The following is a 455059-nucleotide window of genomic DNA, read 5'->3' on the forward strand; positions in this document are numbered from 1 at the left end:
CAACGCGGTGGCGGACAGGGTGCTCGCCACCCACTCCATGGCCGGGCCGAGCGCGGCCCCGTCGATGACGGTGCCCGCCCGCTCGCACCAGCCGACGTCGACGCCCGCGGCGGCCAGTGCCGGGGCGAGGAGCCACCCGCGTTCGACGCCGTGGCCGGTGAGCCACGACTCGAGGTCGTCCTCCAGGTCGGCGACGGCGAGCGGGTTCGAGACGACTTGCCGGGACCCGATCTCGCCGCGTAGGGCGTCGAGTGCCACGAACTGCCGGGCCGAGATCTCGTTCCGGGCGAGGAGGCCCAGCGACGACAGCAGGGTCCGGCAGGTCTCCTCGAGCTCGTCGATCGCCCTCGTGGCGGCCGCGGCCGGGTTGTTGATCTGGTGGGCGATGCCCGCGGCCAGCGTGCCGAGTGCGACGAGCGACTGGCGTTGACGCGCGGTCGACTCGATCGAGCGTGCCGTGTGGTACAGCCCGCTGATCAGGTGGCTTCCGAACGGGAACCAGGCGCTCGACAGCGCAGCCAGTGCCGCCGCGGGTACCCGGAGCACCCGCCCGTCGACCTTTCCGCGCCCGGTCGCCAGGTAGACGCCGCGCTCGTCCCATGCGCGGAATCCGCCCGCCCACCTTCCGGGAACGTCCATCCGGCCGACCACGGTCTCCTCGCGGTCGAAGGTACGGCTCAGCTCGATCGCGCCGTCCACGAGCGCCCACCAGAAGACCGCAGGCTCGCCCTCGTGGAACAGCTCGACACCGGATTCGATCGGGACGACCGTGGCGGCCGCGATCAACTGCGCGATCTGGCCGTCGGACAGGTCGCCGAACAGCGGCAGCGATCTGAGGTCCTCGACGCGGATCACAGGGTCGTTCTCATCGGATCTTGATAGCTCACGTCTATGCGCCTCGCCCTCGGCACAGCCGACGTTACGCCGGCTGGTCGACCCGGTCCCGGGCTGCCGCCTGGGCGTTCGGCCGGTGGGGTCAGCCGCGGGTGCTCCCTACTCGGACCACAGGACCCGCAGCACATCGACGCGCCGCTGGTCCTCGAGGACGAGGTAGGTGACCATGCCTCTGCCATTCGGTCCGAAGACGAGTTGCCGCATGGCCCCGTCCGGATTGCTCATGTTGTAAGGATCGCCGCTCCACGGAGCCAACTCGAGCACGTCGATCACCTGCGCATAGTGGTCAAGCGCTTCGTTCGGCAGGGCAGCGATCTGCTCGATCGCTTCCTCGTATGTCCTGAGGACGTACAACTATCGGCCGAGCCTCTGATTGATGAGCGCCCTCAAATCGTCCGCGCTCGCACTCGGGAGGTTCTCGCCGGCACGGAGGCGTGCAGCGGTGGCGAGCATGCGGCGATGGGCCTGGGGATCGGCTTGGGTGCTCCGTGCGATCCGTCGCCATCGCTCGAGTGTGTCGAAGACCTCGGTGAGGTCCAGCGTTTCAGCCGCGCGCGCCAAGGCAGTGCGCCACTCCCTGTCGAAGTCTCCGACCTCTTCAGGCAGCAGCACGGCCCGAATCGCACGGGGCGTGGTCGCGGGGGGACCGTCGTGGTGCCCGGCGCCTGCGGGTGCGGTCACGTGCTCACCATAGCCGTGCAGACGCTCGTCGGGTCTCCGGTCGTCTTGTGTCGCTCGTACAACGTCGCTCGTACAACGCGGTCAGCGCGCCTGCAGCGGGAGCAGATCCTCCGCCGCGAACGAGGCCTGCACCGCGTCGCCCGGCTGCCACGACGCCCCGGCGCTGCGCGGCTGCTCGGCCACCACCGTGATGCCGGAGGGTTCGAGCTCCAGGTGGTAGCGGACGGTGTCGCCGAGGTAGACGCGGCCGGTGACCTTCGCCCCGTGTGCGGTGGGGGTCGGCTCGCCCGCCGGGGCCAGACGGACCGCCGAGGGGCGGATCCCGACGTGGTCGGCCGGGCCCGCGCTCGGCACGGGCAGCTCCAGCCCGTCGGCGGTGCGATAGCGGCCGTCCACGACCTCGCCGGGGAAGATGTTCTCCACGCCCATGAAGTCGGCGACGAACACCGTGCGCGGGCGCTCGAACACCTCCGACGGGCTGCCGACCTGCTCCACCCGCCCGGCGTTCAGCACGGCGATCCGGTCGGAGATCGACAGCGCCTCCTCCTGGTCGTGGGTGACGAACAGGACCGCCTGGTCCAGTCGTTGCTGCAGGGCGCGCAGCTCGAGGCGGATCTCCTGGCGGAGCTTGGCGTCGAGGTTGGACAGCGGTTCGTCCATGAGCAGCACACGCGGCCGGACGGCGACGGCGCGCGCGACGGCCACGCGCTGCTGCTGCCCACCCGACAGCTGTCCGGGGTAGCGGTCGGCGAGCTGACCGATGTCCATGAGGGCAAGGGCTTCCCGCACCCGCTCGGTCACCTCGGCGGCGGGCAGCTTCCTCGCCCGCAGCCCGTAGGCGACGTTGTCCCGCACGCGCAGGTGCGGGAAGAGCGCGTAGTTCTGGAACACCACGGCGGTGTCGCGCCGGTAGGGCGGCACCGCCGTGACGTCCTTGCCGGCGAGCAGGACGCGGCCTGCGTCGGCGGGGAGGAAGCCTGCCACGACGTTCAGCGTGGTGGTCTTGCCACAGCCGCTCGGGCCGAGCAGGCTCACCAGCTCGCCCGCCTCGACGTCGACGTGGATGGCGTCGAGCACCGGCGTGGAGCCGAACGACTTGCTGACGCCTTCGACGGTCAGTGCAGTCATCCCTTCACCCCACCCGAGAGGACCTGGCCGAACCGGATGAACCTGTTGGACACCGCCAGCAGCGTGCCCACCAGCAGGATCTGCACGGTGGACACCGCGGCGAGCGTCGGGTCCACGCGGAACTCGGCGTACTGCACCATCGCCACCGGCAGCGTGATCTGCCCGGGGGATATGAGGAACAAGCTGATCTCCAGCTCGGCGAACGAGAAGATGAAGGCGAAGATGAACGCCCCGACGAGCGAGGGCCGCAGCAGCGGCAGCGTCACCCGCCACAGCGTTTGCCACGGGCCGCGGCCGAGGTCGAGCGAGGCCCGCTCGACGTCCGTGCCGAGGCCCGCCAGTCCGGCGTGCACGAGCCGGAACGTCCACGGCAGCGTGATCATCGTGTGCGCGAGCAGCAGGGCCCCGAGCGTCGGCACGAGCCGCACCTGCAGCATCCACGACAGCTGGTAGAGGTAGATGTAGACCGCCACGCCGCTGACGATCGCGGGGATCAGCAGCGGCAGCAGGAACCCGTTCTCCAGGAGACCGCGAAAGCGGAGCCGGGCGCGGGAGAGCCCGATCGCGGCGAGGAGGCCGAGCGCCGTCGAGAGCGCCGCGGTCGACAGGGCCAGCACGAAGGACAGCCGCAGCCCGCCGAAGAGGCCGCGTTCGCGCGTGAGCTCGCCGAACCAGCGCAGCGAGTAGCCCGGCGGCGGGAACGTGAGGAACTCGCTGTTGAACACCGACATCCAGACGACGAGTGCCACCGGCAGTAGCATGAAGCCGAACACCAGCACGCCGACGACGACCAGCCAGCGGGGAATGGTCACCGCGCCACGCGCCATCCCTCGAACTGGCGCCGCAGCAACCGGCCGTACAGCAGCACCACGGCGAGGCTCACGACGAGCATGAGGGCCGCCATGCTCGCGCCGAAGGGCCAGTTGTTGTCCGACGAGATCGTGTCGTAGACGACGGGCGCGAGCATCGGCACCTGCGTGCCGCCGACGAGCCGCGGCGTGGCGTAGGCGTTGATGCACAGGACGAACACCAGCGACGTGCCCGCCGCGATCCCCGGCACGATCTGGGGAAGGACGATCTGGCGGAACACCCGCAGCGGGCGGGCTCCGAGGTCCAGCGCGGCCCGTTCGGTGTTCGGGTCGACCGACTCGAGGGATGCCTGCAGCGTGAGCACCATCAGTGGCAGCACGACCGACGTGATCGCCACGGTGACGGTGGTGGCGGTGCGCAGGAGCTCGACCGGGGCGTCGAGGAGCCCGACGGCGGTGAGCACGGTGTTGACGACGCCCGAGTAGCCGAGCAGCGCGACCCAGCCGATCGACCGCACGACGTTGCCGACGAGCAGTGGGAACACCGTGAGGATGATCAGCACGGCCTTGACCCGTGCGCTCGCCTTCGTGATCAGGTAGGCCACCGGGAGCGCGAGCAGCAGCGCGAGCGCGGTGGCGGCCAGCGCGACCAGCAGGGTGCGCGTCAGCGCCCCGACGTGGTACGGGCTGGCGAAGAACCGCGCGAAGTTCTCCAGCGTGAACACAGGCTCGGAGAACGCCGTGCGCGACGGCCGCTCGAAGCTGAACCGCAGGAAGTAGACCAGCGGGGCCACGAAGAAGACCACGGTGACCAGAGCGGCGGGCATCACCAGCAGCCAGCCGGTGCGACGGTCGAGCGTCACTGGTTGATCAGTTGCTCGACGTACTGCTGGCGCCAGCGTTCGTTGTTCTGCGCGAGGTAGGCGAGATCCACCCGGTGGATGTTCTGCTCCTCCTCGGGCGTGAACCCGATCTCGGCGGTCAGCTCCGGCGACGGGTCGACGTTGGTGACGGTCGGCCAGTACCCCATGTTCTGCGCGAACTGCTCCTGCGCCTCGGGGTCGAGCATCGCGTCGATGTAGGCGTATGCGCCGTCGGGGTTCGGAGCATTGGCCGGGACGCCGACGGTGAAGACGACCGGGAACGTGCCCTCCCGCGGGATGGCGGACGCCAGCGGCGCCCCGGCCTTCCTCCACTGGTAGGCGCGCGCCTTCCAGTTGTACGCCAGCCACACCTCGCCGGACATCATCGCCTGGCCGAGCTGCTCCTGGGACTCGTAGACCCGCACGGTGCCCTTCCGGGCGAGCATCCGCTGCCAGCCCGCGTCCCAGTTGTTGCCGGGGTCGCCACCGGCCTCGAGCGCGGCGGCCATGAAGTACTCGGTGGCCCATTGGATCGACATGATCCCGATGCGGCCCGCGTAGGCCGGGTCCCAGAACACCTCGTAGCTGTCGGGTGGCGTGGTCACGTGCTCGGTGTTGTAGATGATCACGCCGGCGCTGTAGATGTGCGGCACCCACAGGTCGTTGCGGAAATCCTCGCGGATGTTGGCGAAGTTGGACAGGCGCGCGGGGTCGACCTTCCCGAGCAGCGACGCGGCGGCCATCTCCTGTGCCTGTTGGTCGGAGAGCGCGGTGACGTCGATGGTGCCCGGCCCGCCAGTCTGGCCTTGCGTGCGCATCTTCGTCATGCGCGCGACCTGGTCGGCCACGTCGTAGACCACGGTGGGCGCCCCGTCGGTCCTGGCCAGCACCGGCTCGACGAAGTCCTGCTGGAACTTCTGGTAGTCCCCGCCCCACGTCCCGACGACGACCTCGCCCGCGCCGCCACCGCCCGCGGCCCCGGGGTTGGGCGGCGGCGCCCCGCCGCAGGCGGCGAGGCCGAGCGTGGCGCCTGCGGCACCCGAGAGCTTGAGGAACTGCCGGCGGGGGAGCTGCACCACGGTCGTTCTCCTTCCGGATGGTGGCGATCATCGTAAGCGCTTTCGATCACTTAGTGTCAGTGCGTGGCTGAAGACGCTCCCCAGAACGAGAAGCCAGAGCTCCCGACCGACGACCTGGTCACGACCTCGCACACCCTGCGTACACCCACCGGTGGGCTCGGGTACACGGCCACCGCCGGCCGGATCGTCGTGCGGCACGAGAAGCACACCGACGGCACGTTCGACGGTCACGAGCCGCATGCCGAGGTGTTCCTCGTGGCCTACACGCTCGACGGTGCCGAGCCGGGCACCCGGCCCGTCACCATCGCGTTCAACGGCGGGCCCGGCTCGTCCAGCGTGTGGCTGCACATGGGGTTGTTCGGGCCGCGCCGCGTCGTGATGGGGGACGCCGGGGCGCTCACGCCGCCGCCGTGGGGGCTCACCGACAACCACGAATCGCTGCTCGCGCAGTCCGACCTCGTGTTCATCGACCCGGTCAGCACCGGCTACTCGCGCGCCGTCGAGGGCGGCAAGCCCGCAGAGTTCCACGGCTTCACCGGCGACGTCGAGACGATCGGCGAGGTGATCCGGCTGTGGGTCACGCGCAACGAGCGGTGGCTGTCGCCGAAGTACCTCGCGGGCGAGTCGTACGGCACGCTGCGCGCCGCCGCGCTCGCCGAGCACCTGCAGGACCGGCACGGCATGTACGTGAACGGCCTGATGCTGATCTCCAGCGTGCTCGACATGGGCACGATCCGGTTCACCGAGGGCAACGACCGGCCCTACCCGCTCTTCCTGCCGACGTACGCCGCGATCGCCCACCACCACGGGCTGCACCCGGACCGGACGCTCGCAGAGGTGCTCGCCGACGCGGCGGACTTCGCCGCGCGCGACTACCCGTGGGCCCTCGCCCAGGGCAACCGGCTGCCCGCCGCCGACCTCGATCGCGTCGCCGCCCGGCTCGCGGCCCTGTCCGGGCTCGACGAGGGCTACGTCCGCCGGGTGCGCCTGCGGATCGAGCACCAGCGCTTCTTCCGGGAGTTGCTGCGCGCCTCCGGGCGCACGGTCGGGCGGATCGACGGCCGGTTCACCGGCTGGGAGGCCGACGACGGCGGTGAGATGCCCGGCTACGACCCGTCGATCGCCGCGATCACGGGGCCGTACACGGCGGCGATCAACTCCCACGTCCGCACCACGCTCGGCTACGCGAACGACCTGCCCTACGAGATCCTGACCGGCCGGGTGCAGCCGTGGTCGTACAAGGAGTTCGAGGGCAGGGCCGTCTCGGTGGTCGGCAAGCTGTCGGCGGCGATGCGGGCCAACCCGCACCTGCGCGTGCACGTCGCCTGCGGCTACCACGACGGCGCCACGCCGTACTTCGCGGCCGAGCAGGTGCTCGCGGCCCTCCCGATTCCCGACGAGCTGCGCGACCGGATCGAGTTCCGCTACTACGAGGCCGGGCACATGATGTACGTGCACGAGCCGAGCAGGCTGCAACAGTCGGCCGATCTCGCCGCCTTCGTCGCCGTCACGCCGTGACGGGTCAGTCGGTGGCGAGCCGGATGCCGAGGCCCACCAGCAGGGTGCCCATCACGGCGTCGAGGGTGCGGCGGACCCGGTTGGCGGTGAGCAGCCTGCGCAGCGCGCTGACCACGCCCGCCAGCACGGTGAACCAGGTCAGCGTCACGCCCGCGGCGACCACGGCGAGCATCAGGTGGTCGAGGGCGGTCGCCGCGGTGGGCAGGAACTGGGGGAGCAGCGCGATGAAGAAGACCGCGACCTTGGGGTTGAGCAGGTTCGTCACCAGGCCCTGCCGGAACGCGGCGAGCGTGCCGGTCGCGCGCCCGCCCGGGAGGTGCGGCACGTTGTCGTAGTCTCCGCGGCGCGCCGCGAGCAGCGCGCGGACGCCGAGGAACACCAGGTAGGCCGCGCCGACCAGCTTGACCGCGGTGAACGCCACCGCGGACGCGGCGAGCAGGCCGGCGATCCCCAGCGCGGTGACCACCGCCCACGCGAACACACCCACGGCGATCCCGACGCCGCATGCCATCCCGGCACGGCGGCCGGAGATCATCGCGTTGCGGGTGACGATCGCGAAGTCGGGGCCTGGCGACATCGCGGCGAGCAGGACGACGCCGCCGAGGGCGACGAACTGGGTCACGGCCATTCCGATCACACTACTGGGGCGGGCGCGACTGGTCGTCGAGGTTTCCTCCTCACGTCAGCGGGCGGCCGTCCGGCCGAACCGGTCGGCCATGCGCCGCGTCAGGTCCGGCCACACGACGGGGTCGTGGCCCGGGATCAACGGGTAGCCGCGCTGCGCCGCGATCGCCTTCAGCCTGCGCACCTGCTCGACGCACTCCTCGGGTTCCGCGTCGACGCGGCCCCCGATCGAGACGTCCTGCTCGATGTTCTCGGTGAGGTCGGCCGCGTCGAACGCGAAGACGTACCCGCCGCCCCCGACGCTCTCGTCGAGGTCGACGACGAAGCTCTGGTGCCCCGGCGTGTGCCCCGGCGTCGAGATCGCGGTGACGCCCGGCGCGATCTCGACGTCCCCGTCGGCGAGCCGCCAGTCGTGGGCGGGGTCGTCGAAGTCGATCCGGTAGATCGCGTGCCGCTCGGCCTCCGGTGTCAGCCCGAACTCCAGCTCCCGGCGCTGGCAGTGCACGGGCACGCCGGTGAAGTGCCGCAGCCCACCCGCGTGGTCGAGGTGCAGGTGGCTGAGCGCGACCGCGTGCACCTCGGACATCTCGATGCCTGCGCCCGCGAGCGCCTCCTCCAATGGCTCGCCCGGCCCGGGCAGGATCGCCCGATATGACGGGAAGCCGTGGAAGCGGCGTCGCAGGGCTGCGTCCCGGATGAGCGCCGTGTTGAAGCCGGTATCGAGCAGCAGCCACCCGCCGTCGGCGCGCAGCAGGATGCCGGGTACGGGCTCGCGCACCCGCTCCTCCCGAGGCGCACCCTCGACCGAGACCGACTTGGGCAGGTCCTCCCAGCCGAGGGTGAGCAGGACGATCTCACGGATGCCTGGTCCACGTCGTGACATCAGGCGGAAAGGCCCGCGACTCGCAGGCTTTCCGGCGCTGCGATGTCGTGTGATTCCGCAACGCCCTTCAGCCAGGTCTGCGTGACCATGAAGTCCTTGCGGTAGGCGATGTTGCTCCAGCAGCCGGTGGCCGTGGCGAGCTCGCCGATCTTGGCGTACGTCGCGTCGTCCCCGGTCTGCAGCGCGATCGGCAGCAGCTCGGTGATCGCCGGGTCGGAACAGCCGAGGTAGTTCAGCCCGCCGTCCTCCGCGTACAGGATGTGCGCGGACGTGTAGGGGTCGGCGGCATCGGGCCAGAAGGTGCCGAAGTACACGTTCGGCGCGCCCTCCTGGTTGCCGATCCAGCCGAACACCTGCGACGTCGGATAGCCCTGCACGACGGGGGTGAGGCCGAGTCCCTGCAGCTTCGCGCCGACGAGGTTCGCGACCTGCTGTGCGTCGGGGTTGCTCGTGTCGTAGCCCAGCACGAGCTGCTTGTCCGCTGCGGCAGCGGCGATCGCCTGCAGTGGAGCGGTATCGGGCTGGACCGGCTGGTTGTTCAGGTCCGCAGGCAGCATCCCCTCCGGGTACGCACCGGTGGCCTTGTCACTTCGGCCGGCGAACACCTGGTCCGCCAGCTGATCGACGTCCAGTGCCTGCTGGAAGGCCTTGCGGGCGGCCGGGTCCGCGAGCAGCCCGGTGTTCGGGTTGACGTAGACCTGCTCGGTGGTGAACGACGGCAGGGAACGGCTCGCCACCGCCGGGTTGCCGAGGTAGTCCTTGACGGCGGGCGCGTTGAGGCCGTGGGTGATCGCGTGCAGCTGGCCGTTGTTGAGCAGCAGCTGCTGCGTCGACAGGTCGGAGATCACCGGCATGTCGACGGTCGTGAAGAACGGCTTCGGCCCCCACCACCCGTCGTAGGCCCGCATCTCGTAGCCCTGGCCCACCTCGGCCTTCGTGAGCGAGTACGGGCCGGTGCCGGCGTCGTGGGTCTGCAGGTAGGTCTGGGCGTTGTCCGACCCGGCCTGCTCGGCCAGGACCGTCGGGCTCATCATCTTCGGACCGTAGGGCGAGGCGAGGTAGTCCAGGAACGCCGAGTTGGGGGAGCCCAGCGTGATGACGACCTCGGTCGGGCTCGGGGTGTCCACCGACACGACGTCCGCCACCATGTATGCGGGCCCCTGGTTGACCGCGAGTCGCCGGTCGAAGGACGGTTTGACGGCCGCCGAGGTGAAGGGGGTCCCGTCGTGGAACGTCACCCCTTCGCGCAGGGTCAGCGTGAACACCGTGTTGTCCGGGGACACGGTCCACCCCGTGGCGAGCGCGGGTTCGATCTGGGGGGTGTCGGAGCCGGCGGTGTAGCGCAGCAGGCCCTCGTAGAGGTTCTGCGTGAGCAGAAGCCCCTGGCCGGAGTAGAAGATGTCCGGGTCCGGGGGCTGGCCGGGGTCCTGCAGGAACGACAGCCGCAGCACACCGTCCGTCGGGGCGGCGCTGGTGACGGTGGGCTGCTCGGCGCTGCCGCAGGCCGAAAGGGCCAGCGCGAGGGCGAGCGGTACGGCGAGACGGCGCAGCAGCCGGTTCATGGGGCGTCCTTCGGGGGAGCGGTGCGGTAGGTGCGGGCGACGCCGGTGCCGGCCGAGCGGGGGTCGACGTAGTCGGGCGCCGTGAGCCCGAGCCGGCGCATCGCCATACCGGTCATGGCCTCGCGCACGGCGCGGTGGGCGAGCAGGGCGGTGATGCCGGCGTTGCCGTCGTAGGGCGGGCTCACCTCGACGACGTCCATGGCGACGATGCCGACCTCGGCCGCCAGCCTGCGCACGGCCCGCAGCACGTCGGCGCTGGTCAGGCCACCCGGCTCGGGGGTGCCGGTGCCGGGGGCGTACGCCGGGTCGCAGACGTCGACGTCGAGGGAGACGTAGAGGTGGTCGGCGCTGTCGAGGGCCTCGTCGAGGGCGCGTTCCAGCACCGCGTCGAACCCGTCGCGGCGGATCTCCGCCATGAAGTGGACGCGGAGCTCGTTCTCCTCCATCCAGTCGAGGATCGGCCGGTCCGGCCAGTAGCCGCGCAGGCCGACCTGCACGAAGTTGCGCCCCGGCACGGCGCCGCTCTCGATCAGCTTGCGCATCGGCGTGCCGTGGCTCGCGAGCGAGCCGGGGGAGTCGGGCGCGGTGTCGGCGTGCGCGTCGAAGTGGATGATGCCGACCTTGCCGTGCCCGTACGCGTCGGCGACCGCGGTGGCGGTGGGCCAGGTGATCGCGTGGTCGCCGCCGAGGATCAGCGGCGTCGCCCCGGCCCCGACGATCCCGCCGATGAACTCGCGGACGAGGTCGAAGGTGCCCAGCGTGTTGCCGACGAGCACCTCGGCGTCGCCGTAGTCGCATGCGCGCAGGTGTTCAAGGGGGTCGACGCGGACGTCGAGGTGCGGGAGCGAGGAGCCGTACCCGCCGAGGTAGTCGGCCGAGCGGATGGCTTGGGGCCCGAGATGGGTGCCCGAGCGGCCGGTGACCGTGCCGTCCCACGGGACGCCGCAGACCGCGACGTCCATCTGCCCGGCGCGCAGGTCCTCGGGCGTGAGGCAGACCGGCAGCTTCATGAAGGTCTGGATCCCGGCGTGCCCGCGCTCGCCGGACGGGCGGTTGACGTGCATCGGCCCTGGTGGCCGCTCGGGCACCGCGAAGTGCGGGAAGTCGGTCACTAAACCTCGATCCTCGGGTCGGCGGCGGCCTGCAGGAGGTCCACCACGGTGTTGATGACGACGTAGGTGACGCCGAGCAGGAGGGTGACGCCCGCGATGGCCGGGAAGTCGCCCGCCGGAATGCTCTGCGCCGTGTACTGGCCGAGGCCCGGCCACGCGTAGATCAGCTCGACCACGAGCACGCCCGCGAACATCAGGCCGACCTGCAGGCCGGTCATCGAGAGCGCCGGGCCGACCGAGTTGCGCAGCACGTGGCGGCGCATCACCTGCACCTCGGTGAGCCCCTTCGCGCGGGCGGTGCGCGTGTAGTCGGTGAGCCCGGTGGTGACCAGGCTCGACCGCAGCACCCGCCCGATCGCGACCGCCGGACCGATCGCGATCGCGAGGCCGGGCAGGAGCAGGTGCCGCCATGCGTCCACGAGCACGTCGGGGCGGGCGTGCAGGACGGCGTCGACGGTGAGCAGGCCCGTTGGCCCGGTCGGGGCGTCGGCGACGCCGGTGCGCCCGGTGGCGGGGAGCCAGCCGAGCTGCTGGTAGAACAGGATGATCCCCCCGATGGCCAGCAGGAACGCCGGGGTGGACGCGCCGGCGATCAACACGAGGCGGAAGACCCCGGCGCCGCGCCACCGCAGGGTGGTGGCCACCGCGAGCCCGACGGCGAGCACGATGGCGAGGCCGAGCGCGAAGAACGTGAGTTCCAAGGTGGCCGGCAGGAACGTCGCGAGGTCGGTGCCCACCGGGCGTCGCGTGCGGTAGGACGTACCGAGGTCGCCGTGCAGCAGGCCCCCGACGTAGCGGGCGTACTGGAGCGTGATCGGGTCGTCCAGGCCGAGCTGCCTGCGGGTCTCGGCGACGAGCTCCTGCGACGCGCTCGGGCCGAGCATCGCCCGCACCGGGTCGGTGGAGGAGATGTGCTGGAGGACGAACAGCACCGCGGTCAGCGCGAGCACGATCACGACGACGGCCGCGAAGCGCTTTGCGATCAGGACAGCCACCGGTCATCGCCTCGCCATCAGGTTGCGGACGCCGTCGCCCGCGACGTTGGCGGCGAGCGCCAGCGCGGCAACGGTCAGGCCGGGCACCACCGGGATCCACGGGTCCTGCAGCAGGTAGCTGAGGTTGCGGGCGGTATCAGCGCCCAGCTCGGGTGCGGGGGCCGACTGGCCGAGCCCGAGGAACGACAGCCCGGCGAGCGTGAGCACGAGCGCGCCGATGTCGAGGCTCGCGGTGACGACGATCGCGGGCACGGCCCCCGGCAGCAGGTGCCGAAGCGCCACGCGCACGCGCCCGGTCCCGGCGAGCCGGGCCGCCTCCACGTGCGGGCGGGCGGCGAGCGTGCGGATCTCCCCGCGCACGATGCGGGCGTAGAACGGCCACCAGACGATCGACACCGCGAGCAGCGTGTGGGTGAGGCCGGGGCCCAGCGCTGCCACGACGGCGATGGCCAGCACGGGTGCGGGCAGGGCGAGGAACCCGTCGGTGATCCGCATGAGCACGTTGTCGACCCAGCCACCGCTCGCGCCCGCGATCAGCCCGACGAGCCCGCCGAGCACGGCACCCGCCGCGACCACCGCGAGGGCGGCGAGCCAGCTGGTGCGCAGCCCGTACAGGACGCGGCTGAGGATGTCGCGGCCCACGCTGTCCGAGCCGAGCAGGAACCCGTCCGTGCCCGGCGGGGACGACGGCATGCCGACCGGGTCGAGGGGCCCGTGCGGGGCGAGCAGCGGGGCGGCGACCGCGACGAGCGTGATGAGCGCGAGGAGCCCGGCGGCGAGGACGTCGCGGCGCGGGACGGTGAGGCGCCCGGGCACTGCGGGGGCGACCGGTTCGGCGGTGGCCGTCTCAGTGGGGGCCATCAGAGCTCCTTCGGGCGGATGCAGGCCACCCGGCGGTCGTCGGTGCCATGCCGTAGCAGCTCGAGTGGGACGTCCAGATCCGCGTCCGCACATGCGCTCTCGGCGAGCGCGCAGCGCGGGTGGAAGGCGCAGCCGGACGGCGGCGACAGCGGGCTGGCGGGCTCGCCGTCGAGCAGGGTGGGGGTCACCCCGAAGTCGGGAACTGCCGCGAGCAGCGCCTTCGTGTACGGGTGTTTGGGCGCCCTGATCAGCTCCTCCGCGGCGCCGATCTCGACGATGCGGCCCAGGTACATCACCGCGATCCGGTCGGCGACGATCCGCGCCACCGACAGGTCGTGCGTGACGAGGAGGACCGCGATGCCGAGCTCCCGGCGCAGCGACTGCAGGAGGTTGAGCACGGTGGCGGCGATGTTGACGTCGAGCGCGCTGGTCGGCTCGTCGGCGAGCAGCACGTCAGGGGGCACGACGACGGCACGCGCGAGAGCGACGCGCTGGCGCTGCCCGCCGGAGAGCTCGCCTGCTCTCGCGTCGTACACGGCGGCCGGCAGACCGACGCGGTCCAGCGCGGCGACCGCCCGCTCGCGGCGTGCCGCCCTCGCGGCAGTAGGGCGCTCGGTGCGCAGCCGCTCGTCGAGCAGCTCGCCGACGGTGAGCCACGGCGTGAGCGAGGCGCCGGCGTCCTGGAAGACCATCTGCGGCCGGGTGCCGACTCCCACGTCGCCGCGTTCGCGCGTCTCCAGCCCGGCGAGCACCCGCAGCAACGTCGACTTGCCCGAGCCGCTCTCCCCGACGATCGCGACGGCCTCCCCGGCGCGGACGTCGAGTGACACCCGGCGCAGCGCCGCGAGCCGCGCTCGGCGGCCCCGGCCGGCCCGCACCCGGAACGTCTTCTCCACCGCGGTGAGCCGGGCGACCGATGCCGGCTCCGTGCGGTCGCGTGGCTCGGGGGCGGGGAGCGGTTCGGACACCGTGGCGGCGAGGTCCACGACCTGTGACACGGTCGCGAAGCAGGCCCGCGCGTGTCCGTCGAGATCCTCGGCGTCGGGCACGGTCTCTCGGCACTGCCCGGTGGCAAGGGCGCATCGCGGCGCGAAGGAACACCCGGGAAGCGGCGCCGACGGGTCCGGCGGCCCGCCCTCCAGCGTGCCGAGCGGGCGGCCACGCTCGGTGCCGAGCGAGAGCCGCGAGCGGATCAGGCCGACCGTGTACGGGTGCATCGGGGCCTGCAGGACGGCGGCGGTCGGCCCGACCTCGGCGATCCGTCCGGCGTACATCACGGCGACGCGGTCGGCGACCTGCGCCGCCACCCCGAGGTCGTGGGTGATGAGCAGGACACTGCATCCGACGTCGTCGCGCAGGCGGCGGAGCAGGGAGAGCACCTGGGCCTGCACGGTGACGTCGAGCGCGGTGGTCGGCTCGTCGGCGATCAGGAGAGCGGGGTCGCCCGCAACGGCCATCGCGATCATGACCCGTTGCCGCAGACCGCCGGAGAGTTCGTGGGGGAAGCTGTCGAGCCTGCGCTCCGGCTCCGGGATGCCCACCGCCCGCAGCAGGCGCAGCGCCTCGGCGCCCGACCCGGCGGCCTCGGCCACCTGCCGGCCGATCCGCATCGTGGGGTTGAGGGAGGTCATCGGGTCCTGGAAGACCGCGCCGAGGGAATCCCTTCGGACCTGCCGGCGCACCTGTGGGCTCGCGGTGAGCATGTCGGTGCCCGCGACCCGGACGGTCCCGCTCGTCCGCGGCCGGGACGCATCGGGCAGCAGGCCGAGCAGGGAGAGGCCGAGCACGCTCTTACCGGAGCCGGACTCGCCGACGAGACCGAGCACCTCGCCGGCGCGGATCTCCAGGTCGACTCCCCGGACGGCCTCGAGTGGCCGCCCGTTGCGGGTGAACCCGACGTGCAGGCCCTCGATCCGAGCGACCGGCTCGGCGATGTCCTGCGCCGTCGCGGCGGCCGTCCTGGCTGCGGTTCGGGGCATCTGCCTCCTCCGTGGGCCTGCTCGGCCACGGAGCAGCCGGCAGCGACTGTCTCCCGGGTTTTTGTCCCGCCGTGGACGGGCCCGCGCCGGCGGGTCCGCTGCACCTCTCGGACCAGGCCTCCCGGTCGCGAGACCGGGAGCGGAACCCTAGGTGCGCCCCATCTGATGGGTCGCGGACAGTGCATCGCCGGGGCGTGAATCCCGGCGCACCGGGATGTTCCGATCTTGTGAACAGCCGCTCAGGCGCCGGCCTGGCGCCCCTCCTGCCCGAAGGACGACAGTGCGAGCGCACCTTCAGGCAGCACGAGCTCGCCCGCCGCGATGCGCTTCTTCAGGTAGGTGAAGCTCTGGGCGGTCTGGGCGAACAGGTGCTCGCCCGCCCGCAGCGCGACCCGCTCCGGCTCACCGTCCCGCACGAACCGCGGCAGCGGCGCGACGAGCGTGTCGTGGTCCACGTTGAAGAACAGCGGGAAGGACCAGCGCTCCTCGTTGACCTTGCGGACCCGGTGGGTCGTCGCGACGAACTCGCCGTTCGTCCAGGTCTCCAGCATGTCGCCGATGTTCACGACGAACGCCCCGTCGCGCGGTGGCACGTCGATCCACTCGCCTGCGCCGTTCAGCACCTCGAGGCCGGGTGCGGTCGGCTTGAGGATCGTGAAGCACTCGTAGTCGGTGTGCGCTCCGATGCCGGTGGCGTCGGCGGCGTCCGGGTCGTGCGGGTAGTGGATCAGCCGCAGCTGGCTCGGCGGCTTGGTCACATGGCGGTCGAAGACGTCCGCCCGCTCCCCGAGCGCCAGCGCGAAGCCCGACAGCAGCGTCCGGCCGAGCGCCATGACGGCCTCGTACCACGCGGTGCACGCCGCGGCGAACCCCGGCACGTCCGGCCACTGGTTCGGCCCGAGCATCCGGCCTGCCACGTGGTCGGGGTCGTCGGCGGGCAGGTCCCTGCCGAGGTCGAAGGCCTCCTTGAGGTCGATGGTGCCGCCGCTGAAGACCTCCTCACCGACGGGCACGTAGCCGCGGTGGTTGCGGGAGCGGCCGATGTAGGTGCGCATCTTCACGTCGAGGGGGAGCGCGAAGAACGCCGTCGTCACCCGCAGCAGGTCGTCGAAGAGCGTCGGGTCGATGCCCGTTCCGGTGACGTACAGGAAGCCGACCTCGCGGGCCGCGGCGCCCAGTTCGTGCGCCACCTGCTCCCGCTCGTCGGCGGCGCCGCGCAGGCCGGCGACGTCGACGACGGGGACCTCGGTGAACTCGGTGAGGCTCGTCATGTTCTCCTCCCGTACGGGTCGGTAAGTGCGCCCTCGCGGGCCAGGACGTCCCACTCGCGGCGGGCGGGTCCGCCGTCAGGGCCCACGTCCTCGGTGACGAACCGGGCGCCGTCGGTTCCGAAGCGGAACGGCGCGCCGACCCGCCATGGCAGGTTCGAGCCGGTGCGCACCGCGCCGGCCCGGCCGATGCGGCCAACGGCGACCTCGGCGTCGAGCAGGTCCTGGGCCTCCCGGGTGGATCTCGCGGTGGCCACGTGGTCCTCCAGCCGGCCACCCGGCGGGAGCGGCCGTGCTCTGCCCCTGGCCCAGGCGAAGTTCCGTCCGACGCGGACCAGCACGCCGATCGCCCGCGTGGACGTCTCGCGCAGCAGCAGCCCGGCCACCGGGCCGGAGTTGCCCGGTACCCGGTGCCAGTGCTCGACGTAGCGCACGTGCCGCCCCGTCTCGACGACGTGACCGTTCTCGGCCGCGAGCCGGCCTTCGTCCGGCGTGGCCGACCACGGTTGGAGATCGACCAGCCGCTCCCACCGCGCCCACGGCCCGTCGGCGCCGAGCCGCCCGGCGAACCCCTCGATGCCCGCCAGCACGCCCGCGGTGGCGGGGTCGATGTCGCGCAGGCAGCGGACGTGGGGCGGCACGCGGACGGACCCCGGGAGCCGCAGGTCGACGTAGAGCTCGCCGGCCTGCAACCACGTCACGTCGGTGGTCGTGTCGGCGTCGCCGTCGGCCGTCAGCAGCAGCGACCGGCGCCAGAGTCCGGTGAGGCGGGGGTCGGGTGGCACGAGTTCCATGGCGATCGCTGATCCCATCGAGCTCGCGTGTCGACCGGTGGCGTCGCGCGATGAAGATCGGGTTACCGGACCGCGTTCAGGTCGGGCAGGTCATGGAACCTGATCATGCATCTCGCCGTAGGCGACCACCGAGAGGAAACGGATCGGTAGTTGCACCAGCGCCTGGGGTCCGTGGGTGCCCTCGCCGTCGAGCTGGAGGGCGTCGCCGGGGCGCATGGTGTAGCTCGAGTCGCCGTGGCCGTAGACCATCTCGCCCTCGAGCATGTAGAGCAGCTCCGTGCCGGGGTGCTCGAAGAGCGGGAACTCCTCGCTGCGCTCGGTGAGGGTGACGAGGTGGGCCTCCATCCGCTTGTGCGGGCCGCGCAGTGCCCCGAGGAGGGTGTAGTCGTGGCCGACGCGGGTGCCCCGCGCCACGATGCGGGCGCCTGCCCCCGCCGGGGTGAAGACGGCCTCTCGCGGGGCGTCGGCGCCCCGGAACAGCGTGGTGACCGGCACGTCGAGCGCGTCGGCGAGCCGGGCGAGCGTGGTGAGGCTGCAGGACGTCTGGGCGTTCTCGATCTTCGACAGCATCGGCTTGGAGATGCCCGTGCGCTCGGCGAGCTCGGCGAGGGTGGCACCCGACGCGTGCCGGATCCGCCGCACCTGCGCGGCGATGGCGCGTTCGAGCCGCCCCTCCTGCGCGGCCGGCCGGTCGACCTCGCGCGCTGCCGGGCCGTGATCGATCGTGTCGGCCATGTGCACATCCTCTCCCGGTGTGTCAGCGCATCTCGCCTGCCCCGACGTACGGGTGCGGGCTGCGCAGGAGCGCGCCTTCCGCGAAGCGGGAGAGCCGGAAGTCCGACTCGGGGACGTGCGGGTCGGAGCTCTTCCCGTCGACCACGAGGTCCGCCACCAGCCGTCCCACCGACGGGGAGATCTTGAAGCCGTGCCCGGAGAAGCCCGCCGCGACGACCAGGCCGTCGACCGGGGCGATCGAGATGACCGGGTTGAAGTCGGGGGTGACGTCGTAGCAGCCGGCGTACGTCGACGCGATCGAGGCGTTCTCCAGCCCGGGGAACCGGGTGCCGACCTTCTCGACGGCGAGGTCGAGGAATGCCTCGGAGGCCTGGTTGGAGTAGCGATCGGGGTCGGCGGGTTCCAGTTCGGAGAGGTCGGAGTTGCCGAAGAGGATCTCGCCGGAGTTCTCGGGCCGCACGTACTGCAGCGAGACGAGGTCGGAGAAGACCGGGACCGGCCCGAGCTCGACACCGGGGTCGACGAGCACGATCTGCTCCCGGTGCACGGTGATCGGCAGGTCGATGCCGCGCGCGGCGAGCAGCGGCACCGACCACGGTCCGGCCGCGACGACGACGGTGCCGGCCGGGATCATCGACCCGTCCGCGAGCCGCACCCCCGTGGCCCGCCCGCCCTCGACCACGATCTCGGCGACGGTGCTGCCCTGCCGCAGTCGCACCCCGGTGCGGCGGGCGGCCGCGGCGAAGGCCTGCGCGGTCTGGTACGCGTCGCCGTACCCGCCGCGCGGCTCCCAGGCGAAGGCGGCGAAGTCGTCCAGGCGCGCCACGGGCCAGAGCGTCCGCACCTCGGCGTGGCCGATCTCCTCCGTCCGCACGCCGACCGCCCGCTGGTCGGCCAGCGAGGCGCGCAGCGCGTCGACGTTCTGCTCGCCGACGCCAACGACGTAGCCGGTCTGGTGGAACCCGACGTCCGCGCCGAGGACCTCGCCGGCGTTCTCGAAGACGTCGAGGGCGGCGTTCGCCATCGCTGCGAGCGAGGAGACGCCGTAGTGGCAGCGCACCACCCCGGAGGACTTGCCGGTGCCGCCCGAGCCGACGGTGTCGCGCTCGACGATCACGACGTCGGTGACGCCGCGCTCGGCGAGCGCCCACGCCGCGGCGCACCCCTCGATCCCGCCGCCGACGATCACCACATCAGGCACGGGGCGTCCCGGGGATCCAGTCGGTGCCCGCGAGCGGCACCCGGGCCATCGCGGCGGCCTCGATGGTGAGCGCGACGAGGTCCTCGGGCTCGAGGTGCCGCACGTGCGCCTTCCCGCAGGCGCGGGCGATGGTCTGGGCTTCCATGGTCAGCACGCGCAGGTAGTTGGCGAGGCGGCGGCCGCCCTCGACCGGGTCGAGCCGTGCGGCGAGCTCGGGGTCCTGGGTGGTGATGCCGGCCGGGTCGCGGCCGTCCTGGTAGTCGTCGTAGAACCCGGCGGCCGAGCCCAGCGCCTCGTACTCGTCGGCGTAGCGGGGGTGGTTGTCGCCGAGCGCGATCAGGGCCGCGGTGCCGATCGCGACGGCGTCCGCACCGAGCGCCATGGCCTTTGCGACGTCGGCACCCGTGCGGATGCCGCCGGACACGATCAGCTGCACCTTGCGGTGCAGGCCCAGCTCCTGCAGCGCCTGGACCGCCTGCGGGATCGCGGCGAGCGTCGGGATGCCCACGTGCTCGATGAACACCTCCTGGGTGGCGGCCGTGCCGCCCTGCATCCCGTCGACGACCACCACGTCGGCGCCCGCCGCGACGGCGAGCTTCACGTCGTAGTAGGTGCGCGAGGCGCCGACCTTGACGTAGATCGGCTTCTCCCAGTCGGTGATCTCCCGCAGCTCCAGGATCTTGATCGTGAGGTCGTCCGGGCCCGTCCAGTCCGGGTGCCGGCACGCGGAGCGCTGGTCGATGCCCGCGGGCAGGGTGCGCATGGCGGCGACCCGGTCGGAGATCTTCTGGCCGAGCAGCATCCCGCCGCCGCCGGGCTTGGCGCCCTGCCCGAGGACCACCTCGATCGCGTCGGCCTTGCGCAGGTCCGTCGGGTTCATCCCGTAGCGGGAGGGCAGGTACTGGTAGACGAGGTGCTTGGACTGGCCGCGCTCCTCAGGGGTCATGCCGCCGTCGCCGGTGGTGGTGGAGGTGCCGACCTCGCTGGCACCGCGTCCGAGGGCCTCCTTGGCCTGCGCGGACAGCGCGCCGAAGCTCATCCCCGCGATCGTCACCGGGATGTCGAGGCGCAGCGGGTAGCGCGCGTTGCGGTCGCCGAGCACCACGTCGGTGTCGCAACGCTCGCGGTAGCCCTCGAGGGGATAGCGGGACATGGACGCGCCGAGGAACAGCAGGTCGTCGAAGTGCGGCACGCGGCGCTTCGCGCCCCAGCCGCGGATGTCGTAGACGCCGGTGTCGGCGGCGTGCTGGATGGCGGCGATGGTGGCGCGGTCGAACGTCGCAGACTCACGCAGGGCTGGATCGATCACCGGATTCCTCAATACGTGTTGTGCACGGCGAAGTGGTAGAGCCGCCGGGCGGATCCGAAGCGCCGGAACTCGCCGGGGTCGTGTTCCAGCCCTGCGGCGGCGAGCAGCTCGGCGAGCTCGGCGCGGTGCTCGTAGCGCACCGGCTTCTCGACGCAGTCGGCGCCGAGGGAACCGACCTTGCCACGCACGTAGATGCGGGCCTCGTAGATCGAGTCGCCGAGGTCGTCGCCCGCGTCCCCGCAGACGACGAGCCGGCCGGCCTGGGCCATGAACGCGCTCATCGGGCCGATGTCGCCGCCCACGACGATGTCGATGCCCTTCATCGAGATGCCGCACCGCATCGAGGCGGATCCCTCGATCACGAGAAGGCCGCCGTGGGCGGTGGCGCCCGCGGACTGCGAGGCGTCGCCGCGCACCCGCACCGCGCCGGACATCATGTTCTCCGCAACGCCCGTGCCGACGTTGCCGTGCACGGTGATCTCGCCGCCGTCGTTCATCCCGGCGCAGTAGTAGCCGGCGTGGCCGCGGACCTGGACGTCGATCGGGTTGCGGACGCCGGCCGCGATCGCGTGGGCGCCCTTCGGGTTGAGCACCTCGTAGCGCGCCGACGTGGGCGCGTGCAGTTCGGCGTTCAACTCCCGAAGTGGGGCGGCCGACAGGTCGAACGTCACCGGGTCCACGCGTACACCCTTTCCGGCTCCGGTTCGTAGATCCGGGCGTCCTCGATCCCGGGCAGCTCGGCCAGCGCGCGGAACTCCGAGGCCATCGCGACCCACGCGGTGGTCTCGGCGATGATCGCCGGCTTGCACGCGATCGCGTCGCGGACGACGGCGAACCCGTCGGCGCTGGTCACGAGCAGGGTGTAGAAACCGTCGAAGCGCTCGCAGAGCAGCCGCAGCGCCTTGTCGAGGTCATCGCCCTGCGCCAGCCGCGACGCGACGAACCGGGCGCCGACCTCGGAGTCGTTCTCCGAGTCGAACAGCACTCCGTCGCGCTGCAGGTCGCGCCGGATGGTGGCGTGGTTGGCGAAGGAGCCGTTGTGCACGAGGCACTGGTCGGGGCCGACGGAGAACGGGTGGCAGCCCTCGGGTGTGACCGCCGACTCGGTGGCCATCCGGGTGTGGGCGAGGCCCTGCCAGCCCTGCGCGTTCGCGAGGTCGTAGGTGGCGGCGAGCGCCCGCGGGTGGCCGGTGCCCTTGTAGACGGTCAGGTCGGTTCCGCTGCCGACCACGCGCACCTCCGGCGCGGCGGCCAGCACCGTGTCGACGAGCGCTTCGACACCCATCGGTGCGGCGACGACGGTGGTGTCGCCCGCGGGCGTCACCAGCGCGTTCGGCAGCCGAGCGGTGAGGTCCGCCGGGGAGTCGAGCACCGACACCGCGGCGTGTCCCTCCGGGCAGCGGCGGCGATCGCCGTAGACGGCGACGCCCGCGGAGTCCGGGCCGCGCTCGACGACCTGGCACAGCATGCTCTCCAGCAGCCGACCCAGCCGCGGGTACAGCTGCGGGTCGCGCAGGTGGAGTCCGACGATGCCGCACATCAGAACGCCGTCAGGTAGCGGTCGTGCTCCCAGGAGCCGACCGTGCCGTGCCAGTCGAAGAACTCCCCCCGCTTCAGGCTTGTGAAGTACTCGGCGACGCCCGGGCCGGCGGCGTCCAGCGCGGCCGAGACGACCTTGTCGGCGGCGAGCGCGTCGGCCGCGTGCAGCAGCGTGGGCGGCAGCTCGGGCCGGGGGACGGCGTCGGCGCCGGTGCCGGGGCTGCCTGGGTCCAGGTCGCGGTCGATGCCGTCGAGACCGGCGGCGAGCACCGCGGCCATCGCGAGGTAGGGGTTGGCGGAGCCGTCGCCGCCGCGCAGCTCGATCCGGTGCTGGTCGGGGATCCGGACGAAGTGGGTGCGATCGTTGCCGCCGTACGTGGCGCGCCGCGGCGACCAGGTGGCGCCGGAGCGGGTGGACGTGGCCCCGGTGCGCTTGTAGGAGTTCACGGTCGGCGCGAGGACGGCCTGCAGGCCGGGGGCGTGGTCGAGGATCCCGGCGAGGAACCGGTATGCCAGCGGGGAGAGCCCGAACCCGCGCGGGTCGCCCACCTCGGGGAAGAGCGCGTCACCGTCGCGCCACAGCGACAGGTGCAGGTGCATCCCCGAGCCGGTGCGGTCGGCGAACGGCTTGGGCATGAAGGTCGCGGTCATCCCGCGTTGCTCGGCGAGCACCGAGATCAGGTAGCGGGCGGTGATCACGCGGTCGGCGGTGGTCAGGGCGTCGGCATAGGCGAAGTTCTGTTCGAACTGGCCGTTCGCGTCCTCGTGGTCGTTGGCGTAGTTGCCCCAGCCGAGCGCGTTCATCGCCGCGGACACCCCGGTGAGGTGCTCGTACATGCGGGTCAGGCCGCGGGCGTCGTAGCAGGGCCGCGCGGCGTCGTCCTTCGGGTCGGCCGGTACCAGCCGGCCGGTGTCGTCGCGCCGGACGAGGAAGTACTCCACCTCGGCGCCCGCGAACAGCGCGACGTCGCGCGCGGCGGCCTCGGCGATGAGCTTCTTGAGCACGACGCGCGGCGCGAAATGCCACGGCTCGCCCTCGACGTGCGGGTCGCAGTGCACCAGTGCCAGGCCCTCGCGCACCCACGGCAGCGGCGTGTAGCTCGCAAGATCCGGGATGGCGATCAGGTCGGGGTCGCTGGGCACCTGGCCGATCGCCCCGACGGCGTAGCCGGCGAACCCGACGCCCTCGTGCTGCAACTCGGCGGCCGCCTCGACGGGCACGAGCTTGGCGCACGGCTTGCCCGCGAGGTCGACGAACAGCGCGAGCAGGAACCGCACCCCGTCGGCCTCGGCGCGGGCGGCCAGGTCGGTCGTCGGCATCGGGACCCCTCTCGTGGGTATCTCAAGAAGAAACATAGTTGCTGAATAGGAAACAGGGAAGGGGTCAGATCTCGAGGAGCCAGCGGGCTGCGGCGCCGCGGAAGCGGTCGAGGCCCTTGTAGTCGGCCATGTCCTCGGGGAGCTCCGTGAGCACCCGGCCGAAGCGCTCCCGCCAGGCGGGCACGGTGGCGAGCTCGGCCAGCGAGGCGAGGTAGGTGCGGATCAGGAACATGACCGCGCCGGAGTGGCCGAGCCGGACGAGGTGCTGCACCTCGACCCGCAGGTGCAGCCGGCGGGCGAGCTCGTCGTCGGACGCGTCGACGATCGTGCTCCGGTCGGGACCCCACTCCGGGTAGGTCTCGGTGGACTGGTCGAGGCGGCGGTCCACCGACATCGTCCAGTTCGTGCGGCGGTACTCCTGGCCGGGTTCCAGTCGCATCAGGAAGCGCTCGGCGCGGGAGATGATGCCCGCCTCGTGGACGCGCGGCACCGGCCCGTGCACCTCGAGGAACCGCATCCCGACGTCGAAGCGCATCGACCAGTCGGCGGCGAAGGTGACGATCCCGGCATCGGCCCACAGCGAGCCCTCGCGCTGGTCGAGCAGCACGACGTCGTCCTGCACCTGGCTGCCGAGGAAGCCGAGCGGGCCGCCGGGGAGGCTCGCGTCGTCGCCGTCGGTGAACCGCTGCTCGATGCCGAGAAGAGCGTTGCGCCAGACGAGATCCCGCCCGGTGCGTTCGAGCGACATCCGGTCCGGGTGCTGGGCCGCGAGCTCGCCGAGCACCGTGTGCAGCGCGTCCCAGCACGCGGGGCGCATGTGCGGCAGGACCTGGAGCCGTGAGGGGTCCCGGTCGAGCACTGCGGCCCGTTCGGACAGCTCTGGGCCGTACTCGTCGTCGACGTCGAGGATGCCGGTGCCCCAGCTGCCGGCCTCGGTCTCCACTGGCACGCGGGCCGGCTCGACGTTCGTCGAGTAGCGGTAGGTGTCGGCGCGGAAGGGGAAAGGGAAGCGTGCCAGCCGTGGGGTCATAGATCGATCTCCAGCGAGTCGGTCTCGCTCCGGGACACGCAGCACATGACCGCGTCGCTGCGCTCGTCGGCGGAGAGGAACTCGTCGCGGTGCAGCGGCCGTCCGGCCAGCACGGGTACGCGGCACTCGCCGCACACGCCCTGCCGGCACATGTTCGGAACGGCGACGCCCGCGGCATGCAGCGCGTCGAGGAGGCTGGTCCCGGACGGCACGTGCACGTCCCGGCCCGAGCGGGCCAGCCGGGCCACGAACTCCCGGCCCGGGTCGAGGGCGGCGGGGACGAACCGCTCCAGGTGCAGCCGTTCCGGCGGCCAGCCCGCCGCGGCGGCGTCGGCGAGCACCCGGTCCATCAGCGGGCCGGGGCCGCAGACGTAGAGGTGCGTGCCGATCGGCTGCTCGCGAAGGGCCGTCTGCAGCAGCCGGCCGAACTCGTCCGACTCGGTGGACTCGACGAGCCGATCACCGAGCAGCCCAGCGAGCTCCGCCGCGTACGGGGCGACGCCCGGCCGGTGCACGTAGAGCAGCTCGACCGGCCGGTCCCACCGCAGCGCGGCCCGGACGTGCGCGAGCAGCGGGGTGATACCGATACCCCCTGCGACCAGTAGGTGTCGGCCCGCCGTGGAAACCGGCGGGAACGCGCTGCGTGGCCGCGACACCCGCACCCGGTCGCCCGCTCGCAGGCGGTGGAGGTGGGTCGAACCCCCCTCGCCGTCGGGCTTGTGCAGGACGGCGATCCGGTAGGCGTCGGGCTCGACCCCGCAGCCGGTCAGCGAGTACGCGTTGCGCCTGCCGTCCCCGCACTCGACGACGACATGGGCGCCCGCCGGGTACGGGGGCAGTCGCGTGCCCGGCCGGACCAGGGTCAGCTCGCGGATGCCGGGGGCGATCTGCGCGCTCTGCGCGACGAGGAGTTCGAGGCTCACGACGCGTCCTCGGCGTCGACCATGAACCCGAGGTAGGCCGCCGACCGGCGCGACACGTGGTGGTAGACCAGCAGCGACCGGCCGCAGCCATGGCACGGGGTCACCTCGCCGGTGGCGACGTCGGCCACCGACGTGGTGTCGCAGTGCGCGCACCACACTCGCCGGTGCCGGTCGTCGGTCACCAGCACGGCGATCTCCGCCGCCAGCACGCCCGCGCGCGTCGCCCCCGCATAGGCGGCCAGCACGTCGGCCTGCGGTCCGGCGAGCATCAGCCGCCAGCCGACCCGGGCCGCCGTCACCTGCTCGTCGAGTTCGGCGAGCACCGCCCCGTCCGCATGCTCGACTCGGCGGACCCACGCCGGGCGGCCGAGCCGGGCGACCTCGCGATGCCAGCGCTCGGCCACCGGTGCGGCGTCCGGACCGAACGCCACGATCGCGTACGCCCGGCCCGCCCGGTCCACCCCCGGGTCGGTGGTGGGCCAGCGCGGCACGCTCGTGCGGGCCATCAGGGCGCGAAGGTGCGGTGCCCGGCGTAGAAGCCGAGCGCCCGGTCCGGGGTCTCGAACTTGACCGTCGTGCCCTTCGGGAAGAACAGGACGTCCCCCTTGCGAGCGTGCACGACCTGCCCGGATGTCATGTCGGTGAGCACGAACTCGCCCTCGACCACGAACTTGGTCTCGTCGTACGTGTACTCGTAGACGAGCGGGTCCGAGTGGAGCAGCTCGAAGAACCCCGAGCAGAACACCGCCCCGTCGGGGTTCGCGAACGCGTCCCCGATGAACGCCTCGCAGCCGGGCTCGTTCATCGACGGCAGGTTCTCGTAGCCCTTCTCGACCTTGCCGATCATGCGGATCTCCTTCAGTCGCGGGCGGCGGTGGGGACGTCGGTGATCGCGGCCTCGGCCGAGGCGACGACCTCCTGCTCCCGGGCGCCGATGCCGGCCAGCGGCGCGTGGACGTGCCCGTCGAGGTCGTAGGCGCGCTCGCCGTGCACGACGATGTCGACTCCCTCGGTCTCGACCTCGCGGGACAGGCGCAGTCCCAGCGTCGCGTCGAGGGCCTTCGCGATCAGCCAGGTGATGACGAACGAGTAGGCGAGGACCGCGACCACGGCGACGGCCTGTACGCCCAGCAGTTCGAACCCGCCGCCGTAGAGCAGGCCGGTGCGCCCGTTCGGCGCCGCCGGGTCGGCGAGCAGGCCGATCAGGAGCGTGCCGAGCACGCCGCCCACCAGGTGGACGCCGACGACGTCGAGGCTGTCGTCGTAGCCGAGGCGGTACTTGAGCCGCACCGCGAGCGCGCACGCCGCGCCTGCCGCGAGGCCGATCGCGAGCGCGCCGATCGGGGAGACGGCACCGCACGCCGGTGTGATCGCCACGAGCCCGGCCACCACACCGGAGACGCCGCCGAGGGTGGTGGCGTGCTTGTCGACGATCCGCTCGACGAGGAGCCACCCGAGCATGGCGGCGCAGGCGGCGTTGAAGGTGGTGAGCAGCACCACCGATGCGCTGTTGCCCGCGGCGAGCGCCGAGCCGCCGTTGAAGCCGAACCAGCCGAACCAGAGGATCCCGCCGCCGAGCGCGGCGAACGGCACGCTGTTCGGGCGCGGCTGGCCGGGCCACCCGATGCGCTTGCCGAGCACGAGGATCAGCGCGAGCGCGGCGATCCCGGAGTTGATGTGCACGGCCGTGCCGCCCGCGAAGTCGACGGCCGCGAGGGTGTTGGCGATCCAGCCGCCGCGGACCGAGCCGTCGGCGGAGTCGAACGCGAAGACCCAGTGGGCGATCGGCAGGTACACGAGCGTCACCCAGACCGCGCTGAACACCAGCCATGGGCCGAACCGCACCCGGTCGACGACCGCGCCGCAGATGATCGCCACGGTGATGGCGGCGAACAGCGCCTGGAAGACCGCCACCAGCGCGGGCGGGAGCGTCGCGGCCGGGTCCTCGACGATCACGCCGCCGAGCCCGGGATACGCGGCGACGTCGCCGAGCACGCCTGCGCCGCCGTAGGAGTCCCCGAACACCGCCGAGTAGCCGAAGAGCGTCCACACGAACGCGGTCACCGCGACCGCGCCGAAGGTCATCATGACGACGTTGAGGATGCTGCGGGCGCCGACCATGCCGCCGTAGAAGAGGGCGAGCCCGGGCACCATCAGGCTCACGCCCATCGTCGCCGCCAGGATCCATGCGGTACTTGCCGCGTCCATCGCCACTCCAGGCTGTGTCGCAAGGGGAATCGGGGTCGCCTGAGAGGAAACACCGCGTCTATGACCCCCGTGCGGCATCCCTGTGACGTCGTCGTTTCCGTGGTCCGTACCTGTCCCGCGACCCGTCCGGGCACGTCGGGTTCGGCATGGGCATCCACCAGTGCATCGGCCAGCACGTCGCCCGGCTCGAAGCGGAGGCTCTGCTCACCGCACTGGCCCGGCGCGTGGCGACCATCGAGCCGGCCGGACCGACCCGGCGCCACCACAACAACACCCTGCGCGCATGGGAGTCGCTCCCCGTGCGGCTGACGGTCGGCTAGTGTCCCGAACCGGAAGTCCACCACATAACTCGACGGCCCAGCGTCCCGCTGGGCGCACCGGCGAACCGGCCGAGTACGCCCGGTACGAGGCCGGCTCGCCGGCACGCCCAGCGGAAACCTGGATCCGCCGATCCATGCACCGGACTTCCGGTTCGGGACACTAGGCCGTCGGCGCCCACAGCCGGTCGGCCTCGCCCGCGGCGAGCCGGCCCCGGTACACGTCGACCTTGCGGTCGATGAGCCGGAGGTTCTCGTTCAGCTCGGCGATCTTGGCGATGACGTCGGCCCGGTGGGCCTCCAGCAGCGCGAGCCGCTCCTCCTCGTTGCCGCGCCCAGCCGAGACGAGCTCGGCGTAGCGGCGGATCGCCCGGATGGACATCCCGGTGGCCCGCAGCTTGGTGCAGATCTTGATCCACTCCAGGTCCAGCTGCCGATAGCGCCGCCTGCCCGCGGGGTTGCGGTCGACGGTGGTGACGACCAGGCCCGCCCGCTCGTAGTAGCGCAGGGTGTGCGCACTGACGCCGGTGCGCCGGGCGGCCTCGGCGATGCTGACGCCTCGTTCGGGCACGTTGACTTCGAGCACGCTCTAAATCCTAGCTTCGATCTCATGACCGCTCCCACCTCCTTGAACGCCCCCGCCGACCGACTCGACCGGCGCCGCCGATTGCTGGTGCTCGCGATCTGCTGCGCCAGCATCGTCGTGGTGGTGATGGACATCTCCATCGTCAACTCGGCACTCCCGGCCATCCGCCATGACCTGGACGCGTCGGTGACCGGTCTGCAGTGGACGGTCGACGCCTACACCCTCGTCCTCGGGAGTTTCCTCCTGCTGGCCGGTTCCACGGCCGACCGGTTCGGCCGCCGCCGGATCTTCCTGATCGGTCTCGCCGCGTTCGGGATCGGCTCGCTGCTGTGCGGCCTGGCGCCGAGCATCGGGTGGCTGATCGCCGCGCGGGCGCTGCAGGCCGTCGGCGGCACGATGCTCAACCCGGTTGCGATGGCGATCATCGCCTCCACCTTCCCCGACCCCGCCGAGCGCGCACGGGCCATCGGTGTGTTCGGCTCGATGTCGGGCCTGTCGCTCGCGCTGGGTCCGATCCTCGGCGGCGCCCTCGTCGACGGAATCGGCTGGCGGTCCGTCTTCTGGGTCAACGTGCCCATCGTGGCCGCCGCGATCGTGTCCACCCGGATCTTCGTGCCCGAGTCCAGGGCGGCACGTGCGCGTCGGTTCGACCCGGTGGGCCAGCTCCTGGTGGTCCTCGTGCTCGTCAGCGTCGTCTACGCGATCATCGAGTCCCACGCGCTCGGCTGGACGTCGCCGGTGATCCTCGGCCTGCTCGCGGTGGCCGTGCTCGGCGTGCTCGGGATCCTCGCCTACGAGCCGCGCCGCGCCGACCCGCTCCTGGAACTGCGGCTGTTCCGCAGCGCGCCGTTCAGCGCGGCGATCCTCATCGCGATGTTCGCCCTGTGCGGGTTCGGCGCGTTCCTGTTCCTGACGCCCCAGTACCTGCAGGACGTCCGCGGCATGTCCGCGCTGGCGGCCGGGCTGTGCCTGCTCCCGGTGGGCGTGCTGATCGTGGTGCTCTCGCCGGTGACCGGCTGGCTGGTCGGCGCGCGTGGTCCGCGCGTGCCGCTCGTCGTCGCCGGTGCCGCACTGGCGCTGGGCGGAACGGCGTCGCTCTGGCTCGGGCCGGCCACCCCGCTGCCGGCCGTGCTCGCGACGTACCTGCTGTTCGGGGTCTTCATGGCCGGCGTGAATCCGCCGATCACGAACTCGGCGGTCTCCGGGATGCCCCGCTCGATGGCAGGGGTGGCCGCCGCGACGGCCTCCGTCGGCCGGCAGACCGGCACCAGCCTCGGCGTTGCGATCGCCGGCACGATCGTGGGGTCGAGCATGGCGGGTGACGGCGCGGCGTTCACCGATGCTGCGAGCGGCGTGTGGTGGCTGCTGCTGGCACTCGGCGTCGGCATCGTCGTCCTCGCGGTGCTCAGCACCGGACGACGGGCACTCGCCGGCGCGCGGCGCGCGGCCGCGGTGTTCGATTAGGCGCGACCCGACAGGGTCGAGACCACTTCTTGCCACTTCGGCAAACGGAGGATGAGGTCTGGCCGCGATCGGTTTGAGACTCCCTGAGCCCGGCGGACGTCCGGTGCCGCGAGGAGTGAGGATCGACATGGTGCCCCCGACTGCCACCGAGACGGACCGATCGGCCGCCACGCGGCCACCTCTGCGGTACGCATCGGTGCTGGTGCTCACCTTGATGCAGGTGACGCTGGTGATCGACAACAGCGTCGTGAACGTCGCCCTGCCCGTGATCCGGGACGAGCTCGGCTTCTCCGCGGCGGGCCTGTCGTGGGTCGTGACGTCCTACGCGCTGGCCTTCGGAGGGCTGGTCCTGCTGAGCGGCCGAGTGGGATCGATCATCGGCCCTCGACGGGCGCTGCTGATCGGGATCTCCGTGTTCGTCGCCGCGTCCGCCCTGGGCGGGCTGGCCGTCACGCCGGGGATGCTGATCGCGGCGCGTGTCCTGCAGGGCGTCGGCGCGGCGCTCGCGGCCCCCAGCACGCTGGTGCTGCTGATGGCGATCACGAAGCCGGGCGTTCAGCGGGCGAGGGCGATGTCGCTGTTCGTGCTGTCGATCGGGCTCGGTGCCGCGCTCGGGCTGACCCTGGGCGGCGCGCTGACCTCCGGCTTCGGCTGGGCATGGGTGATGTTCGTCAACGTGCCGATCGGGGCGGTCGTGTTCTTCGGGATCCGGGCCCTGGTGCCCGAGGCGGACCGCCACTCTGGGCGTCTCGATGTCGGTGGGGCGGTGTTCTCCACGATCGGGATGCTGGCGTTGGTGTACGGCCTGACCGCGGCCGCCGACCATGGCTGGGCGAGCGGCTCGGTGATCGCGTCGTTCGTCCTGGCCGGAGCGGGCCTGGTGGCCTTGGTGCTGACCGAACGCCGCCACCGGGCGCCGGTGGTGCCGCTGTCGTTCTTCACGAGCATGGCCAGCGCCGCTCCGCTGCTGGCGATGATGCTGATCCCGGCCGGCCAGTTCGGGTTCCTCTACTTCGCCGCCCTCTACACCCAGGGCGTTCTGGGATTCAGCCCGCTGCAGACCGGCCTGTCCGTGCTGCCCTTCACGGCGGGCATGCTGGCCACCAACGTCACGGTCAGCCGGCTGGTGACCCGCCACGGGGAACGCGTGGTCGGGTCGGCCGGCATGATCGGGCTCCTGACCGGCCTGGGGTGGCTGTCGCGCCTCACACCCGACAGCGGTTACCTCGACGGGCTACTCGGGCCGTTCCTGCTGCTCGGTCTGGGCGCAGGCCTCACCATCGCCCCGCTGACCGCGGTGATCATGCACAACGCCCCACGCGAGCACCTCGGGGCCGCCTCCAGCCTGAACCAGGCCATGCAACAACTGGGCGGAGCCGCGGGGCTCGCGGTCCTGTCGACCGTGTTCGCCCACACCGCAGGCGGGTCCGGCGCGGCGACGGGCATCTCCACCGCGCTCACCGTCGCCACCGCCTTCCCCCTTCTCGCCCTGCTGCTGTTCGCGGTCTGGGCGCGGCGGATCACCACCCTCTGAGCGTGCGGCACACGATTAGCTCGGCACACCGTCCTCGAGGTAGACGCCGCCCTGACCGTGCAGCGAGAGGCAGGCCCGCACCCGGCGGGCCAGTCTCGGGATCAGCACCGAGTCGAGCCCATCCTGCGGCACGAACTCGAACCCCTCCAGCTCGTCGCGGGGGAGTCGGATGTCGGCGATCTGCGCCGGCGAGAACACGCAGCCGTCGAAGAGGAACATCAGCCCGCCGTCCCATGGCGGGCGCGGTGACACCCAGTCGACGCAGAGCAGCCCGCCGAGTGCCGGGACGAACCCGATCTCCTCCTGCAGTTCGCGCTTGCACGCCGCCAGCGGTGATTCGTTGGGTTCCAACGATCCGCCGGGCAGCTCCCAGCTGTTCTTGTAGGTCGGGTGGACCAGGAGCACGCGATCTCGCTCGTCCCTGATGAGCGCGCCTGCCGCTGCTCGCACGCGGGTGAGGCCGGCGATGAAGTCCGCGTCAGGATCCGCCGAAGCACCGGTCACCGGTGGACGTTATCGCGCGCCTCCCGCGACCCTGCTTCGTGATCCGAGCGAGGGTGCGACGTCAGTATCCGACCTGCGGGGATGCGGCGAGCTTCCCCAGGATCGGGCGCAGGGTCTCGGCGAGCGGTCGTGCGTGCGTGGCTTGGGGCACGTGCGCTCCAGGTGTTTCGACCAGCGGGGCGTGGAGTGCGTCGGCCAGCCACTTCGAAGCCTCGTAGAACCAGTGGTGGGTCGACGAAGGGTCGCGATTGTCGATGCCTGACGCGACAACGCAGGGCAGCTTCACCTCGGCAAGCTGTTCAGGCGCGGGAAGGTAGGCCATGGCGCCGGCGAATTCCAGGCCGAAGAGGACTTCACCGTTGCCGAGCATCCGGTCACGAAGCTCCGGGTCGAGGGATTCGAAGGTCTCGTCCCCGCCGACCCACCGCAGGAACAGCTCGGTGGCCATGCGTGGTCCACCCTTGGCCATCCCTTCGTCGATGAGTCGCTGAAGCGTGGCAGTGACCTCGTCCGCTGCTGACGTGACCGCGAGGTAGGGCGGCTCGTGGAAGATCGCGCCGCGCAGCAGGGAGGGATGACGCAGCGCGAGGCTCGTCAGGATGGTCGCTCCTCCGCTGTTGCCGTATGCGACGACTGGGGCGACGCCGAGCGCCGTGAGCAGCTCGGCGGCGTCGTCGGCCTGCTCGTCGAGCGGTGCCGCGTCCCAGTTCTCCGGGCGTGGGCTGCGCGAGTTGGCGCGCCGGTCGTAGGTCAGTACCGAGTACTCGTCTGCCAGTACCTCGCCGACCTCTGTCCAGTGTCCGGCGTCGCCGGTCGCCCCGGAGATGAACAGGACCGTAGGGCCCGCCCCGCGCAGTTCGTAGTACAGGTTGGTTCCGTTGACTTCGATCGAACTCACGTCGACCTCCGAGATGTGCTCGCTGATGTGACGCATGAGGCTGGCCGGTGCATCGGTAGGCGAGAACGGTGTGTGCGGCGCTCGCTGCAACGCCACCCCGGGCCGGCGCCGACGACCACGCAGTCAGCCATGCGGGACGGTAGGGCGAGCAGGGATCGCGGTCAGGGACCTGTGTTCCAGTTCCCGGGTTGCGGATAGGCCTCGGCGAGCAATCGGTCGGGTGTGACGATTCTGATCTCTCCTCGCCGAGTTTCGAGAATGCCGTCGTGGCGGAATTCGCGCAGTGTGCGGACCACGACCTCGCGGACGGTGCCGACCGCATCTGCCAGCTCTTGCTGGCTGACCTGCGCGATCAGCTCGCTGCCTCGTTGCCGATGCGTGGCCAGGTCGAGCAGGTGCCGAGCGATCCGCTGGCGGATGCTCGAGAACGCAGATCCTCCGATCTCCGACGCGAAGGCCGCGGCGCGCTCGCTCAACTCCAGCAGGAGTGCCCTCGCGACCCGAATGTCACGGTCTGCGAGTCGCCGGACGACAGCCGGTCTGATCTCCACCAGTTCCGAGTCGGCCACCGCCTGGGTCGTCACCGGCATGACGAACGGCTCGGCGTAGAGCGAAAGGACGCCGATCAGCGCGCCTGTTCGGCAGTAGCGAACGGTCAGCGTGCGGCCGTCCGGTGCACCCACGTGTACCCGGACCACACCATTCACGACCAGTTCGACGTGGCGCTCACCTTCGCCGACACGGCGAAGCGTGTCTCCCGCGAATGCCTTGTGTCGCCGGGCGCCAACCAGTAGATCCTCGATGATCCCAGCGGGGAGGCCCCGCAGGTGTGAAGCGGCGAGCGCCCGCTGGATCCGGTCGTCCGCCCGCGGGTCAACCCGTGGCACCGACACGGTGGCACGTTACGCCCGCGTCGGCGGGGGTCACGAGTGGAAGGTATCGCCGAGCTCCAGATCGTCAGGTAAGAGTGAAGATCCGGCTCTGCGACCGATCTGAAAGGCGTCATGAGCGAGACCGTTGTATTGCGCGCCGCGGTGGTCGGCGATGCTGCGTCCCTTGCGGCCACCATCGCGGCCGCCTTCGAGCAGTACCGCGGCCGCCTCACTCCCGAGTCGGGTGCTTTCCGCGAGACGGCCGACTCGATCTCGCGCGAGCTCGCGGGCGGGGCCGGTGCCATGATCGCCGAGCAGAATGGTGAGGCACTGGGCTGCGTCATGATCAAGCCGGTCGAGGGCGATCTCTACCTCGGGCGGCTGGCGGTGATTCCGTCGGGGCGCGGCCGCGGCATCGCCCGGCGCTTGGTCGATGCTGTCGAGGCGGAGGCGGCCCGTCGCGGACTGGCCGGTGTCCGGCTGGGTGTACGCATCGTGCTGCCCGAGAACCAGCGGCTGTTCACCGCGTTGGGCTACGTGGAAACGTCGCGCGAAGCGCACCCGGGCTTCGACTTTCCCACCTCGATCACGATGCGGAAATCCTTGTCCCGTACCGCGTCGGCCTGAAACGCGACACCGGGCAGCTTTGTAGAGGCTGTTCGTGGCGCGCGCCGCCGGCCCAACCCAGACCGTCGTGGACCCACCGAGACGTGTTGCGGTACGTCAGAAGGGTGGCGGCTCATCCTCGTCGTCGGGCGGGATGGTCTCGCCGTTCCAGAGGGCGGCGGTGCGGCGGTCGCGTTCGATGCGTTCCAGGCGTGCGGCGAGGTCTTTCGGCAGGCCCTTTCGCGTGGTGGCTGTGCCGGGCGGTAGGTCGTCGTCGGTGCGGTAGTCGTAGGGCTCGCTGTGGTAGCGGTGCCCGGTGGGGGTGATCCATTGGATGCGTCCGTCGGGTAGTGCGCGGACGGCCCAGCCGGGGGCGTGTTTCATGCGGTGTTCGTGGCCGCAGCAGCCGTGGATGTTGGGTTCGTTGGTGGGGCTGTGCGGGTAGGGGGTGATGTGGTCGAGGTGTCCGTCCAGGGCGCGGCGGCGGCAGATGGGGCCGCGGCAGTACACGTCGCGGGCCCGCACATGGTCGGCGAGCCCGGCCGGGGGCCGGTAGGTGGTGCGCCCGTGGTCGAGCACGGTGCCCGACAGCGGGTCGTACACCAGGCGTTTCAGCACGGCGTCGGCGGCGATGTCGCGGGCCTGGTCAGCGGTGATCGGGCCGTGTCCGACCAGTTCGCAGGGGTGGTTGTCGGCGCCGAGCAGGGTGGTGAAGGGGATCAGGATCTGGACGAGGGGTTTGCCGGGGTTGACCGGCCGCGGTGGTGACCTGTGCCCGCCCGCACCGTTGCCGGGCGCACCGTTGCCGGGCGCACCGTTGCCGGGCGCGGCGTTGCCGGGCGCGGCGTTGCCGGGCGCACGGTTGCCGGGTGCACGGTTGCCGGGTGCACGGTTGTCGGGTGCATCGACGTCGCGGGTGGATGTCGGCGACTCCGGCGCGGGGTCGGTGTCGGCCTCGTCGTGCCCGTCGTGCTCCTCGTCCTCGTCGTGCTCGTTGTTGATGCGGCTCTCGGCTCCGGTCTCGCTGTCGGTCCCGCTGGAAGTCGGGGTGGCGGTTGGGGTGTCGGGTGCGGCGTTGGTGAGTCGCCCGGACAGCAGGGCGGCGGCCAGGTCGGCGCGGCGGGCGTCCATGCTGCGCGGGTCGTCCTTGCCGCACCCGAGGGCGAGCCGGGTCAGCCACTGGTAGCTGGCTTGGGCGTCGGGGGCGGTCATCAGCGCCCACAGCGACGCCATCCCGTCGGGTTCCTCGGTGATCGACACTCGCCGGTCCCGGCGGGCGGCCTGGTGCCGCTCCGCGGCACCCTCGGGGTCGACCGCGATCACCGCGCGTTTCAACGCCGCCTTCAGCTGCCCCACCGTCTGGTCCGGCGCCCGGTCCAGGATGCGATGCTGCACCGCCCGCGCCTTCTCCACCGACAGGTAGTGGGTGGCCTCGCAGATCGCGGCGACCCGGCGCTCGTCCAGGCGGCCCCGCTGCCACACGGCCAGGGTTTCGGGCAGCACCTGTTCCAGCTGCACCGACCGCCCGATCCGGGTCTTGACGGTCAGCCGGGCCAGCTTCAGGGCGAGCCCGACCTCGTCGGGGGCGAACCGGCTCATCGCGCACGGCTTGTCGGTGGCCACCATGGTCGAGTCGTCACCGGGGCGGCGGCGGGCGAACTCCGCCAGGACCCGGGCCTGGCGGGCCTGCGCCCACGCGGCCAGGCGTTCGAACCCGACCATCGCATCGACCAGCTGCGCATCCGACAGGCCGGCCACCTCACGGGTGTCGGAGTCGATCTCCAGGGCGAACAACCCGGACGGGGCGGTGTTGCCCCAGGTGCGGTCCTCCACACCGGACCGCAGCTCGCGTTCGATGGCCAGCCAGTCGAAGGCGTCCTCGAGTTGGGGATCGACGGGGTCGCCGGCCTCCACCTCGCATGTCATGCGTCAAGGAGTTGGCAGGGTTTGATCTTGATAGAGCTGGGCTCAGCACATGTACGTTTAGGCTCCGGCTACTGAGATTTTTCACCGTACGGGGTACCTGCAACACTGCAGGTCACGGTGGTGCCGCTCGATCGGGCTCGTCGGCGGGCGTTCGGTTGGGTTCCTCAGCGGACGCAGTTCATGTTGCTGCTACCAGTGTCGTTCTCCGAACCTCGCTGGCAGCCGGATGTCTCGGTCAGGTGGTCTGCATGAGTCTCAGCGAGACGTAGGTCGAGAAACCTGCGCGTCGTGCGAAGCGGACGGATCGACGCTCGTACTTTGTGAATCCGAGCTTGGCGTACAGCTTGAGGGCAGGCGTGTTTGTGTCCTTGATGTCCCGTAGGACGTACTCCTCGTAGCCGGGCAGAGCCAGCAGGTGTTGCATGAGAGCCGTCGCCACCCCGCGTCCCTGGTAGGTGGGGTGAGTAGTTACGAACCCGACGCACAGGAGGGCCTCGCCGAGATCGGGTAGGCCACCGAGAAACTGGCTACGGATCACCAGGTAGCTGATCGTGCCGTGGATGAGTTCCAGATGGTGCCGGATCTCCCGCCACTTCGGCGGGAAGCACTCCTGTTCTTGCTCGGTGAGCGTGGCGACGGCCGCGGGGCGCCGTCCGAGAGGGCGACGTAGAAGCGGTCGACGAGAAATGCGTCCGCGGTGACGTGCAGGTGCTCGGCCAAGTACGCCACCGCGGACGGCGGCACCTCACCCGCCACGCTCGGGAACCGCGCCGCGATCTCGAAGAATTTCAACCACACCGCGAAGCCAAGCCGCGTCGCACCGGTCTTGTTGCCCACCAGCGTCCACGACGCGACCAAGTCCTGTGCCGACCACTTCAGCACGCAGATGATCAACGCCCCCTACACCGGCGCCGTCATCCGCATCGATCCCATCGGGCATTACCTCGCCGCAACAAGACCGTCGCAAGGGACAGCAACATGAGACCCGTTGTGACGATGATCACAGGGCCGTGTCGGGTACGGCGACGATCCGGGACCACGGCGGTGATCGCCCGTGTGATTGAAGCAGGCGATGCCGATGGGCGGTGCAGGCACGTCCACCCTGACTATGGTGCCTGGCCGACCTCGGTCTCACCTTGTCGAGGAGGTCCACACCGACGACATCCACGCGCGTCTTGCCGAGCTCGACCACTCGGCCAGCTGACCGCCGGTTCAGCTCGTCATCGCCGCACCGACATCGAACTCCGTGCCGAACGGGTCCGTGATGTTCGCGACCCGCCCGTAGATCATGTCGTAGGGCTCGGCCGAGGTCCCACCCGCGTCGACCGCTCGCCGCGCCGCCGCATCGGCGTCGTCCACCTGGAACAAGGTCCCCCAACGGGACTTCGTGGCCTTTGGGTCACCGGCGATGCCGCCGATCTCGTGGCCATCCGGTCTGCGCAGGAACGTGAAGTCGAGCTCGGGCATGTCCGGGTTGGCATCCAACGTGTAGCCGAAGACCGCGACGTAGAAGTCGCGCGCGGGCCCGGATTCCGCGGTGACCAGGTCGTTGCGGAGCAGGGCGTTCGGCTCGTTGACGATCTCGCAGCCGATGTGGGCACCGGCCTGCCACAGTCCACACTGCGCACCGGTGGTGTCCTTGATGATCGCCGTCCGGCCCTGGTCCAGCACGTCCATCGGGCCGGTGATGATCGAGCCGCCCGCGTCCCGCGCTCGGGCGGCCGCGGCGTCACAGTCATCCGTCGCGAAGTAGACGTTCCACCAGAAGTCCGTGGCGTCGGGATCAGGGTTCGGCCTGATGGCCGCGACGGGTCTGCCCCGTAGCAAGCACTGGGTGTAGTGGCCGAACTCCGCCGGTCCCACATCGAACTCCCAACCGAACAACGCGCCGTAGAAGGTCATCGCGCGGTCGAGATCCGGGATGCCCAGGTCGATCCAGGTCGGTGTGCCAGCCGGCTGCGTGGTGGTCAGCTCGCTCATCGTCTCTCCTTGTCGTGTCCCATCTTGTCCCGCATGACCCCGGAACCTAAAGCACCGGTGTAAACCCAGCTCACACCGACGTGGGCTGCCCCCTCCGTCACTTGCACTTCGGGCCAGTTTCGGGAGTTCCGGGCCTTGTACCGGTGATGGCGTTGGCCGAGTGGGCCGGGTTGTCGGAGTTGATTTCGACCAAGTGCTCGCGGTAGCGGCATCTACTTCTTGTTGCGGTAGAGGACCATGGTGATGGGACCGAAGACCGCGACGATAAGTACGGACGAGACGAGCACCCAGCCGATTTCCCCGGCGGGCACCGAGCCGTGCATCAGGCCGCGTACCACGGTCGCCAGGTGGGTGATCGGGTTGACCTCGATGACCGCCTGCAACCACCCGGGCATCGTCTTCGGGTCCACGAAGATGTTGCTCACGAACGTCAGCGGGAACATCACCATCATGCTGACCCCCGCCACCGAGTTCGGCGTGCGCAGGATCAGGCTGAGCATCGTCCACAGCCACGACAGGCAGAACGAGAACACCAGCAGCAGCACCACCGAGAGCACCACCCCGACGGCGCCACCCTCCGGCCGGAACCCTAGGACCAGTCCGAGCGTGATCACGATCGCCGACCCGATCGAGTAGCGCATCACATCGCCGAGCAGGGCGCCGACCAGCGGCGACGGTCGCCACACCGGAAGTGACCTGAACCTGTCGAACACCCCCTTCTGGATGTCGGTGTTCAGCGTAATGCCAGTGTTCATGGTGATCATGACGTTCGCCTGCACCAGGATGCCGGGCAGCAGGAACTGCAGGTACTCCTGAGTCGACCCGGCGAGCGCGCCACCGAACAGGTAGGTGAACATCAGCGTGAACATGATCGGGAACATGGTCACGTCGACGAGCTGCTCCGGGACGTGTTTGATCTTCAGCAAAGCGCGCCAGCCGAATGTCAACGAGGTGAGCACCGGGCCGGGGCGAGACGGCCGCTCGCCGGCCAACAGCACACTGCGCAGCGCGTCCTCGGCGACCGGCGCCGACGCCTGTTCTGCGGACGTGGCATTCATGCGGCATCCTCCTCGGGTGTCTCCTCGGCGGCGTGTCCGGTCAGGGCGAGGAACACCTCGTCCAGGCTCGGCTGACCGAGCGCGAACTCGGTGACGTCGATGCCGCTGCGGGACAGTTCGGCCAGGGAACGGGCGACCCGCTCGGGGTCGGAGATCCTTGCGGACAGCGCGGCCGGGTCAGCGGACGGCTCGACCGGCACCTCGAGGACGCCGGCGAGGACCCGCTCTGCCTCGGCCCGCTGCTCGGGCGCACGTAGCCGTACGTACAGCGAGCCGGCGCCGACCGATGCCTTGAGCTGGCCGCTTGAGCCCTCGGCGACCACCTTCCCGTGGTCGATCACCGCTATCCGGTCGGCCAGCTGGTCGGCCTCGTCGAGGTACTGCGTGGTCAGCAACACGGTGGCGCCCTCGGCGACCATGCCCCTGACGATCTCCCAGACCTGGTTCCTGCTGCGCGGGTCGAGCCCGGTCGTGGGCTCGTCGAGGAAGATCAGTTCGGGCGTGACGACAAGGCTCGCCGCGATGTCGATGCGCCGGCGCATCCCGCCGGAGTACTTCTTCACCTGCCGGTCGGCCGCCTCGGCAAGACCAAACGCGTCGAGCAGGTCGGCCGCCCGCTCCCTGCCTCGGCGGCGTGAGTAGCCGAGCAGCCTGGCGAGCAGCAACAGGTTCTCCACCCCGGTGAGGTCCTCGTCGACCGACGCGAACTGCCCGGTGAGGCCCACCCTGCTCCGCACCGCCTGGGCGTCACGCACGACGTCGTAGCCGAGCACTTGCGCCTCACCGGCGTCCGGGCGCAGGAGCGTGGCCAGTATGCGGATCGTGGTGGTCTTGCCCGCCCCGTTCGGACCGAGCACGCCGTACACGCCCCCGGCGCTCACGGCCAGGTCCACACCGGCGACCGCGTGGGTCTTGCCGAAGCTCTTCTTCAACCCGCTCGTCTCGATCGCGAACTTTCCCACGGGTTCGATTCCTTCTCTCGGTGTTGCGAACGGATTAGTTGAGCACGGTGCGCGGCCAGCGCTTCGGCGAGTGGGGCGTTCTCCGTTCCGTCGTCGAGACCGCCGCCGACCAGGATCACCGGGGGCCCGTCGCCGTGCCGTGTGTAGCCGATGACGGTGCCGTCGACGGAGGTCACAGGGTTGATACTCCTAATATAGGAGCATTCACACCTGTTGTGCAAGTACAATCGGGTGCATGAGCAAGAAGCGGCTGTTCGACGACCCCTGCGGCATCGCGCGAGCGCTGAACGCGGTCGGCGAGCGGTGGGCGTTGCTCGTCGTGCGGGAGCTGGTCTTCGGCCCGAAGCGCTACTCCGACCTGCACCGCGGGCTGCCGCAGATGAGCCCGAACGTCCTCGCGCAGCGGTTGCGCGAGCTCGAAGCCGACGGCCTGGTGCGGCGAAGGCGCCTGGGACCGCCTGCGCCCGCCGCCGTGTATGAACTCACCGAGCGCGGGCAGGAACTGGAGCCCGTGCTCCGCGCGCTCGCCCACTGGGGCAGCCGCGCACCGCTGCCCCAGGACGGCGCGGCGGAACTGAGCGTCGACGCGCTGCTGTTCGCCCTGCGCGCCACCTTCGATCCGGCACTGGCGGGGGAGCTATCGCTGCGCTGCCAGCTGGACGTCGCGGGCGACCGGTTCCGCACCACCGTTGCGGGCGGGCGCCTCGAGTTGGACCGCGGTGAGCACGCCGAACCCGAGGCGTGGCTGAACGTGCCGGAGGCGGCGACATTGCGCGATCTGGTGTTCGCCGGTGCGGCGCTGCACGACGCCGTCGAGCGGGCAGACACCGAGGTGGCGGGCGATACCACGCGGCTCGCCGCACTGCTGCGCTGCTTTCCCGCAGCCGTGCGGTATCCGGCGCCACAGGCCCCCGGGCCGCCGGATCCCGTATCGCCGGGCCCCGTTTCACCTAGCCCCGAGTCACCGAACGCCGAACACCCGGATCCCGCCGTCAGCGCAGGAAGTCGTCGGGGGTGAGCGGCAGTCCGCGGACCCCGGACACCGGTGGCGAGGTTACGCCGGCCGACAGTTCAGACTCCGCGGGCTCGCGGAACTCATCACCGAGACGACGACGCACCACTTGGATAGCGACCCGCAGCTCAACGCCTGGCGCTGGTCCACGACCGAGCATGATCGACTTGTTGCAGTAGCCCATCCCCTAACGGACGGCCGGACCGGTTGCTACGTGCTCTCCAGGCCGGTCAGGTAGGCCTGTCGCGGCGTCCGGTCGTCGAGGGCTTGGTGCGGTCGCAGAGCGTTGTAGGTCTGGCGGAAGCAGTTGATCTCGACGGCGAGGGCGTTGCCGTCGCCGATGATCGCGCGGTAGAGGTGCTCGTACTTCAAGGTGCCGAAGAACCGTTCGACCACGCCATTGGTCTGCGGGCTTCTCACCCTCGTGCGGACGTGCCGCAGCACCGGGTCGTCACTCGCGAACGCGTCCGCGAACACGGTCCCGCGGAAGCATGGACCGTTGTCCGTGACCACCGCGATCGGCGCGGGTGCCTGGCCGGTCACGAGGTCCCCAGCATCAACGACGTCCATCTCGCCGCGGTCAGTCCGCAGGTCATCGAGGGCGAGGACCCGTTCAGCCTCGACCACCGCGCGGCGCAGGCACGCCAGCGCGTCCTGTCCCCGCGAGGTGGGGTGACGGTAGCGGCCAGGCAGTACTTGGTGGCGTAGTCGATCACCGCGCAGATCCGCCAGATCCCGCCGCGGGCGGTCTCGAATTCGCTGAAGTCCATCTGCCACACGCGGTTCCGCTCCGTCGGCGGGTCATGGAATACCCGTTTGCGCAGCCGCGACCAGGATCGGCGATCCGCTCGAAACCCGGACGGCAACAACAGGCCGCTTCGACGCAGCGCGCGCAGCACGGTCGAGGTGGACACCACGTGACCGTCGGCGCGCATCATCGCAGCGATCTTCCGGTGCCCCCATGCTGGCCAGTCAGCAGCGTACTTGGCTGCGACAGCCTCGATCGCGTCGACCTTGGGAGACGGCCACGGCCCCTTCGACCGCTTCCCGGCCCGATACTTGGCAAGCCGTCGATGGTAGGTGCGTTCCGGGATCTCAGCCAATGCAGCGAACCTCGAAACCGACACGCCATGTGCCGCTCTCAGGGCCTCGAGGTCCGCGAAGGGACCTCATCGACGAACTCCGCACCCTTCTGCCAGATCCGCAGCTGCACCGTCGCCTCTGCCAACGCCAGCTTGAGCTGCTCGCACTCGTGCCGCAACCGTCGCTCGGTCTGCGACTGCCCACCATCCGGGCCCGGCAGTGACCGATCCATGCCCACCTTGCCGGCGTCGACGAACCGGTCCCGCCAGTTGCCCACCGTCGCTGACGAGACACCGTGCCGCCGCGCTGCCTCGGCCAGCGACAACTCGCCCTTCAATACGGCGAGGACCACCTGGACCTGCTCGTCCACCGACACCTGCCGCGACGGCTTCCGCTGCCTGCTCACTCAGATACCCTTCGTGACCGGTCAACCTCGGACCCTGCCACAAAGTTTGGCGCACCCCACGCAGACGCTATCGAACATACGTTCGATGCTTGTCGATTGGGTCCGGACCCGCAATCAGCCTTTCATGGGGCGGGGCGTGCCGGTCCGGCGTCCGGTCGAGCACCACGACGACTACCTCTCCTGCGCCCACGACCGATCAGGCGGTCTCACTTCGTGGATGCTCTGCGTGCTCTCAGCAGGTCTCGCCCGCCCACGACGAGGTAGGCGACCAGCAGCACGAACATGATCGTGCTGACCCACACGGCCGAGGGGCGCTGCGCCGTCCCGGCGATCGCTTCGCCGATCTGGATCACGTTCATCGACGACCCGAGCGCGCCGAGCAGCGCGATCGCCAGGGCGATGGCGAGGGCGGGGCGACGCCGAGTTGCCGAGCGGGCGATGGCGGCGCATGCGAGCAGCGGTACCCCGACGAACGCGGGGATGAGCGCCGTGACGCTCACGGCGGACGTCAGTACGTACGCGCCGATACCGAGGAGGACGAGCGCGACGCCGACAGTCGTGGTGAACCGGACCATCGGGACATTCTACGGTATGTCGAATCGCCTTCGATGGTGTACGACCGCGGGCGTCGGTGATCGGACGCGGCAACCCGTCGATACGGTTCGAGCGTGACAGTGCGTCCGGATGTCCCCAGCACGGATGTCGAGCACGGCCTGACGGCCGCCGAGGTCGCCCGGCGCGTCGCCGATGGCCGCACCAACGATGTCCCGTTGCGCGCCAGCCGCACGGTGGGGGAGATCGTCCGGGCCAACGTGTTCACCCGGATCAATGCGATCTTCGGGGTGCTCTTCCTGATCATCGTGTCCACCGGCTACCTGCTGGACGGGATGTTCGGGCTGCTCATCCTGGCCAACAGCCTGGTCGGCATGGTCCAGGAGCTGCGCGCGAAGAAGACCCTCGACGAGCTGTCGATCGTCGGACAGGCGCGGCCGCGGGCGCGTCGGGACGGTCGTGCGCAAGAGCTCGCGCCGAACGAGATCGTCGCCGACGACATCATCGAGATGGGGCCCGGCGACCAGGTCGTCGTCGACGGGCAGGTGGTGGCCGGTGAGGCGCTCGAGGTCGACGAGTCGCTGCTGACCGGCGAGTCGGACCCGGTCGTGAAGCAGCCGGGCGCGGTGGTGCTCTCCGGCAGCTTCGTGGTGGCCGGCAGCGGCGCCTACCGGGCCACGCGGGTGGGCCGCGACGCCTACGCCGCCAAGCTCGCCGAGGAGGCCAGCAAGTTCACCCTGGTCAACTCCGAGCTGCGCAACGGGATCAACCGGATCCTGAAGTTCATCACCTACCTGCTGATCCCCGCCGGGGCGCTGTCGATCTACAACCAGCTCTCCGGGAACCAGGCGCTCCCCGAGGCGTTGCGGGGCATGGTCGCCGCGCTGGTGCCGATGGTCCCCGAGGGTCTGATCCTCATGACGTCCATCGCGTTCGCCGTCGGCGTGGTGCGGCTCGGGAAGCGGATGTGCCTGGTCAACGAGCTGCCGGCGATCGAGGGCCTCGCCAGGGTCGACGTGGTGTGCGCGGACAAGACCGGGACGCTCACCGAGAACGCGCTGCGCCTCGCCGAGGTGCGAGCCGTGGGCAACGACAACAGCACTGGCAACGGCGACGGCAACGCGACTCCGGCTCGCGCACTGGCCGCTCTCGCGGACGTCGATCCCAACCCCAACGCGAGCCTCACCGCGATCGCCGATGCCTACCCCGACAACCCGGGCTGGACGGTGGAGGCGGTGGCCCCGTTCTCGTCGGCGCGCAAGTGGAGCGGGGCGAGCTTCGCCGGGCATGGACACTGGGTGCTCGGCGCGCCGGACGTCCTGCTGCCCGCGGAGGGCCCGGGCAGCGCCGAGCGCGCAGAGGCCGAGACGATCGGCGCGCGCGGGCTGCGGGTGCTGCTGCTGGGCCGCGCGCAGCTCCCCGTCGACACCCCGGGCGGGCCGGGCCGGGTCGACCCGGCCGCGCTCGTCGTGCTGGAGCAGAAGATCCGTCCCGACGCGAAGGCCACCCTCGACTACTTCGCCGAGCAGGACGTGACCGTGAAGGTCATCTCCGGCGACAACGCCCGCTCGGTCGGGGCCGTCGCGGCCGCGCTCGAACTGCCCGGCGCCGGTGCCCCTGTGGACGCGCGCAACCTGCCCGAGGACGCCGCACAGCTGGCCGACACGGTGCAGGGGGCGTCCGTGTTCGGCCGGGTCACGCCGGTGCAGAAACGGGCGATGGTCGGCGCGCTGCACGCGGGCGGGCACACGGTCGCGATGACCGGCGACGGCGTGAACGACGTCCTCGCGCTCAAGGACGCCGACATCGGCGTCGCCATGGGCAGCGGCAGCCCCGCCACCCGCTCGGTTGCCCAGATCGTGCTGCTGGACAACAAGTTCGCCACGCTCCCGCACGTGGTCGCCGAGGGCCGCCGCGTCATCGGCAACATCGAGCGGGTCTCCACCCTGTTCCTCACCAAGACCGTCTACTCGGTGCTGCTCGCGTTCCTGGTGGGGATCCCCGGGCTCATCGGGCTCGACGCGCTGCCGTACCCGTTCCTTCCCCGGCACGTGACGATCACCGGCTGGTTCACCATCGGGCTCCCCGCGTTCGTGCTCGCGCTGGCGCCCAACGCCGAGCGTGCCCGCCCGGGATTCGTCGGCCGGGTCATGCGCATCGCCCTGCCGGCGGGCGTGGTGATCGCGGCGTCCTGCTTCGTGTCCTACCTGCTCGCCAACCCTGGCCCCGGCGCTGCTCCCGAGGATGTGGTGCGGGCCAGCACCGCGGCCCTGATCACCCTGATCGGCATGGCGCTCTGGGTGCTCGCCGCCGTGGCGCGGCCGTACGCGTGGTGGAAGGTCGTGCTCGTGGTCGTGATGGTCACTGCCTCGGCACTCATGTTCCTCACGCCGCTGACCCAGCGCCTCTTCCTGCTCGACCCGACACCCGACCACACGCTCACGGCACTGGCCTGCGCCGCGGTCGGCGTGGTGGTCATCCAGCTCGCCTGGTGGGCCGAGAAGCGGTTCGGCCGGACAGCGTCGCAGGCCGCCGGCCACGTAGCGAGTTGACGAGGGCGAGGTCCTCGGCCCGGCGCAGGTCCGCGGGCCGTAGGAGTCGCTCGTGGAGCGCGCCCTCGGCCAGGAGCCGGGCGCGCTCGACGCCGGGCAGGCAGCCGCTCTCCAGCGGGGGAGTCCACCACTGGCCGTCCAGCCGGACGGCGAGGTTGGCCGTGCAGGACTCGGTGACCTCGCCGCGCTCGTTCACCAGCACCACGTCGTCGGCCGACGGATGCCGGGCCAGCCGCGCCGAGTACGGCTCGCGCAGGCTGGTTTTGTGGTGCGGCCAGGACACGGCGGAGTCGATCGGCTCCGGGTCGATCGCCAGGCGGACAGGGCCCGCCGCGGGCCGGGGGAGCTCCTCGACGTCGACGCCGACGGTGCCGTCGCGGTAGCAGCGCAGCCGGACCCGTGCGTCGCCGGCGCCGTCGAGGCGCGTGGCGAGGGCGGTCCGGACGGTGTCGGCGTCGAAGCAGAATCCGAAGTAGCCCGCCGACGCCGCCACCCGGGCGAGGTGGGCGTCGAGCGAGCGCAGCTGCCCGGCGGTCTCGAGCCTCCCGCTTTCGTGTCTCATGGTCTCGATGAGGTGGAACTCCCGCGGGCGCGCGTCGAGCACCCGGGCCTTGGCGAGCAGCTCGGCGTACTCGGCGGCCGGCTGGGAGCCCCACGTGATCCCGCCGCCGGTGCCGTACGTCGCGCTGCCGTGCTCGCGGTCGATCAGGACGGTGCGGATCGCCACGGAGAACCGGGCCCTGAACGGCGCACCGGGAGGCGCGACCACGCCGATGGCGCCGCAGTACACGCCGCGCGGCGAGTCCTCGACGTCGCGGATCAGCTCCATCGTGCGGGCCTTCGGGGCGCCGGTGACCGACCCGCAGGGGAACAGGGCGCGGAAGATCCCGGTCAGCCCGACGTCCGGGCGCAGCCGAGCGGTGACGTCCGAGGTCAGCTGGTGCACGGTCTCGAACCGTTCGGCGTGCAGGAGGCGCGGCACCTGCACGCTGCCCGCGGTGGCGACGCGGGCCAGATCGTTGCGAACGAGGTCGACGATCATGATGTTCTCGGCGCGCTCCTTCGGGCTGGAGCGCAGCCGGGTGACGATCCGCTCGTCCTCGGCCACCGTCCGGCCACGGGCGGCGGTGCCCTTCATCGGGCGCATGAGGATCCGGTCGCCGGAGAGCTCGAAGAACAGTTCGGGGCTCGCGCTGGCGATGACGAACCGGCCGGTGTCGAGGTAGGCGTTGTACGCCCCGCGCTGGGCGAGCGCGAGGTCCCGGTACAGCTCCTCGGGGTCGCCGTCCACGGCGCGGGTCAGCCGGGTGGTGAGGTTGCACTGGTAGGTCTCGCCCGCGGCGATCCGGGACCGCACCTCTGCAACGGCCGCCTGGTGGCGGCGCTCGTCCCACTCGGGCGCCCACGAACCGGCAGGCCATCCGCCGGGTCCGGGGTACGGCAGCGCGGCGTCCTGTGGCCGCGCGATGCCGAACCACGCGAGGGGCAGCCCGTCGACCGGTTCCCGGGTGGTGAGGACGGGGTCGAGCCCCGATGCGGCCTCGAAGGCGACGAAGCCGAACGCCCACGCTCCCGCGGCCGTCCGGCGCTCCACCGCGTCGAGGACGCCTGCCACCTCGCCGGGCTGCCACGCCGCCAGCACCTGTTCGGCCTCGGGGAACCGCACGGCACACCCCGCCGTGAAGTCGTCGAACCGCGCCCACGGGCGAGCTGCGTGCACCCCACGAATCCTGCCCCCGTACCCGTGCGGCCGGATCGGCGGACCGCGCATCCGCCATGCGCTATTCGTCGCGCCCGACCAGTGCCTTCTCGATGGCGTCCAGCTCGGCGGGGGAGATGTCCAGGTTCTCGAGGGTGTCGAGGTTCGCGTCGAGCTGGGCGACCGACGACGCCCCGATGATCGCCGAGGTCACGGCGTCGTGCCGCAGCACCCACGCCAGCGCGAGCTGCGCGATGCTCTGGCCGCGCTCCGCGGCGATCGGAGCGATCCGCCGGACGGTCGCGATCCGCTCCTCGGTGATGGACGACGCCGTGAGGTAGCGGCCGCCCGCCGCGCGGGAGTCGGCCGGGATGCCGTCGAGGTAGCGGTCGGTGAGCACGCCCTGTTCGAGCGGGGAGAAGACGACCGCGCCCACGGCCTCGGCGTCGAGGACGTCCAGCAGCGACGGCTCGCCCTCCTCGATGCGGCGGTCGAGCATCGAGTAGCGCGGCTGGTGCAGCGTGAGGGGCGTGCCCAGGTCGCGCAGGATCGCGGCGGCGCGGGCGGTGTCCGCCGGCGAGTAGGAGGAGATCCCGGCGTAGAGCGCCTTGCCGGCCCGCACGGCGCTCGCGAGCGCGCCCATCGTCTCCTCGAGGGGAGTGTCCGGGTCGCGGCGGTGGCTGTAGAAGACGTCGACGTAGTCGAGTCCCATGCGTCGCAACGACTGGTCGAGGCTCGCGGTGAGGTACTTGCGCGAGCCGCCGTCGCCGTAGGGGCCGGGCCACATGTCGTAGCCGGCTTTCGTAGAGATGATCAGCTCGTCGCGGTAGCGCATGAGGTCGTGGCGCAGGATCTCGCCGAAGGTGAGCTCGGCTGCGCCGTAGGGCGGGCCGTAGTTGTTGGCGAGATCGACGTGGGTGACGCCTCGGTCGAACGCTCGGAAGAGGATCGCCTTCTGCACCTCGCGCGGCTTGTCCTCGCCGAAGTTGTGCCAGAGGCCCAGCGAGATGCGGGGCAGGACGAGGCCGGACCGGCCGGCGCGCCGGTAGATGTCGTGCTCGTAACGCTGCTCGGCCGCGATGTAGGGCATGACGATCAGTCTTGCACCCTGGTGCGTGGACCCGTTCATCCGTATTCTGGATCCACTTTGCTCGCTCTAGGATTCATGAGGTCGCGGGATGCTGAAGCAGGCGGACAACGAGCGCGTCACGCGGTCCGGGCCCGGAACGCCGCTCGGCCGCCTGATGCGCGCCTACTGGCAGCCCGCGGCGCTCGTGTCCGAGATGCCCGCGGACCGTCCGGTGAAGGCGGTGCGGCTGCTGGGCGAGGACCTCGTGCTCTTCCGGCGCGAGGGCGGCTGGGGCCTGGTGGGCCGGTTCTGCGCCCACCGGGGCGTCGACCTGTCCTTCGGCCGGCTGGAGGACGGCGGCCTGCGGTGCCTCTACCACGGCTGGCTCTACGGCCCGGACGGTCGCTGCCTGGAGCAGCCGGCCGAGCCGGAGCACTCGACGTTCGCCTCCAGGGTGCGGATCCCGAGTTACCCCTGCGAGGAGCGCAACGGGATCGTCTTCGCCTACCTCGGTGAGGGCGATCCGCCCCCGTTCCCGGACTACGACTGCTTCACCGCGCCCGACGCGTACACGTTCGCGTTCAAGGGGCTCTGGGAGTGCAACTGGCTGCAGGGCGTCGAGGGCGGGATCGACCCGAGCCACGTGTCGTTCCTGCACCGGTTCGTCGGCGAGGACCCGCGCGAGGTCTACGGCCGGCAGTTCAGCGAGGTCGTCGAGGGCACCGACAAGAAGCTCTCGGAGCTGGTGGCCGAGAACTACCGGCCCGACATCGAGGTGGAGGAGGACGCGCACGGGCTGCGGGTCTACGCGGTGCGGCGGCTCACCGAGCGGCTCAAGCACGTCCGCGTGACGAACCTGGTGTTCCCCAACGCCTTCGTCGTGCCGTTCGGCAACGACCGGGTCTTCTGCCAGTGGCACGTGCCGATCGACGACGAGAACCACTACTGGTACATGATCTTCTACGACTTCGCGGCGGAGACGGACAAGGAGACGCTGCTCGCCCAGCGGCTCTCCGAGGTCTCGCTGCCCGACTACCGGCCGCTGCGCAACCGCGACAACGACTGGGGTTTCGACCCCATTGAGCAGCGCGATCTGACCTACACGGGCATGGGGCTGGACATCAACGTCCATGACCAGTGGGCCGTCGAGAGCATGGGCCGGGTCCAGGACCGCACGGTGGAACGGCTCGGCGTCTCCGACCGGGCCATCACCGCCAACCGGCGCATGCTCCTGCGCGCGATCGACGCGTTCGAGGCCGGGCGCCCGACCCCCGGCCTGCCGATCGACGCCCCGTCGGCCCGCGCCCTCACCGGGCCACTCGCCGTCGACACGATCGCTCCCGCAGAGGGCTGGGAACAGGCATGGCGTGACCGAGAACGGGAACGCAGGCTCCGATCGCCATGGGCCGCCGGTGCGTAGCGTGGACGAGCGCCCGGTCTCCGAGGCGGGCGGCGGGAGCGCCGTGCGCCCGATGCTCGCGACCGACCGGGAGGGCTTCGTGGCCCGCCACGAGCTCTGGGACGACGCCAAGCACGCCGCGGCCGCCCAGCTGCGGCGGGTGGTCGACGAGCTGGGCGTCGAGCGGGTGCGCATCGGGTTCGCCGACCAGCACGGGGTGGTGCACGGCAAGACCGTCACGCGCGAGGCGCTGCCGGCGGCCCTGCGCTCGGGCATCACCGCGCCGTCGTCGCTGCTGCTCAAGGACACCGCGGGCCGCACCGTCGCGCCGGTCTTCAGCGCCGACCCCGGCCTCGGGGTCGAGGGCTTCGCCGGGATCGGCGACGTCGTACTGGTGCCGGACCCGACGACCTTCCGGGTGCTGCCATGGTCGCGCGACACCGGGTGGCTGCTGTCGGACGTGCACTTCCCCGACGGCAGGCCGGTGCCGTTCTGCACGCGTAGCCTGCTGCGCGGCGAGCTGGGGCGGCTCGCGGCAACCGGGCTCGAGCTGACCGTCGGCGTGGAGCTGGAGTTCCACGTCTTCGGCGAGCCCGGCCCCGACGGCGTTCCGGTGCCGCTCAGTACGGGAGGGCAGCTCCTGCACGAGGAGGGCCTCGACCGCCACGACGAGCTCGTCCGCACCCTGCACCGCGGGCTCACCGACCTCGACCTGCCCGTCCGCACGCTGGAACTGGAGTTCGGGCCGAGCCAGTTCGAGATCACCATGGCGGCCCGCGCCGCGCACCTTGCCGCGGACGACGTCGTGCTCGCGCGCGCCGCGATCCGGCAGCTGTGCCTGCGCTCCGGGCTGCGGGCCACCTTCATGTCCCGGCCGGCGGGCAGCGCATCGGCGAGCACCGGGTGGCACCTGCACCAGTCGTTGCGGGACGGCACCGGGCGAGCCGTGATGGACGCGCCAGGGGAGCTGCTCTCGTCGACCGGCCGGCACTGGCTCGGCGGCCTGTTGCGGCACGCGGCCGCGGGAGCGGTGTTCTGCACGCCGACGGTCAACGGTTACAAGCGGTACCTGCCCCACTCCCTCGCGCCGGATCGGGTCGGGTGGGGCATCGACAACCGGGCCGCCATGATCCGAGTCCTCCCCGCCCGGGACGAGGGCGGAGCGCGGCTGGAGAACCGCGCCGGGGAGCCCGCCGCGAACCCGTACCTCTACATCGCGGCCCAGGTGGCCGCCGGGCGGGACGGCGTCGCGAACGCCGTCGACCCCGGAGAACCCCTCGATGCGCCCTACACGGCTCCGGTGGCGGCGCTGCCCCGCTCGCTCGGCGAGGCCCTCGACGCCCTGGCCGCCGACCCCGTGTTCGAGCGGGCATGGGGGAGCGAGGTCGTCGCCTGGTTCACCGCCATCAAGCGGGCCGAGTTCGACCGCTACCTCGCCCACGTCTCCGACTGGGAGCAGCGCGAATACTTCGGCCTTCTATGAGGGGCCTCCTGTGACGGCAACCGCCGAAGGAACGCTCGTCACCCGCGCCCGCGCTGCCACCCCCGGGACGAGCCACGCCCACCACCTGAACGCGGCAGGTGCCGCACTGCCCAGTGCCGCGGTGCTGGAGGCGGTGGTGGAGCACCTGCGGCTGGAGGCCCGGATCGGCGGCTACGAGGCCGCGGCGCTCGCCCGGCCCCGGCTGGAGCGCTGCTACGACCTGGCCGCCGCCCTGCTCGGCGGGGAAGCGGCCGACATCGCCCTCACCGAGAGCGCAACGGTCTCGTGGCACCGGGCCGTCGACGCGCTCGCGCTCCGCCCCGGCGACCGCGTGATCGCCACGTCGTCGAGCTACGTCAGCTCGGCCCTGCACCTCATGGAGCTGCGGCGCACGCGCGGCATCACCGTCGACGTGATCGGCACCGACGCGACGGGTGCGGTGGACCTCGACGCCATGGAAGCGGCGCTTGGGACGCCCGCCGCGCTGGTCACGGCCGCGCACGTGCCCACGTCATCCGGGCTGGTGGAGCCCGTGCGCGCGATCGGCGCGCTCGCCTCGGCGGCAGGCGTGCCGTTCCTGCTGGACGCCACCCAGTCGCTCGGCCACCTCCCCGTCGACGTCGCCGCGATCGGGTGCCAGATGCTCGTCGGCACCGGCCGCAAGTTCATCCGCGCGCCCCGGGGCACCGGGCTGCTGTGGGTCGACCCCGCCTTCGGGGCGGGCCTGCGCCCGTCGGCCCCGGATGTCCGCGGCGCCGAGTGGATCGCCGACCAGGAGTTCGCCGCCGCCCCCGGCGCTCGCCGCTTCGAGACGTGGGAGGCCGCGCACGCGCTCCGGCTCGGCCTGGCCACGGCCCTCGAAGAGGCCCTCGGCGCCGGCGTCGACATCGTCCACGAGCACGTCTCGGCCCTCGGGCATGCGATGCGGGCCGCGCTCGCCGACGTGCCCGGCGTCCGGGTCGTGGACCCGCCGGCGGCCGGCGGCGGGATCGTGACGTTCGTCCGCGAGGACGAACCGGCGGCCGCCACCGCGAGCCGGCTGCGCGCGGCCGGGGTGCACGTCGTCGCCGTGCCGGCGGCCCACGGCCGCTGGGACCTGGGCCGGAGGGGGATCGACGCCGTGGTGCGGGCCTCGATGCACGTCTACAACTCCGATGACGATCTCGACGCTCTCGTGGACGCAGTCACGCGGCCTGCGCCGCGCCGCCCTCGCAAGTTGCCCGAGCGGGTGGACGTCGTGGTCGTCGGCGCCGGGGTCCACGGCTCGTCGGCGGCGTGGCGGCTCGCCGCCCGCGGCGCCGAGGTGCTCCATCTGGAGCGCTCGCGGCCGGGACACGGCGAGGGCTCGTCGCACGGGCCGACCCGCATGATCCGCCGCGCGTATGCTTCGCCGGTCTGGGACGGCCTCGTCGAGCGTGCCTACGCGGGCTGGGCCGACCTGGCGCGGGAGTCCGGGCGCACGTTGCTCACCACCACCGGCGGGATCTACGCGCACCCGGTCGGGACCACGGGAATGCGCGGGCCGGGCTGTCGCGTGGTGGACCACGCGCGGGCCGCCGAGATCGCGCCGGGACTGGCGCTCGGCCCGGACTTCGAGGCGCTGCACGACCCGGGCGCAGGCGTGCTCGACGCCGAGGGCGCGCTCACCGCCCTCGCCGAGCTCGGGCGCCGGTACGGCGTGCAGCGCCGGGACGAGACCCCGGTGCTCGGCTGGGAGCCCGACGGCGACGGCGTGATCGTCCGCACCCCGGTCGGTGACGTGCGCGCGGAACGGCTCGTGCTGTGCGCCGGGCCGTGGATCGGCGACCTGGTGCCGGCCTTCGCCGGGCTGCTGAACGTCGTGCGGATCGTCAACGTGCACGTCGGCTCGTCGAACCCGGCGATGCTCGCCCCGCCGGCGCTCGGCGCCTTCTCGGTGGACGTGCCGGACGTCGGGCTGATCTACGGCATCCCCGCGATCGGCGGGCACGCGGTCAAGGTTGGCCTCGACCACGGTCCCGCGGACGACCCGGCGACGCCGCCCGGACCGGTTACGCTCGAGGAACGCGAGGTACTGCGAGCCCTTGCGCACCGGTTCCTCCCGGCGGCCGACGGGCCCGTCGTCGAGGACATCGCCTGTCGCTACACCCTCGCCCCGCGCTACCGGTTCGCCGTCGGACCGCTGCCCGCCACCCCGCAGGTGCTGGTCGCCGCCGCCTGCTCGGGCCACGGCTTCAAGTTCGGGCCGGCCATCGGCGAAGCGCTCGCCGACCTCGCGCACGGCGTCGCGCGGCCGGACCTGGCCTTCCTCGACCCCGCAGAGATGCTGGGGCGCGCGTGAGATCACCCCCGGAACACCGTCTGCGAGCGCCGCTCGTACCACCGGGCGAGCGCTTCGCCCGCGGCGATCACGTGGTCGCGCATCTCCTTGCGGGCGAACTCGGCGTCGTTCGCGGCGAGCGCCTCGACGATCCGCTCGTGCTGGGCGAGGTTGTTGGCGCGCAGCCGCGGGTTGTCCTGCAGCACCAGCGCGGAGACGTTGCGCGGGAACGCGTCGTTGATGTCGCGGATGGTGCGGGCGAGTCGCTCGTTCCCGGCGATCTCGTGGATGAGCGTGTGGAACCGGTCGTTCGCCACGGTCGTCGGCGACACCGGCTGCCCGTTCGCGGGCGGGCCTTCGCGCAGCACGTCGTTGGTGCGGCGCAGCTCGTCGAGCTGCTCGGAGGTGATCTCGCCGACGGCGCGCACGCAGGCGAGGCCTTCCAGTTCGGCCCGCACCTCGTAGGCCTCCCTGACCTCCCATGGCGCGGGCACCCGCACCACGGCACCGCGCCGGGGCAGCACCTCGATCAGCCCGCCTGCCTGGAGCTGGCGCAGCGCCTCCCGGATCGGGGTGCGGCTGACGCCGAGCGTGGCGGCCAGGTCGGCCTGGCGCAGCTGGGCGCCGATCGGGATCTCCCCCGACATGATCCGCGCGCGGATCGCGGCGGCGGTCTCGTCGACGAGAGCGTTCGACTCCCGGGGAGTCGGGTCGGAATCCACGATCAAGCCCCCCTTGGATACACAACCTGCTAGTGAGGATCCAATCATGCCAGGTTCTGCGCTCCCCACCCATCCGCTCGATCCGCTGACCCCGGCGGAGATCGAACAGGCCGTTGCACTCGTGCGGGCCGACGGCCTGTTGGGGGAGCGCGTCTCCTTCTGGGGTGCTGTGCTGGACGAGGCGCGTGCCAGGGCCGGGGAGCGACGGGTGCGGATCGTCGTCACCGACCACGAAGTTCCCGCCGCGTGGGAGGTGGACGTCGAGCTCGGTGCCGCCCCGCGCTGCGTCGAGTGGCGCCCGATGGACCACCGCCGCCCCGGCGTGACGTCCGACGAAGCGAGGGCCGCGGCGCAGGCGTGCCGCAACAGCCCGCTGTTCAAGGAAGCCCTGGCGAAGCGCGGCATCCACGACGTCTCGCTCGTGATGATCGACGCCGAGTCGATTGGCGGCTTCGAACCCGCGCGGTACGCGGGGCGCCGGCTCACATGGGGCACCGTGTGGCACCGCACCGAGGAGGGCGACAACGGCTACGCCCGGCCGGTGCAGGGCGTCGTACCGATCATCGACATGCACGCCATGGAGGTCCTGGAGGTCGAGGACCACGGCGTCGTCCCGCTGTCCGAGGAGGCGGGTCCCCTCGAGCCAGGAGCGTACGGCCCGGAGCGGCCGGGACTGCGCGCGCTCGACGTCGTGCAGCCCGACGGGCCGAGCTTCACCGTCGACGGGCACCGCGTCGAGTGGCAGGGCTGGCGGTTCCGCGTCGGCTTCACCCACCGCGAGGGCCTCGTGCTCCACGATCTGGAGTTCCTCGGGCGCTCCGTGCTGCGGCGCGCGGCGTGCAACGAGATGTACGTGCCCTACCTCGACCCGAACCCCACCCAGTACCGCAAGAACTTCTTCGACTGGGGCGAGTACGGCGCGGGCCCGCTGACCAACTCCCTCGAACTGGGCTGCGACTGCCTCGGCGTCATCCACTACTTCGACGCCAGCTACCTCGGCGGCAGCGGAGAGGCCGTCACCGTCCGCAACGCGATCTGCATGCACGAGGAGGACGACAGCGTCCTCTGGAAGCACAACGACCTGCGCCGCGGGGTCGGGCAGGTGCGGCGGTCACGGCGCCTCGTCGTGTCCAGCTTCCACACCGTGGCGAACTACGACTACGGGTTCTACTGGTCGCTGCACCAGGACGGCCGGATCGAGCTGGAGGTCAAGCTCACCGGGATCCTGTCCGCGTCCGGGACCGGGGCGGGGGAGGAGGTCCCGTACGGCAGGCGGGTCGCCGAGAACGTGCAGGTGCCCACCCACCAGCACTACTTCGGGCTGCGCCTCGACGCCGCCGTCGACGGCCCGCTGAACCGCTTGGTCGAGGCGCACGCCGAGGCCGAGCCCGACCCGGAGCGCGACCCGTACGGCAACGCCGTGCGGCACGTCCGCACCCCGATCCTGCGCGAGGCCGACGCCGCCCGCGACACCGATCCCGGCACCGCGCGGCACTGGCGCATCGAGAGTGCGACGGCCCGCAACCGCTACGGCGAGCCGACGGCGTACCGGCTGACGCTGCACGGCACCGCCCGGCCGCTGGGCCGCCCCGACTCGGTCATGGCGCGGCGCGCCCCCTTCGTGCACCACCACCTGTGGGCGACGCCCTTCGACCAGCACGAGCGGTACGTCGGCGGCGAGTACCCCAACCACGCCGAACCGGGGGAGGACGGCGTGCACGCGTGGCAGCGCCGCGACCGGTCTCTCGACGGCGTGGAGCTCGTGCTCTGGCCGGTGCTGGGCAGCCACCACTACCCGCGGCCCGAGCAGTGGCCGGTGATGCCCGTCGACACGCTGCGGATGGTGCTCGAACCCGACGGCTTCTTCGACCGCAACCCCGCGATGGACGTGCCGGCCCCACAGAGCCGGTGTCACTGACCCTTCTCACGCACGTCACATCGCAGTAATGTGATCCAACAAGCATCGGTTTGGATCGCAGAACCTAGATTTTGGATCCCGAACTGAGGAGCTCCCCATGGCCCACGTGCAGGTGTCCCGGCGGTCGGTCCTGCGCGGCGGCGGCCTGCTCGGGGTCACGAGCCTGCTGGCGGCGTGCGGGATCGCCTCGCGCGACGGTGGCGGTGCGGGCTCGGGGGGCCCGTCCGGCGGGACGCTCACGATGGGCATCGACGCGACGAGCGCCGTCTTCGACCCGGCCTTCTACACCACGCTCGGGGACTGGATGGTCGTCGACTCGGTCTGCCGGGGCCTGACCTTCATCTCGTTCGAGGACCCCGCGCCGCAGCCCGATCTCGCCGAGAGCTGGGACATCTCGCCGGACGGCCTGACCTACACCTTCACCCTCCGCGAGGGCGTCACGTTCCACGACGGCTCCACGCTCACGTCGGCGGACGTGCTCGCCAGCCTTGGGCGTCAGTTCGACCCGGACGACCCGACGCTGGCCGAGGGCGCGACCCGGCCGTTGCGGAGCCTCGGGGCCAACGTCACCTCACTGGAGGCGCCGGACCCGCGGACGGTGCGGATGGTTCTCGCGGAGCCGGACGGCACGGTGCTCGCGACGCTGTCCGACATCGGCGGCCGGATCATCTCCAAAGCTGCGCTCGACGAGCACGGTGCCGACATCGGGAAGAACCTGGTGGGCACCGGGCCGTTCCGGCTCGTGTCCGCCACCTCGGGGCAGTCGGTCACGCTCGAAGCCTTCGACGGCTTCCGGTTGGGCCGGCCCCACATCGACCGCGTCGTCATGCAGCAGGTGCAGGACTCGTCGACGATCATCAGCTCCCTGCTGTCCGGTGACCTGTCGATCACCCAGTTCACCCCGTACTCGGCGGTGGATCAGCTGCGCGCCAGCGACGCCGTCACGGTGTACGACACGCCGTACGGCTTCGACGCGATGCTGATGATGGACGCCCGCAGGCCCGCGCTCGCAGAGCTCGAAGTGCGGCAGGCGATCAACCTCGCGATCGACCGGGAGACGGTGCTCGCTCAGGCCTTCTTCGGCGTCGGTGCGCTGCCCGTCGGATACACGATCCCGCCGCCGCTGCCCGGACACGACCCGGCGCTCGCCGACCTCAGCCGCCACGACCCCGCCGAGGCGCGCCGGTTGCTGGAGTCAGTCGGAGCGGTGGGGCGCGAGGTCCGGTTGATGGCGCCGAGCGACACGTGGCACGCGCGGGCCGCGCAGCTCGTGGCGCAGAACCTCACCGACATCGGGCTCGTCGTGGTCCTCGAATCGGTCGACCCGGCCACGTATTTCAGCCGGATCAGGGACACGGCCGACCCGTTCCACGAGCTCATGATCTGGGAGCGCAACATCTACGTCCCCGACCCGGACGACATGGTCGGCGCGATGGCCGTGCCCACGGGCGTCTACGGCAGCTTCGCCACCGGCTTCGACACCCTGCCGGGCAGCGAGCGGTTCACCGCCGACACCGTCGCCGCCCGCAACCTCTCCGTCGGCGACGAGCGAACCGCCGCGTACAGCGCGATCCAACGCCGCTGGGCCGAGGAGTACATGGTCCTGTCGGTGCTCTGCTACTCGACCAACCTGGTGGTGAGCGGTGCCGGCGTGACCGGCATGAACGTGAGCGCGCTGGGCAACCACCGCTGCTTCATGGAGAACGCCACCATGTCCGGGGCGTGAAGGAGGTGAAGCGCGGACGGACCGCCACGGGCACCGTCGCGTGGATCGTCGTGCTGGCCTACCTGGTGGTCGCGCTCGTCGGGCCGCTGCTCGTGCCGGGCGACCCGCTGCGGCAGACGCCCGACGCCTTGCTTCCCGCCGGCTCGCCGGGGCACCTGCTCGGCACCGACGACCTCGGCCGCGACCAGCTCGCCCGGCTCGTGTACGGCGCCCGGCCGCTGCTCACCGTGGCGCTGCTCGCAACCCTGGTCGCCACCGTGGTCGGCGTCGCGGTCGGGCTGCCCGCCGGGTACGTGGGCGGGCGGGTCGAAGGGCTCCTCATGCGGGTCACCGACCTGGGGCTCGCGTTCCCGTCCGTCCTGCTGATCATCCTGGTGGTCGCGGCGGGCGGGGCCGGGGCCACGAGCCTCGTCGTGGGGATCGGCGTCGCGCTCGCGCCCGGGATCGCGCGCCTCGCGAGAGCACTGGCGGCCAGGGAGAACGCCCGCGACTACGTGCTCGCGGCGCGCATGGCAGGCGCCCGCCCGCCGCACGTCATGCTCCGCGAGATCCTGCCCAACATCGCGGGGCCGCTGCTGGTCCAGGTGCTGATGACCCTCTCGATCGCGGCCGGGTTCGCCGCCGGCCTGTCCTACCTCGGTCTCGGGATCCAGCCGCCCACCCCGGACTGGGGCTACATGGTGCAGGCCGGCCAGGAGTTCGTGTACTCCGCGCCGTCGCTCGTGGTGCTGCCCGCGCTCGCCACGCTCGGCTTCGTCGTCGCCTGCAACTTCGTCGGTGACGACGTGCGGGATGCGCTCGACCCGAGGGGCATGTCGTGACCGCCATGGCCACGCGGCGCGGCTCCGGCCTCGCGGCGGTCGTGCTCCGCAGGCTGCTCGCCGTCCCGCTGGTGCTGCTCGCGCTGGCCACATGCGTGTTCGCGGCGATGCGGCTCATCCCGGGCGCGCCGGCCGCCGCACTGGCGGCGAGCGGCTCGACCGGGCTCACCACGGAGCAGATCGCGCAGAACGAGCAGCGGATCGCGGAGGCGCTCGGGCTCGACCGGCCCTGGTACGCGCAGTACCTCGACTACCTCGGCGACGTGGCGCGGCTGGATCTGGGGACGTCGTTCTTCGGCGGCAACAGCGTGGTCGGCCTGCTCGCGGCGTCGCTGCCCGCGACGATCGAGCTCACGGTCGCGGCGATGCTCGTCGCGGTGCTGATCGGCGGCGCCACCGGGCTCGTCGCCGCGGTGCGCAAGGACACGTGGGTCGACGCGGCCGTGCGCGCCGTCGGAACCGTCAGCTTCTCGCTGCCGTGGTTCGCCCTCGGGGTGCTCGGGATCGTGGTCTTCGGCGTGCAGCTCGGCTGGCTGCCGGTGCTGGGGCGGCTCCCGAACTCGCTCGACTACGTGCCCACCACCAACCTCGTGCTGCTCGACGCGATCCTGCAGGACCGTCCGGAGCTGGTCGGGCCGTGGCTCGCGCACCTCGTGCTGCCGGCCACCACCCTGGCTCTGTCGATGGCCGGTTACATCACCCGGATCGTGCGGGCGTCCGTGCTCGAGGTGCTGGGCGACGACTTCGTGCGGACGGCCCGGATGAAGGGCCTGTCCGAGGGCGGGATCCTGCGCAGGCACGTGCTGCGCAACTCCGCGTTGCCGATCGTCACGGTGCTGGGACTGCAGTTCGGCTCGCTGCTCGGCGGCGCGGTGATCACCGAGGCGGTCTTCTCCTATCCGGGCGTTGGCGGCCTGCTGGTGTCGGGGGTGAACCAGCGCGACTACCCCGTGGTGCAGGGCGCCGCGCTCGCGATCGCCGTGCTGTTCACCCTGGTCAACCTCGCCGTCGACCTCGGCTACCTGCTCCTCGACCCGCGCCTGCGAAAGCTGTGACCGACATGCAGATCGTTCTCGTGCACGGGGCCGGTGGGACGCCGGCCACCTGGGATGCCGTTGCGCCGCTGCTGCGCGAGCGCGGGCACCCGGTCACGGCCGTGACCAACCCGATGGTGTCCCTGGAGGGCGACGTCGCGCACACCACGGCGGCCATCGGGGACGGCCCGGTGCTGCTGGTCGGGCACTCCTACGGCGGCGCCGTGATCACGAACGTCGGGCGGCACCCGCAGGTGCGCGGCCTCGTCTACATCGCGGCGTTCGCCCCCGGCGAGGGCGAGACCGTGCAACAGATCGTCGAGCGCTACGAGCCCGCGCCGGTGTCGAAGCACATGCGCCGCGGCCCGAACGGGGAGTGGCGCTCGGAGCGCACCGAGGCCTACTGGGCCGAGATCGGCTGGGACCTCACCCCCGAGCAGCGCGTCGCCAGCGGCTCGGAGAACCGGCAGGCCGATCGGCGGATCTTCGAGCAGCCCACCGGCGTGCCGGCGTGGCGCACATTGCCGTCCTGGTACCTCGTCGCCGAGCAGGACGCCACGCTGCTTCCGCAGATCCAGCGGGACATGGCGGCGCGCGCCGAGGCGGACACCGAGACGGTGCCAGGCAGCCACTTCACGCCGCTCGTGCACCCGGACCGGGTCGTCGCGCTGATCGAGCGAGCGCTCGCGCCATGAGTTCGACCGTCATGCGCATCCGCGACTTCCGGGTCGCGTTCGACGTGCCCGGCGGGCGCCTGCGGGCCGTCGACGGCGTCGATCTGGACCTGCGGCGCGGGGAGATCCTCGCGATCGTCGGCGAGTCCGGCTCGGGGAAGTCCGCGCTCTCGATGGGGCTCGTCGGGCTCAACCGCGGGCCACGTACCCGCATCAGCGGCACCGTCGAGTTCGGCGGCCGCAACCTCGTCGAGGCGAGCGAGGCCCAGCTGCGCGAGGTGCGCGGCCGCGACGTCGCCGTCGTGTTCCAGGACGCCCTCGCCGCGCTCAACCCGCTGCACCGGGCCGGGGCGCAGGTGGCGGAGATGGTCCGGCTGCACCAGCCGGTGAGCCGGGCCGCGGCGTGGGAGCGGGCCGAGCGCCTCCTCGACGACGTCGGGATCGCCTCGCCCGCGAGCGCCGCCCGCGCCTACCCGCACCAGCTCTCGGGCGGCATGCGCCAGCGCGTCATGATCGCGATGGGGCTCGCCAACGACCCTGCCGTGCTGATCGCCGACGAGCCGACCACCGCGCTCGACGTCACGATCCAGGCCCAGGTCCTCGCGCTACTGAAGGCGTTGCAGGCAGAGCACGACACGTCGATCGTCCTGATCACGCACGACCTCGGCGTGGTCGCCGAGGTCGCCGACCGGGTCGCGGTGATGTACGCAGGGCGGATCGTGGAACAGGGCACCCGCGAGGAGGTCCTCGAACGGCCGCGCCATCCGTACACCGTCGGGCTGCTGCGCTCGGTCCCGCGGATCGACGGGCCCCTCGACGAGCAGCTCGCCGCCATCCCCGGAAGCCCGCTCACCGGCCTCGACCGGCCGGACGGCTGCGCGTTCGCGCCCCGCTGCACGTTCACCACCGAGGCGTGCGCCGAGGTGCCGGAACTGCTGCCCCGCGCCGGTGGCGGGCACCTCGACGCCTGCGTGCTCCCGGAGAGCCTCCGATGACGCCGCTTGTGCAGGTGGAGGGCCTGCGCGTGGAGTTCGGTGCCGTGCAGGCCGTCGCGGGAGTCGACCTCGACATCCACGAGGGCGAGACGCTCGGGCTGGTCGGGGAGTCCGGCTGCGGCAAATCGACGCTGGGCCGGGCGCTGCTGCGGGCGGTGGAGCCGTCGGCCGGCCGGATCCACTACCTGGGGCGGGACATCACGGCCCTGAACGAGGGCCGCATGCGCAGCCTCCGCGGCGACATGCAGATGGTGTTCCAGGACCCGTTCGGCTCGCTCAACCCGCGGCGCAGGGTCGCCGACATCGTCGCCGAGCCGCTGCTGCGGGCGCGCGGGGCGAACCGCGCCGAGGCGGCCGCCCGGGTCGCGGAGCTGCTCGACCGGGTCGGGCTGGGCGCAGAGGCCGGCAGGCGCAGGCCGCACGAGTTCTCCGGCGGCCAGCGGCAGCGGATCGGGATCGCGCGGGCGCTCGCCCCGTCGCCGAGGTTCGTGGTGGCCGACGAGCCGGTGTCCGCGCTCGACGTGTCCATCCAGGCGCAGGTGGTGAACCTGCTGCGCGAGCTCACCCGCGACAGTGGGCTCACGCTGCTGTTCATCTCGCACGACCTCGGCGTGGTCCGGCACATCGCCGACCGCGTGGCCGTGATGTACCTCGGCCAGATCATCGAGGTCGCCGCGCGGGACGACTTCTTCGCATCCCCGGCCCACCCCTACGGTGAGGCGCTGCTGTCGTCGGTGCCGAGCCTGCACCGCACCCGAGAGCGCATCGTCCTCACCGGCGAGCTGCCCGACCCGGCGAACCCGCCCTCTGGCTGCCGGTTCCGCACCCGGTGCCGCTACGCCGTCGACCGCTGCCGCGACGAGGAGCCCCAGCTGCGCGCGATCACCGGCGGCCGGACCGTCCGCTGCCACCTGCCGTTGCCCACCGTGCCGAGGGAGCTCGCCAGAACGTGATCATCGACGCGTACAACACCACCCAGGACGTCCGGGGGCGCTCCGACTACCTCACCGGGGCGCGGCCCGGCGAGGCACCGCCGCCGTACACGCCGTTCGACCCGAAGCGGATCCTGGACCGGATGGACGCAGCGGGCGTCGACATGGCGATGGTCTGCTCGCTGGCGCAGCGCATCGAGAACGACTTCCTGATCGAGCTGGTGGGCAAGCACCCCGACCGGCTGTTCGGGTTCGGCCAGGTCCGGCCCCAGGACGACGACGCCATCGAGGAGATCGAGCGCTTCGCGGCGGCCGGCCTCGTCGGGCTGAAGCTGCATCCGAGCATGCACGGCTACCACGTGGCCGACCACGGGCTCCTCGACCCGGTGTTCGAGGCCTGCGCCCGGTTGGGCCTGCCGGTGCTGATCAACGCGCTCGACGACGCGTTCTGCGCGCCGCTCGCCATCGAGGAGATCGCGAAGGGGCACCCGGAGGTCCCGACGATCATCGCCCACATGGGGGCGGTCTGGAACGTCCCGGAGGCGATCATCGTGGCCGAGCGGCAGCCGCACGTGTACCTGGAGACGTCGGCGACGCTGCTCAGCGACGTGCGCCGGGCGTACTCCCGGCTCGGCCCCGAGAAGATCCTCATGGGCAGCGAGTGGCCAGGCTCGGACTTCGACCTGGAGCGCATGAAGATCGCCAAGGCGATCCCCGGCGAGGCGGACCGGGCGCTCGTCGAGGGCGGCAACATGGCGCGGATCCTCGGAATCGCGGCATGACGCTCCTGATCAGCCCCCCACCCGGGATGGGCGCGGACGACGTCGAGCTCCTCGCGACCGCGCAGCGGCTGCTCGACCGCGTGCTCACACCCGGCCGGCACGAGGTCGCCACGGCCCTACGCACCGCCGACGGGAGCGTCTTCACCGGCGTCCACGTCGAGGGGTCGTGCCGGCGCAGCTCCATCTGCGCCGAAGGCGTTGCGCTCGGGACGGCCCGCGCGCACGCGCCCCTCGACGTCGTCGCGGTGGTGTCGGTGCAGGTCAAGCCGGCCGACCGGTTCCGCGTGATCGCCCCGTGCGGCGTGTGCCGGGAGTTGATCAGTGACTACAGCCCGGACGCCCGGGTGTGGCTCACCCGCCCCGGCGACGACGCCGTCGTCGTCGCTCGCGCGCTCGACCTGCTGCCCGAGAAGTCCGCCCGGCGTTGGTAGAAGAGAGGATCACCGTGGTTATCCCCCCGACCGGCCTTGATGTGGCGGCACTCGCCGCCGAGCTGGGCGGCACCGGCGACCCGGTGCTGTGGGAGCACCTCACATGGCCGGAGGCCGACGAGACCGCTGCCGCGTGCGATGCCGTGATCGTCCCCGTCGGGGCGACGGAGCAGCACGGGCCGCACCTGCCGCTCTCGGTCGACACCCGCATCTGCGAGGCCGTCGCGCTGGGGGTGTCGGCACTGACCGGGGTGCCCGTCGTGCCGCCGCTGGCCTACGGCGTATCGGGCTCGCACGGCGACTTCGGCGGCACCGTCGCGCTGCGTCCGGAGACGCTCATCGCGATGGTCGAGGACGTCGTCGACTCCCTGCACGCCCGGGGGATCCGGCAGTTCGTGCTGCTCAACGGGCACATCTGGAACAACGGCTCCCTCGACGTCTCGGCCGAGAAGCTGCGCGTGCGCCACCCGGACTCGCGGGTGCGGGCGCTCGGCTACGTGACCATGTACCCGGGGCCCGAGGTCGACGGGCACGTCCAGTACGGGCGGGGGCTGATGCACGCCAACTACTTCGAGACCTCGGTGATGCTGCACCTGTACCCGGAGCTGGTGCGCATGGACCGGGCCACCTCGCACCGGGACGTGGACTCGTTCTGGGACTACCGGATGGACCAGGTCAGCGACACCGGCGTCTGGGGCCGGGACGTCACCGACGCGACCGCCGAGCACGGCCGGGACGAGTTCGACCGGTGCGTGCTGACCACGGCCCGGGCGATCTCCGCCGCCGCGCGCGAGCCGTGGCCTGACCCGAAACACCGGCCTTGAGGAACGGAGCGCCATGCGGATCCACGACATCACCCTGCCCATCCACCCGGAGATGCTGCACTGGGGAAGGCGCCCGGAGATCGAGATCGTCGAGTCCCTCGCGAACGGCGATGCCTCCAACGTCACCCGCTGGCGGATCGGCGCCCACACGGGCACGCACGTCGACGCGCCCGCCCATTTCGTCGACGGAGCGACGCCGATCGACCGCGTGTCGCTCGACTCGCTCGTGGGGCCAGCGGTCGTCGTCGACATGACGCACGTGGAGGGCGACGTCACCGCCGTCGACCTGGAGAAGGCGGGCATCGACGGCGAGCAGCGGGTGCTGCTCAAGACCCGCAACTCCGCGGGCCCGCTGAAGGAGACCGAGCGGGCACCGAGCTGGGTCGGGCTCGCCCCGGACGCGGCGGAATGGGTGATCGAGCACGGCGTCGAGCTGATCGGGATCGACTACCTGACCATCGAGAGCCACCGCCGCACCGACACGTGGGACGCCCACCACGCGCTGCTCGGGGCGGGCGTGCTGATCCTGGAGAACGCCGACCTCGACGCCGTCGCGCCAGGGCGCTACGAGCTCGTCTGCCTGCCCGCGAAGCTCGCCGACGCCGACGCCTCGTTCGCCAGGGCGATCCTGATCGAGCGGGACTGACACCGGTGCCCCGCATCGCGATCGCGGCTCCCCACGGCGCGGGCGTGGAGGCGGCGCGTGCGATCGTCGAACGCGGGGGCAACGCCCTCGACGCGGCGCTCGCCGCCGCCGCGGCCCTGACCGTCGTCTACCCCCACCAGTGCGCGGTGGGCGGCGACCTCGTGGCGCTGGTCCGGCCGCCCGGCGGGCCCGTGCGGGCCGTGCTCTCGATCGGGGCAGCGGCCCGGGCGCTCGACGTCGAGGTACTGCGGGCCGCGGGGGAGCGCATGCCGCCAGGGGGCCCGCTCACCGTCACGGTTCCCGGGGTGGTGGCCGGCTGGGCCGCGGTGCACGGGCTCGGCGCCCGCCTCGGTCTCGCCGCGCTGCTCGCCCCGGCCGTCGCGCTGGCCGAGCGCGGAGTCCCGGTGAGCCCGGGCCTGGCGCGGGCGGTCGCGGCGCGGGTCGAGGTCGTGCGCGCCGATCCCGGCCTGTCCGCGCTGCTCCTCGACGGTGGGCGGCCGCGCGACGTCCTGCACCAGCCCGCGCTCGCCGCGACCCTGTCCGCGATCGGGAAGGACTGGCGGTCCTTCTACACGGGACCGGTCGTGGAGGGGCTCGCCCGGCTCGGCAGCCCGCTGACCGCAGCCGATCTCGCCTCGCACGAGGCCGAGCTCGCCGAGCCGCTGCGCCGCAGGGCCCTCGGGGCGTCCTGGTCGGTCGCCCCGCCACCGACCCAGGGTGCGTCGTTGCTCGCGGTGCTCACATCGGACGGATCCCCGCTCGTGGCCGCCCGGCGGGCCGAGCGGCGCCGGGACGCCCTGCTGGGCGACCCGCGGTGCGGTCCTGTCGATCTCGAGGCGCTGCTGGGTTCCGACACGGACGTCGCCGCGCTCGCTCCAGGGCCGAAGCCCGCAGGCGACACGGTCGCGGTCACCGCGGTCGGCGCCGACGGCACCGCGGTGGCGCTGATCCAGAGCGTCTTCCAGAGCTTCGGCGCGGGGCTGCTGGAGCCCGGCACCGGCGTGGTGCTGCACAACCGCGGCTCGGCGTTCAGCCTCGACCCCGCCCACCCCGGCGTCGCTCGGCCCGGGGCCCGGCCGCCGCACACGCTCTGCCCCGCGCTCGCCGAGCACGAGGGTGACCTCGTTGCGCTCGGCTGCCAGGGCGGGCGGGCGCAGGCCTGGATCCTGTCCCAGGTGGCCGCCGACCTGCTCGCCGCCGCCGACCCCGGCGCTGTCCTCGCCCGCCCCCGCTGGGTCATCGGCTCCCGCGACCTCGGCCACCCGGTCCCCACCCTCGTGCTGGAACCCGGCGTCCCGCGCGCCGCGGAGCTGGAGCGCACGGCCGCCGAGCTCGACCTCGCCGTGGTGCACGAGCCAGGGCTGCACGACGACGCGGGCCACGTCCAGGTCGCCCGGCTTGCTGGGGGTCGGCTCGCCGCGGCAACCGATCTCAGGGCCGACGGCGCCGCTGCAGTCCTCGAGTGCTCCAGCTGACTTCGTGATCATTCCTCTGGACCACAGCGGATGATGGGGATGGTGGGAGCGTGGTCGGCAGCGCTGCTGTGCGAGCGCCACGGGTGTGAGAGGGACGGGCCTGCGCCGCCTCAGATCGACTTGAGCACCCGGACGCGGTCGGCGATGGCGCGGCGGGCGACGTCGGAGTCGGAGGCGATGGAGTCGAACTCGTGTGGGGCGCCGGGGTGCAGGTGGTACTCCACGGGCACGCCGGCGCGGCTGAGTTTGGTCGCGTAGGCGGTGTCCTCGTCGCGGAAGACGTCGAGCTGGCCGACCTCGATGTAGGCCGGCGGCAGGCCGGAGGCGTCCTCGAGGCGGGCCGGGGCTGCGGTGGCCGGGACATCGGGGCCGCCGGCGGCTTCACCGAGCAGCGCCGGCCATGCGGTGCGGCTGTCGTCATAGGACCAGAACACGAATGGCTCGATGTGGGGGTCGGGGGTGGTGGTGCGGTCGTCGAGCATCGGCATGAGCAGGATCTGCTTGGCGATCTCGGGGCCGCCGCGTTCGCGGGTCAGGATCGCGAGGGCCGCCGCCATGCCGCCCCCGGCGCTGTCGCCCATGACGCCTATCCGCTCGGGGTCGACGCCCAGCTCGGAGGCGTGCTCGTGCAGCCAGCGCAGCGCGGTGTAGGCGTCCTCGAGCGGGGTCGGGTAGGGGTGTTCGGGCGCGCGACGGTACTCGACCGACAGCATCGGCACGCCGCTGGCGGACACGTAGCGGGCGACCGGCCCGTCGAACAGGTCGATGTGGCCGAAGATGTAACCGCCGCCGTGGAAGAACAGCACGGCCGAGCCCGGTGTCGCGCCATCCTTGGTGTACCAGCGCATCTGGACCTGCGCGCCGTCGTCGGCTGTCGCGTGGTGGTCGGTGGTCTTGACGTCACCGGGAATGGGCTGGGCCGCGCCCGCGGCGCCGATGATGGGCTCCCAGATGGCGCGACGAGCGGCGACATCGCCTACCGGCGGCGGGGTGAAGCCCGCCATCGGGGCCAGCGCCGCGGCGATCTCGGGGTCGAAGGCGAAGGACATGACAGCTCCTCTCGAGTGTTGTCCGTCGCTTGCTTGACGGTGGGTCAGGCCGAGGGCGGGAGGACGACGACCTTGCCCGCCAGAGTCCCTGCAGCCGCCCGGGCGTGGACCGAGCCCAGGTCTGCCAGCGGGACACGCTCGGCGACGTCGACGGTCAGCTCGCCGCGGTCCACGCGCGCCACGAGTTCCGACAGTTGCGTGGCGTCGCTGCGGACGAAGAGGTCGATGGCTCGCACGCCGCGTTCCTCGTCGGCCGGGGCGGGCATCCAGACGGTGGTGCTGACCACGACGCCGCCGTTGCGGACCAGGGCGGCCAGCGCCGTGAACTGGGCGGGGTCGATCGGCGCGAGGTTGAGCAGGACGTCGACCGGCTCGGTGACCGCGGTGGTCACCTCGGTGGTGGTGTGGTCGATGACCTCATCGGCACCCGCCGCCTTGACGTGCTCGCTGCTGCGGGGGCTGCCGGTGGCGATCACATAGGTGCCGGCTGCCTTGGCCAGCTGTACCGCGTAGCCGCCCACGGCACCGCCGGCGCCGCTGATCAGGAGGCGCTGCCCGGGCTTCAGCTCGGCATGGTCGAAGAGGGCCTGCCACGCGGTGAGGCCGACCAGGGGCAGCGCGGCCGCGTCGGCGAGCGGGATGAGTGTCGGAGCCGGCGCCAGGCTCTCGGCGGGGGCGATGACGTACTCCGCGGAGGCGCCGTCGACGACGAAGGGGAGGAAGCCGACCACCTCGTCACCGACCGCGAGGCCGCTCACGCCCTCGCCCAGTGCGTCGATCGTTCCCGCGACGTCCAGGCCGGGGACGTGCGGCAGGGTCAAGGGCATCGGGCCCTGCATCAAACCCGCACGGATGTTGCCGTCGACGCCGTTGAACGTCGTCGCGGCCACGCGCACCCGCACCTGCCCGGCGCCGGCGATGGGCTCATCGACGTCCTCATAACGCAGGACGTCGGGGTCGCCGTACTCGTGGAAACGAACTGCCTTCATCGCTTGTGCCTCACTCTTGTCTGTTCCGGACGAAATCGTCCGTTTGAACGAGGACGACCGTAGTGGGACGATCAATGGCACCGCAAGCCGCTGCGATGATGGCGTGCGTGTCGCCGCCCACATCTCGTCGGACCCGCAAGGACGCACTTCAGAACCGCGACCGGGTTCTTGATGCGGCCACCGAGCTCGTCCGGAGCGAGGGTGAGAAGGTGCCGATGGCCAAGATCGCGGAGCGGGCGGGGGTCGGGGTCGGGACGGTCTACCGCCACTTCGCCACCCGCGAGGACTTGCTGGGCGCGCTCGTCCACCGCTCCTTCGGCCTTGCGGTGGAGAACGCGGGAGCGGCCGCCGCTCACCCTGGTCCCGCCCTGGAGGGCGTACGACTGTTCTTGTTGGCCACCTTGCGCGACCGTGAGCGCTTCGTGCTGCCCTTGCACGGCGGCCCGGTGATCTTCACTCCGGCCACCCGTCAGCGCCAAGCGGACGTTCGCACCGCCCTGCGCACCCTCCTCGAGCGCGGGCAGGCCGCCGGGGAACTGCGAGCAGACCTGACCCCCGAAGACCTGATCGTGGCGGCCTCACTGCTCTCCCGACCACTGCCGGGCACCGGCGATTGGGACGCCTTGGCTCGCCGGCAGATCGACCTGATGATCGACGGCCTCGGCCCCAGCGACTCCCGCGGACCGAACAGAGCCCGTCCTCGAAGCAGGTCCGGCTGATCTGGTTTGATCTTGGCCTTCTGGTACGTAGGCATGAGCTGACCGATGAACAGTGGCAGGCCATCGAGTCGTTGCTGCCGCCGTCGGGGGCCAAGGGGCGTCCCCGGCTGCTGCGCGAGCCGGCGGTCTGGACGCACTCCTCGATCGCCCAGCGCGCGCCGGCGACGCGAATCAAGCTAGATCGCGTCGTGCTCGCGCGTCTCCGCCACGATCCACTCCAGGTACTCGGGGTGGCCGCCGACCAGCGGTGTGGCGATCACGCACGGCACGTCGTCCGCGTGCTCGCGGTCGGCGCGGGCGACGATCTCGGGTACGAGCGACGCGCGGGTGTGCAACGCGACCCGGGCCGAGCCGTGGTCCCAGATCTTGCCGTCCCACCGGTACGTGACGCGGATCGGCGTGATGTTGTGCCCGCACGCCACGACACGGTCCTCGACGAGTTGCCGCGTCCACTCGGCCAGCCAGTCCGCGGCTTCGGCCGTCACGACGACCTCGACGCACTCGGTGTCCTGCTCGGTCACGCTCTCTCCCCCTTCTGGAGTTCGGTCACTCTCCGTGGGCCGGCAGCCTCACCAGCACCGTCGTGCCCGCGTTCGGCGGGCTGCTCACCTCGATGGCCCCGCCGATGGCCTCGACGCGGTCGCGCAGCCCCACCAGCCCCGAGCCGGGCCGGGGCGCGGCGCCGCCGACCCCGTCGTCGCGCACGGCGAGCTCGAGGACGCCCTCCCGCTGCGTGACCGCGACCCGCACCTGAGATGCGTGCGCGTGCTTCGCGGTGTTCGTGATGGTCTCGGACACCACGTAGTAGGCCGCCACCTCCACCGGCTGCGGGAAGCGGCCGTCGATCCGGAGCTCGAGCTCGACGGGGACCGCCGAGCGGCGCGCCAGCGTCCGCAGTGCGGGGCCCAGCCCGGACTCGGACAGGACCGCAGGGTGGATCCCGCGGGCCATCTCGCGGAGTTCCTCGATCACCTCGGTGAGCCCGTCGCCGGCCGCGGCGATCCGCTCCCTGAGCTCGGGCAGTTCCTCCGGCACGCTGTCCTGGGTCATGCGCAGTCCGATCCCCAGCGTGACGAGCCGCTGCTGGGCGCCGTCGTGCAGGTTTCGCTCGATGCGCCGGCGGGCCTCGTCGGCGGCGGCGACGATCCGTGCCCTCGACGCGGCGACCTCGGTCCGGCTCTGCGCGTTCCCGATCGCCATCGCGGCCAGCTCGGTGAACCGCGACAGCCGATCGACGGTGTCCTGGGGCAGCGGATCGTGGTTCGACCAGGCGCCGACGGTGCCCCACAGGCGGCCGTCGACGACGATCGGGCAGGCCACAACCGACCCGACACCGGTCCATCGCGTACCGGGACGGGGCACGGGAGCCGGCTCGCCGGGGTCGTAGCGAGCGGGGCGACCGGTGTGCCACACCTGCCAGATCGTGTAGCGGCGGGGCGTCTGCGTCCGGTTCTCGTGGTCTTCGAGGTCCATCCGCGTGCCGACCGGCGAGCGCCCGGCATCGTCTCCCGTCGCCGCGATCAGCAGCGCCGTGTGGTCGGGGTCGAACCGGCAGACGCCGACGTCGTCGATGCCCAGCAGCCCGCGCAGCTCCTCGGCTACGGCGGTGCAGACGTCGACCGGCGCCGCGCCCCGTGCCACCAGTACCGCCACGCGCCGCAGGGCGGCCTGCTCCTCGAGCAGCTGGGCGGCTCGGGAGCGGTCCTCGGCGTTCGCCACCGCGGTGGCGACGAGGTCGACGAAACCCGCCAGCAGCTCCTCGGTGCCGGCCGGGAGCGGGCCGGTGCGCGACCACGCCGACAACGCGCCCCATACGCGCGCCTCGACGACGATCGGGCAGGTGACGCCCGCGACGATCCCCTCGTCCCGCAGCACAGCCGCGCCCTCCCCGAGCCCCGTGAGGGCGTCGAGGTCAGGGCAGGGTCCGTGCGGCTGCCACGTGAACGTCCGCCAGCCGCTGCCCGCGAGGTAGGTCGCGGTGCCGTCGCTCCAGCGGGTCAGCATCGTCGCGTCCGGGCCGGCCAGCCGCGCGACCTCGCCGGTGACGGCCGAGAACACCTGAGGAGGCGGGGTGTTCCGCGCAACGAGCGTGGCGACGCGGCGCAGCGCGGCCTGCTCCTCGACCGCCCGGTGGACCTCGTCCCGGGTCCCGGTATCGCGTCGGCGACCCGTACGTGGCATTCCCCGCCCCTGCGCCTTGTCGAGGCTCCGGCGAGACGACCCTACCGGTGGGGGCCGGTCGCCACGCCGCCGAAGACGTGCTTGCGGGCCATCGCCACCGGGTCGTAGGCCGTGGGCGCGGGCTCGTCGGCGGCCGCGACCGTCACCGGCCGAGCCTGCACGACGCAGATCGGGTCGCCCGCGCGGCGGTGGCGGGAGACGACCCATTCGACGTCGACCGGGTGACCGAACTGCCGCTCGATCGAGGTCACCACCCCGGTGACCGCCGCGACCTGCTCGTCGTCGAGCACCCGGCGACCGGCGAGCTCGGCCGGCATCGCGACCTCGACGACCCGGCCGCCCGTGGCGTCGTATGCCGAGAGCACGTCCTTGTGCGCGACCTCGTAGGAGAGCACCCGGCCGTCGGACTTGCCCACTTCCGCTCGGTCGGGGGTGACCCGGCCCTGCGCGACCGCCTCGCCGAAGCCCCACGACGCCTCGATGACGACCCGGTCCGATCTGCCGGTCACCGGGTGCACGGAGAATGCCACTCCGGACGAGCGGGCGGGGACCAGCTCGGTGACCCCGACCGCGACGGGCATGTCCCGGTGGCCGACGCCGCTCCGCGCCCGGTACGCCATCGCTCGCGGCGTGAACAGCGAGGCCCAGCAGGACCGCACCGCTGCGAGCACCCCGGGCCCGCCCCTGACGCCCAGGTGGGTGTCGAAGATCCCCGCGAACGACGCGGCGGTACCGTCCTCGCCCACCACGGACGACCGCACCGCCGTCGGCAGCCCGGCGTCGTGACAGCGCAGGCACAGCTCCGCGTACGCCTCGGTGATCTCCGCGGCCAGGCCACCGGGCAGCGGGGTCCGCGCGATCGCCGCCCGGATCCGCGCGGCCGCCTCTGGCCCGGTCCCGAGTTCGGCGAACGCCTCCTGGATGCGGGTGTCGAGGCCGGACCGGGCGCGGTGCTCCCGGTAGGCGTCGGTCGTCACCGTGAACCCGCGCGGTACCAGCACTCCCAGCCGGTGCAACCGCGCGAGGCTGCCCGTCTTCGCGCCGATGTCGGCCGCCGCGGCCTCGGCATCGAGCCAGACGATCGACCCGGCCACCGTCATCGGGCCCGTTCCAGGATCGTGACCGTGCCACGGGTGCCGTCCACCTCGACCTGATCACCGTCGCCGATGGCATGGGTGGCGACCCCGACCGCGGTGACCGTGGGCACCCCGTACTCGCGGCCCACGATCGCGGCGTGGGACAGCATCCCGCCGCCGTCGCAGACCGCGGCGGCGATACTGCCGAAGACCGGCGTCCAGTTCGGCGAGGTCGACTCGCACACCAGTACGTCCCCGGGGAACAGGCGGTGCAGCTCGTCGCTGCTCTGCAGAACCCGCGCGGTGCCCGTGGCCGTTCCACGGGCCGCGGCCACGCCGGACAGCACCGTCCGCCGGCCGGCATCGGGGTCCCGCATCGCCCTGATCGAGTCCGGGTTGAACCCGAAGATCTCGATGAGGATCGGGTCCTCGACGGTCTCCGGGATCGTGCCCAGCACCTTCGGCATGGCGGCCCGCTTCGCCTTCCAGTCGTCGAAGTACTGGCGGCGGTCCCGCACCAGGCTCCGCAGGCGCCCGTCGTACGGCCGGCCGCTCGCCACCTCGAGCAGTTCCGGCCAGAACAGGTGGATGAGGTCGTCCGGGTGATCGGCACCGACGCGGCGGGCGAGCTCGTGGCACAGGAGCCGCAGCGGAAGCATCACCTTGAGGTCGATGTAGAAGTTGTGGTCGTCCTGCCACCACGGGAAGTTCGCGGCGCGGTTGGCGGCGAGGCCGCCGTCGAACACCGCCTGCTCCTCCCGCGTGAGTCCGGCGCGTGCGGCGTCCACCGCGGCCTCGCGCTCGGCGACCGCCTCTCGGGCTGCCGCCGCGAAGTCGTGGTCGCGTTCCTCCCGCAGGAACGTCTTGACCAGGCTCAACGGGATCTCGGGGTCCTCGAGCCACGACGGCGCGCCGACATCTCCTGGGGCCTCCTGCCGGTGCCCGTAGGCCTGCAGGAAGTCGTCGAAGTCCGTCAGCCACTGGCCGGCCCGGCCGCCTTGACCCGACAGCGCGGCCCGCAGGCCGCCGCGCTCGGCGCCCGCGAAGGCCTCCCGCAGGCCGGCCTTGCGTGCCTTCGCCGCGAGCGCGTGCAGCTCGCGGTCGGTCTCCATGATCTTCGTGTCCTCGCCCTGCAGGAACGTCCCGATCCGGCTCGTGTCGATGCCCAGCTCCGCGCACGTCCCGCGGAACGCGAGGAAGTTGACCAGCATCGGGTACATGACGCCGAAATGGATCTCCGCGGCCCGCTTCAGGTAGCGCCGTGCCTCGGTCATCAGCGCCGGGAACTCCGGCGGCGGCACGTGGCCGATGTCGATGCCCTCGAAGTAGCGCCACGTGGCTTCGAGCTCGTCCCGGCCGGACTCCCAGACGGCGGTGAAGTTCTGCAGGAAACGCGGGAGCGTCACGCCGAGCCGGGCGGCGCGGGCCCCGGCCTCGCGTGGATCGGACTCCGGGATCCCCGACGCGTAGAGGTGCGTGCCGGCGTACCGGACCGCGACGCCCCTGCCGGTCGGCAACGGCAGGTTCTCGGCGGCGTGCTGGGTGCCCCAGCAGTAGCCGTCGGCCGCCCAGAGCGTTGCGGCGAGCGGGGCGAGGCCGCGGGACCAGTGGAAGTCGAGGTACCAGAAGCGCTCCTCGTCGCCGGGCCGGAACGGGGAGGCCCGGTCGACGATGTACGGCGCCTCGAAGTGCTCGGGCTCGTAGCCCGGGTACCACTGGCCCGTGAACTCGTCGAGGGGCACGACCGTGGCCATGCGGCGACCGTGGCACCGCGCACACCGGGCCACAAGTCGCCTGTTCGCCGAGCGGCCGGACACGCAGTGCATCCGGACACGCGGGGCGCCCGGCGGAACCCGGCCGGGCGAACTACCGTGGCCGTCGCGGAACGGCAGGTTCGTCCGAGAGGGAGCGGACATGGAGCAGCCGCGCACACCCGCGGTAAGCGTCGTCGCCAGCACGGAACCCGACCCCGGCGTCCTGCACGAGTGGGACGCGCTCGTCGATCGCACGCCCGGTACCGACGTCGCCCAGCTGTCCTCGTGGGCCGGCATCCGCCGGGAGTCCGGTTTCGACCCGTTGTACGTGTTCGCGCGCGAGGACGACCGCCTCGTGGGCGGGGCGCTGGTGCTCGAGCGCCCGCTGCCGATGATCGGCCGCGTCGGCTACGTGTCGAACGGCCCTGTCGTGTCGCCTGCCGCACCGCGTGAAGTCGTCGTGGATCGCCTCGGCACGGCGATGGACCGCCTCGCTCGCAGGCGGTTGCGCGCGCTGTTCGTGCAACCACCCGCCGAGGCTGCGGATGTGACGGCGGCGCTGCGCAGACGGGGATTCCGGCGCAGCATGTCCGGGATCGCCCCTGCTGCGTCGATCCGGGTGGACCTGCGCCGCGACATCGAGGACCTCCGCAGGGGTCTCACCAAGGCCAACCGGCGGCGCACCCGGCACTGGGCGGAGCGGGGGGTCCGCGTGCGGATGGGCTCACGGGACGACATCCCCGTCGTCGCCGACCTCGTCGCCCGCAGCGCGGAGCACCAGCACTACGAGCCCCTGTCGCCGGACTACATCCAGAACCTGCACCGGGAGTTGGACGCCGAGGAACACGCCGCCGTGTTCGTCGCCGAGATCGACGGCTCGCCTGCGGCGGCGCTCCTCTGCACGCGGTGTGGCGGGGTGGTCAAGCAGCGCCTGTCGGGGATGGAGCGGTCGGAGCGGGCGCGCAGGGACGGGGTCAGCGCGGCGGCGGTCTGGCGCGCGATGGAGTGGGCGAAGGAAAACGGCTACCACACCTACGACTTCGGTGGCATCAGCACGCGGGCCGCCGACGCCCTCCTCGACGGGGCGCCCGAGCCGTCAGCCCACCTGAAGGGAACCGAGCGGTTCAAGACGTCGTTCGGCGGCGAGGTGTTCCGCTACCCCGAGCAGGTCGAGCTCATCTCGTCCCCACCGCTGCGGCTGGCGTACGACGTCTCGCGGCGTACGCGGGCAGGCCGCCGGTTCGTCGAGATCGTCAAGCGGACGCTGCGCGGTGGGCGCGGCGGCTGATCGCGCGAGCGGCACGTCGGTGCGGACGCGGCAGCTGTGAGGTACTGCCCGGAGCGATCATGACGTGAACCGGATGGACACGACAGCGGCTGGCCCATCTACACCCGATACCGGCATGTCAGGGCGGTGATCAAGGGCTAATGGTCGCGATCGGAGATCATCTAGCGACCATCTCGCCTTGATCGCCGCATTGCCCCCGGAATGGCGGCTTGATCAGCAGCTCGGCGCGTTCCCGGGTCGTTTTCGCCCGTTTCCGCGCCGACGCCTCGATCACGTCCGCCAGAACCGCCTCCGGTGGCGCCCTAGACCTGGAGGGGCTAGTGGAGCGCGAGCGTGCGGATGAGCCGGCGGGCAGCGTCGCCGCCCGCGTCGATCGCGATCCGGACGGCGGTGGATACGTCGAGGTCGTCGAGCAGCGCGGCGCGGACGGCCGCCTCCGCCGCCTCGGCCGTGCCCCGGGTGCCGCCTGCGGCGTACAGCTCCTCGAGCAGCTGCGTGGCGTCGTCGAGCGCGGTGGGGTGGTACTCCCACGCCTGGTGCCAGCTCCTGTCCAGCAGCATGAGGCGCACGGCGGCGCCCGATGCCCTGCTCAGGAGATCGCTCACCAGCACGAGGTTGCCGGTGGCCTTGGCCATCTTCGCCCCGTCGAGGCGGACGGTTCCCACGTGGACCTGTCGCCGGGCGAACCGCGTGACGCCCGTGGCGGCCTCGACCATCGCGACCTGGTAGGCGTGGTGCGGGAACGCCAGGTCGGCGCCGCCCGCGAGCACGTCCACCACGCCCCCGAGCGTGGCGAGCGACATGGCCGCGCACTCGGCGTGCCATCCGGGACGTCCCGGCCCCCACGGGCTGGGCCAGGCCGGATCACCCGCCCCGGAGGGCCGCCAGACGGCCACGTCGAACGGGTCGTCCCGCAGCGGGTCGTCCGGCCGGTCGCCGTACTCCGACGACAGCGCCAGCGCCGCCTCTGCCGTCAGGCCGGCCGCGTCCGGCACGTGGGACCCGTGGAAGAACACGTGCCCGTCCCGCTCGTACGCGGCGCCGGTCGCCAGCAGCGCCGATGCAAGCCGGACGACGTGTTCGATGTGGTGGCGGGCGTGTGGCGCGTGTGTCGGTGGCCGGACGTGGAGCGCGGCCATGTCCCGGTCGAAGAAGTACTCCTGGATGAGGCCGAACTCCTCGTACGGTCGCCCTCGTTCGGCCGCCGCGCGGGTCAGGACGTCGTCCACGTCGGTGACGTTGCGCGTGAGGACGGTGTCGACCCCGGTCATCCGGACCACCCGCCGGACGACGTCCGTCCACACGAACACCGACGCGTGTCCGAGGTGCGTCACGTCGTAGGGGGTGATCCCGCAGACGTACATCCGGGCGGGGATGGTGAGCGGCAGCGGCTCGCCTGCGAGCGTGAGCGTCTCGGACGAGCTCGTCCCCCTGCTGGATTCCTGAACCGCATGACCCATCGGTCCGGCCATCGGCTCATCGTGGCACGGCCATGGGCGCGGTGGGGCCTTCCGGCCATGCACCGCCCAGAAGAAGCGGGGTGCAGCCCTCAACCGTGGGCCTTGAGAGGCGGGAACGGGCCGGGGTGCTCGCCGGCCTCGAAGAGCTCCGACGCCGGGCCGACGATCTTCGGGTCCGGGTTCGTCGCGACCTCGAGGTCCTTGCCCGGGTAGTCGAAGAGGCGCAGGACGTAGCGCATGGCCTCCAGGCGTGCCCGCTTCTTGTCGTTGCTCTTGATCACGGTCCAGGGCGCGTCGGCGGTGTCGGTGTAGAAGAACATCGCCTCCTTGGCCTCGGTGTAGTCGTCCCACCGGTCGAGGGAGGCGAGATCCATCGGGCTGAGCTTCCACTGCCGGACGGGGTCGACCTGCCGGATCGTGAAGCGGGTGCGCTGCTCGGCCTGCGACACCGAGAACCACAGCTTGACCAGGTGGATCCCGCTGCGGACGAGCATCCGTTCCAGCTCGGGCGCCGCGCGCAGGAACTCCATGTACTCCCGGGGCTCCGCGAAGCCCATCACCCGCTCGACGCCTGCGCGGTTGTACCAGCTGCGGTCGAACAGCACGATCTCTCCGGCCGCGGGCAGGTGCTGCACGTAGCGCTGGAAGTACCACTGCGTCGACTCGCGCTCCGTGGGCTTCTCGAGCGCGACGACCCGCGCGCCGCGCGGGTTGAGGTGCTCCATGAAGCGCTTGATCGTGCCGCCCTTGCCCGCGGCGTCGCGGCCCTCGAACAGGACCACGATCCTGGTGCCGGACTGCTTCACCCAGTTCTGCAGCTTGAGCAGCTCGATCTGCAGCAACCGCTTCACGCGGTCGTACTCCGCGCGCGAGAGCCGCTCGTCGTACGGGTAGCCCTCGCGCCACGTGTCGATGTGGTTGCCATCGGGCCCGAGCAGTACGGGGTCGTCATCGTCGGAGTCGTCGACCATGTAACCCGGCTGGGTGCTGACGTCGGTCATGGGGACACCCTTTCCCGCCGAGTTGACCGGGAGGTGAACTACCTCCGGAGCACCTCGGAGAAGAAGCGCTGGGTGTGAGGAACGCCCTTCGAGCCGATGTGTCCCACGACCAGCCGTGCCGATGGGCACCGTCAACACGTGTTCGCATTAATGTCGGCCCATGCCGTTCACGCATCGCTCCCTCGCGGCTCGGGAGGCGATCCTCGTCGCAGCCCGCGCGCGCTTCACCGAGCAGGGCTTCGACCGCACCACGATCCGCCAGGTGGCGAGCGACGCCGACATCGACCCGTCGATGGTGATGCGGTACTACGGCAACAAGGAGGGGTTGTTCGCCGCGGCCGTGGACGTCGATCTCCGGTTGCCGGACCTCGCCGCGCTCCCGCACGACCAGGTCGCGGGGAGTCTCGCGAAGCACTTCGTCAGGATGTGGGGCAGCGATCAGGGCGGCCCGCTCAGCATCCTCCTGCGGTCGGCGGTCACGCACGATGAGGCGGCCGAGCGGCTGCGCTCGGTGTTCGGAGGGCAGGTGGCCGCGATGGTGCGGCGGCTGCTGGGGGAGGGGCCCGAGACCGAGACGCGGGCCGGCCTGCTCGCCACGCAGCTGCTCGGGATCGCGCTGACCCGCTACATCCTCCGTCTGCCGCCCGTCGTCGCGATGGACGACGACGAGGTCGTCGCGATCACGACGGAGTTCATCGACCGCATCCTCGGCGAGCCGCTGCCGCCTCGGGCCTGACACCGCGGTCCCTTGACCGGAGGTCCCGGCGGTCGTAGGCTGCCAACAGATGTTGGCCAATGAGCGTTGTCTGTTGCGGAGGCGTGCTGATGTCGGCGGACGAGGAGGCGGCCCTGCGGCGGGCCGCGATCGGATCGGCGCTGTTCATGGTCGCGGGTCCCGGGGTCGTGACGGGCCTCGTGCCGTGGCTGCTCACCGGCTGGGAGTCACGCAGGCCGGTGCCCGGCGGTGCGATCGCGCAGGTCGCGGGTGTCGTGCTGATCGGGGCAGGCGCTTCGGTGATCACCCATTCGTTCGCCCGGTTCGCGAAGGAAGGGCTGGGCACTCCGGCTCCGGCCGCTCCGCCGACCGAGCTCGTCGTCGGCGGGCTGTACCGGCACGTCCGCAACCCGATGTACCTGGCGCTCGACTGCCTGATCGTCGGGCAGGCCCTCCTGCTCGGCCGGGCCGGCGTCCTCGCGTACGCGGCCGCCGTCCAGGCGGCGACGGCCGCATTCGTCAAGGTCTACGAGGAGCCGACGCTCGCGAAGACCTTCGGCGACCAGTACGAGCGGTACCGGCGGAACGTCCCGGGCTGGTGGCCGCGGCTACGGCCGTGGAACGGCTGATTTTTTGGCCACATGTGTTGGCAAACAGGTGATGTCTGCAAGGAGGACGACATGTACATGGCGATCCACAGGTACGCCGCAGACGCCGCGTTGATCGAGTCGATGATGAAGCAGGTCAGCGGTGAGTTCGCCGACCGCATCCCCGGCCAGGTCGGCGCCGTCCTCTACGCGGCGGTGGACACCGGCGACGGCACGGCGCTGACGGTGACCGTCTTCCCGGATGAGGCCACGGCGCGGCGCGCCGCGGAGACGGTCGCGCAGGTGCAGCAGAGCCTCGGCGACCGGTTCGGCGTCGTCGAGCACGAGGTCATCGAGGGTCCGGTGGTGATCAGTCGAGCGACGGAGCCGGTCCTGCGTGCCGTGGACCCGGAATGACCACGAGCGACCGCTCCGACGTCGATCTGCCGAGCAGCCCGCTCGCCGCGGTGGATCTCGAGTTCGAGCGGATGGCGCTCGAGACCGGCGCGTTCACCTATGGGCTCGGCGGCACGAGCGTGCGCGAGAAGCTCCTGCAGGTCATCGCCAACGACGTGTGCCGTGTGCATCTCGGGCTGGCGTTCCGCATGCACGTGATGGCCGCGAAGATGCACGGCATCCCGTACGCGGATCTCCTGGCCCTGCTCCGGTTCGTCGCGCCGTACGCAGGCTATCCGGCGGCCGCCGACGCGCTGGAACGCCTCGGTGCCCTCGGCGCGGAGCTCGGGTTCGACACGGCCGCCGAGCCGGAGCCGGAGCGGGACCCAGCCGAGCCGGACCCTGCCCTGCGGTCCACCGACGACTGGATGGCCGGGTTCTTGGCCTCGCGGACCGGCCGGTCGTGGTCCGAGGAGCGCCTGAGTCTGCGGGAACGGATCATCGTCGCGATCACGACCGATCTCGGCATGCAGACCCTGGGCGAGCCGTTCCACGAACACGTGCGGCTCGCCACGCGGCTCGGCCTGAACGATGCCGAGATCCGTGACGTCGTGCGGTTCACCGCGGAGTTGGGCAGCGCCCGCGCCGTGGCAGCGCTCGCCGAGCTGGACCTGGCCCTGGAGGCATAGCGGTCCGGCGATCTCCACCGCTGATGCTCGGACGCGCCGGGGCGAGGCAGGTGCGTGAACGGCGGCCCGCCGCGGCTCGCGCCCTCCGTCTCAGCCCGCGCGACCCGTCGACGGGACGCGCGGTACGAGACGAGTCTCCGCGAACTGCGCGAGCGCGGCACGGACACGTAGCCGACGCCCACCCGGGTCGCTCACACACCGACATCTGAGCTCGCACACCAACTGCAGTTGGTGTGCGATACCAACGATCGGTGTGCGAGCGACCCCGCGACTCAGTTCGGACGGGAGGGTCGCCGTCCACACTCCCCGTTCTGCTTCAACACCTCACCGGACACCACCATCGACGTGTTGCGGCGGTGGTCGCGCCCCAGCGGCTGAGATCTTTGCCCTCGACGATCGATGTGGCCGCTCTACCGGAGCATGAGGCCGTGGCCCACAACGAAAGCACCACGTGAAGCGGGTACCACTCGTTGAGAGTGCTGATACCGCGGCTCTAGCAGCAGGTTCCCGCAACCACAACATTGACAACACAAGTAAGCCCAGCGTTCGAAACGGATCCCGCTGGCTCCGCAGATGAACAGCGACCACAGGCGATGACCTGCCGTCCCGACTGACAGGTCGGCGGTAGCGCCGCCGGTCGAGCCCGGTTGTCCCGCATGATCCCCGAGGGCTAGCGTCCAGGCGGGATGCTGTCGATCATGGAGGCGCGTGATGTTCTCGGTCCCGCTTGGCTCTGATGGCGCGCGCTTGTGCCCGCTCGAACCGTGGCACGCCGAGGAGTTCCTGGCCCACCTCGATCGTGGCAGGGAGTTCATCGGGCAGTACATCGGCTTCGCCGACCGCGCGACCGATCTGGACTCCAGCCGGGCACTGCTGCGCGCGTACGCGGACAAGGCGGCCACCGACACGGGCCGGATCTACGGCATCTGGGCCGGTGACACCCTCGTGGGCGGCGTGTTGTTCCGCAGGATGGACCTCGAGCACGGAGTCGTCGAGGTGGGCTGCTGGCTCGAGCCGGCGGGCACCGGGAAGGGCCTGGCCACCCAGGCTGCCCGCGCGATCATCGACTGGGCGGTCGAGACCCGGGGCGCGCACCGCGTGGAGTGGCAGGTCAAGGCGGGCAATCTGGCGAGCATCGCGGTGGCTCGCAGGCTGGGCATGACCCGCGACGGCGTGCTCCGCGAGGCCATGCTGCACCGGGGAAAGCGCTTTGACCTCGAGGTATGGTCGGTGCTCGCGCCGCAATGGCGCGCTCAGCATTTGTGACGGCCGCGGGTGAGCGAGCACGGATTCACACCGGTCACCGGTGCTGGATCATCTGAGCGGCGGGACTTGCGGGGCGAGCTCCGGGTCATCAGCGTGATCGCCGACCACATCAGCTTCTGAACGCGCCGGTCCGGTCACACCCGTCTACGTCATGGGCGCTCCTGTCTCTTCGCTCTCGACTGCGTCGCTCACAAGACGCCGGTCCACCGCATCTGCGGCAGCAGTCGTGATGGGCGTCACCCAGTCGATCTGTCACGGGGATCGCGACGCCGACATCTTGTGCATGACCCGATCCGGACTCCGCTTTCGAGACCGGGAGTCGCCTACAGCCCTGCAAGGAGAAAGCTCTCATGAACCTCTCGCTGTGGATCGTTGCCGGACTGCTGGCCGCCGTCCTACTGGTCAGCACCTCCAAGATGTTCGTGCCCAGGGAGAAGATGGCCTCGATGGGCCACGCCGCAGAATGGGTGCTGGACTTCAGCCCTGCTGCCCTCAGGACAATCGGAGCCCTCGAACTCCTGGCTGCAGCCGGCCTGATCCTGCCCGCCGTACTCGACATCGCGCCGATTCTGGTGCCCGTGACTGCAACCTGTGTGGCGTTGCTGTTCGCCGGCGCGGTGACCATGCGCCTCCGCCGTGGCGAGAAGGCAACCATTGTGCCCGACCTTGTCTATCTCGCATTGGCCGTATTCCTGGCGTGGGGCCGCTTCGGCCTCGAGCCCTTCGCCGGCTGACACGGCAACGGACAGCTTGAATAGGACTTCCGCAGTACCGGCTTGTGGGAGACATCGACGTGCCCGGCTCGGCCGCAGCACTCGATCTCCCAGGACGTGACGAACAGCTCGACGGCGAACGCGTGGTTCATCAACACGGCCCGTGCACTCGACTGATCCGGAGCGCGACGGCTCCGGGCACGGGCTACCTGTGACGCCGGGCATAACGGCCCTCGCCTCTTGACAAGCGTTTCCAGTAGATGTGAGCTACGCCTTGCTTCTTGCGTACTGCGTACTCATCCGATCGAGGTGCCCGTGCCTGCTCTTTCCCGCCGTGAGCTGCTGCGCTCGGCCGGTCTCGTCGTCGCCGGCTCGATCGTGGCCGCGTGTGCCGGCCGCCCGGCATCCGGCGGACCGGTGCAGGGCGCCGGTGGTGGTGTTCCGGCCCGTGGCGGGGTGCTCAGGGCGGCGTTCGCTGGGGCGGGGCCGTCCGAGTCGTTGAACCCGTACGCGGGCTCGACGCCCGCGGAGTTCGTCCGGTCCCGCGCCGTGTACGACGAGCTCTTCCGCATGCAGGACGGCGCCCCGGCCGGACGGCTCGCCGTCTCCGCCGAGCCCACCGCCGACGGCTCGTCGTTCGTGCTGCACCTGCGTGAGGGCGTGACCTGGCAGGACGGGTCACCGTTCGGCGCCGCCGACGTGGCCCACACCCTGCGCTACCTGACCTCCCCGCAGCGCCCCTATCCGTCCGAGCTCTCCGCGTTCCTGGACACGGCCGCGATCGAGGTCCTCGACGCGCACACGGTGCGCGTGCCGACGCTGCGGCCGGTCGGCGACCCGCCGGTGTTGTTCGCCGGTGCGAGCGTTTCCGTCCTCAAGGACGGGACGTCGGGCTTCGAGGCCGGGCAGGTCGTCGGAACCGGGCCGTACCGGCTGGTCGCGTTCGAGGCGGGGCGGGAGGCCCGGCTGGCCCGCTTCGACGGGCACTGGGACGGCGCCCCGTACGCCGACGAGCTGGTCGTGCTGAGCCTCGACGACCCGCAGGCCCGAGTGAACGCGGTGCGGGCGGGCCAGGCCGACTTCGCGAACGACATCCCGTTCGCGCTGGCCCGAACCGGTGCCGGGGCGCCCGACCTGGAGATCCGCAGCGCGGGCGACGCCCAGCGCACCGGGTACGGCTTCGTGCTGAACACGACGCGCATACCGGTGTCCGACCCGCGGGTGCGCAGGGCGATCCGGCTGGCCGTCGATCGGCAGGCCATGGTCGACCGGGTCTTCCTCGGGTACGGCGCGGCGGCCAACGACCTGTACGGGCGCGGCGTGCGCTACTTCGCGGGTGACGTCGCGGCGCCTGCCCACGACGTCGCGCTGGCACGCACCTTGCTGGGGGAGGCCGGGGCGACCGGTGCGCCCCTCGCGATCCGCTCCGCCGAGTTCGAGACCGGGCTGAACGCGTCGGCGGAGCTGATGGCGGAGAGCCTGCGGGCGGTCGGGCTGGACGCGCGCGCCGAGCTGGTCTCGCCCGCCGAGCTGTGGACGCCGGACTCGCTCGCCGCCGCGGACCTGCTGGCGTTCCCGCTCGGCCCCTTCCCGCTGTCGGTGGTGTACGCCCGGTCGGCGGCCTACCCGTCGCTGGCGTTCGCGGACCCGCAGCTCCAGCAGGCGATCACCACCGCGCTCGCCACCACCGACGATGCGGAGCGGTCCGTGGCGTGGCGGACGGCGCAGGAGGTGATGGCCGACCGCGGCAACTGGGTGGTGTGGGGGCTTGGCGACGTGCTGAGCCTCGCCCGCGCCTCGGTCACCGGCATCGCCGTGCACGACTCGGCGAAGTACCCCTACCTCGGGAAGGCGGGTCTGGCGTGATCCGGCTCGTCGGCGTGCGGCTGGCCGGTGTCGTCGGGCTGCTCGCCCTGCTGTCGGTGCTGGTCTTCGCCGGGGTCGACCTCCTGCCGGGAGACCCGGTGACGAGCAGGCTCGGCGCCACCGCGACACCGGAGCACATCGCGGAGGCGCAGGCGCGCGCCGGGCTCGACCACCCGCTCGCCGAGCGCTACCTGGACTGGGCGAGCGGGCTGCTGCGCGGTGACCTCGGCACGTCCGCCACCGGGCGTGCGGTCACCGACGTGCTGTCGGATCGGGTGGCCAACTCCGCGCTGCTCGCCGGGCTGGCCCTCGCCCTGCTGGCACCGCTCTCGCTCGCGCTGGGGACGTGGGCGGGGCTGCGCGCGGGACGGCGGGGCGACCGCATCGTGACCACCGCGTCCTTGCTGCTCGTCGCGGTCCCCGAGTTCGTCACGGCGGGCGCGCTGGTGCTCGTGTTCGCGATCGGGCTGGGCTGGCTCCCCGCCGTGTCGCTGGTGCCGGCGGGGACGAGCCCGCTCGCCGTGCCGGAGGTCCTCGTGCTGCCGGTCGTGAGCCTGCTGCTGCTCGGGCTGGCCTACGCCGTGCGCGTCATCCGGGCCGCGACGGCCGCGGCCTCACGGTCCGGGCACGTGGAGTTCGCGCGGTTGAACGGCGCGGGCCGCGGCGAGCTGCTGCGGCACGCCGTGCTTCCGGCCGTGCTGCCCGTCGCGGTGCAGGTGTGGCTGGTCACCGGTGTGGGGCTGGTCGGAGGGGCCGTGCTCGTGGAGTCGGTGTTCGGCTACCCCGGGATCGGTGCGCTGCTGGTCGGCGCTGTGCAGACCGGTGACCTGCCGATCGTGCAGGCGCTCGCGATGATCCTCGGCGCTGCGATGCTGGTGGCGCTGGTCGTGGCCGACCTCGTGGTGCGGATCGGCACCCCGACGCTCCGGACCGGCGCGTCATGAGGCCGGCCGCGGTGGCGCTGGTGGCGCTCCTCGTGCTCGTGATCGTGGGGCCGGTGCTCGCGCCGTACTCGCCGACCGAACCGGTCGGCCCGCCGTACGCGCTGCCGGGGGAGTTCGGCCTGCTCGGTACCGACCAGCTGGGGCGCGACGTGCTCTCGCGCGTGCTCGCGGGCGGGCAGCCGGTGGTGCTGACGGGCCTCCTCGGCGCGCTCGCCGGTTCGGTGGCGGGGGCAGCGGTCGGCCTGATCGCGGCGGTCCGGGGGGTTACGGGTGCCTTCCTGATGCGCCCGCTGGACGCCGTGGCGGCGGTGCCGCCCGTGCTCGTGCTCCTGCTGGTGCTCACCGCAGTGCCGGGCCGGTCGGGCATCGTGCTGGCCGTCGCGCTGGCAGGCGCGCCGCTCGTGGCGCGGGTGACGGCGGCCGCGGCGGCGCCCGTGGTGAGCCGCGCGCACGTGGAGGCGGCGATCGCCCGCGGTGAGGGCATGGCCTGGGTGCTCGGGCGGGAGGTGCTGCCGCTGGTCGCCGGTCCGCTGGTGGCCGACGCGGGCGTCCGGTTCGTCGGCGCGGTCTACCTCGTGACGGCGGCCGGGTTCCTCGGGCTGGGCGCGGGCGCCGCGGACTGGGGGCAGCTGATCGTCGAGGCGCTGCCGGGCGCTGTGCTGCAGCCCGCGGCACTGGCCGCGCCGGTCCTGCTCGTCGCGCTGCTCGCCGTCTCGGTCAACCTCGTCGCCGACGACGTCGTGCGCCGCAGCCGGACGGTCCTCGCATGACGCTGCTGCAGGTCGACCGGCTCGTGCTGCGCGCGGGCGGACGCCCGGTCGTGGACGGGATCGGGTTCACCGTGGAAGCGGGGGAGACGGTCGGGCTGGTCGGGCCGTCCGGTTCGGGGAAGACGACCCTGGCGCTCGCGGTGCTCGGGCACTGCCGCGAGGGCGTCACCCATGCCGGGGGCACGGTGCTGCTGGACGGCCGTCCGATGCTTCCGGTGCCGCCGCCCGGCGTGCGCGGCGGCGTCGTCGGCTACGTCGGGCAGGACCCTGGCGCATCGCTCAACCCGTTCCGCACGGTGGGCGCGAGCGTGGGTTCCCTCGCCGCGCTGGAACGGGTCGGACTCCCGGCGGCGTTCGCCGGTCGCTACCCCCACCAGCTCTCCGGTGGCCAGCAGCAGCGGGTGGCGCTGGCGATCGCGCTGGCCCGCCGCCCGCGCCTGCTCGTGCTCGACGAACCGACCAGCGGGCTCGACCTGCTGGCCACCGCCGAGATCACCGCCGAGCTGCTGCGGCTGCGGGAGGACGGGACCGCGCTGCTGTGGATCGGCCACGACCTGGCGACCCTGGCCAGTGCGGCCGACCGCCTCCTCGTCATGGCAGCGGGCCGGCTGGTGGAGGAGGGCCCGGCGCGGGAGGTCCTTGCCCACCCACGCTCCACGACAGGGCGAGCGCTGGTGTCCTCCCGTCCAACGACGTCGCCGGAAAGTGGCTTTGCCGCCACTGCGGATCCGGTGCTCACGGCCTCCGGAGTCACGGCGCGTTTCCCCGGGGGACCTCCCGTGCTGCGGGGCGTCGACCTCGAGGTCCGGGCCGGCGAGATCCTCGCCGTGCTCGGCGTCTCCGGCGTCGGCAAGACGACCCTCGCGCGCTGCCTCGCCGGCCTGCACCCTCCGGACGCGGGCGCCGTCCAGCTGGACGGCGCCGTGCTCGCGGCCGACGTGCGCCGCCGGTCGCGCGCGGAGAAGGCGGGCGTCCAGCTCGTGGCGCAGAACCCGGCCGATGCGCTGCACCCGCGCCAGACCGTGCACACCGCGCTCGCCCGGCCGATGCGGCTGCTGCGCGGGATCACCCGCGCCGCGGAGGTGCGGGCCGAGGTCAACCGCCTGCTCGAGTCGGTCGGGCTGGAGCCGGACCACGCCGCCGCGCTGCCGGCCGAGCTGTCGGGCGGCCAGCGGCAACGGGTCGCGCTCGCGCGGGCGCTGGCCGCCGGGCCACGGGTGCTGATCTGCGACGAGGTGACGTCCTCGCTCGACACCGTGACCCAGGCGGCCGTCCTCACGCTGCTGCGCGGACTGACGGTCCCCATCGTGCTGATCACCCACGACCCCGTGGTCGCGGCGGGCACGGCCGACCGGGTGCTCGTGCTCGCGGACGGGCGCGTCGCCACCGAGGGCCCGGTCGCCACCCTGCTGCCGCCGCCCGACCCGGCCGCCGCGCTACTGCGCCGGCTCGGCGCGCACGTCCCTGACACCGAACCCACGAGGAGGGTGCTGTGACCGTCACAGCCGTCCGGCCCGAGGAGGGCACATCCGTCGAGGAAGCGAGCGACCCGCCGCCGGGCGCGTCGTTGTCGGCCTTGACCGAACCGGTCCGGCCGCGGCTCGTCGCCGCCGTCGCCCTCGGCGCCGCCGGCGCGGTGCTGGGTGTCGCCGGGCTCGTCGCGCTGGCCTACGCGCTGCGCGAGCTGTTCGAGCCGGACCCGGACAGCGGTGTCGCGGTGCTGCTCCTTGTGGTCGCGACGGTCGGGGTGCTCGGCCGGTTCGGGCTGCGGGCGTGGTCGTTCCAGGCCGCCCACATGGCCGCGTTCGACCTGGAGACCGTCCTGCGCACCCGCCTGTCGACGCACCTCGCACGGGTGTCGCTCGGCGACGTGCTGCGCCTGGGATCCGGGCCGCTCAAGAAGATCGTCCAGGACGACGTGCGCGCCATGCACAGCGCCGTGGCGGACGCGGTGCCGCTACTGGGGTTCGCGCTGGCGCAGCCGGTCGCCGCACTCGTCGCGCTCGCCGTCGTGGACTGGCGGATGCTCATCGCCGTCGTCGTGATCGCGCCGGTCGTGGTGGTCGCGATGCAGCTGTCGATGCGCGACTACGCGGCCGAGCGGGCCCGCTACGACCAGGCGAACGAGACGATCAACGCGGCGATGGTGGAGTTCGTGCAGGGCATGCCCGTCGTGCGCACGTTCGACGACGGCAGTACCTCGTTCCGCCGATTCGCCGATGCCGTGCACGGGTTCACCGAGGCCACCGCCAACTGGCAGCGCAAGAGCCGCACGCCGGGTGTGCTCGCGCGGATCGCGATGACGCCGGTGCCCACCCTGCTCGTCGTGCTCGCGGCCGGGATCTGGCTCGTATCGGCCGGGGTGATGGAGCCGGCCTGGCTGCTGGTGGCGCTGTTGATCGGCACCTTGCCCGTGGAGTCGATCCTGCCGCTGATGTACCTGACCAACTACGTCAACGACTCGAAGGCGGGCGCGGCCCGGATCGCCTCGGTGCTCGCGCTGCCGGAGCTGCCCGAGCCCGCGCAGCCCCGCCCGCCGGGCGACGGCTCGGTGCGCTTCCGCGGGGTCACCTTCAGCTACGGCACCGATCGGGACCGGCCTGCGCTAGACGACGTCGACCTCGAGGTGCCCGCCGGCACCGTGTGCGCGCTCGTGGGCCCGTCGGGGTCGGGGAAGTCAACGCTCGCCCGGCTCGTCGCCCGCTTCCACGACGTCGACTCCGGATCCGTCGAGGTCGGAGGGGTCGACGTGCGCGAGATCGGCACGCCTGCCCTGTTGCGCCACGTCGCGCTCGTCTTCCAGGACCCGTTCCTGGTCGACGACACGGTGGTCGAGAACATCCGGCTCGGTCGCCCGGACGCCACCGAGGCCGAGGTGGAGGCCGCGGCCCGCGCGGCGGGCGCCCACGACTTCATCGTCTCCGAGCTGCCGGACGGCTACGCGACGCGCGTCGGCGAACGGGGCGGGCTGCTGTCGGGCGGCCAGCGCCAGCGGGTCACGATCGCACGGGCGATGCTGGTCGACGCCGCGATCGTCGTGCTCGACGAGGCCACCGCCTTCGCCGACCCGGAGACCGAGGCCGAGATCCAGGACTCGGTCGCGGCGCTCACCCGCGGCCGCACCGTGATCGTGATCGCGCATCGCCTCGCCACCGTGGCCGACGCCGACCAGATCGTGGTGCTCACCGAAGGCCGGGTGGCCGAGCGCGGCACACACGACGAGCTGCTTGCCGCTGACGGGCGGTACGCGCGCATGTGGGAGCACCACGAGCGGGCGCGTGCTTGGGGGGTTCGATCATGAGGCGGATCATCGGCTTGATGTTGCGGGTCGCCGGGCCGTACCGGGACCGGTTCGTGTCGTCCATCCGCGACTCCGTGATCGGGTCGCTCGCGCAGGCCGGCGCGTACGCCTGCATGCTGCCGATCCTCTACGAGCTGTCCCGGCCGCAGGTGGACGCGGCCGCGGCCTGGCGGTGGTTCGCGGTGTTCGCCGCCTGCTACGCCGTGGAAGCGGTGTTCCGGTGCCGCGAGATCGGCTTCCAGTACACCGAGTGGGCCCAGGTGATCGAGTCGATCCGGCTGCGCCTCGGGGACCGGTTGCGCCGCATGCCGCTGCGCGAGCTGGAACGGCGGGCCACCGGCGACCTCACCACGGTCGTCGGGGGAAACGCGGTGAACGCCGCGCTCGGCGTCTCCGCGGTCGCGCTCGTCTTCCTGCAGATGGTCACCGTCCCGGTCGTGCTGATCGTCGTGTTCCTGGCGGTCGACTGGCGGCTGGGGCTCACCCTCGCCGTCGTCACCCCACTGGCCGTTCCGTTCGTGCGACGCGTGCAGCGGATATCGGGGAGGGGGTTCCGGCGGGTGGACCAGGCCGATGCGGACGCGGCGTCGCGGATCGTCGAGTACGTCCAGGGCCTGCCGGTGTTCAAGGCCACCGGGCAGGTGGGGGAGTCGTCGGTCCGCCTGCAGCGGGCGCTCCACGAGCAGACCCGCCACCAGGCCGAGTCACAGACCCAGGCCGCGCTGCCTGCGCTCTACGCCGCGGCGGCGGTGCAAGTGGGGGTGGTCGCCGTCGCCGCCGTCGGCACGGCCCTCGTGCTGGGGGCGGACCTGACGGTGCCGGTCCTCGTCGCCGTCGTGGTCGGCGCGGTGCGTTTCGCCGAACCCCTGGCCACCGCGACGACGCTGACCGCGATGTTCGAGATCACCGACGCCGCCGTCGAGCGCGTGGTCGAGGTACTCGACACGGAGCCCATGGAAGCCGATCCTGACGCCCGGATCACCCGCTTCGACGCGGAGTTCGACCACGTCGAGTTCGCCTACACCGACGCCCCGGTATTGCGCGGCGTGTCGTTCACCGTCGCGGCGCGCAGCTTCACCGCGCTCGTCGGCCCGTCCGGCTCGGGCAAGACGACCGTGACGAAGCTGCTCACCCGCTACGCCGACCCCGACGCGGGGACCGTCCGGATCGGCGGGGTCGACCTGCGCACCGTCGATCCTTCCGAGATCTACCGACACGTCTCCGTGGTGTTCCAGGACGTGTACCTGTTCGACGACACCATCCGCGCGAACATCGCGATGGCGCGCCCCGACGCCACGGACGCCGAGGTGGAGGCCGCGGCCCGCGCGGCCAACGTGCACGGCTTCGTGGAACGGCTGCCGCACGGCTACGACACGCGAGTCGGCGAGATCGGCGGTGCGCTGTCCGGCGGGGAGCGGCAGCGGATCTCGATCGCACGGGCGATCCTGAAGGACGCCCCGATCGTCCTGCTCGACGAGCCGACCGCGGCACTCGACACCGAGAGCGAGGTGGCGGTGCAGCAGGCGATCGACGCGCTGGTCGCCGACCGCACGGTGATCGTGATCGCGCACCGCCTGTCCACCGTGGTCGGGGCCGACCAGATCCTCGTGCTCGCCGACGGGCGGATCATCGAACGCGGCCGGCACGCGGAGCTGCTCGCCGAAGGCGGGCGGTACGCCCGGATGTGGGAGGCGCAGACCAGGGCCCGGCACTGGCGGGTCGGCGCGGAGACGGCCAGGGTGGGCAGCGACAACGGGGGCAGCGATGGATGAGCAGGAGGGTGGCGCCGGCTCGCCGGCGGACCGGCGGGTGCTGCCGCTCCTGCTCGGCGCCGTGCTCGCCGTGTTGACCGGGCAGCAGCTGCTCGGCCCGGTGCTGCCGCCGCTGTCGCGCGAGCTCGGGCTCGGCGAGGTGCAACTCGGGTTCGTGATCACGAGCGCCGCGCTCGTGTTCACGCTGGCCAGCCTCTTCTGGGGGCGGGTGTGCGACCGGTGGGGCCAACGCCGGGTCCTGCTCACCGGGCTCGCGCTCTGCACCGCGGGACTGACCGGGTTCGCCGCCGTCTCGGCGTGGGCGGTGGCCAGCGCGGACCCGCCGGCCGCCGCCGTCCTCACCGGGATGATCCTCATGCGGAGCGTGCTGTTCGGGTTCGGCGTCGGCGCGGTTCCGGTCGCCGCGCTCGCGTACGTCGGCGCCGTCACCGCCGGCGAGGTGGAGCGCACCCGTGCGGTGTCGACGGTCGGGGCGGCGCAGGCGCTCGCGCTGGTGCTCGGCCCCGGTGTCGGCGGCCTGCTCGCGGCCGGCACGCTGCTCGGGCCGCTCTACCTCGCGCCGGTCGTGCTGGGGATGATCACCGTGGCCGTCGCCGTGGTCCTGCCCCGCCCACCACGGTCCGCTGCCTCGCGGAGCGCGGCCCCGCCGGCCCGGACGCTGAACCCGTTCGACCCGCGGCTGCGGCGGTTCCTCGCCGTCGGGTTCATGCTCTTCCTCGCGCTCGGCACCATCCAGATGGTGCTGGGGTTCCTGTTCCAGGACCGCCTCGGCCTCGACGCAAGGGCCACCGCGGCGGTGACGGGTGGCGCGGGGTTCGCCACGGGGCTGGTGCTCGTGGCGGTGCAGGGTGGCGTCGTCCCGCGGCTGGGGTGGGGCCCGCTCCGGCTGCTGCGGGTGGGTTCCCCGGTGGCCGCGGCCGGGTTCGGCGTGGTGGCGGCAGGGCCCGATTTCTGGTCGATGACCGCGGGGATGATGGTCGTCGCGCTGGGGCTCGGGATGGCGATCCCCGGCTACACCGCGGGCCCCACGCTCGCGGTGGGACCCTCCGAGCAGGGAGCGGTCGCGGGCCTGATCAACGCCACCAACGGGACCACCTTCATCGCGGGTCCGCTCATCGGCACCGCGCTCTACGCGGTCTGGCCCGCGCTCCCGGTGGTGCTCAGCGGCGTGCTGTGCCTCGTGGCGTGCGCCCTGCTCGTCCAGCCGATCCGGCAGACCGTGCCCGGCGTGGGCGTCCCGGTACAGGAATGATGTCCCGGTGAGCGTGGCAGGACCGGCGGGACGCGGGCGCCCGATGCGCAGAGGTCGCGGCCTGCTCGATCGGCAGGCGATCGTGGCCGCGGCCCTCGCGGTGGCCCGCACCGAGGGCCTGCCCGCCGTGACGATGCGCCGGATCGCCGAAGAGCTCGGGTGCGGGCCGATGTCGCTGTACCGCCACGTCGCCGACCGCGACGCGCTGGTGCTGGAGATGCTCGACGTCGTCGCGGCCGGGATCGACATCCCGCCACCGTCGCCCGACCCGCGCGAGGAGCTGACCGGCCTGCTCACCGCCGTGCACTCCGCGCTCGCGGTGGACCACTGGGCCGTTCTTCCGCTGATCGCCGAGGGGAAGTCGAGCCCCCTCATCCTGCCCGTGCTCGACAGGGCACTCGCGGCGCTCACGAGCAGCGGGCTGACCGGACGATCGCGCCTTGCCGTGCACCAGATGCTGTGGCAGTACGTCTTCGGCGAGCTGCTCTGGACCCACCACGACCAGCCGGACTCCCAGGGCAAGCGCATGGTGCGCGCGGCTCCCGCGGACGCCTTCCCCGTGGTCGCGGACGCCGTGCGCAGCGCGGGCGGCCACCCGGCCGAGAACTTCCCCGACAACCTCCAGCGGCTGCTCGACGGCGTGCTCGCCCCACGATGAGCGGCACGCCGGCGCACCGTTACGGCAGCAGCTGACGGGGGTACGCCGGAGGCAGGTTCGAACCTCGGGAGCAGACGATGCTGAACCGGTTTGTCCGGCGACCCCCTCCCCGGCGGCCGGCGCCGCCTCCGGTGCTGTTCGTGGCGGCGGCAGCGGTGCTGGGCGCCCTGTGCGGAGCTGTGGCGGAGTACCTGCTCGATCCGGCTCGCGGGCACGCCCGCCGGGCCGGGCTGCGGGAGCGGTCGGCTGCGGCGGGCCGCCGCACCGCGAAGCGGGCCCGGCGCACGGCGACGAGGAACGCGGCGTACCTGCGCGGCAGAGCCCATCGGGTGGGGCACCGGCTGAGCCCTTCCCACCCGCCAGTGGACGATCGCACGCTGGTGGACCGCGTGCGGAGCGAGGTGTTCGGCCGCAGGCGCTTCGGTCACCTCTCGGTGAACATCGACGCGGTCGACGGCGTGGTCACGCTCCGCGGGCAGCTCGACGACCCGGCCACCATCCGCGATCTCGCGGTCGCCGTCGGGAAGGTGGCGGGCGTGCGCCAGGTCGAGAACATGCTGCACACCCCGGACACCGTGGCCCCCAACGTCATCGGCCTGCAACGGTCGGAGCGCTGACCCGGGAATTCAGTTGTCCGTCGGACGGGCGGCGCGCTCGAATGGCGCCGTGCCCTTCGACGCGATGTCCTTCGACCCGCGCACGAGCTTCGGCCCGATGGTCGCGGCCACCTACGACGAGCAGCCAACGGGCGACGAGGAGGCCGCCGTCGCCCGCCTCGCCCAGCTGGCGGGGGACGGGCCTGCGCTGGAGCTCGCGATCGGCACCGGCCGGATCGCGCTGCCGCTCGCCGCGACCGGCCTGCGCGTGGACGGCATCGAACTGTCCCAGTCGATGATCGAGCAGCTGCGGGCGAAGCCGGGAGGCGACGCGCTCGCCGTCACCTGCGGCGACATGGCCGTCGTAGAGCTGCCGGACCGCTACCGGCTCGTCTACATCGTGTTCAACTCGCTGATGAACCTGCTCACCCAGGACGAGCAGGTCGAGTGCGTGGCCAATGCCGCACGCCACCTCACCGACGACGGTGTGTTCGTCGTGGAGAACGTCGTGCCCGACCCGATGTACGGCCTGCGCCAGGAGCGCGACGGCATTGACCAGTACGTCGATGCGATGCACATCGCCGCCGACCGCGTCTCCGTCGAGGCCGGGCGCTTCGACCGGGTCACCCAGCGCGTCGACAAGTGCCACATCGGGTTCACCGGTGAGGGCATTCAGCTCCACCCGCTCGCGCTGCGCTACGTCTGGCCGAGCGAGCTGGACCTCATGGCCCGGCTCGCCGGTCTGCGGTTGCGGGCCCGCTGGGGTGGCTGGTCGGGCGAGCCGTTCGACGCGCGCAGCGTGCGGCACGTGTCGGTCTACGGCCGCTGATCAACCGTCATCCGGGCACGTACCGCGCGCGGTAGTCGCGCAGGCGGCCCAGCCCGGCGGGTGACGCCGCACCGGTGACGACGGTGCCCTCGCCGAGCAGCACCGCGGAGAGGTCGTCGAGCACCCAGAGGGTGCCGAGCGCGCACGACATCGTCGCCCACCGAATCGCGTCCACCTCGACCACGCGGCCGTCCCGAACGGCACCGAGCCGTTGCCAGAGCGGCTGGTCGCGCAGGAAGGTGGGGTCGGCGGTCGGCCCGGTGAGGAGCAGGACGAGGTCGGCGTCGTGCTCGCCGATGCGCTCGGCCGACACCGGGACGAACGGCGTGGCCGGGTCGGTGAGGCCCCGCTGGGCCGCGGGCCGCGGCAGGCCCAGCGCCCCCACGACGGTGCCCGCGGGCGTCCCGGCGCCGAGCAGGTAGAGCGACTGTCCGTCGAGACCGGGCGACAGCACCGACACCGTGGGCGGCGAGCCCGTGCGCAGCCGTGCGGCGAGCTCGGTGGTCCGGCGGTGCACGTCGTCGAGGAGATTGCTCGCGTCGGCCCTCATCCCGGCGGCGAGCGCGCGGCAGTCGGCCTCGTGGTCGCCCGTGCGCTCGACGGCGTGCAGGGCCGCGAGCCCGGCGAGGACCGGCTCGGTGTCGGCGGAGCGGAAGCCGACGAGCCGATCCGGCCGCAGCGCGGCCAGCCGTTCGACATCGATCCCGCCGCCCGCGCCGGACACGTCGGCCACCGCGGTGGCCTGGATCTGCTCGATGGCCTGCAGGAGCGGGTCGACGGCGAGGAAGGCGGCGGTGCCGACCTGGTGCGGGCCCAGGAGCAGCGCCAACGCCGCGGTGGCTCCGTCGAGCGTGACCAGCCGACCGGTCGAACCGCTGTCCCGGCCGCCGCTCGCGCACGCCGCGAGTGCGCCGCCGGCCGCGGCGACGAGCAACGATCGCCGGGCCAGCATCCGGCGGGCATGGGCTGGGGCGGTCGACGTCACGGTTCTCCTCCGGGCCGGTGGGCCACCGGGCCGGCGGCGCCTGCCACGGAGGTCGTCGTGGCGCCCGCTCCGGTTCCTGGGTCAGGGCGGCCCGAGTACGTCCGGGGTGGCGAGGGCGCGTGCGGTCGCGGCGACGTACTCCTCGGAGGCCTGCTCGGCCAGGCCGAGGACGACGCCCTGCACGAGACCGACCAGGAGCGTCCTGAGGGCGGTGGCGAGGCGCTGTGCCTGCCGCCTCGTCAGCGCGGTGCCGCGGTGCGAGCGGCCGGTGAACAGCGTGGCGAGCCGCTCCTGCTGCTCCCGGACGGAGGCGGCGAGCCTGGCCTGAAGGTCGGGGTCGCGTAGGGCAGTGTCCTGCAGGCTGATCTCGAACGACAGGTGCCCCAGAGCGTCGGGGTCCTCGCCGAGGTCGCGGTAGTGCCGGGCGACCGCCTCGACGGCGTCCAGCAGGTCCAGGTCGGCCGGGACGGCCTGCTCGATCCGGTCGTAGTGCGGGTCGACGTGCTCGGTGACCAGGGCGGCCAGCAGCCCGTTCTTGCTGCCGAAGAGCGAGTAGACCGCGCCGGTGGTCAGGCCGGCCTGCTCGGTGATCTCGTCCAGCCGGGCGCGGTGGCCCTCCTTGGCGACGATCCGGCGCGCGGCGTCGAGCAGCGCGCGGCGGTTGCGTTCCTTCGCCTCCGCCCTTGTCACTCTCATAAGCGGATTATTACAGTAACTGGATTATGAAGCTCGCCGAGTGCATGCGTCAGGTGCCCGATTTCGCGGCCTTCCCGTCGGTGGACGACCTCCATGCCGACCTCGACGCCCTGGTTGCCGCCCACCCCGATCTGGTGCGGGTGCGGCGGATCGGGACGTCGCGGCTGGGGGAGCCGCTGCGCGTGCTGACCGTCGGCGACGGTCCGGCCGACGCCGTCGTCATCGGCGGGCCACACCCCAACGAACCGGTCGGCGGCCTCACCGTCGCCGTACTGGCCTCGCTGCTGTGCCGGGACGCCGCGCTGCGCGCGGAACTGGGGTACCGCTGGCACCTCCTCCCGTGCGCGGACCCCGACGGCGCCCGGCTCAACGAGGGCTGGTTCGGCACGCCGGGCGACCGCCGTGCCTACGCCGAGCACTTCTACCGCCCCGACCCCGTCGAACAGGTCGAGTGGACGTTCCCACTGGCCGGCACGGACTACTGGTTCGACCGGACGCTTCCGGAGACCGCGGCGCTGATGCGGTTGATGGACGAGGTGGAGCCGTCGCTCGTGTGCTCGCTGCACAACGGGGAGCACCAGGGGGTCTTCTTCTACCTCAACCGCGACGACCCGGAGCTCGCCCGTCAGCTCGCCGAGCTGGCGGCCATCGAGGGGCTGCCGCTGCACCACGGCGAACCGGAGCTGCCGGGCTCACGGCTGATCGCCCCGGCCGTCTACTCCACGCACGACGGTGCGCGCGTTGGCGCGATGTTCGGGGCGGGCGCGGGCAGCGCCGACTACGCCGCTCGGTTCGGTGCGCTGCACATCGTGCCGGAGGTGCCCATGTGGGCCGACCAGCGCGTGGCCGACCGGAGCGAGACCGGCACCGGACGCCAACAGCTGGTGGCGAGCGGCGCGGCGGCCCGGTGGGAAGCGCTCGACACGCTGGATGCCGCATTCGCGGCCGTTGCGGACGATCTGACCGTTCGATCGCCGTTCGAGCGCTCGCTGCGCGCCACGCTCGGCACCTTCCGCACGCTCGTCGAGCAACGCGAAGCCCCGTCCGGCGAGGACCGGCTCGCCACGGTGGCGGAGGAGTTCGACCACCGGCAGGCGCTGCACCTGCTCCGGCTCCGCCTGCTCGGCACCTTCCTGCGCATGCTCGACGCCGAGATCGCCGCGGGCAGCCCGACGCCCGCCGTGCGCAGTCAGCGGCGCGTGCTCGGGGACACCTTCGACCGGTGGGTGGGGGAGGCCGTTGCCGACACCCCCGGCCCGCCCATCGAGGTCCGCAGGCCGGTGGCGGTGCAGCTGGGCGCGGTCCTGCTCGCCGCCGCCCGGGCCACCACCCAGGCCCGCGAGTCGGACCGGACAGCGACGGGCAGGTCGATGGCGAGGAGCGCCGAAATCGCTTGATCGGCCGAGCGCGCTTTCTCCAGACTCGCCTCCGATGGAGGAGATCGATCGTGCTCACGCCGCCTGAGCGGGTCGCAGGCGCCGACGTGCTCGACGTGGTGCGCACGCACTGGCTCGACGGCGCGGCGACGGCCGTTCACCTCCCGGTGGGATTCGGCGCCCACCACTGGGAGGTCGGCGACGGCGCGGGGCACCGCCTGTTCGTCACGCTCGACGCACTGGGGGAGCGGCACTCCGCGGAGTCGCTCGAAGGCGCGTACGCGGGCGCGGCGGCGCTGGCGCGCGCGGGGCTACGCGCGGTCTGGCCCTCGATTCCGGCGCGGTCGGGCACGTTCACGGTGCCGTTCGGCGACGGGAGGATCAGCGCCACGGGCTGGCTGGAGGGCCGGACGCCCACCGAGGCGGAGGCCGCCGCGCCCGAGCACGTCGACGAGGTCCTCGCGGTGCTGAAGGCTCTGCACGGGTTCTTCCTGCCGCGCGGCATCCCGGAGTGGGCTCCGCGGGTCGGCACCGACTTCCCGCGCCGGCTCCGGGAGCGGACCGCCACGCCGTGGGCACGCGGCCCGTTCGGCGAGGAAGCCAGGTCGGCCATCGTCGACCGGCTCCCCGACGCCGAGCGCTGGACGCGCCGCTACCTCGCACTCGCCGACGAGGCGCACCAGCACCGGGACGGCTGGGTCGCCACCCACGGGGAGCCGAACTACTCCAACCAGGTCGTCACACCGGACGGGCTGCGGCTGGTCGACTGGGAGTCCCTCTCCCTCGCGCCGCGGGAGCGCGACCTCGTCGACGCCGTCGACAGCGGCGCGGCGACCGTCGACGCGCTGGGCGCCCGGGAACCGATGCTGGAACTCTTCCGGCTCGACTGGCGGCTGTCGGAGATCGACGCGTACGCCGCATGGTTCAGCGGGCCGCACGGCCGCAGCAGCGACGACCGCACCGCACTCGGGGGCCTCTACGAGGAGCTGAAGGTCTGACGCCGCGTCACGGCGCCCAGACGCCGGCCGCGGTCCCGCGGGCGACGTGCTGGGCGTAGGTCTCGACCTTGCCGGAGATCACGTCGAGGGCGTCCGCCAGCGCAGTCATCCGGGCCCGGACGCGCTCCTCGTGACGGCGCAGGAGCTCCAGGCGTTCGGCCTCGTTGCCGGTGCCCTGGCGCACGAGCGTGGCGAACCGGCGGATCTCGGCGAGCGGCATGTCCGACTCGCGCAGGCGGCGGCAGATCTCCAGCCATGCGACGTCGGTGTCGTCGTAGGCACGCCTGCCGCCGTGCCGCCGCACCGGCGAGATCATGAGGCCGTCCCGCTCGTAGAACCGCAGCGTGTCGATGCTCAGCCCGGTGCGGGCGGCGACGTCGCCGATCGTGAGATGGTCGTCCACCCCGCCAAGGGTAGATCGCGGGTTTGACCTGGAGCGTTCTCCAGGTCATAGCGTCGACCGCATGAAGATGATCACGACGATCCAGCGGCCGATCGGCTCCGGCTTCGGACCGGCGAGCACCGCGGCGGAGGTCCTGCGCGGCATCGACCTGTCCGGCAAGCTCGCCCTCGTCACCGGCGGCTACTCCGGCATCGGGTTGGAGACCACGCGCGCGCTGGCGGCGGCGGGCGCGCACGTCGCCGTCCCCGCTCGCCGGCCCGCGGTCGCCGCGGCGGCCCTTCCCGGCGCCGAGGTCGACGAGCTGGACCTCGCCGATCTCGCGAGCGTGGACCGCTTCGCGGAGCGGTTCCTCGCCTCGGGGCGCGCACTCGACATCGCGGTCCTGAACGCCGGGATCATGGCGAGCCCCGAGACGCGCGTCGGCCCGGGCTGGGAAGCGCAGTTCGCCATCAACCACCTCGGTCACTTCGCCCTGGTCAACCGCCTGTCGCCGGCATTGCGGCCCGGCGCGCGCATCGTCGGGGTCTCCTCGACCGGCCACCACCTCTCCGCGATCCGCTGGGACGACGTCCACATCACCCGGGGCTATGACAAGTGGCTCGCCTACGCGCAGGCCAAGACGGCCGTGGCGCTCACCGCCGTGCACCTCGACCGGCTAGGGCGCGCGGCCGGGGTGCGGGCGTTCGCCGTGCACCCCGGCGCAATCCTCACACCGTTGCAGCGGCACCTCGACCGGGCCGAGATGGTCGAGGCCGGATGGGTGGACGAGCGCGGCACCCTGGTCGCGACGCACTTCAAGACTGCGGAGCAGGGCGCGGCCACCCAGGTATGGGCGGCCACGTCGCCGCAGCTCGCCGACCTCGGCGGGGTGTTCTGCCAGGACTGTGACATTGCCCCGATGACCGACCACGTCGACATGGACGCAGGCGGCGTGATGGCCCACGCCGCCGACCCCGACGAGGCCGCGCGGTTGTGGGCTCTGTCCGCCGAGCTCACCGGGGTCACGTGGCCGGGGTGAGCACCTCCACCGTGCCGCGGCCGCCGTCGACCCGGACCCGGTCACCGGTGTGCAGCACGCTCGTCGCGGTGCCCGTCCCGACGACGGCGGGGATACCCAGCTCACGGGCCACGATCGCGGCGTGCGAGAGCGGCGCCCCGACGTCGGTGACGACGGCGGCGGCGCGCGGGAAGAGCGGCGTCCAGCCGATGTTGGTCACGGTCGTCACGAGGATCTCGCCGGGCCGCAGGTCCGCGCCCTCCTCGGCCGAGCGCAGCACCCGCACGACCCCCTCGACGACGCCGCCCGCGCCGGGGAAGCCGGTCACGTCTCCGCTGGCAGATGCCGGTGCTGCCGAGGCCCCGTTGATGTTGGAGTAGACATCCGCGCGGCGACCGGGGTCGGCCGCCCATGCGAACGGGTCGAACGCACCGCGGATCAGCGAGGGGTACGGCGGGAGCGCGGCGTAGCGCTCGTAGGCGGCGCGCCGCTCGGAGCTGTCGGGCACCGGCGCGCCGCGCAGGACGGCGGCGACCTCGTCGACGTCCAGCATGAACACCTCGTCGCCGAGCCCGGCGAGCTCGGCGGCCCGCAGCAGGTAGGCGCGCGCGACGGCGAACGCCCGGATCACCTCGGTGCGTGCCTGCTCGCGCTTGCTCGCGGCGCCTGCCCAGCGCCGCAGCCGCTTCCGCGTGGCGGCCACCTGCTTCGCGTGCGCGGCGACGAGCCGTTCCCACGCGGCGCGGTGGGCCGCCTCCTGCTTCCGCAGGAGGTCGAGGGGGTCGGCTCCGGCCTCGCGCAGCGCGCCGAGCTGCTGCTCCACCCAGCCGGGTTGCTCGGCGGGGCGGGGAAGGGACACCTCGAACTCGTGGGGGCCGCGGTGGCCGTACCGCTCGGTGTAGGTGGCCTCGTCGATGTCCCCGCGCTCGAGCAGCGCCAGCCCCACGACCGGTCCGAGGCTCGCGAGCATCTCGCCGTCGACGGTGATCCCCGACGTGAGCGCGGCCGCGTCGGCGTCGCCGACCAGCTTCCGCAGCCGCTTCTGCACGGTGAGCAGGGCGACCGGGTCGCTGCGGCCCGCGGCGCCCAGCATGTCCGAGCCCGTGACGACGAGCCGGCGCACCTCGTCGTCCCAGAGTCGCGCCAGTGCGGCAGGGTCGCTGGTCGCCTTGATCCGTTCGGTCAGCTCCGCGCAGCGGCGCGGGTTCCCCTCCAGGAACGCGGGCAGTCGCCGCAGGGTGCCGGGCACACTCGCCATGAACCGCACCGCGGTGGGCACGAGCGAGCGGAGCACCCGCATCCGCGAGAGCGGGACCGGGGGGATCGCGACACCGGCCGGCAGCTGGCCGAAGGTGTTCTCGGTCAGTGAGCGGAAGCGCGACTCCGAGATGCCGACGAGCCCCGACATCGCGGCGGACAGGCTCATGTTCAGGTAGAAGCGCCCACCGATGTTGCCGTACCCGCGCAGGTCCGGCAGCGAGAGCGTCGGCATGGCCCGGGACATGAACAGCTGCACGAGCGACCAGGTGCACGGCGTCATGACGTCCGGGATGGCCTCGCCGAGGTTGGTGTTGGTCCACAGGAAGTCGCCGAGGCGGGTGTCGTTCCACGGGTCGCGCAACCCGGTGATCGGCCGGGCCTGGACGATCGCGAGCATCCCGTGGGCCAGGGTCCACTCGACGTCCATGGGCCGGCCGTAGTGGGCCGCGATGCGCCGGCCGAGGGCGGCGAGCTCGGCGGCGCGGGCGTCGTCGAGGACGGGGGCGCGGCGCCGCTCGGCCGGCACCGGCCGCTCGGCGGGACCGTCGGGTGTGCGGACGGTCATGACCTCCTTGTCACCGGTGCGCCGTTCCCGCACCGCGCCGGTGGCGGCGTCGAGCACCAGCTCGTCCGGGGTGACCTGACCGCCCACGAGGGACTCGCCGAGCCCCCACGTCGCGTTGACGACCATCCGGTCGGTTGCGCCGGTCACCGGGTCGGCGGTGAACAGCACGCCGGCGGCGTCGGCGTCGACCAGCTCCTGCACGACCACCGCGAGCGCGACGTCGGCCGGGTCGATCCCCTCCCGCCTGCGGTACTCGATCGCCCGCGCGGTCCACAGTGAGGCCCAGCATCGGCGCACCGCATCGACCACGGCATCCGCGCCGCGGATGTCGAGGAAGGTGTCCTGCTGCCCGGCGAAGGAGGCGCCGGGCAGGTCCTCTGCGGTCGCGGACGAGCGGACGGCCACGGCCGGCTCACCGAGCGCGGTGTAGGCCTCCCGGATCGGCGACGCGAGCTCGTCGGGCACCTCGTGCGCCGCGAACAGCGCGGCGATCGCGTCGGCGTCCCCCGAGCCGGCCGCGGCGACGATCCCGTCCTGCAGCCCGTAGTGGGCGACGAACCGCCGGTAGGCGGCCGTGGTCACGTGGAAGCCAGGCGGCACCGGCAGTCCGGCGCGCTGCAGCGTGGCGAGTGAGGCGCCCTTGCCGCCGACGGTGGCCAGGTCGGCCCTGGCCGCGTCGAGGGTCAGCACGTAGGTGTTCTGCGTGCTCGTGGTCATGCTGTCTCCTCCGTGGTGAGGGCGGCCTGCAGCTGCTCGTCGGCAACGGCCAGCGCGCGGTCGACGTGGTCGCGCACCGCCCGGTCCATGGCCGTCACCTCGCCCGGGGTCAGCGGTTCGGGGCGCTGGAGCGAGCGCCACACCGCCTCGGCCACCAGGCCGGGCACCACGTCGTCGGGCACGCGGAATTCCTCGGGCATCAGGGGGGCGGTCAGGAAGTAGCCGAGGAACATCGCGCTCAACACGGTGACCTGCTCGGCGAGGGTGCGGTCGGTGCGGACCAGGCCGGCTTCCCGCAGCGTCACGACGAGCTCGGTGATACCGCCGGTCGGCCTGCCCTCCTCGGCGGCGGCCCGGGCGAGCCCGCCGAGCACCTCGGTGTCGCGGGTCAGCACGGCCGTGACGAGCGGGCTGCGCTGGTAGGCCCGCACGCTCTCGACGAGCAGCAGTTCCAGGTCGGCCGGCCGCTCAGCGGCACGGAGCCGGTCGCGCAGCTGGGTCAGGACGACCGCTCGCTCGCGGCGCAGCAGCGCGAGGAAGAGCCGGTCGCGGCTGCGCCAGTGCGCGTACACGCTGCCCTTGGCGATGCCCGCCTCGCGCGCGATGTCGTTGATGGTCGTGCGGTCGTGCCCGTAGCGCAGCAGCAGCCGCGCGGCGGCGTCGAGGATCCGGTCGGCTCGCTCGACGGGATCGACGGGAACCCCTCGTGGTGACACTGCTGCTCCTGATGACCAGATGAACGGATCTGGTCATCATGATGCCACGGCGAGCGGAATCGGGAAAGATCGGCCAACCTGTCGTATCTGTAGACACACGCCTTCGTACGTAGACGCCTGCTCCCTGTTAGGCTGCCCTTCGTGTCGAGCGATCGAGAGAGCGGCATGCGTGCTGTCAAGTCGGCGGCGCGCACCGTGGATCTGCTCGAGCTCCTCGCCACCCGACAGAACCGTCCGGCAAGGCTTCGCGAGCTGAGTGAGGCCCTCGGCGCGCCGCGCAGCAGCGTCTACGCCCTGATCCGCACCCTCGTCGAACGCGGCTGGGTCCGCGCCGATCCGACGGGCACGCAGTACAGCATCGGCATCCGAGCACTGCTCGCCGGCACAACGTACCTCGACACCGACCCCTACCTGCGCATCGTCCAGCCGCAGATCACGGACCTGTCGGCCGCGCTGGACGAGACGATCCACTTCGGCCGGATCGACCGCGGGGACATCGTCTACCTCGCCACCAAGGAGTCGACCAAATACATCCGGCCGTTCAGCCGGATCGGTCGCAGGCTTCCGGCGTTCAGCACGGCGATGGGCAAGGCGCTGCTCGCCGAACGCCTCGATACGGGGATCGACGCGCACGTGCCGAGGGAGCCTGCGCCGCTCACCCCGAACACGCTGGTCGACCACGACGCGCTGATCCGCGATCTCGAGCTCACCCGCACCCGTGGGTACGCGATCGACGACGAGGAGAACTACGTCGGGGTGAAGTGCTTCGGCTTCGCCCTGCGCTACAGCAGCCCAGCGACCGACGCCATCAGCTGCTCGGTCCCGGCGGCGAGCCTGGACGAGAGCCGGCAGGAGGAGATCGTCGCGGCGCTCGAGCAGACGCGGCTGGCCATCGAGCGCATGGCGCCCGTCGACCTCACCGCCACCCCCGAGCTCGGCCGCGGGATCTAGGCCGTGTCTGGCGGATCTTGACCGCGGTATTCGCGCCCAGGCCACCCCTGGCTGCGTTGTCGGCCCGACCGGGTATTCCCAATACAACGGCTCGGGCCTCCGCCTTGCCAGGGGCGGCCTGGATCACGAATCCCATCGCCCAAGATCCACGAGACACGGCCTAGCCGTTCGCGTCATGCATGATGCCCGTTCAGGAGGGCTGGCGGGTGGGCATGATCGTGATCTGCTGCAGGTTGACTCGCGCGGGCTGCTCGGCCAGGAAGGCGACCGCCTCGGCGATGTCTTCGGGTTCCAGCCAGGTCATGGCCTGCTTGGACCCGTCCAGCCAGTCCCGCGCCCCGGCGTCGGTGACGTGGCTCTGCAGCTCGGTGCCGACGATGCCCGGTTCGATCGCCGACACCCGGACGTCCTTGGCGCCCAGCTCCGCGCGCAGGGTCCGCGACAGGTGGGTCACGTAGGCCTTGGTGCCGGAGTAGACCGCGAAGTTCGGGAAGATGTTCTGCGCGGCGATCGAGGAGGTGTTCACCAGGTCGGCGACCCCCTTGTCGGCGGCGGCCGCGATCAGCTGCGGGACGAAGGCACCGATGGTGTTCATCAGGCCGGTGATGTTCAGGTCGATCTGGTGCTGCCATTGCTCGACCGGCAGCTCCTCGACCGGAGCCGGCAGCATGACACCGGCGTTGGTGAACAGCAGATCGACGGTGCCGAGCTCGTCGGCGATCCGCTCGGCCGCCGCCCGCAGGGCCGCGGCGTCGGTGACGTCGACAGGCAGGGCGAGCGCGGTGCCGCCGGCCTGCTCGATCTCCTTGACCAGGGTCTCGAGCCGGTCGGCGCGGCGGGCCAGCACGGCGACCTGCGCGCCGGAGGTCGCCAGTCGCTTGGCGGTGGCCGCACCGATGCCGCTGGACGCGCCGGTGACGACGGCGACCCGGCCGGTCAGCGGGGCGGTCTGCGTGGAGGTGGTCATCAGGTAGTCCCCTCGGATGGATCTCGTGGCCGGTCGGCCACGGGATCCACACAACCAGCGCCGGACCGGCCGCAGGCCGCGTTGTCGAGCCCTGCCCGACCGGGGTCGGCCGGACCTGGGTCTGGCAGACCGACCTTCGTCGATCCACGGTCCCGCGCGGCACCGCACAATGGCGTTCATGGAGCACAACGCCGAGCTCAAGGAGTTCCTGCGCTCGCGCCGCGCTCGACTCGGAATCGACGACGTCCAGGTCGGGGGCACCGGGGCCGCGCGGCGCGTGCCCGGGCTGCGCCGGGAGGAGGTCGCGCAGCTTGCCGGGGTGAGCGTGGACTACTACAGCCGGCTGGAGCAGGGCCGCCCGCTCAACGTTTCCGACGAGGTGCTCGACGCGATCGGGCGGGCCCTACGGCTCGACGACATCGAGCGCGCGCACCTGTTCCAGATCGCCCGCATCAACCCGCGTCGCAGGCGACGGCGCAGCCCTGCCCGCGTCCAGCGGGTGCGGTCCGGGATCAGGCGCGTGCTGGACACGCTCGACGACGTCGCCCCGGCCTTCGTGTTCGGCAGGCGGATGGACGTCCTGGCAACCAACCGGCTGGCCCGCGCGCTGATGACCGACTTCGAGGCGCTGCCGCCCCGGGAGCGCAACATGATCCGGTACACCTTCCTCGACGAGTCCACCCGCGAGCTGTATGCGGACTGGGAGGACGTGGCCCGGGACAACGTCGCGGTCCTGCGGCTGGACGCCGGCCGGCATCCCGACGACCCGCTGCTGGCCGAGCTGGTCGGCGAGCTCGCCGTGAAGAGCCCGCAGTTCCGGCGATGGTGGGCCGACCACGACGTCCGCGAGCGCAGCCACGGCACCAAGCGCTACCACCATCCCCTGGTTGGCGACCTCACGATCGACTACGAGTCGGTGTCGCTGCCCGGCGACCCCGACCAGACGCTCTGCATCTACACCGCCGAACCCGGCTCGGCCTCGCAGAACGCGCTGCGCCTGCTGGCCGGCTGGACCGCAGCACCGGGCGCGCCCGACACGGTCGCGTCCGGCGATCGCTCGGGGTCCTGATCACCCGCGACAGGCCGGTTGTCCACGGCGGTCCCCACGACCATGGGCACCCGACACTTCGGATCATGCACGGGCGAGTGCGTCCGGCTCGCCGATGAGCGGGTGGTGGCACTCCGCGCCGTGGACCGCATCGCCGGCCGGCGGCGGGGTCCCGGTCGCGCACACCTCGGTCGCCCGCCAGCACCGCGTCCGGAACCGGCACCCGGACGGCGGGTCCAGCGGGGACGGGAGCTCGCCCTCGAGCACGATCCGCTCGCTGCGTCCGGCCCGATCCAGGCTCGGGGCCGCCGACAGCAGCGCCGCCGTGTAGGGATGCCGCGGCCGCTCGAAGACCTGCTCGACGGGGCCCGACTCGACGATCCGGCCCAGGTACATGACGACGACGCGGTCCGCGACGTGGCGGACGACCGACAGGTCGTGGGAGATGAACAGGTACGACACCCCGAGCCGCTGCTGCAGCTCCGCCAGCAGGTTGAGCACCTGCGACTGCACGGAGAGGTCCAGCGCGGACACCGGCTCGTCGCACACCACCACGTCCGGGTCGAGCGCGAGCGCGCGGGCGATCCCGAGTCGCTGCCGCTGGCCACCGGACAGCTCGGCCGGGTAGCGGCCGGCATCCCCTGGTCGCAGCCCCACGAGGTCGAGCAGTTCCCGCACCCGGGCGGCCCGGTCCCGCGCCGTCCGGAACAGGTCCCGGTGGGTCCACCACGGCTCGGCCACGATCTCGCCCGCCGTCATCCGCGCGTTGAGCGAGTCGTACGGGTCCTGGAAGACCATCTGGACCCGGCGCCGCCAGGCCAGTAGCTCCTTGCCGGTCAGCGTGAACGGGTCGACGCCCGCGAAGCGGATCGTGCCGGTGTCCGGCCGCTCCAGCCGCAGCAGCGTGCGCGCGAGCGTCGACTTGCCGCAGCCGGACTCACCGACGAGGCCGAGCGTCTCCCCGCGGCCCAGCTCGAAGCTCACCCCGTCGAGCGCGCGCACCCGCCCACCTCGAACGGTGAAGCTCTTGCCGAGCTCGCGGACCTCGACCAGCTCAGACATTCGGCACCTCGTCGGGGAAGAAGCAGGCCGTCGCCCGGGTGCTCCCGTGTGGGGCAAGCGGCGGCCGTTCGGCCCGGCAGCGGTCCCGGACCAGCGGGCACCGGTCCTGGAAGACACAGCCGGCGGGGATCGCGTGCAGGTCGGGCGGTAGGCCGGGGATGGAGGGCAGGGGCTCGCCCCGCAGGCCGTGGTCGGGCACCGAGTCGAGCAGCCCCTTGCTGTACGGGTGGCGGGGGTCGGTGAACACCTCGTCGACAGGGCCGGTCTCCACGACGCTGCCCGCGTACATGACTGCCACCCGGTCGGCCTCCTCGGCGACGAGCGGCAGGTCGTGGGTGATCAGTACGAGGGCCATCCGCTGCTCGGTGCGCAGGTCCCGCAGCAGCCGCATGATCTGCGCCTGCACGGTGACGTCGAGCGCGGTGGTGGGCTCGTCGGCGATCAGCACGCGGGGGTGCAGCGCGACCGCCATCGCGATCAGCAGCCGCTGGCGCATCCCGCCCGAGAACTGGTGCGGGTAGCTGTCCGCCCGCACCTCTGGCTCCGGGATGCCCACCCGCGCCATGAGGTCCACCGCCGCCTTCCGGGCCTCCCGGCGCGACAGCCCGCGGTGGATCCGGAACGGCTCGGCGAGCTGGGTGCCCACCGGGTAGACCGGGTTGAGCGCGGTGAGCGCGTCCTGGAAGACGATGGCGATCTCGGGTCCGGCCTTGGCCCTGCGGGTCGGCTCGTCGATGGTGAGCAGGTCGACCGCGTCGGCACCACCACTGTCATGGCCACCGAGCCGCACCGCGCCGCCGGTCACCTCGGCCACCGGGTCCAGCAGCCCGACGACCGCGCGGGCCGTCATCGACTTGCCGCAGCCGGACTCGCCGAGCAGTGCGAGGGTCTCGCCGCGGCGGGCGGCGAAGCTGACGGTGTCCACCGCGCGGACCGTGCCGTGCGGGGTCCTGATGTCGACGCAGAGGCCGTCGACCTCGAGCACGGTGTCGGTACTGGTGTTGCTCGCGGGCGGGGCGGTCACGGACGGGCCTCCTGCTCGATGGGCACGCTGTGCGCCACGCCGGGTCGGCGCGAGCGCGGCGTGAGGAGCCGCCAGCGCTCGCCGGGGTCGCCTGCCAGCCGCACCCATGACGACAGCACCGTCGCCGCCACGGTGACGACGACGATGGCCAGGCCGGGGAAGAACGACAACCACCATGCCGTGCGCAGGTAGCTGCGCCCCTCGGACACCATGAGGCCCCAGCTCACGTCCGGCGGCTGGATGCCGATGCCGAGGAAGGAGAGTGACGACTCGGCGAGCGTGATGTAGCAGAAGTCGAGCGTTGCGACGGTCAGCAGCGTGGGCAGGATGATCGGCAGGACGTGGCGGCGGATGACGGCGCCCCCGGAGGTGCCGAACGTGCGCGCGGCGTCGACGAACCCGCGGCCGCGCAGCGCGGCCGCCTCGGCCCGTGCGGTGCGCAGGAAGACCGGGATCCTGGTGATCGCCAGCACCAGCACTATCGTCGCGATGCTCGGCGCGAACACGTACAGCACGACGACGGCGAGCAGCAGCGACGGGAAGCTCATGATCACATCGGCGATGCGCATCGCGATGCTCTCGCGGCGCCCGCGGTGGTAGCCCGCCCACATGCCGATCACGGAGCCGATGACCATCGACAGCAGCACCGTCGGCAGGGCGACCGAGAACGTCGTCGCGCTCGCGACGATCAGCCGCGCGAGCACGCTGCGACCGAGCGCGTCGGTGCCCAGCAGGCCGAACCAGCCCAGCTCGGTGCTGAGCGGGGGGCGGCGGGAGAGCGCGAGGTCCTGCCGCTGTGCGACCTCGCCGAGCAGTAGCGGGCCGAGCAGCGCGCAGAGCGCGGCGAGCAGCAGCACGACGGCCGCGGCGGTGGCGACCCGGTCGGCCAGCAGCAGCCTGAGGAGCCCGGGGGAGGACCGGCGCGGCGCCGGTTCGCTCGGGGCGGGAGCTGTGGGTGTCAGTTCGGCGGTGCTCATCGCAAGCCTTCCTCTACACCGTCGCGACGTCGCGGACGCGGGCGTCGAGCAGGGCGTAGCCGATGTCGATGGCGATGTTCAGGACGAAGATCGCCACGGCGGTCAGCAGCACGGCCGCCTGCAGCACCGCGAAGTCGCGCTGCAGGATCGCGTCGATCATCAGCTTGCCGATCCCCGGCCAGCCGAAGATCGTCTCGACGATCACCGCCCCGTTGACGAGGCCGACGGCCAGGTCACCGGCGACGGTCAGGGCGGGCGCCGCGGCGTTGCGCAGGGCGTGGTGGGTGACGACGCGCCTGCCGTCGGCGCCCTTGCTGCGCGCGAGCCGGACGTAGGGCGCCGACAGGGCGGAGACCATCGCGCCGCGCACGACCTGGGTGAGCACGCCGAGCGGCCGGACCATCAGCACCGCGACGGGAAGGACCCAGGACAGCACGCCGTTGTCCATGCCGGAGGTGGGGAGCACCCCGAGCACGACGGCGAGGAGCCACACGCCGGTCACGGCGAGCCAGAAGTCCGGCACGCTTGCGGCGGTCATCGTGAGGAACGACGAGGTCCGGTCGGCGGGCGAGTTCGGCCGGTACGCTGCCCAGCTGCCGATCAAGAGGGCACCCGCCACCGCGAGGAGCATGGTGACCGCGGCGAGCGACAGCGTCACCGGGAACGCCCGCAGCACCATCTCGGCCGCGGGCTCCTCGGTGCGCAGCGACGTGCCCAGGTCGAGCTGCACGATCCCGGCCAGGTAGTCCAGCAGTTGCTGCCACACCGGCAGGTCGAGCCCGTTCGCCGCGGCGAACTCGGCCCGATCCGCGGGCGAGGCCGACTCGGGCAGGTACAGCGCGGTCGGGTCGCCGGTGAGCCGCGCCAGCAGGAAGACGCCGAGCAGCACGACCAGCAGCGGGATCGCGGCGCTCACCGCGCGGCGGCGCAGGAAGGTCAGCACGGTGTCGCCCGCGGATGCGCGCGTGCGGCCGGGACGGTCATGCATGCCTCCGATGGCATCGTCGTCAGGCTGGGGTCGTCAGGCGGGTGTGTCAGGCGGGAGTCATGGCGGCGAGGCGCATCTCGTCGCCGGTCGCCGCGTCGGGCTCGTAGTGGACGCGCGGGGAGCGGGCGAGCATGCCGCGCATGTGCGCGATGTAGGCGTACTGGTCGATCTCCTCCGGCTCCCGGGCGAAGAGCGCGGCGAGCGCGGCGTGGCGCTCCGGGCCGGAGAGGGCCTCCGCCGCCGCGATCGCCGCGTCGAAGTCCGGTATGCCGTAGGAGCTCTGGTAGCCGTCGGACAGCATGTACTGGTCCAGGGTGAACGCCGCGTCGCCCGCCTGGTTGCCGTGCTGGATCATCAGGATGTACGCGCCGGTGCCCTCCGGGAACGGGCGTTGCTGGTACTCCAGCCCCTCGGCCGAGTCCATCATCTGGATCTGCACGTTCAGGCCCAGCTGCGACAGCTGGTACTGGATCGCCTGGGTCACCTCCGACACCCGGGGGAAGAGGCCCGACCGGACGATGAACCGGATCGGCGCGGAGAGGTCGACGCCATCGGCCCGCACCTCGTCCATCAGGGCCTGCGCCCGCGCCGTGTCGAAGGGTTCCGGGCGCAGGTCGGGGTTGTACCCGATCACGCCGTCGGGGATGAGCTGCGCGGCAGGCGTGCCCGCGCCCTCGAAGAGCGCGGAGATGATGCCGTCCCGGTCGATGACCATCCCGATGGCCCGCCGCACCCGGATGTCATCGAGCGGCGGCTCGGTGGCCTGCAGGCGCAGGGCCGTCGTCTCGTTGTTGGGGAAGGAGACGCCGAGCTCCTCGGCGCCGTCCTCGGGGCCGATGCCCGTCGCGATGTCGGCCTCGCCGTTCACGACCATGGCCGCGCGCACGCTGGAGTCGGAGCGCCACTGGTACTCGGCCCGGGCGAACGCAGGCGGGGTGCCCCAGTAGCCGGGGTTGCGCTCGAGGGTCAGCCGGGTGCCCGGCTCCCACCCGGCGATGCGGAACGGCCCGGTGCCGACCGGTTCGCGTACCTTCCCGTCCGCGTCCGTGGACGGATGCACCATCTCCACGAACGACAGGCGCAGCGGCAGGATCGGGTCCGGCGTGTCGGAGGTGACCACCAGCGTGGTCGGGTCCGGCGCCGCGGTCTCGAGGGAGTCGTTGAAGACGTAGCCCTGGATGTGGCAGTCGATGTCCGCGTTCACCGCGCGGTCGATCGAGTGGGCGGCCGCGGCGGCGTCGAACGGGGTGCCGTCGCTGAACAGGACGCCCTCACGCAGGGTGAACGTCCACGAGGTCGGCGTGGTCTGCGTCCAGGACGTGGCGAGGAGCGGCTCCAGCGCGCCGGTGGTGGGGTTCCGTTCGGCAAGCGGCTCGGTGATGTTGGAGCGGACGACGACCCCGGTGCCGGTGAGCGACGCATCGCACGCTTCGAGGGTGGGCGGCTCCTCCGGGAGGACGATCCGGATCGTGTCGGCGGGTGCCGTGGCCTGGCCGCCGCAGGCCGCGACGGTCAGGCCCAGCACGGCGGCCACCAGTACTGCTCGTGCGCGGACGAACGCGGCCCTCCGCTGGGCAGACGTCATCGTTGATCCTCCGCGCACCGGGGCGACCGTCGTTCACATATGTGGACGAATGCTGGATGGGAAGACGAACCTAAGGGGAGCGGTCCGAACGCGTCAAGCGCTTTCCGTCCACATATGAGGACAGTGGTCTGCCTACCTGCACGGCCAGTGCGCGAGAGAGCCGATCAGGAGCTCTCGCGCTGCACGATCCGGAACCCGACGTCCCGGCTCAGTTCGGCCACCGGACGGCGCTGCATGCGCTCCAGCAGCAGGCTGCCGGCGAGGGTGCCGATCTCCTCGGCGGGCACCGCCACCGTGGTCAGCGACGGCACGAGGTGCGAGGCGATCTCGAAGTTGCCGAACCCGGTGATCGCGAAGCGTTCCGGCACCGGGATGCCCCGCCGGGTGCACGCCAGCAGTGCGCCCGCCGCGAAGACGTCGCTCGCGAAGACCAGCGCGTCGGTGTCGGGGTGGCGGGTGAGGGCCTGGTCGAGCAGCTCGACGCCGGTGGCCATGCTCACGGGGCGGTCCTCGGCCGCGCAGACCCGGGGCTCGGTGCCCAGCAGCTCGCGGACGGCTGCGGCGAACCCGTCGCGACGCTCGGCTGCCCTGAAGTCCCCTGGCTGCAGCGCTCCGGCGAAGACTAGGCGGCGCCGTCCGCGCTCGACCAGGTGGCGGACCAGCGCCGCGGTCGCGGCCGCGTTGGAGAATCCGACGAGCATGTCGACCGGGCGCTCGGTCCAGCCCCACGTCTCGACGACGGGCACGGCCGCGGCGGCGAGCAGCGAGCGAGTGCCCGCCGTGTGCTCGGTGCCCACGACGAGCAGGCCGTCCGGGCGGCGGCCGAGGAAGCTGCGGACGAGCCGCTCCTCCTGCTCGGGGTGGTACTCGGTGCTGCCGACGAAGATCTGGTAGCCGTGCGGGGTGAGCATCTCGGAGAACGCGTGGACGGTCTGGGCGAACACCGACGCGTTGATCAGCGGGATGATCGCCGCCACGGCGCGGCTGCGGTTGGACGCGAGGTTGCTGGCCGCGAGGTTCGGGACGTAGCCGGTGGCCGCCACGGCCTGCTCGACGCGCGCGTAGGTCTCCTCGGCCACCGCCTCCGGATCGCGAAGGGCGCGGGACACCGTCTGCGGGGAGACACCGGCGGCCCTCGCGACGTCGTCGAGGGTGACCGAGCTGGTCCGCCTGCGCGTGCGGCGAGGCGTGGTGTCCACGCGCGGAACCGTAGCCAACCCTGCGTCAGCGCCTGCGGAAGACCGGCGCGCGCTTCTCGGTGAACGCGAGCCTGCCCTCCGCGGCGTCCTCGGTGGCGAAGCAGATCGTCTGCAGGTCGCGCTCGTACTCGAGCGCCTTGTCCTCCGGCAGGCTGTACGCGGCCCGCAGGTTGATCTTCGCGGTCTCCGCGGCGATCGGGGCCCGCGAGGCGATCGTCGCCGCGATCGCCGTGGCTCGCGCCGTGAGGCCGTCGGGGGACACGACCTCGCTGATCAGATGCCAGCGCAATGCCTGCTCGGCGTCGATCGGCTCTCCTGTCATGATCATCAGTGCGGTGTTGCCCGGGCCGATGGCGCGGGAGAGCAGGCTCGTCATGCCGCCGCCGCCGATCCAGCCCAGCTTGATCTCGGGTGCGGCGAAGGTGGCGGCCGTCGACGCGATGCGGATGTCGCAGGACAACGCGGTCTCCAGGCCGCCGCCGAGCGCGTAGCCGTTCACGGCCGCGATCGTCGGGGTGCGCGCGGCGCGGATCGCGTCGCAGTAATCCGTGCGGTTGCGGAAGTCCCACGGGGTGGCGTAGCGGTCGAGCTCGCGGATGTCGGAGCCCGCGCTGAACGCGCGCCCGGCGCCGGTCACGACGATCGCCCGCACCTCGTCGGTGCCGTCGCACCACTCGACGGCGCGGACGATCGCCGCGGACATCTCGGCCGTGACGGCGTTGAGCTTCGCGGGCCGGTTGAGCGTGAGCGTCGCGACCTGGTCATCGACATCCAGGGTGACCTCGTCGCTCATGTGATTCGCTCCTTCTCGCGGTAGAGCACCTGCATGCGGGCCAGAGCGCGGCGGTGGTCGAGAGCCCCGGCGAGCGCATCGCGGACCAGGCCCGATGCGGCCGACTGGAAGGGGATGTAGCCCGCGTACCGCGGGCGCACCCACGCCGTCTCGCAGGTCCGAGCCGTCCGGCGGTAGAAGCCGCTCGCCGCGGCGTCGACGCCGGCGTCGGCCCATGCTGCTCGCGCGCTCGGCTGCCCGGCGTGCGTGGGCAGGAACCGGGTCTGCGTCTCGGTGCTCATCAACCACCGGACGTGGTCGAGCAGCGCGGCGGTGGGCGTGCACCGGCTGCTGATGGCGATGCCGGTGCCGCCCAGGGTGGAGCCGGGCGGGCCGCCGGGCGCGGCGGCCGGGGCGTCGCCGAAGGTCAGGCGCCCCGCGTAGTTCACGTACCCGTAGACGAGGGGGCAGAGCGCGAGGCGGTCGGTGGTCGACATCAGTTCCAGGAGCCCGATGGGGTTGAGGGCGCGGGTCGGCGCGGGGGCCCGCGCATCGATCGCCGCCATGAGGTCGAGCACGTCCAGCCCGGTGCCCGTCGACAGCAGGCGGTCGGGGTCGGCGGCCGGCTCCTCGCCCAGTGCGACCGCGATGGAGCAGAAGGTCAGGAAGGCGTGTGGACCGGCCAGCGAGAGCGCCACCGGGGCGGTGCGAGAGATGCGCTCGACCTCGTCCCACGTGGCGAGCGGCTCGCCGACGAGGTCGGCGCGCGCCGCGCACACCTGTGTCGCGGCGTCGAGCGGGAGCGCCCATTGCCGCCCGTCGCGGGCGTAGGAAGCCATGGTGGCGCCGATGCTCGCCGCCGCCCAGTCCGCCAGCTCGTCGGCACCGAACAGGTCGTCGAGCGGGGTGAGACAGCCCGCTTCCAGCGCGTCGCCGAGGTGGGGGTGGTCGAGCACGACGAGGTCGTAGCGCGCGCAGAGGTCAGTGATCGGGTGCGACTCGAACCCTTCGAGGGGCTGTGTGTCCCATGTGACGAGATCGCCGGCCGCGGCCTTCAGCGCCGCGTACCCGCGCGGGTGGTCCCAGGTGAGTCCGGCGAAGGTCACGTCGTCTCCACCACGACGCCGTCCGCGAGCAGCCGGTCGATCTCCGCGGCGTCCACACCGAGCTCGTCGAGCACCTCGCGGGTGTGCTCGCCGGTGAGCGGGGCGCCGCGGTCGATCCGGGGTGGGGTCGCGGAGAAGCGGTACGGGAAGCCGGGCGTGGTCACGCGGCCCTCGGTGGGGTGGTCGTAGCTGACGAAAGTGCCGTTGTGCCGGACCTGGGGGTCGCGCAGCAGGTCGGCGTAGCCGTAGACCGGACCGGCCCAGATGCCGGCGGCGGCGAACGCGTCGAGCCAGTGCCGCGACGGTTTCCCAGCCAGGTACCGGGCCGTCGTCGCGAAGATCTGGTCGCGGTGGGTCCAGCCGTGTTCCTCGTCGACCATGTCGAGGAAGGAGTCCTCGCCGAGCACCTCGCCGAGCGCCTTGAGCGGCGGGAAGGCCAGCACGATGTAGCCGTCGGCGGTGCGGAACGCGCCGTAGGGCGCGCGGATGTAGACGTGGGCGTGCGGCTCCTCGGACCGCTCCTGCGGCAGCCCGCCGACCGTGTGCACCGACAGCTCCTGCATCTGCAGCGTGCTGATCGCGTCGAGCATGTTGACCGTGACGAACTGGCCCTCCCCGGTGCGCTCCCGGTGCAGCAGCGCGGCGAGCACCCCCTCGAACGCGGTGGACGCGGTGACCGCGTCGACGAGGTACTGCCCCGCGGCCCGCGGGGCCTCTCCGGCCCGCCCGCTGGAGAGCATCGCGCCCGACATCGCCTGCAGCAGCAGGTCCTGCCCCGGGCGCTGGGCGTAGGGGCCGTCCTCGCCATAGCCGGAGATCGACACGTAGACCAGCGCCGGGTTGACCGCGCGAAGGCTCTCGTAGTCGACGCCGAGCCGCGCCGCGACGCCGGGCCGGTAGTTCTGCAGGAAGACGTCGGCCGAGGCCACGAGCCTGCGCAGCACCTCGCGTCCCGCGTCGGTCTTCAGGTCCACGGCGAGGGAGCGCTTGTTGCGGTTGAGCGAGAGGAACGAGACGTTGATCCGGTTGCCGGCCGCGCCGCCCGCCGCGGCGTGGCGCTGCCACTCGCCGGTGACCGGCTCGACCTTGACGACGTCGGCGCCGAGGTCGCCGAGCCGCTGGGCGGCGAAGGGGCCTGCCATCGCGATGGAGCAGTCGAGGACGCGGTATCCGGTGAGCACACCCCGGCGCTGGTCGGTCACGAGGACTCCTCTGGTGTTAGCGCTACCGCTAGCGCTAACATCACGCTAGGCAGCGGCCGGTCGGGGTGTCAAACGGAGCTGCTCGATCTGTCAGAGAAGAGGCTTCATCGATGAACCGTTCCGATGGCGGCCGCTCGTGACGGCCGCGCTCGTCACGGGGGCCGCCGGCGCGCTCGGCCGGGCCACCGCGGCCCGCCTCGCGGCCGACGGGTTCGACGTCGCCCTGCTCGACGTCGATGAGGCGGGGCTGGACGCGACGGCCGAGGACGTCGTCAAAACCGGCGGGCGTGCGTTGTCGCTGCCGGTCGACCTGCGCGAGGCGGAGGCGATCGAGGACGCGGTCGACCGCACGACCGCCGAGCTCGGCCCGCTGGGGGCGCTCGTGAACAACGCCGCGATCTACCCGAACCGGCCGTTCCTCGATGTGCCCCTCGAGGAGTACGACCGGGTGGTCGCGGTGAACCAGCGCGCCTACTGGATCGCGGCGCAGTCCGCGGCCCGCCGGATGGTCACCGCCGGGCGAGGGGCGATCGTGAACATCGCGTCGATCACCATGCACGGCGGCTGGTCCGACCTGGCGGCCTACGTCTCCACCAAGGGCGCGGCGGCCGCGTTCACCAGGGCGCTCGCCCGCGAGCTCGGCCCGTACGGCGTGCGCGTCAACTGCGTGTCGCCCGGCGCGTTCCCCACGGCCGCCGAGGAGATCCACGAGAACCCCGAGGAGTACCGGCGGTTCGTGCTGGACCGGCAGTCGCTCAAGCGGCGCGGCCGCCCCGAGGAGCTCGCCGCGGTGGTGGCGTTCCTCGTCGGCCCGGACTCCTCGTTCGTCACCGGGCAGTGCATCGAGGTCAACGGAGGGTGGGTGATGGCGTGACGCTGGATCGAGCCGAGATCGCGCGGCGAGCGGGGGACATCAGCGCCGCGGGCGGCGTGCGCGCGGTCGTGCTGGACGACGGCGCCGAGCGCGGCATCCGGGTGCTGGAGTTCCGCACCGGCGGCGGGCTGGCGTTCGACGTGCTGGTCGACCGGGCCATGGACCTCGGCACCGCGGAGTTCCGCGGCAACGGCTTCGGCTGGCACTCGGCCACCGGGTTCCGCCACCCCGGGCTGCACGAGTACGCCGACGAAGGCGGGCTGTCGATGCTGCGCAGCTTCTCCGGGTTGCTGCTCACGGCCGGCCTGGACCACACGCTCTTCACCGCCGAGGTGGACGCGTCCCAGTACCGCTACCCGCACCGGGCCACCGTCTGGAACGGGCTGCACGGGCGCGTCGCCAACATCCCCGCCCGCCTCTCCGGGTACGGCGAGCGGTGGATCGACGACGAACGCTGCGTGCTGTGGGCCGAGGGCGAGGTACGCCAGGCCGCGATCTTCGGCGAGCACCTGCGGCTCACCCGCCGGATCGAAGCCGACCTGGGCGGCACCGAGATACGGCTGATCGACAGCGTGCGCAACGCCGGGTTCGACCCCACGCCGCACATGTACCTCTACCACGTCAACGTCGGCTGGCCGTTCCTCGACGAGGGTGCCCGCTACGAGCTGCCCGTCGAGCGCACGCTGTGGCAGAGCGACAGCGTCGCCGAGCAGGGCGTGTCGAACGTCGAGGTGCCCGCCCCGCAGCCGGGGTTCGTCGAGCAGGTCTACGAGCACGAGCTCAAGCCCGACGCCGCTGGCTTGGTGCGGCCGCGGCTGGTGAACGAGCGGCTCGGTGTGTTCTTCGAGCTGGAGTACGACTCGGCCCAGTTCCCGGCGTTCTTCCAGTGGCTGCACCTGCGGGAGGGCGCCTACGCCGTGGGCTTCGAACCGTCCACCCATCACGTGCAGGGCGAGCCCGCCGCGCGCGAGGACGGGTCGATGACGTTCCTCGAACCGGGCGAGGAGCGCCGGTACGAGACGGCGTTCCGGGTGGGGGAGCTGTGACCGACTTCCTTCCCGACCAGCCGATCCGCTGCCGCGACTTCGGCATCGGCGCCGTGGGTGCCGGGTTCATCATGGCCGACGTCCAGCTCGACGCGTACGCGCGCGCCGGCTTCCCGGTGCGAGCCATCACGTCCCGGACCCGGGCGAACGCCGAGGCCGTTGCGAAGCGGTGGGACATCCCGGCCGTCTACTCCACGGTGGAGGAGCTCGTCGCCGACCCGGCCGTGCAGATCCTCGATGTGGCCTACCCGCCGCACCTGCAGCCCGACGTCATCCGCGCGGCCCTCCGCCACGACCACATCCGTGGCATCCTCGCCCAGAAGCCCCTCGCACTCGACCTGGCCGCGGCCACGGCGCTGGTCGAGGAGGTGGAGGCGGCCGGCAAGGTCATGTCGGTCAACCAGAACATGCGCTACGACCAGTCGATCCGGGTGCTCAAGCAGCTGATCGACCGCGGCGAGCTGGGCGAGATCGTGACGGCGACCGTCGACATGCGGGCGGTACCGCACTGGCAGGAGTTCCTGCGCGGCTACGACCGGCTGACGATCGCGAACATGAGCGTCCACCACCTGGACGCGCTGCGGTACCTGTTCGGCGAGCCGGAGGACGTCTACACGGCGGTCCGCACGGACCCGCGGACCACGTTCGAGCACCTCGACGGCATCGTCGCCAGCACACTGCGGTTCCGCAGCGGCGTGCTCGCTCTCTCGTTCGAGGACGTCTGGGGCGGTCCGGTGCGGGAGGGTGTCGAGGGCGACGTCGCCATCCGCTGGCGCGTGGAGGGCACCCGCGGCCTCGCCACCGGCACGCTCGGCTGGCCGGACTACCCCGACGGCAGCCCGTCGACGCTGCGCTACTCCAGCGAGTCGACGGGCGGGTGGGTCGAGCCCACCTGGGACACGCGGTGGTTCCCCGACGCCTTCGGCGGTGTCATGGAACAGCTGCAGCACGCGCTCGCCAACGGCGAGCCGCCCGTGCTCCCCGCGCGGGACAACCTCCAGACCATGGCCCTCGTCGAGGCCACCTACCGATCGATCGCCGAGCGGCGTGCGGTGTCGCCCGCCGAGTTCCTCTGAATCCACGAAGGAGTGGCCCCATGCTGCCCGTCGGCATCTTCTCCGGCATCTACCAGCACGACCTCGACGAGGCCGCCCGCCGCGCCCGCGCCCACGGCTTCGGCTGCGTGCAGTTCGACCTCGACTTCACGGACCCGCGCTTCACCGAGCAGGGCCTCACCGAGGCCGAGTGCAAGTCGATCCGCGACACCTACCGCCGCCATGACCTGCCCATCGTGTCGGTGTCCGGCTACACCAACATCATCCATCCCGACCCGGCCGAGCGGCAGCTGCGGTTGAACCGGCTGCGGGCCCTGATCCGCAATGGCCGCAACCTCGGCACCCCGTACGTGATCAGCGAGACCGGCACGTACAACACCGGCAGCGACTGGGCGCCCGACCCGCGCAACCTCACGGAAGCCGGCTACTCCGAGTGCCTCGACGTGATCGGCGAGCTGGTGGAGGAGGCCGCCAAGAGCGACGCCGTGTTCTGCGTCGAGACCTACGTCAACAACGTGATCGGCACGATCGACGCCACGCTGCGGCTGTTCCGGGACATCAACAGCCCGCACCTCGGCCTGGTCATGGACCCGACCAACTACTTCGAGGACCACAACATCGACGACATGGACGGCGTGCTGCGCCGCATGTTCGCCGAGCTCGGCCCGTACATCAAGATCGCGCACGCGAAGGACGTCGCCCGCGCGTCCGACACGAGCGAGAAGCACGCCGACACCGGCGCGGCCGAGTACCTGTCCTTCCGCGGCGTCGGGGCGATGGAACTGCACGGCCCCGGCCACGGCGCGCTCAACTACCCGCTCTACCTGAAGCTCCTCGCCGCCCAGCACCCGAACATGCCGGTGATCATCGAGCACGTCACGGAGGACGAGGTCCCGGCGGCGAAGGACTTCGTCTACGAGGCGCTGATCCAGGTGGGCGCCTAACCCGGCCCTTTTCCGACGAACGGCGCTCTCGTCGGAACCTATGCGACGAACGCGCCGCTCGTCGGAACGCTCAGCCGCGTGTAAAGCCGGGGGCGGGGGCGTAGGGCCGCCTGGGCGTGCGTGCGTTCCAGGTCAGCGAGCACCCTTGCGGCCTCACGGGTGATGCGGCTGGGTGCGGTGGCCACCACGATGATCCCTGCTGCCGTCATCGCAGAGCGGCGGGCGAGGGTGGCGGCGTGGTCGGCCGGGCTCAAGTGGAACTCGTGCGAGTCGATCTCCCACGCCATGGCCACGCCGTCGAACCACGCATCCGGCTTCGCGATGAACTGTCCGTGCTCGTCGACGACCTCCGCATTCCACATGGCCGGAGGCAGTAACCTGCTGTGCTGCAGGAGCAAGCGGGCCTTCGCCTCGGCGACGGATCGAATCCCGCCGCTAACCTCGTGCAGCACCTCGCGGGGGAGCCGGGAACCGCGCTGACCCCCTTCCTCGAGCTCGGCCGCGAGCTGGGCGGGTGTGCGCATTCCGCGCTGCACGACCTCGGCGACGATGGATCGCACGACGTCGCGGTCGCGCATGCGGCGGACGGCGTCGACCACGGCGCGTTCCAGCGGGGCGAGCGGCCACCTGCCGGGCTCCGGAGCCGGAAGCCGGTCGGTGCGCTCGATCATCACGAGCCCGTAACCGCTGCGCCGCCGCTCGGCGGGCACGAGTAGGTGCACGGGCCCACTTGGGCGGGGCGCCCGCTCCAGCCCGTGCAGCTCGAGCGCGTCAGCGCCGGTGATCAACGCGTCCGGGCCGGCGTGGAGCAGGCCACCCCGACGGCGGTCGTCCCGACTGGGCGGTGCGTTCCTCAGCAGCACGAGGCCAGGTGCAAGGCGGCGCCACGGCCCTCCGGGCCGGCAGCGGTACGCGATCGTGTCGCGGTGCATCCCGAGCTCGACGAGGTCGCGGACGAGAACGACGGGACCGCCCCGGTACGCGACGAGATCGTCGAGGTCGGGGACATCGGTGCGGCGGCGAGGCATGCGCCCCACGGTGCGACCAGCCGAGGCTCCAGCCAGGCGAACCTCGGATCTGTGGATGCGCGAGGTGCGAGGTGGAAAACCCCGATTCCGACGAACGGCGCGTTGGTCGGATAGGTTCCGACGAACGCGCCGTTCGTCGGAAAGGGTCAGCGTTCCAGGCGTGCCGTGCCTTTCGTACTCCCGCGGCGGGTCAGCCAGGCTTCCGTGATGTGGCGGGTCATCGCTGTGGCCGCGCCTTCCGCGTCGCCGTCCGCGATGCGCTCGTAGATCTCCCGGTGGCCGCGGTTGGAGGCGAGGCAGTCGGCGGTGCCGGGCTGGCCGACGTAGCGGGCGGCGTCGGCGGCCTGCGACTCCAGCGAGCGCACCACGCCGCGGGCGATCCGGTTGCCCGACGCCCGCATGATCACGTCGTGGAACTCCTTGTCGTTCGGCCGGTACCGCGGCCAGTCGGCGACGAGGGTGTCCATGAGGTCGACGAGCTCGCGTAGCCGGGCCAGCCCGGCCTCGTCGATGGTGCGGGCGGCGACGAACGCCATGTCGGCCTCCAGCAGCCGCCGGGTCACCACGAGGTCGTCGAGGATCCCCGAGTGGCGCTCGGAGCCGATGCTGGCGGCGAGCACCTGCTCGTCGAGCAGGTTCCACGAGTCCGGATCGGTGATCACCGTGCCGGAACCCTGCCGCACCCGGACCAGGCCCTTCTCCTGCAGCATCTTCACCGACTCGCGCACGACCGTGCGGCTCACCGAGAACGTCTCGCAGAGCGCGGGCTCGGTCGGCAGGGCGCTCCCGGGCGGGTAGGCGCCCGCGACGATCCGCTGGACGAGCTCGGTGGCGACCGCTCGGGAGAGCCCGGCTGGCCGCCGCGTCCAGGCGGGGGCGCCCTCGTCGAGAGGTGCGGTCGACATCCATTCCTCCCTCCGTCGCGGTGGGCGAACAGTACCCCAGGACCCGCGTTGACATCAGTCGTCATACGACTTATGTTTCCGCCACCCATACGAGGGAGGCATCGCGATGAAGCGAGTACTCGCAACGGCCGCCGCGCTCGTCGCGGCCGTCGCGCTGGCCGGGTGCGGCGGCGCGGCAGGCACCGGATCCCTGCCGCAGGGCGGCGGGGACGCGAAGAAGCTCGTGGTCTGGGACTGGAAGTCCGGCGACGCCAACACCGCCGGCTACTTCGAGGCCGCCCGCGCGGCCTTCGCCGCGCGGCACCCGGACATCGACGTCGAGTTCGTCGCGCAGCCGTTCGACCAGTACTACACGCTGCTCGGCACGGCCATCGAGGCCGGTCAGGGCCCGGACGTGGTGCTGTTCAACGGCGGCGGCCAGATCCGCGACCGTGCCGACGCCCTCGTCCCGCTCGACCCCTACCTCGACGGCGCGCGGCAGCGGCTGGCCGGCTGGGACGCCTTCCGCTCCGGCGACACCACGCTCGCCGCACCGGTGACGCTGCAGGGGATGCCGATCTACTACAACAAGGCGCTCTACCGGCAGGCCGGGCTCGACCCGGAGCGCCCGCCCGCCACGTTCGCCGAGCTCCAGGCCACCTGCGCCGCGATCGAGGAGCGCACCGACGCCACCTGCTTCTCCGCGGGCAACAAGGAGGGCTACGGCATCCAGTTCTTCATGTCGGCGTTCGGCCCGGGCATCCTCACGCCACAGGAGTACGACGCCTGGCTCGCCGGTGACCGGGACTGGAACTCCCCGAACGTGAAGCGGATCTTCGAGCTCTGGAAGCAGTTCGAGGACGCCGGCTACAACAACCCCGGCGTGAACTCCACGGCCCTGTTCAACGACGCCTTCTCGGTGTTCTCCGGCGGCCGGGCCGCCCACGTCATCGGGCTCATCTCGGATGTGGGCAACTGGAAGGACCTCGGCGAGTTCCTCGGAGCCGACCTCGGCGTCACCGTCGGGCCGGTGATCACCGACGGCGCCGCGCCCACGCTGGCCTTCGACGGCGGCATCGGCTACGGCGTCACGAAGTGGACGGCCGACCCGGCGCTCGCCGCCGACCTCGTCGCGGCACTGACGGATCCGCAGGCGCTGCGGGTCTTCTACACCGACGCAGGGGCGCTGCCCTCGGATCCGGGCATCGACACGTCCGACTCCGGCCCCGTGGTCGGTGAGCTGGTCGCGGACCTGTCCGCAGGCAAGCCCGCGCTGCACCTCGCGCTCTCGGCGAGCACGCAGGACCTGATGGGGCGGCTGTCGCAGGAACTGCTGGCCGGCTCGGTCACGGTCGACGACGCGGTGCGCCAGCTCGCGGCGGCCGACGCGGCATGACCGTCGGTACGGCATCGGCTCCCGCCCGGGCGGCGGAGCTGTCGGAAGGTCGCCGGTGGGCCATGCCCGAGCGGGCGTGGCCCTACCTGCTGGTGGCGCCCGCGGTGCTGGTGCTCGCCGTCTTCCGCTTCTACCCGCTGCTGCTGGGCGCGAACTTCTCGCTCACCGGTGACGGCGAGCAGAACGGGCAGTTCAACGGTCTTGCCAACTACGTCGAGATCTTCCGCGACCCGGTGTTCGGCTCCGCGCTGCGCAACGTCGGGCTGCTGATCCTGCTGCTGCCGGTCGCCGTCGCCGTGCCAGGGCTGCTCGCGACGTTCCTGTTCCTGCACGTGCCGGGGCACCGCTTCTACCGGAGCGTCTATTTCTTCCCGGTCGTCCTGTCACCGGTGATCATCGGCGCGATCTTCAACATCGTCCTCGCGATCGACGGGCCGGTGAACGTGCTCCTCGGCGGGCTCGGGCTCCGCCCGGTCGAGTGGCTCGGCGACCCGGGCATCGCGATGTTCTCGGTGGTCGCCGTGCACATCTGGGCCACGTTCGGGATGGCACTGGTGATCTTCCTCGCCGGGTTCGCGACCCTGGACAGATCGCTGCTCGACGCCGCCCGCGTCGACGGCGCCAACCTGGCGCAGACGATCCGGCACGTGATCGTGCCGGGGCTGTCGCGGACGATCCAGTTCGTGGTCGTCACGACCATGATCGGGATGCTGACCTCGATGTTCGGCCTGTTGTACGTCATGACGGGCGGTGGTCCCGGTTCGTCGACCTACCTCCCGGAGCTCTACATCTGGGTGATGCAGGGCGAGATGAACAGGCCCGCGCTGGCGTCCGCGGCGTCGATGGTGCTGTTCGCGCTGATGGTCGTGATCGGTGCCGCCCAGATCCGGATCCTGCGCCGTGCGACGAAGGAGGCGTGACGTGCCACGGATCGGCCGCTGGGTGATCGCCTTACCGATGGCACTGCTCGCGATCGCGACGATCTACCCGGTTCTCTTCACGGCGAACGTGGCGTTCAAGTCGCGGCGCGAGTACGTCCTCGACCGCTTCGCAGTGGCCGAGTCGTTCGGCTGGGACAATTTCGCCACCGCGTGGACGCGCTCGGGCCTCGACCGCTACTTCGTCAACTCGCTGCTGGTCACGGCCGCCTCGGTGCTACTGCTCATCCTGATCGGCTCGATGGCCGGGTTCGCGTTCAGCCACCTGAGCTTCCGCGGCAGCCGCCTGCTGTTCGCCGGGTGCCTCGGTGCTCTGCTCGTGCCGTTCCAGGTGATCATGGTGCCGTTCTTCCGGGTGCTCGTGGACACCGGCCTGCTCGACACCTATCCGGGGCTCGTGCTCGCGTACGTGAGCCAGTTCCTGCCGTTCACGATCTTCCTGATGACGAGCTACTACGCCGGTATCCCGCGCGACATCGTCGAGGCCGCCCGCATCGACGGCAACTCCCCGTTCGGCGTGTACCGGCGGATCATGCTGCCGCTGGGACGGCCCGCGCTGGTCTCGGTCGCGATCCTCAACGCGCTGTACTGCTGGAACGACGTGCTCGTCGCCCTGCTCGTCATGCAGTCCTCCGAGCACCGCACGCTCATGGTCGGCATCACGGCCCTGCGCGGGCAGTACTCCTCCGACATCCCGACCTTCGCCGCCGGGGTGCTCATCGCGGCCGTCCCGCTGCTGCTGGTCTACCTGGTCTTCCAGCGCCAGATCACCGAGGGCGTCACCGCCGGTTCGACGAAGGGCTGAACGTGCGGATCACGGGATTCCGGACCCTGACCACGATCCACAACCGTGGGCGCCCCCTCGGCGACGCCAACGGCGTGATCGCCGACGGCGTCACCGAGATGCCCGTCGTGCTCGTGGATACCGACGCGGGGATCACCGGAGTGGGGCTGGGTCCGCACCCCGAGCTGGAGCACGTGTTCGCCGCGATCGAGGGCGAGGACCCGCGCGCGGTCACCGCGCTGTACGACCGGATGCTCGACCGCGTCTTCAAGACCGGCCACGCCGGTGCCGTGTTCGGCACCATCGGCGCGCTCGACACCGCGCTGTGGGACATCAAGGCGAAGGCCACGGGCGAGCCGCTGTGGCGGCTGCTGGGCGCGCGGTCTCCGCGAGTTCCCGCGTACGCGTCGGGCATCGACATCGTGCTGTCCGACGAGGAACTGGTGACGCTCCACAAGCGCTACGCCGAGCACGGCCTGACCGCGGCCAAGCTCAAGGGCGGTCTCGACGTCGAGCGGGACCGCGTGCGGCTGGAGCTGGTGCGCGACGTGCTCGCCGAGGCGGGCGTGCGGCGCCCGGCGTTGATGCTGGACGCCAACGAGACGTGGTCCCGCAAGCAGGCGGTGCGCCACGTCGCCGAGCTGGAGCGCACCCTCGAACTCACCTGGGTGGAGGAGCCGGTGCGCCGCTGGGACGCCGAGGGGTTCGCCGTCGTCAGCCGGGGGGTCCGCGCGTCCGTCGCGACCGGCGAGAACCTCACCGGCCTCGAGCAGTACCGACCCCTGCTCGCCGCGGGTGGGGTCGACGTCGTGCAGGCGGGTGCCGTCTGGGGGATCACCCACTTCCTGCGGGTCGCGGTGCTCGCCCACGCCCACGACCTGCCGGTGAGCCCCGTCGGCGGCACACCCAACCCGCTCGTGCACGCCGCGGCCGCGGTGCCCAACCTGATCGCCTGCGAGCTGCAGGACCTGACCGATCCGCTCGGCCTGCACTCCGACGTCCGGGTGCAGGACGGGGCGATCGTGCTGGGCGAGCGGCCCGGGATCGGCGTGGAGGTGAACGAGGCGGAGATGACGCCGCCGCCGCCGACGGCCGCCGGGCCGGGCCCGCACGTGCGCCCGCCGGATGCGGGCCGACGGCTGGGCTAGGGGAGCTGGTCCAGTCCGAGGATCCGGTCCAGCAGGCGGAGGCGGTACACGGCGGTCAGCGCGGCGAACCACAAGGCGAGCGCCGGGAGGACGACGTGGTAGATCGGCGGCGCGGGGCCGGTCAGCCCGAAGTAGTCCGAGAGCGCGGGGATGAACAGGACCGCGATGAAGGCGGCGATCAGGCCCGCGACCAGGACGGACGGCCGGCGGTCACCGGTGGGCCGCGTCCACGCGGCGAAGAACCGCGTGGGCGGGGCGAGGAAGAGGATGAGCACGAACGACGCGAATCCGACGAAGGTCGACAGGCCGGTCTGGGCGCCGATCGTCGCGGCGGCCTCTGCGAAGTCGGTGTCGGTTCCGTAGAGCAGGCCGGTGTACCTCTCGAACTCGCTGATCACTTCTTCCGGGGTCCGCCCGGTGCTGAAGCCCTCCGAGACGCGCATGTAGAGGTAGGCGTAGACGGCTGTGCCGAACCCAGCCGTCACGATCGCGGCGGGGATGACGAACCGCGCGAGGTTGCCCAGCAGGTGCCGGTCCGGGCGCACCGGGCGGGCCCACAGGGTGAGGAACAGCGTCGGGACCCCGACCGTGAGCAGGGTCAGCCCGACCTGGGTGGGGGCGTAGGGGAAGCCGAGCCCGAGCATGGTGACCGCGAGGATCACCAGGCCCTGCGTGGCGACCCGCGCGAGGAACAGGTACATCGACGCCGCGATGCCGGCGATGATCCGCCTGCCCTCGGCCCTTGCCGGCAGCAGCGCGGCGAACGAGTCGTCGACGAGCACCACGTCGGCGACATCGCGCGTGACGGCGCTCCCGCTGCGCATCGCCACCCCGACGTGGGCGGCCTTGAGCGCCCTGGCGTCGTTCACCCCATCGCCGATCATCGTGACGTGGTGGCGCCCGCGGCGCAGCGAGGCGACGATCCGCTCCTTCTGCTCGGGGGCCACCCGCCCGAACACCGTGGTCCGCGCGACGAGCCGGTCCAGGCCGGCGTCGTCGAGGCCGTCCAGGTCACGGCCGCTGACCGGCTCCCCCGCAGGGAGACCCGCCTGTGTTGCGAGCGCCGCGACGGTGCGCGGGTCGTCGCCGGAGAGCACCTTGAGCGCCACGCCTTCCTCGGCGAACCGGCGCACGCTCTTCGCGACGTCGGGACGCAGCTCGTCGGCCAGCGCGACGATCCCGACCGGGTCCAGCGCCGGCAGGGCCGGTCGGCCCGTGGCATCGCGGAGGCCGGTGGTGGCACGGGCCAGCACCAGCACGCGCAGGCCCAGCGCGGCGCGCTCGGCGACCGCCGCGCCCAGATCCGCGCCGTCGAGGTGCGGCGCGAGGGCGTCGGGCGCGCCGAGCACCCACGTGCCGTCCGCCGTGACCAGGCCGGACCAGCGCAGGGACGACGCGAACTGCACTTCGTCGCGCACCTCCCACGCCTCGCCGGGCAGGCTTCCCGCCAGCGCGGCCGTGGTGAGGTTCGGGGTGGTCACCGAGCGGGCGAAGGACCCGAGGGCGGCAGCGGCGTCGTGCCCGCCGAGCTGCTCGATCTCCTTCAGCTCCAGGCGTCCGGTGGTGAGCGTGCCCGTCTTGTCCGTGCAGACGACGTCGACGTGGGTGAGCGACTCGACGGCGTTGACCTGCTGCACCAGCGCGCCCCGGCGCGCGATCTGTGCCGCGCCTCGGGTGTAGGAGAGCGCGATGAGGAAGAAGAGGCCGTAGGGCACCAGCCCGGAGAGCACCGCGGTGATCTGCACGACGCGCAGCAGCGAGAACCCCTCCAGCGCGGCCTGGGCGAGGATCGCCCCACTCATCAGCACGACCAATGCCATGACCAGCCGCACGACGAAGTCGATCCGCCGCTGCAGCGGGGTCTTGTCGGTGGTCACCCGGCGTGCCTCGGCGGTGAGCCGGCCCGCGTAGCTCGCCGCGCCGACGTCCCGGGCCTCCTGGTAGCCCTCGCCTGCCACGCAGAGAGTCCCGGAGCGCAGGTCGTCGCCCGGCTCCTTCACCACCGGCTCGGACTCCCCCGTGAGCAGGGACTCGTCGGCCTCGAGCCGGCCGCCCGGGAGCAGTGGCCCGTCCACGACGATCTGGTCGCCCGCCCGCACGCGCACGACATCGCCGCGTACGACCTCGGCCGGCGCCACGGGCACGTCGGCGCCGTCGCGCACCACGAACACCTGTGCCGCGTCGAGCAGCTGCAGCCCGTCGAGCTTCCGCTTCGCCCCGATCTCCTGCGCCGCACTGATCACCGCGTTGACCAGGCCCAGCCCGACGCTGACGAACGCGTCGTTGTAGCGGCCCATCGCGAGCAGCGCCGCGCCGATGACGAAGAGGATCGAGTTGTAGAAGGAGAAGACGTTGGTCCGCAGGATCGTCGCGTAGCTGCGCGACGTGCCGCTGACGGGCGTGTTCGCCTCGCCCGCGCGACGGCGGGCGGCCGCATCCGCGGAGGTCAGCCCGGGAGGTGCGGCCACGTCCATGGCCGGCACAGTAGGTCAACGAGCTGTGCGCGACGTGAGGAGTACGGCGGCGGTGTTCGCGATGACGACGAGCGCGATGCCGAGCCAGTCGAGTGGAGCGAACGCCTCCCCGAGCAGAACGGCGCCGATGGCGGCGGCGAACACGGGGTGGACACTCATGAAGATCCCGAAGAAATGGGCGGGGATCCGGCGCAGCGCCAGCAGGTCGACGGCGAACGGGACGGCCGATGACAGCAGCCCCGCCGCGGCGGCACAGGCGAGGGCGGCCGGCGACGGCGGGTGCGTGAGGAGGACCCCGATCCCGACCGGCACGTACCCGAGAGCCGAGATCGCGCCGGCGGCGGCCGTTCCCTCCAGCCCCGGCACCCGCCGCCCAACCGTGCGGTTGAGCAGGATGTACGCCGCCCAGCACCCCGCGGCGAGCAGGGCGAGGCCGACACCGACGTAGTCGCTCGACGGCTGCGGCCGCGTGAGGACGACGACCCCGACCGCCGCGAGCGCCACACAGCCCAGCGTGATGTGGCGGCGGGCTCCCGTCACCGCGATGACGAGGGGACCGAGGACCTCCAGCGTGACCGCGAGGCCGAGCCCGATGCGGTCGACCGCGGAGTACAGCGAGACGTTCATGACGGCGAACACCCCGGCGAGCCCGAGCACCGGCCACCACTGCCGCCGCGTGAACGCACCCAGCCGCGGCCGTCCGAGTACCAGCAGCGCGACCCCGGCCACCCACTGGCGCACCGCCACGACCCCGACGGGCCCGATCGCGTCGAAGGCGAGCGCCCCGACAGCGGCGCCGGTCTGGTTGGACAGCGCGCTGCCGAGGAGCAGTGCGACGCCAGCGGCCTCCCGCCGCGATCGGATCTCGGTGTCCATGTGGCCAGGATGCGTGCCGACAAGGCATTCCCAAAATGCATCTTCCGCTTGGTCGATACGCTGGACGCATGGACGTGGAGCTTCGGCACCTCCGCTGTCTCGTCGCGATCGTCGACGCGGGTGGGTTCACCGGCGCCGCGGCCGAGCTGGGCGTCACGCAGCCGTCCGTGTCCCGCGCACTGGCCGCCCTGGAGGACGCCCTCGGGGTGCGGGTGCTGCGCCGCACGAGCCGGGAGATCGTGCTCACTGCGGCGGGGGAGCGGGTGCTGGCCCGGGCTCGGCGGGTGCTCGCGGAGGTCGACGACCTCACCGCCGAGGCGCGCAGCGGCCACACCCGGCTCCGGCTCGGCCATGCCTGGGCGGCGCTCGGCGAGTACACCGTCGAGCTGCAACGGCGCTGGGCTGCGTCCCACCCGGACGTGTCGCTGCACCTGGTGCGCACCAACTCCCCCACCGGTGGCCTGGCCGAAGGCGCGTGCGACATCGCCGTGGTGCGGACGCCGTCCGGCCCGGACCGTCTCGATCTCCACCGGTTCGACAGCGCCGTCGTCGGCGTGGAGGCCCGCTACTGCGCGCTCGCCGCGGACGATCGCCTCGCCCGGCGCCGGCAGCTGCGCGTCGCCGAGCTCGGCGAGCGGGTCCTCGCGGTGGACCCGCGCACCGGCACCACCACCGTGGACCTCTGGCCGCCCGGCAAGCGACCCGATGTGGAGGAGATCCACGACGTCGACGACTGGCTCGCCGTCATCGCGAGCGGCCGCTGCGTCGGGGTCACGGCGGAGAGCACCATCACCCAGTACCGGCGCCACGGGGTCGTCTTCCGCCGGCTGCGCGACGCGCCCCCGGTTCCGGTGCGGTTGATCTGGTGGCGCGACGACCCGCACCCGGCGACGACCGACATGGTGGGGTTGCTGGCGGAGCTTTACCGGAGGCGGGTTCGTACGAGCGGCCCTTTCGTTCAATAGGATTGGGCGAACGGCACCGTTGCTCGTACCGCGCCCCGCCACCCGGGCATCCGCCGACGAGGCAACGGCGGCCCGGCCAGCGCGCCGCGGCCGATCGTCCCCACCGCTCGGTGACGAGGCGCCCTGCATAGATGCGGTTGATGCCATCCATCCCGACTATCTGTTTCCGGTCCGCCCGACCGGTTCCTACCGTGCGATACATGCGCATCGTGGTGTGTCGGCTCGACGAGTTCCCGCCGGGTGAGCGACGCGTCGTGCAGGCGGGGCGTCGTTCGATCGGGGTGTTCCGGGTGGGGGACCGGTTCTACGCGATCAACAACTACTGCCCCCACCAGGGCGGGCCGCTGTGCCTGGGGCGGACGAAGCCGTGGGTGAGCTCATCGGGGCCGGGGGAGTTCGTGCTCGCGGAGGACGACGCGCTGGTCGCGTGCCCGTGGCACGGGTGGGAGTACGACCTCGCCACCGGCCAGTCCTTCCTCGGTCCCGGTGAGCCGCCGGTCCGCACGTACGAGGTGTCCGTCGAGGCGGAGACGGCGGCGCCACGGGGCGGACGGATGCCTGGGCCGTATGTGGCCGACACGTTCGCGGTGCACGTGGAGGACGCCTACGTCGTGGTCGAGACGACCCCCCGCCCGGCCGCGAAGGCGCCGGGCGTCCGAGCTGCTGGAGGTGCGCAATGACAAGAATGGCCACGACGAGCACGCTGCCGAGGGAACAGGCCGCCGGTCCTCGGACCGGCCACACGATCGTCGACTCCGACATCCACCCGCACGCGCTGCCGCGCCACATCCTTCCGCGGCTGTCGGCGCAGCACCGCAGGCGGTTCGAGATGTTCGGCAGCCGCGTACCGGGCCCGCCGGAGATCTACCCGCGCGTGCGCAACTCCGGGTTCCGGCTCGATTCCTGGCCAGAGGGCGGGTTCCCGGGCAGCGATCTGCAGATGACGCGCGACCAGCTGCTCGACGAGTTCGAGATCGACCACGGCGTCCTGATCCCGCTGCAGGGGCACAGCTGGGGCGTGGAGCAACCCGAGTACGCCGCGGCGCTGTGCGGGGCGCTGAACGACTGGATCGTCGAGGAGTGGCTCGACCGGGAGCCGCGGCTGCGCAGCTCCATCGCCGTCTCGATCGAGACGCCCGAACTCGCCGCCGAGGAGATCGCCCGTCGTGCGGGCGACCCGCGGTTCGTACAGGTGCTGCTGTCCACAGGCGGCGAGTCCGGCTTCGGCGTGCGCCGCTACTGGCCGATCTACAAGGCGGCCGCCGAGGCGGGCCTTCCGATCGCGGCGCACACCGGCGGGCTCGAGCAGCACCGGGGCGCGGGTTGGCCATCGTTCTACCTCGAAGAACACGTGTGGAACGGCAACACGATGGCCTCGCTCCTGATGAGCATGCTCTGCGAGGGCGTGTTCACCGAGTTCCCGACGCTGCAGGTGGTCTGCGTGGAGGGCGGGATCGCATGGGCGGGCCCGCTGATGTGGGCGCTGGACGAGGCGTGGCCGAAGCTGCGGGAGGACGTCCCGCAGCTGACTCGGCCGCCGTCGGAGTACATCCGTGAGCACGTGTGGTTCACGACCCAGCCCGTCGAGGAGCCGGACGATCCGGCGCACCTGGAGATCGCGCTGCGGCACATCGGGATGAACGACCGGATCCTGTTCGCCTCCGACTACCCGCACTGGGACTTCGACTCTCCCCGGCAGGCGCCGAAGCTGTTCCCGGCCGCGCTGCGGCGCGACATCATGGGCTCGAACGCCTGCCGCCTCTATGCGCTGCCCGAGCGGGAGGTGGCGGCGTGACCGCCGTGCAGACCGCCGTGGTCGACACGGACGTGCACTGCTCGCCGAAGGCGCTGTCCGACTTCTCGCCGTACCTCGACGGCTACTGGCGCGGCTACATCACCGACGGCGGGCTCGCGCTGTCTCCGACGCAGGGCGGGGCCTACCCGCAGGCGGCGCCCACCAGCGGCAGTTCGGCTGCGACGTCGGTGGAGCAGTTGCGCGAAGGGTTCCTGGACGTCGCCGGGCCGCAGCTCGCCGTCCTGAACTGCACCACGTCGTTCCACTGCAACCGCAACCCGTACTACGAGGCGGCGCTGTGCCGGGCGGTCAACGACTGGCTGGTGGCCGAGTGGCTGGAGCGCGACGACCGGCTGCGCGCCAGCATGGTCGTGCCCACGTTGGACACGGCCGCGGCGGTGGCCGAGATCGAGCGGATCGGCGAGCACCCGCGGATCGTGCAGGTGCTGCTGCCGGTGCGCACCGACGCCCCGTGGGGGAACGTGCGGCACCGGCCGCTGCTGCGGGCCGCGGCCGAGCGCGGGCTCGTCGTCGGGCTGCACGCGTGGGGCCGCATCGGCAATGCCCCGACGTCGAGCGGGATGACCCACACCTACCTCGAGGACTACCTCGCCAACTCGCAGATCATCGTGCAGGCCCAGGTGACGAGCCTGATCACCGAGGGCGTGTTCGCGCAGCTGCCGGACCTGCGGGTCACGTTGCTGGAGTGCGGGTTCTCCTGGCTGCCCACCCTGCTGTGGCGGTTCGACAAGGACTGGAAGGGCGTCTGGCGCGAGGTCCCCTGGCTGGACGCCAAGCCGTCGGAGACCGCGCGTCGGCACCTGCGCCTCACCACGGCCCCGGCCCACCTGCCGCGCGACCCCGGCCAGGTGCGGGAGGCCCTCGACCTGCTCGACGCGGGCTTGATGCTGCTCTACGCGAGCGACCATCCGCACGACCACGGGTCCGGCGGCGAGCGGCTGCTCGCGGCGCTGACCGACGAGGAGCGCGAACGCGTGCTGGGCGGCAACGCCGCCGACTGGTACGCCCTCGGCTGATGCTGGAGGGCTTCGCAACCGTCGACGTCCCGGTGCCGAGCGGTGCGCGGATCCGGGTGCGCACCGCCGGCACCGGGCCGCCGGTGGTGCTGCTGCACGGCTACCCGCAGACGTCGGCGATGTGGCACCTGGTCGCGCCCGAGCTGGCCCGCGAGCACACGGTGGTGCTCGCCGACCTGCCGGGGTACGGCCACAGCGTCGCGCCGCCGGACGCCCCCGTCGAGGCGTTCGGGAAGCGCGCGATGGCCGCTGCGATCGTGTCGGCCATGGCCGAGCTGGGGTTCGACCGGTTCGCCGTGGTCGGGCACGACCGCGGCGCCCGGTGCGCCTACCGGCTGGCGCTGGATCACCAGGACGTCGTGACCGCGCTCTGCGTGCTCGACATCCTGCCGACGGCGGACGTGTTCGCCAGGGTCGATGCGGCGTTCGCCCGGGGCGCATGGCACTGGTTCTTCCTGGCCCAGCCCGGAGACCTGCCGGAGCGGTTGATCGCCGCCGACCCGGACGCGTTCTTCCTCCGCGGCGCCACGCCGTTCGCCCCGGAGGCAGTGGCTGCCTACCGGGCGGCCTGGTCGCGTCCCGACGTCGTGCGCGCGATGTGCCAGGACTACCGGGCCGGTGCCACCGTGGACGTCGCCGACGACGAGGCCGACCGCGGAAGGCGCACGATCGGCTGCCCGACGCTCGTGCTGTGGGGGAGCGGCGGCCCGCTCGGGCGCGAGCCGGACGTCCTGGGAACGTGGCGGGCGTGGGCGCCCGCGGCCGCGGGGCACGAGCTGACGTGCGGGCACTACGTCGCGGAGGAGCGCCCGGCCGAGACGATCGTCGCGGTGCGGGAGCTACTGGCGGGTTCCATACTGGGTCGGTGGTGAGGCGAGCGACGTCGCTGGCGAACCTCGACCTGAACCTCCTGGTGATCCTGCGGGAGCTGCTGCGCGAGCGGAACGTCACCCGCGCGGCGCATCAGGTCGGGATCACCCAGCCCGCCGCGAGCGCGGCGCTCGGCCGACTGCGCAGGCACTTCGGGGACGAGCTGCTCGAACGCACCCGCGGCGGGTTCGTGCTCACACCGCTCGGGGCGCAGCTCGCCACGCAGATCGAGACCGTCTGTGCAGGTGTCGAGCGGCTCTTCTCCACCGACCCCGCGTTCCGGCCGATGGACTCGGAGCGGGAGTTCGTCCTGCTGATGCCGGACTACGTGCTCGCGGCGCTCGGCGAGGGGCTCTCGCGGGCGATGCACGACGAGGCGCCCGGCACCCGGCTGCACGTGAAGGTCGTCCACGAGTCGATGCCTGCCGACCTCCTCGAAACGCTGCGGGTGATCGACGGCATCGTGTCCGTGCCCATGCCGAGGTTCCAGGTGGCCGGGATCCGCGGGACGGAGGTCTTCCGGGACCGGTGGGTGTGCGTCGTCGCCGCGGACAACTCGGTGGGCGAGCACCTGGAGCTGGCCGATCTCGAACGCCTGCCGTGGGTCGTCCCGCATCATCCCGACGGCGAGTACCCGCCCACGTCGCCGCTCGCGCCGCTGTTCGCCCGGCTGTCGGCGCGCCCGCAGGTGGCGGTGCGGGTGGACAGCTACCAGGCCACCCCCTACTTCGTCGCGGGCACGGACCGGGTCGCGGTGATGCAGCGGCGGCTGGCGCTGCGCTTCGCCGACCGGCCGGACCTGCGCCTTCTGGAGTGCCCTGGGGATCCGCCGCCGATCGTCGAGACGCTGTGGTGGCACGCGAAGAACGACGAGGACGACGCGCACACCTGGTTCCGCTCGATGGTCGCGCGGGCGTCGAAGGACGGGGACGGGCATCCATCGCGTTGATGGAGCGCATGTCAACTCGTGATTTCCGCGGGTGGCGACCGCGTTCGTACGGTGATCGGCGGACCCGAAGCGCACGAAGGGGTGTGCCATGGCCGACTCCCGTCCCGTCGACCCCGTCGTCGATGTCGTTCCGCTGATCGAGGACCAGAAGGTCGGCCGGTTCTGGGTCGTGCTGTTCGCCGTCGCATGGGCGGTGACGTTCCTCGACGGCTTCGACCTGCAGATCATCTCGTTCGCGGGCCGGTACATCCAAGAGTCGTTCGCCCTCACCAACACGCAGCTCGGCACGCTGGGCACCGTCGGTGTCGTCGGCACCCTGCTCGGCGGGATCGCGATGGGCTACCTGGGCGACCGGGTCGGCCGCAAGCCGGCGATCGTCGTCTCGACGATCGGGTTCGGCGTGTTCATGCTGCTCTTCGCCGTGGCGCAGGACTACGCGCAGCTGGTGGTGCTGCGGCTCCTCACGGGCGTCTTCCTCGGCGGTGCACTGCCGCTGGTGTGGGCGGTCGTCACCGAGTTCGCGCCCGTACGGCTGCGCTCCACGTCGGTCGTGATCACGATGATCGGCTACAGCCTCGGCAGCGCGTCGGGCGGACCGGTCTCCAACGCGCTCATCCCGCGGTTCGGGTGGGAGGCGGTGTTCGTGGCAGGCGGTGTGGCGTCGCTGCTGGCGGTCATCCCGGTGGTCCTGTTCCTCCCGGAGTCGGTCAAGTTCCTCGCGCAGAAGGACCTCCAGCAACACCGGATCGCGACGATCCTGCGGCGCGCGCTGCCGGACGTGACGCTGCCGGCAGGCGCCCGGTTCGTCGTCGGCACCGGCCCGCGCCGGGACCGCACCCGATTCACCCCCGCCGAGCTGTTCCGCGGCGGCCGGCTGGCACTGATCACCCCGCTGGTCTGGATCGCCTACATGTGCTCGTCGGCGATCGTGTTCTACCTGGCGTTCTGGGGTCCGATCCTCAACGAGCGGATCGGGTTCAGCGTGTCCGCCGCCGCGACACTCGCCGCGTGGACGGCCGTGGCCGGGGCGGCAGGCCAGCTGCTCATCGGGCGGTTCATCGACCACCGCGGCGCCGGCACGATCGCGTGGATGCCGCTGCTCGCGGTGCCGTGCCTGATGCTGATCGGGCTCGTCCCGCTGACCGCGGCCGGCTACGTCGCCGTGATCATCCTGGCGAACATCTTCGTCATCGGCGGGCACGGCGGCATCATCAGCGTCTGCGGGATCTTCTACCGGCCGGCGATCCGCGCCAACGGGGCGGGCTGGGCGACGTCGATGGCCAAGTTCGGCGCGATGCTCGGCCCGTGGCTGGCCGGGTTCGTGATGGACCAGGGCGTCGACGCCCGAGGCACCTTCTTCGTGTTCGCCTTCTTCCCGGTCGCGATGGTGGTGCTGCTGGTGGCGCTGGGCCGCATCCAGAAGGGCCTGCCGGCGGACGCCGATGGATCGCTGCAGGCGCCGGTACCCGCTGTCCGCTGAGCTTCCGCGTTGCGAAAGCGCCGTCGAGGCGGGGGGCCGGCCCGGGCATCGTGAGGTGCATGAGCATGACCACCCGCGCCGCGATCTGCCGCGAGCCGCGCAGGCCGTGGGAGATCACCGACGTCGAGCTCGACGACCCGCGCGCGAACGAGGTGCGCATCCGGTTCCACGCCGCAGGCCTGTGCCACTCCGACGATCACATCCAGAAGGGCGACGCCCGGATGCGGTTCCCGGTGGTCGGCGGCCACGAGGGTGCCGGGGTCGTGGAGGCGGTGGGCGCCGGGGTCACGCGGGTCGCCGTCGGTGATCACGTCGTCTGCTCGTTCATCCCGGCCTGCGGCTCGTGCCGGTACTGCTCGACCGCGCGGCAGAACCTGTGCGACGCGGGCAAGAACGCCTCGACGGGGGAGTTCCCGGACGGCACCTTCCGGTTCCACCTCGACGGCGAGGACCTCGGCGGCCTGTGCGTGCTCGGCACGTTCGCCGAGCGCGCGGTGGTCTCGGAGTTCTCGTGCATCCCGATCCCGGACGACATCCCGTTCGACGTCGCGGCGCTGGTGAGCTGCGGGGTCCCGACGGGCTGGGGCTCGGCCGTGTACGCGGCCGGGGTCCGCGCGGGACAGACCGTCGTGATCTACGGCGCAGGCGGGGTGGGCAGCAACGCCGTGCAGGGCGCGCGGTACGCGGGTGCGAAGAACGTGGTGGTTGTCGACCCGGTGCCGTTCAAACAGGACATGGCGAAGGTCTTCGGGGCCACGCACACGTTCGGCGACGCGGAGGCCGCCCACGAGTTCGTGGTGGACACGACATGGGGCGAGCTCGCCGACCACGCGATCATCACCGTCGGCGTGCTGCACGACGAGGTCATCGCGAACGCGCTGAAGGTGGTCGGCAAGAGCGGCCAGGTGACGATCACCGCGGTCGGCAACGGATCCCTGGTGGCCCCGGCCGGCATGCTGATCGGTTACCAGCGGCGCGTCCAGGGCGCGATCTTCGGTGCATGCAACCCGCTCTTCGACGTCCCGCGGCTGCTGGGCCTCTACCGCTCCGGGGATCTCAAGCTCGACGAGCTGATCACCCGTCGCTACCGGCTCGACCAGGTCAACGAGGGCTACCAGGACATGCTCGACGGCAAGAACGTCCGCGGCGTCATCGTGCACGAGCACTAGGGACAACGATGACGACCGCACCCGCAGCACCGCTGCTCGTCGAGAACGCCCACCTCATCGGCGACGAGTGGGTCCCGGCGGCGTCCGGCGAGACGATCGACGTGATCGACCCGGCCACCGGTGACCTGCTCGCCCGCGTGCCCCGCGGCACCGCAGAGGACGTGGACGCGGCCGTGCGCGCCGCCGAGGCCGCGTTCCCGGCGTGGCGCGACACCAGCGCAACCGCCCGCGGCGCGCTCGTGGCCCGCTGGGCCGCGCTCGTCGAGGCGCACGCGGCCGAGCTCGACCGCCTGGAGTCCCAGGAGGTGGGCCGCCCGCACTGGGGCCCGCCGCCGATGCCGCGGATCCTCACCTTCATCGCGGGCCAGGCCGACAAGGTGCAGGGCCTGTCGCTACCGACCCAGTCCCCTGACGTGCTGGGCCTGACCCTGCGTGAGCCGTTCGGCGTGGTCGGCAGCGTGATCCCGTGGAACGCGCCGGGCCCGATGTTCGTCACCGACACCGGCGCCGCGATCGCCGCGGGCAACACGATCGTGGTCAAGCCGGCCGAGGACGCCCCGCTCACCCCGCTCGCGCTGGCCAGGCTCGCGCGGGAGGCCGGGATCCCGCCGGGTGTCGTCAACGTGGTCACCGGCTACGGCCCCGAGGCGGGCGCTGCGCTCGCGGCTCACCCCGGGATCCGGCGCATGAGCTTCACCGGTTCGCCGGAGACGGGCGCGCAGGTGATGGCGGCGTGCGCGCGGAATCTGGTGCCGCTGCACCTCGAGCTGGGCGGCAAGTCGCCGCAGGTGGTGTTCCCCGACGCCGACCTCGACGTCGCGATCCCGGCGATCGTCGCCGGCATCACGCTCAACACCGGGCAGATCTGCGCCGCGGGCTCACGGGTGGTGGTCGACCGGTCCATGCACGGCGAGGTGGTGGAGCGGCTCGCCGAGCGCATGGCTCAGGTGAGCGTCGGCCCGTGGCACGAGAAGGTGCAGATGGGGCCGCTGATCAACGCGAAGCAGCACGCGCGGGTGCTGGACTACGTGCGGGTCGGGCGGGAGGAGGGCGCCGAGCTCGTCACGGGCGGCGGCCGCCCTGCGGGCGCGGTCTTCGAGCGCGGCTACTTCGTGGAACCCACGCTCTTCGACCGCGTGGCCCCTGACATGCGGATCGCGCGCGAGGAGATCTTCGGGCCGGTCCTCTCGGTGGTCCCGGTCGACGGCGAGGCGGAGGCCCTCGATGTCGCCAACGGCACCGACTACGGGCTCGTCGCCTCGGTCTGGACCCGCGACGTCGGGCGGTCGGTGCGGATGGCGCGCGGCCTGCAGGCCGGGCAGGTCGTGGTGAACGCGGCGCTGGGCGCAGGCGTGATCGGCGGGCCGTTCGGCGGGTACAAGCGCAGCGGCTTCGGCCGCACGATGGGGGCGGACGCCGTGCTGGAGTACACGCAGGTGAAGACGGTGTCGTTCCGTGGGTAATCCAGTGCGACTCCGGGTGCTGATGGAGCCGCGCCACGGCGCCCGCTACGAGGAGATCCTGGCGCTCGCGCTGGCCACCGAGAACGCAGGCTTCGACGCGTTCTTCCGCTCCGACCACCTGATGGGCGTCGACCCGAACGACCCGACCTACCACCCGACCGACTGCTGGACGACCCTCGGCGGGCTGGCCCGCGACACGACGCGGGTGCGGCTGGGCTCGCTCGTCACGCCGGTGACCTTCCGGGAACCGGGCCTGCTCGCGGCCATCGTCGCTTCGGTGGACGACATGAGCGGCGGGCGTGTGGAGCTGGGGCTCGGCACCGGCTGGTACGAGCGCGAGCACGCCGCGTTCGGGATCCCGTTCCCGTCACGGGCGGAGCGGTTCGACCGGCTGGAAGAGCAGCTGGCGGTCATCACTGGATTGTGGTCGGGGCCGGGGTTCTCCTTCGCCGGAACGCACCACGGGATCGAGGACAACCGCACGCCGCCGCGGCCGGTACAGCGGCCGCACCCGCCGATCATCGTCGGCGGCAGTGGCCCGAAGCGGACCCCGGCGATCGCGGCCCGGTTCGCGTCGGAGTTCAACGGGGCGCTGACGTCCGGGGGCGGCACGGAGGGGCTGCGGGAGCGGTTCGCACGCTTCGCCCGCGCCTGCGAGGCGATCGGGCGCGACCCCGCAGGCGCGCGCCTGTCCGCGGTGCTGCCGGTCGCGTGCGGCGCCACGCAGGCCGAGACCGACCGTCGCTCCGCCGTGATCGGGTCGGAGCTGATGCGGGCCAACGCCGCGATCGGCTCGCCCTCCGAGGTGACCGAGCGGATCGGTGAGCTCGCCGAGGCCGGCGCCGACACCGTCTACCTGCACATCTACGACATCCACGATCTCGACCACATCGCGCTGATCGGCGCCGAGGTGCTGCCGCACGTCGCGCTGGACAGAACGGGGGCCTCCCTATGACCATCACGACCCGCGCCGCGATCGCACGGCAGCCGCACACCGGCTGGGAGCTCGTCGACCTGCAACTGGACGAACCGAAGGCGCACGAGGTGCGCGTGAAGTTCGCCGCAGCGGGGCTGTGCCACTCCGATGACCACATCACCCAGGGCGACGCGCCGGTGCGGCTGCCGATCGTCGGCGGTCACGAGGGCGCGGGCATCGTGGAGTCGGTGGGGCCGGACGTGCGGCGGGTCCAGCCGGGCGACCGGATCGTCTGCTCCTACATCCCGGCCTGCGGGGCCTGCCGGCCGTGCTCGACGGGGCACCAGAACATGTGCGTGAAGGGCCTCAACGCGGGCACCGGGATGTTCCTCGACGGCACGTTCCGGTTCCACCTCGGTGCGGAGGACCTGGGCGGCTTCTGCACGGTCGGGTCGTTCTCCCAGTACGCGGTGGTGTCGGAGTGGGCGTGCATCCCGCTGCCCGACGACATCCCGTTCGAGATCGGTGCCCTCGTCGGGTGCGGCGTGCCGACCGGCTGGGGCTCGGCGGTGCACGCGGCGGGCGTGCGGGCCGGGGACACCGTGGTGATCTACGGCGCGGGCGGCGTGGGAAGCAACGCCGTGCAGGGCGCCCGGTACGCGGGCGCGAAGAACGTGGTCGTCGTGGACCCGGTCGCGTTCAAGCGGGACATGGCGAAGGTCTTCGGGGCGACGCACACGTTCGCGGACGCGAAGGCCGCGCACGACTTCGTGGTGGAGACGACGTGGGGCCAGCTGGCCGATCACGCGATCTGCACGCCGGGCGTGCTCACCGCCGGGATCGTGGCCGCGGCCGTGCAGGTCGTCGGCAAGGGCGGCAAGGTCACGGTCACCGCCGTCGGGAAGCTGGGCGAGAACGCCGTCACCGTGCACGCCGGCCAGATGATCAGCTATCAGCGGCAGGTCCGCGGCGCGCTCTTCGGCGACTGCAACCCGCTCTACGACGTGCCCAAGCTGCTGGGGCTCTACCGCTCCGGCGACCTGAAGCTCGACGAGCTGATCACCCGGCGCTACGCGCTCGACGAGATCAACCAGGGCTACCAGGACATGACGGATGGCAAGAACATCCGCGGCGTCGTCATCCACGAGGGCTGACCCGGTGACCACCCCAGGGTTCGTCGCGCCCGACGACGTCGACGCCGTCACCGAGCTGCTGCGCGCGCAGCTGGAGGGGCTGCCCACGCGGTCGCCGCTCTACGCCGACCACCTCGGCGAGCACGGGGTGACGCCCGCGGCATTCGCCACGCTCGACGACCTGCGCAAGTTCCCCTTCACGACGAAGCAAATGCTGCGCGACTCCCAGGCCGAAGCGCCGCCGCTGGGCCGGCACGCCGGCGTGCCGATGACCGAGGTCGTGCGGGTGCACGCCTCCACCGGCACCACCGGGCGGCCGAGCTGGGTGGGCGTCACCCGCCGCGACGCCGCGGCGTGGACCGACATGGTGGCGCGCGCGTTCCGGACGATGGGCGCCACGCGCGAGGACGTCGTGCTGCACGGCGCCGGCCTCACGCTCTTCGTCGGCGGTCTCCCGATCCGCGACGCCCTCGAACGGATCGGCTCCACCCTGGTGCCGATCGGGACCGGGGCGTCGGAGAAGGCCGTGCTCGCGCTGGAGACGCTCGGCGTAACCGCCCTGCACTCCACTCCCTCCTACGCCCGGTACCTGGCCGAGTACCTGCGCGGGCTCGGCCGGGACCCGAAGGAGTTCGGCCTGCGCAAGGTCTTCGTCGGTGGTGAGCCCGGCGGCGGCGAGCCGGCGTTCCGCGCGCACGTGGAGAGTGAGTGGGGCGCACCGGTCACCGAAGGCCTGGGCAACGCCGACATGGCTCCCGTCCTGTTCGGGGAGGAGCCGGGTAGCGGCGGGATGCGGTTCACCGGCGGCCGGCACGTGGTCGTCGAGCTGATCGATCCGGACAGCGGCGAGCCGGTGGGCGCCGAGCCGGGCGCCACCGGCGAGCTGGTCTACACGGCGGTGGATCGCGAGTGCTGCCCGCTGGTGCGCTTCCGCACCCGCGACCGGGTGGTGGTCACCGGCCGCGCCGCGGACGGGGCTCCCCTGATCCGCTGCGTGGGCCGCACCGACGACATGCTGATCGTGCTGGGCGTGAACGTCTTCCCCTCCGCGGTGCGTGACCTCGTGCAGACCCTGCACCCGCGCACCACAGGGGCCGTGCAGATCGTCCTGCCCGCTGCCGGGCCGCGCGTCGAGCCGCCGCTGCCCGTGGAGGTCGAGTGGGGCGAGCAGCCCGGCGACCGGGAGCAGCTCGCCCGCGACGTCGAGGCACTCATCCGTCACCGGCTGTCGGTGCGCGCGGCCGTCACGCTCGTGCCGCCCGGGTCGCTCGAACGCTCCGAGATGAAGTCCCGGCTCACCCGCCTCGCCAGCTGACATCGGAGGGACATCCGTGCCGAACGCGATCCTCGACCCCACCGGCGGCGCCGCTGTGATCAACGCAGCGGTGGCTGCCCCGTTCGCGCCAGCACCCCGCAAGCGGGACCTCGCCGGAGCTCGCATCGGGCTGCTGGAGAACACCAAACAGAACGCCGCGCTGCTGCTCGACGAGGTCGGCAAGCTGCTCGTCGCCGAGCACGGCGCGGCCGCCGTCACGCTCATGCGCACCAAGACCGCGTTCGCCCTGCCCGCCGCCGACGAGCTCGTGGCCGAGTACGCCCGTGAATGCGACGTGGTGGTCACCGGCGTGGGCGACTGCGGCTCGTGCAGCGCCTCCGCCGCAGCCGACGGGGTGGCCTTCGAACGGGCCGGCCTGCCCGCCGCCGTGATCTGCAGCGACGCCTTCGTGGCCACGGCCGACGCGATGGCCGCGCTGCGGGGCGCGCCAGGCTACCGCTACCTCACCACTCCGCACCCCGTCGCGATCCTGACGCCGGACCAGGTGCGGGAGCGGGCGGCGCGGCTCGCGGGCGCCATCGCGGACCTGCTGACGGGGAACGGTTCATGACCGATATCGACACAGCGCTCGACCCCGACGTCGCGCAGGCCGCGATCGAGCACTGCTTCGACCAGGGCTGGTCGGACGGCCTGCCGCTGGTGCCGGCCTCGCGGCCGCTCGTGGACCGGTTCCTCGCCACCACCGACCGGGCGTCCGACGAGGTGATCGGGCGGCTCGCCCAGGTCGGCCGTGAGGTCACCGTCGAGCTCGCCGCGATCAACGCCGCCATGGCCGGGTGCAAGCCGGAGTACTTCCCGGTGGTGCTCGCCGCATGGGACGCGCTGATGCGCGAGCGGGCCACCGGCGGCGGGGGCTGGCAGTCGACGAGCGGGCCGGCCCCGCTGATCGTCGTCAACGGGCCGGTGCGTGACGAGCTCGGGTTCAACAAGGCGGGTGGCGTGTTCGGGCCCGGTTTCCGGGCGAACGCGACCGTCCCGCGCGCGATCGGGCTGATCGTCCGCAACGCGCTGGGCATCCACCCGCACGTGTTCGAGCAGGCCACGCAGGGGCTGCCGGGGCGCTGGTCGATCTGCGTGGCGGAGAACGAGGAGGAGAGCCCGTGGGAGCCCCTCTCCGTCGAGGCCGGGCTCCCGGCAGGCGCGTCCGCGGTGTCGGCGACGCTGCTGCGGACGTCGGAGTTCGTGGACAACCGGCACACCAGCGACGCCGAGCAGCTGCTCGCCGACTTCGCCGACACGATCTCCCGCACCGGCGCGTGGATCTTCCGGCACGCCTCGGCCGGGATCGTGTTCTGCCCTGAGCACGCCCAGCTGCTCGCGGGCGCGGGATTCGACCGGGCGAAGGTCCGTGCGTGGCTCGCCGAACGTTGCGGGCGGACGGTCGGCGACCTCGCGGACGTCGGGAAGGACGGGCTGGGCGACAACGGCGTGCGGCACGCGAGCGGCGCGCGCCCGGACGGCTTCGACAAGTTGCTGCCGACCGATGATCCGAAGCACCTGCTGATCGCGGTCGCCGGGGCCCGCAACGCGGGCATCTCGATGGTCGTACGGCTGTTCGCCGGGTGGTCGGCGACGGCGGTGCCCGTCGAGGCGGTGACCCATGAACAGTCGTGAGTGGATACGCGAGCCAGAGCGCGCATATCCACTCACGACCCCGAGGAGGAGGTCATGGTGAGTGACACGGTGCGAGCGGCGGTGCAGGTGGCGCCGCGCCAGATCGAGCTGCGCAAGTTCCCGCGCCCGGCGACCGGCCCCGACGACGGGCTCCTGCGGGTGGAGGCCAACGGCATCTGCGGCAGCGACGTCGAGTCCTACCGGGGCCACCTCGGGATGGGGCGCGGGCCGACGATCCCCGGGCACGAGCCCATGGGCATCATCGAGGAGATCGGCGACCGCGCCGCGGAGCGCTGGGGCGTGCAGCCGGGGGACAGGGTGGCCCTGGAGGTGATCGTCCCGTGCCGGTCGTGCCACGACTGCCTCACCGGGCGCTACCAGGCCTGCCGCAACCGCAAGTACGGCCACGGAGTCACCGGGATCGACGTGCCCCCGTCGCTGTGGGGTGGGTTCGCCGAGCACCTCTACCTGACGCCCGGCGCCGTGCTGCACAAGATCGACAAGACGTTGCCGGCCGAGCTGGCCGTCATGTTCAACCCCCTCGGTGCCGGCGTCCGATGGGCGGTTCACCTCGGTGAGGTCGGCCTCGGCGACACGCTGCTGATCCTCGGCGCCGGGCAGCGCGGCCTCGCCTCCGTCATCGCGGCGCGGGCAGCCGGTGCCGGCACGATCATCGTCACCGGTCTGGAGACCGACGCCCACAAGCTGGCACTGGCCAGGGAGTTCGGGGCCGACCACACGATCGTCGTCGACGGGCCCGACGCGGAGGACACCGTCGAGCGCGTCCGCGAGATCACCGGCGGCGCGATGGCCGACGTCGTTCTGGAGCTGACGCCGATGGCGGCCGCCCCCGTCACGCACGCCCTGCAGGCCGCCAAGCACGGCGGCCGGGTGGTGCTCGCAGGCTTGAAGGGCGGGGCCGAGGTGCCGCTCAACACCGACCTGATCATCAACCGGGCCCTCACCGTGCGCGGGGCGTACGGGGTGGACGCGCGCGGCTACGCCGAGGCGATCGCGATCATCGAGTCCCGCCGGTTCCCCCTGGCAAAGCTGCACACCCACACCTTCGGCCTGGACGACACCGAGCTCGCCATCCAGACGCTCGCCGGCGAGGTGCCGGGCGAGGCCGCGGTGCACGTGTCGGTCCACCCCAACCTCTAGGAGGTCGCGTGCTCGTCGACGCCCACGCCCACCTGCTGCCGCGCGACTACCCGGCCGACGCACCCGAGTGCTTCCCTCGGATGGAGGCGATCGACGGCGAGACCGCTCGCCTGTTGCTGTTCGGGACGATGCGGTACCGGGCGCGCGACGCCTTCTTCGACGCCGAGCGCCGCATCGAGGAGCAGGACGCCTCGGGCGTGGACGTCGAGGTGCTCAGCCCGATGCCGCCGCTGCTGCGCTACGACCTGCCCGCGGTCGACGGCCTGTCGCTGGCCCGGCACGTCAACGAGGCCACGGCGCAACTGTGCGCCGCGGCGCCGGACCGGCTCGTCGGGCTCGGCATGGTGGCGATGCAGGACCCGGACGCCGCGGCAACGGAGCTGAAGGCCCTGCAGGACCAGGGGCTGCGCGGGGTCGAGATCGCCTCGAACGTGCTCGGTACGTCGATCGGCGACGAGCGTTTCCTTCCGTTCTTCACCGAGGCGCAGCGGCTCGGCACGGCGGTGTTCGTGCACGCGATGCCCTCGCCGACGCCTCGGCTGCCCGCCTCGGCGATGGGCACCTACGTGGTGGGTTTGGAGGGGATGCTCGCCGTCGCGTCGATGATCTCCGGCGGCACCGCCGCCGCCTGCCCTGACCTGCGGATCTCGTTCAGCCACGCCGGCGGCGGATTCCCGCTCGTCGTGCCCCGTGCGCAGTACTTCTGGGGTGGCACCTGGAACGAGGAGCCCGCCGTGCCGGAGCGGGCGATCGCGCACGACGACGGCCCGTCGCCCCTCGACTACGCCCGCCGGTTCTTCTACGACTCGATGGTGTTCGACCGGCGCGCCCTGCGGTACCTGGTGGACCTGCTAGGTGCGGACCGGCTGCTGGTCGGCTCGGACTTCCCCGCGATGCCCCGGGAGGATCCGGCGGGCCGCACGCTGCGCTCGCTGGACCTGGCGCCGGAGGTGCTGGAGCAGATCACCTGGCACAACGCGTGGAGCTGGCTGGGGGTCGACCCACCGCCGGTGGGATAGGCCCTGGGCCGCTGGTACCGCTCCCACAGTCCACTTCACACACCCAGCAACCACTTCACACAAGGCCGGCCTTGTGTGAAGTCGGGACTGGGTGTGTGAAGTCGTTATCTGCGGGGGGAGAGGGCCCTGGTGATCGCGCGGGAGGCCTGTTTCAGGACCGCCGCCAGCTCCCTCGGGCGGGCGCCCTCCGTCTCCACCACCACGCTGATGGCGGCCGTCACCTCGCCCGCCGGGTCAAGGACCGGCACCGCGACCACGAGGTCGGGCATCGTGATCTGGCCGCGTGCCACCGCGACCCCGGTCTGGCGGATGTGGGCGAGCGTGCGGCGCAGCTCGGCGGGGTCGGTCACCGTCATCGGGTTGAACCGCTCCAGCGGCGAGCGCAGCACCGCCTCCTGGAAGTCGGGCTCGGAGTGGGCGAGCAGCACGAGCCCGGTGCCGGTGGCGTGCATCGGCCAGCGGTCGCCGACGCGGCTGGTCACCGGGTTGCGGACGCGGGCGCGGATCGCCTCGACGTACACGACCTGCATGCCGTCGCGCACGGCCAGGTGCACGTTGCCGCGGGTGATCTGGTGCAGGTCCTCGAGGTGCGGGAACGCCGCCTCGCGCAGCTCCAGGCCGCGCGGGGCCAGCGCGGAGAGTTCCAGGAGGCGCAGCCCCACCGAGTAGCGGCCGGCGCTGTCGCGTTCGAGCGCGCCCCAGTCCACGAGCTCGCGGGTGAGGCGGTGTGCGGTGGGCAGGGTCAGTCCGGCGCGCCGCGCGATCTCGGAGAGCGACAGGCAACGGTGTCGCGGTCCGAACGCGTCCAGTACCGACAGGGCGCGCCCGGCCGCGGTGGGCCGGGCCGTCCCCGGGCCACGGCGCCGACCTGCGGCATGCGGCGCCGGAACGTCCGGGGTCAGGGTCATGTCGCACCTCCGGTGGTGGGATCGGGCGGGGTGACGAGTCCTTCGCGGATCGCCACCAGCGCGGCCTGTGTGCGGGAGGTCAGCTGCAGCTTCGCGAGGATGTGGCTGACGTGCGTGCGGGCGGTGCGTTCGCTGATGTAGAGCTCGGCCGCGATCTGGTGGTTCGACATGCCGCGGGCCACCAGCGCGAGGATCGAGCGCTCCCGCGCGGTGAGGGAGGCGACGCCGGTGGGCGGCGAGACGAGGCGGCGGGTGAGCCGGCCCGCCACGGTGGGGTCGAGGTGCACCTCGCCCCGGTCGGCCGAGCGGATCGCGGCGGCGACCTCGTCCGGGTCGGCGTCCTTGAGCAGGTAACCGGACGCGCCCGCCTCCAGCGCGGCGTGCACGCGCTCCAGCTCGCCGAAACTGGTGAGCACGACGACCCGCACGTCCGGGTGCGCGGCGAGCACCGCGCGGATGGCAGTGATGCCGTCCATCCGCGGCATCAGCACGTCCATGAGCACGACCTGGGGGAGCCGGCCCTCTGTGGCGAGGCGCTGCAGCCGGTCGAGCGCGTCCTTGCCGTCGACGGCCTCGGCGACGACCTCGATGCCGTCGGCGCTCTCCAGGTAGGCGGAGAGCCCGCGGCGGACCACGGCGTGGTCGTCGACGACGAGCACGCCGATGTCGCCTGCGGGAGCAGGCGCGGCTTCGCTCACCGTGCCGGGCCTGGTCCGCCCACCGGGACGCACACCCGCACGCGGCATCCCCCGCTGTTCGGCCCACGGTCGTCGTCCATACTGCCCAGCTCGATCGATCCGCCCCATCGCTCCGCTCGCTCCCGCATCGACACCAGGCCGAGCGCGCCGGCCCGCACCTGGGCCGTCAGCCCGATCCCGTCGTCGCTGATCTCGACCACCACGCGGTCCGGCGGCCCGCTGGTGCTGATGTGCACCGACACCCGCGTCGCATCCGCGTGCTTGACGACGTTGTGCAGCGCCTCCTGCACCACCCGGTAGAGGTCCTCCTGCAGCTCGACCGGCAGGTCGCCGACCCCGACGCTGAGGTCGACGTCGACGTCGATGTCAAGGCCGGAGGTGCCCTGCACCGACTCGGCGTGGCTGCGCACCGCCCCCGCGAGCCCGCGCTCGACCAGTTCCACCGGGTGCAGCTGCAGCACGAGGCCACGCAGGTCGGTGAGCGCGGTCTGGGCCAGTTCGAGGAGCTCGTCGGCCACCGCCTGCACGCGCTCGGCGCGGATGGCGCGGCCGGGGGCGACCTGGGCCTGCAGCGCCTTGGCCTGCATCCGCATCGAGAACACCTGCTGGACGACCGAGTCGTGCAGCTCGCGGGCGAGCCGGGCGCGCTCGGCGACCTGCGCGTCGTGCCGGGACCGGGAGAGCAGGTCGGCGGAGTCGACGGCAGTGGCGGCCTGGTCGGCCATCGCCTCCAGGAACTCGACGGCCTCCGTGCCCGGCGGCTCGCCCGGCTTGTAGAAGGCGTTGAGCACACCGACCGCCCGGCCCCGCACGACCAGCGGGACCGCCGCGAAGGCGTCCCACTCGGGGGCGCCCATGATCCGGTGGAGCGGTTCCCATGCCGGGTCGGCCATCACGGCGGCCTTGCGGTGCGGCACGACGATCCGCCGGCACGACTCGAAGGCCTCGACGAACATCATCCGAGCGCCGAGGCGCCTGCAGTCCTCGAGCCGGTCGGTGAAGTCCTCCGCGTCGGTGAAGCCGGCCTTGCCGACGACCCGCATGGTGCCGCCCTCGACCCGCAGGATCTGCACGGCCGCGATGTGCTCTGCCTGCACCACCTCGTTCGCGACGACGTCGAGGGTGACGCTCAGCGACGCCGCGTCGGCGACGCTCGACGCCGCGCGGGCGATCGCCGCGAGCCTGCGCTGCCCGCGCCGAGCGTCCTCCGGGCTCGGGTCGAGCGCACCCCCGCATTCCGGGCACCGCGAGCCCGCTGCGAGCCGCTCCTTCCGGGTGAGCACTTCCGTCACGCCGACCCCTTCGTCTGCGTCACCTTCGTCTGCGTCATGGAGCTGTAGATCGAGCCCAGTCTCACCACTGCGGGAGCCAGGTCACAAGTGCTGTCACAAGTGCCGGGGCCGCCCTCGCCGATGTCGTCCGCGGCGACCCATGCGGCCTACGACATATGACCGATGCGTCACGGCGGCGCCGAACATGTCTTCCGTCCCGCGAAACCGTCCCTGCACCCCGAGTCGCGCCTCCCTGAGGCTGAGTGGGCCGCCTGGGGTGAGCCCGGTCACCGTGCTGCTCCCTCGGGCCCGCTACGGAACGGGAGTCCAGGTGAGACGACGCACGCACGCGGCAGCGGTATTGCTGGCCGCGCTCATGCTCATCGCCGCGTGCGGCGGGGGCGGCGGCCGAGCGGCAGGTCCGGCGACGCCGACCGGCCCTCCGCAGCGCGGTGGGGAGATCACCGTGCTGGAGAATGCGTCGTTCGCGGGTGGCTGGCCGACCGGGCTCGACCCGGCCACGAACACCACGGGCGGCGCGAACATCGCGCAGATGAGCGCGATCTACGGCGGGCTCTTCCGGCTGCAGGCAGCGGACGACGGCTCGGGCGCCGAGGTCGTGCCGCACCAGGCTGAGGGATACGAGCTGCTCGACGGCGGAACGACGGTGCGGATCACGATCCGGGAGGGCATCCGGTTCACCGATGGCACCCCGATGGACGCCGAGGCGGTGGCGTTCAACTTCCGCCGGGCCGTCGACTCCCCGTGCACCTGCTCGCCGACGTGGCCACTCGCCGAGAACGGCATCACCACCGACGGCCCGCGCACCGTCGTGCTGACGTTCACGCGCCCGTTCGCCGCGGTGATCAACGCGTTCCCGGCCACGAACGTCAACTGGATCGCCTCGCCAACGGCGCTGCAGCAGATGGGGGAGGAGCAGTTCGCGTTGAAGCCGGTGGCGGCGGGCCCGTTCACCGTCGTGTCCAACCAGCTCAGCTCCGAGCTCGTGCTCGAACGCAACCCGGGCTACTTCAAGCAGGGGCTGCCCTACCTCGACCGGCTCACGTTCCAGTCGATCGGCGGCGACCAGCCCGCCTACCAGGCGCTGCTGGCCGGCCAGGCCCAGGCGTACGAGGGCCTCAACACCACACCGCTGCTGGAGCAGGCGCAGGAGGCGGGCCGGATCACCGTCACCGTGCAGCCGCCCACCTCGCCGTACGTGGTGCAGCTGAACACGCAGCGCGCGCCGTTCGACGACCAGCGCGCCCGCGAGGCGATCTACCACGCCACCGACTTCTCGGCGATCTCGCAGGGCCTGTTCCGGGGCCGCTACCCGGTGAGCCAGAGCTTCACCGGGCCCGGCGGCCTCTTCCACCACGAGACCGTCGCGGGCTACCCCGCCCACGACCCCGCGCGCGCCCGGCAGCTGGTCGCCGAGCTCGGCGGGCTCACCGTGCACCTCGGCACGCTCAAGGGCTACGTGGCCGAGCAGGTGATGACGGCGCTGCAGACCCAGTGGCAGGAAGCCGGCATCACCGTGCAGATCGAGAGCTACGAGCTGTCGACGCTCATCCAGGAGTTCCGTTCCGGCGAGTGGGACTCGATGCTGCAGACCGCGGGGGCGTGGGATCCCGCGGCCGGGGTCGGCGTCGGCTTCCGCTTCTCGTCGGACTCGCCCTTCACCGGCGTGAAGGACCCCGAGCTCGACCGGATGCTCGACACCGCAGAGGCCACCCTCGACCCGGCGGAGCGGGAGAAGCTCTACGTCGACGCGGGCCGCTACATCAGCGAGCACGCCTACGCGCCGTTCGGCCTCGCCTTCGCCCCCGCCAACCTCGCGACGGAAGGGGTGTACGGGCCGGGGCTGACCACGAAGATCCCGCCGATCGTCGTCAACACCGGCGTCCACTGGGATGAAGTGTGGAGGGCGCCGCAGTGACGGCGGTCGCGATCCGTCCCCGCTGGTCCCCTCCACCGAGCCTGCGGCTCGTCGGCAGGCGGCTGCTGATGGTCGTCCCGATCATCCTCGGGGTGAGCATCCTGACGTTCTGGGTGCTCGCCCTGATCCCCGGCAATGCCGCGCAGCAGCTGCTCGGGCCGGAGGCCACCCCGGAGCAGATCCGGGCGCTCGAGCTCGAGCTCGGGCTCGACCGGCCCGCGGTGCTGCGCTACCTGGACTGGCTCGGCGGCGCGGTCACCGGTGACCTCGGTACCTCGCTGGTGAACGGCCAGTCAGTGACGGGCCAGATCGCCGAGCGGATGGCCGTCACCGCCGAGCTGGTGGCGCTCGCGTTCGTCGTCTCGCTCGGCCTGGCCGTGCCGGTGGCGCTGCTGGCGGCGTACCGGCCGAACCGGCTGTTCGACCGGGTGAGCATGCTCGTGAGCATCACCGGCCTCTCGGTGGCCAACTACGTCCTCGCGCTGCTGCTGGTGCTGGTCTTCGCGGTGGAGCTGACGCTGTTCCCGGCCATCGGGTTCGTCCCGCTGTCGGAGGGGGTGGCGGGCAACCTGCACTCGCTGGCGCTCCCGGCAGCCGCGATCGCGTTCCCGCTGTTCTGCTTCTACACCCGGTTCCTGCGCGGTGACCTCGTCGACCAGCTGCAGGGGGAGGACTACATCACCACCGCGCGGGCGAAGGGCATCGGGCCGTGGCAGGTGCTGCTGCGCCACGCGTTCCGCAACTCGGCGTTCGGCCTGATCACCGTGGTCGGGCTGAACCTCGGCACGCTGCTCGGCGGCACCGTGATCGTCGAGCAGATCTTCGCCCTCCCCGGGATGGGGCAGCTGATGCTCCAGGCGATCAACACCCGCGACGCGACGGTGGTGCAGGGCTGCGTCGTGGTGTTCGCCGTGGTCGCCGTGCTGGCCAACCTGGCCGCCGACCTGCTCTACGCCGTTCTCGACCCGAGGATCCGCTATGGCAGTCGTTGAGGCCGTTCCCGCGTCGGCCGGGCCCGACGAGGCGCGGAGGTCGGGGAGTCTGGCGCGCAACCTGGAGATCGTGGTGCCCGCCGGGGCGCTCGTGGTCATCGCCGCCGCCTGCTTCCTCGGGCCGCTGGTGCTGCCGGTGCCGCCGCCGACCGGGGGGAGCGTGCTCGAGTCCTACCTCGACGCCGGCTCGCCGGGGCACCTGTTGGGCACCGACCCCAACGGCAACGACATCCTCTCGCGGATCCTGCACGGCGGGCGGTCGTCGCTCGTGGTGGCGATCGCGGTGAACGTGCTCGGGCTGGTGGTCGGCGGCACACTCGGGGCGCTCTCGGGCTACCTCGGCGGCGCGGTCGACACGGTGATCATGCGGGTGCTGGACGTGCTCATCGCGTTCCCGTCGCTGGTGCTCACCCTTGCCGTGGCGCAGAGCCTCGGCGCGAGCCAGACCAACACGATCCTCGCGCTCGCCTTCTTCTCGATCCCCGCATTCGCGCGGATCTCCCGCGCGGCGACGCTGCGCCTGCGCGAGCTGCCGTTCATGGCGGCGGCGCAGCTCTGCGGGACGCCGGGACGGCGGGTGCTGCTGCGCCACATCGCCCCGAACATCACCCCGCAGCTGATCACGTTCGGGATGCTGGGGATGGGCATCGTCATGGTGATCGAGGGGGCGCTGTCCTTCCTCGGCCTCGGCATCCCGCTGCCCGCGCCCAGCTGGGGCAACATGATCGCGCAGGGGCAGCAGAGCCTCTCGGCCACACCGATGCTCGTGGTCTGGCCGTGCGCGGCGCTCTTCGTGACGGTGCTGGCCTTCAACCTGCTCGGCGAAACGCTGCGGGCACGGTGGAGCGGCCGATGACCACAGGACGGGTGGCGGCCGACGCCGAGCCGATCGCGCTGGAGAAGGAACCGGCGCCGCTGCTCGAGGTGAGCGATCTTCGGGTGCGCTTCACGCGGGCCGGCCGCGCGGTGTACGCGGTGAACGGCCTGTCCTACCGCCTCGCGCAGGGCCGGATGCTCGCGATCATCGGCGAGTCCGGGTCGGGCAAGAGCGTGAGCTCGCGGGCGTTGATGGGCCTGCTGCCACCGACGGCGCAGGTGAGCGGCTCGGCCCGGTTCGACGGGACGGAGCTGGTGGGCCTTCCGGAGCGGGAGATGCGCCGCCGCCGGGGCGCCGACATCGCGATGGTGTTCCAGGACCCGGCCCGATCGCTCAACCCGACGATGCGGATCGGCGCGCAGATCACGGAGGCGGTCCAGGCGCACGCGCGGCTGGACCGGAACGCGGCGAAGGAGCGCGCGATCGAGCTGCTGCAGCTCGTGCGCCTGCCCGCGCCGGAGCGCCGCTTCCACGAGTACCCGCACCAGCTCTCGGGTGGGATGCGGCAGCGCGTGATGATCGCGATCGCGCTCGCCGCTCGGCCACGGCTGCTCATCGCCGACGAGGCGACGACCGCGCTGGACGTCACGACGCAGGCGCAGATCATGGAGCTGCTGGTCGAGCTGCGGCAGCAGCTCGGCATGGCGGTGATCCTGATCAGTCACGACCTCGCGCTGGCCGCGAGCTACGCCGACGACGTCGTCGTCATGTACGGCGGGCGGGCCGTGGAGCGGGCCCCCGCCGCCACGCTGTTCGCGTCGGTGCGGATGCCCTACACCCGCGCCTTGCTGGGCGCGATCCCGCTGCTGGAACGCCCTGCGCACACGGAGCTGCCGGTGGTGCCGGGGCAGCCGCCCGACCCGGCCGCCTTGCCGGCGGGGTGCCCGTTCCGGCCGCGCTGCGGCTCGGCCGGCGACGAGTGCGCGACGGCGCCGCCGTTCGACGAGCACGAGCCGGGGCACTGGTGGGCGTGCTGGCACCCGGAGGAAGAGAGATGAGCGCAGTAAAGGATCCGCTGCTCCGGGCCCGGAACATCGTGCAGGAGTTCCCGGTGCGCGGAGCAGGGGGCCTGCGCGGCGGGGTGGTGCACGCCGTGTCGGACGTGTCGTTCGACGTGCACACCGGCGAGACGCTCGGGATCGTGGGCGAGACCGGCTCCGGGAAATCCACCCTCGCGCGGTCGCTGGTGCAGGCGCCGCGGCCGAAGTCGGGCGAGGTGTTGTTCCAGGGCAGCGATCTGGTGCGGCTGCGCTGGAAGCGCCTTGTGGCAGCGCGCCGGCACGTGCAGATGGTGTACCAGGATCCGTTCGGCTCGCTGAACCCGCGCTGGCGGGTCACGGAGCTGGTCGAGGAGCCGCTGCTGGGATACGGCGTGAAGGGTGCGGAGCGGCGCCGCCGCCGGGTGCGGGAGCTGCTCGACCTCGTCGGCCTCGACCCCTCGGTGTTCGGCGGGCGCAGGCCGCGGGAGCTGTCCGGCGGGCAGTGCCAGCGCGTGGCCATCGCCAGGGCGATCGCCCTCGACCCGGCCCTGGTGATCTGCGACGAGGCGGTGTCCTCACTCGACGTGCTGATCCAGGCGCAGGTGCTGAACCTGTTCGAGCGGCTGAGGTCGGAGCTGGGGCTGTCGTACCTGTTCATCGCCCACGACCTGGCGCTCGTCAAGCAGGTGAGCGACCGGGTGGCCGTGATGCACCTCGGGCAGCTCGCCGAGATCGGCCCCGCCGACGCGCTGTACCGGGGGCCGCTGCACCCCTACACCGCCGCGCTGCTCGACTCCGTGCCCGGCCTCGACCCGGCCACCGGGCGCGCCCGGCGGCCCGTGCCGCTGCGCGGTGAGCCGCCCTCGCCGCTCGATCCGCCGAGCGGCTGCCGGTTCCGCACTCGCTGCCCGCGCGCCCAGGACCGGTGCGCGGTGGAGGAACCGACGCTGCAGGAGCACTCGCCGGGGCACAGCGTGGCGTGCCACTTCCCGCTGGACACTCCCGAGCCGGACCGCGGGGAACCGCGACATCTGACCCGCTCCGCGCCCGACACCACGGCGGGACGGCGCGGACATCTGCAGGTCGAGCCCTTGCCCGGCCGTTCCTAGCATCACACGAAAAGGGCATCTCAAAACGGACATCCGGCATCGACGCCGCCAGAGAGTGGGTTTCGAAGATGAACTCCCCGTCCCACCGACATCTCAGCCGGGCCCTCGCCGCGCTCGTCTCGGGTCTCGCCCTGCTCCTCGCGGGTTGCGGCGGTGCGGCCCCTGCGGGCGGCGCGCCGGGCAGCGGTGATCTCACGCCCGTCACGTTCCTCAACGTCCTGCCCATCGAGAGCCTCACGTTCACCCCGGAGATCGTCGCCAAGGAAGGTGGCTATTTCGAGCGCGAGGGCCTGGACGTGCAGTTCCAGGTGACGCGGGGAAGCGCGCAGGCGATCCAGACCGTCATCGCGGGCGGCGCGCTCGTCACGCGCGTGAGCGACTCCGAGATGATGGTCGCCGTCGGCGGCCGCGACGCGCCGGTCAGCGCGTTCGGGCAGCCGTCGCAGCAGGCGACGATCCGGATCGTCTCGGCGGCCGACGACCCGATCCGCGGCCCGGCGGACCTGCGCGGCAAGACGATCGGCATCCCGTCGGAGGGCGGCACCAGCGAGACACTCATCGACACCCTCGCCAGGACCGCAGGGCTCACCGATGCCGACGTGAAGAAGCAGGTCGTGGGGCTCGCTCCCGGCATCTACGAGCTGGTGCAACAGGGCCGCATCGACGCCTACGTGGTGGCACTGGACACCGCGGTGACCGTCCAGCGCCAGCAGCCCGACGCAGTGGTGCTCGACCCATCGCAGGTGATCGCGGGCGGCACCCAGGTCTACATGACCTCGCAGGCGGCGCTCGCCGACCCCGCGCAGCGCGACGTGCTGCAGCGCTTCCTGCGGGCGGTGAAGGCCTCCCAGGAGTCGGTGATCGCCGACCAGCCGCTCGACTCCACGCTGAAGACGCTCGGGGACGCCTACGACATCCCGATCCTGCGCGAGCCCGACGTCGCCAAGGAGACCCTGCGCCAGTACATCGCCAGCTGGCAGGCGAGCGGGGAGCTGCTGAAGATCGCTCCGGACCAGTGGTCGCGCGTGTACGACGAGGCGGTGGCCGAGCAGCTCGTGCCCGGCGGCCTCGACGCGAACGGGAGGTTCACCAACGACCTGCTGCCGGGAGCGTCGTCGTGAGCAGGCTGTCCGACACCGCCAGGGTCGCCGAGTCGCTCGCAGGCCCCGGCGCGGGCACGGCGGAGCTGGAGCTCCGCGATGTCGACAAGATCTACAAGGGCAGGCGCGGCGCCACCACCGAGGCGCTGCGCGGAATCTCGCTCGCCGTGCGGACCGGAGAGTTCGTCTCGCTCGTCGGCCGCTCCGGATGCGGCAAGACCACGCTGCTGCGGATCCTCGGCGGACTGGTCACCCCGACCAGTGGCGACGTCCTCATCGGCGGGCAGAACCTCTGGAAGGGCAGCAGCCGGGACCCGGCGGCGCTGGAGAAGTTCGGGATCGTCTTCCAGGAGGCGAACCTGTTCCCCTGGTTCTCCATCGAGGACAACATCGCGCTGCCGCTGAAGCTGCGTGGCGTCGACAAGCGGCGCCGCCGCGAGCGCGCAGGGGAGCTGTGCGACCTGGTCGGGCTCGGCGGGTTCGAGAAGGCCTACCCGCGCGAGCTCTCCGGCGGCATGCGGCAGCGGGCCGCGATCGCCCGCGCGCTCTCCTACGACCCGTCGATCCTGCTCATGGACGAGCCGTTCGGCGCGCTAGACGCGCTCACCCGCGACCGCATGAACCTCGAGCTGCAGCGCATCTCGGTGGTCACCGGCGCCACCGTCGTGTTCGTGACGCACTCGATCACCGAGGCGGTGTTCCTCTCCGACCGGGTCGTGCTGCTGTCGCCGCGGCCGGGCCGGATCCGGTCGGTCACGCCGGTCGGGTTCCCACGGCCGCGGTCGCTCGACGTGGAGACCGAGACCGGGTTCCAGGAGATCGTGCGTCGGCTGCGTCGCGAACTGGACGAGGACGGGGAGGAGGGCTGATGGAGCGGGAAGAACGCAACTGGTTGCCCTGGGTCAGCACTCCGATCGTGCTCCTGCTGGTCCTCGCGGTCTGGACCCTCGCGGTGACGGCGTTCGGGGTGTCGGAGTTCATCCTGCCGACGCCGGCCGACGTGGGGGAGGCGGTGCTGCGGATGCTCGCCGACGCCTCGACGTGGGGACACGTGGTCATCACCCTCACCGAGGTGGCGCTCGGGTTCCTGGCGGCGCTGGCGTTCGGCCTCGTCGCCGGGGTGGTGCTGGGCAGGGCGGAATGGCTGGAGCGGGCCCTGCGCCCCGTCCTGGTTGCGGTGCAGGTGGTGCCGAAGGTGGCGTTCATCCCGCTCTTCGTCATCTGGTTCGGCTTCGGCGTCACCAGCAAGATCATCATGGCGGCCACGCTGGCCTTCTTCCCGATCATGCTGAACGTGATGCTCGGCGTCCGCTCGGTCGAGCGCGGCCACCGCGACGTCATGCTCGGCCTCGGCGCCCGGCGCTGGGCCACCTTCCGCGACCTGGAGCTGCCCAGCACGTTGCCGTACGTGTTCGCTGGCATGGAGGTCGCCATCGTGTTCGCGGTGATCGGCGCGGTCGTCGGCGAGTTCCTCGGCGGCAGCGAGGGGCTCGGCTACCTCGTCGTCGTCAGTCTGAACGCGCTCGACGCCCCACAGCTGTTCGCCGTGATCCTGCTGCTCGCCGCCCTCGGCTGCCTGCTGTACCTGATCGTCAACGGGGCGAAGCGGTTCGTCATCCCGTGGCACGAGTCGGTGCTCGCCCGCGACACGCCCTGAGGAAGGAACCCCATGTTCGAGGCGATGGTCGACCCAACCGCCGGACCCGCCGCCACCGCCGCCGTGCCGCGCCTGGCCACGCGTCCCGCTCGGCTCGACGGGCTGGTGGTCGGCCTTGTGGCGAACCCGAAGAAGAACGCGGAGCCGTTCCTGGACGCCGTCGGCGAGCTGCTGGCGGCCGAGCACGGCACCGCGGACGTGGTGCGCACCCGCAAGACGAGCATCACCGACCCCATCGCGCCTGCCGTGCTCGACGAGCTGGCGCAGCGCTGCGACGTCGTGCTCATCGGCGTGGGCGACTGCGGCTCGTGCAGCGCGGCGGCCGTGGCCGACGGGATCGCGTTCGAGGCCGCGGGCGTGCCGGCGGCCGTGATCTGCACCGACGCGTTTCGGGTGAGCGCCGACGCGATGGCCCGGCTGCAGGGCAGCCCCGGCTACACCTACGTCACCACCGCGCACCCACTGGCGCCGCTCGACGCCGACGGCGTGCGCGACCGGGCCCGGCTCGCGCTGCCGGAGCTGGTCGGGATGCTCAGCAGCGCGGTACCCGCGGTGGCTCGATGACCGCACTCCAGGAGGACACCCAGCGGCTCCACTACACGCGCGCGGCGATCGAGCACGCCTACGAGCAGGGCTGGACCGACGGGCTGCCGATCGTGCCCGTCACAGCCGACGTGGTGGAGGAGTTCTTGGCCGCCACCCCTCGGCCGCGCGACGAGGTGGTGGCCGCGGTGCCGCACCTCGGGCGCGAGTGCACCGTGGAGCAGGCCGCGATCAACGCCGCCATGGCCGGATGCAGGCCCGAGTACCTGCCGGTCGTGCTGGCCGCGTGGGACGCGCTGATGCGGCAGCGGGTGGTGACCGGCGGCGGCTGGCAGAGCACCAGCGGCCCGGCCCCGCTGATCGTGGTCAACGGCCCGATCCGCGGTGAGCTGGGCATCAACTCAGCGGGCGGCGTGCTCGGCCCGGGCTTCCGGGCCAACGCGACGATCGCGCGCGCCATCGGGCTGGTCGTCCGCAACGTGTTCGGCATCCGGCCGCAGGAGCTCGAGCAGTCCACCCAGGGCATCCCCGGGCGGTTCACGCTCTGCATCGGGGAGAACGAGGAGGAGAGCCCTTGGGAGCCCCTCGCCACCGAGCTCGGGCTGGCCCCCGGCACCGACGCGGTCTCGGCGATGCTGCTGCGCACCTGCGAGTTCGTCGACAACCGGCACACCTCGGAGCCCGAGCAGGTGCTGTGGGACATCGCCGACACCGTCGCGCGCACCGGCGCCGCGATCGGGCGGCACTCCTCGGCCGGGCTCGTGCTCGGCGTCGAGCACGCCCAGCTGCTGGCAGCAGGCGGCTTCTCGAAGGCCGATGTGCAGCGCTGGATCTCCGAGCACGCCTTCCGCAGCCACACCGAGATGCGGCTCGCCGGCAAGAGCCTCGACGGGCAGGAGGGGCCGGGCGTCGACGAGCACGGCCTGCACGTCGTGCCCGACCCGGAGCAGATCCCGATCGTCGTGGCAGGGGCGCGCAACGCCGCCATGTCGATGGTCGTGCGCCCGTTCGGCTTCGGCGGCTGGTCGCGCACCGCCCACCCGATCCGGCAGAAGGCAGAAGGAGGACCGGCAACGTGAGCATCGACGAGAACGCCCTCGCCGGGCTGCGCAGCACCCTGGAGGCGGACGACTACCGGATGGCGCTCGCCGAGACCGGCGACCGCGTCGAGGTGACGATCACCGCGGGACCGGCGGCGTGCGAGGACTGCCTGGTCCCGAAGCCGATCATGCGCAACATCCTGCACGCGGCGCTCGGCGTGCCCGAGGACGCGATCGTGCTGAAGTATCCCGCGGACGCGAGCTGACCATGTCCCCTCCGCTGCTCGACGTGCGCGATCTCCGCGTGCGGTTCCCGACGCCGTCCGGGCCGATCGAGGCCGTGTCCGGGGTGTCGTTCACGGTGTCCGCAGGCGAGACACTGGCCGTGGTCGGGGAGTCCGGCTCGGGCAAGAGCGTCTCGTCGCTCGCGGTGCTCGGGCTGCTCGGCGGCGGCCGGGTGAGCGGCGGATCGATCCGGTTCCGCGGCGACGAACTGGTCGGCGCCGACCCGGAGCGGCTGCGGCGCCTGCGCGGCGCCGAGATCGCCATGATCTTCCAGAACCCGATGAGCTCGCTCGACCCGCTCTTCACCGTCGGGGACCAGATCGCGGAGGCCATGCGGATCCACCGCTCGGTCTCCCGCCGCGACGCGCGCCGCCGGGCCGTCGAGCTGCTCGCCGAGGTCGGGCTCCCGGACCCGGCGCGCCGCGTGCGGTCCTACCCGCACGAGCTGTCCGGTGGGCAGCAGCAGCGCGTGATGATCGCGATGGCGCTCGCCTGCGAGCCGGCCCTCCTCATCGCCGACGAGCCCACCACCGCCCTCGACGTCACCGTCGAGGCGCAGATCCTCGAGCTGCTGCGCCGGCTGCAGCGCGACCACGGCTCCGCCCTGCTCTTCGTCACCCACGACATGGGCGTGGTCGCCGAGATGGCCGACCACGTGCTCGTGATGTACGCGGGGCAGGTCGTCGAGCAGGGCCGGGTGGACGACGTGCTGCGCGGCCCCCGCAACCCCTACACGCGGGCCCTGATCGAGTCGATCCCGACGCCGGCCACCCCGCGGGACCTGCCGATGCCGGCGATCGCGGGAAACGTGCCGCACCCCTCCGACCTGCCCGGCGGGTGCCGCTTCCACCCGCGTTGCCCGTCGGTGCTGGAGCGCTGCGCGACCGACGACCCGCCGCTCGTCGAACTGGGACCGGGCCGCACGAGCCGGTGCTGGCAGCACGTGGGCGCGGGGGAGGTGGCGCGTGTCGGGTGACCCGCTGTTCGAGGCGCACGACCTGGTGAAGCACTTCCGGATGCGCCGCGCCGTGGTCAAGGCCGTGAACGGGGTGTCGTTCACGATCCCGCGCGGGCGCACCGTCGGGCTGGTCGGGGAGTCCGGTTCCGGGAAGTCGACGGTGGCGCGGCTCGCGCTGCGCCTGCTCGACCCGACGGCGGGCCGCATCTCGTTCGACGGCGTCGACCTGCTGCGCGCGTCCCGCGGAGAGGTGAGGGCGCTGCGGCGGCGGATGCAGATCGTGTTCCAGGACCCCTTCGGCTCGCTCAACCCGCGGATGCGGGTGGCCGACGCCGTCGGCGAGCCACTGGCCGTGCACCGGCTGGCCCGTGGGAAGGAGCGGACCGACCGGGTGGTGGAGCTGCTCGAACGCGTCGGGCTGGGCGCCCGCGACCTGCACAAGTACGCCCACCAGTTCTCCGGCGGCCAGGCCCAGCGGATCGGGATCGCCCGCGCGCTCGCCACCGGCCCCGACCTGATCGTCTGCGACGAGGCCGTGTCGGCGCTCGACGTCTCGGTGCAGGCCCAGGTGTTGAACCTGCTGAAGCGGCTGCAGGCAGAGCTGGGGCTGTCCTACCTGTTCATCGCCCACGACCTGAACGTCGTGCGGTACATGGCCGACGAAGTCTGCGTGATGCACCTCGGGGAGATCGTCGAGCGCGGCGACGGCGACGTCCTGTTCGCGGAGCCACAGCACGCGTACACGAAGACGCTCGTCGGTGCGGTGCGCACGCTCCCTGCGCCGGAGGCGACATGATCGGCTACACGTTGCGCAGGCTGGGCTACGGCCTTGTCGTGATGGCGCTGGTCACCGTGTTCGTCTTCGTGGTCATGCGGCTGGTGCCGGGTGACGCGGTCGCGCTGCAGCTGCAGGAGACCGGCGCGAGCCCGGAGGAGGCCGCGGCGATGCGGGCGCAGTTCGGCCTCGACGACCCGGTGTGGGCGCAGCTGGGGGCCTGGCTGGCCGGCGCGGTGCAGGGTGACCTCGGGACGTCGTTCTACGGCGGCGAGCCGGTCACCGAGCTGTTCCTCGCCCGCGTCCCGGTCACGCTGCAGCTGGGGCTGTTGGCCATCGCGATCGGCGCACTGCTCGGAATCGGGTTCGGCATAGTCGCCGCGGTCACGCGCGGCACCGCGGTGGATGCCGCGGTGCGCCTGTTCGCGGTGGCGTTCCTCTCGGTGCCGAACTTCGTCGTCGGGCTGCTGCTACTGACCTTCCTCGCGCTGTGGTTCGCCTGGTCACCCCCGATCGTCTATGTCGGCCCGGGGGAGGACTTCGTGGGCTGGCTGCAGCAGATCGCGATCCCCGTCCTCGCGCTCGGGACGGGTGGCATGGCCGCGGTCGCGCGCATGACCCGCTCGTCAATGCTGGAGTCACTCGGGTCGGACTACATCCGCACTGTGCACGCCAAGGGCGCCCGGCAGCGGACGGTGGTGTTCAAGCACGCCCTGCGCAACTCGACGATCGCGGTGCTCACGCTGCTCGGCCTCGAGCTCGCCACCGTGCTGGGCGGCACGGTGATCCTCGAGCAGATGTTCGCCATCCCGGGCACGGGTCAGCTCATCTACCAGGCGGTCCTCGACCGCGACTACCCGGTCGTCGTGGCCTGCACGATCTTCTACGCCGGCCTCTTCGTCGTCACGATCATCGTGATCGACCTGCTGTACGCGCTGGTCGACCCCCGGATCCGCACCGGGAGGGCGCTCTCGTGAACGCTGTCCGCCAGTTCGTCCGCGCCCAGCCACTCGGCGCGATCGCCCTCGTGCTCATCACCGTGTTCGTGCTCGCCGCGATCCTCGCCCCGTGGCTCGCCCCGCACGACCCCCTTGAGCAGTTCCGCCGCGACATCCTCTCCGAGCCCTCGGCGCAGTTCCCCCTTGGTACCGACGACCTGGGCCGCGACGTGCTCAGCCGCGCGATCCACGGCGCCAGCACGTCGCTGCTGGTCGGCGTCGCGACCACCGCCGCGAGCCTCGTTCTCGGCACCGCGATCGGCGTGGTCTCGGGCTACGTCGGCCGCGCCGTCGATGTCGTGCTGCAACGCGTGATGGACGCCGTGCAAGCCGTGCCGGGCATCGTGCTGCTGCTCTTCATCGCGGTGGTGCTGGGCCCATCGGTGCGCAACACCGTGGTCGCCCTGACCGTGGTGATCACCCCGTCGTTCAACCGGATCGCCCGCGGCGAGACGCTGCGCATCCGCGAGGAGCGCTACGTGGAAGCCGCGCGCGCGACGGGTGCGGGCGTGCCACGGATCCTCTTCCGGCACGTGCTGCCCAACCTGCTCGCGTCGGTGCTCACCCTGGGCAGCCTGATCTTCGCCGGCGTGATCATCGCGGAGTCGGCGCTGTCGTTCCTCGGCATCGGCGCCCCGCCGCCGACGCCGTCGTGGGGCGCGATGCTGTCCGAGGGTGTCCGGTACGTCGAACGCGCCCCGTGGGTCATCCTCGTGCCCGCCGCGCTGCTGTCGCTCGCCGTCTTCAGCTTCAACCTGCTCGGCGACGCCCTGCGCGACCACCTCGACCCGCGCCTGCAGCGACCCGTGATCGACCGCGCCGCCCGCCGCTGGTGGGGCGGTGGCCGCCCGCCCGCGGCGCTCGCCCCGACCCTCGCGCGTCCCGACAACTGAAGAGGAGCAACGTGGAGATCTCGCTGGAGGGCAAGGTCGCCCTGATCACCGGGGCGGGACCGAACATCGGCAGCGGCATCGCGCTGGCGCTCGCGCGCTACGGCGCGAAGGTCGCGTGCAACGACATCGACCCAGCGGCCGCGAAGACCGCGGTCGACCGGATCGAGCGCAACGGTGGCACCGCCATCGCGGTGCCCGGTGACGTCACCGACGAGGAGCAGGTCACCGGCTACCTCGCCCGGGTGATCGAGGAATTCGGCAAGATCGACATACTCGTCAACAACGCCGCGCTGCTCGGCGGCAAGGGCGTGCTCGACGAGAGCACCGAGTTCTTCGACCGCGCCGTCCGCGTCGCGGCGCTGGGCAACTTCCTCAACACCAAGCACGTCGGCAGGCACATGGCCGAGCGCGGCATCCGCGGCTCGATCGTCGCGATCTCCTCGTCCAACGGCTGGTCCGGCTCGGCGGGCGTGATCGCCTACGCGTTCCACAAGGGCGGGGTGAACAACTTCGTCCGGGCGGCGGCCATGGACCTCGCCCCCTACGGCATCCGCGTCAACAGCTTCACGCCCACCGCGCCCACCCCCGACAACCCCGAGCTGATCAAGGAACGCGGGCCCGGCGGCGTGCTCGAGAACCCCCGGGCCCACGGCATCGGCGGTCAGACCGGCGACGAGGAGTGGCGTCGCCCGTCCCGGTTCACCGGGCAGCGTGCCCCGCTCGTGCCCATGGGCACCACCGGCACCCCGACCGACATCGGTCACGCCGTGGCCTGGCTGTGCTCGGACTACGCCCGCCTGATCACCGGCTGCGACTTCGTGGTCGACGGCGGGGCGCGCGCCAAGAACTTCGCCTACGCGCCCGCACCCGCATCCGATCTCGCCGGGCCGCTGCCGTTGATCCCCCTGGACGTCACCGGTGAACTGGACCAGGAGCTGGCATGAGGCCCGTCGACCGCAGGACGTTCCTGCTGGCCACCCTCGCCGCGTCGGGCGCACTGGGGCTCACGGCGTGCGGGGGAGGTGGGCGCAGCCGATCCGGTCCGGTCGGGGAGCCGCGCCCAGGCGGCAGCCTCGTGGTGCAGCAGACGACCGAGGTCACCCGCGGCGTCAACCCCCTGACGACGAGCGATCCGACCACGATGGGGATCGTCTCGGGCACGGTTTACAGCAAGCTCGCCGAGTTCCGGACCGGACCGGACGTGACGTCGCTCGAGATCGAGCCCGACCTCGCCGAGTCCTGGGAGATTGCGCCGGACGGGCTGACCTACACCTTCCACCTCCGCCGCGACGTGCGCTGGCACAACATCGCGCCCGTCAACGGGCGTCCGTTCGTCGCCGACGACGTCGTGGCCACCTTCGAGGGTCTGAAGCGGGCCACCGGCGTGCACACGTGGATGATCGAGCCGGTCACGAGCATCACCGCGGCCGACGACCACACCGTGGTGTTCAGCCTCGAACGGCCATACGGCCCGCTGATGGAGTACTTCGCCTACCACTTCAACATGATCCTGCCGAGGGAGGGCGTCGAGGGGCAGTACGACCTGGAGACCCAGGCGATCGGCACCGGGCCGTTCATGCTCGACACGCACACGCCCGACGTCGAATGGGTGCTCAAGCGCAACCCGGACTACTTCGTCCCCGGCCGGCCCTACCTCGACGAGATCCGCCGCCCGATCCTCTCCGACACCGCGGCCATCACCGCCGCCCTGCGCAGCGGCCGCCTCGACGCCGGCGTCACCAGCGACGTGAACGTGGCGGAGGAGTTCAGGTCCCGCGGCGGCTTCACGGTCACCGAGACACCGGGCGCGCCGATCAGCATCTACCTCAACCCGACCGTAGAGCCGCTCGACGACATCCGGGTGCGGCAGGCGGTGATGGAGGCGGTCGACTGGGTCGGCATGGGCGAGAACATCCGTGGCCACTTCAACCTGACCTCCCTGCTGCGGCCGGACACCAGCGCCGCCGCGCTGACCCGCGAAGAGGTGCTCGAGCTACGCCCGTTCGACCCCGCCCACGCGCGGGCGCTGCTCGCCGAGGCGGGCCTGCCGAACGGGTTCTCCACGTCGCTGCTCGTGCAGCGCGTCGACGACGAGGACGTGCGTGAGGCGCAGTGGATGCAGGCCGACCTCGCCGAGGTCGGCATCCGGGCCGAGATCGAGATCGTGGACCCGGCGACCGGCATCGACCGGCGCCGCAACCACGACTTCGCGATCACCAAGGCCCTGCGTGGCGTGCACCTGCCCGACCAGGTGTGGCGCGACTTCGCGCCGGACTCGATCGAGAACTACGCCCTCGTCGACGACCCGGAGCTCAACCGGATGGTCGAGCAGTCCCGCGCGACGGTCGACGAGGCCGCGCGGGCCGACATCTACCGGCAGATGCAGGTGCGGATGGAGACCGAGATCCGGCAGGCCTTCTACCCGATCCAGAAGTTCGACTACGCGATCGCGAACGAGCGGGTGCAGGGCCTGTGGCCGAGCCCGATCTACCAGGGCCGGCGCCTCGCGGATGTGTGGCTCGCCGACAGCACCGCATGACATGGAGGCGTGAACGGGACAGATGACGTATTCCACACGCGTCCCGGCGCAGGTGCGGTGCTGCCGCCGCTTTGTTTGGATCATCCCACCGAATGGCGTCCGAAGGAGTGCGCAGCCGTGACAACACCTGCCACCAGCCCGTCCCGCAGAAGCATCTTCGTGGCGAGCTTCATCGGCACGTCGATCGAGTGGTACGACTACTACATCTTCGGCACGGCGGCCGCGCTGGTGTTCGGCCAGCTGTTCTACCCGTCGTTCTCGCCCGCGGCCGGCACCCTCGCCGCGTTCGCGACCTTCGCCGTCGGGTTCATCGCCCGCCCGCTGGGAGCGGCCGTGATCGGCCACTACGGGGACCGGCTCGGCCGCAAGTCGATGCTGGTGCTCACCCTGGTCCTGACCGGGAGCGCCACGTTCCTGATCGGCGTACTGCCCACGTTCGAGTCCATCGGCATCGCCGCCCCGATCCTGCTGGTGCTGCTGCGGCTGGCACAGGGCTTCGGTGTCGGCGGCGAGTGGGGCGGGGCCGTGCTGATCGCCACGGAGCACGCCCCGCCGGGGAAACGCGCGGTCTACGGCAGCTTCGCGCAGTTCGGGGTGCCCGTCGGCGTGCTGACGTCCAACCTCGCCTTCCTCGCCGTCTCCCCGCTGTCGGACGAGGACTTCATGTCGTGGGGCTGGCGCCTGCCGTTCCTCGCGAGCATCGTGCTCGTCGTCGTCGGGATCGTTGTGCGCAGGCGCCTGCAGGACGCGCCCGAGTTCGAACGGCTCAAGAAGCAACAGACGCTGAGCAAGGTCCCGGTGGCCGAGCTGATCCGCACCGCGCCGGGGAAGCTGATCCTCGCGAGCCTCGCCGCCATCGCCCCACCCGCGATCGGCTACTCGGTGATCGTCTACATGCTCAACTACGGCACCCAGGTCGTCGGGTTCGCACGGCCCCTGCTGCTCACGCTCATCCTGCTGTCCACGGTGGTGTGGATCGCCACGATCGTCCTGTCCGCCGTGCTCGCCGACCGGTACGGCGCCAAGCCCATCTACGTGATCGGCACGGTCACCGCGGTGGTGTGGCCGCTGCCGATGTTCGCGCTGGTCGACACCGCCAACGCCGGGCTCGCCTTCATCGCCTTCTGCGTCGCGGCGATCGTGCAGGGGCTCATCGTCGGTGCCCAGGGCCGGCTGTTCACCGAGATCTTCGAGGTGCGGGTGCGCTACAGCGGCGCCTCGATCGCCTACCAGATCGGCGGCATGATCGGCGGTGCGATCACGCCGATCGCGGCCACGTGGCTCTTCGCCGAGTACGGCTCGTCCACGGCCATCGCGCTCTACCTCACCGGCATCTGCCTGCTCAGCCTCCTGGGGATCCTCGCTCTGCAGGCGGGCCATGCTGCAAAGAGCGAGGCACTGCCCGCGGCGACGGACGGCTGAGCCCGGGCTGCGGCAGGGGCGGCACCGTCGGCATGATCATCGGATCGGTGCCCGGCCGGCCATATACGGCCGTGGGGGCACCCATCTGGTGATCTTCGTGGTTGCCGCGGGCAGGTCAGTGCCGGTGATCATCGGTTGGGTGCGTAGCCGGCCGTATTTGGCCGGTTTCGCGCCGATGCCTTGATCATGTCCGAGAGACCGCCAGGCGCCTCAAGGAGCGGCGGCCGTCAGCCCAGCCGCCGCAGCTCCGCCGGTACCGGCACCTCCACCAGCCGCGGGCCGTCCAAGCTGCCCATCGCGGCCAGCTCCGCCTTCAGCTCCCGCGCCGTCGACACCCGGCAGGCGGGCACGCCGTAGCCTTCGGCGATGCGGACGGCGTCGAGGTCCGGCAGGTCAAGGCCGGGCGCGTTCTGGACGCCCATCTGGTCGACGAAGCCGCGCAGGGCGCCGTAGCCGCCGTTGCGCAGCACGAGGAACGTGATCGGCAGCCGGTGCTGCGCCGCCGTCCAGAGCCCGGTGATGCCGTACTGCGCCGCGCCGTCGCCGAGAACCGCCACGACCGGGCGCTCCGGGTCGGCCAGCGCGATGCCGACGGCGGCGGGGAGGCCGAAGCCGAGCCCGCCTGCCGCGGGGAAGAGCAGGGAGCGGGGTGCGCGCAGGTCCAGGTGCGTCCAGAACTGGGCGGTGTTCGCGGTGGACTCGTTCACCAGGCGGGCACGCGCCGGCATGGCCTCGGTGAGCGCCGCGAACAGGGCGTCGGCGGGGAACGGGGCCTCGTCGGGCAGCTGCGCATCGGGGATGGTGCGCGGCTCCGGCAGGGATCGGCCGGCTTCCTCGGGGAGCGCGTGCAGCAGCTGCCCGGCGATCGCGGCCACGTCGCCCACCAGCGCGTCCCCGAACGGGGCCCGTGCCGCCGACCCGGGATCGGAACCCACGGCCACCAGCTCGGTGCCCTCGGGCAGCCACGGGCCTGGCCGGTGGGCGTGGTAGCGGAACACCGGCGCGCCCAGTACGAGCACGAAATCGTGGCCGGTGAGGTGCTCGGCAACCCCGGCGATGCTCGGGGGCAGCACCCCGCGCCACTGCGGGTGCCGGGTGGGGAACGGGCAGCGCGGCGGCGTCGGCGCCGTCCACACCGCCGCCAGCCACCGCTCGGCGAGCATGACCACCCGGTCGAACGCCAGCTCGTCGTCCACCTCGGGCCCGACGACCAGCGCGGGCGTGCGCGCCGCCGCCATCCGCCCCGCCAGCTCGCCGACCACGTCGGGGTCGGCCGCACCGACCCATCGGACTTGGCGCCCCGCCAGCATGGCCACCGCGTCCGCGTCGGCGGGCTGCGCCCAGTCGTCCATCGGCAGCGACACGAACACCGGCCCGGCCGGCGGCAGGGTGGCCCGGTGGAGCGCCTCGGACAGGGCCCGTGGCACGTCCTGCGCCGTCGCGGGCTCGCACGCCCACTTCACCTGCGGCTCCGGCACGCGCACCAGATCCGGCTCGCCGAGCACGGCGTTCAAGCCGACCATCGAGCGGCTCTGCTGGCCCGCGGTCACCACGAGCGGCGTGTGGCTCGCGCGCGCGTTGGCGAGATTGCCCACCGCGTGCCCGAGGCCGGCGGCGGAGTGGAGGTTCACCAGCGCGGGGCGGCCGGTCGCCTGCGCGTATCCATCGGCCATCGCGAGCACGGCGCCCTCGTGCAGGCCGAGGATGTAGCGGAAGTCGGGCGGGAAGCCGTCGAGGAACGGCAGCTCGTTGGATCCGGGGTTGCCGAAGACTGTGGTCAGCCCCCACGTACGCAGGAGGTCGTGGACGACGTTCCGAATGGTGGCCACCATCGGATCCTCTCGTGAAACCCGCCGGCGGGGCCGGCTCGTGCGCGGCCCCGCCGACGGCGCTCTGGAGCAGTCAGACCGTTGCCTTGGACCGCCAGCCCGGCTGGTAGCTCTCGCGGACGACCTCCGCGTACGGCGCGGGGCTCACGACGGCGCGCACCGCGAGCTGCTCGTGCGGCTGCACGGTGGGCTTGCGGGTGCCGCCGTCTGGCTCGCCCCAGATGACCTGCACCTCGGCACCGAGCGGCACGTCGGGGGCGACGGTCGCCAGCGACAGCACCTTCTTCTCGTTGGCGCTGAAGCCGGTGAAGAGCGAGAGCCCGACGAGCGTTCCGTCGGAGTCGACCACCGAGTCGAAGTTGGACGGCCCGTAGTTGGCGTTGGGCAGGTCGAAGAACTGGTAGTCGGGGCCGTCCGTGACCGGCGAGGCCAGCAGCTTGGCGACGTCCTCCGCGTTCCAGGCCAGCGTGACCTTCCGGCGCTGCTTCTCCGGCTCGATCGCGGCGAGCGCGTCACGTCCGACGAAGTCGTGGTCGTACTTCACGAACGACCCGTAGCCCATCTCCCACGGGTTGAGGTAGTAGTCCTCGATGTTGTCGGACACGAAGCTGCCCGCGATGGCGTTGGTGGCCTCGTAGCCCTCGGCGGGCAGCCACTCGCGGTAGTCGCGCAGCCCGTCGCTCGTGTAGATGGCCGGCAGCGGCGAGGGGATCCAGCCGGACTCGAGCGTGTTGCACGCGTACGCGCGCGACCCGCACGGCTCCAGCCCGAACTCGCGGCCGGCCTCGAGGATGGTCTCGCGCACCCGGTCGTAGCTGTCGTACGGTCCCCAGATCTCCAGTCCGGGCGCGCCCGCCATGCCGTGGCGCAGGGTGCGGACGTCCTCACCGCCGATCTTCATGTGGCCGAGGGTGAAGAACCGGGTCTGCTCGACCGGGCCGCCATTGAGCTTCTCGATGACCTCCCACGCCCGCGGGCCCTGGATCTGGAAGCGCCACAGGTCGCGCGTGACGGCCTTGCCGTAGGGCCGCATCGGTGAGCGCTGGTCCACCTTGATGTCGACGTCGTAGCCCTGGGTCGCCCGGAACTGCAGGTAGTTGGCCACCGGGGCGCGGCCGACGTAGATGAACTGGTCCTCCGCCAGCCGGAAGAGGATGCCGTCGCCGATCACCCCGCCCTCGGGCGACACCGGCACGAACTGCTTCGCGGTGTCCACGCGGAACTTCGCGGTGCTGTTGATGCCGTTGTCGGTGATCAGCTTCAGCGCGTCGCGGCCGGAGATGAAGAGGTTGACCATGTGGTGGCTCTGGTCGAACAGCACGGCCGTCTCGCGCCATGCGATGACCTCGCGCCGGAAGTTCGTGAACTCGGCCGGCACGACCGGGTAGATGTACGCCCCCAGCTGTGAGTTGCGCAGCAGGTCGACGGTGTCTCCTGCCTGGTCCAACACCTCTTGGAGGTTCTTCGCGCTCATGCGTGCCACCCTCGTCTTCCGCTCCTACGGTCTCCGGTCAACCTAGGAACGGGTGTACCCGCGCGGACACAGGGAAATGGCGCGACCGGGACGGCCACCGGAGCGTGGGCGGCCGCGTCATTTGACGTACCGCCTTCAGGGCCCGGAATGATGGGGCGGTGAACACGCCCCTGCGAGTGCTGGTCGTCGACGACCACGCGGTCGTCCGGCGCGGGGTGATCGCCTACCTGGACGTGCTCGACGACGTCGAGGTGGCGGGCGAGGCCGCCGACGGCGCAGCTGCGCTGGACGTGCTCGCGGAGCTCGCGGTGCACGGCAGGCTGCCCGGCGTCGTGCTGATGGACCTGCAGATGCCGGGCATGGACGGGGTCACCGCGATCGCGGAGATCCGGCGGCGCCACCCGTCCGTTCAGGTCGTGGTGCTCACCAGCTTCGGGGAGATCGAACGCGTGCACGCCGCCCTGCACGAGGGCGCGGCGGGCTACCTGCTCAAGGACGCGGGGCCGGGGGAGATCGCCGCCGCGCTGCACGCCGCCGCGCAGGGCGAGGTGTTCCTCGACGCGGCCGTGGCCCGGCGCCTCGCCCAGGAGATCCGGGCGCCCCGCAGCGGGCTGCGCGCCCTCACCGCTCGCGAGCGCGAGATCCTGCGGCTGGTGGCCGAGGGGCGGTCCAACAAGGAGATCGCCGCGACGCTCGTGATCAGCGAGCGCACGGCCCGTACGCACGTCAGCAACCTGCTCGGGAAGCTCGGGCTCGCGTCGCGGACGCAGGCGGCGCTGCTGGCGATCCGGGAAGGGCTGGTCCCGCCCACGGGGTGAGGTCGACCTGTTGCCGCGCGGGTGGATGATCCACACTTGCGGCATGCGCAGGGCCTCCGCGGTGATCGTGGTGCTCGCCGGACTCGTCTGCATGCTGGTCGGCGCGTTCCTCGACCGCCGGGGCCTGGGTGGGTGGGACCTCGGTGCCGACCTCGACCAGCTCACCGCCGGCACGTCCGCCGTCATCGCCGCCGCGGGGCTGCTGTCCCTCTCGCCGGCCCGCAACGCGCGCGTGCTCGCCGCGATCTGCGCCGCCGCGACCGTCGTGCCGGGAGCTCTCGCGGTCACCGGAGCCGTGGAGTCGGGGCTCCCGGGCCCGTCGACCGGGGTGCTCGCGGTCGGCTCCGCCGTGGTCGTCCTCGGCACGCTCGCGCGGGCGTTCGAGCGAGACGGCGCCCCGGCGGCCGGCACCGGCGGAACGCGCCGGCTACGGGTGGCCATGGCCGCGGTGGTGGCGGTGGGCGGCACCGCGCTCGCCGCAGGGGTGGCGGCCACCCTGGTGGTCGACGCGCCGGTCCGGTCGAGCACCACGGCGGTCGTGGACCCGCGACCCGACGCCCAGCGGGTGGACGGGGTGCGCTGGGAGTGGGACGCGGACGGATCGGTGCGCGACGTGCGTGCCGCCGGCGCCGGGGTCGTCGTCGCGGGCCAGGACGGCGTCACCGCGCTGGACGGGGCGACCGGCACGCCGCGGTGGGCGTTCGCGCGCGCCGGAGCGCGCGTGGCCGACCTCGTCGTGAGCCCGGACCGCCGCTCGGTCGTCGTGGTGCACGAGGGGGCGTCATCGCGAGTCGCGGTCGTCACCGTCCTCGACGCGCTGACCGGCGCCCGGCGCTGGGAGAACGCCGTCGACCGGCGTCCCGACCTGCTCGTCACCGACACGGTCGTCGCCCTATCGGACTACCAGCGGCCGGACGACGACGCGTACGACCAGCACCCGCTCCGCGCCCGCCAGACCGCCCACGACATCGTCACCGGAACCCCGGCGTGGACCTGGGAGCCGCCGCCCGGCTGCGGCAGCTCGCTGGTGCGGTCGCTCGCCGCGGTCCGGGTCGTGCCGGTGGAGGCGGAGTGCCCGGACGGCGCGACCCTGCACGGGCTCGACGAGCGCACCGGGCAGGCTGCCTGGTCCCTGCAGGTCCGTCCGTTCTCCACGGCGCCGTCGGACTACGCGGTGCGCGCGTCGAGCGACGGTGCCCTGCTCGTCACCGCGGGGGCCGGCGCGAGCCACGTCGTCGTCGAGTCCGCGAGCGGCCGCGTGGCCGGTCGGCTCGACACGGACGCGTTTCCCCTTCCGGCCGGCGACGGCCGGGTCCAGCTGCTGGACGGCGATCCGGAGCGCGTGGTGGCGACGGTCGACGGGAGCGGCGCGGTCCTCCCGGTGCCGCCCGGCTGCGGCCGCGAGGCGGCGGTGGCCGTCACCGGTGCTGCCGTGCTCCGGCTGTGCCGCGGCGAGCGGAACCTCGACCTGCAGGTGGACGGTGGCGCCGTGGTGCCGCTCGGTCTCCGGCCCGGCGATGTGTTCGCGGGGCTCGACCGCCTGCGGGACGCGTTCGTCGTGCCCGCCCCCGGCGCGGTCGTGGTCGCCGTCGCCAGCAGCTACGGCACGGTGGTCGGGCTGGGCTGACCCGGGGTGAGCCCGGGCACGCCGGTGCGCGTGCTCTTCCGCGGTACCCGGGGGCGGGCTAGGGTACGACCGGTATCAGGAAGCCTGTCATTCGGCGGGAGGGCTCATGGACACCGCAGCGTTGCGGCACGCGTCCGCTCCGGCGCTCGGCAGCTGGCCGTCCCGGCGGGCACGCATCGCGCCGCACCGCCCGGCGCTGGTGGAGGGGGAGCGCACCCTCAGCTACGCCGAGCTGGCCGATCGCGTCGCCCGGCTGGCCCGCGTGCTGGCCGACCGCGGCATCCGGCCCGGCGACCGGGTCGCCTACCTCGGGGTCAACGCGATCAGCGTGTTCGAGACGTACTTCGCCACCTGGCTGCTGGGGGCGATCGCGGCGCCGCTGAACTACCGCCTGGCCGCCGCCGAGATCCGGTACATGCTCGAGGACTCCGGCGCGGCGCTCCTGGTGCACAGCGCCGACACGGACGCGCTGGTGAGCGCGACCGGCCCCGGCGTGCCCGTCCTGGAGGTCGGCCCGGACTACGAGGACGCCGTCGCGGCCGCGGCCCCGCTCGCCGACCCACCGGCCGTCACCCTCGACGACCCGGCGATCCTGCTCTACACCTCCGGCACCACCGGCCGGCCCAAGGCGGCGGTGCTGACCCACGGCAACCTCACCTGGAACACCGTCAACCAGCTCGCCCACGTCGACGTCCTCAGCACCGACCGGGCGCTCTGCATCTCCCCGCTCTTCCATTGCGTCGGGCTCGGCCAGGTCACGCTGCCGACCCTGTTCAAGGGCGGCTGCGTCGAGCCGCTCGCGAGCTTCGACGCCGGCGCCGTGCTCGCGCGGATCGGCCAGGCGGGAGTCACGAGCTTCTCCGCGGTGCCCACGATGCTGCAGATGATGGTGGAGCACCCGGGTTGGGAGACCGCGAAGCTCGACACGCTGCACACGGTCCTCTACGGGGGCTCGGCGGTGCAGGAGCGCGTCGCCCGCGCGTGGCTCGACCGTGGCGTGCAGGTCCAGCAGGGCTACGGCATGACGGAGGCCTCACCTGGGGTCTACATGGTGCCGAGCGGCGGGGACGCGAACCGGCCGGTGTCGGTCGGGGTGCCGCACTTCGCCACCGAGGTCGCCATGCTCCGGGACGGTGAACGCGTGCCGGTCGGCCCCGAGCCCGCCGAGCTGCTCGTCCGGGGGCCGCACGTCTTCGCCGGCTACTGGAACCGACCCGATGAGTCGGCCGCGGCGTTCGTCGACGGCGAGTGGTTTCGCACCGGCGACGTGCTGCGGGTGGCCCCCGACGGCTGGGCCGACGTCGTCGACCGCGTGAAAGACGTGATCATCTCCGGTGGGGAGAACATCTACCCCGCCGAGGTCGAAGCCGTGCTGGTGCAGCTGGACGGGGTGGCCGACGCTGCCGTCGTCGCCGTCCCCGACGAGAAGTGGGGCGAGGTCGGCGCCGCGTATGTCCAGCTCCGGGAGGGCAGTGACATCGCCGAGGCGGACCTGCGCTCGCACCTGCAGGACCACCTCGCCCGCTACAAGATCCCGAAGTACCTCGTTCCGACCGACGCGTTGCCGCGGAACGCCACCGGCAAGGTCCGGCGGGTCGACCTGCGGACCCGCGCGGCCGAGGACTTCGCCGGAGAAAGGCCCTGATGATCAACCCCGCGAGCAGCAACGGGTCGCGCCCGGCAACCCTGGAAGTGGAGCGGGACGGCGACGTCGCGGTGCTCCGCCTGTGCCGCGCCGCCAAGCGCAACGCCCTCGACGACGCCACGGTGCTCGGCATCGAGCAGTTCTTCACCGCGCCACCGGCCGGCGTGCGCGCCGTCGTGCTCGACGCGGAGGGCGACCACTTCTCGGCCGGCCTCGACATGGGCGAGCTCGCCGGGCGGGACGCGTTCTCGGGGGTGGAGCACTCGCGGATGTGGCACCGCGCGTTCGAGCAGGTGGCGCGCGGGACGCTCCCGGTCGTTGCGGTCCTCAAAGGGGCCGTCGTCGGTGGCGGGCTGGAGCTGGCGAGCGCCGCGCACATCCGCGTGGCCGAGCGCAGCACGTTCTACGCCCTGCCGGAGGGACAGCGCGGCCTGTTCGTCGGTGGCGGCGCCGCGGTGCGCGTGCAGCGACTGATCGGTACGGCGCTGATGACCGACATGATGCTCACCGGGCGGGTACTCGACGCGGAGGAAGGGCGGGCCGCGGGCCTGTCGACCTATCTCGTGGACGACGGTGCCGGGCTCGCCACGGCCCTCGGCCTCGCGGAGCGGATCGCCGCGAACTCGCCCGTCACCAACTTCGCGGTGCTGCAGGCGCTCCCGCGGATCGCCGAGACCGGCCCGGACGAGGGATTCTTCATGGAGGCGCTGATGGCGGCCGTGGCGTCGAGCAGCACCGAGGCCCAGGAGCGGATGCAGGCGTTCCTCGCCGGTCGGGGCGGAAAGGTGCGCCCGTCGTGACCGAGCTGGATCGCTTCGCCGACTGGCTGCGTACCGAACGCGGGCTGCGATTCGCCTCCTACCAGGAGCTGCACGCGTGGTCGACCAAGGACCTCGACGGGTTCTGGTCGGCCGTCGCGGGGTTCTCCGGGGTCCGTTTCCACGCGCCGGCGACCGCGGTGCTGGGCCGGCGCGAGATGCCAGGCGCGGAGTGGTTCCCCGGCGCCACGCTGAACTACGCCGAACACGCACTGCGCTCCTGTGACGGGACCGGCGACGAGAGCAGCGCCGTCATCGCGTACTCGCAGACCCGCGAGCGGGTGGAGCTCACCTGGGCGCAGCTGGGCGAGCAGGTCGCGCGTGCCCGCGCGGGCCTGCGGCGCCTCGGCGTCGGGCGCGGCGACCGGGTCGTCGCCTACGCCCCCAACATCCCGGAGACGCTCGTCGCGTTCCTCGCCACCGCGAGCCTCGGCGCCGTGTGGGCGAGCTGCGCGCCCGAGTTCGGCGCCCGCAGCGTGATCGACCGGTTCGCGCAGGTGGAGCCCACCGTCCTGTTGGTCGTGCCCGGCTACAGCTACGGCGAGAAGCCGATCGACCGCACGGCGGAGGTCGCCGCTGTGCGGACCGGGCTGCCGACGGTGCGCCACGTCGTCGCGATCCCGTACGGCGCCGGAGAGGTACCGGACACGCTGTCGTGGGACGAGCTGGTGGCCGAGGAAGGCGATCTCACCTTCGATCCCGTGCCGTTCGCGCACCCGCTCTGCGTCCTGTTCTCTTCGGGCACGACCGGCAGGCCGAAGGCGATCGTGCACGGCCACGGCGGAGTCCTGCTGGAACAGCTCAAGAACCACGCCCTGAGCTGGGACCTGCGTCGAGGCGACCGGATCCTGTGGTTCTCGACCACGGCGTGGGTCATGTGGAACGCGCTCGTCGGCGGCCTACTCGTCGGTGCGGGTGTGGTGCTGATCGACGGCAACCCGGTGCACCCCGATGTCGGTTGGCAGTGGCGGCTGGCCGAGGAGTCCGGCGCGACGCTGATGGGTGCCTCGCCCGGATGGCTGATGGCCTGCCGCGCAGCGGGCGTGGAACCCACCCGCGACCACGACCTGTCCCGCGTCCGCCAGATCGGCGCCGCCGGCAGCCCGCTGCCGCCCGAGGGCTACCGCTGGGTGGCCGAGCGCTTCCCCGGCGTGCTGCTGAACGTCGGCAGCGGCGGCACCGACGTCTGCGGCGGGATCGTGCAGGGCGGGCCGTGGCAGCCGGTCGTGGAAGGCGAGATTTCCGGCCCTGCGCTCGGCGTCGCCGCGGCCGCGTTCGACGCGGACGGCAGGCCCGTGGTGGGGGAGCTGGGCGAGCTGGTGATCACCGAGCCGATGCCGTCGATGCCGGTCGGGTTCTGGGGCGATGCCGACGGCAGCCGCTACCGCGATGCCTATTTCGACGTATACCCCGGCGTGTGGCGGCACGGGGACTGGGTGCGGTTCTCCGAGTCCGGGTCCGTGATCGTCGCCGGCCGCTCGGACGCCACGTTGAACCGTGGGGGCGTCCGATTGGGCACGGCCGAGTTCTACGGCGTGGTCGAGGAGCTGCCGGAGGTCGCCGACAGCCTGGTCGTGCACCTGGAGGACCCCGCGGGCGGCCCCGGCGAGCTGGTGCTCTTCGTCGTGCCCGCGCCGGGTGCCGCGCTGGACGACGCGCTGCGCGCCCGGATCGGGCGCGAGCTGCGCGCGGCGCTCTCGCCGCGGCACGTGCCGGACCGGATCGTCGCGGTGCCGGCGGTCCCGCGCAACCGCACCGGCAAGAAGCTGGAGCTGCCGGCCAAGCGGATCCTGCTCGGCGCCGCCCCGGAGGAGGTCGCGAGCCGCGACGTGCTCGCCGATCCGACGTCCCTCGACGCATTCGTGGAGCTCGCAAGATGATCAACACCGTCGCCGTCGTGGGCACGGGCGTCATCGGAGCGAGCTGGGCCGCATTGTTCCTGTCCCACGGGCTGGACGTCGTGGCCACCGATCCCGCGCCGGGCGCCGAGGAACGACTGCGTGCGGACGTGGCGGCCACCGGGCTCGCCGCACACGGCCGCCTCTCCTTCGTCGACGACGCCGCCACGGCGGCGGCCGGCGCGGACTTCGTGCAGGAGAACGGCCCCGAGCGCATCGACGTCAAGCACGACCTCTTCGCGGCAATGGACGCGGCCGCCCGCCCGGACGTGGTACTGGCCAGCAGCTCGTCCGGCCTGCTGCCGAGCGTGATCGCGACCGCCTGCTCCGCTCACCCGGAACGGGTGCTCATCGGGCACCCGTTCAACCCGCCGCACCTGCTGCCGCTCGTGGAGGTCGTGCCGGGGGAGCGCAGCGGCGAGGCGGCCGTGGAGGCGGCGATCGCCTTCTACACCGCGCTCGGGAAGAAGCCGATCCGGCTGCGCCACGAGCTGCCGGGGCACGTCGCCAACCGACTGCAGGCCGCGCTGTGGCGGGAGGCGTACTCGCTGATCGACCGTGGTGTCGCCACCGTGGCCGACATCGACACCGCGATCGCCAACGGTCCCGGGCTGCGCTGGGCGCTGCTCGGACCGTTCGCGGTGCAGCACCTGTCCGGCGGGCCGGGCGGCATCGCCCACGTGCTGGAGCACCTGGGACCGCCCACCGAAGCCTGGTGGCGCGACATGGGCGACCCGTCGCTCACCCCCGAGCTGGCGGCCAAGATCGTCGCCGGGGTCGACGCCGAGCTGGACGGCACCGACCAGGCCGAGCTGGTGGCCCGCCGTGACGCCGCCCTGCGGGCCCTGCTCGCCAGCAAGGCCGAACACCAGTTGCCGTAGGAGACGAGATGGATCTTTCAACCCTGGACGCCATCGACGTCCACGTCCACGTCGAGCACGACGGGCACGGCTGCTTCTCGCTCGACCAGGAGCTGATGGACGCCTCGGCGAAGTACTTCAAGGCCGACCAGGACCGCACCCCGACGGTGGCATCGATCGCCGAGCACTACCGCGCCCGCCGCACCGCGGCAGTCGTCTTCACCGTGGACGCTACCGCGGGTACCGGTCACCCGGCGCTGTCCAGCGAGGAGATCGTCGACGCCGCGGCCGAGCACACCGACGTGCTGATCCCGTTCGGCTCCGTGGACCCGCACGCGGGCAAGGCTGCGGTCGCGCGGATCCGCCGGCTCGTCGACCGCGGCGCCCGCGGCTTCAAGTTCCACCCCAGCCTGCAGGTGTTCGAGCCGAACGACCCCGCGTTCTACCCGCTCTACGAGGCGATGGCCGAGCTCGGCGTGCCTGCGCTCTTCCACACCGGCCAGACCGGGATCGGTGCCGGCCTCCCCGGCGGGCGCGGGATCAAGCTGCGCTACTCCGCCCCCATGCTGCTCGACGACGTCGCGGCCGACTTCCCGGAGCTCACGGTGGTGCTGGCGCACCCGTCGGTGCCGTGGCAGGACGAGGCGATCTCGATCGCCACCCACAAGGCGAACGTCTACATCGACCTGTCCGGCTGGTCTCCGCGCTACTTCCCGCCGCAGCTGGTGCGCGCGGCGAACGGCTTGCTCAAGCGCAAGGTGCTCTTCGGCTCCGACTTCCCTCTGATCACTCCGGAGCGCTGGCTGCGCGACTTCGGCGAGCTGGACGTCAAGGACGACGTGCGCCCGCTGATCCTCAAGGAGAACGCGGTGCGGATGCTGCGCCTGAGCTGAGCTTTCCGAGCAGGTGGAGCGTGCGGTTCCGCTCCTCGGTGTTGCCGACGCGGCTGACCAGCGCGTCCGTCGCGCCCAGGTCGGCGTAGCGCTGGAGCTCGGCTGCCACCTCGTCCTCGTCGCCCGCGATGACGATGTCGCCGAGCCCTGCGAAACCCTCTCGATCGAGCGAGGTCCGGTACGACGGCAGTGCGGCGAGCGCGCGATAGGCCGCCGCGACCTCGGCACGGACGCGGTCCGGATCGGCCGTCACCGCGACGGGCAGGCCGGCGACCACCCGCGGCCGGGGCCGCCCAGCCGACTCGGCCGCGGCGGTGAGGAGAGGCACCACGTGCTCGCCGATCGTGCGGGGCCCGGCGAGGAACGTGATGGTGCCGGAGGTGCGCTCGCCGGCCAGCCGGAGCATCGCAGGCCCGAGCGCGCCGAGTAGCACGGGGACGGGCGGCGTCGCGCCGTTGACCGAGGTCTCGTCGGGGCTGGAGCCCGGTCCGGACGAGCCGGGCACACGCTCGCCCGCGAGGATCGGGAGCAGGACGTCGAGGTGCCGGCGCAGCGCGTCGACGGGGCGGGCGAACGGGATGTCGTACACGTCCAGCAGGCCGGGGTGGCTCACGCCGAGCCCGAGCGTGAGACGTCCGTGCGATGCCGCCTGCACGGTCTGGGCCTGCGCGGCGAGCACCCGGGGGTGCCGGGGCTGCACGACGACGACCGACGCGCCGAGCTCGACGTCGGGCACGTCGCGGGCGATGGCGGCGTAGGCGGTGAGCGTGTCGTGGTCGTAGCCCTGCGGGAGCCAGACCGTGCGCACGCCGGCGGCCGCCACCGACCTGCCGTGCTCGACCAGTTCATCGATCACGTTGCCGCCCGGGGCATGGGGGAGGCCCACGGCGAGGTTCACTCCAATGCGGATCACGGGGCCGAGGATCGCCCCACGACGAAGGTCCAACCAGGAGTCGGTTGATGGTGGTGGTCGAGGTGACAGGAAGCGCCCGGCGCCGGGAGCTGGGGGCGTGCCTGCGCGCGTACCGGCGACTGGTCGCGCCGCAGCAGGTGGGACTGCCGGCCGGCGGGCGGCGCCGGACGCCCGGGCTGCGACGGGAGGAGGTCGCGGCCCTCGCCGGGGTCGGGCTGTCCTGGTACACGTGGCTCGAACAGGGCCGGGTGACGGCATCCGGTCACGTTCTGGAGTCCGTCGGCCGCGTGCTGGGCGTGGACGGCGCGGGCCGCAGGCACCTGCGGCTGCTCTCCGCGCAGGTGGAAGCGCCCGCCGGTGCGCCGGCCGCGGACCTCGCCTCGCTGCTCGCCGGCTTCACGGGGCCCGCCGTGCTGCTGGACCACCGACTGGACGTCGTCGCCGCCAATCCCGGCTGGACGCGGGTGTGGGGCGATCTCCGCGTCCTCGAGCCGGCGCGACGCAACGTGCTGTGGCAGCTGGCAGCCGGATCGTCTGCGTTGCCCGTTGACGACCCCGGGCCGCTGGTGACCGCGCTCCGCAGGCAGTTCCGGATGGCTGCGAACCTGTACGCGGGCGACCCGCGAATCGAGCAGGTCTCCGAGCTCCTGCATGCGGACGCGCCCGCCTATTCACCGCTCTGGGACTGCCGGGGCATCGGCGGGTTCGGCTCGCCCGCGGTGGTCGTCGACGGGCAGCGGCTGCGCGCACACCTGCTGGAACCGGCAGGGCGGCCAGGCAGCATGCTGCTGTTCCTGGCCGCCGCCCCGGAATGATCGCCATCACAAGGGCTTGTTCGGGAAGCGGCCGCATACGGGGCCGGAGCGCATCGGTGGGGCCGCTCGGGCGGAGGACTGCGAGCTGCCTCCTCGCTCCGCTGGGCCGTTCGGGTGGTCGCGGGTGGGCGGGGCCCGGGCCGGCCGGAAGTGTCGGGGGTCGATCGTATGTTCGAATCATGTCGGGAGTGGTGGAGCTGATCGACCAGGCGGTGGACCAACCGCCCGGTCCCCGGCTGGCCGCCCTGCTCGCCCAGCTGCCCTGGTCTGCGGTGCCGAACGCGCGGCTGGTCGAGGTTCTGCAGGCCCGGTCTCGGCAGCTGGCCCACGACCAGGCGTGCCTGTTCGCCGGCATGGCCGAGATCGCCCGCGCCACCCCGGTCGCCGGGCTGCCCGACGGGGCGGTGGCGCGGGCGGCCGAGGACGCCGAGGATTTCCAGTGGGCCTCCCACGAAATCGCCGCCGCCCTGACCTGGACCCCCACCACCGCCGACCGCGAACTGGACTTCGCCCTGACATTGCGGGGCCTGCCGCGGGTGTTCGCCGCCCTGGAACAGGGCCTGATCGACCGGGGCAAGGCGAAAGTGTTCTGCGATCACCTGGACCCGGCCCGGAGGGAACTCACCCCGGCCCAGATCCGGCGGCTGTGCGAACACTTCGTGCCCCTGGCACCCCGGTGGACCGCCCGCCAGCTGTCCCGGCGGTTGCTGGCCGCGATCCAGGCCATCGACCCCGACTACCACCGCCGCCGCTACCGGCGCGGGCTCCGCGAACGCGGGGTGGTGCTGTTCCTGAACCGGGACGGCACCGCCACCCTGTCCGGGCAAGGACTGCCCCCGGACGAGGCGGCCGCCGCGGCCGCCCGCCTGGATCGGCTGGCCGAGGCGGCGAAACGGGCCGGACACCCCGGGCGGCTCGGCCAGATCACCGCCGACCTATACCTGGGCATGCTGGACGGCTCGTTCCACGGGCTCACCGAGGCGCAGATCCTCGACCGGCTGCTCACCAGCCGCCGGCCCGACGACCGCGACGACACCGATGCCGGCATCGGGGACACCAGCGACCCGGAAGGCGGCAGCGAGGCTGCCGACGCCAAGGCCGGCGCGGGGTGGGAGCCCACCAGCGCAGAGCCGGGCCACGCAGACCCGGGCGGTCGGAACCGGGCCGATGAGAGCCCGACCGGCGAGAGCCCGACCGGCGAAGGGTCCACCGGCGACGGGCAGGCCTGCCCGACAGTGGCGGGCGCGACAGGGTCCGGCCCGTCCCCGACCGCGGCGAGACCAGCCGGCACCGGTGAGGACCGCTGGCGCGGCGAGCGGATCGGCATCCGCCAAGGAATTGAGCTGCGGGTCGGACTGGCCACAGTGCTGGGCTGCGACCAGCGCCCCGCCGAGATCCCCGGCCTAGGCCCGATCGACGCCGAGACCGCCCGCACCGTGGCCGCCCGGCAACGCCGGGGCGCGCGGTGGCACTTCGCCATCCTCGACACCCACGGCTACCTGCTACTGGCCGGACCACTACGGCGCCGACCACGACCCGGCCACCCACCCGGCACAGGACCGCCGGACCGGGTACGCGGCGGGGTGGTCGAGCTGCACCTCACCCTGGCCGAGCTGCGCCGCTTCGCCGCCGACCCCGACCTCACCGGGGACTGGACCGGGCTGATCGCCGAGATCGCCGACCGGTGGGCCGACCGCCACCGCATGTGGCGCGAACTCGGCAAGGATCCGCGGGCCCGGTTCGCCCGCGGCGCCCTGGCCGACCACGTCCGGATCCGGGACCGCAGCTGCGTCGGGCCCGGCTGCGACCGCCCGGCACGGCGCTCGCAGCTGGACCACACCATCGACCACGGCCGCGGCGGGGACACCGTGCAGGCCAACATTGGACCCGGCTGCTGGCGCCACCACCCCGACAAGGACCGCGGCTGGACGCTCACCCAGCCGCGACCGGGGCACTTCGTGTGGATCTCCCCACTCGGACGCACCTACCGCACCCGCGGCGAACCGATCCGACCCGACCTACCCGACCCGGACCCACCACCGGACGGAACCGACCGGCGCGAGGACCCCGATACCGGGCCGGGAAACCCACACGAGCTGCGCATCCTGTGGCGCGAAGGCAACAACCCGGCCCCACTACCCCCACCAGCACCCGACGCCGAGGAGGAACCGCCGTTCTGATCGTCCATGCCGAGGGCGTCGTGCCGACGACGCGGGCACGCCCTGGCGCGGTTGTGCGCCGGACTCGGCGGGCGGCGTCGAGCCCGACGAGTCTCAGTCGAAGTCGGCCGGGGAGTAGGTCTTGGGCTCGACCAGCACCATCCAGTTGCCGGAGTTGTCGCGGGCGACAGCCTCGACCCCGTACGGCCGCTCCTCCGGCGTCTGGATGAACTCCACGCCCTTGGCCTGCAGGTCCTCGTAGGTCTTCCGGCAGTCGTCCACGTTCACGCCGATGCCGAACATGTTGCCCGCGTCGAGCGCGCGGTTGATGGCGGCCACCATGTCGTCCGGGATCGGCGGGCCGGGCACCGTCAGGTGGATCTGCAGGTCCGGCTGGGTCGGGCTCTTCACGGTGCACCACCGGTACCCGTCGCCGAGGGTGATGTCGGTGTGCTCCTGGAAGCCGAGCACGTCGGTGTAGAAGGCCTTGCTGGCGTCGACGTCCTTGACGAACACGCTGGCGATGGAGACGGCTGTGATCATGCGGAAAGGTTAGGAGCCCGCCGCGTTCGGTGGCTTCTCCTCGCTTGCGGACCCACGCCGCTCGGCGAGCCCCCACATGAACACGAAGCACCCGGGGATGTGGGGCGCGCCGGTGGCGGCCCAGCGGCGCTGGAACTCACTCGGCGACTCGCCGACCAGCTCCCGGAACCGGCTGCTGAACGAGCCGAGGCTGGAGAAGCCGACGGCGTGGCAGACCTCGGTGACCGTGAGGTTGGTGGAGCGCAGGAGGTCCTGCGCGCGCTCCACGCGCCGCCGCGACAGGTGAGCAGCGGGGGAGACCCCGTAGGTGGCGGTGAAGAGCCGCTGGAAGTGAAACTTGCTGATCCCGGCGACCGCCGCGATCGACTCGAGGTCGAGCGGATCGGTGTAGTGGCGGTCGACGTGGTCGCGGGCGCGGCGCAGGTGCACCAGGAGGTCGTCCGGGGCCCGGCGGGTCGGGGCGCTCACAACGGTGGAGTCTAGAGCGCCCCAACCCGACTCTCCTCGGGGCGCAGGTCTATTTGGGCGTGGCGAAGTCCTGCGTCCAGTAGCCGCCGACGTAGCCGACGCCCATGTCCTCGAAGGCGCAGTTGAGGATGTTCTCGCGGTGGGCGTCGCTGTTCATCCAGAGCTGCATGGCCCGCTCCGGCGACGTGGTGCCGGAGGCGACGTTCTCCCCGACCTTCCGCCACGTGTAGCCCGCCCGGGTGGCCCGGGCGCCCACGGTGGAGCCGTCCGAGCCGGTGTGGGTCATCTTCCCCATGTCGGTCTGGTCCTGCGAGTGGTCCTCTGCGGCGGCGGTGAGGCGGTTGTCGACCGTGACGGGGTCACAGCCCGCCTTCTCGCGCTCCTGGTTGACCAGCGCGACCACGGTGCCGGTCTCGCCTGCGGTCGTCGCGGCCTGGGCGGCCGTGGCGGGCACCATGCACGCCACGGCGACGAGTGTGGCGACGAGCGGTAGGCGGGCGGCCCCGCCAGTACGTTCTCTCACGCCCGTACAACACTCGAACGGGCGAACGGGATACGCCTGATGTCACATCTCGTGACGCCAAGTGTCGATCACGTCCACCGGACGGGCGAGACGGCGCGGCCTGCGCTCAGCAGGGCTGGTCGACGCCCGCCGGGACCTCCTCGCCGATGCTGGCCGCCTGCACCTCGTTGCCGCACATCTGCCCCTGCTCGGTGTTCGACTCGTACTGGAACGCCTCGGCGCCGATGTCGGAGATCTGGTTGCCCTCGACGATGTTGCCGCCCTTGTCGTACTGGGCGCTGTCGCTCTTGATCTTGATGGCGACGCCTTCCGACCCGCTGATCGTGTTGTTGCGCACGACGTTGTTGTGGCCGCGCAGCTCGATGTTGCTGCCGTCGAACTCCGCCGACTCCGTGTTGCCGAAGCACTGGTTGTTCTCGAACACGTTGTCGTGCGCGTTCTCCTTGACGTTGAAGCACTCCGAGCCGAACGTGCGGATGATGTTGCCGGTGACCTGGTTGCCGGAGCTCGTGTCGTTCTCGGCCATCGGCTGGCTGTCCGACTTCGGGCTGGTGCCGATGTAGACGCCCTCCCCGTTGTGGAACTCGGCCCGCTCGCCGTCGTCGCTCTTCTTGCCGAACATGCCGCAGTACTGGATCACCGAGTCGGCGATGACGTTGTCGTGGGCGTTGTTGCGCAGCCGGACGCACTCGCCGCCCGCGCCGCTCAGGAACATGTTGCGGATCTCGATGCCGGTCATGTCCCGGGACGTGTCGGCGGCCCCGATGTAGATCAGCCGGCCGTCCTCGACCTCCCTGGCCACGCTCTGCTTGAACGCCGTGATCCTCGAGATGTCCTCGGGGAGCTGCTGGCCCTTGAGCTTCTCCTGGCCGTCGATGGTGAAGCCCTCGAAGACGTAGTAGCTGTGGTCGACGCTGATGATGCGGTCGGTGCCGTACAGCGTGGCCTGGTAGCGGCCGGACCGGTCCTGACCCGTCTCCGGCCCCTTGATCGTGATCGGAGCGCCCGGCTGCCCGTCGCGCTGCGTGGCGAGGTTCTCGCGGTACTCGCCGGGCGCGAGGTTGATCGTCGTACCGGGCTCGGCCTCGTCGAGCGCCTTCTGGATCGTCTGAAAGGGCCTGCCCGTCGAGCCGTCGTTCGTGTCGTTGCCGGCCGGGTCGACGTAGAGCTGCGGTCCGGCGGGGACGGGCGGGGTCGGGCCCGGTGGAGGTGGGTTGCCTCCCGGGGTGACCACCAGCAGCACGACGACGACGAGCACCGCAGCAGCGAGTGCGGCGCCCAGCGCCAGGTTGCGCCACAAGCGGGACTGCCGCGCCATGGGCGCGGCGGGCGGCGAGTTGCGGACCTGGACCACAGATACCCCGATCGCTCCGGCGCGCACTCGAATGCACGCGCTCCGCAACGATGATGCCCGCATCGCGCAGGGGCCATCACCCGAGGGCCCCATCCGGGGGACGGATCAGGCCAGGATGCGCAACGGGGCGTCCCACAATTCGGCGAGTGTCTGCAGGTAGCGCGCGCCCGTGGCACCGTCGACCACACGGTGGTCGCACGAGAGTGTCACCCGCATGATCGACGTCACCACCGGGACGCCGTCTCGCGGGCGGAGCTCCTCGGTGGCGGCGCCGACGGCGAGGATCGCCGCCTCTGGCGGGTTGATCACGGCGGTGAACTGCTCGATGCCGTACATCCCGAGGTTCGACACGGTGAACGTGCTGCCGGTCATCTCCTCGGGCCGGAGCTTGCGGTCGCGGGCCCGCGCCGACAGGTCGCGCGTACGGGTCGCGATCTCGGAGACGCTCATGCGGTCGGCGTCGCGCACGACCGGCACGAGCAGGCCCGACTCGACGGCCACCGCCATGCCGACGTGCACCCGCTTGTGCCGGCGCACCGAGTCGCCCGCGAACGACACGTTGATCTCCGGGTGCGTCCGCAAGGCGCTGGCCACGGCCTTGAGGACGAGGTCGTTCACGCTGACCTTCGGCCCACCGGCCGCCACCAGGGTCTCGTTCAGGGTGGCGCGCAGCGCGAGCAGCTCGGTGACGTCGACGGCGCGCGTCAGGTAGATGTGGGGCGCCTCCTGCTTGCTCCGCGTGAGGCGGTCGGCGGCGACCCGCTGCATCTGGGGCAGGGGGAGCAGCTCGACGTCGGGGTCGTCCTCGGCGCGCGCCGGAAGCGCCGGTGGCGTGCTCGGCTGGTCGCCGGGACGCACATGCTCGTCGGGAAGCACAGCGGCCGCATCGATGTCGGCGCGGATGATCCGGCCGTGCGGCCCGCTGCCCTGTACGGCGCTCAGGTCGACACCGCGTTCGCGGGCGAGGCGGCGGGCCAGCGGTGAGGCGGGTGGGCGCCGGTCGGGTGCCGGTACGGCCGGCTCGGGCGTGGCCGCCGCTGTCGGTACGGCGGGCTTCTCGGGCGCCGGGGACGCGGGCGCGCTGCCGGCCGCACGGTCGGCCCCGCCCTCGGCCCCGCTGTCCCCGCCGCTGCCGTCGCCGAGCACGCCGATGGGCGCCCCGATCGGGGCGCTCTCGCCTTCTGGGACGAGGATGCGCTCGAGGACGCCGTCGTCGTACGCCTCCAGCTCCATGATCGCCTTGTCGGTCTCGATGTCGGCGATGACGTCGCCGGTGCTGACCGGGTCCCCGACGTGCTTGTGCCAGGTCGCGATGACGCCCGACTCCATCGTGTCGGAGAGGCGGGGCATGGTGATCTCAGGCAACGGAGGTCCTCCCGGGGAGGCGGCCGACGGCGGCGAGGGTCTCCCGCACGGCGGTCAGCAGCGAGTCGGCCGAGGGCAGGGCGGCCTGTTCGAGGGGTTTCGCGTACGGCAGCGGCACCTCTGCGGCGGCCACCCGGCGCACGGGCGCGTCGAGGTGGTCGAAGGCGCCCTCGGAGATGGTTGCGGCGATCTCGGCGCCGATGCCGTAGGTCAGCCAGTCGTCCTCGGCCACTACGGCGCTGCCGGTCTTGCGCACCGAGTTCACGATCGTGTCGCGGTCGAGCGGTCGCAGGCTGCGCAGGTCGACCACCTCGGCGGAGATGCCCTCCTGCGCGAGCCGGTCGGCCACCTCGGTGGCGACAGTGGCCATGCGCGAGTAGCCGACGATCGTGACGTCGGTGCCTTCGCGGGTCACGGCGGCTCGGCCGATCTCGGCGGGCGGCAGGTCGTCGGGCACCTCGCCCTTGGTGTTGTAGAGCGCGAGGTTCTCGAGGAACAGCACGGGATCGTCGTCGCGGATCGCGGCCCGTAGGAGTGCCTTCGCGTCGGCGGGTGTGCTCGGCGCCACCACCTTGAGCCCGGGCACGAACGCGTAGTACAGCTCGATGTTCTGCGAGTGGGTCGCCCCGAGCTGCTGGCCGCCCCCGCCGGGGGTGCGGATGACCATCGGCACCGGCGTCTGGCCGCCGAACATCCCGTAGACCTTCGCCGCGTGGTTGACGATCTGGTCCAGCGCGATCAGCGAGAAGTTGATCGTCATGAGCTCGACGACCGGGCGCAGCCCCAGCATCGCCGCCCCGATCGCCGCGCCGACGAAGCCCTCCTCGGCGATGGGCGTGTCGCGTACGCGCTTCTCGCCGAACTCGGCGAGCAGCCCCGCAGTGATCTTGTACGAGCCCTCGAAGACGCCGATCTCCTCCCCGATCAGGAAGACGTCGTCGTCACGCAGCAGCTCCTCGCGCAGGGTGCTGCGCAGGGCCTCGCGGTAGGTCATGACAGGCACGGGCAGGTCCTCAACGGTAGAGGGCGTCCGCCGGCAGGCGGCGCGACTCGTTCGCCACCGGCGTGGCGTAGGTGTGGTCGAACAGCGTCGAGACGTCCGGGTGCGGGCTCGCGGCGGCGAAGGCAACGGCCTCGTCGGCCTCGGCGCGCGCCTGCGCCTCCAGGGCCGTGAGCTGCTCCTCGTCGGCGGTTCCAGCGGCGAGCAGCGCGGCCCGGAACCTGGCGATCGGGTCGGCCGCACGGGCCGCTTCGACGTCGGACGACGTGCGGTAGCGCGCCGGGTCGACCACCGAGTGGCCCTTCAGACGCGAGCTGACCGACTCCAGGAGCGCCGGCTTCCCCTCGGTGCGCGCCCGCTCCACGAGCCGGCGGGCGGCGTCGCGGACCGCGAGCACGTCGTTGCCGTCCACGCGCTCGCCGTGCATGCGGTACGCGGCCGCGCGCTTGTGCAGGTCCGGCTCGGCGGAGGACTTCTCCACCGTGGTGCCCATGCCGAGGCCGTTGTTGACCACGACGTAGACGATCGGCAGGTTCCACAGCGCGGCGATGTTGAGCGCCTCGTGGAAGGCGCCGATGTTGGTGGTGCCGTCGCCCATCTGGCAGACCACGACCTCGTCGCCGCCGCGGTAGTCGACGGCGAGCGCGGCGCCGGTGGCGAGCGGGACCTGGCCGCCGACGATGCCGTAACCGCCGAGCAGGCGCGCCCGCGCGTCGAACAGGTGCATCGAGCCGCCCCAACCCTTGGACGTACCGGTGGTGCGCCCGTAGAGCTCGGCCATCACGCGCCCGGGCTCGATGCCCTTCGCGATCGCGTAGCCGTGCTCGCGGTAGTTGGTGAAGAGGTAGTCGTCGGGGCGCATCGCGGCGAGCAGGCCGACGACGGTGGCCTCTTCGCCGAGGTTCAGGTGGCAGTAGCCGCCGATCTCGGCGCGGGTGTAGCCCTGGGAGGCGCGTTCCTCGAACCGCCGGACGAGGACCATCTGGCGGTACCAGCCCCGCAGTACCTCGGGATCTTCGGCGGCAAGCGGGTTCGCCTGCTTCCGGGGGCGCCTTGGCGTCTGTTGGGGTGTCACCGCTGCCACGCGGTCAGACTCGTCCCGGCGGGCTCTCGGCACCATGATCCGACGCCCAGTGCTGGGGGTGGCGGATTGGGCAGGTTGCCCAATCAGGTTGCCCAATCAGGCGGGGAGTTCGAGCGCGGAGAGGGCGAGCGAGAGCTCGACGTAGGCCCGCCGGCCGGTGAGCTCGCGGCCGACGAGGGCGGTGACGCGCTGCAGCCGGTTGAGGACGGTGTTGCGGTGGCAGTAGAGCCGCTCCGCGGCGACGCCGGCCGACCGGTCGGCCTCCAGCCAGGCCGTCAGCGTCTCCAGCAGCACCTCGCGTTCCCGCTGGGGCAGGCGCAGCACGGGTCCGAGCCATGCGTCCGCGAGTCGCTGCCGCAGCTCGGGGGAGCGCAGCAGCATCGCCTCGGGGTAGCGGTCCTCGATGCGGACGAGCGCTGCGCTGCCCCTGGGCAGGGTGCCCAAGGCGAGAACGGCGAGCCGGTGGGCGGGCGCCACCCCGGCGAGGCCCGCGGCGGTGGGTGCCGACGCCACCCTGCCCCGGGCGAGCGAGCGCAGCCGAGCCAGCACGAAGGCCGGGTCGTGGCTTTCGAGGGGTACGAGCCCGACGAGGGTGTCGGTGCGCACGTGCCAGACCGACCGGACCCCGAGCGCGGACAGGGCAGTCTGCGGGCCGGGCAGCGCGGCGGTGCCGTCCTGATCGAGGTCGGCGACCACCACGAGGTAGTGCCCGGCCAGCGGCAGGTCGAGCTGGTCGGCGACCCGCTGTCCGGTGGTGCCGCCCGCGACGACCTCCTCCAGCAGGGCGTGCCGGCGCTGGTCGTCGCGGCGCAACTGCTCGGCCTCGGCGCTGCGGTAGGAGGTGGACAGCGCCGACGAGAGGCCGTCCACCACGGTCCACATCGCGGTGGCGGCGGCGCCGAGGTCCGCGGGCGCCACCCCGTTCGTGCGTTCGAGGAGGGCCTCCCAGACGACCCGCCCGCCCAGCCGGAACGTCCGCAGCATCACTTCGAGGGGTACGCCCTGCTCGGCCCGCTGCCGGCCGATCGGTCCGGCAACCGGATCGTCTTCCGTGCTCCAGGGCCGGCCGTCCGCGAGCAGCTCCAGCACCCGCATGAGGTATCGGCGGCACCCGTCGCGCAGATCCTCCGGCGGCACGCTGCGGTAGTCGGTCCACGCCGGGTGGTCGGTGAAGACCGCGGTGACCAGCCGGTCGGTCAGCAGGTCGACGTCGGGCAACCATGCGGTCGCGATCGTCGACAGCGGGCCTTCCACGAGGCCGGACGGTACCGGCCGAACTTCTTCCCTCGTCCCGGAGCCGCGTCTACCCAACCCGGGGGACGAACAGCACCGCATCGGCGCCGACGAGGTGCTCCGGGTGCAGCGGGGCGTACCAGTAGTCGGCGATGCGGAGCGCCTGCCGCCGTCCCTTCAGGTCGTCGGCGTGGTGGATGCCTTCGCCGAGCTCGGCGAGCAGGCCTTCGAGGGTGTCCGGTGCCGGTTCGCCGAGCCCGCGGGACGGAGCCGACCCGAGCGCCGTGGCGACGAAGGCGTACCCGTCGCCCAGCACGGTCGCGATGATCGCGCCTGCACACCACCACCGCAGCGGGACACCCGCCATCGTCATCGAGCTCGGTTCGCGCTGCAGGTGCCCGTTGTGGGTGAACACCAGCGTCGGCCCGCGGCGCGACTCGCGGTCGGCGATGTCGCGCAGGTTGTCGGCCATCATGGCGGCGCGCATCCCGGCCGCCCGTGCGATGCGGTTCTCCGCCGGATCGGCCAGCACGCGGTGGTAGCGCAGGAGGCCGATGGCCGTGCGGGCGTGCAGCCGTGCCCGCCGCCAGCGCGCCTCCGAGGTTGCGGCGACGAGCCCGGGTGTCTCGGCGTCCAGCACCGCGGTGAGGTCGTCGGCGATCAGCCGCAGCGCGCGGGCGTCGGGCGAGTCGCCGGCGGAGCGGGCCGGGTCCATGACGGCCTCGGTGGCGGTCCACCGGACATCGTCGCCCGCCAGGCGCTCGATCTCGCCCGCGGCGCTGGGCACCAGGTCCGCGTCGACGTGCGCGGTGAGGTAGTCGCGGAGCGCCACGAGCGGGCCGCGCGGGCTCGCCGCGCTCGTCGTCTCCAGCGGTGCGTCGACGCCGTCGAACCGGAGCCGCTCGGCCGGCTCCCGCCCGGCGTTGTGCGCGCGCATCCAGGCGACCAGCTCGCGGTTCGCCGCCGCCGCCCCGAATCCGTGGCTGAAGCCGGTGAACATGATCACGTCGATATCGCCCGGCCCGCCCGCGACGTACGCGTCGACGGCCTGCGCGGCCAGCACGTCGGTCTCCATCGCGATGCCGCGGTACCCCTCGTGCTCGACGAGCCAGCGGAACATCCGGTTGCGGATCTCGAGGAACTCCTCGAAGCCGTGCGTGGGTTCGCCGAGGCCGAGCAGCCGGGGACGGGCCGGGAGGGAGCCGAGGAACCGGGACAGGGCATGGCCGAATTCGAATTCCAACACCCCTTCCACCTTAACATTGAAGCTCCTGTTGAGACTTTTCCCGGAAACCTGCACGGAATGCGTCCTGACGTTCAAGTGTCGACGGGCGGTGGTCGGGTTGTGGGCGGCCTGCGTCCGGGGACGTCTCGGGGCACTCGACCGGGTGAAGTTCGGGCGACCGGTCTGATCTTGCAGTCCGTTGCGGCAGACGCCGGAATGCCCTGGTCAGAGACCATCCTGTGAGGACGGTCCCGCTGTGCGAGTGATCCACGTTCTACAACTACGTACTGCAGCGAGGCGTATCCGTAGAGCGACTGGCTTCGTTCGTCGGCTGAGCAGCCGGGCGACCCGCTCCCCGTCGCCGCTCCGGTTCGTTCCCCGAAGAAGAGGAGCCCGGATGGCCCAGCACCGTTTCGCATCCCCACCACGAGCCGGCGGCGAATCGTCCGTCGTTCCTGTGGCGACAAGCCGCCGACGTTTCCTCGGCTACCTCGTCGCGGCGCCGACCCTGGTGGTGGCGGCCGAGCTCACGCGCCAGTCGGTGTTCGGTGAGACGCGGGCCGCGGCGGCGATCCCGTCCGCCCCGCAGACGCCCGAGGTCTACGACCTGCTCGACGCGCTGCGCGACGCGGGCCGGCCGACCGCGAACCTGATCCGGGTCGAGGTGAACCGCGACGGCACGGTGTCGTTCGCGTTGCCGCGTTCGGACAACGGCCAGGGCATCATCACCTCGACCCAGATGATCATCGCGGAGGAGCTGGATCTCGACGTCGAGCAGGTCCGCGTCACCCTCGCCGACGCCCGGCCCGAGCTGATGTTCAACCAGCTCACCGGCGGGTCGAGTACGACCTTCACCACCTACACCCCGATCCGGGTGGCGGCCGCGCTCGCGAAGGGGCGGCTGCTCGCCGCGGCGGCGCAGGTGCTCGGCCAGGACGTCCGCACGCTCACCAGCCGCGCGGGGATGATCAACGGCCTCGGGTTCGGTGAGCTCACGGAGAAGGCGGCCAGCGCGACGACGGAGCCGGTGGAGGTGGTCCTCAAGGGCACGGAGGACTTCCGCGTCATCGGGCGGCCGCAGAACAAGACCGACGCGCGCGCGATCGTCACCGGCCGGAAGAAGTTCGTGACGGACATGCAGGTCCCGGGCGCGCTGCCGACCGTCATCTGCCGGGCGCCGGACCTGAACGGCACGCCGAAGCGCGTCCGGAACCTGGACGAGGTGCGTGACATGCCGGGTGTCACCGACGTGGAGGTCGTCTCCACCGGCGTGGCGGTCCGGGCACGGACGTTCGGGCAGGCGATCGACGGCGTCAACGCGCTGCACGTCGACTGGAAGCCCGGCACCGTGGCGGGCGAGGACGACGCATCGATCCTGGCGACGTTGAAGGCCGCCGAGCTGCCGATGGCGGTGCCGCCCGGTATCGGCGAGACGATCGACCACGCGTTCACGTTCTACTTCACCTCAGGGAGCGCGCTCGAGACGAACTCGGCCATCGCCGACGTGCGGCGCGACCGCGCGGAGATCTGGAGCCCGCTGAAGAACCCGATCGCGGCGCAGGCGGAGATCGCGAAGCTGCTCGGGCTGCCGCAGAACAGCGTGAGCGTGCACGTCACGGAGGGCGGCGGATCCTTCGGTCGCAGGCTCTTCTTCGACGCAGCGCTGGAGGCCGCCGAGGTCTCGCGGGCGATGGGCAAGCCCGTGAAGCTGATGTGGACCCGCGCCGACGACTCGCGGCAGGGGCGGGTGCACCCGATGTGCACCTCGCGCGTGCGGGCCCAGATCAGCGGGACGTCCGTGCTGAGCTTCGAGCAGCGGCACACCAGCGTTGCGACGCAGATCAACCCCGGCCTCGGCGAGGCGATCACGGCGGCGGCGGTCAAGGCGCCGCTGGGCAACCTCACGCTGTCGGAGAGCATCTTCGAGCTGACGCAGGTCACGCCCTACCACTTCGGCGTGTCGACGCGGTTCCTGAACGAGGTCGACATGCGCTTCAACACCAGCTCGGTGCGCAACATCTACTCGCCGAACGTCGCGACGGCGCGCGAGCTGATGGTCGACCAGCTCGCCGAGAAGATGGGCAGGGACCCCTACGAGTTCCGCCGCGAGTTCGGCAAGACCGACCGGTTGCGCGCCGTCCTCGACCGGGTCGCCGATGAGGGTGACTGGGGTCGCTCCATGAAGAAGGGCACCGCGCAGGGCATCGGCGTCCACACCGAGTACAAGGGCGTGTCCGCGGCGCTCGTGGAGATCGACTGCCGGCCCGACACCGCCGACCGGAAGGTCCGCCATGGCGTGACCGGGCCGCGGGTGACCAAGGTCGTCTTCGCCATCGACGTCGGCCTCGTGATCAACCCGCGCGGCCTCGAGGCGCAGATGATGGGCGGCATCAACGACGCGCTCGCGCAGATCCTGACCTCGAGTCTGCACCTTCAGGACGGGCACTTCGTCGAGGCGAGCTGGGACAACTTCTTCTACACGCGGCAGTGGAACACCCCGCCCGAGATGAAGATCATCATCGTGGATTCGGGCGCGGACGAGCCCGGCGGGGCGGGGGAGGCGGGCCTCGCCGCGACGTGCGGGGCCATCGCCTGCGCCTATGCGCGGGCCACCGGCACGGTGCCGGAGTACTTCCCGATCAACCACGAGGACCCGTTGCCGTTCGAGCCGTGGGCGACCGTGCCGCCCGTGCCGGAGTCGCCGACCAACGGCCTGAAGTACACCTTCTGAGGAGCGCGCCCATGCCTACTCACACCTTCATGCTCAACGGCGAGCGCGTCTCGGTGGACACCGAGGACGACGTGCGCCTGCTCTGGGTGATCCGCGACCTGCTCGGTGTCACCGGCCCGAAGTACGGCTGCGGGATCAACGTCTGCAAGGCCTGCACCTCCCACATCAACGGCAAGGCCTTCAACCCGTGCTCCGTGCCGGTCGGTGACATCTCCGATGACGACGAGATCACCACGATCGAGGGGCTCGCCGACGGGGACGACCTGCACCCGATGCAGGAGGCATGGCTCGACAACGACGTGCCGCAGTGCGGCTTCTGCCAGCCCGGCCAGATCATGGCCGCGGTGGCGAAGGTCCGGCAGTGCCGCGACGAGGGCCGTGACGTCGACGACGAGGCGGTCGAGGAGATCCGCAACATCTGCCGTTGCGGCACCTACAACCGCATCCGCGAGGCCATCAAGGCCGGCGCGGAGGACATGTGAGGAGCGATCAGATGACCCAGCGCATGATCACCGGGCTGCTGTTGTCCGGCGCTGCCCTTCCCCTCGTGACGGGCACCGCCGCGGCGGGCGACCTCGAGCAGGCGGTGAGCGCGGGCGCGGCGACCGCAGGCGACGCGCAGGCCTCCTTCCTCGACGCCGCCGACGGCCCGGAGCCCGCGGGTGCCGACGGGCTGGGGACCGAGTTCCCCCAGTTCGACCCGCGTTTCGTGGAGGGGCCGGCCGGCGGGCTGCTCGACGACCCGCTCGGCTGACCGGGCGCGCTCCGCCGCCCTGCAGTAACCTGAAAATGAGCTATTAATGGTTACTCGCGGAGTGGGGGCTTCGACGATGAGCGTGAACGATCGCGGCAAGGACGAACTCGATGTCCGGGAGCTGCGTGCGGAGACCTGGGACGACTTCGAGCGGGTCCTCGGCAGGAACGGGGGCGCCCGTGGCTGCTGGTGCATGCACTGGCGGCTGTCGATCGCCGAGTGGATGGAGGGCAAGGGCGAGGGGAACAAGCAGGCGATGAAGGAGCTCGCCTCGCGCGAGCAGCCGCCTGGTGTGCTCGTGTACGAGGGGGACGAGCCCGTGGCCTGGTGCGCTCTGGGACCACGTGGCGCCTTCCCCCGGCTGGAGCGCTCACCCATCCTGGCGAGCGTCGACGACGAGCCTGTCTGCGCCATCACCTGCATCTTCGTCCACCGGCAGCGCCGAGGGGCCGGCCTGCTCCCCGCCGTTCTCGATGCCGTGTGCGACTACGCGGCCACCCGCGGATACCCGGTCGCCGAGGGGTATCCCGTCGAGCCCCGTTCCGGGCGGCGCGCGGGCTCCGACACCGCGATGACCGGCATCGCCAGCGCCTTCCTCGGTGCGGGCTTCACGGAAGTGGCCCGGCGGAAGGCCGACCGCCCGGTCATGCGCCGATCACTGGGCTGAGTGCGGCTGGGCCGACTGGCGGTGGCGGCTGGCCTTCTCACGGTTCCCGCAGGTGCTCATGCTGCACCACCGCCGCCGGCCGCCTCGCGAGGAGTCCAGGAACAGCCAACCGCACCGCCCGCACGCGCGGATCCGCTCGGGGGGCAGCGTGAACAACGCGTGCACCGCGAGCAGGGACAGCGCCGTCGGTATCGCCCCGGGGGTGGCCCAGTCGGCGGCGAGGTGATCCATCTCGGTATCGACGTCCTGGAGATGGCCCGCGCGGACGCCGGCCCCGCTCCGCTCCAGGAGGGCGCCCACGGATGCGGTGGGGACGGGTTGCCGGCGCGACACCGCGTCGAAGGCGGCCCATGCGTGCTCGCGGACGGAGCGGATGTCCTCCGTCAGGCCGTCCACCGCCGCATCGCCCAGTGCGGGTGCGGTCTCGAAGAACCCTGCCGACTCGCACCACGTGAGCACGTCCGACGGCGTCTTCAGCAGTTCGTTGTCCGGAACCGGGTGCGCGCGGTCGAACACCGTGTTCGCGAGGTCCAGCACCGGATGGCCGCCGATGAAGTGCCCGTCCTGCCACGGGGCGCGCGCTCGCGGTTCGGGCCGGCTAACCATTGAACACACAATATCCGGTTGGTACCCCGCCGGGCCGCTTCGGGTGCCGGCCTGCGCACCCCGTTTCGGCCGGCGCGCCCACTCGTAGCTGACGCCACCGGTCGATGGGCAGCGCAAGCCGACATCTGGTGCGTGAGCCGACACGGGTTGCCCGGCCCGCACCTCGCGCGAGCGCAGCGCGGGGTTGAGCGCGGTGAGCAACAGCGTGGTTGTCGCGCGCGGGTCGGTGGCCCAGCCGATGATGCGGTTGGCGAAGTGGCGGCTCGCCCAGCGCCGCCGTGCCGCGGCGGATCAGCATCCCTCTCGCCGGGCCGGTGCTCGAGCGGTGACTCGACCATCGGCCCGGCGGTGGCGAAGGGTGTCACTCGCGGTTGAGCTTGTCCTGGGCTGTCCCGGCCGCCTTCTCGACGGGGTTGGGCAGGTCGGTGGTGCCGTACATGCGTGCGTCCGGCCGCGTTGGCGGCGGCATCGGCGCGTGTGTGGTGGGCCCGTCGTGGTAGCTGAACTCGTGCCCGTCCGGGGTGGGCCCGCTCGCCCAGCGCCCGTTGGCGGCCTCCTTGCCGTCGCTGAAGTTGAGGTACTGGTAGGAGACTTCGGTGTGCTCCTTGCTCTGCGGGAAGTTGCTGGGCACAGGCATCCCCTCGTAGCCCTCCTCCTGCAGTTCCTTGGCCGCCGCGAGCCACTGGTTCTGGTGCATGGTGTCGCGGGCGAGCAGGAAGGACAGCAGCTCGCGGACACCGTGGTCGTCGGTCATGTGGTACAGCCGCGCGACCTGGGTGCGGCCTTGCATCTCGGCGTTGGCGTTGGCGGTGAAGTCGGCGAGCAGGTTGCCGCTGCCGGTGATGTAGCTGCCCTGCCACGGGTTGCCGTTGCTGTCCACGGGACGGGCGCCCGCACCGGCGACGATGGCGTGCTGTACGTCCATCCCGCCGACGACGGCGGCGACGGTCGGGTCGTCCTGTACGGCGTCGCTGGTGATGCCCAGCGGCGCCTTCTCGAGCAATTGGGCGATCATGGTGGCGAGCATCTCGACGTGGCCGAACTCCTCGGCGCCGATCCCGAAGACGAGGTCGCGGTACTTGCCGGGGAGGTGGGAGTTCCAGCCCTGGAACATGTACTGCATCGCAACGGTGATCTCGCCGTACTGGCCGCCGAGTACCTCTTGCAGCTTGCGCGCGTACACCGCGTCGGGCTGGTCGGGTGTGGACTTGAACTGGAGTTCCTGGCGGTGGAAGAACATGCATTCTCCTGGGAACCGAGTGGAATCGGTCCGGGTCTGAGCGGACACCGGCGAGCGCCGGAGCTCCGTGAGTGCCCCGCGCGGCCACGCGGAAACGGCGGCTCGGCGCGTCGCCCAGGCGCAATGGCTAGGGCCGTTCGGCCAGACGCCGCAGCGCTGCCGAGAGCGCATCCATGCCCCCCGCTCACGTGCCCGCGCCGTGATCATCCGGAGGTGATCCGGACGGCGGCCGCGCGCATCGCGTCGACGAACGCAGCGATCGCCGGGTTGCCTGCCGCGCCCCGCCGGTGGGCGGCCATCGTGCGCCGGTGCATCGGGAGCGGGGTGAGGACGACGTCCGCGTCCGTTGCCGTGACGTCACGTGCGGGGACGCCGAGCTGCGGGACGAGCGCGACCCCGCCGCCGATCGTGACCAGGGCCAGCACCGCCGGGAAGTCATCGACCACGTGCCGCGCGTCCGGCGTGAAGCCGGCGGCCTCGCAGGCCCGGATGGTCATGGTCCCGCAGCGGGTGTCGCGGGGCGCGACGATCCAGGGTGCGGCCCGCCACCGGCGCAGGGCATGCGGCTCGCCGGGCATCGGGGTGAGCGTGCGCGGCGCCGCGAGGAACATCACCTCCTCGAACAGGGCGACCGTCTCCACGCCGGGCTCGGCAGGCACGGGCACGAAGTCGTAGTCGTGCACGAGTGCGACGTCGACCTCGCCCGCGCGCAGCGCGCCGGGGACGGCAGCGGGGTCGAGCTCGCGCAGCCGGGGCTCGAGAGCGGGGTGTGCTCCGGCGAGGGCGGCGAGCGCGGCGGGTACCACGGCCCGTGCCGCCGACGGGAACGCACCGATCCGCAGCGGGCCCGCCGGCTCTGCCCGGCCCGCCGCGAGGTCGGCCTCGGCGCGTTCGAGGCGTTCGAGCACGGCCTCGGCGTGCGCGACGAGCCCGTGCGCGGCGGGAGTCAGCTCCACCCGCCGACCGCTGCGGGCCAGCAGGCGGGTGCCCGCCTCCCGTTCCAGGGCGGTGAGCTGCTGCGACACCGCCGACGGCGTGTAGGCGAGCGCCTCGGCGACCGCGGCGATCGTGCCGCGGTGGGCGAGTTCCCGGAGCAACCGCAGGCGCCGCACGTCGAGCATCAGCACAGCTTACGGACAACAGCAGAAATGTGAACTGGATCTGACGCTCGGTGGGACCGACGCTGTCGTCCATGGAGCTCTCGGGTGTGTACGTCCCGCTCGTCACGCCGTTCACACCCGACGGGGAGGTGGACACGGCCACCCTCGAACGGTTGGCGCGCGAGGTGGTGGCGGACGGGGCCGCCGGGATCGTGGCGCTCGGCACGACGGGCGAGCCCGCCGTGCTGGAGGACGCGGAACGCCGCGCGGTGCTCGACGTCTGCGCGGCCGTGCGCCGCGACACCGGCACGACCATGGTGGTGGGCGCGGGCGGGAGCGGCACGTGGCGCAGTGCGGCCGAGCTCGCCGCGCTCGCGGCATGGCCGGAGGTGGACGCGGCGCTCGTGCCCGTGCCCGCGTTCGTGCGGCCCACCGAGGCGGGCGTGGTGGCGCACATGGCGCAGCTTGCGGCCCGGAGCCCGGTGCCGGTGATCGTCTACCACGTGCCGCACCGCACTGCCCGCCCCCTCGGCGTCGCCACGCTGCGCGAGCTGGCCGCGCTGCCCGGCGTCGTGGGCATGAAGAACGCCGTCCCGGCGCTGGACGCCGACACCGTGACGCTGCTCGCCGACCCGCCGCGCGGGTTCGCCGTGCTCGCGGGCGACGTCATGGCCGCCCCGATGCTGGCCCTCGGCGCGGCCGGGGCGATCGCGGCGTCGGCGCACCTGTGCACCGGGCGATGGGTCGCGATGGTCGACGCGTGGCGTGCGGGCGACGCGGCACGCGCCCGCGAACTGGGCGCCCCGCTCGCGCCGCTGGCGGCGGCCCTGTTCGCCGAGCCCAACCCGAGCGTGATCAAGGCAGTCCTGCACGCGACGGGCCGGATCCCGGCACCGGACGTGCGGCTGCCGCTCCTTCCGCCTGATCCGGCGACGGTGGCGGCGGCGCTCCACCGGATAGCACTAGCGTGCGGGCGTGAGTGAGTTGACGATCGGCCTGGGACTGCCGATCTCCGGCGGATGGGCGACCCCGGAGAACCTGGTGCGGGTGGCGGCGGAGGCGGAAGAACTGGGATACGCGTCCCTGTGGACGCTGCAGCGCCTCCTCGTCGGCGCCGACCAGGACCTGCATCCGGTCTATCACAGCGTGCTGGACCCGGTCGCCGCGCTGGCGTTCGCCGCCGCGCGCACGTCCCGCATCCGGCTGGGTATCGGGGTGATCAACCTCCCGTTCGTCCCACCCGCTTACCTGGCGAAGCAGGCGGCCACCCTCGACGTCCTGTCGGACGGGCGGCTCGACCTCGGGCTGGGGGTGGGCTGGTCGCCCGCCGAGTTCACGGCGTCGGGCGCGTCGACAGCCCGGCGCGGCCCGCGGACCGTGGAGTACGTGCGAGTACTGCACACGCTGTGGGCCGACGAGGTGAGCAGGTTCGAGGGCGAGTTCTACACGGTGCCGCCGAGCCGGATGCTGCCGAAGCCCGTGCAGCGGCCCGGTCCGCCCGTGCTCCTCGGGGGCGGCGTGCCGGCGGCGCTGCGCCGCGCGGGACGCATCGCCGACGGGTGGATCAGCAGCAGCGGCGCCGACCTGACCCGGCTCGCCGATGACATCGCGCTGGTCCGCCAGGGCGCCGATGAGGCGGGGAAGGACCCGGCGGCCGTACGCGTGGTCGTCCGCGGTGTGGTGCGGGTGGACGGGCGGGACGACCGAATCCTGTCCGGCTCCTACGACAAGATCCGCGAGGATGCGGCGTGGCTGGCCGGGCAAGGCGTCACCGAGCTGTTCTACGACCTGAACTACGACCGCGCGATCGGGAGCCCGGAGGCGGATCCGGCAGCCGGCCTCGACCGCGCCCTGAAGATCATGGACGCGCTACGCCCTTGAACCCGCGCGAATAGGCGAGCCTCCGGTGGTCGGGTAGGGCCGGCGCCGGCGTGTCCGCCGAGCACTCAGGCGCCCGGGCGCCTTCGCTGCTCGACCGGCGCCCCCTGCAGGAACTGGGCGACGGCGGCGTCGACCTCCGCGGCTCGCTCCAGGTGCGGGGCGTGCCCGCAGCCGAGCACCTGGAGCGTGACCGGCCCGGCGGCGCGGTCGCGCACCGCTTCCACGTGCACGACCGTGCCGTACGGGTCCGCAGTGCCCTGCACGCCGAGCACCGGGCAGGTGACCGCGGCCAGCTCCGGGCGGATGTCCCAATCGCGGAACGCGTCGTCGAGCCAGCCGTCGTTCCAGTTCCAGAATGTGACGTCGGGGTCGCGGTGGTGGCGGGCCATCCGGGACCGCAGGTCGCCTTCGAGGTACTCGCGGCGGGCCTGTTCGATGCCGCGCAGCCCGGCCTCCTCGACGAAGACGTGCGGCGCGAGCACCACGAGTGCCTCCACCTCGGCCGTGCCCGCGTGGAGGAGGGCGATGGAGCCGCCGTCGCTGTGCCCGACGAGCACCACCCGGTCCAGTCCGAGCGCCGCGCGCACGGCGGGGACCACGTCGGTGGCTTCGTCGTGCATGTACCGCGGGGTTCGCTTGCCCTGCGGGAGGTCGGAGCCGCCGTGGCCGAGCCGGGAGAACGCCACCGCGCGCCGGCCGGTGGCGGCGGCGAGCCGGTGGTGGAACCGCCGCCACAGCCGTACCGAACCCAGCCCCTCGTGCAGGAGGAGCAGCGGCGCGCGGGCGGGGTCGCCGGGCACGTCCTCGTACTCGACGCGCCCGCCGGGCACGTCGACCAGCGGGAGATCCACGCGAGCGAGCCTGCCCCCGCTGCGCGGGCTCGTCCAGCTGGGCCCCGGGGGGCGCGGCGGCGCCGGTCAGGCGCGCCGGGCCCGGACCGCCCGCACCACCAGCCAGATCCCGGCAACCAGAGCCACCAGTCCGATGACCAGCCACAGCCGGGAACCGGACATGAAGCTGCCGCCGAGCAGGTTGCTGCCCTGCAGGGTCCACACGGCGCCGATCAGGACGAGGACGACCCCGAGGGCGGGAAGCACGAATCGCATCCTTCGATGATGCTCCCTCCCGGGTCGGCTCCACGGTGGATGATCTGGTCATGACGGACGGTTGCGGTGCTGCCGGAGCGGCTGAGCTCGCCGAAGGGGCATGCATGAGGCGCATGCCGTTCCTCAGCTGTTCGTGCGTGCGACGGCGTGCTGCGTGCGCTGGCGGCGGGCCATCCGGCCCATGAACCGGACGATCAGGCGGCGCGGCAGGACCTTGCTGGCGAGGGCGAGCGGGCGGCCGTTGGTGATCACCGACGGGGGCGCGGAGCGGCGGTCCAGCGTGTCGAGTGCCGTCCTGACGACGTGGGCAGGGGTGGCTCGCTTCGCGCCGTAGTCGGCCGACTGGCTGCCGGCGGCGTCGTAGAACTCGGTCCGCGTGGCGCCGGGGCACACGGCGAGGACGCGTAGACCGGTGTCGTGGGTCTCTTCCCACAGCGATTCGGTGAAGCTGAGGACGAAGGCCTTGGTGGCGCCGTAGACGCTCATGTACGGGGTCGGCTGGAACCCCAGGAGGCTCGCGACGTTGATCAGGACGCCGGTGTCGGCGGCGGCCAGCGGGTCGATGTAGGCGCGGCTGAGGTCGACCAGCGCGCTGATGTTCAGCGCGATCATGCTCTGCAGACGGTCCGGATCCTCGTCGGCGAGTGCGTCGTTGCTGCCGAAGCCGGCGTTGTTGACCAGTCCGGTGGCGTGGATGCCGCGGGCTTCGAGTTCGGCGCGCAGCGTGCGGCCGGCGTCGGGCAGGCCGAGGTCGCGGGCGATGACGGTCACCGTGACGCCGTGGGCGCGGGTGAGTTCGTCGGCCAGGTTCTCGAGCCGGTCGGCCCGGCGGGCGACGAGCACGAGATCCGCGCCGCGGCGGGCCAACTGGCGTGCGAACTCCGCGCCGAGCCCGGAGCTGGCGCCGGTGACGATGACGGTCTGGCGGCCGTAGTCGATCTTGGTCATGCCATACACTCTACGCATCTTCGTGCACGGAGTGCAAATTGCTTCGTCAGGTGAATCTACGTACCATCGGTGCATGGCCCAGAAGTCGACCCCCATCCGTGAGCAGACCCGCGCCGTGGTCCGTTCCCTGCTCGCCCGGACCGCTGTCGAGCTGTTCGCCGCCAAGGGCTACGACGACACGACGCTCGACGAGGTCGCCGCCGCGGCGGGTGTTTCCCGACGGACCTTGTTCAACTACTTCCGCAGCAAGGAGGACCTCGCGCTCGGCGGCCTGTCCGAACAGGGCGAGCTGATCGCCGCCCGGTTCGCCGAGCGTCCGGCCGACGAGGAGGTCTGGGCGTCACTGCGGGCGGCGTTCCAGGTGCTGGAGGAGATCGAGATGACGGCCGAGCGGCGGCTCGAGATGATCACGCTGCTGTTCGGCAACGACGCCCTGCGTGCCGGTCACGCCGAGAAGCAGGGTCGCTGGCAGGACCTGCTGGCACCGCTGATCGAGCCGCGGTTGCCCGACTCCGGCCGCCGCGCCTTGCAGGCGCGCGCGATCGCGGCCGCGGCGATCACGTGCCTGCAGGCAGCGAACGAGGAGTGGGCGCGCCTTGGCGGACAGGTCGACCTGTTCGACCTCTACGACGCGGCCGTAGGAGCCGTCCGCCGTCCGGCCTGAGCCGCCAAGCCTGGCGCGGCGAGCACCCGCTGCCGGACGTCGACGGGCGCGCTGTCCGTCGGGGGACCGGTCGGTACATGTGATCCCACGGTCTGGCCGATCAGGTCGGCGATAGGCACGATGACGGGCGTGGAACCCCGCGAGATCGTGGACACCTACCTCGACGTCATCCGCACCGGCGAGCTCGATCGTCTCGATGCCATGCTCTCGCCCAACATCTACGACCACGTCGGGCAGCGCGGAGGGATCGCCTGGTGGAAGGAGATCCTCGGCTCGCTGTCGGCTGGCTTCAGCGACCAGCGCGTCATCGTGCACCACGTACTGGTCGACGGTGACATGGTGGCAGTCCACCTGACGGTCGAGGGCGTCCACACCGGACGATTCCTGCCGCAGATCGGCTCGGTGGAGCCCACGGGCAAGCCGTTCGCGTGGTCGCATGTTCACCTGTTTCGCGTGGCTGATGGCCTGGCTGTGGAGCATTGGGCGGTTCGCGATGACATCGGCCTTGCGAAGCAGGTGGGCATCCTCTGATTTGCTGCTCACTTGAGAAGCTCCGTCAACGGGATCGGTCAGGCCTCGCCGTGGGCGCGCTGCAGGATGGCGGTGGCTACCAGCGGCCGTGCCTCGTGAGCACCGGCTGCGGCCCGCTCAGTTCACCAGCGGAAAGTGGCAAGACACCGATCGGTTCGGGCTGATCCGCGTGAGCGGCGGCTCGATCTCGGCACAGGTGGTTCGGGCCAGCGGGCAGCGAGTGCGGAAGCGGCATCCGCGTGGTGGATCGAGCGGTGAGGGCAGCTCGCCACGCAAGGTCCGGCCGCCGAGTGCGACGGCCGGGTCGGGGACCGGCACCGATTCGATCAGCGCGCGGGTGTACGGGTGCGCCGGCTCCCGGTAGACCTCGTCGGCGTCGCCGATCTCGACGATCTTTCCGAGGTACATCACGGCGATGCGGTCGCTGATGTTCCGCACGACGGCGAGATCGTGCGAGATGAACAGCATCGCGAGCCCGCGTTCGGCGCGCATCCGCTCCAGCAGGTTCAGCACCTGGGCCTGGACGGACACGTCGAGCGCGGACACCGGCTCGTCGCAGATCAGCAGGTCGGGGTGCAGCGCCATGGCGCGCGCGACCGCGATCCGCTGGCACTGGCCACCGGAGAACTCCCCGGGACGGCGGTCGGCCACCAGATCCGGGTCCAGTCCGACCTGGCGCATGGTCTCGTCCACGCGGTCGGCGATGCCGTCCGCGTCCATGCCGTGGATCGTGAGGCCCTCGGCGATGACGTCGCGGATCCGGCGCCGCGGGTTCAACGCGGAGATCGGGTCCTGGAAGATGATCTGCATGCGCGGCAGGACCCGCCGCAGCCGGGCGAAGGACATCGAGGTCAGCTCGACCCCGTCGAACCGGATGCGGCCCGCCTTGGGAGCCGGCAGCCGCACGAGCGCCTTCGCGACGCTGGACTTGCCGCAGCCGGATTCCCCCACCAGTCCCAGTGTCTCGCCACGCCGCACCTGGAAGCTGACGCCCGAGACCGCGTGAACCGTCCCGCCGGGGACGCGGAACGACTGCACGAGGTCCTCGACCTCCAGCAGGGGCCGGCTGGGTTCGGGATCGACTGTGCTGGCACTAGTCACGGCTGCTCCTGTGGGATCGGGCCGGCCGGCGCGAAGCAGGCGTACCGGTGGCCGGGGTCATCGGCCGGCTGGAGGTTCGGTGCCTCCGCCGTGCAGCACGGGAGGACGGCCGCGCAGCGGGGTGCGAAGCGGCATCCCGAGCCGTGGGCCACCGGGTCGGGCGGTGCCCCCGGGATGGTGTGGAGCAGGGAATGGCGCGGCTGAGCCATGTCCGGGATCGCGCTCAGCAGGGCCCGCGTGTACTGGTGGCGGTGCCTGGCGAACAGCGCCGCCGTGGGGGCTTCCTCGAGAACCTGCCCGCCGTACATGACGGCGATCCGATCGGTGCGTCCGGCGAGTACACCGAGGTCGTGGCTGACCATGATCACGGCCATGTTCCGCTCGCGTTGGATGTCCTGGAGCAGGTCGAGGATCTGCTTCTGCACGGTCACGTCCAGTGCGGTGGTCGCCTCGTCGGCGATGAGCAGCTCGGGGTCGCAGGCCAGGGCCATGGCGATGGTGACGCGCTGACGCATGCCGCCCGAGAGCTGGTGGGGGTACTGGCGGAGGCGCTTGCGTGGCTCCGGGATCCCCACCTGCTCCAGGAGCTCCAACGCCTTCGCACGCGCCGCCGTACGGCTGAGGCCCAGGTGGTGGCGCGACCCCTCGATGAGGTGCCGTTCGATGCGCACGACCGGGTTGAGAGCGGTCATCGGGTCTTGGAAGACCATCGCGATGTGCCGGCCCAGGTAGGTGCGGGCCTTCTGCACCGACAGGGCGCGAAGGTCGACCCCGCCGAAGTGCACACCGCCGCTGATCTCGGCCGCGCGGGGCGCGATCCCCATGATCGTGCGGACGAGGATGCTCTTGCCGGAGCCCGACTCGCCGGCGATGCCGAGGGTCTGCCCGCGCTCGAGGGTCAGCGTCACGCCGTCGACGGCGCGCAGCAGCCCGCGTGGCGTCGGGATGTGGCAGCGGAGGTCGTCGACCTGGAGCAGCGGCGGGCGGCCGTGGGAACCGATGGCCCGCTGCGGTCCCGGCTCCGGGTCGGTGGTGGTCGGGGAGTTCATGGCGGCCCTTTCCGCTGCCGGGTGCTGTCAGAGCTGCGACTGCGCCACGTCGAAGCGTCCGCGAAGGTGGTCACCCACGGCGTTGAGCGCGTACACGGTCACGAACAGGAAGAACACGGGGACGAAGACCAGGCTCGGATGCGTGGCGATCCGGTCGTCGCTCTCGGCGACCATGCCGCCCCAGCTGGGGTAGGGCATCGGCATCCCGAATCCGAGGAAGCTCAGGGAGCCCTCGATCACGATCAGCAGCGCCATGACCACCACGGAGAACGAGACGATGCTCATGAGCGCGTTTGGCAGGATCTCCCGGAACATGATCCGCCAGTGGGACGCGCCCATGGCACGGGCCGCCAGGACGAACTCGCGGCTGCTCTGGGCGACGACGCTGCCCTTCGTCATCCTGGCGAACGACGGGATGATCAGAACCGCCAGGCTGAGGGTGAGGCTCGGGATGCTCGGCCGCACTGCCGCCGCGAGGGCGATGAGGAACAGCAGCGGGGGAAACGCCTGCACGACCTCGGCCAGGGTGTCGATGACAGCCTCGATCGGGCCCCGGAAGTAGCCGGCGAGCAGTCCGAGGAAGCCCCCGACGGCGAGCCCGACGACGGCCGCCGTGAGCCCGACCGCCATCGACGCCCTGGCTCCGTACAAGATGCGCGACAGCACGCTGCGCCCGATCGCGTCCGTGCCGAGCAGCTCGCCCGTCAGCTGCGGCCCCTGCATCGGGGGACCGACCACCTCGTCGTAGCCGGCGATCGGCAGGACGTCCGCCAGCAGAGCCACCAGGGCGAGGCAGGCGATCCACGCGGCCCCGATCCACAGCGGAAGGCTCGCCAGTCGGCGCGGTATGCGGACTCCGGCGGGCGATGCCGTCGTCGTGGGTTCGCCCGGCCGTCCGCCGCTCTGGACGGGATGCATCACCGAGGACATGTGGTCACCTCGTCCGGATCCGCGGGTCGATGATCGAGTAGCTCACGTCGACCACGATGTTGATGAGCACGTAGATGACGGCCACGACGACGACGATCCCCTGGATCGTGGGGATGTCCTGGAACGGAACCGACTGGATGACCAGGAAGCCGAGACCGGGCAGCGCGAAGAGCGACTCCACGATGACCGCCCCACCGAGCAGGCGTCCCATGGACAGTCCGGCCACCGTCGTCAGGGAGAACAGCGATGGGCGCAGCACGTGGCGGAACAGCACGTACCCGGGGGGCAGGCCACGCGCTCGGGCCGACAGCACGAACTTCTCCTGCAGGGTGCTGATCACATCGCTGCGGAGCAGCCGGAAGTAGACCGCTGCCTCCATCAGGGCGAGGCTCAGCGCCGGCAGGAAGGCGAAGCGCAGGTTGCCGATCGGGTCCTCGGTGAACGGGACCCAGCCGCCGACCGGGAACAGCCGCGCCTTCACCGCCAGCAGGTAGATCAGCAGCACCGCGGCCGCGAACCCGGGCAGCGACAGCAGCGCCGACGAGAGCGCGGTGGCGGCGCGGTCCAGCCTCCCGCCGGCGCGGGCACCTGCGAAGAGCCCGAGGGGAACCGCGATGAGCAGTGCCATGACGACGGAGAGCAACGCGATCTCGAGCGTCACGGGGAACCGTTGGGCGATCGCCGTGGTGACCGGAAGGCCCATGCGCAGCGACGTTCCGAGGTCCCCGCCGAGGGCCGCCGCCAGCCAGTCCCTATAGCGCACGAGGAACGGCTGGTCCAGGCCCAACTGCTCGTCGAGCCGGGCGATCTGCTCAGGGGTCGCCTGGTCGCCGAGCATCGCCAGCGCGGGCGAGCCCGGCATCAGGTCGACCATCGCCGTCGTGAACAGCGTGATCAGGAACAGCACCGGTACCAGGCGCAGGAGACGACTCCCGACTTGACGCAACACCGTGGCTCCCATCGGTGCGAGCGGCGGCTTCCCTCAGTCGCCGGGCGTGCTCAGGGCCGGAATCCGATCTTGTCCCAGCGGAGCAGGCCACGGCTGCTGTACTCCAGGCCGGTGACGTTCCGGGACATGATCGTGCTGAGGGTAGGTGTGAAGGTGAACAGACCCGGCAGGTCCGCCATGAACCGCTCCTGCACCACGCGGTAGTCCGCGGCGCGCTCGGCGGTGTCACTCGTCGACCGCGCCGCGATCAGCGCGGCGTCGACGTCGGTGTCGGTGTAGCCGGTGGTGTTGAAGCTGCCGGACGTGCGCAGGAGGTTCACCAGGGCGGGCTCCGGGTCCGGGAACCGGTAGGACCCCGGGTACGGGCTCATGTCGTAGTCGTGCCGGAGGAAGACCCGCTCGCGGGCCGCGGTGACATCGACGTTGTCGATTCGGATCGACACGTTCCGCATGTCTCGAAGCTGGCTCTGGATGTACTGCGCTGCGCGGGCGTTGACGTCGTTGCCGCTGATGTTGACGAAGACGAAGTCGACCGGCTTGCCCTCGGCAGCCAGCTCGTCGAACAGCTCCTGGGCGCGAGCTCGGTCGGTGGCCGGGAAGGTCAGGTCGGGTTCGTGGAAGGGGGATCCCGGTACGAACAGGGTCTCGGCAGCGCGGGCTTCCGGTGCCCCCTGCATGATCTCGGCGAGCCGCTGCCGGTCGATGCTCAGGTAGATCGCCTCGCGAGCCCGGACGTCGTCGAACGGCGCGCGCCGATTGTTGAAGTAGATCCAGCCTCCGCCGTTCTGGGACTCGCGGTGCACGATGAGACCCATCGCCTCGGCCTGTGCGAACAGCGCGAGGTCGGAGTCCGCGCTCGGCGGCTGCATGTCCGCCTGGCCGGACGCGATCGTGTTGATCCGTTGCGCGGCCTCGGGGACGAGGTTGATCCGCACCTGCTCCAGGTAGGGCTTCCCGTCCTGCCAGTAGTTCGGATTCGCGGTGTAGAGCTCGTGGCTGTCGCGCACCCACTCCGTGAGCAGATACGGCCCGGCACCCACAGGGTTCTCGAAGAAGCCGTCGGGGTCGGTCCGCATCGCGGTCGGGGACACGATGAACGGCAGCGACTGCGCGATCATCTTGTCGAGGTGCATGTTCGGCTCGGGTGATGTGATCTGCAGCGTCAGGGGATCGATGACCGACATGTCCCAGGTGGCGATGGTGCGCGCCTCCGGCGAGAAGTCCAGATCGACGTAATGCCGGTAGGTGAACCGCACCGCCTCTGCGTCGTACGGGGTGCCGTCGGTGAAGGAGACCCCTGGCCGGATCCGCATGGTCCAGACCCGCCCGTCCTCGGACGGCTCGAGGCTCTCCCCGATGTGCGGCACCGCCTCCCCGGTCACCGGGTCGGAGAAGAAGAGGTGGTCGAAGACGGCGGCGAGCCGCGTCGCGTCGCCCGTGGACGAAAGGGTGGCGTCCTGGGCCGGGTCGAAGCTACGGGTCGGGATGCCGATCGCCATGGTCAGCGTTCCGCCCCGCTCCGGCTCGGCGTCGACGGGCCCCGCCGTGGCGGCCCCACCGGATCCCCCGCACGCGGCGAGCATCAGCGTCAGTGCGACGGCCGCTCCGACGGCCGTGAGCCTGCCGCGGATGTCCGTTCGCGGAGATCTCGACATCGTTGTCGCCTCCTTCCTCAGTGGTCCCGGCGCGCCCGGGCGGTAGCCGGCTGCCGCGCGATCTCGGCGAGCACCTGGCGGCCGAGCTCGTCGTCGGGTGTGTTGAGGTGAGCGGTGCTCGTGAAGTGGTTGTGCCCGGCCAGGCGCAGGACGGCGGGCCACCGCCCGTGCCGGCGGGTGTAGGCGTCGACCAGGGCGGCCGCCTGCCGCTGCGCCGCGGGCGGGTCGAACTCGGCGACGACGTAGAGGACCGGCACCGGGCAGTCGAGGAGCCCGCGCAGCGGGGACAGGTCGGCGTAGCGGCCGGGGTCGTCACCGTAGTAGGGCCGCAGCCGGTCGTGGTCGAAGCTCGGGAGGTCGTAGGCGCCGGAGAGCAGGCTCGCGCTCGCGACCCCCGGTCCGCCCGGGTGCTGGAACTCCGGACCGGCGAGGTAAGACGCCGCGTGCACCGCACCCGCGGACGTCCCCATCAGGTGGACTCGGCCGGGATCGCCCCCGAGCGCGTCGATGTTCGTGCGCACCCAGCCGAGGGCAGCCGCCACGTCCTCAGGGCCTGCCGGCCAACCGAACTCCGGGGCGAGCCGGTAGGTCATCGTGATGCCGACCAGGTTCCGGCGTACCGCCCAGACGGCGACGTTGTCGTGGTACGGGCTGCCGGGCCGGTTCTTGTCGCCACCGACGAAGCCGCCCCCGTGCACGAAGACGACCACGGGCCGCGGCCGTCCGGATCCGGAGTTCACCGACCGGAAGAGGTCCAGGCGCTGGCGCGGGTGCGACCCGTAGGCGATGTCCCGGTCCACCTGGATGCCCACGTAGGGCGCGCGTTCGTGGAACGGCGCGTACATCGTGTGCGAGGCCACGAGCACCTGCTGCGAGACCTCCGCGCCGAGGTCTGCGATGCGCCGTGCGAGCGCCCGGATGTCGAACGCCGGGCGCTGTCGGGACGCGGTGGTCAGTCCGCGGCCGGCATCCATTCGACCTCCCGGCCGTCCTCCGTCGGATACACCCGCCGGGCCGGCGGTGCGTCGGGCTGTCCAGTGACCGGCATGGCACCCACCTCGACGGTCGCCCGCGACCTCGGCCGCCGCTCGCGGTCGGGCCATCTGAACCAGTCCCGGGCGTTGTCGTGGAAGACCTTGGCGTGCCACGACGGGGGGAGCCGCTGCGCGATGTCGTCGACGGCGTCGGTGTTCCAGTGCGGGTAGCCCGAGGCGAAGCACAGGAGGTCCGGCGCGCCACCGAACGCGTCGAGGAGCTTCACCACGCGTTCGGCTCCGTCGGGTTCGGCCGGGCGGTCGATCGGCCAAGTGCCGACCCGCACGTGCTCGCGGAAGTAGTCGCTGGGAAGGCGGCGGACCCACGGCACCTCGCGCCGTAGCCCGCGCCAGTTGACGTCGAGGCGGAAGAACAGGCCCGGTATCCAGGCCGCGCCCACCCCGGAGACGAACAGCCGCAGGTCCGGGTACTTCTCGAACACGCCCTGCACGATCATGCTCTGGACGTGGGTCATGATCGGGCTGAACGCGAGCGCGGACAGCTCCCCGAATGTCGCAGGCAGGCCGCCTGCCGTGGGGTGGGTCAGCGTGTCGGCGCCCACGTCGCCGCCCGCGTGCAGCACGACCGGTAGGTCCATCTCGGCCGCCGCCTCGTAGATGGGGTGGTACGCCGGGTGGCCGAACGGCTTGTTGAGGCCGTTGGCGGCCATCAGCACTCCGACCATCCGGTCGTGGGCGCCGGCGCGGCGTACCTCCGCGGCGCCGTCCTCCGGCGTCTGGTTGGGCACCAGCACGAAGCCGAAGAGGCGCTCGTCGGCGGCGAACCACTGCTCGGTCGTCCAGTCGTTGATGGCGCTGGCGATCGCGCTCGCCCGGTAGGTGTTCGGGACCCCGGGCACGAACATCCCCCGGTCGTGGCTCAGCACCGCCCGCTCCACGCGACCGCTCCCCAGGAGCTGTTCGACCAGCAGCCCGGGATCCGAGCCCGCCTGCCTGCCGTCCGGTTCGGCCGACGGCAGGTAGTCGCCCGTCGGGTGCCGGTAGGGCGCGGCGGGCAGGATCGGCATCGCTCCGGCCCCGCCGGGCAGGGTTCCCGGCACGCCGATGTGCTCCCGCCAGCCGGCCGACATGAAGTCGGTCACCTCGAGCTGCGACTGCCAGTGGTGGTGCACGCACACGTCGATGACGGGGCCTCGGTAGCGCTCGTCCGCGGCCATGTCAGCCCCTCCCCAGGTGGATCAGGACGCGGCCGTCGTCGACGTGGACCGGGTAGGCCCGGACCCGGTACCCGGGACATGTCGACTCGCCGGTGCGCAGCGAGAACTCCCAGCGGTGCCAGGGACACAGGACCACCGGCTCCGCCGCATCCGCGTCGACCTCGACGCCGTCGGGGGTGAGCCGGCTCGACAAGGCGACCTGCAGGAACCCCTCGGAGAGCAGTGCGGCCTGGTGGGGGCAGCGGCTGCGCACCGCGAAGATCTCGGTGCCCCACCGGCACACGGCGATCTCGATCCCGCCCGCGTGCACGTGCCGCATCGTGCGGTCCGGGAAGTCCTCCTCGGCGCCGATGTCGACCGAGCCCATCACGCCGACCCCCCGGCGGCGATGGGCTCGGTCACCGGCGCCAGCCGCAGGACGGCGCGCGCGTTCTCGTGGAAGACCTTCGGCAACCAGTCCCGCGGCAGGCGTCGCGCGACGTAGAACGGATCATCGGCGTCCCAGTGCGGATAGTCGCTGGAGAAGCAGAGCACGTCCTCCATACCGCCGAGCGCCTCGAACAGGTCGATCAGCTGGCTCCTGCGCGGGGTCAGCTCGAACGGCTGGGTGCTGAGCTTGACGTGACGGCGGAAGTAGTCGCTCGGCCGCTGCCGCACCCAGTCGCTCTCGGCGCGCAGCTCCCGGTAGTGGGCATCGAGCCGCCAGAGGAAGTTCGGCACCCAGGCGACGCCGGTCTCGAGCACGAGCACCTTGAGCCGCGGAAACTTCTCGAACGTCCCCTGGGTCACGAAGCTGGCGAGGTGGGTGAGCGTCGGCTGCTGCAGCAGGGTGTGCCACTCCAGCCGTGAGTTCGGCACGCCGCCCGCAGCGGTGTGGGCCAGTCCGCCTTCCGTCTCGCCGGCGGCGCCGTGGATGGCGATCGGTAGTCCTGCCTCCTCCGCGGCCCGGTAGATGGGGTCGTAGACGGGATGCCCGAGCGGCTTGCCGAAGGCGTTCCAGGAGAACAGGACGGCCGTCACTCCGAGATTGCCGGCCATCCGCCGGATCTCGCCCGCGGCCTCGTCGGGCAGCTCGGCCGGGACGACGACGGTCGTCCGCAGCCGGGAGTCACGGGGCAGCCAGGTCTCCACGACCCAGTCGTTCATCGCTCGCGCGATGGCCGCGCCGAGTTCGGGGTTGCGCTGGGCGACCTCGTGGCCGATGTCGAACGACAGGTTCGCCACCTCGATGGGATAGGGGTCCAGGTGCTGGCTGCGCATCAGCTCGTACGAGGTCCCCAACCCGTCGTCGGGGAGCGCCTCCAGTCGCTTGTTGACCCCCCGCTGGAACGGGTAGCTGAGTCCGGCGGGCATGAGCGCGGCACGGGGACCGCCGGTGCGGGCGCGGACGTAGTCGCGCCACCGCCGAGGAAGCCGGTCCACCAGCTCCTCGGCGGAACGCCACCGCTGGTGGACGTCCACGTCGATGATCGGCCCGTCGTACACCGGCACCTGCCTCGTCACACCGGTCCCTTCGTACTGGGAATGCCGGTAGCAGTGTGGCCGCCCTCATAATTCATGAAAAGCATGACTAACTAGACTGGGAGCCAAGTATTACTATCTTTGCGTGCGGTTCACGCTGCGGCAGCTGGAGTACTTCGTGGCCGCTGCCGAGACCGGCACGCTCACGGGGGCGGCTGCCCGCTGCCACGTGTCACATGCCGGGATCGCGCTCGCCGTCACCGACCTCGAACGGGCCCTCGGCGTCCAGCTCCTGCTCCGCCGCAAGGCGAAGGGCGTCACGCTCACGCCGGCCGGCCAGCGCGTACTGGCGGACGCGCGGGCGTTGCTGGGGCAGGCGGAGGAACTCCAGTCCACCGCGGAGTCGAGCGGTGGACAGCTCGCGGGCCGGTTGCGCATGGGCTGCTACACGGTGCTGGCGCCGTTCTTCGTCCCGTCGTTCCTGGACACCTTCGCCGCCGAGCACCCGCTGCTCCGACTCGACGTCGTCGAGGACGCGCAGCCCGAGCTGCAGCGTCTGCTCCTCGATGGTGCGATCGAGGTCGCCCTCCTCTACGACCGCGGCTTGCACCCCGACATCGACCACCTGCTCGTCAAGCGACTGCACCCCTACGTGCTGCTCGCGGCGGATCACCGGCTGGCCCGGAACCCGCAGGTGAGCCTCGCGGACCTCGCCGACGAGCCGTTGATCAGGCTCGACCTGCCGCCGATGACGCAGGGTTCGGAGGTGCTCGCCGCCGGCCGGGGCACGGGGGCTGCGGCGTGGTACCGCACGCCCAACCTCGAGCTGGTGCGCTGCCTGGTCGGCCGTGGCCTCGGCTACGCCGTGCTCGTCCAGCATCCGCTGAGCGAGGTCACCTACGACGGGCGCAGGGTCGCCGCACTCCCGATCGCCGACGAGGTGCCGGACGTCTCCGTGGTGCTCGCCCACCCGCGCGGTGCGCAGCTCACCCGGCGCGCCGAGGCGCTCGGCCAGTTCTCCAGGGACATCCTGTCGGTCGCGGACCACGTCTGAGCGGCCGCGCGACAGGGTGCGTCCCGCTGGTCTCGTAGGGCCCGCGCCACCGGGTAGGGCCGGGCCGGCGCTACTGCGATGTAGGTATCAACCTTCACTAACCTCGACGCGTCTGACGTCTCTGCCCGCGTCATTTGACTGCATTTTCCTGGGCGGGGAGCCGACTGGGCAGGTCGGGAGCGCTACTGAGCCGGACAGAACATGTCTAACCATTGACCACATCTGTGGTCCTGTGGCTTACTGGCCCCCGGCCCGCCGACGACAACGGAGTCGCCCGATGCCACTGGATCACCCACCTCGCGGACGCCGTGCCGTCTGCCTCGCCATCGCCGCGGTCGTGTCAGTGCTCCTCGCCGGTTGTAGCGCCGCCGCCCCGGCGAGCGGCGGAGAGCTGGACCTGGTTCCGCTGAAGCGGGGCGCCGAGCAGGAGCGAGAGCTGCGGCAGCTGTACGACGCCGCGATCGAGTCCGGAGAGACCGACGTCTCCGTCTACGCCGGGCATCACGACGAGTTCGCCGAGATCTACGAAAGCTTCGAGACCCGGTTCCCCGGTCTGACGATCAGTCCGGAGGTGTACACGGGAGCGGCGCTGCAAACGGCCCTGGAGTCCGAGCGAACGTCCGGGCGCCACGTGGCCGACGTGATCTCGAACCCCAATGCCGACCGCTACGCCGAGCAGGGCTTCGTCGAGCCCTACCAGGTCGTCACGTTCGCCATGCCGGAGTGGTCGGAGGGAAGGATCAGCCCTGATCAGCTCCGGGCCGCCGATCACACCTACTACTCGCCCGCGGCGTTGATGTTCTCCGCGTCCTACAACACGCAGAAGTTGACGCAGTCGGAGCTCCCGACGTCCTGGGCGGCGCTGGCGGGTCCCGAATGGCACGGCAAGATCGTCTTCATGGACCCGTCGGTTCCCGGGGGGACGAACACGGTCCTGACCATCCTGCTGAACGCAGGGGTCGTCGATCAGGCATGGCTCGATGCGGTCGGACGCAACGCCAAGATCGTCGCTCAGGATCAGCTCGCCCTGCAGTCCATTAGCTCCGGGGAGTTCCCCTTCCAGCCGTTGTCGGCGACGACGTCCATCGTGCTGGCGCAGAAGAAGGGCGCGCCGGTGGACGCGTACTTCTACGACGTCGGCAACGTCATCGCGACCGAGAAGTGGATGCTCGCCGCCGATGCACCGTCGGCCGCCGCGGGCAAGCTCTTCCTGAACTACCTCCACACAGTGGAAGTGCAGCGAGCGGTGCTGGAGGCGGGCAACTTCCCGATCAACCAGGATTCCTCGCTCACCTCGCCGCACGGGTGGCCGACCCTGGCCGACGTCGATTTCGTGCCGCTGCCGGCACTGTCGGTGGTCCGGCAGAAGTCGACGGAGTTCGGCCCACTCTTCAAGCGGCTCACCGCGGGTTGACCGCACAGCACCGACTCACGCCGGGCGGTGGCCGGAAAGGAATTCACATTGGTTGACGAGCGTCAATTCGAGGACCGGAACACAGTGGGCTCCGGAACGGTCCGCGAAGCGTCCGTGATGGATCGCCTTCGTGAACTCGAACGGCAGGTCGACGAGTTGCGGTCGGTTCAGGAGATCACCGACCTGCAGAGCACGTATGTGCGCAACCTGGCCGATCGCGACTGGACGGCGGTCGCCGAGGCCTATACCGACGACGCAGTGTGCGATATCCGCATGCACGGCGTGCACGTGGGGCGCGAGGCCATCGAGGAGATGTTCCGGTCCGAGCTGGAGAACGTCGTCACGACCAGGGACGGCTACGTCCTGTGCTCGCCGTCCATCCGGGTCGACGGCGACCTGGCGCACGGTGAATGGACCTGGATCCGGCTGCAGTGCGAGTTCCGCACGGCGTTCGGCCTGATGCGCGTGTGGGGGCCGTGGTCCGAGGGCCGGTACAAGTGCGAGTACGCCCGGGTGGACGGGCGCTGGAAGATCAAGTCGCTGTGGTTCCGGGTCATTCGCCCCGATTCCGACGAGGAGCTCATCGCGATGTCCGAGGACCAGGTCATAGGCGGCGGGTATGCGTCGGTCGAAAGGCGATAGCAGCGCCCACGACCACGGGCGGGGGAACTCGATCCGAGGAATTCTGCGCAATCCGCAGTGGCTCGTCGCGGCGGTGTGCGCCGTGTGCTTCGTGGGGCCGGCACTGATGGTCGTGCTCGGCGCCTTCAAGGTCTCGGCCTTCGGGGGCGGCGAGTGGTCCGCGGCGATGTTCGGTGAGGTCGTCACCTCGGAGCGCACCCGCGACGTCGTGGTGCAGACGATCGCGATGGGCCTCGCCGTCGTCGTCATCTCGACCGTGCTGGCCGCGGCCTTCGCGGCGATCTACACGAAGACCGACACCCCGCTGCGCGGCGCCATCCCGGTCATCATGTTCGTGGTGGTCGCCACCCCGGGGCTGTTCTTCGCCATCGCATGGGGGCTGCTGGGGAACGAGCAGGTCGGGCTGGTCAACACGCTCCTCGGAGCGGCCTTCGGTGACGGTGCGCGGGTGGTGAACGCCGAGTCGTGGTGGGGGGTCGTCCTGGTCTCCTCGCTGCGGCTGACGGCGCTGCAGTTCTTCCTGCTGCTCGGACCGTTCCTCGCCGTGGACCGCTCGCTGCACGAGGCTGCGCGGACCAGCGGCGCGGGGCCGGTGCGCGCCTTCTTCCAGATCGAGGTCCCGGTGCTGGCACCGGCGATCACCGGGGCGGTGATCCTCGGTTTCGTCCTCTTCCTCGAGTCCTTCGACGCGCCGCAGGTGCTGGGCGTCCCGGCCGGGATCTTCGTCATCCCCACCGAGATCTATGCCTACCTCTCGAACTCGACCGGACCGCAGTTCGCGCACGCCAGCTCGATATCGGTGCTCCTGATGGTGGTGCTACTCCTACTGGTGGTGCTCCAGGTGAAGGTCCTGGGCCGGCGGTCCTTCGTCACGGTCGGTGGCAAGGAAGCGCGCGCGACACGCGGTGAGACCGGAAACGCCAGATGGCTCTTCAGCGCGCTGATCCTGATCTTCTTCCTGGTGGCGATCGCGCTTCCGATGTTCCAGCTGGCGAGGGTGTCGCTGTCCCCGTTTCTCGGTGCGACCTCAGGATTCTCGCTCGACAACTACCGGGAGGTCCTCACCCGACCACGGATGCTGAACGCGTACCTGAACACCGCGGTGGTCGCGGTGTTCGGTGGCCTGCTGGCCGTGCTGGCGGCGACGGCCTTCGCATGGGCGGCCCGGTTCAAAGCCGGGAAGCTGGCCCGGTTCATCGAGTTCAGCCAGTGGCTGGGCCTGGCTATGCCGGGCCTCATCCTGGCACTCGGTGTCCTCTGGCTGTTCCTCGGCGTCGGCTTCCTGACCGGGTTCTACGGCACCCCGGTCATCATGGTGTTCGCGCTGTTCGTCGCGGTGATCCCGATCGCAGGCCGTGCGACTGGCCCTGCCATGGCGCAGATTCCCCGCTCGCTGGAGGAGGCCGCGTGGGTGTCGGGGGCTTCCAAGCCGCGAGCGGCGTGGGACGTCGTGGCCAAGCTGATGCTGCCGAGTCTGCTGAGCGGCTGGGTGCTGTGCTTCGTCGTGATCTGCGGAATTCTCTCGGTCCCCTTGCTGCTCTCGGCACCGCGTAGCAACTACGTGGCCAAGGAGATCTACAGCCGCTACGTCGAGGGCAACGCGCCATCGGCGGCAGCGGTGGCGCTGACTGTGCTGCTCGGCTTCCTCGTCGTCGCCCTGGTCGGGTGGGGCGCCCGCTACCTGATCACGAGAACCACCTCCCCGGGGCGGGCCGGCGAGGCCGCTTCCGTGCGCTCCGAGCCGGCGGCGGACGTCCTGATCACGACGCCCGCCCGGAACACCGTGGAGCACGGGCGAGCCCGCGAGCGGGAGGGGATCACCTGATGCAGACAACGAAGGGGAGGCACGAACATGGGCGGAATCGTTGTCGACGGGCTCGCGAAGCTGTTCCAGTCGACCGTTGCGGTCCAGGATGTCGACCTGGACATCGCCGAGGGCAGCCTGGTCACCCTGCTCGGCCCCAGTGGCTGCGGGAAGACGACGACGCTGCGTTGTGTCGCCGGTCTGGAAACGCCGACATCAGGCCGTATCCAGGTCGGCGGCGCGACGGTTGTCGACATCACCGCCAGGAAGGTCGTGCCCACCCACAAGCGAAAAGTGGGAATGGTGTTCCAGAGCTATGCGCTCTGGCCCCATCTGACGGTCGCGAGCAACGTGGCCTATCCACTGAGACGCCGGAAGGTGCCGCGCGCGGACATCGGGCCGCAGGTCACGGACACCTTGAAGGCGGTCGGGATGGAGGAGCACGGCGACCGCTACCCGCACGAGCTGTCCGGTGGTCAGCAGCAGCGGGTCGCGCTGGCGCGCGGTCTCGTCTCGGCGGGCGAGGTGATGCTGTTCGACGAGCCGCTGTCGAACCTGGACGCCCGGCTGCGGTTGTCGATGCGCGCGGAGATCCGGCGCTTGCACGACAAGTTCGGGCACACCGCCATCTACGTCACCCATGACCAGGAGGAGGCACTCGCGATCTCGGACCGGGTCGTCATCATGAACGCAGGGCACATCGAGCAGGTCGGACTTCCGCGCGAGGTCTACGACCGTCCCCTGAACCGGTTCGTGGCCGACTTCGTTGGCTTCGAGAACGTCTTCGAGTGCCGCGCGGTGGAGTCGACCGATTCTGGGCCGATCGCGGTCTGCGAGGGCGGGCTCCGGGTACCGCTCCGGCAGGAGACCGAGGGACTGATACCCGGTGCCGCGATCGCGTTCCGAGGGCGCAGGGCCGAGCGCGCTCGGCCGGACGACCCGCGGACGGCCGTCACGGCTCGCGGCCGGGTCGTGGTGGCCATGTACTCCGGGGAAGCCCAGCGCTTGATCGTCGAGATCGCAGACGGCACGCAGGTGACACTCGAGGTGCCGGTGCCACGGCATTCCGATTCCGACCGGACCACTGTCGGAGAGCTCATCGACTTCTCGGTGCCGTTACCGGACGTGGTCGTCCTGTCGTCGAACCGGTCAGGAGAAGGGTGGGAAGACTACCCCCACCATGTGACCGGCGAACCCATCGCGATCTAGTCGGCGGGAGTGACAACATGAGGGATCTCGGCTACCACGTGATTACTCGCGACGGTGTCGATCCGACCACGGCGCCCGGAAAGCCGCCGCTGCCCCCGATCGACCACGTGCGCTTCGACATCGACGGGCTGTGCGTCGACCGCAACATCCCCGTGCGGTTGCGCGACGGCACCACGATCTACCTGGACCTGTACCGCCCGCAGTCGGCGAACGCCGCACTCCCCGTCCTGCTGGCATGGGGGCCGTACGGAAAGCACTTCCAGTCCAGCAGGCTCTGGCCCGGAGCGGATGTGGAGGACGGCTGGATCTCCGAACTCACGGGATTCGAGAGCCCGGACCCGGTCTACTGGTGCGGTCATGGCTACGCCGTCGCCTACGTGGATCCGCGTGGACTCTGGCGGTCCGAAGGAACGTACCCCCACAACGGGCCACAGGAAGCCGAGGACGTCTACGACACGATCGAGTGGCTCGGGGCGGCGGAGTGGTCCAACGGCAGGGTCGGCATGCTCGGCGTCTCCTATCTGGCGGGCATTCAGTACCTGGCCGCGAGTGTGCACCCGCCGTCGCTGAGAGCGATCAGTCCGTGGGAGTGCTTCGCCGACTGGTATCGAGAGCTCGCCTATCACGGCGGTATTCCGGAGACGGGCTTCCTGCCTCGCGTGTCGAGCAACGTCAGCTACTCGCTGTACCGCACGGAGGACACGTACGCCAACATCAAGGCGCGTCCGTTGATGCACGACTACTACCGGGACAAGTACGGCGAACTGACCCGGATCACGGTGCCGGCGTACGTGGTGGCCAGCTGGAGCGACCACGGCCTTCATTCGCGGGGCACGCTGGAGGTGTTCGAGCGGATCTCGTCGGAACAGAAATGGCTGGAGATGCACGGACAGAAGAAGTGGCGTCACTTCTACCAGCCCGAGAGCGTACAACGGCAGCGGGCGTTCTTCGACCATTTCCTGCTCGACCGGGAGACGGAGCTGGAGTCCTGGCCGAGGGTGCGCATGGAGATCCGTGACCGGCCCGGGCGGTTCGAGGTCCGCGACGACCTGGCGTGGCCGGTGCCGCAGACGTGGGCCGGCCGGCTGCATCTCGACGTCGGGCGCGGCGCGTTGGTCCCGGAGCCGCCGGTGGAGCGGTCCGCCGCGACCTTCGACCCGCGCACGGAGCAGTTCGACGCTTCCGTCGTCTTCTCCGAGGACACCACTGTCGTCGGACCGATGAGGCTGCGGCTGTGGCTGTCGGTGGACGACGGCGACGACGCGGACGTCTTCGTGGCGCTGCGGAAGTTCGACCGCGACGGCACCGAGGTGCGCTTTCCCTTCAATGCGTTGTTCGACGACGGCCCGGTGGCCCTGGGCTGGCTGCGCGCCAGCCACCGGGAGCTGGATGAGAAGGCGTCGACGCAGCTGCGGCCGGTGCACCCGCACGAGCGGGAGGAACCGCTCGTTCCGGGCCGGCCGGTACCGCTGGACATCGAGCTGTGGCCGTCCGGAACTCTGTTCCACTCGGGAGAACGGCTCACGGTCACGCTGTTGGGCCGGGACTTCGTGTCTCGTCCGCCCATTCCGAATACCCCGGTGCTCCGGCACGAGGACCTTCGGAACAAGGGGAGCTGGACGATCCACTCGGGTGGCGAGCACGACAGCCTGCTCTGTATGGCCCGCGTGCCACTGCGGACGTGACAGGAGCTCGCCGATAGGATTTGGTCGTGTCGTTGTCGTTCGAAGGTGGCGCAATGCGTTCTGTCAGCGAATCCGCAGTCGAGCCTCCGGCCGACGGCGACCGCGAGACGGATATTCTCCCGCGGCGGAGCTCCGTGCACGACCGGTTTCTCCATTTCGTCGACGTGGCCCTGCGCAAGGCGCGCCCGGCAGCCGGCGAGATCGACCCGATGGTCATCAAGTTGAGCCTGCTGCTGCGCAAGGTCGCCCAACTGATGAGCGACGACGCGAACTGGATGGTGCATCGGCCGGCCGGCTGGACCCAGGCGAGCTACCGGATATGTTTCACGCTCTGGGTCTCCGGTCCGATGCCACCGCACAAGGTCGCCGAATCCACGAACATGAGCCGGGCCAGCATCTCGGCGGGAATGAAGAGGATCTTCGAGGCCGGGTTGATCACCAAGGAGCCGCACAAGGATGATCTTCGCTCGACGGTCCTGAAGCTGACCGACAAAGGTAGGGATGCGGTCGAGAGCACCTACCTGGCGCATCTCGGGCTCGAGACGAACTGGTTCGGCCCGCTGACCGACACCGAACGGCTCGTGCTCTTCATGCTCTTGGAGAAGATGCTGGCCGGCGAGGAAGCCGACAAGGCGGACAGCCGGCGGTAACGCGGGTGGACGTCCGGAGATCACAGCCGGTCCGCCTCGCGTCGCTGGGTGGCGGTCAGCGGTAGTCGGCGGACACCTGGTGGTTGTCCCCCGTGCGAGCTACCCGCGAGTGTCCACCGTGCGGTGACGATTCCGGGGCGTCGAGTCCATAGCGTTCTCGACGTTGCCGCGGTGCCCCGGCCGCGGAATCTCGCAGGGGGAGTCGTCATGCGATTGTTGAAGCAGCTCGTGCCTGTCGCGGCGGTCGCGTTCGTCGGCGGCCAGGCCCTCGGTGCGGTAGCGGGGAACGCGCTTCTGACCCTGGTCCTCGGTGTCATGACGGCCGTGCTTGCGGTGGTCACGTACGCCTGGACGGTGCGGTGGTCCGAGCGCCGCGCGGCGGTGGAAGTGGCAGCGAGTGGTGCCATCGCCCGCATCGGTCTGGGGACGCTGATCGGTGTCGGGTGGTGCGCGGCCGTCATCATCAACATCGCCTTTCTCGGCGGCTACCGGGTCGACGGCTTCGGTTCGGCGGCGGGCCCGGTCGGGCTGTTCGGCTTCATGGCCGCCGCCGCCGTGACGGAAGAGTTGCTGTTCCGCGGCATCCTGTTCCGGATCGTCGAGGAACGCGCGGGAACGTGGATAGCGCTGATGCTGACGGGCCTGCTGTTCGGCCTCTCGCACCTGTTCAACCCGCACGCCAGCCTGTGGGGCGCCATCGCCATCGCAATCGAGGCCGGCGCCACGCTCGCCGCCGCCTATGCCGCCACCCGCACCCTGTGGGTGCCGATCGGCCTGCACTTCGGCTGGAACTTCGCACTGGCCGGCATCTTCGGCGCCGAGGTCTCCGGCAACGGTGAGACGGAAGGGCTGCTGAACGGCGTGACCTCGGGCCCGGCCCTGCTCACCGGCGGTCAGTTCGGACCGGAGGGGAGCCCGTACACGGTTGTGTTCGGCGTGGTGCTGACGATCGTGTTCCTGTGGCTGGCCCGCCGGCGCGGCCGCATGGTGCCCCGTCGCCGGCGCGCCGCCGGGGCCGGCGCGATCGCTACGGTTTCCGAGTGATCGATCTTCGGCGGGTCCCGGACCTGTGGCGGCGATTGGACGTCACGGTCCGGGATCTCCCGCTTGCGCTGCTGCTCGTCGTCGTGTCGTTCCTGCCGGCGCTCTACGGGCACGAGACGCAGGTCGGCGACCTGCCGGCTCGTCCCTTCGACGCGCTGGCCGCCGTGGCGCTCGCCCTGGAGTGCCTCCCGCTCGCCGTGCGCCGACGGTGGCCGGCCGCTTGTCTCGCCCTGGTGTCGCTCGGCTTCACCATCGCCGAGCTCGGCAGCTACCACATGGTCGCGGGCACCGCTCTGCCCATCGCGCTGCTGAGCGCGGGCGCCCATCTGGAACGCCACCGGCGCGCCACCGCGGTCCTGCTCTCCGCGGCGTATGTGGTGCTGGCGATCGCGCTCGACCAGCTCGGAGCACCCGAGCGAACGGACGGGTTCGTGGTGTTCTACGTGGGTCTCGTCGTCGCGTGGGGCATCGGTGCGTGGCTGCGCTCCACCCGTGCCGTCGAGGCCGAACGGCGCCGCCGCGTCGCCGAGGCCACCCGCGCCGCCGAACGCACCCGCATCGCTCGCGAACTCCACGACATCGTGACCCACCACGTGACGGCGATGGTCGTGCAGGCGGAGGCGGCTCGTTATCTGACCGCCGCACCCGATCGCCTCGACGAGACCCTGACCGCCGTTGCCGACACCGGCCGGCGGGCCATCTCCGACCTGCGGCACCTGCTCGACGTGATCGGCCCCGACCCTGCGACCGACGGCAGGGCGCCGTCGGTCGGCGAGCTTCACGCGCTCGTGGAGCAGACGCGCCAGGCCGGGCAGCCGGTGGAGTTCACCGAGGAGGGCAGGCCCGCGGAGTCGGCAGGCAGCGCCGAGCTCGTGGCCTATCGGGTCGTGCAGGAGGCCCTGACGAACGCCCTCAAGTACGCTCACGGCAGCCGCACCGTGGTCGGCGTGCACTACGGCGAGGGGGAGATCTCCGTGGAGGTCGGCACCGACGGTTCCGGCTCGCGGAGCGGGTCTCCCGGCGGGAGCGGGCGGGGCCTCGTCGGGCTTCGCGACCGGGTCGACGCCCTGGGCGGCGAGTTCAGCGCGGGCCGGCGGGCGAGCGGTGGCTTCGTCGTGCGGGCACGCATCCCCGCGGGGAGCCCGTTGTCGTGACCGCACCGGTCCGGGTCCTGGTCTGCGACGACCAGGCGCTGATCCGCACCGGGTTCACGACGATCATCGATGCCCAGCCCGACCTCGAGGCTGTGGGCGAGTGCGGGGACGGGCGCGCCGCGGTCGACCTCGCCCGCCGGCTACGGCCGGACGTGGTGGTGATGGACGTACGGATGCCGGTGCTCGACGGCATCGAGGCGACCCGCCTGCTGGCCGGTGCCGGGGTGGCGCATCCGGTCAAGGTGCTCGTGGTGACGACGTTCAACCTGGACGAGTACGTGTACGAGGCGCTCCGCGCGGGGGCGAGCGGGTTCCTGCTCAAGGACGCCCCACCGGCGCAGCTGATGCAGGGCATCCGCACCGTCGCCACCGGTGCCGCGCTGCTGGCGCCCGAGGTGACGCGGCAGCTCGTCGGCAAGTACGCGGCGCGGATCCGTCCCGCTGAGGACACACCGGACGAGGACGCGCTGACCCCGCGCGAACTGGAGGTACTGCGCCTCATCGCGGCCGGCCTGTCCAACAGCGAGATCGCCGCGACGCTGATGATCAGCCACGAGACCGTCAAGACGTACGTGTCGCGCATCCTGACCAAGCTCGGCCTGCGTGACCGCGTTCAGGCGGTGGTCTACGCCTACCGCAGGGGCCTGGTGACGTGAGACCTCCGCCGACCTGGCCGGGCCACCGATGGAGGAGTGCGTCGGTGCACGATTGTCAACGGCCGGTGGAGCCGTCGATCTGCTCGCGGAGGATGTCGGCGTGGCCGGCGTGCCGGCCGGTCTCCTCGATCATGTGCACGAGGACCCACCGCATCGACGGTGCCCGTCCCCGGCGCGGGGGGCGCGGGGCGGGAAGCGTCAGGTCCGGGCAGGCTTCGATGACCTGGTTCGCGCGCTCGGTGGCGTCCCGGTAACCGGCGAGCAGACCGTCGACCGTCTCCTCGGGAGACGGCTGCATGGTGACGCCCCAGTCGTCGACGTGTTCGCCGAGGAAGTAGAACCGCTCGACGTGCGTCAGGTGCTTGACCAGCCCCAGGAGGTTGGTCCCTGAGGGCACCCCGGCGGTGCGGGCCTGCGGTTCCGGCACACCCGCAGCCTTGTCCGCGATCGAGATCCGCAGGTAGTCGAGGAATCCCAGCAGGGTGGCCTTCTCGTCGGCTCCGGTCTGCGGGGGTCCGGTGTCCTTGCGTGGCATCAGTCGCTCCGATCCGCGGCGGTTCGCCGGATGAGCAGGACGTTGTCGGTGACGGTGGCGGTCTCGCCTGCCGGTCCGACGGCCTGCCGGCGTGGCATGTCGGCGCGGACGACGGACCACTGTCCGGGGTGGAGATCGAGGCCGGCGGCGATCTCACCGGGTGTGGGGTAGTGGGTGTCGGGGTCCTGGTTCCAGGACCACGGCGCGGTGGAGCCGTGGTCGACGACCAGGAGCAGACCGCCGGGGCGCAGGGCCCGCGCGGCGCTGCGCAGCACTCGGCTGCGGGGGAGCGGGAACGGGGTGTGGAGGTACTGCGCGGAGACGAGGTCGAAGTCTCCGCGCGGGAAGCTCCGGGCCAGATCGTGCTGTTCGGCGGCGACCCGGCTTCCGACGCCGAGATCGCGGGCTCGCGCACGCACCCGTTCGACGGCGGTGCCGGAGATGTCCACGGCGGTGACTTGCCAGCCGTGCCGGGCGAGCCAGATGGTGTCACCGCCGGCACCGCAGCCCAGGTCCAGCGCGGCGCCGGGGGGCAGTGGCTCGGCGGTCTCGACGAGCAGCGGGTTGGCGCGCTCGCCCCCGGCGAGCCGGGTGCCGTAGTGCCGCTCCCAGAACAGCTCGGCGTCGTCGCGAGAAGTCATCGGGCAGCTCCGTCGGCGAGGAACGCCAGCAGCTCGGCGGTGACGAACGCCGGGTTCTCCTCCGGCAGCCAGTGGCCCGCTCCGGGCACCTCGACGGCCCGGGTGATGCGGGACATGCGGGGTTCGACCGTGGACCGCGTGAACGGGAGCAGGCCCTCGGCGGTCATGAGCATCGTCGGCACGGTGATCGGCGCGGCGGCCACGTTGTCGGCCTCGTCCCGCTCCAGCGTCCGGTACAGGTCGAACCCGCCGGTGAGGACCTGGGGACGACGGTAGGTACGGGCGAACTCGTCGATCTGCTGGTCGGTGAACGGGGACGTCGCGCCGGTTCCGCCGAAGCTCTTCCCCCCGTGGGCGACGTACGCGAAGAACAACGCGAGGTACTCGCGCACGTCGTCGGCCACGATCGTCTCCGGGAACGTGTCCTGGTCGTGGAAGGCGAGGTGCCAGCTCAGCGATCGGTACGCGTCGGCGCTGAGGCCAGGACCCGGGAGCGGATAGTCCAGGTGGGCGTACCTGATGACCTCGTCCGGGTACTGCGCGGCGTACTGGAACCCGACACCGGCGCCGAGGTCGTGCCCGACGAGGTTGACGGCGCGCAGGCCGAGCTCGTCGGCGAGCAGACCGTGGACGAACCGGGCGAGGGTGGCCTTGTCGTGGCCGGGCGGTGCTCCCTCGCTGTCCCCGAGCCCCGGCAGGTCCAGTGCGTACACCGTGTACCGATCGGCGAGTGCCGGCATGATCTCGCGCCACGCGTACCAGGACTGCGGCCACCCGTGCAGCAGGACGAGCGGCTCCCCGGTCCCGCCGGTGACGTAGTGCATCCGCACGCCGTCGACATCGGCCGTCTCGTGGCGGAATCGGCCGTTGAAATCGGCGTCGTCGCGGGTCGCGGAGTCGAAGGCCGGAGCCGTCGGACCGGCGGCCGGTCGGCTCGGCGTCTCTCCCGTCGTGCACGCCGTCGCCAATGCGACAACGGCCAGGGCCATCACCGCGCCGCGCAACCACCGCGATCCGACTGTTGTGACCATCAGGTGTCACCTCCGCGGCCAGGATCGCCGCCGTGATTTCGTTCTTGCAAGACAAGTTGCGGATCCGCATGATGGGGCGCCATGGGCAGCGCCGAAGGAGACGTTCTCGCCGGAGTCGGGCCGCGCTTGCGCACCCTGCGCCGGGCGCGGGGCATCACGTTGGCCGACCTGGCCGTCGAGACCGGCCTCACGGCAAGCACCCTGTCGCGCCTCGAGAACGGGAAGCTCCGCCCCACGCTGGAGCAGCTGCTGCCGCTGGCGCGGGCGCACGGCGTCCCGCTCGACGAGCTGGTCGCGGCGCCGCCCACCGGCGACCCGCGCATCCACCTGCGGCCCGTGCGGAGATCCGGGCTGACGGTGGTTCCGCTGACCAGACGAGCCGGGGGTGTCCAGGCTTACAAGGTGGTCTATCCGCCCGCCGGCCGAGCCCCCACGCAGGACCTGCAGACCCACGACGGCTACGAATGGTTCTACGTCCTCAACGGCCACATCCGGTTCGTGCTCGGCGAGCAGGACCTCCGGCTCGGCCCGGGTGAGGCCGCCGAGTTCGACACCCGCATTCCGCACTGGATCGGCAGCGCCGACAGCCAGCCCGCGGAACTGCTCACCCTGTTCGGCCCTCAGGGAGAGCGCGCCCACCTGTCGCCGTCCGAAGCCCGACCATCCCGGTGACCGCTCCGGGGGCTCAGCCTCCGAAGACCTGCGTCTCGGGTCGTCGCGGGTCGTGCGGGGCCCAGCCAGGGGCCCCGGTGGCAGCGAACGCAACCCAGGCGCCGTGCATCCGGGCGGCGAGCCCGGCCGGCGCGGCGGCGGGGCCGAGCAGGCCGGTGTCGCCGTGCAGCCACGGCTCGTCGGCGAGGTCGAAGACGAACGGCAGCTCGACGGTGTGGGTGGCGCCGAGCCGCCCGTCCAGGGCCGTGGAGCGGTGGGCGAACGAGTAGACGTGGGTGCGCCCGCCGGAGATCCGCGCGTGTGCGTCGGCCATGCGCGCCGTCCCGGCACCGAACAGGGCCTCCCCGAGCACCGCGGAGCGCAGCTCGCCCGGCGTTGCGTCCGGCCGCGCCGCCCGGTGCGCGGCGACGAGGGCCTCGGGGTCGTCGTGCACCTGCGCGGCGAGGGCGAGGAGGTCCGCCTCCGTGGAGGGTTCGAGGCGGCCCTGCGGCACCAGGTACAGGTGCCCCTCCTCGGTGTTGGTGCCGATCAGCAGGTCGACGTCGGCTGCCGGCCCGTCGGCGAGTGCGTCGGCGGGCTGGACCGGGAGCACCAGGCTGAACGGGCTGAGCCCGACCAGCGGATCCGTGGCGTCGGCGGTGCGCAGGTCGAGGCCGGCGAGCGCGGGCAGGACCTCGAGGAAGCGCTCGTCCGGCACCGCGACGAACGCCTTGGCGGTCGGCTCGACGCCGAGGGCGGCGGCCGCCGCCGCGGTGACGCGCCGCGCCTGTTCGGGGGTGAAGGCGCCGGTGCCGCTGCCGCTCTGCATGATCGCCCGCGGGAACAGGCCCTTGGCGTCGGGTGTGGCGAGCAGCGCGCCGGTGAGGGTGGCGCCCGCGGACTGGCCGAAGACCGTGACGGTGTCCGGGTCGCCGCCGAACGCTGGGATGGTGTCTCGCACCCAGCGCAGGGCGGCGAGCACGTCGAGCAGGCCGCGGTTGGCCGGCGCGCCCTCCAGATCGAGGAAGCCGGGGATGCCGAGGCGGTAGTTGAGGGTCACGAGGACGACGCCGTCGCGGGCGAAGGCGCTGCCGTCGTAGAGGGCGGCGCGCGTGGAGCCGGTGACGAAGCCGCCTCCGTGCACGAAGACCATGACCGGCCGCTTGCCGTCGTCCGCGGCCGGCGTGCGGACGTCGACGGTGAGGTACTCCTCGCCGCGCGCCCAGCCGGGCCCGAAGTAGGGGCTCATGTCGAGCCGGCCGAAGTCGCGGGCCGGCTGCGGGGCCGTCGGCGACGCCCGGGTGCCGTCGCGGACGCCGGACCAGCCGGGGTGCGGCGCGGGCGGGGCGAAGCGGCCGGCGCCGGCTGGGGCCGCCGCGTAGGGGATGGCGCGGTAGAGCTCGCCGAACCGGTCGCGGACGCCGCGCACGGCGCCCGCCGGGGTCGCGACGACCGGATCTGCCTGCTGGGGCACGGGAAACGTCTCCTCTCCGTGGTGGGGGTCAGGCGATGCGGGAGAAGCCCGCCCACTGCTTGATCGCGAACCGCGATCCGTTGCGTTCGATCTCCGCGGCACCCTGGCCACCGAGGTGGGCGGGGAAGACGAGTGCGTTCTCCTCGGCGGCCCGGCCGAGCAGCTCGTGCCGGGTCGCGCGGGACTGGGCCGGGTCCTCGCAGAAGCAGGAGTTGGTCGCGGGCTCCACGAGCTGCAGGGCCGTGTGCACGAGGTCGCCGACGAACAGGGCCCGGTCGCCGCCGGACTCGAGGACCAGCACGGACGAGCCGGGGGTGTGCCCCGGTGCGAGCTCGAGCCGCAGGTTCCGATCGATCCGGTGCGCTCCGTCCCACAGCTGCGTCAGCCCGGCCTCGTGCACCGGGGCGACGCTGTCCTCGAACACGTTCTGGTTGCCGCGCCCGAGCACGGGCTGGTGGTCGCCCGCGGGGTCCCAGAACTCGAAGTCCCGCCGCGGCATCAGGTAGGTCGCGTTCGGGAAGGCCGGGACCCAGGTGCGACCCTCGAGGCGGGTGTTCCAGCCGACGTGGTCGATGTGCAGGTGGGTGTTGACCACGATGTCGACGTCCTCGGGCCGTACGCCAGCAGCCGCCAGGTTGTCGAGGAAGTCCGTGTCCAGTCGGCTCCAGACCGGCGCGTAGGGCCGGTCCTTGTGGTTGCCGACGCCCGTGTCCACCAGGATCGTCCGGCCCTCGCTGCGCAGCAGCCAGGTCTGGATCGCCACGTGGACCTCGTCCTCGTCGGGGTTCCAGAAGTCCGGCGCCAGCCAGCCGCGGTCCTCGTCCCACGAGCCCTCGGGGCTGTCCGGGAAGAACTGCGCCGGGCTCATCCCGCACGAGCCGTAGTACTCCTTGATCCTGGTGACGGTGACGTCTCCCAAGGTGATCTGGTCCATGCCACCGAGCCTGGAGACGCGGGCCTGCACGGACCACTCCCGCGTTGTCCTACCCCTCACAGGGTGTGGCCGAGCCCGGCCACCAACCGGACACTGGGGAGGTGGACGGACCTGGCCCGCTCGGTGACTTCCTGCAGGCCCGGCGGGCGCGGCTGCGGCCGGAGGACGTCGGCCTGCGCGACATCGGCCCCCGACGGCGGGTGGCCGGGCTGCGCCGCGAGGAGCTCGCCCAGCTGGCCGGCGTCAGCGTCTCGTACTACACGCGGCTCGAGCAGGGCCTATCCCGCGGGGCGTCGGCCGAGGTGCTCGATGCGATTGCCCGCGCCCTGCGGCTCGACGAGCACGAGCGCGAGCACCTCGAGCGGCTCGCCGACGCATCCCGGCGGACGCCCCGCGTGCGCAGGCCGCGGCCGGAGCGGCTCTCCGACGAGACGCGGGACCTGCTGCGAGCCCTCGACGACGTGCCCGCGCTCGTCCTTGGCCGGCGCACCGACGTACTGGCGTGGAACGCGCTCGGGCACGCCCTGCTGGCCGGGCACCTGGACGCGCGGGACCCGGAGGACCCGGCGCGCCGGCCGAACACGAGCCGGCTGCTGTTCCTGGACCCGCACTGCCGTGAGCTCTACGGGGACTGGAGGCGCAAGGCTCGCGCGGTCGTCGGCAATCTGCGGATCGCCGTCGGCCGCCACCCGGAGGACCCGCTGCTCGCGGAGCTGATCGGCGAGCTGACGATGAAGAGCCCCGAGTTCGTCGCGCTGTGGCGCGATCATCGGGTGGCACCGTGCGACGCCGCCTCGTACGAGCTGCACCACCCCGTCGTGGGGAGGGTGACGGTGACCCAGCAGACGCTGGCGATCGCCCGCTCGCCGGGACAGTCGCTGATCGTGTGCACGACGCCCGCCGGGTCCCCGTCCGAGCAGGCCCTCGTGCTGCTCCGGCAGGCAGGCGGCGCCCCGGGCCGCACGCGCCCGACACAGGTGCCCGCGTCCTGGTGAGATGTCCGGCCCCGAAAAGACGTCCAACTAGGGTCTGCGGTCGTGGCAGTCTCCCGTGCACGGAGCAAGGCGATCACCTATACCTGCGTCTGGGCTGGATCGCTGATCGTGGGGCTGCTGTGCACGATTCCCTTCGCCCGGGCCCACTCGTCGGGCATCCCGACGACAGCGACGGTAGAGGAATGCCGCCTCGTCGACAGTGATGGCGCGGCCCCCGGAGACTCTGATCTGACCTGCTTCGGCTCCTGGGAAATCGCTGGTCAGCAGCGCTCGGGGGAGGTCACCGGCCTCGGAGTGCGCGACCATGAGGGCGGCACCGTCCAAGCACGTGTGATCGGTGACACGGCATTCGTCGAAACCACGTGGGGCGGCCTGCTGTTCGGGTTCGCTCTGGTCGGAGGAGGTTTGGGTGTCGTCCTTCACGTGGGTCTCTGGTTCACCTTCCGGAAGCGTGCGAGGGAATCGTCGAGGTAGCTCCACCAGTCCTTCAGATCGTGGGCGTACGCCTTTGACGGAGTTCGGCGACCGCTCGACCACCCCCGAGACGTGACTCTGCGTTACGCGGGTGTAGCCGTGATCGCTCAGGTCGGCATCTCCATCCCGGGCGCCATCTCCGACACCGGCGCCTCGTGCATCCCGCCGGAGGGCGTCATGAGCCACGGCACCCGTTCGGGAACCAGGGCCACTGCGATGCCGAGCACCAGCAGCGCGACAGTCACGGCGCCCGTGGCGGTTCGGCGCCACGGCAGCAGCTTCTCCGCCCCGATGAAGGTGGCGATCACGACCATCCACGGAATGCTCATGATCCCGAGCGCGAACAGCGATGCCATCAGTGCCCAGCAGCAGCCGATGCACCAGACGCCATGACGCACACCCATCCGTACAGCGCCGAGTGGCCCCGGGCGCCAATGCTCGAGTAGGAAGCTGAACGGCCCGCGGCAATGCCGCAGGCAAACGTCCTTCAGTGGGGTGAGCTGGTAGACAGCGGCCGCGACGATCACCCCGCCCGCCAGCAGCGGGCCGCCCCGGTCCCAGCTCAGCGCGTCAACCTGCATCGAGTGTCCCGCTTGGACGATCGCGAAGCCGACGAGTCCGGCAGCGGTCCATGCGGTGAGGTAGCCGACGACGAGCAGGCCTGGCCCCAGCGGGACGCCGTGCTCCCCGCGTTCGCGCCGCGCGGCCTGCAGGCGCTGGTACACGAGCACCGTCGGCCAGACCGATGGGAGCATCATCGCGGCCATCATCAGGACCCAGATCCCGACGAAGAAGCCGAGCGCGCCCGGGTCGTCGCGTCCGTGCGCACCGCCCATCAGCTGCACCACGACGGTCCAGCAGACTGCGGCGACCGCCAGCAGCACCAGGATCGTCGGCAGGCGCCCCGACTTGACCGAGGTTGGCGCCGCGCTCATCTAACCGGACCAGGAGAAGGGTGCGGAGAACCCTGACGTCGCCTCCTGGTTCCATTCGAGGCCGAGGACCCCGACCCGCGAACGGCCCTTCGCCACCGTGAGCTCGTTGCCTGCGGGGTGGAAGACGTCGACGAGCCTGACGGGTCGCCCGTTCTCGACGCCGAACGGGACGACGTCGTCGACGTCGACCTCGACCGCGTCGCCGGCGGTCAGCCGGTGGTTCCCGTTCCCTTCGCTTACTTCGATGCGCATCCGCTCCACGCCGAGCATCTCGCCGACCAACGGGCCGAGCGCCTCCATCGGGCCGCCCAGCTCGCCGCCGAACACGGCGCCCAGCTTCTGGAGCTGGTCGTCGGAGGTGCGCTCGTCCACCACCAGCCCGAGCTTCCAGTTGCCGTCGGCCATGACCTGCGGGCTGTCGACCACCGCCACGACGGTCCGGTCGCTGACGTCCACACCGTCGACCTCGCCGGCGTCCACGTGGAAGACGAGCACCGCGTTGCAGCGTTCCTTGTCAGCGCCCGCGTCCAAGGAGAACGTGCACGGGCAGGGCATGTCGCACGAACAGTTCTCGAAGTAGCGACCGCGAATGGACCAGGCCATGTGTGCCACCTCCCCAGAATGGGGCAGTGAGTCTTGTCCTGTGATCTTGCCTGGTCAAGCCGTCCGTGGGGATCGGAGGTAGCCGGTCATCAATCCCGCGCCCACCACTCCGGGATGCTCGGTTCCATCGCGCGGCCTCGGCCAAGAACGCGCTCTACAGGTCAGTGTCGTCGGGGAGCGCCGTGCACAGGGCGCGGAGCCGTTCCAGTGGCGTCACGCCGGTTCCGCTCGCATCACCGAGTACCCCCGCTCCTGCGCGGACGTGACCGCGGTGAGCCGCAGCCCGGCGGCGGCGAGCAACGCGCCGAACTCCGACTCCGTACGCTCCCGGCCACCGGTGCAGACGAGCATGTTGAGGTCGCTCATCAGCAGCATCCGCTGCGCGGGGAGGGCGGCGGGGTCGTCGACCAGCACCGGCTCCACCAGGAACAGCACGCCGTGCGGCGGCATCGCCTCTCGGATGCGGGAGAGGATCGCGACGCTGCGCTCGTCGTCCCAGTCGTGGATCACGCTCTTCAGGACGTACGCGTCCGCGGCGGGAACCGAGACGAAGAAGTCGCCGGTCACGACCTCGCAGCGATCGTCGACGATCGCGGTCGCCCCGGACGGGGAGTCGAAGAGGATCCCGCGCAGGTGCGGGTGCGCGTCGAGGAAGGCGGTGAGCAGCGTGCCGTTGCCGCCGCCGATGTCGGCGAGGGTCGTGACGCCGGTCAGGTCGCAGGCGGCGACGATGCCCGGCGCGGCCATGCGGGTGCCCTCGGCCATCGCTTCGGTGAAGATCGCATTCAGGGTCGGGTCATCGGCCATGTAGGCGAACGCCGGCCGGCCGGTGACCTTCTCGAACGCGACCTCCCCCGTGCGGACGCTCCACTCCAGCTCGCCCCACGCCCGCCAGACCGCGTCGCCGCAGAACAGCTGGGCCAGGTTGCCGATGGAGCCGGGAACGCCGGTGCGCAGCAGTTGGCCAGCGGGCGTGAGCGCGTAGGCGCCCTCCGGGGTCGTGGTCACCAGGTCCAGTCCCGTTGCCACCCGCAGCAGGCGGGCCAGCGCGTCCGCGTGCGTGCCGGTGCGGCCGGCGAGCGCGTCGAGGCCGAGTGCGCTGTCGCCGAGCGTGTCCGGCACGCCGAGCCGGGCGAGGGTCTGCACCACCTGGGCCGGGAAGAACCCGAAGACGAGCCCGGCCACCCGTTCCCGCTCCGCGGCGTTCACCTGCGCGGTCACGGCTTCACCTGCGGGCGGTAGCTGCCGACCGACCAGATGTTGCCCTCGGGGTCGCGCACCGCGTACTCGCGGGAGCCGTACGGCTGGTCCACCAGCTCCTGCACCACATCGGCCCCGGCGGCGACGGCCCGGTCGTGGTGGGCGTCGACTGCCTCGGCGGAGTCGAGGGCGAGGTAGACGACCGCGCGGCCGGTGTCGAACGTGTCGGGGGTGCCGCTGCGGGTGCCGAGCATGATCACGCCGTCACCGAAGCTCAGCTCGGCGTGCGCGATCGTGCCGTCGTCGGCGGTGGAGACGTGCTGCTCGACGAACCCGAGCGTCCCGGTCAGGTACGCGATCGCCGCGCGGGCGTCGTCGTAGCGGAATGTCGCGTAGATGCTCATGGGACGGACGCTAGGAGCGTTCGGGGCCTGCGGGCTTGGACGAATGGGAACCCGCCGTCAACTCCACCCGTCCAGGTACTCGGTCGGCGTACAGCCGGCGAGCGCGTGGAACTCCCGCACCAGGTGGGCGTGGTCGGCGTAGCCGCATGCGGCGGCGACGTCGGAGATCGACGGTGCCGCGGGGGTGGCGGCGCCGTAGACGCTGGCCGGGGCGAGCAGCCGGGCCGCATGGTGGAACCGCAGCACCCGCGCCGCGGTCTTCGGGCCGAGGCCCACCTGGGCACGGAAGCGGGTGAGCAGATGGCGGCGGCTCCAGCCGGTGTCATCGGCCAGCTCCCGCACGCCGACCCGGCCGGCGCTACGGCGAAGCCTGCGCCACGCCCACGCCACTTGCGGGTCGGGCCGGATCGTGGAGGCGTCGAGGCGGCCGAGCAGGACGTCGTCGAGCAGGGCGAAGCGGCGGGGCCAGCCGGGCTCCTCCGCCAGGCGCGCGGGGAGGCCGGCCAGCTCGGGCACGTCGAGCTCGGTGAGCTGCGGGGACACGTTGGTGAGCTCGGCCATCGAGCGGCCGAGCAGCGCGAAGACGCCGAGCGGGCTGAGGTCGACCTGCAGCCCGTACTGGTGGCCGGTGAACTCGGTGAGAACCGGACCGTCGTGCATGCCGGCCAGGAACGACGCCGGCACGGACGGGCCTGCCGGGCCGTGCAGGCGGATCGGCGGGCCGAGGCCGAGGATCAGCGTGCACGAGGCGCCGGGAGCCTGCCTGCGGCGCACCGGCGTGGTGCTGTGCTCGCGGTAGCCCAGGTAGCGCACCACGCAGCCGGCGAGCGCGGGGTGCGGCCGCCCCAGGGAGTACTCCCCGTCCACCCCGCCAGGATGGCACGACCAGGGCCGCCCCTACTCTGCGGTCGGACACATCTCCGGGGGGAATGATGGGAACCGTCGTCGGCGTCGTGATCGCCGTGCTCGTGATCGTGCTCGCGATCCTTGTGATCGTTGGCTACAACGGCCTGGTCAGAGCGCGCAACTCGATCAGAAACGCCTTCGCCCAGATCGACGTGCAGCTGCAACGGCGGTTCGACCTCGTGCCGAACCTCGTCGAGACGGCCAAGGCCTACATGGCGCACGAGCGCGAGACCCTCGAAGCCGTGGTGGCCGCGCGCGGCGCCGCTCTCTCGGGCTTGTCGGCGGCACAGACCAGCCCGGGCGACCCCGCCGCGATGCAGCAGCTGGAAGCCGGCCAGGGCGCGCTCAACGCCGCGCTCGGCCGGTTGATCGCGGTCGCGGAGTCCTACCCGGACCTCAAGGCCAACCAGAACATGGCGCAGTTGTCGGAGGAGCTGACCTCCACCGAGAACAAGGTCGCCTTCGCCCGTCAGGCCTACAACGACGCCGTCATGTCCTACAACAACCGGCGCGAGACATTCCCCACCAGCGTCTACGCCGGCATGTTCGGGTTCGCCGTCGCCGCGCAGCTCGGCATTCCGCCGGAGCGGCCCGAGATGCGGGATGCCCCGAAGGTCGAGTTCTGACCCGGGCGCCGCGTTGAACTCCGCTGGGGTGGACTTCTTCGAGCGGCAGCGCACGGCCCGCGGCACGTCGGCCAAGCTCGTCGTCCTGTTCGTGCTGGCGGTGCTCGCGTCTGTCGCGGTCATCGACGTGATCGCCGTCCTCGCGATGCAGGGCCGGGGCAACGTCACCGGGGTGCTCGTCGTGGTCTCGGCCGGCACCCTGCTGGTGATCGTCGGCGGCATGATCGGGAAGTCGTTCGCGCTACGCAAGGGTGGTTCGGCCGTCGCGGCGTCGGTCGGAGCCGTACCCGTCGACCCGACGACGACCGACCCCGCACTGCGCCGGTTCGTCAACGTGGTCGAGGAGATGTCGATCGCGTCCGGCGTGCCGATGCCCCGCCTGTTCGTGCTGCCGAGGGAACGGGGGATCAACGCGTTCGCGGCGGGGTACACGGCCGCCGACGCGGCGATCACGGTCACGGAGGGCGCGCTGTCCCAGCTCAGCCGGGACGAGCTGCAGGGCGTGATCGGGCACGAGTTCAGCCACGTCCGGGGCGGCGACATGCGGCTGAGCATCCGCCTGATCGGCCTGCTGTACGGGATCATGCTGCTCGGCCTGGTCGGGTCGCGGGTGCTCGCGCTCGGCGGCCGGGGCTCCGACCGCAAGGGCGCGCTGCCGATCGTCGCCATCGCCTTCGGCGCGATGGTGGTCGGCTTCGTCGGCCAGTTCTTCGCCGGGCTCATCAAGGCCGCGGTGTCCCGGCAGCGTGAGTGGCTCGCCGACGCGTCCGCCGTGCAGTTCACCCGCCAGCCCGACGGGCTGGCCGGCGCGCTGAAGAAGATCGCCGGGCTGCCGGAAGGCTCCCGGTTGGCGGACGAACGCAGCGCGAAAGAGGTCAGCCACATGCTGTTCGGGGAGGGCCGCCGCTTCAGCAGGCTCTTCTCCACGCACCCGCCCATCCACGAGCGGATCGCCGCGCTCGATCCGACATTCCGCGAGGCCGACCTCGAGACGCTGCGGGAACGCTGGCGCGACGAACCTCCGCCCGGGCCTGCCGGGGACGTCACGCACGGCCTCGCCCCCGCCGTCACCGCGCCGGTCGCGGTCACGCCGGAGCAGGTGAGCGCCCGCGCGGGCACCCTCACCCCGGCCGACCTCGACCGTGGCGCGGCACTCCACTCGCAGGTCCCGCCGCACATCCACCAGCTCGCCACCCAGCCGAGCACGGCGGCCTCCGTGGTGCTGGCGATGGTCGTGTGCGGCGAGCCGGGGCTGCGTGCCACCCAGCTCGCCGCCGTGCAGGAGCGGCTCGGCATCGCCACGGCGCGTTCGGTGGACGCGCTCGTCGCCGAGGTCGCCGCGCTACCGCGGCACCTGCGCCTCCCGGTGGTGGGTATCGCGTCGCCGCAGCTCACCGGCCGTCCGGACCACGAGCAGCAGGCGCTGGTGGCCGCGCTCGACGACCTCGCGCTCGCCGACGGTGCCGTCTCGCTGTTCGAGTACTGCCTGACCCGCACGGTGCGCGCCACGCTGCAGGACGCCGCCGACCCCGCGTCGCGCAGCCGGCCGGGCAGCACCGCGGTGCGGCAGGCGACAGACGAGATCGTCGCGGTGCTCACGGCGCTGGCATTGTCGGGCAACGCCGACCGGGTCGCTGCCGAGCGGGCGTTCGCGGCCGCGTTCGCGCATCTCAGAAGCGGTGCCCCGGTACCCGAGATGCCGGCGGGCCCCGCCTGGCGACGGCTCGACGCGTGCTGGCCCGTGCTCGACGGGCTGGCCCGTCTCGAGAAGCGGCTGCTCGTGGAGGCGATGGTCGTCGCCGTGCTCGACGACGGCAAGCTCACCAGCTCGGAGGCGGAGCTGCTGCGGGCGGCGTGTGCACTCGTGCACGTGCCCCTGCCCGCGCTGATCGCGTGAGCGGCCGCCGCGAGCCGTCAGGAGTGGTGGGCCGCCCGGTGCGCGGCCAGCACGTCGCGACCGAAGTCGGACTCCGGGTCGCGCCACACGGCGTGGGCGTGGTTGACGTTCCGCTGCGTGTTGTCCCACTCGACGAGCAGCCGCGGGCCCTGCAGCCGGTAGTAGTGCGGCTCGCCCGGCGCGGTGGAACCCGCCCACGCGACGTGCACGGCGTCGAGGGCGGCCGGGTCGTCGTAGCGGGGGAGTGGCGAGACCCCGGCCGGGACGCGGTCGAGGTATGTGGACAGCAGCGCGCGCAGCAGCTCGCGCTGCGTGGCGTCGAGATCGGTGCCCGGCACACCCTTCGGCTCCGGGGTGAGCGCGACGGCCTCCTGGTCGGCGCCGTGCAGGCCGGTGGCCGGAGTCGCCGCACGCGGGTCGGTGTGCCTGCCTGGCCGCCACAGCCCGCTGCGATCCACCCCGTTGGCGATCCGCGGGCTGTTGGCGCCCACGATGTCGTCGGGAGCGTGGGGGAGTAGCACGGCACGTGCCGCGAGCTCGGGGCGCAGCGAGCGCACCAGCTCGCGGGCCAGGTCCTCGGCCGCCCCGAGCGGCCGCAGCGCGGTGCCGCCCAGCAGTGGCGAGTTGGCCGGGTCGGCGCCGAGGAAGCACGGCGTGGTGGCGGCGACCCGCCCGTCCACCACGAGGTTGTGCAGCGACACGTGGTGGCCACCGAACCGCCACCCCCATGGCGCCTGCCCGCCGGGCTCGCCGAAGACCCGCAGGAAGTACCGGCCGGGGTCACGGCCCCGGTCCCACCCGAAGTCGACCGTGAAGCCCTCGGTGCGGTCGAGCACGTTCTCCAGGCCGAGCACGGTGGCAACCGTCGTGTACCCGGCCTGCGACAGGCCGCTCGCGACCAGCCGCATCACGAGGCGGTGCTGCGCGGGGCGTTGCTGGTGGAAGGTGAGGCCGCCGTGGTCGGTGGGGGTGTAGAACCAGCGCGTGCGCTCGGACTCCGCATCGTCACTCACCCCGGGCGGCGGCCCGATCGCCACCTCGCGCTGGGCCGGGTCGAGGGAGTCGAGCCACGCCGCGGCCGCCTCGGCCATCCGGTCCGCCACATCACGACTCGCGTCGTCGGTCACCGCCTGCACCATGCGATGACCATAACCGCCTACACAGCAGGCATGGGCGGCCCGCCGAGCCCGCCCCGTGCCCGGCCCAGCCGGATCTCGCACCGAACGGCCGTGGGATCCAGGCCGGTGAGGTCGACGATCAGCGACCGGGCCGCGTCCTCGGCGTCCGGCATCGCAGGGGCGGTGGTGGCTGCCTCGATCTCGGGCACGTAGAGCACGAGATGCCGTTCCGAGAGCCAGGCCACCACCTCGAACGTCCGCTCGCCAGTGTGCGCGGCCACGTCGACCACGGTAGTCGGCGAAGGCGCCGCCGTCGTCATCCGCAAGGAGTCACGGAACAGTCCTCGTCGTCGGTGGGGTGGTCCACGCCAGGGTCCCCGAGGATCCCCGGCCGCTCGGGATCGTCGGGAGTGACGTCGGGCCCGTCCGGCGGCGGCCCGGCCGCAGCGCCTGGGGGCGGTTCCAGCGGCGGGGGCAGCGGCTCGGACGAGGGTGGCGGCTCCTCGTTCGGGCCCAGCGGTGACGGAGGTTGGCCGATGGGCCGGAACGGCGGGAAGTCCTCGACCGGGGAGCCGGCGAGTGCATCGGACATGACGTCCTGCCACACGTCGCCCGGCAGGCTGCTGCCCTGGATCGGGCGGCCGCGTGCGGTGCGGATGGGTGAGTTCATGTCGGTGCCCATCCACACCGCGGTGGCGAGCGACGGCGTGAAACCCGCCATCCACGCATCGTTGTTCTCGCCCTCGAACCGGGACTGGACGGTGCCGGTCTTCGCCGCAACGGGGCGCCCCCGCGGCAGGCCCAGCCGGTCGTGCTCGGCGACTCCGAGCATGGCCTCGACCACGTTGCGCGCCACCCGCTCCGGGAAGCGCCGCTCGCCGTCGGTGGCGGCCTGGTAGAGCACCCGGTCGTCGGCGGTGACGACGGACGACACGAGGTGCGGCTGGCGCCAGACCCCGCCGGCCGCGATCGTCGCGTACGCCGAGGCCAGCTCGAGCGTCGACACCTCCTTGTTGCCGAGCGCGATGCCCTCGGTCGCGTTGTCGAGGGGTGCGGTGATCCCGGCGGTGCGGGCCGCCGCGGCGACGGACTCGGGCCCGACCTCCTTGGCGAGGGCGTGGAAGACGACGTTGTTGGACACCGTCATGGCCTGTTTGAGGTCGCACTCGTCGCAGTCGGCGCCGCCCGCGTTGCGCAGGCCGGGTATCTCCCGGCCGTCGAAGACCTCGCCGAGGCCGACCGGTGGGTTGCGCATCAGCCCCGCGAGCACCACGAACGGCTTGAACGTCGACCCGGCGAGCTTGCGTACCTGCGCGTAGTCCAGGCCCAGCCCGTTGTCGCCGCCGTAGTAGGCGAGCACGCCCCCGGTGCGCGGATCGATCGCCACCACCGCGCTGCGCAGGTTCACCGGTTGCCCGTCGAGCGCGTCGTGGGCGGACTCGACCACCTGCTGCTGGTGGCGCGGATCCACCGTCGTGGTGATCCGCAGGCCCTCCTGGGCGACGTCCTGCTCGGTGAACCCGAGGTCCTCCAGCTCGGCGGTCACGGCGCTGACGATGTGGCCGCGGCTGTCGGTCGGCACGCCGCGGGCGAGCGAGCGGCGCGCGTCCGTCTGCGGGAAGTGGGCGGCCGCGCGGTCGGCGGGGGTGAGCCAGCCCTGCGAGACCATCCCGTCGAGCACGAAGGTCCACCGCTCGACGGCTCGCTCGGGGCTCACCGCGGGGTCCCATCGGGACGGCGACTGGATCAGCCCGGCGAGCAGCGCGCCCTCGGCAGGGGCGAGGTCCTGGACCCCTCTGTCGAAGTAGGCCTGGGCGGCGGACTGGATGCCGTAGGCGCCGCGGCCGAAGTAGATCGTGTTCAGGTAGTCGGAGAGGATCTCGTCCTTCGTGCGCTCCTGGGAGATCTTGACCGCGAGGATGACCTCCTTGTACTTGCGCCACAGCGTCTGCTCGTCACCGACGAGCGCCTTCTTGACGAACTGCTGCGTGATCGTCGAGCCGCCGCCTTCGCCGCCGCGCAGCTGGTTCCAGGCCGCCCGCATGATGCCGGTGAGATCGAAGCCGGGGTTGGAGTAGAACGAGCGGTCCTCCGCTGACAGGACGGCGTGGCGCACGTGCATCGGCACCTGGTCGAGCGGCACCTTGGTCCGGTTGCCCTCCTCGGGCACGAGGCGGGTGAGCGGGCTCCCGTCGGCGAACGAGACCTCCGCGACCTGGTTGTTCACCGCATCGTCCGGGTTGGGGACCGAGAAGAGCAGATAGCCGGTGACGAAGGCGACGACCGGCCCCAGCACGATCGCCGCCGCGGTCGCGAGCACCGCCCGCCGCAGGAGCCGGACCCGGCGGGCGCTCGGCGAGCTCCGACTCGCGCGGGCGGGCGCGTCGACGACGGGCAGCACGTCCGTGGCGTCCGGTGCGCGGTGCCGGGCGGTGTCCTCCCCGGCCTGGCCCGGCGCCCCGGCGCGCTGCGGCCGGTTGCGCTGCGGTTTCGGCGGTTGCCACCAGGCGACCCTCGACGGGTGGGTGTCCCGCCGCGACCGCTGGACCGGCAGCCCAGTGCGGCGCACGCCCGGTCCCGTCAATCGGGTGGAGCGCCTCGGGTGGGCTCCGTGCACGCGTCCACCTCCCTGACCGGCACTCCCCGCCCCGGCCGCGGGGAGAACGTGGGGTCCAACGGGCGCTCCCGTGCGGGCGGTGTGGCGGCGGAGGCGACATCACCCGATGGGCGTGCGGAGAGTGATATCGACCGGGTTCGAGGGGTCGGTTCGTGCACGCTCCGTTACCGCACGTCCGTCGGACGGCTGCGTGCCGGTCGGCGCAGTGGCGGGGCCGCCGAGCGGGTGGACGTCGGTTGCTCCACGCCGTCGCGGGATGCTGCGTGGATGCTCCCCGCTCCCCGCGACCCCCACGCCCCCGAGGCGGTGCCGCCCGATCCTCCGCCTGCTCCACCGCCCGAACCGCCACCACTCGAGCCTCAGCTCACCGGACTCCTGCGGTCCGCAGGCGCGCAGGCCGTCCACGCCGTCGACGGCGCGCGGGGCGACGTGCTCGCCGAGGTCGGCCTCGCCGACGGCGACGACGTCCACGCGCTCGTGCAGCTCGCGCGCGCCGCCAATGCCGTCGGCAGGGGCCGAGGTGAATGGCTGGAGGACGTCGTCGTGACGCTCGGCCGCACCGTACACGTGCTCCGCGAGTGCGACGGGGTGGTGCTGCACGTGCGCCTCGACCCGGCCCGCGGGGACATCGGCGCCGCGCGGCGCGGGCTGGCCGCCGAGGGCCTGCTGCGTGCCGCCGTGGCCGCGTGGCGCGCTGCCTCCGCCGCCGCGTCCGAGCCCGCAGGCACGGACGGACCGGCTCGCGGCGGCGCCGCTCGCCCTGCGGCGCAGGTGTCCGGCCCGACGCCCCGGCCGCGCCCGGCGACCGGGGCACCGTCCGCCCGCCACGCCGCCCGCCCGCGCCCTTCAGACGCCAACGTCTGGCCGTACTCCCTCCCGGCCCCGTCGCAGGTCGCGCCGTTCCCCGCCGCGCCGTCTCCTGCCGCGCCGTCTCCTGCCGCGCCGTCTCCTGCCGCGCCGTCTCCTGCCGCGCCGTCTCCTGCCGCGCCGTCGCCGACTCGCCGCCCCGCCGGACCCCGACCGGCCGACCAGCGCGGCGCGGTTGCGGCCCCGCCCGGACCCGCACCCGCGCCGCCGCCCGGTGCGCCCGCCACGCACCAGCCGCAGCCCCGGCGGGCCCTCCAGGGGCCACCGGCGAACGCGGCGGCGCAGGGGCGCCCCTTGCCGCCACAGCGATCGGGATCCCAGCCGATTCCGCGCTCGATTCCGCGTTCGGTTCCGCAGTTGGGTCCGCGGTCGGGTCCCCAGTCGGGTCCCCGGCCTTCCCCGCAACCCCGACCCGAGCGGCTGCAGGATCCGCCGCCGGTTCCGTTGCCCCGGCCGGCCATCGGGCCCGGCCCGGACGGCCGGGTTCCCGCGCTCGTCGCCGTCGACGGTGGCTCGCCGGTCACCGCGACGGGTGCACTCGCCGTGCTCGCGCTCCCGCCCGTGACGGCGCTGCCGCGGCGCAGGCCGGCCGCCGCGGTGCCGCCCGGCCCTTCCGGGCGCGCGCTGGCGACGCCGCCGGTGCTGCGGCAGCCGTGGGCATCGGACGTCGACACGATGGGACGCTTGCTCGCCCAGCTGCGCCGCATGAGCTAGTGCCCGGCAACCGGCTGGCTCGCTGGCACTAGCATCGACGGATCTCGGGCGGTTCGCGCCCGAGCCCGAAACCCGTGGAGGTCTCCCGTGTCCGCGCCCGCATCCCGTCCCGCGTCCGCCCCTGTCCGGGTGCCGGCCGGGACGACGGCCGGCGCCGCGATACGGGAGGTGGGCCTCCCCACCACCGGGCCCACCGCCGTTGTCGTCGTGCGCGACGCGGGCGGGCAGCTGCGCGACCTCGCATGGGCGCCGGAGTCCGACGTGGAGGTGGAGGCGGTCGGCGCCGACACCGACGAGGGGCGCAGCGTCATCCGGCACTCGGCCGCGCACGTGCTCGCGCAGGCCGTGCAGCAGCTGCGCCCGGAGGCGAAGCTGGGCATCGGCCCGCCCATCACCGACGGCTTCTACTACGACTTCGACGTCGAGCAGCCGTTCACCCCCGACGACCTGAGCAAGCTCGAGTCGGCCATGAAGAAGATCATCAAGGCCGGCCAGCGGTTCTCCCGCCGCCGCTTCGACTCGCGCGACGATGCCCGCAAGGAGCTCGCCGAGGAGCCGTACAAGCTGGAGCTGATCGACCTCAAGGGCGCTCCGGAGGATGACGTCGTCGAGGTCGACGCGTCCGGCGAGCTCACGATCTACGACAACGTGCACGCCCACACCGGGGAGACCGTCTGGTCCGATCTGTGCCGGGGCCCGCACGTGCCCACCACCCGGTTCATCCCGGCGTTCAAGCTGATGCGCACCGCTGCGGCGTACTGGCGCGGGAACGAGAAGAACCCGCAGCTGCAGCGCATCTACGGCACCGCGTGGGAGAGCCAGGAGGCCCTCGACGCGCACCTGGAGCGGCTGGCGGAGGCCGAGCGCCGCGACCACCGCCGCCTGGGTGCGGAGCTGGACCTGTTCTCCTTCCCCGACGAGATCGGGTCGGGCCTGCCGGTGTTCCACCCCAAGGGCGGGGTGATCCGCAAGGAGCTGGAGGACTACTCGCGGCGGCGCCACGAGGAGGCGGGCTACGAGTTCGTCAACACCCCGCACATCACCAAGGGGCAGCTGTTCGAGACCTCGGGGCACCTGTCCTGGTACCGCGAGGGCATGTACCCGGGGATGCACCTCGACGAGGAGCGGGCGGCCGACGGCACCGTGCGCAAGCCCGGCCAGGACTACTACCTGAAGCCGATGAACTGCCCGATGCACAACCTGATCTTCCAGGCGCGTGGGCGGTCCTACCGCGAGCTGCCGCTGCGCATGTTCGAGTTCGGCAGCGTGTACCGGTACGAGAAGTCGGGCGTGGTGCACGGGCTCACCCGGGCACGCGGGTTCACCCAGGACGACGCCCACATCTACTGCACCGAGGAGCAGATGCAGGGCGAGATCCGCTCGCTGCTGCAGTTCGTGCTCGACCTGCTGCGCGACTACGGCATGGATGACTTCTACCTCGAGCTCTCGACGAGGAACCCGGAGAAGTCGATCGGCAACGACGAGGACTGGGAGCGTGCTACCGACGCCCTGCGCACGGCCGCCGAGGCCAGCGGGCTGGACCTGGTGCTCGACCCCGGCGGCGCCGCCTTCTACGCACCGAAGATCAGCGTTCAGGCGAAGGACGCGATCGGACGCAGCTGGCAGCTGTCCACCATCCAGGTCGACCTGATGCTGCCGGACCGGTTCGAGCTCGAGTACACCGCGGCGGACGGGTCGCGGAAGCGGCCGGTCATGATCCACCGGGCGCTGTTCGGCTCCATCGAGCGGTTCTTCGGCGTGCTCACCGAGCACTACGCGGGCGCGTTCCCGGCATGGCTCGCCCCGGTACAGGTGGTGGCCATCCCGGTCACCGACGAGCAGGTGCCCTACGTCGAGGACGTCGCCCGGCAGCTGAAGTCCCACGGGATCCGGGTCGAGGTGGACGCGAGCGACGACCGGATGCAGAAGAAGATCCGCACCCACACGATGCAGAAGGTGCCGTTCCTGCTGCTCGTCGGCGGGCGCGACGCCGAGGCGGGGGCGGTGAGCTTCCGGTTCCGCGACGGCACCCAGCTCAACGGGATCCCGACGGCTGACGCCGTCGCGACCGTGGCCGACTGGATCCGCAGCCGCACGAACGTCTCGCCGAACGCGGACGTCTTCGCCGCAGCACCCTGACCGGCTCCCTAGGATCGGCGCATGAGTGAGGCGGGCGAGCCGGCGTACGAGGCGCGGGACGGCATCGGCACGCCCGACGGGTTCCGCAGGCTCTGGACCCCGCACCGGCTGGCCTACATCAAGGAGGCCGGTGCGGAGGGCTGCCCGTTCTGCCGCATCCCCAAGCTGTCCGACGAGGAGGGGCTCGTCGTGGCCCGCGGCGACACCGTGTACGCGGTGCTGAACCTGCACCCGTACAACCCGGGGCACCTGATGGTGCTGCCGTACCGGCACGTCGCGGAGCTGGAGGACCTCGAGCCTGCCGAGGCGAGCGAGCTCATGACGTTCACGCAGGCCGCGGTGCGCGCCATGAAACGGGTGGCGGCACCGCACGCGTTCAACGTCGGTCTCAACCTGGGCACGGTCGCGGGCGGCTCGCTCGCCGAGCACCTGCACCAGCACGTCGTGCCGCGCTGGGGCGGTGACGCCAACTTCATCGCCGTGATCGGGCAGACGAAGGTGATCCCGCAGCTGCTGTCGGAGACCCGGTCATTGCTGGCTGAGGCCTGGCCCGCGCGCGGCGCGGCTGCGGATCGGCCATCGGGGGAGCAGCAGTAGGCTTGATTGTCGGCGCGCCGAGTAGAGGCGGCGGCCGGCGGCCCGGCGATCAAGCAGGAGTCCATGCTCAACGTCTTCGCCCGCGTGCAGGTCAACCGCGTGACCGAGCCCGTCGGCCGTTGGCTGGTCGCGCGGGGGATCGCGCCCGACGTGGTCACGGTGGTCGGCACGGTCGGCTCGGTGGCCGCTGCGCTGTGGTTCCTCCCGCGGGACGAGCTGTTCGTCGGCGCCGTCGTGGTCACGCTGTTCGTGCTGCTCGACCTCGTCGACGGCGCCATGGCCCGTGCCCGCGGCTACAGCACACCGTTCGGCGCCGTGCTCGACTCCACGTGCGACCGCGTCGCCGACGGCGCCCTCTTCGCCGGGCTCACCTGGTGGTGCCTCGGCGCGGGGGAGGAGCGGGTCCTCGGCGTGGCCGCGCTGCTGTGCCTCGTGTCCGGCCAGCTCGTGTCCTACATCAAGGCGCGGGCCGAGGGGGCGGGGCTGTCGGCCGACGGCGGCCTCGTCGAGCGCGCGGAGCGGCTCATCATCGCGCTGGTCGGCACCGGGCTGCACGGGCTCGGCGTGCCGTACGCGCTGCACGTCGCGCTGTGGCTGCTCTCGGCGGCGTCGGTGTGGACCGTCGGGCAGCGGATCGTTGCGGTCTACCGCAGCGCCCGGGACGCGGAGGCCGGTCCCGTCCCACCCGACCAGGCCGCGAGCCCATGAGCGAAAAGCTGGCCGACATGCGGTACGCGCTGGCGTGGCGGCTGGCGGGGATCCTCCCGGCCGGCGTCACCGCGCGCGGGTTCCGGCTCGCGGCCGACCTCGCGGCCCTGGCCGGCGGCGGGCCGGCCGCGGGGCTGCGCCGCAACCTCGCGCGCGTCGTGCCGCAGGCCTCGCCCGCCGAGCTGGATGCGCTGGTGCGCGACGGCCTGCGCAGCTACGCCCGGTACTGGTGCGAGATGTTCCGGCTGCGGCCGGGGGACGCCCAGGCCGTGCACGCCCTGATGGACCGCGGGATGAGCGGCACGGAGCCGTTCTACGCGGCACTGCGGGAGGGCCGCGGCGTGGTGTTCGCGGTGCCGCACAGCGGCAACTGGGACGCCGCGGGCGTCTGGGTGGTGGAGACGCTGCGCAGGCTCGGCCACGAGCCCGTGTTCACCACGATGGCGCAGCGGCTGCGCCCGGAGTCGCTCTACCGGCGGTTCCTCGCCTACCGGGAGGCGCTCGGGTTCGAGGTGGTGGCCGCCGAGGCCGGCATCACCGCCCACCGGGCTCTCACCCGGCGGCTGCGGGCCGGCGGCGTGGTGTGCCTCGTCGCCGACCGGGATCTCACGGGCTCCGGGATCGAGGTCTCGTTCTTCGATGAGCCCGCCCGGTTCCCGGCCGGGCCCGCGCGGCTCGCGGCCCTCACGGGTGCGGTGCTCATGCCGGCCTACCCGCACTTCAGCCCCGACGGCTGGGTGGTGCCGATCGCCGACCCGGTGCCGGTCGACCGAACGCCGGAGTCGGTGGCGAAGGCCACGCAGGCGATCGCCGACGCGTTCGCCTACCTCATCGCGCGGGCGCCGCGGGACTGGCATGCGCTGCAGCCGCTGTGGACCGCCGACATGGAGAAGCGGTGAATCCCCCCGCCGGGCTGCGGGTGGGCATCGTCTGCCCCTACTCGCTCGACGTCCCCGGCGGCGTGCAGGCGCACGTCGTGGGCCTGGCGGTCGAGCTGGAGCGGCTCGGGCACACGGTGAGCCTGCTGGCGCCCGCCGCCGACGGCACGCCGGTGCCGCGGTTCGTCACGCCCGCCGGGCGCTCGGTGGGGGTGCCCTACAACGGCTCGGTGGCGCGGGTGACGTTCGGCCCGCTCACCTACGCGCGGGTCCGGCGCTGGCTCGCCGAGCACACGTTCGACGTGCTGCACCTGCACGAACCCACCACCGTGAGCGTCTCGGTACTGGCGCTGCTCGCCGCGGAGGGGCCGATCGTCGTGACGTTCCACACCTCGATCGAGAGGTCGCGCACGCTCGCCGCGTTCGGCGGGGTGCTGCGGCCGCTCATGGAGAAGGTCACCGCGCGGATCGCGGTGTCGCCGCACGCCCGCCGGGTGCAGGTCGAGCACCTCGGGGGAGACGCCGTCGAGATCCCCAACGGCGTCGACGTCGAGGCGTTCGCCGTGGGCCCGGCACTGCCGGGATACCCGCGGCCGGGCACCGTCGGGTTCCTCGGCCGGTTCGACGAACCCCGCAAGGGCATGCCGGTGCTGCTGGACGCCGTGCGCAGGCTCGCCCCCACCCGTCCCGACCTGCGGGTGCTGGTGATGGGCAACGGGGACGCTGACGCGCTGCGCCGTGTCGCGGGCCCCGTGGCCGACCGGCTCGACGTGCTGGGCCCCGTCGACGACGCCACCAAGGCCGCCGCGCTCCGGTCGGTGGACGTGTTCTGCGCGCCCAACACCGGCGGGGAGAGCTTCGGCATCGTGCTCACCGAGGCGCTCGCCGCAGGCGCGCCGGTGCTGGCGAGCGACCTCGACGCCTTTCGCGCCGTGCTGGGGGAGGACGAGCCCGCGGGCGTGCTGTTCCCGGCCGGGGACGCCGCCGCCCTCGCCGACCGGCTCGGGGAGCTCCTCGACGATCCGGCCCGCCGGACGGCGCTTTCGGCCGCGGGCCGCGTGCGGGCCGGTCACTTCGGCTGGCCGGCCGTCACCGCGGCGGTCCTGCGGGTCTACCGGACGGCCATCGCGGCCGATCCGCGCCGGGCGGCGAGCGTCCGGTGAGTGCCGTGATCTGGGTACTCGTCGCCGTCGCCGTCCTGGTCCTTGCGGGGCTCACCACGCTGGTCGCTTCGCGGATCCGGCGGCTGGACCGGCTCCACGTGCGCACGGACGGGGCGAGGGCGGGCCTCGAGGCGGCCCTCGAGCGCCGGGCCGATGCGGCGCTGGCATTGGCGGCGGCGCTCGAGACGCGTGGCGTGGACCGGGCCGCGGGCGTGCGTGCCGCGGTTGCCCGCACCCGCGCGGCGCCGGCCGACGGGGACCGCGAAGGCGCGGAGAACGTGCTCGGCCGCGAGCTGTCAGCCGTGCGCCGCACCGGCGTCCCTGGCGCCGTGCTCGATCAGCTCGTCGACGCCGAGCAGCTGCTGATCCTCGCCCGGCACGTGTACAACGACGCCGTCCGCGACACCCGGGAGCTGCGCTCGCGGCGGCTGGTGCGCTGGCTGCACCTCGCGGGGACGGCGCCGATGCCGGACTACTTCGAGATCGCCGACGCCGAGGCGGGTGTGACCACCGGCACGAGGGCCGTGGCAGCCCCCGCACGCCCTCCGGTCGCGCCTCCGGCCTGACGTACCATCGGGTGAACCGCCAGCAGAACCGAGAGGTAGCCGCCGTGTCCTCGCCCGAGACGCCCACCACCGACCCCACCGCGCGCACCGACGCCGCGCTGCGCTCTTCGGGGGAGCTGGGCACCGCGCGCGTCAAGCGCGGGATGGCGGAGATGCTCAAGGGCGGCGTGATCATGGACGTCGTCACCGCGGAGCAGGCGAAGATCGCCGAGGACGCCGGCGCCGTCGCGGTCATGGCCCTCGAGCGGGTGCCCGCCGACATCCGTGCCCAGGGTGGGGTGGCGCGGATGAGTGACCCCGACATGATCGAGGGCATCATCGGCGCCGTCTCGATCCCGGTGATGGCCAAGGCCCGCATCGGCCACTTCGTCGAGGCGCGGGTCCTGCAGTCGCTCGGCGTCGACTACGTCGACGAGTCCGAGGTGCTCACCCCGGCCGACGAGGCCCACCACATCGACAAGTGGGCGTTCACCGTGCCGTTCGTGTGCGGCGCCACCAACCTCGGCGAGGCGCTGCGCCGCATCTCGGAGGGCGCGGCCATGATCCGCTCCAAGGGAGAGGCCGGCACCGGCAACGTGGTCGAGGCCACCCGCCACATGCGCTCGATCCGCTCGGAGATCCGCAAGCTCGCCGCGCTCGACGAGGCCGAGCTGTACGTCGCCGCGAAGGAGCTGCGGGCGCCGTACGAGCTGGTGGCCGAGGTCGCCAAGGCGGGCAAGCTGCCGGTCGTGCTGTTCACCGCGGGCGGCATCGCCACCCCCGCCGACGCCGCGATGATGATGCAGCTCGGCGCGGAGGGCGTGTTCGTCGGCTCCGGCATCTTCAAGTCCGGCGACCCGGCCAAGCGGGCGGAGGCCATCGTCAAGGCCACCACGTTCCACGACGACCCCGACGTGATCGCCAAGGTCTCCCGCGGGCTCGGAGAGGCGATGGTCGGCATCAACGTCTCGGAGATCCCCGAGGACCAGCGCTACGCCACGCGCGGCTGGTGACCTGACCCTTCGCTCGATCCGGTCGAGTTCACCCCCCGGTGAGGTGATCCGGCCAGCCCGAGTAGTGATCGCTGCTTAGTGTCCGCCGTGTCCGAGTTGTGACTCGAGGTGCGGGGGAGACGGATGAGGCGATCTCTGACCATCACGGCCATCGTCGGGACGGTTGTTCTCGGGAGCGCTTCGACGGCCGGAGCGTCCCCGCAACCAGCGCCGCCGCCCGCCGCTCCAGGGGTGTCGGCGGGCCACGAGACGAGCGCCGCCGCGCTGCACGGCTGGGGCGATCCTGGCCGTGTCGAGGAGTTCAACGGGCCGCTCGACGACAGCTGGAACGTCTACGACGGCCCCGGCCACGCGGACAAGGGGCGCCGTACGCCCTCGGCGCTGAGCTTCGCCGACGGGATCATGACGATCACCGGGAGCCCGAAGGGCGACACCGCGGGAATGGGATGGGAGCCGGGGCAGCGCTACGGCCGCTGGGAGGGCAGGGTCAAGGCGCCCGCGAGCGACGAGACCTACAACGCCCTGCTGCTGCTTTGGCCCGACGCCGAGGACTTCCCGGTGGGCGGCGAGATCGACTTCATGGAGATGATGGATCACACCCGCCAGAGCACCAACATCTTCCTGCACTACGGCAAGGACAACGACCAGGTCGCGGGCGAGGTCAACATCGACGCCACCCAGTGGCACAACTGGGCCGTCGAATGGGCGCCAACCCACGTGGCCGCGTTCGTGGACGGCAAGGAGTGGTGGCGCACCGACAACACCGACATCCTGCCGCCACGCGCCATGCACCTGTGCGTCCAGCTCGACTGGTTCCCCGGTGACGCCAAGGGCGAGGTGCAGGAGTCGCACATGCTCGTCGACTGGGTGAAGCAGTACCCGTACCCGACGGGCGGGGAGGGCGGTCCGGCGCAGACGGAAGGCGCTCCGGACGCGGGCACGCTGCTGTCGTCCCAGCGTGCGCCGTCGGGCCGCTGAGAGGCTGCGCGAATAGGCGGCTACCCGCAGGTCGAGTGGGGCGCCGGCGCCCCAGCTCCCGGTGGTCGAGTAGCGGCGGCCCGCCAGGGTTGACGCGTATCGAGACCACAGACACAGCCGCCTCGGGGCTCGTGGTCTCGATACGGGCCGGCGCTGGGCGCCGTCCCTACTCGACCACCGGACGCGCCAACCCTCCTCGCGAGCTGTCCGCGGCCGGTGCGCGGGGGGAGGCGGTCGACGTGTGGCGGGAGGCGTACCGGATCTGCGTCGAGCGCGACGATCCGGCGATCGAGGAGGTCCGGTCCCTCCTGGGCGACCAGACTGCCCCGCCGATCGCGTGACCGTCAGACGTACTCCATCACCAGCACCGCGGAGCAGCCCGGGGTGAGGGCCTCGTAGGTGTGCGGGCGGTCGCCCGGGAAGCGGGCGTAGTCGCCGACGCCGAGCTCCACCTCGCCGCCGACGGGCCCGGCGCGCCACCGCCCGGACGTGACGATCATGTGCTCGGTGGTGCCGGGAATGTGGCTGTCCGCGGCCCGCTGCGGCCCCGGTTCACCCGCGATGACGTGCAGGTCGCGGCGCGCGCCCGGCGGGCAGGCGGCGAGCAGGGTGCCGCTGAACGGGGCGTGCTCGGACGGGATCGCCATCCCCTCGCCCGCGCGCAGGACCTGCACCGGGGCGGCCGGCGGGTCGACCAGCCTGCTGAACGGGACGTCGAGCACCACCGCGAGCGCCCACAGAGTCTCCACGCTCGGGTTGCCGGTACCCGCCTCCAGCTGGGAGAGCGTCGACTTCGCGATGCCGGCGCGGCGGGCGAGCTCGGTGAGCGAGATGCCGTGCCGCTCGCGCTCCCTGCGTAGCGATGCCGCGATGACGGAGAGCGGGCCTGTTCGGTCCATCGGACTCCTTGTTCGGCTTGACGAACGGGCGTCGTTGCGTTCACTCTAGTGGTCATGCGTTCGCTCTACCGAACAGTGTGCCGGGATACGGCACTGCATGCCGATGATCTCCGGGATGCGCTCGCGCTGGCGGCCGCGATCGCCATGGTCGGCGCCTCGTTCGGCGCGCTGGCCGGCACCGCGGGGGTCCCGTTCGTCCTGATGGTCGCGCTCTCGGTGGTGGTGTTCGCCGGAGCGTCGCAGTTCCTGGTGGTGGCCGTGGTGGCGGCCGGGGGCAACCTGTTCGCCGCCGTGGTCGCCGGGCTGCTGATGAACGCGCGGCACGTGCCGTTCGGGCTGGCGATCGGCGGCAACATCGCCGACCGGTGGCCGGCCCGGCTGCTCGGGGCGCACCTGCTCATCGACGAGTCGGTCGCGTTCTCCCGGTCGCGGGGGAGCGGGCCGCGCGCCCGTGCCGCGTACTGGGCCTGCGGGATCCTGCTGTTCGTCTGCTGGAACACCGGCGCCGTCGTGGGCAGGCTGGTCGGCTCCGCGATCCCGGACCCGGATGCCTTCGGCATCGACGCGGCGTTCCCAGCGGCGCTGCTCGCCATGCTGCTGCCCGCGCTGCGCCGGGCCGACGCCCGCCGCGTCGGGGTCGCCGCCGCGGTCGTGGCGCTCGCGGCCACCCCGTTCCTGCCGGCGGGGGTGCCGGTGATCGTCGGGCTGCTCGGCCTGTTCGCGGCCACGACGGCGCCGGCGGGGAAGGAGGAGGCATCGTGACCTGGTCCGCCGTTCTGACGCTCGGCGTCGGCACCTACCTGCTGCGGCTGGTCGGCATCGTCCTGCGCGACCGGCTCACGGTGCCCGAGCGCGTCGAGCGCTACCTCGACCTGGGCGCCACCGCACTGCTGGTGGCACTCGTCGCCACGGCAACGCTCACCGCCGACGGCGGGTTCGCGGGCTGGGCGCGGCCCGCCGGCGTGCTCGTCGGCGCCGTTGCGGCGTGGCGACGCGTGCCGTTCGTGCTGGTCGTGGTGCTCGCCGCCGGCACGACGGCGGGCCTGCGGATGCTGGGCGTGCCCTAGGAGCCCGGTGCGACGTCGTAGCGGGCGAACCGGCGCGTGAACGTCGCCGCGCCCGCGGTGAGGGCGCGCAGGTCCACCGCGTACCGCAACAGCTCGATGCTCGGCACCTCGGCCTGTACGACGGTGCGGCCGAGGCCGGCGACGTCGGTGCCCATCACACGCCCGCGCCGGCCGGACAGATCGCCGAGCACGGACCCCAGGTGCTCGTCGGGCACCCGGATCGCCACCTCGTCGTAGGGCTCGAGCGTCACCACGCCGCACGCCTGCGCGGCTTCCCGCAGCGCGAGGGCGCCCGCGGTCTGGAACGCGGCGTCAGAGGAGTCGACGCTGTGCGCCTTGCCGTCCACGAGCCTCGCGCGGAAGTCGACCACCGGGTGGTGGTCGTCGGTGAGCCCGCGCTCGGCCTGCGCCCTGATCCCCTTCTCGACGCTCGGGATGAACTGGTTCGGGACCGCCCCGCCGAAGATCTTGTCGACGAACTCGATACCCGAACCGCGAGGGAGCGGCTCGAACTCGACGTGGCAGACGGCGTACTGCCCGTGCCCGCCGGACTGCTTGACGTGCCGGCCCGTGACCTTCGCCTGCTTGGCGAGGGTGGTGCGCAGCGGGACGCGGACCGGCTCGGTGTCGACCTCGGCACCACCGGCCCGCAACCGGGAGAGCACGACGTCGGCGTGGGCCTCGCCCATGCACCACAGCACGGTCTGGTGGGTCTCCTGGTTGCGTTCCAGGCGCAGGGTCGGGTCGGCGGCCACGATCTTGGCGAGGGTCTTGACCATCGCGTCCTCGTCGCCGCGCGTGCGGGCCGTGATCGCGACCGGGAGCAGCGGTTTCGGCAGGTCCCAGCACGAGAGCAGCAGCGGGTGGTCGGCGGCCGACACGGTGTCGCCCGTCTCGGCGCTGCCCAGCTTCGTGAGCGCGCAGATGTCGCCCGCGATGCAGGCGTCGACCTCGCGCAGGGTGGCGCCGAGCGGCCCGTAGACGTGGGCGAGCTTCTCGTCGGCGTCGTGCCCGTCCACCTCGCCGGTGCGTTGCGTCGGGATGCCGGTCGGGTGCCCGCTCACGTGCACCGTGGATTCGGGGCGCAGCGTTCCGGAGAACACCCGCACGAGCGACACCCTGCCGACGTAGGCGTCCGCCGACGTCCGCACCACCTCCGCGGCGAGCGGGCCCTGCGGGTCGGCGGCGAGCGGCGGGTGCTCGACCCCGTCGATGCCGGTGACGCGGGGCAGCGGGTGCTCCAGCGGTGACGGGAACCCGCCGACCAGCACCTCGAGGAGGGCGTCGAGACCCGTGCCGGACGCGGCGCAGACCGGGATCACGGGGTGGAACGTGCCGCGCGCCACCGCGGTCTCCAGGTCGTCGATGAGCGTGGTGACCTCGATGTCCTCGCCACCGAGGTAGCGGTCCATGAGCGTCTCGTCCTCGGACTGCTCGATGATGCCCTCGATCAGCGCGGCCCGCGCGTCCTCGGCGCCGGGCGGGGCATGCCCGGCCGGGGTCTGGGAGAGCAGCCCGTAGAGCCCGGTGAGGCTGTCGCCGTCGCGCAGCGGCAGGTAGAGCGGCGCGACTCCGCTGCCGAACGCGTCCTGGCAGGCGGCGATGGTGGACTCGATGTCGGCGCGCGGGTTGTCGCAGCGGGCGATGACGACCGCGCGGGGCATGCCCACCGCGGCGCACTCCTCCCACTGGGCGACGATCGTGGGGTCGATGGGGCCCTCGCGGCCAGCGTTGGCCGGCACGACGAAGAGCGCGGCGTCGGCGGCGCGCAGCCCGGCGCGCAGCTCACCGACGAAGTCGCCGTATCCCGGCGTGTCGATCAGGTTGATCTTGGTGTCCGTGTGGAAGAGGGGAGCGACGGACAGGGCGACGGAGCGTTGCTGGCGGACGGCGGCCGGGTCGTGGTCGCACACAGTGGTGCCGTCCAGCACGGTGCCCGCCCGCGGGATCTCGCCGGCGTGCGCGAGCAGCGCCTCCACCAGCGTCGTCTTCCCGGAACCGGACGGTCCGACGAGGACCGCGTTGCGCACCCGGGACGGATCGCTGACGGTGGGGGCCGTCCCACGGCTCCCTGCGCGCTGCCCGGCCTCTGCTCTGACCGCCATCGAGGACCACCTCCGCGACGCTGCGTGTGACGTGCCCGCCATCACACACCCCTGCTCCACTGGTCACAACCCCTGCGGTGCGGAGCGGCCCGTTCGCGCCGCCCGGGCGACCAGGACGGCTGCGCCGACGAATGCGGCGCTGACCTGCGAGAGCCCGCTCCGGACGAGGGTCGGCCTCGTCCGGAGCGGGCGGCGCAGGGCAACGCAGGTTAGGTCGAGCGGGTGGCCGAGGCGACCAGCAGGGCAACGCCGACGAACGCCAGTCCGATGCCGATCACCGCGCCGCGCACCGCGACGGTCCCGGCGACGGACAGCACCGGAAGCGCCACCATCAGGATGAACCCGCCCACCGCGCTCAGGCAGCCGATCATGAGCCGGGCGCCGTGCGGCGGCCGGGTCGCGAGCCGGCCGAGCGCGACCCACATCAGCACGACGGGCGGCGCCAGCAGGACGACGGCGATCAGCAGGGACGCGGTGGCGATCCCACGGTCGGCGGCCGAGGGGGACTGCAGTGCGTAGATCCCGAGGCCTGCGATGAAGAGGGCCAGCGCGGTGAGGACGAGCGTGGCGAACCCGGAGCAGAGCAGGGCAGCGGTCAGCTGCGGAGCGCGAGGGCTCGTGCTCGTGGTCGTGTCCTGAGTGGCCGCGTTCTGAGTCATTCTGATCGTCCTTCCCGGTCAGGCCGGCTGCGCCGGGGACAGGAGCTCGGTCTGCTGCCGGCTGACCCGGCGGATGATCATGACGAGCAGGGCGACGGTCGGGGTGAACACGACCGCGAGCAGGGTGTTGTACAGCGCGACCCCGAAGAACCCATGCACCGCGTCCGCGCCACCGTCGACGAGTCGGCCATCGGGCGTGTAGGTGAGCACGTGGAACGAGAACAGGGGCTGGGTGAAGATCGACACGAGCGTGGCTCCGATCGAGATCCCCCAACACGTCCGGACCAGGCGCACGGTGTCGTCAGCCGGGCGGTGCGGGCTGCTGCCGATGCAGATGTCCTCGAGGATCGGCCGGAACCACCAGTAGTTCGCGAACGGCACGACCATGCCGCCCACGGAGAAACCGGGGGAGTACCGGAAGCGGTACTGAGGGGACAGGATGCCCGCGTTGGTGCGGGCCCGGTGAACCCAGACGAGCCAGGTGACGCTCGATGCGATGATCAACGGAAGCATCAGCAGCGTGAGCATGAGGGACCCGAACCCGGAGGAGTACTGCTCCCAGAACGCATCGTCGGTGATCCGCCCGCTGACGTGGTCGGAGAGCAGCCGGTAGTTCGACCAGTCGTCGATGAGAAACAGCGCGAACAGCAGGGCACAGGCTACGAGGAGTGCACCGGTGGCGGCACCCAGCCCGTTGATCGGGCGCGGCCGAGCGGGAACGACGATCGGTGCGGGTTCGACGGGCGGCGGAACGGCGGTCATCGGTACCTCCGAAGGGGCGGCGGCGGGACACCGGGGACGACCTGGGCCGCAGCGATCCAGTTGGGTGCTGTGGCGGGGGTCACATCAGACCTGCGCAGATAGGGTGCGCAGGTGCCAGTTCCCGGTCCCGGATACGCCATCACCGCACGGGTCGAGGTACCCGCCTCGGCCAGTGCCGCGGGCGACCTCACGATGGCGGTCGGCCGCGTCGGCGGCGTCGTCACCGCCTTCGACGTGGTCGAGTCCCACACCGCCACGCTCGTCGTCGACATCAGCTGCAACGCGCTGAACGAGGCGCACGCCGAGGAGATCACCGACGCGCTCGAGTCGCTGCCCGGCGTGCGGGTGCGCAAGGTCTCCGACCGCACGTTCCTCCTGCATCTGGGCGGGAAGCTGGAGGTGCAGTCGAAGGTCAGCCTCCGCAACCGCGACGACCTCTCGCGCGCCTACACGCCCGGCGTCGCCCGGGTCTGCCAGGCGATCGCGGCCAACCCGGCCGACGCGCGCCGGCTCACGATCAAGCGCAACACCGTCGCCGTGGTCACCGACGGGTCCGCGGTGCTCGGGCTGGGCAACCTCGGCGCGGCCGCCGCGATGCCGGTGATGGAGGGCAAGGCGGCGCTGTTCAAACGGTTCGCCGGGGTGGACGCCTGGCCGGTCTGCCTCGACACCCAGGACACCGAGGAGATCATCCGGACGGTCCAGATCCTCGCCCCGGCCTACGGCGGCATCAACCTCGAGGACATCGCCGCCCCGCGCTGCTTCGAGATCGAGGCGCGGCTGCGGGAGATGCTCGACATCCCCGTGTTCCACGACGACCAGCACGGCACCGCGGTGGTGGTGCTCGGTGCGCTGCGCAACGCGCTGCGCGTGGTCGGCAAGGAGATCGGCGCCTGCAAGGTGGTCGTGTGCGGCGTCGGCGCGGCCGGCTCGGCGATCATCCGCCTGCTGCAGTCGAACGGCGGGCCCGGCGACGTGGTGGCCGTCGACATCGAGGGGATCGTCCACCGCGACCGTGCGGGCCTCGACGACAACCTGCGTTGGATCGCCGAGCACACGAACGCGCAAGGGCTCAGCGGATCCCTCGCCGACGCGCTCGTCGGCGCCGACGTGTTCATCGGGGTCTCGGCGCCCAACCTGTTCGGCGCGGAAGAGCTGCAGACGATGGCCCGCGACGCGATCGTGTTCGCGCTGGCCAACCCGGATCCGGAGATCGACCCCGCCATCGCCACCGCGCACGCCGCCGTCGTCGCCACTGGCCGGTCGGACTACCCGAACCAGATCAACAACGTCCTCGCATTCCCGGGCGTGTTCCGTGGACTGCTCGACGCCCAGGCCCGCGACATCACCGACGCGATGCTGATCGCCGCGGCGCACGCGATCGCCGACGTCGTCTCCGAGCCGAACCCGTCGTTCATCGTGCCGAGCGTGTTCGACTCCTCGGTCGCCCCGGCCGTGGCCGAAGCCGTGCGCGAGGCCACGCGGAAGAAGGACGTCGCCCCGGTCTGAGCCGGGGCGTGGTGGGCGAGCGGAGTTCGTCCGATCGTCAGCGGGATCGGGGTGCGCGCACCCATTTCACGAACCAGACGGCGATGAAGAGCAGGCCGAGAGCGGCGAAGAAGGCCGTGATGAACGGGAAGAACTCGCGGTCGCTCGCCAGGCTGTCCGGATCGAGGTGGACCACGACCGCGATGCCGGCGAACACCACTGCGCAGGCCAGCAGCAGCACGCCGCAGAAGCGTGCGAGACCGCCGGGGGCGAGGAACACGCGATCGAGGAACCACCGGTTCACCGGGCCCATACCGCGTGGGTTCGGAGACGGGCCTTCGTCGCGCATGGCGGTCCTTTCGAGGTGATCACCGGGTCCGGGCCGACGATATCGGTGACCATCGGTCGGCGAGGTGGTCGGTCGCTCGTCGCGGCGGTGAGGCCTCCCACTTCCGCGAGTCGGGGTCTCCGTGCACGCGAGTTGCGGGCTGCGTGTGCCGGTGTCGGGGTCAGGGGGCGTGGAACAGGTGCTGCTCGGCCGGCGGGAGCCAGCACTCCGCTCGGGTCGGCGCGCGGTAGCCACCCTTCAGGTGTGCGACGAGGGCAGGCAACAGCGGGTGTCGGTTGTCGCGGCGCCACAGCAGCGAGTGCGGGTAGCACGGCACGGGCGGCGCCACCGGGATCCGGACCAGGTCGGGGTGCCACGGCACCCGAACGCCCTCCCCGGCGAACGTGACGGTGTCCGTCGAACGGGCGACGTCGTCGAGGAGGTGGTCGAAGCCGAAGTTCGGGCCGCGCGTCTCGATGCGCAGAGCGAACTCGGCCGCGAGGTCGGTGAACCACGCCGTCCACTCGGTGCCGGGTGTGTTGCCCGGCATCCACGCGGTGGTGCCGGCAAGCTCGGCCATCGTCACGAGCCTGCGGCCCGCCAGGGGGTGGGCGGTGCCCACCAGGACGTGCAGCGGGTCGAGGGCGACGGGGGCGTGCGCCAGCGCGGGGTCGAGCAGGCCCAGCACCCGGACGAACGCCGCGTCCACCGAGCCCCGCAGCAACGCGGGAACGGCCGTCCGCAGGCCGTCCGAGGTGATGATCTCGACGTCGGCACCCGTGCTCTCGTGGAAGTCGCGAACGAGCTCCGTGGCGGCCAGCCGCGTGGCGAGCACGTCGACGCGCAGCGCGCGCCTGCGGGACCGGACGGCGTCGACCGCCTGATCGGCGGTGGCGAGCAGCGCGCGGGCCGGTAGCAGGAACGCCGCGCCGTCCTCGGTGGGCTCGGCACCCGCGGCCGTACGGCGCAGCAGCGTGGTGCCGAGGTCGGACTCGAGCTTCGCGATCCGCTTGGAGACGGCCTGCTGGCTCAGGCCGAGCTCGTCGGCGGCTTCGCCGAAGCGGCGGCAGCCGGCCACGGCGACGAACGCCCGCACCGCACCCAGGTCGAGCTCCACCCGCACCTCCCGCAACAACCGATGGTTGTCAGAGCCCGCGTGTCTGCTGTTGGACCACAGGGCCCTGTGCTGGCTGGGATGCCTACTCGGAGATCCGCAGCCGACCACCGAGGAGCGTACGCGTGGGCTCGTTCGCGCACCTGCACGTCCACACCGAGTACTCGATGCTCGACGGTGCCGCGAAGATCGCGGCCCTCGTCGCGGAGGCCGAGCGCCTCGACATGCCCGCGGTGGCGATGACCGACCACGGCAACCTCTACGGGGCCGACGAGTTCTACCGGGTGGCGAGCCGCAGCGCCGTGAAGCCGATCATCGGGATCGAGGCGTACGTGGCGCCCGGGAGCCGGTTCCACCGCAAGCCGGTGTTCTGGGGCCAGGCGCAGCAGCGCGGCACCGACGTGTCCGGGGGAGGCGCGTACACGCACCTGACGCTGCTGGCCGAGGACGCCATCGGGCTGCGTAACCTGTTCCGGCTCTCCTCCCTGGCCAGCATGGAGGGCTACTACCGCAAGCCGCGGATGGACCGCGACCTGCTCGCGCAGCACTCTGCAGGGCTCATCGCCACCACCGGGTGCCCGTCCGGCGAGGTGCAGACCCGGCTGCGGCTGGGCCAGCGCACGGAGGCGATGCAGGCTGCGTCCGACCTGAAGGACGTCTTCGGTGCGGGCAACCTCTACCTGGAGCTGATGGACCACGGGCTGCCGATCGAGCGGTCCGTGCGCGATGGCCTGCTGGACGTCGGGCGCACGCTCGGCCTGCCGCCGCTGGCCACGAACGACTCGCACTACGTCACCCGCGAGCAGGCGCCGATGCACGCCGCGCTGCTGTGCGTGCAGTCCGGCAAGACGCTCACCGATCCGACGCGGTTCCGGTTCGACGGCGACGGCTACCACCTCGCGTCACCGGCCGAGATGCGCGCCCACTGGGACAGCGAGGTGCCGGGCGCGACCGACAACACCCTCGCCGTTGCCGAGCGGATCGGCTCCTACTCCGACGTCTGGGAGCACCGCGACCGGATGCCGGTCTACGACGTGCCGCCCGGCCACGACGCGGCGTCCTGGCTGCGGCGCACCGTGGCCGAAGGGTTGGGGCGCCGCCTGCCCGGCGGCGTCCCGGACACCTACCGCGACCGCGCCGACTTCGAGATCGACGTCATCGTCCAGAAGGGTTTCCCGGGCTACTTCCTGATCACCGCCGACCTCATGGCGTACGCGCGGAGCGTCGGGATCCGGGTCGGCCCCGGCCGCGGATCGGCGGCCGGCTCGCTGGTGGCCTATGCCCTGGGCATCACGAACCTGGACCCGATCCGGCACGGCCTGCTGTTCGAGCGCTTCCTCAATCCGGAGCGCGTCTCGATGCCCGACATCGACATGGACTTCGACGACCGCCGCCGCGGCGAGATGGTGCGCTACGCGACCGAGAAGTACGGCGCCGACCGCGTCGCGCAGGTGATCACGTTCGGCACGATCAAGACGAAGGCCGCGATCAAGGACGCCGCCCGCGTGCACTTCGGGCAGTCCGGCTACGCGATCGCCGACCGGATCTCCAAAGCGCTTCCGCCGCCGGTCGCGGCGAAGGACATCCCGCTCTCGGGGATCCTCGACCGGGCGCACGAGCGTCACGCCGAGGCCGCCGAGGTGCGGGCGCTCATCGAGGGCGACGAGACCGTGGCGACGATCGTCGAGACGGCGCGCGGGCTGGAGGGCCTCGTCCGTGGCGCGGGTGTGCACGCCTGCGCCGTGATCATGTCCGCCGAGCCGCTGATCGACACCCTCCCGCTGTGGCGGCGCGACGACGGCGCCTTGATCACCGGCTGGGACTACCCGTCGTGCGAGGCCATCGGCCTGCTGAAGATGGACTTCCTCGGCCTGCGCAACCTCACGGTGATCGGCGACGCGATCGGCAACGTCCGGGCCAACCGCGGCGTCGACGTCGACCTCGAGAACCTCGCGCTGGACGACGAGGAGACCTACGCGCTGCTGGCCCGCGGCGAGAGCCTCGGCGTCTTCCAGCTCGACGGCGCGGCCATGCGGGAGCTGTTGCGGCGCATGCGCCCCACCGGGTTCGGCGACATCATCGCGGTCAACGCGCTGTACCGGCCCGGGCCGATGGCCATGAACACGCACGTGAACTACGCGGACCGCAAGAACGGCCGCCAGCGCGTCGAGCCCATCCACCCGGAGCTCGCCGAGCCGCTCGCCGACATCCTCGCCGAGACCCACGGCCTCGTCGTCTACCAGGAACAGATCATGCAGATCGCCCGGCAGGTGGCCGGCTACTCGATGGGCCGCGCCGACGTTCTGCGCCGCGCGATGGGCAAGAAGAAGAAAGAGGTCCTGGAGGAGGAGTTCGACGGCTTCCGCTCCGGCATGCGGGCGCAGGGCTTCACCGACGAGGCCGTGCAGGCGTTGTGGGACACGATCCTCCCGTTCGCCGGGTACGCCTTCAACAAGTCCCACGCCGCCGGGTACGCGCTGGTCGGCTACTGGACGGCCTATCTCAAGGCGCGCTACCCGGTGGAGTACATGGCGGCGCTCCTGACCTCGGTGGGGAACGACAAGGACAAGTCGGCGGTGTACCTGGCCGAGTGTCGCAGGCTCGGCATCCGCGTGCTCCCGCCCGACGTCAACTTCTCGGCCCGGCGATTCGCCGCGGTCGGCGACGACATCCGGTTCGGCCTGGAGGCCGTGCGCAACGTCGGCGCGAGCGTCGCGGAGTCGATCCTGCGCACCCGCGAGAACGGCGGCCCGTACCGGTCCTTCGCCGACTTCATGGAGCGTTCCGAGCTCGCGGTCTGCGCCAAGCGGGCACTCGAGTCGCTCGCCAAGGCGGGTGCTTTCGAGTCGCTCGGCGCCACGCGCCGGGCCGTGATCGAGGTGCACGAGGCGGCGGTCGACGCCGTCGTCCCGCTCAAGCGGCGGGCGGCCACGGGCCAGTACGACCTCTTCGGGGACGAGACCGCGGAACTCGAATCGGCGTCGCCGCTCGCGCACCTGCGAATGCGCCCCGAGGAGTACCCGCGCGCGGAGCTGCTCGCCCACGAGCGAGAGATGCTCGGCCTCTACGTCACGGCGCACCCACTCGACGGCGCCGAGCACCTGCTGCGCCGCCATGCACACCGCTCGATCGCCGCGCTGCTCGCCGACCGGCCGCGCGAAGAGGAGATCACGGTCGCCGGCCTGATCACCACCGTCGACCGGCGCGTCGACAAGCGGGGTGAGCCATGGGCGATCTGTACGCTGGAGGACCTCGACGCGAGCCTCGAAGTCCTGTTCTTCGCCCGGACGTACGCGGTACTCGGCGCCCAGCTCGCCGAGGACGCAGCGGTGGCCGTCACCGGGCGGGTGAGCTGGCGCGAGGACCGGATGTCCGTGTTCGGCGAGTCGCTCGTCGTGCTCGACCTGGCCGTGACGGCGCCCGAGCCGCTGCTGCTGTCGTGCGTCCCAGACCGCTTCGACGCCGATGCCGTGGACGACCTGCGCCGCACCCTGCTCGCACATCCCGGGCACACGCCGGTGCACGTCCGGATCGGCGCGCGCCTGTTCGCGCTCGACGACTACCCCGTGGAGATCACCACGGCGCTCATCGGCGAGCTGAAGGGCGTGCCGGGAATCGGGGTGGCGGCCGCGACGTACGCTGGAGGGCGTGGTTCCGGTGATCGGCGTGCTCGCCTTGCAGGGTGACGTCCGTGAGCACGTGGCGGCCCTCACGGCCTGCGGCGGCGTGCGCGCGGTGCCCGTGCGGCGCCCGTCAGAGCTCGACGCGGTGGACGCCCTCGTCATCCCGGGCGGCGAGTCCACCACGATGAGCCGCCTGCTGCAGACGTTCGACCTGCTCGACCCGCTGCGCAAGCGGATCGTCGACGGGATGCCGGCCTACGGCTCCTGCGCCGGGATGATCCTCCTGGCCAGCGAGGTCCTCGAGGGCCGCCCCGACCAGCAGCAGCTGGGCGGCCTCGACGTCGTGGTGCGGCGCAACGCCTTCGGCCGCCAGGTCGACTCGTTCGAGACGGACCTGGAGTTCGTCGGCCTCCCCGACGGCCCCGTCCGGGCGGTGTTCATCCGCGCGCCATGGGTCGAGTCGGTCGGGCCGGCGGTGGAGGTGCTCGCCACCGTTCCCGCGCGCACCCTCACGGGCGCCGACGCCGGAGCGGCCGCCGGCCGCGCGGTGGCCGTGCGGCAGGGCTCGGTGATCGCCACGGCGTTCCACCCGGAGCTGACAGGCGACCTGCGGGTCCACGGCCTGTTCTGCGAGTTGGTGAAGGCGACGACGGGTAGTTGATCGCCCCTTTTCGCTGACCGGGTGCACCGGATCGCCGATCTTGGTGGCGCGGCGCCGTGACCGTCGGCATGATCATCGGATCGGTGCATGGCCGGCCATATATGGCCGTGGGGGCACCGATCTGGTGATCTTCATGGTTGTTGCGGGCCGGTTCATGGCCATGATCATCGGTTGGGTGCATGGCCGGCCGTATTTGGCCGGGTTCGCGCCGAAGCCTTGATCATGCCCGTTGGACCGCCTTCGGTGGCGCCGCGCGCCCTCCGGGCAGGCCCTTGGGCCTGCCCGCGTGGTTTGCCCGGAGGGGTCGCAGAGGCTCGCCTGTCAAGGGTCGCGCAGCGATCGCGAAGCGACGCCGGAGGCGCCCTTGACAGGCGAGGGGCGGCCCCGCACGATGCGCGGCGCCACCGAAGGCCCTGGTCAGGGGCGCCACCGAAGGCCCTGGTCAGGGGCGCCACCGAAGGCCCTGGTCAGGGGCGCCACCGAAGGCCCTGCACGAGGCCGCCACCGAAGACCCGCGCAAACCGCGGTCACATGCGCGCCAGCGCCGCGTCGAGCTCATCCAGGCAGGCGAGCCCCGCCGCCACCGAGTACCCGTCCCACCAGGCCACCGGATCGAGCTCCACCACCCGGCCGGCCCGCACGGCGGGCAGCTGCTGCCAGAGTCCGCCCGAGAGGTACCGCTGCGCGGTCGCGGCGGCGCCGAGGGCCGACCCGCCCCCGCCCACGAAGTAGAGCAGCACGTCCGCGTCGGCCGTGACGCCCACGGTCTCCTCGGTGAGGGGCACGTAGGTGGCGTTGGACCCGGGGGTGTCGGTGGAGGGCGGGCGGCGGATACCGGCGTGCGCGAGGATCGAGGCGCCGAAGATCTCCCCGCGGACGATCCGCAGCTCCGACGAGGTGAAGCGCAGCAGCGCCACCGTCGAACCCGCGATCACGTCGGCTTGGCGTGACCTCACGGCGTCCACCCGGGCGGCGTACGAGGCGAGCCGCTCCTCGACCCGGGGGAGGGCGCCGAGCACGTCGCCGATCGTGCGCACCGACTCGCGCCAGTCCTGCCCGGCCCCCGCGTTGCGGTACGCGACCGTGGGCGCGATCCGGCTGAGCTCGGCGTGGGCCTCCTCGACGCGCTGGACGTTGCCGATGACGAGGTCGGGCCGCAGCGCGGCGACGCGTTCCAGGTCGAGCCGGTCGAACCCGAGCGACTCGAAGCCCGGCGGTGGCGCCGGCAGGTAGGGCGGCACCGGCACGTCGCCGTCGAGCGTCTCTGAGGCGACGAGCGGGGCGCCCAGCTCGAGGCTGACCTGCAGCGCGCCGTTGGAGTCGAGCGAGAGCACCCGTTGTGGAGCGACCGGGACCTCTGCCGTGCCGAGCGGGTGCGTGACGGTCCGGGTGCGGCTCGCCTGCGGCGCGGCCTCCGGTGCGCTGCCGCAGGCGGTGAGCAGCCCCGCGAGGCCGGCGGTGCTGAGCAGCGAGCGCCGGGTGATCTCGGCGCGGAGCCCGCCGATGCCCGGCTCGTCAGGGGTGAGGAGGAACACGCCGCGATCTTAGGCGAGGCTGGCCTCAACAGGAGTGCTAGGGGCTGCGGCCGCTGCCGCCGGTACCATCGACGGGATCTGTGCACGGCGAAGGGACTAGACGGTGAGCGGCCACTCCAAATGGGCGACGACGAAGCACAAGAAGGCCGTCATCGACGCTCGGCGGGGCAAGATGTTCGCCAAGCTGATCAAGAACATCGAGGTTGCCGCCCGCACCGGCGGTGGTGATCCCGATGGCAACCCCACGCTCTACGACGCCATCCAGAAGGCGAAGAAGAGCTCGGTGCCCAACGACAACATCGAGCGCGCCGTCAAGCGCGGCTCGGGCGCCGACGCAGGTGGGGCCGACTACCAGAACATCACCTACGAGGGGTACGGCCCCAACGGCGTCGCGGTCCTCATCGAGTGCCTCACCGACAACCGCAACCGTGCCGCCACCGAGGTGCGCCTCGCGATGACCCGCAACGGCGGCCAGATGGCCGACCCGGGCTCGGTCGCCTATCTGTTCACCCGCAAGGGCGTGGTGATCGTCCCGAAGAACGGGCTCACCGAGGACGACGTGCTGATGGCCGTGCTCGACGCGGGCGCGGAGGAGGTCAACGACCTCGGCGAGAGCTTCGAGGTCGTGTCGGAGGCCACCGACCTCATCGCGGTCCGCAGCGCGCTGCAGGATGCGGGCATCGAGTACGACTCGGCCGACCCGACCTTCCTGCCGTCGATGTCGGTTCCGCTGGACGCCGAGGCGGCCAGGAAGGTGTTCCGGCTCATCGAGGCCCTCGAGGACTCCGACGAGGTCCAGAACGTCTATGCGAACTTCGATGTGTCCGACGAGGTGCTCGAGGAAGTCAACGCGTAGGACGAGGTCGGCTGACCCCGCCCCGTCCGTCCCTACGAACGGCGCTTCCCGTTGCCGGAAGCGCCGTTCGTGTTCTCCGGGGGCTGGTGGCGATGCACCGTCACGCGCGCCGGGCGCACCGAGCGGCCTTCGACCTCCAATCCCGGCTCCAGTAGCTCGGCGACCGTACGGTCGAGTGCCGCGTCGTCGGTGGCCACCACCTCCGCCGCCTCCATCGTGGCCGCGCTGAACGCGTGCCCCGGCCGGGGCGAGACCAGTGCGCCGCCGCGCCCGGCGAGCAGCCGCTCCAGCCCGGCCGCGAGACCCTCGAACGCCGAGCGCTCCTTGCGCATCCGAGTGGTCGCCGCACAGGCCAGCGCGTCGGAGCGCAGGGCGTGCAGCTCCACCAGCAACGGCACGTCCGGTCCGGCGCGGGTGCCGCCGTCCGCCAGCCGTGCGAGCGCGGCGGACTGCCGGGTGACGAGCCGTGACAGATCGTCGACCTTGTCCACGATGTCCTGCAGTGAGGGGTCAACCACCCGGGGGAACCTATCGCTACTCTGCGGTCGTGGCCGTCCACGGTATCGATCTCGGCACCACGAACTCAGCGATCGCCCACACCGGACTCGACGGACGGCCCGAGGTACTCACGGGTATGGCCGGCTCGCCCACCACGCCGTCGGTGGTGCTGTTCGCCGGCCCGGACGAGCACGTCGTGGGGGAGGGAGCCCGCCGGGAGGCGCGGCTGGACCCGGAGCACGTCTGCGCGCTCGTGAAGCGCCGGATGGGCGACGCCGAGTGGCGGTTCGTGGCGCACGGCAAATCGTGGTCGGCTCCCGCGGTGTCGTCGCTGATCCTGAAGAGCCTGGTCGCCGACGCCGGGTTCGCCACCGGGGAGACGCCTGCGTCGGCCGTGATCACGGTGCCCGCCTACTTCGGCGACGAGGAGCGGCGCGCCACCGTGCTGGCAGGCACCTACGCCGGCCTCGACGTCGTCGACGTGCTGTCCGAACCGATCGCCGCCGCGCTCGCGTACGGCTTCGGGCGCCTCGACGGCAGCCCGGACCTCGCCAAGGGTGCTGCGCACGAAACCGTACTGGTCTACGACCTCGGTGGCGGCACCTTCGACGCCACCGTCATCGAGCTGGCCGACCGGCGGATCGCGGTGCTCGCCGTCGAGGGCGACCACCAGCTCGGCGGCGCCGACTGGGACGAGCGCATCGCGCTGCACCTGTCGCGCCGGTTCTGCGCCGAGAACCCCGACGCCGAGGATCCCCTCGACGACTCCGCGGGCTCCCAGGCGCTCGTGCTGGCGGCGGAGCGGGCGAAGCACCAGCTCACCGACGCCGACGGCACCGACGTGGTCGTCGCCCACGACGGCGTCCGCTCGACCGTCCGGCTCACCCGTGCCGAGCTGGAGGAGATGACGGCACCACTTCTGCGCCGCACGCTCGACCTCACCCGCGCCTGCCTCGCCGAGGCCGCACGCAGGGGTGTCGACCGCGTCGACCGGGTGCTCCTGGTGGGCGGCTCCTCGCGGATGCCGGCCGTCGCGGCCGCCCTGCGCGACGAGCTCGGGCTCGAGGCGCGGCTGCACGACCCCGACCTCGCCGTCGCCCGCGGAGCCGCGCTGTACGGGGAGAAGAAGGAGCTCGAGCGGATGGTCGCCGCCGACCTGCGCACCCGCGGCCGGCTCCGCGACGGCGCCCCGCTCGACGACGCAGCGGCCCCCGATCTGGGCGACGCCTGTCGCCGGGTCGCCGACGCATACGGCGTGCCGCTCGCGCAGGTGCGCCGCGCGGTGGAGATCCAGGTCGACACCGTCGTCTCCCGCGGGTTCGGGGTGCTCGCGCTCAACGGTTTCAGCGGGAGGCTCGAGGCGTCCTGGCTGGTGCACCGCAACGACCGGCTGCCCATCCGCACCAGCCGGTCGTTCGGCACCATGCGTGCGGACCAGGACGTCATCCAGGTCACGGTCGTCGAGCAGCAGGGCCAGGCCGAGTCGTCCCGGCCGGAGGACGTGAAGATCCTCATCGCCGGCGAGATCAGCGGCATCCCACCCGGCTACGACGAGGGCAGCGAGGTGCGGGTGACGTTCGAGATGGGGTTCGACGGGGTACTGCACGTCACCGCGTTCCACCTCGACGCGGGCCTCCCGCTGCAGCTCACCGCCACCACAGGGGCCACCCTCTCGCAGGCCGAGGTGGCACGCGAGCGCGACCAGCTGGGGAAGACCCGCCGCCGTGACTGACCTGGCTCCCTTCGATCCGAACGACTACCGCAAGCGGGTCCTCGCCGCCGTCGAGAAGCGCGGTGGGCCGGATGCGTCGGACCCGTTCGAGCTCTACGACCTGCCCCCGGCCGACGACCTGGACGACGCAGTCGTCGCCGAGCGGATCGGGCAGGTCTGGGCGGCGTGGCAGCGCCAGCGCGACCACCCGAAGTACCGGGTGCTCGTCGGGCTGCTCGTGCGGCAGCACGCCGAACGCAGCGCCGAGCTGCTCGACGCGGGCAGGCGCCGGGTGGCTGCGGCCCGCGTGCGCGCGCAGCGCGAGCAGCGCGACTCGGCGCGCTACGAGTTGCTCGACGCCGCGATCCGTCGCCTCGTGCAGCGGCACCGCGGGATCCCCGCCGACAAGGTCGAGGGCCTGTACGAGGTGGGCGCACTCGCCGGGTTGAGCCGTGCCGAGGTCGATGTGCGGTTGCGGCGCCATCGGGTGCTGCAGGCGGGCAGGCCCGGGATCGGAGCGGAGCGGCGCCGCCAGGTGCGCGCCCTGCTGGACGAGTTCGGCAGGCTCACCGGCGATCCGGCCCCGCCCACCCTGCTCTCGCTGCTCGGGCTGGGCCCGGACGCCACCGCCGAGCAGGTGCGCACCATGGCGGGCGCGTGGCGATCGCGCGCCCGGGAGCTGCCGCCGGAGCGGCTGCGGGCGGTGGTGGACGAGCTGCTCGTGCACGTGTCCGAGCTGATCGAGCCCGGCCGCGAGGCCGTGGATGCCTACCTGGATGCGGTGGCGGCCGACGTCGCCGAGCACCTGCGCCCCCGCGTGCGCGCCGCGGTGCTGGTGGAGGATCGGCTCGTCGCCGAGGACCGGGAGCACCTCATGGAGGAGGCTCTCGAGCTCGGGCTGGACCGCCCGCGGGCAGCCGCCATGATCGCGGCACTGGCCGAGGAGCTGGGAGTGGGTGTCGACGGGCCCGCGCCCGTCCCGCCACGTGCCCAGGAATGGGAGGAACCGCTGAAGGGGGCCCGTGCGGCGCTGCGGGCGGGCCGGCCCGTGGAAGCGCAGCGGCTCGTCCGGGTGGCCGAGCAGCACGCGCGGGACGGCGGGCGCACGCAGGTCCGGGCGGTGGCCGACGAGGTCGCCGCCGTCGTGGCGGCGGCCGAGACCCGCTGGCGGGCCGCCGCGGCTGCCCGCGATGCGCGGCGCTGGAACGAGGCCGTCAACCTGCTGGACGAGCTACGGCGCACCGCAGCCGACATTCCCGGACCGCGGGGCGAGGCCGTCGACGACCTGCTGCGGGAGGCGCGCGCCGCGCTGGAACGGGCCGACAGGGCTGTCGCCGCCGCGCTCGCCGGGCCGGTAGCCGAGCGGGCCCGAGCCCTGTCCGCCGTGCTCGCCGACTGCCCCGGCCACCCCGGCGCCACCTCCGCGCTGGCGCAGATCCCGGTGGCCGCCCCGGCGTGGGTGAGTGCCGCCCGGGACGCCCGCGGCGATGTCCTCGTGCTGTGGGCGGCGTCCACCACACCCGAGGTCGTGTACCGGGTGAGCCGGCAGGGCCCCGACGGTCGCTGGCAGGTGCTCGGTCGGACCGACACCACATCGCTGGACGACGGCGGTGCCCCGTTCGGGGTCGAGGTGCCGGTGTACGCGGTGGTCGCGATGCACGCCGGCCGCGCGTCGGCGGAGACGCGCTCGGACGCCGCGGCCGCGGTCACGCCCTGCGCAGCCCCGCCGGTCGCCGCTCCGGTCGCTGGTCCGGAGCCGCCGCGCGACGTCCGTGCGGTGCGGATGGCGGACGGCACGGTGCGTGTGAGCTGGACCGGATCGGGAGACGTCGAGTACCGGGTGCGCAGCGTCACCCCAGACGGGCGATGGCGGGTGGTCGGGCGCACGCGGGCGCTGTCCATCGAGGACGGCGGCGCTGCGGCCGGTCCCGTGCCCGGGTACGCGGTGAGCGCGGCAGCGGACGGCGAGCGCTCGGCGGAGATCCACTCGAACGAGTGACCCGTGACCGGGTGAGACGTGATCTCCCTCCGGGTGGGCCGACAGATTCCGACGTTTCGGGCACACTGGACAAAGCAGCCCACATCGGGCGTGCCACCCGGGCCTGCCGGGGACCCGAGACGGAACCAGGAAAGAGGACATGAACCTTCGGATCTTCGGCTGGTCCTACGCGGTGACGGCGGCCTCGCTCGTCATCGCCCTCCTGTACGGCGGGTGGGAAGCTCTCATCCTCTGCGCGGTGCTGGGCATCCTCGAGGTGTCGCTGTCGTTCGACAACGCGGTGGTCAACGCCACCGTGCTCGAGCGCATGAGCCAATTCTGGCAGAAGATCTTCCTCACGATCGGCATCCTGATCGCGGTCTTCGGCATGCGGCTGGTGTTCCCCCTGCTGATCGTGGGGATCACGGCGGATCTCAACCCGGTCGAGGCCGTCACGCTGGCGCTGGAGCGCAGGCCGGAGGACGACCCGACCAGCTACGCCTACCTGCTCAACGAGGCCTACCCGCAGATCGCGGCGTTCGGCGGCATGTTCCTGTTCATGCTGTTCCTGGACTGGGTGTTCACCGAGCGTGCGCACACGTGGCTGACGTGGCTGGAGCGCCCGCTCGCCCGGATGGGGCAGCTCAACCGGCTCTCGGTCGTCATCGCGATCGTCTCGCTCGTGCTGCTTGCCACCTTCCTCGCCGAGGAGCCAAGCGTCGTGCTGATCGCCGGTGCGCTGGGGCTCATCACATACCTCGCCGTCAACGGGTTGGGCGACTTCTTCGAGCAGGCAGGCCAGAGGCAGCTCGAGGCCGTCGAGGAGGAGGCCGCCGAGACCCGGAACGGGTCCGGCCCGTCCCAGCTGGCCAAGGCGACCGGCAAGGCGGGCTTCTTCCTGTTCCTCTACCTCGAGGTGCTCGACGCCGCGTTCTCCTTCGACGGCGTGATCGGCGCGTTCGCCATCACGACCGACCCGATCATCATCGCGCTGGGCCTCGGGCTCATCGGTGCCATGTTCGTGCGGTCGCTCACGGTGTTCCTCGTCCGCAAGGGCACGCTCGCCGACTACGTCTACCTCGAGCACGGTGCCCACTGGGCGATCGGCGCGCTGGCCGCGATCCTGCTGATCGGCATCGGATACCACGTCAACGAGGTCGTCACCGGCCTCGTCGGCGTCGCCTTCATCCTCTCCGCGCTCGCGAGCAGTATCGTGCGCAACCGCAGGCTGGCGGCGCAGGGGGTCGAGACGCACAAGACGGCCGACGAGCTGGCCGCGGACCACAGCAGCGTCTGACCTCCGGTGTCCGATCAGTTCCACGTCTACGAGGGGGTTACGTGAGCATCAACATGACCAAGGGCCAGAAGGTGTCGCTGGCCAAGCGCGGCGGCGGCGCCCTGACCCTGGTCCGCATGGGGCTCGGATGGGACGCGGTGAAGAAGCGCGGCCTGTTCGGCTCGAAGTCCCAGTCGATCGACCTCGACGCGTCCGCGTTGCTGTTCGACACCGGGGGCAACCTGGTCGACGCCGTGTGGTTCCGGCAGCTGCGCAGCCAGGACGGCGCCGTGCAGCACACCGGCGACAACCTCACCGGCGCCGGTGAGGGCGACGACGAGTCGGTCGTCGTGGATCTCACGCGGCTGTCGCCGAGCACGGCGCAGATCGTGTTCACGGTCAACTCGTTCACCGGCCAGGACTTCTCCCAGATCGAGAACGCCTTCTGCCGGCTGATCGACGAGACCACGAACGAGGAGCTGGCCCGCTACGAGCTCACGGGCTCGGGCCGGCACAACGCTCAGATCATGGCCAAGGTGAGCCGCGACGGCGCGGGCGCGTGGAGCATGACCGCGATCGGGGCCACCGCCAGCGGCCGCACGTTCCAGGACCTGCTGCCGGCCACGAGCGCCCACCTCTAGGAAGCGCCTCTAGACAGCATCTGGACAGCGCTGAGCACGCCCCAGCCGTGGGGCGGCAGGACGAGGCGGGCGGCTGCACCTCCGGCGTGGTGCAGCTGCCCACTCCCGGCGAGGAGCTCGGTCGCGCCTGGGGCCGGCAGGTCGGCGGCATCCTCGTCGAGGTTGAGGGCGAGCAGGAGCCGGTGTTCGCCCTCGGTCGACTCCAGCACCGCCCGGTGGTTCTGGAGCACGACCGGCGTGGTCGTGGCCCGGTGCAGCCACCCGTGCCGGCGGCGCAGCCCGATCAGCTGCTGGTGCAGCCGGTAGGTCGGCAGGCCCCACGCGGCGAGTCCGGGCGGGCCGTCGGCGGGGAAGGCGGGGCGGATCGCGTCGTCGCCGCCCTCCCGCTGCTCCTTCACGCCGCGGAACGCCTGCTCGTCGCCGTAGTAGATGGACGGTGCGCCGCCGACCGTGAGCAGGATCGCGAGGGCGTGCGGGAGGTGCCGCTCGTCGGGGAGCGCGGACGCGATGCGCGTGACGTCGTGGTTGCCGACGAAGGTCAGCGGGACGAACGACGCCAGGAAGTCGTTGTGCCGTTGTAGCGCCCAGGCCAGCTCGTGCAGGTTGCGGTCGGAGAGCGAGCTCCGGATCGCCTTCCACAGCTCGTACTGGGTGACCGCGTCGACACCGCTCCGCTCGACGACGCCCCCGTAGTCGCCGTGGATGACCTCGCCCACGATGTAGGCGTCCGGGTGCCGGGCGCGCACCCGCGGTAGCACGGCCGCCCAGAATGCCTCCGGCACGGCGTAGGCCGCGTCGAGGCGCCAGCCGTCGGCGCCGGCGTCCAGCCAGAAGCACATCGCATCGGCGACGTAGTCCACGACGGCCGGGTTGCCGTGGTCGAGCGCGACGAGGCCCCGATGGCCCTCGAAGGTGTCGTAGGCGGGCTCCGCGCCCGTCGCGGTGCCGTGCAGCCAGCTCAGCCGGAACCAGCCGGCCTCCGGTGCCGCAGGCCCCTGTTCGAGCACCCGGGCGAACGCCGGGAACGCCCGGCCGACGTGGTTGAAGACCCCGTCGAGCAGCACGCGCAGACCGCGGGCGTGGGCAGCGGCGATGAGGCGCGCGAGGTCGTCGGCGTCGCCGAGCCGGGGGTCGACGCGGAAGTGGTCCACCGTGTCGTAGCCGTGCGTCTCGGCGGCGAACACGGGGCCGAGCGCGAGACCCGATGCGCCGAGTTCCACGGCGTAGTCGAGCCAATCGATGATGCGGTCGAGCCGGTGGCGGACCGATCCGTCGATCGCGGTGAGCGCGGGCTCTGCGTCCACGAACCCGAGCGGGAACACCTGCCACCAGATGGCGTGCCGGACCCAGTCGCGACTCATCGTCCCTCCCGTCGTGCGTGCAGCATGGCCACCTTCACGCAACGGGGTTGCCTGAAGGTGGCCATGCTGCAACATGACGCGGGGACCTACAGGTCGAACGCGCCCGTCGGGATGTTCACGGCGTGGCAGGCCTCGCGGACGGCCCGCTTCTCGTTCTCGTCGAAGGTGCCGTCGGCGCCACCGATGATGATTCCCACCTGGATGACCGCTCGCGCGGCGTCCTGCTTCGACTTGAGCTTGCCGATCGTCGCGATGGACTCGAGCTTCCCGAATTCGAAGTCGCTCTCCAGCTTCGAGGCGTAGAACTCGAAGTGCTGCTGCAGTTCGGCGGCGTCGAACACCGACAGTGCCTCACTGCTGGCGATGAAGCCGGCCATCTTGCGCCGCTCCTCGGCGGAGATGGTGCCGTCCGCCGCGGCGATGAGGGCGCACATCGCCATGCTCGCCTTCGCGAAATCCTTGTTCTGGAACTTCGCGACCTGCGTCTTGGTGTCGGCGGTCAATCCTTGCAGCCGGGACTTGAGCTGGTCCCACAGCGCCATGGGCTTCTCCTCGATCGTCGGTGGATCACAGACTGCCAGAATCGGACATAGGGGTTTCGGTCGCCCACTTGTGCAGCCGGACGAGCAACTCCTCGCCCGCCGCCACGCCCGTCGCCGTGGTGACCGCCAGGTGCGGCCGGGTGAAGCCGGCGGCGGCCAGCTCGCCGTGAGGCGGGCGGATCGCGGCGTCGGCGGCGTCCAGTAGGTCGGCGTCGAGCAGCGAGTCGCCGGCGGCGAGCAGCGGGCCGCCGCCGCAGCGGGCCACCACCTCGGCGGCGGCCGCCGACTTCGTCAGCGTGGCCGGCACGGCGTAGACCTTGCGGCCCTGCAGCGACACGGTCCATCCGCGCGTGGCGCACCACGCGGCGAGCTCGTCCACCCAGCCGTCGGGCAGCGCGGCGCGGTCCACCACCGCGTACGCGAAGAGCTCGCTCGCCTCCCGCAGCGAGAGCACGAACGGCCCGCCCCGTGCCCGCAGGTGGGCCTGCACCTCGGCCAGCGGGGCGCACCCGGCGAGGCGATCACGCACGGCCGCGTCCCACTCGGGGTCGGAGACGCCGTCGACGAGCAGGTGCCCGCCGTTGCTCGCGATCGCATAGCGGGCGGGCGGCCCTGGCAGGTGGACGCGCGCGAGCTGCGCGGGTGTGCGGGTGGTGGTGGGCACGACCGTGGCCACGTCCTGCAGCTCCCGCAGCGTGGCGGCCGCCGCCTCGGTGAGGAACGACAGAGGGGCGCCCTTGTAGACCTCGACGCACAGCAGCCGGGGTGCCTCGTGGTCGGGCTCCCTCAGGTCGAGCGCCGCCGCCGAGTAGATGACGGTGCGATCGAGGTCGAGACAGGCAACCGGGCGAACGACCGTCACGAGCGCACCGCCGCCAGCCCGTCGGCGCCGGTGGCGCCGCGCGTGAACCGCGGATGGACCAGCCCCACGCAGGTGTACGGCAGGTCGGCCACCTCCTCGACCGGGACACCCCGGCGCTTCGCGAGCAACAGGACGTGCGCGAGGTCGGCCACCGGGGCGCCGGCGCGCACCAGCACCCGCCACGGCACGCGGCGCAGCAGCACCCGAGTGGTCTCGCCGACCCCAGGCTTGACGAGGTTGGCGTCGCCGATGCCGTAGTCGTCGACGATCCGGTCCACGGCGGCGCGACCGGCGAAGTCGGCGACGCGGTCGGTCGGCGGTGCGGTGCCGGGGACGCCGGTGAACTCCGCCGTGACGGCGTCGAGGAAGTCGTTCGAGACGTCCACGGGTGCGAGCTCGCGGTAGAACTTCGCGCCGTGGTATTCCTCGGGCCGCAGCAGCCGGGGGTTGAGCACGGTGCGCGACACGAGGCCGGACACCGTGGAGTTGAGGCACGCGGACGCGATCAGCCAGTCGTCGCGGGTGCCGAACGTGGTGGCGCAGCGGCCGGGGTCGGCGAGCACGGCGAGGTCGGGGTCGAACCGCACGCCGGTGTCGCGCTCGTGGTCGGCGATGGCGGCGGCGAGCTCGCGGGAGATCGCGCCCTTGCCGGTCCATCCGTCGACGAACACGACGCGGGCCGGGTCGTGGTAGGTGGCGAGGTGACGCAGCGCCAGCCGGTCGATGCCGCGGCCGCGCACGATCGACACGGCGTAGTGCGGCAGGTCGAGCCCGTGCGCGTACCGCGCCCAGCGCCTCAGCAGGACGCCGACCGGGGTGCCGGCCCTTGCGAGCGACACGAGCACGACATCGCTCCCGCGCTCGGCGAGCACCAGCTCGGCCACGGTGGCGACGGCCCGCGCGAGCCGCGGTGCCCCCGCCGTGAGTGCGGAGCGGTAGAGCTGCAGGTACTCCGCGTCCGGCTGGTACTCGTGCGGCAGCGACTCGGCGTAGTGCGCCCCGCCGTTCTGGACGGCCTCCTCGCGCTCCTCGGTCGGCGCTTCCAGCGCGAGGTGGGAGATGTCGGTGAGCAGCCACGCGACCTCGTCGGGTGCGTAGCTGCCGAAGGTGGGCCCGCGCAGCGGGTCGGGGGTGTTCAGGGCGTCACCACCAGTGTCGTGCGACGGGTGTACGGGGCCAGCGCCGGCAGCAGGCCGGCGTGCAGTGCGGGTGTGTCGGCAGGCGGGTCGACGACGACGAGGACGTGGTTCCAGCCGGCCGAGCCGACGTTGTAGGCGAAGCGCGGGCCGGGCCCGTCGGCGGGGTCGTCGTGGGCGGGGAAGCTGATCCCGCTGGTGAGGGCGTAGCCCGGTTCGTCGATCACGACGGCGGGGGAGCGGGTGGTGGTGGAGAACGCCACGTGGTGGCCCACGTCGGCGAGGGTCTGGGCCAGCCGCAGCGGCACCTGCATCAGCTCCTCGGTGCCCAGCACCAGCGTGAGCTCCCCTGGCCGGATGCCGGCCGCCGTGGCGAGCCCGTCGGCCAGCCGGGGCAAGGCCGACGTGAGCGCACGGTGTTCGGACGGGCCGAACCCGTGCCGCGCCCCCGCCGGGAGCGCGGAGGGCCACCCCAGAGCCCGCAGCTCGACCCGCGAGTCGCGTTCTGCGTGCCCGCGAGTCGCGCTCTGAGTGCGCGCGAGTCGCGGCGTGAGCGCACCGGGGCCGGGGGCGGGACCGAGCTCCGCAGTCAATGCCGCCGCCCGTTCCGCGATGTCCGGTGGCAGCTCGACCGACCCGCGGGCCAGCGCGACCACGTCGAGGCGCGCCCCGAGCGCGGCGACCTCGGCAGCGAGCTCCCCGCCCGGCGGCCGCACGTCGACGAGCGCCGCAACGACGTAGCGCTCCCGCGGTGCGGCCCGGTGCAGCGCGGTGATCGTGTTGAGGACGGTGCGCCCGGTGGACAGCTCGTCGTCGACCAGCACGAGCGGGCGCCCGCCCCTGAGCAGGTCGGGGTCGGCGGGCAGCAGCATGTGGTCGGTGGCGTGCGAGTGCTCCTCGGTGAACGCGCCCGCCGCAGCGAACCCGGGCACCGGCCGCCGGGTGGAGTGCAGCACGTCGGCGTCTCCCAGCCCTTCCGCGACGCAATGGCCGAGCGCCGTTGCCGTCTCGGCGAACCCGAGCACGAGCGCGTCGGGCGGCTCACCGATCGCAGCCTGTGCCGCCGCGTGCTGTGCTGCCGCGTGGAGCGCGCCGATCGCGGTGACGTCGCCCGCCACCGCCGCGTGCAGCAGCGGCACCGGCAGCGCCCGTGCCGGCCGGTCGGCGAGCGCGTCGGCGACGAGCCCGCCGAGCAGCAGGCCTGCCGAGCGGACGAGGCGCGGGTCGGTGGGCACGTGCTTGCCGAGCACGCGCGAGACGAGCAGCTGGGCGCGCCGCGGGTTGCGCCGCAGTGCGAGCCCGAGCAGCACGCGCGGGTCGGCGCCGTGACCGGTACGGGGTCCGGCCGGGTGCAGCCGCACCCCGAGGCGGTCGATCACACCCCCATGCATCTCAGTGGAGTGATCAGCGATGCCGGTCATCGCGGCAGGCTCGCGGCCAGCAGATCGACGAAGGACACCCCGTCGGCGGCGACGCCGAACACCCGGGCCCGCAGCATGGTGTCGCGGGCCCACGCGGTGTGCGGCCGGATCTCGTTCATCTTGTTCCGGTGCACCGACGCCAGTACGCCCCCCGCGCGGCCCGCGCCGAGCACGTCCGCCGCGTCGCGGTGCTCCTCGTGGGAGACGACCGACAGCGCGTTGACGACGGCCACGTGGCTCGGGTGGATCGCGGTCTTGCCGGTGAGCCCGTTGGCGCGGTCGAGGGTGACCTCGCGGATCAGCCCGTCGATCGCCCGGGAGACGAGGTGGCCGCGCAGGTCGGGCTCGTCGTGCTCGACGAACGGCGACTGCCGCAGCTGCGGCTTGAAGATGCGTTCCGGGCCGCCGAAGTACTCCCAGACCGGGCCGGTGACGGTGAAGCCGGTGCCGTCGACCCTGCCGAGCACGTTGACCACGTCGGCGATCAGGTCGCTGACCACCTTGACGTCGTAGATGGACAGGTCAGGCGAGCGCCGCAGCCCGTACAGCGCGCAGAGATCGGTGGCGCCGAGCCGAATGGCGAGGATGCGGTGCCGCTCGCGGTGCAGCAGGTCGCGCAGCCGCGTGAGCTCCTCGACGCGGGTCTCGGCGTACAGCACGGCGCCGGACTCGATCACCGGCATGACCCGCAGGACCGGTCCCGGCCCTCGCAACGCGTCGGCCTCGTCGACCGCGCGCAGGTAGGCCGCCCCGAGCGCGGCCGTGAACTTGGGCAGCACGAAACCGTCGATCACCGTGGAGGCGGGCCCGAGGCGCGTCACCAGCTGCGGGATCTGCCCCGGCTCCCGGACCCGGACGAACAGCAGCGGCAGCTCGGTGCGGGCCTGCTCGTGCAGTTCGGTGAACGCCGCGACCAGGTTGGCCTCGGCCTCGGCGAGTTCAGCATCGGCGATCGCGTCCTCGAGGCAGACGACGACCGAGGTGACTCCGGCCGCTGCCTGCTTGGTGACGTCCGCGGCGAGCGCGGGACGGCTCGCCGGCATGTAGAGCGTGGCGCCGAGGGCCACCGCGAGCAGGTCGGCGGCGCTCTCGCGGCCGAACTGCTCGGGTGGCGCCTCGAACAGCGCGTCGGTGTCGGACGCGCTCAAGTACCCGAAGTGCCGCACGGCGGAGCCCCCCTCGACGACGCCACCCCGGTGTGGCACGGCATGTGAACGGTCGTGCTCGTTCCCCCGCGCGGGCTACTTGCGCCCGCGCGCCCACTCCATTCCCCAGCCGTACGCATCGTCGACGTCGGCCTGGCCGCCTCGGATGTAGCGCACCTCGCGGCGCACCACGAGGTCTCCGCCCTGGTTCTCCAGCATCGCGATCACGCAGGTGGGCGAGCTCGGGTCGGGCTCGTCGAGCCGCACCTCGATCTCCGGCCCGCTGGCCGGGTGGAGGGTGACCACCCCGCCGGCGCTGGCCCAGTTGGGCACACCCTCGTAGATGAAGGTGAACACCAGGATGCGGCGGATCTCGTCGACCCGCGACAGGTCGATGAACATGTTCTCGCCGCCGCTGGCCGTCCCGGAGCGGTCGTCGCCGTCCAGCCGGATGATCGGCGCGCCGTGGTAGGGCGCCTGGAACGCGTTGCCGAGCGCCTGCACCACGCCCTTGCTGCCGTCGGAGAACTCCCAGAGGCAGGCGAGGTCGAGGTCGATCGCGTTGCCGCGGCGCTTGCCGAACAGGCCCCGGCTCTGCTGCTGCTCGCCAGCGCTCCACCGGAGGTTCACGCGCAGCTGGCCGCCCGTCGCGCCTCGCTTGGTGAGCGAGACGCTCGGCGCGGACTTGGTGAGCGTGACCTTGGACAGGGACACCCCGCCCGAGTCACCCGCGGGCTTCGACGGCCGCTTGGTGTAGTCGATCGCCACGACGGGAGATCAGACGTTGACGCCGTAGTCGCGGGCGATGCCGGCGAGCCCGGAGGCGTAGCCCTGGCCCACGGCGCGGAACTTCCAGTCGGCGCCGTTGCGGTAGACCTCGCCGAACACCATCGCGGTCTCGGTGGAGGCGTCCTCGGAGAGGTCGTAGCGGGCGATCTCCTTGGAGTCGGCGGCGTTGACCACGCGGATGAAGGCGTTGCGCACCTGGCCGAAGCTCTGCCCGCGCTCGTCGCCCTGGTAGATGCTGACCATGAAGACGATCTTGTCGGTCTCCGGGGTCAGCGCGGCCAGGTTGACCTTGACCTGCTCGTCGTCGCCCTCGCCCTCGCCGGTGAGGTTGTCGCCGGTGTGCTCGACGGTGCCGTCGGGCGTCACCAGGTTGTTGAAGAAGATGAAGTGCTTGTCGGACACGACCTTCCCGTCGGGGCCCGCGACGATCGCGGACGCGTCCAGGTCGAACTCCGCGCCGGTGGTGGTGCGGGTGTCCCATCCGAGGCCGACGACCACGTTGGTCAGGCCGGGGGCCTCCTTGCTGAGGCTGACGTTTCCACCCTTGGTGAGGCTGACGCTCACGTACTGCTCCGCATCTGTCGCGGGGGGCTCGAACCCCCCTGGTTCCGAGCTGGGCGCGGCCGAGCTTAACGGGATGAACCGGACTCGACGCCACGCCTGTCACATCGGCAACGGAAGACCTGTCCGTCCGGTTCCCGTGCACGCTCCCGGCTCGGGCCGGGGTCCATCGGGCGGACCGCGATCACCCGCCCGTGTCGCCGTCAGGACGCCCGGCAACACTGTCGGTGCCCGGTCCTACACTCGCGGCCGTGAGCACCGCCACCACCACGTCCAGCAAGCCGGGCGCTGCACAGGCGCAGCCGCCGTCGACGGGAAGGCGGTTGCTGCTGCTCGACGGCCATTCGCTGGCCTACCGCGCGTTCTTCGCGCTGCCCGCGGAGAACTTCCGCACCGGCACGGGGCAGACCACCAACGCGGTCTACGGCTTCACGTCGATGCTGATCAACCTGCTGCGCGACGAGCAGCCCACCCACCTCGCGGTGTGCTTCGACGTCTCGCGCTCCACGTTCCGCAACGAGCGCTACGCCGAGTACAAGGCGAATCGGACGACGACTCCGGACGACTTCCGCGGCCAGATCGACCTCATCAAGGAGGTGCTGCGCGCGCTCAACATCCCGGAGTTCGGCGTCGAGGGCTACGAGGCGGACGACGTGATCGCCACCCTGGCCAGCCAGGCCGAGGCCGATGGCTTCCAGGTGTCCATCACCACCGGCGACCGCGACGCGTTCCAGCTGGTCAGCGACAACGTGATGGTGCTCTACCCGAAGCGAGGGGTATCGGAGCTCTCGCGGGTCGACCCGGCCGAGGTGATGAACCGCTACGGGCTCACGCCCGCGCAGTACCCCGACTTCGCGGCGCTGCGTGGCGACCCGAGCGACAACCTGCCGAGCATCCCGGGCGTCGGGGAGAAGACGGCGGCCAAGTGGGTGCGCGAGTTCGGCTCGCTCGCCGACCTCACCGACCGCGTCGACGAGGTCAAGGGCAAGGCGGGCGACGCGCTGCGTGCCCACCTCGCGGGCGTCCTGCTCAACCGCCAGCTCACCGAGCTGATCCGCGACGTCCCGCTCGACGCCGTTCCCGCCGACCTCGCCGTGCGCCCGTGGGACCGCGACGCGGTCCACCGGCTGTTCGACGAGCTGGAGTTCCGGGTGCTGCGCGAGCGGCTCTTCGCCACGCTGCAGAGCGCCGAGCCAGAGGCCGAGGGCGGCATCGAGGTGCAGGGTGGCACGATCGAGCCCGGCGGGGTGCGGGCATGGCTCGACGAGCACGCCCGCGCCGGTCGCCGCATCGGCATCGCGTTCGCGGGAGTGCGGGGCGGCGTCACCACCTCGGACCTCACCGGCATCGGGCTCGCGGTGGGCGAGCCCACCGTGGAGGCCCGTGCAGGGCTCGATTCCCGCCCACCCGCCGCCGCCGGCGTGCCGCAGGCGGGCTACCTGGACGTCACCCGGCTCACCCCGGACGACGAGGCCGCGCTGGGGGAGTGGCTCGCCGACCCGTCCGTCCCGAAGACCGCCCACGACGCCAAGTCCGCGCTCCACGCGCTGCGCGGGCGCGGTTGGACGCTCGCGGGCCTCACCAGCGACACCGCGCTCGCGGCCTACCTCGCCCGGCCCGGGCAGCGCAGCTTCGACCTGGCCGACCTCGCGCTGCGCTACCTGCGCCGCGAGCTGCGCTCCGACGGCGAGGTCGAGAACGGCCAGCTGTCGCTGCTCGGCGGCGAGGAGGAGGCCGACGCGGCCCACGCGCAGGCGCAGATGATCGCCGCGTCCGCCGTCGCCGACCTGGCAGACGCACTCGACGTCGAGCTGGCGCAGCGCGGGGGCACCGAGCTTCTCGCCGAGCTGGAGCTGCCCCTCGAGTACGTGCTCGCCGACCTGGAGACCGCGGGCATCGCCGTCGACCACGAGGCCCTCTCCGCCCTGGAGGCGGAGTTCGCCGCGCAGGTCAAGCAGGCCGCGCAGGACGCATACGCCGTGATCGGCAAGGAGATCAACCTCGGCTCGCCCAAGCAGCTGCAGGTCGTGCTGTTCGACGAGCTGGGCATGCCGAAGACCAAGCGCACCAAGACCGGCTACACCACCGACGCCGACGCGCTGCAGACGCTCTACGAGCAGACCGGCCACGAGTTCCTGTCCCACCTTCTCCTGCACCGCGACGCCATGCGGCTCAAGGTCACCGTCGAGGGGCTGCTCAAGTCGATCGCCGACGACGGCCGCATCCACACCACCTACAGCCAGACGATCGCCGCCACCGGCCGCCTCTCGTCCACCGAGCCCAACCTGCAGAACGTCCCGATCCGCACGGCGGCGGGCCGCCGGATCCGCGAGACGTTCGTGGTGGGCCCGGCACCTGCTGATTTCTCGTGGGCGGAGCTGATGACCGCCGACTACAGCCAGATCGAGATGCGGATCATGGCGCACCTGTCGGAGGATTCCGCGCTCATCGAGGCGTTCCGCTCCAGCCACGACTTCCACGCCGATACCGCGGCGCGGGTGTTCGGCTGCGAGCCCACCGAAGTGTCGGTGGAGCAGCGGGCCAAGATCAAGGCGATGAACTACGGGCTGGCCTACGGCCTGTCCGCGTTCGGTCTGTCCGGCCAGCTGCGGATCTCCACCGAGGAGGCCCGCGCATTGATGGACGACTACTTCGAGGTCTTCGGCGGGGTGCGCGACTACCTGCGCAGCATCGTCGACATCGCCCGCAAGGAGGGCTACACAGCCACGATCATGGGCCGCCGCCGCTACCTGCCCGACCTCACGAGCGACAACCGGCAGCGCCGCGAGATGGCCGAGCGCATGGCCCTCAACGCGCCGATCCAGGGCAGCGCCGCCGACATCATCAAGGTCGCGATGCTCGGCGTCCACCGCGCCCTCACCGCCGAGGGCCTGCGCAGCCGCATGCTGCTGCAGGTGCACGACGAGCTCGTGCTCGAGGTGGCCGAGGGGGAGCGCGAGCGGGTGGAGGAGCTCGTCCGGCGCGAGATGGGTGCGGCAGCGAAGCTGTCGGTGCCCCTCGAGATCTCCGTCGGGTACGGGCGCAGCTGGGACGACGCGGCGCACTGACCGCCGCCGAAGCTGGACATGATCGTGCGTTCGGCGCCGGTGCGGCCACATGCGGCCGCCGGCGCACCGACCGCGTGATCTTGGTTTCTGAGGTGGGCAGCTTTGGCGGCGCGTCTTGGAGTGATCGTCGGGTGGGTGCGTGGCCGGCCGCATGCGGCCGCTCGTGCACCCATCCGCTGATCATGCTCCTGGCGGCGGCGTTGCGGTGGACCTCGACCTGATCATCAGGGAACGAGGACACCCCGACCGTGCATGCGGCCCTGCTCGAGGTCGGCCATCGCGTCGGCGAAGGCGTCGAGCGGGTAGGTGCGGGTGTGCACCGGTGCCGCGCCCGTCGCCGCGAGTGCCATCAGTTCGCGCAGGTCGTCGTGCGTGCCCACGGCGTTCCCGACGATGCTGATCTCGGGCAGCACCACCGCGAAGGTCAGCACCCGCAGCTCGCCGCCGTAGCCCACCACGAAGTAGGTGCCGCGAGCACGCACCATGCCGATGGCGGCGGCCACGGCGTCCCCCTCGCCGACGAAGTCGATGACCACCTCGGCTCCGGCGCCGCCGGTCAGGGCGCGAACACGCTCGACCTGCTGCTCGTCAGCGGGAACGACGTGGTGCGCGCCGACGCCCGTGGCCAGCTTGAGCGCGTCGGGGTCGCGGTCGACGGCGATGACCTCGGCGGCGGTGAGAGCGCGCAGGCACTGCACACCGATGTGCCCGAGTCCGCCGATCCCGACGACGACCACGCGCGTCCCGGGCCCGAGCAGCGGCACAGCCTTGCGGACGACGTGCATCACGGTCAGCCCCGCGTCGGCGTGCGGCGCGACCTCGGCCGGCCGCAACCCGGACGGGAGCGTCAACACGGCGCGATCGGCCGTCGCGAACAGCTCGGCGAACCCGCCGTCGCGGGTCAGGCCGTTGAAGGCGAGACCGCGGGCGCAGCGCATGTCGTCGCCGATCCGGCAGGCCGGGCAGACACCGCACGACTGCTGCGGGTGGCAGATGACGGCGTCGCCGACGGCGACGTTCTCGACAGCCGACCCGACCTCGTGCACCCACCCGCTGTTCTCGTGCCCGAGCGTCAGCGGCAGCTCGGTGGGCACCGCTGGGGCGAACCACCCGTCACGGATGTGGAGATCGGTGCGGCACGGCCCGGCACCGCCGACCCGGACAACGACGTCGTGCGGGCCGCGGACCTCCGGTTCGGGCACCTGCTCGAGCTGCGGCTGCTGGTGGTACGCGTGGAGCCGGACGGCCTTCATGACGCCTCCCGGGGGATGGGTGACCGCGCCGAGCGGCCCAGCGTCACAGGTGTCGCGGGAGCTGTCGTCCGCCGTTCGGTCATGCGAGGTCAGGCCTTCCGGACCACCCGCTCCGGCTCACCCGGCTTCCAGATCGTCACCTCCATCGCGCCGTCGACGAGCTCCACCGACGACGCCCCGGTCAGATCCGCGACGTAGAAGGGCCGGAACTCGCGTCCCCGCAGGTCGAACCCGGTCTCGGCGTACAGCGCGTCGGCGAACCGCTGGTGCAGGGCCTCGTCCTGCTCGTCGTGCACACGCCCGAAGAGCTTCGCGTCGCCGTCGGACACGTGGGTGTCGACGGTGGCGGTGTGCAGGCAGAAGCGCGGGTCGCGGCCGAGGTCGCGGAACTTCGTGGTGCCCGGCATGCCGGCGACGATGAGCCGCCCCTCGAAGATCCGCGGTTCGATCGGGCTGATCCGCGGGAAGCCGTCGGAGCGGAGCGTGGCCAGCATGCACAGGTTCCCGGTCTTCGCGTGGCGGCGCACGAAGATCTCGGCGATCCGCGGTGCGCCGGTGGTGAACTCGTCCCATGTGCTCATGCCGAGGACGCTACGGGTGAACCTTGACAGCTGCTGTCAGGAAGGTAAGCCATGCGTAGTTCGGAATCGGGCGACGATATGGCCAAGAATTGTGGAGAAAGCGTCATGTGCGGCACGCAGAGCGCTTTCCGGAGATCCGCGCCGGTACGATCAAGGCCACTGGGTCTGGCCCAATATCATTGACCTTCACCGGTCAGGCTCAATCGGCCCCCGTCTGTTCGGCGGAAGTTGCTCGGTGAGGGTTGACCTCGCAGTCGGCCGGGAGTTTGTTTGGCCGTGCCGGCGTAGCTACTCCCGAGAGAGAGGTGATCGTATGGAGCAGCAGCAGGCACAGCAGGTCGAGCAGATGCTGCGGCCGAACTGGCGGCAGATCCGCTACCGGATCCTGGACCAGTTCGCCCAGGTCAGCACGGCTGACCTGGACTCGGCCGTGAATGTCAACGATCTCGTGCAGCGCATCGCGGACAAGACGCACCACAGCGAGCGCTACGTCGAGACGCGGCTGCAGGAGCTCGTCGGCGTTGCGGCCGGGCAGCAGGGCGGCCAGCAGCTCGGCCAGCCGTTCGGTCAGCAGGCGGGTCAGCAGGCGGGTCAGCAGGCGGGCCAGCAGGGCGGCCAGCCGTTCGGCCAACAGCAGGGCCAGCAACAGGGCGGTCAGCAGGCGGCCGGGCAGCAAACCGGACAGCCGTTCGGAGCGGGTGCCCAGTAACGGACGCAATCAGCCGAGGAGGTGACAACTGGGCCGGTTAGGTGACCCCGGCACGGTCGCACGCCAGGGGGCCTCCTAACCGGCCCGGCCCATCTTACGCTGCCAAGTGTGCTCGGTAGTCGAGGAGATCGTCGATCAGTCCGAGCACGCGGTGGTCACGGGGCATCCGGCGCAGTTCCATCAGCATATCGTCGACCTGGTCGAGTGTCGGCTCGTCGTCAATCGCAGCTACCATTTTCACCAGCGGGTTCACGGGCTCTCCTTCGGGGTCAGAGCGGGCGACTCCGTGCGGCAGGCGTACAGAGAGCGTGTGGTCCCGCCGTGTCGCCGTTGTTGACACCTTGTTTCGTAGATGTAACGACCCGTCGCTGCGATGGGTTCAGGTCGGTCCGCGGGCGATCAGCACGCGGGCGGGTGGCAGGTTCCGCCAGACCGTCGGGCTCGCGGTGAGCGAGCCGAACGCCGCGCGCAGGTCCCGTGCCTGGCGCCGGGCCGGCGGGAGCAGGTGGAGGAGGGCCTCCTGCTCGTCGTGCGAGCGTGGCCAGCATGCACACAGCCGCTGTCAGTGAGGCGAGCTGCGATCATCCGGAGGTGCTGCCGCTGCGCGCGGTCGACCCGCTGCCACATCACCCGCGTCGCGTCCTCGTGGCGGGCTGCTCGGGCGCGGGGAAGAGCACCGTCGCCGCGGCGCTCGCCGACCGGCTCGGTATCCCGTACCACGAGCTGGACGCGCTGCGGCACGGGCCGGGCTGGGTGCCCCGCGCGGAGTTCGCGGCGGACGTTGCCGCGTTCGCCGCGACGGAGTGCTGGATCACCGAATGGCAGGGTGCGGCGGTGCGGCCACTGCTGCTGGCCCGTGCCGACCTGGTCGTGTGGCTCGACCTGCCCCGCCGGCGGGTGTTCGGGCAGTTGCTCCGGCGCACCGTGCGTCGCCGGGTGCGGCGCATCGAGCTGTGGAACGGCAACGTCGAACCGCCGCTGTGGACCGTCGTCACCGATCCCGAGCACGTCCTGCGGTGGGCGTGTCGTCCTACCGGCGCGATCAGCGCCGCATGCGGGAGCTGTCTGCCGACCGCACGGCTCCGCCGGTGGTCCGGCTCCGCAGCCGCCGTGAGGTGCGGCGCTGGTTGGCCGCGATCTAGTGCCGGGGTTCGCGGGCGATCAGCACGCGGGCGGGCGGCAGGTTCCGCCAGATCGTCGGACCCGGGGTGAGCGAGCCGAACGCCGCCCGCAGGTCCCGTGCCTGGCGGCGGGCGGGCGGGAGCAGGTGGAAGCCGCGCAGGGTGGCCTGGGTGAACGTGCCGGACGGCGCAAGGGCGCGGGCGGCGATGGCCGGTACCGGCGCGGACGCGTAGGCCGCCCACGGCAGCAGGCTCACGATCGCGTCGGCGCGCTCGATGCCGTGCTCGGTCAGCACGTCCGGCAGCCGGGCCGCGTCGGCGCAGACGACGGTGACGGCCGGGTGGCGGGCGGCGAGCAGTTCCGCGAGCACCGGGTTGATCTCGACGGCGATGTGCCGGCCGGCGCCGCGGAGGCGGTGCTGCAGCGCGTCGGTGACCCGCCCGGTGCCCGCGCCCAGCTCGACGACCACCCGCGAGCCGTCGAGCTGGTGCGGCGCGAGCAGGCCCGTGACCAGCGCGTCCGAGCTCGCCGTCACGGTCGCGACACGCGTCGGCGCGCGCAGGAACTCCTGGAACAGCACTCGGCCATCACTCACGTCGTGACCCTAGGGATGCTCGACGGATGGCGGGGTGACGTGCAGGGGAACATCAGCTGTCGGACGTGCGTGCCAGGTCGCGGGCGCGCAGCGCGAGCCACAGCTCCTGCCGGTCGTGGGCCGAGGCGAGCCGGCGGCCGGTGAGCTCCTCCACGGTCGCGATCCGGTTCCGCACGGTGTGGCGGTGGACCTGCAACGCGGCGGCGGCCGCCTCCCAGTGGCCGTTGTGCTCGAGGAATGCGGTGAGGGTGCGCACCAGCTCGGCGGATCGCTCGCCGGCATCCAGGGGGCCGAGCACGGCGTCGGCATAGCCCTGCAGGCGATCCGCGGGCACGGTCGCGAGCAGCTGGCGGCTGCTCGCGATGTCGGCGGCGTGCACGTGACGGCCGGTGATCCGGCTCTCGGGCAGCGCGGAGCGCGCTTGCCGCAGCGACACGACGAGCGCTCCCGGCCGTACCCCGATCCCGATCCCGGCGGGACGCGCGGGGGCGAGGGTGCCGAGTACCGCGGTCAGGTCGACGCCGACGGGGACGGCCAGCTCGACGCAGGACTCCTCGGCCACCTCGACGACGCGGGTCAGCGCGTCGGGCAGGGCCCCGGCGATGTCGGCGGCGAGCTCCACCGCGTGCGGCGCGGCGACGACGGCCGCCTGCAGGTCGCCGCCGGGCAGCCCGGCCGCGTCCAACCAGCGGGTGGCGACGAGGTCGTCGACGGTGCCCCTGGCCAGCCGGGCGAGCACCTGGGCGCGATCGCGCTGGCGCGTCGCCCCCAACCCGTGCACGCGTTCGAGCTCGAGCGACAGCAGCGACACGAGGTCGCCCGTGACGAGGTTGGAGCCGACCCGGTCGGCCGGCCCCGCGACCAGGAGCCAGGCCCGTAGCCTGCGCGACCCGAGCGGGTGCACCTCCCGCCTGCTGCCCGCGGTGGCGTCGACCGCCGCGCCGAGCAGCCCCTGGGCGCGGACCCGGGCGAGCATGCCCGTGAAGTCGGCCACGAGGGCCTCGTGTCCGGGACGGGAGCTCGCGATCGGGCGTTCGAGCAGGTCGACGACGAGGGCGGCCCGGCCGGTGGCCCGCTCGTACGCGCCGATGATGCCGGTGAGGCCGCCTGGTTGGACGGCCGCCGCGGTGAGTGCGCGCTGGGTGTGCAGCGCCCATTCCAGCTGGCGGCGTTCCTCGCGCGCCCGCCAGGCGAACACGGCCTTCGTCACGGCGATGAACGGCACCCCGTCGGGCACGGTCAGCAGCGGCAGGCCGGCGTCGTCGGCGGCGCGGATCAGGCAGGGCGGAGCCGACTGGTAGCGCAGGTCCGCGCCGAGTCCCAGCCCGAGCGCCCGCACGCCCGCGGCGAGCAGACCGGCGACGTACGCGGCGCAGCCGCCATCGGACTCGTCGAGCAGCAACCCGATGGTGAGCAGCAACTCGCCGCCCTGCAGCCACGGTCCGGGCTCCGCGAGTTCGGACACGGCCGCGGCCTCGATCTCGCGGCCCAGCTCGTCCCGGCCCGCGACGACCGCGAGCCGCAGCGCCGGGTCGGCGACGAGGTCGGCGAGGGTCAGCAGGGCGCGCTCCTGGACGTTCCGGCGAATCAGATGCGGCAACGTTAGACACGACGGCGATGTCGGGGAAGGCTCCGACGCCTCACCCTGGGCCGATGCCGCTGGGACCAGTCGACGCGAGAGCCACGCCCCGCTTCGCCGGACCGGACACGTTCGCGCGTCTGCCGCGCCTCGACCAGGTCACCGACGTGGACGTGGCCGTGCTCGGGATGCCCTTCGACTCCGGGGTGTCCTACCGGCCCGGCGCCCGCTTCGGGCCCGCCCACGTCCGCGCGTCGTCGAAGCTGCTGCGCCCGCACCACCCTGCCCTGAAGGTGGATCCGTTCGCCGACCAGCAGGTGGTCGACGCGGGCGACGTGTCGATCAACCCGTTCGACCTCGACGACGCGATCCGGTCCGTCGAACGCGCCTCCGACGAGCTGCGCGGCGGCGGGGCCCGCCTGCTGTCCATCGGCGGGGACCACACGATCGCGCTGCCGCTGCTGCGCTCGGTGCACCGCACGCACGGGCCGGTCGCCGTGCTGCACTTCGACGCCCACCTCGACACGTGGGACACCTACTTCGGCGCGCCCTACACCCACGGCACCCCGTTCCGGCGGGCGAGCGAGGAGGGTCTGCTCGACCCGGAGCGCTGCCTGCACGTCGGGATCCGCGGGCCGCTCTACGGAGCAGCGGACCTCGCCGACGACGCCCGGCTCGGCTTCCAGGTGATCGGCTCAGACGACTACCAGATCGACGGGCTCTCCACCGTGGTCGAGCGGATGCGCGCCCGCCTCGGCGACGGCCCGGTCTACGTCTCGGTCGACATCGACGTGCTCGACCCCGCCCACGCACCCGGCACCGGCACTCCCGAGGCAGGCGGGCTGACCAGCCGCGAGCTGCTGCACACGCTGCGCGGGCTCGTCGGGACCGACATCGTCGGCGCCGACATCGTGGAGGTCGCCCCGGCCTACGACCACGCGGAGATCACCGGGATCGCGGCGGCGCACGTGGCCTACGAGCTGCTCGCGGTGCTGGCAGCGAAATGAACACGGCGAAATGAGCACTCGCAACGGCGGGGCGGCGGTGGTCGAGACCCTCGCCGCGCACGGCGTCGACACCGTCTTCGGGATCCCGGGCACCCACAACCTGGAGCTCTACCGGCACCTCGCCGGGTGCGGCATCCGCGCGGTGACGCCCCGGCACGAGCAGGGCGCCGGTTACGCCGCCGAGGGGTACGCGCGCGTGGGCGGCCGGCCCGGCGTCGTGCTGACGACCAGCGGCCCTGGGCTGACCAACGTGATGACGGCGGCCGCCACCGCCTATGCCGAGTCGCAGCCGATGCTCGTCCTCTCGCCGGGTGTGCCGACGGGCACCGAGGGCGCCGACCTCGGCCGGCTGCACGAGGCCAAGGACGCGAGCGGCGCGATGGGCCGGCTCGTGCGCTGGAGCCGGCGCGTCGAGAGCCCCGAAGAGGCCGCCGACGCGGTGACCGAGGCGTTCGCCGCGTTCCGTGGAGCGCGCCCGCGGCCGGTGCACGTCGAGGTTCCGCTGGACGTGCTGGAGCAGCGGTGGGGCGGCAGCCCGTGGGTCGGGGCCGTCACCGCGGCCCCGGAGCCCGACGCCGCCGACGTGCGGCGCGCGGCCACCCTGCTCGGCGCTGCCCGCCGGCCGCTGGTGATCGCGGGCGGCGGTGCCGTCGACGCCGCCACCGAGGTGCGCGCGCTCGCCGAGGCGCTGGGCGCGCCCGTGGCGACCACGGTCAACGGCAAGGGCGTGCTCGACGAGTCGCACCCCCTCGCCGTCGGCGCCTCCGTACGGCTGCGCGCGCTGCAGAAGGCGGCCGCCGACAGCGACGCGCTGTTCGTTGTGGGCAGCGAGCTCGGCGACTCCGACCTGTGGGAGGGCCGGATCACGGCGGGGGCCGTGATCCGCTGCGACATCGAGCAGGGCCAGCTGCACAAGAACTGCCCGGCGGACATCGTGCTGCTCGGCGACGCCGCGGCCACCCTTCGGGCAATGCGGGAGGCCCTCCCGGCCCATCCGGGTGGGCCCGGGTCGGCCCGGGCGGGTGAGTTGCGGGACGCCTGTCGCGTCGAAGCGAGGGCCGACGCCGGAGCCTACGAGGAGATCAACGCCGCCGTCCGGGCCGCGCTGCCGGCCGACGGGGTGCTCGCGGGCGACAGCTCGCAGGTCACCTACCTGGGCTCGGTGCACTTCTTCGACGTCCCCGTGCCCCGGTCGTTCTGCTACACCCCCGGCTTCGCGACCCTCGGCTACGGCCTGCCCGCCGCGATCGGAGCCTCCCTCGCCCGGCCGGACCATCCGGTGGCCGTCCTGCTCGGGGACGGGGCGTTCCTGTTCTCCGTGCAGGAGCTGGCCACTGCCGTCGACCTGCGGCTCCCGCTGCCGATCGTCGTGGTCGACAACGGCGGCTATCGCGAGATCCGCGACCAGCAGGTCGCTCGCTCGATCCCGCCGGTCGGCGTCGACCTGCGGGCTCCCGACCTCGCCGCGCTCGCGACCGCCTTCGGCGCCCGCGGCGTGCGCACGACAGACCCGGGCGCGCTCACCGCGCTCGTGGCCGACGCGCTGTCGGCCGACCGCCCGACCGTCATCCACCTGGAAATGGAGTGAGCATGGACGTCGCCGTCGTCGTCGCGTACCTGGTGGCCATGATCGCCTTCGGTTTCTGGGGCAAGCGGCGCGCCAGGACGGAGTCGGACTTCCTCGTGGCAGGCCGCAGGCTCGGCCCGCTGCTCTACGCCGGGACCTTGTCCGCACTCGTACTGGGCGGCGCGTCGACGATCGGCGGTGTCGGGCTGGGTTACGAGTACGGGCTGTCGGGCATGTGGCTGGTGGTCGCGATCGGTACCGGCGTCCTGCTGCTCTCCCTGCTGTTCGCCGGGCGGATCCAGCGGCTGCGGGTCTACACCGTGAGCCAGATGCTCCAGCTGCGCTACGGGCCGGGGTCGAGCGTGCTGTCCGGTGTGGTGATGTTCGGCTACACCCTGATGCTCACGGTGACCTCGACGATCGCGTACGCCACGATCTTCGCCGCGCTGCTCGACCTGCCGCGCGTGCCCTCCATCCTCGTCGGCGGGCTCGTCGTGGTGATCTACTCGGCACTGGGCGGGATGTGGTCGATCACCCTGACCGACTTCGTGCAGTTCCTCATCCAGACCGTCGGGATCTTCCTGATCCTGCTGCCGATCGTGCTCGTGCAGGCCGGTGGGTTCTCGGCGCTGCCGCCGGAGGCGCTCTCGCCCACCACCATCGGCGGCGACACGATCGTGACCTACTTCGTCATCTACACGTTCGGCCTGCTCATCGGGCAGGACATCTGGCAGCGCGTGTTCACCGCCCGCAGCCCCGGCGTCGCCCGCTGGGCCGGCGCTGCGTCCGGCGTGTACTGCCTGCTCTACGGCGTGGCGGGCGCGCTGGTCGGGATGGGCGCGAGCGTGCTCGTCCCCGGCCTCGAGGAGCGGGGCGACGCGTTCACCGCCGTCGTGAGCGCGACCATGACGCCGGTGCTGGCAGGGCTGGTGCTCGCCGCGGCACTGGCCGCCGTCATGTCCACCGCCAGCGGCTCGCTCATCGCCACGGCCACGGTGTTCGGCCAGGACATCCTGCAACGGTTGCGCGGGCGGGCCGATGGTTCCGAGGAGGAGCACGTGCGCGGCCACCGGCTGCTCATCGTCGCGTTCGGGCTCGTGGCGATCGTGATCGCCTGCCTGCTCCAGGACGTGGTCGCCGCGCTGACGATCGCCTACGACATCCTGGTCGGCGGTCTGCTGGTGCCGATCCTCGGTGGCCTGCTGTGGCGGCGCGCCACGATCGTCGGCGCCGTGGCGGCGATGGCGGCGGGCGCCGTGGCCACCCTCGTGACGATGGCGGTGTTCGGCATCGAGGCGAACGAACCGATCTACGTCGGGCTCGTGGCAGGGCTGGTCACGTTCGTGGTGGGCAGCCTGGTGTCGCGGCCCACCGCGCCCGAGGTGCTGGCGGAGTGGGACCGGCGGTCGGCGGGAGAGCGGTCTGCCGGGGTGCAGGCCCCGGCGAACTAAGGGCTCAGCGGCCAGCGGGGGACACTAGGCCAGTGCGAGCAGCCGCCATGACCGGGCCGGGAGGTGCCAGGGGTCGCCGGCCGTGCCCGCCGGGGCGAGCACCTCGGCCGGGTTGTCCGCGGGGAAGCGGTGCTCCCGGTCGGCGATGTTGAGCAGCACCGCCACCCGCCGTCCGCCGGACTCGCTGGTGAGCGCGATCTGCTCGTTCGCAATGTGGTCGAGTGTCGTGCCTGCGCGGGTCAGCCACGGGTTGCGTCGCCGGACGCCGATCAGCTCCTGGTGCGTCCGGAACACCTGTTCGCCGAACGGGGCGAGCTCGGCGGGAGCGGCGGGGAACGCAGGGCGTACCGCGTCGTCACCGCCCGCCCGGTCCTCCTTCACCCCGCGGAACGCCTGCTCGTCGCCGTAGTAGATCGCCGGTACACCGGCGACGCCGAAGAGCACCGCGAGCGCATGCCCCAGCAGGCTCGGGTCATCGAGCCTGCTGGCAATGCGCGTGACGTCGTGGTTGCCGAGGAAGGTCATGGGGGCGAACGTGCTCGTGAACCCGTCGTGGCGCTTCAGCGCCCACGCGAGCTCGAAGAGGTTGCGGTCGTTGAACGAGCTCCAGATCGCCTTCCACAGCTCGTACTGCGTGACCGAGTCGACCCCGCCGTCCCGGACGAACGAGCCGTAGTCGCCGTGGATCACCTCGCCGACGAGCCACGCGTCGGGCTGTGTCGCGTGCACGGCATCGCTGATCCGGCGCAGCGCGGGCTGCGGTATCGCGTACGCGGCGTCGAGCCGCCAGCCGCTGGCACCGGCGTCGAGCCAGTGCGTCATGACCTCGACGATGTAGTCGGTCACCTCGGGCTCGGCGTGGTTCAGCGCGACCAGTTCCCGGTGCCCCTCGAAGTCCCGGTACTCGAAGCCGTCGGGCTCGCCCGCCGGGTCGAAGTCGATGTCGAACCAGTGCGCGTACGGGGACGCCCTCCCGTGTTCGAGCACGTCGCGGAAACGGGGGAAGTCGCGGCCGACGTGGTTGAACACGCCGTCGAGCAGGACGTGCACTCCCTTGGCCCGACAGATGTCGAACAACCACAGCAGGTCGTCGTCGCCGCCGAGGCGCGGGTCGACGCGCAGGTGGTCGATCGTGTCGTAGCCGTGCGTCCCCGAGGCGAACACCGGGCCGAGGGCGAGCCCGTTGCAGCCGAGGTCGAGCAGGTAGTCCAGCCAGGGCTCGAGCGCGCGCAGCCGCGGCACCGGGTGCGGGCCTGCCTGCGCGGCGGAGGGCTCGGCGCCGGTGAATCCGAGCGGGTAGACGTGCCACCAGATGACGTGCTGGGTCCAGCCGGGCATCGCACCTCCTACTGATTCATCATTCAGTACGAGGCTACTGGATGGCGAATCAGTAGCGCCGCTAGGGTTGGGCGGTGTCCCGGCGCCGGTTGAGCCCCGAGGAGCGCCGTGCCGAGCTGGTCGACGCGGCGCAGCGGGTCTTCGCCGGGAAGCCCTACGACCAGGTGCGGCTGGACGACGTGGCCGCGGTGGCCGGCACGTCCACCGCTCTCATCTCGTTCCACTTCGGCGGCAAGCGCGAGCTGTACCTCGCATGCCTGCGGTCCGCCGTTGACGAGCTGCTCGCCCGGCACGCGGCCCTGCCCGGCCCGCCGTCAGCGGAACGGCTCGCCGCCAGCGTCCGCGTGCACGTCGAGTTCGCCGCCGACCGCAGGGCCGGGTACCTCGCCGTCGTGCGCGGCGGCCACGAGAGCACGTTCCCCGAGATCAAGGCGTTGCTCGCGGACGTGCGCGAGCAACTCGTCACGCGGCTGGCCCAGGGGCTCGGCCGGTCGCGAACGCCGGCGCTCGATCTCGCGTTGCACGCCTACCTCGGATACGTCGACAGCCTGACCGCGCGCTGGCTGGAGCTCGACGAGCCCGAGCGTGAGCAGGTGCCGGTCGACTCGATCGTGGCGATCGTGACGGGCGCCTTCCGCGGCTCGATCGCCGCACTCCCGAACTAGCAGCACCGCAACTTGGAAGAAGCCTCCGCCGGCCGGCCGCTCCTAGCCTTGGCCGCACAACGGATGGGAGGGCTACGTGATCAGGAAGTTGTCGCACGCCTGCGTCTACGTGCTGGACCAGGATCGGGCGAAGGAGTTCTACACCGAGAAGCTCGGCTTCGAGGTCCGTCACGACGTGCGGATGGGCACTGACTTCGAGGGAGCGGGAGAGGGGTTCCGCTGGCTCACGGTCAGCCCGCCCGACCAGCCGGACATCGAGATCATCCTGGCCGATCCGGGGATGGGCCACGACGCCGAGAGCGCCGAGCAGATCCGCGCGCTCGTCGCGAAGGGGGCGATGGGCTCGGGGGCGATGACCACCGATGACATCCACAAGACCTTCGACGAGCTATCCGGCCGCGGGGTCGTGTTCACCCAGGAGCCGGTGACGAGGCCCTACGGGGTGGAGGCGCTGTTCCGCGACGACTCGGGCAACTGGTTCAGCCTCACCCAGCCCAACACGTGACGGCGCGCCCCTGCGGCGCCCCGGCGGCGCGCCGGTAGCCTGCCTCCTCGAACGGCTGTTCGCGGAGATGATCGGGTAGGGGAGATCGGGTGCGGGTGCTCGGCGTCGACCCGGGGTTGACCCGGTGCGGGCTCGGGGTCGTCGACGGCGCGGGCGGGCGGCGGGTGCAGTGCGTGGCGGTGGACGTCGTGCGCACCCCGGCCGACGCGCCGCTGCCCGAGCGGCTGCTCGCCGTCGGCGCCGAGGTGGAACGCTGGATCGAGCGGCACCGGCCGGATGTGGTGGCGGTCGAGCGGGTGTTCAGCCAGCACAACGTCCGCACCGTCATGGGCACGGCCCAGGTCAGCGGCGTCGTCGCGATGCTCGCCGCGAAGGCGGGCCTTCCGGTGGCCTTCCACACGCCCAGCGAGGTGAAGGCCGCGGTCACCGGGGAGGGACGCGCCGGGAAGCAGCAGGTGACGACCATGGTCACCCGCCTGCTCGCGCTGAAGGAGGCGCCACGGCCCGCCGACGCGGCCGACGCGCTCGCCCTCGCCATCTGCCACTGCTGGCGCGCGCCGATGCTCGACCGGATGGCGCAGGCGCAGGCGCGTTCGGCCGAGCTCGCCCGCGCCCACAAGGCTCGACTCGCCGCGGCGAGGGAGGGGATCTCATGATCAGTTCGGTCCGTGGCGAGGTGCTGGAGATCGGGCTCGACCACGCGGTCGTCGAGGTCGGCGGCGTCGGGCTCGCCGTCCAGGCCACGCCGGGCACGCTCGCCCGGCTGCGTCGCGGCGACCAGGGCAGGCTCGCGACGGCCCTCGTCGTGCGGGAGGACTCGCTCACCCTGTTCGGGTTCGCCGACGAGGAGGAGCGGGAGCTGTTCGGCCTGCTGCAGACCGTGAGCGGGATCGGGCCGCGCATCGCGCTCGCCACGCTCGCCGTGCTGAGCCCGGACGCGCTGCGCCGCGCCCTCGTCGACGGCGACCTCACCACGCTCACCCGGGTGCCGGGCATCGGTCGCAAGGGCGCCGAACGGCTCGCCCTCGAGCTGCGCGACAAGGTCGTCGCACCTGCGGCATCGCCCGCGACCCTCCCCATCTCCGCGAACGGGGCGAACCCCCGCCGCGACCAGGTGGTGGAGGCTCTGGTCGGCCTCGGCTTCGCGGCGAAGCCCGCCGAACAGGCCGTGGACGGCGTCATGGCCGGTGACGGCGAGGCCGACGCGAGCGTGCTGCTCCGGGCCGCGCTCACAACGCTGGGCGGCAAGGGACGGTGACCGAGGTCTCGCTCACCCCCGGGCCCGAACCGGAGGACCTCGAGGTCGACGCCTCGCTGCGGCCGCGCACACTGACCGAGTTCATCGGGCAGCCGCGGGTGCGCGAGCAGCTGGAGCTCGTACTCGAGGGCGCGCGGCGCCGCGGCCAGCCGCCCGACCACATCCTGCTGTCCGGGCCGCCCGGGCTCGGGAAGACGAGCCTCGCGCTCATCGTCGCGGCCGAGCTGGGCGCCGCGATCCGGCTGACGTCCGGGCCCGCCCTCGAACGCGCCGGTGACCTCGCCGCGATGCTGTCCAACCTCGATGCCGGCGACGTCCTGTTCATCGACGAGATCCACCGGATCGCCCGCCCTGCCGAGGAGATGCTCTACCTCGCGATGGAGGACTTCCGCGTCGACGTCGTCGTCGGGAAGGGGCCGGGCGCCACGTCGATCCCGCTCGACATCGCCCCCTTCACGCTGGTGGGCGCCACCACCCGGTCCGGCGCCCTCACCGGCCCGCTGCGCGACCGCTTCGGCTTCACCGCCCACATGGAGTTCTACGAGCCCACCGAGCTGGAGCTCGTGCTGCGCCGGGCGGCCGTCATCCTCGGCGTCGACCTGCGCCCGGACGGTGGCGAGGAGATCGCCATGCGGTCCCGGGGCACGCCGCGCATCGCGAACCGGCTGCTGCGCCGCGTGCGCGACTTCGCTGAGGTGCGCGCCGACGGGGCAGTCACCCGCTCCGTCGCGCGCGACGCGCTCGCCGTCTACGACGTCGATGAACTCGGTCTGGACCGGCTCGACCGGGCGGTGCTCGGAGCGCTGGTGCGCTCCTTCGGCGGCGGGCCGGTCGGTGTGTCCACGCTGGCTGTGGCGGTGGGCGAGGAACCGGGTACCGTCGAGGAGGTCTGCGAGCCCTACCTCGTGCGGGCCGGGATGCTGGCGCGCACCCCGCGGGGCCGGGTGGCCACAGCCACCGCCTGGTCACATCTGGGCATCGCTGCGCCACCCGACGTCACTCCGGGTGGCCCTCCCGCGTTGTTCTGAACCGGGGGCTGGCAGACTCTGGTGGCTCCACGACGTGCGGAGATACGGAGACCAAGACCATGGAGTACCTGTTCCCCATTCTGATCGCGCTGCTGTTCATCCCGATCTTGCTGTCGGGGCGCAAGCAGCGGCGCCAGATGCAGGACATGCAGAAGATGCAGGCGGCCCTCGAGGCCGGTGACGTCGTGGTGACCACCTCGGGTCTGCGCGGCACCATCGTGGACGCCTCGTACGAGGACACGCTCGACATCGAGATCGCCGACGGCGTCGTCACCACGTGGGTGCGCGGCGCGGTCCGGGAGAAGGTCAACCCGGCGGTCACCGAGGACGCCTCGGAGGAGGAGTCCACCGAGGCGACGCCGGAGGAGCCGGCGGCCAAGTCCCTCGAGGAGCCCGCGGCAGCGCCGTCGCTGGAGAAGTCCACGCTGGAGAAGGACGAGTCGACGAACGGCACGGCTCGCAGCTGACGGCGTCCGCGCGGCCGCCGGTGCGCCGGGCGGGTCGCACCTGAGAAGGAAGAGATCGCGAGCAGTGGCATCCACCCCGGGGCAGATCCGCCCCTGGCGTCACCTGGCGGCGTTCGTCGCCATCGTCGCCGCGCTGTACGCGCTGGTGTTCTTCACCGGCGACGGCAGTCCCACGCCCAAGCTGGGCATCGACCTGCAGGGCGGCACCCGCGTCACCCTGCAGCCCCGCACCGAGACCGGCGCCGAGCCGCCGCGCGAGCAGCTCCTGCAGGCGCAGCAGATCATCGAGCAGCGCGTCAACGGCCTCGGTGTGAGCGGGGCGGAGGTGGTGGTCGACGGGAGCAACCTGACGATCACGGTGCCCGGCCAGCAGGGTGAGCAGGCCCGCTCGCTCGGCCAGACGGCCCAGCTGCGGTTCCGCGAAGTCGTCGGCGGCCCGTACGCGGCGCAGCAACAGCCCCAGCAGCAGCCGCAGCCCGGCGCGCCGCAACCGGGCGCCCCGCCGGCGAACCCGGCCCCCGCGGACGCGGGGCAGGCGCCCCCCACGGGGCAGCCGCAGGGGATGGGTGGCCCGGCTGACGCGGTCGAGCGCGACGTCGCTCCGGTCGCCTTCAGCCGACCGCTGCAGAACCCGACGCCCCCGCCCGCCCCGCCGGCACCGGGTCCCGCGTCGCCCGCCGATCCCCGGCTCGCCGCCGAGGTCGAGTCCGCCCGCCAGATGCGGCAGAGCTCCGACCCGACGGTGCAGGAGACGGCGCTGCTCACGCTCGACTGCAACGCCCGCGACCCGCTGCGCGGCTATGACGACCCGACCAGGCCACTGGTGGCCTGCAACCAGGACCGCACCGAGAAGTACATCCTCGGGCCCTCGTTCCTCGAGGGCACCGAGATCGCCGGTGCGCAGGCGCAGCAGAACACCACGGGCGTGGGCTGGGTCGTCAGCCTGACGTTCGAGTCGCAGGGCGCGCAGACCTGGGGCGAGTACACGACCAACAACGTCGGCAAGCTGGTGGCGTTCACCCTCGACGGCGAGGTCGTGTCGGCGCCGCGGATCAACCAGCCGATCTTCGGGCCGACCCAGATCGAGGGGCAGTTCAACCAGGCGGACGCCGAGCAGCTGGCCGGCGTCCTGCGGTACGGCTCGCTGCCGCTGTCGTTCGAGTCGTCCGAGGCCCAGACGGTGTCGGCGACGCTCGGGCTCGCGTCGCTGCAGGCCGGGCTGATCGCCGGTCTGATCGGGCTGGCGCTCGTGTTCGTGTACGGCCTCTTCTACTACCGCGTGCTCGGCGTGCTCCTCATCCTGTCGCTGGCGCTGTCCGCGGCGATCGTCTATCCCGTGCTGGTGCTGCTCGGGCGCTGGATCGGGTTCACGCTCGACCTCGCGGGCGTGGCCGGCTTCATCCTCGCCATCGGTATCACGGCCGACTCGTTCATCATCTTCTTCGAACGGTTGAAGGACGAGATGCGGGACGGCCGGACGTTCCGGTCGGCCGTTCCGCGGGGCTGGGTGCGGGCGCGGCGCACGATCCTTTCGGCCGACGCGGTGAGCTTCCTGTGTTCGGCGGTGCTGTACCTGCTGGCCATCGGGCAGGTGAGGGGCTTCGCGTTCACCCTCGGCCTGTCCACCGTGCTGGACCTGATCGTGGTGTTCCTGGTGACGCACCCGCTGATCTCGCTGGTGGCCAAGTCGCGCGTGTTCAGCAACCCAGGGCTGTCCGGGTTGGGCGAGGCCGCCCGCACGGGCGCCGAGCGCAGACGCGTCCTCGCCGCCGCAGCCGGCCGATCGAAGGGAGCCTGACGTGGCCGGGGTACTGAACAGGCTCTACACGGGCACGGGCGCGTTCGACATCATCGGGCGCAAGCGCGTCTGGTACATCGCCTTCTCGGTGCTGGTCCTGATCTGCATCGGCTCCATCGTGTTCCGGGGGTTCAACCTCGGCATCGACTTCACCGGTGGCACGCAGATCCAGTTCCCGGCCACCACCGCGGCCGCCCCGGCCGACGTCGAGGCGGTGCGCGCGGTCTACGAGCGGGTGATCGGGCACGAGCCGGAGGCCGTGCAGTCGGCGGGCACCGGCGGCGCGGCGTCCATCCTCATCCGCTCGGAGGCGCTCGACGCGAGCCAGCTGGTCCCGCTCAAGCAGGCGCTGTTCGACACCTTCCAGCCGATCGGGGCCACCGGCGCCCCGGAACTAGCGGTGATCAGCGACAGCGCGGTGAGCGGCAGCTGGGGCGGGCAGATCACCCGCCAGGCCCTCATCGCCCTCGGCGTCTTCCTCGTGCTCGTCACGATCTTCCTGGCGTTCTACTTCGAGCGCTCCATGGCGCTCGCGGCGCTCGTCGCGCTGCTGCACGACGTGGTGGTCACCGCGGGCATCTACTCGCTCGTCGGGTTCGAGGTCAGCCCGTCCACGGTGATCGGCCTGCTGACGATCCTCGGGTTCTCGCTCTACGACACGGTGGTCGTCTTCGACAAGGTCAAGGAGAACACCCGGGGGCTGCTCGGGCTCACCCGCCGGACCTACGCCGAGGCGGCGAACCTCGCGCTGAACCAGACGCTCATCCGGTCGATCAACACCTCGCTGTTCGCGGTACTGCCGGTCGTGGCGCTGATGGTGATCGGCGTCGGCCTGCTCGGGGTCGGTACGCTCGCCGACCTCGCGCTGGTGCAGATGGTCGGCATCATCGCCGGCGCGCTGTCCTCGCTGTTGCTGGCCACGCCGATCCTCGTCGACCTCAAGATGCGCGACCCGCGGTTCCAGCAGCAGGCCGCGCGGGTGGCGGCCCGGCGGGCCAAGGCCGCGGGCGTCCCCGATCCCGCCGATGGCGCGGCAGCCGATACCGACCCGGACCTCGCCGACGACGCCGTGCTCGCCGGGGAGCTGCGCAAGGAGCGGGCGATGGCGGCTGCCGCGAGCATGCCGGCCCGCCACGCCCGTGGCGGCGGGCAGTCCCGGGGGGCCCGCACGGCAGGCAAGCCCGCCCGCCCGACCGGCAAGCGGCAACGGTGACCGGCCCCGTCACCGTGGCCGGCGCCAGGCCCGATCCGGGGTCCGAGCTGGAGTGGGTGGCCGCGCTCGTCCGTGACGTGCCGGACTACCCGTCGCCGGGCATCCTGTTCCGCGACATCACGCCGGTGCTGGCCGACGCCGAGGCATTCACCGCGGTCACCACCGAGCTGGCGGCGCTGGTGGGGGAGGCCGACCTGGTGGCAGGGGTCGAGGCCCGCGGGTTCCTCCTCGCTGCCGCGGTCGCGGTGGTGGCGGGCACGGGCGTCGTGCCGGTGCGCAAGGCGGGCAAGCTGCCGCGCGTTGCCGGTTCGCGCACCTACGAGCTGGAGTACGGCACCGCGACGCTCGAGCTGCCCGCGGAGACCGTGGGCCATGGCGCGCGGGTGTTCCTCGTGGACGACGTGCTCGCCACCGGCGGCACCGCCGCGGCGGCAGCCGACCTGCTGGCCGAGGTGGGGGCCACCGTCGTCGGCTTCGGGGCGTTGCTGGAGCTCACCGCCCTGAACGGCCGGGCACGGTTGGGTGACGTCCCGGTGCACGCCCTCCTGACGGTCTGATCCGGGGGAGCCTAGACTGGCGCGGGTGAAGGGCACGACGGGATGACGGAGCTGCAGCAGCCCGCGCCCCCGGCTGCGAGCCCGACCCCGCCCGTGCCGGACCCGAACGGCAACGGGGCCCGGCCGTCGGCCACGCGCCGGGTGCGGGCCCGCATCGCGCGGCGCATGACCCCGCAGCGCGTCGCCGTCGTCGCGCCCGTGCTCGAGCCGCTCGCCAGCGTGCACCGCACGCTGCACCCGAAGGCCGACCTGGCGCTCCTGCAGCGCGCGTACGACGTGGCGGAGGCCAAGCACGCGGGCCAGAAGCGCAAGTCCGGCGACCCCTACATCACCCACCCGCTCGCGGTGGCCAGCATCCTTGCCGAGCTGGGCATGGACACCACCACGCTCGTCGCAGCGCTGCTGCACGACACGGTGGAGGACACCGACTACTCGCTCGACCGGCTGCGCAAGGACTTCGGCGAGGAGGTCGCCCACCTCGTCGACGGTGTCACCAAGCTGGACAGGGTCGAGCTGGGCACCGCCGCCGAGGCAGAGACGATCCGCAAGATGATCGTCGCGATGGCCCGCGACCCGCGGGTGCTGGTCATCAAGCTGTCGGACCGGCTGCACAACATGCGCACGATGCGCTTCCTGCCGCCTGAGAAGCAGGCGAAGAAGGCCCGCGAGACCCTCGAGGTGCTCGCCCCGCTGGCCCACCGGCTCGGGATGGCCACCATCAAGTGGGAGCTGGAGGACCTGTCCTTCGCGATCCTGCACCCGAAGAAGTACTCCGAGATCGTGCGGCTGGTCGCCACGCGGGCGCCGTCGCGCGACACGTACCTCAAGCAGGTCATCGACGAGGTCATGCAGCAGCTCGACTCGGCCCGGATCCAGGCCACGGTCGAGGGCAGGCCCAAGCACTACTACTCGATCTACCGCAAGATGATCGTCAAGGGCCGCGACTTCGACGACATCCACGACCTCGTCGGCGTCCGCGTGCTCGTCGACGAGGTGCGCGACTGCTACGCGGCGATGGGCATGGTCCACGCCCTGTGGCAGCCGATGCCCGGCCGGTTCAAGGACTACATCGCCCAGCCCCGGTTCGGGGTGTACCAGTCGCTGCACACCACCGTGATCGGGCCGGACGGCAAGCCGCTCGAGGTGCAGATCCGCACCCGGGAGATGCACGAGACGGCCGAGTTCGGCATCGCGGCGCACTGGCGGTACAAGGAGACCCGAGGCGCCCACAACGGGCAGGCCCTCGAGGTGGAGCAGATGGCGTGGATGCGCCAGCTTCTCGACTGGCAGCGTGAGGCGGCCGACCCAGGTGACTTCCTGGAGTCGCTGCGCAACGACCTCGGGGCCCAGCAGATCTTCGTGTTCACGCCGAAGGGTGACGTGGTCACGCTGCCGTCCGGGTCCACCCCGGTCGACCTCGCCTACGCCGTGCACACCGAGGTCGGCCACCGCTGCATCGGGTCCCGGGTCAACGGGAAGCTGGTCGCGCTGGAGCGCAAGCTCGAGTCCGGCGACGTCGTCGAGATCTTCACGTCCAAGGCTGAGGGGGCGGGACCGAGCCGCGACTGGCTGTCGTTCGTCGCGTCGCCACGGGCGAAGTCGAAGGTCCGGCAGTGGTTCGCGAAGGAGCGCCGCGAGGAGGCCATCGAGGGGGGCAAGGAGGCCATCGCGCGCGAGGCGCGGCGCACCTCCTTCCCGATGCAGCGCCTCGTCTCGTCGGAGGCGATGTCGGCGCTGGCGCGGGAGATGCATTTCTCCGACGTCTCCGGCCTCTACGCCGCGGTCGGGGAGGGGCATGCCAGCCCCCGGCACGTCGTGCAGCGGCTGGTTGCGCTGGTGGGGGGCGAGGACCAGGCCGAGGAGGACCTCGCCGAGCGCGCCATCCCGTCCATCGTGCGGCTGCGCCGCAGCAGCGGCGACGCAGGCGTCGTGGTGCGCGGCGCCGACGGCGACTTGGGCGACATGTACACGAAGCTCGCCCGCTGCTGCACCCCCGTGCCGGGCGACGACATCCTCGGGTTCGTCACCCGCGGCGGCGGCATCAGCGTGCACCGCACCGATTGCACCAACGCGAAGGACCTGCAGGCGCGCGCGGAGCGGCTCGTCGAGGTCGCATGGTCGGTGCAGCCGGGCTCGGTGTTCCTGGTGGCCATCCAGGTGGAGGCGCTCGACCGGCACCGGCTGCTCTCCGACGTCACGAAGGTGCTCGCCGACGAGCGGGTCAACATCCTCTCCGCCTCCGTACAGACCTCCCGCGACCGGGTGGCCGTCTCCCGGTTCACCTTCGAGATGGGCGACCCGAAGCACCTCGGCCACGTGCTGCGCGCGGTGCGCAACGTCGAGGGCGTCTACGACGTGTATCGGGTGACCAGCGCCAGCTGAGTGGCATCCACCTGTTCGGGGTACTTCCTCTCAACAGAGGGAGGAGACACCTATGAGCACGGTCCCCGAGGCGGAACGGACGCAGCCCTTCCCCACCTTCAAGGACGCGCGTACCCACCTGACGTCCCAGCAGGCGCGGCGCCTCGGCGGTATCCGGTGGGGCTCTGCCTTCTTCGGCTGGGTGACCGCCATGGGCATGGTGGGGTTGCTCAGCGCCCTCGTGACGGCAGGCGCTGCCGCGCTGGGCCTGGTGAGCCCCACGCCCGACCCGGTCGCCGCCGCGCCTGCGATGGGCGTGGCCGGTGCGGCCGTCCTGCTGGTGATCATCTTCGTCGGGTTCTACAGCGGCGGTTACGTGGCCGGGCGGATGGCCCGCTTCGCCGGTGCACGGCAGGGCGTGGCCGTGTGGCTGTGGACCCTGTTCCTCGCGGTGATCGGGGCTGTGATCGCGACGGTGACGGGCGTCGTCTCGGGCCCGCAGCTCGACGAGCTGGTCCGGCTCCCCATGAGCGGCGGCCTGATGAGCGGCGGAGTGCTGTCCGCAGGGGCGGCGGCGCTCGCCGTGGGCGTGCTGGTGGTGACGCTGGTGGGCGCGGTGCTCGGCGGCCTCGGGGGCATGCGCTACCACCGCAAGGTCGACCGGGACCTGGTGGTGCCCGGCTAGCGCCAATCCCAGAGCGCACACCGGTGGCCTTCGGCGAACGCCGGCCCTGGAGTGACGGTCGTGGCCGCGCCGGGGCCGGAAATCGTGAGCAGCCGGCCGTCGCCGGTCCACGGGGGCCACGACGTGACCGTGTCGAAGCCGGAGGTGCCCGCGTTCGGCTCGCCGGTCGTCGCGAACCGGGCCCACCGGTCCACCAGCTCCGCCGCGAGGGCCTCCTGGGCGGCCGTGAGCTCCGGTTGGCCGGGAACGAGGTCGAACAGGTAGGGCATCTCCGCGCCGTGGGCCGAGCCGCCGGCGAGGTCGGCCGGTAGCGCGACGTACGGGGAGGGTGCGGCCGGGTCGGCGAGCTCGTACGCGTAGAGCGGGCCACGATCGGCGAGCGCGCGGTAGTTGACGAGGCCAGGGCAGGCGTACGCGCGGTCGGTGATCACGTCCGACCAGGCCCGCCCGGGGGAGCGGTCGACCGTGCGGTAGACGGCGCCTGCCTCCCCGGCCCGCGTACCGGCTGCGGCCGAGAGCAGCGCGCGGAACCCCGGGTCGGTGAGCGGGGTGCCCGCGCGGTCGAAGAACGCGACCGTGAACAGGGTGCCTTCGTCGCGGGTGGTGCCGGCGAGGATGGGGACGCCCGGCCGGGCGGCGCGGTTCAGCACGATGTCGGACGGTCGGCGCGGGAGCATCGGCGTGCCGGTGGCGGGGCTCCAGTAGTAGCCGGCCCCGCCGACGAGCTGCGCCGTGGGCAGCGCCCGCAGGCAGGTGAGCACCGCGGTCGGGTCCGTGCTGCCAGCAGGGGCGGGGCAGCCGAGCGTGCCCGCCGCCGCCGCGCCGGCGGCCTCGAGCAGGGGTAGCGGCTTCCACGTGTCGCCCGCGGGCCCCGCGCCGGGGTGGATCACGTCGACGAGGTTGGTCGTGCCGCACTCGCCGCTCTGCATGATCACCCGGTGGAACAGGCCGGCGGACAGGGGCGAGGTGAGCTGGCCGCAGACGCTGTCGGCGCCCGCGGACTGGCCGGCGAGCGTGACGCGGCCCGGGTCGCCGCCGAACGCCGCGATGTTGCGCCGGACCCAGGTCAGGGCGGCCCGCTGGTCGAGCAGCCCGAACGAACCCGACCCCTCCAGGCCCGGCAGGCCGAAGAACCCGAAGATGCCGAGCCGGTAGTTGACGGTGACCACGACGAGCGGCCCGGCCTCGGCGAGGCGGCGCGGATCGGTGTCAGTGCCCGCACCCGCGGTGAACCCGCCTCCGTGGATCCAGACCAGCACGGGAAGCCGCGCGTCGGCGGCGGTGCCGGCCGGCACCGTGATGTCGAGCGTGAGGCAGTCCTCGGTGTCGCTCCCGCCGGTGGCGTGCGGCGTGCCGGGCGCGGCAGGCAGCTGGGCGCACCGCGTTCCCGGTTGCGTGGCTGGCCGAGTGCCGCTCCACGACTGCGGCCGGCCCGGCGGCGTGAAGCGCCGCTCGCCGACCGGCGGGGCCGCGTACGGGATCCCCCGGTACCGCAGCACCGACCCGTCGGTGGCGCCGAGCAGCTCGCCCTGCTCGACGGAGACGAGCTCGCCGAGCGGGATGGCGGGCGCCTCGGGTGCCGTGGCGCTCGTGCAGGCCGCGAGGGCCGCGCACACGCAGAGGACGACGGCCGCGGTGCGCGCCCGGACCACCGACGTCAGGCGGCGGTGGCGGACTGGATGGTCACCTGCGTGCGCGGTGCTCCGTCGCCGGGGCCGTTCGCGTCGTCGGAGCCGCCCTGCGCGATGGTGTCGAGCGTGGCCAAGCCCTCCGGACCGACCGTGCCGAATACGGTGTAGTCCGGCGGGAGGGTGGAGTCGGCGTAGACGAGGAAGAACTGGCTTCCGCCGGAGTTGGGTGCCGACGTCTTCGCCATGGCGAGCGTGCCGCGCGGGTAGATGGCCGCGCCGTTCCCGGCGGGTGCGAGCCCGGTGGGCGGCTCGTCATTGATCGTGTAACCGGGCCCACCCGTGCCCTGGCCCGTCGGGTCGCCGCACTGCAGCACCTTCAGGCCCTCGCCGGTGGTGAGCCGGTGGCAGGGCGTGTCGTTGTAGTAGCCCGCGTTCACCAGGCTCAGGAAGCTCTCCACGGCGCAGGGACCGGTGGCCCGGTCGAGCGTCAGCGGGATCGAGCCACGGTTGGTCCGCAGGGTGACCGCGGCCGTGCCGCTGGTGCTCGCGGTGGTGGCGGTCGGGACCGGCGCGGCCTTTGCGGCGGGCTCGTCCGGCGTGGGGGAGAAGGCGCAGTCGCCGAGCGCGGCCGGAGCAGCGGTGGGGGTGGCGGCGTCGGACGGCGGCGCGGCGGTGTCGTTCGTGTCGCTGCCACCGCCGCCGGGCAGGCCGACGGTGGAGAGCAGGACCACGGCCAGTACCACCACGACGACTACCGACGCGGACGTGATGATCGCAGTGCGCTGTCGCCGCCGCGCCCGCTCGGCGCGTCGCTTCTGCTGGTTCTCCAGCTTGCGCTTGGCCGCCTCGCGCCGTATCTGATTGGTCGCCACCGACAACTCCCTCGCTTCCGCCGAACGGCGGCAGGATAGCGAGCGACCCTGAGAGACTTCGGTGAGGTCGCGCCCCTCTACGCTGGTGGACGTGCTCGTTGCAGGTTTTCCCGCTGGTTCGTTCCAGACCAACTGCTACGTGGTGGCAGCGGGTCAGGGCGAGGCGTGCGTCGTGGTCGACCCCGGTCAGGACGCCGTCGATCCCCTGGACGCGCTGCTCACCGAGCACCGGCTCACGCCGGTGGCGGTCCTGCTGACGCACGGCCATTTCGACCACACGTTCAGCGTGGCGCCCGTGTGCGACGGCCACGACGTGCCCGCCTGGATCCACCCGGACGACCGGGACCTGCTCGCCGATCCGATGAAGGGCCTGTCGCGTGAGGCGGCGGCGTTCTTCGGCGGGCGGATCGAGCTGCGCGAGCCGCGGGAGGTCCGCGAGCTCGCCGACGGCGCCGCGCTCGAACTGGCCGGGCTCACGCTGCGCGTCGACCACACCCCCGGCCACACTCCCGGCTCCGTCGTGTTCACCACTCCCACCGAGGAAGGGGTCGAGGTCGTGCTCGCCGGCGACACCCTCTTCGCCGGGTCGATCGGACGCACCGACCTGCCCGGAGGCGACCACGAGCAGATGCTCGCGAGCCTGCGCGACAAGATGCTGACCCGGGCCGACGACACCGTCGTGCTGCCAGGACACGGCTCGACGACGACCGTGGGGCGCGAGCGGGCGTCCAACCCGTTCCTCCAGGGACTGGAAGCACCGGCGCGGGGGCGTGGCCTGTGACCGCCCTGGAGGAGAAGAAGATCACGAGCTTCGCCGCGCCGAAGGGCGTCCCGGAGTACTACCCGCCGGAGTCGGCCGGGTTCGCGCACGTGCGCGAAACGCTCGAGGCCGCCGCCGAACGGGCCGGGTACGGCCTGCTGGAGCTGCCGGTCTTCGAGGACACCGCGCTCTACGCCCGCGGCGTCGGGGAGTCCACCGACGTCGTGAGCAAGGAGATGTACACGTTCGCCGACCGCGGCGACCGGTCGGTCACGCTGCGGCCGGAGGGCACGGCCGGCGTCGTCAGGGCGGTGATCGAACACGGGCTCGACCGCCACGGCCTGCCGGTCAAGCTGCGCTACGCGGGCCCGTTCTTCCGCTACGAGCGCCCGCAGGCCGGTCGGTACCGGCAGCTGCAGCAGGTGGGCGTCGAGGCGATCGGGGTGGACGACCCGGCCCTCGACGCCGAGGTCATCGCGGTTGCCGACGAGGGTTTCCGCGCGCTTGGTCTCACCGGCTACCGGCTGGAGATCACCTCTCTGGGTGACGCCGAGTGCCGGCCGGAGTACGGCAGGCTGCTGCGCGAGTTCCTGGCAGGCCTGCCGCTCGACGAGCCCACCCGGGCCCGCGCGCAGCTCAACCCGCTGCGGGTGCTCGACGACAAGCGCCCCGAGGTTCGTGCGCTGCTCACGGACGCGCCGCTCCTGATCGACCACCTGTCCGCGGCCTCGGCCGAGCACCACGCGGCCGTGAAGCAGTACCTCGACGACCTGGGCGTCGCGTTCGTCGAGAACCCCCGGATGGTGCGCGGCCTGGATTACTACACGAAGACCACGTTCGAGTTCGTCCACGACGGTCTCGGCGCACAGTCCGGGATCGGCGGTGGGGGCCGCTACGACGGGCTGATGGCCACCCTCGGTGGGCAGCCGTTGTCGGGCGTCGGCTTCGGGCTCGGCGTCGACCGCACCCTGCTCGCCTGCAGGGCCGAGGGCGTCGCCCCCTGGTCGGAGGCGCGCTGCGAGGTCTTCGGCGTGCCGCTGGGCGACGCCGCCAAGCGCCGCCTCGTGGGGCTCGCGGCGCAGCTGCGGAAGGCAGGCGTTCGCGTGGACCTCGCCTACGGCGGCCGCGGCCTCAAGGGTGCGATGAAGGCCGCCGACCGCTCCGGCGCCCGCCTCGCCCTCGTCCTGGGTGAGCGTGACCTGGAGTCCGGCACGATCGGCGTGAAGGACATGGCGACGGGCGAGCAGCAGTCGGTGGACCTGGACGCGGCGGTCGACACGGTGGTCGCGGCGCTGGCCTGACGCCCCTATTGCCGGCGTCGCCGTGGCACCGCCACCGCGGCCACCACGCCGATCGTCGCCAGCACCACCGGGACCGCCGTCGCGCCGGAGCCGAGGGTCAGCGCGGCGAGCGCAGGGCCCAGGGTGAACCCGAGGTTCCGGCCGAGCGCCATCAGGCCGCTGCCTGCCCCGACCATGGCAGGCGGCGTCGCCCCGAGCACGAGCGCCGAGTTCGGTCCTGCGATCAGGCCGTTGCCCACGCCAATGAGCAGCAGCGGCCCGACCAGGCCGAGCGGGCTGACCGGCGCGGCGAGCAACCAGGCCGCACCGGCGAGCACCGCGACCGTCCCGGCGAGGACGACCGGCTCGGCGCCCACCCGGTCGGCGAGCACGCCGGCCGGCGGCGACGTCGCCGCCATGGCGGCCGACAGCACCAGCAGCACCAGCCCGGTGGTGCTCGCGCTCGCGCCGACCAGCGCGTAGGGCACGAGCAGGTTCACCGCGCCCACCCCTGCCGTCGTGGCGAGCAGCGCGACGAGCGACGGCGCGATCCGCCGCATGCGCAGCAGCCCGAGCACGGGCCGGGCATCCGGCCGCCGCGCCCACGCGAGCGTGGCGACAGCCGCGACGGCGAGCAGCGCGACCGCGAGGAGCGGACCACCGGCCGGCAGGCCGACCGCCAGCACGAGAGCGGTGACACCGGCGCCGAGCAGGACCGTGTCCAGCACGGCGGCCCGGTCCGGCCGCGGCAGGCCGGCCCTGCCGGGGCGAGCCGCCGGGATCGCCCGGCCGGAGAGCGCGAGCGCGACCGCCACGACGGGCAGGTTGACCAGGAACACCGCGCGCCAGCCGACGGTGTCGGTCAGCAGGCCGCCCAGCGCAGGGCCCGCGACCCCGGCGAGGGGGATGAGGGTGAGCACGATGCTCATGGCGCGGGCGCGGTGCTCGGGCCGCACCGCGTCGTTCACGAGCGGCAGCGCGACGACGCCGATCAGCGCGCCCGCGCAGCCCTGCAGCACGCGCGCCGCGATCAGCGTCCCGATCCCCGGTGCGAGCGCGACGAGCGCGCTCGCCACGCCGAAACCGCCCACCGCCAGCCGGAACGCCGGCAGCGGCCCGGCCCGGTCCACCCACCGGCCCGCCGGGAGGCTCAGCGCCACGATCGGCAGCGAGTAGCCCAGCAGCAGCCACTGCGCCACCGCCGGCGGCGCGTGCAGCTCGGCGCCGATGGCCGGCAGGGCGACGGCCACGATCGTCATGTCGAGCGACATCAGCACGACGCCGAGGCAGACGACGAGCACCGCGTCCCATCGACTCCCCGATCCGGTCGCCGCGGTGCGCGACGTCGTCATGGAGGTCCTCCGATCCACGGCGGCACGTCCGGCCGCCGCGGGGACCACGTTCGTTCTGAGTCCGGGGGTGCCGCATCGGGCACGAGCCTTAGAGGCCCATCCGGTGGTCGAGTAGCGCCGGCCCGCCAGGGCCGGCGCGTATCGAGACCACATGCCGGGGTGGTGGTCTCGATACGGGCCGGCGCTGGGGCGCCGGCCCTACTCGACCACCGGGGAGGTTTCCGCCAGCAATCCGAGGCGGTGGGCGGTCGCCGCCGCCTCGACCCGGTTGGTGACCTCGAGCTTGCCGAGGATGTTCGACACGTGGACGCTCGCGGTCTTCGGCGAGATGTAGAGGCGTTCGGCGATCGCGGCGTTGCCCATCCCGGTCGCGAGCAGTGCCAGCACCTCGGTCTCGCGCGGGGTGAGGCCGATGCGGCTCGCCGCGTCGCCCACGGGGACGTGCCCGCCGAGGGGGAGGCGGGCGCGCCGGGCCAGGTCGGCGACCGCCGCGCGGAGCGGCGTCGCGCCCAGTTCGCCCGCGACGGCGGTGGCGCGGGTGAGGGCGTCGGCGGCGGCGGAGCGCGCGCCGGCGGCGAGCAGGGCGGCGCCGTGGTGGTGGAGCGCGGTGGCGTGCTCGAACGGGTGCGCGAGCTCGTCCCACAGGTCCGCGGCCGTGGCCCAGTCCGCCGCGCGTTCCGACGTGTACGCGGCGGTGGTGGCGGCCCACGCGCGCTGCGGCGGGGTCACCTCCGGCACGGCTTCGGTGATCGACGTGACCTCCGTGGACAGGGAGCCGTCGCCCGCGGCGGCGGCCGCCTCCGCGGCCACGGCGAGCAACGGCCACGCGTAGCGGGAGGCGACGGCGAGGTCGGCGGAGCCGAGCGCCGGTTTCAGCGCATAGCAGGCGGCCACGGGCTCGCCCTGCGCGAGGTGCAGCCGGGCGCGCAGGCGCGTGAGGGGAAGCGGGTTCGTGTCCGTCAGTTCGGCCGCCCGGTCGAGCAGGGCACTCGCGTGATCGAGCTCGCCCCGGCCGAGCACGAGGTCGGCGGCCAGTGCGAGCAGCCGGGAGTAGTGGATCGGTTCCGGGACGAGCTCGAGGGCCCGCTCGAGGGTGTCGCCCGCCTCGGCCCAGCGCCCCGCGGCCAGTTGGGCCGCCGCGAGGTTCGCCGCGTGCACCGGGCCGGCCGAGCGGGCGAGGCCGGCCTCGGCGGCCGCGGCCAGACCGGCCCGCGCCACCCGCTCCGCGTCCGCGAGCCGGCCGTAGCCCTCCAGCAGGTGCGACTCGTGGGCGAGCACCCGCAGCAGCAGGTGGTCGGCGCCGAGCGTGCGGGCGACCGCTGTGGCCCGCGCGAGGCGCGGCAGCTGGGCGTCGAGGTCACCGAGCCGGGCGTCCAGCGTGGCGAGGGTGACCAGGGCGCTCGCCTCGGCCGGGTCGTCGCCGCTGCCGCGGGTGGCCGCCAGTGCCTCCTGCGCGGCAGCGCGGGCGCCATCCGGGTCCGGCAGGTCCATCAGGTACGCCGCGAGTGCGTTGAGCAGGTAGGGCCGGATGGGGTGCCCGAGCGGGACGGCGGCGAGCGCCGCCCGCAGGTCCGGCCCGCGGCCGGGGTGGCCGGTGCATGCCCTGAGCCGGGCGCGCAGCTCGTAGAGCGCCGCGGTGTGCGCGTCCTCGAGTCCCGGCTCGGCGAGCGCCAGTCCGGCCAGCCGCTCGCCGCGCTCGCTCTCCCCGGCCCGCAGCGCGGCCTCCGCGGCCGTCTCCAGCACCGTCGCGCGGCCGGCGCCGACCAGCGTCGCAGCGTCCGGCACGGCGTCCCACCACCCGAGCACCCGCTCGACGAGCTGCAGCTCCTCGGCGTGCGCCAGCACCCGGCGCGCCTGGGCGGCAGCCGCCCACGCGGCGGCGACGGCGCCGGGCCCGTCGCCCGCGCCCGCGAGGTGGTACGAGAGCTCGGCATCCGACCCGCCGCCGTGGTGGCGCAGCACGTCCGCGTAGCGGCGGTGCAGTCCCGCCCGCTGTCCCGGCAGCACGCCCGCGAGCACGGCATCGCGGATGAGCGCGTGCCGGAACCGGTACCCGTCGCCGTCGGGGACGAGTACACCGGCGTCCACGGCCATCCGGACCGCCACGTCGACCGGCTCCCCGCAGACGGCGGCGAGCACCGCGTGCGGGACGCGGATCCCGCCGACGGCGGTGGCCCGCACCACCGCGGCGGCGTCGCCGAGCCGGTCGACCCGCGTCGCCAGCAGGTCGGAGAGCGAGCCGGGGACGTCGCGCGGCTCGTGGATCCCCGTGTCGCTCAGCAGCGCCTCGACGAAGAGCGGGTTGCCGTCGCTGCGGGCGTGGAGGGATGCCACCAGCGCGGGGTCGGCGGGGCGGCCGAGTATGGCGCTCGCCTGCGCCGCCACCTCGCCACGGGTGAACGGCGCCAGCACGACCCGTTCGACGTGGTCGAGGCGGCCCAACCCGGCGAGCAGCGGGCGCAGGCCGCGCGAGCCGGGCTCGTCCGAGCGGTGCGTCACGGCGATCATCGACGCGGGCGCCGCGCGCTGGTTGCGGACCAGGAACTCGAGCAGGTCGAGGCTGGAGCGGTCGGCCCAGTGCGCGTCCTCCAGCACCAGCACGGTCGGACCGTCCGCCGCGAGCCGGGCGAGCAGCGTGAGCACGCCCTCGAACATCCGGAGCCGATCGCCTGCCTCCCCAGTGTCCAGGCCGGCGTCCAGGCCGGGAAGGAGCGGTGCGAGCCGCCGTCGTTCGGCGTCATCGAGCTCGGCGCCGCGGAGCGCGGCCACGAACGGCGCGTACGGCAGCCCGTCGGCGCCGAGCTCGACGCACCCACCGGCCAGCACCCGCACGGCCGGACTGCGCGCGAGGAACGCCTCCACCAGCCGCGACTTCCCGACGCCTGCCTCGCCGCCGACGAGCACGGCGCCCACGCCGCCCGACGCGGCCCTTGCCAGCACGGCGTCGAGCAGCCCCGACTCGGCGGCGCGGCCGACGAGCAGCGGACTGCGCACCGGTGTCCTCATGGCCTGCTCCACCGTAGCGAGCCCCCACGACTGTCTGCACGACCGTGTGCGCCCGACTACCGCGGATCACTAGGCTCGCCGCATGGCCGACGCCGACCGGGAGCGCTGGGACGCCCGCCATGCGGTCGCCGTTGCGGCGGACGCCGGGGTGCCGGCGCCGCCCGACGCGCTGCGTGGCCGGACGGAGCTGCTCCCGCCCGGCGGCCGGGCCCTCGACGTGGCCTGCGGCCGCGGCACCGTGGCCGTGTGGCTGGCGGAGCGGGGGTTCACCGTGGACGCGGTGGACGTCTCCCCGGTGGCGCTGGAGGCAGGGCGGGAGCTGGCGGCGCGGGAAGGCGTGACCGTGCGGTGGCTGCTGCACGACCTCGATGCCGGGCTGCCGGACAGCGGACCGTATGACCTCGTCGTCTGCCAGCGGTTCCGTGACCCCGCCCGCTACCCGGAGCTGGCCGCCCGCCTCGCGCCGGGCGGGCTGCTCGTCGTGACCGTGCTGTCCGAGGTGGGCGAGGGACCCGGGCCGTTCCGCGCGCCCGCGGGGGAGTTGCTCGCGGCGTTCGGCGCGTTCGAGGTGCTCCACCACGTCGAGCGGGACGGTGAGGCCACCGTCGTGGCCCGGGTCAATGGGCGGTCTTCGACGTCAGCCCGTCGGTGAAGTCGGCGTCCTTCGTCTCCCGCAGCGGCACGAGGCCGGCCACGCACACGAGTGCGATCACGAACACGTAGGCCGAGATCGCCGCGCTCGACCCGGTGCGGGCGAGCAGGTCCGTGGCGACGAGCGGGCTGATGCCGCCGCCAACGATGCCGCTCGCGCTGTAGGCGAACGAGGCGCCCGAGTACCGGAACCGCACCCGGAACAGTTCCGGCAGGAACGCGCCCATCGGCCCGTACAGCATCGCGAAGCAGAGCAGCCCGCCGGTCATGCCGAGCGTGATCAGCAGCGGGTTGCCGGTGTCGATCAGCCAGAACAGCGGGAACGCCCACAGCGCCGCGAGCACGGCCGACGCCATGCAGAGCCGCTTGCGGCCGATGCGGTCGGACTGCACGGCGAACCACAGCGTCGCCACCCCCATGACGGCCACGGCGACCATCGCGGCCAGCAGCATCGTGGTGCGGTCCAGGTGCAGCGCTGTGGTTCCGTAGGACAGCGCGAACGTGGTGACCGTGTAGAACAGCGTGTGCGCGAGGATGAACGACAGGGTTGCGAGCAGCAGTGTCTTCGGCTGGCTGCGCAGCAGGTCGACGAACGGCACTCGGGACCGTTCCTGGCGGTCCATCGCGGCCTGGAACACGGGCGTCTCGGCGATCCGCATGCGGATGTAGTAGCCCACCACGAGCAGCACGGCCGAGGCGAGGAAGGGGATGCGCCAGCCGACGGTGCGGAAGGTCTCGTCGGACATCGTCGCGTCCAGCAGCAGGAAGAGCGCGTTCCCGAGCAGGAACCCGACCGCCGGTCCGAGCTGCGGGAACGCCGAGTAGAGGCCGCGCTTGCCGGGCGGCGCGTACTCGGTGGCGAGCAGCACCGCGCCGCCCCACTCGCCGCCCAGCCCGATGCCCTGCAGGAACCGGGCGATCACCAGCAGCACGGGCGCGAGCACCCCGATCGTCTCGTACGACGGGATCAGGCCGACCGCCACCGTGGCCGCGCCCATGAGCACGAGCGAGACGATCAGCATCCGCTTGCGCCCGATCCGGTCGCCGTAGTGGCCGAACAGGATCGCGCCCAGTGGCCGCGCGACGAATCCGACGGCGTACGTCGCGAACGCCGCGAGCGTGCCGGCGAGCGGCGAGAACGACGGGAAGAACACCGCGCCGAACACGAGCGCCGCGGCCGTGCCGTAGATGTAGAAGTCGTAGAACTCGATCGCGGTGCCGACGAAGCTCGCGATCGCGATACGCCGGCCGGACGGTGCGGGGGAGCTCACGGGACGAGTGTGAGCGCCGTCGGATCCCAGTCCTCGGGGAGGGCGGGCCCGACCTCCAGCGCGGTCGCCAGGTCCACCGCCACTCCGCGTTCGGCGGCCTCGATCGTGGAGATCATCACGTCGAGCACGTGCTCGCCCAGCTCGCCGGACGCCCGCTCGGGTCGCCCGGCCCGCACGGCGCGGGCCAGCTCGAGTACCCCGGTGCCACGGGTGGCCGGCGCGGGGACGGCGGGTGTGGTGACCGCGTCGCCGTCCATGCGGTGCACGACGATCTCGCCCGCGAACGTGTTGGGGTCGGGGACGGCGATCGTGCCCTCGGTGCCGGAGATCTCGATGGTGCGCCGCTTCACCGCCGAGTCGAAGCTGAAGAGGCTTTGCGCGCTCGCGCCGCCCCCGAACCGGTAGATCGCGGCGACGTGGGTGGGCACGGTGACGTCGAAGCGCTGCCCCGCGCGGGGCCCCGACCCGACCGTGCGCACGGCACGCGCCCGCGACGTGACCGCCGAGACCTGCGAGACCGGGCCGAGCAGCTGGACGAGCGCTGTGAGGTAATAGGGGCCGAGGTCGAACAGCGGGCCGGCCCCGTCCTGGAAGAGGAAGTCCGGGTTGGGGTGCCACGACTCGGGGCCGGGGCTCTGCAGCAGGGTCAGCGCCGTGAGCGGCGTGCCGATCGCACCGGACTCGACGAGCCTGCGCGCGGTCTGGATGCCAGGGCCGAGGAACGTGTCGGGCGCGGTCGCCACGCGCCGCCCCGCGGCCCGCGCCGCGTCGAGCAGCTTGCGGGTGCTCTCGCGGTCCAGGCCGATGGGCTTCTCGTTCCACACGTGCTTGCCGGCGGCGATGGCCTGCAGCGCGACGTCGACGTGCGCCTGCGGCACGGTGAGGTTGACGACGAGCTCGATCTCCTCGTCGTCGAGCACCGCCGTCACCGAGCCGCCACGCGGTACGCCGAACGCGGCCGCCTGAGCGCGGGCCCGCTCCTCGTCGAGGTCGCCGACCGCGCGGACGTCCAGATCGGGGAGGCGTGTCAGGTTGCGCAGGTATTCGGTGCTGATGACGCCCGCGCCGATGACGCCCACCCGGACCGGGCCCGTCATGCCAGTCCTTCGGCACGCAGCCACGTGATGCTGTCGGCGACGGCCTGGAACCGATCGCCCCGGGTGTCGTCGAGCTCGACCACCCGCAGCGCATGCGGGGCGGCGGCGAGGATCTCCCGCACCGGGAGGTCGCCCTGCCCGACCGGCACCTGGTCGATCGGATCGGCCGTGGCCGGCCCGTCCTTGACGTGCACGGCCGTGACCCGGTCGCCGAGCCGCTTCAGCAGCGCCACGGGATCCTGACCGCCGACCGCGGCCCAGTACGTGTCGACCTCCAGCACGACGGCGTCGTCGAGGTGGGAGGCCAGCAGGTCGAGGGCCGTGGTGCCGTCGTGCACGATCTCCAGCTCCTGGGCGTGGTTGTGGTAACCGATGCGCACGCCGTGCTTCTCGGCGACGGCGGCCGCGGCGTTGAGGTCCTCGGCGACGGCGGCCACCCCGTCCGCGCTCTCGAAACGCTGCCGGTCGATGCGCGGGTCGAACACCGTGCCCACGCCGAGCGTGGCGGCGGTGCCGAAGATCTCGTCCTCATGGCCCGTGCCGACCACGTGCTGGTGCGCCGTAGGTGCGGTGAGCCCGCTCGCCGCGAGCGCCGGGCCGAGCTGCGCCGCGTAGTCGGTGAGCCGGAACGGCTCGACGTGGGCGAATCCCAGCCCGGCGAGGCGGTCGAGCGTGCCCGGCAGGTCCTCGGCCAGCAGCTCGCGCAGGGTGTAGAGCTGAACGGAGAGGGAGGTCACGCTTCGAGGATCACTGCTCGTGGGTCTGCGGGGCAAGCGTTGTCCCAGCGGGCGGACGCCGCGTTAGCCGGCCTTCTCGGCGGCCGGCACCGTCTCGCGCGCCGCCACCGCCGCGGCGAGCGCCGTGGTGATCGGCACCGAGGCCACCAGCCCGATGCTGCCCACCAGGGTCCGCACGATCTCGGTCGCCACGTCCTGCGACGTGACGACGTCGCTGAATCCGCGCCCGGACAGCGAGAACAGCAGCAGGAGCGGCAGCGCCGCACCGGCGTAGGCGAGCACGAGGGTGTTGACGGCGGAGGCGACGTGGTCGCGTCCGATCCGCATCGCGGCCGAGAACAGGCCGCGCGCGCTCAGGCCCGGGTTGGCGTGGCGGAGCTCCCACACGGCACTGGTCTGGGTGACGGTCACGTCGTCGAGCACGCCGAGCGCGCCGATGACGACCCCGGCGAGCAGGAGGCCACGGGCGTCGACGCCGGTGCCGAGCGTGGCGATCAGGTTGCTGGTCTGGTCGTCGAGGCCCGTGAGCTCGGCCGCGGCCGAGAACCCCGCGCCGAGCCCACCGATGAGCGCGAGCGAGAGCAACGTGCCGAGGACGGCCGTCGACGTGCGGGCCGACGGACCGTGCGTCAGGTACAGAACGGCGAACATGATCAGACAGGCGCCGACCACGGCGACCGCCAATGGGTCGCGACCCGCGAGGATCGCGGGGACCACGAAGAACAGCAGCACCACGAAGCTGAGGCCGAGCGCGGCGAGCGCGGCGAGGCCGCGCCACCGTCCCAGCACGAGCACCGCCAGGGCGAACAGGCCGGCGAGCCACCCGAGTGGAGCGCCCCGCTGGAAGTCCACGACCTGGTAGGAGCCCGCGTCGTCCGCGTCGGCGCCGGACCAGTTCAGCACGACCTGGTCGCCCACCGTGAACCGCGGCGTGCCCGGCTCGACCGGCACCACTTGCACGAGGTCCCGGCCGGGGCGGGGCCCGTCCGCCATGTGCACGACGAGCGCGAGGCAGGCGCCGTCGCCGGAGCCGGCGCTGCAGTCGCTGACCCGGGTGGCCGTCACCTGTGCCTTCACCGGTTCCTGGCTGGTCCGGTACGTCGTGGCGGGCGGGCCGCCGGTGGGCCAGAGCAGGGCGAGCCCGACGAGCGTGGCCAGCGCGCACGGGACGAGCAGGGCGGCGATGAGGATCCGCACCCTCCTCCCGGCGGGTCGGGCAGGTCCGTGGCCGTGCCCGTGGCCGTGACCGGCAGGCGCGGCGTCGTCCCCCGCTCCGCGCACGAACCGATCGGCCCAGCCGGGCAGCGGAACGCCGAGCACCCGCGCGCGGGCCGGTGGCGCGTCCTCGGTCTCATCGGTCTCGTCGGTCGTGCCGGTCTCCTCGGCCGCCCTGGCCTTGTCGTGCAGGCCGAGCAGCTCCGGGGTCAGCACCGGTGTCTCGGTGGTGGTCTCGACGAAGAGCTCGGCGGGGGCGCCCGGCGGGTCGCCGGGCCTGCGGTTGGGCAAGGCGGCCGGGGTCGGGTCCACGCGGGTCCGCTCGCGGCGGGGAGGCAGGTCGCGGGGGCCCGGCCGGCCGGGTGCCTGGTCGGGAGACCCGCGCGGCGGCTCGGGGCCGGCCTCCACGTCGGCTGCCGAGCCGGCGCCGGAGTGGGACTCGATCCGGCGAGTCCCGTACCGTTCCTCTGCAGCCGCGGGGGAGCCCGCGGCGCCGCCACGTGGGGCCGGGTCGTATCGGTCACGTTCGGCGCCGCGATGCTCGGCGTACGGGTCGGGCCCCGGTGCCTCGGCCCCGAAGGGGTCCGCGTCCGGGCGTGGGGTGTGGCGTCGGTCCGGGCCGGCTGGGTACGTCTCGTCTGGGTACGGCTCCGCGTGGTACGTATCCGCGGCATACGGGTTCGGCGCGTACCCGTCTCTCGCGTACCCGTCTCCCGCGTACTGGTCTGCCGCGTACCGGTCTGCCGTAGACCGGTCGTCGCGGCGCGGCGAGTCCGGGTAGGCGTTGTCCCGCTGCCGGGTCCCGCGCTCGGACAATGCGTCGGGCTGGTCGCCGGCCCAGTCCCGGGCGCCGTCCCGGTGGCCGCCGTTCGCGCTGCCGTCGTACCAGTCGTCGTACCCGTCGTCCGCGGTGGCGTCGGGTCGGCGGGTAGCAGGGTCGGCGCCGCGGGCGTGCCGCGGGCGCTCGGACCGAGGGGCGGGCTGGTCGACGGCGGGGAAGCCGACCTCCGGCGTGTGCGTGGCCGCGTCGGGCCGGTGCCGGCCGGATGCGCGTCTGCGGCGCACCGTCCCGGTGGTCTCGTCCGGATGGTCAGCAGGCACGCACCCATCCTGTCAACGCGTGCCGCATCCTTCCCGCCCCGTCCGCTCGCCGGTTGGTGTCGCGCGGTCACCGGCCCGTCACCTGGGGGTAAACGGTTGTGCGTGCGAGCGTCAGCGCGTCTGGCGTCCGCTCGGCGCATCGGCGCTGCTCTGATCGCCGATCTGCCCGCCCCCCTGATCGTCGCCGAGGCGGGCCAGTACGTCGTCGGCCACGTCGTCGGGGGACCGGTCGGTGTCGACGCCGAAGCCCGGCTCGTCGGGATCGAGCGGTTCGAGCGTGGCGAGCTGGCTGGTCAGCAGGGAGGGCGGCATGTAGTGGCCGCGGCGGTTGTCGACCCGGTTCTGGATGAGCTCGCGCGGGGCGAGGAGGTGCACGAACCGCACCGAGGGGTGCCCGTCGCGCAGGAGGTCGCGGTAGCTGCGCTTGAGCGCGGAGCAGGTGACCACGGCGCCGCGGCCCGCTACCTCCTGCTCGCCGATCCAGGCGGCTATCCGGCGCAGCCATGGCCAGCGGTCGTCGTCGTCGAGGGGGGTGCCGGCCGCCATCTTGGCCCGGTTGGCGTCGGTGTGCAGGTCGTCGCCCTCGACGAAGACCCATCCCGTGCGCGAGACGATCGCGTCGGCGACCGAGGTCTTGCCGACCCCGGAGACGCCCATCACCACCAAGGTGCGAGTCATGGTGGCAGCTTCCCGCATCGCCGAGCCCCGCGCTTGCACCCATGCTCGAACAGGTGTTCGATACAGGGATGGCTTCCGAGTTCCGATGGAGCGGGCAACAGGTGCTCGACGAGGGGATCGGCGCCGCGCCGGCGCTGCCCGGGATGCGTGGCCTGCTCCGCTCGGTGCGCACGCCGGAGTTCGCCGGCATGGTCTTCCACGAGGTGGAGGCGAAATCGGCGCTGAACCGGGTGCCGGCCGCTTCGCGGATGCCTTTCACGTGGACCGTCAATCCGTATCGTGGCTGCTCACATGGGTGCGTCTACTGCTTTGCGCGCAATACGCACACCTACCTCGACCTCGACGCGGGCGCCGATTTCGACAGTCAGATCGTCGTGAAGGTCAACATCGGCCGGGTGCTGGAGCGCGAGCTGCGCGCGCGGCGATGGCGGCGGGAGCCGGTGGCGATGGGCACCAACACCGACCCCTACCAGCGCGCAGAGGGCCGCTACCGGCTCATGCCAGGGATCATCGGCGCGCTGGCGCGCTCGGGCACGCCGTTCTCGGTGCTCTCGAAGGGCACGGTGCTCGCCCGCGATCTGCCGCAGCTCGCCGCTGCCGCCGCCGACGTGCCGGTCTCGCTGGGGGTGTCGATCGCGCTGCTCGACCGGCCGCTGCAGTCGCGGCTCGAGCCGGGCACGCCGTCGCCCACCGCCCGGTTGGAGCTGGTGCGTCGCATCACCGACGCGGGCCTCGACTGCGGGGTGATGGTGGCGCCGGTGCTGCCCATGCTCACCGACTCCGCCGAGGCCCTCGACGCCCTCTTCGCGCAGATCAGGGCCGCGGGTGCCAGCGGTGCCAGCGTCATCGCACTGCACCTGCGGCCGGGCACGCGCGAGTGGTTCCAGGCCTGGCTGGCCCGCGAACACCCGGGCCTCGTCGAGCCGTACGCCCGCCTCTACCGCCGAGGCTCGTACGTCGACGTCGACTACCGCCGGATGCTGTCCGAGCGGGTCCGCCCCCTGCTGCGCAAGCACGGCCTGGAGCGCGGGGTCGGAATGCCCCGCACCCCGCCGGAGGGGCCGCCACGCGCAGTGCCCGCGGAGCAGTTGGCGCTCCTCTAGCCACGACTTCACACAGCGTGTGGGCGCTTCACACAAGGCGGGCCCTGTGTGAAGCGGGTGCTGGGTGTGTGAAGTGAGGCGTTGGGCCGGGGTGCGCGGAAACCCGCTGGCCCCGGCCGGATAGCCTCTCTTGTCGTGATGCGCAGCCACCCCGCCGGCACTCTCCGTGCCGAGCACGCCGGTCAATCCGTGACACTCGCCGGGTGGGTGGCGCGCCGCCGGGATCACGGCGGCGTGATCTTCATCGACCTCCGCGACGCGTCCGGCTCGGCCCAGGTGGTGTTCCGCGAGGGCGAGATGGCCGAGCGTGCCCACCGGCTGCGCGCCGAGTTCTGCGTGCAGGTCAGCGGTGACGTCGTGCGCCGCCCGGCGGGCAACGAGAACCCCGACCTCGCCACCGGCCAGATCGAGATCACCGCCACCGGGCTCACCGTGCTGTCGGAGTCGGCGCCACTGCCGTTCCCGGTCGACGAGTACAGCGACGCCAACGAGGAGATCCGGCTCAAGCACCGCTACCTCGACCTGCGCCGCAGCGGCCCGGCGGCCGCGCTGCGGCTGCGGAGCGAGGCCAACCGGATCGCGCGCACCGTCCTGCACGAGCGCGCCTTCATCGAGGTCGAGACGCCCACGCTCACCCGCTCCACGCCAGAGGGAGCGCGCGACTTCCTCGTGCCCGCCCGGCTGCGTCCCGGCTCGTGGTACGCGCTGCCGCAGAGCCCGCAGCTGTTCAAGCAGCTGCTGATGGTGGCGGGCGCGGAGCGCTACTACCAGATCGCGCGCTGCTACCGCGACGAGGACTTCCGCGCCGACCGCCAGCCCGAGTTCACCCAGCTCGACATCGAGATGAGCTTCGTCGAGCAGGACGACGTGATCGAGCTCGGCGAGGAGATCGTCGCCGCGCTGTGGTCGGAGCTCGCCGGCTACGAGATCCCGCGCCCGATCCCGCGCCTCACCTACGCCGAGGCGATGTCCCGCTACGGCTCCGACAAGCCCGACCTGCGCTTCGGGGTGGAGCTCACCGACCTCACCGAGTACTTCGCCGACACCGCCTTCCGGGTGTTCCAGGCGCCCTACGTCGGGGCCGTCGTGATGCCCGGCGGGGCGAGCCAGCCACGCAAGCAGCTCGACGCGTGGCAGGAGTGGGCCAAGCAGCGCGGTGCTCGTGGCCTGGCCTACGTGCTCGTCGACGACAACGGGGCGGTCAGCGACCGCGGCCCGGTCGTGAAGAACCTGTCCGAGGCCGAGCGGGAGGGCCTGCCCAAGGCCGTCGGCGCCGCGCCGGGCGACGCGATCTTCTTCGCCGCAGGACACCCGTCCGACGCCCGCGACCTGCTCGGCGCCGCCCGCGGCGAGGTCGCCCGCCGCTGTGGGCTGGTCGACGAGAGCGCGTGGTCGTTCGTGTGGGTCGTCGACGCGCCGCTGTTCGAGCGGGTCCGGGACGACAAGGGGAACGAGATCGGCTGGACCGCGGTCCACCACCCCTTCACCTCGCCCAACCCGGAGTGGATCGACCGCTTCGAGGAGGCGCCGGACCGGGCGCTCGCCTACGCATACGACATCGTCTGCAACGGCAACGAGATCGGCGGCGGCTCCATCCGTATCCACCGCTCCGACGTGCAGGAGCGGGTGTTCGCCCTGCTCGGCATGGACGAGGCGGAGCAGCGGGAGAAGTTCGGCTTCCTGCTCGACGCGTTCGCCTACGGCCCGCCGCCGCACGGCGGCATCGCGTTCGGCTGGGACCGCACCTGCATGCTGCTCTCCGGTGGCGACTCGATCCGCGACGTGATCGCGTTCCCGAAGACCGGCGGCGGCTTCGACCCGCTCACGGCCGCCCCCGCGCCGATCACCCCGGAACAGCGCAAGGAGGCGGGCGTCGACGCGGTGCCGCCGCCCGCACCCGCCGCCGCGTCCCCGGCAGCCGACGAGCCGCCCACCAAGCTGTGAGCGGTGCTGATGCCCCCGGAAGGGGGCGCTAGCCCGTGCTGCACATGAGGGTGATCGCGTCCGCCGACCAGTCGGACGCGGTGCTCGATCTGCTACTGGCCGAACCGGGCGCCACCCACGTCACGGTGTTGCCGGGCGCCGCCGTCCAGCCCGCCGGTGACGTCGTGGAGGCCGCTGTCGCCCGCGAGGCCGCCGACGACCTGCTCGGGCGGCTCTGCGAGCTGGGCATCGACCGGACGGGCGGCGTGACGCTCGAGGCGATCGACACCAGCCTGTCCGACGCCGCCGACGCCGCCGTGGAGGCCGCACCCGGCGACCCGCAGGACGCGATCATCTGGGACGAGGTGGTGGCCCGCACGGGCGAGGAGTCCCGGCTGTCGGTGAGCTACCAGGCGTTCCTGACCATCGCGTGCCTGCTCGCCGCGATCGGCGCCATCACGGACTCGCCGGTCACGGTGGTGGGGGCGATGGTGCTCGGGCCGGAGTTCGGGCCGCTCGCCGCCGTCGCCGTCGGCCTCGTGCTGCGCCGCGGCGACCTCGTCCGCCGCGGGGCCATCGCGCTGGCCGCCGGGTTCCCACTGGCCATGGCGGTCACGGCCATCGGATCAGTGGTGCTCGATGCCGTCGGTCTGCTGTCCACCGCCGGGCTCGCCGATCTTAGCCAGGTCGCGTTCATCTACGAGGTCGGGCCGTTCTCGCTGATCGTCGCGCTGCTCGCGGGTGCGGCCGGAATGCTCGCGCTGACCTCCGCCAAGTCCGCGTCGCTCGTCGGGGTGTTCATCTCGGTGACGACCGTTCCCGCCGCCGCGTTCGCCTCGGTCGCGCTGGTCGAGGGCCGGTACGCGCAGGCGATGCAGTCCGCGCTCCAGCTCGCTGTCAACCTCGTCGGCATCGTCATCGCCGCGGCTGTGGTGCTCCTGCTCGCGCGCAGCCGGTCGGAACGCGGCGGGCGAAAGCTGTCCGCGGGGTAGGGTCGACACGATGGTTCGCGACCTGGGCAGCTTTCCCAGGCCGGTGCTCGCTGCGCTGGCTGCTGCCGAGCGGCTGCTCACCCGCCGGTCAGGCGCCGGCGTCGTGCTCGCAGATCCCGAGGACCTCGGGGGCAGCGAGCGGTCGGTGGTGGCGCGCGCCCGGCTGGCGCGCAACCCGTTCTCGCTCCCGCGCACGATCGTCGTCAAGCACTACCTCGGCGAACCCGAGCCGGACCGGCCCGACCCGTTCCACTACGAAGTGGCCAGCTGCCAGCTGTTCACCGCGCTCCCGGCCGAGTCGCGACCGAGCCCCGTGCTGATCGCGCACGACCCGCAGGCCCGCCTGCTCGTGCTGGAGGACCTGGGTCGCAGCTCCACGCTGGCCGACAAGCTCTTCGGCCCCGACGCCGACGCCGCGCGACGCAACATGCTCAGCTGGGCACGCGCGCTGGGCCGGATGCAGGCCGCGACGGCGGGCCGCGAGGGGGACTTCGGGGCGCTGCTGCGCAGGCTGGGGGAGCGGGCGTGGCGCGACCCGGTGGCCGAGGACGCGCGCGTCGCGCTCGCCAAGGGCCCTGCCCTGCTGGCCGCCGAGCTCGGAGTCGATGCCTCCTCCGCGGCCGTGCTGGAGGCGCACGAGACCGCCCGCCTGCTCGGCGGCACCCGGTACCGGGCGTTCAGCCCGTCCGACACCTGTCCCGACAACAACCTCGTCACCAGCCGCGGCGTGCGGTTCGTCGACTTCGAGTGGGGCTGCTTCCGCGACGTAGCGCTCGACGCCGCGTACTTCCGCGTGCCGTTCCCCGGCTGCGAGGCGAGCTTCGCCCTGCCGGCCGGCCTGGCCGACACCATGCTCGAGGCCTGGCGCAACGAGATCGCGACGGTCTGGCCCGACCTGGACGAGCCCGCCGTGCTCGAGCGCAGGCTGCTGCATGCGCAGCTGCTGTGGGTGTGGCTCACCACGTGGTGGCTCCTGCCCCGGATCCGGGAGCGCGATCGCCCGATCGGCCCCGACGCCACCCGCTCCCCCCGCATCAGCAGTGCACTGGGGCACTACTGGCGCCAGATGGCCCGGGAGGCGGAGACCGGGGGCCTGCCCGCCACCGCAGAGCTCGGTGACGCGGTGGCCGACGCGCTCGCGAAGCGGTTCCCCGACGCTCCCGGCACGCTGCCGGTCTACCCCGCGTTCCGCTCCGTCGCCTGACCGGGTCTGCGCTGGTCAGCACACTTAGTGGCTCGGACCGGGAGCCCGCCACGTATCTCGACGGACCAGCTTCCCGCTGGGCGCACCGGCGAACCGGCCGAGTACGCCCGGTACGAGGCCGGCTCGCCGGCACACCCAGCGGAAACCTGGATCCGCCGATATACGCCCCGGGCTCCCGGTCCGAGCCACTATCGTTCGCCCACCTGCCCTCAACACGTCATCCCGCGAACACCCCTGGTGAGCCGTCATAGCTGATCGTGGCGGTGTGAGCGTGCAGCCGTCGACTGTGCCACCGCCCGACCCGTTCCGGCCCCATCTCTCCCTCGTCCCGTCGCCGCGGCCGCGCCCTGTCCGGACGCTGGTGACGCTCGGCGACTCCACCGCCGCCGGCCTCGGCGACCCGCTGCCCGGCGGCGGGTGGCGCGGGTTCCCCGTACTGCTGGCCGATGCGCTCGGCGCGCGGCTGGTGAACCCGGCCGTCACCGGCGCCCGCATGGCCGATGTCCGCGGGGCACAGCTCCCCGTGGCGCTCGCCGCGGAGCCGGACGTCGCGGTGATCTTCGTCGGGATGAACGACACCCTGCGCTCGGACTTCGACCCGGTCCGGTTGCGCGGCGACCTCGCCACGACGGTCGGCGCGCTGCGTGCGGCAGGTGCGCACGTGCTGCTGATGCGCTACCACGACCACACGCGGGTGTTCCCGTTGCCGGGGCCGCTGCGCCGGGCTCTCTGGCGGCGGGTGGTGGCGCTCAACCTGGCCGTCGACGCGGTGGTCGCCGATGCGGGCGCCGGGGTGGGCGTGCTCGACCTGGACGGGTTGCCCGGCGGCTACGAGCCCGCGGCGTGGGCGATCGACCGGTTGCACCCCTCCGAGCTGGGGCACCGGATCCTCGCCGGCGGTCTCGCCGCGCTGCTCGTCGGCGCCGGCTTCGCCGTGCCGGCGCAGGTGAGCTTGCAGTGCGGCGGCGGCCGGGAGGTGACGGGCCTGCACCGGGCCGCATGGCTGGTGTTCAAGGGTGTGCCGTGGCTGGTGCGCCGCGGCCGCGACCTCGGCCCGGTGATCGTCCAGGGGCTGGTGGGCGAGCTGCGGGCGGGGCTCACCGGCCGGTGCTGATCAGCTCCCGCAGCGATGCCCACAGGCTGTGTGCCGCCTCCGCCGGAAGTGGCGCCAGGAATGCACGAGGTGGAGTAGGTCAGGCGGCGCGTCGTACCGGGACCGGTGCGACCGGCGCGGTGGGGGAGGCCACCGTGAGCAGCGCCTCGATCCGCCAGAGCTGGGCGCGGGTGCAGGTCGGGCAGATCCAGGTGATCGAGCCGTCCGGCTCGTGCTGGCTGCTCCACGCGAGACCGGCGGCATCCGCCGCGGTGCGTTCCAGGGCGCAGAGCGGGCAGGCCGTGTTCTCCATGTCACCGAGGCTTCCGGGTGCGGATTGCGGCCCGGTGAACCGCGGATAAAGGTTACGCTGCGTGGACGTCCGACTACTGGAGGTCCACGCGCATCGCCCGGGGGCAATATGTCCCTGTCCAGCAGGCGATGACGAGGGGGCCGAGGTGGGGCGGACCGGCACGTTGGCGGAGGCCGACTGGGAAGCTCATCGTGCCGCGGTCTTCGGTGCGGCCTACCGGATCCTCGGCACCGTGGCGGAGGCCGAGGACGTGACCCAGGAGGTCTGGTTGCGCGCCGCCGCCGCCGATCTGTCCGAGGTGCGGGATCTGCGGGCATGGCTGGTGACCGTGGCCGCGCGGACGTCCTACAACGTGCTGAAGTCGGCGCGCGTCCGGCGCGAGTCCTATGTCGGGCCATGGTTGCCCGAACCACTGCTCACCGGCCCGGACGCGGGCGCCCAGGTGCTCATGGACGAGTCGGTGAGCACCGCGATGCTGGTGGTGATGGAGACCCTGACCCCCGCCGAGCGCGTCGCGTTGGTGCTGCACGACGTCTTCGACCTCCCGTTCGGTGAGATCGCCGAGGTGCTCGGCAGCACACCCGCCGCCGGCCGCAAGCTCGCCTCCCGTGCGCGGGCGCGGATCGCCGCGGTCGGGGAGCGGCCCCGGGCGTCGAAGGCCGAGACGCAGCGCGTGCTCGAGGCGTTCAAGGCGGCCGCCGACGCGGGGGACATGGCCCGGCTCATCGCGCTGCTCCACCCCGAGGCCGTCTACGTCGCCGACGGCGGCGGCAAGGTCACCGCCGCCCGCAGGCCGGTCCACGGCGCCGAGCAGATCGCGCTCCTCACGGTCCGGCAGATCGAGATCAGGCGCCCGGACGCCTTCCGGATCGTCGAGGTCAACGGCCTCCCGGCCATGGCGACCTACCAGGCCGGTGAGCTGGTCTGGCTCGACACCGCGGAGATCTCCGACGGGCGGATCACCACGTTCCGGAGACTGGTCAATCCCGAGAAACTCGCGCGCGTCGGTCACACATGAGGTCGCCATCTTGACTCCCTGCCGACCCCCGATCCCGGAGGGCGAAGCGGATGAGAGGACGAACGATGGCCCGCGTTGTGATCATCGGAGGCGGTTTCGCCGGTGTGTGGAGCGCGGCGGGTGCCGCGCTGGCCCGCGGGGACGCGGACCTGCACGTCACGCTCGTCGCGCCGAACGAGCACATGGTGCTGCGCCCGCGCCTGTACGAGCCGGAGCCGGACCTCGCGAAGGTCGAGCTCAGCAGGATCCTCGGCCCGATCGGCGTCGAGCACGTGCCGGCAACGGTGAGCACGATCGACACCGGCCGCCGCATGGTGGTGGCCGACGGCGAGGAGATCGGCTACGACCGTCTCGTGCTGGCCGCGGGCAGCAAGCTCGTCCGGCCCGACGGCTTGCCCGGCGCGGAACGGCTCTTCGACATCGACACGCTGGACGGGGCCCGGCGCCTCACCGACCACCTGCGCGACCGGGAGGACTACTCAGCCGTGGTCGTCGGCGCCGGGTTCGTCGGCCTGGAGGCCGCCACCGCGCTGGTGGACCGGGGCCGGGTGCTGCTGGTGGACCGGTCGCCGGTGGTCGGGCACCAGCTCGGCCCAAGCCCGCGCGCGGAGATCGAGTCGGCGCTGGACGAGCTCGGCATCGAACGGCGCCTCGGCACGACCGTCGCGGAGGTCGGTGACGGCTACGCCGTCCTGACCGACGGCAGCCGCGTGGAAGCGGACGCGGTGGTCTGGTCGGTGGGGATGCGGGCCAGCGAGCTCACCCGGCAGGTCACAGGCGACCTCGACCACCTCGGCCGGGTACCGGTGGACCGTCACCTTCGCGCCCTGCCCGACGTGTTCGTCGCCGGGGACACCGCCGCGGCGGCGTTCGACGCCGACCACACCGTCATGCAGGCCTGCCAGCACGCCACCCCGCTTGGCAAGGTCGCGGGGTACAACGCGGCCGCCGACCTGCTCGGCGTGCCGCCGCGCGACTTCACCCCGGGCCCGTACGTCACCTGCCTCGACCTCGGCGGCGCCGGGGGGATCTTCACCCGGGGCTGGGACCGTAGGGTGATGGCCTCCGGCGCGGACGGCGCGGAGATCAAGAGGCGGATCAACCAAGCTATCCACCCGCCGGTCGACGACGCCGCCGCGATCCTCGCCGCCGCGGATCGCGTCCGCATCGAGCTCCCGTTCTTCCCCCGCTCAGAGGAGGTTTCCGCGGCATGATCCTGGTGACCGGGGCCACGGGCAACGTCGGACGGCACGTGCTCGCCCAGCTCCGCGAGGCGGGCGCGGCCGACGTCCGCGCCTTGGTGCGGCCCGGGGCCACCCACCCGCACGACGGCGTCGACGTCGCGACCGGGCGCCTCGACCACCCGGACGGGCTGGACGCGGCGTTGACCGGGGTCGGGACGGTCTTCCTGGTGTGGCCGTTCCTCACCACCGACGGTGCGCCCGCCGTGCTGAAGGCGATCGGCCGGCACGCCCAGCGCGTGGTCTACCTGTCGTCGATCGGCGTGGGCGGACCCGAGGAGCCGGCCGACCCCATCTTCACCCTGCACGCCGACATGGAACGGTTGATCGAGGCGAGCGGCCTGCCGCACACCGTGCTGCGTTCGGACACCCTCGCCAGCAACACCCTCGGCTGGGCCGAGCAGATCCGCGGCACCGGCGTGGTGCGCGGCCCGCTCACCGCGGCGACGGCGGTCGTCGACCCGCGTGACATCGCCGCCGTCGCGGTCCGGGCGCTCACCGACGAGGCGCACGTGGGCGCGACCCACCTGCTGACCGGGCCCGAGGTGATCAGCCGCCCCGAGCAGGTCGAGGCGATCGGGGCGGCGATCGGCCGCGAGCTCCGGTTCGAGGAGGTCCCCGTCCCGGACGCGCGAGCGCGGATGCTGGCCGACGGCCGCCCGCCCGCGTTGGTGGACGCCCTGCTGTCGGCCGCCGAGAACCGGTCGACCTCGACGCTGGTGACCTCGACCGTCGAGGACGTCACCGGGAGCCCACCGCACAGCTTCGCGCGGTGGGCGCGCGATCACCGCGAGGCGTTCCGCTGACTGGTGCGCAGGAACCGGTCGATCCGCACGAGCGCCTCCTCCAGGAGGGGGAGCGCCGTGGCGTAGGAGCAGCGGACGTGGCCCTCGCCGGACGGGCCGAAGACGCTGCCGGGCACGACGGCCACGTGCTCGGCGTGCAGCAGGCGCTCGGCGAACGTCTCCGAGTCCATCCCGGACGAGCGAATCGAGGGAAAGGCGTAGAACGCGCCGCCCGGCTCAGGGCAGTCGAGGCCGGTCTCGCGCAGTCCCTTGACGAACACTCGCCTGCGCCGGTCGTAGTCGGCGACCATCGCGTCGACCTCGTCGTCCGGCGCCGACAGCGCCTCCACGGCCGCGAGCTGCGAGACGTGCGGCGCGCACAGCATCGTGTACTGGTGCACGCGCACCGCCAGCTCCGCGACGGGTGCGGGCGCGCAGATCCAGCCGACCCGCCAGCCCGTCATCGCGTGGGCCTTGGAGAAGCCGCCCAGCAGCACGGTGCGCTCGCGGGCGCCCGGCAGCGTGCCGAGGCAGGTGTGGCCGCCGGTGTAGGTGAGCCGGTCGTAGATCTCGTCGGAGACGAGGTAGAGGTCGTGCTCCTCGGCGAGGCGCACGAGCCCCTCCAGCGAGGCACGCGGCTGCACGGCGCCGGTCGGGTTGGCCGGTGAGCCGATGAGGATCGCCTTCGTCCGGGGCGTGATCGCGGCCGCGACGACGTCGGCGTCGACGGCGAACCCGTCCTCCCAGCGGGTCGGCACCCGCACCGGGGTGCCGCCGGCGAAGGCGACGCACGGCTCGTAGGCCACGTAGCAGGGTTCGGGGACGATCACCTCGTCGCCCGGGTTGAGCAGCACCCGCAGCGCGAGGTCGAGGCCCTCGGACACGCCGGTGGTGATCAGGCACTCGTCGCCGGGGTCGTAGTCGGCGCCGTAGCGCTTCGCGAGATCAGCGCAGATCAGCTCGCGCAGCCGCGGGAGCCCGGCGTTGGAGGTATAGGTCGTGTAGCCGCGCTCAAGGGCGTAGATCCCGGCCTCGCGCACGCGCCACGGCGTCACGAAGTCGGGCTCGCCGACACCGAGGGAGATCACGTCGTCCATCTCGGCGGCGATGTCGAAGAAGCGCCGGATGCCCGACGGCGGGCAGGCGGCGATGACGGAGTTGAGCGCTTTCACGGGGTCACCGGCAGCCGGTGGTCGGCCTCCTGCTCGGTGAACGCGTCGCCGTCGCGCTTGTAGGTCTTGAGCACGAAGTGCGTGGCCGTCGACTGCACCCTGTCGATCGTCGAGAGCTTCTGCGCCACGAAATCCGAGACCGCCCGGATCGTGCGGGCGATCACCGTGCAGCGCAGGTCATGGGTGCCCGAGACCAGGTAGACGCTGCGGACCTCGTCGAAGCGGGCGATGCGCGTGGCCACGTCGTCGAACCCCACGCCGCGGGCAGGCGCGAGGGAGACGTCGATGAACGCGGTGACCGTCTCGCTGGTCGGGTCCTCGTCGACGGCGTCCCAGTCGACCACCGCCTTGTACCGGCGGATCGCCCCGGACGCCTCCCAGGTCGCGATCGCCTCGCTCACCTCGGCGACCGGCAGACCGGTCATCGTCGCGATCGTGTCGTGGGAGAGCTGGGCGTCGCGCTCCAGCAGTTCGAGGATCTGGCGCACGCGGAGACCCTACGTCCCGCTCGTGCGCCAGGCGGCGCCGAGCCGGTCCACGGCCGTGTGGAGCTCTCCGGGCAGGTTGGACGCGAAGCAGAGCCTCGCAGCGGCTGAGAGGTCCCGCCCGACGGCGAACGCCGTGCCCGGCACGTACCCGACGCCGTGCTCCAGCGCCGTCGGGAGCAGGTCGGCCGGGCGGGTGCCGTCGCCGAACTCGAGCCAGCAGAACATGCCGCCCGTCGGGACGGAGCAGGTGACCGCGTCGTCGAACACCCCGGCGACGGCGCTGGTGAGGGCCTTCGCCCGTTCGCGCAGGGCCGCGCGGAGCCGGTCGAGATGCGCGGCGAACCAGGCGTGGTCGGCGAGCAGATCGGCCGTGACGAGCTGGGTGAGGCTGGAGGTGCACAGGTCGGTGCACTGCTTGAGCCGCTCGACGGCGGCGCAGAGCGGCGCGGGCCCGGTGAGCCAGCCGACGCGCAGTGCGGGGGCGAGCACCTTCGACGCGCTGCCAAGGCGGACCACGTGGTCGCCGTGCGCGGCGATGGGCACCGGAGGCGGGCCGTCGAAGGCCAGCAGGCCGTACGGATCGTCCTCGACCACGAGGAAGCCGTAGCGCTCGGCGAGCTCCGCGAGGAGCGCCCGCCGCGCCGCGCTGAGCGTGGCGCCCCGCGGGTTGTGGAAGCTCGACACGGTGTGGACCAGCCGCGGGCGCAGGCCGGCGGCGAGCCGGTCGGCGAGCACGTCGACGGCCATGCCATCGGCATCGACGGGCACCGGACGCAGGTCGGCGCCCGCGGCCTGGAAGACCTGCAGGGCACCGACGTAGACGGGGTCCTCGACGACGACCGGGTCCCCGGGGTCGAGCAGCGCCCGCGCCACGAGGTCGAGGGCCTGCTGCGAGCCGCTGGTGACGACCACGGCCTCGGCGGCCACGGCGCGTCCGAGGCGCTCGGTCTCGTGCTCGGCGAGGACCTCGCGCAGCGGCCGCAGGCCTGCGGTCTCCCCGTACTGGACGGCGGCCGGGTCGGCCATCGCGGCCGCGAGGGATGCGGCGATCCGTTCGCGGGGGAGCAGGTCGGTGCCGGGAAGCCCACCCGCGAGCGAGATCACCTCGGGGCGGGCGGTGAGCGCGAGCAGGTCGCGGATGGCCGAGCCGCGCACGTCGCGCAGCCGGGTGGAGAGGGTGATGGACATGCCTGTCGCCTTCGGTGTCGAGCCAGGAGGGCGGTTCGTCCTGGGTCGGCAGGGCGAGCGAGGTGGCGGGCCGGGTGGCGCCCGCCTCATGAGCATGCCGGATGGATCCTGAAATGCGGAACGGATTCCCGAATGTTGAGATGCTCTAGGCTCCGTCGGGTGCTGCTGTGGATCAACGGCCCGTTCGGTGGCGGGAAGACCCAGACCGCGTACGAGCTGCGCAGGCGGTTACCGGGCAGCGTGGTGTGCGACCCGGAGCACGTCGGCTTCGGCCTGCACCGGATGACCCCTCGGGCGCTGCGGGGCGACTTCCAGGACCTCACGGCGTGGCGGGAGGGCGTTCGGGAGGTCCTCGACCTGGTGCTCCGCAAGCACGAGGGCCCGGTGATCGCGCCGATGACACTCGTGAACGGCGGCTACTTCGAAGAGGTGGTCGGTCGGCTGCGCGAGGACGGGCACGAGGTGCACCACTTCGCGCTCCTGGCCGAGCGGGCCACGGTGCTGCGGCGGCTGCGGGAGCGCGGATGGGGGCTCGGGCTGAAGCGGGAGAGCTTCGCCGTGGCCAAGCTCGACGAGTGCCTGGAGCGACTGCAGGGGCCGGAGTTCGCCGAGCACATCCGCACCGACGACCTGCCGGTCGCCGACGTCGCGACCCACATCGCGCGCTCGGCAGGGCTGCCGATCGCCCCGAACGTCGACGGGCGGGTGCGGCGGCAGCTGCGCCGCTACGCCGTCAGCCTGCGGCACGTCCGCTTCGGCTAGTGCGGTGACCCCATGTGTTCGCGGATCCGCTGGATGCGGCGTCCTGCCCGTGGTGGAGCGAACGGCACTCCGGGTCGCTGAGCCCACTCACGTCAGGCGTTCTCATGGAGCGAGCGGCACACTCGCACGCTAGGTGTGAGCGATCGCGCCGTTCGGTCCCCGCCCGGCGACGCGTGCCAGCCGGGAGCGCAGGTCCTGCAGCACGTCGAGGGCGTCCTCGACGGGCGCCTCGACCTGCAGGACCAGGTGCCCGACGCCCAGATCCGCGACGCGCGCCGCGTCCTCCGCCCACTGCGCGACCGTCCCGCGGAACAGCGGGCGATCCCGTCCGGCGGCGGGGTCGAGGACGGCGTCGCCACGCAGTACCACGGGCAGGGCCGCCGGGTCGCGGCCCGCCTCCGTTGCCGCCGACCGGAACAGCGCGATGTCGGCGGCGAGCCGGGCGGCGTCGGTGCGGTAGGGATGCAGCCCGTCGGCGATACGCGCCGCTCGCCGGATCCCGGCCGCGGTCGTGTAGCCCAGCAGCACCGGGATCGCGGCCCGGCCGAACGGCTTCGGCCCGACGTCCGAGGGCGGTACCGGGTAGGTGTCGCAGGTGACCTCCACCGGGTCGGGTCCCCATGCGGCCCGCAGCGCCGCGAGGTGCGCGTCGAGCAGGTCGCCGGTGGCGGGGGAGCGGCCCGCGGCGGCGAACTCCTCGCGCATCCACCCCGCGGCCAGGCCGGCGACCACCCGGCCCCGGGAGAGCTGGTCGACCGTGGCGAGCCGGCGGGCGAGCAGCACCGGCGGCTGCAGCAGCGCCTGGACCGCGCTCGTGCCCAGCCGCAGCCGGGTGGTGAGCGCGGCGAGGTGCGCGAGCACGTCGATCGGGTCGAACACGCAGGCGTAGCCGTCCGCAGGCATCTCGACGGGCACCGGCACCCCGGGCATTTCGACCGGGTGCCGCGGCCGCAGCCAGCGGTCCATCACCCACACCGAGTCCAGGCCGGCCGCCTCCGCGCCCGTGGCCAGCCGGACCAGGTCCTCCGTCGCTACCGTCGCGCCGCCGTTCGGCAGCCCCACTCCGATCTCCATGCCCTGACGACGAACGGGCCGCCTCGGAATCGACCGGTCAGCGCCGCGTGAGGGCGGGGAGGTCGATCGAGACCGGGTGCCCTACGACGTCGAGGGCGGCCGAACCGGTGTATTCGCCGGAGAGCTCGTAGTTGCCGTCCACCAGGACATAGGCGAGCAGGCTGGTGGGGTCGTCGAGATCGACGATCCAGTACTGCGGGATCCCGGCATCGGCGTACTCGGAGAACTTGAGGACCCGGTCGACGCGGCGGGTGCCGGTGGAGAGGATCTCGACGGCGAGGAGCACATCGGCGGCCGGGTACCGAGGGGGGTTGGTCTCGAACAGCGCGGTGCGGGTCACGAGCACATCGGGTGCCCGGATCGTCAGCGGGACGAGCGTGATCAGCACCTCGACATCGAGCAGGCCGGTAAGGGTGTCCGGGAGTTGATCGTCGAGGAGCGTGCCGAGCCGCATCCCTGCCTTCTGGTGCCAAGACAGGGGTCTGGGCGACATCACGAGCATCCCTTCCGCGACCTCGAGCTTGTTCGCCGAGTCCTCGGGCAGCGCCTCCCACTCCTCGAGGGTGATCGGGTGGTTCGGCCACGAGAGGGTCATTGCCGTCTCCTTCCACGGACGGACCGATCTTCCCACGGTCCACTGACAACCATGACGAGGCGCGACGGCGCCACCCGCCGAGCCCGGCATCGGTCGGGTAGACCGGCAGCACCGGGATCGCAGCCCGACCGAACGGCTTCGGCTCGACGTCCGGAAGCGCCAGCGGCCACCCGGGGCAGGTCCAGCCACGCCGACGGCAGAGGCATGATCGGCGGAAATGGTGCGAGAACGTCAGAAATGGCGCTTTCACACCACTCGTGGCGATCATCGACCGGCCCGCCGCCGATGATCGCCGATTCGGCGCGGATACGGTCATATCTGGCCGGTTCCGCGCCGAATCGCCGATCAGGGGGACGTGAACCGCATTAGCGCACCCCGCGGATCGGCCGCACCGCCAACGCACCGACCAGCATGAACAGCCCGCCGACGAGGAAAAGCAGCGGGTAGTTCCCGCTCGGCGCGCCCGCCGCCACAGGTCCAGCGCCGATCCCCAGCACGAGCGGGGCGAGCGTCGGCGCGAGCAGGTTGGGGAACAGGCTCGCGATCGTGAAGAGGCCCATGTTCTTCGCGGCCTCGGTGCGGCCGGCAGGGAGCAGGTCGGTGGCCATCGCGAGGTCGACGGCGACGTACACGCCCTTGGCCGCTCCGAGGAGCGCGACGCCGACGAGGAACATCGGCAGCGTCTGCGACAGCCCGGCCACGGCGAAGCCGAGCGCTCCGAGGCAGGCCGCGGTGGCGACGAAGATCTTGCGGCGGCCGGCCCGGTCGGACAGGTAGCCCGAGATCAGGTTCGCCGCGATGCTCACCCCGTTCTCCAGGAGCAGCACCCCGAACATGACCGCCGCGATCGACGCGGGCGGCACGCCGATGCGGGCCAGCAGGAAGTAGGTCTGGTAGACGATCAGGATCGTGATGCCCATGAACACGAGGAGCCTGCTCACCCAGGTCCACGCGAAGTCGGGGTAGCGGCGCGGGCTGGACCAGAAGCTGGACGCGACCTCCCGCACCGACAGCGGCGGCCGGGGCCGCCCGTCGTGCACGCGGTCGGGCAGCACGAGGCACAGGAACCCGACGGTGATCGCCGCGAGGCAGACCGGGGCGAGCAGGCCCCACGTCAGCGACGTCGCGTTCAGCGTGAGCAGGCCGGTTCCGAGCGTCGTGGCGGCGCTCTGGCCCATCCCGATCAGGCCGCCGATGCGCCCGCGCTGGCGGTGGGGCACCTGGTCGGGCAGCACCGCGGTGATCGCGGCCAGCAGGGACTGGATGCCCAGCTGCGTCACGGCCCATCCGAGCACCAGCACCGGCACCGACGGCGCGACGGCCACCACGGACAGCCCCAACGCGCCCGCGACGATCCCGCCGAGCATCCACGGCCTGCGCATCCCGAACCGGGAGCGGGTGCGGTCGGACAGCCGCCCGAACAGCGGGTTGCCGATGATCCCGAAGACGGCGCCGACCGCCGCAACCAGCGAGAGCGTGGCGCTCGCTCCGGCGGGGTCGATCTCGCGTACGCGCAGCGCCAGTGTGATCGCGGCCGGTGTGAGGATCGCCGACCAGGCGCACAGGTTGGCCACGACGAAGGCCGTGAGCGCCAGCGGGCGCAGGCCCGGCGCGTCGGGCGCGCCTGTGTCGGCAGCGCCCGTGTCCGCAGCGCTCATGTCCGCAGTGCTCACGGCTGACTCCATGACGGGACGGCGGGCCGGCGCGCGCCGGTCCGCTGGTGGGGTGCGGCTCAGACGGTCAGGTGGAAGAGGCGGGTGGCGATGCCCTCGAAGAACTCCCGCTTCTCGGCGGGATCGAGCGGGAGCTCGTCCTGGTGCCGGACCTCGTCCGCGACGTACTGGTACGGGTAGTCCATCGCGTAGAGCACGCGGTCGGCGCCCACGACGTCGCGGACGAACATGATCCCCGGCTGCCAGGCCATGCCGCTGGTCGTGTACCAGACGTTGCGGCGCAGGTAGTCGCTCGGGCGCAGCTGCAGCGCCTTCATCGCGGGGTAGCGGCCGGACGCCACCTGCGCGGCGTGGAAGTGGTCGATCCGCGGCAGCCAGAACGGCAGCGCCTCTCCGAGGTGCCCCACCACGAGCCGCAGCCGCGGGAAGCGGTCGAACACCCCCGAGGTGATGATGCGCAGCAGGTGCATCCCGGTCTCGACGGCGAACCCGTAGATGGCGCCGTCGAGCCCAGCCTCGTACAGCGGCTCGACCATGCGGTCGTTCGGGGTGTTCGGGTGCAGGTAGACGGGTACGTCGAGGCGTTCGGCCGCCTCCAGCACCGGCCAGAACCGCTGGTCGTCGAGGTAGGTGCCCTGCACGTGGGAGTTGGCGATCACCCCGCACATCCCGAGCCGGGTGACGGCGCGCTCCAGCTCGGCGACGGCCGGATCCGGGTCCTGCCATGCCACCGCGGCGAGGGCGGTGAACCGGTCCGGGTGGTCGCGCACGGCCTGAGCGGCCACGTCGTTGGCGAGCGCCGCCATCGAACGGGCGGTGGCGACGTCGAGGACGTTGGTGCCCGGTGCTGTGAGCGCGAGGACCTGGTGGTCGATGCCGGCCGCATCCATGTCGGCGATGCGCTCGGCGCCGAGGTCGGCCAGCCTGCGGACGACGGCGCGCGGCCGCTCGGCCGTACTGGCGAGGTAGAAGCCCCAGAGGCTCTCGAAACCCTTGTCGCCATGGCCGTCCCGCAGCGTCCGGCGGTAGAGCTCCAGCAACTCGGGAGGGGCGAACGCCTCCTCGGTGGCGATCCGCCGGTAGGTCATGCCCATGCCTGACCCGTCACCGGGTGCGGGTAGTGGAACGGCACCACATCGGTGGCCGGGAAGAACGCGAAGTCGGGCAACAGCTCGTCGGGTCCGAGCGGGTCGTCGGGGAAGGTGGTCGTCGGGATGAGGTGGTTCATCGGCTCCGTGCGCGCCCACCCCTTGTCGTAGTCGGCGTGCCAGAACGGGTGGTAGTGCAGCTTCTGGATCTTCCAGACGCCGTCCTCCACGACGTAGGTGTTCTCGTAGACCCCGCCCTCCCACCACTGCTCGAACGAGGTGCGCCCGGCCAGTTCGGGAGCCGAGTGGTGCACCCCCGCCTGCATGAGCGCGCGGATCCGCGCCTTGGCCGAGCGCGCGTCCGGCGCGACCGTCACGACGTCCTGCAGCATCGGGTGGTCGAGCAGGAAGCCGGGGAGCGGGCCGTTGTGCCCGCGGGTGAAGCGCTCCCGGAACCGCTGCAGGTACAGCCGCTCCACCCCCGCGCGCCCGCGGTAGAGGCCACCGATGAACGCGACCTCGCCGTCGCGGGTGAACAGGTCGACGACCTCCTGGTAGAGGCACTTGTCGAGGTAGTAGCCGTACTTGTGGTGCAGCGTGCGCACCTCGTGGCGGGCCTCGGTGACGGCGAGACGGCGCGCCAGGTCCTCGACGGTGCGTCGAAGCTCGTCGATCTCGGTCGGTGCCTCGGTCGTGGACATGGAACTCCCTCGTTCGCAGAGCGGTCTGCTTTCAGGCGGTACGGTCGGCGAGCTCGGCGCTGCTCACCCAGTTGCCGTGCAGGCCGCGGCGGATGCGGATGGGCAGCGCCACCGTGGCGACGGGCGGGGCGTCGAGCCGCTGGGCGTCGAGGATCACCAGGTCGCTGCGCATCTCATGGTGCCGCCCGACCACCACGAACACGTAGCCGTGGCCCTCGGGCGCGTCGGCGTTGCCGGGGACGAAGAGTGGCTCGGCCACGGAGCAGTCGTCGCCGGGGTAGTAGACCTGCGGTGGGTTGGCGCCGGTGGTGTCGAACGCGCCGATCCACCGGAAGCCTGCGCCCGGCCGCGGATCGCCGGGGACGTCGTTGAGCGCGAGGAACCCGCGCCGGTAGGGCAGCGTCTCGAACCGGTCGTCCATCCGCGGGAACTCGCCTGCGGCGTCGGTCAGTCGCTGCTCGGTGAACGTTCCGCTCTCCGAGCCCATGTCGATCGTCCAGCGCGACAGGTAGCCGCGGGCGCGCACCGGGTCGTACGGCGCTCCGGTGACGTCGGGGAAGAACGGGAAGAAGTTGCTCTGGCCGACCGGCGTCTCGATGTGGATGCGCCGCCCGTCGTCCCACGCGCCGAGGATGTGGCTCGCGAACCGGTTCGACCCGCGCAGCCAGCGCACCTGCTCGGCTGTGCCCTTCCGAGGCAGGACCCCCAGGTAGACCTCGCGGTCCGGGTCCCACTGGAAGTGCGGTTGCCGCGCTTCGAGCCACGCGTACTCGCTGCGCATCGGGATGATCGGGAAGACGATGAAGTTCTGGGTCACGGCCCAGTCGTGCACCATGCTCGAGTACGGCGCGCGGATCCAGGTCTCGTGGATGATCCGGCCCTCGGGGTCGGCCTCGTAGTAGGCGATGTCAGGGGTGGTCTCGCCCTTGGCGGCGTAGCCGAAGAACACCATCTCGCCGGTGCGCGGGTCCAGCTTCGGGTGCGCGGTGCACGTCTGGGACGTGAGCGTGCCCTCGAAGGTGTACTCGCCGATCGTCTCCAGGGTCATCGGGTCGAGCAGGACCGGTGCGCTGTCCTCCTTGGACGCGTACAGCTTCCCGCCGTGGTAGAAGACGTTCGTGTTGCCCAGCCCGCGGGAGATACCGGCGACGGACGGGTCGTCGGTCAGCGGGTTGCGGTAGGCGCCGAAGAGCGCCCGCCCGGCCTTCGCCTCGGCCTCGTAGCGGGGCGTGCGGACGTAGCGGCTGCGGAAGTCGACCCGGCCGCCGTGGAAGCGGAAGTACATGGCCATGCCGTCGTCGTTGAACGTCGGCACGTCGGGGAGCACGGCGGGTGGCCACTGCCGGTCGGTGACCACGCGGTAGTAGGTGCCGGACAGGTGCTCGGGTACCTCGCCCTGCACGACCTCGAGGCCGGCGATGTCGGCCTCGACGCGCATCGGCGCCTCGAACGCGATCGCGCCTTCGCGCTGCGGGAACCTGGTCATCCGCGGACACCCCCTCGTGTGGTGACCCCCACCACAGCTGGGTCTACGGGACGGCGACAAGCGCGCGCGACGACCTTTCCTCGATGCGGAAAGATCAACTCCCGCGCATCCGCTGCTGGATGAGTGACGCAGCCGCGATCACGGCGGGTGCCAGCGCCCGCAGGCGGGTGGCGGTGCCCAGCCGCGACATCGGCGCGGCCACGCACACCGCCGCGACCGGTTCCCCGGTCCCGAGGAGCACGGCGGCCCCGAGCGCGGCGATGGACGGGTCGGTCTCGCCGAGGTTGGTCGCCCAGCCGCGGCCGCGGACCCGCGCGAGCTCGCGTTCCAGGCCCTCCCATTCGGCGACCGAGCGCGGGGTCGTGGCCTCGAGGTGGTGGCTCGGGTAGCGGTCCCGCAGCGCGGCCGGGGTCAGGGCGGCGAGCATCGCCTTGCCGCCGGACGTGCTGTGCGCCGGCAGCAGCAGCCCCAGCCGGGAGCTCACGCGGACCGACTGCCGCCCTTCGAGGGATTGCACGAAGCGCGTGTTGCGGCCCTCCAGGATCGCCAGGCTGACCGTCTCGCCGAGGTCGTCGCGCAGGTCGGCGAGCACCTCGGCGCCCGCGTCGCGCAGGGTGACGGCGTTGGACCCGGTCACGAGCGTGAGCTCGTGCAGTGCCGGTCCCACGGTGTAGGGCCCGCCCACGTGGTCCTGCCGCGCGAAACCCTCGCGCACGCAGGTGGCGAGCAGCCGGTGCGCGGTGGACACCGCCACGTCCAGCTCCCGCGACACCTCGGTGACGGTCACGGAGCCGCGTCGCGCGATCAGCCGGACCAGCGCGAGGACAGCCGACGCCGAGCTGATCGCCGCCCGCCCCGGTTTCCGCACGCCGGAACGATAGGCGCACGCGGACGTTGTCTGACCCGAGTGGCAGGCTGGAGGGGATGACTACCGAGGCGGACGGGCTGTTCGAGCTGGACGAGCCGGACTCGATGCCGCCGGTCGACCAGGCCGGGGCGCGGGCCACGGCGCCGCTGGCCGTCCGGATGCGCCCGCGCACGCTCGACGAGGTGGTCGGGCAGGCCCACCTGCTGCGCCCCGGCGCCCCGCTGCGCCGCCTGGTGGAGGGAGGCGCGGCCGCGTCGGTGCTGCTCTACGGCCCGCCCGGCACCGGCAAGACCACGATCGCCCGGTTGCTCGCGGGCGTGGGGAGCCGCCACTTCGTCGCGCTGTCGGCGCTGTCGTCGGGCGTGAAGGAGCTGCGCGCCGTCATCGACGACGCCCGGCGCCGCCGCGACCGCCTCGACCAGCAGACCGTGCTGTTCATCGACGAGGTGCACCGCTTCTCCAAGACCCAGCAGGACGCGCTGCTGGGCGCGGTGGAGGACCGCCTCGTGCTGCTCGTCGCGGCCACCACGGAGAACCCGTCGTTCTCGGTGGTGTCGCCGCTGCTGTCGCGGTCGCTCGTGCTGCAGCTGCAGTCGCTCACCGACGACGACGTGCGCTCGTTGCTCCGCCGCGCGGTCGCCGACCAGCGCGGGCTCGACGGCGCCGTCACGCTCGCCCCGGAGGCCGAGGACGCGCTCGTCCGGCTGGCCTCCGGGGACGCCCGCCGTGCGCTCACCGCCCTGGAGGCGGCCGCCGACGGCGTCACGGGCACCGGGGCAACCGAGATCGACGTCCCCGCGGTCGAGCGCGCGGTCACCGAGGCCACCGTGCGCTACGACCGGCAGGGCGACCAGCACTACGACGTGATCAGCGCGTTCATCAAGTCGATCCGCGGCTCCGACCCGGACGCGGCGCTGCACTACCTCGCCCGGATGCTGGTGGCGGGGGAGGACCCGCGGTTCATCGCCCGGCGCCTGATGGTGCACGCCAGCGAGGACATCGGTCTTGCCGACCCCACCGCGCTGCAGGCCGCGGTGGCCGCGGCGCAGGTCGTGCAGCTGGTGGGGCTGCCGGAGTGCCGGCTCGCGCTCGCCCAGGCCACGGTCCACCTGGCCACGGCGCCCAAGTCCAACGCGGTAATCACCGGCATCGACGAGGCGATGGCCGACGTGCGCGCGGGCGCCGCGGGCGCCGTGCCCCCGCACCTGCGCGACGGCCACTACGCGGGCGCCCAGAAGCTGGGCAACGCGGTCGGCTACCGCTACCCGCACAACGCCCCCGACGGCGTCCTGGCCCAGCAGTACCCGCCCGACGGCCTGGTCGGCCACGACTACTACCGCCCCACCACCCGCGGCGCCGAGCGCGTGCTGGCCGACCGCGTGCTGAAGCTGCGCCGCGCCGTCCGCGGCGAGCCCTGACTCACCCGGCCGCCGCCCGTCAAGATCGACGCGTGGGTGCATCCGCGGCCGCATGTGGCCACCCCTGCATCAGCCCGACGATCATGCTCCGGCGGCCTGTGCCGGCTGACGTGATCGTCAGCCGGGTGCGTAGCCGGCCGGATGTGGCCGTCCGTGCACCGGCCTGGTGATCATGGCTGATGTCCGGTGTGGCACTGGCCCGTGATCGCCCATTGGGTGCGTTCCCGGCCGGATGCGGCCGCGCCTGCGCCAGTCCGGTGATCATGTACGGGGGCGAGCCCGGCGGGTGCGTCGCGACCTACCGGGCGAGGGCGTCCGCGGACCAGGCCGGGTCGCGGCCCAGGAGTGTGAGGATGCGCGTCCAGGGGTCCGCGCCGTCCGGTGCGGGGAGGGCGTGGCCGAAGGCCGCACCGGGGGTCTCGCGGGACTCGTCGTCGGGGATCCGCTCGGACATGGCGAGGGCCGAAGCGACGGTCTCTGGATCGAGCCGCGCCACGTAGTCGCCCTGCACACCGAGCGTCGCGGCGACGTCCCAGCCGTGCACCAGCGTGTCGATCAGGTGCATCTGGACGACGATCGGCAGCGGCAGCCGGACGCCGAACTCGGGCAGCAGGACGGGGCCGTCGGCGCCGGCGGCGAACGCGGCCACCACCTCGTCCAGGCCTGCGGTGAGGGAGGGGCCGAGTGCGCGGGGGGCGAACTCCGACACATCCACCTCGTCGCCGGTGTGCGCGGCTCGTACGGCCGCGGCGAACCCGTGGTCCTGGCCGGTCATGTGCTCAAGCAGCGCTCGCAGGTCCCAGCCTGCGCACGGGGTGGGCCGGCCGAGGTCGGCCTGGTCGATGTGGGCGAGGACGGGGCGGATGCCGGTGACGGCCCGCCGGTGCAGTTCGACGATGTTCTCCATGAGTAGATCGTCTACCTTGGTAGATGATTGGTCAAGGGCTACCGTCGGGCCGTGAGCGAGCAGCGGCACGACCTCGGCGCGGCCTTCGCATGGCTCGCCCGCGCGATGATCAAGGGGGAGGAGCCGATCCTGCGGGCGCACGACGTCGAGATGTGGGACTACGTCGTGCTCGCGACGCTCGACCGCGGGCCTACGTCCACGCAGTCGGAGCTGGCCGCCGCATCGGGCCGGGACAAGACGCGGCTCATCCCGATCCTCGACCGCCTCGAAGCCCGCGGCCTGCTGCGGCGCACGCCCGACCCCGCCGACCGGCGCAACCGGGTCGTCGCGCTCACGGCCGCCGGCCGGGAGCTCGTCGCGTCGTGCCGGACGGCCATCCGGGAGATGGAGACCGAGTTCCTCGCCGACCTCGAACCGGACGAGCACGCCACTTTCGTCGCCGTGCTCGACCGGCTCGCCGACGCGGTGCGCGAGCGCTGACGTTCCCCGTTGACGCGGGATAAGTTCTGCCGTAGAACTTAGCCCGCCACGACGACGTGAACGGAGCGCGCCGATGACCCAGCCCGCCGCCGAACCGGTCCACTTGCGTGCGGCAGGGGTGAGCGTCGTGCTGGCAGCGATCGGCGGGCGGCTACCCGCGGTGCTGCACTGGGGCGCCGACCTCGGCGAGCTGACCGCCGCCGACCTCACCGAGCTCGCGGACGCGGGCGTGCCCGCCACCGTCCCCAACGACCTCGACCAGGTCACCCGGGCCGGGATCATCGCCGAGCACGCCGCGGGCTGGAACGGCAGGCCCGGGCTCGCCGGGCAGCGCGCCGGCCGGGCCTGGTCGCCGCTCTTCACGCTCATCGACCTCGACGCCGAGCATGCGCCGGACGGTGGCGGCCGGGTGCTCGCGACCGGCCGTGATCCCCAGGCCGGTCTGGACGTTCACCTCGAGCTGGAGCTGCTGCCTTCCGGCTTGCTGCGCCAGCGTGCCACCGTGGCGATCCCGGCCGATGCGGACGCGGAGCCGTTCGTGGTCGACGGGCTCGCACTGACGCTGCCGGTGCCCCCGGTCGCCACCGAGCTGTTCGACCTGGCAGGGCGCTGGGGACGGGAGCGCGCTCCGCAGCGGGCGCCGTTCGTCGTCGGCATCCACTCGCGGGAGAACCGCCGCGGCCGCACCGGCCCGGACGCCCCGCTGATCCTCGCCGCGGGCACGGCCGGTTTCGGCTTCTCCGACGGCGAGGTCTGGGCGGTCCACGTGGCCTGGAGCGGCAACCACGTGACCTACGCCGAGCGTCTCTCGACCGGCGCATCGGTGCTGGGCGGCGGTGAGCTGCTGCTCCCCGGCGAGGTGCGGATCGGGCCGGGGGAGTCCTACACCGGCCCCTGGGTGTACGCGGCCCACGCCACCGGTCTGGACGGAATCGCGTCCCGGTTCCACACGATGCTGCGCGCGCGGCCCCACCACCCGGGCAACCCGCGGCCGGTCGTGATGAACACATGGGAGGCCGTCTACTTCGACCACGACCTCGACCGGCTCGTCGAGCTCGCCCGCGTCGGCGCCGACGTCGGGGTCGAGCGCTACGTGCTCGACGACGGCTGGTTCCGCCACCGCCGCTCCGACCACGCAGGCCTTGGCGACTGGTACGTCGACGAGGGCGTATGGCCGGAGGGCCTGCACCCGCTGGTCCGCGAGGTGCGGCAGCGCGGCATGGAGTTCGGGCTGTGGGTGGAGCCGGAGATGGTGAACCCCGACTCCGACCTCGCCCGCGCCCACCCCGACTGGATCCTGCAGACCGGCGGCCGCATGCCGATCCCGTCCCGGCAGCAGCAGGTGCTCGACCTCGCGCACCCGGACGCCTACGCGTACATCCTCGAGCGGCTCGACGCGCTGCTCACCGAGTACCCGATCAGCTACCTCAAGTGGGACCACAACCGCGACCTGGTCGACGCCGGCCACGGCCCGGACGGTGTGCCCGGCGTGCACGCGCAGACCCGCGCCGTCTACCGGCTGATCGACGAGGTGCGGGCCCGCCACCCCGGCGTCGAGATCGAGTCCTGCTCGTCGGGCGGGCTGCGCGTGGACCTGGAGATCCTGGAGCGCACGGACCGGATCTGGGGCAGCGACATGACCGACCCCCTCGAGCGCCAGCAGATCCAGCGCTGGACCGCGCAGCTGATCCCGCCGGAGCTGGTCGGCTCGCACGTCGCCGCCCCGCGCTCCCACTCGACCGCGCGCACCCACGACCTGTCCTTCCGCGCGGGCACCGCGCTCTTCGGATCGTTCGGCATCGAGTGGGACGTCACAGCAACCGGCCCGGAGGAGCGCAAGGAGCTCGCCGCGTGGGTGCAGCTCTACAAGGACGTCCGCGGCCTGATCCACACCGGCAGCGTGGTCCGCGGCGACCAGCACGACCAGTCGTTCGCGCTGCACGGCGCCGTCGCCCCGGACCGCTCCGACGCGCTGTACGCCCTGGTGCAGCTGGCCACGCCGCTCACGTCCGTGCCGGGTCAGCTGCGGCTACCCGGCCTCGACCCGGACCGGCGCTACCGCGTCACGGTCCAACCGCCGGGTGACCGGCCGTCCTTGCGCCAGCGACAGGCGCCGGCCTGGCTCGGCCGCGGGGTCGAGCTGCCCGGCCGCGTGCTCGCCGAGGCCGGCCTGCGGGCGCCCGCGCTCAACCCCGAGCAACTGCTGCTCCTACGCGTGACGGAGGTGGCCCGATGACCGTGACAGCCGTGCCCGCCGCAGGCGCCCCCGCCTCCGGTGCCCCCGCCGTCGCCCGGCGCGCAGGGGTGAGCCGGGACACCTGGGTGGCGCTCGGCTTCATCCTCCCGTCGGTCTTCGGCTTCGTCGTGTTCTACCTGTGGCCGTCGGTGCGCGGGTTCGGCCTGAGCCTCACCGACTACCAGTTCTTCACCGACACCTCGTTCGTCGGACTCGCCAACTACCAGCGGCTGCTCACCGACGAGACGTTCTGGAACGCCATGCTCGTGACGGTCTGGTACGTCGTGCTCAACATCGGCTTCCAGACCGTGCTGGCGGTGCTGCTCGCGGTCCTGCTGCACCGGCTCACCCGCTCGGTCGTGATCCGCGGGCTCGTGCTGATGCCCTACCTGGTCGCCAACGTCGTGGTCGCGCTGCTGTGGTTCTGGATGCTCGACGCCCAGATCGGGATCGTGAACCAGGTCCTGTCCTGGTTCGGGATCGGCTCGATCTCCTTCTTCGGCAGCGAGTCGTGGGCGATACCCACGATCGCGTTCGTCAACACGTGGCGCCACCTCGGCTACACCGCGCTGCTGATCTTCGCGGGGCTGGTGATGATCCCGCGCACGCTCTACGAGGCCGGCCGCGTGGATGGCGCCAGCGAGTGGCAGATGTTCTGGCGGATCACCATGCCGCTGCTGCGTCCGGTCCTCGCACTGGTGCTGGTGATCACCGTCGTCGGCTCGTTCCAGGTGTTCGACACGGTCGCGGTCACCACGATGGGCGGGCCTTCCGACGCCTCGCGGGTGATCCAGTACTACATCTACGACCTCGCCTTCGAGCGCCTGGACTACGGCTACGCCTCCGCGGTGTCCGTGGTCCTGCTCGTGATCCTGTCCGTCATCGCCTTCGTGCAGCTGCGGCTGATGCGGGCGAACGAGTCGGACCTCGCCTGAGGAGCGCGCCACCATGGTCACCGTCGACACCGCTGTCGCTCCGACCAGCCGCACACCCGGCCAGGAGGCGGGCGGCCTGACACCCGGCCGCGTGCTGGCGTGGGCGTGCCTGATCGCGATCATCGCGATCACGCTGTTCCCGTTCTACTGGATGCTGCGCACCGCGCTCTCCAACGGCACGACGCTCGCCACCGCGGGCACCTCGTGGCTGCCGGTGGACTTCACGTGGGGCGCATTCCGGCGAGTGCTCGGCCTGGCCACCTTGGAGGAGGCGCAGGCAGAGGGCGGCACCGGCTCGGCGGTCGACTTCTGGGTCTACCTGCGCAACTCGGTGCTGGTGGCGGCGCTGATCACGGCCGGGCAGGTGTTCTTCGGCGCGCTCGCGGCCTACGCGTTCGCACGGATGAAGTGGCCCGGGCGCGACGCGGTGTTCTTCGTGCTGCTGACGGCGCTGATGGTGCCGCCGATCTTCACGCAGCTGCCGAACTTCCTGCTGATGCGCGACCTGGGCCTGGTCAACACCTACGCCGCGCTCGTGCTGCCGTTCTTCTTCATGACCCCGTTCGCCGTGTTCTTCCTCCGGCAGTTCTTCCTCGGTATCTCCCGCGAGATCGAGGAGGCGGCCCGGCTGGACGGCGCGGGCCACGTTCGCACGTTCTTCCAGCTCATCATCCCGATGAGCTGGGGGCCGATCACCACGCTCGCGCTGCTGCAGTACGTGCAGGCGTGGAACGAGTACTTCTGGCCGCTGCTGGTCGGCAGCGAGCGCAGCGTCCGCACCCTGACGGTGGCGCTCGGCGTGTTCCGCTCCCAGACCCCGCAGGGCAGCCTCGACTGGCCCGGCCTGATGGCGGCGACGCTGATCGCCGCGCTCCCGGTGCTCCTGCTGTTCATCGCCTTCGGGCGCAAGATCGTCGACTCCATCGGCTTCTCGGGGATCAAATGAAGCGCACCCGCAGGCTCACCGTCATCGCGACCGCCGTCCTCCTCGCGCTCGTGCCGGCCTGCGCCGTGGAGCGCCCGCCCGCCGAGTCCGGCGGGTGGGACGACACCGGCGAGGTGACCTACTGGATGTGGGACGCCAACCAGCTGCCCGCCTACCAGCAGTGCGCCACCGACTTCGAGGCCAGCAACCCGGACATCGACATCGCGATCGAGCAGGTCGGCTGGGACTACTACTGGGGGCGGATGCTCAGCTCGTTCGTCGCGAACTCCGCACCTGACGTGTTCGTCAACCACACCTCGAAGTACGGCGACTACACCTCCCGCGGGCTGATCGAGCCGCTCGACGAGCTGATCGCGCGCGACGGGCCCGACCTGTCGCAGTTCGTCGAGGGCACCGGCGACCTGTGGGTCGGCGACGACGGCAAGCGCTACGGCCTGCCGAAGGACTTCGATGCGGTGGGCATCTTCTACAACGCGACGATGATCCAGGACGCCGGCATCACGCCGGAGCAGATGCAGAACCTGACCTGGAACCCCCAGGACGGCGGCACCTACGAGGACGTGCTCGCGCGGCTGTCCGTCGACGTCAACGGGGTGCGTGGCGACGAGCCCGGCTTCGACCCGCGCAACGTCGCCACCTACGGGCTGGGGATCTCCTACCCGCCCGGCGGTGCGTCGGGGCAGACGCAGTGGTCGTTCCTCACGGCGACGCTCGGCTGGAGCCACACCGACAAGCCGTTGTGGGGCACCCGCTACAACTACGACGACCCCCGCTTCCAGGACACGATCGCCTGGTGGCGCAGCCTCGTCGACAAGGGCTACATGCCACCGGTCGAGCAGGCGGTCGGCAACGAGCCCTCGCAGCTCATGCAGGCCGGCCGCGTCGCGGTCGTCACCGAGGGGTCGTGGAACATCAGCACGTTCGCGAAGCTCGGCGGCATCGAGTTGGCCACGGCACCCACGCCGATCGGACCACGGGGATCCCGGGCCGCGATGACCAACTCGCTCGCCGACTCGATCGCGGCAGGCTCGCCGAACAAGGGCGCCGCGTGGAAGTGGGTGCGCTACCTCGCCTCGCCCGAGTGCCAGTCGGTGGTGGCGCGGGGCGGGGTGGTCGTGCCCGCCATCGCGTCCGTGGTGCCCGCGGCCGAGGCCGCGATCGGTGCGCACGGCCTCGACATCACCCCGTTCACCCGCCACCTGCGCGAGGGCACGGCGTTCCCCTACCCGGCCGCGCAGCACGCCGCCGACGTCGAAACGATCATGGAGTCCGCGACGGAGCGGGTGATGGGCGGCAGCGCCGACGCGTCGTCGCTCACCGCGGCCAACGAGGAGGTCAACGCCCTGTTCACGCAGGGCTGACGGCCCTGGCGCGGCCCAGGACGTGCTCCTGGACCGCGACCGCAGCAGCGCCGCGGGCCCACTCGGTGAACGGGAACGGCCGCACGTCGAGTGGCACCGGGGCGAGCGGGGCCTTCCGGTTCTCCGAGAGTGCGGCGTCCAGTGCGGGGCGGGCGACGTCGACGAGACCGATCCCGTCGCCCGTGAGGATGACGAGCTCGGGGTCGATCAGGTTGGCGATGTCGGCCACGAGCACGCCCAATGCCCCCGCCGCCTCGTCGACGACCCGACGGGCGGCCGCGTGGCCGTCGGCCGCGAGCCGCAGTGCCTCGGCGTAGGTCACCGGCCTGCCGAGCGCCTGCGCGACGGTCCCCGAGACCGCGCGGGACGAGACGAGGCCCTGCGCGCAGCCGCGGTGCCCGTCCTCGCACACCACCGAGCTCACGACCGGGCGGTGCCCGATCGACCCGCCACCGCCGTGCGCTCCCTCCACCACGAGGTCGTGCACGACGATCCCGCACCCGACACCGGCGCCGATCGTCAGCACGAGCAGCGACTGCAGCCCACGGCCGGCCCCGAACCAGTGCTCGGCAGCGGTGAGCGCGCGCACGTCGTTGTCGACGACGGCGGGCAGCCCGGTGGCATCCTGCAACAGGTCGGCGAGCGGAACGCGCTCGTGCCAGCCGAGGAAGTGGGCGCGGGCGACGTCGCGGCGGTCGACCACCAACCCGCCGATCCCCACGCCGAGACCCACGACGCCCGGGTGGCCGGACCTCAGCAGCCGGGTGACGTCGGCCACCGCGCCGACCACGGCTGCCGGTTCCGTGCCGGGCAACGGGCGCGTGTGCTCGGCGAGCACGGTGGCCCGCAGGTCGGTGACCACGGCGAAGAGTGCGTCGCCGGTGATCTTCACGCCGAGGAAGCGGTGCTCGGACGGCCCGACGTCCAGGGGTAGCGACGGCCTTCCGGTGCGCACCGGCTGTTCGGCGTTGTTCTCCGGGGTGCCCTCCACGAGGAGTCCTGCGTCGACGAGCGGGCGGGTGAGCCGCGTGAGCGAGCCGGGGGAGAGGCCCAGCCTGCGGGCGAGTTGCGCACGGGGCAGCGGGCCGAACCGCAGGACCTCGACGGCGACGCGCTGGTGGCTGCCGTCGAGCGCGCTCCAGTCGTCGGAGGGCGGAGTTTGTTCCGCGACGGAAGTCACCGGTGAACGATAGCTCGCACCGCGCGACATCGCCGCGATTTTCACCCGCGGAAGACTCCGTGGCCAGGGGTCAGGATGCCCGCCGGGTCGTAGCGGCGTTTGAGCGCGACGAGGTGCGGCCACCGGTCGCCGTAGTGGGCGCGCCAATCGGCGGGACCGCTCGCCACGGTGCCGATCGGGTAGCGCGCGCCGCCCGCGGCGAGTGCGCGGTCGAGCAGCCGTCTGTTGCGCTCCAGCATCGCCGCGGCGAACCCGGCGTCCGCGCCGGGCGGTCCGGCCGTCATCACGGTGAACAGGTGGACGAGGTCGCTACCGTCCGGTGCCGGCAACCGCAGCGACGGGCGGGTGAGCGCCGCCCGCCGGTGGGTGTAGAGCAGCACGAACCCGCCTGCACCCACGTCGGCAGGCGTCAGCTCGGCGAGCGTCGCGCCGACGACCTCCTCGACCCGCGAGTCGGGCAGCCACACCGTGAGCCACGGCTTGGGCAGCGCGTCCCAGCCGATCGCCCTCCGCAGGTCGGCGACGGCCTCGTCGATGCGCGTGACGTGCTCCAGGTAGCCGTCTTCCCGCAACTCGGCGCCGGCCGGAGGCGCGAGGGCGCCGTCGAACGCGAAGGCGTTCAGGTGGTGCACATCGCCCGACTCGCCAGGACGCCACCAATCGGCGAAGACCTCGGTGGCCTCGCCGCCGCGCGCCAGCGCGCGCAGGTGGGCGAAGAGCGCGACCGGGTCGCTGTAGGGGACCGACCAGCCACGGACGGTCGTCGGCGCGGGCACGAGGCCGACCGTGGCCTCGGTGATGATCCCGAACTGGCCGAGCCCGGCGAGCACCGCCTCGAACAGCTCGGGATCCGCCGTCGGTGAGCAGCGGCGCAGCTCGCCGTCGCCCGTGACGACCTCGAGCTCGCGGACGTGGTCGACCTGGGCGCCGGTCGCGACGGCCGGTGGGATGCCGCCCACCGAGAGCGTGCCGCCGACCGTGAGGGCGAGGTAGCCGGTGGCGGCCGGGATCGCGAGGCCGTGGGCGCCGGCGGCACGGGCCAGGTCGAGCCACGTGGTGCCGGCCCCGACCGTGGCCCGGTCGGGGTCACCGTCGGGGCCGATCGCGCGGACGCCTGCCAACGCCGTGGTGTCGACCACGACCCCGCCGGGCACCAGCGACTGCCCGCCGGTGGTGTTGGCGACGCCGCGTGCCGCGACCGGGAGGCGGTGGCGCCGGCAGAACCCGACCAGGCGGGCCACGTCAGCCGCCGATCCGGGGCGAAGAACGGCGGCCGGCACCCCGGTGCTGATCCGGCCGGCGTCACCCGCGTAGCGCATGCGAGTGGGGAGGTCGGTGTGGAGCGAGCCGTCGAGCGGCGGGACGCCGCCGGGCAGGGCCGTCACCCGTCCATACTGGCCGATGCTCTCAGATGGGCCGCGCGGTGGTGAGGAACTTCCGCAGCTCTGATCGTGAGGCCCGCTTCTCCCCGGTGATCACGAAGTAGACCATCCCGGCGTCGGACACGTCGCCCTTCTCGGCCACCTCGAGGCGTGAGCGCAGCCAGTCCATCTCGGGACCGAGGTCCCGCAGGTAGTTCCAGTCGGACAGCTTGGTGGGCCCGAGGTTGCCGTTCTGGTCGGGGATCTGGACGCGCTGGCAGCCCAGCTCGATCACGTCGTCGTAGGAATGGCCGCCGTGGTCCTTCTTCCCGTGGGTCTGGTTGAAGCTTCCGTCACCGTGTGACACGCACTTGACGTGTTTCCGTGCCGCCGGATCAGCGGCGTCGAGGGCCATCCACGTGGTCTCCATCGGCCCCGCGAGGACGATGGTGAGTTCGTCGCCCGGCCTCGACGCGTTGATCGCGGCGGTCAGTGCCGCGACGCCCGCGGCGAGCCCGTTGGCGTCGGCGCCGTCGTAGAAGCGTGACGTGTCGAAGCCGAACCGCTTGCCGGCCCCCAGCACGCTCTCGGTCATGTTCCGGCGGTGCTCGGCGTCGGAGTCCCAGATGTGATTGTTGTAGATGTAGTTCACGACGTTCTGCTGCAGCCCGGCACGGGCGAGGATCGCGAGTGTCATGGCCGAGGACGCCCAGTCGTCCTCGTCGTGCTGGTTCCCGTCGGCGGACAGGGCGATGCGCCCGACCCCGCCGTCTGGGGCGGCCGGTGCCGGCGCAGCCGGTGCGCCGACGAGGATCGCGACGGTGGCGGCTGCGGCCCAGAACATCACGCCCCGGATCCTGCTCGACGCGACGCGGGTTCGTGGCGTTCCGACAGATCCGTCGAGCGGTCGGGTGGCCGATGATCACCCGTTAGGGGTCACGCCGGACCGGGCAGCTCATGCACCGCGGTCCGCCGCGGCCGCGTCCGAGCTCGCCGCCGGGGATGTCGAGCACCTCGATGCCGGCCGCGCGCAGGAAGCGGTTGGTGGTGACGGTGCGCTCGTAGGTCACGACCACCCCGGGCGCGACGGCGAGGGTGTTGCACCCGTCGTCCCACTGCTCGCGTTCCGCCGAATGGACGTCCTGCACCGGGGTGAGCACGCGGATCGCCGCGAGCCCGAGCGCCGCGGCGATCGCGCGGTGCATGTCCTCGGGCGGGTGGTCGACGAGGTCGAGCTCCTTCTCGGTGTCGCCGGGCCGGATCGTGTAGGCGGGCAGCATCCCGAGCCCCGCGTACTGGGTGAACGTCTCCGGGTCCACCATCGTGAGCACCGTGTCCAGGTGCATGAACGCGCGGGCCTGCGGCATGCGCAGCGCGACGATGCGGTCGACCTCGCCGCCGGCGAAGAGCTGCCGCGCCAGCCGCTCGACGCCCTGCGGGGTGGTGCGCTCGGACAGCCCGATCAGCACCGCGCCGTCGCCGAGCACGAGCATGTCGCCGCCCTCGGTGGTGGCAGGGCCGTTCACCGCGCCCGCGGACCAGACCGCGTAGCCCCCGCCGGCGAAGAGCGGGTGCCAGCGGTAGACGGCCTCGTAGTGCACGGTCTCCCGCATGCGGGCCTTCTTGCGCATGCTGTTGATGGCGACGCCGCCGTAGAGCCACGCCGACGTGTCGCGGGTGTAGAGGTGGTTGGGGAGCGGTTCGAGCACGAAGTCGTCGGGTTCGAGCACGTGGAAGGCGATCGAGCGCGGCTCCGGGATCCGGTCGAGGACCTCGCGCTTGGTGATCCCCCCGATCAGGTGGTCGGTGAGCGTGTCGGGATCCATCGCGTCGAAGCAGTTGCGCAGCGCGTCGATGGCCAGCGGCCCGTACACGCGGTCGTCGAAGATCCGGTCCAGCACGTACTTGCGCGCGTCCGGGATGTCCAGGGTGGTGCGCAGGAGCTCCCCGAACAGGTACACGGTGATGCCGCGCTCGCGCAGCAACGCGGCGAACCGGTCGTGTTCCTCCTGGGCACGGGCGACCCACAGGACGTCGTCGAACAGCAGGCGGTCCTTGTTGCCCGGCGTGAGCCGCTTCAGCTCCAGCCCAGGCCGGTGCAGGATCACCTCGCGCAGGACGCCCACCTCGGAATCCACCCGGTACATGGGCCACATCCTGCCGCGTCGACGCCGCGGGCGCGGGAGCACGATGGGTGGGTGCAGCTGGACCGTCTGGACGAGGACATCATCGCGCTGCTGGTCGAGGACGCCCGCCGCAGCTACGCGGAGCTGGGGAACCGGATCGGCCTGTCGGCGTCGGCGGTGAAGCGGCGGGTCGACCGGCTGCGTGCGGGCGGCGCGATCACCGGGTTCACGGTGCGGCTCGACCCCGGTGCGCTGGGCTGGACGGTGGAGGGCTACGTCGAGCTGTACTGCCGCAACAGCACGGCGCCGGGCGTGATCCGGTCGGCCGTCGACCGGTTCCCCGAGGTCGTCGACGCCAGCACCGTCTCGGGCGACGCCGACGCCGTGCTGCGGATCCTCGCCACCGACATGCGCCACTTCGAGCAGGTGCTCGAGCAGATCGGCGCCCAGCCGTTCGTGGCGAGGACGAAGTCGGTGCTGGTGCTCTCGCCGCTGCTGCGCCGCGCCTCCACCCCACCGCCGCACTGACCTTCCCGGGCCGGCGTGGGATGCTCGAGACGTGAGCGTCCTGGTCGTCCTGGTCGGCGGGGCCGAGGACGGCCGCGAGTTCCGCGTGCCGGACGACGATCCGATCGCGACCTCCGGCGTGATGGCTCTGCCGGAGCCCGACGAGCCGGCGGGGGAGACGTTCACGCTGCTGCGCTACCGCTGGGACGGCTCGGAGCGCGCGGACGGCGCCCGCCGCTTCCGGCTGCTCGGCTAGGTGAGAATCGGTGTCGTGACCGTCATCGAGGACCCGGACCTGGTTCGCGCCCGCGCCGGCGACGATGCCGCCTTCACCCGGCTCGTGGCGCCGCTGCGCCGGGAGCTGCACGCCCACTGCTACGGGATGCTCGGCTCCGTGCACGACGCGGAGGACGCCCTCCAGGACGGCCTGCTGCGGGCGTGGAAGGCCCTCGCGACCTTCGAGGGGCGCAGCTCGCTGCGCTCGTGGCTCTACTCCGTGGTCACCCACGCGTGCCTCGACGCGGCGCGCCGCCGCGGCCGCAGGGCGACGCCGGTCGATCTCGGCCCGGCGAGCGACCACGCCGTGGTCGACTCCGCGCCGCGCACCGACGTCGCGTGGCTCGGGCCGTACCCGGAGGCGCTGCTCGCCGACGCCCGCCACGAGCAGCGCGAGGCCGTCGAGCTGGCCTTCGTCGCCGCGTACCAGCACCTGCCGGGCAACCAGCGTGCTGCGCTGCTGCTGTTCGAGGTCCTCGGCTTCTCCGCGGCGGAGATCGCCGAGATGATGCGCACCTCGCGGGCCTCGGTGAACAGCGCCCTGCAGCGTGCCCGCGCCGTCGTCGCCGAGAAGGTCCCGCCGCGCACCCAGCAGCAGACGCTGCGTGAGCTGGACGACGCGCGGGTGCGCGAGATCGTCACCGGGTTCTCGGGCGCGCTCGAGCGCCGCGACACCGACGGCCTGGTGGCACTGCTCACCGAGGACGTCACCTGGACGATGCCACCGCTCCCGCACTGGTACCAGGGCCTGCCCGCCGTCACTGACTGGGCCGTACGCGTCCCGCTGGGCTCATGCGGGGCGTGGCGGCACCTGACAACGGGCGCCAACGGCCAGCCGGCCGTGGCCTGCTACCTGTGGGACGACGCGGCAGGGGCGCACCTGGCCTGGGCGGTGAACGTCCTCACCCTGCGCGGCGACCGGATCGCCGCGGTCACCTCGTTCCTCGGCCGCGACCAGGTCACGGCGTTCGGGCTTCCGGCGGCGCTGCCCTGATCCCCCTGTCGGGGTATTGCGCTCGAAACGAGCGCCCATGTGGCAGAACACGCAACGAACGTGCGTGAAATGGCAGGACTTCGCGATTGTCGGGCGGCGGGCCCCTTCCTACCGTGATCAACGTGACCAGCGTCCTGCCCCGGCCGGTTGTGTCCACCGAACCCGTCGCCCGCCCCCGGCACTACCTCATGTGCCGGCCAGAGCACTTCGAGGTCCGCTACGCGATCAACCCGTGGATGCGGCCCGGCGAGCCCGTCGACCGTGAGCGCGCACTCGCCCAGTGGGACACGCTGCGGCAGACCTACCTGGATCTGGGCCACCGGGTCGACCTGATCGACCCCGTCCCCGGTCTCCCGGACATGGTGTACGCCGCCAACGGCGCCACCGTCGTGGACGGCATGGTGTTCGGCGCTCGGTTCCGCCACCGCGAGCGCGCCGCCGAGGCGGCCGCTCACCGCGGCTGGTTCACCGCCGCCGGCTACCCCGTGGTGGAGCCGGAGTTCGTGAACGAGGGCGAGGGCGACCTACTCGCCATCGGCAGTGGAGACGACGGCGTCGTGCTGGCGGGGCACGGGTTCCGCACCGACCCGCGCGCCCACGCCGAGGTGGCGGCCGTGTTCGGCCGCGAGGTCGTGCCGCTGGAGCTGGTGGATCCGTGTTTCTACCACCTCGACACGGCCATCGCCGTGCTCGACGACTCGACCATCGCCTGGCTGCCCGCGGCGTTCACGCCGGCGTCGCAGGACGTGCTGCGGACCCGGTTCCCGGACGCCGTCGTCGCCGACCCGGCCGACGCGGCCGTGCTCGGCCTCAACGCCGTGAGCGACGGTCGGCACGTCGTGCTCCCCGCGCAGGCCACCGGGCTGGCCGCGGCACTGCGTGAGCGTGGGTACACGCCCGTGCCCGTCGACCTGTCCGAGCTGCTCAAAGGGGGCGGCGGACCGAAGTGCTGCACGCTGGAGGTGCGTTGATGACGCTCATGCAGTCGGCGACCGAGGCCCATCAGGAGCTCGTACACGAGCACTCGGCGCACAACTACCACCCCCTGCCCGTCGTGGTGGCGGAGGGCAACGGGGCCTGGGTCACCGACGTCGAGGGCCGCCACTACCTCGACTGCCTCGCCGGCTACTCCGCCCTCAACTTCGGCCACCGCCACCCCGAGCTCGTCGCGGCGGCGCACCGCCAGCTCGACCGCCTCACCCTCACCAGCCGCGCGTTCGGGAACGACCAGCTGGGCCCCTTCTGCGCGGAGCTCGCCGCGCTCGTCGGCAAGCAGCGGGTGCTGCCGATGAACACCGGCGCGGAGGCCGTCGAGAGCGGGCTGAAGGTCGCGCGCAAGTGGGGGTACGAGGTCAAGGGCGTCCGGGAGAACCGGGCGCGGATCATCGTGGCCGCCGGCGCCTTCCACGGCCGCACGATCAGCATCGTCGGCTTCTCCACCGACCCGGACGCCCGCGGCGGGTTCGGCCCGTTCACCCCGGGCTTCGACGTCGTGCCATACGGCGACCTGGACGCCCTCGCCGCGGCCGTCACCCCGGACACCGTGGCCGTGCTGCTCGAGCCGGTGCAGGGTGAGGCGGGCGTCGTCGTGCCGCCCGCGGGCTACCTCGCCGGGGTCCGCGCGATCTGCGACGCCGCCCGCCTGCTGTTCGTGGCCGACGAGGTGCAGTCAGGGCTCGGCCGTACCGGGCATGTCCTCGCGACGCGCGGTGCCGGGGTCGACGCGGACATGTACCTGCTCGGCAAGGCGCTCGGCGGCGGGATCCTGCCGCTGTCGGCAGTGGTCGCGGACGACGAGGTGCTCGGCGTGCTGCGCCCCGGCCAGCACGGCAGCACGTTCGGCGGCAACCCACTCGCGTGCGCGGTCGGCCGCGCGGTGCTGGGCCTGCTCGCCGACAGCGGGCCGCACGGGGTCCTCGCCGCCGCCCGCAGGCTCGGAGTGGTGCTCCAGAGCGGGCTGGCCGACCTCGTGGGTCACGGCGTCGTCGCGGTGCGCGGGGCAGGGCTGTGGGCGGGCGTCGACGTCGACCCGCGGCTGGGCACCGGACGCGCCGTCAGCGAGGCGCTCGCCCGGCGCGGGGTGCTGGTGAAGGACACCCACGGCTCGACCGTCCGCTTCTCCCCGCCGCTCGTCGTCACCGACGACGAGATCGGCTTCGCGATCGATGCGCTGGCGCGATCGCTGGCCGAGCTGGCGGGACCCTGATCATCCAGGAGTAGGCTCGGCTGGCAGCAGCCGAGAGGGGAACATCGGATGATCGTCTTCACGATACTGGGCTGGATCGTCTTCGGGCTGATCGCGGGCTTCATCGCCCGCGCGATCGTGCCCGGCAAGGACGACATCGGCCTCCTGCGCACGATCGTCCTCGGCTGCGTCGGGTCGGTGATCGGCGGGCTGATCTTCGGGCTGCTGACGGGCGGCCTGCGTGGGTTCGAGCCCTCCGGGTGGATCGGATCGATCATCGGCGCGGTGATCGTGCTCGTCATCTACAACCAGGTCACGGGCCGTAAGCGCAACCGCACCTGATCCGACCCGGCCCGCGCCGGTCACGATCTGTCAACGGTCGTCCAGCGGTACGCGCCGGTCGGCACAGTCCGTTCGGCGGAACGGCCGCTCGTCGTTGTCGGCATTCGCGAGCAGTTCGGGGCGCAGCATGCCGAACAGCACGGTGAGCAGCAGCTCCGCCGTGACGTCGGCGGGCTCCTCCTTGCGGTTGATGCTGCGCAGCAGCAGCAGGTTGACGATCATCCCGCTCACGTCGAGCGCGCTCGGGAACGGGCGGAGCTGACCCGTCTGCTGGCCGTGTTCGATCAGGATCCGCAGCGGGGTGGGCACGGGTGCGAGCGTGCGCGGGTCGCCGTCGTCGGCGGTGTCCGGCGGGCCGCTCACCTTGATCGTGTACTCCTCGACGGCCGACCAGAAGGAAGCCGTGAGCTTGCGGTACCGCTGACTGATGCGGGCGAGGGCCCTGATCTGGTCGGTCAGCGCGTCCACGACGGGGCGGCCAGCGGCGATGTCCCGCTCCGCCTCCGACAGCAACGGGCGCACGAGCGGCCCGTACACCGAGCCCACGAGCACGTGCTTGGACGGGAAGTGGTTGTAGGCCGTTGCGGCGCTGACGCCTGCGGCAGCGGCGACGTCCTCCATCCGGGTGTCCGCCCACCCGCGGCTGCCGAAGGTCGCATCGGCAGCATCCAGCAGCGCCCGCCGTGTTCGGTCACGCTTCGTACGTGCCGCCCTGGCCCGCGGATCGTCCGGTTCAGCGAGGTCGGAAGCTGCCATTGAGCGAAGCGTAACCGCTTTCGGCTCGAATTGCTCTTGACTCCAACTTGGGTTGGACCCAAACTCCGTGCTTGAACGTCGAACGACTTCGATCACCGCAGGGCACGGCGGCGATCGAGGCTCCGGAGGGGCAACCGGAACGGGCATCTGTGGTCGGGGGACCGAAGCAGGTATCACCGAACGTCCCGGTCGCTCCTCCACAGCATGGATCGGTAGCTCTCAGCAGTAACACCGAGCACGTCTCAGCACGATCGCAGTACGCGCCGTTCGGCCGACCGGAGGGCGCGCAGCCGCCGGCGATGGCTCCGCCGGCGCAGGGGAGGGGAACCCGATGCACGCGTCCGATCTGTTGTACGAACGTTTCCGCCGGCGCCACGGGGCAGTGTCCGGCGTCGCTCAGCTCGCCGCGGCAGGCGCGCGATGAGTGAGGGTCAGCGAGCGAACCACGAGCACAGCGCCCGCGTGCGGGGCGCGCAAGTGAGCGAGCTTGCGAGCGAATCAAAGTCACAGCGCCTTCGCCCGGCTCGCGAGCCTGCGAGCGGGCAATCGACTCAGTGCCCGGCGAAGCCGGCCGAGCGCAGCGAGGCCGAGCGATGAGCGCGCCGATGGTGGTCTCCACCGTCGAGGAGACCGGCCGGACCGCCGATCTGGCCACCGCACAGGCTGTCGATCAGACCGCGCCGCTGCCGGACACCGCTGTCCCCGTGCTCGGGGCCACGGTTGCGGAGTCCGATCCGCCGCTCCTCGAGAGCCTGCTGCGGGCCGCGGTCGCAGGCGAGCCCCGCGCGCGCGATCGGCTGCTCGCCGAGATCCACCCGCTCGTGCTGCGGTACTGCCGGGCACGGCTGGGCCGCCAGGAGACGGTGATGGGCTCGGCCGACGACGTCGCGCAGGAGGTCTGCCTCGCGGTCGTGAACGCGCTGCCGGGTTACACGCTGCGCGGGCTGTCCTTCCGCGCGTTCGTCTACGGGATCGCCGCCCACAAGGTCACCGACGCGTTCCGAGCCATCGGCCGCAACCGCGCCGAGCCCGTCGCGGACATCCCGGACGCGCCGCTCGCGCACGACGGCCCCGAGTACCACCTCCTGCAGGTCGAGCTCACCGAGCGGCTCGGGGCACTGCTGCACCTGCTCACGCCGCGGCAGCGCGAGGTGCTCGTGCTGCGCATCGCCGTCGGGCTGTCGGCCGAGGAGACCGCGCAGGCGGTCGGGTCCACGCCGGGCGCGGTCCGCGTCACCCAGCACAGGGCGCTCAACCGGCTGCGCCGCAAGGTCGTGACGGCCGGTGTCGAGGCCGGCGACGAGGGCGACGAGGAGTAGGAAACGCCGGGTCATCGGCCGGGTGCGGCGCCGAGCCCCGACGGTAACGGGATGCGGGCGGGGAGTAACCTGAGGAGATCAAGAGCGGCGATCGCAGTGGGCGCCGCGCGGGATCCGGGGAGGCTTCGTGTCGGCTGGCCAGATCGCGGCGCTGATCGCCGCGGGGGCCTTCGTGGTCCTCGTGCTGCTGCTGGCCGTCCCGCTGCTGAAGCTCGGCCGCACGCTCGACGAGGCCACCATCGCCATCCGCAAGGCGCACGAGGGCGGCGACCCGCTGCTGCGTGACGCCCAGACCACGCTGCACCAGGTGAACACGCAGCTGGAGCGGGTCGACGGCATCACATCGAGCGCGCGCACCGTGTCGAGCAACGTCTCGGTCCTCACGTCGCTGTTCACCGCCACCCTCGGCGGCCCGCTGGTGCGTGCCGCGGCGTTCAGCTACGGCCTGAACAAGGCGATCAAGGCCCGCCGTGCCGTGCGCGACTCCGGTGCCCACTCCCGTCGGAGGGGGCGTCGGAGGTGAAGCGGCTCTTCTGGCTCGGGCTGGGGCTCGCCGTCGGTGTGTACGCCACCCGGCGGGCGTCCGAGGCGGCCCATGCGCTCACCCCTGCCGGGGTGGGTGCGAACCTCGCCGACGGCCTGCGTGAGCTGGGCGCCGGGCTCGGGGCGTTCGGCGCCGAGGTGCGCGCCGGGATGACCGAGCGGGAGCAGGAGCTCTCCGACCTCGTGGAACGCCGCACCGGGGCTCCGCTGCCCGCGATGAGGGACGCGTTCTCCGACCCCGAGCCCACACCTGCGCGCCGACCGGCTCCCCGCGCGCGAGCGCGCAGGGCAGGGGCCTGACGCCGCCAGGCTCGAGCCTGGTCTCCCAGCGCGCGTCCCCCTGCCGTCCCGCGTCCCGCTCGCTGCGGGAGACTGGCCGCGCCGCCTGAGGATGCCTGCCTCCCGTTCGACCCTTGGAAGCCAACCGTGCAGACCCACGAGATCACCCGTCGGTTCACCGACCACTTCGTCAGCGCCGGACACACCCGTGTGCCGAGCGCCTCGCTGATCCTCGACGACCCCAACCTGCTCTTCGTCAACGCGGGGATGGTGCAGTTCAAGCCGTACTTCCTGGGGCAGGTCCCGCCGCCGTACCCGCGGGCCACCTCGATCCAGAAGTGCGTGCGCACCGGCGACATCGACGAGGTCGGCAAGACCACCCGCCACAATACGTTCTTCCAGATGGCCGGGAACTTCTCCTTCGGCGACTACTTCAAGGAAGGCGCGATCGAGCACGCCTGGAACCTGGTGACCGGAAGCCAGGACGCGGGCGGCTACGGCTTCGACCCGGACCGCATCTGGGTCACCGTCTACCAGGACGACGACGAGGCGATCGCCCTGTGGCGGCGCATCGCCGGGCTGCCGGAGGAGCGGATCCAGCGCCGGGGCGGCGACGACAACTACTGGGACATGGGCGTGCCCGGTCCCGGCGGGCCGTGCTCGGAGATCTACTTCGACCGCGGGCCCGAGCACGGCCGCGAGGGTGGCCCGGTCGCCGACGAGGACCGCTACCTCGAGATCTGGAACCTCGTCTTCATGCAGGACGAGCGCGGCGAGCTCTCCCCGAAGAAGGGGCACCCGCCGATCGGCAGCCTGCCGAAGAAGAACATCGACACCGGCATGGGCATCGAACGGGTGGCGTACCTGCTGCAGGGCGTCGACAACGTCTACGAGACCGACCTGGTCCGGCCGGTGATCGCCCGTGCGGAGGAGTTCTCCGGCCGCAAGTACGGCGCCTCGCACGAGGACGACATCCGGTTCCGGGTGATCGCCGACCACGCCCGCTCCGGCGTCCTGATCATCGGCGACGGCGTCACCCCGTCCAACGAGGGCCGCGGCTACGTGCTGCGCAGGCTGCTGCGCCGCATCGTCCGCTCGGCCCGGCTGCTCGGTGTGCACGAGCCGGTGCTCGGCTCGTTCGCCGAGGTGGTGCGCGACGCGATGGCCCCGTCCTACCCCGAGCTGGTCACCGACTTCGAGCGGATCTCGGCGGTCGTGCGGGCCGAGGAGGAGGCCTTCCTCGCCACGCTCACCGCGGGCTCGCGGATCTTCGACACCGCCGTCACGGCCACGAAGCAGGCCGGCGGGAGCCGGCTGGCCGGTGACAAGGCGTTCCAGCTGCACGACACCTACGGCTTCCCGATCGACCTCACCCTGGAAATGGCGTCCGAGGCCGGCCTCACCGTCGACGAGCAGGGCTTCCGCTCGCTGATGGAGGAGCAGCGGGCCCGCGCCAAGGCCGACGCCGCCAAGCACAAGGTCGGCCACGGCGACGCCTCCGTCTACCGCGCCGTGCTCGACGCGGGCGGCGGGAGCGAGTTCCTCGGCTACACCGACCTCACGACCGAGGCCCGCATCGCCGGGCTCGTCGTCGACGGCGTTGGCGTGCCAGCCGCGGGCACGGGCACCACGGTCGAGGTCGTGCTCGACCGCACCCCGTTCTACGCCGAGGGCGGCGGGCAGCTCGCCGACACCGGCTGGATCCGGGGCGACGGGTTCACCGTCGAGGTCTCCGACGTCCAGTCGCCCGTGGCCGGGCTGATCGTGCACCGCGGCACGGTCACGGCGGGCGAGGCCCAGGTGGACACCACCGTCCAGGCCGAGGTGGACACGAGCCGGCGGGCCGCGGTGTCGCGGTCGCACTCGGCCACCCACCTCGTGCACGCCGGGATGCGCAAGCACCTCGGCGACGCCGCCGCCCAGGCCGGCTCGCTCAACGCCCCCGGCCGCCTGCGGTTCGACTTCACCTCCCCCGCCGGGGCAGTCCCGCCGTCCGTGCTGACCGACGTCGAGGACGAGGTGAACGCGGTCCTGCAGAACGACGAGGAGGTCCGCTGGTTCGTGACCTCCCAGGACGAGGCCCGCAAGCTCGGGGCGCTCGCGCTCTTCGGCGAGAAGTACGGCGACAAGGTGCGCATCGTCGAGATCGGCGACTACTCCCGCGAGCTCTGCGGTGGCACTCACGTGCACCGCTCCGGCCAGCTCGGCCTCGTGAAGCTCCTGTCGGAGGCCTCGATCGGCTCCGGCGTGCGGCGCGTCGAGGCCCTCGTCGGGCTCGACGCCTTCCGGTTCCTCGCCAAGGAGCACGTCCTGGTCTCCCAGCTGGCCGAGCAGTTCAAGGCCAGGCCCGAGGAGCTGCCCGAGCGCATCGGCGGTGTCGTGGAGCGGCTGAGGCAGGCCGAACGTGAGCTGGAGAAGGTCCGCGCCGACGCCGTGCTCTCCTCGGCCGGCGCCCTCGCCGACGCCGCCGAGGACGTCGACGGGGTCGCGCTCGTCGCCGTCGCTGCTCCCGAGGGGGTGAACGGCAACGACCTGCGGGCGCTCGCCTCCGACGTGCGCGGGCGCCTCGGCGCTCGCCCCGGTGTGGTGGCGCTGTTCTCCGCCGACGGGGAGAAGGTGTCGTTCGTCGTCGCCACCACGGCCGCTGCCCGCGACCGGGGCATCGCGGCCGGGAAGCTGATCCCCGCGTTCGCCCCTGCCGTGGGAGGGCGCGGCGGCGGCAAGCCGGACCTCGCCCAGGGCGGCGGGACCAAACCGGCCGGCATCCCCGAGGCGGTCACCGCCTTGCGGACCGCGCTGCGCGGGTGATCCGGGGACGACGCCTCGGCATCGACGTCGGCGCCGTCCGGGTCGGGGTCGCGATCTGCGACCCGGACGGCGTGCTGGCCACGCCGCTCGTCACGGTCCCGCGCGACGTCGACGGCGGCTCGGATCTGCGGACGATCGCCGGGCTCGTGGCCGAGTACGAGGCGGTCGGGGCCGTCGTCGGGCTGCCGCGCACCCTCGCGGGGCGCGACGGTCCCGCCGCGGAGGCCGCCCGGACCTTCGCCGACGCGCTCAGGGGTGTGCTGGACGTTCCGGTCGAGCTGTCCGACGAGCGGCTCACCACCGTCGTGGCCACCCGCCAGTTGCGTGAGCGTGGTGTGAAGGGGCGCAAGCAGCGCGCCGTGGTCGACCAGGCCGCGGCCGTCGCGATCCTGCAGGGCTGGCTGGACGCGCACCGCGGCTGATCACATCCGGATGACCCACCGATGCAGCGTCGTTCACCCGATGGCTACTCTCCGGTGTCGTGAACCCGGACGGATGGGACCACCCACGGCCGCCCCGCCCCCCGGGTGTCGGCGAGCGACCCGGAGCCCGTCCGGTCCCGCCGCCCCGGGCGCAGGGCAGGCCGCTCCCGCGCATCGGTTCGGGACCCGCCACGCGCTCCGGCCCGCCGCCGGATTCGGGCCCTCCCACCGTGCCGGTGCCCGTCGTCGGCCCGCGGATGCGCGGCGATGCCCGGCGGCCCGGTTCGCCCGAGTCGGCCCAGCGGCCGGCTCCGCCCGAGCCCGCTCCCGGGCCGCGGAACGGCGGGCATGACGTCCCGGCGGCCGCCCCGCGACCCGAACCCGAGCCGCCGGCCGACCACCGTGATGAACCGGCCGCGGGGCCCGGCGCGAAGCCCGGGAAGAAGCGCACGAAGAAGCGCAGGCGCGCCGTGGTGCTCCTGCTCTCGGTGCTCCTGCTCGGTGGTGTCGCGGCGGGCGGCGCGTACTCGTTCCTCACCTGGTTCGCCGTCCCCGACTTCGAGGGCGGGGGCACCGGCGACGTCGTGATCGAGGTCGAGGACGGTGCCTCGACCCGCAGGATCGGCACCGTGCTCGCGGAGAACGGGGTGGTGGCGGCCCCGGAGTCGTTCACCCGTGCCGCGGAGGACGAGGACCGCATCCGCGCGGTGCAGCCGGGCTTCTACCAGATGCGCAGGCAGATGTCGGGCGCCGCGGCCGTGGACATGATGCTGGACCCGGCCTCCCGCGTCGGTGAGCTCGACATCCGCGGCGGCGTGCAGCTCGACGACACGCGCGCGCCCGACGGCACGGTTGCGCCCGGTGTCCTGAGCCTCATCTCGACCGCCACCTGCGCGCGGCTCGACGGGCAGGAGCGATGCGTCTCGGCGGACGAGCTGCGCGCGGCCATGACCGACACCGACCCGGCCGCTCTCGGCGTGCCCGAGTGGGCCCTCGAGGGCGTCGGCGCCGCGGAGCCGCGGCGCCGCCTCGAGGGCCTGCTCGTGCCGGGGCGCTACGACGTGCCGCCCGGCGAGACCGCCGTCGACGTGCTGCGCGGCCTGCTCGCCACATCGGGGGAGCGGCTCGCGGCATCCGGCCTCGTCGCGGGCGCGCAGAGCATCGGCTCGAGCCCGTACGAGGTGCTCACGATCGCCTCGCTCGTGGAGAAGGAGGCGATCAACCCGGACATGCCCAAGGTGGCCCGGGTGATCTACAACCGGCTCGGCGCCGGACGGCGGCTCGAGCTGGACTCGATGGTGAACTACCCGCTGGACCTGCAGGCGCTGCGCACCACCGCGGAGGATCGCGCACGACCGGGCCCATACAACAGTTACGCGGTGGCCGGCCTCCCGCCGACCCCGATCGCCGCGCCGGGGCGGGAGGCGATCGCGGCGGCCCTGGAACCGGAGCCGGGCCCGTGGCTGTACTTCGTGCGGTGCCAGTCCGACGGCACGTCCTGCTTCGGGGCGACGATCGACGAGCACAACGCCAACGTCCGCGCGGCCCGGCAGAACGGCGCGTTCTAGCGCCCCGAACCGAAAGGGTCAGTCTGCCGGCCTGCCGAAGAAGCCCGGTGGGGGCAGCGGGGACGGCGCGGTGGCCCCGTCCACGGGCACGGCGGCGCCGCGGGCGAACCGGCGCAGGTCGGCGCCCGCGAGCACGCGGGCCGGGAACGCGTCGCCCGCGGCCATGCGCGCGAGCTCGGCCACCGGAAGCGGCGCCGCCGACCCGACGAGGACGAGGTTGCCGAACCTGCGCCCGTGCAGCAGCTGCGGCACCGCCAGCACCACGACCTCGGCGAACACGGCCAATGCCGCGGCGACCTGCGTGCGGGCGAAGGTGAGCGACCCGCCGTCGGCGACGTTCGCGGCGTAGACCCCGTCGGCGGAGAGGACGGCGGCCGCCGCGCGCACGAACTCCACCGAGGTGAGGTGCGCCGGCGTGCGCGCGCCGGCGAACACGTCCAGCACCAGGAGGTCGGCCGACCCGGGGGCCACGGTGGCGAGCGCGGCCCGTGCGTCGCCGACCATGATCTCGATGCTGGTGTCGTCGGAGGGCAGCCGGGAGGAGACGAGGTCGACGAGGCCCGCGTCCAGCTCGACCACCCGCTGGGGAGATCCGGGCCGGGTGGCGGCGATGTAGCGGGCGAGGGTCCACGCGCCACCCCCGAGGTGCAGCGCCCGGACCGGCTTGGTGGGCGGGGCCACGAGGTCGGCGACGTGCGCCAGCCGCCGGACGTACTCGAACTCGAGGTGGGTGGGGTCCTCGAGGTCGACGTGTGACTGCGCGGTGCCGTCCAGCAGAAGGGTCCAGCCCTGGGCCCGATCGGGGTCGCCGACGAGCTCGGCCGTGCCATGATCCACATCGGCCGTGATGACCGCCCGCGCCACCCGCAATCCCCGCTGCTCCACCCCCCGATCCTGCCTTGTGGACGCCCGCCATGCCCTGTTGGCGGGGATGCATACCGGTCCGACAGGTCGCGGCAAGGTGGCCCGGGACGACCACCTGTTGTCCACCTCGGGGTCCGGCTGTCCACAGTTGCGCGAACACCGTTGGCCGCGCCCGCCTGGGCGCCGACGATCGAAGGCGCAGGCGGTGCGGAGGAGGACGTCATGATGATCGGGTCCGGGCTGGTCGTCGCGGTGCTCGCCGGTGCGGGCGTGCTGGCCGGCGCTGCCGCGCGGGCGGTGCTGCTGCGGTTGCGCCGGGGGACGCGGATCCCGCCGCCGTGGTGCGAGCTGGGGGTGGCGGCGCTGTGGGCGGCCGCGGGGGCGGCGTGGGCAGCCGGCGGGTTGCCCGGGGTGTGGGTGCCCGCCGTGCTCGGGCTGGGCTGGCTCGCCGTCGCGGCCGGGGTGGTCGACGTGCGGCATCGCCGGTTGCCGAACGCCCTCACGGTGCCCGCGTTGCCGGTCGCGCTGCTGCTCCTGCTGCCGGTCGGGTCAATGGCGGTGGTCCGGGGCTCCTGCGGTGCGGCGGTGGCCGTGGCGGTGCACGTCGCGTTCCACCTCGTCGACCGGCGGGCAGTCGGGGCGGGTGATGTGAAGCTCGCCGCCCCGCTGGGTGCGGTGCTGGCGGCGGTGGCGTGGCCTGCGCTCGCGCTGGCAGCGGTGCTGGCCGCCGCTTTCACCGCGGTGCTCGCGATGACCGCTGCGATCGGTGCGGCAGTCGGTTCGCGGGCAGCGGCGGAGGGCCGGGTTCCGGTGTCGGGGGAGGCACGGGCGGGGCCGTCGCGGCGGTGGCGGCTCGCGGGCCGGGCCGTCCCGCACGGTCCCTCGATGCTCGCGGCCACGTGGGTCGTCACGGTCGGCCTGCTGACAGTCGTGGCCCGCTAGGCGCGGGCGCCGCTGGAGGAGGGAGGTGAGAGAATCGCGATCGTGCTGCGCTGGATCACCGCCGGGGAGTCCCACGGTCCTGCCCTGGTCGCCATGCTGGAGGGCATGGTCGCCGGGGTCGAGATCACCACCAAGGAGCTCGCCGCGGAGCTGGCCCGGCGTCGGCTGGGGCATGGCCGCGGTGCCCGGATGAAGTTCGAGGCCGACGAGCTCGAGGTCATCGGCGGAGTCCGGCACGGGGTCACGCAAGGTGGGCCGGTTGCGGTCCGTATCGGCAACACGGAGTGGCCGAAGTGGGAGACCGTCATGGCGGCCGACCCCGTCGACCCCGAGCTGATCGCCAGCCGGGCGCGCAACGCGCCGCTCACCCGCCCCCGTCCCGGCCACGCCGACCTCGCGGGCATGACGAAGTACGGGTTCGACGACGCACGGCCGGTGCTGGAGCGTGCCAGCGCCCGCGAGACGGCGGCCAGGGTCGTGCTGGGCACGGTGGCGAAGGCGTTCCTGGCGCAGGCATTCGACGTGGCGATCGTGTCGCACGTGGTCGAGCTCGGCGCGGTGGAGGCACCGGAGGGAGAGGCTCCCGGCCCCGGCGACCTGGACCGGGTCGACGCGAGCCCGGTCAGGGCATGGACGGACGAGGCCACCGCGGCCATGGTCGCCGAGGTCGACGCCGCGCAGAAGGACGGCGACACGCTCGGTGGCGTGGTCGAGGTGATCGCCTACGGCCTCCCGGTCGGGATCGGCTCGTACGTGCAGAGTGACCGCAGGCTCGACGCGCGGCTCGCCGGGGCGCTCATGGGCATCCAGGCGATGAAGGGCGTCGAGATCGGCGACGGGTTCCGCACCGCCAGGCGGCGGGGCAGCGCCGCCCACGACGAGATGGTGCCCGGCGACCCGGTGCGGCGGCTGTCCAATCGGGCCGGCGGCATCGAGGGTGGGATGACCAACGGCGAGCCGGTGCGGGTCCGGGTCGCGATGAAGCCGATCTCCACTGTTCCGCGGGCGCTGCGCACCGTCGACGTCGCCACGGGAGAAGCCGCACAGGCGATCCACCAGCGTTCGGACGTCTGCGCCGTGCCGGCGGCGGGCGTGGTGGCCGAGGCGATGGTCGCGCTCGTGCTCGCCGACGCGGCGCTGGAGAAGTTCGGCGGCGACTCGCTCCCCGAGACTCGCCGCAACCTGCGCGGGTACCTCGACGCGATCGGCCCGCACAGCGCGGATTGAGACAGGCGTTCCGCGACAGGCGTTCTGCGACAGGCGGTCACGGAGAGCTGGGGCACGTCGAGCAGGACGCCAGCGCGACCGCCGCCGCCGTGGGGTGCTGATCACCGTCCGGCAGACAACTCGGGCCCGACGACCGGCGTCCCGCTCGGGGCACTAGCGGTCGGCTCGGTGGTGTCCGCAGCGGCCGCGGTGGGCGCCCGCGTGGAAGGCGGCGGCGCGATCGGTCTGGCCGCCCCGTTCGTGGCCGCCCCGTTCGTACCCGCCCCGTTCGTACCCGCCCCGTTCGTAGCAGTCCGACGAGGCGCTCCGGGCGAGCTCGGGAGCCCCGTCGGGGCCGAACGCGGCGAACGGTGTACCCGTGCTGGTGCCGTCGGGGGTGCGCAGCTGCGGCTCGATGTGTGACTGGCGCCGGCGACGGGGGAGCGGGAGCTGCTCGCGGGCGGGCGTGGGCCCGTCCGGCGGCTCGGGCATGTCGTCGGGGTGGGTCACCGATCGCCCTCGCTGCGCTGTTCGCTCTCGCGGTGGGTCACCGGCTGCTCCGATCATGCGGAATCGCGGTCTTTGCGCACCATATCTGATCTCCGATCGACCCGCCGAAGGGAGCAGGGAGGGAGCGCGCATCGGGTGAATGGCGCGGTCACTACCCTGGGGACGTGCCTGTCGAGAGTCGCCCCACGCTGGTCGTCGTCGGCCCGCCGGGGGCCGGGAAGACCACGGTCGGCCGCGTGCTGGCGCGGCGGCTCGGCGTCGGGTTCGCCGACGCGGACGCGATCATCGAGGAGCGCACGGGCAAGGCGATCGCCGATCTGTTCCTCGAGGACGGCGAGGACGGGTTCCGGCGCCTCGAGCGCGAGGTCGTCGCGGAGGCGCTCGCGAGCCACGACGGTGTGCTCGCCCTCGGCGGCGGTGCCGTGCTCGCCGCCGAGACCCGCGAGCTGCTGCGGGCCCACCGGGTCGTGCACCTGAGCGTCGGGCTGGCCGACGGCATGCGCCGCACGGGCATGTCCACGGCGCGGCCGCTACTGGCGGGCGTCAACCCGCGTGCCACGTTCAAGGCGTTGCTCGACGCCCGCGCGCCGTTGTACCGGGAGGTGGCGACCGTGCAGATCGCCACCGACCGCCGCAGCGCCAACCAGGTGGCCCGGGCGGTGCTTGAGGCGCTCGGAGAGATCTCCGCGGCCGCCCCTGAGGACCCGATCGACCCGGACGACCCGCTCGACCGGCCCACCCCGAGAGGCGGCGCCGCCCTGCCGGACCCGACCATCCGCCTCTGACCGCCGCGGCCGTAGGGTGATCGCTCGTGAGGGAGCTCAGCGAGGCCGGACGATGAGTACGACGGTGCGGATCGACGTGGCAACCGAGCGGCCGTATCCGGTGCTCGTGGGCCGGGGGGTCCGCGCCGAGCTGACGTCGACGGTCGCCGGGCTCGGCGCAGCGGCCGCGCTGATCATCCACCAGCCGGCGCTGGCCGACGTCGCGGAAGTGGTCCGGGCGGAGCTGGAAGGGGCAGGCGTCGACGCGCACCGCGTCGAGATCCCCGACGCCGAAGACGGCAAGGCACTGGCCGTCGCGGGCTTCTGCTGGGAGGTCTGCGGGCGCATCGGCCTCACCCGCGGCGACGTCGTGGTGTCGCTCGGCGGTGGCGCGGTCACCGACCTCGCCGGGTTCGTCGCGGCCACCTGGATGCGCGGCGTGCGCGTCGTGCACGTCCCCACGACGCTGCTCGCGATGGTCGATGCGGCCGTCGGTGGGAAGACCGGCATCAACACAGCGGCCGGCAAGAACCTCGTCGGGGCGTTCCACGAGCCGTCCGCGGTGCTCGTCGACCTCGCCGTGCTCGACACGCTGCCGGCACCGGAGCTGGTGGCAGGCAGCGCGGAGATCGTCAAGACGGGTTTCATCGCCGACCCGGTGATCCTGGAGCGGATCGAGGCCGACCCGGCGGCGGCGCTCGATCCGGCGGGCCCAGTGCTGCCCGAGCTGGTGGAGCGCTCGATCCGGGTGAAGGCCGACGTGGTGGCGGCCGACCTGCGCGAGTCGCACCTGCGGGAGATCCTCAATTACGGCCACACGCTCGGGCACGCCATCGAGCGGCGCGAGGAGTACCGCTGGCGCCACGGCGCCGCGGTGAGCGTCGGTCTGGTGTTCGCGGCCGAGCTGGCGCGAGCGGCGGGGCGGCTCGACGACGCCACGGCCGACCGGCACCGGGCGGTGCTCGCCTCGCTCGGGCTGCCGGTGACCTACGTGGCGGGCGTGCTGCCCGAGCTGGTGGAGTCGATGCGCGGGGACAAGAAGGCGAGGGCCGGCACGTTGCGGTTCGTGGTGCTCGACGGGCTGGCGAAGCCGGGCCGCATGGAAGGCCCAGAGCCGGAGCTCCTGGAGCGCGCGTACGCGGCGGTGTCGACGGGGGCGCCGGCATGACCCGCGTGCTGGTGCTCAACGGGCCGAACCTGGGCCGCCTCGGCACCCGCGAGCCGGCCGTCTACGGCCGCACCACCTACGCCGACCTCGTCGCGCTGTGCGAGCGCACCGGCACGGACCTCGGCCTGCAGGTCGAGGTGCGCCAGACCGACCACGAGGGCGAGCTGCTCGGCTGGCTGCACGAAGCCGCCGACGCCGGCGCGCCGGTGGTGCTGAACGCGGCGGCGTGGACGCACACATCGGTGGCGGTGCGCGACGCGTGCGCCCAGCTCACCGCACCGCTGATCGAGGTGCACATCACGAACGTGCACCGGCGCGAGGAGTTCCGCCACCACTCCTACATCTCCGGCGTGGCGACCGGGGTGATCGTCGGGCTCGGCGTCGACGGCTACGCGCTCGCCTTGCGCTGGCTGGCCGAGCACACCCAGGCCACGGCCTAGGCCCTCCTAGAGCTCGGGGTCGGGCGGGTAGTCCACGCGGCGCCGCACGACGGGACGTACCTGGCGGGCGACGAGGAGGCTCACGACGAGCCCGATCGCGCCCACGATGGTCAGGATCCAACCGACGAGCTCCAGATCGATCCCGCCCAGGTCGACTCGCACGGCGAGAGCGAGGACCAGGCCGACCGCGAGCAGTCCGATGCTCATACCGATTCGCATGTCCCGGTCTACCCCCGAGCGGACCCGGTACACCCCATAGGGTGGACGTATGTCCTGCTCCGCCCGGCGGGCGGCCCTGCGCGCGCTGCTGCCCGGCGCGGGGGTCGACGCCATGCTCGTCACCGACCTGGTCAACGTCCGCTACCTGACCGGGTTCACCGGCTCGAACGCGGCGCTGCTCGTGCACGCAGGCGGTGACGCAGGGAGCCGCTTCTGCACCGACGGGCGCTACCGCACGCAGGCAGCTGCCGAGGTGCCCGACCTGGAGCCGGTGATCGACCGGGCCTGCGCGCTCGCACTGGCGAAGCAGGCCAAGGCGCTGGGCGTCGGGCGGCTGGGGTTCGAGTCCGACGCCGTGACCGTCGACGCGCACGACGGCCTGGCCGAGGCCGCCGATGGCGTGCCGCTGCTCAGGGCGCCAGGGCTCGTGCAGCGGCTGCGGGCGGTGAAAGACGCGGGCGAGGTGGAGGCGCTGCGGCGCGCCTGCGCGGTGGGCGACGCCGCACTCGCCGACCTGCTCGGTGCGGGCGGGCTGCGGCCCGGGCGCACCGAGCGCGAGGTCGCGCTCGACCTCGAGGACCGGATGCGCGCCCACGGCGCCACCGGCCCCGCCTTCGAGACGATACTGGCCGCCGGGGCGCACTCGGCCGTGCCGCACCACCGCCCGACCGCTGTGGAGCTGCGGCGGGGCGACCTGGTGAAGCTCGACTTCGGGGCGCTCGTCGACGGCTACCACTCCGACATGACCCGCACCGTCGTGCTCGGCGGCGCCGCCGACTGGCAGCGGGACCTGCACGCGCTCGTCGCGGAGGCACAGGCCGCCGGGCGGGCCGCCCTCGCGCCGGGTGCGGAGGTCACGGCGGTGGATGCCGCCGCCCGCGGCGTGGTCGAGCGGGCGGGGCGCGGCGAGGAGTTCGTGCACGGGCTGGGCCACGGCGTCGGGCTGCAGATCCACGAGGCGCCGTACGTGGGCAAGACCGGGACGGGGGCACTCGCCGCCGGGATGGTGGTGACGGTCGAGCCCGGCGTCTACCTCGAGGGCCGGGGCGGCGTGCGCATCGAGGACACGCTCGTGGTGCGCGAGGCCGGGCCGGAGCTGCTCACCCACACCACGCGCGAGCTGCTCGAAGTCTGACGGTATCCTTGGTGCCGGACGACGGCGCCGTTGCAGCGCGCCGCTTCATCGAGCAACCCCGGCGCGCTGGCGGCATCCCGCGAATCCTGCGCGCCCGCGACAGACGCAAGGAGTCAGGCGCACGTGGCCACGACGAACGACCTCAAGAACGGTCTGGTGCTCAACCTGGACGGCCAGCTGTGGTCGGTCACGGCGTTCCAGCACGTCAAGCCCGGCAAGGGCGGCGCATTCGTGCGCACAACGCTGAAGAACGTGCTCACCGGCAAGGTCGTCGACAAGACCTTCAACGCCGGCACGAAGGTCGACACCGCCACCGTCGACCGGCGGGACATGACCTTCCTCTACCGGGACGGCGCCGACTTCGTCTTCATGGACGGCGACACGTACGACCAGATCCCGGTGCCGGAGAACACGGTCGGCGACAACGCGAACTTCATGCTCGAGAACCAGTCGGCGATGGTCGCCTTCCACGAGGGCACCGCGCTGTACGTCGAGCTGCCCACGTCGGTGGAGCTGGTGATCTCCCACACCGACCCGGGTCTGCAGGGCGACCGCTCCACCGGCGGCACCAAGCCCGCCACCCTGGAGACCGGCGCCGAGATCCAGGTGCCGCTCTTCGTCACGACCGGCGAGAAGGTCAAGGTGGACACCCGCGACGGGCGCTACCTGGGCCGCGTATCCGGCTGATGCCCGAGCGGCTGCAACGGGCGCGCACGAGGGCACGCAAGCGCGCCCTCGACATCCTCTTCGAGTCGGAGGCAAGGGGCGACGACCCACTGGTCGTGCTCGCGCACCGCCGCGAGACCGACGACGCCCCGCCCGTCTCGGACTACGCCGCGATGCTCGTCGAGGGCGTGGTGGCCCACCGCGAGCGCATCGACCAGCTCCTCGCCGAGCACGCCGAGGGCTGGACGGTCGCGCGCATGCCGGCGGTCGACCGCACCCTGCTGCGGATCGGCGTGTTCGAACTGCTCTGGGTCGACGAGATCGACGACCCCGTCGCGATCACCGAGGCCGTCGAGCTGGCGCGGGCGCTGTCCACCGACGACAGCCCGCGCTTCCTCAACGGCGTGCTCGGCCGCATCGCCGACATCGCAGAGCACCTGCGCGCCACGCGCTAGGAGGGTCCTGAACAGTTGTTCAGGGCGCTCCTAGAGCACGGTTTCGATCGCCGCTCCGATCGCCAGGCCGAGCAGGAGCAGCGCGCCGGCCTGGCGCACGTGCACCCATGCCAGCGCGGCGTACCACAGCGGCCACACCGGGAATCCTGGCGGCGGCTCGTCCGGCGGTGGCCTGCGGAAGCGGGTCCATACCTTCGCCAACCGCGGCAGCGCGAGCACCACGGCGAGCGCGGGCCACGGCATCGCGCCCACCAGCACGCACCCAACCACCAGCACGTAGAAGGCGGCCATCAGGGCGAGCGTCGCGGAGCGGGCGCGGCGCTCGCCGAGGATCACCGGCAGTGTTCTGATCCCGAGCGGAGCGTCGAACGGGATCTTGTCGATGTGCTTGCCCATCAGCACGGTGGTGCACAGCAGGCCGTAGGGCAGCGACGCGAGCAGCACCGGCCATGTGATCGACCCGGTGGCGGCGAAGAAGGTGCCGCCGACCATCAGCGGCCCCCACACCACGAGTACGTCCGGCTCGCCGAGCCCGCGCTTCTTCAAGCGCAGGGGTGGGGCGGTGTAGGCCACGCTGAGTACGAACCCGGCCAGGGCGAACGCCACCACCGGCCATCCGCGCGCGAGCGCCAGCCCGATGAGGATCGCGAGGTCGGCGAGGTTGACCAGCACGATCGCGGCGATGAGGGTGCGGCGCGACACCAGGCCGGAGAGCACGGGGTGCGGCGCGTAGAGAGCGCGTGGGTAGGCCGCGGTGTCGCTACCCGCCTGCGTGTCGTACAGGTCGTTCATGAGGTTGTTCGCGAGGTGCGCCAGCACGATCCCGACGACGGCGAGCGACAGCCACCACCAGTCGAGGCCCGGCTCCCCGATGGCCAGCAGCGCGGCGACCAGTCCGGAGACCAGCGTCATCGGGAGCACGGCCGCGCGCGTCACCACGATCCAGCGTGTGATCAGATCCGGCCGGCCGTCGGGCGGCGGGTTGGTGGTGCGCAGCGCGTAGGCCCATGACGACAGCCGGGACCGGCCGGTGGTGGCCTCGCTCACACTGCAGAGCGTACGACGTCGACGGCTCGGTGCGGGATCGCGCGGCCCGGTGCCAGCACGCGCACCGGCCCGGGAAGCTTGTCCCGGACTACCGGATGAACTGGTCGACGAACCCGGCGCCGAGGCCGACCTTCTCGTAGTGATCCCGGCAGAGGTCGATGTAGTCGAAGACGTCGAACGTGCCGTCCGGCTTGCCGTCCTCGTCGAGCCAGATGAGCGGGCCGGTCACGTTGAACGTGATGCGCGTCGGCTCGTCGGACTCGTAGGTGACGAGCGTGTGGCCCTCGCCGGGTGCCTCGTAGACGAAGTCGCCCGCCGTGGCGACCCAGTCGTGCTCGAGGTAGCCCCACTTGCCCGAGATCGTGTAGGCGAACACCTGGTGCGGGTGGTAGTGGCGGTTCACCAGGCCGGCGCCACGCGCCATGAGCACGTCGCACCAGCGGTTCTGGCTGGTCGAGATGAACAGTGGCCGGGAGCCGACCGTCTCGGACAGTGGGATGTAGTAGCGGTCGTCGTCGATGGGCCCGTCGGAGACGTGCAGGTCGGGCAGGGCACCCGGCCGGAAGACGTTCTCGATCGGCTTGATCTCACGCCAGAACTCGGTCATGGCCGTCACGATCCGCCGGTGCGTGGCGGCAGGCCTTCCCCAGGGTGCACAGTGCCCGGTCGAGGGCGCACAGCGCGGGGACCCGATCCGGCGCGGACCGCGCGCGCCCGCCACTCCCGGGGCGGGCATCCGTACGTCGCCCGGAACACGCGGCTGAAGTGGTCGGGGTTGGTCAGGCCCCACGCGCTGCAGATCGACTCGATCGTGTGCCCGGCGAGCGTCGGGTCGCCGAGGTCGCGCCTGCAGCGTTCCAGCCTGCGTTGCTGGACGAACCGGGACACCGACGTGCCCTCGCGCTGGAAGAGTTTGTGCAGGTAGCGCACCGAGATGAAGTGTGCCCCCGCGATCTGCTCCGGTCCGAGACCCGGATCGGCGAGGTGCTGCTCGATGTGGTCGTGGATCCGGCGCAGCAGCAGGGCGGCAGGGTCGCTCGGCACCGCGGGGCGGCCGCTGCTGAACAGCGAGCGCAGCAGGCCGACCATGCTGTCGGTGAGCGCGTCGGACTCGGCGATGGACCCCTCGTCGAGCCCGTCGAGGATCCCGGTGAGGAACGGGCCGACGCGGGCCGCGAGCCCGGAGTCGCCCGCGATGCGCATGGCCGTGCGCGCCCTGATGTGGTCGGCGTGCGGGCCGAGCAGGTACTTCGGGAAGTTGAAGACGATCAACTCGAACGGTTCGTCGATGTCGATCGTGTAGGGCCGCGAGGTGTCCTGGGTGGTCAGGTCGCCGGGCACGAGGGCGCTCGCCCGGTCCTGTTGGCTGACCCGGCAGAGCCCGCGCCGGACGAGGTGCAGCTGCAGCTCCTCCGGGTCGCCCTGGCGGATGCCGCGCGGCGTGCGGATGCAGGTGTTCGGGTCGCCGGTCACCCGGAACGCCTGGATCGGCCCGAGCCGGTGCCCGAGCACCCGGCCGAAGAAGGGTTCCGCCCGTCCCCGCTCGATCTGGAGCGGAAAGAAGATCTTGGACGCCGCCTCGTGCCAGCACTCGAACCGCTCGGCCGGCGGCACGGCGCGCGTGTCGACGAGAACGGCCATCGTCGATCCGCCTCCTTGCGGTCGGCTGGCCACATCAGAACTACGGGTCATCACAGTCGCCCCGCCGACGCGATGTCAAGGCGCTGCCGTGTAGCGGAAACATCATCGGGAACTGACGCGGTGTTGCTTGACTGTTACGGAGCGCGACGGGAAACCGTGTGGGCGCGCACTGCTCCCGCGCTCCCGCGCACAGGTCCCGCTCGCCGCCCGCCCCCCGTTCCCGTCCTCACTAGCGTCCCGCCGCACCCGATCGCGACGCAGGCCGAAAGGCGGGGTCATGCGCAACTCCCCGAGTGTTCGAAGGCGCGACTTCCTGCGAGGTGTCGCGGCCGCCGGCGCTGTGGCCTCGACGTCGAGCCTGCTCGCCGCCTGTGGGGGGCTTGCGGGTTCGGGGCAGTCCGGGAGCACCGGCGGCACGACGATCCGGATCGCGCACATCGTCCCGCAGACCGGCCCACTGGCCGGCTTCACGGAGCCGGACGCCTACCTGCTGGACCTCGTCCGGGCTGTGTACGCGAAGGGCGTGCAGGTCGGCGGCACGACCTACCAGCTGGAGATCATCACGAAGGACGCGGCGTCGGACTCCAACCGGGCAGCCGAGGCGGCGCGCGAGGCGATCCTGCAGGACCAGGTGGATCTCATCCTCACCGGCGTCACCCCGACCGTCGCGAATCCCGTCTCCGACCAGGCCGAGGCCGCAGGCGTGCCGTGCATCGCCTCGCTGGTGCCGTGGGAGAGCTGGTTCACCGGCCGGGGCGGCGACCCGGCGACCGGGTTCCGGTACACGGTCTGCTTCTTCACGGGGGCGAGCGGCGAGATCCGGGCGGTGCCGCCGGTGTGGGCGCGCCTGCCCGTGTCCGAGCAGACGATCGGCGCGCTCTGGCCGAACAACGTCGACGGCGACACGTTCCGCGCCGCGTTCACGCCCGCGATCGAGGGCATCGGCTTCCGGCTCGTCGACCCCGGCCCGTATGCCGAGCCTGCGAGCGACTACAGCGCGCAGATCGGCCGGTTCCGCTCCGACGGCGTGCAGATCCTCACGGGCGTGCCAGCCCCGCCCGACTTCGCGACGTTCTGGCGCCAGTGCCGGCAGAACGGGTTCGTGCCGCCGTACGCCTACGTGCACAAGGCGATCCTGTTCCCGGCGGCGGTCGAGGCGCTCGGCGACCTCGGCGAGAACCTCATGACGAGCGCATGGTGGACGCCCGACCTCCCCTACACCTCGTCCCTGGACGGGATGACGGCGAAGGCGCTCGCCGAGGGCTACCAGCAGCGCAGCGGGCGCCAGTGGATGCAGCCGATGGGGTTCACCTACGCGCTCTTCGAGGTGGCGCTCGCCGGGATCAGGGCGGCCGCCGACCCGAAGGACCGCGAGGCGCTGGCCGGTGCGCTGCGGACGTTGCAGACCGAGACGATCGTCGGCCCGCTCGACTTCGGCGGCGGGCCGGCGCCGAACGTCGCGTTCACCCCGGTGTTCCCCACCCAGTGGCAGCGCGGCAGCGGGCAATACCCGTACGAGCTGGTGATCGTGGACAACGCGCTCGCCCCGGACGTCGCGATCACCGGGGACGTCAAACCGCTCCCGGGATCCGGGGCCGCATGATTGCCCCCGCCTTCGAGGTGGAGCACGTCGCGCTGGCGTTCGGCGCGCACACCGTGCTGCGCGACGTCTCGCTGGCCGTGGCACCCGGCGAGGCGGTCGGGATCGTCGGGCCGAACGGCGCGGGCAAGTCGACCCTGCTCGACGTCGTCACCGGTGAGCGGCGGCCGGACGGCGGGCGGGTTCGGCTGTACGGGAGCGACATCGGCCCGCAACCCCCGCGGCGGCGCTGCATGCTCGGGCTGGGACGCACCCACCAGATCCCGCGGCCGTTCACCGGCCTGACGGTGCTGGAGAACGTGCTGGTCGGGGCGTTCCGCGGGGCCGGGCTGCGGCGTGGGGCCGCCTACGCGGCGGGCATGGCCGCGCTCGAGCGCACCGGCCTCGCCGACCGGGCCGACCAGCAAGCGGGCGACCTCGGCCTGCTCGACCGCAAGCGCCTCGAGCTCGCAAGGGCGCTCGCCACCGGCCCCGACGTCCTGCTGCTGGACGAGATCGCGGGCGGCCTCACCGCACCCGAGACGGAGTCGCTCATCGCCCTGCTGCGCGAGCTGCACGGCAGCGGCACCACGATCGTCTGGGTCGAGCACGTGCTGCGGGCGCTGACCCGGGTCGTCACGCGCGTGGCCTGCCTCGCCGTCGGGGAGATCATCGCCGACGGTCCGCCGGACGTGGTGATGGCAGATCCCGGCGTGGTCGCGGCGTACCTCGGCCGACCGGGGGCGGTGCTCCTGTGAGCGCGCTCCTGGAGGCCGACGGCCTCGATGCCTTCCACGGGCACCTGCAGGCGCTGCACGACGTGTCGATCGCCGTCGACGAGGGCGAGACGGTGGCGCTCGTCGGCGCGAACGGCGCCGGGAAGTCGACGCTGCTCTCGACCCTCGCCGGGGCGCACCGGCCTCGTCGCGGCGCCGTCCGGTGGTCTGGGCGGGACGTCACCGCGCTCCCGGCGCATCGCCGCGTCCGGCTCGGCGTATCGCTCACCCCGGAGGGTCGTCGCCTCTTCCCGAGCCTCACCGTGGCGGAGAACCTGCAGGTGGGGGCTTGGAAGGCGCGGCCGGGTGCGTGGAGCATCGAGCGCGTCTACGAGGCGTTCCCGCTCGTGGCCGGAGTGCGCGACCGCCGGGCCGACGCGCTCTCCGGCGGGGAGCGGCAGGCCGTCGCGATCGCCCGCTCCCTGCTCGCGAACCCGCGCGTGCTCCTGCTCGACGAGGTGTCGCTCGGGCTCGCCCCCGTGATCGTCGACCAGCTCTACGACTCCCTCTCCGGGATCCGCGATGAGGGGACCGGTCTCCTGCTGGTGGAGCAGGACCTGCAGCGCGCGATGGAGGTCTGCGACCGCATGTACTGCCTGCTCGAGGGCCGGATCGTGCTCGCGGGGCGGCCGGCGGAACTGAGCCGCGACGATGTGGTGGCCGCGTACTTCGGGCTGCGGGGCGTGACATGACGCAGGCGCTGGTACAGGGCGTGCTCGTCGGCGGCCAGTACGCGCTGTTCGCGGCCGGCCTGTCGCTGATGTTCGGCGTGATGCGCATCGTCAACCTCGCGCACGGCGCGCTCGCCGTCGCGGGGGCGTACCTGGCGAGCACCGCGATCGTGGCGCTGGGCGTGCCGGCTCCGGCCGCGATCCTGCTCGCGCTCGTCGTGATGGCCGGTGCCGGCTGGGGCCTGCAGCGGCTCGTGCTGGAGCGGACGATGCGATCCGGCGAGTTCACGACGCCGCTGGTGACGTTCGCGCTGTCGGTCGTCATCGGGAACCTGTTGCTGATGCTCTTCGGATCGGACGTGCGGTCGATCGCGCTCGCCGGGCTGGAGACCGCGAGCGTCCCGATCACGTCGACCCTGTCGGTGGGGTGGATCAGCGTGCTGGTGTTCGTCGCGGCGGTGGTGATCCTGGGCGGGGTCCAGCTGTTCCTGCACCGCACGGTGCTGGGCCGGGTGGTGCGCGCCGCGGCCGACGACAGCGCCACCGCCGCGCTCATGGGTGTGGACCACCGGGTGGTGTTCTCAGCGGTCACGGCGTTCGGCCTGGTCACCGCCACGATTGCGGGGATCGCCTTCGGTGTGCAGTCGAGCTTCGACCCGAACACCGGCGTACTGCTCCTGCTGTTCGCGTTCGAGACGATCGTGATCGGCGGGCTCGGCTCGCTGTGGGGAACGCTCGTCGGCGGGATCGTGCTCGGGGTGAGCCAGACGGTCGCCGCGGCGATCGACGTGCAGTACTCGCTGCTCGCAGGCCACCTCGTGTTCCTGGCGTTCCTGTTCGTCCGCCCGCGCGGCATCTTCCCGGGGACCTGGCAGTGACGAGGACATGGCAGTGACGAGGATGGTGTCCGAGCAGGCCGCGGCCGCGACTCCGGTGGCCCGGGTCGTGCGGCTGGACCGGATCTCGATCGCGGCCCTGGTCGGTGCGGCGGTGCTGTTCGTGGCGTTCGCCGCGTTGCCGTTCGTGTTCGCCGGGCCGGTGCAGAACGCCCTGACGACGGTGTTCCTGCTGGTCACGATGGCGTCGATGTGGAACCTGCTCGCCGGGTACGCCGGGCTGGTCTCGTTCGGGCAGCAGGCGTACCTCGGGGTCGGGGCCTACACGCTGCTGGTGTCCGTGCGGGCGGGGGTGAATCCGTTCGCGGCCGTGCCGATCGCCGCGGTGGTGTCGCTCGCCGTCGCGGTGCCGCTGTCGTACGGGCTCTTCCGCACCCGCGGCGCCTACTTCGCGATCGCCACGTGGGTGGTCGCCGAGGCCTTCCGGCTGCTCGTGATCACCGTCCCCGCGCTCGGCGGCGGTGAGGGCGCGACGCTGCCCCCGACCGGCCTCGACCCGGTGCTGCGCACCGCGCTCACCTACTGGACGGCCCTGGCGGTGGTGACCGCGTCGCTGCTCGGGATCTGGCTGCTGCTGCGCTCCCGGATCGGCCTCGACGCGGCCGCCGTGCGCGACGACGAGCAGGCCGCGGTGGCCGTGGGCGTGCGCGCGAGCCGGGCCCGGCGCGTGCCCTACCTGGTGTCCGCGGCGGGGTTCGGCGCGGCGGGCGCCGTGCTGTTCCTGGCCAACCTGCGGCTCGAACCGGCGTCGATCTTCAACGTCAACTACAGCGCGAACGCCTTCTTCATGGCCCTGATCGGCGGCGTCGGCACGCTCGAGGGGCCGGTGGTCGGCGCGCTCGTGTTCTACGGGCTGCAGTTCTTCCTCGCCGACCTCGGGGCCGCCTACCTGGTGCTGCTCGGGCTGCTCGCGATCGTCGTGATGCTCGTGGCGCCAGAGGGGCTGTGGGGCCGGTTCTCCCGGCGCACGGGCGTGGTGCTGTTCCCGATCGGATACCGGGTGCGCCCAGCAGGAAAGCACGAACGAAGGGGGCCGTGATGCGGGCGGTGGTGACCCGCCGGGCCGGGACCATGGAGGTCGGCGAGGTGCCCGACCCCGGCGAGCCCGGCGCGGGGCAGGTGCTGGTGCGGACGGAGGCGGTGGGGATCTGCGGGTCCGACCTGCACTTCCTCACCGGCGAGCTGGCGACGCCACCGGCGTTCGGCCCGCAGTTCCCGCGCGTGCAGGGGCACGAGTTCGCCGGTGTGATCGAGGCGCTGGGCCATGGCTGCCCGCCGGAGCTGGCGGTCGGGCAACGAATAGCCGTGCACCCGCTCTCGTCGTGCGGGCGGTGCCGGGCCTGCCGGATCGGGCGGGAGAACGCGTGCCCTGACTTCCGGCTGGTCGGGGTGCACGTCGACGGCGCGCTCGCCGCCCGCGTCACGGTGGCGGCCGACCAGGTGTTCGGCGTCGGCGACCTGCCGCCGGCCGTCGCCGCGTTCTGCGAGCCGATGTCGATCGCCGTGCGCGCGCTGGAACGGGGGAGGGTGACCGACGGGGAGCGGGTCGTCGTGCTCGGCGCCGGACCGATCGGCCAGGCCGTGACGATCGGGGCGCTCGACCGCGGCGCGCGCGTCATGATCACCGACGTCGCCGCGGCCCGGCTCGCCCCTGCGGCCGCCGCGGGGGCGGAGGTGCTCGACGCCGGGGTCGCCGACGTCGTCGCGACGGCGGGAGAGTGGACGGGCGGGGACGGCCCAGCGGTGGTCGTCGACTGCACGGGCCGGCCGTCGGCCATCGCCGACGGCGTGGCGATGGTGGCGCCGGCGGGCCGGGTGGTCGTCGTCGGCATCTCGCACGAGCAGGTGTCGCTGCCGGTCGACGCCTTCACGCGGAAGGAGCTGGACGTGCTCGGCTCCACCGTCTGCACCGCGGCCGACTTCGCCGAGGCCGTGCGGCTGGTCGAGCGGCATCGGGAGCAGGTGAGCAGGCTCGTCACGCACCGGGCTGCGCTCGCCGACGCGCCCGCCGCGATCGCGCACGCGCTGCACCACCCCGGCGAGGTGCTCAAGCTCGTGATCAGTACGGAAGGGGCCTGATGGGCGACCTGCTGGCGGGCAAGACCGCCGTGGTGACGGGAGCCGCGGGCGGGATCGGCCGTGGCGTCGCGCTGGAGCTGGCGCGCGAGGGCGCCGCGGTGCTGGTCTCCGATCTGGCCGCGGCGAAGGCGGGCGGTGAGGAGACGGTCGCGCTGATCGATGCCGAGGGCGGGAGCGCGGCCTTCACCCCGTGCGACGTGACGTCGGCACAGGACTGCGCGGCGCTCGTGGACACCGCCATGGCCCGGTTCGGCGCGCTCGACTGCGCGGTCAACAACGCGGGCATCGCCGTCCACAAGCCACTGGCGGAGGTGACCGAGGAGGAGTACGACCGGGTCCTCGCGGTCAACCTCAAGGGCGTGTTCCTCGGCATGCGCGCCCAGATCCCGGCGATGGTGGAGCGCGGCGGCGGGGCGATCGTCAACATCGCGTCGGTGGCAGGCCTCATGGCCGTGCCGCTGATCAGCCCCTACACCGCGAGCAAGCACGGGATCATCGGGCTCACGCGCAACGCGGCGATGGAGTACGGGGCCGCCGGGGTGCGCGTGAACGCGGTGTGCCCGAACGCCATCCGCACGCCGTTGATGGACGCATCGCCGCCTGAGTTCGTGGCCGACCTGATCCGGCCGCAGGCGATCCCGCGCGTCGGCGAGCCCGAGGAGGTCGGCTTCGCCGTTGCCTACCTGTGCTCGGACCGTGCCGCGTTCGTGACCGGCGTGGCCCTGCCCGTGGACGGCGGCTTCGCCGCCTAGGACCCGCCTGGGGCCTCAGGCGGTCGGCCGGGCCTCTGGCGGCAGCACTCCCCAGTCGATCAGCTGGTCGGTGAGCTCGCCGGGCGTCATGTCGTAGATGATCGACAGCGACCGCAGGTCCTCGGAGCGGATCGAGAGCACCTTGCCGTTGTAGTCGCCGCGCTGGCTCTGGATCGCCGCCGCGTAGCGGGCCAGTGGACCGACCTTGTCGGCGGGGAGCTGCTGGAGCCGCTCGAGGTTGATCACGATCTTGGTGGCGGGCTCCGATCCGGACGGGACGCGGCCCTCGGGGAGCAGTTCGGCGACTGGGACACCGTAGAAATCTGCCAGCTCGGCCAGCTTCTGCACGGTGACGGCGCGGTCGCCGCGCTCGTAGGAGCCCACCACGACCGCCTTCCAGCGACCGCCGGACTTCTGCTCGACGCCGTGCAGCGACAACCCCTGCTGCTGCCGGATGGCGCGGAGCTTGCCGCCGAGCGCCTTGGCGTAGTCGCCCATCTGGCGACCTCCTCACTTGCTGCTCGCTCGGCCGCGGGACCGAGCTGTTCCGGTGGTGCTGCGGTACCGGTGCCGAGTCGGCACCGGCCCTCGCGCCCCGAGTGGACCCCCCGCTACCGCGGCCACCCAGGGAGCAATGTCTAGATACGGAGAGTAATCATGCGCTCGCCCCGACAATCGGTCAAGTTGTCGTCCCCCTCCCGGTACCACAGTGGACCGAGACCACTCGAACGGCTGATCGAGCGTCCCCCGCCAGGCGTTACGCCCCCCGCGGCGCGCGCATGGCGCCCGTGATGGTGTCAGCAGCACCATCACGCTGTGACGGGTGGGGTAGGTGTGGGTGTCGGCGGAGCGTACGGCCTGTGACATCCGCGATGTGCGGCGCGTGAACGGGGAGCTACGGACGTACCGCTGGTAGCGTCCGGGCGACCGGTTCCTTTAAGCCCGTCCGGTGAGGCGGGGAAGGAGATTTCTGTGGCGGAGCACCGCCGCGGGGACCCGGCAGGCGCGAGCACTCCCGCACGGGAGCTGCTCGGCGCCGCCGATGTCGCCCGCACCATCGCGCGTATCGCGCACCAGATCATCGAGAAGACGGCCACGGGGGCCGACGGCATGGCCGACGTCGTGCTGATGGGTATCCCCACGCGCGGCACCGTGCTCGCGAGGAGGCTCGCCGCGGCGATCGCCGAGTTCGAGGGCACGGACGTCCGCGTCGGCTCGGTGGACCCCACGCTGTACCGCGACGACCTGCGCCGCCGCCCGGCCAGGGCCCTCGAGGACACCGCGGTGCCCGATGGCGGGCTCGACGACGCGCTCGTCGTGCTCGTCGACGACGTGCTGATGTCGGGCCGCACGGTCCGCGCCGCGCTCGACGCGCTGTCCGACCACGGCCGCCCGCGCGCCGTGCAGCTGGCCGTGCTCGTCGACCGAGGGCACCGCGAGCTGCCGATCCGGGCCGACTACGTCGGCAAGAACGTGCCCACCGCCCGCGACGAGCAGGTGCTGGTGCTGTTCGAGGAGATCGACGGCGCGGATGCCGTCCGCCTGCGGAAGGCGGGTGAGCAGTGAAGCACCTGCTCTCGGTCACCGACCTCGACGCCGCCGCCGCGACCGGCCTTCTCGACACCGCCGACCGGCTCAAGCAGGCGCTGCTGGGCCGCGAGGTGCGCAAGCTGCCCACGCTGCGCGGCCGCACCGTGATCACGATGTTCTACGAGAACTCCACCCGCACCCGCGTCTCCTTCGAGGTCGCCGGCAAGTGGATGAGCGCCGACACCGTGAACGTCAGCGCGTCCGGATCGTCGGTGGGCAAGGGCGAGTCGCTGCGCGACACCGCGCTCACGCTGTCGGCCGTCGGCGCCGACTGCGTGATCGTGCGCCACCCGGCCTCCGGCGCGGCGCACCGGCTCGCCGGCTGGATCGACCGCGACGCCGAGAAGACGGGCACGCACACCTCGATCGTCAACGCGGGCGACGGCACCCACGAGCACCCCACACAGGCCCTGCTGGACGCGGCGACCCTGCGCGACCGGCTCGGCGGCATCGCCGGTCGGCGGATCGGGATCGTCGGCGACGTGCTGCACAGCCGGGTGGCGCGCTCCAACGTCTTCCTGCTGGCCACGCTGGGCGCCGAGGTGGTGCTGGTCGGCCCGCCGACGCTGCTGCCGGTGGGCGTCGAGCAGTGGCCGTGCCGCGTGAGCCCCGACCTGGACGCCGAGCTGCCTGCCCTCGACGCCGTGATGATGCTGCGCGTGCAGGCCGAGCGGATGCACGGAGCCTTCTTCCCGTCGGCACGGGAGTACGCGATCGGCTACGGCCTGTCCGACGACCGGGCCCGGCTGCTGCCCGACCACGCCGTGGTCATGCACCCGGGACCGATGGTGCGTGGCATGGAGATCTCGCCCGCGGTGGCCGACAGCCCGGCCTCGACGATCCTGGCGCAGGTCTCCAACGGCGTGCACGTCCGGATGGCCGTCCTCTACCACCTTCTTGCGGGGGCACCCGAATGATCGACCGCAGTGTGAAAGACCTGCTGATCACGAACGCGCGGCCCTACGGGGAGGACGCGGTCGACCTGCTCGTGCGCGACGGTGTCGTCACCGAGATCGGGAGTGGGCTGCGCGCGCCGGACGACGTGGAGGCACTCGACGCCGACGGCGCCGTGCTGCTGCCCGGCTTCGTCGACCTGCACACCCACCTGCGGGAGCCGGGCGGCGAGGAGTCCGAGACGATCGAGACCGGCTCGCGCGCGGCCGCCCGCGGCGGCTACACCGCGGTCTTCGCGATGCCCAACACCGACCCCGTTGCCGACACCGCCGTCGTTGTGGAGCACGTGCGCCGCCGCGGCGAGGAGGTCGGGCTGGTCGACGTCCACCCGGTCGGTGCGGTCACCGTCGGGCTCGAGGGCGCCAAGATGGCCGAGCTCGGGACCATGGCGCGCTCGCGGGCGCGGGTGAGGATGTTCTCCGACGACGGCCGCTGCGTGCACGACCCGGTGCTCATGCGCAGGGCCCTCGAATACGCGTCGGCCCTCGACGTCGTGATCGCCCAGCACGCCGAGGACCACCGGCTCACCGTCGGCGCGCAGGCGCACGAGGGCGTGGTGGCGTCGCGGCTCGGCCTGGCCGGCTGGCCGGCCACCGCCGAGGAGACGATCGTGGCCCGCGACTGCGCGCTGGCCCGGGAGGCGGGGGCGGCGCTGCACGTCTGCCACGTCTCGTCGGCGCGCACGATCGAGGTGCTGCGCGCGGCGAAGGCGCAGGGCGTGCGGGTGTCGGCCGAGGTCACGCCGCACCACCTGCTGCTCACCGACGCGGCTCTGACGAGCTACGACCCGGTCAACAAGGTCAACCCGCCGCTGCGCACCGGCGAGGACACGAAGGCGATGCGCGCGGCGCTCGCGGAGGGTGTGATCGACGTGGTCGGCACCGACCACGCCCCGCACGCCGCGCAGTACAAGGACACCGAGTGGGCCGCCGCGAAGCCGGGGATGCTCGGCCTGGAGACGGCGCTGTCGGTGGTGGTGCACACGATGGTCGAGCCCGGCCTGCTGGACTGGCGTGGCGTGGCGCGGGTGCTCTCGGAGCGCCCCGCCGAGATCGTGGGCCTGCCCGACCAGGGCAGGCCGATCGCGGTCGGCGAGCCCGCGACGTTCGCGCTCGTCGACCCGGACGCGGTCTGGACGGTCCGCGGCGCCGCACTGGCGAGCAAGGCGTCCAACACCCCCTTCGAGGGGATGCGGCTGCCGGCCACGGTGGTGGCCACGGTGCTTCGGGGTCGAGTGACCTCACGGAACGGGGAGGTGCAGGCGTGACGGCGTTGCTGGTTCTCGAGGACGGGCGGATCTTCCGCGGCGAGGCGTACGGCGCCCGCGGCGAGGGGCTCGGCGAGGCGGTGTTCACCACCGGCATGACCGGCTACCAGGAGACGCTCACCGACCCGTCCTACCACCGCCAGATCGTGGTGCAGACCGCGCCGCAGATCGGCAACACCGGCTGGAACGACGAGGACGACGAGTCGCGCGGGATCCAGGTGGCCGGCTACGCGGTGCGCGACCCCGCCCGCATGCCCTCGAACTGGCGGTCCCGGCGCTCCCTCGAGGATGCGCTGCGCGAGCAGGGGATCGTCGGGATCGCCGGGATCGACACCCGGGCCGTGGTGCGCCACCTGCGCGAACGCGGCGCCATGCGTGCCGGTGTCTTCTCCGGGGACGCCATCGCCTCCGACGAGGAGCTCGTGTCGCGGGTCCTGGCCAGCCCGCCGATGGAGGGCGCCGACCTCTACGGCGCGGTCACCACCCGCGAGCCGTACGTGGTGCCCGCCGACGGTGAGCGGCGGTTCCGCGTGGCCGCCCTCGACGTCGGGATCAAGTTCAACACTCCGCGCATGATGGCCGCACGCGGCATCGAGGTGCACGTGCTGCCCGCGGCGACGTCGATCGAGCAGATCGAGGAGCTGGCACCGGACGGGTTCTTCATCGCCAACGGCCCCGGCGACCCGGCCACCGCCGACGCGCCGGTCGAACTGACGCGCCAGGTGCTGGAGCGGCGGATCCCGACATTCGGGATCTGCTTCGGCAACCAGATCCTCGCCAGGGCGCTCGGGCGCGGCACCTACAAGCTGCGCTACGGCCACCGGGGCATCAACATCCCGGTGGTCGAGCACGCCACCGGCCGGGTCTCGATCACCTCGCAGAACCACGGGTTCGCCGTCGAGGGCGAGGCGGGGGAGCGGTTCGACACCGCCTTCGGCTCGGCGGAGATCACCCACACCTGCCCGAACGACGGCTGCGTCGAGGGTCTGCAGGCCCTGGACGTGCCGGCGTTCAGCGTGCAGTACCACCCGGAGGCCGCCGCGGGCCCGCACGACGCCGCGGACCTGTTCGACCGGTTCGTCGAGCTCATGGACGGGAGCAAGAGCTGATGCCGAGGCGCGACGACATCCGGCACGTGATGGTGATCGGCTCGGGGCCGATCGTCATCGGCCAGGCCGCCGAGTTCGACTACTCCGGCACGCAGGCCTGCCGCGTGCTGCGGGCCGAGGGCATCCGCGTCTCGCTGGTGAACTCGAACCCTGCCACGATCATGACCGACCCCGAGTTCGCCGACGCCACCTACATCGAGCCGGTCACGCCCGAGTTCCTGGAGCAGGTGATCGCCGCGGAGCGCCCGGACGCGATCCTGCCGACGCTGGGGGGCCAGACCGCGCTCAACGCGGCGGTCGCCCTGCACGAGAGCGGCGTGCTGGAGCGCTACGGCGTCGAGCTGATCGGCGCCGACATCGACGCCATCCAGCGCGGCGAGGACCGGCTGAAGTTCAAGGAGATCGTGCAGTCGGTCGGCGGTGACGTGCCGCGCAGCGCCGTCTGCCACTCGATGGACGAGGTGCGGGCCGCGGCCGCCGAGCTGGGCCTGCCGGTCGTCATCCGGCCGTCGTTCACGATGGGCGGCCTCGGCTCCGGCATGGCCCACACGGCCGACGACCTGGAGCGGCTCGCCGGGGCGGGCTTGGACGCGTCGCCGGTCACCGAGGTGCTCATCGAGGAGTCGGTGCTCGGGTGGAAGGAGTACGAGCTCGAGCTGATGCGCGACAAGCACGACAACGTGGTCGTCGTCTGCTCGATCGAGAACCTCGACCCGATGGGCGTGCACACCGGCGACTCGATCACCGTCGCTCCGGCGATGACGCTCACCGACCGCGAGTACCAGCACATGCGCGACGTCGGCATCGACGTGCTGCGCGCCGTCGGGGTGGACACCGGCGGTTGCAACATCCAGTTCGCGGTGCACCCGGACACCGGCCGGCTCGTCGTCATCGAGATGAACCCGCGGGTCTCGCGGTCGTCGGCGCTCGCGTCGAAGGCCACCGGATTCCCGATCGCGAAGATCGCGGCCCGGCTGGCCATCGGCTACACGCTCGACGAGATCCGCAACGACATCACCGGCGAGACCCCTGCCGCGTTCGAGCCGACGCTCGACTACGTGGTCGTGAAGATCCCTCGGTTCGCGTTCGAGAAGTTCCCCGGCGCCGACCCCGAGCTCACCACCACGATGAAGAGCGTCGGCGAGGCGATGGCGCTCGGCCGGTCGTTCCCGGAGGCACTCGGCAAGGCCCTGCGCTCGATGGAGACCTCGCGCGCCGGGTTCTGGACCACCCCCGACCCCGACGGCGAGCCGGACGTGGCAGCGGCCCGCGACGGACGCATCTACGCGGTCGAGCGGGCACTGCGGCTGGGCCGCGGCGTGGCCGACGTCGCGGGCGAATCGGGCATCGACCCCTGGTTCGTCGACCAGATCCTGGCGCTCACCGAGCTGCGGCAGGAGATCGAGGACGCCGCCGTGCTCGACGGTGCGCTGCTCTGGCGGGCGAAGCGGGCGGGCCTGTCGGACCGCCAGATCGCCGTGCTGCGCCCGGAGTTCGCCGGCGAGGACGGGGTGCGCTCCCTGCGGCACCGCCTGGGCATCCGTCCGGTCTACAAGACCGTGGACACCTGTGCCGCCGAGTTCGCCGCGAAGACGCCGTACCACTACAGCGCCTACGAGACCGACCCCTCCGCGGAGTCGGAGATCGCGCCGCAGACCGAGAAGCCGAAGGTGCTCATCCTCGGTTCAGGGCCCAACCGCATCGGGCAGGGCATCGAGTTCGACTACTCGTGCGTGCACGCGGTGATGGCGCTACGCGAGGCCGGGTTCGAGACCGTCATGGTCAACTGCAACCCGGAGACCGTCTCCACCGACTACGACACGGCCGACCGCCTGTACTTCGAGCCGCTCACGTTCGAGGACGTCATCGAGGTGGTCCACGCCGAGCAGCAGTCCGGCACGGTCGCAGGCGTCATCGTGCAGCTGGGCGGGCAGACCCCGCTCGGGCTCGCGCAGCGGCTCACCGCGGCGGGTGTCCCGGTCGTCGGCACGTCGGCGGCGGCGATCGACCTGGCCGAGGACCGCGGCGCCTTCGGCGAGGTGCTCCGGAAGGCGGGCCTGCCGGCGCCCGCGTTCGGCATGGCCACCTCGTTCGACGAGGCCCGCGCCATCGCCGCGCGGATCGGCTACCCGGTGCTCGTGCGGCCCTCGTACGTCCTGGGCGGGCGCGGCATGGAGATCGTCTACGACGACGAGACGCTCGCCGGCTACATCTCGCGCGCCACGACGATCAGCGAGGACCGTCCGGTGCTGGTCGACCGCTTCCTCGACGACGCGATCGAGATCGACGTCGACGCGCTGTGCGACGGCACCGAGGTGTTCATCGGCGGCGTGATGGAGCACATCGAGGAGGCCGGGGTGCACTCCGGCGACTCCTCGTGCGCCCTGCCGCCGATCACGCTCGGGCACTCGGTGCTGGAGCAGGTCCGCCGCTCCACCGAGGCGATCGCGCACGGTGTGGGTGTGCGCGGGCTGCTCAACGTCCAGTACGCGCTGCACGGCGAGACCCTCTACGTGCTGGAGGCCAACCCGCGCGCCTCGCGCACGGTGCCGTTCGTCTCTAAGGCCACCGCGGTGCCGCTGGCCAAGGCGGCGGCGCGGATCATGCTCGGCGCCACGATCGCGGACCTGCGCGCCGAGGGACTGCTCCCGGCCGATGGCGACGGCGGCGAGCTGCCGCCCGACGCGCCGATCGCGGTCAAGGAGGCGGTGCTGCCGTTCCACCGGTTCCGCACCGTCGAGGGCCACGGGGTCGACCCGCTGCTCGGCCCGGAGATGAAGTCCACCGGCGAGGTGATGGGCTTCGACAGCTCGTTCGGCGCGGCGTTCGCCAAGTCGCAGGCCGGGGCGTACGGGTCGCTGCCGACGTCCGGGAAGGTGTTCGTCTCGATCGCCGACCGGGACAAGCGGGCGATGGTGTTCCCGGTGCTGCGCCTCGCCGATCTCGGGTTCGAGGTGCTCGCCACCGCGGGCACGGCCGACGTCCTGCGCCGCCACGGCGTGTCCGCCACGGTCGTGCGCAAGCACTACGAGGGCGGGGAGACGATCGTCGACCGGATACTGGCAGGCGACGTCGATCTGATCATCAACACGCCCTACGGCAACTCAGGGCCCCGCGTGGACGGCTACGAGATCCGCTCGGCGGCCGTCGCCCGCGGCGTGCCGTGCATCACGACCGTGCAGGGTGCCGGTGCGGCGGTGCAGGGCATCGAGGCGATGAAGGCGGGCCGGATCGGCGTCCGCTCGCTGCAGGACGCCCATGCGAGCCTGCTGAAGGCCCGCTCGTGACTCCGTTCGGGGCGCGGCTGGCGGGCACCGTTGCCCGCCTCGGACCGCTCTGCGCTGGCATCGACCCGCATCCGGGCCTGCTCGCCTCGTGGGGGCTCACCGACGACGCCGACGGGCTGGCGCGGTTCGCCGACGCGTGCGTGGCGGCGTTCGCCGGGAACGTGGCCGTGGTGAAGCCGCAGTCGGCGTTCTTCGAGCGGCACGGCTCGCGCGGCGTCGCGGTGCTGGAGGAGCTCCTCTCCGCGTTCGCCGGCACGGCGACGCTCACGATCCTCGACGTCAAGCGCGGCGACATCGGCTCGACCATGGACGGCTACGCCGACGCCTACCTCGGGGTGGGGGCGCCGCTCGGGGCCGACGCCGTGACGCTGTCCCCGTACCTGGGGTTCGGGTCGCTGTCGTCGGCGCTCGACACGGCAGCGGACGCGGGGCGCGGGGCGTTCGTGCTGGCCAGGACGTCCAACCCGGAGGGCGCCGAGGTCCAGCTGGCGGAGTTCGGCGGGCGGGGCACGGCCCAGGCGATGGTGGACGGCGCCGCGGCCCGCAACGCGGGTCTCGCGCCGCTCGGCGACGTCGGGGTGGTGGTGGGCGCGACCCGCGAGCACGGCCTCGACCTGTCCACCCTGAACGGCCCGGTGCTGGCGCCGGGCCTCGGCGCCCAGGGCGCCGCCCCTGCTGACCTCGCGGCGATCTTCGCCGGGCTGCAGGGCCTCGTTCTGCCGGCGGCGTCGCGCTCGGTGCTGGCGGCTGGCCCGACGGTGGCGGCGCTTCGCGCCGCGGCGGAGTCGCTCCGCGACGAGCTCGCCGCGGTGGTGTAGCCACTTCACACACCCAGCAGGGGCTTCACACAGGGCCCGCCTTGTGCGAAGTACATGCTGGGTGTGTGAAGTCGTCCGATCGGCCCGGGTTCCGGGCTGCGTGCGGTGTGTGCAGCGCCGGTGGGCGGATCACTCGGCTCGCCGACGTGTCCGTCGGCAGCGGGCGTGCGCAGCTCGGCGCGCGCGGACTACTGATCGTCGCGAGCGTTCTCCGCTCACCCGGACGGCGGATCCGCGCCGCCGGCCCGCCCGCCGGGGTCCGCGCCGAGGGAGCGCGCAGGCGACGGTCGGTCCGGTGCGCCGAGCGGGCGGGTCGAATCCCCGTTCGGGCGCATTCGCGTGGTATCACCCGGACGGGTGGGCCCGGTGGGAGAACCGGCAGGTGGACCCCCGTTTCCCTTTCCCGGCCGGGCGTGAGTACGTTCGGTGGGAGCCGCGGGTCGAGCCCGCGACGGTGGTGAGGATGCGCCTGATTTGCAGGCCGCACGGAGAAAGACGGAGGAGACCGTGGCCCTTCCCCAGCTGACCGAGGAACAGCGTGCTGCCGCCCTGGAGAAGGCGGCTGCGGCGCGCCGGGCCCGGGCCGAGCTGAAGGACCGGCTCAAGCGCGGCGGGACGACCATCGGGGAGGTCCTGAAGCAGTCGGATACCGACGAGGTGCTGGGCAAGATGAAGGTCTCGGCCCTGCTGGAGGCGATGCCGGGTGTCGGCAAGGTCCGGGCGGCTCAGATCATGGAGCGGCTGGAGATCGCCCCGTCGCGCCGGTTGCGTGGGCTGGGCGACCGGCAGCGCAAGGCGCTGCTGGCCGACTTCGAGTCCTGAGACCGGTCTCTCGATCCGGCTCTGAGAGACTGAGCACCGTGTCGGAAGGCGTGCGGAGGGGACGGCTGGTGGTGCTTGCCGGCCCCTCCGGCGTCGGCAAGTCCAGCGTGGTCGACGCGCTGCGTGGCAGGCTGCCGGAGTTGTTCTTCAGTGTGTCGGCCACCACGCGCGACCCGCGTCCTGGCGAGGTCGACGGCGTGCACTACCGCTTCGTCGGCCCCTCCGGTTTCGACGAGCTCATCGCGCGCGGTGAGCTCCTGGAGTGGGCCGAGATCCACGGCGGGTTGCAGCGTTCCGGCACCCCCCGGGAGCCGGTGGAGCAGGCGCTCGCGGCCGGGAGGCCGGTGCTCGTCGAGGTCGACCTCGCTGGTGCCCGCAACATCAAGGCGGTGCTGCCGGAGGCCGTCACGGTGTTCCTGGCGCCGCCGTCGCTCGCCGAGCTGGAGCGGCGCCTGCGCGGGCGCGGCACCGAGTCGGAGACCCAGTTCCGGCGCCGCCTGCAGACGGCCCGAGAGGAGCTCGCGGCCTGCGACGAGTTCGACGTCGTGATCGTCAACGCCGAGCTGCAGGACGTCGTTTCCCGGTTGGTAGACTTGCTGGTCGGTGCGGGTCCTCCCGCCGTACGCCCGTTCCCCCAGGAGTCTTCTTCGTGAGCATGCCGCTGACCGGTGTTGTCGCTGGTTCCACGCCCGAGGGCATCACCAACCCGCCCATCGACGATCTGCTGAGCCAGGTCAGCTCCAAGTACGCGCTGGTGATCTACGCCGCCAAGCGCGCCCGCCAGATCAACGACTACTACTCCCAGCTCGGCGAGGGCCTGCTGGAGTACGTCGGCCCGCTCGTCGAGCCGGGTCCGCGCGAGAAGCCGCTGTCGATCGCGATGCGCGAGATCCAGGCAGGCTTGCTCGAGCACACCGAGGGCGAGCAGTAGCCGTGCCGCCGCCCCGGGTCCTGCTCGGGGTGGCCGGCGGCATCGCGGCCTACAAGAGCGCGGAGCTGCTCCGCCGGCTCACCGAGACCGGCCACTCCGTGCGGGTCCTTCCCACGCCGTCGGCGCTGGAGTTCGTCGGCACCGCCACCTTCGAGGCGCTGTCCGGTCAGCCGGTGCACACCGGCATCTTCGCCGACGTCCCCGAGGTGTTGCACGTCCGGCTCGGCCAGGAGGCCGACCTCGTCGTCGTCGCGCCGGCCACCGCCGACCTGATGGCGCGCGCCGCCGCCGGCCGCGCCGACGACCTGCTCACCGCGTCGCTGCTCACCGCGCGATGTCCGGTGCTGTTCGCGCCGGCCATGCACACCGAGATGTGGGAGCACCCGGCCACACGCGCCAACGTGGAGCTGCTGCGCTCCCGCGGCGTGGTGGTCATGGAACCCGCGTCCGGCCGGCTGACCGGCGCCGACACCGGCCCCGGGCGGCTACCCGACCCGGCCGAGATCGCCGAGCTCGCCCGGCTGTTGCTGGAACGCGGCGACGCGCTGCCGCGGGATCTCGCCGGCCGCCGAGTCGTCGTGTCGGCCGGCGGCACGCGGGAGGCCCTCGATCCGGTGCGCTACCTCGGCAACCGCTCGTCGGGCCGGCAGGGCTACGCGCTGGCGCGGGTGGCGGCGCAGCGCGGCGCCCACGTCACGCTCGTCGCCGCGCACACCGCCGATCTGGGTGACCCGGCCGCGGTCGAGGTGGTGCGGGTCGGCCCGGCGTCGGAGCTGCGCGAGGCGATGCACGCGGCGGCAAAGGGCGCCGACGCCGTCGTGATGGCGGCCGCGGTGGCCGACTTCCGGCCCGATTCGCTGGCCGCACACAAGATCAAGAAAGACGGTTCGGAGCCGCCTCCGCTGCGCCTCGCGCTGAACCCGGACATCCTCGTCGAGCTGGTCGCCGCGCGCGAAGCCGGACAGGTGATCGTGGGGTTCGCCGCCGAGACGGGCGACGACACCGGCGACCCGTTGCACCACGGCCGAGGGAAGCTCGCCCGCAAGGGCTGCGACCTGCTCGTCGTCAACGCGGTCGGCGACGGGCGGGCGTTCGAGGTGCCCGACAACGCCGGCTGGCTCCTGGGGGCCGACGGCTCCGAGCAGGAGCTGGAGAACGGCTCGAAGGCGTTACTGGCGTCCCACGTCTGGGACGCGGTGGCGGCCCGGCTGGAGGCTCGGCCGCACCCTTAGGTCGAGCAGCGCCGGCCCGCCAGGGCCGGCGCGTATCGAGACCACAGCCATGACTGCGTCGGTGGGGGTGGCCTCGATACGGGCCGGCGCTGGGCGCCGGCCCTACTCGACCACCGGATAGGGATGTGAAACCCGCGGGGCGGGCGCGGCTGCGGGTCCGGGGGCACCCGGCGCAGCCCGCCCCGCGGAGTACGGGGCCCTCGCCTCAGCCGAGCAGACCGCCGATGCCGCCGCCTGCGCCCCGAGGCGCCTGTTGCTGGCCGGGACCCTCTGCGTCCTCCGACTCCTCGGTCTCGGCCGGATCGGTGGAGTCGGTGGCGTCGGTGGAACCGCCGCTCTCGTCGGCGCTGCTGTCGTCCGCACCGGCCCTGCCGGCGCCGCTGCCGGTCGCGCCGGAACCGTGGGCACCGTGCCGGCCGGCCCGCCCGCTCTCCCGGGCATCGTCGGACGAGCGGCCCGAGCGACGGCCGTCGGCCTCGTCGGTGTCCTCGTCCTCGGAGTTGGCGGATCGCGCGGCAGGCGCAGGGGCTCGGCCGTTCACCGAGATGTACTCCTGCGCAGCCCAGCCGCCGAGGCTGGTGAGCTGCACGAAGCCGTCCTTGGCCTGCCCGACCTTCACCGCGGTGCCCTCCTCGCACAGCGCGACGATTCGGGAGGTGGTGTCGGGCTCGGAACGAACGTTGACGTTCTTGGTGCACCTGCCGGGCTGTTCGGCGCTCGGGTTGGCGGTGGCGGTGCCGGAGAGCAGTGCGACGGCCGCGGTCGCGCTGACCGCGACCACCGCACCGACGACGGCAGTGGCGCGGCCGGGTCGGTCGAACAGCGACTTGGGGGCCTTCATGATCAGGATTCCTCCGTGGAAAGTGGGCCTTCGCAGTGGACCAACGAGCGTTTCCGTTACCGATTCGCTACCGAACGCAACATCACCGGATGGACTGACGAGGCGGGGGCGTGTCGTGCACGATGTGACGTTCCGTGCCTGGCGTGCGACTAGACCTGGTGCCCCCGGCACCCTGCGGTGCGTCGACTACGCTCGCTGGTCGGACTTCGGGTGCGCGTGGACCCGGTTGAGAGATTGCGGACGGAGTGGGGCGTGGCGACACCAGGGCGGCGGCTGTTCACCAGCGAGTCGGTGACCGAGGGTCATCCCGACAAGATGTGCGACGCCATCAGCGACACGATCCTCGACGCGCTGCTGGCGCAGGACCCGCGCAGCCGGGTGGCGGTGGAGACGCTCGTGACCACCGGGCAGGTGCACGTCGCCGGTGAGGTCACCACCAGCGCGTACGCCGACATCCCCACGCTCGTGCGGGACAAGGTCCTCGAGATCGGATACGACTCCTCCGCGAAGGGCTTCGACGGCGCCTCGTGCGGGGTGAACGTCGCGATAGGCGCGCAGTCCGCGGACATCGCCCAGGGCGTCGACACCGCGTACGAGAGCCGGGTGGAGTCCTCCGAGGACGAGATCGCCCGCCAGGGCGCGGGCGACCAGGGCCTGATGTTCGGCTACGCCAACACCGACACGCCTGAGCTGCTTCCCCTGCCGATCGCGCTCGCGCACCGGCTGGCGCGCCGCCTCACCGAGGCCCGCAAGTCCGGCCTGCTGCCCTACCTGCGCCCGGACGGCAAGACGCAGGTCACGATCGAGTACGACGGCGACAAGGCCGTCCGGCTCGACACCGTGGTCGTCTCCACCCAGCACGCGGCCGACATCGACCTCGACGGCCTGCTCGCGCCCGACGTCCGCGAGCACGTCGTCGGCCCGGAGATCACCGAACTCGGCCTGGACGTCGCGGATGTCCGGCTGCTGGTCAACCCCACGGGCCGCTTCGTGGTGGGCGGTCCGATGGGCGACGCGGGCCTCACCGGCCGCAAGATCATCGTCGACACGTACGGCGGCTTCGCCCGCCACGGCGGTGGCGCGTTCTCGGGCAAGGACCCGTCGAAGGTGGACCGCTCCGCCGCCTATGCGATGCGCTGGGTCGCGAAGAACGCGGTGGCCGCGGGGCTCGCCGAGCGCATCGAGGTGCAGGTCGCCTACGCGATCGGCAAGGCCGCCCCGGTGGGCCTGTTCGTCGAGACGTTCGGCACCGAGCACGTCGACCCGGTGAAGATCCAGTCGGCGATCACCGAGGTCTTCGACCTGCGCCCGGCCGCGATCATCCGCGACCTCGACCTGCTGCGCCCGATCTACGCCCAGACCGCGGCGTACGGGCACTTCGGCCGCACCGATGTCGACCTGCCATGGGAGAGCACCGACCGCGCCGCTGCGCTGAAGGCCGCGGCAGGCGCCTGACACTCGTGAGCGGATACGCGCGTCATGGCGCGCCTATCCGCTCACGACCGCCGGAGGCGGCAACGCAGTGAGCACGGTGACCCGACCGGGTCGCAACCGCGGCGAGTGGCAGCCGGCCGGGGACCTGCCGGTGGCAAGGGTGGCGGTCGACGTGCCGCTCGCCCACCTCGACCGCCCCTTCGACTACCGCGTGCCCGCGCATCTCGACGGCGACGCGGTGCCGGGCGTGCGGGTGCGGGTGCGGTTCGCCGGGAGGACGGTCGACGGCTTCCTGCTCGAGCGGGTGGCCGAGTCGGCGCACGGCGGGCGACTGGCATGGGTGGACAAGGTCGTGTCGCCGGAGCCGGTGCTCACCACCGAGGTGGCGGCCCTGTGCCGGGCCGTGGCGGACCGGTACGCGGGAGTTCTCTACGACGTGCTGCGTCTCGCCGTTCCGCCCCGGCACGCCAGGGTCGAGGGTGAGACGCCCAAGGAGCGGGAGCCCGCGCGGGCGGCGGAGGCGCCGGTCGCCGGGTGGTCCCGCTACACGCGCGGGCCGGCCCTGCTCGACGCGCTCGCGCGCGGGCGGGCGGTCCACGCGGTCTGGCAGGCGTTGCCGGGGGAGGACTGGCCGCAGCGGCTGGCGGAGGCCGCCGCCGCCACCGTCGCCGCCGGGCGCGGGGCACTCATCGTGGTGCCGGACCAGCGCGACGTCGACGCCCTGCACACCGCGTGCACGCAGCTGCTCGGATCGGGCGGCGTGGTCGCGCTGACCGCGGACCTGGGACCCGCAGAGCGGTACCGGCGGTGGCTCACCGTGCGGCGCGGGGAGGTGGGTGTGGTCGTCGGCACGCGGTCGGCCGCGTTCGCCCCGGTGCGGCGGCTCGGGCTGCTCGCCGTGTGGGACGACGGGGACGACCTGCACGCCGAGCCGCGCGCGCCGTATCCGCACGTCCGCGACGTGCTCGTGCTGCGCGCCCACGCTGTGGGCGCCGCGCTGCTGGTGGCCGGGTTCGCCCGCACCGCGGAGGCGCACCTGCTGGTCGAGTCCGGGTGGGCGCGCGAGGTGGTGGCCGACCGGGTGGTGGTCCGGGACGCGATGCCGCGGGTGGCCGCTGCCGGCGAGAGCGAGGCCCAGCTCGCGCGCGACCCGAACGCACGGGCGGCGCGGCTGCCGCACGTCGCGTTCGAGGCGGCGCGCGCGGCGCTGTCCGCAGGGCGCCCGGTGCTCGTGCAGGTGCCGCGATCCGGGTACCTGCCGTGGCTCGCGTGCGGTTCCTGCCGGGAGACGGCGCGGTGCCGGCACTGCGCGGGGCCGCTGGGCTTCACGGGCAAGGCCGCAGGGGACGCGGACGGCGCGGCGCCGCCGCACTGCCGCTGGTGCGGCCGGCCCGAGACGGCGTTCCGCTGCCCGGGGTGCGGCTCGCGACGGCTGCGGGCCGGGATCGTGGGTGCCGGGCGCACCGCGGAGGAGCTCGGCCGCGCGTTCCCCGGCACCACCGTCCGCACGTCCGGCGGCGGCGCCCCGGTCCTCGCCGTCGCCGCGGATCGACCGGAGCTGGTGGTCGCCACACCGGGCGCCGAGCCGCGCGTTCCCGGCGGATACGGCGCCGCGCTGCTGCTTGACGGGTGGGCCCTGCTGTCGCGGCCCGACCTGCGCGTGGCCGAGGAGACCCTGCGCCGGTGGCTCGCCGCCACCGCGCTGGTGGTGCCGCACGGGGCCGGTGGTCGGGTGGTCGTGATGGCCGACCCCGAGCTGCCGGTCGTGCAGGCGCTGGTGCGCTGGGACCCGGCCGGGCACGCCCACGCGGAGCTCGCAGGCCGGGCCGAGGTCGGCTTCCCGCCCGCGGTGCGGATGGCATCGGTCGAAGGCGAGCCCGCCGCGGTCGCCGAGGTGATCGACGGGGTGCTGGCCGACCTGCCCGCGGCCGAGGTGCTCGGGCCGGTGGAGGTCGAGCCGGAACGCCATGGCGACGCCGAAGTGCGCGAGCGCGCGCTCGTGCGGATCCCGCGCGCCCATGGCAAGGCACTGGCCGCCGCGCTGCACGCCGCCCAGGCCGGCCGCACCGCCCGCAAGGCCACCGATCCGGTGCGCGTGCGGCTCGACCCGGTCGAGGTCGGCTGAGTCGGTGTCGAACGGCCTCCGCTTCGCTCCGGGGGCTCGCGGGCCTACGGGGCGCTGCCCCGCTCGTGCGCGCTGGTGGGCGCCCTGACGGCACATGGCAGAATCGACGGTCGCCGCCGCGCCTCCCGCTCCGAACCGTCTGATCGTCTGCGCGGCGCCCTCCTGGAGGAGTTGCGTGTCCGTCCTTCCCGTCCGGCTGTTCGGTGACCCGGTGCTGCGCACCCGGGCCGCCGAGGTCACCACGTTCGACGCCGAGCTGCGCAAGCTGGTGGCCGACCTCACCGACACGATGCACGAGGAGGGCGGTGCCGGTCTCGCCGCGCCGCAGCTCGGGGTGGGGCTGCGGGTGTTCACCTACGACTGCGACGGCTTCGCCGGCCACCTGGTGAACCCCACGTGGGACGCCGTCGGCGCCGAGGACCAGGTCGGGCCGGAGGGGTGCCTGTCGATCCCGGGGCTGCGCTGGGACTGCCGCCGCCACCTGCACGTCGTGGCCCGTGGCTGGAACATGCACGGCGAGCCGGTCGTCATCGAGGGCAGCGAGCTGCTCGCCCGGTGCATCCAGCACGAGACCGACCACCTCGACGGCGTGCTGTTCGTCGACCGCCTCGACGCGGAGACGCGCCGCCAGGCGATGGCCGAGATACGGGCGGCGGAATGGTTCGGGGAGCCGGTGCCCGAGGTCCGCGTGAGCCCGCACCCCCTCTTCGGGAAGGTCCGGTAGTGAGGCTCGTCTTCGCCGGCACCCCCGATCCCGCGGTCCCGTCCCTGCGGGCGCTGCTGGAGTCGCCGCGGCACGAGGTCGTCGCCGTCGTCACGCGGCCGGACGCGCCTGCCGGCCGCGGCCGGAAGCTGGTGCGTTCCCCGGTGGGCCTGCTGGCCGACGACGCGGGGATCCCGGTGCTCACCCCCGCGCGGCCGTCCGAGCCGGACTTCATCGCACGGCTCGCCGAGCTCGCCCCCGACTGCTGCCCGGTGGTCGCCTACGGCGCCCTCGTGCCCCGCAAGGCCCTCGATGTGCCGCGGCACGGCTGGGTGAACCTGCACTTCTCGCTCCTGCCAGCATGGCGGGGCGCCGCACCCGTCCAGGCGGCGCTGCGCCACGGCGACGAGATCACCGGGGCCAGCACGTTCCTGCTCGAGGAGGGGCTCGACACCGGGCCGGTCTTCGGCGTCGTCACCGAAGAGGTGCGCCCCACCGACACCGCGAGCGATCTCCTCGGGCGGCTCGCGACGTCAGGTGCCGGCCTGCTGGTGGCCACGCTCGACGGGATCGAGGACGGCACGCTCGACGCCCGGCCGCAGCCAGCCGGTGGCGTCTCGCTCGCGCCGAAGGTCACGGCCGCGGACGCGCGCGTCGACTGGACCGCGCCGCCCGTCGCGGTCGACCGGCTGATCCGCTCCGTCACCCCGGAGCCAGGAGCCTGGACCACCTTCCGCGACGAGCGGCTGGGCCTCGGTCCGGTCACCCGTCCCGAGGACGCTGCGGAGTTCGTGCCGGGGGCGTTGGAGCCGGGGGAGCTGCGTGCGGAGAAGCGGCGGGTGCTCGTCGGCACGGCCGGGTCACCGGTGCAGCTGGGCGAGGTGCGGCCGGTGGGCAAGCGGGCCATGCCCGCCCCGGACTGGGCACGCGGCGTGCGCATCGTGGCCGGGGAGCGGCTGACGTGAGTGGCGTCGGCCCACGCCGGGAGGGCCCGCGCCGCCCGCGCCGCGACCGGGGCGCCGGCCCGAGGCTGTCGGGTCCGCCGCGGGGCCGGCAGGGCCCACCCCGCCCACCCGAGCCGGACCCCGCCCGCTTGGCCGCCCTCGAGCTGCTCACCGCCGTGCGCACCAGGAACGCGTACGCCAACCTGGCCATGCCCGCGATCCTGCGCCGGTACGGACTGCGCGACCGCGACGCCGCGCTCGCCACCGAGCTGGGCTACGGCACGCTGCGCGCGCAGGGCCTGCTCGACGCGGTGATCGACGAGTGCACCGACCGGCCGATGTCCCGCGTGGAGCCCGGCTTGCTCGACGCGCTGCGCCTGGGCGCCTACCAGCTGCTGCGCACCCGGATCCCGCCGCACGCCGCGGTCGCCACCACCGTGGAGCTGGTGCGCGGCGAGGCCGGGAGCCGGGCAGGCGGGTTCGTGAACGCCGTGCTGCGCCGGGTCGGCGAACGCGACGAGCAGGCATGGGTGGCCGCGCTCGCGCCGCCGATGGACGAGGATCCGGTGGGGCACGCCGCGCTGGCCCACTCCCACCCGCGGTGGATCGCGCAGGCCTTCGCCGACGCGCTCGGGCGATCCGCCGACCCCGCAGCGGAGCTGGACGTCGCGCTCGCCGCCGACGACGCCCGCCCTGCCGTGCACCTGCTCGCCCGCCCCGGGGAGATCACCGCCGCCGAGCTCGCTCTCGTGACCGGTGGCGAGGAGGCGCCCTACTCGCCCTACGGCGTGCACCTGCCCACCGGCGGCGGCGACGTCGGCGAGATCGACGCGGTGGCCGAGGGCCTGGCGATCGTCCAGGACGAGGGCAGCCAGCTGGTGGCGCTCGCCCTCACCCGTGCACCGCTCACCGGCGAGGACGGGGGCCGCTGGCTCGACCTGTGCTCCGGCCCCGGCGGGAAGGCCGCCCTGCTCGGTGGCCTCGTCGCCCTCGACGGCGGCACCCTCGACGCCGTCGAGCCCAGCGAGCACCGCGCCGGCATGGTGCGCCGGGCCACCGACGGGCTCCCGGTGACCGTCCACCAGGCCGACGGCCGCGCCGCGCCGCTGCCCGACGCGACGTTCGACCGCGTGCTCGTGGACGCGCCCTGCACCGGCCTCGGCGCGCTGCGCCGCCGCCCGGAGGCTCGGTGGCGGCGGCAGCCGTCGGACGTCGCGGGTCTCACGGCGCTGCAGCGGGAGCTGCTCACCGCCGCGCTGCGGCACGTGCGGCCCGGCGGCGTGGTGGCGTACGTGACGTGCTCGCCCCACCTCTCCGAGACCGCGGGTGTGCTGGCCACGGTGCGCCGCACCCACCCGGACGTGCAGCGTCTCGACGCGCGCGAGTACCTGCCCGGCGTGCCCGACCTCGGCGACGGGCCCACCGTGCAGCTGTGGCCGCACCGCCACGGCACCGACGCGATGTTCCTCGCACTCCTGCGCCGCGAGGAGTGACTGCGGGTCGCGCGGCGTAACCTCCTCCGAGTGCACCCCATGATCGCGCCGAGCATTCTCGCGGCCGACTTCGCCCGGCTCGCCGACGAGGCGGCCGCGGTAGCCGGCACGGCGGGCCGCGGGGCCGACTGGCTGCACGTCGACGTCATGGACAACCACTTCGTGCCGAACCTCACCCTGGGGCTGCCGGTGGTGCAGGCGCTGCGCAAGGCGACGGACGTGCCGCTGGACTGCCACCTGATGATCGAGGACCCGGAGCGCTGGGCACTGGGCTACGCGGAGGCGGGTGCCCACAACGTCACCGTGCACGTGGAGGCCTCCCGCGACCCGGTGGCGTTGGCGAAGGACCTGCGTGCCGCGGGCGTCCGCGCCGGTCTGTCCATCAAGCCGGGCACGCCGCTCGAGCCGCACCTGGACACGCTGCGGCACTACGACACGCTGCTCGTGATGAGCGTCGAGCCCGGGTTCGGCGGCCAGGAGTTCATCCCCGAGGTCCTCGACAAGGTGCGGACGGCGCGCCGCCTCGTCGACACCGGCCACCTCACGCTGCTCGTCGAGATCGACGGCGGCATCAACACCGACACGATCGAGGCGGCGGCGGAGGCGGGCGTCGACTGCTTCGTGGCCGGCTCGGCCGTGTACGGCGCCGACGACCCGGCTCGCGCAGTGGAGGCACTGCGCGAGCAGGTGCGGCACGCCTCGGCACACCGCGGCTGGGCCTGATCCGGGGAACGATACGCCGAGCCGCCGGGTTGCACCCGGCGGCGCAGGCGGCGGAAGGGGAGATGCGGGATGTTCACCGGAATCGTCGAGGAGATCGGCGAGGTCACCGAGGTGCGCGAGAGCGCAGACGTGGTGGTGTTCAGGGTGCGCGGGCGGACGGTCACCTCCGACACGCGCCACGGCGACTCGATCGCCGTCAACGGCGTGTGCCTCACGGTGGTGGACCCCGAGGGCAGCACGGACGACACGTTCACCGTCGAGCTGGTGCCCGAGACGCTCAAGCGCTCGAGCCTCGGCGCCGTCGTGCCCGGCACGAAGGTGAACCTGGAGCGGGCCGTCCCGGTGGGTGGGAGGTTCGGCGGTCACATCGTGCAGGGCCACGTCGACGGCGTCGCCACGCTGCTGTCGCGCTCGCCGGGCGAGCGCACCGACGAGCTGCGCTTCAGCCTCGCCCCCGACCTCGCCCGCTACCTGGTGGAGAAGGGCTCGATCACCGTGGACGGGGTGTCGCTCACGGTGGCGGGCGTGTCCGCCGACGCGTTCACCGTGGCGCTCATCCCCACGACGTTGTCGCACACCACACTCGGATTCCGGCAGCCGGGGGATACCGTGAACCTGGAGGTCGACGTCGTTGCGAAGTACGTCGAGCGGCTCACGGCGGGGTACAGCGGGGTCCCGTCGGCACACGAGGAGGCCGGGGCTCTGTGAGCGATGATGAGGCGGCACAGCCGGTGACGCCGGGCGGTTTCGAGTCGATCGAACGCGCGGTCGCCGACCTGCGCGCAGGCAAGGCGATCGTCGTGGTCGACGACGAGGACCGCGAGAACGAGGGCGACCTGATCTTCGCGGCCGAGATGGCCACGCCGGAGCTCGTGTCGTTCATGGTGCGCTACACGTCCGGGTACATCTGCGTGCCGCTCACCGAGAGCGAGTGCGACCGGCTCGACCTGCCACCCATGCACCACACCAACTCCGACAACTTCCGCACGGCGTTCACGGTCACCGTGGACGCGAAGGAAGGCGTCACCACCGGGATCTCGGCGGCCGACCGGGCCCACACGATCCGGACGCTCGCGGATCCCGCGACCGGTCCGAACGACCTGGTGCGTCCCGGCCACATCCTCCCGCTGCGGGCCCGTGAGGGCGGTGTGCTGCGCAGGCCCGGCCACACCGAGGCCGCCGTCGACCTGGCGCGCCTCGCCGGGCTCAGGCCGGCCGGTGTGCTCTGCGAGATCGTGTCGCAGAAGGAGGTCGGCGACATGGCCCGCGGCGACGAGCTGCGCGTGTTCGCCGAGGAGCACGACCTCGCGCTGATCACGATCGCCGACCTGATCGCGTACCGGCGGCGCTTCGAGAAGCACGTCGTGCGGGTGGCGCAGGCCCGCATCCCCACCGCGCACGGCGACTTCATCGCGTACGGGTACGACTCGCTGCTCGACGGCATCGAGCACATCGCGATGGTGCGTGGCGACGTCGCCACGCCGGAAGGCAACGGCGAGGACGTGCTCGTGCGCGTGCACTCCGAGTGCCTCACCGGCGACGTCATGGGATCCCTTCGGTGTGACTGCGGCCCGCAGCTCGACGCCGCGCTCGCCGCGGTCGCCGCCGAGGGCCGCGGCGTGGTGCTCTACATGCGCGGGCACGAGGGACGCGGCATCGGCCTGCTGCACAAGCTGCAGGCCTACCAGCTGCAGGAGGCCGGCGCCGACACCATCGACGCCAACCTCGCACTGGGCCTGCCCGCCGACGCCCGCGACTACGGGACCGGCGCACAGATCCTCGCCGATCTCGGCATCAAGTCCATGCGGCTGCTCACCAACAACCCCGACAAGCGCGCCGGGCTCGAAGGCTACGGCCTCACGATCACCGGTCGCGTGGCGCTTCCGGTACGCGCCCACCGCGAGAACCTGCGATACCTGCGCACCAAGCGCGACCGGATGGGGCATGATCTGCCCGATCTCGACACGGTCGAGCGGGGCGCGCTCGCCGACAGCACGGGTTCGTAGGGGGAGAGAAGCAATGAGCGGCGAGGGGCGTCCGGCGGAGCAGCTGCCCGACGCGTCGGGCCTGCGGCTGGCCATCGCGGCCACCACGTGGCACGCGGAAATCGTGGACGTGCTGCTGGAGCGGGCGATCGCCACGGCGGAGAAGGCGGGAGTGGAACCGCCCACCGTGGTGCGGGTGCCCGGCACCGTGGAGCTGCCCGTGGTCTGCCAGGAGCTCGCCGTGCGGCACGACGCCGTGGTGGCGTTGGGCGTCGTGATCCGCGGCGGCACTCCCCACTTCGAGTACGTGTGCGACGCCGTCACGGCGGGCCTCACCCGCGTGGCGCTCGACGAGCGCACGCCGGTGGGCAACGGGGTTCTCACCTGCGACACCCGCCAGCAGGCCCTCGACCGCTCCGGCAGGCCGGGCGCCGCGGAGGACAAAGGCAGCGAGGCGTGCGTCGCCGCGCTCCAGACCGCGCTCGTGCTGCGGGACCTGAGGACGGAGCGATGAGCGCAGAAATCGGTACGGTGAGCGCCGTGACCGCCCCGGATCACGACGTCGTGGTGGTGCGCCCGCGGAAGATGCTGATCGCGTCCTTGGTGGGCGCGGTCGTGGTGATGGCGCTCTTCGTGGCGATCGCCGTGGTACTGCGCGCGGTGCAGACCGGCGTGTTCTTCCGGTTCGCCGACCAGGTGGCGCTCGTGCTGCTCGGCCTCTTCATCGCGGGCGGCCTGCTGCTGCTGGCCCGGCCCCGGGTGCGCGCCGACACCGAGGGCATCGAGGTGCGCAACATCCTCATCACCCGGCGGCTGCCGTGGTCGCTCGTGCTGCGGGTGGCGTTCCCGGACGGTGCCTCGTGGGCGCGGCTGGACCTCCCCGACGACGAGTACCTGCCGGTGCTCGCCATCCAAGCCGTCGACGGGCAGCGCGCCGTGGACGCGATCACCCGGGTGCGTGCGCTGCACGCCCGGTCCCGGTCCTCCTCCTGAACCGCACGTAGCATCGGGGCGTGCTGCGCTCCCGGGAGTTGAACTCCCATCCTGTCCAGCCCGCCGAGAGCGTGCGGCTGGGCGACATCGTGCTCCGCAACCGCCTCGTCACCTCGTCGAGCCTGCTCGGGTACGGCGTGGCCAACTCACCGCTCTTGCCGTACGGCATGAGCCCGGTGTCGCTGTTCGTGCCGCTGGCCGAGTTCGGTGCCGTCACCACGCGCACGCTCACCGTCGAGCCCCGGGAGGGGCATTTCACCACCCGCGACGACTGGGCGCTGCGCGAGCTGCCCGGGCTGCTCGAGCGGTACGGCACCGTGCTGCGCGGCACCGACGGGGGGTTCATCAACGCGTTCGGCTGGTGCAACATCGGCATCGACGCCTATCTGCGCGACTACTACCCCCGCACCCGCGACCAGCGCACGATCATCTCCCTCGGCGGGTTCTCGGCCGAGGAGTTCGTGACGCTCGTGGACCGGGTGAACGCCGCGGTGCCCGCAGGCGACATCGCCGCCGTCGAGTTCAACGTGAGCTGCCACAACGTCAACTTCGACTTCTCGACGATCCTGCAGGACGTGCTCGACGAGGCCGCACCGCGCAGCAACCACCCGGTGATCCTCAAGCTCTCGCCGGACTACGACTACCTGCGCAACGCCGAGCAGGCCGCGAAGGCGGGTGTGTCGGCACTGACGGCGATCAACACGGTGAAGGCGCTGCGGCTCGACCCGCGCACCGGCACCCCGTGGCTCGCCAACCGCTACGGAGGCCTCTCCGGCCGCGCGATCAAGCCGATCGGCCTGCGCGTCGTGAGCGAGCTGCGCGAGGCAGGCGTGACGCTCCCGATCATCGCCACCGGCGGCATCCGGACAGTGGACGACTGCCGCGAGTACTTCTGGGCGGGCGCCGACGCCGTGAGCCTCGGCAGCGCGACGTGGCTGGCGAGCTATCCGGGGTACGCTCTCGCTCCGTTGCGGGCGCTGCGCGTTCGGCGCGTGTTGCGAGCCGTTCGGCGCTACTCAACGCTGCCGAACCGCAACAGCGCGTCGCATTGAGCGACGATCTTCACCCGGACGGGGCCGGCCGCTGAGGCATTTGCAGGGAGGAGTTCGATGACGATCACGTCAGGTGCCGCCACCACTGGCGGGCTGCGTGCTCCCGATCGCCGGCCGCGCGCCGTGCTCTTCGACGTATTCGAGACCATGCTGCGGGTCGACGCCCTGCGGTCCCGATTCGTGGACGTGGGCCGCCCCGAGTACGAATGCGAGCTGTTCTTCGCCCGCACACTCCGCGACGGGATGGCCCACACGCTGGCGGGCTCCGTGCGTCCCTTCGGTGACGTGGCCCGCGCGGCCCTGCGCACGACCACCGGCCACACCCTCTCCGACGAGGCGGTGGAGCACGTGATCGACGGGTTCCGGGAGCTGCCGCCGCACCCGGACGTCGAGCCCGCCCTGATGGCCCTCGCCCGCGCCCGGATCCCGGCTTTCGGGTTCACCCACGGCACCGAATCCCTGGCCTGCGACGCCCTCGACAAGGCCGGCCTGCGCACCTACCTGCGCGACACGTTCTCCACGGAGCGGATCGGCTCGTTCAAGCCACCCGCCCGCGTGTACCACTGGGCCTGCCAGCGGGTGGAGCTGGAGCGGGAGAAGGTGGCCCTGGTGGCCGTGCACTCGTGGGACGTGCACGGTGCCGTGCGGGCCGGGCTCATCGGCGGCCTGGCCACCCGACTCGAAGGGGTCGTGCCGGACGTCGTGGAGCGCCCGCACGTGGCGGCGGAGCGGCTGGACACCGTGGTGGAGCGCCTCATCGCCCTCCCGGTCTGACTCGGAGTGGATCCGGCGATCGGGGGCAACGATCGCCAGTCCTACCGGCGGATTTTTGTGATCACGGGTGTTCGGCGCTGTTGCCGGGTCCCGTTCGGCGGTGGCCGCGCCCATGATCCGAAGTATCGGTTGCTTATGGCTGTGCCGGCAGCAATGGTCAACCGCTACTCGCGATCTTCGCTTCCATGATCCGGAGTTTCGGGTGCTCATGGTTGTGCGGGCAGCCGTGGACAACCGCTAGTTCGGATCGTGCCCGCCACCGGTCGCGCGGCCGGGGTGGGTCAGGCGCGATCGTGTCGATCCATCGGGTCGAGTCTGGTCGGGCGGCTGCCGGTGGGCGCGCCGTTCCCGGCCCGGGCGCCCTGGTGCCCGCCCGGTGATCCGGGCCTTGCGCGTGTTCCCGCCGGTTCACCTCGGCCCGTTGCCTTGTGGAGGTGGCTGGGTTGGGTGCACTACCGAACCCTGGGGTTGCGTGGGCGGCCGTCCCCGGCTGGGGGGCACGGCTGTTCTCGACGAGACCGCCGCGGTTCGGGTGCCACGCGACCGGCTGTGGTCCCGACCCTCCACACCCAGCCCTCTCCCGGATGATCACGGCGAACCACCCTGGGACAGGGCCGCGCGCAGGTCCATGATCAGCAAGAACGGGACAGCAGTCGCAGGGGTGCCGCGCAGGTCCCGATCCCGCTGATCACGCCCCAGACTCCCGGGGCGGCCACCGGGCGAGAACGGCACCACAGCCAGTCAAGTGGCACCCAAATCGCGGTGGTCTCGTCCGGAACGGGCGTGCCCCCGCGTCGGGGACGGCCGCCCGAGCAACCACATGATTCGGTAGTGCACCCAACCCAGCCACCTCCATGAGGCGGGGGTTGCGGTGAACCGGCGGGAACACAACGGCGGCCGGGGCTGGTAGGCGAGCGCCGGGGGGCCCGGGCCGGGAACGGCGCGCCCACGAAAGGCGCGGCACCCGGCCGCACCCCCGGGGGCGCGTTCCGCGGAACGCAGCGCAATCGAGCGGTGATCAGCGGTTCGGCGCGAAACCCGACGCCCCACGTCGGGAAAGGCACCGATCTGATGATCACGGCTCACCCCGGAACTGCCGTCCCTACGCGGGCCCGAGGCGGCGCGCTCGCCTCCGGCCCGCGAGCCCGCCTCGCACCGGGGGGACCCGATGTCCGACGCCCGAGCGCCCTACGCCCCCAGCGCCCGCTGCCTCCCGACCCCGAGACCACCGCCCCCGCCCAGATCCGCCCGCTGCCCCGCCAGCGCCCCGGCGGTTCGGCCGGAGCCGGAGAGGGCGCTGGGCCGCAGCGTGGCGAGGCGGGGGTAGGTGGTGGCGAACTCCTTGTCGACGCGGCGGCGCCGGTCGGCGAGCACGACGGCCACCCCCGTGGCGCCGCTCGCCGGGGCGCGGGCGGTGGCGTCGCCCGCGGCGCGCTCCTCGGCCTCCACGAGCCTGCGGTGGATCTGCGCTGCGAAGCCCTCGAGCCAGGATCGCCGGTACGCCGCCACGGATTCGCCCGGCCAGGCCGGCCGCGCCCGGACGAGCTGTGCGGTGGCCTGCAGGAGTAGCGAGGTGTAGAGAACCTCCACCCGTTCGCGGTCGGAGGCGTGCCCGAACACGGTGACGGCGGCGACCTTCCCGCCCCACGCGCCGTGCAGTACCCACCGGCAGCCGAGGGCGGCGGCGGTCCAGCCGAGCAGGCGGGCCTTTCCCGCGCTGTAGGGGTCCTGCATCCCGATCCGGAGCGGGCCGATCGCGTCGCTGCCGGGGGCGGATGCGGCGAGCAGGGCGGCGTCGATGCCGTGGCGGGCCATCAGCTCGACGGCCTTGGCGGTGTAGATCTCGGACTCGGCCGCGGTGGCCGCTCTCTCGGCCTTGGCGAGCAGCTTGCGCACGGTCTCGAGCTTGGTGCCGGTCTTCCCAGTGCCGGTCGTCGCTGTGCCGGTCGTCTCCGCACCCATGATGACCCCCTCGGATCGAACGTGTGTTCGCAGGGGAGATGTAATCACGGGGTGGCGACATTTTCGCGGAGCGCCTACACCACCCCAGCGACGCGCCGGGAAGGCGGCCCCGCCCGGGCGTGTCGCGCCGCGGTCCTACCCTGGAGGAGCCATGCGCGATCCCGCCTCGAACGACCCCTCCCGGTACCGCCCGGCGCCCGGTTCCATCCCGGAGGCGCCCGGTGTGTACCGGTTCTCCGACCCGCACGGGCGCGTGATCTACGTCGGCAAGGCCAAGAGCCTGCGCCAGCGGCTGAACTCCTACTTCGCCGACCTCACCGGCCTGCACCCACGTACGCGGCAGATGGTCACCACCGCGGCGAAGGTCGAGTGGACCGTGGTCGCCACCGAGGTGGAGGCGCTGCAGCTCGAGTACAACTGGATCAAGGAGTTCGACCCGCGGTTCAACGTCCGGTATCGGGACGACAAGACCTACCCGGTGCTCGCGGCCACGATGAACGAGGAGTTCCCGCGGCTGCACGTCTACCGCGGACCCCGGCGCAAGGGTGTGCGCTACTTCGGGCCGTACGCGCACGCATGGGCCATCCGGGAGACCCTCGACCTGCTGCTGCGCGTGTTCCCGGCACGTACCTGCAGCGCAGGGGTGTTCAAGCGGCACGGCCAGATCGGGCGGCCCTGCCTGCTCGGCTACATCGACAAGTGCTCGGCTCCGTGCGTCGGGCGGGTCGACGCCGACGAGCACCGCCGCATCGTCGAGGACTTCTGCGACTTCCTCGCCGGCCGCACCGACCACCTCGTGCGCCAGCTCGAGCGGAAGATGGCCACCGCTTCCGAGCAGCTGGAGTTCGAGCGGGCGGCGCGGCTGCGCGACGACATCGGCGCGCTGCGCAGGGCCATGGAGAAGCAGGCCGTCGTGCTGGGCGACGGCACCGACGCCGACGTCGTGGCGTTCGCCGAGGACGAGCTCGAGGCCGCGGTGCAGATCTTCCACGTCCGCGGCGGCCGGGTACGCGGCCAGCGGGGATGGGTGATCGACAAGGTCGAGCCGACCGACACCGCGCAGCTCGTGGAGCGGTTCCTCACCCAGTTCTACGGCGAGCAGGCCGCGCTCGCCGGGGCCGCCGACGACGCCACCCAGCCCGTACCCCGCGAGATCCTGGTTCCGGAGCTCCCGGCGGACGCCGGCTCGATCGTCGAGTGGCTCTCCGGGCTGCGCGGGTCGCGGGTGCACCTGCGGGTGCCGCAGCGGGGCGACAAGCGCGCGCTGGCCGAGACCGTCGCACGCAACGCCGCGGAGGCCTTCACCCAGCACAAGCTGCGCCGCGCGGGCGACCTGACCGCGCGCTCGGCCGCACTGCAGGAGATCCAGGACGCGCTCGGACTCGACAGCGCGCCGCTGCGCATCGAGTGCGTCGACGTGAGCCACGTGCAGGGCAGCAACGTGGTGGCGTCGCTCGTGGTGTTCGAGGACGGGCTCGCCCGCAAGTCGGAGTACCGGCGGTTCGAGATCAGGGGTGGCGCCGAGGGCGGTGACGTCGCGGCCATCGCGGAGGTGGTGCGGCGGCGCTTCCGCCGCTACCTCGCAGAAACGAACGCCCCAGGAACGAACGCCCCAGAAACGAACGCCGACGCGCGACCGGGTAACGGCGAACCGGGCATCGGCGAGTCCGGAGAGGTCAGCGCTTCGGATCCAGGAGAGCACCGCCCGGGCATCGACCCCGAGACCGGCCGCCCGCGCAAGTTCGCCTACCCCCCGAACCTGCTGGTCGTCGACGGTGGACAGCCGCAGGTCGAGGCCGCGGCCGACGTGCTCGCCGAGCTGGGGATCACCGACGTCGCGGTCTGTGGGCTCGCGAAGCGCCTCGAGGAGGTGTGGTTGCCCGCCGAACCCGACCCGGTGATCCTCTCGCGCACCAGCGAAGGCCTCTACCTGCTGCAACGCGTACGCGACGAGGCGCACCGCTTCGCCATCACCTACCACCGGCAGCGTCGTTCGCAGAGCATGGTCGCCTCGGAGCTGGACGCCGTGCCCGGACTGGGCCCGGCCCGCCGCGCGGCGCTGCTGAAGCATTTCGGTTCGCTGCGCAAGATCAAGGCCGCGGGCGTGGACGAGATCGCCGCACTGCCGGGCTTCGGCCCGCGCACGGCGGCGGCGGTGCTCACCGCGTTGAACGGCGAGCCCAGCACGGAACCGGCATCGGCGGGGCAGGGGGTCCAGTGAGCGACGGCGCGTTGACCGACGGCGCAGGTGGCGCAGTGAGCACGGCACGTGGAGGGGCGATCGCGGGATCCGATCCGCCGGGCATCGAGGTCACCTTGGTCAGCGGGCTGTCCGGGGCGGGCCGCAGCACCGCGGCGAAGGTACTCGAGGACCTCGGCTGGTTCGTCGTCGACAACCTGCCACCCGAGCTGATCGCCACGATGGTCGACCTCGGTGCCCGCGCGCGGGGCGAGATCACCCGCATCGCCGTCGTCATGGACGTCCGCAGCCGGGCGTTCACCGCCGACCTCGGCGCCGTCATCAAGGACCTCGACGCTCGCGGCTACAAGCCGCGTCTGCTGTTCCTCGAAGCGTCCGACGCCGTGCTGGTGCGCCGCTTCGAGCAGGTGCGCCGCAGCCACCCGCTGCAGGGCGACGGCCGGCTGATCGACGGGATCGCCGCCGAGCGGGAGCTGCTCAGGCCGCTGCGGGAGAACGCAGACCTGGTCGTCGACACGTCCACGGTGGCCGTGCCGCAGCTGCGTGCGACCCTCGAACGCGCGTTCGGCACGGAGGCGGCGCAGGTCACCCGGGTCACGCTGGTGTCGTTCGGCTACAAGTACGGCCTGCCGATGGACTCCGACCTGGTGGTGGACGTCCGGTTCCTGCCCAACCCGTACTGGATCCCCGAGCTGCGCGACTTCACCGGCCGCGACGAGACCGTGCGCGACTACGTCCTGTCCCAGGACGGTGCGGAAGAGTTCATCAGCCGGTACCTGGAGCTGCTGCGGCTGGTGGGCGCGGGGTACCGGCGCGAGGGCAAGCGCTACCTCACCGTGGCCGTCGGGTGCACGGGCGGCAAGCACCGCAGCGTCGCGATCAGCGAGGAGATGGCTCGCAGGCTCGCGGGCTCGGAAGGGGTCACCGTGAACGTGGCCCACCGCGACCTGGGGCGCGAATGAGGGCGGCCGTCGCTCTCGGGGGCGGGCACGGTCTGCACGCCACGCTCTCGGCGCTGCGGCGGCTCACCGACGACGTCACCGCGGTCGTGACCGTCGCCGACGACGGCGGTTCGTCCGGCAGGCTGCGCAGGGAGCTCGGGTTGCTCCCGCCCGGCGACCTGCGGATGGCGCTCGCCGCGCTCGCCTCCGACGACGACTCGGGCCGGCGCTGGAGCGAGCTCGTGCAGCACCGCTTCGGCGGCACCGGGGCGCTCGCCGGGCACGCGGTCGGCAACCTGCTGCTCGCGGGGCTGATGGAGGTTCTCGGCGACCCGGTCGCCGCGCTCGACGAGGTCGCGGCGCTGCTCGGGCTGCGTGGCCGGGTGCTGCCCATGAGCCGCGACCCGCTCGACATCGAGGCCGAGGTCACCGGGCTCGGATCCAACGGCGCGCTCATCCGCGGTCAGGTCGCGGTGGCGTCCACACCGGGGCGGGTGCAGCGGGTGTGGCTGCGTCCCGAACGTCCGAGGGCGTGCTCGGAGGCACTCGATGCGGTGAAAGCGGCCGACGTCCTGCTCCTCGGACCGGGGTCGTGGTTCACCAGTGTGATCCCCCACGTGCTGGTGCCCGAACTGAGAGAAGCCCTGATCACGTCCCCTGCGCGGCGCATCGTCGTGCTCAACCTCGCCCCCGAACCGGGGGAGACCGCCGGGTTCTCACCCGAACAGCACCTCGCCGTACTCTCACAGCACGCCCCGGAGCTGCGGGTCGACGCGGTGATCGCCGACGTCGCCGCGGTCCCGGTTCCCGAGCGGCTGCACCGCACCGCGGCCGCGATGCTCGCCCCCGGAGGCAGGGTTCACCTGGCGCCGGTCGCCGCGGCCGATCCCGCGGTACCGCGTCACGACCCCGCCGCGCTGGCCGACGCCCTCGGCGTCGTGCTCGCGGAACTGGATACGCACACCGGGCCCGACGCGCGCGCCGGGTCAGTTCACACGGGGGCAGAGCCGCACGGGTCCGTACCCGGGGGGCAGGAAACGAGGAGGTCGAACCCATGGCGATGACCGCGGCGGTCAAGGACGAGTTGTCGAGGCTCGTCGTCACGAAGCCGTGCTGCCGCCGGTCCGAGGTCGCGGCGTTGCTGCGCTTCGCGGGCGGGCTGCACATCGTCGGCGGCCGCGTGGTGGTCGAGGCCGAGGTCGACACCGGGTCGGTGGCGCGGCGGCTGCGCCGCGAGATCCACGACCTCTACGGCCACACCTGCGAGGCCCACGTGATCAGCGCGGGCGGGTTGCGTCGCGGCGCCCGCTACGTGCTGCGGGTGGTGCGCGACGGGGAGGGCCTCGCCCGACAGACCGGTCTGCTCGACGTCCGTGGCCGCCCGGTGCGGGGCCTGCCGCCGCCCGTCGTCTCCGGTGGCGTGTGCGACGCGGAGGCGGCGTGGCGCGGTGCGTTCCTCGCGCACGGCTCGCTCACCGAGCCCGGCCGCAGCTCGGCACTCGAAGTCACCTGCCCCGGCCAGGAGGCGGCGATGGCGCTGGTCGGAGCCGCGCGCAGGCTCGGCGTCACGGCCAAGTGGCGGGAGGTGCGCGGCGCCGACCGGGTGGTGGTCCGCGACGGCGACGCGATCAGCGCGCTGCTCACCCGCATGGGCGGGCACGAGAGCGTGATGGCGTGGGAGGAGCGGCGGATGCGCCGTGAGGTCCGCGCAACGGCCAACCGGCTGGCCAACTTCGACGACGCCAACCTGCGCCGTTCCGCGCGGGCGGCCGTGGCCGCCGCGGCCCGCGTGCAGCGGGCACTGGAGATCCTCGGCGACGACGTCCCCGACCACCTGCTGGCGGCCGGCAGGCTGCGCGTCGAGCACACCCAGGCATCCCTCGAGGAGTTGGGTCAGCTCGCCGACCCGCCCATGACGAAGGACGCCGTCGCCGGGCGGATCCGCCGGCTGCTGCACATGGCCGACAAGCGTGCCGCCGACCTCGGCATCCCGGACACCGACTCCGCCGTCACCCCGGAGATGCTGGACGAGACCTGACCGGCCTCATCGATCCGCGAGGAAGGCGTAGCGGTTCAGGCTGAAGAATGCGGCCTCGCCCAGCGACGTGACGTCGTCGAGCCATGCCTGGGCGTCGGCGCCGCTGATGCCGGCCCGCCCCGTGACGTACTCCGCGATGGTCGAAGCGGTCATGGCGCTGTAGGAGTTCGGGTCGTACCCGATGTTCAGCAGCGGGAGGACCCGCGTGAGCACGGCGCTGAACCCCGCGGCGCGCAGTGCGGGGGCGAGGGTCCGCGGCAGGTGCGGGTCCGCGAGGTGCTCGTCCCACGCGGCCAGGATGCGCGCGGTGCGGGCGTCGTCGCGGGTGTGCCAGACGATCGAGTCCCAGTCGGTGTCGAGCAGCAGCACCCGCCCGCCAGGCCGCAGGACGCGGTGGACCTCCGCCAGCGCGCCGGGCACGTCGTGGAGGTACTCGAAGACCTGCGTGGAGACGGCCGCGTCGACGCTCGAGTCCGGGAGGGGGAGTGCGTCCGCGGATCCATCCGAGACCTCGATGTGCGCGGCGCCCGGCGGTCGAGCCCGCGCCTGCGCGCGCGCCCGCATGCTCTCGCTGGGCTCGACGGCGTGCACGCCACCGTCCGGCCCCACCTCGGCAGCCATCTCGACGGCGAGCAGACCGGGGCCCGCGCCGATGTCCACGACCTGCTCGCCGGGGCGCAGCGCGAGGATCCTCCGCACGTCGTGTCGCTGCCCGGCGACGTCCGGGGTGGTGTAGACGGCTTCGAGCCGGCGGGCGCCGGCCTCGTCGAACGACAGCATCCCGGACACTGCGACCTCCTCGGCGCGGGGCGACGTGCCCAGCATCCCGCAGTGCGCGAGCGAGGTGGGTCGGAGATCGCCAGAAGTATCGGTTGCCCATGGTCGCAACAATGACAATCTGCATCCGATACCGGCAGGTCAGCGCGGCGATCAAGGGCTGATGGTCGCGATTGGAGATCATCTAGCGACCATCTCGCCTTGATCCACCGCGTTGTCCCCACGTGAGCGTCGCGGGTCACCGCCTAGCGTCGCACCCGGTACCGGAGGTGGGTGACGTCGCGGCCCTGCAGGATCCGGACCGGTTCGAGCTCGATGTGGCCGGGCCCGAGCGCGTCGAAGAGGCGCCGCCCGTCGCCGAGCAGGACCTGCACGAGGTGGATCTCCATCTCGTCGAGCTGGCCGGCGCGCAGCAGCGCCTGCGCAGCGCCTGCGCCGTGCACGAGCACGTCACGATCGCCCGCGGCTGCCCTGGCCAGCTCCGCGCACTCCTCGACGTCGGTGACGAACCGGGCGCTGCCCGGCGGGACGTCGCCCTCGTCGACGTGGCGGGTGAGGACGAAGATCGGCACGCCGTCGTGGTGGTCGCCCTGCCAGCGCCCGGCGAGCTCGAACGTCCGCCGGCCGGAGATCACGGCGCCGGTCGCAAGCGCCTCGCGGAAGACCTGCCCGTTCGGGCCGTCGGACATCCGGTCGTCGAGCCAGTTGAACAGCCGCCCGCCGTCGCGGCCGAGCTCCTGGCCGGGACGGTCGTCCGGTCCGGCGATGAAGCCGTCGAGGGACATGGACATGTACAGCACCAGTCGGGACACGGGGATCTCACTCTCACGCGAAGTCGAACGAGGGCCAGCGCGTCGGACGGGCGGTGAACCCGGTGAGCTGGGACTCGGGGTGGGCCAGCCGGCCGTCGACCATGCCCGCCGCGGCGTCCAGCGGCAGACAGGGCTCGACGATCCGGAGCATCTGCTCGCGCTCGTCAGGGGTCAGGGGCCGCGCATGGTTCCTCCAGCCGTGGGGACAGGACTGCGTCGGGGTCAGCCGCGTCGCGGATCCGCCGCAGCCGTTCGTGGTTGCCGCCGTGGTAGGCCGCTGCGGGGAGCGCGCGGTCGGGGTCCGGGAAGTTCGGGTAGACGCGGCGGGAGCCGAAGGGGGCGACCGTCGACCATGAGCGGTCGAGTCGCCGGGTGTCCCCGCTGGTCACGAGTCCGATCTGGAGCAGGTAGGCCTCCGCGCGATGGGCGAACGCCGTGGCGTCGGGCCGGACCCGGTTGTAGGCGCCGCCCCACGGGATGAGATCCACCTCGTGGGCCTGGCCCGGCACCCGGTCGGCCACGACGCTGTGCACGAGCGCCGCCGCCGCGTCCGGGGGCAACGGACGGCGGAAGAACTCCGACCGGCTGTGCAGGAGGGCCGCCGGCTCCGCCCCGCTCGCGTCCAGCTCGGCCAGCGACCGCTTCGCCTGCCGGAACGACCCGGACGCGAGGGTCGCGCGCGCCGGCTCCACGCCCGCGCGGCGGACGAACTCGTCCAGCAGGGGTGCGGGGTCGCCGTCGAGCATCGTCCCCACGAGCGTCACCACCGCCGGCAGGCGGGGGTCTGCCGGCGCGACGAGGCGCAGGGTGGCGGTGAGCTGGTCGGGAGCGCCGGGGGCCCAGTGGGGCCATGCCGAGACGACCGCGGTGGCGGTGCCCGCCGGCCACGTCAGGTGGAACACGGTGGTCGGCGGCGCCGGGACCGGGCGGAACAGCAGCGTGGTGACGACCCCGAAGCCCGGCCCGCCGCCGCGCAGGGCCCAGAAGAGGTCGGGCTCGCGGTGTGCGTCGCAGTCGACGACCCGGCCGTCGGCGCACACCACCCGCGCCCCGGCGAGCCGGTCGCACGTGAGCCCGTGCCGCCTGCCCAGCTCCCCGAACCCGCCGCCGAGCGTCAGTCCGGTCACGCCGACCGCGGGCTCGCAGCCTGCCGGCAGGGTGAGGCCGTGTCCGTCGAGCGCGTCGTAGAGCGCTCCGAGCCGGGTGCCAGCGCCCACGACGGCCAGCCCGTCCCGGAGCGCGACCGTGGCCATCGGGGAGACGTCGAGGACGATGCCGGTGGTCGAGGAACGGCCTGCGAAGCAGTGCCCGCCGCCGCGGACCGCCACGGGCACCCGCAGGAGACGGGCGACGGCGAGGGTCTCGACGACGTCCTGGGTCGTGGCGCAGCGCACGACGGCGCGCGGTCGGACGTCGCGGAAGCGGGCGATCGCGGGCCTGCGGGCCCTCTCGTAGTCCGCCGACCCGGGCAGCACCACCTCGCCCGCGATCGTGCCCCGCAGGGCGGTGAGCTCGCGTTCGGTCGGGGTCACGCGGATGACGCTAGGACGCCGCCCCGGTGGCGTTCTTGAACGAACCGGCCAGCATCGGCTGGTAGGAGGCGGCGTGGTCGTGCCCCCCGCACGCGCAGGCGTCCGCGCTCTCGGCGAGGAACGCGCGGGGCGTGGCGCCGGTGAGCCGCACGCACTCGCGGGTGAGGTGGGCCTGGTCGGCGTACCCGGCCCGGAGCGCGAGCTCGGCCAGGCCGTCCCGCGAGCGGCCGGTGGCGAACGCCTGCTGGGCCATGGCGAGGAAGCCCTGGAAGCGCAGGGTGCGGTGCAGCGCCTTCGGCCCGAGGCCGACGGCGGCATGGCAGCGCCGCCGCAGATGGCGCTCGGAGACGGCGAGGAGGCCGGGGAGCGCGGCGACGCCGGAGGACCGGCCGGGCATCAGCAGGCGGACGGCCTCGGTGACGAGCGGATCCGGGTCCGCGTCGGCGGACCGCCGGGCGAGCATGCCGCGCTGCAGGGCGGCGAGCGCTGCCGCGGGAGACGCCGCGGCACACACCTGATCACCGAGCGCGGTGCCCGGCCGGCCCCAGAGCGCGTCAGCCGGCACGCTGAGGTCCACCAGCTCGGACGGCGGCACCCCCAGCAGCGCCGCGCCTGCTCCTGGGCGCAGTCGCATCCCCACCACGGTGGTGCCCGGGGCGAGCACCTCGACGTACGGACCAGTCAACGGTCCGACCACCTGCGGGGGTGCTCCCATCGCGCAGACGACCTCGGTGCCGCCGTGCGGCAGGTTCCGATGCCGGTAGGCGGGTGCGTCGGCACCGATCTGTTGCACCCACACCGTCGAGACCATGTCGGCGAGCCCGGCGACCGGCCTGCGCTCGACATAGCGCTGGCCGACGGACGACTCGTCCCTGGACATGCCTGGCATCCTGCCGGGGGGCGGCCGGTCAGCCAAGAAGGATGCGTGGCTCTGGCACGATCGCGGCGTGGATGATTCGGTTCTGGCGGTGCTCCACCGGGTGAGCGACGCGGCGGCCCGGCACGACGCCGCACAGGCAGATCGGCTCGACAGGTGGCGGGTGCTGGAACCGGACGCCGGCCGGTTCCTCTGGTTCCTCACCCAGGCCGTCGATGCCCGGAGGATCGTGGAGATCGGCACCTCACGCGGCGTCTCCACGCTCTGGCTCGCCGACGCCGCCCGCGCCACCGGTGGCCAGGTGATCAGCTTCGACCCAGACCGGGCAGCCCAGGACGATGCCGCCACCAGCCTCGCCGACGCGGGCCTCGCCGGCTACGTCGATCTGCGGCCCGAGGACGGGGGAGCGGGGGTGGCCGGGCTCGCGGACGGCGAGGTCGACCTGCTGTTCCTCGACGCGGAGCGCACGGAGTACCCGTCGTGGTGGCCGCACCCGGTCCGCGTGCTGCGCGCGGGCGGAGTGCTCGTCGCCGACAACGCGCTGTCGCACCCGGACGAGATCGCTCCCCTGGAGGCTCTGCTGCGCCGCGATCTCACCGCCGTCACGACGATCCCGGTCGGCAAGGGGGAGCTCGTCGCGCGCCGGCTGTAGGTTCGGCGGATTCGATGCGGTCAGAATCGATACAGGGCCTGGGCGTTTCCGTCCCGTGACCAGCGACTAGGGTTGATGCCGGTTCCAGAGACGCGAGAGCGGTACAGGAGGCGCACATGACCGTGCGGGTGGGCGTGAACGGGTTCGGTCGCATCGGCCGCAACTTCTGGCGAGCGGTGGACGCCCAGCGGGCGGCCGGCACCACCGATATCGAGATCGTGGCGGTGAACGACATCACCGACAACGCCACGCTGGCCGGGTTGCTCAAGTTCGACTCGATCCTCGGCAGGCTGCCCTACGAGGTGAGCCACACCGATGACGAGATCATCGTCGACGGCAAGGGCTTCAAGGGCCTCGCCGTGCGCGACCCCGCCGAGCTGCCGTGGAAGGACCTCGGCGTCGACGTCGTGGTCGAGTCCACCGGCATCTTCACCAAGCGCGATGCCGCCAGCAAGCACCTCGACGCGGGCGCGAAGAAGGTCATCATCTCCGCCCCCGCGACGGAGCCCGATCTCACGGTCGTCATGGGTGTGAACGACGACGCGTACGACGGCTCGCAGACCATCATCTCCAACGCGTCCTGCACCACGAACTGCCTCGCGCCGCTGGCGAAGGTGATCGACGACGCGTTCGGGATCGAGAAGGGTCTGATGACCACGATCCACGCGTACACGCAGGACCAGAACCTCCAGGACGGCCCGCACAAGGACAAGCGGCGTGCCCGTGCCGCCGCCCTGAACGTGGTGCCCACCTCCACGGGAGCCGCGAAGGCGATCGGCCTCGTGCTGCCGCACCTCAACGGCAAGCTCGACGGCTACTCGCTGCGCGTCCCGGTGCCCACCGGCTCGATCACCGACCTCACGGTCGACCTCCGCAAGGAGGTCTCGGTCGACGAGGTCAACGCGGCGTACAAGGCGGCGTCGGATGCCGGCCCGCTGAAGGGCTACCTGCGCTACAGCGACGACCCGATCGTCTCCTCCGACATCGTCACCGACCCGGCGTCCTGCATCTACGACGCGCCGCTCACCAAGGTGATCGGCAACCAGGTCAAGGTCTTCGGCTGGTACGACAACGAGTGGGGCTACTCGAACCGCCTCGTCGACATCACGGACCTGGTGGCATCCAAGCTGTGAAGACGCTCGACGACCTCCTCGGAGAGGGTGTGTCCGGGCGGACCGTGCTGGTCCGCTCGGACCTCAACGTCCCGCTCGACGGTTCGAGGATCACCGACGACGGCCGGATCCGCGCCTCGGTACCCACGCTGCAGAAGCTCCGCGAGGCCGGGGCGCGGGTGGTCGTCACGGCGCACCTGGGCCGGCCGAAGGGTGGGCCGGAACCGAAGTACTCCCTCGCCCCGGTGGCCGGGCGGCTCGGTGAGCTGCTCGGGGCCGAGGTGACCCTCGCCGAGCACGGCGACGAGGCACAGGCCGCCGTCGGTGCGCTGGCCGACGGTGGGGTCGTGCTGCTGGAGAACATCCGGTTCGACCCGCGCGAAACGTCGAAGAACGACGACGAGCGCGCGGCGCTCGCCCACGAGCTCGCCGCGCTGACCGGGGCGAGTGGCGCGTTCGTCTCGGACGGCTTCGGCGTGGTCCACCGCAAGCAGGCCTCGGTCTACGACGTGGCGCAGGACCTGCCGGCGTACGCGGGCGGGCTCGTGCTCACCGAGGTCGAGGTGCTGCGCAGGCTCACCGAGTCGCCGGAGCGCCCGTACGCCGTGGTGCTGGGCGGTTCGAAGGTCTCCGACAAGCTCGCGGTGATCGAGGCGCTGCTGCCGAAGGTCGACGCGTTGCTCGTGGGCGGGGGCATGTGCTTCACGTTCCTCGCTGCGCAGGGCTACGGCGTCGGCGACTCGCTGCTGGAGCGCGACCAGATCGACACCTGCCGCAAGCTCCTCGAGACCGGGAAGATCGTGCTGCCGTCCGACGTGGTGGTGGCCGACGACTTCTCGGCCGAGGCGAAGACGCAGACCGTCGCCGCCGACGCCATCCCCGACGGCTGGAAGGGCCTCGACATCGGCCCGGACTCGGTGGGGGCGTTCGCCGAGGTGCTGGCCGGGGCGGCCACCGTGTTCTGGAACGGACCGATGGGCGTGTTCGAGCTGGCACCGTTCGCCGAGGGGACCCGCGGGGTGGCCCGGGCGATCGTCGACTCCGGCGCCTACAGCGTCGTGGGCGGCGGCGACTCGGCCGCCGCGGTGCGCGCGCTCGGCCTGCCGGAGGACGGGTTCTCCCACATCTCCACCGGCGGCGGCGCGTCGCTGGAGTACCTGGAGGGCAAGTCCCTCCCCGGCATCGCCGTACTGGAGAAGTAGAAAACATGGCCGTCCGCATGCCGCTGATCGCCGGCAACTGGAAGATGAACTGCAACCACCTCGAGGCCCTCGCGCTGGTGCAGAAGATCGCCTTCTCGCTGCCGGAGAAGTACTTCGACAAGGTCGAGGTGGCGGTTCTGCCGCCGTTCACCGACATCCGCTCGGTGCAGACGCTCATCGACGGCGACAAGCTCCTGCTGGTGCACGGCGCGCAGGACCTCTCGCCGCACGACTCGGGCGCCTACACCGGTGACGTCTCCGGTGTGATGCTCGCGAAGCTCGGCTGCCGCTACGTGGTGGTCGGGCACTCCGAGCGGCGCGAGCACCATGGCGAGGACGACGCGCTCGTCAACCGCAAGGTGCACGCGGCGGTGAAGCACGGGATCGTGCCGATCCTCTGCGTGGGCGAGAACCTGGAAGTTCGCGAGGCAGGCGAGCACGTCGCCCACACCACGCGGCAGATCACAGCCGCGCTGGAGAAGGTGCAGAGCCAGCACGCGCAGAACCTCGTGCTCGCCTACGAGCCGGTGTGGGCGATCGGCACCGGCCGCGTCGCGAGCGCGGCCGACGCGCAGGAGGTGTGCGCGGCGATCCGCGAGACCGTGTCGGCGAAGTACGGCGAGGCCATCGCGACGAGCGTCCGGGTGCTCTACGGCGGCTCGGTGAAGGCCAAGAACGTCGGCGAGATCGTGGCGGAGAAGGACGTCGACGGTGCCCTCGTCGGCGGCGCCAGCCTCGACGCCGACGAGTTCGCGCAGCTCTGCGCGATCGCGGCGGGCGGCCCTCTCCCGTAACCATGTCGTGGGTGGATACGAGTGCTCCAGCGCGTATTGGGCGCGTATCCACTCACGACCCCCGGCGGGCGCCGAGCGCCATCACGGTAGTCTCGGTATCCCCGGCACAGCTGTCGGATGCGCACGAGCAATTCGGAATGAGGATCGATGGAACTGGCCCTGCAGATCGTGCTGATCATCTCCAGCGTGCTGCTCGTGCTGCTGATCCTGCTCCACCGTGGCCGCGGTGGTGGACTCTCCACCCTGTTCGGCGGCGGAGTGCAGTCGAGCCTGTCGGGGTCGAGCGTGGTCGAGAAGAACCTCGACCGCCTCACGCTGTTCGTCGGTTCGATCTGGGTGATCGCGATCATCGGCACCGGGCTGCTGGTCCGGGTCGGGGTCTGAGGGAGGCAAAGGGATGTCCGGCGGCAACGCGATCCGCGGCACCCGTGTGGGGGCCGGTCCGATGGGTGAGTCCGAGCGAGGCGAGACGGCGCCGCGCTCGCGAATCCCGTACTTCTGCGCGAACGGCCACGTCACCACTCCATCGTTCGCGAACGAGGCGGACATCCCCGAGTCGTGGGACTGCCCGCGTTGCGGCCTGCCCGCTGGCCGGGACGGGGAGAACCCGCCCGCGCCGCCGCGCACGGAGCCCTACAAGACGCACCTCGCGTACGTGAAGGAGCGCCGCAGCGACTCCGACGGCGCGGCCATCCTCGAGGAGGCCCTCAACCGTCTCCGCGCCTCCCGCGAGCTGCCCTAGCGCCCACACCTCCCGGTGGTCGCCATCGCGACCACCGGGCCCGCGTTGGCGAGTCTCGATACGTGACCTGTGGGTGGCTTCGGCCCTCTGCGCGGCCGCTCAGCCGCTCAACGCCGCCACCTGCTGGTCGAACGCCACCACCAGCTGCGCGGCGGTGGTGCCGGCCGGCACGGCCGATGCAGCGAGGGTCACCAGTCGGCCGTTGCGTACCAGCGCGGCGAACACGTTGCCGCCCTGAAAGCGGCACACGAACCCGGCGGCCCCCACCGGTGCCCGGGACCCGTCCTCGCAGAGCTCGGCCACGGTGTCGAGCGCCGGCGGCCGCTCCGTGACGTCGACGGACAGGAACGTCGGGCCCTCGGCCGGGCGTGTGGTGCCGGCCGGGTCGTAGACGCAGCGGGTGTCGCTCGCCGTGCTCGCGTCCGGTGTCCAGGTCACGCCCGTGACGTTCGCGAGCGCGGCCGTGTCGAGCAGGCACGCGGCCGGCGGCGGTGGAGGTGGAGGCGGCGGTGCCGGAGCAGGTGGTTCGGCGGCCGAGCACCCACAGAGGGCCGCCGTCAGGACCACCGCGCCCACCAACTGCCTCACGTGCCCACTCTCCCACGCGGCCATCGCGCACTGTGGCGCCATACTGCTGACCCGAGGCCCCGGAAACAGCCGTATGGATCCAAGGTGCTGGAGGTCGATGATGACCCGATGGACGTTGCCCCCTGAGAAAATCCCCAGCGCGTGGTTCAACGTCGCGCCGCATCTCCCGAAGCCCCTCGAACCGCCCCTGCATCCGGCCACGCGTCAGCCCGTCGGGCCCGACGACCTGGCCCCGCTCTTCCCGATGGCGCTGATCGAGCAGGAGGTCTCCACCGAGCCGTGGATCGACGTGCCCGGTGAGGTGCTCGACATCCTCCGGCTCTGGCGGCCCACCCCACTGGTGCGGGCCGTGCGGCTGGAGCGCGAGCTGGGCACTCCGGCGCGCATCTACTTCAAGGACGAGTCGGTGTCGCCCGCCGGGAGCCACAAGCCCAACACGGCAGTGGCGCAGGCCTTCTTCAACGCCCGGGAGGGCATCACCCGCCTCTCCACGGAGACCGGCGCAGGGCAGTGGGGCACCGCCCTCGCGTTCGCCTGCGCCCAGTTCGGCCTCGATCTGCAGGTCTACATGGTCCGGGCCTCCTACGAGCAGAAGCCGTACCGCCGGGTCGCGATGGAGACGTGGGGCGGTTCGGTCGTCGCCTCTCCGGTGGACGACCCGCAGCACCCCGGATCGCTGGGCATGGCGATCTCGGACGCCGTAAGGGACTGCGTCTCCCGCGACGACACCCACTACGCGCTCGGCTCGGTCCTCAACCACGTGCTGCTGCACCAGACCGTGATCGGTCTGGAGGCCAGGGAACAGCTGGAGCTCGCGGGGGAGCGGACGCCGGACGTCGTGATCGCGCCGTGCGGTGGCGGCTCGAACCTCGGGGGAATCGCGTTCCCGTTCGTGCCCCACGACGCGGTGCGGCTCCTGGCCGTCGAACCGGCGTCCTGCCCGACCCTGACGCAGGGGCGGTTCGACTACGACTTCGGTGACACCGCGGGCCTCACCCCGCTGCTGCCGATGTACACGCTGGGACACGACTTCGTGCCGCCGTCGATCCACGCGGGCGGGCTGCGCTACCACGGCGACTCCCCGCTGGTCTCCGCGCTCGTGCGGGACGGCCGGATGGAGGCCGTCGCGTACCCGCAGCGGACGGTGTTCGAGGCGGCCGTGCAGTTCGCAAGGGCCGAGGGCAAGATCGCCGCCCCTGAGGCGGCCCACGCGATCCGGGCCGCGATCGACGAGGCACTTGCCGCGAAGGAGTCCGGCGAGGAGAAGGTGATCCTCTTCAACTACTGCGGCCACGGCTTCCTGGATCTGTCGGCGTACGACGACTTCCTCCACGGCCGGCTGCCCGACGAGCAGGGCTAACAGCGCTGCAATCCGCCGCGCCGGGGTCAGCAGCCGCACGGCACCGTGAGCGGGTCCGGATCGCTGTAGGTGAGGCCTGCGTCCGTCTCGACCGGGAAGCCCTCGCGGGTCCAGTACTCGATGCCGCCCAGCATCTCCTGCACCACGTAGCCGAGGCGGGCGAGGGCGAGGGCGGCGCGGGTGGCGCCGTTGCACCCCGGGCCCCAGCAGTAGGTCACGACCGGCACCCCGGGGTCGAGCAGGGCGGCCGCACGGTCGGGGATCTCGCCGGTGGGCAGGTGCAGCGCGCCGGGGATCCGGCCCGTGGCCCACGATGCGGCACTGCGCGAGTCGATGAGCACGAATCCAGGCTCGCCGCTCGTGAACGCGGCGTTGACGTCGGCGACGTCGGTCTGGAAGGCGAGGCGGGCGGCGAAGAACGTGACGGCGTCGAGGTCCATGGCCGCGACGCTAAGCGGCGACCGCAAGCACTGGAAGGTGGAATCCACGGTAGTTTCGCGTTATGGCCGTGGAATCCCTGGACGATCTGGACTGGCGCTTGCTGGAAGCGTTGCAGAACGACGGCCGCGCCAGCTACGCCGACCTGGGGCGGCTCGTCGGGTTGTCGCCTAGCGCCGTCACGGAGCGGGTGCGCAGGCTCGAGGAGAGCGGCGTGATCACGGGCTACGGCTGCGAGGTCGACCCGGAGAAGCTGGGCCTGCCGATCATGGCGCTCGTCCGCCTGCGCTACCCCCACGGCAACTACAAGCCGTTCCGCGACCTGCTGGCCACGACACCCGAGGTCACCGAGGCCCACCACGTCACGGGGGATGACTGCTTCGTGCTCAGCGTGCGCGCCCGCGGGATGCGCCACTTGGAGCAGGTCACGGGCCGGATCGCCGGCCTCGGCGCGGTCACGACGAGCGTCGTCTACAGCACCCCGCTGCCGAGACGATCAGCGGTCACCAGCGCGGTGGCCGCGAGTGGGGCCGCCGCGAGCGCGAGCAGCCGTCGCACCTGACGCCCGATCCGGAGCACGATCACCCGAGTGGAGCGGCAGCGACAACACGGGAGCGTCGCACACGTGGGTGGCTGCGGGAGGCGGGCTACGCCGTCGTTCCCCGGTGGGCGGCGGCGACGGCGAGCCGCCCCATCCCCACGATGCCCGCGTCAGGTCCGGTGGTGGTCGCGTCGATGACCAGGTGCCCGGTGGCGATGGGGTGCGACCCCTCGTAGACGCGCCCGCGGACCGCCGCGACGAACGGCTCGACCGAGGACAGCGCCCCGCCGAGGTAGACCGCGCCGGGGTTGACGAGGTTCACCACGGTGCACAGCACGGCGCCCAGGTAGCCGCCCGCGGCGCGGACCAGCGCGGAGACCTCGGGGTCGCCGTTCTGGGCCCGGTGCACGACGTCGGCGGTGGAGCCGATCTCGATCCCGCGTGCCTGCAGCAGTCGCACGACGCCCGCCCCGGAGGACACCGTCTCGAGGCAGCCGAGGTTGCCGCACGAGCACGGCGTGGCGCTGGCGACGTCCACCCGGGTGTGGGTGATGTTGCCGGCGCCCGCCGATGAGCCGGGGTAGATCCGGCCGCCGATGACCAGACCGCAGCCGATCGCGGTGCCCGCCTTGACCGTGACGGAGTCCCGGGTGTGGTCGATGCGGGCATAGTGCTCGCCGAGTGCCATCGCATTGGCGTCGTTCTCGACGACGGTGGGAACGCCGAGCCGCTCGGTGACCCGTTCCCCGACGGGGACGTCGTTCCAGCCCGGCATGCGTGAGGCCTGGACGACGGCGCCGCGGTCGGCGTCGACAGGACCGGGGAGCGAGAGCCCCGCTGCCATGACCGTGCCGCCCCGGGCGGCCTCGTTCCACGCCGCGACGATCCGGTCGAGCGTAGCGTCCGGCCCCTCGCTGACATCGACATCGACCTCGGCCACGTCGCGTAGCGCTCCGGTGAGGTCGACGACCGCGGTACGCGCGTGGTGACCGCCGACGTCCGCGACGACGACGCAGCCACCGTCGTCCCGCAGCCGAAGGATCCGTCCCGGCCGGCCGCCGCGGGAGGGTGCGAGGTCGGCCTCGTGCAGCACGCCCGAGGCCAGCAGCTGCCCCACGCGCAGCGACACGGTCGACGGTGCCCAGCCCAGTACCTTGCCGATCTCGGCACGGGTGACCGCTCGACCGGTGGCAACGAGCTCGACGATGGCAGCGGCTGCCTCGGACATGACCCTTCTTCCATTATTGAACGAAGTGGGCGTGCATTTTCGCACTTTTCGCCGCTGTGCCCCCTTGGTCGGACACGGTCCGCCTGAATTTATCGCTCCGTAACAGCGAAGAGCTGGTGATCGCGGCGTGCCACTGGTTGCATGCTTCCATCTTGCAGTAACTTTTGCCAGTGATGGAGGAAGTTGTGTCCCGACCCCCACTCGCCGCACGGATCGCGCGCGGCACCGCCTTGGCGGTCGCTGCGGCGCTCGCCCTGGCTGCCTGCGGCTCCGGCGGCGAGGAGAGCGGCGGCACTGGCTCCGTCGTCAACTACGCGCTTCCGGCCAATGCCACGCCGAACTGGATCCTGCCGATCGGCGTCCCGGGCACGCTCGCCACCCACAACACCTCGATCTACCGGAGCCTCTGGCCCGCACTGGTGGCCTTCAACGGCAGCACGGGCCAGGTCGCGCTGGACGAGGCCGCCTCGGTCGCCGAGTCCATCCAGTGGTCCGAGGACGGTACGCAGGTCACGCTGAAGCTCAAGGACATGAGCTGGAGCGACGGACGTCCGGTAGCCGCCCGCGACGTCGAGTTCTGGTTCAACCTGATCAAGGCGGGGAAGGACGGCTGGGGCTCGTACGCCGAGGGCAAGATGCCCGACAACGTCGTGGCGGTCAGCACCCCGGACGAGCGGACGGTCGTGCTCACGCTCGACCAGGCCTACAACCAGCAGTGGTTCACCTCCACCCAGCTGACCCTCATCACGCCGCTGCCGCAGCACTCGTGGGCGAAGACGAGCGACGACGGCGCGGTCGGCGACGGTGACCGCGACCCGGCCCAGGCACGGGCGATCTTCGACTACCTCGTGGCGGAGTCCAAGGACCTCGCATCGTACGAGACGAACCCGCTGTGGGACGTGGTATCCGGGCCGTTCACGGCGCAGGAGTACGCGGCGAACGGCCAGGTGAAGCTCGTGCGGAACCAGGCATACGACGGGACCGACCCGGCGCACGCCGACGAGGTCAACCTCCTGCCGTTCACGAGCGCCGACGCCGAGGTCAACGCGGTGCGCGCCAAGTCGGTCGACTACGGCTACATCCCGAGCTCCGCGCTCGCGCAGGAGCAGCAGTACACCGGTCTCGGCTACCGGGTCCAGCCGTGGACCGGGTGGTCGGTCACGTACATGCCCTACAACTTCCACCACCCGCAGATGGGCGCCGTCTTCTCCCGGCTCTACGTGCGTCAGGCGCTGCAGCACGCGATCGACCAGGTCGGCATCTCCGAGGTCGTGTGGCACGGCGCGGCCGACCCGGGCTACGGGCCGGTCCCGCAGGAACCGGCGAGCGACTACCTGTCGGAGGTCCAGGCGACCAACCCCTACCCGTTCGACCCTGCGGCGTCAGCGCAACTGTTCGCCGCCCGCGGCTGGACGCGGGGCGGCGACGGCGTGCTCGCGTGCACCAACGCGGGCACCGGCGCCGACCAGTGCGGCGAGGGCATCGCGGCGGGCACGAAGATGGAGCTCACGTTCCTCGTGCAGAGCGGCTCCCAGGAGACCGACAACCAGTTCGCCGAGATCCAGTCGGCCCTGCAGCAGGTGGGCGTGTCGGTCTACCTCGAGCAGGCGCCGCTCAACCAGGTGCTCTCCCGCACGGCCCCCTGCAAGGCAGGCGCCCCGGAGTGCACGTGGCAGCTGAGCTACTTCGGCACCGCGGGCAGCTGGTACTTCGGCGCCTACCCCACCGGTGAGCGCATCTTCGGCAGCGGCGGCACGGCCAACTTCGGCAACTACTCCAACCCCGAGGCCGACGCCCTGCTCTCCGCGGCTGTCCTCAGCAACGAGCCGGGGACGATGGCGCAGTACTCGGCGCTGCTCGCCCGGGACCTGCCGGTGATGTGGCTGCCCAACCCCGTCTACCAGGTCTCGGTCATCGCCGAGGGCCTGACGGGCACCACGCAGGACCCGGGCGCGAACTTCTACCCCCAGCGGTGGGGTTGGGAGAGCTGACGAAGCCATGGCCACCACCACAACCGCGACCATGAACCCCCTGCTGCGCTTCGTCCTGCAGCGGACGGGCCAGGCCGTGCTCGTCGTCCTGCTCGTGACCGTGGTGGTGTTCCTGCTCCTCCAGGCGCTGCCCGGGGGGCCCGCGCGCGGGGTCCTCGGGCAGACCGCCACGCCTGCGCAGATCGCCGCCTTCAATGCGGCGAACGGGTTCGACCAGCCCCTGCTCCAGCAGTACCTCGCGTTCCTGGGCCGCCTCGCCAGGGGCGACCTCGGCGACTCCTTCGTGATGAACCAGCCCGTGGCCGACGCCGTCGCGCAGCGGCTGCCCAAGACGTTGCTGCTCACCGGGCTGTCGCTCGTCGTGGCGCTGGCGGTCGCGCTACCCCTGGGGGTGCGGCAGGCCGCGCGGCGCGGCTCCGGCTTCGACTACTCGGCCACGACGATCGCCGTGGTGCTGTACTCCACGCCCAGCTTCTTCCTCGGGCTCATCCTCGTCGTCGTGCTGTCGCAGTGGCTCGGCTGGTTCCCGGCGCTCGCACCGCAGGGCCGCACGGTGCTCGCCATCCTCGGCGAGCCCCGCGCGCTCGTGCTGCCGGTCCTCACCGGGGCGCTGGTGGCGGTCGCGACGTTCAGCCGGTACGCGCGGTCCTCGACGATCGACAGCCTCGCCGAGGACTACGTCCGGACCGCGCGCGCCAAGGGCACCCCCGAGGCCGCGGTGCTGCGCCGGCACGTCCTGCGCAACTCCCTCACACCCGTCGTGGCGATGCTCGGCTACCAGATCCCCGTGGTCTTCGGCGGCACACTCGTGGTCGAACAGCTGTTCAACTATCCCGGGATGGGCCTGCTGTTCTGGAGCTCGGCCCAGGCCGGGGACTTCCCGGTGCTGCTCGGCTGCGTCCTCGTGATCGCTATCGCCACCGTCATCGGGTCGTTGCTCGCGGACGTGCTCCAGGCCGCCGTCGACCCGCGCACCCGAGGAGCCCTGCAGTGACCGCCCCGCTCCCCGCCGACGCGCGTCCCGTGTCCCGTGGGCGCGCGCTGCGCCGGTTCCTCGCGAACCGGATGGCCGTCGTCGGCCTCGTGGTGCTCGCCCTCCTCGTCCTGTTCAGCGTCGTCGGCCCGCTCGTCCACCCGACCGACCAGGTGCACACGAACCTCGCCGAGGCCAACCTGCCGCCGTCCGGTTCCCACCTGCTCGGCACCGACTCGGTGGGCTACGACGTGCTCGGCCGGCTCATGCAGGGTGGTCAGATCTCGTTGCTCGTCGGTCTCTCCGCGGGGATCCTCGCCACCCTCGTCGGCACCCTCTGGGGTGCCACCGCCGGCTACGTGGGCGGCTGGGTGGACGCGGTGATGATGCGCGTGGTGGACGCCGGCATCGCCATCCCCGCGATCTTCCTTCTGCTCGTCGTCTCGGCCATCACCGGCCCGACCGTGCCGCTGCTGGTCCTCGTCATCGGCCTGGTCTCGTGGCTGGTGCCGGCGCGGCTGGTGCGCGCCGAGTCGGTGTCGCTCAAGACGCGCGAGTACGTGCTCGCCGTCCGGGCAGGCGGCGGCACCCACCGGCGGGCGGTGCTGCGCCACATCGTCCCGAACACCATCGGCACGGTGGTCGTCAACGCCACGTTCCAGGTGGCCGACGCGATCCTGCTCGTCGCCTACATCAGCTTCCTCGGCATGGGTGTGCAGCCGCCTGCAACGGACTGGGGAGCGATGCTCAGCTCCGGCGTGGGCCTCGTCTACTCGGGCGCGTGGTGGCTGATCTTCCCCGCCGGCCTGGCCATCGTCGCCGTGGTGTGCGCCTTCAACTTCATCGGCGACGGGCTGCGAGACATGTTCGACGTGAAGGGGAAGCGCGCGTGACCACGTCAACGGCAACCGCAGCGCTCGAGATCGACGACCTCCACGTCACCTTCGCCACCGACGAGGGCGACGTGCACGCCGTCCGCGGGGTCCGGCTCGCGCTCGAGCGCGGCCGCGTCCTCGCCCTCGTCGGCGAGTCCGGCTCCGGCAAGAGCGTCACCGCGATGTCCGTGCTCGGACTGCTGCCGCGCAACGTCCGCACCACCGGCCGGATCAGCGTCGGCGGGACCGACGTGCTCGGCCTGACCGGGGAGGACCTGCGCCGGGTGCGCGGCGCCCGCGTCGGCATGGTGTTCCAGGAGCCCGCCACCGCGCTCAACCCGAGCATGGCCGTCGGCGCCCAGGTGGCCGAGGCGTTGCGCAACCACGGGACGGCCAGGGACGCGGCCGCGGCGCGCGCCGTCGAGCTGCTCACCGAGGTGGGCATCCCAGACGCAGCCGCCCGCGCAGGCCGTTACCCGCACGAGTTCTCCGGCGGGCAGCGCCAGCGGGTCGTCATCGCCATCGCGATCGCGTGCGAACCCGAGGTGATCATCGCCGACGAGCCGACCACGGCGCTCGACGTCACAGTGCAGGCCGAGATCCTCGACCTCCTGCGCCGCCTGGTCCAGGAGCGCGGCGCCGCCCTCTTCCTCATCACCCACAACATGGGCGTGGTGGCCGACATCGCCGACGACGTGGCGGTGATGTACCACGGCCGGGTCGTCGAGCAGGGGCCCGTGCAGCAGGTCCTCACGGAGCCGGCCGACGACTACACCGTCCGGCTCCTCGCCGCCGTGCCCGAGCTGCCCGAGCTCGCGGCCGAGCCCGCTCTCGTCGACAAGGCTGCCACCGAGTCGACGGACGGGAATGCCCTGCGGCTGCAGGGCGTGTGCGTCGACTACGGCCGCGGGCGGCGCGCGTTCCGCGCCGTCTCCGACGCCGACCTCGTCGTCGGCGCGCGCGAGATCGTCGGGGTGGTGGGCGAGTCCGGCTCGGGCAAGTCGACGCTGGCGCGGGCCGCCGTCGGGCTCGTGCCGATCGCGGCGGGCTCGGCCTCGGTGCTGGGATCCGAGCTGACGGGCCACGGCCGGCGCGCCCGTGTGCTCCGGGCGCGGATCGGCATCGTGTTCCAGGACCCGGCCGGCTCGCTCGACCCGCGCATGACCGTCGGGGAGTCGGTCGCCGAGCCGTTCCGGATGCATCCGGAACTCGCCGGCCGCCCGAACCGGGCGGAACGCCGCCGACGCGTCACCGAGCTGCTCGACGCCGTCCGGCTGCCCGGCGGCAGCCTCGACCGCTACCCGCACGAGCTGTCGGGCGGGCAGCGCCAGCGCGTCGCACTGGCGCGGGCGCTCGCCCTGCGGCCGGGCCTGCTCATCGCCGACGAGCCGACCAGCGCCCTGGACGTCTCCGTGCAGCAGCAGGTCCTCGACGTGCTGCGCGAGGTGCACGCCGAGTTCGGCTTCGGCTGCCTGTTCATCAGCCACGACCTCGCAGTGGTGCACGAGATCGCCGACCGCGTGGCCGTCATGCACCGGGGCGTGATCGTTGAGGAAGGACCCGCCGGCCACGTGCTCGGCGCCCCGCGCGAGCCCTACTCGCGCCGCCTCGTGGCCGCCGCGCCGTCCCTGGACCCCGTCGAGCAGCGCCGCCGACGCGAATTGCGCGTCGCCACCCGCTGAACCGCGCTGGACACCAGCAAGGAGCATGACCCTGAGCACGCCACGCAGACCCCGCATCGCCATCGCCGGCATGGCGATCGAGTCGTCGGCCTACGCCGCGCACCGCGCCGACCACCGGGACTTCCACACCTCCACCGGCGACGCGCTGGTCGCCCGGTACCCGTTCCTCGCGCCCGCCTCCCCGCTGCGCGAGGCCGCCGAGTGGCTGGGCGTCTTCTACGCCCGATCCATCCCCGGCGGCGCCGTGCGGACCGAGGTCTACGAGGACTACTGCGAGCGGATCGTCACCGGCCTCGCCGCGCTGCACGCCGAGCGGCCGCTCGACGGGATCTACCTCGACGTGCACGGCGCGATGAGCGTGGTCGGCATGGACGACGCCGAGGGCGACCTCGTCACCCGCGTGCGCGGCGTCGTCGGGACCGACGTGCTCATCGGCGCGACGATGGACCTGCACGGCAACATCTCGCCGCGGTTCTTCGACCAGGTCGACCTGCCCACCTGCTACCGGCTCGCCCCGCACGAGGACGCCTGGGAGACCCGCGAGCGCGCGGCCCGCAATCTCGTGGCCCAGGTCCGCGTGGCACAGCTCCGGGACGGCGCCCGGCCGGTCCGCGCGTGGGTGAAGGTGCCGATCCTGCTGCCGGGCGAGAAGACCTCGACCCGCGTGGAGCCCGCCCGCAGCCTGTACGCCTCGCTCGCCGACGTCGAGCGGCGCGCCGGCGTCCTCGACGCCTCCATCTGGATCGGCTACGCCTGGGCCGACGAGCCGCGCTGCCACGCGAGCGTGATCGTCACCGGGCACGAGGCCGACGTGGTGCGGGCCGAGGCAGAGGGGATCGCGCGCCACCTGTGGTCGGTGCGCGAGGACTTCACGTTCGTCGGCCCGCCCGGCACGCTCGCCGACGGCGTGGCGGCGGCGCTGGCCGCGACGGAGACGCCGTACCTGGTCAGCGACTCCGGGGACAACCCCGGCGCGGGCGGCAGCGGCGACGTCACGTGGACGCTCACCCGGCTGCTCGGCATGCCCGAGCTCACCGGCGAAGACGCACCGCTCGTCTACGTCGCCTCGATCTTCGACGCCGCCGCGATCGAGGAGCTCGCCCGCCATGCGGTCGGCGACGAGGTCGTCGTGGTGGCCGGTGCCCGCGTGGACAACCGCGTCAGCGGCCCCGTCCGCATCGCCGGCACGCTGCTGAGCCTGACTGCGGGCGACCCGCACGCCGGGCGGATCGCCGTGATCGCCGTCGGCGGCCTGCGCGTGATCGTGACCGAGTTCCGCAAGGCGTTCCACGCCGCCGGCGACTTCCGCGCGCTCGGGCTGGAGCCGACCGAGGCCCGGGCGATCGTCACGAAGATCGGCTATCTCGAACCCACCCTGTACGACCTCGCGCGCGGCTGGACGCTCGCGCTGACCCCGGGACCGGTCGACCAGGACCTCGAACGCCTCGGCCACGAGCGGATCGCGCGGCCGATGTTCCCCTTCGACGCGTTCGACGCCGACCCCGACCTCACCGCGAGGGTGTCGGCATGAGCGAGCTTGCGAGCGAACCGTCGATTCGGCGCCTCGTCCTGGAGCTCGCGGTCCAGGACGTCCGGGGGATCGGGGTCGCGGCCCGGGTCCGTCCAGCCCGGATCGAGCTGTGCACCGCACTGGCCCTGGGCGGGCTGACCCCGCCGGGGAGCCTCATCGACGCCGCCGTGGCCGCGCGGGACGCGGGTGGCCCCGGCGTGCACGTCCTCATCCGGCCACGCTCCGGCGGGTTCACCTACGACGCCGACGAGCTGGCGGTGCTGCTCGCCGACTGCCGCGCTGCCGCCGAACACGGCGCGGACGGGATCGTCGTCGGTGCGACCACCACCGGCCCCGACGGCACACCGGTGCTCGACCTCGACGTGATCGCGCAGGCCACCGAGGCCGCCGGGGACCTCGACGTCACCGTGCACCGGGTCGTCGACACGCTGCCCGATCCCGCCGCCGCCGTCGCCGCCCTGGTGGGCACGGGCGTGCGCCGCGTCCTCACCTCGGGCGGTGCCGCCGCCGCACCTGATGGTGTGCCCGTCCTGCGGGCCATGGTCGCCGCCGCGGGCCGGATCGAGGTGATGGCCGGCAGCGGGGTGACACCGGCGTCGGTTGCGACGCTCGCGGCCGCCGGGGTGGACGCCGTGCACGCCTCCGCCAGCCGCGTGCACGCCGACGAGACGGGCGTGAGCCTCGGGTCCTCGCCCGACGCCGGGCGTTTCACGACCACCGACCCCGAGCTCGCCGGCCGGCTGCTGGCCGCGGTGCGCGAGGTCGCACCATGACGGATCACGTGTTGGGGATCGACTACGGCGGCACCTCGACCAAGCTGCTGATCGCGGCGGCCGGGGTGCGGGAGGCCGTCCCCGTGGCGGAAGCCCGCGTCCCCACGCCGCGCGGCGCGGGCGCGCTGGACGAGCTCGCCACGCTCGTCGAGACGTTCGTCGCCGACCGGAGCGTGCGCGGCGCGGCGGTGACCGTCGCCGGCATCGTGGACGACCGCGGTGTCGTGGTGACCTCGAGCAACCTGCCATGGCTGGCGGGCGTCGCGATCGGGGACGTGCTGCGCGCGAGGCTTGGCTTCGCCGTCGTGCCCGTGCACGACGGCCGGGCGGCGGCCCGCGCCGAGGCGGTGCTCGGAGCCGGGCGCGGGCACGAGGACACCTACGTCGTCGCCCTCGGCACCGGCGTGGGCAGCGCGCACGTGGTGCGCGGCGTGGTGGAAGCCGGCGCGCACAACGCGGCCGGCGAGATCGGGCACATCAGCCAGAACGAGCACGGCCGGCTGTGCTCGTGCGGGCAGCGCGGCTGCCTCGAGACGTTCATCGGCGGTGCGCACCTCGCCGGCCGGTGGCGCCAGGTCGTCGCGGCCGAGGGCTCCGCCTCGCCCGAGGAGCTCGAGGCGCTCACCGCGCAGGACCTCGTGGCGGCCGTCCGAGCCGGACACCCCGCGGCTGCGGCGATCCTCGCCGAGGCGACGACCGCGCTGGCCCGCGGGCTGCTCGGCATGATCGCGACCGTCGATCCCGGGCGCGTGGTCATCGGAGGCGGGCTGGGTCAGGCGCCCGACGTCATCCTCGAGCCCACCGTCGAGCAGCTGCGGGCGCGCGCGACCTTCCACCAGGTCCCGCCGATCGTCCCCGCGACGCTCGGCCCCTGGGCGGGGGCATGGGGGGCGGCGCTCACGGCCGACGAGCTCGCGCCCGTCGACGTGGGAGGCGTCGCCGTCTGATCTGATCGAGGGCAGTCCCGAAGCCCCAGCTTTCCCCGGCGTCGAGGTCCGTCGGGAACGCCCGACTACGGGGGCAGCACCTGCTGGCACTGCTCGACCACCTGCTCGACCAGCCCGCTCGCCCGGATCCCGCGCGGCAGGGCGGCGACGAGCGAGTTGGTCCCGATGTCCTCGACGATGGGCAGGAACCGCAGCGGCCGGCCCTCGTGGCTGCTCGCCACCTCGGTCATCAGCAGCGCCCAGGCCAGCCCCCGCCCGACCAGCGCGCGCACCGTCAGCACGTCGGTGCTGCGGTAGGCGATCTGCGGGACGACCCCGAAGCGGGCCAGCAGGGCCTCGTTGAGGAAGCTTGCCGGCTCGACGTTGAGCAGCGCGCCGGGGTGGTCGGCGAGGTCGGCGAGACGCACGTCGGGCCGCGCGGCGAGGGGGTGGTCGGCGGCGACGGCGACCTTGAACCGGCGCTCGCGCAACAGGGTCGGCTCCACCTCGGGCTGCAGCTGCATCTCGTAGAGGAAGCAGACGTCCACCTGGCCGCGCAGCAGGCGCTCCTGCAGCACGGCGGCGGAGCCCTCCATGATCTCCAGCTGGGCGTCGGGGAACCGGTCGCGCAGCAGGCCGGCGACCTCCGGTACGACCTGCGCGGACACCGAGGGGAAGCACCCCACGGTCAGCCGCCCGGTGCCCGGGTGCCCTGCGAGCTGCCGGACGTCGTGCAGCACCCCGCGGGCCCGGGTCGCCGCCGCACGCCCGGCCGCGGTCAGGTGAACGCCCTTCGCGGTGCGCCGTACGGCCAGCTGCACCCCGAGCGCGCCCTCGAGCTCCCGCAGGGCCTGGCTGATCGCGGCCTGGGAGACGTGGCAGCGGACCGCGGCCCGGGAGATCGACTCGTCCTGGGCGATCGCGACCAGGTACTCGAGCTGCCGCAACGTCACGTCCTTCACAAGTGGAGCTTATGCTCTCCGGCAGCAGAATCAGCTATGCCTGATACCGCTGGTGGGCGACAGTGCTGCTGGAGGTGCGGCTGCCGCACGTCGAGCACGACACGAAGGAGTGTCATGTCCAGCCCTCATGTGGTGACCCTCGGGACCGCGGGCGGTCCGCGGTGGTGGGAGCGTCCCGGCGCCGCTGCCGCGCGGAGCGGGATCGGCACGGCGGTCGTCGTGGGCGAGGCCGTGTACCTCGTCGACGCCGGCCAGGGCACCGGCCGCCAGCTCGCCCGGGCCGGGCTGCCGCTCGACCGGGTCCGCGCGCTGTTCCTGACCCACATGCACTCCGACCACGTCGCCGACCTGGTCCCGCTGCTGCTGTTCGGCCTGTTCGAGCGCCCGGACCCGGCCGCTGCGCCGATCGAGGTGCACGGTCCCGGCCCGCGCGGCGGCCTGCCGCCGCTGTCCCCGCACGCGACCGGGCGACCGGCACCGGTGGCGCCGGCCAACCCGACCCCGGGCACGGTCGAGATGGTCGATCTGCTGTGCGCGGCGCACGCGACCGACCTCAACGACCGGATCTTCGACTCGTTGGCCCGGCGACCCGCCGACCTGATTGCCGTCCACGACATCGCGCTGCCGCCGGGCACGGGCTTCGCCGCCGACGCCCGGGTCGCCCCGGTGATGGAACCGTTCGAGGTCCACCGCGACGACGTCGTCGTCGTCACCGCGATCCTGGTCGAGCACCCGCCCACCGCCCCGGCATTCGCGTTCCGGTTCGACACCGCCGAGGGTTCGGTGACGATCTCGGGGGACACCGCGCCCTGCGCCAACCTGGTCCGCCTCGCGCGGAACACCGACCTGCTGCTGCACGAGGCCATCGACCTGGCCGCGATGGGCCGCCGCTACGCCGACACCGCCATGCGGCGCGCGACGATGGCCCACCACGGCCGCGCCCACACCACCGCCCGCCAGGCGGGCGAGCTCGCCACCCAGGCCGGTGCCCGGGTGCTGGCCCTGCACCACCTGGTGCCCGGCGACGCCCCGGCGTCGGCGTTCTCCGCAGCCGCCGTCGAGACGTTCCGCGGCCCGGTGCTCGTGCCCGACGACCTGGACGTCATCGCGCTCGCGACCGGCCGCCGGACGGAGGTGGCGTGATGACCGGCACCGACAGCGCACCGGCCGCCCGGCGGGTCGATGCGACCCCGGAGGAGATGCGCCGGATCCTGGCCGCCAGCTTCATCGGTACCGCGATCGAGTACTACGACTTCATCCTCTACGCGACGGCCGCGAGCATCGTCTTCGGTTCCGTGTTCTTCACCGGGGTCGGCCCGGGGGTCGCGCAGGTCCTCGCGTTCGGCACGCTCGCCGCCGGCTACTTCGCCCGCCCGCTCGGCGGCATCGTGTTCGGCCACCTCGGCGACCGGCTCGGCCGCAAGTCCATGCTGGTCGTGACTCTGGTGTTGATGGGCCTGGTCAGCACGCTGATCGGCCTGCTCCCGACCACCGAGCAGATCGGTGTCGCGGCGCCGCTGCTGCTGGTGCTCCTGCGGATCCTGCAGGGTGTCGCGGTCGGCGGGGAGTGGGGCGGCGCCATGCTGCTCGGCTTCGAGCGCGCGAAAAAGGAGTCCCGCGGCTTCGCCGCCTCCTTCGCCTACATGGGCGCCCCCGCCGGCACGATCGCCGGGACCCTGGTGCTCAGCCTCGCCTCGACGCTGCCCCGGGAGGACTTCCTGTCCTGGGGCTGGCGGCTGCCGTTCGTCTTCAGCGCGGTGCTGGCCGGAGTGGGGCTGGTCATCCGGCTCAAGACCGCCGAGTCGGCGGTGTTCCAGGAGGCCGTGCAGGCGGTGGAGGAGAAGCGGGTGCCGGTCGGCGAGGTCCTCACCCGCTACCCCCGGCGGCTGCTGCTGGCCATCTCCGCCGGGATCTCGGGGCAGGCCGCGCAGGGGCTGATGGGGGTGTGGGCGCTGGGCTACGCCGTCACCCAGCTGCAGCTCTCGCCCACCGGTGTGCTCAACGTGAAGGCCCTCACCGGCGTCTGCGTGATCGCGGTGGTCGTGGTCGCCGCACGCCTGTCGGATCGGATCGGCCGCCGGCCGGTGATGCTGGGTGGGAACGTCGCCGCGCTGCTGCTCGCCTTCCCGATCATGTTCCTGCTCGATGCGGGCAGCGTCTGGACCGTGTTCCTCGCGCTGCTCCTCGGCCTGGCGGTGATCCAGGGTTTCGTCGCCGGGCCCTACGGGGCCTTCGCGGCCGAGCTCTTCCCGACCCGGATCCGCTACACCGGGACCTCGATGGGCTACCAGATCGCCGCGGCGCTCGGGGCTGGTCTCATGCCGGTGATCGCGTCCTCGCTGGTGCTGGTCGGCGGGGGATCGCTGTGGCTCGTCGCGGTGGCCTGGATGGGCATGACCTCGATCAGCCTGGTCGCCATCGTCGTGGCGAGCGAGGGCAAGGACCGCGACCTGCGCGCCATCGGCTGACTCAGCGGGCGAGCAGCGCGCCGCACGGCCGTCATCCGGCGACCAGGGGACCGGACGCTCTTCGGGACACGCATCAGGGGGCGGGGAGGGCGTTCAGGAGGGTGCCCGGGCCCGTCGTGGCGGCTCCCGAGCCGCGGACCTGCTCCCGGAGGGCGCGGTCGGCCGTCACGACGATGACCGCGGCGCCGCTGCCGTCGACAATCAGGTCGGTGGCCACTGCCACGATCATGGAGTCGCCGTCGGCGCGGGCGCGGACGATCGTGAGCGCCGGATGGCTTGGCAGGTCCTCGACCCGTGCCGCGGCGCCTTCCAGCACCAGGTGCACGCGCAGATCGGCGCCCGGGTGACCGAACGCCTCCGCGAGCCCGAACCGGTCGGTGGTGAGCGCGGCCACGATTCGCCCGGCCAGCCGGCGGGCCGCGCCCTCCCGGTCGCGCCACCAGCCGTCGGGCCGGGATCCGACGACATTGGCGCCGTCGACGATCACGTGGAGCACGATCCGCTACCCGATGTGCGGCACCAGATCGCGTGGGAGCTTGGCCGCCGCGGCCCGGTCGAGCAGCCAGCGGGTGCGCCTGCGGCCCTGCGCCCCGGCCACCGGGATCGCGACCTCGCCCGCCCCGCCGAGGGCCATCGCGACCGCCGCGGCCTTTGACTCACCGGTCGTCATGATCCACACCTCGGCGGCGCGGCGGATCGCCGGGAGCGTGAGCGACACCCGGGTCGGCGGCGGCTTGGGGCAGCCGTGCACGGCCACGACGGTGCGCTCGGTCTCGTAGACGGCGGGGGAGTGCGGGAACACCGACGCGGTGTGGCCCTCGCCGCCCATGCCGAGCATGAGCACGTCGAACGACGGCACCGGCCCGTGGTCCTCCGGCCGCGCCGCGCGCCGCAGGACCTCCGCGTACTCCTCCGCGGCCGCCTCGGCGCCCGCCGGCCCGGTGCCGGTGTCTGCGCCCATCGCGAACACCTTCGTGGGATCGACCCCGACGTGGTCGAGCAGCGCCTCGCGGGCCTGCTTCTCGTTGCGCTCCGGGTCGTCGGGCGGCACGAACCGCTCGTCGCCCCAGTAGAACTCGACCTGGCCCCAGTCGACGGCGTCCCGGGCCACGGAGGCGCGCAGCTGCTCCAGCACCGCGGTCCCGGTGCCGCCGCCGGTCAGCACGATCTTGGGCGTGGTGCCGGCCGCCTGCAGGTCGACGAGCTTGGTGACCAGCCGGGCGGCCACGGCCGCGGCGAGCACGTCCGGGTTGGCGTGGACCGCGATGTCGGGGGCGGGCATCAGGCGCCGGCCAGGGCCGGGACCTTCACCGGAGTGCGGCCGCGCGCGACCTTGCCGACGCCGGCCAGCGCGGACCCGTAGATCTCGTCCGCGTCGAGCCTGCGCAGCTCCTCGGCGAGGCAGTCGCGCACCTCCCGGCGGGCGAGCGCGACGAGCCGGTCCGGCTGCCCCGGCTGGCGCAGCGTGCCCACCTTCCCGTCGGGCCGGATGAGCTCGACGGGTCCGGAGCGCCGCTCCAGCCGCACCGACACCACCCCGGGGCCGGACGCGGCGGGGGAGCGCTTCACCTTGCAGTCCAGCCGCACCGCGAGCCAGCCTGCGAGGAGCTCGGTGGACGGGGAGACGGCCTCTCCTGCCACGACCACGTTGGTGACGGGCTCGAACGGCGGCGCGTCGAGCGCCGTGGCGAGCAGTGCGCGCCACGGCGTGAGCCGGGTCCACGTGAGGTCGGTATCGCCCTCGACGTAGTTGGCGCGGCGCTGCTCGAACGCCTTCATCGGGTTCCTCGCCGACAGGGCGTCGGTGATGCGGCGGGTCGCGAGCTTGCCGACCGGGTCCTCCGACGGGATGGTGGGTGCCTCGTCCGGCCACCACGCCACCACGGGCGCGTCGGGCAGGAGCAGTGGCATCACCATGCCGGCGCCCGCCTCCTCCGCGGCGAGCGGGCCGTAGCCGCGCAGCACGACGACCTCGCTGGCACCGGCATCGCCGCCGACGCGGATCTGGGCGTCCATCCGCGGGGCTGCCTTCCGCTGGCCGCTGGCCAGCACGATGATCCGGCAGGGGTGCTCGTGGCTCGCCGAGTTGGCGGCGGCGATCGCGTCCTCGATGCCCGCCCCGTCCTCGGTGGCGATCACGAGCGTGAGCACGCGGCCCATCGTCAGCGCGCCGCCGCTCGCCCGCATCTCCACCAGCTTGCGGTTGACGGCCGACGTGTTGCTCGAGGGAAGGTCGACGATCATGACTGCATCCTCCTCACAGCATCCTCCTCAGGGCCGGCGCCATGTGCGGCCGGTTCGGGCGAGCATCGCGCCCGCCGAGTCCGGTCCCCAGCTGCCCGCCGGGTAGGGGTCGGGGCCCCGCTCCTGCCGCGCCCATTCCTCGATCACCGGGTCGAGGATCTCCCAGGACCGCTCGACCTCGGCGTTGACCGGGAACAGCGACGGCTCCCCGAGCAGCACGTCCAGGATCAGCCGCTCGTACGCCTCGGGGGAGGCCTCGGTGAACGCCGAGCCGTAACCGAAGTCCATGGAGACGTCCCGGACCTCCATCTGGCTGCCCGGCACCTTCGAGCCGAACCGGAGTGTGACGCCCTCGTCCGGCTGCACGCGGATGACGAGCGCGTTCTGCCCGAGCTCCTCGGTCATCGTGGCGTCGAACGGGAGGTGCGGGGCCCGCTTGAAGATCACGGCGATCTCGGTGACGCGCCTGCCGAGCCGCTTGCCGGTGCGCAGGTAGAACGGCACGCCCGCCCAGCGCCGGGTGTCGACCTCGCAAGTGATGGCCGCGAACGTCTCGGTGCGCGAGTTGGGGTCGAACCCCTCCTCCTCGGTGAGGCCGCGGACGAGCTCGCCGCCCTGCCAGCCGCCGCTGTACTGCCCGCGTGCCGTGGTCTCGTCCAGGGGCCCGACGAGCTTCGTGGCGTTGAGGATCTTGATCTTCTCGATGCGCAGCTCGTCGGAGGAGAACGAGACGGGCTCCTCCATGGCGGTGAAGGCGAGCAGCTGCAGCAGGTGGTTCTGGATGACGTCGCGGGCGGCGCCGATTCCGTCGTAGTAGCCGGCGCGCCCACCCAGGCCGATGTCCTCGGCCATGGTGATCTGCACGCTGTCGACGTAGTGGCTGTTCCAGATCGGCTCGAAGAACTGGTTGGCAAAGCGCAGCGCCAGGATGTTCTGCACCGTCTCCTTGCCGAGGTAGTGGTCGATCCGGAAGACCGAGTCCTCGGGGAAGACATCGTTGACGATCTCGTTGAGCTCGATGGCCGACTTCAGGTCGTGGCCGAACGGCTTCTCGATGACGACCCGGCGCCAGCCTGCGCCGTCCTGCTTCGCCAGCCCGGAGCGGGCGAGCTGCTTGAGTACCACCGGGAACGCCCCGGGTGGGATGGACAGGTAGAACGCGTGGTTGCCGGCCGTGCCGCGGTCCCGGTCGAGAGCTTGGACGGTCTGCTCGAGCCGGTCGAACGAGTCGTCGTCGTCGAAGGTGCCGGACACGAACCGGAAGCCCTCGGCAAGCCGGTCCCACACGTGCTGGCGGAACGGGGTGCGGGCGTGCTCCTTCACCGCGTTGTAGACGACCTGGCCGAAGTCCTGGTCGGCCCAGTCGCGGCGGGCGAAGCCGGTGAGGGCGAAGCCCGGCGGGAGCAGGCCGCGGTTGGCGAGGTCGTAGATCGCGGGCATGAGCTTCTTGCGCGACAGGTCGCCGGTGACCCCGAAGATGACCAGGCTGCACGGTCCCGCGATCCGCGGCAGCCGCTTGTCCCGCGCATCGCGCAGCGGGTTGGTCCACCCCGCTGCCGCGGACGTGGCGGTGCTCATCTGACTCCTCGGTCGGGTTGATGTCATAGATCGGCGCTTGCGGCGATCATTCCAGGCTCTCCTACAGCTGCTGCACAGCCCGCGCCAAGGTGACGAGGCCCGCCACCCGGTCGGTGAAGTGCAGCCGCAGCACGCGCCGTCCGCGGGCGGCGAGCGCGGCGGCGTCGGCCGCCGCGAGCCCCTGCTGCACCGCGTCGAGTGCGGCGGCGGCCTCCGGGCGGAGGCCCGGGTCGTCGGGATCGGCGGTGAGCTGGCAGACCAGCACGTCGCCCGGGCCGCCCTTGGCATGCTGTCCGCTGCCAGGGAGGCAGCGGGGCGCCCACCCGAACGTGGTGGGCAGGCCGGTGCGGCGGGCCAGCTCGGCGCGCAGCACGGCGGCGGAGGCGTCCTCGATCCGGTCGAGGTAGGCGTGGACCGCGAGGTGGCGAGCCCCGCTGCCGTCATCCGGGTCCACCAGCGCGGCCCCGACGAAGACACGCAGCGCGTCGGCGACGGTTGCGGTGCTCGCCGGCAGCCAGTCACCGGCGTGGACGGCCACCCCCGCTTCGGTGAACGCCGGCCCGTGGTTCGTGACGGCGGCGGGCGCGGCGAGCGCGTCCGCCCGATCGGTGGGGTCGACGCTCAGCACGTGCGCCGCCGCCGCGACCGCGTGTTGCCAGGTGGCCATCTGCTCGGCCACCGATCCGCGGGTGGCGAACGTCGCTCCGGGCACGTCCCCCAGCCCGACGGCGGGCAGAGTGCCCCATTCCGGGGCATTCGGGCCTTCCACCACCACCGGCAGCGGGCCATGGCCGTCCTTGCCGAGACCGCCGGCCACGAGCTGTGCGGCCCACTCTGCGAGTGCGGGCGCGTCCGGTGCGGCGAGCGCGAACGCGGGGGCCGAGGCGAGCAGCGCACCGAGGCCGAGGGCGTCCCCGCCAGCGGTGCCGAGCTCGGCCCGGATCGCGCCCGCTTCGGCGAGCACCGCCCCGACGTCGACGCCCGCGAGCCCGGCGGGTACGAGCGCGTACCCGGTGAACGCCGCCCATGGACCGTCGACGTCGTCCGGCGCGAGTACGACGACCGTGCCGGCCGGGCTGGCGTGTTCCGGCAGCAGGGGCCCGTCGGGCGGCGTGACGACCACGGTGTGCGCCTGCGGGTCGAGGCCCTCGGCACGGAACGCCGCGTGCGCCATGTCGCGCAGCAGCCGCACCGGCTCCGGGTCCTCACCGGGCGGGACCGATACGACGAGCACCGTGGCCGCGAGCTCGCCTGCCAGTGCGTCGGCCACCTGGGGCGGGTCGGTGGTGTCGAGGACGACCAGCCGGGGATCGGACCCGGTGAGCGCCTCGGCGGCGACCCCGGTGCCACCCGCCGCGGCGAGGACGACGCGCACCTGCCCGGCCACGCGGCGCTGCTCGGCCAGCGCCGCAATCTCGCCGACCAGCGGCCGCGCCGCGCGCACGGCGCCCGTCCACCCGGGTCGGGCGACCCTGGGCCACAGGGCCGGGTCGCCGTCCGCGATGCGGGCAGCGACGTCGCCCCCGACGAGGCGCGCGAGCAGCTCCGCCTCGGATGGCACCGGTCGCGCGGTCACCCCTTGTCCCTTCCTGGCTCGCTGCTGCTAGCGCGCCTGCCGCAGCTGCTCGGTGACCGTGTCGCCGAGCTCGGTCCAGGACTTCTCGAACTTGTCGACGCCCTCGTCCTCCAGCACCCGGAACACGTCGGGCAGGTCGATACCGGCCCGCTCCAGCGCGTCGAACACCTCCTGCGCCTCGGCGCCGGTGCCGGTGACGCGGTCACCCTGCACCTCGCCGTGGTCGCCGAAGGCCAGCAGCGTCTTCTCCGGCATCGTGTTGACGGTGTCGGCGACGACGAGCTCGGTGACGTAGAGGGTGTCGGAGTAGTCCGGGTTCTTGACGCCGGTGGAGGCCCACAGCGGCCGCTGCGGCCGGGCGCCCTTGGCCTCGAGGGCCTTCCACCGCTCGGACGAGAAGACCTCCTCGAACGCCGCGTAGGCGAGGCGGGAGTTCGCGACGCCCGCCTTGCCGCGGAGCGCGAGGGCGTCGGAGGATCCAATCGCCTCGAGACGCTTGTCGATCTCGGTGTCGACGCGGGAGACGAAGAAGCTCGCCACGGAGGCGATGCTCGCGAGCTGGTGCCCGTTGGCGGCGGCCTGCTCGAGGCCATCGAGGTAGGCGCCCATGACGGCGCGGTAGCGCTCGACGGAGAAGATCAGCGTGACGTTCACGCTCACGCCCTCGGCGAGCGCCCGGGTGATCGCCGGCAGGCCCTCCGCGGTGGCCGGGATCTTGACCAGCAGGTTGGGGCGGTCCACGGCCTTCCAGAGGTCGAGGGCCTGGGCCACCGTGGCCTCGGTGTCGCGGGCGAGGCCGGGGTCGACCTCGAGCGAGACGCGCCCGTCGACGCCGTTCGTGGTCTCCCACGTGCCGCTGAAGACGTCGCAGGCCTGCTGGACGTCGGACACGGTGATCTCGCGGACGGCGTCCTCGACCGAGGCGCCTCGCGAGGCCAGCTCGCGGACCTGGGCGTCGTACGCGGAGCCCTTCGCCAGTGCCGCCGCGAAGATCGTGGGGTTGGTGGTGACGCCGACGACGTGCTTGTCGGTGATCAGCTCCTGCAGGTTGCCGCTGTTCAGGCGCTCGCGGGACAGGTCGTCCAGCCAGATGGACACACCGGCCGCTGCCAGCTGTCCGAGTCGCTCGTTGCTCATGGGATGTTCCTCCTCCAAGGAGAATGACTCAGGAAGCCTTCTCGAGGCTGCGCTTCGCGGCGGCGACGACGTTCTCGGTGGTGAAGCCGAACTCGCGGAACAGGGTCTGGTAGTCCGCGCTCGCGCCGAAGTGCTCGATCGAGACGTTCTCGCCCGCGTCGCCTGTGTAGCGGTGCCACGGCTGGGCGACGCCTGCCTCGACGCTCACCCGCGCGCGCACCGCGGCGGGGAGGACCGACTCGCGGTAGGCCTCGTCCTGCTCGTCGAACCACTCGATGCACGGCATGGACACCACCCTCGCGGCAACGCCATCGGCCTCGAGGACCTTCCGGGCCTCCACCGCGATCTGCAGCTCGGATCCGGTCGCGATGAGGATCACCTCGGGCTCGCCGGACGAGGCGTCCGCGAGCACGTAGCCGCCGCGGGCCACGCCCTCGGCGGAGGTGCCCTCCAGCACGGGCAGGTTCTGCCGGGTGAGCGCGAGGCCCTTGGGACCCTCCGGGCGCTCCAGGGTGGCGCGCCAGGCGTGCGCGGTCTCGTTGGCGTCGCCGGGGCGGATCATGGCAAGGCCGGGGATGGCGCGCAGCGCGGCCATGTGCTCGATCGGCTGGTGCGTCGGGCCGTCCTCGCCGAGCCCGATCGAGTCGTGCGTCCAGACGTAGACGACGCTCGCCTTCATGATCGCCGCGAGGCGCACCGACGGGCGCATGTAGTCGCTGAACACCAGGAACGTGCCGCCGTACGGGCGGGTGGGGCCGTGCAGCGCGATCCCGTTGAGGATCGCGCCCATCGCGTGCTCGCGGACCCCGAAGTGCAGGGTGCGGCCGTACGGGTTGGCCTTCCACATCTGCGTGGCGGTGGAGGTGGGGCCGAACGAGTCGGCGCCCTCCATCGTGGTGTTGTTGCTCTCCGCGAGGTCGGCAGAGCCGCCCCACAGCTCGGGCAGCACGTCGGCGAGCGACTTGAGCACCTCACCGGAGGCCTTGCGGGTGGCCAGGCCCTTCGCGTCGGGCTCCCAGACCGGAAGTGCCTTCTCCCAACCGATCGGGAGGTCCCGGCCGAGCACGCGATCGAGGAGCTCCTTGCGCTCCGGCTCGCGGGCGGCCCAGTCGTGGTAGGTGGCCGCCCACGCGTCGTGGGCCTCCCGGCCGCGGTCGACGACCTTGCGGGCGTGTGCGAGCACCTCGTCACCGACCTGGAAGGTCTGCTCCGGGTCGAACCCGAGGATCTTCTTGACCTCGGCCACCTCGTCGGCGCCCAGTGCGGAGCCGTGGGCCTTGCCGGTGTTCATCTTGTTCGGCGCGGGGAAGCCGATCACGGTGCGCAGCAGGATGAACGACGGGCGGTTGGTCTCCGCGCGGGCGTTCTCCAGTGCATCGAGGATGCCGGTGACGTTCTCCCCGCTCTCGACGACCTGCACGTGCCAGCCGTAGGCCTCGTAGCGCTTCGCGGTGTCCTCCGACAGCGCGATCGTGGTGTCGTCCTCGATGGAGATCTTGTTGTCGTCGTAGATCACCGTGAGGTTGCCGAGCTGCTGGTGCCCGGCCAGCGACGACGCCTCGGAGGTGATGCCCTCCTCGATGTCACCGTCGGAGGCGATCACGTAGATGTGGTGGTCGAACGGGCTCTCGCCGGCCGGCGCGTCGGGGTCGAACAGGCCGCGCTCGCGCCTGGCGGCCATCGCCATGCCCACCGCGTTGGCGAGGCCCTGGCCGAGCGGGCCGGTGGTGGTCTCGACGCCCCTGGTGTGCCGGTGCTCGGGGTGGCCAGGGGTCTGCGAACCCCAGGTGCGCAGCGCCTTCAGGTCGTCGAGCTGGAGGCCGTATCCGGACAGGTACAGCTGGATGTAGAGCGTGAGGCTGGAGTGGCCTGCGGACAGCACGAACCGGTCGCGGCCGATCCAGTCGGCGTCGTTCGGGTCGTGCCGCATGACGCGCTGGAAGAGCGCGTAGGCCAGCGGCGCGAGGCTCATGGCGGTGCCGGGGTGGCCGTTGCCCACCTTCTGCACGGCGTCGGCGGCCAGCACTCGGACCGTGTCGACGGCCTGGCGGTCCAGGTCGGTCCAGTCGTCGGGGACGCTGGCACGGGTGAGAGTCTCGATGTCGATATCGGCCACAGCTCTTCCCTCGGTTCGGATGGGGATATGCAGGCGGTACGCCCCGATGCGACCGCTCGCGCTGACTCGCTCCGCGGCCAGCCTAGTCGCGTACGCGGGCTGTGTGTGATCTCCCGCCGCACGGTCGGCAGGGGTCTACCCGGCCGATGGGTGCGGCATGCCCCGGGCTACCATCGACAAGCCGTAGAACTCGGGATCGGCCGAGTTCCCCACCACGCGGATCGAGGTTGTGCCGGTGACTCTGCCCGTGTCCCGCTCGGGCCACCCCGCGCAGGGTTCCCCCGGTGCCCGGCGGGCCGGCTGGGAGCGGTTGCGGGACACCGTGCGCGCCTACCTCGGGCTCACGAAGACCCGGATCATCGAGCAGTTGCTCGTGGTCACGGTGCCTGCGATGTTCCTCGCGGAGCGCGGCGTGCCGCCGGTGCTGCTGATCGGCGCCACGCTGCTGGGCGGCGCGATGGCCGCCGCCAGCGCGCACGCACTCAACTGCGTGGTCGACGCCGACATCGACGCCGTCATGAAGCGCACCAGCCGCAGGCCGCTCGCCAAGGGGCAGGTGCCCACCCGGCACGCGCTGGTGTTCGGGCTCGTGCTGGGCGTGCTGTCGGCGGTGTGGCTAGGGCTCACCACCAACTGGCTGGCCGCGGGCCTCTCGGTGGCCGCCATCGCGTTCTACGTGCTCGTCTACACGCTCCTGCTGAAGCGGCGCACCTCGCAGAACATCGTGTGGGGCGGCGCGGCCGGCTGCATGCCGGTGGTGATCGGCTGGGCCGCGGTCACCGGCTCGGTCGAGTGGCCCGCGCTGGTGATGTTCGGTGTGATCTTCTTCTGGACGCCGCCGCACTTCTGGGCGCTCGCCATGCGCTACAAGGAGGACTACGCCGCGGCGAAGGTCCCGATGCTGCCGGTCGTGGTGCCGCCGGAGGAGGTGTCGCGGCGCATCGTCATCTACTCGTGGGTGATGGCGGCGTGGTCGCTCCTGCTCCTCCCGTCCACCTCATGGATCTATGCGGCCGTCGCGGCGCTGGGCGGCACCTGGTTCGTGCTGCAGGCCCACCGCCTGCACCGCGGTGTGCTGGCAGGGGTGGAGACGCGCCCCATGCGCCTGTTCCACCTGTCGAACATGTACCTCTGCTGCCTCTTCGCCGCCATCGCGGTGGACGCGGCGATCGGGCTCCCGGTCCTCGCGTTCTAGGCGCTCCTGGGGCGTCGGGCCCTCGGGGCGCCGCGGATCGGGGGGCTGGCGGGGACCTTCGGTGGCGCCGCGCAGTGTGCGGGGCCGCCCCTCAGAGGTCAAGGGCGCCTTCGGCGTCGCTTCGCGATCGCTGCGCGACCCTTGACCTCTGAGCCTCTGCGGCCCCTGAGGGCAAGCTGCGCGGGCAGGCCAAGGGCCTGCCCTCATGGGCGCGCGGCGCCACCGAAGGCGGTCTCGCGGACATGATCAGGGCTTCGGCGCGAAACCGGTCAAATACGGCCGGCAATGCACCCAGGCGATGATCAGGGGCAGCGACCGGCCCGCGGCAACCGAGAAGATCACCAGATGGGTGCCCCCACGGCCGTATGTGGCCGGGCATGCAACGGTCCGATGATCATGCCGATGATGAGGCCGCCGCACCGTCGTGGCCGAGCCGACCTCAGCCCGCGAAGCGCGTCGCGGCGTCGTGCAGGCAGGTCGTGAGCTCGTCGGGCGTGGACAGGAACGGCGAGTGGTCTGCCGGCAGGCCGTACACATGGCGGCACGGCGTCCGCTCCGCCATCCAGCGCTGCGTGGCGGGCCCGAGTGCCCGGTCCTTCTCGCACACGACGTAGACCTTCGGCACGCGGCCGAAGCCCTCGGCGGTGAGGGTTGTGGGGGAGCCGCCGGTCGGCACGAGGGGCTCCGGTGTCAGGCGGGCGGCGGCCATGGCGGCGTCCTCGGGGGAGCACTCGCCGTAGAACACGACCTCCGGGTCCCGCACGGTCCGGATCCGGTGCACCGGGTCCACGACGAGGTGCGCGCCGAGGATGGACTCGGTGTCCCGGCGGGCGGCGTCGGGCGGGAGCTCGCCGTCGGGGAGGAGGAAGGCCGAGACGTAGCAGGCCAGCGCCACGTGATCGGGGCGGCGCTCGGCGGCGGCGGAGACCAGCATTCCCGACGACGAGTGTCCGACCAGCACCACGGGCGCGGTTTCGGCGTCGATCTCGTGGAGTACGTCGTCGAGGTCGGGGTGGTCCGGCGTGTGGACGGCGTGGCCGAGCTCGCGCAGGCGCGGGGCGACGCGTTCCCAGCACCACGAGCCGTGCCATGCGGCGTGCAAGAGTACGAATGCGTGCATATCGCACACCATACGTGTGCGATATGCACGCATCAGTCGGGCCTGTTACGCCGGGATCATCCCGTGCGGGTCGAGCACGTACTTGCGCGCGGCGCCCTGGTCGAACTCCTGGTAGCCGCGCGGGGCGTCGTCGAGCGGGATGACGGTGGCGTTGACCGCCTTCGCGATCTGCGCCTTGCCATACAGGATGCTCATCATCAGCCCGCGGTTGTACTTCAGCACCGGACACTGGCCCGTGGTGAAGGAATGGCTCTTCGCCCAGCCCAGGCCGAGGCGGACCTTGAGCGTGCCCTCCTTGGCGTCCGCGTCGGCGGCGCCGGGGTCGCCGGTGACGTAGAGGCCCGGGATGCCGAGCCGCCCACCGGCCCGTGTGATCGACATGACCGAGTTCAGCACGGCCGCAGGCTGCTCGCCCGCACCCGCGCCGTGTCCGGACGCCTCGAACCCCACGGCGTCGACCGCGCAGTCGACCTCGTTCGTGCCGAGGATCTCCGCGATCTGGTCCTCCAATGTGGCGTCCAGGGAGATGTCGACCGTCTCGCAGCCGAACGAGCGGGCCTGTTCGAGCCGCTGCTTGTTGAGGTCTCCGACGATGACGACCGCGGCACCGAGGAGCTGCGCCGAGTGGGCCGCGGCGAGCCCGACCGGCCCCGCGCCCGCGATGTAGACCGTCGAGCCGGTGGTCACGCCCGCCGAGTAGGCGCCGTGATAGCCGGTGGGGAAGATGTCCGACAGCATCGTCAGGTCGAGGATCTTCTCGAGGGCCTGGCCGCGGTCCGGGAACTTCAGGCAGTTGTAGTCGGCGAACGGGACCATCACGTACTCGGCCTGCCCGCCTTCCCAGCCGCCCATGTCGACGTAGCCGTACGCCGATCCGGCGCGGGCCGGGTTGACGTTCAGGCAGACGCCCGACTGCCCCTCCCGGCAGTTGCGGCACCGCCCGCACGCGATGTTGAACGGCACCGAGACGATGTCACCGACGTCGAGGAACTGCACGTCCTCGCCCTTCTCGACGATCTCCCCCGTGATCTCGTGGCCGAGCGTCTGCCCGGCGGGAGCTGTGGTGCGCCCGCGCACCATGTGCTGATCGGAGCCGCAGATGTTGGTCGCGACGTTCCGCAGGATCACCCCGTGCACGGCCTTCTGGGACAGCCCCTTGCCCTTCGCGACGTCGGCAGGCACCTCGAGCTTCGGCGGGTCGTGGTCCTCGACGACGACCCTGCCGGGCTCCTTGTAGACGACGATCTTGTTTCCACCCATGTGTGGTCCACCTCACTTTTTTTCCGTCCCCTGGTCCTACTCCCCGGCCGGTCGAGGTCACAAGACGGCCACACGGACTCATCGCCAGGCGGGTCGGGTCGGCGCGGGCAGCCCCGTCTCGGCCTCGCACCGGGCGAGCAGCTCGTCGATGGAGGGCCCCTTGTCGAACACCGGCAGCGGGTCGGGGCGGGCCGCCCGCAGCCGGGCGCGCAGCGCTTCGGTGGCGTTGACGTCCACCTCGATGTCCAGGAGCGGGTCGCCGCCGGTGGTGCACACGACCCCGTAGCGCCGGGCGCCTTCCGGCGTGACGAGACCCCGCCGGGCCTCGAGCGCCACGAGGTCCGGGTCGCGGGCGAGCGGATCACCCCAGCCACCGCCGCCCCACGTGACGAAGTGCAGGACGTCACCGTGCGCGACTGGCACGTCATGGCACTTCGCCGGAAGCACCTGCCGGGAACCGTCGGCGCGCTCGATCCACTTCGTGCCCCGCGCGCCGGGCTCGCCGCCGTTCACGCCCCATGGGTAGGTGAGCCAGCGGTCGTCGAGAATGGCGATGGTGCCCGGCTCCTCGAACAGGTAGGCGATGTCGACCCCGTTGCCGCCGCGGTGCAATCCGACACCGCCGGAGTCCGGCACGGTCTGCCAGTTCTCGACGCGCAGTGGGTAGTACGACTCCAGGAACTCGCAGGGGATGTTGACGAAGCTGGGCCAGAGCGAGTGCCCGTCCGGGCCGTCACCGAGCGGCCTGCCCGGGATGCCGCCGAAGCCGATCGAGTAGAGCTGGAACCACTCGCCGGCGCGGTCGCCGGTGGTGTAGTGGCCCGAGTACAGGAAGTGCGGGCTGGAGGAGAAGCCCGCCGCGTTCAGCAGCGCCGGGTTCGTCTGCCCGAGCAGCCCGCCGAACAGGTCGAACACCCGCCCGATGCCGTGGCTGCGGCCGCTGAGCGGGGCGGGATGGCGCGGCTTCCAGAACGAGCCGTCCGGGATGGTGACGTCGACCAGCGGGTAGAAGCCGTCGTTCCAGAGGATCTGCGGATCCGCCACGGTGATCAGATAGATGCCGAAGAACATCCGGGCCAGGTTCTCGTTGAGGTAGTAGCTCACGGGCCCGGCGGCCTGCGGTGCGGAGCCGGTGAAGTCGAGGTGCACCTTCTCCCCGTGGCGGGTGAGCGAGAGCGTGAGCTCGTAGGGGCCGTTGCCGACGCCGTCGTCGCAGAGGTAGTCGGTGAAGCTGATCGTCCTTCCGTCCTCGAACACCGCGGCGAGCAGCACCTTCATCGCGTCGTAGTTGCGCTGCAGCAACGCGTCGAGCGCTGACAGGTACGTGGCGGTGC

Annotated in this window: 435 protein-coding genes and 1 riboswitch (2 of these 436 only partly in view); of the genes, 245 read left to right on the plus strand and 190 right to left on the minus strand. The window is 72.5% G+C overall.

Annotated features, from left to right (window positions below; all coding sequences use genetic code 11):
* The 7 genes from K1T35_RS20835 to K1T35_RS20865 all read right to left on the minus strand — a co-directional run.
* Nucleotides 1-855: the 5' portion of an ATP-binding protein gene (locus tag K1T35_RS20835; protein ID WP_220261789.1), read on the minus strand. Its footprint begins 531 nt before the window's first position; only the first 855 of its 1386 coding nucleotides appear in the window; it begins with the start codon at nucleotides 853-855; its stop codon lies beyond the left edge, outside the window.
* Between the two features lie 138 nt (nucleotides 856-993).
* Nucleotides 994-1248 (minus strand): hypothetical protein, encoded by a 255-nt coding sequence (locus K1T35_RS20840; RefSeq protein ID WP_220261790.1) that lies wholly within the window; start codon nucleotides 1246-1248, stop codon nucleotides 994-996.
* Nucleotides 1249-1575, minus strand: coding sequence for a DUF6247 family protein (locus tag K1T35_RS20845; RefSeq protein WP_220261791.1), 327 nt, complete (start codon nucleotides 1573-1575; stop codon nucleotides 1249-1251).
* Between the two features lie 81 nt (nucleotides 1576-1656).
* The gene (locus tag K1T35_RS20850; RefSeq protein ID WP_220261792.1) at nucleotides 1657-2703 is read right to left on the minus strand and encodes an ABC transporter ATP-binding protein; all 1047 of its coding nucleotides are present in this window, start codon (nucleotides 2701-2703) and stop codon (nucleotides 1657-1659) included.
* Nucleotides 2700-3515: an ABC transporter permease gene (locus K1T35_RS20855; RefSeq protein WP_220261793.1), complete on the minus strand. Its 816-nt coding sequence runs from the start codon at nucleotides 3513-3515 to the stop codon at nucleotides 2700-2702. Before K1T35_RS20855 ends, K1T35_RS20850 begins: the two co-directional genes overlap by 4 nt.
* Nucleotides 3512-4375, minus strand: coding sequence for an ABC transporter permease (locus K1T35_RS20860; RefSeq protein WP_220261794.1), 864 nt, complete (start codon nucleotides 4373-4375; stop codon nucleotides 3512-3514). Before K1T35_RS20860 ends, K1T35_RS20855 begins: the two co-directional genes overlap by 4 nt.
* Entirely contained in the window at nucleotides 4372-5454 is a 1083-nt protein-coding gene (locus K1T35_RS20865) for a PotD/PotF family extracellular solute-binding protein (protein ID WP_220262730.1), read from the minus strand. The genes K1T35_RS20860 and K1T35_RS20865 overlap by 4 nt, the downstream gene beginning before the upstream one ends.
* A 63-nt stretch (nucleotides 5455-5517) precedes the next feature.
* Here K1T35_RS20865 and K1T35_RS20870 point away from each other — a divergent pair, with 63 nt between their 5' ends.
* Complete coding sequence (locus K1T35_RS20870; protein WP_220261795.1) at nucleotides 5518-6972, plus strand: S10 family peptidase; 1455 nt, start codon at nucleotides 5518-5520, stop codon at nucleotides 6970-6972.
* 4 nt (nucleotides 6973-6976) lie between these two features.
* Here the strand turns inward: K1T35_RS20870 and K1T35_RS20875 are convergent, their stop codons facing one another.
* From K1T35_RS20875 to K1T35_RS20970, 20 genes are all read right to left on the minus strand, one after another.
* Complete coding sequence (locus K1T35_RS20875) at nucleotides 6977-7600, minus strand: LysE family translocator (RefSeq protein ID WP_220261796.1); 624 nt, start codon at nucleotides 7598-7600, stop codon at nucleotides 6977-6979.
* Nucleotides 7601-7654: 54 nt separating this feature from the next.
* Nucleotides 7655-8479 carry an N-acyl homoserine lactonase family protein gene (locus tag K1T35_RS20880; RefSeq protein WP_220261797.1) on the minus strand — a complete coding sequence of 275 codons (825 nt, stop codon included), beginning with the start codon at nucleotides 8477-8479 and terminating at the stop codon, nucleotides 7655-7657.
* On the minus strand, nucleotides 8479-10041 hold the full coding sequence (locus K1T35_RS20885; protein ID WP_220261798.1) for an ABC transporter substrate-binding protein: 1563 nt from the start codon (nucleotides 10039-10041) through the stop codon (nucleotides 8479-8481). The genes K1T35_RS20880 and K1T35_RS20885 overlap by 1 nt, the downstream gene beginning before the upstream one ends.
* Nucleotides 10038-11153: an agmatinase gene (gene speB / locus K1T35_RS20890; protein WP_220261799.1), complete on the minus strand. Its 1116-nt coding sequence runs from the start codon at nucleotides 11151-11153 to the stop codon at nucleotides 10038-10040. The genes K1T35_RS20885 and speB (K1T35_RS20890) overlap by 4 nt, the downstream gene beginning before the upstream one ends.
* Nucleotides 11153-12148, minus strand: a complete 996-nt coding sequence (locus K1T35_RS20895; protein WP_220261800.1) for an ABC transporter permease — start codon at nucleotides 12146-12148, stop codon at nucleotides 11153-11155. Before K1T35_RS20895 ends, speB (K1T35_RS20890) begins: the two co-directional genes overlap by 1 nt.
* A 3-nt stretch (nucleotides 12149-12151) precedes the next feature.
* Complete coding sequence (locus tag K1T35_RS20900; RefSeq protein WP_220261801.1) at nucleotides 12152-13009, minus strand: ABC transporter permease; 858 nt, start codon at nucleotides 13007-13009, stop codon at nucleotides 12152-12154.
* Entirely contained in the window at nucleotides 13009-14988 is a 1980-nt protein-coding gene (locus K1T35_RS20905) for an ABC transporter ATP-binding protein (RefSeq protein WP_220261802.1), read from the minus strand. The genes K1T35_RS20900 and K1T35_RS20905 overlap by 1 nt, the downstream gene beginning before the upstream one ends.
* A gap of 48 nt (nucleotides 14989-15036) precedes the next feature.
* Nucleotides 15037-15150, minus strand: a riboswitch (guanidine-I (ykkC/yxkD leader).
* Nucleotides 15151-15227: 77 nt separating this feature from the next.
* Complete coding sequence (locus K1T35_RS20910; protein WP_220261803.1) at nucleotides 15228-16259, minus strand: isopenicillin N synthase family oxygenase; 1032 nt, start codon at nucleotides 16257-16259, stop codon at nucleotides 15228-15230.
* The gene (locus K1T35_RS20915) at nucleotides 16256-17068 is read right to left on the minus strand and encodes a hypothetical protein (protein WP_220261804.1); all 813 of its coding nucleotides are present in this window, start codon (nucleotides 17066-17068) and stop codon (nucleotides 16256-16258) included. The genes K1T35_RS20910 and K1T35_RS20915 overlap by 4 nt, the downstream gene beginning before the upstream one ends.
* Before the next feature lie 72 nt (nucleotides 17069-17140).
* Nucleotides 17141-17785, minus strand: coding sequence for an XRE family transcriptional regulator (locus K1T35_RS20920; RefSeq protein ID WP_220261805.1), 645 nt, complete (start codon nucleotides 17783-17785; stop codon nucleotides 17141-17143).
* Between the two features lie 22 nt (nucleotides 17786-17807).
* Nucleotides 17808-18986, minus strand: coding sequence for an FAD-binding oxidoreductase (locus K1T35_RS20925; protein ID WP_220261806.1), 1179 nt, complete (start codon nucleotides 18984-18986; stop codon nucleotides 17808-17810).
* Nucleotides 18979-20295, minus strand: coding sequence for an FMN-binding glutamate synthase family protein (locus tag K1T35_RS20930; protein WP_220261807.1), 1317 nt, complete (start codon nucleotides 20293-20295; stop codon nucleotides 18979-18981). Before K1T35_RS20930 ends, K1T35_RS20925 begins: the two co-directional genes overlap by 8 nt.
* 8 nt (nucleotides 20296-20303) lie before the next feature.
* Nucleotides 20304-20975: a glutamate synthase gene (locus tag K1T35_RS20935; protein ID WP_220261808.1), complete on the minus strand. Its 672-nt coding sequence runs from the start codon at nucleotides 20973-20975 to the stop codon at nucleotides 20304-20306.
* Nucleotides 20963-21835 carry a glutamine amidotransferase gene (locus K1T35_RS20940; RefSeq protein ID WP_220261809.1) on the minus strand — a complete coding sequence of 291 codons (873 nt, stop codon included), beginning with the start codon at nucleotides 21833-21835 and terminating at the stop codon, nucleotides 20963-20965. Before K1T35_RS20940 ends, K1T35_RS20935 begins: the two co-directional genes overlap by 13 nt.
* Nucleotides 21835-23154 (minus strand): type III glutamate--ammonia ligase, encoded by a 1320-nt coding sequence (glnT, locus tag K1T35_RS20945; RefSeq protein WP_255622373.1) that lies wholly within the window; start codon nucleotides 23152-23154, stop codon nucleotides 21835-21837. Before glnT ends, K1T35_RS20940 begins: the two co-directional genes overlap by 1 nt.
* A gap of 64 nt (nucleotides 23155-23218) precedes the next feature.
* A complete protein-coding gene (locus tag K1T35_RS20950; RefSeq protein ID WP_220261811.1) occupies nucleotides 23219-24184 on the minus strand; it encodes a DUF3445 domain-containing protein in 966 nt (321 codons plus the stop codon).
* Nucleotides 24181-25107, minus strand: a complete 927-nt coding sequence (locus K1T35_RS20955) for a PDR/VanB family oxidoreductase (protein ID WP_220261812.1) — start codon at nucleotides 25105-25107, stop codon at nucleotides 24181-24183. The genes K1T35_RS20950 and K1T35_RS20955 overlap by 4 nt, the downstream gene beginning before the upstream one ends.
* Entirely contained in the window at nucleotides 25104-25613 is a 510-nt protein-coding gene (locus tag K1T35_RS20960) for a dimethylamine monooxygenase subunit DmmA family protein (protein WP_220261813.1), read from the minus strand. Before K1T35_RS20960 ends, K1T35_RS20955 begins: the two co-directional genes overlap by 4 nt.
* Nucleotides 25613-25954 carry a cupin domain-containing protein gene (locus K1T35_RS20965; RefSeq protein ID WP_220261814.1) on the minus strand — a complete coding sequence of 114 codons (342 nt, stop codon included), beginning with the start codon at nucleotides 25952-25954 and terminating at the stop codon, nucleotides 25613-25615. The genes K1T35_RS20960 and K1T35_RS20965 overlap by 1 nt, the downstream gene beginning before the upstream one ends.
* 11 nt (nucleotides 25955-25965) lie before the next feature.
* A complete protein-coding gene (locus K1T35_RS20970) occupies nucleotides 25966-27315 on the minus strand; it encodes an ammonium transporter (RefSeq protein ID WP_220261815.1) in 1350 nt (449 codons plus the stop codon).
* Nucleotides 27316-27425: 110 nt separating this feature from the next.
* On the opposite strand from K1T35_RS20970, the gene K1T35_RS20975 reads away from it, so the two are divergent.
* Entirely contained in the window at nucleotides 27426-27635 is a 210-nt protein-coding gene (locus K1T35_RS20975) for a cytochrome P450 (protein WP_255622617.1), read from the plus strand.
* 160 nt (nucleotides 27636-27795) lie between these two features.
* On the opposite strand, the gene K1T35_RS20980 is transcribed toward K1T35_RS20975, so the two are convergent.
* Nucleotides 27796-28218: a MerR family transcriptional regulator gene (locus K1T35_RS20980; RefSeq protein ID WP_220261816.1), complete on the minus strand. Its 423-nt coding sequence runs from the start codon at nucleotides 28216-28218 to the stop codon at nucleotides 27796-27798.
* Nucleotides 28219-28242: 24 nt separating this feature from the next.
* On the opposite strand from K1T35_RS20980, the gene K1T35_RS20985 reads away from it, so the two are divergent.
* Entirely contained in the window at nucleotides 28243-29682 is a 1440-nt protein-coding gene (locus tag K1T35_RS20985) for a DHA2 family efflux MFS transporter permease subunit (protein ID WP_220261817.1), read from the plus strand.
* A gap of 127 nt (nucleotides 29683-29809) precedes the next feature.
* On the plus strand, nucleotides 29810-31216 hold the full coding sequence (locus K1T35_RS20990; RefSeq protein WP_220261818.1) for an MFS transporter: 1407 nt from the start codon (nucleotides 29810-29812) through the stop codon (nucleotides 31214-31216).
* Between the two features lie 15 nt (nucleotides 31217-31231).
* Here K1T35_RS20990 and K1T35_RS20995 read toward each other — a convergent pair whose 3' ends face one another.
* From K1T35_RS20995 to K1T35_RS21005, 3 genes are all read right to left on the minus strand, one after another.
* The gene (locus K1T35_RS20995) at nucleotides 31232-31720 is read right to left on the minus strand and encodes an NUDIX hydrolase (protein WP_220261819.1); all 489 of its coding nucleotides are present in this window, start codon (nucleotides 31718-31720) and stop codon (nucleotides 31232-31234) included.
* Nucleotides 31721-31781: 61 nt separating this feature from the next.
* On the minus strand, nucleotides 31782-32714 hold the full coding sequence (locus K1T35_RS21000) for an alpha/beta fold hydrolase (protein WP_220261820.1): 933 nt from the start codon (nucleotides 32712-32714) through the stop codon (nucleotides 31782-31784).
* A gap of 65 nt (nucleotides 32715-32779) precedes the next feature.
* Complete coding sequence (locus K1T35_RS21005; RefSeq protein ID WP_220261821.1) at nucleotides 32780-33511, minus strand: Crp/Fnr family transcriptional regulator; 732 nt, start codon at nucleotides 33509-33511, stop codon at nucleotides 32780-32782.
* Nucleotides 33512-33622: 111 nt separating this feature from the next.
* On the opposite strand from K1T35_RS21005, the gene K1T35_RS21010 reads away from it, so the two are divergent.
* On the plus strand, nucleotides 33623-34117 hold the full coding sequence (locus tag K1T35_RS21010; protein ID WP_220261822.1) for a GNAT family N-acetyltransferase: 495 nt from the start codon (nucleotides 33623-33625) through the stop codon (nucleotides 34115-34117).
* Between the two features lie 96 nt (nucleotides 34118-34213).
* Here the strand turns inward: K1T35_RS21010 and K1T35_RS21015 are convergent, their stop codons facing one another.
* From K1T35_RS21015 to K1T35_RS21040, 6 genes are all read right to left on the minus strand, one after another.
* Entirely contained in the window at nucleotides 34214-36022 is a 1809-nt protein-coding gene (locus K1T35_RS21015) for an HNH endonuclease signature motif containing protein (RefSeq protein WP_220261823.1), read from the minus strand.
* Nucleotides 36023-36257: 235 nt separating this feature from the next.
* Nucleotides 36258-36560 (minus strand): GNAT family N-acetyltransferase, encoded by a 303-nt coding sequence (locus K1T35_RS21020; RefSeq protein WP_220261824.1) that lies wholly within the window; start codon nucleotides 36558-36560, stop codon nucleotides 36258-36260.
* Nucleotides 36557-36904 (minus strand): DUF4158 domain-containing protein, encoded by a 348-nt coding sequence (locus tag K1T35_RS49025; protein ID WP_255622375.1) that lies wholly within the window; start codon nucleotides 36902-36904, stop codon nucleotides 36557-36559. Before K1T35_RS49025 ends, K1T35_RS21020 begins: the two co-directional genes overlap by 4 nt.
* A gap of 330 nt (nucleotides 36905-37234) precedes the next feature.
* Nucleotides 37235-38002: a VOC family protein gene (locus tag K1T35_RS21030; RefSeq protein ID WP_132158603.1), complete on the minus strand. Its 768-nt coding sequence runs from the start codon at nucleotides 38000-38002 to the stop codon at nucleotides 37235-37237.
* A gap of 212 nt (nucleotides 38003-38214) precedes the next feature.
* Nucleotides 38215-39060, minus strand: a complete 846-nt coding sequence (locus tag K1T35_RS21035; RefSeq protein WP_220261825.1) for an ABC transporter permease — start codon at nucleotides 39058-39060, stop codon at nucleotides 38215-38217.
* Complete coding sequence (locus K1T35_RS21040; RefSeq protein WP_220261826.1) at nucleotides 39057-40022, minus strand: ATP-binding cassette domain-containing protein; 966 nt, start codon at nucleotides 40020-40022, stop codon at nucleotides 39057-39059. Before K1T35_RS21040 ends, K1T35_RS21035 begins: the two co-directional genes overlap by 4 nt.
* A 235-nt stretch (nucleotides 40023-40257) precedes the next feature.
* Here K1T35_RS21040 and K1T35_RS21045 point away from each other — a divergent pair, with 235 nt between their 5' ends.
* Nucleotides 40258-41040, plus strand: coding sequence for a helix-turn-helix domain-containing protein (locus K1T35_RS21045; protein WP_255622376.1), 783 nt, complete (start codon nucleotides 40258-40260; stop codon nucleotides 41038-41040).
* 204 nt (nucleotides 41041-41244) lie between these two features.
* Here the strand turns inward: K1T35_RS21045 and K1T35_RS21050 are convergent, their stop codons facing one another.
* From K1T35_RS21050 to K1T35_RS21065, 4 genes are all read right to left on the minus strand, one after another.
* On the minus strand, nucleotides 41245-41604 hold the full coding sequence (locus K1T35_RS21050) for an integrase core domain-containing protein (protein WP_220261827.1): 360 nt from the start codon (nucleotides 41602-41604) through the stop codon (nucleotides 41245-41247).
* Nucleotides 41574-42137, minus strand: a complete 564-nt coding sequence (locus K1T35_RS21055) for an IS3 family transposase (RefSeq protein ID WP_220261828.1) — start codon at nucleotides 42135-42137, stop codon at nucleotides 41574-41576. Before K1T35_RS21055 ends, K1T35_RS21050 begins: the two co-directional genes overlap by 31 nt.
* A 38-nt stretch (nucleotides 42138-42175) precedes the next feature.
* Nucleotides 42176-42523: a helix-turn-helix domain-containing protein gene (locus K1T35_RS21060; RefSeq protein ID WP_220261829.1), complete on the minus strand. Its 348-nt coding sequence runs from the start codon at nucleotides 42521-42523 to the stop codon at nucleotides 42176-42178.
* Between the two features lie 206 nt (nucleotides 42524-42729).
* Nucleotides 42730-43098 carry a hypothetical protein gene (locus K1T35_RS21065; RefSeq protein ID WP_220261830.1) on the minus strand — a complete coding sequence of 123 codons (369 nt, stop codon included), beginning with the start codon at nucleotides 43096-43098 and terminating at the stop codon, nucleotides 42730-42732.
* 93 nt (nucleotides 43099-43191) lie between these two features.
* On the opposite strand from K1T35_RS21065, the gene K1T35_RS21070 reads away from it, so the two are divergent.
* Nucleotides 43192-45627, plus strand: coding sequence for an HAD-IC family P-type ATPase (locus K1T35_RS21070; protein WP_220261831.1), 2436 nt, complete (start codon nucleotides 43192-43194; stop codon nucleotides 45625-45627).
* Here K1T35_RS21070 and pabB read toward each other — a convergent pair.
* Nucleotides 45551-47347 (minus strand): aminodeoxychorismate synthase component I, encoded by a 1797-nt coding sequence (gene pabB, locus K1T35_RS21075; RefSeq protein ID WP_220261832.1) that lies wholly within the window; start codon nucleotides 47345-47347, stop codon nucleotides 45551-45553. The two genes, K1T35_RS21070 and pabB, sit on opposite strands and share 77 nt — an antisense overlap.
* A 61-nt stretch (nucleotides 47348-47408) precedes the next feature.
* A complete protein-coding gene (locus K1T35_RS21080; RefSeq protein ID WP_220261833.1) occupies nucleotides 47409-48416 on the minus strand; it encodes an aldo/keto reductase in 1008 nt (335 codons plus the stop codon).
* An 88-nt stretch (nucleotides 48417-48504) separates the two neighbouring features.
* Between K1T35_RS21080 and K1T35_RS21085 the strand changes: the two genes are divergently transcribed.
* Genes K1T35_RS21085 through K1T35_RS21095 form a run of 3 tightly spaced genes read left to right on the plus strand, consistent with a single transcriptional unit; the run spans nucleotide 48505 to nucleotide 53597 of the window.
* Nucleotides 48505-49815, plus strand: coding sequence for a Rieske 2Fe-2S domain-containing protein (locus tag K1T35_RS21085; RefSeq protein WP_220261834.1), 1311 nt, complete (start codon nucleotides 48505-48507; stop codon nucleotides 49813-49815).
* Nucleotide 49816: 1 nt separating this feature from the next.
* Nucleotides 49817-51277: a glutamine synthetase family protein gene (locus K1T35_RS21090; protein WP_220261835.1), complete on the plus strand. Its 1461-nt coding sequence runs from the start codon at nucleotides 49817-49819 to the stop codon at nucleotides 51275-51277.
* Nucleotides 51278-51287: 10 nt separating this feature from the next.
* Nucleotides 51288-53597, plus strand: a complete 2310-nt coding sequence (locus K1T35_RS21095) for an FAD-dependent oxidoreductase (protein ID WP_220261836.1) — start codon at nucleotides 51288-51290, stop codon at nucleotides 53595-53597.
* A gap of 2 nt (nucleotides 53598-53599) precedes the next feature.
* Here K1T35_RS21095 and K1T35_RS21100 read toward each other — a convergent pair whose 3' ends face one another.
* Nucleotides 53600-54298, minus strand: a complete 699-nt coding sequence (locus K1T35_RS21100; protein ID WP_220261837.1) for a GntR family transcriptional regulator — start codon at nucleotides 54296-54298, stop codon at nucleotides 53600-53602.
* Between the two features lie 46 nt (nucleotides 54299-54344).
* Here K1T35_RS21100 and K1T35_RS21105 point away from each other — a divergent pair, with 46 nt between their 5' ends.
* The 12 genes from K1T35_RS21105 (at nucleotide 54345) to K1T35_RS21160 (ending at nucleotide 66556) form a co-directional block, all read left to right on the plus strand.
* Nucleotides 54345-56216 carry a primary-amine oxidase gene (locus K1T35_RS21105; RefSeq protein WP_220261838.1) on the plus strand — a complete coding sequence of 624 codons (1872 nt, stop codon included), beginning with the start codon at nucleotides 54345-54347 and terminating at the stop codon, nucleotides 56214-56216.
* A 97-nt stretch (nucleotides 56217-56313) separates the two neighbouring features.
* On the plus strand, nucleotides 56314-57942 hold the full coding sequence (locus tag K1T35_RS21110) for an ABC transporter substrate-binding protein (RefSeq protein ID WP_220261839.1): 1629 nt from the start codon (nucleotides 56314-56316) through the stop codon (nucleotides 57940-57942).
* 5 nt (nucleotides 57943-57947) lie between these two features.
* Complete coding sequence (locus K1T35_RS21115; RefSeq protein ID WP_220261840.1) at nucleotides 57948-58763, plus strand: ABC transporter permease; 816 nt, start codon at nucleotides 57948-57950, stop codon at nucleotides 58761-58763.
* A gap of 5 nt (nucleotides 58764-58768) precedes the next feature.
* Nucleotides 58769-59818 (plus strand): ABC transporter permease, encoded by a 1050-nt coding sequence (locus tag K1T35_RS21120; RefSeq protein ID WP_255622618.1) that lies wholly within the window; start codon nucleotides 58769-58771, stop codon nucleotides 59816-59818.
* Nucleotides 59819-59823: 5 nt separating this feature from the next.
* On the plus strand, nucleotides 59824-60492 hold the full coding sequence (locus K1T35_RS21125; protein WP_220261842.1) for an alpha/beta fold hydrolase: 669 nt from the start codon (nucleotides 59824-59826) through the stop codon (nucleotides 60490-60492).
* Nucleotides 60489-61466, plus strand: a complete 978-nt coding sequence (locus tag K1T35_RS21130; protein WP_220261843.1) for an ABC transporter ATP-binding protein — start codon at nucleotides 60489-60491, stop codon at nucleotides 61464-61466. Before K1T35_RS21125 ends, K1T35_RS21130 begins: the two co-directional genes overlap by 4 nt.
* Nucleotides 61463-62419: an ABC transporter ATP-binding protein gene (locus tag K1T35_RS21135; protein WP_220261844.1), complete on the plus strand. Its 957-nt coding sequence runs from the start codon at nucleotides 61463-61465 to the stop codon at nucleotides 62417-62419. The genes K1T35_RS21130 and K1T35_RS21135 overlap by 4 nt, the downstream gene beginning before the upstream one ends.
* A complete protein-coding gene (locus K1T35_RS21140) occupies nucleotides 62416-63180 on the plus strand; it encodes an amidohydrolase family protein (protein WP_220261845.1) in 765 nt (254 codons plus the stop codon). The genes K1T35_RS21135 and K1T35_RS21140 overlap by 4 nt, the downstream gene beginning before the upstream one ends.
* Nucleotides 63177-63611 carry a hypothetical protein gene (locus K1T35_RS21145; RefSeq protein WP_220261846.1) on the plus strand — a complete coding sequence of 145 codons (435 nt, stop codon included), beginning with the start codon at nucleotides 63177-63179 and terminating at the stop codon, nucleotides 63609-63611. The genes K1T35_RS21140 and K1T35_RS21145 overlap by 4 nt, the downstream gene beginning before the upstream one ends.
* A 14-nt stretch (nucleotides 63612-63625) precedes the next feature.
* Entirely contained in the window at nucleotides 63626-64435 is an 810-nt protein-coding gene (locus K1T35_RS21150; protein ID WP_220261847.1) for a creatininase family protein, read from the plus strand.
* Between the two features lie 13 nt (nucleotides 64436-64448).
* On the plus strand, nucleotides 64449-65081 hold the full coding sequence (locus tag K1T35_RS21155; RefSeq protein WP_220261848.1) for a cyclase family protein: 633 nt from the start codon (nucleotides 64449-64451) through the stop codon (nucleotides 65079-65081).
* Nucleotides 65082-65086: 5 nt separating this feature from the next.
* A complete protein-coding gene (locus K1T35_RS21160; protein WP_220261849.1) occupies nucleotides 65087-66556 on the plus strand; it encodes a gamma-glutamyltransferase in 1470 nt (489 codons plus the stop codon).
* Between the two features lie 110 nt (nucleotides 66557-66666).
* Here K1T35_RS21160 and K1T35_RS21165 read toward each other — a convergent pair whose 3' ends face one another.
* Nucleotides 66667-67605 carry an alpha/beta hydrolase gene (locus K1T35_RS21165; RefSeq protein WP_220261850.1) on the minus strand — a complete coding sequence of 313 codons (939 nt, stop codon included), beginning with the start codon at nucleotides 67603-67605 and terminating at the stop codon, nucleotides 66667-66669.
* 44 nt (nucleotides 67606-67649) lie between these two features.
* On the minus strand, nucleotides 67650-68594 hold the full coding sequence (locus K1T35_RS21170; RefSeq protein ID WP_220261851.1) for an NADP-dependent oxidoreductase: 945 nt from the start codon (nucleotides 68592-68594) through the stop codon (nucleotides 67650-67652).
* A gap of 98 nt (nucleotides 68595-68692) precedes the next feature.
* On the opposite strand from K1T35_RS21170, the gene K1T35_RS21175 reads away from it, so the two are divergent.
* Complete coding sequence (locus K1T35_RS21175; RefSeq protein WP_255622620.1) at nucleotides 68693-69313, plus strand: TetR/AcrR family transcriptional regulator; 621 nt, start codon at nucleotides 68693-68695, stop codon at nucleotides 69311-69313.
* 176 nt (nucleotides 69314-69489) lie between these two features.
* Here the strand turns inward: K1T35_RS21175 and cutA are convergent, their stop codons facing one another.
* The 4 genes from cutA to K1T35_RS21195 are packed head-to-tail and all read right to left on the minus strand — an operon-like array spanning nucleotide 69490 to nucleotide 74324.
* Complete coding sequence (cutA, locus tag K1T35_RS21180) at nucleotides 69490-69834, minus strand: divalent-cation tolerance protein CutA (RefSeq protein ID WP_220261852.1); 345 nt, start codon at nucleotides 69832-69834, stop codon at nucleotides 69490-69492.
* A gap of 25 nt (nucleotides 69835-69859) precedes the next feature.
* Entirely contained in the window at nucleotides 69860-71494 is a 1635-nt protein-coding gene (locus K1T35_RS21185) for a GAF domain-containing protein (protein ID WP_220261853.1), read from the minus strand.
* Between the two features lie 41 nt (nucleotides 71495-71535).
* A complete protein-coding gene (locus K1T35_RS21190; protein ID WP_220261854.1) occupies nucleotides 71536-72594 on the minus strand; it encodes a PEP/pyruvate-binding domain-containing protein in 1059 nt (352 codons plus the stop codon).
* Entirely contained in the window at nucleotides 72591-74324 is a 1734-nt protein-coding gene (locus K1T35_RS21195) for a PEP-utilizing enzyme (protein WP_220261855.1), read from the minus strand. The genes K1T35_RS21190 and K1T35_RS21195 overlap by 4 nt, the downstream gene beginning before the upstream one ends.
* A 160-nt stretch (nucleotides 74325-74484) precedes the next feature.
* Between K1T35_RS21195 and K1T35_RS21200 the strand changes: the two genes are divergently transcribed.
* The gene (locus K1T35_RS21200) at nucleotides 74485-75612 is read left to right on the plus strand and encodes a peptidoglycan bridge formation glycyltransferase FemA/FemB family protein (protein WP_220261856.1); all 1128 of its coding nucleotides are present in this window, start codon (nucleotides 74485-74487) and stop codon (nucleotides 75610-75612) included.
* Nucleotides 75613-75929: 317 nt separating this feature from the next.
* On the opposite strand, the gene K1T35_RS21205 is transcribed toward K1T35_RS21200, so the two are convergent.
* Both K1T35_RS21205 and ppk2 read right to left on the minus strand, forming a co-directional pair.
* Nucleotides 75930-77084 (minus strand): cysteine--tRNA ligase, encoded by a 1155-nt coding sequence (locus K1T35_RS21205; protein ID WP_255622377.1) that lies wholly within the window; start codon nucleotides 77082-77084, stop codon nucleotides 75930-75932.
* A gap of 77 nt (nucleotides 77085-77161) precedes the next feature.
* Nucleotides 77162-78073 (minus strand): polyphosphate kinase 2, encoded by a 912-nt coding sequence (ppk2, locus tag K1T35_RS21210; RefSeq protein WP_220261857.1) that lies wholly within the window; start codon nucleotides 78071-78073, stop codon nucleotides 77162-77164.
* Nucleotides 78074-78233: 160 nt separating this feature from the next.
* On the opposite strand from ppk2, the gene K1T35_RS21215 reads away from it, so the two are divergent.
* From K1T35_RS21215 to K1T35_RS21290, 16 genes are all read left to right on the plus strand, one after another.
* Nucleotides 78234-78809 (plus strand): TetR family transcriptional regulator, encoded by a 576-nt coding sequence (locus K1T35_RS21215; RefSeq protein WP_220261858.1) that lies wholly within the window; start codon nucleotides 78234-78236, stop codon nucleotides 78807-78809.
* Between the two features lie 89 nt (nucleotides 78810-78898).
* Complete coding sequence (locus K1T35_RS21220) at nucleotides 78899-79417, plus strand: isoprenylcysteine carboxylmethyltransferase family protein (RefSeq protein ID WP_220261859.1); 519 nt, start codon at nucleotides 78899-78901, stop codon at nucleotides 79415-79417.
* Nucleotides 79418-79468: 51 nt separating this feature from the next.
* Nucleotides 79469-79792 carry a hypothetical protein gene (locus K1T35_RS21225; RefSeq protein ID WP_220261860.1) on the plus strand — a complete coding sequence of 108 codons (324 nt, stop codon included), beginning with the start codon at nucleotides 79469-79471 and terminating at the stop codon, nucleotides 79790-79792.
* A complete protein-coding gene (locus tag K1T35_RS21230; RefSeq protein WP_220261861.1) occupies nucleotides 79789-80460 on the plus strand; it encodes a carboxymuconolactone decarboxylase family protein in 672 nt (223 codons plus the stop codon). The genes K1T35_RS21225 and K1T35_RS21230 overlap by 4 nt, the downstream gene beginning before the upstream one ends.
* Before the next feature lie 711 nt (nucleotides 80461-81171).
* The gene (locus K1T35_RS21235; RefSeq protein WP_220262734.1) at nucleotides 81172-81726 is read left to right on the plus strand and encodes a GNAT family N-acetyltransferase; all 555 of its coding nucleotides are present in this window, start codon (nucleotides 81172-81174) and stop codon (nucleotides 81724-81726) included.
* Between the two features lie 350 nt (nucleotides 81727-82076).
* Nucleotides 82077-82460, plus strand: coding sequence for a DoxX family protein (locus tag K1T35_RS21240; RefSeq protein WP_220261862.1), 384 nt, complete (start codon nucleotides 82077-82079; stop codon nucleotides 82458-82460).
* A gap of 294 nt (nucleotides 82461-82754) precedes the next feature.
* On the plus strand, nucleotides 82755-84305 hold the full coding sequence (locus K1T35_RS21245) for an ABC transporter substrate-binding protein (protein ID WP_220261863.1): 1551 nt from the start codon (nucleotides 82755-82757) through the stop codon (nucleotides 84303-84305).
* Nucleotides 84302-85249, plus strand: a complete 948-nt coding sequence (locus tag K1T35_RS21250; protein ID WP_220261864.1) for an ABC transporter permease — start codon at nucleotides 84302-84304, stop codon at nucleotides 85247-85249. Before K1T35_RS21245 ends, K1T35_RS21250 begins: the two co-directional genes overlap by 4 nt.
* On the plus strand, nucleotides 85246-86019 hold the full coding sequence (locus K1T35_RS21255) for an ABC transporter permease (protein WP_220261865.1): 774 nt from the start codon (nucleotides 85246-85248) through the stop codon (nucleotides 86017-86019). Before K1T35_RS21250 ends, K1T35_RS21255 begins: the two co-directional genes overlap by 4 nt.
* Nucleotides 86016-87515, plus strand: a complete 1500-nt coding sequence (locus tag K1T35_RS21260; protein ID WP_220261866.1) for an ABC transporter ATP-binding protein — start codon at nucleotides 86016-86018, stop codon at nucleotides 87513-87515. Before K1T35_RS21255 ends, K1T35_RS21260 begins: the two co-directional genes overlap by 4 nt.
* The gene (locus K1T35_RS21265) at nucleotides 87512-89320 is read left to right on the plus strand and encodes an ABC transporter ATP-binding protein (RefSeq protein WP_255622378.1); all 1809 of its coding nucleotides are present in this window, start codon (nucleotides 87512-87514) and stop codon (nucleotides 89318-89320) included. The genes K1T35_RS21260 and K1T35_RS21265 overlap by 4 nt, the downstream gene beginning before the upstream one ends.
* Nucleotides 89317-91092, plus strand: a complete 1776-nt coding sequence (locus K1T35_RS21270; protein WP_220261867.1) for an ABC transporter ATP-binding protein — start codon at nucleotides 89317-89319, stop codon at nucleotides 91090-91092. The genes K1T35_RS21265 and K1T35_RS21270 overlap by 4 nt, the downstream gene beginning before the upstream one ends.
* Complete coding sequence (locus K1T35_RS21275; protein WP_220261868.1) at nucleotides 91085-92344, plus strand: MFS transporter; 1260 nt, start codon at nucleotides 91085-91087, stop codon at nucleotides 92342-92344. The genes K1T35_RS21270 and K1T35_RS21275 overlap by 8 nt, the downstream gene beginning before the upstream one ends.
* Before the next feature lie 7 nt (nucleotides 92345-92351).
* Complete coding sequence (locus tag K1T35_RS21280) at nucleotides 92352-93002, plus strand: TetR/AcrR family transcriptional regulator (RefSeq protein WP_220261869.1); 651 nt, start codon at nucleotides 92352-92354, stop codon at nucleotides 93000-93002.
* A 77-nt stretch (nucleotides 93003-93079) separates the two neighbouring features.
* On the plus strand, nucleotides 93080-93619 hold the full coding sequence (locus tag K1T35_RS21285; RefSeq protein ID WP_220261870.1) for a BON domain-containing protein: 540 nt from the start codon (nucleotides 93080-93082) through the stop codon (nucleotides 93617-93619).
* Between the two features lie 49 nt (nucleotides 93620-93668).
* Nucleotides 93669-94427 (plus strand): class I SAM-dependent methyltransferase, encoded by a 759-nt coding sequence (locus K1T35_RS21290; protein ID WP_220261871.1) that lies wholly within the window; start codon nucleotides 93669-93671, stop codon nucleotides 94425-94427.
* Nucleotides 94428-94434: 7 nt separating this feature from the next.
* On the opposite strand, the gene K1T35_RS21295 is transcribed toward K1T35_RS21290, so the two are convergent.
* Together K1T35_RS21295 and K1T35_RS21300 are read right to left on the minus strand one after the other, a co-directional pair.
* On the minus strand, nucleotides 94435-95412 hold the full coding sequence (locus tag K1T35_RS21295; RefSeq protein WP_220261872.1) for an ABC transporter substrate-binding protein: 978 nt from the start codon (nucleotides 95410-95412) through the stop codon (nucleotides 94435-94437).
* A gap of 81 nt (nucleotides 95413-95493) precedes the next feature.
* Entirely contained in the window at nucleotides 95494-96102 is a 609-nt protein-coding gene (locus K1T35_RS21300; protein WP_220261873.1) for a TetR/AcrR family transcriptional regulator, read from the minus strand.
* A 32-nt stretch (nucleotides 96103-96134) separates the two neighbouring features.
* Between K1T35_RS21300 and K1T35_RS21305 the strand changes: the two genes are divergently transcribed.
* Complete coding sequence (locus K1T35_RS21305) at nucleotides 96135-97505, plus strand: M14 family zinc carboxypeptidase (RefSeq protein WP_220261874.1); 1371 nt, start codon at nucleotides 96135-96137, stop codon at nucleotides 97503-97505.
* Between the two features lie 50 nt (nucleotides 97506-97555).
* The gene (locus K1T35_RS21310; protein WP_220261875.1) at nucleotides 97556-98482 is read left to right on the plus strand and encodes a hypothetical protein; all 927 of its coding nucleotides are present in this window, start codon (nucleotides 97556-97558) and stop codon (nucleotides 98480-98482) included.
* Nucleotides 98483-98489: 7 nt separating this feature from the next.
* Here the strand turns inward: K1T35_RS21310 and K1T35_RS21315 are convergent, their stop codons facing one another.
* The gene (locus K1T35_RS21315) at nucleotides 98490-98885 is read right to left on the minus strand and encodes a MerR family transcriptional regulator (protein WP_220261876.1); all 396 of its coding nucleotides are present in this window, start codon (nucleotides 98883-98885) and stop codon (nucleotides 98490-98492) included.
* Nucleotides 98886-98955: 70 nt separating this feature from the next.
* On the opposite strand from K1T35_RS21315, the gene K1T35_RS21320 reads away from it, so the two are divergent.
* Nucleotides 98956-99903 carry an oxidoreductase gene (locus tag K1T35_RS21320; RefSeq protein WP_220262736.1) on the plus strand — a complete coding sequence of 316 codons (948 nt, stop codon included), beginning with the start codon at nucleotides 98956-98958 and terminating at the stop codon, nucleotides 99901-99903.
* Here K1T35_RS21320 and K1T35_RS21325 read toward each other — a convergent pair.
* Both K1T35_RS21325 and K1T35_RS21330 read right to left on the minus strand, forming a co-directional pair.
* Nucleotides 99887-102424, minus strand: coding sequence for a PEP/pyruvate-binding domain-containing protein (locus tag K1T35_RS21325; RefSeq protein WP_220261877.1), 2538 nt, complete (start codon nucleotides 102422-102424; stop codon nucleotides 99887-99889). The genes K1T35_RS21320 and K1T35_RS21325 overlap by 17 nt on opposite strands.
* Nucleotides 102421-103140, minus strand: a complete 720-nt coding sequence (locus tag K1T35_RS21330; protein ID WP_220261878.1) for a TetR/AcrR family transcriptional regulator — start codon at nucleotides 103138-103140, stop codon at nucleotides 102421-102423. The genes K1T35_RS21325 and K1T35_RS21330 overlap by 4 nt, the downstream gene beginning before the upstream one ends.
* 141 nt (nucleotides 103141-103281) lie before the next feature.
* Here K1T35_RS21330 and K1T35_RS21335 point away from each other — a divergent pair, with 141 nt between their 5' ends.
* Nucleotides 103282-104091, plus strand: a complete 810-nt coding sequence (locus K1T35_RS21335; protein ID WP_255622379.1) for an IclR family transcriptional regulator — start codon at nucleotides 103282-103284, stop codon at nucleotides 104089-104091.
* A gap of 190 nt (nucleotides 104092-104281) precedes the next feature.
* Here the strand turns inward: K1T35_RS21335 and K1T35_RS21340 are convergent, their stop codons facing one another.
* Nucleotides 104282-105058: an SDR family oxidoreductase gene (locus K1T35_RS21340; RefSeq protein WP_220261879.1), complete on the minus strand. Its 777-nt coding sequence runs from the start codon at nucleotides 105056-105058 to the stop codon at nucleotides 104282-104284.
* A gap of 178 nt (nucleotides 105059-105236) precedes the next feature.
* On the opposite strand from K1T35_RS21340, the gene K1T35_RS21345 reads away from it, so the two are divergent.
* On the plus strand, nucleotides 105237-106127 hold the full coding sequence (locus K1T35_RS21345; RefSeq protein ID WP_220261880.1) for a helix-turn-helix transcriptional regulator: 891 nt from the start codon (nucleotides 105237-105239) through the stop codon (nucleotides 106125-106127).
* Between the two features lie 63 nt (nucleotides 106128-106190).
* Here K1T35_RS21345 and K1T35_RS21350 read toward each other — a convergent pair whose 3' ends face one another.
* The 9 genes from K1T35_RS21350 to K1T35_RS21390 form a co-directional block, all read right to left on the minus strand.
* The gene (locus tag K1T35_RS21350) at nucleotides 106191-107168 is read right to left on the minus strand and encodes an ABC transporter ATP-binding protein (protein WP_220261881.1); all 978 of its coding nucleotides are present in this window, start codon (nucleotides 107166-107168) and stop codon (nucleotides 106191-106193) included.
* A complete protein-coding gene (locus K1T35_RS21355) occupies nucleotides 107161-108192 on the minus strand; it encodes an ABC transporter ATP-binding protein (RefSeq protein ID WP_255622380.1) in 1032 nt (343 codons plus the stop codon). The genes K1T35_RS21350 and K1T35_RS21355 overlap by 8 nt, the downstream gene beginning before the upstream one ends.
* Nucleotides 108189-109169: an ABC transporter permease gene (locus K1T35_RS21360; RefSeq protein WP_220261883.1), complete on the minus strand. Its 981-nt coding sequence runs from the start codon at nucleotides 109167-109169 to the stop codon at nucleotides 108189-108191. The genes K1T35_RS21355 and K1T35_RS21360 overlap by 4 nt, the downstream gene beginning before the upstream one ends.
* A 13-nt stretch (nucleotides 109170-109182) precedes the next feature.
* Entirely contained in the window at nucleotides 109183-110157 is a 975-nt protein-coding gene (locus K1T35_RS21365) for an ABC transporter permease (protein WP_220261884.1), read from the minus strand.
* A 46-nt stretch (nucleotides 110158-110203) separates the two neighbouring features.
* The gene (locus tag K1T35_RS21370) at nucleotides 110204-111742 is read right to left on the minus strand and encodes an ABC transporter substrate-binding protein (protein ID WP_220261885.1); all 1539 of its coding nucleotides are present in this window, start codon (nucleotides 111740-111742) and stop codon (nucleotides 110204-110206) included.
* A gap of 164 nt (nucleotides 111743-111906) precedes the next feature.
* The gene (locus tag K1T35_RS21375) at nucleotides 111907-112941 is read right to left on the minus strand and encodes a LacI family DNA-binding transcriptional regulator (RefSeq protein WP_220261886.1); all 1035 of its coding nucleotides are present in this window, start codon (nucleotides 112939-112941) and stop codon (nucleotides 111907-111909) included.
* Between the two features lie 25 nt (nucleotides 112942-112966).
* Nucleotides 112967-113734, minus strand: coding sequence for an enoyl-CoA hydratase/isomerase family protein (locus K1T35_RS21380; protein ID WP_220261887.1), 768 nt, complete (start codon nucleotides 113732-113734; stop codon nucleotides 112967-112969).
* On the minus strand, nucleotides 113731-114819 hold the full coding sequence (locus K1T35_RS21385; RefSeq protein WP_220261888.1) for an extracellular solute-binding protein: 1089 nt from the start codon (nucleotides 114817-114819) through the stop codon (nucleotides 113731-113733). Before K1T35_RS21385 ends, K1T35_RS21380 begins: the two co-directional genes overlap by 4 nt.
* A complete protein-coding gene (locus K1T35_RS21390) occupies nucleotides 114816-116021 on the minus strand; it encodes a CaiB/BaiF CoA-transferase family protein (protein WP_220261889.1) in 1206 nt (401 codons plus the stop codon). Before K1T35_RS21390 ends, K1T35_RS21385 begins: the two co-directional genes overlap by 4 nt.
* Nucleotides 116022-116157: 136 nt before the next feature.
* Here K1T35_RS21390 and K1T35_RS21395 point away from each other — a divergent pair, with 136 nt between their 5' ends.
* The 4 genes from K1T35_RS21395 to K1T35_RS21410 are packed head-to-tail and all read left to right on the plus strand — an operon-like array spanning nucleotide 116158 to nucleotide 119940.
* Nucleotides 116158-116895 carry an SDR family NAD(P)-dependent oxidoreductase gene (locus tag K1T35_RS21395; protein WP_220261890.1) on the plus strand — a complete coding sequence of 246 codons (738 nt, stop codon included), beginning with the start codon at nucleotides 116158-116160 and terminating at the stop codon, nucleotides 116893-116895.
* Nucleotides 116892-117941, plus strand: coding sequence for an aldose 1-epimerase family protein (locus K1T35_RS21400; RefSeq protein ID WP_220261891.1), 1050 nt, complete (start codon nucleotides 116892-116894; stop codon nucleotides 117939-117941). The genes K1T35_RS21395 and K1T35_RS21400 overlap by 4 nt, the downstream gene beginning before the upstream one ends.
* Nucleotides 117938-119017 (plus strand): Gfo/Idh/MocA family protein, encoded by a 1080-nt coding sequence (locus K1T35_RS21405; RefSeq protein WP_220261892.1) that lies wholly within the window; start codon nucleotides 117938-117940, stop codon nucleotides 119015-119017. The genes K1T35_RS21400 and K1T35_RS21405 overlap by 4 nt, the downstream gene beginning before the upstream one ends.
* Before the next feature lie 20 nt (nucleotides 119018-119037).
* Nucleotides 119038-119940 carry a sugar phosphate isomerase/epimerase gene (locus K1T35_RS21410; protein ID WP_220261893.1) on the plus strand — a complete coding sequence of 301 codons (903 nt, stop codon included), beginning with the start codon at nucleotides 119038-119040 and terminating at the stop codon, nucleotides 119938-119940.
* A 38-nt stretch (nucleotides 119941-119978) separates the two neighbouring features.
* Here K1T35_RS21410 and K1T35_RS21415 read toward each other — a convergent pair whose 3' ends face one another.
* Together K1T35_RS21415 and K1T35_RS21420 are read right to left on the minus strand one after the other, a co-directional pair.
* Nucleotides 119979-120968: a hypothetical protein gene (locus K1T35_RS21415; RefSeq protein WP_220261894.1), complete on the minus strand. Its 990-nt coding sequence runs from the start codon at nucleotides 120966-120968 to the stop codon at nucleotides 119979-119981.
* A 146-nt stretch (nucleotides 120969-121114) separates the two neighbouring features.
* Nucleotides 121115-121873 (minus strand): FadR/GntR family transcriptional regulator, encoded by a 759-nt coding sequence (locus tag K1T35_RS21420; RefSeq protein WP_220261895.1) that lies wholly within the window; start codon nucleotides 121871-121873, stop codon nucleotides 121115-121117.
* A 106-nt stretch (nucleotides 121874-121979) separates the two neighbouring features.
* Between K1T35_RS21420 and K1T35_RS21425 the strand changes: the two genes are divergently transcribed.
* Genes K1T35_RS21425 through K1T35_RS21440 form a run of 4 tightly spaced genes read left to right on the plus strand, consistent with a single transcriptional unit; the run spans nucleotide 121980 to nucleotide 126118 of the window.
* Complete coding sequence (locus K1T35_RS21425) at nucleotides 121980-123248, plus strand: ABC transporter substrate-binding protein (protein ID WP_220261896.1); 1269 nt, start codon at nucleotides 121980-121982, stop codon at nucleotides 123246-123248.
* A complete protein-coding gene (locus tag K1T35_RS21430; RefSeq protein ID WP_220261897.1) occupies nucleotides 123245-124168 on the plus strand; it encodes a carbohydrate ABC transporter permease in 924 nt (307 codons plus the stop codon). The genes K1T35_RS21425 and K1T35_RS21430 overlap by 4 nt, the downstream gene beginning before the upstream one ends.
* A 1-nt stretch (nucleotide 124169) precedes the next feature.
* Entirely contained in the window at nucleotides 124170-124991 is an 822-nt protein-coding gene (locus K1T35_RS21435) for a carbohydrate ABC transporter permease (RefSeq protein WP_255622381.1), read from the plus strand.
* A gap of 2 nt (nucleotides 124992-124993) precedes the next feature.
* Complete coding sequence (locus tag K1T35_RS21440; protein ID WP_220261898.1) at nucleotides 124994-126118, plus strand: mandelate racemase/muconate lactonizing enzyme family protein; 1125 nt, start codon at nucleotides 124994-124996, stop codon at nucleotides 126116-126118.
* Here K1T35_RS21440 and K1T35_RS21445 read toward each other — a convergent pair.
* Both K1T35_RS21445 and K1T35_RS21450 read right to left on the minus strand, forming a co-directional pair.
* On the minus strand, nucleotides 126115-128592 hold the full coding sequence (locus K1T35_RS21445; RefSeq protein ID WP_220261899.1) for an HAD-IC family P-type ATPase: 2478 nt from the start codon (nucleotides 128590-128592) through the stop codon (nucleotides 126115-126117). The genes K1T35_RS21440 and K1T35_RS21445 overlap by 4 nt on opposite strands.
* Before the next feature lie 15 nt (nucleotides 128593-128607).
* On the minus strand, nucleotides 128608-129468 hold the full coding sequence (locus tag K1T35_RS21450; RefSeq protein WP_220261900.1) for a DMT family transporter: 861 nt from the start codon (nucleotides 129466-129468) through the stop codon (nucleotides 128608-128610).
* Nucleotides 129469-129536: 68 nt separating this feature from the next.
* On the opposite strand from K1T35_RS21450, the gene K1T35_RS21455 reads away from it, so the two are divergent.
* The 16 genes from K1T35_RS21455 to K1T35_RS21530 all read left to right on the plus strand — a co-directional run bounded on the left by K1T35_RS21455 (nucleotide 129537) and on the right by K1T35_RS21530 (nucleotide 146375).
* A complete protein-coding gene (locus tag K1T35_RS21455; RefSeq protein WP_220261901.1) occupies nucleotides 129537-130433 on the plus strand; it encodes a LysR family transcriptional regulator in 897 nt (298 codons plus the stop codon).
* 200 nt (nucleotides 130434-130633) lie between these two features.
* A complete protein-coding gene (locus tag K1T35_RS21460) occupies nucleotides 130634-131113 on the plus strand; it encodes a Rieske (2Fe-2S) protein (protein ID WP_220261902.1) in 480 nt (159 codons plus the stop codon).
* Nucleotides 131110-132228 carry an amidohydrolase family protein gene (locus K1T35_RS21465; protein WP_255622382.1) on the plus strand — a complete coding sequence of 373 codons (1119 nt, stop codon included), beginning with the start codon at nucleotides 131110-131112 and terminating at the stop codon, nucleotides 132226-132228. The genes K1T35_RS21460 and K1T35_RS21465 overlap by 4 nt, the downstream gene beginning before the upstream one ends.
* On the plus strand, nucleotides 132225-133265 hold the full coding sequence (locus K1T35_RS21470; RefSeq protein WP_220261903.1) for an amidohydrolase family protein: 1041 nt from the start codon (nucleotides 132225-132227) through the stop codon (nucleotides 133263-133265). The genes K1T35_RS21465 and K1T35_RS21470 overlap by 4 nt, the downstream gene beginning before the upstream one ends.
* Nucleotides 133265-134137: an alpha/beta fold hydrolase gene (locus K1T35_RS21475; RefSeq protein WP_220261904.1), complete on the plus strand. Its 873-nt coding sequence runs from the start codon at nucleotides 133265-133267 to the stop codon at nucleotides 134135-134137. Before K1T35_RS21470 ends, K1T35_RS21475 begins: the two co-directional genes overlap by 1 nt.
* On the plus strand, nucleotides 134131-135084 hold the full coding sequence (locus K1T35_RS21480; protein WP_220261905.1) for a LysR family transcriptional regulator: 954 nt from the start codon (nucleotides 134131-134133) through the stop codon (nucleotides 135082-135084). Before K1T35_RS21475 ends, K1T35_RS21480 begins: the two co-directional genes overlap by 7 nt.
* Nucleotides 135085-135172: 88 nt before the next feature.
* Nucleotides 135173-136564 carry an MFS transporter gene (locus K1T35_RS21485; RefSeq protein WP_220261906.1) on the plus strand — a complete coding sequence of 464 codons (1392 nt, stop codon included), beginning with the start codon at nucleotides 135173-135175 and terminating at the stop codon, nucleotides 136562-136564.
* A 59-nt stretch (nucleotides 136565-136623) separates the two neighbouring features.
* The gene (locus tag K1T35_RS21490) at nucleotides 136624-137733 is read left to right on the plus strand and encodes an NDMA-dependent alcohol dehydrogenase (RefSeq protein WP_220261907.1); all 1110 of its coding nucleotides are present in this window, start codon (nucleotides 136624-136626) and stop codon (nucleotides 137731-137733) included.
* Between the two features lie 8 nt (nucleotides 137734-137741).
* Nucleotides 137742-139196, plus strand: a complete 1455-nt coding sequence (locus tag K1T35_RS21495) for an aldehyde dehydrogenase (protein ID WP_220261908.1) — start codon at nucleotides 137742-137744, stop codon at nucleotides 139194-139196.
* A gap of 22 nt (nucleotides 139197-139218) precedes the next feature.
* Nucleotides 139219-140151 (plus strand): LLM class F420-dependent oxidoreductase, encoded by a 933-nt coding sequence (locus K1T35_RS21500; protein WP_220262740.1) that lies wholly within the window; start codon nucleotides 139219-139221, stop codon nucleotides 140149-140151.
* Nucleotides 140148-141266, plus strand: a complete 1119-nt coding sequence (locus K1T35_RS21505) for an NDMA-dependent alcohol dehydrogenase (RefSeq protein WP_220261909.1) — start codon at nucleotides 140148-140150, stop codon at nucleotides 141264-141266. Before K1T35_RS21500 ends, K1T35_RS21505 begins: the two co-directional genes overlap by 4 nt.
* 4 nt (nucleotides 141267-141270) lie before the next feature.
* A complete protein-coding gene (locus K1T35_RS21510; protein WP_220261910.1) occupies nucleotides 141271-142560 on the plus strand; it encodes a phenylacetate--CoA ligase family protein in 1290 nt (429 codons plus the stop codon).
* Nucleotides 142561-142576: 16 nt separating this feature from the next.
* On the plus strand, nucleotides 142577-143131 hold the full coding sequence (locus K1T35_RS21515) for a UGSC family (seleno)protein (RefSeq protein WP_255622383.1): 555 nt from the start codon (nucleotides 142577-142579) through the stop codon (nucleotides 143129-143131).
* Entirely contained in the window at nucleotides 143128-144195 is a 1068-nt protein-coding gene (locus tag K1T35_RS21520) for a hypothetical protein (RefSeq protein ID WP_220261911.1), read from the plus strand. The genes K1T35_RS21515 and K1T35_RS21520 overlap by 4 nt, the downstream gene beginning before the upstream one ends.
* Nucleotides 144196-144249: 54 nt before the next feature.
* Nucleotides 144250-145356, plus strand: coding sequence for a zinc-binding dehydrogenase (locus K1T35_RS21525; protein WP_255622384.1), 1107 nt, complete (start codon nucleotides 144250-144252; stop codon nucleotides 145354-145356).
* Between the two features lie 8 nt (nucleotides 145357-145364).
* Nucleotides 145365-146375 carry an amidohydrolase family protein gene (locus tag K1T35_RS21530; protein WP_220261912.1) on the plus strand — a complete coding sequence of 337 codons (1011 nt, stop codon included), beginning with the start codon at nucleotides 145365-145367 and terminating at the stop codon, nucleotides 146373-146375.
* Between the two features lie 104 nt (nucleotides 146376-146479).
* Here the strand turns inward: K1T35_RS21530 and K1T35_RS21535 are convergent, their stop codons facing one another.
* Genes K1T35_RS21535 through K1T35_RS21545 form a run of 3 tightly spaced genes read right to left on the minus strand, consistent with a single transcriptional unit; the run spans nucleotide 146480 to nucleotide 149273 of the window.
* Nucleotides 146480-147283 carry an IclR family transcriptional regulator gene (locus K1T35_RS21535; RefSeq protein WP_220261913.1) on the minus strand — a complete coding sequence of 268 codons (804 nt, stop codon included), beginning with the start codon at nucleotides 147281-147283 and terminating at the stop codon, nucleotides 146480-146482.
* Nucleotides 147280-147981 (minus strand): response regulator transcription factor, encoded by a 702-nt coding sequence (locus K1T35_RS21540; protein ID WP_255622385.1) that lies wholly within the window; start codon nucleotides 147979-147981, stop codon nucleotides 147280-147282. Before K1T35_RS21540 ends, K1T35_RS21535 begins: the two co-directional genes overlap by 4 nt.
* On the minus strand, nucleotides 147978-149273 hold the full coding sequence (locus K1T35_RS21545) for a GAF domain-containing sensor histidine kinase (RefSeq protein ID WP_255622386.1): 1296 nt from the start codon (nucleotides 149271-149273) through the stop codon (nucleotides 147978-147980). Before K1T35_RS21545 ends, K1T35_RS21540 begins: the two co-directional genes overlap by 4 nt.
* Nucleotides 149274-149583: 310 nt before the next feature.
* Between K1T35_RS21545 and K1T35_RS21550 the strand changes: the two genes are divergently transcribed.
* The 18 genes from K1T35_RS21550 (at nucleotide 149584) to K1T35_RS21635 (ending at nucleotide 167359) form a co-directional block, all read left to right on the plus strand.
* Nucleotides 149584-151191: an ABC transporter substrate-binding protein gene (locus K1T35_RS21550; protein ID WP_255622387.1), complete on the plus strand. Its 1608-nt coding sequence runs from the start codon at nucleotides 149584-149586 to the stop codon at nucleotides 151189-151191.
* A complete protein-coding gene (locus tag K1T35_RS21555) occupies nucleotides 151188-152183 on the plus strand; it encodes an ABC transporter permease (RefSeq protein WP_255622388.1) in 996 nt (331 codons plus the stop codon). Before K1T35_RS21550 ends, K1T35_RS21555 begins: the two co-directional genes overlap by 4 nt.
* Entirely contained in the window at nucleotides 152170-153039 is an 870-nt protein-coding gene (locus K1T35_RS21560) for an ABC transporter permease (RefSeq protein ID WP_220261915.1), read from the plus strand. Before K1T35_RS21555 ends, K1T35_RS21560 begins: the two co-directional genes overlap by 14 nt.
* Nucleotides 153036-154058 carry an ABC transporter ATP-binding protein gene (locus K1T35_RS21565; protein ID WP_220261916.1) on the plus strand — a complete coding sequence of 341 codons (1023 nt, stop codon included), beginning with the start codon at nucleotides 153036-153038 and terminating at the stop codon, nucleotides 154056-154058. Before K1T35_RS21560 ends, K1T35_RS21565 begins: the two co-directional genes overlap by 4 nt.
* Nucleotides 154055-155149: an ABC transporter ATP-binding protein gene (locus K1T35_RS21570; protein ID WP_220261917.1), complete on the plus strand. Its 1095-nt coding sequence runs from the start codon at nucleotides 154055-154057 to the stop codon at nucleotides 155147-155149. The genes K1T35_RS21565 and K1T35_RS21570 overlap by 4 nt, the downstream gene beginning before the upstream one ends.
* A 68-nt stretch (nucleotides 155150-155217) precedes the next feature.
* The gene (locus K1T35_RS21575) at nucleotides 155218-156270 is read left to right on the plus strand and encodes an ABC transporter substrate-binding protein (RefSeq protein ID WP_220261918.1); all 1053 of its coding nucleotides are present in this window, start codon (nucleotides 155218-155220) and stop codon (nucleotides 156268-156270) included.
* Nucleotides 156267-157118 (plus strand): ABC transporter ATP-binding protein, encoded by an 852-nt coding sequence (locus tag K1T35_RS21580; RefSeq protein ID WP_255622389.1) that lies wholly within the window; start codon nucleotides 156267-156269, stop codon nucleotides 157116-157118. The genes K1T35_RS21575 and K1T35_RS21580 overlap by 4 nt, the downstream gene beginning before the upstream one ends.
* The gene (locus tag K1T35_RS21585; RefSeq protein ID WP_220261919.1) at nucleotides 157118-157906 is read left to right on the plus strand and encodes an ABC transporter permease; all 789 of its coding nucleotides are present in this window, start codon (nucleotides 157118-157120) and stop codon (nucleotides 157904-157906) included. The genes K1T35_RS21580 and K1T35_RS21585 overlap by 1 nt, the downstream gene beginning before the upstream one ends.
* 24 nt (nucleotides 157907-157930) lie before the next feature.
* A complete protein-coding gene (locus tag K1T35_RS21590) occupies nucleotides 157931-158470 on the plus strand; it encodes a UGSC family (seleno)protein (protein ID WP_255622390.1) in 540 nt (179 codons plus the stop codon).
* The gene (locus K1T35_RS21595; RefSeq protein WP_220261921.1) at nucleotides 158467-159528 is read left to right on the plus strand and encodes a hypothetical protein; all 1062 of its coding nucleotides are present in this window, start codon (nucleotides 158467-158469) and stop codon (nucleotides 159526-159528) included. The genes K1T35_RS21590 and K1T35_RS21595 overlap by 4 nt, the downstream gene beginning before the upstream one ends.
* Nucleotides 159525-159755, plus strand: coding sequence for a hypothetical protein (locus tag K1T35_RS21600; protein WP_220263341.1), 231 nt, complete (start codon nucleotides 159525-159527; stop codon nucleotides 159753-159755). The genes K1T35_RS21595 and K1T35_RS21600 overlap by 4 nt, the downstream gene beginning before the upstream one ends.
* A 2-nt stretch (nucleotides 159756-159757) precedes the next feature.
* A complete protein-coding gene (locus K1T35_RS21605) occupies nucleotides 159758-160750 on the plus strand; it encodes an ABC transporter ATP-binding protein (protein WP_220261922.1) in 993 nt (330 codons plus the stop codon).
* Nucleotides 160740-161528, plus strand: a complete 789-nt coding sequence (locus K1T35_RS21610; RefSeq protein ID WP_255622391.1) for an ABC transporter ATP-binding protein — start codon at nucleotides 160740-160742, stop codon at nucleotides 161526-161528. The genes K1T35_RS21605 and K1T35_RS21610 overlap by 11 nt, the downstream gene beginning before the upstream one ends.
* Nucleotides 161525-162484: an ABC transporter permease gene (locus K1T35_RS21615; protein WP_220261923.1), complete on the plus strand. Its 960-nt coding sequence runs from the start codon at nucleotides 161525-161527 to the stop codon at nucleotides 162482-162484. The genes K1T35_RS21610 and K1T35_RS21615 overlap by 4 nt, the downstream gene beginning before the upstream one ends.
* A complete protein-coding gene (locus tag K1T35_RS21620) occupies nucleotides 162481-163398 on the plus strand; it encodes an ABC transporter permease (RefSeq protein WP_255622392.1) in 918 nt (305 codons plus the stop codon). Before K1T35_RS21615 ends, K1T35_RS21620 begins: the two co-directional genes overlap by 4 nt.
* An 11-nt stretch (nucleotides 163399-163409) precedes the next feature.
* A complete protein-coding gene (locus K1T35_RS21625) occupies nucleotides 163410-164342 on the plus strand; it encodes an SDR family NAD(P)-dependent oxidoreductase (RefSeq protein ID WP_220261924.1) in 933 nt (310 codons plus the stop codon).
* Complete coding sequence (locus K1T35_RS21630) at nucleotides 164339-165937, plus strand: ABC transporter substrate-binding protein (RefSeq protein WP_220261925.1); 1599 nt, start codon at nucleotides 164339-164341, stop codon at nucleotides 165935-165937. Before K1T35_RS21625 ends, K1T35_RS21630 begins: the two co-directional genes overlap by 4 nt.
* Before the next feature lie 117 nt (nucleotides 165938-166054).
* Nucleotides 166055-167359: an MFS transporter gene (locus K1T35_RS21635; protein ID WP_220261926.1), complete on the plus strand. Its 1305-nt coding sequence runs from the start codon at nucleotides 166055-166057 to the stop codon at nucleotides 167357-167359.
* A gap of 227 nt (nucleotides 167360-167586) precedes the next feature.
* On the opposite strand, the gene mdlC is transcribed toward K1T35_RS21635, so the two are convergent.
* Nucleotides 167587-169188, minus strand: a complete 1602-nt coding sequence (gene mdlC, locus K1T35_RS21640) for a benzoylformate decarboxylase (RefSeq protein WP_220261927.1) — start codon at nucleotides 169186-169188, stop codon at nucleotides 167587-167589.
* Between the two features lie 73 nt (nucleotides 169189-169261).
* Nucleotides 169262-170662 carry an aminomethyl transferase family protein gene (locus K1T35_RS21645; protein WP_220261928.1) on the minus strand — a complete coding sequence of 467 codons (1401 nt, stop codon included), beginning with the start codon at nucleotides 170660-170662 and terminating at the stop codon, nucleotides 169262-169264.
* 158 nt (nucleotides 170663-170820) lie between these two features.
* Between K1T35_RS21645 and K1T35_RS21650 the strand changes: the two genes are divergently transcribed.
* From K1T35_RS21650 to couO, 7 genes are all read left to right on the plus strand, one after another.
* Nucleotides 170821-171480, plus strand: coding sequence for a response regulator transcription factor (locus K1T35_RS21650; RefSeq protein ID WP_220261929.1), 660 nt, complete (start codon nucleotides 170821-170823; stop codon nucleotides 171478-171480).
* Nucleotides 171481-171523: 43 nt separating this feature from the next.
* Nucleotides 171524-173107, plus strand: coding sequence for a PQQ-binding-like beta-propeller repeat protein (locus K1T35_RS21655; protein ID WP_220261930.1), 1584 nt, complete (start codon nucleotides 171524-171526; stop codon nucleotides 173105-173107).
* Between the two features lie 106 nt (nucleotides 173108-173213).
* On the plus strand, nucleotides 173214-174752 hold the full coding sequence (locus K1T35_RS21660) for a long-chain fatty acid--CoA ligase (RefSeq protein WP_220261931.1): 1539 nt from the start codon (nucleotides 173214-173216) through the stop codon (nucleotides 174750-174752).
* Nucleotides 174752-175552 (plus strand): crotonase/enoyl-CoA hydratase family protein, encoded by an 801-nt coding sequence (locus tag K1T35_RS21665; protein WP_220261932.1) that lies wholly within the window; start codon nucleotides 174752-174754, stop codon nucleotides 175550-175552. Before K1T35_RS21660 ends, K1T35_RS21665 begins: the two co-directional genes overlap by 1 nt.
* On the plus strand, nucleotides 175549-177450 hold the full coding sequence (locus tag K1T35_RS21670) for an acetoacetate--CoA ligase (protein ID WP_220261933.1): 1902 nt from the start codon (nucleotides 175549-175551) through the stop codon (nucleotides 177448-177450). The genes K1T35_RS21665 and K1T35_RS21670 overlap by 4 nt, the downstream gene beginning before the upstream one ends.
* Nucleotides 177447-178349, plus strand: coding sequence for a 3-hydroxyacyl-CoA dehydrogenase NAD-binding domain-containing protein (locus K1T35_RS21675; RefSeq protein ID WP_220261934.1), 903 nt, complete (start codon nucleotides 177447-177449; stop codon nucleotides 178347-178349). The genes K1T35_RS21670 and K1T35_RS21675 overlap by 4 nt, the downstream gene beginning before the upstream one ends.
* Before the next feature lie 8 nt (nucleotides 178350-178357).
* Entirely contained in the window at nucleotides 178358-179221 is an 864-nt protein-coding gene (gene couO / locus K1T35_RS21680) for a 4-hydroxyphenyl-beta-ketoacyl-CoA hydrolase (protein ID WP_220261935.1), read from the plus strand.
* On the opposite strand, the gene K1T35_RS21685 is transcribed toward couO, so the two are convergent.
* Nucleotides 179184-180134: a TIGR03564 family F420-dependent LLM class oxidoreductase gene (locus K1T35_RS21685; protein ID WP_220261936.1), complete on the minus strand. Its 951-nt coding sequence runs from the start codon at nucleotides 180132-180134 to the stop codon at nucleotides 179184-179186. The genes couO and K1T35_RS21685 overlap by 38 nt on opposite strands.
* Before the next feature lie 62 nt (nucleotides 180135-180196).
* Here K1T35_RS21685 and K1T35_RS21690 point away from each other — a divergent pair, with 62 nt between their 5' ends.
* Together K1T35_RS21690 and K1T35_RS21695 are read left to right on the plus strand one after the other, a co-directional pair.
* The gene (locus K1T35_RS21690; RefSeq protein WP_220261937.1) at nucleotides 180197-180949 is read left to right on the plus strand and encodes a helix-turn-helix domain-containing protein; all 753 of its coding nucleotides are present in this window, start codon (nucleotides 180197-180199) and stop codon (nucleotides 180947-180949) included.
* Nucleotides 180950-181128: 179 nt separating this feature from the next.
* On the plus strand, nucleotides 181129-183129 hold the full coding sequence (locus K1T35_RS21695) for an HNH endonuclease signature motif containing protein (RefSeq protein WP_220261938.1): 2001 nt from the start codon (nucleotides 181129-181131) through the stop codon (nucleotides 183127-183129).
* 93 nt (nucleotides 183130-183222) lie between these two features.
* On the opposite strand, the gene K1T35_RS21700 is transcribed toward K1T35_RS21695, so the two are convergent.
* From K1T35_RS21700 to K1T35_RS21740, 9 genes are all read right to left on the minus strand, one after another.
* The gene (locus tag K1T35_RS21700; protein ID WP_220261939.1) at nucleotides 183223-183651 is read right to left on the minus strand and encodes a VOC family protein; all 429 of its coding nucleotides are present in this window, start codon (nucleotides 183649-183651) and stop codon (nucleotides 183223-183225) included.
* A 9-nt stretch (nucleotides 183652-183660) separates the two neighbouring features.
* Nucleotides 183661-184119 (minus strand): helix-turn-helix domain-containing protein, encoded by a 459-nt coding sequence (locus K1T35_RS21705; RefSeq protein ID WP_220261940.1) that lies wholly within the window; start codon nucleotides 184117-184119, stop codon nucleotides 183661-183663.
* Between the two features lie 49 nt (nucleotides 184120-184168).
* Nucleotides 184169-184642, minus strand: a complete 474-nt coding sequence (locus K1T35_RS21710) for a CAP domain-containing protein (protein ID WP_220261941.1) — start codon at nucleotides 184640-184642, stop codon at nucleotides 184169-184171.
* A 106-nt stretch (nucleotides 184643-184748) separates the two neighbouring features.
* Entirely contained in the window at nucleotides 184749-186023 is a 1275-nt protein-coding gene (locus K1T35_RS21715) for a DUF1565 domain-containing protein (RefSeq protein ID WP_220261942.1), read from the minus strand.
* A 78-nt stretch (nucleotides 186024-186101) separates the two neighbouring features.
* Nucleotides 186102-187361 (minus strand): dihydrolipoamide acetyltransferase family protein, encoded by a 1260-nt coding sequence (locus K1T35_RS21720; protein ID WP_255622395.1) that lies wholly within the window; start codon nucleotides 187359-187361, stop codon nucleotides 186102-186104.
* Nucleotides 187354-188355, minus strand: a complete 1002-nt coding sequence (locus K1T35_RS21725) for an alpha-ketoacid dehydrogenase subunit beta (protein WP_370645516.1) — start codon at nucleotides 188353-188355, stop codon at nucleotides 187354-187356. Before K1T35_RS21725 ends, K1T35_RS21720 begins: the two co-directional genes overlap by 8 nt.
* Nucleotides 188356-188374: 19 nt before the next feature.
* Nucleotides 188375-189445 carry a pyruvate dehydrogenase (acetyl-transferring) E1 component subunit alpha gene (gene pdhA / locus K1T35_RS21730; RefSeq protein WP_255622396.1) on the minus strand — a complete coding sequence of 357 codons (1071 nt, stop codon included), beginning with the start codon at nucleotides 189443-189445 and terminating at the stop codon, nucleotides 188375-188377.
* Between the two features lie 96 nt (nucleotides 189446-189541).
* Nucleotides 189542-190699, minus strand: coding sequence for a CdaR family transcriptional regulator (locus tag K1T35_RS21735; RefSeq protein ID WP_255622398.1), 1158 nt, complete (start codon nucleotides 190697-190699; stop codon nucleotides 189542-189544).
* Nucleotides 190700-190748: 49 nt separating this feature from the next.
* The gene (locus K1T35_RS21740) at nucleotides 190749-191924 is read right to left on the minus strand and encodes an erythromycin esterase family protein (protein ID WP_220261946.1); all 1176 of its coding nucleotides are present in this window, start codon (nucleotides 191922-191924) and stop codon (nucleotides 190749-190751) included.
* 376 nt (nucleotides 191925-192300) lie between these two features.
* Between K1T35_RS21740 and K1T35_RS21745 the strand changes: the two genes are divergently transcribed.
* The 4 genes from K1T35_RS21745 to K1T35_RS21760 all read left to right on the plus strand — a co-directional run bounded on the left by K1T35_RS21745 (nucleotide 192301) and on the right by K1T35_RS21760 (nucleotide 196055).
* Nucleotides 192301-194634 carry a molybdopterin cofactor-binding domain-containing protein gene (locus tag K1T35_RS21745; protein ID WP_220261947.1) on the plus strand — a complete coding sequence of 778 codons (2334 nt, stop codon included), beginning with the start codon at nucleotides 192301-192303 and terminating at the stop codon, nucleotides 194632-194634.
* Nucleotides 194635-194645: 11 nt separating this feature from the next.
* Entirely contained in the window at nucleotides 194646-195116 is a 471-nt protein-coding gene (locus K1T35_RS21750) for a (2Fe-2S)-binding protein (protein WP_220261948.1), read from the plus strand.
* Between the two features lie 11 nt (nucleotides 195117-195127).
* Nucleotides 195128-195388 carry a hypothetical protein gene (locus K1T35_RS21755; protein ID WP_220261949.1) on the plus strand — a complete coding sequence of 87 codons (261 nt, stop codon included), beginning with the start codon at nucleotides 195128-195130 and terminating at the stop codon, nucleotides 195386-195388.
* 76 nt (nucleotides 195389-195464) lie between these two features.
* Nucleotides 195465-196055 (plus strand): GNAT family N-acetyltransferase, encoded by a 591-nt coding sequence (locus tag K1T35_RS21760; protein WP_220261950.1) that lies wholly within the window; start codon nucleotides 195465-195467, stop codon nucleotides 196053-196055.
* On the opposite strand, the gene K1T35_RS21765 is transcribed toward K1T35_RS21760, so the two are convergent.
* The 3 genes from K1T35_RS21765 to K1T35_RS21775 form a co-directional block, all read right to left on the minus strand.
* Nucleotides 196044-196661, minus strand: coding sequence for a CGNR zinc finger domain-containing protein (locus K1T35_RS21765; protein ID WP_220261951.1), 618 nt, complete (start codon nucleotides 196659-196661; stop codon nucleotides 196044-196046). The two genes, K1T35_RS21760 and K1T35_RS21765, sit on opposite strands and share 12 nt — an antisense overlap.
* 361 nt (nucleotides 196662-197022) lie before the next feature.
* A complete protein-coding gene (locus K1T35_RS21770) occupies nucleotides 197023-197901 on the minus strand; it encodes a manganese catalase family protein (protein ID WP_220261952.1) in 879 nt (292 codons plus the stop codon).
* A 203-nt stretch (nucleotides 197902-198104) separates the two neighbouring features.
* Entirely contained in the window at nucleotides 198105-199022 is a 918-nt protein-coding gene (locus K1T35_RS21775; RefSeq protein WP_220261953.1) for a LysR family transcriptional regulator, read from the minus strand.
* Between the two features lie 71 nt (nucleotides 199023-199093).
* On the opposite strand from K1T35_RS21775, the gene K1T35_RS21780 reads away from it, so the two are divergent.
* Complete coding sequence (locus K1T35_RS21780; protein WP_220261954.1) at nucleotides 199094-199984, plus strand: dihydrodipicolinate synthase family protein; 891 nt, start codon at nucleotides 199094-199096, stop codon at nucleotides 199982-199984.
* Nucleotides 199977-200882: a TIGR03619 family F420-dependent LLM class oxidoreductase gene (locus tag K1T35_RS21785; protein WP_255622399.1), complete on the plus strand. Its 906-nt coding sequence runs from the start codon at nucleotides 199977-199979 to the stop codon at nucleotides 200880-200882. Before K1T35_RS21780 ends, K1T35_RS21785 begins: the two co-directional genes overlap by 8 nt.
* Before the next feature lie 65 nt (nucleotides 200883-200947).
* Here K1T35_RS21785 and K1T35_RS21790 read toward each other — a convergent pair whose 3' ends face one another.
* The 3 genes from K1T35_RS21790 to K1T35_RS21800 all read right to left on the minus strand — a co-directional run bounded on the left by K1T35_RS21790 (nucleotide 200948) and on the right by K1T35_RS21800 (nucleotide 202936).
* Complete coding sequence (locus tag K1T35_RS21790; protein ID WP_220261955.1) at nucleotides 200948-201733, minus strand: alpha/beta fold hydrolase; 786 nt, start codon at nucleotides 201731-201733, stop codon at nucleotides 200948-200950.
* 66 nt (nucleotides 201734-201799) lie between these two features.
* Nucleotides 201800-201988, minus strand: a complete 189-nt coding sequence (locus K1T35_RS21795) for a hypothetical protein (RefSeq protein ID WP_220261956.1) — start codon at nucleotides 201986-201988, stop codon at nucleotides 201800-201802.
* Nucleotides 201989-202111: 123 nt separating this feature from the next.
* Entirely contained in the window at nucleotides 202112-202936 is an 825-nt protein-coding gene (locus tag K1T35_RS21800; RefSeq protein ID WP_220261957.1) for an SDR family oxidoreductase, read from the minus strand.
* Nucleotides 202937-203009: 73 nt separating this feature from the next.
* Here K1T35_RS21800 and K1T35_RS21805 point away from each other — a divergent pair, with 73 nt between their 5' ends.
* Entirely contained in the window at nucleotides 203010-203600 is a 591-nt protein-coding gene (locus K1T35_RS21805; protein ID WP_220261958.1) for a TetR/AcrR family transcriptional regulator, read from the plus strand.
* A gap of 129 nt (nucleotides 203601-203729) precedes the next feature.
* Nucleotides 203730-204131: an ester cyclase gene (locus tag K1T35_RS21810; protein WP_220261959.1), complete on the plus strand. Its 402-nt coding sequence runs from the start codon at nucleotides 203730-203732 to the stop codon at nucleotides 204129-204131.
* Nucleotides 204132-204248: 117 nt separating this feature from the next.
* Here the strand turns inward: K1T35_RS21810 and K1T35_RS21815 are convergent, their stop codons facing one another.
* The 9 genes from K1T35_RS21815 to K1T35_RS21855 are packed head-to-tail and all read right to left on the minus strand — an operon-like array spanning nucleotide 204249 to nucleotide 213530.
* Nucleotides 204249-205232: an ABC transporter ATP-binding protein gene (locus tag K1T35_RS21815; protein WP_220261960.1), complete on the minus strand. Its 984-nt coding sequence runs from the start codon at nucleotides 205230-205232 to the stop codon at nucleotides 204249-204251.
* On the minus strand, nucleotides 205229-206281 hold the full coding sequence (locus K1T35_RS21820) for an ABC transporter ATP-binding protein (RefSeq protein ID WP_220261961.1): 1053 nt from the start codon (nucleotides 206279-206281) through the stop codon (nucleotides 205229-205231). Before K1T35_RS21820 ends, K1T35_RS21815 begins: the two co-directional genes overlap by 4 nt.
* A gap of 27 nt (nucleotides 206282-206308) precedes the next feature.
* Nucleotides 206309-207211, minus strand: coding sequence for an ABC transporter permease (locus K1T35_RS21825; protein WP_220261962.1), 903 nt, complete (start codon nucleotides 207209-207211; stop codon nucleotides 206309-206311).
* A 4-nt stretch (nucleotides 207212-207215) separates the two neighbouring features.
* Nucleotides 207216-208172: an ABC transporter permease gene (locus K1T35_RS21830; protein WP_255622401.1), complete on the minus strand. Its 957-nt coding sequence runs from the start codon at nucleotides 208170-208172 to the stop codon at nucleotides 207216-207218.
* A gap of 38 nt (nucleotides 208173-208210) precedes the next feature.
* On the minus strand, nucleotides 208211-209815 hold the full coding sequence (locus tag K1T35_RS21835; RefSeq protein WP_220261964.1) for an ABC transporter substrate-binding protein: 1605 nt from the start codon (nucleotides 209813-209815) through the stop codon (nucleotides 208211-208213).
* Between the two features lie 17 nt (nucleotides 209816-209832).
* Complete coding sequence (locus K1T35_RS21840; protein ID WP_220261965.1) at nucleotides 209833-210789, minus strand: alpha/beta hydrolase; 957 nt, start codon at nucleotides 210787-210789, stop codon at nucleotides 209833-209835.
* Nucleotides 210768-212027 (minus strand): amidohydrolase family protein, encoded by a 1260-nt coding sequence (locus K1T35_RS21845; protein ID WP_220261966.1) that lies wholly within the window; start codon nucleotides 212025-212027, stop codon nucleotides 210768-210770. Before K1T35_RS21845 ends, K1T35_RS21840 begins: the two co-directional genes overlap by 22 nt.
* 1 nt (nucleotide 212028) lies before the next feature.
* A complete protein-coding gene (locus tag K1T35_RS21850; RefSeq protein WP_220261967.1) occupies nucleotides 212029-212394 on the minus strand; it encodes a Rieske 2Fe-2S domain-containing protein in 366 nt (121 codons plus the stop codon).
* Nucleotides 212394-213530, minus strand: a complete 1137-nt coding sequence (locus K1T35_RS21855) for an amidohydrolase family protein (RefSeq protein WP_220261968.1) — start codon at nucleotides 213528-213530, stop codon at nucleotides 212394-212396. The genes K1T35_RS21850 and K1T35_RS21855 overlap by 1 nt, the downstream gene beginning before the upstream one ends.
* A 103-nt stretch (nucleotides 213531-213633) precedes the next feature.
* On the opposite strand from K1T35_RS21855, the gene K1T35_RS21860 reads away from it, so the two are divergent.
* The 10 genes from K1T35_RS21860 to K1T35_RS21905 all read left to right on the plus strand — a co-directional run bounded on the left by K1T35_RS21860 (nucleotide 213634) and on the right by K1T35_RS21905 (nucleotide 224800).
* The gene (locus K1T35_RS21860) at nucleotides 213634-214542 is read left to right on the plus strand and encodes a LysR substrate-binding domain-containing protein (protein WP_220261969.1); all 909 of its coding nucleotides are present in this window, start codon (nucleotides 213634-213636) and stop codon (nucleotides 214540-214542) included.
* A 277-nt stretch (nucleotides 214543-214819) separates the two neighbouring features.
* Entirely contained in the window at nucleotides 214820-215956 is a 1137-nt protein-coding gene (locus K1T35_RS21865; RefSeq protein ID WP_220261970.1) for an ABC transporter substrate-binding protein, read from the plus strand.
* A 117-nt stretch (nucleotides 215957-216073) separates the two neighbouring features.
* Nucleotides 216074-216598, plus strand: coding sequence for a nuclear transport factor 2 family protein (locus K1T35_RS21870; RefSeq protein WP_220261971.1), 525 nt, complete (start codon nucleotides 216074-216076; stop codon nucleotides 216596-216598).
* 82 nt (nucleotides 216599-216680) lie between these two features.
* The gene (locus tag K1T35_RS21875; protein WP_220261972.1) at nucleotides 216681-218423 is read left to right on the plus strand and encodes an iron ABC transporter permease; all 1743 of its coding nucleotides are present in this window, start codon (nucleotides 216681-216683) and stop codon (nucleotides 218421-218423) included.
* 27 nt (nucleotides 218424-218450) lie between these two features.
* Nucleotides 218451-219611 carry an ABC transporter ATP-binding protein gene (locus K1T35_RS21880; protein ID WP_220261973.1) on the plus strand — a complete coding sequence of 387 codons (1161 nt, stop codon included), beginning with the start codon at nucleotides 218451-218453 and terminating at the stop codon, nucleotides 219609-219611.
* Between the two features lie 17 nt (nucleotides 219612-219628).
* Entirely contained in the window at nucleotides 219629-221296 is a 1668-nt protein-coding gene (locus tag K1T35_RS21885; RefSeq protein ID WP_220261974.1) for a CocE/NonD family hydrolase, read from the plus strand.
* Nucleotides 221297-221322: 26 nt separating this feature from the next.
* Nucleotides 221323-221946: a MarR family winged helix-turn-helix transcriptional regulator gene (locus tag K1T35_RS21890; protein WP_220261975.1), complete on the plus strand. Its 624-nt coding sequence runs from the start codon at nucleotides 221323-221325 to the stop codon at nucleotides 221944-221946.
* Nucleotides 221947-222153: 207 nt separating this feature from the next.
* Nucleotides 222154-222990 (plus strand): CPBP family intramembrane glutamic endopeptidase, encoded by an 837-nt coding sequence (locus K1T35_RS21895; RefSeq protein WP_220262750.1) that lies wholly within the window; start codon nucleotides 222154-222156, stop codon nucleotides 222988-222990.
* Nucleotides 222987-224144 (plus strand): sensor histidine kinase, encoded by a 1158-nt coding sequence (locus K1T35_RS21900; RefSeq protein WP_220261976.1) that lies wholly within the window; start codon nucleotides 222987-222989, stop codon nucleotides 224142-224144. The genes K1T35_RS21895 and K1T35_RS21900 overlap by 4 nt, the downstream gene beginning before the upstream one ends.
* Nucleotides 224141-224800 (plus strand): response regulator transcription factor, encoded by a 660-nt coding sequence (locus K1T35_RS21905; RefSeq protein WP_220261977.1) that lies wholly within the window; start codon nucleotides 224141-224143, stop codon nucleotides 224798-224800. The genes K1T35_RS21900 and K1T35_RS21905 overlap by 4 nt, the downstream gene beginning before the upstream one ends.
* 55 nt (nucleotides 224801-224855) lie before the next feature.
* On the opposite strand, the gene K1T35_RS21910 is transcribed toward K1T35_RS21905, so the two are convergent.
* Genes K1T35_RS21910 through K1T35_RS21920 form a run of 3 tightly spaced genes read right to left on the minus strand, consistent with a single transcriptional unit; the run spans nucleotide 224856 to nucleotide 227007 of the window.
* On the minus strand, nucleotides 224856-225335 hold the full coding sequence (locus tag K1T35_RS21910; RefSeq protein ID WP_220261978.1) for a DinB family protein: 480 nt from the start codon (nucleotides 225333-225335) through the stop codon (nucleotides 224856-224858).
* Nucleotides 225335-225976, minus strand: coding sequence for a bifunctional 2-polyprenyl-6-hydroxyphenol methylase/3-demethylubiquinol 3-O-methyltransferase UbiG (locus K1T35_RS21915; protein ID WP_220261979.1), 642 nt, complete (start codon nucleotides 225974-225976; stop codon nucleotides 225335-225337). The genes K1T35_RS21910 and K1T35_RS21915 overlap by 1 nt, the downstream gene beginning before the upstream one ends.
* Entirely contained in the window at nucleotides 225973-227007 is a 1035-nt protein-coding gene (locus K1T35_RS21920) for an alpha/beta fold hydrolase (RefSeq protein ID WP_220261980.1), read from the minus strand. Before K1T35_RS21920 ends, K1T35_RS21915 begins: the two co-directional genes overlap by 4 nt.
* A gap of 81 nt (nucleotides 227008-227088) precedes the next feature.
* On the opposite strand from K1T35_RS21920, the gene K1T35_RS21925 reads away from it, so the two are divergent.
* Nucleotides 227089-227679, plus strand: coding sequence for a helix-turn-helix domain-containing protein (locus tag K1T35_RS21925; RefSeq protein WP_220261981.1), 591 nt, complete (start codon nucleotides 227089-227091; stop codon nucleotides 227677-227679).
* A 13-nt stretch (nucleotides 227680-227692) separates the two neighbouring features.
* Here K1T35_RS21925 and K1T35_RS21930 read toward each other — a convergent pair whose 3' ends face one another.
* Nucleotides 227693-229132, minus strand: a complete 1440-nt coding sequence (locus K1T35_RS21930; protein WP_220261982.1) for a carboxylesterase/lipase family protein — start codon at nucleotides 229130-229132, stop codon at nucleotides 227693-227695.
* A 28-nt stretch (nucleotides 229133-229160) separates the two neighbouring features.
* Nucleotides 229161-230066, minus strand: a complete 906-nt coding sequence (locus tag K1T35_RS21935) for an MBL fold metallo-hydrolase (RefSeq protein WP_220261983.1) — start codon at nucleotides 230064-230066, stop codon at nucleotides 229161-229163.
* Nucleotides 230067-230167: 101 nt separating this feature from the next.
* On the opposite strand from K1T35_RS21935, the gene K1T35_RS21940 reads away from it, so the two are divergent.
* Nucleotides 230168-231061, plus strand: a complete 894-nt coding sequence (locus K1T35_RS21940) for a helix-turn-helix domain-containing protein (RefSeq protein WP_220261984.1) — start codon at nucleotides 230168-230170, stop codon at nucleotides 231059-231061.
* A 42-nt stretch (nucleotides 231062-231103) separates the two neighbouring features.
* Nucleotides 231104-231535, plus strand: a complete 432-nt coding sequence (locus K1T35_RS21945; RefSeq protein ID WP_220261985.1) for a hypothetical protein — start codon at nucleotides 231104-231106, stop codon at nucleotides 231533-231535.
* Between the two features lie 107 nt (nucleotides 231536-231642).
* On the opposite strand, the gene K1T35_RS21950 is transcribed toward K1T35_RS21945, so the two are convergent.
* From K1T35_RS21950 to K1T35_RS21970, 5 genes are all read right to left on the minus strand, one after another.
* A complete protein-coding gene (locus K1T35_RS21950; RefSeq protein WP_220261986.1) occupies nucleotides 231643-232470 on the minus strand; it encodes a DUF2182 domain-containing protein in 828 nt (275 codons plus the stop codon).
* Nucleotides 232471-233073 (minus strand): DUF1326 domain-containing protein, encoded by a 603-nt coding sequence (locus K1T35_RS21955; RefSeq protein ID WP_220261987.1) that lies wholly within the window; start codon nucleotides 233071-233073, stop codon nucleotides 232471-232473.
* A 213-nt stretch (nucleotides 233074-233286) separates the two neighbouring features.
* On the minus strand, nucleotides 233287-234294 hold the full coding sequence (locus tag K1T35_RS21960; protein ID WP_220261988.1) for a methyltransferase: 1008 nt from the start codon (nucleotides 234292-234294) through the stop codon (nucleotides 233287-233289).
* A complete protein-coding gene (locus K1T35_RS21965) occupies nucleotides 234291-234677 on the minus strand; it encodes a VOC family protein (RefSeq protein ID WP_220261989.1) in 387 nt (128 codons plus the stop codon). Before K1T35_RS21965 ends, K1T35_RS21960 begins: the two co-directional genes overlap by 4 nt.
* A 57-nt stretch (nucleotides 234678-234734) precedes the next feature.
* The gene (locus tag K1T35_RS21970) at nucleotides 234735-235544 is read right to left on the minus strand and encodes an AraC family transcriptional regulator (RefSeq protein WP_220261990.1); all 810 of its coding nucleotides are present in this window, start codon (nucleotides 235542-235544) and stop codon (nucleotides 234735-234737) included.
* A 65-nt stretch (nucleotides 235545-235609) separates the two neighbouring features.
* Between K1T35_RS21970 and K1T35_RS21975 the strand changes: the two genes are divergently transcribed.
* Together K1T35_RS21975 and K1T35_RS21980 are read left to right on the plus strand one after the other, a co-directional pair.
* Entirely contained in the window at nucleotides 235610-236209 is a 600-nt protein-coding gene (locus K1T35_RS21975) for a LemA family protein (protein WP_220261991.1), read from the plus strand.
* Nucleotides 236210-236237: 28 nt separating this feature from the next.
* Nucleotides 236238-238106 (plus strand): M48 family metallopeptidase, encoded by a 1869-nt coding sequence (locus K1T35_RS21980; protein WP_220261992.1) that lies wholly within the window; start codon nucleotides 236238-236240, stop codon nucleotides 238104-238106.
* A gap of 17 nt (nucleotides 238107-238123) precedes the next feature.
* Here K1T35_RS21980 and K1T35_RS21985 read toward each other — a convergent pair whose 3' ends face one another.
* The 3 genes from K1T35_RS21985 to K1T35_RS21995 are packed head-to-tail and all read right to left on the minus strand — an operon-like array spanning nucleotide 238124 to nucleotide 241793.
* Nucleotides 238124-239245, minus strand: a complete 1122-nt coding sequence (locus tag K1T35_RS21985; protein WP_220261993.1) for a DUF3500 domain-containing protein — start codon at nucleotides 239243-239245, stop codon at nucleotides 238124-238126.
* A gap of 17 nt (nucleotides 239246-239262) precedes the next feature.
* Complete coding sequence (locus tag K1T35_RS21990; RefSeq protein WP_220261994.1) at nucleotides 239263-239505, minus strand: hypothetical protein; 243 nt, start codon at nucleotides 239503-239505, stop codon at nucleotides 239263-239265.
* 35 nt (nucleotides 239506-239540) lie between these two features.
* Complete coding sequence (locus tag K1T35_RS21995) at nucleotides 239541-241793, minus strand: transglycosylase domain-containing protein (RefSeq protein WP_255622403.1); 2253 nt, start codon at nucleotides 241791-241793, stop codon at nucleotides 239541-239543.
* 315 nt (nucleotides 241794-242108) lie between these two features.
* On the opposite strand from K1T35_RS21995, the gene K1T35_RS22000 reads away from it, so the two are divergent.
* The 10 genes from K1T35_RS22000 (at nucleotide 242109) to K1T35_RS22045 (ending at nucleotide 251784) form a co-directional block, all read left to right on the plus strand.
* Nucleotides 242109-243422: a hypothetical protein gene (locus K1T35_RS22000; RefSeq protein WP_220261995.1), complete on the plus strand. Its 1314-nt coding sequence runs from the start codon at nucleotides 242109-242111 to the stop codon at nucleotides 243420-243422.
* A gap of 87 nt (nucleotides 243423-243509) precedes the next feature.
* Nucleotides 243510-245561 (plus strand): threonine--tRNA ligase, encoded by a 2052-nt coding sequence (thrS, locus tag K1T35_RS22005; RefSeq protein ID WP_220261996.1) that lies wholly within the window; start codon nucleotides 243510-243512, stop codon nucleotides 245559-245561.
* A 21-nt stretch (nucleotides 245562-245582) separates the two neighbouring features.
* Complete coding sequence (locus K1T35_RS22010; protein ID WP_220261997.1) at nucleotides 245583-246158, plus strand: HIT domain-containing protein; 576 nt, start codon at nucleotides 245583-245585, stop codon at nucleotides 246156-246158.
* Between the two features lie 63 nt (nucleotides 246159-246221).
* Nucleotides 246222-246866: a phosphatidylinositol phosphate synthase gene (gene pgsA, locus K1T35_RS22015; RefSeq protein WP_220261998.1), complete on the plus strand. Its 645-nt coding sequence runs from the start codon at nucleotides 246222-246224 to the stop codon at nucleotides 246864-246866.
* On the plus strand, nucleotides 246863-247765 hold the full coding sequence (locus K1T35_RS22020; RefSeq protein WP_220261999.1) for a phosphatidylinositol mannoside acyltransferase: 903 nt from the start codon (nucleotides 246863-246865) through the stop codon (nucleotides 247763-247765). The genes pgsA and K1T35_RS22020 overlap by 4 nt, the downstream gene beginning before the upstream one ends.
* 14 nt (nucleotides 247766-247779) lie before the next feature.
* Nucleotides 247780-248907, plus strand: coding sequence for a glycosyltransferase family 4 protein (locus K1T35_RS22025; protein WP_220262752.1), 1128 nt, complete (start codon nucleotides 247780-247782; stop codon nucleotides 248905-248907).
* On the plus strand, nucleotides 248904-249473 hold the full coding sequence (locus tag K1T35_RS22030; protein ID WP_255622404.1) for an NUDIX hydrolase: 570 nt from the start codon (nucleotides 248904-248906) through the stop codon (nucleotides 249471-249473). The genes K1T35_RS22025 and K1T35_RS22030 overlap by 4 nt, the downstream gene beginning before the upstream one ends.
* Before the next feature lie 98 nt (nucleotides 249474-249571).
* On the plus strand, nucleotides 249572-250465 hold the full coding sequence (gene pdxS, locus K1T35_RS22035; RefSeq protein WP_220262753.1) for a pyridoxal 5'-phosphate synthase lyase subunit PdxS: 894 nt from the start codon (nucleotides 249572-249574) through the stop codon (nucleotides 250463-250465).
* Between the two features lie 123 nt (nucleotides 250466-250588).
* On the plus strand, nucleotides 250589-251443 hold the full coding sequence (locus K1T35_RS22040; protein ID WP_220262000.1) for a glycoside hydrolase family 16 protein: 855 nt from the start codon (nucleotides 250589-250591) through the stop codon (nucleotides 251441-251443).
* Between the two features lie 131 nt (nucleotides 251444-251574).
* Nucleotides 251575-251784, plus strand: a complete 210-nt coding sequence (locus tag K1T35_RS22045; RefSeq protein ID WP_220262001.1) for a hypothetical protein — start codon at nucleotides 251575-251577, stop codon at nucleotides 251782-251784.
* Nucleotides 251785-251787: 3 nt separating this feature from the next.
* Here the strand turns inward: K1T35_RS22045 and K1T35_RS22050 are convergent, their stop codons facing one another.
* Complete coding sequence (locus tag K1T35_RS22050; RefSeq protein ID WP_220262002.1) at nucleotides 251788-252342, minus strand: helix-turn-helix domain-containing protein; 555 nt, start codon at nucleotides 252340-252342, stop codon at nucleotides 251788-251790.
* 54 nt (nucleotides 252343-252396) lie between these two features.
* Between K1T35_RS22050 and K1T35_RS22055 the strand changes: the two genes are divergently transcribed.
* A complete protein-coding gene (locus K1T35_RS22055) occupies nucleotides 252397-253104 on the plus strand; it encodes an AzlC family ABC transporter permease (RefSeq protein ID WP_220262003.1) in 708 nt (235 codons plus the stop codon).
* On the plus strand, nucleotides 253101-253409 hold the full coding sequence (locus K1T35_RS22060; protein ID WP_220262004.1) for an AzlD domain-containing protein: 309 nt from the start codon (nucleotides 253101-253103) through the stop codon (nucleotides 253407-253409). Before K1T35_RS22055 ends, K1T35_RS22060 begins: the two co-directional genes overlap by 4 nt.
* On the opposite strand, the gene K1T35_RS22065 is transcribed toward K1T35_RS22060, so the two are convergent.
* The 3 genes from K1T35_RS22065 to K1T35_RS22075 all read right to left on the minus strand — a co-directional run bounded on the left by K1T35_RS22065 (nucleotide 253406) and on the right by K1T35_RS22075 (nucleotide 256935).
* Nucleotides 253406-255514, minus strand: a complete 2109-nt coding sequence (locus K1T35_RS22065; protein WP_220262005.1) for an elongation factor G-like protein EF-G2 — start codon at nucleotides 255512-255514, stop codon at nucleotides 253406-253408. The two genes, K1T35_RS22060 and K1T35_RS22065, sit on opposite strands and share 4 nt — an antisense overlap.
* A 209-nt stretch (nucleotides 255515-255723) precedes the next feature.
* Nucleotides 255724-256173: a hypothetical protein gene (locus K1T35_RS22070; RefSeq protein ID WP_220262006.1), complete on the minus strand. Its 450-nt coding sequence runs from the start codon at nucleotides 256171-256173 to the stop codon at nucleotides 255724-255726.
* 18 nt (nucleotides 256174-256191) lie between these two features.
* A complete protein-coding gene (locus K1T35_RS22075; RefSeq protein ID WP_220262007.1) occupies nucleotides 256192-256935 on the minus strand; it encodes a DUF4328 domain-containing protein in 744 nt (247 codons plus the stop codon).
* Nucleotides 256936-257046: 111 nt separating this feature from the next.
* On the opposite strand from K1T35_RS22075, the gene K1T35_RS22080 reads away from it, so the two are divergent.
* Nucleotides 257047-258444 (plus strand): NAD-dependent malic enzyme, encoded by a 1398-nt coding sequence (locus tag K1T35_RS22080; protein ID WP_220262008.1) that lies wholly within the window; start codon nucleotides 257047-257049, stop codon nucleotides 258442-258444.
* Between the two features lie 37 nt (nucleotides 258445-258481).
* Here K1T35_RS22080 and K1T35_RS22085 read toward each other — a convergent pair whose 3' ends face one another.
* Together K1T35_RS22085 and K1T35_RS22090 are read right to left on the minus strand one after the other, a co-directional pair.
* Entirely contained in the window at nucleotides 258482-258772 is a 291-nt protein-coding gene (locus tag K1T35_RS22085) for a hypothetical protein (RefSeq protein WP_220262009.1), read from the minus strand.
* A 160-nt stretch (nucleotides 258773-258932) separates the two neighbouring features.
* Nucleotides 258933-259868 (minus strand): LysR family transcriptional regulator, encoded by a 936-nt coding sequence (locus tag K1T35_RS22090; protein WP_220262010.1) that lies wholly within the window; start codon nucleotides 259866-259868, stop codon nucleotides 258933-258935.
* Nucleotides 259869-259990: 122 nt separating this feature from the next.
* On the opposite strand from K1T35_RS22090, the gene dnaE reads away from it, so the two are divergent.
* Nucleotides 259991-263551 carry a DNA polymerase III subunit alpha gene (dnaE, locus tag K1T35_RS22095; protein WP_220262011.1) on the plus strand — a complete coding sequence of 1187 codons (3561 nt, stop codon included), beginning with the start codon at nucleotides 259991-259993 and terminating at the stop codon, nucleotides 263549-263551.
* Nucleotides 263514-264149: a pyridoxal 5'-phosphate synthase glutaminase subunit PdxT gene (gene pdxT / locus K1T35_RS22100; RefSeq protein WP_220262012.1), complete on the plus strand. Its 636-nt coding sequence runs from the start codon at nucleotides 263514-263516 to the stop codon at nucleotides 264147-264149. Before dnaE ends, pdxT begins: the two co-directional genes overlap by 38 nt.
* Before the next feature lie 527 nt (nucleotides 264150-264676).
* Here the strand turns inward: pdxT and K1T35_RS22105 are convergent.
* On the minus strand, nucleotides 264677-265684 hold the full coding sequence (locus tag K1T35_RS22105) for an ABC transporter substrate-binding protein (protein WP_220262013.1): 1008 nt from the start codon (nucleotides 265682-265684) through the stop codon (nucleotides 264677-264679).
* Nucleotides 265685-265787: 103 nt separating this feature from the next.
* Here K1T35_RS22105 and K1T35_RS22110 point away from each other — a divergent pair, with 103 nt between their 5' ends.
* Entirely contained in the window at nucleotides 265788-266540 is a 753-nt protein-coding gene (locus K1T35_RS22110) for a YebC/PmpR family DNA-binding transcriptional regulator (protein ID WP_220262014.1), read from the plus strand.
* 32 nt (nucleotides 266541-266572) lie between these two features.
* Here K1T35_RS22110 and K1T35_RS22115 read toward each other — a convergent pair whose 3' ends face one another.
* A complete protein-coding gene (locus K1T35_RS22115; protein ID WP_220262015.1) occupies nucleotides 266573-267058 on the minus strand; it encodes a hypothetical protein in 486 nt (161 codons plus the stop codon).
* A gap of 29 nt (nucleotides 267059-267087) precedes the next feature.
* Between K1T35_RS22115 and K1T35_RS22120 the strand changes: the two genes are divergently transcribed.
* The 4 genes from K1T35_RS22120 (at nucleotide 267088) to K1T35_RS22135 (ending at nucleotide 272644) form a co-directional block, all read left to right on the plus strand.
* The gene (locus K1T35_RS22120) at nucleotides 267088-268770 is read left to right on the plus strand and encodes an Hsp70 family protein (protein WP_220262016.1); all 1683 of its coding nucleotides are present in this window, start codon (nucleotides 267088-267090) and stop codon (nucleotides 268768-268770) included.
* A complete protein-coding gene (locus K1T35_RS22125; RefSeq protein ID WP_220262017.1) occupies nucleotides 268763-270748 on the plus strand; it encodes a hypothetical protein in 1986 nt (661 codons plus the stop codon). Before K1T35_RS22120 ends, K1T35_RS22125 begins: the two co-directional genes overlap by 8 nt.
* A gap of 139 nt (nucleotides 270749-270887) precedes the next feature.
* The gene (locus tag K1T35_RS22130; RefSeq protein WP_220262018.1) at nucleotides 270888-272024 is read left to right on the plus strand and encodes a DUF475 domain-containing protein; all 1137 of its coding nucleotides are present in this window, start codon (nucleotides 270888-270890) and stop codon (nucleotides 272022-272024) included.
* A gap of 41 nt (nucleotides 272025-272065) precedes the next feature.
* The gene (locus K1T35_RS22135) at nucleotides 272066-272644 is read left to right on the plus strand and encodes a TerD family protein (RefSeq protein ID WP_220262019.1); all 579 of its coding nucleotides are present in this window, start codon (nucleotides 272066-272068) and stop codon (nucleotides 272642-272644) included.
* Here the strand turns inward: K1T35_RS22135 and K1T35_RS22140 are convergent.
* The 8 genes from K1T35_RS22140 to K1T35_RS22175 form a co-directional block, all read right to left on the minus strand.
* On the minus strand, nucleotides 272641-274005 hold the full coding sequence (locus K1T35_RS22140) for an alpha-amylase family glycosyl hydrolase (RefSeq protein WP_220262020.1): 1365 nt from the start codon (nucleotides 274003-274005) through the stop codon (nucleotides 272641-272643). The two genes, K1T35_RS22135 and K1T35_RS22140, sit on opposite strands and share 4 nt — an antisense overlap.
* Before the next feature lie 86 nt (nucleotides 274006-274091).
* Complete coding sequence (locus K1T35_RS22145; RefSeq protein WP_220262021.1) at nucleotides 274092-274547, minus strand: tellurite resistance TerB family protein; 456 nt, start codon at nucleotides 274545-274547, stop codon at nucleotides 274092-274094.
* A gap of 25 nt (nucleotides 274548-274572) precedes the next feature.
* The gene (locus K1T35_RS22150) at nucleotides 274573-275409 is read right to left on the minus strand and encodes an HAD family hydrolase (protein ID WP_220262022.1); all 837 of its coding nucleotides are present in this window, start codon (nucleotides 275407-275409) and stop codon (nucleotides 274573-274575) included.
* Nucleotides 275406-276662 (minus strand): cysteine protease StiP family protein, encoded by a 1257-nt coding sequence (locus K1T35_RS22155; RefSeq protein WP_255622623.1) that lies wholly within the window; start codon nucleotides 276660-276662, stop codon nucleotides 275406-275408. The genes K1T35_RS22150 and K1T35_RS22155 overlap by 4 nt, the downstream gene beginning before the upstream one ends.
* The gene (locus K1T35_RS49030) at nucleotides 276545-277966 is read right to left on the minus strand and encodes a phosphoribosyltransferase family protein (RefSeq protein WP_255622405.1); all 1422 of its coding nucleotides are present in this window, start codon (nucleotides 277964-277966) and stop codon (nucleotides 276545-276547) included. The genes K1T35_RS22155 and K1T35_RS49030 overlap by 118 nt, the downstream gene beginning before the upstream one ends.
* Nucleotides 277963-279171 carry an HpcH/HpaI aldolase/citrate lyase family protein gene (locus K1T35_RS22165; RefSeq protein WP_255622406.1) on the minus strand — a complete coding sequence of 403 codons (1209 nt, stop codon included), beginning with the start codon at nucleotides 279169-279171 and terminating at the stop codon, nucleotides 277963-277965. The genes K1T35_RS49030 and K1T35_RS22165 overlap by 4 nt, the downstream gene beginning before the upstream one ends.
* Nucleotides 279172-279207: 36 nt before the next feature.
* Nucleotides 279208-279879, minus strand: coding sequence for a tellurium resistance protein (locus tag K1T35_RS22170; protein ID WP_220262024.1), 672 nt, complete (start codon nucleotides 279877-279879; stop codon nucleotides 279208-279210).
* A 9-nt stretch (nucleotides 279880-279888) separates the two neighbouring features.
* Nucleotides 279889-280464 (minus strand): TerD family protein, encoded by a 576-nt coding sequence (locus tag K1T35_RS22175; protein ID WP_220262025.1) that lies wholly within the window; start codon nucleotides 280462-280464, stop codon nucleotides 279889-279891.
* Between the two features lie 248 nt (nucleotides 280465-280712).
* Between K1T35_RS22175 and polA the strand changes: the two genes are divergently transcribed.
* Nucleotides 280713-283529 (plus strand): DNA polymerase I, encoded by a 2817-nt coding sequence (gene polA / locus K1T35_RS22180; protein ID WP_370645474.1) that lies wholly within the window; start codon nucleotides 280713-280715, stop codon nucleotides 283527-283529.
* Nucleotides 283530-283753: 224 nt separating this feature from the next.
* Here the strand turns inward: polA and K1T35_RS22185 are convergent, their stop codons facing one another.
* Nucleotides 283754-284782: an NAD(P)-dependent alcohol dehydrogenase gene (locus K1T35_RS22185; protein WP_220262026.1), complete on the minus strand. Its 1029-nt coding sequence runs from the start codon at nucleotides 284780-284782 to the stop codon at nucleotides 283754-283756.
* 89 nt (nucleotides 284783-284871) lie between these two features.
* Nucleotides 284872-285363, minus strand: coding sequence for a pyridoxamine 5'-phosphate oxidase family protein (locus K1T35_RS22190; RefSeq protein ID WP_220262027.1), 492 nt, complete (start codon nucleotides 285361-285363; stop codon nucleotides 284872-284874).
* 313 nt (nucleotides 285364-285676) lie between these two features.
* Between K1T35_RS22190 and K1T35_RS22195 the strand changes: the two genes are divergently transcribed.
* Nucleotides 285677-286072, plus strand: a complete 396-nt coding sequence (locus K1T35_RS22195; protein WP_220262028.1) for a hypothetical protein — start codon at nucleotides 285677-285679, stop codon at nucleotides 286070-286072.
* Nucleotides 286073-286166: 94 nt separating this feature from the next.
* Here K1T35_RS22195 and K1T35_RS22200 read toward each other — a convergent pair whose 3' ends face one another.
* Complete coding sequence (locus tag K1T35_RS22200; RefSeq protein ID WP_220262029.1) at nucleotides 286167-286325, minus strand: hypothetical protein; 159 nt, start codon at nucleotides 286323-286325, stop codon at nucleotides 286167-286169.
* A gap of 284 nt (nucleotides 286326-286609) precedes the next feature.
* Between K1T35_RS22200 and K1T35_RS22205 the strand changes: the two genes are divergently transcribed.
* Nucleotides 286610-287284 carry an AAA family ATPase gene (locus K1T35_RS22205; protein ID WP_255622407.1) on the plus strand — a complete coding sequence of 225 codons (675 nt, stop codon included), beginning with the start codon at nucleotides 286610-286612 and terminating at the stop codon, nucleotides 287282-287284.
* Here the strand turns inward: K1T35_RS22205 and K1T35_RS22210 are convergent.
* Complete coding sequence (locus K1T35_RS22210) at nucleotides 287211-287789, minus strand: class I SAM-dependent methyltransferase (RefSeq protein ID WP_220262030.1); 579 nt, start codon at nucleotides 287787-287789, stop codon at nucleotides 287211-287213. The genes K1T35_RS22205 and K1T35_RS22210 overlap by 74 nt on opposite strands.
* Nucleotides 287790-287841: 52 nt before the next feature.
* A complete protein-coding gene (locus K1T35_RS22215) occupies nucleotides 287842-289389 on the minus strand; it encodes a PucR family transcriptional regulator (protein ID WP_220262031.1) in 1548 nt (515 codons plus the stop codon).
* Between the two features lie 53 nt (nucleotides 289390-289442).
* On the opposite strand from K1T35_RS22215, the gene speB (K1T35_RS22220) reads away from it, so the two are divergent.
* From speB (K1T35_RS22220) to K1T35_RS22230, 3 genes are read left to right on the plus strand one after another with little or no spacing between them, the layout of a single operon-like run.
* Nucleotides 289443-290375, plus strand: coding sequence for an agmatinase (speB, locus tag K1T35_RS22220; RefSeq protein WP_220262032.1), 933 nt, complete (start codon nucleotides 289443-289445; stop codon nucleotides 290373-290375).
* 10 nt (nucleotides 290376-290385) lie between these two features.
* Nucleotides 290386-291963: a 5-guanidino-2-oxopentanoate decarboxylase gene (locus tag K1T35_RS22225; protein WP_220262033.1), complete on the plus strand. Its 1578-nt coding sequence runs from the start codon at nucleotides 290386-290388 to the stop codon at nucleotides 291961-291963.
* Nucleotides 291960-293393: a sodium:solute symporter gene (locus tag K1T35_RS22230; protein ID WP_220262034.1), complete on the plus strand. Its 1434-nt coding sequence runs from the start codon at nucleotides 291960-291962 to the stop codon at nucleotides 293391-293393. The genes K1T35_RS22225 and K1T35_RS22230 overlap by 4 nt, the downstream gene beginning before the upstream one ends.
* A gap of 24 nt (nucleotides 293394-293417) precedes the next feature.
* Here the strand turns inward: K1T35_RS22230 and K1T35_RS22235 are convergent, their stop codons facing one another.
* Entirely contained in the window at nucleotides 293418-294731 is a 1314-nt protein-coding gene (locus K1T35_RS22235; RefSeq protein WP_220262035.1) for an alpha-amylase family protein, read from the minus strand.
* Between the two features lie 74 nt (nucleotides 294732-294805).
* On the opposite strand from K1T35_RS22235, the gene K1T35_RS22240 reads away from it, so the two are divergent.
* From K1T35_RS22240 to K1T35_RS22290, 11 genes are all read left to right on the plus strand, one after another.
* The gene (locus tag K1T35_RS22240; protein ID WP_220262036.1) at nucleotides 294806-295396 is read left to right on the plus strand and encodes a TetR/AcrR family transcriptional regulator; all 591 of its coding nucleotides are present in this window, start codon (nucleotides 294806-294808) and stop codon (nucleotides 295394-295396) included.
* A gap of 76 nt (nucleotides 295397-295472) precedes the next feature.
* Nucleotides 295473-295901, plus strand: a complete 429-nt coding sequence (locus K1T35_RS22245; protein WP_220262037.1) for a VOC family protein — start codon at nucleotides 295473-295475, stop codon at nucleotides 295899-295901.
* Nucleotides 295902-295990: 89 nt separating this feature from the next.
* Complete coding sequence (gene ruvC / locus K1T35_RS22250; protein WP_220262038.1) at nucleotides 295991-296557, plus strand: crossover junction endodeoxyribonuclease RuvC; 567 nt, start codon at nucleotides 295991-295993, stop codon at nucleotides 296555-296557.
* On the plus strand, nucleotides 296554-297159 hold the full coding sequence (gene ruvA, locus K1T35_RS22255) for a Holliday junction branch migration protein RuvA (RefSeq protein WP_220262039.1): 606 nt from the start codon (nucleotides 296554-296556) through the stop codon (nucleotides 297157-297159). Before ruvC ends, ruvA begins: the two co-directional genes overlap by 4 nt.
* The gene (ruvB, locus tag K1T35_RS22260; RefSeq protein WP_220262040.1) at nucleotides 297156-298187 is read left to right on the plus strand and encodes a Holliday junction branch migration DNA helicase RuvB; all 1032 of its coding nucleotides are present in this window, start codon (nucleotides 297156-297158) and stop codon (nucleotides 298185-298187) included. Before ruvA ends, ruvB begins: the two co-directional genes overlap by 4 nt.
* A gap of 59 nt (nucleotides 298188-298246) precedes the next feature.
* The gene (yajC, locus tag K1T35_RS22265) at nucleotides 298247-298654 is read left to right on the plus strand and encodes a preprotein translocase subunit YajC (RefSeq protein ID WP_220262041.1); all 408 of its coding nucleotides are present in this window, start codon (nucleotides 298247-298249) and stop codon (nucleotides 298652-298654) included.
* A 64-nt stretch (nucleotides 298655-298718) separates the two neighbouring features.
* Nucleotides 298719-300452 (plus strand): protein translocase subunit SecD, encoded by a 1734-nt coding sequence (secD, locus tag K1T35_RS22270; protein ID WP_220262042.1) that lies wholly within the window; start codon nucleotides 298719-298721, stop codon nucleotides 300450-300452.
* Between the two features lies 1 nt (nucleotide 300453).
* Entirely contained in the window at nucleotides 300454-301665 is a 1212-nt protein-coding gene (gene secF, locus K1T35_RS22275) for a protein translocase subunit SecF (protein ID WP_220262043.1), read from the plus strand.
* Nucleotides 301662-302222 carry an adenine phosphoribosyltransferase gene (locus K1T35_RS22280; RefSeq protein WP_370645476.1) on the plus strand — a complete coding sequence of 187 codons (561 nt, stop codon included), beginning with the start codon at nucleotides 301662-301664 and terminating at the stop codon, nucleotides 302220-302222. The genes secF and K1T35_RS22280 overlap by 4 nt, the downstream gene beginning before the upstream one ends.
* Nucleotides 302223-302264: 42 nt before the next feature.
* Entirely contained in the window at nucleotides 302265-304604 is a 2340-nt protein-coding gene (locus K1T35_RS22285) for a bifunctional (p)ppGpp synthetase/guanosine-3',5'-bis(diphosphate) 3'-pyrophosphohydrolase (RefSeq protein ID WP_220262044.1), read from the plus strand.
* 52 nt (nucleotides 304605-304656) lie between these two features.
* The gene (locus K1T35_RS22290; RefSeq protein WP_220262045.1) at nucleotides 304657-305268 is read left to right on the plus strand and encodes a hypothetical protein; all 612 of its coding nucleotides are present in this window, start codon (nucleotides 304657-304659) and stop codon (nucleotides 305266-305268) included.
* Here the strand turns inward: K1T35_RS22290 and K1T35_RS22295 are convergent.
* Entirely contained in the window at nucleotides 305265-306920 is a 1656-nt protein-coding gene (locus tag K1T35_RS22295; protein ID WP_220262046.1) for a carboxylesterase/lipase family protein, read from the minus strand. The genes K1T35_RS22290 and K1T35_RS22295 overlap by 4 nt on opposite strands.
* A gap of 5 nt (nucleotides 306921-306925) precedes the next feature.
* A complete protein-coding gene (locus K1T35_RS22300) occupies nucleotides 306926-307771 on the minus strand; it encodes a peptidylprolyl isomerase (RefSeq protein ID WP_220262047.1) in 846 nt (281 codons plus the stop codon).
* Between the two features lie 91 nt (nucleotides 307772-307862).
* On the opposite strand from K1T35_RS22300, the gene K1T35_RS22305 reads away from it, so the two are divergent.
* Entirely contained in the window at nucleotides 307863-308552 is a 690-nt protein-coding gene (locus tag K1T35_RS22305) for an MBL fold metallo-hydrolase (protein ID WP_220262048.1), read from the plus strand.
* Between the two features lie 20 nt (nucleotides 308553-308572).
* A complete protein-coding gene (gene hisS / locus K1T35_RS22310) occupies nucleotides 308573-309832 on the plus strand; it encodes a histidine--tRNA ligase (RefSeq protein WP_220262757.1) in 1260 nt (419 codons plus the stop codon).
* A 5-nt stretch (nucleotides 309833-309837) separates the two neighbouring features.
* On the opposite strand, the gene K1T35_RS22315 is transcribed toward hisS, so the two are convergent.
* Both K1T35_RS22315 and K1T35_RS22320 read right to left on the minus strand, forming a co-directional pair.
* The gene (locus K1T35_RS22315; RefSeq protein ID WP_220262049.1) at nucleotides 309838-311163 is read right to left on the minus strand and encodes an MFS transporter; all 1326 of its coding nucleotides are present in this window, start codon (nucleotides 311161-311163) and stop codon (nucleotides 309838-309840) included.
* A 198-nt stretch (nucleotides 311164-311361) separates the two neighbouring features.
* Entirely contained in the window at nucleotides 311362-314169 is a 2808-nt protein-coding gene (locus tag K1T35_RS22320) for a helix-turn-helix transcriptional regulator (protein ID WP_220262050.1), read from the minus strand.
* An 82-nt stretch (nucleotides 314170-314251) separates the two neighbouring features.
* Between K1T35_RS22320 and K1T35_RS22325 the strand changes: the two genes are divergently transcribed.
* On the plus strand, nucleotides 314252-314821 hold the full coding sequence (locus K1T35_RS22325; RefSeq protein ID WP_220262051.1) for a bifunctional 2-polyprenyl-6-hydroxyphenol methylase/3-demethylubiquinol 3-O-methyltransferase UbiG: 570 nt from the start codon (nucleotides 314252-314254) through the stop codon (nucleotides 314819-314821).
* Here the strand turns inward: K1T35_RS22325 and K1T35_RS22330 are convergent.
* From K1T35_RS22330 to K1T35_RS22350, 5 genes are all read right to left on the minus strand, one after another.
* Nucleotides 314787-316091: an MFS transporter gene (locus K1T35_RS22330; RefSeq protein ID WP_220262052.1), complete on the minus strand. Its 1305-nt coding sequence runs from the start codon at nucleotides 316089-316091 to the stop codon at nucleotides 314787-314789. The genes K1T35_RS22325 and K1T35_RS22330 overlap by 35 nt on opposite strands.
* The gene (locus K1T35_RS22335; protein WP_220262053.1) at nucleotides 316088-317188 is read right to left on the minus strand and encodes a Gfo/Idh/MocA family protein; all 1101 of its coding nucleotides are present in this window, start codon (nucleotides 317186-317188) and stop codon (nucleotides 316088-316090) included. Before K1T35_RS22335 ends, K1T35_RS22330 begins: the two co-directional genes overlap by 4 nt.
* Nucleotides 317185-317925 carry a sugar phosphate isomerase/epimerase gene (locus K1T35_RS22340; RefSeq protein WP_220262054.1) on the minus strand — a complete coding sequence of 247 codons (741 nt, stop codon included), beginning with the start codon at nucleotides 317923-317925 and terminating at the stop codon, nucleotides 317185-317187. The genes K1T35_RS22335 and K1T35_RS22340 overlap by 4 nt, the downstream gene beginning before the upstream one ends.
* Before the next feature lie 63 nt (nucleotides 317926-317988).
* Nucleotides 317989-320241, minus strand: coding sequence for a YibE/F family protein (locus K1T35_RS49800; protein WP_370645477.1), 2253 nt, complete (start codon nucleotides 320239-320241; stop codon nucleotides 317989-317991).
* A 111-nt stretch (nucleotides 320242-320352) separates the two neighbouring features.
* Nucleotides 320353-320919 carry a gluconokinase gene (locus K1T35_RS22350; protein WP_220262055.1) on the minus strand — a complete coding sequence of 189 codons (567 nt, stop codon included), beginning with the start codon at nucleotides 320917-320919 and terminating at the stop codon, nucleotides 320353-320355.
* A 68-nt stretch (nucleotides 320920-320987) separates the two neighbouring features.
* Here K1T35_RS22350 and K1T35_RS22355 point away from each other — a divergent pair, with 68 nt between their 5' ends.
* From K1T35_RS22355 to K1T35_RS22375, 5 genes are all read left to right on the plus strand, one after another.
* A complete protein-coding gene (locus K1T35_RS22355; protein WP_220262056.1) occupies nucleotides 320988-322022 on the plus strand; it encodes an Rv2578c family radical SAM protein in 1035 nt (344 codons plus the stop codon).
* 135 nt (nucleotides 322023-322157) lie between these two features.
* Nucleotides 322158-323966: an aspartate--tRNA ligase gene (aspS, locus tag K1T35_RS22360; protein WP_220262057.1), complete on the plus strand. Its 1809-nt coding sequence runs from the start codon at nucleotides 322158-322160 to the stop codon at nucleotides 323964-323966.
* Nucleotides 323967-324001: 35 nt separating this feature from the next.
* Nucleotides 324002-324937: a DUF389 domain-containing protein gene (locus K1T35_RS22365; protein ID WP_220262058.1), complete on the plus strand. Its 936-nt coding sequence runs from the start codon at nucleotides 324002-324004 to the stop codon at nucleotides 324935-324937.
* A gap of 10 nt (nucleotides 324938-324947) precedes the next feature.
* Nucleotides 324948-326141 carry a hypothetical protein gene (locus K1T35_RS22370; RefSeq protein WP_220262059.1) on the plus strand — a complete coding sequence of 398 codons (1194 nt, stop codon included), beginning with the start codon at nucleotides 324948-324950 and terminating at the stop codon, nucleotides 326139-326141.
* Between the two features lie 265 nt (nucleotides 326142-326406).
* Nucleotides 326407-327255 carry an SGNH/GDSL hydrolase family protein gene (locus K1T35_RS22375; protein WP_370645478.1) on the plus strand — a complete coding sequence of 283 codons (849 nt, stop codon included), beginning with the start codon at nucleotides 326407-326409 and terminating at the stop codon, nucleotides 327253-327255.
* Nucleotides 327256-327334: 79 nt separating this feature from the next.
* Here K1T35_RS22375 and K1T35_RS22380 read toward each other — a convergent pair whose 3' ends face one another.
* Nucleotides 327335-327547 carry a hypothetical protein gene (locus K1T35_RS22380; RefSeq protein WP_220262060.1) on the minus strand — a complete coding sequence of 71 codons (213 nt, stop codon included), beginning with the start codon at nucleotides 327545-327547 and terminating at the stop codon, nucleotides 327335-327337.
* Nucleotides 327548-327692: 145 nt separating this feature from the next.
* Between K1T35_RS22380 and sigJ the strand changes: the two genes are divergently transcribed.
* The 3 genes from sigJ to K1T35_RS22395 all read left to right on the plus strand — a co-directional run bounded on the left by sigJ (nucleotide 327693) and on the right by K1T35_RS22395 (nucleotide 330612).
* The gene (gene sigJ / locus K1T35_RS22385; RefSeq protein ID WP_220262061.1) at nucleotides 327693-328565 is read left to right on the plus strand and encodes an RNA polymerase sigma factor SigJ; all 873 of its coding nucleotides are present in this window, start codon (nucleotides 327693-327695) and stop codon (nucleotides 328563-328565) included.
* Between the two features lie 65 nt (nucleotides 328566-328630).
* Nucleotides 328631-329779, plus strand: a complete 1149-nt coding sequence (locus K1T35_RS22390; protein WP_220262062.1) for an NAD(P)/FAD-dependent oxidoreductase — start codon at nucleotides 328631-328633, stop codon at nucleotides 329777-329779.
* A complete protein-coding gene (locus K1T35_RS22395; RefSeq protein ID WP_220262063.1) occupies nucleotides 329776-330612 on the plus strand; it encodes an NAD(P)H-binding protein in 837 nt (278 codons plus the stop codon). The genes K1T35_RS22390 and K1T35_RS22395 overlap by 4 nt, the downstream gene beginning before the upstream one ends.
* Here K1T35_RS22395 and K1T35_RS22400 read toward each other — a convergent pair.
* Genes K1T35_RS22400 through K1T35_RS22410 form a run of 3 tightly spaced genes read right to left on the minus strand, consistent with a single transcriptional unit; the run spans nucleotide 330591 to nucleotide 333439 of the window.
* On the minus strand, nucleotides 330591-331763 hold the full coding sequence (locus tag K1T35_RS22400) for an aminotransferase class I/II-fold pyridoxal phosphate-dependent enzyme (protein ID WP_220262064.1): 1173 nt from the start codon (nucleotides 331761-331763) through the stop codon (nucleotides 330591-330593). The two genes, K1T35_RS22395 and K1T35_RS22400, sit on opposite strands and share 22 nt — an antisense overlap.
* Nucleotides 331760-332251, minus strand: a complete 492-nt coding sequence (locus K1T35_RS22405) for an Lrp/AsnC family transcriptional regulator (protein WP_220262065.1) — start codon at nucleotides 332249-332251, stop codon at nucleotides 331760-331762. Before K1T35_RS22405 ends, K1T35_RS22400 begins: the two co-directional genes overlap by 4 nt.
* Before the next feature lie 9 nt (nucleotides 332252-332260).
* Nucleotides 332261-333439 (minus strand): PLP-dependent aminotransferase family protein, encoded by a 1179-nt coding sequence (locus tag K1T35_RS22410; protein ID WP_220262066.1) that lies wholly within the window; start codon nucleotides 333437-333439, stop codon nucleotides 332261-332263.
* Between the two features lie 159 nt (nucleotides 333440-333598).
* Between K1T35_RS22410 and K1T35_RS22415 the strand changes: the two genes are divergently transcribed.
* Nucleotides 333599-334201 carry an AAA family ATPase gene (locus K1T35_RS22415; RefSeq protein ID WP_220262067.1) on the plus strand — a complete coding sequence of 201 codons (603 nt, stop codon included), beginning with the start codon at nucleotides 333599-333601 and terminating at the stop codon, nucleotides 334199-334201.
* Between the two features lie 129 nt (nucleotides 334202-334330).
* On the opposite strand, the gene K1T35_RS22420 is transcribed toward K1T35_RS22415, so the two are convergent.
* The 7 genes from K1T35_RS22420 to K1T35_RS22450 form a co-directional block, all read right to left on the minus strand.
* Nucleotides 334331-335275, minus strand: coding sequence for a TIGR03619 family F420-dependent LLM class oxidoreductase (locus K1T35_RS22420; protein WP_220262068.1), 945 nt, complete (start codon nucleotides 335273-335275; stop codon nucleotides 334331-334333).
* A gap of 37 nt (nucleotides 335276-335312) precedes the next feature.
* Nucleotides 335313-335870 (minus strand): Uma2 family endonuclease, encoded by a 558-nt coding sequence (locus K1T35_RS22425; protein ID WP_220262069.1) that lies wholly within the window; start codon nucleotides 335868-335870, stop codon nucleotides 335313-335315.
* A 365-nt stretch (nucleotides 335871-336235) separates the two neighbouring features.
* Complete coding sequence (locus K1T35_RS22430; protein ID WP_220262070.1) at nucleotides 336236-337543, minus strand: MFS transporter; 1308 nt, start codon at nucleotides 337541-337543, stop codon at nucleotides 336236-336238.
* A gap of 59 nt (nucleotides 337544-337602) precedes the next feature.
* Nucleotides 337603-338637: an amidohydrolase family protein gene (locus K1T35_RS22435; RefSeq protein WP_220262071.1), complete on the minus strand. Its 1035-nt coding sequence runs from the start codon at nucleotides 338635-338637 to the stop codon at nucleotides 337603-337605.
* On the minus strand, nucleotides 338628-339332 hold the full coding sequence (locus K1T35_RS22440) for a nuclear transport factor 2 family protein (protein WP_220262072.1): 705 nt from the start codon (nucleotides 339330-339332) through the stop codon (nucleotides 338628-338630). The genes K1T35_RS22435 and K1T35_RS22440 overlap by 10 nt, the downstream gene beginning before the upstream one ends.
* Nucleotides 339333-339363: 31 nt before the next feature.
* On the minus strand, nucleotides 339364-340818 hold the full coding sequence (locus tag K1T35_RS22445; protein WP_220262073.1) for a carotenoid oxygenase family protein: 1455 nt from the start codon (nucleotides 340816-340818) through the stop codon (nucleotides 339364-339366).
* 94 nt (nucleotides 340819-340912) lie between these two features.
* A complete protein-coding gene (locus K1T35_RS22450; protein WP_220262074.1) occupies nucleotides 340913-341686 on the minus strand; it encodes an IclR family transcriptional regulator in 774 nt (257 codons plus the stop codon).
* A 56-nt stretch (nucleotides 341687-341742) separates the two neighbouring features.
* Here K1T35_RS22450 and K1T35_RS22455 point away from each other — a divergent pair, with 56 nt between their 5' ends.
* Nucleotides 341743-343104 (plus strand): replication-associated recombination protein A, encoded by a 1362-nt coding sequence (locus K1T35_RS22455; RefSeq protein WP_220262075.1) that lies wholly within the window; start codon nucleotides 341743-341745, stop codon nucleotides 343102-343104.
* Nucleotides 343105-343402: 298 nt separating this feature from the next.
* Here the strand turns inward: K1T35_RS22455 and K1T35_RS22460 are convergent, their stop codons facing one another.
* Nucleotides 343403-344011 (minus strand): TIGR03086 family metal-binding protein, encoded by a 609-nt coding sequence (locus tag K1T35_RS22460; RefSeq protein ID WP_220262076.1) that lies wholly within the window; start codon nucleotides 344009-344011, stop codon nucleotides 343403-343405.
* Nucleotides 344012-344062: 51 nt separating this feature from the next.
* Between K1T35_RS22460 and K1T35_RS22465 the strand changes: the two genes are divergently transcribed.
* From K1T35_RS22465 to K1T35_RS22485, 5 genes are all read left to right on the plus strand, one after another.
* Complete coding sequence (locus K1T35_RS22465) at nucleotides 344063-344491, plus strand: MarR family winged helix-turn-helix transcriptional regulator (protein ID WP_255622410.1); 429 nt, start codon at nucleotides 344063-344065, stop codon at nucleotides 344489-344491.
* Between the two features lie 73 nt (nucleotides 344492-344564).
* Complete coding sequence (locus K1T35_RS22470) at nucleotides 344565-346727, plus strand: alpha-galactosidase (RefSeq protein ID WP_220262077.1); 2163 nt, start codon at nucleotides 344565-344567, stop codon at nucleotides 346725-346727.
* Nucleotides 346724-347662, plus strand: a complete 939-nt coding sequence (locus K1T35_RS22475) for a carbohydrate ABC transporter permease (RefSeq protein ID WP_220262078.1) — start codon at nucleotides 346724-346726, stop codon at nucleotides 347660-347662. Before K1T35_RS22470 ends, K1T35_RS22475 begins: the two co-directional genes overlap by 4 nt.
* Before the next feature lie 13 nt (nucleotides 347663-347675).
* Nucleotides 347676-348608 (plus strand): carbohydrate ABC transporter permease, encoded by a 933-nt coding sequence (locus K1T35_RS22480; protein WP_220262079.1) that lies wholly within the window; start codon nucleotides 347676-347678, stop codon nucleotides 348606-348608.
* A complete protein-coding gene (locus K1T35_RS22485) occupies nucleotides 348605-349969 on the plus strand; it encodes an ABC transporter substrate-binding protein (RefSeq protein WP_220262080.1) in 1365 nt (454 codons plus the stop codon). The genes K1T35_RS22480 and K1T35_RS22485 overlap by 4 nt, the downstream gene beginning before the upstream one ends.
* Here K1T35_RS22485 and K1T35_RS22490 read toward each other — a convergent pair.
* The 4 genes from K1T35_RS22490 to K1T35_RS22505 all read right to left on the minus strand — a co-directional run bounded on the left by K1T35_RS22490 (nucleotide 349956) and on the right by K1T35_RS22505 (nucleotide 354657).
* Nucleotides 349956-351149 (minus strand): ROK family transcriptional regulator, encoded by a 1194-nt coding sequence (locus K1T35_RS22490; protein WP_220262081.1) that lies wholly within the window; start codon nucleotides 351147-351149, stop codon nucleotides 349956-349958. The two genes, K1T35_RS22485 and K1T35_RS22490, sit on opposite strands and share 14 nt — an antisense overlap.
* Before the next feature lie 41 nt (nucleotides 351150-351190).
* A complete protein-coding gene (locus K1T35_RS22495) occupies nucleotides 351191-352534 on the minus strand; it encodes an FAD-binding protein (protein ID WP_220262082.1) in 1344 nt (447 codons plus the stop codon).
* A 22-nt stretch (nucleotides 352535-352556) separates the two neighbouring features.
* On the minus strand, nucleotides 352557-353357 hold the full coding sequence (locus K1T35_RS22500; RefSeq protein WP_220262083.1) for a hypothetical protein: 801 nt from the start codon (nucleotides 353355-353357) through the stop codon (nucleotides 352557-352559).
* Between the two features lie 82 nt (nucleotides 353358-353439).
* On the minus strand, nucleotides 353440-354657 hold the full coding sequence (locus K1T35_RS22505) for an arginine deiminase (RefSeq protein ID WP_220262084.1): 1218 nt from the start codon (nucleotides 354655-354657) through the stop codon (nucleotides 353440-353442).
* A 51-nt stretch (nucleotides 354658-354708) separates the two neighbouring features.
* Here K1T35_RS22505 and K1T35_RS22510 point away from each other — a divergent pair, with 51 nt between their 5' ends.
* The 6 genes from K1T35_RS22510 to K1T35_RS22535 all read left to right on the plus strand — a co-directional run bounded on the left by K1T35_RS22510 (nucleotide 354709) and on the right by K1T35_RS22535 (nucleotide 358940).
* The gene (locus K1T35_RS22510; protein WP_220262085.1) at nucleotides 354709-355164 is read left to right on the plus strand and encodes an Lrp/AsnC family transcriptional regulator; all 456 of its coding nucleotides are present in this window, start codon (nucleotides 354709-354711) and stop codon (nucleotides 355162-355164) included.
* A gap of 31 nt (nucleotides 355165-355195) precedes the next feature.
* Entirely contained in the window at nucleotides 355196-355399 is a 204-nt protein-coding gene (locus K1T35_RS22515; protein ID WP_220262086.1) for a hypothetical protein, read from the plus strand.
* Nucleotides 355400-355414: 15 nt separating this feature from the next.
* The gene (locus tag K1T35_RS22520) at nucleotides 355415-356413 is read left to right on the plus strand and encodes a sigma-70 family RNA polymerase sigma factor (protein ID WP_220262087.1); all 999 of its coding nucleotides are present in this window, start codon (nucleotides 355415-355417) and stop codon (nucleotides 356411-356413) included.
* A 122-nt stretch (nucleotides 356414-356535) separates the two neighbouring features.
* A complete protein-coding gene (gene ddaH / locus K1T35_RS22525) occupies nucleotides 356536-357384 on the plus strand; it encodes a dimethylargininase (RefSeq protein WP_370645480.1) in 849 nt (282 codons plus the stop codon).
* Nucleotides 357384-358619 (plus strand): ornithine--oxo-acid transaminase, encoded by a 1236-nt coding sequence (gene rocD / locus K1T35_RS22530; RefSeq protein ID WP_220262088.1) that lies wholly within the window; start codon nucleotides 357384-357386, stop codon nucleotides 358617-358619. The genes ddaH and rocD overlap by 1 nt, the downstream gene beginning before the upstream one ends.
* A gap of 48 nt (nucleotides 358620-358667) precedes the next feature.
* Nucleotides 358668-358940, plus strand: a complete 273-nt coding sequence (locus K1T35_RS22535; protein WP_370645481.1) for a GlsB/YeaQ/YmgE family stress response membrane protein — start codon at nucleotides 358668-358670, stop codon at nucleotides 358938-358940.
* Nucleotides 358941-358970: 30 nt separating this feature from the next.
* On the opposite strand, the gene K1T35_RS22540 is transcribed toward K1T35_RS22535, so the two are convergent.
* The gene (locus K1T35_RS22540) at nucleotides 358971-359696 is read right to left on the minus strand and encodes a TetR/AcrR family transcriptional regulator (RefSeq protein WP_220262089.1); all 726 of its coding nucleotides are present in this window, start codon (nucleotides 359694-359696) and stop codon (nucleotides 358971-358973) included.
* 593 nt (nucleotides 359697-360289) lie between these two features.
* Here K1T35_RS22540 and shbA point away from each other — a divergent pair.
* From shbA to mltG, 6 genes are all read left to right on the plus strand, one after another.
* Nucleotides 360290-361015 carry an RNA polymerase sigma factor ShbA gene (shbA, locus tag K1T35_RS22545; protein ID WP_255622413.1) on the plus strand — a complete coding sequence of 242 codons (726 nt, stop codon included), beginning with the start codon at nucleotides 360290-360292 and terminating at the stop codon, nucleotides 361013-361015.
* A 127-nt stretch (nucleotides 361016-361142) separates the two neighbouring features.
* On the plus strand, nucleotides 361143-361538 hold the full coding sequence (locus tag K1T35_RS22550) for a DUF948 domain-containing protein (protein WP_220262090.1): 396 nt from the start codon (nucleotides 361143-361145) through the stop codon (nucleotides 361536-361538).
* The gene (locus K1T35_RS22555) at nucleotides 361535-361858 is read left to right on the plus strand and encodes a hypothetical protein (protein ID WP_220262091.1); all 324 of its coding nucleotides are present in this window, start codon (nucleotides 361535-361537) and stop codon (nucleotides 361856-361858) included. Before K1T35_RS22550 ends, K1T35_RS22555 begins: the two co-directional genes overlap by 4 nt.
* A 126-nt stretch (nucleotides 361859-361984) precedes the next feature.
* Nucleotides 361985-364645, plus strand: coding sequence for an alanine--tRNA ligase (gene alaS / locus K1T35_RS22560; protein ID WP_220262092.1), 2661 nt, complete (start codon nucleotides 361985-361987; stop codon nucleotides 364643-364645).
* Nucleotides 364645-365067 carry a Holliday junction resolvase RuvX gene (gene ruvX, locus K1T35_RS22565; protein ID WP_220262764.1) on the plus strand — a complete coding sequence of 141 codons (423 nt, stop codon included), beginning with the start codon at nucleotides 364645-364647 and terminating at the stop codon, nucleotides 365065-365067. The genes alaS and ruvX overlap by 1 nt, the downstream gene beginning before the upstream one ends.
* Nucleotides 365068-365297: 230 nt before the next feature.
* The gene (gene mltG, locus K1T35_RS22570) at nucleotides 365298-366635 is read left to right on the plus strand and encodes an endolytic transglycosylase MltG (RefSeq protein WP_220262093.1); all 1338 of its coding nucleotides are present in this window, start codon (nucleotides 365298-365300) and stop codon (nucleotides 366633-366635) included.
* A gap of 18 nt (nucleotides 366636-366653) precedes the next feature.
* Here mltG and K1T35_RS22575 read toward each other — a convergent pair whose 3' ends face one another.
* A complete protein-coding gene (locus K1T35_RS22575; protein ID WP_255622414.1) occupies nucleotides 366654-367520 on the minus strand; it encodes a spermidine synthase in 867 nt (288 codons plus the stop codon).
* Nucleotides 367521-367721: 201 nt separating this feature from the next.
* On the opposite strand from K1T35_RS22575, the gene K1T35_RS22580 reads away from it, so the two are divergent.
* On the plus strand, nucleotides 367722-368441 hold the full coding sequence (locus tag K1T35_RS22580) for a prepilin peptidase (protein WP_220262094.1): 720 nt from the start codon (nucleotides 367722-367724) through the stop codon (nucleotides 368439-368441).
* A gap of 42 nt (nucleotides 368442-368483) precedes the next feature.
* The gene (aroC, locus tag K1T35_RS22585) at nucleotides 368484-369668 is read left to right on the plus strand and encodes a chorismate synthase (RefSeq protein WP_220262095.1); all 1185 of its coding nucleotides are present in this window, start codon (nucleotides 368484-368486) and stop codon (nucleotides 369666-369668) included.
* A gap of 153 nt (nucleotides 369669-369821) precedes the next feature.
* Here the strand turns inward: aroC and K1T35_RS22590 are convergent, their stop codons facing one another.
* Nucleotides 369822-370157, minus strand: a complete 336-nt coding sequence (locus K1T35_RS22590; protein WP_220262096.1) for a hypothetical protein — start codon at nucleotides 370155-370157, stop codon at nucleotides 369822-369824.
* Nucleotides 370158-370321: 164 nt separating this feature from the next.
* Between K1T35_RS22590 and K1T35_RS22595 the strand changes: the two genes are divergently transcribed.
* From K1T35_RS22595 to aroQ, 3 genes are read left to right on the plus strand one after another with little or no spacing between them, the layout of a single operon-like run.
* Nucleotides 370322-370942 (plus strand): shikimate kinase, encoded by a 621-nt coding sequence (locus K1T35_RS22595; RefSeq protein ID WP_370645482.1) that lies wholly within the window; start codon nucleotides 370322-370324, stop codon nucleotides 370940-370942.
* A 52-nt stretch (nucleotides 370943-370994) separates the two neighbouring features.
* Nucleotides 370995-372089 carry a 3-dehydroquinate synthase gene (aroB, locus tag K1T35_RS22600; protein WP_220262097.1) on the plus strand — a complete coding sequence of 365 codons (1095 nt, stop codon included), beginning with the start codon at nucleotides 370995-370997 and terminating at the stop codon, nucleotides 372087-372089.
* Nucleotides 372086-372529 (plus strand): type II 3-dehydroquinate dehydratase, encoded by a 444-nt coding sequence (aroQ, locus tag K1T35_RS22605; RefSeq protein WP_220262098.1) that lies wholly within the window; start codon nucleotides 372086-372088, stop codon nucleotides 372527-372529. Before aroB ends, aroQ begins: the two co-directional genes overlap by 4 nt.
* A gap of 6 nt (nucleotides 372530-372535) precedes the next feature.
* On the opposite strand, the gene K1T35_RS22610 is transcribed toward aroQ, so the two are convergent.
* Nucleotides 372536-372736 carry a DUF6458 family protein gene (locus K1T35_RS22610; protein ID WP_220262099.1) on the minus strand — a complete coding sequence of 67 codons (201 nt, stop codon included), beginning with the start codon at nucleotides 372734-372736 and terminating at the stop codon, nucleotides 372536-372538.
* A 61-nt stretch (nucleotides 372737-372797) separates the two neighbouring features.
* Here K1T35_RS22610 and K1T35_RS22615 point away from each other — a divergent pair, with 61 nt between their 5' ends.
* The 3 genes from K1T35_RS22615 (at nucleotide 372798) to nusB (ending at nucleotide 375004) form a co-directional block, all read left to right on the plus strand.
* Nucleotides 372798-373883: a Xaa-Pro peptidase family protein gene (locus tag K1T35_RS22615; protein WP_220262100.1), complete on the plus strand. Its 1086-nt coding sequence runs from the start codon at nucleotides 372798-372800 to the stop codon at nucleotides 373881-373883.
* A gap of 123 nt (nucleotides 373884-374006) precedes the next feature.
* Nucleotides 374007-374570, plus strand: a complete 564-nt coding sequence (gene efp, locus K1T35_RS22620; RefSeq protein ID WP_220262101.1) for an elongation factor P — start codon at nucleotides 374007-374009, stop codon at nucleotides 374568-374570.
* Nucleotides 374570-375004 (plus strand): transcription antitermination factor NusB, encoded by a 435-nt coding sequence (nusB, locus tag K1T35_RS22625; RefSeq protein WP_220262102.1) that lies wholly within the window; start codon nucleotides 374570-374572, stop codon nucleotides 375002-375004. Before efp ends, nusB begins: the two co-directional genes overlap by 1 nt.
* Before the next feature lie 30 nt (nucleotides 375005-375034).
* Here nusB and K1T35_RS22630 read toward each other — a convergent pair whose 3' ends face one another.
* From K1T35_RS22630 to K1T35_RS22640, 3 genes are all read right to left on the minus strand, one after another.
* On the minus strand, nucleotides 375035-376051 hold the full coding sequence (locus tag K1T35_RS22630) for a prenyltransferase (RefSeq protein ID WP_220262103.1): 1017 nt from the start codon (nucleotides 376049-376051) through the stop codon (nucleotides 375035-375037).
* 88 nt (nucleotides 376052-376139) lie between these two features.
* Nucleotides 376140-376658 carry a 2,4'-dihydroxyacetophenone dioxygenase family protein gene (locus tag K1T35_RS22635; protein ID WP_220262104.1) on the minus strand — a complete coding sequence of 173 codons (519 nt, stop codon included), beginning with the start codon at nucleotides 376656-376658 and terminating at the stop codon, nucleotides 376140-376142.
* 5 nt (nucleotides 376659-376663) lie between these two features.
* The gene (locus tag K1T35_RS22640; RefSeq protein ID WP_220262105.1) at nucleotides 376664-377692 is read right to left on the minus strand and encodes a helix-turn-helix domain-containing protein; all 1029 of its coding nucleotides are present in this window, start codon (nucleotides 377690-377692) and stop codon (nucleotides 376664-376666) included.
* Nucleotides 377693-377969: 277 nt separating this feature from the next.
* Here K1T35_RS22640 and K1T35_RS22645 point away from each other — a divergent pair, with 277 nt between their 5' ends.
* The 7 genes from K1T35_RS22645 to K1T35_RS22675 are packed head-to-tail and all read left to right on the plus strand — an operon-like array spanning nucleotide 377970 to nucleotide 384445.
* Nucleotides 377970-379295: an ABC transporter substrate-binding protein gene (locus K1T35_RS22645; protein ID WP_220262106.1), complete on the plus strand. Its 1326-nt coding sequence runs from the start codon at nucleotides 377970-377972 to the stop codon at nucleotides 379293-379295.
* A complete protein-coding gene (locus K1T35_RS22650) occupies nucleotides 379292-380029 on the plus strand; it encodes an ABC transporter ATP-binding protein (protein WP_220262767.1) in 738 nt (245 codons plus the stop codon). The genes K1T35_RS22645 and K1T35_RS22650 overlap by 4 nt, the downstream gene beginning before the upstream one ends.
* Nucleotides 380026-380739 carry an ABC transporter ATP-binding protein gene (locus tag K1T35_RS22655; RefSeq protein ID WP_220262107.1) on the plus strand — a complete coding sequence of 238 codons (714 nt, stop codon included), beginning with the start codon at nucleotides 380026-380028 and terminating at the stop codon, nucleotides 380737-380739. The genes K1T35_RS22650 and K1T35_RS22655 overlap by 4 nt, the downstream gene beginning before the upstream one ends.
* Nucleotides 380736-381596, plus strand: a complete 861-nt coding sequence (locus K1T35_RS22660; RefSeq protein WP_220262108.1) for a branched-chain amino acid ABC transporter permease — start codon at nucleotides 380736-380738, stop codon at nucleotides 381594-381596. The genes K1T35_RS22655 and K1T35_RS22660 overlap by 4 nt, the downstream gene beginning before the upstream one ends.
* 22 nt (nucleotides 381597-381618) lie before the next feature.
* Nucleotides 381619-382653, plus strand: a complete 1035-nt coding sequence (locus K1T35_RS22665; RefSeq protein ID WP_255622630.1) for a branched-chain amino acid ABC transporter permease — start codon at nucleotides 381619-381621, stop codon at nucleotides 382651-382653.
* Nucleotides 382653-383693 (plus strand): alcohol dehydrogenase catalytic domain-containing protein, encoded by a 1041-nt coding sequence (locus K1T35_RS22670; RefSeq protein ID WP_220262110.1) that lies wholly within the window; start codon nucleotides 382653-382655, stop codon nucleotides 383691-383693. The genes K1T35_RS22665 and K1T35_RS22670 overlap by 1 nt, the downstream gene beginning before the upstream one ends.
* Nucleotides 383693-384445, plus strand: coding sequence for an SDR family NAD(P)-dependent oxidoreductase (locus tag K1T35_RS22675; protein WP_220262111.1), 753 nt, complete (start codon nucleotides 383693-383695; stop codon nucleotides 384443-384445). Before K1T35_RS22670 ends, K1T35_RS22675 begins: the two co-directional genes overlap by 1 nt.
* A gap of 15 nt (nucleotides 384446-384460) precedes the next feature.
* On the opposite strand, the gene K1T35_RS22680 is transcribed toward K1T35_RS22675, so the two are convergent.
* Nucleotides 384461-384943, minus strand: a complete 483-nt coding sequence (locus K1T35_RS22680; RefSeq protein WP_094928863.1) for a transcriptional regulator — start codon at nucleotides 384941-384943, stop codon at nucleotides 384461-384463.
* Nucleotides 384944-385417: 474 nt separating this feature from the next.
* Here K1T35_RS22680 and pyrR point away from each other — a divergent pair, with 474 nt between their 5' ends.
* The 10 genes from pyrR to coaBC all read left to right on the plus strand — a co-directional run bounded on the left by pyrR (nucleotide 385418) and on the right by coaBC (nucleotide 396455).
* Entirely contained in the window at nucleotides 385418-386011 is a 594-nt protein-coding gene (gene pyrR / locus K1T35_RS22685; protein ID WP_220262112.1) for a bifunctional pyr operon transcriptional regulator/uracil phosphoribosyltransferase PyrR, read from the plus strand.
* Nucleotides 386008-386952, plus strand: a complete 945-nt coding sequence (locus K1T35_RS22690; RefSeq protein WP_220262113.1) for an aspartate carbamoyltransferase catalytic subunit — start codon at nucleotides 386008-386010, stop codon at nucleotides 386950-386952. The genes pyrR and K1T35_RS22690 overlap by 4 nt, the downstream gene beginning before the upstream one ends.
* Nucleotides 386949-388256, plus strand: a complete 1308-nt coding sequence (locus tag K1T35_RS22695) for a dihydroorotase (RefSeq protein ID WP_370645483.1) — start codon at nucleotides 386949-386951, stop codon at nucleotides 388254-388256. The genes K1T35_RS22690 and K1T35_RS22695 overlap by 4 nt, the downstream gene beginning before the upstream one ends.
* Nucleotides 388253-389365 (plus strand): glutamine-hydrolyzing carbamoyl-phosphate synthase small subunit, encoded by a 1113-nt coding sequence (gene carA / locus K1T35_RS22700; protein WP_220262114.1) that lies wholly within the window; start codon nucleotides 388253-388255, stop codon nucleotides 389363-389365. Before K1T35_RS22695 ends, carA begins: the two co-directional genes overlap by 4 nt.
* Nucleotides 389365-392652 carry a carbamoyl-phosphate synthase large subunit gene (gene carB / locus K1T35_RS22705; protein ID WP_220262115.1) on the plus strand — a complete coding sequence of 1096 codons (3288 nt, stop codon included), beginning with the start codon at nucleotides 389365-389367 and terminating at the stop codon, nucleotides 392650-392652. The genes carA and carB overlap by 1 nt, the downstream gene beginning before the upstream one ends.
* The gene (gene pyrF / locus K1T35_RS22710; protein WP_220262116.1) at nucleotides 392649-393470 is read left to right on the plus strand and encodes an orotidine-5'-phosphate decarboxylase; all 822 of its coding nucleotides are present in this window, start codon (nucleotides 392649-392651) and stop codon (nucleotides 393468-393470) included. The genes carB and pyrF overlap by 4 nt, the downstream gene beginning before the upstream one ends.
* 507 nt (nucleotides 393471-393977) lie before the next feature.
* Nucleotides 393978-394292: an integration host factor, actinobacterial type gene (gene mihF / locus K1T35_RS22715; protein ID WP_142101581.1), complete on the plus strand. Its 315-nt coding sequence runs from the start codon at nucleotides 393978-393980 to the stop codon at nucleotides 394290-394292.
* Nucleotides 394293-394330: 38 nt separating this feature from the next.
* The gene (gene gmk, locus K1T35_RS22720; protein ID WP_255622418.1) at nucleotides 394331-394945 is read left to right on the plus strand and encodes a guanylate kinase; all 615 of its coding nucleotides are present in this window, start codon (nucleotides 394331-394333) and stop codon (nucleotides 394943-394945) included.
* 2 nt (nucleotides 394946-394947) lie between these two features.
* Nucleotides 394948-395223, plus strand: a complete 276-nt coding sequence (gene rpoZ / locus K1T35_RS22725; protein ID WP_220262770.1) for a DNA-directed RNA polymerase subunit omega — start codon at nucleotides 394948-394950, stop codon at nucleotides 395221-395223.
* Nucleotides 395224-395225: 2 nt separating this feature from the next.
* On the plus strand, nucleotides 395226-396455 hold the full coding sequence (gene coaBC, locus K1T35_RS22730) for a bifunctional phosphopantothenoylcysteine decarboxylase/phosphopantothenate--cysteine ligase CoaBC (RefSeq protein WP_255622420.1): 1230 nt from the start codon (nucleotides 395226-395228) through the stop codon (nucleotides 396453-396455).
* A gap of 205 nt (nucleotides 396456-396660) precedes the next feature.
* Here the strand turns inward: coaBC and K1T35_RS22735 are convergent, their stop codons facing one another.
* Complete coding sequence (locus tag K1T35_RS22735; RefSeq protein ID WP_220262117.1) at nucleotides 396661-397296, minus strand: SH3 domain-containing protein; 636 nt, start codon at nucleotides 397294-397296, stop codon at nucleotides 396661-396663.
* A gap of 252 nt (nucleotides 397297-397548) precedes the next feature.
* Here K1T35_RS22735 and metK point away from each other — a divergent pair, with 252 nt between their 5' ends.
* From metK to K1T35_RS22795, 12 genes are all read left to right on the plus strand, one after another.
* A complete protein-coding gene (gene metK / locus K1T35_RS22740; protein WP_220262118.1) occupies nucleotides 397549-398751 on the plus strand; it encodes a methionine adenosyltransferase in 1203 nt (400 codons plus the stop codon).
* Nucleotides 398752-398827: 76 nt separating this feature from the next.
* Nucleotides 398828-400855 carry a primosomal protein N' gene (locus tag K1T35_RS22745; RefSeq protein WP_255622423.1) on the plus strand — a complete coding sequence of 676 codons (2028 nt, stop codon included), beginning with the start codon at nucleotides 398828-398830 and terminating at the stop codon, nucleotides 400853-400855.
* A 175-nt stretch (nucleotides 400856-401030) separates the two neighbouring features.
* Nucleotides 401031-401579 (plus strand): peptide deformylase, encoded by a 549-nt coding sequence (gene def / locus K1T35_RS22750; protein ID WP_220262119.1) that lies wholly within the window; start codon nucleotides 401031-401033, stop codon nucleotides 401577-401579.
* Nucleotides 401579-402523: a methionyl-tRNA formyltransferase gene (gene fmt / locus K1T35_RS22755; RefSeq protein ID WP_220262120.1), complete on the plus strand. Its 945-nt coding sequence runs from the start codon at nucleotides 401579-401581 to the stop codon at nucleotides 402521-402523. The genes def and fmt overlap by 1 nt, the downstream gene beginning before the upstream one ends.
* The gene (locus K1T35_RS22760; protein ID WP_220262121.1) at nucleotides 402520-403995 is read left to right on the plus strand and encodes an RsmB/NOP family class I SAM-dependent RNA methyltransferase; all 1476 of its coding nucleotides are present in this window, start codon (nucleotides 402520-402522) and stop codon (nucleotides 403993-403995) included. Before fmt ends, K1T35_RS22760 begins: the two co-directional genes overlap by 4 nt.
* Nucleotides 403996-404034: 39 nt before the next feature.
* Nucleotides 404035-404718, plus strand: coding sequence for a ribulose-phosphate 3-epimerase (gene rpe, locus K1T35_RS22765; RefSeq protein WP_220262773.1), 684 nt, complete (start codon nucleotides 404035-404037; stop codon nucleotides 404716-404718).
* Nucleotides 404719-404787: 69 nt separating this feature from the next.
* Entirely contained in the window at nucleotides 404788-405426 is a 639-nt protein-coding gene (locus K1T35_RS22770; RefSeq protein ID WP_220262122.1) for a riboflavin synthase, read from the plus strand.
* A complete protein-coding gene (locus tag K1T35_RS22775; RefSeq protein ID WP_255622426.1) occupies nucleotides 405423-406724 on the plus strand; it encodes a bifunctional 3,4-dihydroxy-2-butanone-4-phosphate synthase/GTP cyclohydrolase II in 1302 nt (433 codons plus the stop codon). The genes K1T35_RS22770 and K1T35_RS22775 overlap by 4 nt, the downstream gene beginning before the upstream one ends.
* 13 nt (nucleotides 406725-406737) lie before the next feature.
* Nucleotides 406738-407217, plus strand: coding sequence for a 6,7-dimethyl-8-ribityllumazine synthase (ribH, locus tag K1T35_RS22780; protein WP_220262123.1), 480 nt, complete (start codon nucleotides 406738-406740; stop codon nucleotides 407215-407217).
* Nucleotides 407214-407696, plus strand: coding sequence for a PH domain-containing protein (locus tag K1T35_RS22785; RefSeq protein ID WP_220262124.1), 483 nt, complete (start codon nucleotides 407214-407216; stop codon nucleotides 407694-407696). The genes ribH and K1T35_RS22785 overlap by 4 nt, the downstream gene beginning before the upstream one ends.
* Before the next feature lie 20 nt (nucleotides 407697-407716).
* A complete protein-coding gene (locus K1T35_RS22790; protein WP_220262125.1) occupies nucleotides 407717-408748 on the plus strand; it encodes a dihydroorotate dehydrogenase in 1032 nt (343 codons plus the stop codon).
* A 57-nt stretch (nucleotides 408749-408805) separates the two neighbouring features.
* Entirely contained in the window at nucleotides 408806-409522 is a 717-nt protein-coding gene (locus tag K1T35_RS22795; protein ID WP_220262126.1) for an HAD-IA family hydrolase, read from the plus strand.
* Nucleotides 409523-410710: 1188 nt separating this feature from the next.
* Here the strand turns inward: K1T35_RS22795 and K1T35_RS22800 are convergent.
* Nucleotides 410711-411484 carry a DUF2786 domain-containing protein gene (locus K1T35_RS22800; protein WP_220262127.1) on the minus strand — a complete coding sequence of 258 codons (774 nt, stop codon included), beginning with the start codon at nucleotides 411482-411484 and terminating at the stop codon, nucleotides 410711-410713.
* A gap of 151 nt (nucleotides 411485-411635) precedes the next feature.
* Here K1T35_RS22800 and uvrC point away from each other — a divergent pair, with 151 nt between their 5' ends.
* The 4 genes from uvrC to whiA are packed head-to-tail and all read left to right on the plus strand — an operon-like array spanning nucleotide 411636 to nucleotide 416663.
* The gene (gene uvrC, locus K1T35_RS22805) at nucleotides 411636-413705 is read left to right on the plus strand and encodes an excinuclease ABC subunit UvrC (RefSeq protein ID WP_220262128.1); all 2070 of its coding nucleotides are present in this window, start codon (nucleotides 411636-411638) and stop codon (nucleotides 413703-413705) included.
* 35 nt (nucleotides 413706-413740) lie between these two features.
* Nucleotides 413741-414646: an RNase adapter RapZ gene (rapZ, locus tag K1T35_RS22810; RefSeq protein ID WP_255622429.1), complete on the plus strand. Its 906-nt coding sequence runs from the start codon at nucleotides 413741-413743 to the stop codon at nucleotides 414644-414646.
* Nucleotides 414643-415689: a uridine diphosphate-N-acetylglucosamine-binding protein YvcK gene (gene yvcK, locus K1T35_RS22815; RefSeq protein WP_220262129.1), complete on the plus strand. Its 1047-nt coding sequence runs from the start codon at nucleotides 414643-414645 to the stop codon at nucleotides 415687-415689. Before rapZ ends, yvcK begins: the two co-directional genes overlap by 4 nt.
* Nucleotides 415680-416663: a DNA-binding protein WhiA gene (whiA, locus tag K1T35_RS22820; protein WP_220262130.1), complete on the plus strand. Its 984-nt coding sequence runs from the start codon at nucleotides 415680-415682 to the stop codon at nucleotides 416661-416663. The genes yvcK and whiA overlap by 10 nt, the downstream gene beginning before the upstream one ends.
* Before the next feature lie 6 nt (nucleotides 416664-416669).
* Here the strand turns inward: whiA and K1T35_RS22825 are convergent, their stop codons facing one another.
* The 5 genes from K1T35_RS22825 to K1T35_RS22845 all read right to left on the minus strand — a co-directional run bounded on the left by K1T35_RS22825 (nucleotide 416670) and on the right by K1T35_RS22845 (nucleotide 420664).
* A complete protein-coding gene (locus K1T35_RS22825; protein ID WP_255622635.1) occupies nucleotides 416670-417443 on the minus strand; it encodes a methyltransferase domain-containing protein in 774 nt (257 codons plus the stop codon).
* A 242-nt stretch (nucleotides 417444-417685) separates the two neighbouring features.
* Nucleotides 417686-418252: a dihydrofolate reductase family protein gene (locus K1T35_RS22830; protein WP_220262132.1), complete on the minus strand. Its 567-nt coding sequence runs from the start codon at nucleotides 418250-418252 to the stop codon at nucleotides 417686-417688.
* A 13-nt stretch (nucleotides 418253-418265) separates the two neighbouring features.
* A complete protein-coding gene (locus K1T35_RS22835) occupies nucleotides 418266-418403 on the minus strand; it encodes a hypothetical protein (RefSeq protein WP_220262133.1) in 138 nt (45 codons plus the stop codon).
* 13 nt (nucleotides 418404-418416) lie between these two features.
* Nucleotides 418417-419784: an FAD-binding oxidoreductase gene (locus K1T35_RS22840; RefSeq protein ID WP_220262134.1), complete on the minus strand. Its 1368-nt coding sequence runs from the start codon at nucleotides 419782-419784 to the stop codon at nucleotides 418417-418419.
* A 10-nt stretch (nucleotides 419785-419794) separates the two neighbouring features.
* Nucleotides 419795-420664: a helix-turn-helix domain-containing protein gene (locus K1T35_RS22845; RefSeq protein WP_220262135.1), complete on the minus strand. Its 870-nt coding sequence runs from the start codon at nucleotides 420662-420664 to the stop codon at nucleotides 419795-419797.
* 67 nt (nucleotides 420665-420731) lie between these two features.
* Between K1T35_RS22845 and K1T35_RS22850 the strand changes: the two genes are divergently transcribed.
* From K1T35_RS22850 to K1T35_RS22875, 6 genes are all read left to right on the plus strand, one after another.
* Nucleotides 420732-421313: an O-methyltransferase gene (locus K1T35_RS22850; RefSeq protein WP_220262136.1), complete on the plus strand. Its 582-nt coding sequence runs from the start codon at nucleotides 420732-420734 to the stop codon at nucleotides 421311-421313.
* A gap of 116 nt (nucleotides 421314-421429) precedes the next feature.
* On the plus strand, nucleotides 421430-422446 hold the full coding sequence (gene gap / locus K1T35_RS22855; protein ID WP_220262137.1) for a type I glyceraldehyde-3-phosphate dehydrogenase: 1017 nt from the start codon (nucleotides 421430-421432) through the stop codon (nucleotides 422444-422446).
* A complete protein-coding gene (pgk, locus tag K1T35_RS22860; RefSeq protein ID WP_220262138.1) occupies nucleotides 422443-423627 on the plus strand; it encodes a phosphoglycerate kinase in 1185 nt (394 codons plus the stop codon). The genes gap and pgk overlap by 4 nt, the downstream gene beginning before the upstream one ends.
* Nucleotides 423628-423632: 5 nt before the next feature.
* Nucleotides 423633-424421 carry a triose-phosphate isomerase gene (gene tpiA / locus K1T35_RS22865; RefSeq protein ID WP_220262139.1) on the plus strand — a complete coding sequence of 263 codons (789 nt, stop codon included), beginning with the start codon at nucleotides 423633-423635 and terminating at the stop codon, nucleotides 424419-424421.
* A 147-nt stretch (nucleotides 424422-424568) separates the two neighbouring features.
* Nucleotides 424569-424805: a preprotein translocase subunit SecG gene (gene secG, locus K1T35_RS22870; protein ID WP_220262140.1), complete on the plus strand. Its 237-nt coding sequence runs from the start codon at nucleotides 424569-424571 to the stop codon at nucleotides 424803-424805.
* A 13-nt stretch (nucleotides 424806-424818) separates the two neighbouring features.
* Nucleotides 424819-425163, plus strand: a complete 345-nt coding sequence (locus K1T35_RS22875; protein ID WP_220262141.1) for an RNA polymerase-binding protein RbpA — start codon at nucleotides 424819-424821, stop codon at nucleotides 425161-425163.
* A gap of 99 nt (nucleotides 425164-425262) precedes the next feature.
* Here K1T35_RS22875 and K1T35_RS22880 read toward each other — a convergent pair whose 3' ends face one another.
* Complete coding sequence (locus K1T35_RS22880; RefSeq protein ID WP_220262142.1) at nucleotides 425263-425751, minus strand: hypothetical protein; 489 nt, start codon at nucleotides 425749-425751, stop codon at nucleotides 425263-425265.
* 100 nt (nucleotides 425752-425851) lie between these two features.
* Here K1T35_RS22880 and K1T35_RS22885 point away from each other — a divergent pair, with 100 nt between their 5' ends.
* Nucleotides 425852-427111 (plus strand): TrpB-like pyridoxal phosphate-dependent enzyme, encoded by a 1260-nt coding sequence (locus K1T35_RS22885; RefSeq protein WP_220262776.1) that lies wholly within the window; start codon nucleotides 425852-425854, stop codon nucleotides 427109-427111.
* Between the two features lie 26 nt (nucleotides 427112-427137).
* On the opposite strand, the gene K1T35_RS22890 is transcribed toward K1T35_RS22885, so the two are convergent.
* Complete coding sequence (locus K1T35_RS22890; RefSeq protein ID WP_220262143.1) at nucleotides 427138-427551, minus strand: rhodanese-like domain-containing protein; 414 nt, start codon at nucleotides 427549-427551, stop codon at nucleotides 427138-427140.
* A 62-nt stretch (nucleotides 427552-427613) separates the two neighbouring features.
* Between K1T35_RS22890 and K1T35_RS22895 the strand changes: the two genes are divergently transcribed.
* Nucleotides 427614-428111, plus strand: coding sequence for an Lrp/AsnC family transcriptional regulator (locus K1T35_RS22895; RefSeq protein WP_220262144.1), 498 nt, complete (start codon nucleotides 427614-427616; stop codon nucleotides 428109-428111).
* An 85-nt stretch (nucleotides 428112-428196) separates the two neighbouring features.
* Here the strand turns inward: K1T35_RS22895 and K1T35_RS22900 are convergent, their stop codons facing one another.
* Nucleotides 428197-429318 (minus strand): ROK family protein, encoded by a 1122-nt coding sequence (locus K1T35_RS22900; RefSeq protein ID WP_220262145.1) that lies wholly within the window; start codon nucleotides 429316-429318, stop codon nucleotides 428197-428199.
* A gap of 185 nt (nucleotides 429319-429503) precedes the next feature.
* Here K1T35_RS22900 and K1T35_RS22905 point away from each other — a divergent pair, with 185 nt between their 5' ends.
* Genes K1T35_RS22905 through K1T35_RS22935 form a run of 7 tightly spaced genes read left to right on the plus strand, consistent with a single transcriptional unit; the run spans nucleotide 429504 to nucleotide 438090 of the window.
* On the plus strand, nucleotides 429504-431309 hold the full coding sequence (locus K1T35_RS22905; protein ID WP_255622436.1) for a peptide ABC transporter substrate-binding protein: 1806 nt from the start codon (nucleotides 429504-429506) through the stop codon (nucleotides 431307-431309).
* 7 nt (nucleotides 431310-431316) lie between these two features.
* Nucleotides 431317-432303, plus strand: coding sequence for an ABC transporter permease (locus tag K1T35_RS22910; RefSeq protein WP_255622437.1), 987 nt, complete (start codon nucleotides 431317-431319; stop codon nucleotides 432301-432303).
* A complete protein-coding gene (locus K1T35_RS22915) occupies nucleotides 432300-433175 on the plus strand; it encodes an ABC transporter permease (protein ID WP_255622438.1) in 876 nt (291 codons plus the stop codon). Before K1T35_RS22910 ends, K1T35_RS22915 begins: the two co-directional genes overlap by 4 nt.
* Nucleotides 433172-434839 carry an ABC transporter ATP-binding protein gene (locus K1T35_RS22920; protein ID WP_220262146.1) on the plus strand — a complete coding sequence of 556 codons (1668 nt, stop codon included), beginning with the start codon at nucleotides 433172-433174 and terminating at the stop codon, nucleotides 434837-434839. Before K1T35_RS22915 ends, K1T35_RS22920 begins: the two co-directional genes overlap by 4 nt.
* Before the next feature lie 25 nt (nucleotides 434840-434864).
* Entirely contained in the window at nucleotides 434865-436370 is a 1506-nt protein-coding gene (locus tag K1T35_RS22925) for a M81 family metallopeptidase (RefSeq protein ID WP_220262147.1), read from the plus strand.
* The gene (locus tag K1T35_RS22930; RefSeq protein WP_220262148.1) at nucleotides 436367-437143 is read left to right on the plus strand and encodes a copper homeostasis protein CutC; all 777 of its coding nucleotides are present in this window, start codon (nucleotides 436367-436369) and stop codon (nucleotides 437141-437143) included. The genes K1T35_RS22925 and K1T35_RS22930 overlap by 4 nt, the downstream gene beginning before the upstream one ends.
* On the plus strand, nucleotides 437140-438090 hold the full coding sequence (locus K1T35_RS22935) for an ROK family protein (protein WP_220262149.1): 951 nt from the start codon (nucleotides 437140-437142) through the stop codon (nucleotides 438088-438090). The genes K1T35_RS22930 and K1T35_RS22935 overlap by 4 nt, the downstream gene beginning before the upstream one ends.
* 65 nt (nucleotides 438091-438155) lie before the next feature.
* Here the strand turns inward: K1T35_RS22935 and K1T35_RS22940 are convergent, their stop codons facing one another.
* On the minus strand, nucleotides 438156-439031 hold the full coding sequence (locus K1T35_RS22940) for a LysR family transcriptional regulator (protein ID WP_220262150.1): 876 nt from the start codon (nucleotides 439029-439031) through the stop codon (nucleotides 438156-438158).
* 114 nt (nucleotides 439032-439145) lie between these two features.
* Here K1T35_RS22940 and K1T35_RS22945 point away from each other — a divergent pair, with 114 nt between their 5' ends.
* Both K1T35_RS22945 and K1T35_RS22950 read left to right on the plus strand, forming a co-directional pair.
* Entirely contained in the window at nucleotides 439146-440174 is a 1029-nt protein-coding gene (locus tag K1T35_RS22945; protein ID WP_220262151.1) for an MBL fold metallo-hydrolase, read from the plus strand.
* Nucleotides 440174-441499 carry an MFS transporter gene (locus K1T35_RS22950; protein WP_255622441.1) on the plus strand — a complete coding sequence of 442 codons (1326 nt, stop codon included), beginning with the start codon at nucleotides 440174-440176 and terminating at the stop codon, nucleotides 441497-441499. Before K1T35_RS22945 ends, K1T35_RS22950 begins: the two co-directional genes overlap by 1 nt.
* A 73-nt stretch (nucleotides 441500-441572) precedes the next feature.
* On the opposite strand, the gene K1T35_RS22955 is transcribed toward K1T35_RS22950, so the two are convergent.
* From K1T35_RS22955 to tkt, 7 genes are all read right to left on the minus strand, one after another.
* Nucleotides 441573-441986 carry a hypothetical protein gene (locus tag K1T35_RS22955; RefSeq protein ID WP_220262152.1) on the minus strand — a complete coding sequence of 138 codons (414 nt, stop codon included), beginning with the start codon at nucleotides 441984-441986 and terminating at the stop codon, nucleotides 441573-441575.
* A 15-nt stretch (nucleotides 441987-442001) separates the two neighbouring features.
* The gene (gene pgl, locus K1T35_RS22960) at nucleotides 442002-442781 is read right to left on the minus strand and encodes a 6-phosphogluconolactonase (RefSeq protein ID WP_220262153.1); all 780 of its coding nucleotides are present in this window, start codon (nucleotides 442779-442781) and stop codon (nucleotides 442002-442004) included.
* Nucleotides 442781-443743, minus strand: a complete 963-nt coding sequence (opcA, locus tag K1T35_RS22965; RefSeq protein ID WP_220262154.1) for a glucose-6-phosphate dehydrogenase assembly protein OpcA — start codon at nucleotides 443741-443743, stop codon at nucleotides 442781-442783. The genes pgl and opcA overlap by 1 nt, the downstream gene beginning before the upstream one ends.
* A gap of 27 nt (nucleotides 443744-443770) precedes the next feature.
* Nucleotides 443771-445321, minus strand: a complete 1551-nt coding sequence (gene zwf / locus K1T35_RS22970) for a glucose-6-phosphate dehydrogenase (RefSeq protein ID WP_220262155.1) — start codon at nucleotides 445319-445321, stop codon at nucleotides 443771-443773.
* A gap of 61 nt (nucleotides 445322-445382) precedes the next feature.
* Nucleotides 445383-446897 carry a glucose-6-phosphate isomerase gene (locus tag K1T35_RS22975; protein ID WP_220262156.1) on the minus strand — a complete coding sequence of 505 codons (1515 nt, stop codon included), beginning with the start codon at nucleotides 446895-446897 and terminating at the stop codon, nucleotides 445383-445385.
* Nucleotides 446898-446924: 27 nt separating this feature from the next.
* On the minus strand, nucleotides 446925-448034 hold the full coding sequence (gene tal, locus K1T35_RS22980) for a transaldolase (protein ID WP_220262157.1): 1110 nt from the start codon (nucleotides 448032-448034) through the stop codon (nucleotides 446925-446927).
* Between the two features lie 28 nt (nucleotides 448035-448062).
* Nucleotides 448063-450150: a transketolase gene (gene tkt, locus K1T35_RS22985; protein WP_220262158.1), complete on the minus strand. Its 2088-nt coding sequence runs from the start codon at nucleotides 450148-450150 to the stop codon at nucleotides 448063-448065.
* A 241-nt stretch (nucleotides 450151-450391) separates the two neighbouring features.
* On the opposite strand from tkt, the gene K1T35_RS22990 reads away from it, so the two are divergent.
* A complete protein-coding gene (locus tag K1T35_RS22990) occupies nucleotides 450392-451345 on the plus strand; it encodes a heme o synthase (RefSeq protein ID WP_370645517.1) in 954 nt (317 codons plus the stop codon).
* A gap of 439 nt (nucleotides 451346-451784) precedes the next feature.
* Here the strand turns inward: K1T35_RS22990 and K1T35_RS22995 are convergent, their stop codons facing one another.
* The 3 genes from K1T35_RS22995 to K1T35_RS23005 form a co-directional block, all read right to left on the minus strand.
* A complete protein-coding gene (locus tag K1T35_RS22995; RefSeq protein ID WP_220262159.1) occupies nucleotides 451785-452465 on the minus strand; it encodes an alpha/beta fold hydrolase in 681 nt (226 codons plus the stop codon).
* A 45-nt stretch (nucleotides 452466-452510) separates the two neighbouring features.
* Complete coding sequence (gene fdhA / locus K1T35_RS23000) at nucleotides 452511-453725, minus strand: formaldehyde dehydrogenase, glutathione-independent (RefSeq protein ID WP_220262160.1); 1215 nt, start codon at nucleotides 453723-453725, stop codon at nucleotides 452511-452513.
* Nucleotides 453726-453803: 78 nt separating this feature from the next.
* Nucleotides 453804-455059, minus strand: the 3' portion of a protein-coding gene (locus K1T35_RS23005; RefSeq protein WP_220262161.1) for a hydantoinase B/oxoprolinase family protein. 634 nt of this gene lie beyond the right edge of the window; 1256 of the gene's 1890 nt are visible here — the last part of the coding sequence; its start codon lies beyond the right edge, outside the window; the stop codon is at nucleotides 453804-453806.

The organism is Pseudonocardia sp. DSM 110487 (assembly GCF_019468565.1).
Classification (GTDB): Bacteria; Actinomycetota; Actinomycetes; order Mycobacteriales; family Pseudonocardiaceae; genus Pseudonocardia.

Excerpts from the sequence above, each read along its gene's own strand:
- K1T35_RS20850 (WP_220261792.1), bottom strand. The coding sequence starts at position 2,703 with ATGACTGCACTGACCGTCGAAGGCGTCAGCAAGTCGTTCGGCTCCACG.
- K1T35_RS20875 (WP_220261796.1), bottom strand. The coding sequence starts at position 7,600 with ATGGCCGTGACCCAGTTCGTCGCCCTCGGCGGCGTCGTCCTGCTCGCC.
- K1T35_RS20880 (WP_220261797.1), bottom strand. The coding sequence starts at position 8,479 with ATGTCACGACGTGGACCAGGCATCCGTGAGATCGTCCTGCTCACCCTC.
- K1T35_RS20885 (WP_220261798.1), bottom strand. The coding sequence starts at position 10,041 with ATGAACCGGCTGCTGCGCCGTCTCGCCGTACCGCTCGCCCTCGCGCTG.
- K1T35_RS20900 (WP_220261801.1), bottom strand. The coding sequence starts at position 13,009 with ATGGCCCCCACTGAGACGGCCACCGCCGAACCGGTCGCCCCCGCAGTG.
- K1T35_RS20905 (WP_220261802.1), bottom strand. The coding sequence starts at position 14,988 with ATGCCCCGAACCGCAGCCAGGACGGCCGCCGCGACGGCGCAGGACATC.
- K1T35_RS20910 (WP_220261803.1), bottom strand. The coding sequence starts at position 16,259 with ATGACGAGCCTCACCGAGTTCACCGAGGTCCCCGTCGTCGACGTCGCC.
- K1T35_RS20915 (WP_220261804.1), bottom strand. The coding sequence starts at position 17,068 with ATGGGATCAGCGATCGCCATGGAACTCGTGCCACCCGACCCCCGCCTC.
- K1T35_RS20920 (WP_220261805.1), bottom strand. The coding sequence starts at position 17,785 with ATGGCCGACACGATCGATCACGGCCCGGCAGCGCGCGAGGTCGACCGG.
- K1T35_RS20940 (WP_220261809.1), bottom strand. The coding sequence starts at position 21,835 with ATGTGCGGCATCGTCGGACTCCACCTGCGCGACCCGCAGCTGTACCCG.
- glnT (WP_255622373.1), bottom strand. The coding sequence starts at position 23,154 with ATGCCGACGACCGACCTGGCCGCCCGCGCCGAGGCCGACGGGGTGCGG.
- K1T35_RS20950 (WP_220261811.1), bottom strand. The coding sequence starts at position 24,184 with ATGACCCCACGGCTGGCACGCTTCCCTTTCCCCTTCCGCGCCGACACC.
- K1T35_RS20960 (WP_220261813.1), bottom strand. The coding sequence starts at position 25,613 with ATGGCCCGCACGAGCGTGCCGCGCTGGCCCACCACCGACCCGGGGGTG.
- K1T35_RS20965 (WP_220261814.1), bottom strand. The coding sequence starts at position 25,954 with ATGATCGGCAAGGTCGAGAAGGGCTACGAGAACCTGCCGTCGATGAAC.
- K1T35_RS20970 (WP_220261815.1), bottom strand. The coding sequence starts at position 27,315 with ATGGACGCGGCAAGTACCGCATGGATCCTGGCGGCGACGATGGGCGTG.
- K1T35_RS20985 (WP_220261817.1), top strand. The coding sequence starts at position 28,243 with ATGACCGCTCCCACCTCCTTGAACGCCCCCGCCGACCGACTCGACCGG.
- K1T35_RS20990 (WP_220261818.1), top strand. The coding sequence starts at position 29,810 with ATGGTGCCCCCGACTGCCACCGAGACGGACCGATCGGCCGCCACGCGG.
- K1T35_RS21010 (WP_220261822.1), top strand. The coding sequence starts at position 33,623 with ATGAGCGAGACCGTTGTATTGCGCGCCGCGGTGGTCGGCGATGCTGCG.
- K1T35_RS21015 (WP_220261823.1), bottom strand. The coding sequence starts at position 36,022 with ATGACATGCGAGGTGGAGGCCGGCGACCCCGTCGATCCCCAACTCGAG.
- K1T35_RS21030 (WP_132158603.1), bottom strand. The coding sequence starts at position 38,002 with ATGAGCGAGCTGACCACCACGCAGCCGGCTGGCACACCGACCTGGATC.
- K1T35_RS21035 (WP_220261825.1), bottom strand. The coding sequence starts at position 39,060 with ATGAATGCCACGTCCGCAGAACAGGCGTCGGCGCCGGTCGCCGAGGAC.
- K1T35_RS21045 (WP_255622376.1), top strand. The coding sequence starts at position 40,258 with ATGAGCAAGAAGCGGCTGTTCGACGACCCCTGCGGCATCGCGCGAGCG.
- K1T35_RS21050 (WP_220261827.1), bottom strand. The coding sequence starts at position 41,604 with ATGGACGTCGTTGATGCTGGGGACCTCGTGACCGGCCAGGCACCCGCG.
- K1T35_RS21065 (WP_220261830.1), bottom strand. The coding sequence starts at position 43,098 with ATGGTCCGGTTCACCACGACTGTCGGCGTCGCGCTCGTCCTCCTCGGT.
- K1T35_RS21080 (WP_220261833.1), bottom strand. The coding sequence starts at position 48,416 with ATGCCCTACATCGCGGCCGAGCAGCGTTACGAGCACGACATCTACCGG.
- K1T35_RS21085 (WP_220261834.1), top strand. The coding sequence starts at position 48,505 with ATGCTGAAGCAGGCGGACAACGAGCGCGTCACGCGGTCCGGGCCCGGA.
- K1T35_RS21105 (WP_220261838.1), top strand. The coding sequence starts at position 54,345 with ATGCCAGGTTCTGCGCTCCCCACCCATCCGCTCGATCCGCTGACCCCG.
- K1T35_RS21110 (WP_220261839.1), top strand. The coding sequence starts at position 56,314 with ATGGCCCACGTGCAGGTGTCCCGGCGGTCGGTCCTGCGCGGCGGCGGC.
- K1T35_RS21120 (WP_255622618.1), top strand. The coding sequence starts at position 58,769 with ATGGCCACGCGGCGCGGCTCCGGCCTCGCGGCGGTCGTGCTCCGCAGG.
- K1T35_RS21125 (WP_220261842.1), top strand. The coding sequence starts at position 59,824 with ATGCAGATCGTTCTCGTGCACGGGGCCGGTGGGACGCCGGCCACCTGG.
- K1T35_RS21130 (WP_220261843.1), top strand. The coding sequence starts at position 60,489 with ATGAGTTCGACCGTCATGCGCATCCGCGACTTCCGGGTCGCGTTCGAC.
- K1T35_RS21135 (WP_220261844.1), top strand. The coding sequence starts at position 61,463 with ATGACGCCGCTTGTGCAGGTGGAGGGCCTGCGCGTGGAGTTCGGTGCC.
- K1T35_RS21145 (WP_220261846.1), top strand. The coding sequence starts at position 63,177 with ATGACGCTCCTGATCAGCCCCCCACCCGGGATGGGCGCGGACGACGTC.
- K1T35_RS21155 (WP_220261848.1), top strand. The coding sequence starts at position 64,449 with ATGCGGATCCACGACATCACCCTGCCCATCCACCCGGAGATGCTGCAC.
- K1T35_RS21165 (WP_220261850.1), bottom strand. The coding sequence starts at position 67,605 with ATGTCCTTCGCCTTCGACCCCGAGATCGCCGCGGCGCTGGCCCCGATG.
- K1T35_RS21170 (WP_220261851.1), bottom strand. The coding sequence starts at position 68,594 with ATGAAGGCAGTTCGTTTCCACGAGTACGGCGACCCCGACGTCCTGCGT.
- K1T35_RS21175 (WP_255622620.1), top strand. The coding sequence starts at position 68,693 with ATGGCGTGCGTGTCGCCGCCCACATCTCGTCGGACCCGCAAGGACGCA.
- K1T35_RS21185 (WP_220261853.1), bottom strand. The coding sequence starts at position 71,494 with ATGCCACGTACGGGTCGCCGACGCGATACCGGGACCCGGGACGAGGTC.
- K1T35_RS21190 (WP_220261854.1), bottom strand. The coding sequence starts at position 72,594 with ATGACGGTGGCCGGGTCGATCGTCTGGCTCGATGCCGAGGCCGCGGCG.
- K1T35_RS21195 (WP_220261855.1), bottom strand. The coding sequence starts at position 74,324 with ATGGCCACGGTCGTGCCCCTCGACGAGTTCACGGGCCAGTGGTACCCG.
- K1T35_RS21200 (WP_220261856.1), top strand. The coding sequence starts at position 74,485 with ATGGAGCAGCCGCGCACACCCGCGGTAAGCGTCGTCGCCAGCACGGAA.
- K1T35_RS21205 (WP_255622377.1), bottom strand. The coding sequence starts at position 77,084 with ATGGCCGGACCGATGGGTCATGCGGTTCAGGAATCCAGCAGGGGGACG.
- ppk2 (WP_220261857.1), bottom strand. The coding sequence starts at position 78,073 with ATGACCGACGTCAGCACCCAGCCGGGTTACATGGTCGACGACTCCGAC.
- K1T35_RS21215 (WP_220261858.1), top strand. The coding sequence starts at position 78,234 with ATGCCGTTCACGCATCGCTCCCTCGCGGCTCGGGAGGCGATCCTCGTC.
- K1T35_RS21220 (WP_220261859.1), top strand. The coding sequence starts at position 78,899 with ATGTCGGCGGACGAGGAGGCGGCCCTGCGGCGGGCCGCGATCGGATCG.
- K1T35_RS21225 (WP_220261860.1), top strand. The coding sequence starts at position 79,469 with ATGTACATGGCGATCCACAGGTACGCCGCAGACGCCGCGTTGATCGAG.
- K1T35_RS21230 (WP_220261861.1), top strand. The coding sequence starts at position 79,789 with ATGACCACGAGCGACCGCTCCGACGTCGATCTGCCGAGCAGCCCGCTC.
- K1T35_RS21235 (WP_220262734.1), top strand. The coding sequence starts at position 81,172 with ATGTTCTCGGTCCCGCTTGGCTCTGATGGCGCGCGCTTGTGCCCGCTC.
- K1T35_RS21240 (WP_220261862.1), top strand. The coding sequence starts at position 82,077 with ATGAACCTCTCGCTGTGGATCGTTGCCGGACTGCTGGCCGCCGTCCTA.
- K1T35_RS21255 (WP_220261865.1), top strand. The coding sequence starts at position 85,246 with ATGAGGCCGGCCGCGGTGGCGCTGGTGGCGCTCCTCGTGCTCGTGATC.
- K1T35_RS21260 (WP_220261866.1), top strand. The coding sequence starts at position 86,016 with ATGACGCTGCTGCAGGTCGACCGGCTCGTGCTGCGCGCGGGCGGACGC.
- K1T35_RS21270 (WP_220261867.1), top strand. The coding sequence starts at position 89,317 with ATGAGGCGGATCATCGGCTTGATGTTGCGGGTCGCCGGGCCGTACCGG.
- K1T35_RS21275 (WP_220261868.1), top strand. The coding sequence starts at position 91,085 with ATGGATGAGCAGGAGGGTGGCGCCGGCTCGCCGGCGGACCGGCGGGTG.
- K1T35_RS21285 (WP_220261870.1), top strand. The coding sequence starts at position 93,080 with ATGCTGAACCGGTTTGTCCGGCGACCCCCTCCCCGGCGGCCGGCGCCG.
- K1T35_RS21305 (WP_220261874.1), top strand. The coding sequence starts at position 96,135 with ATGAAGCTCGCCGAGTGCATGCGTCAGGTGCCCGATTTCGCGGCCTTC.
- K1T35_RS21325 (WP_220261877.1), bottom strand. The coding sequence starts at position 102,424 with ATGACCACGAGCACGCAGAACACCTACGTGCTGACCCTCGACGCGGCC.
- K1T35_RS21340 (WP_220261879.1), bottom strand. The coding sequence starts at position 105,058 with ATGACCACCTCCACGCAGACCGCCCCGCTGACCGGCCGGGTCGCCGTC.
- K1T35_RS21345 (WP_220261880.1), top strand. The coding sequence starts at position 105,237 with ATGGAGCACAACGCCGAGCTCAAGGAGTTCCTGCGCTCGCGCCGCGCT.
- K1T35_RS21350 (WP_220261881.1), bottom strand. The coding sequence starts at position 107,168 with ATGTCTGAGCTGGTCGAGGTCCGCGAGCTCGGCAAGAGCTTCACCGTT.
- K1T35_RS21360 (WP_220261883.1), bottom strand. The coding sequence starts at position 109,169 with ATGAGCACCGCCGAACTGACACCCACAGCTCCCGCCCCGAGCGAACCG.
- K1T35_RS21365 (WP_220261884.1), bottom strand. The coding sequence starts at position 110,157 with ATGCATGACCGTCCCGGCCGCACGCGCGCATCCGCGGGCGACACCGTG.
- K1T35_RS21370 (WP_220261885.1), bottom strand. The coding sequence starts at position 111,742 with ATGACGTCTGCCCAGCGGAGGGCCGCGTTCGTCCGCGCACGAGCAGTA.
- K1T35_RS21380 (WP_220261887.1), bottom strand. The coding sequence starts at position 113,734 with ATGAGCGACGAGGTCACCCTGGATGTCGATGACCAGGTCGCGACGCTC.
- K1T35_RS21410 (WP_220261893.1), top strand. The coding sequence starts at position 119,038 with ATGCTGCCCGTCGGCATCTTCTCCGGCATCTACCAGCACGACCTCGAC.
- K1T35_RS21415 (WP_220261894.1), bottom strand. The coding sequence starts at position 120,968 with ATGCCTCGCCGCCGCACCGATGTCCCCGACCTCGACGATCTCGTCGCG.
- K1T35_RS21420 (WP_220261895.1), bottom strand. The coding sequence starts at position 121,873 with ATGTCGACCGCACCTCTCGACGAGGGCGCCCCCGCCTGGACGCGGCGG.
- K1T35_RS21425 (WP_220261896.1), top strand. The coding sequence starts at position 121,980 with ATGAAGCGAGTACTCGCAACGGCCGCCGCGCTCGTCGCGGCCGTCGCG.
- K1T35_RS21430 (WP_220261897.1), top strand. The coding sequence starts at position 123,245 with ATGACCGTCGGTACGGCATCGGCTCCCGCCCGGGCGGCGGAGCTGTCG.
- K1T35_RS21445 (WP_220261899.1), bottom strand. The coding sequence starts at position 128,592 with ATGGACGTGGCCGCACCTCCCGGGCTGACCTCCGCGGATGCGGCCGCC.
- K1T35_RS21450 (WP_220261900.1), bottom strand. The coding sequence starts at position 129,468 with ATGGACACCGAGATCCGATCGCGGCGGGAGGCCGCTGGCGTCGCACTG.
- K1T35_RS21455 (WP_220261901.1), top strand. The coding sequence starts at position 129,537 with ATGGACGTGGAGCTTCGGCACCTCCGCTGTCTCGTCGCGATCGTCGAC.
- K1T35_RS21460 (WP_220261902.1), top strand. The coding sequence starts at position 130,634 with ATGCGCATCGTGGTGTGTCGGCTCGACGAGTTCCCGCCGGGTGAGCGA.
- K1T35_RS21465 (WP_255622382.1), top strand. The coding sequence starts at position 131,110 with ATGACAAGAATGGCCACGACGAGCACGCTGCCGAGGGAACAGGCCGCC.
- K1T35_RS21475 (WP_220261904.1), top strand. The coding sequence starts at position 133,265 with ATGCTGGAGGGCTTCGCAACCGTCGACGTCCCGGTGCCGAGCGGTGCG.
- K1T35_RS21485 (WP_220261906.1), top strand. The coding sequence starts at position 135,173 with ATGGCCGACTCCCGTCCCGTCGACCCCGTCGTCGATGTCGTTCCGCTG.
- K1T35_RS21490 (WP_220261907.1), top strand. The coding sequence starts at position 136,624 with ATGAGCATGACCACCCGCGCCGCGATCTGCCGCGAGCCGCGCAGGCCG.
- K1T35_RS21495 (WP_220261908.1), top strand. The coding sequence starts at position 137,742 with ATGACGACCGCACCCGCAGCACCGCTGCTCGTCGAGAACGCCCACCTC.
- K1T35_RS21500 (WP_220262740.1), top strand. The coding sequence starts at position 139,219 with ATGGAGCCGCGCCACGGCGCCCGCTACGAGGAGATCCTGGCGCTCGCG.
- K1T35_RS21505 (WP_220261909.1), top strand. The coding sequence starts at position 140,148 with ATGACCATCACGACCCGCGCCGCGATCGCACGGCAGCCGCACACCGGC.
- K1T35_RS21520 (WP_220261911.1), top strand. The coding sequence starts at position 143,128 with ATGACCGATATCGACACAGCGCTCGACCCCGACGTCGCGCAGGCCGCG.
- K1T35_RS21525 (WP_255622384.1), top strand. The coding sequence starts at position 144,250 with ATGGTGAGTGACACGGTGCGAGCGGCGGTGCAGGTGGCGCCGCGCCAG.
- K1T35_RS21535 (WP_220261913.1), bottom strand. The coding sequence starts at position 147,283 with ATGACCCTGACCCCGGACGTTCCGGCGCCGCATGCCGCAGGTCGGCGC.
- K1T35_RS21560 (WP_220261915.1), top strand. The coding sequence starts at position 152,170 with ATGGCAGTCGTTGAGGCCGTTCCCGCGTCGGCCGGGCCCGACGAGGCG.
- K1T35_RS21565 (WP_220261916.1), top strand. The coding sequence starts at position 153,036 with ATGACCACAGGACGGGTGGCGGCCGACGCCGAGCCGATCGCGCTGGAG.
- K1T35_RS21570 (WP_220261917.1), top strand. The coding sequence starts at position 154,055 with ATGAGCGCAGTAAAGGATCCGCTGCTCCGGGCCCGGAACATCGTGCAG.
- K1T35_RS21575 (WP_220261918.1), top strand. The coding sequence starts at position 155,218 with ATGAACTCCCCGTCCCACCGACATCTCAGCCGGGCCCTCGCCGCGCTC.
- K1T35_RS21585 (WP_220261919.1), top strand. The coding sequence starts at position 157,118 with ATGGAGCGGGAAGAACGCAACTGGTTGCCCTGGGTCAGCACTCCGATC.
- K1T35_RS21590 (WP_255622390.1), top strand. The coding sequence starts at position 157,931 with ATGGTCGACCCAACCGCCGGACCCGCCGCCACCGCCGCCGTGCCGCGC.
- K1T35_RS21595 (WP_220261921.1), top strand. The coding sequence starts at position 158,467 with ATGACCGCACTCCAGGAGGACACCCAGCGGCTCCACTACACGCGCGCG.
- K1T35_RS21605 (WP_220261922.1), top strand. The coding sequence starts at position 159,758 with ATGTCCCCTCCGCTGCTCGACGTGCGCGATCTCCGCGTGCGGTTCCCG.
- K1T35_RS21615 (WP_220261923.1), top strand. The coding sequence starts at position 161,525 with ATGATCGGCTACACGTTGCGCAGGCTGGGCTACGGCCTTGTCGTGATG.
- K1T35_RS21630 (WP_220261925.1), top strand. The coding sequence starts at position 164,339 with ATGAGGCCCGTCGACCGCAGGACGTTCCTGCTGGCCACCCTCGCCGCG.
- K1T35_RS21645 (WP_220261928.1), bottom strand. The coding sequence starts at position 170,662 with ATGAGCGCGAAGAACCTCCAAGAGGTGTTGGACCAGGCAGGAGACACC.
- K1T35_RS21655 (WP_220261930.1), top strand. The coding sequence starts at position 171,524 with ATGCGCAGGGCCTCCGCGGTGATCGTGGTGCTCGCCGGACTCGTCTGC.
- K1T35_RS21660 (WP_220261931.1), top strand. The coding sequence starts at position 173,214 with ATGGACACCGCAGCGTTGCGGCACGCGTCCGCTCCGGCGCTCGGCAGC.
- K1T35_RS21665 (WP_220261932.1), top strand. The coding sequence starts at position 174,752 with ATGATCAACCCCGCGAGCAGCAACGGGTCGCGCCCGGCAACCCTGGAA.
- K1T35_RS21675 (WP_220261934.1), top strand. The coding sequence starts at position 177,447 with ATGATCAACACCGTCGCCGTCGTGGGCACGGGCGTCATCGGAGCGAGC.
- couO (WP_220261935.1), top strand. The coding sequence starts at position 178,358 with ATGGATCTTTCAACCCTGGACGCCATCGACGTCCACGTCCACGTCGAG.
- K1T35_RS21695 (WP_220261938.1), top strand. The coding sequence starts at position 181,129 with ATGTCGGGAGTGGTGGAGCTGATCGACCAGGCGGTGGACCAACCGCCC.
- K1T35_RS21700 (WP_220261939.1), bottom strand. The coding sequence starts at position 183,651 with ATGATCACAGCCGTCTCCATCGCCAGCGTGTTCGTCAAGGACGTCGAC.
- K1T35_RS21725 (WP_370645516.1), bottom strand. The coding sequence starts at position 188,355 with ATGACCTACCGCGAGGCCCTGCGCAGCACCCTGCGCGAGGAGCTGCTG.
- K1T35_RS21745 (WP_220261947.1), top strand. The coding sequence starts at position 192,301 with ATGGCCCAGCACCGTTTCGCATCCCCACCACGAGCCGGCGGCGAATCG.
- K1T35_RS21750 (WP_220261948.1), top strand. The coding sequence starts at position 194,646 with ATGCCTACTCACACCTTCATGCTCAACGGCGAGCGCGTCTCGGTGGAC.
- K1T35_RS21755 (WP_220261949.1), top strand. The coding sequence starts at position 195,128 with ATGACCCAGCGCATGATCACCGGGCTGCTGTTGTCCGGCGCTGCCCTT.
- K1T35_RS21760 (WP_220261950.1), top strand. The coding sequence starts at position 195,465 with ATGAGCGTGAACGATCGCGGCAAGGACGAACTCGATGTCCGGGAGCTG.
- K1T35_RS21765 (WP_220261951.1), bottom strand. The coding sequence starts at position 196,661 with ATGGTTAGCCGGCCCGAACCGCGAGCGCGCGCCCCGTGGCAGGACGGG.
- K1T35_RS21770 (WP_220261952.1), bottom strand. The coding sequence starts at position 197,901 with ATGTTCTTCCACCGCCAGGAACTCCAGTTCAAGTCCACACCCGACCAG.
- K1T35_RS21775 (WP_220261953.1), bottom strand. The coding sequence starts at position 199,022 with ATGCTCGACGTGCGGCGCCTGCGGTTGCTCCGGGAACTCGCCCACCGC.
- K1T35_RS21780 (WP_220261954.1), top strand. The coding sequence starts at position 199,094 with ATGGAGCTCTCGGGTGTGTACGTCCCGCTCGTCACGCCGTTCACACCC.
- K1T35_RS21795 (WP_220261956.1), bottom strand. The coding sequence starts at position 201,988 with ATGCGATTCGTGCTTCCCGCCCTCGGGGTCGTCCTCGTCCTGATCGGC.
- K1T35_RS21800 (WP_220261957.1), bottom strand. The coding sequence starts at position 202,936 with ATGACCAAGATCGACTACGGCCGCCAGACCGTCATCGTCACCGGCGCC.
- K1T35_RS21805 (WP_220261958.1), top strand. The coding sequence starts at position 203,010 with ATGGCCCAGAAGTCGACCCCCATCCGTGAGCAGACCCGCGCCGTGGTC.
- K1T35_RS21820 (WP_220261961.1), bottom strand. The coding sequence starts at position 206,281 with ATGAACTCCCCGACCACCACCGACCCGGAGCCGGGACCGCAGCGGGCC.
- K1T35_RS21825 (WP_220261962.1), bottom strand. The coding sequence starts at position 207,211 with ATGTCCTCGGTGATGCATCCCGTCCAGAGCGGCGGACGGCCGGGCGAA.
- K1T35_RS21830 (WP_255622401.1), bottom strand. The coding sequence starts at position 208,172 with ATGGGAGCCACGGTGTTGCGTCAAGTCGGGAGTCGTCTCCTGCGCCTG.
- K1T35_RS21835 (WP_220261964.1), bottom strand. The coding sequence starts at position 209,815 with ATGTCGAGATCTCCGCGAACGGACATCCGCGGCAGGCTCACGGCCGTC.
- K1T35_RS21840 (WP_220261965.1), bottom strand. The coding sequence starts at position 210,789 with ATGGATGCCGGCCGCGGACTGACCACCGCGTCCCGACAGCGCCCGGCG.
- K1T35_RS21845 (WP_220261966.1), bottom strand. The coding sequence starts at position 212,027 with ATGGCCGCGGACGAGCGCTACCGAGGCCCCGTCATCGACGTGTGCGTG.
- K1T35_RS21850 (WP_220261967.1), bottom strand. The coding sequence starts at position 212,394 with ATGGGCTCGGTCGACATCGGCGCCGAGGAGGACTTCCCGGACCGCACG.
- K1T35_RS21865 (WP_220261970.1), top strand. The coding sequence starts at position 214,820 with ATGCCACTGGATCACCCACCTCGCGGACGCCGTGCCGTCTGCCTCGCC.
- K1T35_RS21870 (WP_220261971.1), top strand. The coding sequence starts at position 216,074 with ATGGATCGCCTTCGTGAACTCGAACGGCAGGTCGACGAGTTGCGGTCG.
- K1T35_RS21880 (WP_220261973.1), top strand. The coding sequence starts at position 218,451 with ATGGGCGGAATCGTTGTCGACGGGCTCGCGAAGCTGTTCCAGTCGACC.
- K1T35_RS21885 (WP_220261974.1), top strand. The coding sequence starts at position 219,629 with ATGAGGGATCTCGGCTACCACGTGATTACTCGCGACGGTGTCGATCCG.
- K1T35_RS21895 (WP_220262750.1), top strand. The coding sequence starts at position 222,154 with ATGCGATTGTTGAAGCAGCTCGTGCCTGTCGCGGCGGTCGCGTTCGTC.
- K1T35_RS21910 (WP_220261978.1), bottom strand. The coding sequence starts at position 225,335 with ATGCCACGCAAGGACACCGGACCCCCGCAGACCGGAGCCGACGAGAAG.
- K1T35_RS21915 (WP_220261979.1), bottom strand. The coding sequence starts at position 225,976 with ATGACTTCTCGCGACGACGCCGAGCTGTTCTGGGAGCGGCACTACGGC.
- K1T35_RS21920 (WP_220261980.1), bottom strand. The coding sequence starts at position 227,007 with ATGGTCACAACAGTCGGATCGCGGTGGTTGCGCGGCGCGGTGATGGCC.
- K1T35_RS21925 (WP_220261981.1), top strand. The coding sequence starts at position 227,089 with ATGGGCAGCGCCGAAGGAGACGTTCTCGCCGGAGTCGGGCCGCGCTTG.
- K1T35_RS21935 (WP_220261983.1), bottom strand. The coding sequence starts at position 230,066 with ATGGACCAGATCACCTTGGGAGACGTCACCGTCACCAGGATCAAGGAG.
- K1T35_RS21950 (WP_220261986.1), bottom strand. The coding sequence starts at position 232,470 with ATGAGCGCGGCGCCAACCTCGGTCAAGTCGGGGCGCCTGCCGACGATC.
- K1T35_RS21955 (WP_220261987.1), bottom strand. The coding sequence starts at position 233,073 with ATGGCCTGGTCCATTCGCGGTCGCTACTTCGAGAACTGTTCGTGCGAC.
- K1T35_RS21965 (WP_220261989.1), bottom strand. The coding sequence starts at position 234,677 with ATGAGCATCTACGCGACATTCCGCTACGACGACGCCCGCGCGGCGATC.
- K1T35_RS21975 (WP_220261991.1), top strand. The coding sequence starts at position 235,610 with ATGGGAACCGTCGTCGGCGTCGTGATCGCCGTGCTCGTGATCGTGCTC.
- K1T35_RS21985 (WP_220261993.1), bottom strand. The coding sequence starts at position 239,245 with ATGGTGCAGGCGGTGACCGACGACGCGAGTCGTGATGTGGCGGACCGG.
- K1T35_RS22000 (WP_220261995.1), top strand. The coding sequence starts at position 242,109 with ATGCTCCCCGCTCCCCGCGACCCCCACGCCCCCGAGGCGGTGCCGCCC.
- K1T35_RS22010 (WP_220261997.1), top strand. The coding sequence starts at position 245,583 with ATGAGTGAGGCGGGCGAGCCGGCGTACGAGGCGCGGGACGGCATCGGC.
- pgsA (WP_220261998.1), top strand. The coding sequence starts at position 246,222 with ATGCTCAACGTCTTCGCCCGCGTGCAGGTCAACCGCGTGACCGAGCCC.
- K1T35_RS22020 (WP_220261999.1), top strand. The coding sequence starts at position 246,863 with ATGAGCGAAAAGCTGGCCGACATGCGGTACGCGCTGGCGTGGCGGCTG.
- K1T35_RS22040 (WP_220262000.1), top strand. The coding sequence starts at position 250,589 with ATGAGGCGATCTCTGACCATCACGGCCATCGTCGGGACGGTTGTTCTC.
- K1T35_RS22050 (WP_220262002.1), bottom strand. The coding sequence starts at position 252,342 with ATGGACCGAACAGGCCCGCTCTCCGTCATCGCGGCATCGCTACGCAGG.
- K1T35_RS22055 (WP_220262003.1), top strand. The coding sequence starts at position 252,397 with ATGCGTTCGCTCTACCGAACAGTGTGCCGGGATACGGCACTGCATGCC.
- K1T35_RS22065 (WP_220262005.1), bottom strand. The coding sequence starts at position 255,514 with ATGGCGGTCAGAGCAGAGGCCGGGCAGCGCGCAGGGAGCCGTGGGACG.
- K1T35_RS22070 (WP_220262006.1), bottom strand. The coding sequence starts at position 256,173 with ATGACTCAGAACGCGGCCACTCAGGACACGACCACGAGCACGAGCCCT.
- K1T35_RS22075 (WP_220262007.1), bottom strand. The coding sequence starts at position 256,935 with ATGACCGCCGTTCCGCCGCCCGTCGAACCCGCACCGATCGTCGTTCCC.
- K1T35_RS22085 (WP_220262009.1), bottom strand. The coding sequence starts at position 258,772 with ATGCGCGACGAAGGCCCGTCTCCGAACCCACGCGGTATGGGCCCGGTG.
- K1T35_RS22130 (WP_220262018.1), top strand. The coding sequence starts at position 270,888 with ATGAACCTTCGGATCTTCGGCTGGTCCTACGCGGTGACGGCGGCCTCG.
- K1T35_RS22140 (WP_220262020.1), bottom strand. The coding sequence starts at position 274,005 with ATGAGTCGCGACTGGGTCCGGCACGCCATCTGGTGGCAGGTGTTCCCG.
- K1T35_RS22145 (WP_220262021.1), bottom strand. The coding sequence starts at position 274,547 with ATGGCGCTGTGGGACCAGCTCAAGTCCCGGCTGCAAGGATTGACCGCC.
- K1T35_RS49030 (WP_255622405.1), bottom strand. The coding sequence starts at position 277,966 with ATGACCGGCATCGCTGATCACTCCACTGAGATGCATGGGGGTGTGATC.
- K1T35_RS22185 (WP_220262026.1), bottom strand. The coding sequence starts at position 284,782 with ATGAAGGCCGTCCGGCTCCACGCGTACCACCAGCAGCCGCAGCTCGAG.
- K1T35_RS22190 (WP_220262027.1), bottom strand. The coding sequence starts at position 285,363 with ATGAGCACATGGGACGAGTTCACCACCGGCGCACCGCGGATCGCCGAG.
- K1T35_RS22195 (WP_220262028.1), top strand. The coding sequence starts at position 285,677 with ATGGAGCAGCAGCAGGCACAGCAGGTCGAGCAGATGCTGCGGCCGAAC.
- speB (WP_220262032.1), top strand. The coding sequence starts at position 289,443 with ATGCCGCTGGGACCAGTCGACGCGAGAGCCACGCCCCGCTTCGCCGGA.
- K1T35_RS22225 (WP_220262033.1), top strand. The coding sequence starts at position 290,386 with ATGAGCACTCGCAACGGCGGGGCGGCGGTGGTCGAGACCCTCGCCGCG.
- K1T35_RS22235 (WP_220262035.1), bottom strand. The coding sequence starts at position 294,731 with ATGCCCGGCTGGACCCAGCACGTCATCTGGTGGCACGTCTACCCGCTC.
- ruvA (WP_220262039.1), top strand. The coding sequence starts at position 296,554 with ATGATCAGTTCGGTCCGTGGCGAGGTGCTGGAGATCGGGCTCGACCAC.
- yajC (WP_220262041.1), top strand. The coding sequence starts at position 298,247 with ATGGAGTACCTGTTCCCCATTCTGATCGCGCTGCTGTTCATCCCGATC.
- K1T35_RS22285 (WP_220262044.1), top strand. The coding sequence starts at position 302,265 with ATGACGGAGCTGCAGCAGCCCGCGCCCCCGGCTGCGAGCCCGACCCCG.
- K1T35_RS22290 (WP_220262045.1), top strand. The coding sequence starts at position 304,657 with ATGAGCACGGTCCCCGAGGCGGAACGGACGCAGCCCTTCCCCACCTTC.
- K1T35_RS22315 (WP_220262049.1), bottom strand. The coding sequence starts at position 311,163 with ATGACGACGTCGCGCACCGCGGCGACCGGATCGGGGAGTCGATGGGAC.
- K1T35_RS22320 (WP_220262050.1), bottom strand. The coding sequence starts at position 314,169 with ATGAGGACACCGGTGCGCAGTCCGCTGCTCGTCGGCCGCGCCGCCGAG.
- K1T35_RS22325 (WP_220262051.1), top strand. The coding sequence starts at position 314,252 with ATGGCCGACGCCGACCGGGAGCGCTGGGACGCCCGCCATGCGGTCGCC.
- K1T35_RS22335 (WP_220262053.1), bottom strand. The coding sequence starts at position 317,188 with ATGACGGGCCCGGTCCGGGTGGGCGTCATCGGCGCGGGCGTCATCAGC.
- K1T35_RS22350 (WP_220262055.1), bottom strand. The coding sequence starts at position 320,919 with ATGACTCGCACCTTGGTGGTGATGGGCGTCTCCGGGGTCGGCAAGACC.
- K1T35_RS22355 (WP_220262056.1), top strand. The coding sequence starts at position 320,988 with ATGGCTTCCGAGTTCCGATGGAGCGGGCAACAGGTGCTCGACGAGGGG.
- K1T35_RS22370 (WP_220262059.1), top strand. The coding sequence starts at position 324,948 with ATGGTTCGCGACCTGGGCAGCTTTCCCAGGCCGGTGCTCGCTGCGCTG.
- K1T35_RS22380 (WP_220262060.1), bottom strand. The coding sequence starts at position 327,547 with ATGGAGAACACGGCCTGCCCGCTCTGCGCCCTGGAACGCACCGCGGCG.
- K1T35_RS22390 (WP_220262062.1), top strand. The coding sequence starts at position 328,631 with ATGGCCCGCGTTGTGATCATCGGAGGCGGTTTCGCCGGTGTGTGGAGC.
- K1T35_RS22395 (WP_220262063.1), top strand. The coding sequence starts at position 329,776 with ATGATCCTGGTGACCGGGGCCACGGGCAACGTCGGACGGCACGTGCTC.
- K1T35_RS22410 (WP_220262066.1), bottom strand. The coding sequence starts at position 333,439 with ATGTCCATCACCCTCTCCACCCGGCTGCGCGACGTGCGCGGCTCGGCC.
- K1T35_RS22420 (WP_220262068.1), bottom strand. The coding sequence starts at position 335,275 with ATGGAGATCGGAGTGGGGCTGCCGAACGGCGGCGCGACGGTAGCGACG.
- K1T35_RS22425 (WP_220262069.1), bottom strand. The coding sequence starts at position 335,870 with ATGACCCTCTCGTGGCCGAACCACCCGATCACCCTCGAGGAGTGGGAG.
- K1T35_RS22435 (WP_220262071.1), bottom strand. The coding sequence starts at position 338,637 with ATGGGCATGACCTACCGGCGGATCGCCACCGAGGAGGCGTTCGCCCCT.
- K1T35_RS22440 (WP_220262072.1), bottom strand. The coding sequence starts at position 339,332 with ATGTCCACGACCGAGGCACCGACCGAGATCGACGAGCTTCGACGCACC.
- K1T35_RS22445 (WP_220262073.1), bottom strand. The coding sequence starts at position 340,818 with ATGACCAGGTTCCCGCAGCGCGAAGGCGCGATCGCGTTCGAGGCGCCG.
- K1T35_RS22455 (WP_220262075.1), top strand. The coding sequence starts at position 341,743 with ATGACTACCGAGGCGGACGGGCTGTTCGAGCTGGACGAGCCGGACTCG.
- K1T35_RS22460 (WP_220262076.1), bottom strand. The coding sequence starts at position 344,011 with ATGGAGAACATCGTCGAACTGCACCGGCGGGCCGTCACCGGCATCCGC.
- K1T35_RS22470 (WP_220262077.1), top strand. The coding sequence starts at position 344,565 with ATGACCCAGCCCGCCGCCGAACCGGTCCACTTGCGTGCGGCAGGGGTG.
- K1T35_RS22475 (WP_220262078.1), top strand. The coding sequence starts at position 346,724 with ATGACCGTGACAGCCGTGCCCGCCGCAGGCGCCCCCGCCTCCGGTGCC.
- K1T35_RS22480 (WP_220262079.1), top strand. The coding sequence starts at position 347,676 with ATGGTCACCGTCGACACCGCTGTCGCTCCGACCAGCCGCACACCCGGC.
- K1T35_RS22485 (WP_220262080.1), top strand. The coding sequence starts at position 348,605 with ATGAAGCGCACCCGCAGGCTCACCGTCATCGCGACCGCCGTCCTCCTC.
- K1T35_RS22505 (WP_220262084.1), bottom strand. The coding sequence starts at position 354,657 with ATGTACCGGGTGGATTCCGAGGTGGGCGTCCTGCGCGAGGTGATCCTG.
- rocD (WP_220262088.1), top strand. The coding sequence starts at position 357,384 with ATGACGCTCATGCAGTCGGCGACCGAGGCCCATCAGGAGCTCGTACAC.
- K1T35_RS22535 (WP_370645481.1), top strand. The coding sequence starts at position 358,668 with ATGATCGTCTTCACGATACTGGGCTGGATCGTCTTCGGGCTGATCGCG.
- K1T35_RS22540 (WP_220262089.1), bottom strand. The coding sequence starts at position 359,696 with ATGGCAGCTTCCGACCTCGCTGAACCGGACGATCCGCGGGCCAGGGCG.
- shbA (WP_255622413.1), top strand. The coding sequence starts at position 360,290 with ATGAGCGCGCCGATGGTGGTCTCCACCGTCGAGGAGACCGGCCGGACC.
- K1T35_RS22580 (WP_220262094.1), top strand. The coding sequence starts at position 367,722 with ATGATGATCGGGTCCGGGCTGGTCGTCGCGGTGCTCGCCGGTGCGGGC.
- aroB (WP_220262097.1), top strand. The coding sequence starts at position 370,995 with ATGAGTACGACGGTGCGGATCGACGTGGCAACCGAGCGGCCGTATCCG.
- aroQ (WP_220262098.1), top strand. The coding sequence starts at position 372,086 with ATGACCCGCGTGCTGGTGCTCAACGGGCCGAACCTGGGCCGCCTCGGC.
- K1T35_RS22610 (WP_220262099.1), bottom strand. The coding sequence starts at position 372,736 with ATGAGCATCGGACTGCTCGCGGTCGGCCTGGTCCTCGCTCTCGCCGTG.
- K1T35_RS22615 (WP_220262100.1), top strand. The coding sequence starts at position 372,798 with ATGTCCTGCTCCGCCCGGCGGGCGGCCCTGCGCGCGCTGCTGCCCGGC.
- nusB (WP_220262102.1), top strand. The coding sequence starts at position 374,570 with ATGCCCGAGCGGCTGCAACGGGCGCGCACGAGGGCACGCAAGCGCGCC.
- K1T35_RS22635 (WP_220262104.1), bottom strand. The coding sequence starts at position 376,658 with ATGACCGAGTTCTGGCGTGAGATCAAGCCGATCGAGAACGTCTTCCGG.
- K1T35_RS22640 (WP_220262105.1), bottom strand. The coding sequence starts at position 377,692 with ATGGCCGTTCTCGTCGACACGCGCGCCGTGCCGCCGGCCGAGCGGTTC.
- K1T35_RS22645 (WP_220262106.1), top strand. The coding sequence starts at position 377,970 with ATGCGCAACTCCCCGAGTGTTCGAAGGCGCGACTTCCTGCGAGGTGTC.
- K1T35_RS22650 (WP_220262767.1), top strand. The coding sequence starts at position 379,292 with ATGATTGCCCCCGCCTTCGAGGTGGAGCACGTCGCGCTGGCGTTCGGC.
- K1T35_RS22660 (WP_220262108.1), top strand. The coding sequence starts at position 380,736 with ATGACGCAGGCGCTGGTACAGGGCGTGCTCGTCGGCGGCCAGTACGCG.
- K1T35_RS22665 (WP_255622630.1), top strand. The coding sequence starts at position 381,619 with ATGGTGTCCGAGCAGGCCGCGGCCGCGACTCCGGTGGCCCGGGTCGTG.
- K1T35_RS22670 (WP_220262110.1), top strand. The coding sequence starts at position 382,653 with ATGCGGGCGGTGGTGACCCGCCGGGCCGGGACCATGGAGGTCGGCGAG.
- K1T35_RS22675 (WP_220262111.1), top strand. The coding sequence starts at position 383,693 with ATGGGCGACCTGCTGGCGGGCAAGACCGCCGTGGTGACGGGAGCCGCG.
- K1T35_RS22680 (WP_094928863.1), bottom strand. The coding sequence starts at position 384,943 with ATGGGCGACTACGCCAAGGCGCTCGGCGGCAAGCTCCGCGCCATCCGG.
- K1T35_RS22695 (WP_370645483.1), top strand. The coding sequence starts at position 386,949 with ATGATCGACCGCAGTGTGAAAGACCTGCTGATCACGAACGCGCGGCCC.
- carB (WP_220262115.1), top strand. The coding sequence starts at position 389,365 with ATGCCGAGGCGCGACGACATCCGGCACGTGATGGTGATCGGCTCGGGG.
- rpoZ (WP_220262770.1), top strand. The coding sequence starts at position 394,948 with ATGCCGCTGACCGGTGTTGTCGCTGGTTCCACGCCCGAGGGCATCACC.
- K1T35_RS22735 (WP_220262117.1), bottom strand. The coding sequence starts at position 397,296 with ATGAAGGCCCCCAAGTCGCTGTTCGACCGACCCGGCCGCGCCACTGCC.
- rpe (WP_220262773.1), top strand. The coding sequence starts at position 404,035 with ATGATCGCGCCGAGCATTCTCGCGGCCGACTTCGCCCGGCTCGCCGAC.
- K1T35_RS22770 (WP_220262122.1), top strand. The coding sequence starts at position 404,788 with ATGTTCACCGGAATCGTCGAGGAGATCGGCGAGGTCACCGAGGTGCGC.
- ribH (WP_220262123.1), top strand. The coding sequence starts at position 406,738 with ATGAGCGGCGAGGGGCGTCCGGCGGAGCAGCTGCCCGACGCGTCGGGC.
- K1T35_RS22785 (WP_220262124.1), top strand. The coding sequence starts at position 407,214 with ATGAGCGCAGAAATCGGTACGGTGAGCGCCGTGACCGCCCCGGATCAC.
- K1T35_RS22795 (WP_220262126.1), top strand. The coding sequence starts at position 408,806 with ATGACGATCACGTCAGGTGCCGCCACCACTGGCGGGCTGCGTGCTCCC.
- K1T35_RS22800 (WP_220262127.1), bottom strand. The coding sequence starts at position 411,484 with ATGGGTGCGGAGACGACCGGCACAGCGACGACCGGCACTGGGAAGACC.
- uvrC (WP_220262128.1), top strand. The coding sequence starts at position 411,636 with ATGCGCGATCCCGCCTCGAACGACCCCTCCCGGTACCGCCCGGCGCCC.
- yvcK (WP_220262129.1), top strand. The coding sequence starts at position 414,643 with ATGAGGGCGGCCGTCGCTCTCGGGGGCGGGCACGGTCTGCACGCCACG.
- whiA (WP_220262130.1), top strand. The coding sequence starts at position 415,680 with ATGGCGATGACCGCGGCGGTCAAGGACGAGTTGTCGAGGCTCGTCGTC.
- K1T35_RS22825 (WP_255622635.1), bottom strand. The coding sequence starts at position 417,443 with ATGCTGTCGTTCGACGAGGCCGGCGCCCGCCGGCTCGAAGCCGTCTAC.
- K1T35_RS22835 (WP_220262133.1), bottom strand. The coding sequence starts at position 418,403 with ATGCTCCGGATCGTCGAGCCCTGTCTGCCGCTGGACGCCGCGGCGGGC.
- K1T35_RS22845 (WP_220262135.1), bottom strand. The coding sequence starts at position 420,664 with ATGTCCAGGGACGAGTCGTCCGTCGGCCAGCGCTATGTCGAGCGCAGG.
- gap (WP_220262137.1), top strand. The coding sequence starts at position 421,430 with ATGACCGTGCGGGTGGGCGTGAACGGGTTCGGTCGCATCGGCCGCAAC.
- tpiA (WP_220262139.1), top strand. The coding sequence starts at position 423,633 with ATGGCCGTCCGCATGCCGCTGATCGCCGGCAACTGGAAGATGAACTGC.
- secG (WP_220262140.1), top strand. The coding sequence starts at position 424,569 with ATGGAACTGGCCCTGCAGATCGTGCTGATCATCTCCAGCGTGCTGCTC.
- K1T35_RS22875 (WP_220262141.1), top strand. The coding sequence starts at position 424,819 with ATGTCCGGCGGCAACGCGATCCGCGGCACCCGTGTGGGGGCCGGTCCG.
- K1T35_RS22885 (WP_220262776.1), top strand. The coding sequence starts at position 425,852 with ATGACCCGATGGACGTTGCCCCCTGAGAAAATCCCCAGCGCGTGGTTC.
- K1T35_RS22890 (WP_220262143.1), bottom strand. The coding sequence starts at position 427,551 with ATGGACCTCGACGCCGTCACGTTCTTCGCCGCCCGCCTCGCCTTCCAG.
- K1T35_RS22895 (WP_220262144.1), top strand. The coding sequence starts at position 427,614 with ATGGCCGTGGAATCCCTGGACGATCTGGACTGGCGCTTGCTGGAAGCG.
- K1T35_RS22900 (WP_220262145.1), bottom strand. The coding sequence starts at position 429,318 with ATGTCCGAGGCAGCCGCTGCCATCGTCGAGCTCGTTGCCACCGGTCGA.
- K1T35_RS22910 (WP_255622437.1), top strand. The coding sequence starts at position 431,317 with ATGGCCACCACCACAACCGCGACCATGAACCCCCTGCTGCGCTTCGTC.
- K1T35_RS22925 (WP_220262147.1), top strand. The coding sequence starts at position 434,865 with ATGACCCTGAGCACGCCACGCAGACCCCGCATCGCCATCGCCGGCATG.
- K1T35_RS22930 (WP_220262148.1), top strand. The coding sequence starts at position 436,367 with ATGAGCGAGCTTGCGAGCGAACCGTCGATTCGGCGCCTCGTCCTGGAG.
- K1T35_RS22935 (WP_220262149.1), top strand. The coding sequence starts at position 437,140 with ATGACGGATCACGTGTTGGGGATCGACTACGGCGGCACCTCGACCAAG.
- K1T35_RS22945 (WP_220262151.1), top strand. The coding sequence starts at position 439,146 with ATGTCCAGCCCTCATGTGGTGACCCTCGGGACCGCGGGCGGTCCGCGG.
- K1T35_RS22950 (WP_255622441.1), top strand. The coding sequence starts at position 440,174 with ATGACCGGCACCGACAGCGCACCGGCCGCCCGGCGGGTCGATGCGACC.
- pgl (WP_220262153.1), bottom strand. The coding sequence starts at position 442,781 with ATGCCCGCCCCCGACATCGCGGTCCACGCCAACCCGGACGTGCTCGCC.
- opcA (WP_220262154.1), bottom strand. The coding sequence starts at position 443,743 with ATGATCGTCGACCTTCCCTCGAGCAACACGTCGGCCGTCAACCGCAAG.
- zwf (WP_220262155.1), bottom strand. The coding sequence starts at position 445,321 with ATGAGCACCGCCACGTCCGCGGCAGCGGGGTGGACCAACCCGCTGCGC.
- tal (WP_220262157.1), bottom strand. The coding sequence starts at position 448,034 with ATGAGCAACGAGCGACTCGGACAGCTGGCAGCGGCCGGTGTGTCCATC.
- K1T35_RS22995 (WP_220262159.1), bottom strand. The coding sequence starts at position 452,465 with ATGCACGCATTCGTACTCTTGCACGCCGCATGGCACGGCTCGTGGTGC.
- fdhA (WP_220262160.1), bottom strand. The coding sequence starts at position 453,725 with ATGGGTGGAAACAAGATCGTCGTCTACAAGGAGCCCGGCAGGGTCGTC.